Source organism: Acidovorax sp. SDU_ACID1 (genome assembly GCF_045291395.1).
Taxonomy (GTDB): Bacteria; Pseudomonadota; Gammaproteobacteria; order Burkholderiales; family Burkholderiaceae_C; genus MR-S7.
This window is the reverse complement of the sequence record NZ_CP152342.1, coordinates 172,664-620,064: the sequence shown is the minus strand read 5'-3', so window position 1 is coordinate 620,064 and position 447,401 is coordinate 172,664. Positions and strand designations below refer to the sequence as shown.

The window sequence follows — 447,401 nt, the reverse complement described above, 5'->3', positions numbered from 1 at the left end:
CATCGCCCCCAGCGCTCGCGAACTCGCCTCGCAGGTCGACACCGTGCTGCTGTGCCTGCCCCTGCCGCGCATCGTGGCCGAAGTGGCCGCCGAGGTGGCCCAGGGCAGCGCCGTGAAGACCGTGGTCGACCTTTCAACAACCGGCCCCTCGGCCACGCATGAGATCGCCGCACTGCTGGGCGCACGCGGCATTGCCCTTGTCGGCGCCCCGGTCAGCGGTGGCACCGTGGCGGCGGAGAAAGGCACGCTCGCCGTGATGGCCGCCGGCCCCGAAGCCACCTACCAGGCCGTCGAGCCGCTGCTGCGCGTGCTGGGCAAGAACGTCTTCTACCTGGGCGCGGACCCGAGCCTGGGCCAGACCGTGAAGATCATCAACAACACGCTCTACGCCACCAGCATGGTGGCCAGTTGCGAGGCGCTGGTCTACGGCGTCAAGGCCGGCCTGGCCCCCAAGACCATGCTGGACGTCATCAACGTCTCCAGCGGCCGCTCCTTCGCCACCCTGGAACGCATCCCCCAGTGCGTGCTCGACCGCAGCTTCCCCCTGCGCTTCACCACCGAGCTGCTGCACAAGGACGTGAAGATGTGCATGGACGAGGCCGAGAAGCTCGGCGTCCCGATGCAGGTGAACCCCGCCGCACGGCAGTTCCTCGCCTTCGCGATCTCGCAGGGCGACGGCGGCAAGGACAACGTCTACCCCATCCGCCACATCGAGCAATGGGCGGGCGTGCAGTTAGGCAGCAGCCCGGCCTGATCGATCCCGAGAGGAGTGCGGCAGCGCCCCTCCACAACATTCCGAAGGAGACACGACATGAAGCGACGACTCGTTGCAGCGCTGCTGTGCGCGCTGCCTTTCTGCGCCCTCGCGGCCTATCCCGAAAAACCCATCCGCCTCGTGGTGCCCTTCCCCGCCGGCAGCATCACCGACGTGGTTGCCCGGGCACTGGGTGACGGCATGGCGGCGCGGCTGGGCCAACCCGTCGTGATCGACAACCAGGCGGGCGCCAACGGCATCGTCGGCACGGCGTCCGCGGTCAAGGCCGCGCCCGACGGCTACACGTTGTTCATGGTGGGTGTGAGCACGGGTGCCAGCAACGTCAGCGCCTTCAAGTCGCTGCCCTACGACCCACGCAGGGACTTCACGCCCGTCGGCACGATCGCCGATGCGCCGTTCATGCTCGTGGCCAGCAAGTCCCTGCCGGTCAAGAACCTGCAGGAGCTCGTGGACTATGGCCGCGCCAACCCCGGCAAGCTCTCGTACGGCTACGGCTCGGGCAGTTCGCAGCTGTGCGCGGCCCAGGTCGTCTCCATGGGCAAGTTCCAGGCCCTGGCGGTGCCCTACAAGGGCGTTCCGCAAGCCATGACGGACCTGGTGGGCGGTGTCATCCACTTCACCATCGCCGACCTCGTCAACGGCTTGCAGCAGGCACGCGCCGGCCGGGTCACGGCGCTGGGCGTGACCTCCCGTACCCGCTCGCCCCTCGCTCCCGAGGTCCCATCGCTGGCCGAAGCCGGGCTGCCCGAATACGACCTCACGGTCTGGTTCGGCATGGCCGGGCCCGCAGGCATGCCGGTGCCCATCGTCCAGCGCGTCAATGAAGCACTGCAGGACGTGCTGGCCGATCCCGCCGTCAAGAAACGCTTCGAGACCGCGGGCCTGACCGCTACGCCTTCGTCCGCAGAGGCATTCGGCCGCCTCATCGCCGGCGACATCGCCAAGTGGGCCCAGGTCTTCCGCAACGCGGGGCTGGAACCGCAATAACCGCCCGTCCTCTTTTCTTCCCTTACCACTTCATCTACAGGAGCCCTCCATGTCCTTGGTCAAGATCCGCAAGAAACTGCTCAACGTCGAAAACATCTACCACGAGGGCGGCCCCGTGCGCGACGAGCCCATCAAGATGGGCTCCATCGCCGTGGTCCTCCAAAACCCCTACGCCGGCCGCTACGTCGAGGACCTCCAGCCCTTCGTTGACGACGCGACGAAGATGGCCAACGAAATCATCCCGGAGCTGATCGCGGCCCTCGGCGGCGCCGACAACATCCAGGCCTACGGCAAAGGCGCCATCGTCGGCCTCAACGGCGAACTCGAACATGGCGCGATCTGGCACATCGCCGGCGGCTGGCCCATGCGCTCGTACCTGCCCAAGGCGAAGTCGATCGTGCCCGCCGCCAAGGTGGTTGCCACCGCAGGCACGCGCCTGCCCATCCCCCTGCACCACATCGAGGCCTGCTATGTGCGCAGCCATTTCAGCACGCTGGACGTGGGCGTCATCGATGGTCCCCGCCCGGACGAACTGCTCTACGCGCTGGTGATGTCCACCGGCACCCGCGTGCACGAGCGCCTGGGCGGCCTGCGCGCAAACCAGATCGCGGTCGGCGACGGCCAGCGCTGAAGAACCGCCAGGGAGCGGGCTCACACGCCCGCCCCGAGCCGCCCCCGAAAAGACCAAAAGGAAAGGAGACATCCATGAAACGACTCACATTCATCAAGGCACTGGCCGCCACGGCACTGCTGTCCGGCGCCCTCGCGCATGGAGCCGAGTGGCCCGAGCGCCCCATCACGCTGGTGGTGCCCTTCGCGGCCGGCGGGAGCACCGATGCCACCGCGCGCATGGTCGCCGAACGGCTGGGCAAGGTGTTGGGCCAGCCCGTGGTCATCGACAACCGCGCCGGCGCCGGCAGCAACATCGGCAGTGCCTTCGTCGCAAAGTCCCAGCCCGACGGCTACACGCTGCTGCTGGCCACCAGCACCATCGCGACCAACGTTTCGCTCTACAAGAACATGGGCTTCGATCTGCGCAAGGACCTGGTGCCGGTGTCCCAGGTGGCGCTGATCCCGAACGTGCTCGTGGTGAACAACGATATCCCGGCCAAGACCCTGGCGGAATTCGTGGGCTACGTGCGCGAGAAGAAGGGGCCCGTCAACTTCGGATCGGCCGGCAACGGCAGCTCGCAGCACCTGTCGGGCGCGCTCTTCAACAGCATGGCAGCCGGTGAAATGACGCACGTGCCCTACAAGGGCGGCGCTCCGGCCAACACCGACCTGCTGGCCGGGCAGATCCAGGCCGTCTTTGCGCCGCTGGTGGAAGTGCTGCCCTATATCGACGGCGGCAAGCTCCGGGCACTGGCCGTCACGACCGGGGAGCGCTCGCCCCGCCTGCCCGCCGTCCCCGCGGTGGGTGAAGTGCTCTCCGGCTACGAAGTCGTCCTCTGGAACGGGGTGTTTGCGCCGGCCGGCACGCCGGCTGCCATCGTCGACAAGCTGGCCGCTGCCATCCAGAAGGTCACGCAGGAGCCAGGGCTGCGCAAGACCTTCACCGAGCAGGGTTCGGTGCCCGTGGGCAGTTCGCCTGGCGAGTTCAAGACCGTGCTGGCCAGCGAAATCGACAAATGGGGCAAGCTGGTCAGGCTCTCCGGCGCAAAGGTGGACTAGCTCCACGCATCAGCGCTGCCCAAGTCCGTTCTTCTCCCGCCGTTCCCGGCGGGCCTGCGTCTTTCCTTTCTTTCCTGCACGATGAAACCCCTGCTTCTCGTTCTCGTCTACCTCTCCGAAGAGCACCGCGCCCTCGTTGCGGAGCGCTTCGACATGATCTATGCGCCCAACGAGAACCTGGGCGCCGACCGCTCCAACGGCGCCGCCCAGATCGCCGCGCGCGGCCAGGACATCCGCGTGGTGCTGACCAACGGCACCAACGGCCTGCTCGCCGAGGAAATCGCCGCCCTGCCTGCGCTGGAGCTCATCTGCACCGTCGGCGTGGGATACGAAAACGTGAACCTGCGGGCAGCGCGTGCCCGCGGCATTCCCGTATGCAATGCCGCGGGCACCAACGACGCGGCCGTGGCCGACCATGCCATGGCCATCCTCCTGGCGGCCGTCCGGCGCGTCCCCTTCCTGAACAGCGGTGTACGCCACGGACTGTGGCGCGACGACATTCCAAGGCCTCCGCACGTCTCGGGCCGCAAGATGGGCATCTTCGGACTCGGCGCCATCGGCAAGCAGGTGGCCAGGCGGGCCTCGGGCTTCGACATGGAGATCGGCTACCACAGCCGCACGCGCCGCGACGAAACAGGCTACCGCTGGTTCGACGACATCGTGGGCCTGGCCCGCTGGTGCGACTTCCTGGTCATCGCCGCCCCGGGCGGCAAGGACACCTACCACGTCGTCAACCGCGAGGTGCTGGACGCGCTGGGGCCGCAAGGCGTCCTCGTCAACGTGGCACGCGGCACGCTGGTCGATACCCAGGCCGTGGCGGACGCCCTGGGCGAGCAGCGCATCTGGGCTGCGGCACTGGATTGCTACGAGAACGAGCCCACGCCTCCCGCTGCCCTGCTCGGGTTCGAGAACGCGGTGCTGACACCCCACATCGGAGGCATTTCGCCGCAGGCCATCCATGCTTCGGTGGTCCGCTTCCTGGAAAACGCCGAGCGGCACTTCGCCGGCCAACCCCTCCTGACGCCGGTGAGCTGAACATGCCTTACGAAAACCTCATCGCCGGCGCGTGGGTGGCCGGCGCACGGTACGGGCTCAACCGCAACCCGTCCGACCCCACGGACACGATCGGCGAGTTCGCGCAGGCCGATGCAGCCCAGCTCGACGCGGCGGTGGCAGCCGCCGAGGCGGCTTTCCCCGCATGGTCCACGGGCGGCATCCAGGCGCGCAGCGATGCCCTGGACCGCATCGGCGCGGAGATCCTGGCGCGCAAGGAGGAACTGGGCACCCTGCTGGCGCGCGAGGAAGGCAAGACGCGCTCCGAAGCCATCGCCGAAGTCACCCGCGCGGGCAACATATTCCGTTTCTTCGCCGGCGAATGCCTGCGGCTGGCGGGCGACACGCTGCCCTCGGTGCGCCCCGGAGTCGGCGTGGAAGTCACGCGCGAGCCCCTCGGCGTGATCGGCATCGTCACGCCGTGGAACTTTCCCATGGCCATTCCGGCCTGGAAGATCGCCCCCGCGCTGGCCTTCGGCAACTGCGTCGTGTTCAAGCCGGCCGACCTCGTTCCAGCCTGCGCCTGGGCGCTGGCCGAGATCGTCCACCGCAGCGGCATCCCGCCCGGGGTGTTCAACCTGGTCATGGGGCGCGGCAGCGTGATCGGAGACCCGCTCGTCACCCATCCCGGTATCGCGGCCGTGAGCTTTACCGGATCGGTCGAGGTGGGCAACCGCATCGCCGTCCAATGCGCGCAGCAGGGCAAGAAGGTGCAGCTCGAAATGGGCGGCAAGAACCCACAGGTGGTGCTCGACGATGCCGCCCTGGAGCCAGCGGTGGAACTCTGTGCGCAGAGCGCTTTTTCTCCACGGGGCAGCGCTGCACCGCCTCCAGCCGGCTCATCGTCACGGAAGGCATCCACGACCGCTTCGTCGCGGCCCTCGCGGCACGCATGTCCCGCCTACAGATCGGTGATGCGCTGGCGACAGGAACAGACATCGGCCCCGCTGCCAGCGAAGCGCAGCTGGAGCAGGACTTGCGCTACATCGGCATCGCGCAAGACGAGGGCGCCACGCTGGCGGCCGGTGGCGCGCGGGTGGCATGCCATACCGGCAGTGGCAAGGTGGGCTATTTCATTGCACCCACGCTGTTCACGGATACGGCGCCCGCCATGCGGATCAACCGAGAGGAAGTCTTTGGCCCTGTGGCGAGCGTCATCCGTGTCCGCGACTACGACGAAGCCCTGGCCGTCGCCAACGACACGGAGTTCGGCCTGTCGGCCGGCATCGCCACGACCAGCCTCAAGCACGCCACGCATTTCAAGCGCCACGCCCAGGCCGGCATGGTGATGGTCAACCTGCCCACTGCAGGGGTGGACTACCACGTGCCCTTTGGCGGGCGCAAAGGATCGAGCTACGGCTCGCGCGAACAAGGACGCTATGCCCAGGAATTCTTCACTACGGTGAAGACGGCCTACACGATGGCGTGAAACTGCGCCCCCTCCCACCACCGATGATCGCCCACGTTCCACCGCCCGCCACGACCGCATCGATCTACCGCGATTTCCTGCAAGCGCTCGCGGACGAAGGCTTTGCAGGAGACATCAGCGCCCGGTATGCCGACCGCGTCGTGCTCTCGACCGACAACTCCCTCTACCAGCGCCTGCCGCAGGCCGTGGTGTTTCCCCGCCATGCCGCCGACGTCGCCCTGCTGGCACGGCTCGCCGCGCAGCCGCCCCACCGGCGCATCGTGCTCACGCCGCGCGGTGGCGGCACCGGCACCAACGCGCAGTCGCTGACGGATGGCATCGTGGTGGATCTGTCCCGCCACATGAACCGCATCCTGCACGTCGATGCAGCCAGGCGTCGCGTGCGGGTGGAAGCAGGCGTGGTGAAGGACCAGCTCAATGCGGCGCTCAAGCCGCATGGGCTTTTCTTCGCGCCCGAACTCTCCACCAGCAACCGGGCCACCATTGGCGGGATGATCGCCACGGACGCCAGCGGCCAGGGCAGTTGCACCTATGGCAAGACCCGCGATCACGTGCTGGCGCTCGACTGCATCCTGCTCGGCGGCGAACGCTTCGAGAGCCAGGCGCTGGATCCGGCAGAACTGCACGCCAGGCAGGCACGCACGGATCGGGTCGGCGAGGTGCACCGCTGCGCAGACGGCATTGCCCGAACCCAGGGTGCCTTGATCGAAGCCAAATTCCCCCGGCTCAACCGTTGCCTCACGGGTTACGACCTGGCCCATCTGCGCGAGCCCGACGGCCGCTTCAACCTCAACAGCGTGCTTTGCGGTGCCGAAGGGTCGCTCGGTTTCGTGGTGGAGGCCGAGCTCAACGTCCTGCCGATTCCACGCTATGCCGTGCTCGTCAACATCCGCTATGCGTCCTTCATGGATGCGCTGCGCGATGCACAGGCCCTGATGGCGCACCGGCCGCTCTCGATCGAGACCGTCGACTCCAAGGTGCTGCTGCTGGCCATGCAGGACATCGTCTGGGGCCAGGTGGAGGCCTACTTTCCCCAGTCCCCCGATGCGGACACGCGCGGCATCAACCTCGTGGAATTCAGCGGCGACGACCCCGGCGAAGTCGACGCGCGCGTAGCAGCCTTCGCGGAGCATCTCAAGACCGACGCCGGCGTCTGCCGCCTCGGCCACACGCTGGCCAATGGCCATGCCGCAGTCGAGAAGGTCTATGCAATGCGCAAGCGCGCCGTGGGATTGCTGGGCAACGTGCAGGGCGAAGCGCGGCCACAGCCCTTTGTCGAGGACACCGTGGTGCCGCCCGAGCGCCTGGCAGACTACATCGCCGAATTCCGTGCCCTGCTCGATGCGCACGGTGTGTCCTACGGCATGTTCGGCCACGTGGACGCCGGCGTGCTGCACGTGCGGCCCGCGCTGGACATGAAGGACCCCGCCCAGGCCGCCAAGGTGCGCACCATTTCCGACGGCGTCGTGGCCCTCACGCAGAAACACGGCGGACTTCTGTGGGGCGAGCACGGCAAGGGCGTGCGCAGCGAATACGCCCCGCAGTTCTTCGGCCCGCTCTATCCAGCGCTGCAGCAGCTCAAGGCAGCCTTCGACCCTCACAACCAGCTCAACCCCGGGAAAATCGCCACGCCGGCCACCACGCCGGATGCAGCCTTGCTGCGGATCGATGGCGTCGCGACGCGCGGCGAAGCGGATCGCACGATCGACGAGCGTGTCTGGCGCAGCCACGGCACGGCGATGCACTGCAACGGCAACGGCGCCTGCTACAACTTCGACCCCGACGATGCGATGTGCCCGTCATGGAAAGGCACGCGCGAACGCCGCCACTCCCCCAAGGGCCGCGCCTCGCTTCTGCGCGAATGGCTGCGCCTGCAGAACGCGGCGGGCATCGACGTGCTGCGCCGTCCCGGCTCCGGAGCGTTGGCCTTCCTGGGCGGGCTGCCCCGGCGCTGGCGCAACAGCAGGGACCCGCGCCAGCGAGACGACTTCTCGCACGAGGTCTACGAAGCCATGGCTGGCTGCCTGGCCTGCAAGTCGTGCGCCGGGCAGTGCCCGGTGAAGGTGAGCGTGCCTGAATTCCGGTCTCGCTTCTTGGAGCACTACCACGCCCGCTACCTGCGTCCGCTCAAGGACTATCTCATCGGCTCGCTCGAATTCACCATCCCTTGGCTGGCCCGCGCACCCCGCCTCTACAACGGCCTGATGGGCCACCCTCGGCTAGGCAGCTGGCTCGCGCGGCATGCCGGCATGGTCGACAGCCCGCTGCTGGCTCGCTTCGACCTCCACACCACGCTGCGGCGCCTGGATGTACGCACCGCGTCGCCCGCCACCCTGGCCGCGCTGCCCGCGCAAGAGCGCGCGCGCAGCATAGTCCTGGTGCAGGATGCGTTCACACGCTGGTTCGAGACACCACTCTGGGCAGCGTTCATCGAGCTGGCCGCCCACCTGGGATACACGGTGTACCTGGCGCCCTTCCGGCCGAACGGAAAGCCGCTGCATGCGCAAGGGTTCCTGCAGCCCTTCGAGCGTGCGGCCCGGCGCAATGCGGACCAGCTCCGAGCGCTGGCCGCGAGCGGCATTCCCCTCGTGGGGCTGGACCCGGCCATGACGCTGGTCTACCGCCAGGAGTACCTGCAGGTGGAAGCAGCCGTTCCTCAGGTACTGCTGCCGCAGGAGTGGCTGATCCAGGCACTGCGCCCGCGCCCGGCGGCGGCTTCTTTGCAGGCGCCAGTGCCGCAATACCGGCTGCTCGCGCATTGCACGGAGAAGACCACGGCGCCCCACAGCACCGCCCAGTGGCCGCAGGTGTTCGCTCTCGCGGGCCTGGCACTGCGAATGCAAGCCAGCGGCTGCTGCGGCATGTCGGGCACCTACGGCCATGAGTCGCGCAATCTGGCGATGTCGAAAACCATTTTCGAACAATCGTGGGGACGGCTGCTCGATGCGCCAGCCGACGGCGGCGAACTGCTGGCGACGGGCTATTCCTGCCGCAGCCAGACGGCCCGCCTGCGCGGCCAGCGGCTGCGGCATCCCATCGAGGTGCTGCTGGAAGCGCTCAGTCCACCACGGTGAGCTTGGCCACCGACAGCGCCAGCCATTTGGTCCCGTGGCGCGGGAAGTTCACCTGCGCGCGCGCGTCGGGGCCTGCGCCTTCGATGGCCAGCACCTTGCCTTCGCCGAACTTGGTGTGGAACACCGCCAGGCCCACGCGCAGGCCGTGCGAGGGCTCCTCCTTGCGCGGCGGCACGGGCGGGCTGGAAAAATTCTCGGACTTGAAGCCGAATCGGCCTCCAGCGCTTGACTGATAAGCGCCACCAGCTCCTGAATTGGGAGCAAAAGAACCGAACCCCGGCTGCTTGGGCGTGAGCCACTTGAGCGCTTCCTCGGGCAGCTCGTCGAAGAAGCGGCTCTTGACGTTGTAGCGCGTCTGCCCATGCAGCATGCGCGTCTGCGAGTGGCTCAGGTACAGGCGCTTGCGCGCGCGGGTGATGGCCACGTACATCAGTCGGCGCTCTTCCTCCAGGCCATCGCGGTCGCTCATGGCGTTCTCGTGCGGGAACAGGCCTTCTTCCATGCCGCCGATGAACACGCAGTCGAACTCCAGGCCCTTGCTGGCGTGCACGGTCATGAGCTGCACCGCGTCCTGCCCGGCCTGGGCCTGGTTGTCGCCAGCTTCGAGCGCAGCGTGAGTCAGGAAGGCGGCCAGTGGCGAGAGGGTTTCGCCGGTGTCGGCGTCCACGATGCCGGGCGCGTTCAGCAGCGGCGCATCGGGATCGAGCCCCTGGCTCGCGGGGCTTTGGGTCAGCGGGCGCTGCTCATCGATCGGCAGAGCCACGGCGTCCTTGCCGAAGCCTTCCTGAGTGACGAAACTCTCGGCGGCATTCACCAGTTCGTCCAGGTTCTCCAGCCGGTCGGCGCCTTCCTTCTCGTTGCGGTAGTGCTCGACGAGGCCGCTGGCTTCGAGCATCTGCCCGATGATGCCGCGCAGCGTCTGGCCCTGCGTCTGCTCGCGCATCACGTCGACCAGCGCGACGAAAGCGCCCAGATTGGCCCCGGCCTTGCCGGGCACGGCGCTCACCGCGTCGTGCAGCGAGCAGCCGCTGGTGCGCGCCGCGTCCTGCAGCGTCTCCAGCGTGCGCGCGCCGATGCCGCGCGCGGGGAAGTTCACCACGCGCAGGAAGCTGGTGTCGTCGTGCGGGTTCTCCAGCAGGCGCAGGTAGGCCAGCGCGTGCTTGATCTCGGCGCGCTCGAAGAAGCGCAGGCCGCCGTAGACACGGTAGGGCACGCTGGCGTTGAACAGCGCCGATTCGATCACGCGGCTTTGCGCGTTGCTGCGGTAGAGCACGGCGATCTCGCTGCGCGCCATGTCGCCCTCGCGCACGAGCTGCTTGATCTCGTCCACCATCCACTGCGCCTCGGCCAGGTCGCTGCTGGCCTCGTAGACGCGCACGGGTTCGCCCGGGCCCTGCGTGGTGCGCAGGTTCTTGCCCAGGCGGCGGCTGTTGTGGGCGATCAGCGCGTTGGCCGAATCGAGGATGTTGCTGTAGCTGCGGTAGTTCTGCTCCAGCTTGATCTGGCGCTGCACGGCGAACTCGCGCACGAAGTCCTGCATGTTGCCCACGCGCGCGCCGCGGAAGGCGTAGATGCTCTGGTCGTCGTCGCCCACGGCGATCACGCTGCCTTGCGTGACCAGCGTGCCGTCCACCACGTCGCCCGCGAGCTGCTTGAGCCAGGCGTACTGCAGCTTGTTGGTGTCCTGGAACTCGTCCACCAGGATGTGCTGGAAGCGCCGCTGGTAGTGCGCGCGCACCGGGTCGTTGTCGCGCAGCAGCTCGAAGCTGCGCAGCATCAGCTCGCCGAAGTCCACCACGCCTTCGCGCTGGCACTGCTCCTCGTAGAGCTGGTACAGCTCCACCTTCTTGCGCGTGTCGGCGTCGCGCGCCTCCACGTCGCGCGGGCGCAGGCCCTCCTCCTTGCAGCCGCCGATGAACCAGGTGAGCTGCTTGGGCGGAAAGCGCTCCTCGTCGACGTTGAACTGCTTGCAGAGGCGCTTGACGGCCGAGAGCTGGTCCTGCGTGTCCAGGATCTGGAACGACTGCGGCAGCCCCGCCAGCTTGTGGTGCGCGCGCAGCATGCGGTTGCACAGGCCGTGGAAGGTGCCGATCCACATGCCGCGCACGTTGATGGGCAGCAGGGCCGACAGGCGCGTGAGCATCTCCTTGGCCGCCTTGTTGGTGAAGGTGACGGCCAGGATGCCGCCCGGCGTGGCATGGCCGCTTTGCAGCAGCCAGGCGATGCGCGTGGTGAGCACGCGCGTCTTGCCAGAGCCCGCACCCGCCAGGATCAGCGCATGGCCGGCGGGTAGGGTGACGGCTGCGAGCTGTTCGGGGTTGAGGTTGTGCAGCAGGGGCGACTGGGCGTCGGAAAACGGGGCGAGAGGGGACATGCGGCGATTGTGCACGTCAGCGCCTGCGCCGCGCGGGCGCCGCCGTGCGCAGCCCATCCACGGCGTCGGTCTCGAAGCGCTTCCACAGCGCGTCGCGCCGCTGGAGGGTCTGCGCCACTTCGCCATGCCGCAGCTGCGCCACGGCCGACACCAGCGCGTTGCCCAGGAAGAACGCGGCGGTGTAGGAGTCGAACGCGCACGCGGGTATCAACCCCGCGCAGGGCGCGAGCGCCATCGACGCGCTGACGTGCAAGATCGTCGCGCTGCACGCGCTGACCGATTCACAGCCCGGCGTGACGCTGAACGTGGGCTTCGTGCAGGGCGGCATGGCCTCCAACGTGGTCGCACCGCTGGCGCGCACGCACCTGGATCTGCGCTACACGGCCGAAAACGACCTGGACGCCATCCTGGCGCGCATCCGCGCCATCGTGGAAGAAGAGTCGCTGCCGCGCACCAGCGGCCGCATCGTGGCCCAGACCGGCACGCTGCCCATGGCGACGCCCTGCTGCAGGCCTACCAGCGCAGCGCAGGTGGGCTTCGCCGTGGAGGACGAATTCACCGGCGGCGCGGCCGACAGCGGCATCACCTCGTCCATGGGCATCCCCTCGCTGTGCGCGCTGGGGCCCATGGGCGGCTACGCCCACAGCGAGCGCGAGTTCTGCGACCTGTCCACCTTCGTGCCGCGCGCACAGGCGCTGGCGCTCACGCTGCTGGCGCTGGACTGAAACCGGCACGCCCCCTTCCATTTCCCTTTTCACCATGTCCGCACCTCACATGCACTCCGTTGACACCTCCGTAGCCACGCGCCGCCAGATGCTCGGCGCCGGCATGGCCCTGGCCGCCTGGGCCGCCGACGACAAGTACCTTACGCGCCCCATCACCCTGGTCGTGCCCTTCCCACCCGGAGGCCCGGTGGACGTGATGGCGCGCATGTACACCGAATCGCTGGGCCGCCTGCTCGGCGTGCCCATGGTGGTGGACAACAAGCCCGGCGCCGGCGGCTCCATCGGCACCCAGTTCGTGGCCCGTGCCAAGGCCGACGGCTACACGCTCGTGGTCTCGTCGCAGAGCAGCCACCTGGCCAACCCGCTGGTGCAGCCCAACCTGGGCTACGACCCGATCAAGGACTTCGAGAACATCGCCATGCTCGGCCGCCAGCCCAACGTGCTGGCCGTGCACCCGAGCGTGCCTGCCAAGACCTTCGCCGAGTTCGTGGCCTACCTGAAGGAGCGCCCCGGCCAGGTCAATTTCGGCAGCGCGGGCGCGGGCAGCATGGGCCAGCTCAATGCCGAGGCCTTCCTGCTCGCGGCGAACGCCAAGGCCACGCACATCCCCTACCGCGGCGGCTCGCCGCACGTCACCGCGCTGCTGAGCAACGAGGTGCAGTTCGTGCTGGACAACCTGGTCGTGTTCCTGCCGCACATCCAGGCCGGCAAGCTGCGCGCCCTGGCCGTGGTCGCGCCCACGCGCGTGCCCCAGCTGCCCGACGTGCCGACCTTCGCGGAACTGGGCCACCCCGACCTGAACCTGACCTCGTGGACCGGCATCGCCGCGCCCGCGGGCACGCCGGCGGCCATCGTGGCCAAGATCCACAAGGCCATCCGCACGGCCGCCACCGAGCCTGCGATGGTCGAGCACCTCAAGACCCGCGGCGTGATCCCGCCGGAAGAAATGACGCCCGCCGCGTTCGAGAAGATGATGGCCGAGCGCCTCGTCTCCTACGGCGAGGTGGTGCGCCGCGCCAACGTGCGCCCCGAGTAGCAGCCGCGCCCCGCGCGGATGTGGGAACATGGCGCCATGCCATGGCCCTCCTATCGCGCATCACGCGTCTTGCTTGCCGCCGCGCTGGCTGCCGGTGCAGGCGGGGCGCATGCCCAGCCGGGCTGCTCCAGCGATGGCCAGCCGCCGGTGGCAGCGCTGTACGAGCGTTTCCTCAGCGCGGACTGCGAGGCCTGCTGGGCACAGCCCGCCGCAGCCCGCACGCCAGGCCCTTCCGCGCTGCTGATCGACTGGATCGTGCCCGGCACGCAGGGCGACGAGGCGCCGCTGTCTGCCGCCGCCACGCGCGACGCACTTGAGCGGCTGCAGGCCATCGCCCGCCCCCTGCCCACACACACCGACACGCATGTGGATGCCGTGCCGCCCTTGCCCGCCCCGGCCCTGCTGCGCGTGGCCCAGGGGCCGGCGGTGGGGGACTACCTGGGCACCAGCCTGCGCTTTATCCCGCCGCGCACGCCAGGCGGCACCTCATACCAGCTCACGCTGCTGATGCTGGAGGCCGTGCCCGCCAGGGCGGAAGGCAGCCCTGTGGCCAGGAATATCGTCAGAAATGCCTTCTCGGGCTTGCTGGACAAGCGCCACCAGCTCCCGAAACAGGAGCAAGAGGGCTGGCTGGAGATCCGCCCCATGGGCATTCCCGAGGGCGCCCGGCGCGAACGGCTGCGCGTGGCCGCCTGGGTGCACGACCCGGCCGGCCGCCTGGTGGCCGCCGCACAAACCCATTGCGCGGCGGGACATTGACGGCAGGCGCCGCGCCGCGCGGGTAGAATCAATCACCGGGCCCAAGTTTCTTGCGCCCGGTTTTTTTGTGCCCGCGCGGCCAGGAACCGGAGCCAAGCCAAGCGCCCCATCGCTCGCGAAATCCCTTGCGCGCGACCCCCACAGGAGCTTGGAACCTCATGGAAATCTTCGATTACGACAACATCCTGCTGCTGCCGCGCAAGTGCCGCGTGGAAAGCCGCTCGGAATGCGACGCCAGCGTGGAGCTGGGCGGCCGCAGCTTCAAGCTGCCGGTCGTGCCCGCCAACATGAAGACGGTGGTGGACGAAAAGATCTGCACCGTCCTGGCGAAGAGCGGCTACTTCTACGTGATGCACCGCTTCGACCTGGACAACGTGCAGTTCGTGCGCGACATGCAGGCGCAAGGCTGCTTCGCCTCGATCTCGCTGGGCGTCAAGCAACCCGACTACGACACCGTGGACCGCTTCGTGGCCGAGGGCCTGTGCCCCGAATACATCACCATCGACATCGCCCATGGCCATGCCGACAGCGTGAAGGCCATGATCGGCTACCTCAAGGAAAAGATTCCCGCAGCCTTCGTGATCGCCGGCAACGTGGGCACGCCCGAGGCCGTGATCGACCTGGAGAACTGGGGCGCGGACGCGACCAAGGTCGGCATCGGCCCCGGCAAGGTGTGCATCACCAAGCTCAAGACCGGCTTCGGCACGGGCGGCTGGCAGCTCTCGGCGCTCAAGTGGTGCGCGCGCGTGGCCACCAAGCCCATCATCGCCGACGGCGGCATCCGCAGCCACGGCGATATCGCCAAGAGCGTGCGCTTCGGCGCCACCATGGTCATGGTGGGCTCGCTGTTCGCCGGCCACGAGGAATCGCCCGGCAAGACCGTCGAGGTGGACGGCGAGCTGTACAAGGAGTACTACGGCTCGGCCTCGGACTTCAACAAGGGCGAATACAAGCACGTGGAAGGCAAGCGCATCCTCGAGCCCATCAAGGGCAAGCTGGCCGACACGCTCGTCGAGATGGAGCAGGACATCCAGAGCTCCATCAGCTACGCGGGCGGCAAGAAGCTCATGGACATCCGCAAGGTGAACTACGTGATCCTGGGCGGGGACAACGCCGGCGAACACTTGCTGATGTGATTTTTTGTGGCCTCTTTGCCAGAGCCCTAAAAAATTAGTGCATAATTCATAGCTGTGCTGCAGCGCAGCAGCTCTGAACAGAGCGGGCTCTTAGCTCAGTTGGTAGAGCAGCGGACTCTTAATCCGTTGGTCGAAGGTTCGAATCCTTCAGGGCCCACCAACATACAAGTCGCAAGACAACGAAAGCCGACGCTATCAAACAGATAGCGTCGGCTTTTTTTCTATTTGTCGACACAGCCTCAGACATTTCTGACGTATGCCAGACTCCCCAAGCTCTTCGAAGGCAGCCATCCAAGCCTCGCAATGGTCGAGCTGCCTTCGGCAAGTGGAACCTAATGAGGCCTCGTAGGTGAGGTTTCGTACGCTTTCCGGAACCTAAAGCTTACCTTCCTTGCATAGAGACATCGAAGAGGCTGCGCGCGGTCACTCCTTCAGCGCCCCTCCCTGATACCTTCACTCAAGCTCTATTCAAACCCAGGAGACACTCCATGTTGCATGGGTAGTGGGTCAGGCACGATCCTAGCCAGTTCCCACGAGAAAAGTGGGATCACCTACGACGTGGCACAGGGGAGCTAGTACGCGTCCTGTTCTCGATGTGACGGAATGTCACCCGGCCTTTGCTGAGGTCATACGGCGACATTTCAAGCGTCACACGATCACCCGCCAGGATGCGAATGCGGAATTTGCGCATCTTGCCACCGGTATATGCAATGAGCTGATGGCCGTTTTCGAGAGTCACCCGGTAGCGTGCATCAGGCAGGACCTCATCAATCTTCCCCTGCATTTCAATCAGTTCTTCTTTGGCCACGTTACTCCTTAAAGGTGAAGGGGCTTATCAGCCCAATTGGTTCAGTTGCACCATGCTTCGCCCCTGCGCCAGGGCATACTGGACTGCTTGGATATCGCAGGTGAAGCGAGGTACGAAGCGGAAAATCCGGTCGTACATTCCTCGGCGAATAGAAACGGAAGCGGCAATACCGGCATCGGTAAGTTTTGTAAGCGGTGTGACGATGTATTCGCCAACGCGCTCGGTGTATTGTTTTTCGAGCATTTCGGACTGACAGGCCCTCGCCACCCGGCGTCCCATCAGGCTAATCAAAAAGAAGAAGAAGTTCTGCTGCGCGATGACACAGGGACAGACGTGTGCGAATCCTGAAAAGGAGATGAGAGCCCACAAAGGGCCTACTGCCAAGGGGAGCGACAGCCGGCAGACTTTCAGAAGAATCGCAGCGGATGATGGTCAATATGCTGTCAGACGAGTACCACCTAAGCAAAACGATGGGTGGCATCCCAGGAAATTATACGCAAAAACATCGAATTAAGCAATTTTTTATTTCATAAAAGCATAACGCACAAGTGTTCTACGGCAACCACTGCCCAGTCGTCCCCTCCAAGAGCACCGCCACATGTCCCTCTCACCCACCCGCCTCGCCATCTAAAGCAGCGTTTACCGCTTTGCACTCGCGCATCAGCGCTAGACGTCATTTGACGAGCACGCCACACGGGGCGGCAGCACCAGCGATGCCTCGTCCGCCGCAGCCACTGCGCAGAAGTATGCAGTTGCATGCTCAGCGTCAACCGAGGTAGCGTGCTTTTTTCTTTGTCTGCCCATGCGGGCTCAGTGCAGCGACAGCAGGTAGGCGGCCATATCACGGGCATCCTGTGGCGCGACGCCGAGCTCTGGCATGGCGGTGCCTGGCTTCACCTTCTGCGTGTGCATCAGCCACAAGGCCAGATTCTCCTGGGACATTGGCAGAGTTCCCGCAATGAGCGTGCGGCGCGCCAGCGTGTCGAGTGGGGGGCCCACGAAGGCAGGACTTCCGGTCACCCCGGGGATGCTGTGGCAAGCCGAGCATGCGTGCTGGTGGAGCGCCTGCTGCCCGCGCCGCAGGTCTGCTGGCCGTGCAGGCGGAGGTGCCGCCGCTGGGCTGCCGCACACAGGTACAGCGCTTTCGTCCTGCGCCCGTTGCTGCCATTGGGCATATTCCGCGGCATTCAGCGCGGGCAGGCGCTGCATGAAGGCCACCAGCGCCCATATCTCCCCATCGGCCAGCCGGTGTTCCCAGGCAGGCATGCCGGTCATCTTGAGGCCATGGCGCACCAGCCAGTACAGTTCGCGCGGCCGCCAGTGCTGCGTGGCATCGACCAAGGGGCCTGGCAGCGGCTGCATGCTCTGGCCGATATCGCCCTGGGCGACGCCTGGCGCGCCATGGCACTGCACGCACTTGCTGCGAAAGCATGCGGCGCCGCGCAGCGCCATGCGCTCGTCGGCGAGCGGGGGCTCCTGGACGTTCCTGGCCCGCAGGCGCACGGACTGGCGCATGGCGGTATCCAGCACGGAATAGGTGATCTGCCAATGCTGGCGCGTGGCGGACACATCGTAGAGCCCGCTATAGACAACCAGCACGCCGCCTGCCAGGACCGACACAGCCAGCCCGGCAGCCGCAGCAGCAACGATCAGAAACAACTTGGCTCGGGACATTTGGCTGCATTCTGGGTGCCCTGCAAGAACCCGTGCGTCAGAATGCGCCGATGGAGTCTTGGGCCATGCTGAACAAGCCCCTTGTGCACCGCGCATGGTCGATGGCCCCTGCCCTGCTGCCCGCTCTGCTCGCGGGCTTGGTGCATGCGCAGCCCCACGAAACCAGCGTGGAACGCGGCAAGGCGCTCCTCGCCCAGTACCAGTGCAGCTCCTGCCACGCCATCCCCGGCGTTCCTGCTGCGCGCGGCACCGTGGCGCAAACGCTCGGGGGCTGGAGTCGGCGCAGCTACATCGCAGGCCGTCTGCAGAACCTCCCCGATGTGCTTGCACGCTGGATCACCGATCCTCAGGCCCTGGTGCCCGGCACCGCCATGCCTGCCATGGGGGTGCCGCCTGCCGACGCTCAGGCCATGGCGGCCTATCTCTTTTCGCTGGAATGAGGATGGGTGGCGCCATGCACTCCGTGGGGGACGCGGCCCGCGCCATCGAAACCGTCACCTGGGTGCTACTGGGCGGTGGCACGGCCATCTTCGCGGGCACGATGCTGCTGCTGGCGTGGGCGCTGCGGCGGCAGACCGGACGCCGCGTCGATGCACGCCTGTGGATCTGGGGAGCGGGCGTGGCCTTTCCGGCCACCGCCCTGGCTGCGCTGTTTGCCTGGTCCCTGCCGTTCACGCCCCCATGGAAGCCCGCGCCGCCCCCAGACGCCCTGGTCGTGGCCGTGAAGGCCCATATGTGGTGGTGGGAGGTCCGCTACCGCGACCCGGCTTCCGGCACCGACATCGTGACAGCGAACGAAATCCGCATCCCCGTGGGCCGCCCTGTGTACCTGGCGCTCACCAGTGCCGACGTGATCCACAGCTTCTGGGTGCCGCAGCTCGCGGGCAAGATGGACATGCTGCCGGGGCGCATGCAGCACCTGCTGGTCAGCGCACCCGAACCGGGTGTATGGCGCGGCCAGTGCGCCGAGTTCTGCGGCGAGCAGCATGCACGGATGGCCCTGCACGTGGTGGGCCTGGAGCCTCAGGCCTTCGACGCATGGCTCGCCGGGCAGGTACAACCCGCAGCGGCCCCGGCATCACCGCTGCTGCAGCAAGGCCGCGCTGCCTTCCTGGCGCAGCGCTGCAACGCCTGCCACACCGTGCGCGGCGCGGACGCCGACGGCCGCCTGGGACCGGACCTCACGCACGTCGGCAGCCGCCTGCACCTGGGGGCTGGCACGCTGCCCAACACCGCCCAGGCCAGCGCGCAGTGGATGGCGCACGTCCAGCAGCTCAAGCCGGGAGCCCGCATGCCCTCTTACGACCGGCTGGACGATCCTACTTTGCGGGCCATAGGGGCGTGGCTGGAGTCCTTGCAATGACGCAGACGCCCGACGGGTTGCCCAACGCATTGCCCCGCCCCGACGGAGAACTCGACGCATTGCAGCGGGCATGGAAGCCCCCGTCTGGATGGCGCAGGCTCTCCGCGGTGAACAACAGCCACATCGGTGTCTACTACCTCGCCACGGCCCTGCTGTTCTTCGTGCTGGCGGGGGTATTGGCCCTGGTCATGCGCACGCAGCTCGCGCTTCCCGGCAACTCCGTGGTGGAAGCCGGCACCTACAACCAGCTCTTCACGCTGCATGGCTCGGTGATGATGTTCCTGTTCGCCGTGCCCGTGGTCGAGGCCGTTGCCGTCTGGCTGCTGCCCAACATGCTCGGCGCCCGCGACCTGCCCTTTCCCCGGCTGTCAGCCTATGCCTTCTGGGCCTACGCCTTTGGCGGCATCGCCTTCTTCTGCACGGTTTTCTTCGGCGCCTCGCCCGATGGCGGCTGGTTCATGTACCCGCCACTCACCGGCAAGGAATACTCCCCCGGCATCGGTGCCGACTGGTGGCTGCTGGGCATCGGCTTCATCGAGATCTCCGCGATTGCCGGAGCCATCGAACTGATCATCGGCATCCTCTTCACGCGCGCGCCGGGCATGACGCTGGGCCGGATGCCTCCCTTCGCCTGGGCCGTTCTGGTCGCCGCGCTCATGGTGATCTTCGCCTTTCCCGCGCTCATCGCCGGCACCCTGCTGCTGGAGCTGGAGCGCGCGTTCGACTGGCCGTTCTTCATCCCCGCGCGGGGCGGCGATCCGCTGCTGTGGCAGCACCTGTTCTGGTTCTTCGGCCACCCCGAGGTCTACATCATCTTCCTGCCCGCGGCGGGCATGGTGTCGATGATGGTGCCGGTGATGGCGGGCACCACCCTCGTGGGCTACCGCGCCATCGTCTGGGCGCTGGCCGCGGTAGGCGCCATCAGCTTCCTGCTGTGGATGCACCACATGTTCACGGCGGGCCTGGGGCCGCTGGCGATGCACATCACCTCCATCGCCAGCTTCGCGGTCTCGATTCCTAGCGCCGTGCAGGTGTTCGCCTGGATCGCCACTTTCTGGAAAGGCCGCGTGCGCATGGTAGTGCCGTCGCTGTTCCTGCTGGGCTTTCACTTCATCTTCGTGCTGGGCGGCCTCACAGGAGTGATGCTGGCCGTTCTGCCGTTCGACTGGCAAGCACACGACAGCTATTTCGTGGTGGCCCACCTGCACTACGTGCTGGTGGGCGGGCTGGTGTTTCCGCTGTTCGCAGCCCTCTACTACTGGGCTCCCTTGTACAACGGACACCGGCTGTCGGAGCGCATCGGACGCTGGGGTTGCGGCCTGATGTTCGGCGGCTTCAACCTGGCGTTCTTCCCCCTGCACATCGTCGGTCTGGCCGGCATGCCGCGGCGGGTCTACACCTATGCCGAAGGACTGGACTGGACGCTCTGGAACGCGCTCTCCACGGCAGGGGCGTATGTGTTCGCCGCGGGTGTACTGCTGTGCCTGACCGACCTGGTACGCACGCTCGTGCGCCCCCGCCGCGAGCACGGCGACCCATGGAAGGCAGACTCGCTGGAGTGGCTGCCCCAGGGCGACTATGGCGTGCGCAGCATCCCCCAGGTGGCGTCGCGGGAGCCGCTGTGGGAACAGCCTGCGCTGCCTGCAGAGGTGGCCGCAGGGCGCCACTGGCTGCCCGGCACCGTGTTTGGCGGGCGCGAGACCCTGGTGACCAGCCCCGTGCGCGCCCACGTCACCCACCTGCTGCGCCTGCCCGGCGACGGCTGGGCGCCGTTCGTGGCGGCAGCGGGGACCGCAGGGTTCTTCCTGCTGCTGACCGTGGCATGGATCGTTCCGGCCTTCATCGCGGGAGGCATCTCGCTGGGCGCCATGCTCATCTGGCTCTGGGGTTCAGACCGACCGCCGCCCCGCGATATGGCGGCCATCGGCGCTGGCGTGAGCGTTCCCGCCACCGCCAGCGGACGTGCATCCCACTCGTGGTGGGCCATGGTGATCTTGCTCGCGGTGGACAGCACCGTCTTCGCCTCGTTCGGGTTTGCCCACATCCATGTGTCGATGGCGCTCGACGTATGCCCACCGCCCGGCGCGCGCCTGCCGGAGGGCGGCCTTTGGGCTGCGGCCCTGCTGGGCCTGGCATCCGCATTGATGGCCTGGGCGGTGCACAGCATGAAGCACGCCAGGCAGCGCGCGCTGCGTCTGGCGGTGGTGCTCGCCCTGGCCAGCGCGCTGGGCGCCATGGCTCTCGACTGGGGCATGCACCTGCAGGCGGGCCTGTCGCCCCGTGCCAACGCCTGGAGCGCCACGGTCGCCGCACTGCTGGCCTGGCAGTGCTTCCATGGCCTGGTGCTGCTGGTCATGGGCAGCTATGTGCTGGCCCGGTCCTGGACAGGCAAGCTGCGCCAGGACGCACGGGCGACGCTGGACAACACCGCGCTGATGTGGCACGGCGCCGTGGCCCAGTCTCTCATCGGCATGGCTCTGGTGCGTTGGCTGCCCTCGTGGATGGGCACCTGAGGCACCAGGACGCTCGTCCGTCCCCGCGCGGCCACGGTGGCGGCCTTGGCCTACACCTGCGGCCAAGGCACCTTCCCATACTGCGTCCATGAAAACGCCCACCCGCCCCTTGCCTCCGTACCGGCCCTGGTGGCCCGTGCTGGCGTTGCTCGCCGGCTCCATGGCCAGTGCGGCGGCACAGCAGTCCGCTCCTGCGGGCGTAGGTCCCAACCCTCCGCTGCCCGCACCGGACAAGGACGGGCTGATTCCCACCGTGAACATCGCACCCGCCGAGCGTTGGCCGGAGGGCGTGATGCCGCAAGCCCCCGCCGGCTTCAAGGTCACGGCCTTCGCGGCAGGGCTGGACCACCCGCGCTGGGTCTACACCCTGCCCAACGGCGATGTGCTGGTGGCCGAGAGCAACAAGCCGCCCCCTGAGGAAGGAGCCAAGAACGTGCACGCCGATGGCCTGCGCGGCAAGGCCATGGGCATGGTGATGAAGCGTGCAGGCGCGGGAACGCCCAGCGCCGACCGCATCACCCTGCTGCGGGACGCCGATGGCGACGGCGTGGCCGAGACGCGGTCCGTGTTCATGAAGGATCTGTTCTCCCCGTTCGGCATGGCATTGATAGGCGAGCAGCTCTATATCGCCAATGCGAACGCCATCGTCAAGGTGGCGTACAAGGCGGGGCAGACCGCTATCACCGCCGCGCCCACCAAAGTCACCGACCTGCCCGCCGGTGCCAACCACCACTGGACCAAGAACATCATCGCCAGCGCCGACGGCAGCAAGCTCTATGCGACGGTGGGCTCCAACAGCAACATCGCCGACAACGGCATGGAAGCCGAGCAGGGGCGCGCCGCCATCTGGGAAGTGGATCTGGCCAGCGGCAGCAAGCGCCTGTTCGCCAGCGGCCTGCGCAACCCCAACGGCCTGGGCTGGGAGCCGCACAGCAAGGCCCTCTGGACCGTGGTGAACGAGCGCGACGAGCTCGGCAACGACCTGGTGCCCGACTACCTCACGTCGGTGAAGGACGGCGCCTTCTATGGCTGGCCCTGGAGCTACTGGGGCCAGCATGTGGACGAGCGGGTCAAGCCGCCCAACCCGGACATGGTGGCCAAGGCCATCGCGCCGGACTATGGGCTGGGCGCCCACGTGGCGCCCCTGGGCCTGGCGTTCTCGAATGCCCGCATGCCACAGCAGTACGCGAGTGGCGCATTCATCGGCCAGCACGGTTCCTGGAACCGCAAGGAACTGACGGGCTACAACGTCGTGTTCGTGCCCTTCGCCGACGGCCGGCCCTCGGGGCCCCCCACGCCTTTCCTGAGCGGGTTCCTGAGCAAGGACGGCAAAGCCTATGGCCGCCCGGTGGGCGTGGCACTGGACGGCAAGGGCGCGCTGCTGGTGGCCGATGACGTAGGCAATGCCATCTGGCGTGTGGTCCGCGCCGAGTGAAAGCCGCGCAAGCCACCGTCGCTCCATTGCCGTGCCGCCGACATTGCCGCCTTTTGTGCACCGCACCTGCCTGCTGGCGCTGGCAGGTGGCGCCTGTGCGGCTGCGCATGCCGCCGATCCGGCCGATGCTGCGGAGCAGCCCACCCTCGACACCGTGGAAGTGATCGACAGCAGCCAGGCGCAACGCCGTTTCGACAGCGCCGCCAGCTACAGCAGCGTGTCGGTGGACGGCTTCACAGCCCCCACTCCCCTGGTACACCTCTCGGAGTTGCTGGAAGGACAAGCGGGGGTGGTAGCGCAGGACCGCGGCAACTATGCGCAGGATCTCCAAATTGCCGTGCGGGGCTTCGGGACCCGCTCCACATTCGGCGTACGGGGCGTTCGCATCCTCGTTGACGGCATTCCCGCAACCATGCCGGACGGCCAGGGCCAGGCCGCCACGGCCCACCTGCCTTCGGCCGCGCAGATCGACGTGCTGCGCGGCCCGCTGGCGCAGCTGTACGGCAATGCGGCCGGTGGCGTGGTGCAGGTCACCACGCGCGATCCGCGGCCGGGGGGTGCAGCACAGGCGGGCATGGCCATGGGCTCTTATGGCCAGCGGCTGCTGGATGCATCGCTGGACTTCGGCAGCGAGCGCCTGGGTGGCCTGGTGGACCTTTCGCATTTCCAAATCGACGGCTGGCGCGCGCACAGCGCCGCCCGTCGCACCCACTTCAATGGCAAGCTCGTGGCCCGGCCCGATGGGCAAACGCGGATCACCGCCTTGCTCAACCTGTACGACCAGCCCCTGGCGCAGGATCCCCTGGGCCTGACGCAGGACCAGATGCACGGCGACCCACGCCAGACTGCCTCCGTGGCTGCGGCATTCAACACCCGTAAAGCAGTGGGTCAGAACCAGCTGGGCGTGGTGCTGGAGCAGCAGCTCAACGCCACTGACAGCGTGCAGCTGCGCGCCTACGGGGGTATGCGCCAACTCACCCAGTACCTGTCCTTCAGCGGTGCTGCCGCGAACAGTGCCGGAGGCGTAGTGGATCTGGACCGCAGCTACTACGGCGTGGGTGCGACCTGGACGCGCTCCATGCGCCTCGCCTCCGGACTGCCGCTGACCTGGACAGCGGGCGTGGAAGCACACCGCATGTCCGAACACCGCCAGGGATTCGTGAACGAGCAAGGCCGCATGGGCGCTCCACGGCGCAATGAGCGTGACCGGGCCGGCAATACCGACCTGTATGCCCAGGTGGACACTTGGCTCTCCGCCCGCTGGCGCGCCATTGCCGGGCTGCGCGCAAGCCAGGTGCGCGTGCAGGTGGACGACCGGCATATCGCTGCGGCGAATCCCGACGACAGCGGCAGCCGCACCTGGCGCCACACCAGCCCGATGCTAGGCCTTGTGTGGAGCGCCACCGATGCGTGGAACCTCTATGCGAACGTAGGCCGCGGTTTCGAGACACCGACACTCAGCGAGATGGCCTACAGCCTGGGCAACACCGGGCCCAACTACGGCCTGTCCGCGGCGCGCAGCACGCAGTGGGAAGTGGGCGCCAAGTGGCGCGGCACACGCCAGCAGTTGGAACTGGCCTGGTTCGATACGCGCAGCCGCGGAGAAATCGTGCCGGTGGAAACCGTCAATGGCCGCTCCATCTTCCAGAACGTGGACAACGTGCGGCGCCGGGGCCTGGAGCTGGCATGGCGTGCCACCTGGGGCGCATGGTCGCCCCGCGCGAGCTACACCTACCTGGACGCCTATTTCGGCCATGCCTACACCGGCGCGGGCGGCGTGGCCGTGGCTGCGGGCAACCAGCTGCCGGGCACCGCGCGGCATGCCGCCCAACTGGCGCTCGACTACGCTCCGGCCCCCGCTGGCGCATCGGAGGCACGCTGAGCCTGTCGGGACGCGTGTTTGCCAACGACACCAACTCCGCATCGTCAGCGGGCTTCGCCGTGGCAGGCCTGCATGCTGGCTACCAGCGGAGAGAAGCTACCGCCGGCAGCCCGCGCTGGCAGTTCTGGGCCCGGCTCGACAATCTCCTGGACCGCCGGTATGCGGGCACGCTGATCGTGAACGATGGCAATGGCCGTTTCTTCGAACCTGCCGCTGGCAGGCGGCTGATGGTGGGCGCAAGGGCCCAGTTCCTCTAGACAGCATCCGGGACAGGGACCTCAATCGGCAAGCCCGCGCCCGATCTGCTGCGCCATTTCCTGCAGTTTGGGCAAGAAGGCTGCCTCGATCGATGCGAGCGGGTGCCGAGCCAGGCTCAGGCTGGTCGTCAAGGCCGCAGTCACGCTCCCCGCCCGGTCCTTGATGGGGACGGCCAGGCCGCAGACGCCCAGTTCCAACTGTTCGCTGGCCAGTGCATGTCCGCACGCACGCGCTTGCGCGATCGCATGCGCCAGTGGCTCCCTGTCCGCGAGCGTCCACTCCGTCAAGCGCTCGAACGGCGCCTGCGCCAAATATTCCTGGAGTTCCTGGTCGGACAGATAGCCCAGCAGCACATGGCCGCTCGATGTGGCGTGGGCCGGCAACCGCTCGCCGGTAGACAGCCGCCGGGAGATGGGGCTGCGCATCTCGGCGCGCGCCACATAGACCACATCAGTCCTGTCCAGCACGGACACCGTGCAAATCTCTCCCACATCGCGCGCAAACGCCTCCAGGAAAGGGGCAGCGACCTCCCGCAGCGACAGCGAGCCCAGGTAGGAGTAGCCGATGTCCAGCACGGCGGGCGTCAGGGAAAAGAACCGCCCATCGACGCGCGCATAGCCCAGCGTGACCAGGGTGTGCAGCAACCGCCGCGCCCCGGCCGGCGTGAGCCCGGCGCGTTCCGCCACCTCGGAGAGCGTCAGCTCACTGTGCCCCGGGCCAAAGGCCCGGATGACGGCCAAGCCCCGCGCAAAGGCTTCTACGAACGAATCACTGCCCTTGGGTAAACCCTTGATCTCTGTCATGAATTTTGTACTACCATTTAATTCGTTAGGCGAAATTATTTTCGATTGTCGAAATTTACCAGTGTTCAGCGAGGAATCCCATATGCTTGAAGTGACGCCGGTCCGTGAAGATTTTGTTGCAGAGATCGCAGGCGTGGATCTGTGTGCCCCTCCTACCCCGGAGATTGCCCGGGAGTTGCGGGCTGCCCTGGACCAGTACGGCGTGCTGGTCATTCCGAGCCAGCCCCTGAATGAAGCACAGCAGCTCAAGGTTGCGGAAGTTTTCGGCCCGCTGGAGGTATCAGTGGGTGCGTCCATCTACAACGCCAAACGGCCACGCCGGCTGGACCATGCGCAACTGTCCGATATCTCCAACCTGGATGAGTCTGGCAAGCTCCTGGAACCCGGCGACATCCGGCGGCTGATCAATCTCAGCAACCAGCTCTGGCACACCGACAGCTCGTTCAAAAAGACCCCTGCAAGCGCCTCCCTGCTCTCCGCCCAGGAGGTGGCCCCCGTGGGCGGCGCCACGGAATTCGCGGACATGCGCACGGTCTGGGACACGCTGGACCCCGCCCTGCAATCCAGGATCGGCGACTTGGTTGCCGTGCACGACTACTTCTACTCCCGCAGCCTCACGGGGTTCGACCTGGACGGCATACCGCCCGAATGGCGGGAGATGCAACCTCCCGTGAAGCAAGTCCTGGTGCGCACGCTCCCCCACGGCAACCGCCGTTCCTTGTACCTGGCGTCGCACATCCGGTCGATCGAAGGCATGGACGATGAGGAAAGCAAAGCGCTCCTGGACGAGCTGATGGCGTTCGCCACGCAGCAGCAGTTCATCTACCGCCACCGCTGGCGCGTGGGCGATCTCGTCATCTGGGACAACCGTACCACCATGCACCGCGGCACCAAGTTCGACGAGAAGTATCGCCGCGCCATGCGGCGCGCCACCGTGCAGGACACCGGCCCCACCGTACTCCAGTGAAAAACCAAGACAGAGGAAATTCCCATGCAACCCACGTTTGACTCCACCAAAAAGGCCCTGGCCACACTGGCCATGGGCTTGGGGCTGTGCCTTTTCGGTGCGGGCGCCCAGGCCGCCTACCCCGACAAGCCCATCACGATCATCGTGCCCTTCGGTGCCGGCTCCGGCACGGACATGGTGGCCCGGGGCATGGCCAAGGGGCTCACCGAAAAATTGGGGCAGCCCGTCGCGGTCGACAACAAGACCGGCGCGGGCGGAGGCATCGGCGCCTCCCAGGTCGCACGCAGCGCTCCTGACGGCTACACCCTGCTGATGGGCACCAACGGGCCGATGGCCGCCAATGCCAGCCTCTACAGCAAGCTTCCCTACGACCCGGCGGGCGACTTCGAAGCGGTCGCGCTCATGGGGAAGCTGCCGATGGTCCTGATCGGGAGCAAGGAAGCCAAGGCCAAGGATCTCAAGGCCCTCATCGAGCAGGCCAAGGCCCAGCCCGGGGTGATCAATTTCGGAGCCAGCAACACGACGGCGCGCGTCTGGGTGGAACTGCTCAAGAAGATGGCGGGCATCCAGGTCGAAACCGTCCTCTACAAGGACGTCAGCTCGATGATGACCGACCTGATCAGCGGCCGCATCCAGTACGCATTCGAGAACGTGGGGCCTTCGCTCGCGCAGATCCAGGCGGGCAAGCTCAATGGCATTGCAGTCACGGCGCCGCGGCGGGCATCCTTCGCGCCGGACATTCCGGCCACGGGCGAGTATGGGCTGAATGAATACGAGCTCGTGGTCTGGTACGCGATGTTCGCGCCGAAGAATACGCCGCCGGAGGTTGTCAGGAAGCTCAACGCAGCCGCCAATGAAGTGCTGCGCACGCCCGAGATGCAGCGCCTGACCCAGCAGGTGGGACTGGAACCCGCCCCGGGTTCCTCCGACGACATGAAGAAGTACCAGCGCGACGAAATCCAGAAATGGAAGAATCTCGTGGACATGACGGGCGTGAAGATCGACTAGGCCAGCGGCCCCGGTGCATCTCGCAGCCGCTGCCGCGCTTCTCCTACCCTTGCGTAGGACCGCGCTGGCGGCTGGCCCTGTCCGGTAGACCTCCAATGGACATGCAGGCATTCCCGCCTGCAGCACCCGCCAAAAGGAGGCCACCATGGCACAGCAAGACCAGAACCAGCAAAACCAGCAGAATCAACAAAACCCGCAGAACCAGCGGCAGAACCAGCAGCAGGCGCAGAACCAGCAGCCCAACCAGCAGAACCAGCAAGCGGGCAACCCGAGCCGCCAGCAAGCCAACGAGGCGAACCGCCAGTCCGCACAGGCGGACAACAACCAGGGCAACCAGCGCCAGAACCCGGCCGACTGATGCCCCCGCGCCGCTTCCCGGAGCCCGCCCCGCGCGGGCTTTTTCTTTGGGCACCGCCCTTTCGCATGGGAAAGCCGATGTCTTGCAGGACAACCCTCGTCCTACATCGCAGGGCCTCGCACACGCCGAGACTGGATCGTCACGCAAGGGCGACACCGTCGCTTTCCCGTCAACGCTTTCTCTTCACAGGAGGTCTGCATGAATACCGCATCCAGCGTCATTTCCTCGGACAAGGTCAACGGAACCGCCGTCTACAACCCCAACGGTGAAAAGTTGGGCTCCATCGACCATCTCATGATCGACAAGCTCTCCGGCCAGGTGCGCTACGCCGTCATGGAATTCGGCGGCTTCCTGGGTATCGGCACGGACCGCTATCCCCTGCCCTGGAACTCGATGAAGTACGACACCGGGCTGGAAGGGTACGTGGTGTCGCTGTCCAAGGAGCAGCTCGAGAACGCGCCCCGCTATGCGCAGGACGCCTATCCGGAATACACCGAAGACTACGGCCGCAAGGTCTACGATTACTACGGCGTGCCGTGGTGAGCGTCAGGGCTCCGCTCCCGGCTCGGGAACGTAGACCATGGAACCGTCCTTGAGCCGGTAGGCCACGCCGGCCTTGGCACCCTGCCCTTCGCCGATTTCGCCGCTGGCGCGGTAGCGGTCGATCTTGCGGCCGTCCTTGACGATCACCTCCATGTTCTCCTTGCCGGGGTTCTTGATGACGGTGACCGACTCGCTGCCGAACGGGTTGACCGCGCTGTTGGCCACGGCCAGCAGCAGCGCGGCGATGATGACCAGGAACACGTCGATGAGGTTGACGACCGAGAGGATGGGGTCGTCCGCCTCCAGGTCTTCCATCAGGCGCAGGCGGCTCATCGCGCGCCCTCCACGGCCAGGGCTGCCACGGGGTCGTGCGCCGGCTCACTGGCGCCGTTCTCTATGGCTGCCAGGTCCACCGCATACCAGCGCCGTCGCACGTTGACCACCGTGTAGCTGATGGCCGCAGCCAGCAACGCCAGGATCACGGCGGAGAACGCCACCATGAGGTTGCGCGAAACGTCGGCGAACTGCCCGTCGGCCAGCGCCTTGAGCGCAGGCCCCATGGGAATCATGGTCGCCACGAGGCCCAGCATGGGTGCCACGCGCGTGGCGATGCGCGCGAACTCCATGCGCTTGACCGCCAGCGCTTCCAGCTCGGTGAGCGTAAGGCCGAGCCTTTGCGCACGCGCCGCCATCAGCTCGAAGCCGCCAGCCTGGCCCCGGTAGCGTTGCAACGCCTGCCAGCCGAAAGCGCCCAGCGCGTAGAAGGCGTGCACGAACAGCACCGCGATGGCGATGAGCACGGGGTAGAGGAACAGCTGGCTGGCGTCATACATCGCCGATTCGATGGGGTTGGTCATGGTGTGGCTCTTTCAGATGAAACGATGGCGGCCGTACTGGCGCCACGCGCCCATTGCGGCGATGGCGGCCAACAGCAGTGCGAACAGCGCGGAGGCGAGGTGGAAGGCGGGTGGCTCGGCAGGCTGCACGGGCGTGAGACGCATGCCGGTGACCACGGGCGGCGCCGGTGGTTCGGCGGGATCGGGCTGCGGCGCTGCCTCGGCCTGCGCCGGCGCGGGAGGCGCGGCGGCGGCTGCGGGCGCGTCGAGCCCGAAGCCGGCCGCGCGCGCAGGCGCGCCCTCGGCCACGAAGGCGGCGAAGCGCGCGTTGTCGCTGCGCACGTCGAAGCGGCGCGAGAGGTCGCGCCAGCGGCTATTGAGCACGCGCACGGTGGCCGCGTCGGCCTGCCAGTAGCCCTGGCGCGCGGCTTCTAGCATGCGCTCGATGGTCTGCGCGAGCGCGTGCGGGTTGTGCCGCTCGAACCAGGCGTCCAGGCCCAGGCGGTGCTTGTCGCGCACGTAGACGTCGGCCATCTCCTGCCACTGGTCGTCGCGCACGATCTCGCGCGCCACGGCCGTCCAGCCCCAGAAGTTGTTCGTGGCATCCAGCACCTGCAGCGTGCCCGCGTAGCCTTCCTTCATCAGGCCCTGGATGTAGCCGGGGTGGAACTGGCGCGTGGCGAGTTCCTTGGCGAGGAACTGCGCCGCACCCTCCACGCGCCCGCTGCCCGGCCCGCGCAGGTTGCTGATGAGCAGCTGCGGCGCCTGCCCGTCCAGGTGTCGCACCGCGAGCGCGATGCCGCCCAGGTACTGGAACGGGTCGTCGGTGGTCAGCATGCCGTAGGTGTTGGAGCTGCGCGAGAGCACGGCGGCCTGGGTGCCGCGCAGGTGCTCGGCGTAGAGGTTGCCCGCCACGTCCTTGCCGCCAAGTTGAGCGGTAGGCAGGCTGCCCCATTCCGATTCGTCGGGACCGTAGGCGTGCTGCATGCGCGAGAGGTAGAGCTGCGCGAGCTTGCGGTCGCCCTCGGCTTGGCCCTGCCAGGTGTCGGTGGCGAGCACGGCGTCGTCCAGCCCCGTGCCGTAGCGGCCGGTTTCGGACGAGAAGATGCGCGTCTGTCCTGCGCGCAGCGCGGCGCCCTCGTCCATGCCGCGTGCGCGCAGCCGCGCGGCGATGGCGCGGGCGTTGGCGGCCACGGGATTGTCGGCCTCATCGGCCTGCGCCGCGAGCTGCACGGCGCGCGCGAGCTGCTGCATGGCGTTGGGGAAGTGGTCGCGGTACAGGCCGGTGGCGGAAAGCACCACGTCCACGCGCGGGCGGGCGAGCTGCTCGCGCGGCACGAGGCGCACGCCGGTCACCCGCCCGCCCTTGTCCCACACGGGCTCCACGCCCATGAGCCAGAGCGCCTGCGCCTCCAGCAAGCCCTGGTGGCGCATGGTCTCCACCGACCAGAGCGAGAAGGTGACCTTGGTGGGCGCCGCACCCCCGTGCTGCTGGCGGTAGGCGGCGATGAGCTGCTCGGCCGCCTGCTTGCCCGCCTCCCAGGCCTGGGGCGTGGGCACGCGCGAGGGGTCGAATCCATAGAGGTTGCGGCCCGTGGGGTAGGCGTCGGGGTTCTTGATGGGGTCGCCGCCGTAGGAGGTTTCCACATGCCGCCCGGCCAGCACGGCGAGCAGCGCGGGCAGCTCGTTCTGCGCAGCGATGGCCTGCCACCACCGGCGCGCCTGGGCCATGTGTTCACGCAGCGGCGCGGGCAGTGCATCGTCGCCCTCGCCTTCGAGCACATGGCGCGCGAGCAGGCGGAACGGCGCGGTCTGCGCCATGCGCTCGTAGTCGCCGACGAGGGATTCGTCCACGTCCTCGGGCTTCGCGCCCGCGTGGCGTGCGGCGGCTTCCCAATAGGGACGGCCCAGCATGAGCATGACCGTGCCGAGGCGGTGCGCATCGGCCGGCGCGGTGCCCAGCGTGTGCAGGCCCAGGGGCTGGGCGGTTTCGGCCAGTTCGTGCAGATGGGCATGCAAGGTGTCCACGAACACCGGAAAGTCGGCCCGCGCCTGCGCGGAGGTGAGGCCCAGGTCGGCCACGATGCGCTGCTTCTCGGCGCCCGTCAGCAGGTCGGCGGCGATGCGCTCCTTCACTGCGCCTTCGTCCTGCGCCATCCAGGCATGCAGCAGGTCGTGCAGCGCGGTGAGCTGCGCATGCAGCCCGGCGGGCTGGAAAGGAGGCGTCTGGTGGCTCACGATCACGGCGCGGCCGCGGCGGCGTGCCTGCTGGGCCTCGCCGATGTTGTCTGCGATGTAGGGGTAGGCCACGGGCACGTCGCCCAGGGCCAGCATGCCGGGATCGGCGGTGGCGGACAGGCCGCGCTCCTTGCCCGGCAGCCATTCCAGGCTGCCGTGGGTGCCGAAGTGCACGAAAGCGTCGCCCGCATGCCGGCGTGCCCAGAGGTACACGGCCAGGTAGTGGTGCGAGGGCCAGGCGCTGGTGGAGTGGTAGAGCGACTTTTCCTTGTCCGCCCATTTCTCGCCGCGCGGCGGCTGGGGCAGCAGCGCGACCTTGCCGAGCAGCAGGCGCGGGATGACGAAAGATGCCTGCCCGCCCTCGCGCAGCACCATCGACGAATCCTCGGGCTGGCCCCATTTGTCCTGGAGTGCGGCCTGCGTGGCGGCTGGCAGCGTTGCGAGCCACGCACGGTACTCCCGCACGGGCAGGCGCTCGGCCAGGCCACCCTGCAGCAGCGGCGCGAGCATGCCGTCGCGGTAGGCGGGCGCGAGCAGGCGCTGGAGCTTTTCCACCAGCGGCTCCTCGGCCGGCGCCTCTGTGTCGTAGCCCGCGCCGCGCATCGCGGCCAGCGTGGCCTGCAGGCTGCGCGGCACGTTGAGGAACGAGGCCGAGAGGTTCTTCTCCCCCGGAGGGTAGTTCCAGAAGAACACGGCGACGCGCTTGTCCGCATTGGCCTTGCGCTGCAGCGCCACGAGGTTGAGCGCCTTGCCCACCACGGCGGCCGCCTGCGCGGCGATGGGCACGACCTGCTCGTCGCCCGCGCGCGTGGCCGCTGCCACCTGGATGTCCACCACGCCCGCATATTCGGCCTGCGCCAGATAGAACGGCACGTCCATCAGCGCCACGCCCTGCGGGCTGGCGGCCCAGTCGGCCTCGTCGCCGCGCCGGTAGGGCATGGCCTGCAGCACGGGGATGCCCAGCCGCGTGAACTCGGTGCGGCGCTCGTCGGCGTTGAGCATGATCTGCGTGTTGATGAGCACGTCGGCCAGCACCGGACCGCCCGGCGGCTGCAGCACGCGCGTGACGCCACCGGGGTCGAGCATGGGCGTGTAGAAGGGCAGCGCCACGGCGCCGCCGGCCTCGATGCGCGCGATGAGGTCGTCGATGAACACGGTCTGCATCGAGGCGATGTACTGCTGGTGCAACGCGATGGCGACCACGGGGCGGCGATGGCCATCGGCCGGGTCGACGCCCTGCGTGCGCAGGTAGGCAACGGGGTCGGCCGCGACGAGGCCCGGCGTGCGCGGGTGGTAGACGCCCGTCTTGGGGAACACGACCGGGTCGGGCGCGGCGGCGAGTGCATCCCCGCCCTTGAGTTGCGCGGCCAGCGTGGCGAAGAAGCCCTCAAAGTTCTGCCGCCCGCCGCTGCCGTAGTAGCGCACGAGCCGGCGCGCCACGGCCTCCGGCAGGCCGCCGCCCCAGGCGGGGCGGGCCTCGTAGAGCCAGGCGTGGGGCAGTTTCAGCGCGGGCAGCGCGCGGGCCAGGCGCGCGCGCACCTCGTCCTGCAGATACGCATCGATGAACACCGCGTCGTGGCCCTGCCACAGGCCGCCGTCCACGTCGGCGGGCAGGCTGTTCAAAAAGCGCACCTCGACCGAGAGGCCGTGCGGCCGCGCAATCTCGGCGAGCTGGTGGAACTTGCCCGCCGGCACGTTGCCCGTGGCGATGAACAGCGCCGACGCGGCCTGGGCCGCGCCCGTGAGCAGGAGCGCCAGGCATATCAACCATTTTTTAATCAAATCGGCCTCCAGCGCTTACCAGTCAAGCGCGAGCAGCTATCAAATCAGAAGTCCAGCCGCGCAGTGACGAACGCACGGCGACCCTGTTCGGCATAGCCGAACGCGGGGGATTTCTCGGCCAGGCGCAGGTTGCCCAGGTTCTCCAGGCCGGCGCGCAGGTTCAGCCGCTGGGTGCCGCCCAGGGCCCAGGAGGTGCCCACGCTCGCGTTCCACAGCGTGTAGGCGGGCAGGCGCTCGCCGGAGCTGGTCTGGCGGCCGGTGTATTCGGCGCCCAGCTGCGCGTCCCACCGCGCCACGCGCCAGGCCAGGCGCGAGGCCACGCTGGTGTCGGGCCGGTCGGAGAGCTTCTGGCCCGTGGCCTTGTCGCGCGTGTGCAGCAGCGTCGCGTCGGTGCTCCAGCGCAGCGCGGGCGTGATGGCCCAGGTGAAGCCCGCCTCCAGGCCCTGGATGCGCGCGGCGTCCACGTTGTCGTAGAGGTAGGTGCGGCGCGTGCCCACTTGCTGGACCAGTCGGTAGGTGATGAGCTGCTTCACCTCGGTGTGGAACGCGGTGGCGCGCAGCGACCATGCGGGGCTGACTTGCCAGTCGGCGCCGATCTCGAACGAGTTGGAGGTTTCGGGCTGGATGTCCGCATTGCCCATGAACGTGTGCGGTCCCTCGGCGCCGACGTAGTTGGGCGAGATCTGCTTGAGCGTGGGCGCCTTGAACGCGTGGCCGAAGCCGCCCTTGACGACGAGCGCGGGGCTGGCCTCCCACACCAGGTAGGCGCGTGGGCTCAGCTCGGAGCCGAAGATGCCGTGGTGGTCGGCGCGCAGGCCCAGCGTGGCCAACAGGTTGCGGCCCAGCGCGAATTCGTCCTGCACGAACAGGGCTTTGTGCGTGACATCGTCGCGGCCGGTGGTGAGGCCGGCGTTCACCAGTTCCTCGTTGCGCCACTCGCCGCCCACTGTGACCTGGTGGCCTTCGATGCGCGTGGTGGCATGGCCGTCCACCACGTCGTCCGTCATGTCCTGCGGGCGCGTGGCACTCACGCCGTTGGTGCGGCTGTTGCGCACGCTGAACTCGCTGCGGTAGGCGCGCAGCTGTGCCTTCCAGTCGCCGACCTCGCCCTTCCAACCCACGTGCGTCTGGCGGCGGTCGAGGTCGTAGCGGTTGGCGTAGGGCTTGGTGCCGCTCACGTCGTCGTAGAAGCGGCGCTCCTCGCCGTCGGTCACGCCGGCCTCCAGCACATGGCCGGGGGCCAGGTCGAACTCGGCGTTCAGCCCCAGGCTGCGCGGCTTGCGGCCCTCGATCTCGCTGTAGCGGGTGTCCTCGCGCTCGGCCACGGCGTCGCGGTGGGCGTATTCGGCGTTCACCGACAGGCGCAGCCGGTCGGTCAGCGGCCCGGCGGCGAAAACCGACACGCCGCCCTCGGACGCCGCATCGCTGCCGCCCCCGAAGTAGCCCGTGGCGCCCACCGCGCCGATCCAGCGGTCCTTGGGCTTCTTGGTGATGACGTTGACCACCCCGCCCAGCGCCTCGGAGCCGTAGAGCGCCGACATCGGCCCGCGGATGATCTCCACGCGCCCGATGGCGGAGATGGGCAGCCAGCCGTACTGGTAGTCAGAGTGGCCGATCACGTCGTCGCTGGCGCTGATGCGCCGCCCGTCGATCAGCGTGAGCGTGTGCTTGCCCTCCAGCCCGCGCAGCGCGAGCGTCTTGCGCCCGCCCACCTGGCGCGCGCTGAAGGTGATGCCCGGCGCACCGCGCACGGCGTCGAGCAGGTCGGCGGCATTGCGCTCGGCCAGTTCCTCGGCGGTGACGACGGTGACGCTGGCGGGCGCGGTGCGCGCATCCTGCTCGGTGAGCGTGGCGGTCACGGTGACGACGGGCAGCGCGCGCGCCGGAGCCTCGGGCGCTGGCTGTGCGTGCGCCGCGCCCGCCAGGAGCAGCAGGGCCGCCAGGGCCAGCGGGTGGCGGCGGCAGGGCAAGACAGGGGTGGAATGGTGGTGCATGGGCGTCCTTGCGAAAAACCGCGGTGGCTGGACGCTGGCACCGGCAGGCGCGCGTGGGGCTGGGCGGGAACAGGTGAGCCCTGGAGCAGCCCAGGACTCGTAACAAATCAAAAGCAAATGAAATTAATTCGCATTCGTAATAATGCCATTACCAAAGGGCCATGGAGAATGACTTTTATCAATGCGCGTGCATGTGCGCCGCATCGCCCTGCCGGCGCAAGGGGCGCCGATAATGCCCACCACCTACCCACCAAGACATGCCCATGCCGCTCACCAAGATCGCCCCTTCCCTCGCCCTGGCCGGCGCGCTGCTCCTGGCCGCGCAGGCCCACGCCCAGGTCAGCGTCCAGGACGCCTGGGTGCGCGCCTCCGTGCCCCAGCAGAAGGCCACGGGCGCGTTCATGCGCCTCACGGCCGCGCAGGACACGCGCCTGGTCGCGGTCAGCAGCCCTCTGGCCGCCGTGGCGGAGGTCCACGAGATGAAGATGGAAGGCGACGTCATGAAGATGCGCGCCATGCCCGCGCTGGCGCTGCCGGCCGGCAAGGCCGTGGAGCTCAAGCCCGGCGGCTACCACATCATGCTGATGGACCTGAAGCAACCCGCCGCCGCCGGCAGCACCGTGCCACTGACCCTGGTGCTCGAGGGCAAGGACGGCCAGCGCCAGTCGCTGGAGGTACAGGCGCCCGTGCGCGCACTGGGCGCCGGCCCCGCATCCGGCCACGATGCACACGGCAGTCACGGCAGCCACCGCCATTGAGTTGCAAGCGTTTTCGGGCTCCAGCGCTTATGTAGCAAGCGCTGGCAGCTATTAAAAAAGAAGTACGACACGCATGCACCCCCACGCCCTCAGCCTCTGGCGCGCTCCGCGCTGGGCCCTTGCCATCCTGCTGGCCCTGCTGGGGATGGTGGGGCCGTTCTCCATCGACACCTACCTGCCCGCGTTCCCCGCCATCGCCGGGGCGCTGGGCGCCACGCCGGTGCAGATGCAGCAGACGCTGTCGGCCTACCTGTTCGGCTTCGCGTTCATGACGCTGTTCCACGGCTCGCTGTCCGACAGCCTGGGCCGCCGGCCCGTGGTGCTGTGGGGGCTGGCGGTGTTCACGCTGGCCTCTGCCGGCTGCGCGCTGTCGCAGAGCATCGGGCAGTTGGTGCTGTTCCGGGCGCTGCAGGGCCTGTCGGCAGGCGCGGGCATCGTCGTCTCGCGCGCAGTGATCCGCGACATGTTTCCGCCGTCCGAAGCGCAGCGCGTGATGAGCCAGGTGACCATCTTCTTCGGCGTGGCGCCGGCCATCGCGCCCATCGTGGGCGGCTGGCTGTCGGTGCACCTGGGCTGGCACAGCGTGTTCTGGTTCCTGACCGGCGTGGGCGTGTTCCTGTGGGTGGCCAACTGGCGGCTGCTGCCCGAGTCGCTGCCGCCCGCCGACCGCCAGCCCATCCACCTGGGCCACCTGATGCGCGGCTACTGGGAGCTGGGCACCAGCCCGCGCTTCCTGCTGCTGGCGCTGGCCAGCGGCGTGCCGTTCAACGGCATGTTCCTCTACGTGCTCTCGGCCCCGGCCTTCCTGGGTGACCTGCTGGGCCTGGAGCCCACGCAGTTCTTCTGGCTCTTCCTGCTGACCATCTCCGGCATCATGGGCGGCGCATGGATGAGCGGGCGGCTGGCCGGACGCATCGCGCCCAAGCGCCAGATCCGCCACGGTTTCGTCATCATGCTGGCCATGGCGCTGCTGAACCTGGGCGCCAACCTGCTGCTGCCCGCGCATGTGTCGTGGGCGCTGCTGCCCATCGGCATCTTCTCGTTCGGCTGGGCGCTCATGGTGCCCGTGGTCACCCTGCTGGTGCTGGACCTGTATCCCGCGCGGCGCGGCATGGCCTCGTCGCTGCAGGCCTTCGTGGGCGCCACGGCCAACGGGCTGGTGGCAGGCGTAGTGGCGCCGCTGGTCATGCACTCCACCGTGCTGCTGGCCACGGCCTCGCTGCTGATGCTGTGCGTGGGGCTGGTGGCCTGGGTCTGCCTGCATCGCCGCTGGCCGGAAATCGGGCGTGCGGTCGTGCACCCGGTGTGATGCGCCCTAGGGCGTGTCATCCATCAAATCCCCCACGCGAGGGGCATGCGGGCGGTGCAGTGCTAGGAGCGGTGAGTGCCGTGTAGCGCTGCTACACAAGCGAGCCGCAACGACGCAATGCGCCGCCCGCATGCTCCTCCCTTCGGGCTGGCTGCGCAATGGGGCGTCTGCTTTGTCGCACGGCTTGCCAATAGCTGCGGCTATTGGCTGCGCCGCGCTTCGCGCATCCATCCCCATTGCGGGGCCAGCGCGCGGGGGATTTGATTGATGACACGCCCTAGCCGCCGCGGCGCCTGTCCAGCCCCATGGCCTCGTAATAGCGCGTCTTCTCGACATACATGGCCTGGTCCGCGCGGTGCGCGGCGGCCTCCAGCGATTCGCCCGGCTGGGCCACCGCCACGCCCATGGCCAGGCTCAGGTGCTGGCCCGGGTAGAACTGGTTGTTGAGCTCCAGCATCGAGCCGATGCGCTCGATCAGCGCCTGGGCGGCGCGCTCGTCGGCGCCCGGCAGCAGGATGCAGAACTCGTCACCGCCGATGCGCGCGACGCAGACCGAGCCCTCCACCGCCTTGCCCAGCACCTCGCCTACGCGACGCAGCATGGCATCGCCCACGGCGTGGCCGTGCTCGTCGTTGATCACCTTCAGGCCGTTCAGGTCGATGGCGATCACCGCCACGGGCCAGGGCCCCTTGCGCGTGAGGCGATTGAGCTCGTCCGCGTAGTAGGCGCGGTTGCGCAGGCCGGTGAGCACGTCGTGCTTGCCCAGGTATTCCAGGTAGGCCTCGGCCTTCTTGCGCGCGGTGATGTCCACCAGCGACAGCAGCACCATGCCCCAGTCGTGCTGGCGCTCCTCGAGCACGGCGAACTGCATGTGGACGTGGATCGGGTCACCGCCCAGGTGGTAGTTGACCGCCTCGCGCTGCTGGAACAGCTTGCCCTCCCAGAGGTCGAGCAGTTGCTCGGCGAACGATTCGCGCATCTCGCCGCGGAACACGCGGTCGATGCCGGCCAGCAGCGCTTCCTTGCTGGCGGCGCCGAACATCGCCAGGGTGAGCTGGTTGACGTCGATCACGCGGATCTCGCGCATGCAGCGCTCGACGAATTCGGGATGCACCTTCAGGAAGGTCTTGAAGTCGCGGATGCCCTGCAGGCGCACTTCGTCGAGCAGGCGCTTGACCGCGCTGAAGTCCTCGACCCACAGCGACACGGGCGAGTGCTCGAACAGCCCGCGCGCGTACTGCTCGCTGCGCTGCAGTTGCTCGCTGGCGCGCATCTGCAGGGTGTTGTCCTCCAGCGAGACCAGCACCCGGCTCCAGGAGTCCTCGTAGCCGGGCAGGATGCGCCCGCGGATGTGCACGTCCAGGCGCCGCCCGTCCAGCGCGTAGTTCACGGTCTGGTTGGAGAATTCGAGCGCGCCCTCCCACAACTGCTGCAGTTCGGGGATGGCGCGCTCGCGCATGTCGTCGCGGAACACCTGGTCCAGCGAGGCTTCCAGCGCACGTTGGTCAGGCGCGGCGAACAGCTCCAGCGTGCGCCGGTTTACCTTCAGCACCTGGATGCTGGCGCCGTAGGCGCGCAACGCCTCGGGGTCGCTGCGCACATGGGCCACCACGTCCCGCACGCCCTGGGCACGCCAGCGCGTGAACAACTGCCGCATGGCGCTGTAATCCTCCAGCCAGAGCGAGACAGGGGCGATCTCGAACATGTGCTCGAAATCGGCATCCGAAGACAGGGCAGACGACATGCGGACCTCCAAAGTGCAGCGATTACAGCATGCACGAACCCGTGTAACCGCTCTCATCCGCACAAAAAAAACAGCCGCGGGCTGCGGCTGGCTTGGGTTTCCGGAGAGCGCCCGGAGGACGGATCAGCGGCCTTCGGTGCGTGCCGGGCGCTTGCGCGCGTCGTGCGGAGCGAAGGGCTTGCCTGCGCCCTGCGGCTTGGCGAACGAGCCCTTGTTGCGGCCGAAGTCGCGGTTGAAATCGCCGCGCGGTGCGCCATCGCCACGGCCCGGGCGGGAGTCGCCAAAGCGGGACGCTTCACCAAAGCCGCTCTTGCGGCCATAGCCCTCGCCATCGCGGCGGCCGCCGTAGCTGCCGCGCTCGGCGCGCGGCGCGCCGCGGTCGCCGAAACCGCCGCGGTCGCCATGGCCGCGGCCATTGCCGCCGAAACGGTGGTCGCGCCCGCCCTCGCGGCCCCGGCCGCCGCCGAAGTCGCCACGGCCGCCGCCCTGCGGGAAGCGCTGCGTGGGCTCCAGGCCCGCCACCACTTCGGCCTTGAACTGCTGGCGGCTGTAGCCCTCGATGTCGAAGATCTTGCGACGGTCGCGGAACTCGGCGAAGGTGACGGCCAGGCCGTCGCGCCCCGCGCGGCCCGTGCGGCCGATGCGGTGGGTGTAGTCCTCGGCCTTCATCGGCAGGCCGAAGTTGAAGACGTGGGTGATGGTGGGCACGTCGATGCCACGCGCAGCCACGTCGGTGGCCACGAGGATCTGCACCTGGCCGTTGCGCAGCGCCATCAGGCGGCGGTTGCGCAGACCCTGGCTCAGGGCGCCGTGCAGCGCGACGGCGGAGAAGCCGTCCTGCTGCAGGTCGTTGGCGAGGCCGTCGCACTCCACCTGCGTGCTGGCGAAGACGATGGCCTGGTTGATGGAGGCATCGCGCAGCCAGTGGTCGAGCAGCTTGCGCTTGTGCTGGGCGTTGTCGGCCCAGTAGAGCATCTGCTTGATGTTGGCGTGCTTTTCCTGCGGCGTGTCGATCTGGATCTTCTTCACGCTCGCGCCGTTGTCGTGCATCACGCGCATCGCGAGCTGCTGGATGCGCGGCGCGAAGGTGGCGCTGAACATCATGGTCTGCTTGCGCTGGGCGGTGAGCTGGTTGATCTCGGCCAGGTCGTCGGAGAAGCCCAGGTCGAGCATGCGGTCGGCCTCGTCCACCACCAGGAACTGCACCTGGTCGAGCTTGATCTGCATGGAGCGCTGCAGGTCCAGCAGGCGCCCCGGCGTGGCGACGACGAGGTTGGCGTTCTGCAGCTTGGCGATCTGCAGCTGGTAGGGCATGCCGCCCACCACGTTGGCGATGCGCAGGCCCTTGCAGTGCTTGACGAGTTCGATGGCGTCGTGCGCCACCTGCTGCGCGAGTTCGCGCGTGGGGCACAGCACCAGCGCGCCGGGCGTGGCGGCCTTGAAGTTGCGCGGCTGCAGCGGGTTCTTGCGCTTGGCGCGCTTGGGGGCGGCTTCACCACGTGCAGCGGCCTCGGCGGCGGCGCGCTCGTATTCTGCGCGCGCTGCGGCGTCGGCCTCGGCCTGCTGCTTGACCAGCGTGTGCAGCACGGGCAGCAGGAAGGCCGCGGTCTTGCCGCTGCCGGTCTGGCTGGAGACCATGAGGTCGATGAAGCGGTCATCGGCGCCCGCGCCCATGGCGAGCGGAATGGCGCTCTGCTGCACCTGGGTGGGCTGTGTGTAGCCGAGGTCAGCCACGGCCTGCACGAGTTCGGGCGCAAGACCCAGTTCGACGAAGCCGTTGGGCTCGGCGGTCACGGCAACGGAAGAGTCTGCAGGCGCGAAATCGCCCTGCACTTGCAAAGTGTCGGTCATATTTTTCTCACACGAAGACGGCCGCAGGCGTTGCCCGCGGTGGCTTCGTCAATGGTTAAAAAACATCAACCATCAAACGAAACCTGCGCCAGCGATGGGCTGGGCTGGTGGGCATTGATGCGGTGTGCGGCAGTGGCTGCCGCCCGCAGGCCCGGTGTGTGAAGGGAGATGCGCAAACTGCGTGAAGTCGTTTTCACGCAAGCCCGCGATTGTCGCACGATTCGGGTTTTCCCGCAAATGCGGTGACATCCCCCTGTGGCACTTCGCACCTTCCCCCTTCTCCTCCACGCGTTTCGCGCTACGGGAAGGGGGACGCAGCCAGCGCGGCGGGGCGGCGCGGCCGGCCCAGGCCCTTGCGCGGCTGCCCGCGCTGGGGGCGCGCCAGTTTCATGCGATGCGGGCAATGCATAGAGCAGAGCAGAACCTACACACTCAACAAGTGCGTGCGGTAGTGCGCCAGCTCGTCGATGGATTCGTGCACGTCGGCCAGCGCGGTGTGGCGCTGCGCCTTCTTGAACGAGGTGTAGGCCGCGGGCTTCCAGCGCTTGGCGAGTTCCTTGAGCGTGCTCACGTCCACATTGCGGTAGTGGAAAAACGCCTCCAGCTTGGGCATGTACTTCACGAGAAAGCGCCGGTCCTGCCCGATGCTGTTGCCGCACATGGGCGCCGTGCCCTTGGGCACGTAAGTTTTGAGGAAGTCGATGATGGCCTGCTCTGCCTGTGCCTCAGTCACCGTGCTGGCGCGCACCTTGTCGACGAGGCCGCTGCGGCCGTGCGTGCCCTTGTTCCAGGCGTCCATGCCGTTCAGCACTTCGTCGGATTGGTGGATGGCGAAGACCGGGCCCTCCACGCGCAGATCCAGGTTGGGGCTGGTGACGACCACGGCGATCTCCAGCAGGCGTTCGGCCTCGGGGTTCAGGCCGCTCATTTCACAGTCGAGCCAGACGAGGTTCTGGTCGGATTTGGCAAGGGTGGGAGTGGTGTCAGACATATGGAGGCGATTTTCACCGATGGCCTAAACTTCCCGGCCCATGCTGCCTCCTTCGCTCCTTTTGACATACGCCTTCGCCGCTGCCTTGGTCGCCGGCCTGCTGCTGCGCTTGTGGCTGGCCTCGCGCCAGATCCGCCACGTGGCACGCCACCGCGATGCCGTGCCCGCCGCCTTCGCCAGCCGCATCCCGCTGGCCGCGCACCGGAAAGCGGCCGACTACACCATTGCCAAGGGACGTTTCGGGCTACTGGAAATGGCCCTCTCCACGGCCGTGCTGCTCGGCTGGACCCTGCTGGGCGGGCTGGATGCGCTCAACCAGGCGCTGCTCGGCTGGCTGGGCGGCGGCATGCTGCAGCAGTTCGCCCTTCTGGCCTGCTTCGCCCTCATCAGCGGCGCACTCGACCTGCCCGCCACGCTCTACCAGACCTTCGTGATCGAGCAGCGCTTCGGCTTCAACCAGATGACGCCGCGGCTGTGGCTCGCCGACCTCGCCAAATCCACGCTGGTAGGCAGCGCGGTCGGCCTGCCGATCGCCTGGCTGATCCTCTGGCTCATGGGCGCCGCCGGGCCGCTGTGGTGGCTGTGGGCCTGGGGCGCGTGGATGGGGTTCAACCTGCTGCTCATGGTGGTGTTCCCGCTCTTCATCGCCCCGCTCTTCAACAAGTTCGAGCCGCTGGCGGACGAATCGCTCAAGAGCCGCGTCACCGCGCTCATGCAGCGCTGTGGCTTCACCGCCAAGGGCCTGTTCGTGATGGATGGCAGCCGCCGCAGCGCCCACGCCAATGCCTATTTCACGGGCTTCGGTGCGGCCAAGCGCGTGGTGTTCTACGACACGCTGCTCAAGCAGTTGACGCCCGGCGAGGTGGAGGCGGTGCTCGCGCACGAGCTCGGTCACTTCAAGCACAAGCACATCACGCGCCGCCTGGTCGGCCTGTTCGCCCTCAGCCTCGCGGGCTTCGCGCTGCTCGGGTGGCTCTCGTCGCGCGGCTGGTTCTACACAGGCCTGGGCGTGCAACCCAACCTGAACCTCGAGGGCAGCGCCCCGAACGACGCGCTGGCCCTGCTGCTGTTCCTGCTGGCCGCGCCGGTGTTCACCGTGTTCATCACGCCGCTCATGGCCCAGCTCTCGCGCCGCCACGAGTTCCAGGCCGACGCCTACGCCGCCGCGCAGGCCGACGGCGGTGCACTGGCCTCGGCCCTGCTCAAGCTCTACGAAGACAACGCCTCCACCCTCACGCCCGACCCGGTGTACGCGCGCTTCTACTATTCCCATCCTCCCGCCACGGAACGCCTCGCGCGCCTGCCATCATGACCTCGATGCTTCCCAAGAAAGACTGGAAAACCCAGACCCGAAGAGCGCTGACAGCTACGGAACTGGTAGCCAAACTGGCCGATCTGCAAGGCTGGCAGCTTTCCGGCGACGGCGCCGAAGTGGCCATCGAGAAGACCTTCCGGTTCGCCGACTACCACGAGACCATGGCCTTCGTGAACGCCGTCGCCTTCATCGCCCACACGCAGGACCACCACCCCGACCTGTCGGTGCACTACGGCCGCTGCGTGGTGCGGCTGAACACGCACGACGTGAGCGGCATCTCCCTCACCGACATCGACTGCGCCCGGCGCATCGACGCACTCCTCGCGCCATGACACGGCAAGAGGGACTGGTGGTGGCCAGCCACGGCCGCCACTGCGTGGTGGAAAGCGCGGACGGCACGCGCCGCATCTGCCACCCGCGCGGCAAGAAGAGCCAGGCCGTCGTGGGCGACCGCGTGCTGTGGCAGCCCCCTCCACCCGGCCAGGGCGAGGAAGGCACGGTCGAGAAGGTGCTGGAGCGCCGCAATCTGTTCTACCGCCAGGACGAGATTCGCACCAAGTCCTTCGCCGCCAACATCGACCAGGTGCTGGTGCTGATCGCCGCCGAGCCCGTATTCTCCGAAAGCCAGCTCGCCCGCGCGCTGATCGCCGCCGAGGCCGCGGGCATCGCGCCGCTGATCGCGCTCAACAAGAGCGACCTGGTCGAGCCCTTCGCGCGCGCCTGGCAGCGCCTGCTGCCCTACCGCCACATGGCGGGCAACGCGGGGCCGGACAGCCGGCACTACGGCGTGCTGCCGCTGTCGCTGGCCCAGTCAGGCGAGGTGGACCGCGTGGCGCTCATGCAGCATCTGGAGGGCAAGGCCACGCTCGTGCTCGGCCCCTCGGGCTCGGGCAAGAGCACGCTCATCAACCTGCTGGTGCCGGGGGCGGCAGCGCAGACGGGCGAGATCTCGCAGGCGCTCAACTCCGGCAAGCACACCACCACGAGCACCGCGTGGTACTGGGTGGACGCGGCGCGCACCACCGCGCTCATCGATTCGCCGGGCTTCCAGGAGTTCGGCCTGCGCCACCTCGCGCCCACAGACCTGGCGCGCTGCATGCCCGACATCGGCGCGCATGCGGGCGAGTGCAAGTTCTACAACTGCACCCATCTGCACGAGCCAGGCTGCGCCGTGCAGGACCAGGTCGATACGGAAGGCAGCCCCGGCACCATCAGCGCCAACCGCTACCGCATCTATGGCGAGCTGTTCGCCGAACTCAGCGAGGCGCCGCGCTATTGAGCTGAAGCGGCCTTTTTTGCCATCAGTCCAGCAGTTTCACCAGTTCGCTTGCCAGGAATGCCGAGCCGTCGGCGGAGATATGGTTGTCGTCCCCGTAAAGTATCTTGCTTTCGATTTTCCCAGCACAGGAAAAATCATCACACATATATTTCCCTGGATCGAAAATCTTCACTGATGGGTAATCCTTCAAAATGGAAAACACCAGATTGCGATATTCTCCATGCACTGAATCATATACGCCCCTCGGCAGAGAACAATCATGCGCCTTCCTTGATATTCTCAGGGGACGCTGATCCAGGCACGCATCCGGACTGAAGTCTAGCGTTGGCACCTCCAGCACGAACACCACCTTCTTTCCATTCTGCAGCATGAGATCCAGAACCGACCGCAACCCCACTTCAAGAACCTTCTTCTTATCCAATATCTCAGGATGATCCGGTAGATAGAAGGGATGGGGCGTCGTGATGTAAACAGGGCCACGTGCGGCCATGATGACGGTATCGATCGATTTCTCGCGAGCAATGAACGCCGTGGCCCGGCTCCCACCCGTATAGTTCTCGAATTCAACGCGCTGGCCCTCCGGATGGAGAATGGCGTTGACGAACAGATAACCCCCCATCATCAGCAACCCCGTGCGATCTCTCTGCATCAGGGCATCGGAGAGCCCGGAGAACAATGCCGCCGCGTGCGAATCGCCCACCAGCGCGACATGGGGCTGCCCCTCTCCGCTGAGCCGGCAATAACGCGCCTTTTCCCCCTCCATCCCATACCTGGACATGCACAGGGCATGGGCAGCCGGGTCGTCTTCACCCAGTTTTCTGATTGGCTCCGGCATTCCTGCAAGCACCTTGCGTTGAGGCAGTCCATCATTGGCATCAACGGCATAGCCAGCCACTCCAGCCACAGCCATCAGGGCAACCAGCACGGCAACCTTGGTCTTGCGGGCGGAGAGGGATCGCGCACGCCGCTCCACCAGTTCGTATGTGGCCCATGCCAGCACCACCGCCGCCAGAACCGCAGCCACGCGAATTCCCCGGTGCGGCATCTCCCCTTCCGTGATTCGCGCCAAGGACAGCAATGGCCAATGCCATAAATACAGGGGAAAACTGATCAGGCCGAACCAGACCGCAATGCGATGGGAGAGCACCACGCGATTGATCCAGGCATCTTTCCCCCCAACCAAGATCAAGGCAGCGCCCAGCACCGGGAATACAGCCCACCACCCGGGGTACCCCATCTGCCGATCCATACTGAACAGTCCGCCTGCAATCAGCAAGATGCCAAGCCAGGAAAGCATGCTGGAGGATGTCATGGCGCCCATTCCGGCACAGCGGAAGAAGGCGCTCAACCAGCCGTCCGCCCTCGCCTTTGCCCAGGCAAGGGAGTGCTCTCTATAAAGGACCACCCACGCTAGGCATCCGCCTAGCGACAGTTCCCAAAATCGCGTCTGGGGAGAGTAGAACGTATCGATGTGACTCTCTCTGATCAGCCCCACGTTCAGCAAGAAAGACGACAGAGTGAACATAACCATCGCCGCCAGGATGTTGAAACCCACCTTGCGAGCCAGCCAAAGCAGCAGCGGCCACAACATATAGAACTGCTCTTCAATCCCGAGGCTCCACAGATGGAGGAGCGGCTTGGTCTCCGCCGAGTTGTCAAAATACCCGGCCTCCCCCATCAGCACGAAGTTCGACAGAAATACCGCGGCGGCGGACACATGCGCTCCCAGTTGCTGGTATTCATCCGCCAGCAATGCAAGCCAGCCGAACGCCAGGCAGGAAAACAATACCAACAGAAGTGCGGGAAATATGCGTATCACGCGACGCACGTAGAAATCCCGAAAATTCACTCCTCCCTTTTCAATATCTCTCAGCAATATCCCGGTGATCAGGAATCCAGATATGACGAAGAACACGTCGACGCCAATGAATCCTCCCGTGAATCGCCCGGGAAATGCATGGAAGGCAACGACGATGATGATGGCAACCGCTCTCAACCCATCAATATCCGGACGATATTCATGATGAAGAGAGGATGACATTCAAAAACACCAATGAAAAAGAGCGGCTGACCGGATCAGCCAGGCTGCATGCCCGCGCTGCGCGCAATTACGAAAGGATCGCCATCAGCGCCTGCACCAGCGCATCGCACTGCGCGGGCGTGCCCACGCTGATGCGCAGATACTGCGCGATACGCTCGGGCTGCTTGAAGTGGCGGACCAGCACCGCACGCTCGCGCAACGCCGCCGCCAGTTCGGCACCGCCCCGCGCCGGATGGCGCACGAACAGGAAGTTGGCCTGCGAGGGCAGCACCTCGAAACCCAGGTCTTCGAGCGCGAGCGACAGGCCCTCGCGGCTGTGCATCACGGCGCGGCAGGTCTCGCTGAAATACCCCGTGTCCTCGTAGGCGGCGCGCGCGCCGGCCTGGGCCAGGCGGTCGAGCGGGTAGGAGTTGAAGCTGTCCTTCACGCGCTCCAGCGCGTCGATCAGCGGCCGCTGGCCGAACGCAGCGCCTACGCGCAGGCCCGCGAGCGAGCGCGATTTGGAGAGCGTATGCACCACCAGCAGGTTCGGATGGCGCGCGACGAGGCTCACGGCGCTCTCGCCACCGAAATCGACGTAGGCCTCATCAACCAGCACCACGCGCTGCGGGCAGGCGGCGAGCAGGCGCTCGATCTGCGCGAGCGGCAGGCCCATGCCCGTGGGCGCGTTGGGGTTGGCGAGCACGATGCCCGCGCACGCTCCTTGGGCTGCGCGCGCGGCGATGCGCTCCACGTCGATGGCGAGGCCCTCGTCCAGCGGCTGCAGCTCGGGCATGATGCCCCACAGGCCACAGTAGACGCGGTAGAAGCTGTAGGTGATGTCGGGCATCAGCAGCGGCTCGCCCGCATGCTGGAAGAACGCGAAGAACGCATGCGCGAGCACCTCGTCGGAGCCGTTGCCCACGAACACCTGGCCCGCCTCCAGGCCATGGTGCGCAGCGATGGTCTCGCGCAACGCGAGCGACTGCGGATCGGGGTAGAGCTGCAGCCCCTCGCGTGCGGCGGCTTCGATGGCGGCCACGGCGTGCGGCGATGGCGGGTAGGGGTTCTCGTTGGTGTTGAGCTTCACGAGGCCCGCGATGCGCGGCTGCTCGCCGGGTACATACGGTTCGAGCCGCCCGACGACGGGGCTGCACAGCGAAGGGACGGTCATGGGAAAGAGACTCCTGATTCCATAGCTGCCCGCGCTTGCCTGGCAAGCGCTGGAGCCTGATTTGATTTGAATTGTCAGCCGAGCAGCCTGGCCATGGAAAGCAGCGCCAGCAGCAGCATCCACACCACCACCGAGCGCCACACGAGACCGACCACGCTGCGCAGGTGACCCACCTCGGGCTCACGGCCCGGCGTGCTGGCGCTGTCGCCGATGTCGGCATCCACCTCGAAGCCCTGGGGCGTGGCCACGCCTGCGCGGCTGCGCAGGGCCTCACCGCCCAGGCGCACGTTGATGGCGCCCGCCGTAGCAGCGAGCACCACGCCGTCGTTGTCGTTGGGGAAGCGCTGGGCGTGGAAGCGCCAGCCTTCGATGGCTTCCTCGAAGCTGCCCACCACCGCGAAGCACAGCGCGGTGAGGCGCGCGGGCAGCCAGTCGATCGCCGTCCAGGCCTGGGCCGTGACGCGCTGCAACGCCTCGCTGGGCGGGTGGGCCGTGGCCGCGCGCTCGCGCGGGCCCCAGTGGCGCGAGACGAACTCGGCCAGCCGGTAGAGCACTGCGCCGGCAGGGCCCAGGCCCAGCGCGGCAAGCACCGAGTACCACGCCAGCACGCCGAACACGTGGCGGTGCGCGGCGATCACCGAATACTCGATCACGTGGCGCACGATCTCGCTGCGCGGCAGCTCGCTCGCGTCCACCTGCTTCCACTCCGCCAGTTGCGCGCGCGCACTGGCGGCGTCGCCCTCTTCCAGCGCGTCGCGAATGCCGGTGAAGTGGTAGCTGAACTGGCGGAAACCCAGCGTGACGTAAAGCACCGCCACGTTCCACACCAGCGCCAGCGGCCAGCCGATCCAGTGCAGCAGCGCCCAGTGCACGGCCAGCACCACGAGGGGCGGCAAGAGCACGGCCATGCACCAAGCCACCCAGGCGTGCTGGGGGCTGCCTGCATCGAAATTGCGGTTCACCGACAGCGCCCATGCGCGCAGGCCGGCATGGATGGGATTGCTGCGGGCCAGCGGGCGCGCTTGCTCGATCAGCAGCGCAAGCAGGATGGCGAAGAAACTCATGGCGGCAATGATAGCGGCGCGTGTTACACGCGCTTGCGCTCAAGCCACCATGAAACGGTAGAAGTTGCGCAGCATGCCGGCCGTGGCGCCCCAGATGAAGTGCGTCTTGCCGCCGTCCTCGTAGGGCATGGAGAACCATTCGCGCCGCAGTCCCTGCCACTCGAACACGTGGCGGCGGTGGTGCGCGGGGTCGAGCAGGAAGTCGAGCGGCACCTCGAACACGTCGGCCACCTCGTAGGGGTTGGGCTGCAGCGCTGCCCCCGGCCGCACGAGGCCGACGACGGGCGTGACGATGAAGGCGGTGCCGGTGACATAGATGGGCAGGCTGCCCAGCACCTCGACGCTGGCGGGAGCCAAGCCCACTTCCTCCTGCGCCTCGCGCAGGGCAGTGGCGGCGGCATCGGCATCGCCAGGGTCCGCCCGGCCGCCGGGAAAGGCCACCTGCCCCGAGTGCGTGGACAGGTGCGCCGTGCGCTCGGTGAGCAGCACCGTGGGCCGATCGCGCAGCACGATGGGCACGAGCACGGCCGCCTGGGCGGGCGCGCGCTCGGCGAATTTCTTCTCGCGCACCACCTCGGGCGTCCACACCGGGGGCGCGGCGAAGCGCCGGCGCAGCGCCTGGGGCGTCTGGGCAGCCAAGGCCACGGCGGGCAGGTGCGCGTCCACGCCGGCGACGGGCACCTCTCGCGGGTCGAAGTCGGGCAGCGTGGACAGGGGCGGGACGGCGGCGGAGCTCACAGGACGATCAAGGCGAAAAGAAAAAACCGCTACAGGCTCGCGCACTGTAGCGGTTCCGCGGCAAGGATGCCGGTGGATGCTTACGCTGCTGCGTCCGTGGCGGCAGTCTTGTTGATGCGCGAAGGCAGCTTTTCCTTGATGCGGGCCGACTTGCCGCTGCGCTCGCGCAGGTAGTACAGCTTGGCACGGCGCACGTCGCCGCGGCGCTTGACTTCGATCTTGGCGATCAGGGGCGAGTAGGTCTGGAACGTGCGCTCCACGCCTTCGCCGCTGGAGATCTTGCGCACGGTGAAGCCACTGTTGAGGCCACGGTTGCGCTTGGCGATCACCACGCCTTCGTAGGCCTGGACGCGCTTGCGGGTGCCTTCCACCACGTTCACGCTCACGATGACGGTGTCGCCAGGCGCGAATTCGGGGATGGTCTTGTTCAAGCGGGCGATTTCTTCCTGCTCGAGGGTCTGGATGAGGTTCATGGTTGCATTCCAACGATCATGGCCGCGCCAGAATTGGCATGGCACCCCTATGGTGCCTTGGTGCTGCCGGCCTTCTTCAGGGATTCGGCAGCGGCCGGCCAGAGGATCGAGAACCAGCGATTATAGCGAATTCTGTTTCAGTACGGCCTCGTCGGCCCGTGTGATCTGCCCGCGCTCGCGCGCGGCGGCCAGCAGGTCGGGACGGTGGCGCGCGGTGAGCAGCAGGCGCTGGTCGCGGCGCCAGCGCTCGATCTGAGCATGGTGGCCCGACAGCAGCGCGCCGGGCACGGCCTGGCCGCTCCAGACCTCGGGGCGCGTGTAGTGCGGGCAGTCGAGCAGGCCGTCGAGCGCCGGGTTGAAGCTGTCCAGCTGGTGGCTGCCTTCGCCCTGCAGCACGCCGGGCTGCAGGCGGGCCACGGCGTCGAGCAGCGCCAGTGCCGCGATCTCGCCGCCCGAGAGCACGAAGTCGCCCAGGCTGATCTGCAGATCGACGTGCGTGTCGATGAAGCGCTGGTCCACGCCCTCGTAGCGGCCGCACAGCAGGATGGCGCCCCTGCTGGCCGACCATTCGGCCACGCCCGCATGGTCGAGCCGGCGGCCGATGGGCGAGAACAGCACGAGCGGCGCCCGAGCGCCCTCTTCCTCCGCCCGGTCCGCCCGGATGGCGGCGAGGCAGCGCGCGAGCGGCTCCGCCAGCATGACCATGCCGGGGCCGCCGCCGAAAGGCCGGTCGTCCACGCGGCGGTAATTGCCTTCGGCGTGGTCGCGCAGGTTCCACAGGCGCACATCGACCTGCCCCGACGTGTAGGCGCGCCGCGTCACGCCGCTGGCGAGGAACGGTGCGAACAGGTCGGGAAACAGGGTGATGACGTCAAAACGCATGGCACGCGGGCATCAGTAGTCCGGCTGCCAGTCCACGGTGATGCAGCGTCCGGCGAGGTCCACCTTGTCGACGAAGGCGGAGACGAAGGGGATCATGCGCTCGTGCGCCTTGCCCTCGTGCTCGTAGGCCAGCACCAGCGTGGTCTGCGGCCCCGTGGGCAGCAGCTCGCGCACGGTGCCCAGCGGCACGCCCTCGCGGTTGACCACGGGCAGGCCGATCAGGTCGACCCAGTAGTACTCGTCTTCCCCGGTGGCGGGAAAGCTCTCGCGCGGCACGAAGATGCGCGCGCCGCGCAGGGCTTCGGCGGCGTCGCGGTCGTCCACGCCCTGCGCCCAGGCGACCACAGAGTCGGAATGCACGCGCGCCTGCCGGATGACCAGCTGCACGGTGCCGCTGAAAAAGCTCCTGGCGCCCTTTTCCGACGGCTGCAGGAACCACGTCTTGGCGGCGAAGAGCGCCTCGGGGTCGGCGCTGTACGGCAACACCTTGAACCAGCCCTTGACGCCCCAGGCGTCGGCGATGCGGCCCACCTCCACGGCGTCGGGGGGAGTTGGGCGGGGTCCAGGACGGGCAGGTTCTGCATGGCGGTGCTCAATGGAAAAAGGGCGCGCTTCGCATGGAAGCCCGCCCTTTTCATGGATGGGGTCCGGGAATCAGGCGGCCTTCTTGGCGGCTTGCTTGATCAGGCGGTCCACGGTGGGAGAAGGCTGAGCGCCCACGCCCTTCCAGTACGTCAGGCGGTCCTGGGCGATGCGCAGCTCTTCCTCGGCGCCCTTGGCGGAGGGGTTGTAGAAGCCCAGGCGCTCGATGAAGCGGCCGTCGCGGCGCACGCGCTTGTCGGCGACGACGATGTTGAAGAACGGACGGCCCTTGGAGCCGCCGCGGGAGAGTCGAATCACGACCATAATGAATCCTTCGGGTGGGTCGCAGCAAATGCTGCTTCGTTCTTGCGGCGTTTGAGACACGCGACTGGCCACCCGGCCAGCGACACGCAGCAAAGCCGCCGATTATATCCACAACCTGCCTATGCCCCTCATCCGCAGCAGCCGCGACGAAGATGTCGCCGCCATCACCGCCATCTACGCCCACCATGTGCTGCACGGCACGGGCACCTTCGAGATCGATCCGCCCGGTGCCGAGGACATGGCCGCGCGCCGCGCCGACGTGCTGGCCAAGGGCCTGCCCTACCTGGTGGCCGAGGAGGATGGCCGCGTGCTCGGTTTCGCCTACTGCAACTGGTTCAAGCCGCGCCCGGCCTACCGCTTCTCGGCCGAGGATTCGATCTACGTGGCCCACGACGCGCACGGGCGCGGGCTGGGCCGCCTGCTGCTGGATGCGCTGGGCGCGCAGGCCGAGGCCGCGGGCGTGCGCAAGCTGCTGGCGGTGATCGGCGACTCAGCCAACGCGGGCTCCGTCGGCGTGCACCGCGCGGCAGGCTTTGCCCACGTGGGCGTGCTGCGCTCGGTGGGCTGGAAGTTCGGCGCATGGCGTGACATCGTGCTCATGGAAAAGCCCCTGGGCGCAGGCGACTCCACCGCACCCGAGTGACCGAGCGCCAATAATGGCGCCCCATGAAGAACAAGACCATCGCGGCGTGGCTCGCATTCCTTGGCGGCCCCCTGGGGCTGCACCGCTTCTACCTGCATGGCCTGGGCGACATGCTCGGCTGGCTGCTGCCGTTGCCGACGGCGCTCGGCGTGTACGGCATCCAGCGTGTGCAGCAACTGGGGCAGGACGACCAGCTGAGCTGGCTGCTGATTCCCTTGCTGGGCTTCACGATCGCGGGCTGCGCGCTGCGCGCCATCCTCTACGGCCTGATGCCGCCCGAGAAGTGGAACGCGCGCTTCAACCCGCAAGGTGCGCCCGATGCCGCGCCGGGCTGCACGAACTGGTTCACGGTCTTCGCCATTGCAGCCGCACTCATGATCGGCACGGCCGTGCTGATGGCCAGCATCGCTTACAGCTTCCAGCACTACTTCGAATACCAGATCGAGGAAGCCCGCAAGATTTCACAATGAAATCGGGCTCCAGCGCTTGCCGAGCAAGCGCTGGCAGCTATTAAATCAATAGAGCTGCAGGCTGATCCAGTAGGCGATGGCGGCCACGAAGGCGCTGGCCGGGATGGTGAGGATCCACGCCCAGACGATGTTGCCCGCCACGCCCCAGCGCACGGCGCTCGCGCGCTGGGTGGAGCCCACGCCGACGATGGCGCCGGTGATGGTGTGGGTGGTGGAGACGGGAATGCCCAGCGCCGTGGCGATGAACAGCGTCATCGCGCCGCCGGTCTCGGCGCAGAAGCCCCCCACGGGCTTGAGCTTGGTGATCTTCTGGCCCATGGTCTTGACGATGCGCCAGCCGCCGAACATGGTGCCCAGGCCGATGGCCGCATAGCACGAGACGATGGTCCAGGTGGGCGGCGCCGAGTCGCTGGCCGAGGCGTAGCCCGTGGCGATGAGCAGCAGCCAGATGATGCCGATGGTCTTCTGCGCGTCGTTGCCGCCATGGCCCAGGCTGTAGGCGCCGGCCGAGACGAGCTGCAGGCGGCGGAACCACTTGTCCACCCGGTTGGGACGCATGCGGCGGAACATCCAGGCTACGGCCACCATCATCAGCGAGCCCAGCAGGAAGCCCAGCAGGGGCGACACGAAGATGAAGGCCACGGTCTTGAGGATGCCGCTGGCGACCAGTGCGCCCGCGCCGGTCTTGGCCATCACCGCGCCCACGATACCGCCGATGAGCGCGTGCGACGAGCTGCTGGGGATACCGTAGTACCAGGTGATGACGTTCCAGGTGATGGCCCCGACGAGCGCGCCGAAGACCACGTGCGTGTCCACCACGCCCGGCTCGACGATGCCCTTGCCGATGGTGGCCGCCACGCTCAGGTGGAAGACGAAGATGGCGACGAAGTTGAAGAACGCCGCGAAGACCACCGCCTGCGTCGGCTTGAGCACGCCCGTGGAAACCACGGTGGCGATGGAGTTGGCGGCGTCGTGGAAGCCGTTCATGAAGTCGAACACGATGGCCAGCGCCACCAGCACGACCACGACCCACAGGGCGGTTTGTACTGTTTCCATGCTTGGGACGAGAGGCGAAGCGGGACGGAGCCCCGGCCTCAGGAGTTCTCGAGGATGATGCCTTCGATGAGGTTGGCCACGTCTTCGCAGCGGTCGGTGATGGTTTCCAGCAGCTCGTAGATGGCCTTGAGCTTGATGACCTCGCGCACGTCCGGCTCCTCGCGGAACAGCTTGCTCATGGCGCTGCGCAGCACGCGGTCGGCGTCGCCCTCCAGGCGGTCGATCTCCTCGCAGGTCTTCAGGGCGGCCTCGGCCACGGCGGGATCGGCGATGCGCGAGAGCAGCTGCACGGCGTCGCGCACGCGCTCGCAGCACTTGACACTCAGGTCCGTCAGGCGCGTGATCTCGTCCGTCATGTGGCGGATGTCGTACAGGGCCATGGTTTCGGCCGAATCCTGGATCAGGTCGGCCACGTCGTCCATGGTGTTGATCAGCGAGTGGATCTGCTCGCGGTCGATCGGCGTAATGAAGGTCTGGTGCAGCGTGCGGTTGACCTCGTGCGTCACACGGTCGGCGGCGCGCTCGGCGTTGTCCACGTCCTGGTTGTACTGGTCGCGCAGGTGGGTGTCGCCATAGTGGGCCACCAGTTGGGAAAAGGCCCGTGCCGCCTCGACGATGCGATCTGCATGCTGGTTGAACATCTCGAAAAAATTGCCCTCGCGGGGCAACAGCTTTCCAAACAACATGCGGACTCCTGGTCGGACCTTTTCAACGGCTTCGTGACGCAGAGAACATCGTGTGACAAATCTGCGAAAGGCGCGAGTTTAACCGGCTGGGCCATGCCCCTCGGAACGCCGGTGCAGCGCCCCGGCGCGTAGGACCCTGCCGACAGCCATGCACCGCGTGGACCCACAGCCTGCGCCGCGCCCGGTCCGTAGATTGGGGCCTCGGCCATGCGGACATGGCATGCCTTCCCTTCACCCCACCAAGGACCCCGCCATGAAATTGACACCCTCCTTTCGCACCCTTCCCTGCCTGGTCGCCCTGGCCTGCGCGGCCGGTGCCGTGCATGCGCAGAACCAGCCCGCCCCGATGTCCGAGCGCTCCTTCGTGCCCGGCACGCAGGCCGGCTACATGGGCATCAGCGCCGGCCAGTCCAAGTACGACCTGCGCAGCGGCACGGGCGGTTTCGGCTTCGACGACAGCGACACCGCGTTCAAGATCTACACGGGCGGCTATTTCAACCCCTACTTCGGGCTGGAACTGGGCTACCTGAACATGGGCAAGGCCGACCGCATCGGCGGCAACACCAAGGCCCAGGGCCTCAACCTGAGCCTGATCGGCCGTGCACCGCTGGGCGAGCAGTTCGACGTGTTCGGCAAGCTGGGCACCACCTACGGCCGCACGCGCACCGGCGGCTACAGCGGCTTCGGCGTGAATACGGGCAAGGACAGCGGCTTCGGCCTGTCGTACGGCCTGGGCGTGCGCTGGGCCTTCACGCCGCAGTGGGCGGCCGTGCTGGAATGGGAGCGCCACCGCTTCCACTTCGCCGACGGCAGCTCGGACGTGGACATGACCTCGCTGGGGCTGCAGTACCGCTTCTGACCCTTCCGCCTGGGTTCAGCCCCTCTTTCGAGGGGCTTTTTCATGCGCTGCGGAAGATGAAATACACGGCGCCCACCAAGCACAGACCCGCCCACAGGTAGTCCCACTTGAGCGGCTCGTTCATGTAGAACACGGCGAACGGCACGAACACGGTGAGGGTGATCACCTCCTGCATGATCTTGAGCTGGCCCACGCTGAACTGCGTGTGGCCGATGCGGTTGGCCGGCACCTGCAGCAGGTATTCGAACAGCGCGATGCCCCAGCTCACCAGCGCCGCCACGTACCAGGGCGAAGTGGCCAGGTTCTTGAGGTGGCCGTACCAGGCGAAGGTCATGAAGACATTGCTGGCCGCCAGCAGCAGGATGGTCTGCAGGGGGATGGGCAGGGATTGCAGGGTGTGCATGGCGCAGGGTTTTATAAGCCAGATTGCACTCTAGCGCATATCCAGCAAGCGCTGGCAGCTATGAAAAAGAAAGCACCGCCGCAGCGGTGCTTTTGGGTGGAGAGCGGGCCGCGCCTCACTCGCCCAGGTAGGCCGCGCGCACGCGCGGGTCGTTCAGCAGATCCTGCCCGCCGCCCGCCATGGTGATGAGGCCGGACTCCATCACATAGCCCCGGTCGGCGATGGCCAGCGCCCGGCTGGCGTTCTGCTCTACCAGCACGATGGTCACGCCCAGGGCGTACACGTCGCGCACCACCTCGAAGATCTTGTCCACCATGATGGGCGACAGGCCCATGGAAGGCTCGTCGAGCAGCAGCACCTTGGGCTGGCTCATCAGCGCGCGGCCCATGGCCAGCATCTGCTGCTCGCCGCCGGACATGGTGCCGGCCAGCTGGTCCTTGCGCTCGCGCAGGCGCGGGAAGATAGTGAACATCTTCTCGATGTCGGCCTGGATACCCGCCTTGTCGTCGCGCGTGTAGGCGCCCATGAGCAGGTTCTCGGTGATGGTCATGCGCGCGAACACGCCGCGGCCCTCGGGCACCATCACCAGGCCCTGCTTGACCAGGTCCCACGCACCCTTGCCGCGGATGCTCTGGCCCAGGTATTCGATGTCGCCATCGTTCATGCCCAGGGTGCCGGTGATGGCCTTCATGGTGGTGGTCTTGCCGGCGCCGTTGGAGCCGATGAGCGTGACGAGTTCGCCCTCGCGCACCTCCATGTCCACACCCTTGACGGCCTGGATGCCGCCGTAGGCCACCTTCAGGCCCTTGACCTGCAATAGAACTTTGTTGGATTTCTCGGCCATTTCTTTCGGTCCTTCAGTGCCCGCCGGTGCCCAGGTAGGCCTCGATCACTTTTTCGTTCTGCTGCACTTCGGCAGGGGTGCCCTCGGCGATCTGCTTGCCGTAGTCGAGCACCGTCACGCGGTCGCACAGGCCCATCACCAGCTTCACGTCGTGCTCGATGAGCAGGATGGTGCGGTCGTCGTTGCGGATGCGGTCGATCAGCTCGCGCAGCTGCACCTTCTCGGTGGCGTTCATGCCGGCCGCGGGCTCGTCGAGCGCGATGAGCTGCGGGTCGGTGGCGAGCGCCCGGGCGATCTCCAGGCGGCGCTGGTCGCCATAGGACAGCGTGCGCGCCTTGAAGTCGGCGTACTTGCCGATGCCCACGTAGTCGAGCAGCTCCTGCGCGCGGTGGCGAATAGCCGCTTCTTCCTCCTTGAAGCCCTTGGTACGGAACACCGCGCCGAACAGCCCCGAATGGGTGCGGATGTGGCGGCCCACCATCACGTTCTCCAGCGCCGTCATGTCGGCGAAGAGGCGGATGTTCTGGAACGTGCGCGCGATGCCCGCCTTGGCCACCAGGTGCACGGCGGTGGGCTCGTAGGGCTGGCCCGCCAGCTCGAAGGAGCCCGCGTCGGGCGTGTACAGGCCCGTGATGACGTTGAAGAACGTCGTCTTGCCCGCGCCGTTGGGCCCGATCAGGCCGTAGACCTGGCCGCGCCGGATGGTGATGCCCACGCCAGACAGCGCCTGCAGGCCGCCGAAGCGCTTGGAGATGCCCGCGACCTTCAGCACCACTTCTTTCGATGTATCTGCCATGTTCTTGCTTCTCGCGTGGTGGTGTCAGGACTTCTGCACGAGGCTCTTGCCGTGCTCGGGCGAGGGCCACAGGCCGCGCGGGCGCAGCAGCATCACGATGATCATCGCCAGCGCGATCAGGAGCTGGCGCAGGATGGACGAGTCCAGGCGCCCGTCGGTCATGGCCTGCAGCGGGCCGGCCACGTAGCGCAGCACCTCGGGCAGCGCCGACAGCAGCACCGCGCCCAGGATCACGCCCGGGATGTGGCCGATGCCGCCGAGCACCACCATGGCGACGATCATCACCGACTCCATGAGGCTGAAAGACTCGGGCGACACGAAGCCCTGGAATGCGCCGAACATGGCCCCCGCCACGCCGCCGAACGAAGCGCCCATGCCGAAGGCCAGCAGCTTCATGTTGCGGGTGTTGATGCCCATGGCCTTGGCGGCGATCTCGTCCTCGCGGATGGCCATCCAGGCGCGGCCGATGCGCGAGTCCTGCAGCCGGTAGCACACCAGGATGGTGACGAGCACCAGCGCCAGGAACAGGTAGTAGTACAGCGTGACCGAGTTGATGTCGTAGCCGAACAGCTCCAGCCTCCGCCCCAGGTCGAGTCCGAACACCTTCACCGAGTCGATCTGCCCCAGGCCCTTGGGGCCGTTGGTGATGTTGACCGGGTGGTCCAGGTTGTTCATGAAGATGCGGATGATCTCGCCGAAGCCCAGCGTCACGATGGCCAGGTAGTCGCCGCGCAGCTTGAGCACCGGGATGCCCAGCAGCACCCCCGTGCACGCCGCCAGCACCAGCGCCAGCGGAATCACCAGCCACAGCGAGATGTGCAGCCCGTCGGGGAAGTGCGCGGAGAACCACGCGAAGTTGTCCGCCAGGTGCGGCGAGGCCAGCAGGCCGAACATGTAGGCGCCCACGGCGTAGAAGGCCACGTAGCCCAGATCGAGCAGGCCTGCGTAGCCCACCACGATGTTCAGGCCCAGGGCCAGCATCACGTAGAGCAGCGCCAGGTCGGCGATGCGCACCCAGGCGTTGCCGAAGTACTGCAGCACCAGCGGCAGCACCAGCAGTGCGATGCCGCCCAGGATCCATTGGATCTTGTTGTTTTTCATGTGTGTGCTCCCTCTTGTCTCAGGCGCGGTCCGCCACGCGCTCGCCCAGCAGGCCCGAGGGGCGCAGCGTGAGGATGATGATGAGCACGATGAAGGCGAAGATGTCGGTGTAGTGGCTGCCCAGCACGCCGCCCGTGAGCTGGCCGATGTAGCCCGAGCCGATCGCCTCGATCAGCCCCAGCAGGATGCCGCCGACCACTGCGCCAGCGAGATTGCCGATGCCGCCGAACACCGCCGCCGTGAAGGCCTTCAGGCCCGGCAGGAAACCCATGGTGTGCTGGGCCGTGCCGTAGTTCGACGCCCACATGATGCCGGCGATGGCCGCCAGCACCGCGCCGATGATGAAGGTGGCGGAGATCACCATGTCGGGCTTGACGCCCATGAGCGCCGCCACACGCGGGTTCTCGGCCGTGGCGCGCATGGCACGGCCCAGGCGCGTGTAGCTCACCAGGTAGACCATGGAGGCCAGGGCGACCACCGTCACGCCCAGGATGAGGATCTGCGTGGTGGTGATCACCGCGCCGCCGATCTGGAAGGGCGCGGCGGGCAGCAGCGTGGGATAGGGCTTGTAGTTGGGCTTCCAGACGATCATCGCCAGCGTCTGCAGCAGGATGGACATGCCGATGGCGGTGATCAGGGGCGCCAGGCGCGGGCTGTTGCGCAGAGGCTTGTAGGCGACCTTCTCGATGGTGAAGTTGAGCACTGCGGCCACCACGCAGGCGATGAGGGTGGCCAGCAGGAGGATGCTCCAGCCCGGCGCGCCGGGCATGGCCTCCTGCATGAGGCCGATGCAGCTCCAGCTGGTGAGCGCCCCGATCATGAGCACTTCCCCGTGGGCGAAGTTGATGAGCTGGATGATGCCGTACACCATGGTATAGCCCAGGGCTATCAAGGCGTACATGCTGCCCAGGACCAGACCATTGATGATCTGCTGCAGCAAAATGTCCATAAATTGAGTCCTTTGTAATGACGCGCGCACCAGCAGGCACCGCCAACCGGTGCAGCCTTGTGGGCCCGTCTGCCATCTAGCAAAAAACCCGCCAGGATGGTCTGTGCGGGTTCAGTGAAGAAATTTTGTCACGGCTTTTGCGTTGTCTCCATCGCGTTCCGGCGGGGTTTTCCCTTGCTCCCCCAACACATCAGGGAACCATTTGCGCGATTAGAAATTCTGATGGCGGCCGTGTAAGCAGGGAATGCGCTTATTCCCAAAAGGACGGGATTCACGGTGGACGGGCCATGCGGCCCAGGCCACTCAGTCCTGCGCAGGCGGGGGCGCAGCGGCGGCATTGCGCGCGCGCAGCTCGTCGAGCTTCTGCCCGATCTTGATCTCCAGCCCGCGCGGCACGGGCGCGTAGAAGCCGGGCGGCTCCATGCCCTCGGGCAGGTAGCTCTCGCCCGCGGCGAAGCCCCCTTCCTCGTCGTGCGCGTAGCGGTAGCCCTTGCCGTAGTCCAGCTCCTTCATGAGCTTGGTCGGCGCGTTGCGCAGGTGCATGGGCACGGGGCGCGTGCCGTCCTGCTTCACGAAGGCACGCGCCTTGTTGTAGGCCATGTAGCCCGCGTTGCTCTTGGGCGCCACGGCCAGGTACAGCACGGCCTGGGCCAGCGCCAGCTCGCCTTCGGGCGAGCCCAGGCGCTCGTAGGTCTGCGCGGCCTCGTTGCAGATCTGCATGGCGCGCGGGTCGGCCAGGCCGATGTCCTCCCACGCCATGCGCACGATGCGCCGGGCCATGTAGCGCGGATCGGCCCCGCCATCGAGCATGCGCACCAGCCAGTAGAGCGCCGCGTCCGGATCGCTGCCGCGCACGGACTTGTGCAGCGCGCTGATGGTGTCGTAGAACTGCTCGCCGCCCTTGTCGTAGCGGCGCATGCGCTCGCCGAGCACCTGCAGCAGCCAGGCGTCGGTGATCGTCTCCACCTTCGCCTGCTCGGCGGTGACCGCCAGCGTCTCCAGCGTGTTGAGCAGCCGCCGCGCATCGCCGTCAGCATAGGCGATGAGGCGCTCCAGCGCTTCTTTTTCGATAGCTGGCAGCGCTGGCCCAGCCTGGGCTTTGGCCACGATCTGCTTCAAATCGTCTTCGGACAGCGGCTGCAGCACGTACACGGCAGCGCGCGACAGCAATGCGGAGTTGACCTCGAACGACGGGTTCTCGGTGGTGGCGCCGATGAAGGTGAAGAGGCCGCTCTCCACGTGCGGCAGGAAGGCGTCCTGCTGGCTCTTGTTGAAGCGGTGCACCTCGTCCACGAAGACGATGGTGCGCTGCTGCATCAGTCCGTCGCGCGCGATCTCGGCCTGCTGCACCGCGTCGCGGATGTCCTTCACGCCGCCCAGCACCGCGCTGATGCTGATGAACTGCGCATCGAACGCCTCGGCCATGAGCCTCGCGATGGTGGTCTTGCCCACGCCCGGCGGCCCCCAGAGGATGCAGCTGTGCGGCCGGCCGGACTCGAACGCGAGGCGCAGCGGCATGCCCGGCCCCAGCACGTGCTGCTGGCCGATCACCTCGCCCAGCGTGCGTGGGCGCAGGCGCTCGGCCAGGGGCTGGTGGACGGGAGCAGGAGTCTTCGCGGCAGGCATAGGCCCCTGATCGTAGCGGTCTTGTAGCCCCCGGGCAGGCTTTCTATGATGTGCCTCCCTTGTCCTACGGAAAGTTGCCATGCGCTACCACGGAAGCTGCCACTGCGGCCAGATCGCCTTCGACGTGGAGGGCGACGCGATCACCCAGGCCATGGCCTGCAACTGCTCGATGTGCCGGCGCAAGGGATCGCTGTTGTGGTTCGTGCCGCGCGAGCGGCTCGCGCTGGCCACGCCCGAGGAACAGATGGGCACCTACACCTTCCACAAGCATGTGATCCGGCACCGCTTCTGCCCCACCTGCGGCATCCACCCCTTCGGCGAAGGCACGGGCCCCGACGGACGGGCCATGGCGGCCGTCAACGTGCGCTGCCTGGACGGCGTGGACCTGGAAGCGCTCGCCGTCACCCATTACGACGGCCGGTCGGCCTGACGACGCCATGCCCATCCGCATCGTCCGCCTCGGCAGCCCGCGCGCCCCCGACGAGGGCACGCGCATCGGCACCGTGCGCCGCCCGCCGCGCGGCGTGCCCAGGGAGCAGTTCGCGGCGCAGGACTGGTACGACGTCTGGTACCCCAACCTGGCCCCGGGCAACGACACCGTGAAGATGGCCCAGGCCGCCGCCACGCCGCAGGAATGGGCAGCCTTCGAGCGCCGCTACCGCGCCGAAATGGCCACGCCCGAGAACCGCCACAGCATCGCGCTGCTGGCCGCGCTCTCGCAGCAAAGCCATTTCTCCGTGGGCTGCTACTGCGAGGACGAGGCGCACTGCCACCGCTCCGTACTGCGCGCGCTGCTGGCCGACGCCGGCGCGCGCATCGTGGATTGACGGCCGCCCCCATGCCCCGCCGCGAATCGCTGGACGCGCTCCTGCGCCGCGTGCGCGCCTGCGCGATCTGCGCGCCCGCCCTGCCGCTGGGCCCGCGCCCCGTGCTGCAGGCGGGCACCAGCGCGCGCATCCTCATCGCCGGCCAGGCGCCGGGGCGCAAGGTGCACGCGAGCGGCATCCCTTTCGACGACGCGAGCGGCGAACGCCTGCGCGCCTGGCTGGGCCTGCCGCGCGAGGTGTTCTACGACCCCGCGCGCACCGCCATCGTGCCCATGGGCTTGTGCTACCCCGGCCGGGGCGCCTCGGGCGACGCGCCGCCGCGCCCCGAATGCGCGCCTGCCTGGCGCGTGCCGCTGCTGGAGCGGCTGCCGCAGATCGCGCTGACGGTGGCCGTGGGCCAGTACGCCCTGGCCTGGCATCTGCCGCAGCAACGCGGCCGGCCGCTGGGCGAGACGGTGCGCCAGTGCGACCCGGCGCAGGGCGCCGTGCTCGCCCTGCCCCACCCCAGCCCGCGCAACAACGGCTGGCTGCAGCGCCACCCGTGGTTCGAGGCCGAATGGCTGCCCCAGGTGCGTGCGCGTGTGGCCGCGGTGCTGGCGGAAGATTCAAGCCAAATCGGTCTCTAGCGCTTACCCATGAAGCGCAAGCAGCTATCAAAATGGAGCGATCGCGACAAATATAGACCAATCGGTCTAATTCATGGAATAATGAAACCGATCAGTCCAATATCGAATCCATGCAACCCTCCACCGCCCCGCGCCGTCGCGGCCGCCCGCCGAAGCACCTGGCCGAACCGCGCCAGGACACGCGCTCCCTGCTGATACGCACGGGCGTGGCCGTGCTCACGGAGAAGGGCTACTCGGCCGTCGGCATCGACGAGATCCTGCGCCAGGCCGCCGTGCCCAAGGGCTCGTTCTACCACTGCTTCGAGAGCAAGGAAGCCTTCGGCCAGGCGCTGATCGCGGCCTATGCCGACTACTTCGCGCGCAAGCTGGACCGCTGGCTGCTCGACGCGGACACGCCCCCGCTGCAGCGGCTGCGCCGCTTCATCGACGATGCCACGCAGGGCATGGAGCGCCATGGCTTCCGGCGCGGCTGCCTCGTGGGCAACCTGGGGCAGGAGATGGGCACGCTGCCCGAGTCCTTCCGCGCGCAGCTGGAGGGGGTCTTTCTCGACTGGCAGGCGCGCACCTCCGCCTGCCTGGCCGAGGCCCAGCGCGCGGGCGAGATCGCGCATCACCACGACTGCGTGGCGCTCGCGGAGTTCTTCTGGATCGGCTGGGAGGGCGCCGTGCTGCGCGCCAAGCTCCAGCGCAGCGCGGCACCGCTGCAGGCCTATGCCAGCGGCTTTTTCCAACTCTTGACCACTTGAGGAGACACCATGTTCCGAGGCTTGCTCATCGACAAACAGGACGGCCGGCAGACCGCCGAGGTACGGATGCTGGAAGAGGCATCGCTGCCCGAAGGCGAAGTGACCGTGCGCGTCGCCTGGTCCACCCTCAACTACAAGGACGCGCTCGCCATCACCGGCCGCTCGCCCGTGGTGCGCAAGTTCCCGATGGTGCCGGGCATTGACTTCGCGGGCACCGTGGAATCGTCCACCGATCCCGCGTACAAGCCCGGCGATGCCGTGGTGCTCAACGGCTGGGGCGTGGGCGAAGGGCACTGGGGCGGGCTGGCCGAGCTGGCCCGCGTGCCTGCGCGCTTCCTGATTCCCCTGCAGGCACCCTTCACGCCGCGCCAGGCCATGGGCATCGGCACGGCCGGCTACACCGCCGCGCTGTGCGTGCTGGCGCTGGAGCGCCACGGCGTCACACCCGACAAGGGCCCCGTGGTGGTGACCGGCGCGGCGGGCGGCGTGGGCAGCGTGGCCGTGGCACTGCTGGCCAAGGCGGGCTACGAGGTGGCCGCCGTCACGGGCCGGGTGCAGGAGGCCGGCTTCCTCACCGGCCTGGGCGCGCGACACATCATCGACCGCGCGGAAATCTCCCAGCCCGGCCGGCCGCTGGAAAAAGAGCGCTGGGCCGGCGCCATCGACGTGGCGGGCGGCCAGGTGCTCGCCAACCTGTGCGCCGCCATGCGCTACCGCGGCGTGGTGGCGGCCTGCGGGCTGGCGGCGGGCATGGGCTTTCCGGCCACGGTGGCGCCCTTCATCCTGCGCGGCGTGACCCTCGCGGGCATCGACAGCGTGATGGCGCCCACGCCCGACCGCCTGCAAGCCTGGCAGCGCCTGGCCGCCGACCTGGACATCGCCGTGCTCGAAAAGCTGATGCACGAAATTCCGCTGGACGACGCCATCGCCATCGCGCCCGACCTGCTCGCAGGCCAGGTGCGCGGCCGCCTCGTGGTGCGCGTGGGCGCATCGCAATGAACCTTTTTCAGAAGAGCACCATGACCGCCACCCCATCGATCAGCCGCTTTCCCGTCCCCGAGATCAAGGACCTGCCCGACGACATCCGCGAGCGCGTGCTCGCCGTGCAGGAGAAGGCCGGCTTCGTGCCCAACGTGTTCCTGGTGATGGCGCACCGGCCCGACGAGTTCCGCGCCTTCTTCGCCTACCACGACGCGCTGATGGAAAAGCCCGGCAACCTCACCAAGGCCGAGCGCGAGATGATCGTCGTGGCCACCAGCAACGCCAACCAGTGCCAGTACTGCGTGATCGCCCACGGCGCCATCCTGCGCATCCGCGCCAAGAACCCTCGAATAGCCGACCAGGTGGCGGTGAACTACCGCAAGGCCGACATCACGCCGCGCCAGAAGGCCATGCTGGACTTCGCCATGAAGGTCTCGGCGCGCGCGCAGGAGGTGGACGACCAGGATTTCGGCATGCTCCAGCAGCACGGCTTCACCCAGGACGACATCTGGGACATCGCAGGCATCGCCGCGTTCTTCGGGCTGTCCAACCGCATGGCCAACGTCACCAGCATGCGGCCCAACGACGAGTTCTACGCCATGGGGCGGTAGGGCACACGCCTGGAAGCGCACCGGATATGCTGCACGCCTGCCCTCTGCCGCGAGCCCGCCATGTCCCTTGCCGCCAATATCGGCGTTGCCCTGATCGGCCTGTTGCACGTCTACATCCTCGTGCTGGAAATGTTTCTGTGGGAGAAGCCCGCAGGCCGCCGGGCCTTCGGCATGACGCGCGAGCAGGCGGCCGCCACCAAAGTGCTGGCCGGCAACCAGGGCCTGTACAACGGTTTCCTGGCCGCCGGCCTGTTCTGGGGCCTGGCAGTGGACGGCATGGCCTGGAAAGTCTTCTTTCTGCTGTGCGTGCTGGTAGCGGGCCTGTATGGCACGGCCACGGCCAGCCGCAAGATCCTGTTCATCCAGGCGGTCCCTGCGGCTATCGGGATGGCGCTGGTGCTGCTGGCTTGATTTTTTAGATAAAAAGGCCTCCAGCGCTTTTCCAGCAAGCGCAGGCAGCTATGAAAAGAGAAGCAACTACTGTTGCAGCACGTCCGCCCCTGAAGGCGGCTTGAACGTGAACGTGCCCGCAGGCAGTGCCAGGTTGAGCTGCATGCCCGTGAAACGGATCAGCGAGCGCTGGCCGAAGCTGTCCAGAATGTCCAGCGCGGCGAGCGCATCGCCGTCGAAGCCGACGCGCACGCTTTTCAACTGGCCTTCCTTGGCCTTCGGCGTGGCGAGTACCCACTGCAGGCCGCCCTCATCGGGTGCGGCTTCCAGCGTGAAATCGGCGCGCAGCGCGCCGAGGTCGGGCGCTGAGGCGAGCAGTGCCGCGGGCGTGGAGCCCAGGGCCTTGTCCTGAGCGCGCTGGGTGACCTGATTCAGGTCGGCGTCATAGAGCCAGAGCGCCTTGCCGTCGGCCACGATGGTCTGCGCAAACGGTTTTTCGTAATTGAACTTGAAGCGGCCGGGGCGCTGGAATTCGAAGCTGCCGCTCGACGTCTTTGCACGCGCAGCCTGCCCATCCTTCGGCGGCGCGGTCACGGTCTGCGTGAACGCGGCGCGGCCGGACTGGGCCGTCTTCATGAAGTTCTCAAGGCTTTTCAAGCCGTCAGCCCATGCAGAGCAGGCGCTGGCAGCTATGAATACAGTAGCAAAAATTTTCTTCAAGGCAGGGGTTCCTATTCACTGCGCGCGGGCACGAGCACTTCGCGCTGGCCGCTGGCCGTGAGGGCACTGACCAGGCCGGCCTTTTCCATGTCTTCGAGCAGGCGCGCCGATCGGTTGTAGCCGATGCGCAGCTTGCGCTGCACGTAGGAGATGCTGGCCTTGCGATCCTTCAGCACCACCTCCACGGCCTGGTCGTACATGGGGTCTTTCTCGCCCCCGCCGCCTTCGCCGTCGCCCAGCCCGAAGCCGCTGTCATCGCCCTCGACGGTACCGCCTTCGAGCACCCCTTCGATGTAGTCCGGCTCCCCTTGTTCCTTAAGGTAGCTGACGACACGGTGCACCTCGTCGTCGGAGACGAACGCGCCGTGCACGCGCACCGGCAGGCCCGTGCCGCTGGCCATGTAGAGCATGTCGCCCATGCCCAGCAGCGCCTCGGCGCCCATCTGGTCGAGGATGGTGCGACTGTCGATCTTGCTGCTGACCTGGAACGCGATGCGCGTGGGGATGTTGGCCTTGATGAGGCCGGTGATCACGTCCACGCTGGGCCGCTGCGTCGCCAGGATCAGGTGGATGCCGGCCGCGCGCGCCTTCTGCGCGAGGCGGGCGATGAGTTCCTCGATCTTCTTGCCCACGACCATCATCAGGTCGGCCAGTTCGTCGATCACCACCACGATGTGCGGCAGGCGCTGCAGCGGTTCGGGCTCCTCGGGCGTGAGGCTGAAGGGGTTGGGGATGGATTCCTCGCGCGCCTTGGCGTCGTCTATTTTTGCGTTGTAGCCCGCGAGGTTGCGCACGCCCAGCTTGCTCATGAGCTTGTAGCGCCGCTCCATCTCGGCCACGCACCAGTTCAGGCCGTGGGCGGCCTGCTTCATGTCGGTGACCACGGGCGCGAGCAGGTGCGGAATGCCTTCGTAGACCGACATTTCGAGCATCTTGGGGTCGATCATCAGCAGGCGCACGTCGCGCGCCTCGGCCTTGTAGAGCAGCGAGAGGATCATGGCGTTGATCCCCACCGACTTGCCCGAACCCGTCGTGCCTGCCACCAGCACGTGCGGCATCTTGGCGAGGTCGGCCACCACGGGCGCGCCCACGATGTCCTTGCCCAGGCCCATGGTGAGCATGCTCTTGGCGTCGTGATAGACCTGCGAGCCCAGGATTTCCGAGAGCTTGATGGTCTGGCGCTTGGCGTTGGGCAGCTCCAGCGCCATGTAGTTCTTGCCGGGGATGGTCTCGATCACGCGGATGGACACCAGCGAAAGCGAGCGCGCCAAGTCTTTCGCCAGGTTGACGATCTGCGAGCCCTTCACGCCCGTGGCGGGCTCGATCTCGTAGCGCGTGATGACGGGGCCGGGCATGGCGGCCACCACCGTCACGTCCACGCCGAAATCCTTGAGCTTCTTCTCGATGAGGCGGCTGGTCATTTCCAGCGTCTCGGGCGCCACGGTTTCCTGGCGCGCCTGCGCCGCGTCGAGCAGGTCCACCTGCGGCAGCGGGCTGTCCGGCATGTCGGAGAACAGCGGCTTCTGGCGCTCCTTGACCACGCGCGTGCTCTGCGGCGCCTCCTGCAGCACGGGCTCGATGATCTGCACGGGTTGCGGATGGTGTTCCTCGATCTCGTGGCGCTCCTCCTGCACCACCTCCTCGCGCTCGCGCGCCGCGCGGCGGCCCACGGCCACGTCCTTGGCCTTCTCGCGCCGCGCGCGGCCGGTCTGGACCAGCGCGTCGATGCGCCCGCCCAGCCGCTCGGCCAAGTGTCCCCACGAGAAGCGGAACACCAGCGCCGCGCCCAGCACCACCAGCACCACACCCGCCAGGCCCGAGCCGGTGAACCCGAGCCACTTCACGGCCAACGGCCCCGTCACATAGCCCAGCACGCCGCCCGCATGGCCAGGCAGCAGGCTCTCGAAACGGTACAGGCGCGACCACTCCAGGGCCGCGCTGGCGCACAGCAGTAGCGCCAGGCCGGCCCAGAACAGGCCGCGCCGCAACCAGGGGCCGTGCGCGCCCTGCAGCGCCTCGCCACCGCGCATCCAGCGCGCCAGCGACGCCAGCCAGGCGCGCACGCCGGCAGCCACGCACCACCAGACGGAAAAGCCCAGCGCGAAATAGCTGCCGTCGGCCAGCCAGGCGCCGAAGCGCCCGACCCAGTTGGACAGGGGCCGGCCCGCGCCCGAAGTGGACCAGGCCGCGTCCTGCGCGGAATAGCTCGTGAGGGCCAGCAGCCAGAAGACCAGGGCCAACAGGCCTAGCACCAGGCCGATCTCGTGGCCGAAGCGCGCGGCGCCCGTGCGGGGCGCCGATTTGCCGGAGGAGGAAGCGTTCAGGGTATTGAGGGAATACGTCATGGCACAGGTAGCGCGCGAGCTTACCGCAGGGCCGTTCAGCCCAGCGCGTCGAGCCGTTCTTTGAGCACGGTGGCGCCCGAGGGCTGCGCCTCGATGAAGCCGCGCTCGTCCAGGTCCTTCATGACGCGGCTGACCATCTCGCGCGAGGCGCCCACCACCTTGGCCAGGTCCTGGCGCGAGATCTTGTCGCGGATCACCAGCCGGCCCTGCGCGTCGGGCTCGGCCGACTCCAGCAGCGCGCGGGCCACGCGGCCGTACACGTCCAGCAGCGCCAGCGACTCGATGCGGCGGTTGGCGTGCCGCAGGCGCTTGACCAGCCCGCGCATGAGCGCCAGCGCCATGGAGGCGTTTTCGGCCAGGCAGCGCGTGAACTCGGCGCGCCCCAGCACCAGCACGTCGGTCTGCACCTCGGCGCTGACGGAGGCGCTATGGGTATTGCCGTCGATGATGCTCATCTCCCCGATGTAGTCGCCCGGCCCCAGCGTGGCCAGGATCACCTGGCGCCCGCGGCTGTCGGTGGCCACTACGCGCGCGCGGCCGGTGAGCAGGAGGAACAGCGCATCCGATTGGCGGCCCTGCTCCACCAGCGCCTCGCCGCGCTTGTAGCGCCGCTTGACCACCGCGCTGCCCAGCGCCTGCGCCTGCGTGGCGTTCAGCAGGGAAAACAGGGGCACGCGGCGCAGCAGGTCGAGATTGGACAGCATGGTGGACATGGGGGATTCCCTGGAAACGGAGGGCGATTCGGCCTGGGAACGCGCCCGGTGCGCGCCCTTCATACAATGAATGTTTGCGCCGGAAGGACCGCGCGCGACGCAACGCACTTTCTACCATGTCCACTACCCAACACGCCAAAGTCATGATCCTCGGCTCCGGCCCCGCAGGCTACACCGCTGCGGTGTACGCGGCGCGCGCCAACCTCAACCCGGTGCTCATCACCGGCATCGCCCAGGGCGGCCAGCTCATGACCACGACCGAGGTGGACAACTGGCCCGCAGACGTGAACGGCGTGCAGGGCCCCGAGCTGATGCAGCGCTTCCTGGAGCATGCCGAGCGCTTCAAGACGCAGATCGTGTTCGACCACATCAACACGGTGGACCTGTCCAAGCGCCCCTTCACCCTCACGGGCGACAGCGGCACCTATACCTGCGACTCCCTCATCATCGCCACCGGCGCCTCGGCCAAGTACCTGGGCCTGCCCTCGGAAGAAGCCTTCATGGGCAAGGGCGTGTCGGCCTGCGCCACCTGCGACGGTTTCTTCTACCGCGAGCAGGACGTGTGCGTGATCGGCGGCGGCAACACCGCCGTGGAGGAGGCGCTGTACCTGTCCAACATCGCCCGCAAGGTGACGCTGGTGCACCGCCGCGACAAGTTCAAGGCCGAGCCCATCCTCGTGGACAAGCTCATGGAGAAGGTCAAGGAAGGCAAGATCGAGCTCAAGACCCACTTCACGCTCGACGAAGTGCTGGGCGACCAGAGCGGCGTGACCGGCATCCGCATCAAGAGCACCCAGGACGGCCATACCGAGCAAATTGCCCTGCAGGGCGCCTTCATCGCCATCGGCCACCATCCCAACACCGACATCTTCCAGGGCCACCTCGCCATGGAGAACGGCTACATCGTCACCCAGGGCGGCCTCAAGGGCTTCGCTACCCAGACCAGCGTGCCGGGCGTGTTCGCCGCCGGCGACGTGCAGGACCACGTGTACCGCCAGGCCATCACCAGCGCCGGCACGGGCTGCATGGCGGCGCTGGATGCGCAGCGCTTCCTGGAGCAGCAGGAGTAACGTCGCCAGACGCGCCTGGCTGGCCACGCCTAGCCGGCCGCGCTATAATGCGCGGCTTTGCTGAATTTGCAGCAATCGGGTTACCGCCACCCGTTCCAACTGGCGAGGTGAGGTTGCAGGCCGCACGGGCCCGCAGCCGTGAACTACCGGAGTGTCCTCATGGCACGCGTATGTGAAGTAACGGGCAAGAAGCCCATGGTGGGAAACAACGTTTCCCACGCCAACAACAAGACCAAGCGCCGTTTCCTGCCCAACCTGCAGTACCGCCGTTTCTGGGTAGAGAGCGAGAACCGCTGGGTGCGCCTGCGCGTTTCCAGCGCCGCCCTGCGCCTGATCGACAAGAACGGCATCGACTCCGTGCTCGCAGACATGCGTGCCCGTGGCCAGGCCTGATTCACTGAAGGAGAAACACCATGGCTGCTAAAGGCGGACGCGAAAAAATCAAGCTGGTGTCGACGGCCGAGACCGGTCACTTCTACACCACCACCAAGAACAAGAAGACGATGCCCGAGAAGATGTCGATCATCAAGTTCGACCCCAAGGCTCGCAAGCACGTCGAGTACAAGGAAGCCAAGCTGAAGTAATTCGGCCCCCGTTTCCCGAAAAAACCGCCTCGCTTTGCGCGCAGGCGGTTTTTTTATTCCCTCTAAGGCTCTAAGGCCGCACGCCCTGCCCCAGTTGGCAGCAGGCCATGGCCCCCAGTTCGCGCACGGCCTGCTCCATCGTGGCATCCACCGGGTGGGTACAGGCCAGTCGCATGCAGTGCTCATAGCGGCCCGAATTGGAAAACATGCTGCCCGGCGCCGTGCGGATGCCGCACTCCAGCGCCTCGGTGAAGAGTTGCGACGTGGAAAAGCCCGCGGGCAGTTCCAGCCACAGGCACAGGCCGCCGGCCGGCAGGCTCAGCCGGGTGCCGATGGGAAAGTGGTGCGCCACCAGCCGGGCCATGGCCTCGCGCTGCTGCTTGAGCTGCTGCCTGAGCTTGTGCATGTGGCGCTGCTGCGCGGCCGAGCCCATGAGCGCGGCCACCACCAGCTGACCCAGGGTCTGGGTGTTGCGACTCTGAGCGAACTTGAGCATCTGCACGCGGCCGTGCCAGCGGCCCGCATTCATCCAGCCCTGGCGCAGGCCGGGCGCCAGGCTCTTGTTGAAGGCCTGACAATAGATGACGTGGCCCGAGGCGCTGTCCCACGCCTTGAGAGGCCGGACCGGCTGACTGCCCTCGACGAAGAGGCCGTAGGAGTCGTCTTCGATCAGCGCCGCCTCATGGGCCGCGCACAGGGCCACCAGCCGGGCCTTGTGTGCATCGGGCATGCGCGTGCCCAGCGGCATCTGCAGTTCCGGCACCACGACCACGGCCTTGAGCCGCGGCTGGGTCTGGAAAGCCAGCTCCAGCGCCTCGATGGACAGGCCGGTGCGCGGGCTGCACGGGATCTCCAGCGTCTTGAGCTGCAGCGACTCCACGACCTGCAGCAGGCCGTAGTAGGTAGGCGACTCCACCGCCACCACGTCGCCGGGCGAGGCTACCGCCGCCAGCGCCAGGCTCACGGCTTCGGAGTTGCCCGTGGTGGCCAGCACATCGGCGGGCGCCACCCGGATGCCCACCGACAGGGCCTGGCGCGCCATGGCCTGCTGGAAATCGGGGTGGTTGCCCTGGTTGGCCAACAGCGAGCGGCCCTGGGTCAGCAGCGTCGGGTACGTGCGCAGCAGCCGGGCCACGGTCTTGTTGAGAACCTGGTGGTCGAACAGGGATGCCGGCGGCGTACACCCGCCGAGGTCCACGCGCACCGCGGCCTGCCGCCCGCGTTCCAGCAGCAGGGAGATGTGGGCGTTGATGCCGACGAAGTGGGCATGCGGGTCTTGCGGCACGGGGTGGACGGGCTGGCTCAGATCCGGCTCGCTGACCAGCTCCAGGCGGTCCTGGCGGCTGTCGCGCACGAAATAGCCCACGCGCGGCCTGGCTTGCAGATGGCCCAGCGCCTCCAGGTGCCTGAGCATCTGCAGCGCCGTGGACAGGCTGACCTGGTGCCTGTGCATGAGCTCCCGCACCGAAGGCATGCGCTCCCCCGCCTGCAGCGTTCCCATCTCCATGGCTGTTACGTAATCCGACGCCAGGCGCCGATAAAGCGGAACAGGCGGCGCGAAGGAAGTGCTGGAAGCGATCTGCATGAGAGGGGGAGTCACGATGACTGGCCCGATCATGCCCCAGGCCTCTGTTCTGGAACAGATACAGATGCATGGAAAAACAGCCGGAACAGCCGTCGTGTTTCTTCTCTGCTGCACTGCAATATGACGCGGGCTGTGCCTGTTGCCTTTGCCTTCGGTTGCCTACGCTTTGGGGGTCTGAAAAACGCTTGCTCCTCCCGCCAGAGGCCCACCCCATGCACACCGATTCTCACCCCCTCGCACCCACCATCCACCGCCTCGCCGCCGGCCAGGTGCAAAGCTTCCAGTTCCGCCAGGGCAGCGAAGTGTTCTGCAGCCAATGCCCGTTGCAACTGACCGTGGCACCAACGGCCTGGTGGGAGGACTGCCGTGGCCAGGTGCTGCTATTGGCGCCGGGCCAGGGCTGGCGCGCGCCGCACCACCTCTGGGTCCAGTTGGCACCGATCCCGGCATCCGCCCGGGACGGCGCCTTCCTGGTCCGCATCACCCCGCCCCCTGAAAAGCAAAGCCGCTCCGTCCCGCAGGGACTGGAGCGGCTGTGGCGGGTGCTGGGACGGAGCCAGGGGCTCAGGCGTGCGCAGCGCGCAGTTTGACGGAAAACTCCCTGAGCATGGCGATGCCGCTGGCTTCGGCCCGCTGGCACCAGGCCTGGAGCTGGCCGGTCAACTGTTCGCGCGACAGCGTGGTGTTGAGCCACAGCTGGCGCAGTTCCTCGCGCATGGTCAGCATCTGGTCGATCACGGGGTGGGCCGCACGCGCCTGGGCCAGCTGCACCTGGGCGCGCTCGGGCACCTTGTCGGTGTCGCGGTGCAGCCAGCGCTGCGCGGCCAAGAGCCGCGACACGTCCGACTGCTGCGCCTTGCGCTGCTTGAGCGCGTCCAGCTCCTGCCGCACGGCGGCGCGCACGCCGCGTGCATAGCGGGCCATGACCTCGTAGCGGTTGGAGATCACGGCCTCCAGGGTGGTCTCGTCGGCCACGGGCTTGACTGCCCCGATGCGCAGGCGCGGCGGGGTCTTCTTGACCTTGGCCCAGCCGATCTTCTGCATGGCGCTGATGTAGACCCAGCCGATGTCGAACTCGTAGGGCTTGACCGAGAACTTGGCCGACGTGGGATAGGTGTGGTGGTTGTTGTGCAGTTCCTCGCCCCCGATCACGATGCCCCAGGGCACAAGGTTGGTGGAGGCATCCTGTGCCTCGAAGTTGCGGTAGCCCCAGAAGTGGCCCACGCCGTTGACCACGCCGGCAGCCCAGAACGGAATCCAGAGCATCTGCACCGCCCATACGGCCGCACCGATGGCGCCGAACAGCAGCACGTCGAGCACCAGCATCAGCGCCACGCCGTGCCAGGTGAAGCGGCTGTAGACGTTGCGCTCCATCCAGTCGTCGGGCGTGCCGTGGCCGAACTTGCGCAGCGTCTCGGCATTCTTCGCCTCGGTGCGGTACAGTTCCGCACCCTGCCACATGACGGTGGACAGGCCGCGCGTCTGCGGGCTGTGCGGGTCGTCCGCGGTCTCGCACTTGGCGTGGTGCTTGCGGTGGATGGCCACCCACTCCTTGGTGACCATGCCGGTGCCGACCCACAGCCATAAGCGGAAGAAGTGCGAAGGAACGGGCCCCAGGTCCAGCGCCCGGTGGGCCTGCGAACGATGCAGGAAGATCGTCACGGCCGCGATGGTGACGTGCGTCGTGGCCAGCGTGTAGAGCAGCACCTGCCACCAGGACAGGTCCCACAAGCCATGGGCCAGCCAGTCGATGGCGGTATTCAGCACGGCCCAGTCAGGTAACAACATACGAAAAAACCCATTCACCCAGAGAAAACATGCACCACGATAGTAGGGAACGCCCGCGCATGGCAGGCGTGGATACCCGACAGCAGAAAGGGGCGTATCTCAGCCCTTGCGCGTCCAGACGGCGGCGAAGAAGCCGTCCGTCTGGTGCAGATGGGGCCACAGGCGCAGATATCCAGCGCGGCACAGGCTCTCGGCCTGCGGCACCTTGAGCTGCGCCAGCAATGCGCCCGCGTCCTGGTGCACGAAATCGGCATGTGCGGCGGTGAAGGCCTCGGCAATGGCCTCGTTCTCCTGCGGCAACACGCTGCAGGTGGCGTAGACCAGCCGCCCGCCAGGCTTGACCAGCCGCGCCGCGCTCTCCAGGATGGCCGTCTGCTTGGCCGCCAGCTCCTGCAGCGCCTGGGGCGACTGGCGCCACTTCAGGTCGGGATTGCGGCGCAGCGTACCGAGGCCGGAGCACGGCGCATCGACCAGCACGCGGTCGATCTTGCCGGCCAGGCGCTTGATGCGCTCGTCGCGCTCGTGGGCGATGGCCGCCGGGTGCACGTTCGACAAGCCGCTGCGCGCGAGCCGGGGCTTGAGCGATTCGAGCCGGTGGGCCGACACGTCGAACGCGTACAGCCGCCCCGTGCTGCGCATGGCCGCGCCGATGGCCAGCGTCTTGCCGCCCGCGCCCGCGCAGAAATCCACCACCATCTCGCCGCGCTTGGCATCCAGCAGCAGCGCCAGCAGCTGCGAGCCCTCGTCCTGCACCTCGATGGCGCCGCGCGTGAAGGCGTCCAGCTTGGTGAGCGCGGGCTTGCCTTCCACGCGCAGGCCCCAGGGGGAATAAGGCGTTGCTACCGTCTTGATAGCTGCTTGCGCAAGCTCCTTCTGGGTTTGCTCGCGTTTTTCCTTCAAGGCGTTGACGCGCAGGTCGAGCGGCGCACCCTGCGCCAGGCTGTCCGCCAGCGCCCAGAACCCCTCCTCGCCCAGTTGCGCGCGCAACGGCGCCACCAGCCATTCCGGCAGGTTGTGCCGGTGCGGGGCCAGCAGGTCTTGCGGCGCCACCGCGTCGCACTGGTCCAGCCAGGTCTTTTCCTGCGGCGACAGCACGCTCTTGACGAAGTCGCGCGGGCCGTAGAAGCCCAGGATGGCCAGGCGCCGTTCCTTGGGGCCTGACCCAGAGCGCGCGAGTTGCTCGAACAGCAGCTTCTTGCGCAGCACGGCGTAGGCCGTCTCGGCCAGCGTAGCCCGCTCGCGGGGGCCCAGGCTGCGGTGCTCGCGGAAGTAGCGCGAGACGACGGCATCGGCCGGATGTTCGAAGGTAAGAGTCAGCCTGACGAGTTCGGCGCAGGCGTCCAAAAGGGCGTTGGGATGCATGCCGCGATTGTCCCACCCCCGCCTGCCATGCCGGCCGGCGCCTCATTGCCGCTGCGCTGCCCCGGGCATGACGGGGCGCAGGTCCACGTAAGGTGTAGCGGGCTTCTGACCGGGCGGCAGCGCGGCAGGCACGGCGTGGCCGCTATCGCCCAGCGACCGCACGAAATGGTAGATCGCCCGCAAGTCGCCCTGCTCCATGGCATGCAGCGAGAACCAGGGCATGGGAGGCCGGGTCTTCACGCTGCCGGCGTATTCCAGCCACTGCTGCTCGGTCATGGCGCGCACCGTCTTGCGCAGGTTGGTCGGGTAAGTGGTGCCCCAGTGGCCGTGCCAGCCCATGGCGTCGCCGATGAGCCAGTCCTTCTCGGCCACGTTGCCCCCGCGCTGCGCGTACTGCGGCGTGTGGCAGTCGTTGCAGCCGGTGGTTCTGACGAGGTAGCGGCCGCGCTCGATCTGCTTTGTGTCGAACTCCGGCGCGCACTGCGCCGCCAGGGGCCAGGCGAGAGCGATCAGCAGGGAGATGGGTTTCATGGCTTGGAGGCTCCTGTACAGCGCGGGCGGATGGACCGCAGGCCTGCGCCCGCCATGGCCAGTCCCAGCAGCGCCAGCGCCGCGCCTTGCGGGCCGGGCACGGGCGTAGCCTGGGCAGGAGGCGATGGCGGCGCGGCGAATGTGGCCCTGAAGACCAGGTCCCACACGCCCATGTCCGCCCAGGCCGTGCCGGTGAGGTGCGCGCTGTTCGTGCTGCCCAAATAGACGAAGCCGCCACCGCTGTATGCGTTGGACTGCAGGAAGCCCCAGCTCGGCGTGGTGCTGCCTGCGTCGTACAGGGTGGTGCCCAGCAGCACGTAGGTCTGCCCTGGCGCCACCGGCATGCCGCCCGGCGGCGCGAAGGCGTATTCCAGGACGTCGCCGTCGGCGCCCGTGATGGAGACAGGCGCGCTCTGCCACAGCGGGCTGCCCACGGCGCGCTGCTGCGCCGCATCCCAGGCATAAACGGCGGCGCGGAAGGGCCGGCTGTGCCCCATGGCGTCGATGTAGAAGCTGAAGCCGGTCAGCCGGTCGTGGCCCGCAGGCACGGTGATGGCCTGACCAAAGGTGGGCGTGCTGCCGAAGCCGCCCAGCGTGTTGCTGCCGTCCCAGGCGGGCCTGGTGTCGATGTTCTGGGCGCTCGCCGCGGCGGCGGTCAGCGCCGCCGTGGCGGCGAGCGCAATGGTGATGGGATGGAACTGCATTTTTCCGGGGGAGAGGTTTCTTGTTCAGCGACCCAGGCAGTGTCCCGGTCCGGGCCGCTGCGCACCGTTAAATCTTGGTTAAGCGCGCCCTTATCATCCGTACCACTCCCCGCCCTCGCCCGCCCCCATTCGCCATGCTCGCCCTGCCGTCCGAATGGCTTCGCCACCTCTCCACGCTGACCTCGTTCCGGCTGGGCAGTTGCGACCGCGGCGGCCAGCCCCACGTGTGCCGGGCCTTGGCGGCCGATGCGCTGCCCGACGGGCGCATGCTCGTCCTCGTGGCCGAGCACGCCGCCCCGCGCGTGGTGGCCGCGCTGCGCGCGACGGGGCAGGCGGCGCTGCTGATGACCTCGCCACGCACCAACCGCACGCTGCACGTGAAAGGCCAGGGCGCCCGCGTGGAGCCCGCGCTGCCCGAGCACGCGGCGCTGCTCGCGCGCTGCCAGCGCCGGCTCGCCGAGGAAATCGCCGAGGTCGATGGCTTCGGCAACGCCGCTCCCGTCATCGCCCACTGGTATCGCTTGGAACCGGGCGCGGTGGTGGCCATCCGTTTCAGCATCAGCGGCGCCTGGGACCAGACGCCCGGCCCCCATGCCGGCCAACCCGTGGACTTGCTGCCCGCATGACGGCGCTGACCTTGCACGCCATCCGCCGCATCCTGGACGGCGCCATCCCGCCCACGCTGTGCAGCGTGTCGGCCGACGGCGTGCCGCACGTCAACCTGCTCTCGCACGTGGAGTACGTGGACGCACACCACGTCGCCCTCACCTTCCAGTTCTTCAACCGCAGCCGCGCCAACATCCTGGCTACGCGGCGCGTGGCGCTGATGGTGGAAGACCCCCCACCGGCGGTAGCCTGGAGCTGCACCTGCGCTACCTGCGCACCGAGACGGAAGGCCCCGTCTTCGAGCGCCTGCGCGCCAAGCTCGCGGGCATTGCCGCACACACGGGCATGGAGCACGTCTTCCAGCTGCGCGGGGCGGACGTGTACGAGGTGCTCGCCATCGAGCCCCTGGCGCGAGGCGACGGCACGGCCCCATCCATCCTGCAGCCGCGCTGCGACCTGGCGGCGGGCGCGCGCGCCGTGTCGGCACGCCTGGCCGAATGCGGCGACCTTGCCAGCCTGCTGCAGACCGCCATGGACGGCCTGCGGCGCGACCTGGCGGTGGACCACGCCATCCTCTGGCTGCTGGACGAAAGCCGCCAAAGCCTGTACGCCCTGGCCAGCATCGGCTATGCGCACACCGGCACCGGCGCCGAGCTGCCGCTGGCCGACGCGGGCCTGGCCGGCGTGGCCGTGCACGAGGGCGTGCCGCTGCGCATCGGCCACATGGCGCGCATGTACCGCTATGGCCAGAACCTGCACCAGAACGCGCGCGACCACGGGCTGGTGCCGGACGCGGGCGCCGCCATCCCCCTGCCCGGCCTGGCAACGCCCTGCAGCCAGCTCGCCGTGCCGCTGCGCGCACGGGGCCGCACCGTGGGCGCGCTGCTGGTGGAAAGCGAGAGCGACCAGTTCTTCGGCTACGACGACGAGGACGCACTGGCCCTGCTGTGCGCCCAGCTCGCCCAGGCCCTGGCCACGCTGCAAAGCGCCGACCTGGATGCCGCCCCGGCTGCGCCGGCCGTGGCCCCTGCACCGGCTGTGCCGATCGGCCCTCCGCTGCGCCTGCGCCATTTCCGGCGCGACGACACGGTGTTCATCGACGGCCAGTACCTCATCAAGGGCGTGGCGGGCGCCATCCTGTGGAAGGTGGCGTGCGAAGCGCACCGCCACGGCCGCACCGACTTCACTACGCGCGAGCTGCGCCTAGCGGGTGAGGCCCTGCGCCTGCCCGGCGTGCAGGACAACCTGGGCGTGCGCCTGCTCCTGCTGCAGCGCCGCTTGGCCGACTGGGGCGGGCCGCTGCAGATCGAGCGGACCGGGCGCGGGCGCTTCCGCCTGGTGCTGGGGCGGGCGCTGGTGCTGAGCGAGGACGGCGGCGGGCCGTCCTCCTGACCAATGGCTCAGTCCACCTTGATCTTGGCCGCGTCGATGATGGTCTGGTAGCGCTTGGTCTCGCTGTCCATGAAGGACACGAAGGCCGCCGAGCTGCGGTAGTCGGCCGCGAAGCCCTGGCTGGCCAGCTTGTTCTGCACCTCGGGCAGGGCCATGATGTTCCTGGCCGCCTGATCCAGGCGCTTGGCGATGGCGGGGGGCAGGTTGGCCGGCGCCCAGAAGCCGTACCAACTGGAGAACTCGAAGTCCTTGAAGCCCGCTTCGCGCATGGTGGGCACGTCGGGCAGCAGCGGGCTGCGCGTGGCGCCGGTGACGGCCAGCGCGCGCACCTTGCCGCCCTTGACCAGCGGCAGCGCGGTCAGCATGGCGTCCATCTTGGCCTGCACGGCGCCGCCCATCAGATCCTGCAACGCGGGGGCGCCACCCTTGTAGAGCACGATGGGCACGTCGGTGCGGCCGATCTCGTGCAGGAAATAGGCCGAAGCCAGGTGGTCCGCCGCGCCGAAGCCGCCCGTGGCGAAGCTGATCTTCTCGGGCGAGGCCTTGATCTCCTTGGCGAACTCCTGCGCCGTCGTCGCCTTGACGTGGGGGTTCACCAGGAACGCCAGCGGGCCCTGGGCCAGCAGGCTGATGGGAGTGAAGTCTTTGACCGAGTCGTACTTGATACTGTTCTTGTAGAGCAGCGGGTTGATGGAGTGCAGCGACGCGTTGATGTAGAGCGTGTAGCCGTCCGGCGCGGAGCGCGCGACGGAGGCGGCGCCGATCATGCTGGATGCGCCCGCGCGGTTCTCGACCACGACGGACTGGCCCAGCTCGTCCTTGAGCTTGTCGGCGAACATGCGGGCCACGCCATCGACCGGGCCGCCAGGCGCATGGGGCACGACGATGGTGATGGGGCGGGAAGGATAGTCGCCCTCGGCCGCATGCGCGGCGGAAAAGACGGCGAAGGTCGCGGCGGCGGCGATGAGGGTGCGGCGGGTGGTGGGCATGGAAGTCCTCGGTGGATCAGATGGCTTTCAGTTCGGGGGAGCTCCAGCCGTACTTCTTGTCCAGCTCCAGCTCGCGCACGGCGCGCAGGCCCTTGTGCAGCGCCTCGCCCTCCAGGCCGCGCAGCGGCTTGCGCAGCTCGCCCGCGGGCAGGCCCACGGCGCGCATCAGCGACTTGATGGCCACCGGGTTGATGGCGGAGTACGAGAAGTGCAGCATGGGCAGCATGCGCAGGTAGGTTTCGCGGAAGCTGACCGGCTCGGCGGCCGTCTTCCAGGGGCGCGAGAGCACGGCGATCTCGGCCGGCGCGATGTTGCCGGTCATGTTGGCCGTGCCGTGGCCGCCCAGGCTCATGGTGGGCACCACCAGCCCCAGGTTGGGCGAGTCGCAGCACATCACCGACACGTCGGGCCGCCCGGCCAGCACCTGGGCCACCTGGCCCACGCGGGTGGTCGATTCCTTGTGCACCACGTAGTTGGGGTGCTTGAAGATGCGCAGCAGCTGGTCCCAGTGCAGGTCGGACTTCACGCGCGGCGGGTTGTTGTAGATGCCCAGCGGCAGGTCGGTGGCGTCGGCCACTTCGAGGAAATAGGCCTCGATGTCGGCCTCCGACGCGCAGATGTAGGCCGGCGCGGCGAGGATGGCGCCGTCCGCGCCGTTGGCGCGGGCGAACTTCAGGTAGTCGATGGTGGTGGCCGTGTTGTTGCCGGTGCAGCCATAGAAGAATTGGGACTTGCCCGTCTTCATCTTGGCCGTCTCCACGATGACCTGCTGGCGCTCCTGCGGCGAGAGCATGGACACCTCGCCCGTCGACCCCATGAACAGGATGGCGCTGGTGCCGTTGTCTTCATGGAATCGGATCAGCGTGCGGAAACCCTCGAAATCCACGCTGCCGTCCTTGTTGAAGGGCGTGATGAGGGCGACGAAGGAGCCTTCGATTTTCATTTTGCTCATGGTGAATCCTGGGAGTGTGGAAACGGGCCGCGCGGCGCATGCGCCGACGTGTAACCCATTGTGCAACAAGCCTCCCAACCACCGCGCATAACGATATGCGAGCCAGCACTGGATACAAGCCCAAAAGCCATCCAGCGCTTACCCATAATGCATAAGCAGCTCTTTTTTCAGGAGCACTACGTGCATACAGCCGAAAGCTGCGCACCGGCGCCGGCGCGCTCCGCCGTCCTACGGCCGGCGTGCGCAGGCCGCGCTACGGTGGTGCCATGCCCGCGCCGCCAGGCGTGCGCGGAAAAGGAGGTTCCCATGGACTATCTGCTGCAAGGCATGTTCGGTGAGAAATCGCTCACCAAGGTGGTCGCCGTGTTCGACGACCAGGCCAGCGCCGAGGCCGTGATCGGCCGCCTGCTGCGCCTGCCCGGCATGGAGCCGGGGCAGGTGCGGCTGGCCGGGCCGAAGGATCTGCGCACCCACCGCGCCGACCTGTTCGGCCGCAAGATGGAGCCCGAGCAGCGCGGCATCTTCCAGACGCTGCTGCGCACACACGTGGTGACGGGCTTCGCGGGCGGTGTGCTGGGGCTGGTGCTCTACGCCTACCTGATGGGCTCCGGCCACCCCATGATGGTCAGCAGCCCGCTGCTGGCCTTCATCGCCATCGTCGGCTTCTCCACCACTTTCGGCCTGATGCTGGGCGGGCTGGTCGCCATGCGGCCGGACCACATCCGCGTGATCACCCAGGTGCGGACCGCGCTGCGCTCCGGGCGCTGGGCCGTGGTGGTGCACCCCACCGATGGGCACCAGGCCGACCTGGCGCAGGAAGCACTGCAGGCCAGCAGCGCCAACGTCATGCGCACGCTGTAAGCCGACACAAGCCAAATCGGCCCGTAGCGCTTGCTGGACAAGCGCAAGCAGCTACTATTTTTGCAGCACCAGTTCCAGCACGGCGCGCGGGTAGATCACATGCTCCTGCGTGAGCACGCGCGCCGCCAGGGTCTGCGCCGTGTCGCCGGGCAGCACGGGCACCGCCGCCTGGGCCAGGATGGGGCCGGCGTCGAGTTCCGCCGTCACCAGGTGCACGGTGGCGCCCGCCACACGGCAGCCCGCGTCGATGGCGCGCTGGTGCGTGTGCAGGCCGGGGAAAGCCGGCAGCAGCGACGGGTGGATGTTCACCAGCCGCCCTGCGAAGTGCTGCACGAACCCGGGCGTGAGGATGCGCATGAAGCCCGCCAGCACCACGACGGCGGGCGCATGGGCGTCGATGGCCCGGGCCAGCGCGGCGTCGAAATCCTCGCGCGAGGCGTAGGCCTTGTGGTCCAGCACCTGGGTGGGAATGCCGTGCTCGCGCGCAATGGCCAGGCCCCCGGCATCGGCCTTATTGCTCAGCACGGCGGCCACGCGGGCGCCGTGGCGGCCAGCCCAGTCCTGCTGCTGCGCCACGCGCACGATGGCAGCCATGTTGGAGCCGCCGCCTGAGATCAAAATCACGATGTTCTTCATTTGCCTGGAATTATCCCCGCCCCATGCCCTTCGACGCCCGCACCCGCCCCCTCACCACCCCGCAAGCCCGCGTGCTCGCCACGCTGCTGGAAAAGTCGCGCACCGTGCCCGACAGCTATCCGCTCACGCTCAACAGCCTCGTCGCAGGCTGCAACCAGAAAAGCAGCCGCGAGCCCGTGATGCAGCTCACCGACGGCGAGGTGCAGGAGGCCCTGGACGGCCTGCGCCAGCAGACGCTGGTGACGGAGATCGGCGGCGCCCGCGTGGCGCGCTGGGAGCACAACTTCGCCCGTGGCGTGGGGGTGCCCGACCAGTCCGCCGTGCTGTTGGGCCTGCTGATGCTGCGCGGCCCGCAGACGGCGGGCGAGCTGCGCATCAACGCCGAGCGCTGGTACCGCTTCGCGGACATCTCCTCGGTCGAGGCTTTCCTGGACGAGCTGCAGGAGCGCAGCGACGAGAAGGGCGGGCCGCTGGTGGTCCTGCTCCCCCGTGCGCCCGGCGCGCGCGAGTCGCGCTGGGCGCACCTGCTGTGCGGGCCGGTGGATGCCACGGCGCTGGCCGCGCCCGCCGCCGAGTCCACACCCGACGGCACGCTGGCCCAGCGCGTGCAGGCGCTGGAGGCCGAGGTCGCCGCGCTGCGCGCCACCGTCGAGCGCCTGTGCGGCCAGCTGGGCGGGGAGCCGTGAATGTCACGATGCGGACAGGATAAATAAGCACGCCCGTGCTACAAACCCCGCTTGCCACAGGAGACTCCCCCATGGACCTTGCTTTCACCCCCGAAGAACAGGCGTTCCGCGAAGAAGTGCGCGCCTGGGTGCGCGCCAACCTGCCCGCGCACATCGCCCACAAAGTGCACAACGCCCTGCGCCTGACGCGCGACGACATGCAGGGCTGGGCCAAGATCCTGGGCAAGAAGGGCTGGCTGGGCTTCGGCTGGCCGAAACAGTTCGGCGGCCCCGGCTGGACAGCCGTGCAAAAGCACCTGTTCGAGGAAGAATGCGCGCTGGCCGGCGCGCCGCGCATCATCCCCTTCGGCCCGGTGATGGTGGCGCCCGTCATCATGGCCTACGGCACGCCCGAGCAGCAAAAGCGCTTCCTGCCCGGCATCGCCAGCGGCGAGGTCTGGTGGAGCCAGGGCTACAGCGAGCCCGGCTCGGGCTCGGACCTGGCCAGCGTGAAGACCCGCGCCGAGCGCGTGGGCGACAAGTACATCGTCAACGGCCAGAAGACCTGGACCACGCTGGGCCAGCACGGCGACTGGATGTTCAACCTCGTGCGTACCAGCAACGAGGGCAAGCCGCAGACCGGCATCTCCTTCCTGCTGCTCGACATGAAGAGCCCCGGCGTGACGGTGCGCCCCATCAAGCTGCTCGACGGCGAGTGCGAAGTCAACGAGGTGTTCTTCGACAACGTCGAGGTACCCGCCGACCAGCTCATCGGCGAGGAGAACAAGGGCTGGACCTACGCCAAGCACCTGCTCAGCCACGAGCGCACCAACATCGCCGACGTGAACCGCAGCAAGCGCGAACTGGAGCGCCTCAAGCGCATCGTGAAGAACGAAGGGCTGTGGGGCGACATGCGCCTGCGCGACCAGATCGCACTGCTGGAGGTGGACATCGTGGCGCTGGAAATGCTGGTGCTGCGCGTGCTGTCCAACGAGAAGAGCGGCAAGAACTCCCTCGACATCGCCGGCCTGCTCAAGATCAAGGGCAGCGAGATCCAGCAGCGCTATGCCGAGCTGATGATGCTGGCAGCGGGCCCCTTCGCCCTGCCCTTCATCGAGGAAGCCATGGAAGCCGGCTGGCAGGGCGACTTCCCCGGCGGCGAGGTGGCCAACGCGCCGCTGGCGTCCCAGTATTTCAACCTGCGCAAGACCACCATCTACGGCGGCAGCAACGAAGTGCAGCGCAACATCGTGGCTCAAACCGTGCTGGGCTGAGGAGACAAAGACATGGACTTCGACTTTTCCGACGACCAGCAGCAACTGCGCGACGCCGTGCGCCGCTGGGTGGACAAGGGCTACACCTTCGAGCGCCGCCGCGCCATCGTCGCCGCGGGCGGCTTCGACCGTGCGGCCTACGGCGAGCTGGCCGATCTGGGCCTGACGGCCCTCACCGTGCCCGAGGCCCACGGCGGCCTGGGCCAGGGCGCCGTGGACGCCATGGTGGCCATGGAGGAACTCGGCCGCGGCATCGTGCTGGAGCCGCTTGCGCACACCTTCATCGCCGCCAGCGTGCTGGGCCAGTACGCCCCCGAGGCCGTGCAGGCCGGCTGGCTGCCGCGCATCGCCAGCGGCGAGGCGCTGGTGGTGCTCGCCCACCAGGAGCGCAAGGCACGCTACCGCCTCGACGTTTGCGAGGCAAAAGCTGCTCCAACGCCCACCGGGTATGCGGTAACAGCTCTCAAAAGCATAGTACCCTCCGGCGACCAGGCCGACGCCTACCTCGTGCCCGCGCACCTGGACGGCCGCATCGCCCTGTTCCTCGTCGAGCGCGCCGCCTCCGGCGTGGCCGCGCGCGGCTACCGCACGCAGGACGGCAGCCGTGCCGCCGAGGTGGTGCTGGACAACGCCGCTGCCACGCTGGTCACCACCGATGGCCTGGCCGCGCTGGAGCTGGCCGTGGACACGGGCATCGCCTGCACCTGCGCCCAGGCCGTGGGCGTGATGGACCAGACCGCCGCCGTCACCTTCGACTACCTGAACCAGCGCAAGCAGTTCGGCGTGCCCATCGCCAGCTTCCAGGCCCTGCGCCACCGCGCGGCCGACATGAAGATGCAACTGGAGCTGGCCCGCTCCATGAGCTACTACGCCAGCCTCAAGCTCGGCGCCCCCAACGACGAGCGCCGCCGCGCCCTGGCCCGTGCCAAGGTGCAGCTGGGCCAGTCCATGCGCTTCGTGGGCCAGCAAGCGGTGCAGTTGCACGGGGGCATCGGGGTGACGGACGAATACATCGTCAGCCACTACTTCAAGACGCTCACCCAGCTCGAAATCACCTGGGGCGATACGCTGCACTACCTGGGCGAGGTGAGTGCGCGCATGCAGGACACGGCGGGCGTGTTCGCCTGACAAAAAACCGCTGGCCCCCAACAAAAACCCCCGCAGGCTCGCACCTGCGGGGGTTTTTCATTTTGCTATGAAAAATCTAGCTGCCTGCGCTTGATGGACAAGCGCCAGCAGCCATTTTCACTCACACCCTGCGGCGGCGGGCCATGCCCAGGAAGGCCAGCAGGCCGGACAGCGCCAGCAGCCCCCACTGCGACAGCGTGGGGATGCCCGTGGGGCTCACCGCCGCGATGGTGATCGTCGGGCTCTGCGTGTTGTCGCCAAGGTTCGAATCCCCAGGAGCCGAGGTGGTCGAGGTGGTGACCGTGGTGGTGACCGGGCCGGGCGTGGCGGCGGTGGGCGTGCCCGTGATCGCACAGGTCACCGTAGCGCCCATGGGGATCGTGTCGCCATTGCTCCACCCCGGAGCCGGGACGGCGGTGTCGATCGTGCAAGCGCCCTTGTTCAGCCCGTTGGGCAGGCCGGTGATGTCGCAGGCAGCCCCCGTGGCATCCGCCGAGCCCTGGTTGGAGCAGGTGAAGCCGCCGGTATAAGGCTTGCCCAGCGTGCCTGGGGGCAAGGTGCCGCCCGTGGGGCCTGCCGCCAGGTCGGGCGCGGCCGTCACGGTGATGGCCTTCGTGCGCTGGTTGTTGCCGTTGTTGCTGTCACCCGGCGTATTGGTATCACCCTGAACGGTAGAGCCACCCCCAGTAGGCGTGCCGCTCACCTGGCAGAGGATCGTCGCTCCCGCAGGCACGGCCTCGCGCTGGTTCCACGTGGTGCCGCCGATGGCGCAAGCCCCCATCGAGATACCCGCAGGCAGGCTGGTCACCGCGCACACCGTGGCGGCATCGGCCGGCGCGGGGTTCGCGGTGGTGTTGGTACAGGTGAAGCTGCCTTCATAGAGCTTGCCCACGATGGCAGAGCCGGGCAGGCCCGACAGGTCGATGGACATGTCGGGGTACACCACGCGCACCGGCTGGTCGCTGATGTTGTTGCCCGGGTCGGCATCACCGTCGCTGCCCGTGGTGCCCTTCACGTTGGTGTCGGTCGTCGTGTTGCCGATCGGCGGCGTGCCGCCGACGGTGCACACCACCTGCTTGCCCGCGGGCACGATGCCAGGCTGCGCCCACGGCGCGCCATCGATGGTGCAGGACTGCGTGGTGACGTTCGTCGGCAGGCCCGTGACCGTGCAGGTGGCGTTGGTGGCTGCGTCCGTCGCGCTCAGGTTGGTGCAGGTGAAGCTGCCTTCATAGGGCACGCCAGGCACCACCGTGGGCGGCAGCGTGGTCACGTCGATGGCCATGTCCGGGCCGGGCGCGGCGTTGACGGCGGAAGCCGCCACTGCCGCGTTGTTGCCCTGGTCTGCAGGCAGCTCACCCGAAGCATCCACGCGGCTGGCAATCTGCACGCTGCCGCTGGCGGGCGCCGTGTAGGTCAGCTCCATGGGCACGGACTGGCCGGGCTGCAGGGTGGTGGGCAGGTTGTTCACCGTCACCACCACGTCGCTGCCACTGCCCCCGGTGACCGTGCAGGTCGTGGGCAGCGTGCAGGCCACGTCTTGCGTGCCATCCGGCAAGGTGAGCGTGTAGGTCACGCCGGTGGCAGGCGTCGTCGGGCTGATGTTGGTGAACGTCACCGGCACCTTCACCGTCTTGCCGGGCGTGACCTTGGCGGGCGGGGCCACCGTGGTGGTCACGTCGGGCGTGGTGGACGGGGCCGTGGCCTGCGCGGCGGTTTGGCCCGTGGCCTGGTTGTTGGCGGAGTCGCCGTCGTTGGTGGCGCCCACGGTGCTGGTCACCGTGCGCTGCTGGCCTGCCGTGGCGGGCGCAGGGTAGCTCACGGCCAGCTCCAGGCTTTCGCCCTGCAGCAGCACCGTGGGCAGGTTGCAGCCGCTGAGCGTGCCGTCACCGGCCACCGTGCAGGGCGCGCCCTTGTAGCTCACCGTGGGCGTTACGCCGCCATCCAGCGCCACCTTGTAGGTCACGCCGGTGGCCGTCACGCTGCCGATGTTGGTGTAGGTCACCTTGCCGGTCACGGGCTGGTTCGTGCCTGCCGTGGCGGGCACCTGCACCGCCGTCGTCACCTCGGCCACGGACTGGCCCGCGCCTGCCGCCACCGCCAGCGGCGCATCGGCCGTGTTGTTGGGCAGGGGGTCGTTGGCCGTGGTCGTGGCAGTCGTCGCCGTCAGCGTGTAGTTCGCGGTGGCGGCAGGCGTCTTCCACTTCAGCGCCACCTGGTTCTGCTGGCCGCCCGCCAGGGTGGTGGGCAGGCCGGTGATGGTGACTTTGCCCGTGGCGGGGTCGTAGTCGCAGGTGGCACCCGTGCATTGCACGCCGTCCAGGTCTGGAGGCAGGTGGGTTACCTCATAGGTCACGCCGTCGGCGGGCTGGTCGCCCTGGTTGCCGAAGGTCACCAGCGTGGTCACCTGGTCGCCGGGGTTGGCGGTGGCGGGGGACTGGATCTTGGCGAACACGTCGGGGCCGCTGATCTTCACCGCCTTGGTCTGGGTGTTGTTGCCCGCATTGCCAGCGGTTTCATTGCCTGCGCTCGTAGTGCCCGTCAGATCGATCGATGGCTTGCCCGGCCCTGGCGCGACGTAGTCATACGTGCAGGTGATCGTTCCGCCAGGTGCCAGCGTGGCCTGCGGCGATGCCGGGGTGCAGGCACCGCCTTGCAGGGTCAGCGTGCCGTTGCCGGGGCCGGGGTTGCCGATGCCGCAGGTGGCGCCGGTGGCGTTCGCGTTGCCGTTGTTGGTGCACACCGCCGTCACGGTCTGGGTGGAGCCGTAGGGCACGGGCGTGGCAGGCACGGTGACTTCCACCCCCATGTCGATGTTGGGCGGAGCGAGCGCCACGTTCACCGTCACCGTGGCCGTATCACACAGGTGCGTATTCGGCGCGGCCATGCAGATGGTGTAGGTGTAGGAGTCCGTCCCCGTGTAGCCAACGCTGGGCGTGTAGGTGCAGGCCGTGGCAGTACACACGACGTTGCCGTTGGCGCCATTCGTTTTCCCCGTCACGCCGAACCCAGGCGCCGGCGTTGTCTCATTGCCCGAGCCGTCAAAAACCTTGGTCCAGTCGTTGGTGGTCACCGGCGTCATGACGCCTGTGCCGGGCGTCGTGACCGCACTGTCGCCATTGGCCTTGATCTGGGCCTTGGGAATGGTGTAAGTGGCGGTGTCGTCCGACATATCACCGTTGTTGTCGATGGCCTTGAAGGTGAAGTTCGCTTCCACGGGGTCCGCGCCCGCGTACCACAGCTCGGTATCGGCTTCAAGGAACAGTCCGCCCGGAGGGATGGTCGTAATGGGCACGGGGATGCTGCCGTCCAGGCGATAAAGCGTGCCATTCGTGGGCAGGCTGATGATCTGGTAGGAAACCACCGCGCCATCGGTATCCGTGCCCGCCAGCTTGGCCGCCGTGCTGGTGCCCGGCAGCACCAGCCGTGTGGGGGCCGTGCCCAGGCCGACAGGCGCCGTGGTCACATCCACTGCGACCGGAGGCACGTTAGCCACGCCACTGGCCTTCACCACGCGCACGCGGTGGTCTTCGATTTCGCCGTCGAGGGCAAAGCCCAGCGCGCGCTTGTCCTCATTGGTTCTGACGATGACGTTTTCGGCCGGAAACCGGGCGTTGTAATTGGCGTCCACCGCCGTGGCCGTGGTAATGCGCAGGCGAATGTAGCGGTAGCCTTCCTCAAGACCGCTCACGGTCCAGTTCAGCGTCACGCTGCCGCCGGATACCCCCGTGGGTGCGTTGGCCGTCGCAGCTTCGCTGGTTTGGAAAATGCCATCGTTGTCCCAATCGACCCAGGCATAGACCGTTGCCGCCTTGCCCGAGGTGTTCGTGAACTGCACTTTCAGCGAGTAGCTGGTCGCGCTGTCCACGATGTGGGGCAATTCATCGCCAGGCGTTACCGCAATCAGGTTGCCCAAGTCATTCTGGGCCTCCACGATCCCGTCTTCTTCCCACAACAGGGTGGGCGGGCCGGGAATGTAGTCGCCGTAGGAGCCTACGTTTTTGGTGCCGCTAACCACATTCTTGGGCGTTTGGTCGTTTTGCTGTGGCGCGAATGCGCCGAGGAACAGCTTGTTGTCGTTCGGGTTATCGCCGCCATTGGCGTAGAAGTGCATGGCCTGGTTGCTGCCGCCGCTGTTTTCATAGCCCTTGGGTGCATCGCCGTAGTCAAAGCCCGATGTGCCGCAAATGTTCAGCACCGGAGTAGCAGAGCAGTTGAATGCCGACTGCGTTGCCGTAGAAATAACCCCATCCCCCATGCTGCCCTGGATCTGGTGGCCCACGTAGCAGAACTGCGGGCTGCTTTTCGGCAAAAACACCGTGGTGTGGCCGCCCACCTCAATCAGCTTGGCCTTTTGCTCACCAGCAGCGCCACCGAGATAGTTCGGCTTTCCGACATGGTTCGCCCCCGCGCCGCCAGGCGCGCCAATCATGCTGCCGTTGTTGTTGCCCCAGGTGTAAACCGTGCCGTCCCTGGTAATCAGCGCACCGGCGGCGCCACCGCTACCGCCACCCACATCGTGTTCCTGCACACTGAAGAAATCGACGTCGCCCACCAGGCTGGTGCCGGCCCCGCTGCCGGTGCCAATCTGCACCGTCTGCCAGGACCGTTGCTCCGCCGCGGTCAGGCCCGCACCCAACTGGTATTGGTTGTTCGCCCCCACCGAGTACAGCGTGCCCGTGCTGGACAGCACGAACATGGTGTTGTTGGCCGTGGAGTTGCCGGTCACGCCAATCATCTTCGGCGTGATGGGGTTGCCGCTTTCCTGCGGCAAGGTCATGGGGGTTGCATAGGAGGTCGGGGAAACGGCAGCACCGTCGCCGAAATACGGGGTATAGCCCCAGGCATAGAGCACACCGTCGCTGGTGTGCACCATCAGCGCCCCTTTGCTGGCGCCACCCACCTGCCCCCGCACGGCCAGCGCGTTCTGCAGCACCGGGTTGCCGGCAGCATTGGTGCGCACGCGGTGCCACTCGTTGTCGGTGGCCGTGCCCGTGGAGCCATCGCCCCGCAAGCGTTCACCACCCGTCCCAAGGCGCTTGTTGACCAGTGTCCACACCTCACCGCCTTTGTCCGGCTTGGTGACTAGGGCAAGCAACCCGTTGGTGGCAAAAAGCTGCGCCACATCGTTGGGGGAGACTCCGGGCGGCAAGCCATCGGTTTTGCCATTGACGGTAATCGGCCCCGCTGTTTGGGTGCTTTTGATGTCCTGGCTCAGTACAGCAGTGTTGGGGTCTCCCCAGGCATAAAGACCCGTGGTGGTAAGCGCAACAACTTGCGCACTCGATGTGTTGCTGCCCAAGGTGATCAGCACCGGGGCACTGCCGCCCAGCCGGGGCTGACCAAAAGCCCAGGTGCCACCGTCAATGATGTCCAGCGGGCGGCCAACGCTGTTGCCGGTGTAAACGTACGGATTCGTCGGTCCCGGCCCTGATCCCGTGGCGCCGGAGTCACCCAGCGCGCCCATGTTCTCTCCCCAACCCGCCCAGGAGCCATCGGTGCGCTGCGCCACCGATTGGTGAAAGGAGCTGGTGATGATGTCGTACAGCTTGTCCGGCTGGCAGGTCTGCGCGGCGGCTGGCTGCCCCCCAGCAGCGACGCGGCCAGTACGGCCAGCACGCCCCCCAGCGGCAGCCTGCCCGACAGCGACCGCAATGCTCTCCCGATGGTCATAGAGCCCCTTTCTTTATTCGAAACCAGATAGAAAAAAGCCGTTGCGCGACGGCAACGGCATATTGTTTTGAAATGTATCTCACCTGGCTCATGGCACGAACACCAGCCCCTTGCCAAAAACTGCCCGTACCGGCAACGCCATGCCCGTCGCCTCCAGCGTCTTGCGCCGCAAACGGGTGAGCTGCGATTCGATGCGGTGAAAGCCGTCCTCCACATCCCCCGCGCCCATCGCATCCACCAGACCCTGCTTGGTCACCAGGCTGCCCTTGGCAGCGATCAAGTGTCCTACCAGTTCCAACTCACGGGTAGTGAGTGCAACGGTACGTAAATTCGGAGCAACCAATTGTGCCGCCATGGCATCCAGGCGCCAAGGAACAACATGACCGGCCGGTGCAGGCGCCTGCGTTGCCTCGCCCCGGCGCAATTGCGAGCGGATCCCGGCCACCAGCTCATGCAGGTCGGTGGGCTTGACGAAATACTGCAGCGCGCCGGCATCCAGCCCGGCGATGCGGCTTTCCAGATCGCCCCGGGCGGTGAGCACCACGGCGGGCACGCCTTGCTGCGCCAGGCGGCGCACCAGGCTCAGGCCGCTTTCACCGGGCAGTCCCAAATCGACGACGACCAAGTCGGCACGCTGCCGCAGCAGGCTTACATAGAAGTCTTCTGCGGATTCGGCACCCCAGGCCTGCATTCCACTTTTTTCGAGAAAACGGCAGACGTTGGAGCGGATGTCCTCGTCGTCCTCGACCACGGCGACTATGAAATGGGTAGGGGACTGCTGGTGCATGATGGGTTTCAATGACGTCGGGGATTGTCATAGCCGCCCATCTGTAACGCCATGTACAAAAACTCACTAGGACTCACTAAACGGCTGGATTCACCTTTGTTGTCAATGCTGGCCCCGCTGCCTTTGTGGGTAGTGATGTCGGTTTGCGTAGTGGCCCTCTTCCTGCTGGGTCCCACGTTTTTCGTGCAACCCATACCGAACCTGAAGCTGGGCACGGACTGGCCCATGCAGGTGCTGGAAGACGCCCACGGGCGTATGACGGTGGACGACGTGGCGGCCCTGCCGGACAGCGCCTTCAAAACGCAGCACGCCCCGCTGAACGAGGGCTACAGCCACAAGGTGTATTGGGTGAAGGTGGCTGCCCCTCCCATCCTGCCAGCCGCCGCCGATCCGCTCTGGCTGGAGGTGATGCCTGCCTATCTGGACAAGGTGACGCTCTACCAGCGACTGGGAGAAACGTGGCGTGCATACGACAGTGGCGACACGGTGCCCCTGTCGCAGCGCGTGCGAGTGCGCCAACTGGTGTTTCCCTTGGTGGCGGATACGTCGTTCATCCTGCGGGTACAGACCCTGAGCGCCACCCAGGTGCATGCCGTGGTGCGGCGCAGCACGGGGCTGATGGCAGGGTTGGCCGGAACGGAGTGGGCTGCGGGCGTGCACCTGGGCATCAACCTGCTGCTGTCCCTGCTGATCATTGGCGCGGCACTGGCACTGCGCACGCGCAGCCTCGTGGCCATGGCCGCTTTTTCCACGACGGTGCTGCTACACGGCTTCAATGTGCAGGGCTATGCGCACCTGTGGCTGCCCGATCATCTGTCGCACTGGTCCGACCTGCTGGTGAGTGTGGGAGTGTTCATCCTGCCTGCCACCTTTGCGTGGCAGGTGCGTGAGCTGCTGACGCGCGGCACGCGCTGGCGCCGCGTGGATACGGCGCTGCTCGCACTGGCCATAGCCCCGCTGCTGGCGATCGCCAGCATCCCCCTGAATCGCTATCCGCCTTTCGCGGCTTTCGCCATCACGGTGCCGTGGTTCGCCAGCATGCTGGGCACCTGGGTGGCGTGGAACAAGCTGCGTCAAAGCGGCCCGTCGGCTGTGCACCTGTTGCTGGCAACGCCCTACAGCCTGTACGCCGTGGTGGGCAGCTATGTGACGGCAACCGCCATGGGCCTGCTGCCCGCCCAGGTCGATACGCGCACCTACTGGCAGCTCATGGCCCTGCTGCTGAACATCCTGATCGCGGTCGCCGTCGGGGCCGACCTGCTGGAACGCTTCCGCCAGTCGATGGCGCAGCGCGCCCAGTTGGTCAAGTCGCTGGAACAATCGGAGCAATCGCTGGAGGAGCGGGTGCGAGAGCGCACCGCCGAGCTGCTGCGCACCCAGAATGCGCTGCAGGCGGCACTGCACAGCGAGCGCGAGCTGCGCCAGGACCAGCGCCAGTTCTTCAACATGGTGAACCACGAATTCCGCACGCCCCTGGCGGTGATCGACAGCGCGGCCACGGAACAATGGTCCTTCCCTTCCCCGACCTCGACCCGCAAGTCGAGCGCGCCGCGCAGATCCGCCGTGCGTGCCGGCGCCTGACGACCCTGGTGGACAACTGCCTGGTCAGCGAGCGGCTGGACGCCGCAGGCTTCGGGCTGCAGCAAGGCATGGCCTCGGTGCCGGCCCTGGCCGAGGAAGCCGCCCAGCTCGTGCGCTGGTCGCCGCGGCACCACCTGCGGCTGCGCACCCAGGACGCGCCAGCGCAGTGGCCGTGCGATCCCACGCTGGTGCATATCGCCCTGTCTAACCTGGTGGACAACGCGGTCAAGTACGCACAGGCAGGCCAGATCCTCGTAGCCGCAAGGCTCAACGCACAAGGCTCGCTGGAGCTATCGGTGACCGACGAAGGCCCTGGACTGCCCCCGATGCGGTGCAGCGCATCTTCGACCAGTTCGAACGCGGCCACCGCACCGACCAGGCCAGGGGCTTCGGCCTGGGGCTCTGGGTGGCACGGCGCGTGGCACGGCTGCATGGGGGCGACGTGCGCGTGCATTCGGCCCCGGGCCACGGCACATGTTTCATGCTCACACTGCCTTAGCAAACTGAAATGGTTTTCAGCTCAACAGCCGCGACGACTTGGGCACATGCGCCATCAGGAACTCCATCTGGTCGGCCAGGATGCGCCGATTGCGCAGGATGAAGTCCTCCCACAGGCTGGGCACGTAGGGGGTGTACAGCAGCGGCATGTGCGCCTGTTCGGGCGTGCGCGGGCCCTTGCGGTGGTTGCAGGGGCGGCAGGCCGTGACCACGTTCATCCAGTGGTCCACGCCATTGCGGGCGAAGGGCACGATGTGCTCCCGCGTCAGGTCCTGCTCCTGGAAGTGGCCGCCGCAGTAGGCGCAGACGTTGCGATCGCGCGCGAACAGCTTGCCGTTGGTCAGGCTGGGGCGCAGGTCGAAGGGGTTGATGCCGCACACGCCGCGCGTGCCGATGATGCTGCTCACCGCGACCTGCGACTGCTCGCCGGTGATGGCGTTGTGCCCGCCGCGAAACAGGGCCACCCGTGCGCCCAGCTCCCAGCGCACCTCGCCCGCGGCGTAGTGCGTGACCGCCTGCTCCAGTGAAATCCACGATTGCGGCAGCCCTTGGGCCGACAGCTTCAAGACCTTCACGACACGCCTCCTCTGAGTGGAACGCTGGCGCACAATATACTCTTTTCATGTGAAATAAGCCTCCAGCGCTTGTGCATCAAGCGCTGGCAGCTATAAAACAAGAAGCATTCCATGAAGATATTCCGAGGCCTGCACCACCCTGACGTGGCCCCCGCCTGCGCCCTGACCATCGGCAACTTCGATGGCGTGCACCGCGGCCACCAGGCGATGCTGGCGCTGCTGAACAACGAGGCACGGCACCGCGGGGTGCCCAGCTGCGTGCTGACCTTCGAGCCGCACCCGCGCGACTACTTCGCGGGCGCACACAAGCGCCCCGAACTGGCCCCTGCGCGCATCGGCACGCTGCGCGACAAGCTGGCCGAGCTGGCCGGCTGCGGCGTGCAGCAGGCGGTGGTGCTGCCGTTCAACGAGAAGCTGGCGCGGCTGTCGCCCGAGGCCTTCATCGACGACGTGCTGCTGCGCGGCCTGGGCGCGCGCTACGTGCTCGTGGGCGACGACTTCCGCTTCGGGGCGCAGCGCGCGGGCGACTACCGGCTGCTGGACGAGGCCGGGCGCGCGCGTGGCTTCGACGTGGCGCGCATGAACAGCTACGAGGTGCACGGCCTGCGCGTCTCCAGCTCCGCCGTGCGCGAGGCGCTGGGCGCGGGCCGCATGGAGGATGCCGCGGCGCTGCTGGGCCGGCCGTACGCCATTTCGGGCCACGTGGTGCACGGGCGCAAGCTGGGGCGCACGCTGGGCCGCTCGGCCGCCAGCGGCACGCACCAGGACGGCTTTCGCACGCTCAACCTGCGTTTTGCGCACTGGAAGCCTGCCGCCAGCGGCATCTTCGCGGTGCTGGTCCACGGGCTGGATGGCGAGCCCCTGCCCGGCGTGGCCAACCTGGGCGTGCGCCCCTCGCTCGACCCCGACGACGTGAACGGCGGGCGCGTGCTGCTGGAGACGCACTGCCTGGAGTGGCCGGCCCATCTGGGCGCCGAGGGGGCCTACGGTAAAATCGTGCGCGTGGAACTGCTGCACAAACTGCACGACGAGCTGAAATACGACAGCCTGGACGCCCTCACCGCCGGCATCGCCAAGGACTGCGATGACGCGCGTGCGTATTTCGCGGCCACCCGTCGCCAGACCACCCGCGACCGAATTTGACGGGGCTGCCTTCGCCCCCCTCGCCCGCTTTCCGCACCGTTCGCCCCCTTCCAGGTTGTGCGCCTGGAACGCCCTTGATTTGAAGGTTTCCCCATGTCCGACCCAACGCCCAAGAACACCAGCGCCTACCGCGGCACGCTGAACATGCCCGACACGTCCTTCCCCATGCGCGGCGACCTGCCCAAGCGCGAGCCGGGCTGGGCCAAGGAGTGGGATGAGAAGGGCATCTACAAGCAGCTGCGCGCCGCGCGCCAGGGGGCGCCCAAATTCATCCTGCACGACGGCCCGCCGTACGCGAACGGCCAGTTGCACATCGGCCACGCGGTGAACAAGATCCTCAAGGACATGATCGTCAAGGCGCGCCAGCTCGAAGGCTTCGACGCGCTCTACACCCCTGGCTGGGACTGCCACGGCCTGCCGATCGAGAACGCCATCGAGAAGCTGCACGGCCGCAACCTGCCGCGCGACGAGATGCAGGCCAAGGGCCGCGCCTTCGCCACCGAGCAGATCGCGCAGCAGATGGCGGACTTCAAGCGCCTGGGCGTTCTGGGCGAATGGGACAACCCCTACAAGACCATGAACTACGCGAGCGAGGCCGGCGAGTTGCGCGCGCTGAAAAAAGTGATGGAACGCGGCTTCGTCTACCGCGGCCTCAAGCCCGTGTACTGGTGCTTCGACTGCGCCTCGTCGCTGGCCGAGTTCGAGATCGAATACCAGGACAAGCAGAGCCAGACGCTGGACGTGATGTTCCCGGCCGCCGATCCGGCCAGGCTCGCCGCCGCCTTCGGCCTGCCCGCCTTGACCAAGCCCGCGTTCGTCGTGATCTGGACGACGACCGCGTGGACCATTCCCGCCAACCAGGCGCTCAACGTCAACCCCGAGCTGGAATACAGCCTGGTGGACACCGAGCGAGGCCTGCTCATCGTGGCCAGCGCCCTCGTGGAGCAATGCCTGGAGCGCTGGGGCATCGCAGGCCAGGTCGTCGCCACCGCCAAGGGCGAGAAGCTCGACCACATGCCGTTCAAGCACCCGCTGGCCGACATGGACAAGGGCTACGACCGCATCTCGCCCGTGTACCTGGCCGACTACGCCACGGCCGACGACGGCACGGGTATCGTGCACAGCTCGCCCGCCTATGGCGTGGACGACTTCAACTCCTGCGTGGCCAACGGCCTGAAGTTCGAGGACATCCTCAATCCCGTGCAGGGCAACGGCACGTATGCAGCCGACTTCCCGCTGTTCGGCGGCCAGCACATCTGGAAAGCCGTGCCGGTCATCATCGACGCGCTCAGGGTCGCTGGCCGCCTGATAGGCACCAAGACCATCACCCACAGCTACCCGCACTGCTGGCGCCACAAGACGCCTGTGATCTACCGCGCCGCCGCGCAATGGTTCGTGCGCATGGACGAGGGTGAAGGCGTGTTCACCGACCCGGCGCAGAAGCCCGCGCAGACGCTGCGCCAGATCGCGCTCGAAGCCATCGAGCACACCCACTTCTACCCCGAGAACGGCAAGTCACGCCTGCGCGACATGATCGCCGGGCGGCCCGACTGGTGCATCTCGCGCCAGCGCTCGTGGGGCGTGCCCATCCCTTTCTTCCTGCACACCGACTCGGGCGAGCTGCACCCGCGCACGATGGAAATCATCGACCAGGCGGCGGAGATTGTCGAAAAGGGTGGCATCGAAGCCTGGAGCCGCGTGACGGCGGAAGAAATCCTGGGCGCAGAAGACGCGAAGCACTACACCAAGAGCACCGACATCCTCGAAGTGTGGTTCGACTCCGGCTCCACCTTCTGGCACGTGATGCGCGGCACGCACGCGGGCATGCACCACGACACGGGCCCCGAGGCCGACCTGTACCTGGAAGGCCACGACCAGCACCGCGGCTGGTTCCATTCCTCGCTGCTGCTGGCCTCGGCCATCTTCGGGCGCGCGCCGTACCGGGGCCTGCTCACGCACGGCTTCACGGTGGACGGCCAAGGCAAGAAGATGAGCAAGTCGCTGGGCAACACCGTCTCGCCGCAGGAGGTGAGCGGCAAGCTGGGCGCGGAGATCATCCGCCTGTGGTGCGCGGCCACCGACTACTCGGGCGACCTCGCCATCGACGACAAGATCCTCGCGCGCGTGGTGGACAGCTACCGCCGCATCCGCAACACGCTGCGCTTCCTGCTGGCCAACGTGAGCGACTTCGATCCCGCCAAGGACGCCGTGCCGTTCGAGCAGATGCTGGAGATCGACCGCTACGCGCTCTCGCGCGCCGCGCAGCTCCAGCAGGACATCCTGGCGCACTACAAGGTGTACGAATTCCACCCCGTGGTCGCCAAGCTGCAGCTCTACTGCTCGGAAGACCTGGGCGGCTTCTACCTCGACGTGCTCAAGGACCGCCTCTACACCACCGCGCCCAAGAGCCTCGCGCGCCGCAGCGCCCAGACCGCGCTGCACCAGATCACGCATGCCATGCTGCGCTGGATGGCGCCCTTCCTCTCGTTCACGGCCGAAGAGGCATGGAAGGTGTTCGGCCACTCCAGCTCCATCTACCTGGAAACCTACCAGACCATCCTGACGGAGGGCGATGGGCTGGCCGCCAAGTGGGAGCGCCTGCGCGAGATCCGCGACGCGGTGAACAAGGAGATCGAGGCCGTGCGCACCGCGGGCGCGATAGGCTCGTCGCTGCAGGCCGTGGTGACCCTCGCCGCCGCACCCGAAGACCATGCGCTGCTCGCCAGCCTGGGCGACGACCTGAAGTTCGTGTTCATCGTTTCCGCTATCACATTGGTAGCTGGCAGCGCTCTCCAGATCAGCGTCGCAACCAGTTCCGACACCAAATGCGAGCGCTGCTGGCACTACCGCGCCGACGTGGGCGCGAACACCGAGCATCCCACGCTGTGCGGCCGCTGCGTGAGCAACCTCTACGGCACCGGCGAAAGCCGGGCGCACGCCTGATGGCGCGCGCGGGCAAGGCGGGCAGCATCTGGCCCTGGCTCGGCTGGGCGGTGCTGCTGTTCATCGCGGACCAGTTCACCAAGACGCTGATCCTGGGCTACTACCGCTTGGGCGACGCCACCTACGTCACCAGCTTCTTCAATATCGTGCGCGCCCACAACACGGGCGCGGCGTTCTCGTTCCTGGCCGACGCGGGTGGCTGGCAGCGCTGGCTGTTCACGGCCATCGGCCTGGCAGCGGCTGCGTTCATCCTCTGGCAGCTGCGCGCGCACCCGGGGCAGAAGCTCTTTTGCTTCTCGCTGTCGAGCATCCTCGGCGGCGCCATCGGCAACGTGGTGGACCGGCTGCAGCACGGCTATGTGGTGGACTTCCTGGACTTCCACCTGCGCGGCTGGCACTTCCCCGCCTTCAACGTGGCCGACAGCGCCATCACCGTGGGCGCGGCCTGCCTCATCATCGACGAGCTGCTGCGGGTGCGCAGGGCAAGCTAGCCGCCCGCAGGGGCGATTCAGGGGTATGCTGCAATGTTCTGCGCCGCCGGAGCGGCGCCTCCTCTGAACGCCGTCCATGAAGCATCTGCTCAACCTGCTGGCCGCCATCGCCCTCCTGGTGTGGGGAACCCACCTGGTGCGCACCGGCGTGCTGCGCGTGTTCGGCGCCAACCTGCGCACCATGCTCGCGCGCAGCATGGGCAACCGCTTCACCGCAGCGCTTTCGGGCATGGGGGTGACGGCGCTGGTGCAGTCGAGCACGGCCACCTCGCTCATGACCTCGTCGTTCGTGGGCCAGGGGCTCATCACGCTGCCCGCCGCGCTGGCGGTGATGCGCGGGGCCGACGTGGGCACGGCGCTGATGGCGGTGCTGTTCTCGTTCGACCTGTCGTGGCTGTCGCCGCTGTTCATCTTCGTGGGCGTGGTGCTGTTCATCGCGCGCCAGGACACCACGGCCGGGCGCGTGGGGCGCGTGCTCATCGGCCTGGGGCTGATGCTGCTGGCGCTGGAGATGGTGGTGCAGGCCAGCGGCCCCATGCTCTCCTCGCCCGTCATCAAGGCCATGCTGGGCTCGGTGAGCAGCGACATCGTGATGGAGATCTTCCTGGGCGCGGTGCTCGCCGTGCTCGCCTATTCCAGCCTGGCCATCGTGCTGCTGATCGCCGCCATGGCGGCCTCCAGCGTGGTGCCGCTGGACGTGGCCCTGGGCCTGGTGCTCGGCGCCAACCTGGGCAGCGGCCTGGTGGCGGTGTTCACCACCGCCAAGTCGGCCGTGGAAGTGCGCCAGGTGACGGTGGGCAACCTGGCCTTCAAGGTGATGGGCATCGCCTGCGTGGCGCCGTTCATCGGGCTGTGGCTGACCTACGTGCAGCCGCGCATCCCCAGCACCGCGCACGGCGTGGTGCTGTTCCACCTGGTCTACAACGTGGTCATCAGCGTGGGCTTCATCGGCTTCACGCAATGGGTGGCGCACGGCGTTGCGCGCCTGCTGCCGCGGCCCGAAGGAGCGCAGGGACGCCGGCCACACCATCTGGACCCATCGGCCCTGTCCACCCCGTCGCTGGCCATCTCGTGCGCGGCGCGCGAGGCGCTCTACCAGGCCGACGTGGTGGAGACCATGCTGACCGGCATGCTCGACGTGATCCGCAAGAACGACCAGCAGCTCGCCGAGCGCCTGCGCAAGATGGACGACGAAGTGGACGAGCTGTACTCCTCCATCAAGTACTACCTCACCAAGATCTCGCGCGAGGCGCTGGGCGAGGAGGAAAGCCGCCGCTGGGCCGACATCATCAGCTTCACCATCAACATGGAGCAGGTGGGCGACATCATCGAGCGCGTGCTGCAGGACATCGAGGAAAAGAAGATCCGCAAGGGCCGCGAATTCTCCGAGGCCGGCATGGCCGAGATCACCGAGCTGCACGAGCGCCTGGTGGGCAATCTGCGGCTGGGCATGAGCGTGTTCCTCAACGGCAGCGTGCGCGACGCGCAGCGTCTGCTGGAGGAGAAGGTGCGCTTCCGCGAGCTGGAGCGCGCCTACGCCGCCACGCACCTGGCGCGCCTGTCGGACAAGACGGTGCAGAGCATGGAAACCAGCTCGCTGCACATCGACCTGATCAGCGACTTGAAGCGCATCAACTCGCACATCAGCTCCATCGCCTACCCCATCCTGGAGACGGCCGGCGTGCTGGCGCCCAGCCGCCTCAAGACGCAGCGCCCGGCACCTCCCGAGCCGCTGGGCGACCATCCCTGAGCACAACCCCCTGAGTGGCTGCGCCACTTCCCCTTCTCACGCTGCGCGTGGGAAGGGGGACGACGCCCGTGCGGCGGGGCGGCCCTTGCACGGCGCCCCCCGCCGGAGTGCCCCAGCTTCACAATACGCCGCCAATCAACTCCGTCTCGCGTAGCGCTGCGCCAGCACGGCGCAGACCATGAGCTGCATCTGGTGGAAGATCATCAGCGGCAGCACGATCATGCCGGCCGCCTGCGAGGCGAACAGCACCTTGGCCATGGGCACGCCGCTCAGCAGGCTCTTTTTGGAGCCGCAGAAGACGATGGTGATCTCGTCCTCCTTGGAAAAGCCCAGGCGCCGCGACACCCAGGTGGTGAAGCCCAGCACCGCCGCCAGCAGCACCGCGCACACGGCCACCAGCCCGGCCAGGGCCGGCAGCGGCAGCATGCGCCACAGGCCGCCGACCACGGCCGCGCTGAACGCGGTATAGACCACGAGCAGCACCGAGCCCTGGTCCACGAACTTCAACACCTTCGCGTTGCGCGCGATGAACGGGCCGATCCACGGGCGCAGCAGGTGCCCGGCCACGAAGGGCAGCAGCAGCTGCAGCATGATGCGCCCGATGCTGCCCAGCACGTCCTGCTGGGCGCTGCCGGCCTGCGGCAGCACCAGGCCCACCAGCACCGGCGTGAGGACGATGCCCATCAGTGTGGAGGCCGAGGCGCTGCAGATGGCCGCCGCCATGTTGCCCCGCGCCACCGCGGTGAAGGCGATGGCCGACTGCACCGTGGCCGGCAGCACGCACAGGAACAGCACGCCGGTGTACAGCTCGGGCGTCACCAGCGGCTGCAGCACGGGGCGCAGCGCCAGGCCCAGCACCGGGAACAGCACGAAGGTGCTGGCCACCACCAGCAGGTGCAGCCGCCAGTGGCCCAGGCCGGCCAGCACCGCCTCGCGCGAGAGCTTGGCGCCGTGCATGAAGAACAGCAGGGCCACCACGCCCACGGTGGCCTTCTCCAGGAAGGCCGCGGCCATGCCCGAGGCCGGCGCCACGCTGGCCAGCACCACGGTGGCGACGAGCGCGAGGGTGAAATTGTCGGGAAGCAGGCGGGAGCGGGCCATGGGCAGTCGTGCGGAGGGAAAGGGAGGGATTCTAACGAAATAAGCCGCCAGCGCCCGTCCAACAAGCGCAAGCAGCTATTATTTCAGGAGCAATAGAAAACGACCTCCCCTAGTTGCCGTCGAGCACGATGTTCGCCGCGCTGGCCACCTTGGCCCAGCGCGCCGCGTCTTCCGCCCAGAACTGCCGCAGCGCCTCCTGCTGAAGCAGGTGCGGCTCCGCACCCTGGGCCTGCATGGCCGCCGCCACGTCGGGCGCGGTGACCAGCGCGGCGAGCGCCTCGCGCAGCCGCTCAGCCACCGCCGCGGGCAGCTTCGCGGGCGCGGCCACGCCGAACCAGGCGGTCACATCGAAGCCGGGCACGCCGGCCTCGACCATGGTGGGCACGTCGGGCAGCGTGCCGCTGCGCTCGCGCGCGGTGACGGCCAAGGCGCGGATGGTGCCGGCCTTGATGTGCGGCACCGCCGCCGGCAGGTTGTCGAACATCACGTCGATCTCGCCCGCCAGCAGGGCCGTCATGGCCCCGGCCGCGCCGCGGTAGGGGACGTGGGTGATCTGCGTGCCGGTGAGGCTCTTGTACAGCTCCATGCACAGGTGCAGCGACGTGCCGTTGCCGTTGGAGCCGTAGTTCAACTGCCCCGGCTGCGCGCGGGCACGCTCGGTGAGCTGCGCCACGCTGCGCACCGGGCTCTTGGCATTGACGAGCAGCACGTTCTGCACGCGGCCGAGCAGCGCCACGGGCTCCAGCTGTGCCGGCTGGTAAGGCAGCGACTTGTAGATCGCCGGCCCGATGGTCAGCGGGGGCGAGGCCATCAGCAGCGTGTAGCCGTCGGGCGCAGCGCGCGCCACATCCGCTGCGCCGAGGTGGCCGCCCACGCCCGGCTTGTTGTCCACCACCACGGGCTGGCCGAGGCTCGTGGCCAGCCGGGGGCCGATCAGGCGCGCCATGCGGTCGATGAGCCCGCCGGCGGGAAACGGCACCACCAGCCGGATGGGCCGCGACGGCCAGGCCTGCGCCCATGTGCTGCCTGCCATGCAGGCGAACAAGCCGGTACCCACTAATTCACGTCTGCGCATAAACACCTCTTGTCGTCGATAAATAATCTGATAGTGTCATCATATGAATTTACCGCGCGTTTCCCATTCAGGGGTTTCCCGGACAGACGTCTACCAGCCGCGCCAGCACGACTGGACCTTGCCGGACTTCCGCTTTCAGGACGGACAGGCCCTGCCCGCGCTGCGCCTGCACTACGCCACGCTGGGCGACCCGGCAGGCCTGCCGGTGCTGGCGCTGCACGGCACGCTGCAGTCGGGCACAGCGCTGCTGGGCCCGCAGTTCGGTGGCGAGCTGTTCGGCCCCGGCCAGCCGCTGGACGCGCGCCGCCACTTCATCATCGTGCCCGACGCCATCGGCACCGGCCGCTCCAGCAAGCCCTCGGACGGGCTGCGCGCGCGCTTTCCGAACTACGGCTACGGCGACATGGTGCGCGCGCAGCACCTGCTGGTGGCCGAGCACCTGGGCCTCGCCCGCCTGCGGCTGGTCATCGGCAACTCCATGGGCGGCATGCACACCTGGATGTGGGCGCAGCAGCACCCGGACATGGTGGACATCGCCGTACCCATGGCCTCCCTGCCCACGCCCATGGCGGGCCGCAACTGGATGCTGCGCCGCATGCTGTGCGAATCGATCCGCCAGGACCCGGCATGGCAGGGCGGCGACTATGCCCGGCAGCCGCCCAGCCTGCACTTGGCCGCCACCTTCTTCGCCCTGGCCACCAACGGCGGCGACTTGGCGCTGCAGCACCAGGCGCCCACGCGCGCGCTGGCCGACGCGCTGGTGGACGCGCGCCTGGCCGCCCCGCCCACGGCCGACGCCAACGACATGCTCTACCAATGGGAAGCCTCGGGCGGCTACGATGCCTCGCAGAACCTAGAATCCATCCGCGCCGCCGTGCTCGCCATCCTGTCGGACGACGACGAACGCTACCCGCGCACGCTGGGCCTGCTGGAGGCAGCCATCGCCCGCGTACCGCGCGGCCGCATCCTGCGCATCCCCGCCAGCACCGCCACGGCAGGGCATGCCACCACGGGGCAGGCGCGCTGGTGGAAGCAGGCACTCACCCAACTGCTCGAGGAGACACCGTAACCGCCATGACCGCCGCCTTCAGCGCCATCGCCCCCGCCCTCAAACTGGCCGACCGCGTCGCTCAGCAGTTGGAGGAGCAGATCCGCGCCGGCCATCTGCATCCCGGCGAGAAACTGCCCACCGAGGCCGAGCTGGTGCGCCAGCTGGGGGTGAGCCGCACCGTGGTGCGCGAGGCCGTCTCGCGCCTGCACTCGCGCAACCTGGTCGAGCCGCGCCAGGGCAGCGGCGTCTACGTGAAGGCCGCGGGCATCGAGCCGCTGGACCTGGACAGCCTGCGCCAGACGCAGCAGGACGCGGTGATCCAGATCGCCGAGGTGCGCCGCGCGCTGGAGGCCGAGGTGGCCGAGCTGGCCGCGCAGCGCCGCAGCGCGGACGACCTGGGGCGCATCCACGCGGCCGTGGCCGCGCTGGCCGAAGCCGTGCGCCAGGGCGGCGACGGCGTGCAGGAGGACGTGGCCTTCCACCGCACCATCGCCCAGGCGGCGCACAACGCATTTCTTCTCAGCACGCTGGACTACCTGGCGCAGTTCCTGCGTGGCGGCACGCGCGTGACACGCGCCAACGAGGCCCGGCGCGCCGACTTCGCCGAGGCCGTGACGGCCGAGCATGCGCGCATCGTGGCCGCCATCGAGGCCGGCGATGCAGCCGCCGCGCGCCAGGCCGCTGCAGGGCACATGAGCAACGCGATCGTCCGCATCCGGCAGGCGGACGCGGGCTTCTGGCAGAACGAGGCCGCCTACCAGCCGTAGAACGCGGCCAGCACCAGCGCCGCCTCGGGTGTGAACGCGCCCTGCGCCAGGCGCGCGTGCACCTCGGCATGGGGCAGGCATTCGAAGCGCTCGACCTCGCCGTCCTGGTTGGCGGGCGCCAGGCCTTGCGGCACTGTGGCGCGGAACCAGTCGATGCGCTCGGCCATGTAGCCGATGCCGCCGGCCTCGCCGCTGGGCTGGGCGAAATCCACATGGCCTCCGTGGGCCAGGCCCTGCAGGGCATCCACGCGCAGGCCGGCCTCTTCCCACGTCTCGCGCGCCAGGGCCTGCTCCAGGGTGTCGGCGCTGCTCACCATGCCACCCATCAGCGTGTCCCACATACCGGGGTTGCTGGGCTTGGACAGGGAGCGCTGCTGCACCCACAGGCGCGCGCCGTCGGGCGTGCAGCCCACCAGGTGCACGGCCCGGGTGGCGATGCCCAGCACGCGCACGGCGCCGCGCTCCACGGTGGCGATGCGCCGGCCCTGGCCATCGCACACGGCGAGCTGCTCGTCGCGCCAGGGGCCGCAGCGGCCCGCGCCACGCAGTGCCTGGGCCAGCGCGCCCAGGGCGGCCGTGGCGCCGCCACCGCGCAGCACCCAGGCAGACGCACCCTCACGCTCCTCCATTGATAGCTGCCAGCGCTTGTCCAACAAGCGCTGGAGGCCTATTTGACCAAAAACCTCCGCATCCACGGAGCCCACCCGTGCGCGCTCCACCCACAGCGGCAGGCGCACCCGCGACGGGCCGCAACCCGCGCAGGCGCGCGCCGGCGCCACCCAGGCGGGCACGCCCGCGGCAGCGGTCATGGCAGGGTCAGGATGGTCGAGCCGGTGGTCTTGCGCGCTTCCAGGTCGCGGTGCGCCTGCTGCACGTCGCGCAGGCTGTAGCGCTGTGCGATGTGGATCTTCACCTGCCCGCTGGCCACCACGGCGAACAGGTCGTCGGCCATGGCCTGCGTGGATTCGCGCGTGGTGATGTGGCTGAACAGCGTCTGGCGCGTGACGTAGAGCGAGCCCTTGGCGCCCAGCATGCCCGGCGCGAACGGCGGCACGGGGCCGGAGGCGTTGCCGAAGCTGGCCATCAGGCCGAAGGGACGCAGGCAGTCGAGGGACTTGTCCCAGGTGTCCTTGCCCACGCTGTCGTAGACCACCTTCACGCCCTTGCCGCCGGTGATCTCCTTGACGCGGGCGGCGAAGTCCTCGGTGTTGTAGTTGACGGCGTGGGCCGCGCCGTTGGCCAGCGCGAGCTGGCACTTGGCGTCGCTGCCCGCCGTGGCGATCAGCTGCAGCCCCAGCGCCTTGGCCCACTGGCAGGCGATAAGGCCCACGCCGCCCGCGGCCGCGTGGAACAGCACGTGGTCGCCGGGCTGCAGGCCCTGCACGGGCAGCGTTTTCTTGAGCAGGTACTGCGCCGTGAGGCCCTTGAGCATCATCGCCGCGCCGGTCTCGAAGTCGATGGCGTCGGGCAGCTTGCACACGCACTTGGCAGGCATGACGCGCACCTCGCAGTAGCTGCCCGGCGGCTGGCTGGCATAGGCCGCGCGGTCGCCCGCCTTCAGGTGCGTGACGCCCTCGCCAACGGCCTCGACCACGCCGGCGGCTTCCATGCCGATGCCGGCGGGCATGTTCAGGGGATAGAGGCCCGTGCGGTGGTACACGTCGATGAAGTTCAGCCCCACTGCGTGGTGGCGGATGCGGATCTCGCCCGGGCCGGGCTCGCCCACCTGCACGTCGACGATCTGGAGTTCCTCGGGGCCACCGTGCTGGCGGATCTGTACGGCGAGGGTCATGGAAACGGTCTCCTTGTTCAGGGGTGGGTTGGCAACGAGCCGCGATCCTGCCATGTTTCGCCCGCCCCTGCCCCCGGCTCTGTCTTACCCCTTGGCTTACAGTTGGCCCCCCTATGAACCAACGCATCACTCCCGGCACCGCGCTGCTGCTGACCGCCGCGCCGCTGCTGTGGGCCGGCAACGCCGTGGCCGGCCGCCTGCTCCACACGCTGATCCCGCCCGTCACCCTGAACTTCGCGCGCTGGCTGCTGGCCTTCGCGCTGCTGCTGCCCCTGGCCTGGCAGGTGCTGCGCCCCTCCAGCCCGCTATGGCCCCACTGGCGGCGCTATGCGTTGCTGGGGCTGCTGGGCATCGGCAGCTACAACGCGCTGCAGTACATGGCGCTGCAGACCTCCACCCCGCTGAACGTGACCCTGGTGGGCTCTGGCACGCCCGTGTGGATGCTGCTGACGGGCGCGCTGTGCTTCGGCGTGCCGGTGTCGCGCCGGCAGATGGCGGGCGCGATGCTGTCGGTGGCGGGCGTGCTGCTGGTGCTCAGCCGCGGCAGCTGGGACCAGCTGCTGGCGCTGCGGCTGGTGCCAGGCGACCTGTACATGGTGCTGGCGACCATCTCGTGGGCGCTCTACAGCTGGCTGCTGGTGCGCACCAGCGAGCCGGCCGGCGTGCGCGGCGACTGGGCCGCGTTCCTGATGGCGCAGATGGTCTTCGGCCTGCTCTGGTCGGGCGCATTCGCCGCGGGCGAATGGTCGCTGGGCGGCGCCGCGCCCATCGTGTGGGGCTGGCCGCTGGCGGCGGGCCTGGCGTTCATCGCCGTCGGGCCGGCCATCCTGGCCTACCGCTGCTGGGGCATGGGCGTGCAGCGCGCGGGGCCGGTGGCGGGAGGCTTCTTCATCAACCTCACGCCGCTGTTCGCCGCCATCCTGTCCGCCGCGCTGCTCGGCGAGGTGCCCCACCTGTACCACGCGCTGGCGTTCGCGCTCATCGTGGGCGGGATCGTGGTGTCGTCCCGGCGCTGACGAACGACAGGCTCACTGGCCGAGGGGCGCGAGCAGCGCTTCCAGCGCGTCCACCGGCATGGGCCGGCCGAACAGATAGCCCTGGTACACGTCGCAGCCGTGGTCCGAGAGGAAGTCGCGCTGCGCCTCGGTCTCCACGCCCTCAGCCACCACCTCCAGCTCCAGGTTGCGGGCCATGCCCAGGATAGTCTGCACCACCACGTTGTCGCTGTGGCGCTCGCCCAGGTGGTGCACGAAGGAACGGTCGATCTTGAGCCGGTGCAGCGGCAGCCGCGTGAGGTAGGCCAGCGACGAGTAGCCGGTACCGAAGTCGTCCACCGCGAAGCGCACGCCCTTGGTGCGCAGCTGGTGCATCTTGGCGATGGAGTCCTGCACGTCCTCCAGCACCAGCGACTCGGTCAACTCCAGCTCCAGCCGGTGCGCTCGCGCGCCGCTCGCCTGCAGCGCCTGGGTGACCAGCTCGACGAAGTCGGCCTGGCGGAACTGGCGCGCGCTCACGTTCACGCTCAGCGACAGCCCGCCGAGGCCCGGCTCCTGCGCCCAGCGCGCGAGGATGGCGCAGGCGCTGCGCAGCACCCAGTGGCCGATGGCGACGATGAGGTCGCTGTCCTCGGCCACGCCGATGAACTGCGCGGGCGGCACCAGGCCGCGCACGGGATGGCGCCAGCGCAGCAGCGCCTCGGCGCCCACGATGGCGCCGTCCCGCGTGCATTGCGGCTGCAGGTAGAGCAGGAACTGCCCGGCAGGCAGAGCCGCCTGCAGGTCGGACGCGAGCCGCGCCCGCTCGTTGAGCGCCACCTGCATGCCCGGATCGAAGAAGCACAGCGCGTTGCCGCGCTGGGCCTTGACCTGGTACATGGCGATGTCGGCCTGCTTGAGCACCTCGGCCGCGGTCTGCAGCACCTCGCCGAACAGCGTGGCGCCCATGCTGCAGCTGCCGTGGTGCGTCTGCCGGCCCAGGTGGAAGGGCTGGGCGAGCAGGTGCACGATCTTCTCGCCCACGCGGCGCACCTGCTCGGCAGCGGTGTCGCTGTCGCCGGGCAGGCCCAGCAGCATGACCACGAACTCGTCGCCCCCCAGGCGCGCCACCATGTCGCTGCCGCGCACGCAGCCTTCGAGGCGCCGCGCCACCTGCTGCAGCAGCTGGTCGCCCACCTCGTGGCCCATGCTGTCGTTGAGGGTCTTGAAATGGTCCAGGTCGATGAACAGCACCGCGCCCAGCGTGCCCTCGCGCATCTCCGCCGTGCACGCCTGGCCGAGCCGGTCCAGCAGCAGGCGGCGGTTGGGCAGGCCGGTGAGCGGGTCGTAGAAGGCCAGGTTCTCGATCTCGGCGGCGGCGCGGCGCAGGTCGGTGACGTCGTGGTAGACGATGACCAGCCCGCCTTCGGGCGTGGCGCGCTCGGTGAGCTGCAGGTAGCGTCCCGAAGGCAGCCGCTGCTCGAACGTGCCCTGCGCGCTGCGCTGCTGCTGCAGCCGCTGCTCGATCCAGGCGCGCTTGTCCTCGGCGCTCATGCCGGGCAGGTTGTAGTGGACCGTGGTTTCCAGCACGCGGCGAAACGGCAACCCCACGGCCAGCATTCCTTGCAGCCAGGGAAACATTTCCTCGAAGCGCTGGTTCCACTGCACCAGGCAGTGGTCCGCGTCGAGCAGCACGAAGCCGCTGACCATGGAGCTGAGCGCCTGGTCCAGCGTGGCCTTGGAGCGCGCCGCCACCTGGCGCGCGCCATGCATGCGCTGCAGGTACAGCGTGGCGAAGATGCCGGCCAGCACCACCGAGGCGCCGAACAGCAGCGCCACCAGGGCCATGGAGCGGGCCTCTTCCTCCCACGCGGCCAGGGCCGCGCCGCGCGGCAGGCTGGCCGTGATCCACAGATCCGGGTACAGCAAGGGCCGCGCCGACACCATCGCGGGCGCTCCGCTCAGCCGGGCGCCGGCCCCCCAGGAATCGGCGGCGATGCCGCCCGCGTCGCCCAGCGGCGGCCCCGCCGCCTGGGTGCGCTCCACCAGGCTCTGCTGCGCCGCCACGCCGATCAGCATCTCGCCGCGCCCGCGCTCGAGCGTGACCTCCAGGTCCGGCATGCTCAGCCCCTGCATCAGCACCGGCACCAGCGCATCCACAGGCACCTGGGCCAGCGCGAGCAGTTGCGTGCCGTCGCCCAGCCGCAAGGGACGCGCCACGTACAGCACGCGCTCGGAGCTCGCGGTGCTGAGCTGCGGCGCGCTCATCGCGAGCGTGGGCACGGTGGGCGCCATGGCCGCGGCCAGGAAGCCCGGGGGCAGCTCCACGGCCTGCGGATCGCCGCGGGGGATGGACGAGGCCAGCAGCCGGCCCTGGCCGTCCAGCAGCGCCACGTAGCGCAGCATCAGGTTCTGGCGCGCGGCGGTGCGCAGCAGCTCGCTGGCCCGCGCCCGGTCGAAATGGTCGCGGTGGCTGGTAGCGAGCTCCAGCAGTTCCTCGGTGGTGGCCAGCAGCACGTCGAACGCCAGCAGCGTGCGGTTCATGCCGGCCTGCGCGCCCGTGACGAAGCGCGTGACGCGCGCCTCGCTCTCGCCCAGCGCATCGCCATGCGTGCTCTTGAGCAGCAGGCCCACGGTCGCGCCCAGCGCGAGCAGGAAGAGTCCGACCGCGCTCCAGACGGCCAGGCGGGGACGGGGCAGCGGCGCAAGCCTCATGGAGCGGCCGGCGCGGCGATGCCGCGCGCCGGTCCGATGGTGCGCCGCCAGATGTCGGCGCAGGACGCGCCGCAGCGGCCGATCCAGCGCGGCAGCACCACGGTGTCGAAGATCTCGCGGCGGCGGGCCTCGTCGGGCGCGCGCACGGGCACCAGCGCCATCTCGCCGCGCCGCCCGGTGGTGCACTGCGCGCTGCCGGTGTTGCAGGCCACGCCCTGGGCCGTGTCCTGCTCCGCGCTCAGCCACACGGCGGTTTCCAGCTTGGGCAGTTCGGCCTGCAGCAGCATGCGCAGTTCCTGCGGCAGCGCCTGCCAGGCCGCGCGGTTGGCGCCGAAGATGGCCAGCCCCCAGGTGATGGGCATGGGGTACAGGTGCGTGGTGTGCATGTGCAGCCCCAGGATGTTGCCCGACATGGTGCCCGTCACCGCGCACTCGCTCGCCCCCGCCTTGATGCTCTTGACCATCTCCGAGAACGGCGTGAGCAGCGGCTTGGCGCCCAGCGCGGCCATGAAGTCCCCCTGCGCCGCGGAGGACACGCGCACCTTGCGCCCACGCAGGTCCGCCAGGCCGCTCAGTGCCTGCTTGCAGAAGACCACCTGCGCCGGATAGACGTAGATCGCCAGCGTCTCGATGCCGTGCTCCTCGCGCAGCGCCTGGTCCAGGTAGGGGCGGAAGGCCTGCAGCGAGGTGCGCAGCGCAGCGAAGTCGGGGTTGAGCCCCGGCAGATCCACCGCCGTGTACTGCGGATACTGCGCCGACAGCGAGCTCATCAGCACCGTGCCGAAGGGCACCACGCCCAGCTGCAGCAGGCGCAGCATTTCCATGCCCGGCACGCCCGCGCGGTCGAAGGGCACCACGTCGGCGCTGAAGCGGCCCTGGCTCAAGCGCGGCAGGTCCCGTGTCCAGAAAGGGGCTTCGAGCTGCGTGTACTGCGTGACGCCGGCCAGCCCGCCCACCACGCGCAGCTTGAAAGGCGCCGCCACGGGAGGCTGCGATGGCGACGCGAGCGCAACGCCGCCGCACAGCAATGCCACGGCGAGCACGCGCGCCAGCCGGCGTGCGGCCGGCCACTCCGTGGAATATCGCAGCACATGCATGAGAGCCCCTTCAGCACCTGCGCGCGCCTTCGTTCAGAACGTGCCGGGATAGGCCCCGCCGTCGGCCAGCACGTTCTGCCCCGTCATGTAGCCGGCCTGCACGCTGCAGAGGAACGCGCAGATGGCGCCGAACTCCTGCGGCGTGCCGTAGCGCCCCGCCGGTATCGCGGCCTGCTGCATGCGGCGCACCTCCTCCACGCTCTTGCCGGTCTTGGCCGCCGCGGCGTTGATGGTGCCGACCAGCCGGTCGGTGTCGAACCGGCCCGGCAGCAGGTTGTTGATGGTGACGCCGCGCGCGGCGATGGAGCTGCGCGCCGCGCCGGCCACGAAGCCGGTCAGCCCGCTGCGCGCACCGTTGGACAGGCCCAGGATGTCGATGGGCGCCTTCACCGCGCTGGAGGTGATGTTGACGATGCGCCCGAAGCCGCGCGCGGCCATGCCGTCCACCGTGGCGCGGATGAGCTCGATGGGGGTGAGCATGTTGGCGTCCACGGCGCGCACCCAGGCGTCGCGGTCCCAGTCGCGGAAATCGCCCGGCGGCGGGCCGCCCGCGTTGGTGACCACGATATCGAAGTCCTTGCCCGGTCCGCCCGCCGCGCCGAACACGGCCGCGCGCCCCTCGGGCGTGGTGATGTCGGCCGCCACGGCGATCACCTGCGGCGCCGCGCCCGCGGCGCGCGCGCCTTCTTCGCGCAGTTGCGCCGCGGTCTGCTGCAGCGCATCGGCGCTGCGCGCATTGACCACCAGGTTCACGCCCTCGCGCACCAGCGCCTCGGCGCAGCCGCGCCCCAGCCCCTTGCTGGCGCCGCAGACCAGCGCCCACTTTCCGGAGATGCCCAGATCCATGCCTTGCTCCTGAAGACTCCCCTGGAGTCTAGTTAACAGTTTGAAACGATCATAGTGGACTGCGGCGCCCGCCGCAGCCCTACCGGGGCCGGGCCATGCGCGTGAACACGAAGATGCCCACGAGGACCAGCCCCGTGCCCGCCGCGATCCAGGGCGTGAACGGCTCATCGAGCAGCCACACGCCCATGAAGATCGTGGACAGCGGCCCGACCATGCTGGCCTGCGCCGCCATGCCTGCCCCGATGCGCTCGATGGCCATCATCACCATCAGCACCGGCGCGGCCGTGCACAGCGTGGCGTTGAGCAGCGACAGCCACAGCACTTCGGGAGCCACCACGGCCGCGGCCAGCGGCCGCAGCACGATGAACTGCAGCAGGCAGCACAGGCACGCCACGCTGGTCGCCAGCCCCACGAGGCGCAGTGCGCCCAGGCGCCGCACCATCTCGCCGCTGTAGACCAGGTAGACCGCGTAGCTCAGCGCCGACAGGAACACCAATAGCACGCCCCATGCCACGTCGGGCCCCTGCAGGCTGGCCTCGCGTCCGAAGACCAACAGCACGCCCGCATAGCCGATGCCCATGCCCAGCACCTGCCCCCAGCGCGGCCCCCGGCCGTAGAACAGCCAGCCCAGCAGCAGCACCAATGTGGGGGTGAGGTACTGGATCAGCCGCTCCAGGCTGGCGCTGATGTAGGCCAGCCCCGCGAAATCCAGGAAGCTGGCCAGGTAGTAGCCCGACACGCCCAGTCCCGCCACGCCCAGCCAGTCGCGCCGCGTGAGCGGCGCCCGGCCGCGGCTGGCCCACCACGCCATGGCGGCGAAGATGGGCAGCGCGAACAGCATGCGGTACATGATGAGCGTCACCGCGTCCACGCCGTAGCGGTAGGCGAGCTTGACGATGATCGCCTTGCCGCTGAAGGCGATGGCCCCGAAGACGGCCAGCGCCATGCCGGCCGCCAGGGGCTTGCCGGACGCAGGCACGGGTGCAGAGGAAGGTGGTGGCACGAAAGAAGCGGCGGCCTCGAACACAGGCCACCGGAGAGAATGCAAACGGCAATTATCCGGCTTTGGAGCCCAATCGGCCCGCAACCCTTGCAGGGCAAGCGCAAGCAGCTACTTTTTTAGAAGCAAAAAAAGGCCGGTCAGGGTTGCCCCTGGCCGGCCGGTTGCGCGGGCCGCGAAGGCCCGCGTGGGCGCGTGCGTCAATCCTCGACGAAGGCCTCTTCCCGCTTCTTGCTCACCGCGGGCAGCAGCACGATGACCAGCAGCAGTGCCGCGGCAGCCAGCAGGCCGGCGGAGATGGGACGCGTGACGAACACGCTCCAGTCACCGCGCGAAAGCAGCAGTGCACGGCGCAGGTTCTCTTCCATCATCGGCCCCAGGATGAAGCCCAGCAGCAGAGGCGCGGGCTCCACACCCAGCTTGTAGAACAGGTAGCCCACGAAGCCGAACGCACCCACCAGCCACACGTCGAAGGTGTTGTTGTTGGTGGAGTACACCCCGATCGCGCAGAACAGCACGATGGAGGGGAACAGCCAGCGGTAGGGCACGGTCAGCAGCTTGATCCACATGCCGATCAGCGGCAGGTTCAGGATGATCAGCATCAGGTTGCCGATCCACATCGAGGCGATCAGGCCCCAGAACAGTTCGGGGTTGCTGGTCATCACCTGCGGGCCGGGCTGGATGTTGTGGATGGTCATCGCGCCCACCATCAGCGCCATCACGGCGTTGGGCGGGATGCCCAGCGTCAGCAGCGGGATGAAGGAAGTCTGCGAACCGGCGTTGTTGGCCGACTCGGGGGCCGTCACGCCGCGGATGTTGCCCTGGCCGAACGGCACCTCGCCGGGCTTGAGCTTGGTCTTCTTCTCGATGGTGTAGGCCGCGAAGGCCGACAGCAGCGCGCCGCCGCCGGGCAGGATGCCCAGCGCCGAGCCCAGGGCCGTGCCGCGGATCATGGCGGGGAACATGCGCTTGAAGTCCTCGGCCGTGGGGAACAGGCCTTGCACCTTGGCGGTGAACACCTCGCGCTCGTCGTCGGGCTTGGACAGGTTGGCGATGATTTCACCGTAGCCGAACACGCCCATGGCGATCACGACGAAGTTGATGCCGTCGGTCAGCTCGGGGATGTCGAAGCTGTAGCGCGCCACGCCGGAGTTCACGTCCGTGCCCACCAGGCCCAGCAGCAGGCCCAGCACGATCATGCCCACGGCCTTGAGCAGCGAGCCCGAGGCCAGCACCACGGCGCCGATCAGGCCCAGCACCATCAGCGAGAAGTATTCGGCGGGGCCGAACTTGAAGGCCACTTCGGTCAGCGGCGGGGCGAAGGCGGCCAGGATGATGGTGCCCACGCAGCCCGCGAAGAACGAGCCGATGCCGGCGGCCGCGAGCGCGGGGCCTGCACGGCCCTTGCGCGCCATCTGGTAGCCGTCGATCACGGTCACCACCGAGGACGATTCGCCCGGCAGGTTCACCAGGATGGCGGTGGTGGAGCCGCCGTACTGCGCGCCGTAGTAGATGCCCGCCAGCATGATCAGCGCGGCCACGGGCGGCAGCGCGTAGGTGGCGGGCAGCAGCATGGCGATGGTCGCCACGGGGCCCACGCCGGGCAGCACGCCGATCAGCGTGCCCAGCAGACAGCCGATGAAACAGTAGATCAGGTTCTGGAACGTAAACGCGACGCCAAAACCCATCGAGAGGTGTTCGAACAATTCCATGGTCTAGTCTCCACTCAACCTACGATGAAGCTGGGCCAGACAGGGAACTGCAGATTCAGCGCCCACACGAAAGCCACATAGCTGCCGGCCGCCAGGATGGTGGCCAGGATGAACACTTCAATGAACTTGAACTGGTTGCCTGCAAGGCTGGACACGAAGGTCAGCCCGTAGATGGCCACGATAAGGCCCATGGCCGGCACGCCGAAGCTTGGCAGGCCCGCGAGCAGCACGCCGAACAGCAGGTTGGCGCCGATGATGAACACGATCTGCTTCCAGGCCCACTTGCCGACCGGATCGCCGTCCACGGTCTCGACCACGGTGGCCTTGAACATGATGACGGCGCCGATGATGGCCAGCAGGATGCCCAGCAGCAGCGGGAAGTAGCCCGGGCCCATGCGGGCGCCCGTTCCCACGCTGTAGGTGGTGGCGCCCCAGGCGAATCCACCTCCCACGGCCAGGAACATCAGGCCGGAAAAGAAGTCTTTATGACTCTTGATTTTCACGAATGTCTCCTAAAAGAAACCGACGGACGATTGTCGGGTGCGGCATGCCGCGCCCCGGTGTGGATTCCACCTACAGTCCCGTGCGGGGTTTCCCCTATGGCATGCGCAGGGCCATAGCCTGTCGCGGAGGCCGCCGCGTCACTCCAGCGGCGGCGTGGCGGCGATGACTTCTTCGAGCGTGGTCACGCCCTCGGCCGCGCGCAGCGCGCCGGCCAGGCGCAAGGGGCGCATGCCGTCCTGCACGGCCTGGCGGCGCAGCGCGTCGATGGAGGGGGACTGGTTCACCTGGGCCTTGAGGGCCTCGGTCACGGTGAGCAGTTCGTACAGGCCCATGCGGCCGCGAAAGCCCGTCATGCGGCATTCCACGCAGCCCACGGGCCGGTAGGCGCGGTAGCCGCCGTTGATCTTCCAGGGGCGGATCAGGTCGGCCAGCGCCGCGGGGTCGGCCGCCTCGTCCACCTGGCGGCAGTGCTTGCACAGCGTGCGCACCAGGCGCTGCGCCAGCACGCCCAGCACCGTGGCGTTGATGAGGTAGGGCGGCACGCCCAGCTCCATGAGGCGCGTGACGGCGCTGGGCGCGTCGTTCGTGTGCAGGGTGCTGAAGACCAGGTGGCCGGTGAGCGCGGCCTGCACGGCCATGTCGGCGGTGGCGAGGTCGCGGATCTCGCCGACCATGATGATGTCCGGGTCCTGGCGCATGAGCGCGCGCAGCCCCTCGGCGAAGTTGAAGTCGAGCTGCGGCTGCACCTGGGTCTGGTTGAAGCTGGGCTCGATCATCTCGATCGGGTCTTCCACCGTGCTCACGTTGACCTCCTCGGTGGCCACGCGCTTGAGGGTGGAATAGAGCGTGGTGGTCTTGCCCGAGCCCGTGGGGCCGGTCACGAGGATGATGCCGTGCGGCCGCTTGACGAGCGACTCCCAGCGCTGCGCGTCGTGCGGCGAGAAACCCAGCGCATCCAGGTCCTTGACGGCGTTGTCGGGGTCGAAGATGCGCATCACCATCTTCTCGCCGAAGGCCGTGGGCAGCGTGGACAGGCGCATTTCCACCTCGTCGCCGCGCGGGTTGCGGGTCTTGATGCGGCCGTCCTGCGGGCGGCGCCTTTCCACCACGTCCATGCGGCCCAGCAGCTTCACGCGCGCCACCATGGCGTTGAGCACGCCCATGGGCATCTGGTAGACGGCGTGCAGCACGCCGTCGATGCGAAAGCGGATCACGCCCTGCTCGCGCCGCGGCTCCAGGTGGATGTCGCTCGCGCGCTGGTCGAAGGCGTACTGCCACAGCCAGTCCACCACCTTGACCACGCCCTGGTCGTTGGCGTCGAGCTGCTTGTTGCTCTTGCCCAGCTCCACCAGCTGCTCGAAGCTGTTGCCGCCCGCGCTGCCACCGGACTTCTGCGCGGCGCGCACCGACTTGGCCAGCGCGTAGAACTCCGCCGTGAAGCGCGTGATGTCCTGCGGGTTGGCCATGACGCGGCGCACCGCGCGCCTGGCCTGGCGCTCCACCTCTTCCACCCAGTCGTACAGGAAGGGCTCGGCCGTGGCCACCACCACCTCCTTGGACGAAACCTGCACGGGCAGCACCTTGTGGCGCTCGGCATAGCTGGCGCTCATGGCGTCAGCCACGCGGCCCACGTCCACCTTGAGCGGGTCGATGCGCAGGAAGTCCAGGCCGCAACGCCGCGCCACGTATTCGGTGAGCATGTCCACGTCCAGCGGCTTGCCGTCGCTGGCGCGCACCATGGCCACGTTGCCCAGGCGCACCAGCGGGTGCTGGCTGCTCTCGGCCTGCGAGCAGCGTGCGATGGTGCGCTGCGCCTGCTCGGCGCTGACCACGCCGTCGGCGCGCAGCCAGTCCACGATGCCGCGCCACTCCAGCGGGCCGGACGGGGCCTGCGGCGTCTTCATGGCTTGGCGACCGGCTTGAACCCGCGCAGCCACTTGGGCGCGGGCAGGTCCCAGCGGGCCTGCAGGCCTTCAGCCCGCGCCAGCAGCTCGGCGCGCTTCGGGCGCGTGGGCGTGCGCTGGGCCAGCACCACGGTGTTGCCCTCGCGCGTGGGCTTGAAGGCCCAGAGCGCGTCCTCGCCGAAGGCCTCGGCCATGCGCGCCAGGCTGCGCTCGTAGCTCGACGAGCGGCCGAAGAGGTTCACGGTCATGCAGCCCTCCTCGGTCAGCAGCGCGCGGCAGTCGGCATAGAAGCCGGCGCTGTCGAGCACGGGCGCGGCGGCCTCGTGGTCGTAGAGGTCGACGGCCAGCGCATCCACCGTGCCGTGCCACTCGGGTTTCTGGATCTCCTGCGCCGCATCGGCCAGCACCACGCGCTGCATGGGGCCGTCGGGCGGCAGCTTGAACCAGGCGCGGCAGACGGCCTCCACGCGCGGGTTCAGCTCCACCACGGTGCAGCACATGCGCAGCTTCTTGCGGCAGAACTTGGTGATGGCGCCCGCGCCCAGGCCGAGCTGCATGGCGTGGCGCTTCGCGACGCTGGAAGGCTCCACGAACAGCAGCCAGGCCATCATGCGCTGCACGTATTCGAGTTCGAGGGCGAAGGGATCGTCGATGCGCATGGAGCCCTGGATCCAGGGCGTGCCCAGGTGCAGGTGGCGCACCTCGCCATCGTCGGAGACGCTGACTTCGGGCAGTTCGGCGGTGGGGGATTTCTTGCGGATCACGTCAGTCCAAAGCGTGCCATGGCCTCGTGCCAGGCGTTCAGTTTTTTCTCTAAGCTCCACGATGCATTGGCCGGGCTGGTGGAGGGCAGGCGCAGCGAGGGGATCTCCACCCCCAGGCTGGCACGCACGGCCTTCGCGTGGCGGAAGCTCTCGCCGCCATTGTGGGCGACGGCCGCCAGGTGCGGCGCGCGCGCCAGCAGGCCCTGGAAGTCGTTGACGCGGGCATTGCGGATGCTGGTGTCCAGGCTGCCCTCGCGCTCGCAGGCGGCGTACACGTCCCATATGCCGAGGCCACGTGCCAGCACCCAGCCGCAGCGGTCGGCGTAGTCGGCAGGCAGCGGGTGCTGCGGCCACAGCGCCGCGAGGATGCGCCAGAAGTGGTTCTGCGGATGACCGTAGTACTGCTGCGCGCGCAGCGAGGCCACGCCGGGAAAGCTGCCCAGCAGCAGCACGCGCGTGCCCTCGCCCACCACGGGCGGCAGGCCCACGAGGCGCGGCTCAAAGGGTGCGTTCATGGGATGAATACTATCAATTGAATAGCTTCTTGCGCTTGTCCATCAAGCGCTGGAGGCCGAAAACACTCATATTCTTCCGGCCAGCCGGGGCAGCGCGGTGCAGGCATTGTCGCGGCATGCGCGGGCCAGCTCCTCCGACGCGATGCCGCGCAGGCCCGCCACCACGGCGCCGATGCGCGGCAGCTCGGCCGGGCTGTTGCGCGCAGGCGGGCGGCCGGCCGCGCGCTCGGCGGCGGTCACGTAGAGCCAGTGGGGCGGGATGTCGGGCGCGTCAGTTTCCAGCACCAGCGCATCCAGCGGCAGCTCGGTGGCCAGGCGGCGCAGCTGCAGCGCGCGGTCGAACGTGACGGCGCCGCCGAAGCCCAGCTTGAAGCCCATGCCGATGAACGCCTGTGCCTGCTGCAGGCTGCCGTTGAAGGCGTGGGCGATGCCGCCGCGCACGGGCAGCTCGCGCAGGCCCTTGAGCAGCCGGTCGGCCGAGCGGCGCACGTGCAGGATCACCGGCAGGTCGAAGCGGCGCGCGAGCTGCAGTTGCGCGCGGTAGAAGCGCTCCTGCCGCGCGGCGTCCAGCCCCTGCACGAAATAGTCGAGGCCGATCTCGCCGACGGCCACGAGGCGCGGGTCGCCGCAGTGGTCCTGCAGCGCCTGCGCCAGCAGATCCAGGTCGCCCTCGCCCGCCTGGCCGGTGAACAGGGGGTGGATGCCCAGCGCGTAGCTGTCGCCATGCCGGTGCGCCAGCGCGCGCACGGCCTGCAGGTTGGACAGCTCCACCGCGGGCAATACGCAATGCGCCACCCCAGCCGCCCGCGCTGCGGCGCGCACGGCGTCGCTGTCGGGCGCGAACTCGGGGGCGTCGAGGTGGCAGTGGGTGTCGATCCAGCATTCCATCCGGCGCATGATGCCAGCGCGCCGGCGGGGGATCTGTCAGTCGGTCTTGGACACGCGGCAGGTCTTGATGCCCAGCAGCGAGTAGGCCGGGCAGTTGCCAATGGCCCCGGTCAGCAGGGGCACCACGCCCAGCCAGCCCCACCAGCCCACGGTGCCCGTGGCGGCCAGGGCGATCAGCACCAGGCCCACGGCGATGCGCAGGCCGCGGTCGATTCCTCCGACATTGCATTTCATGACAACACTCCTTTGATGAAAAAACGGGGGGCCGGGCGGCTCAGAACGTGTGAATGAATCCGGCGTGGCCGAGCAGCGCGTCAAAACGCGGCTGCACTAGGCGCAGCGCAGCCATAGCGCGGGCTATGGCGAGCATTTGCAACGACGAGCAGGCGTGTTTTGGCGTGATGAGCGGGCATGGCGGATTCGTTCACACGTTCTCAGGGACAGAAGATGGCCTTGAGCGCGGCGACGAGCTGCTCCACCGCCGGGTCGGCGATGCGGTAGTAGAGGGTTTGCGCGTCGCGCCGGAAAGCCACCAGCCCTTCGTCGCGCATGCGCGCCAAGTGCTGCGACAGCGCCGACTGGCTCAATTCCACCTGTTCCAGCAGCGTGCCGACCGAGGCCTCGCCCCGATCGATGAGCAGGCACAGCACCAGCAGCCGGTGCTCGTTGCCGACGACGCGCAGCAGTGCCGCCGCGCGGGCCGCGCCCTGTTGCATGAATTCCCGGTCGGAAGCAGTGGCCACCGGCGCTCCTTGTTGCGAAAACCCTAAATTAACTTTTGCTAATTTAGTTTTTTCTAAACAAAAAGTCAAACGGCGCCCCGCGCCGTTGTGGACCGCTTATCCCAGCACGCCGGACACCAGCCGCACCACGCGGTCGCAGCGCGCCGCCAGCGATTCGTCGTGCGTCACCATCACGAAGGCCGTGCCGCGCTCGCGTGCCAGGCGCAGCATGAGCTGGAACACGCTGTCGGCCGTGGCGCGGTCCAGGTTGCCGGTGGGTTCGTCGGCCAGCACACAGGCAGGCTCGGTGACCAGCGCGCGCGCGATCGCCACGCGCTGGCGCTCGCCGCCGGACAGCTCGGCCGGGCGGTGGTGCACGCGCTCGCCCAGGCCCACGGCCTGCAGCATGCCCACGGCGCGCTCGATGCATTGCGCATAGGGCTCGCGGCGGATGCGCAGCGGCATGGCCACGTTGTCCTGCGCGCTGAACTCGGGCAGCAGGTGGTGGAACTGGTAGATGAAGCCCAGGTGCGCGTTGCGCAGCTGCCCCTGCTGCGCGGGCGAGAGCGTATGCAGGTCCTGGCCCTTGAGCGTGACGGTGCCGCTGCTCGGCGCATCGAGCCCGCCCAGCAGGTGCAGCAGCGTGCTCTTGCCCGAGCCCGATGCGCCCACGATGGCGAGCGTCTCGCCCGCACGCACCTGCAGGTCCACGCTCTTGAGCACGCTCACGTCGAGCCGCCCTTCGGTGAAGCGCTTGGACAGGCCCTGGGCCTGCAAAACCACATCGTTTTTCACAGTGTTCATTTCAGTGATCCGTGCGCTGCCCACAAGGCATGAAACCGGCGCAACCCAGGCGAGGGCAGCCGCGCAAGGGCCGCCCCGCCGCGCTGGCTGCGTCCCCCTCCCGGAGCGCGAAGCGCGCAGAGAGAGGGGAAGGCGCGAAGCGCCTCAGGGGGGTGTCACTCATACCGCAGCGCCTCCGCGGGGTTCACGCGGCTGGCGCGCCAGCTCGGGTACAGCGTGGCCACGAAGGCCAGGATCAGGGAGATGACGGCGATGGGCACGATGTCACGGCTTTGCGGGTCGCTGGGCATGCGGCTGATGAGATAAATATCTTTGGGCAGGAAGGTGGTGTGCAGCAGCCGCTCGATGGCGGGCACGATCACGTCGATGTTGTGGGCGATCCCCAGCCCCAGCAGAAGCCCGGCCAGCGTGCCGATCACGCCCACCATCGCGCCCTGCACCACGAACACGCCCATGATGCTGCCGGGGCTCGCGCCCAGTGTGCGCAGGATGGCGATGTCCGCGCGCTTGTCCTGCACCGTCATCACCAGCGTGGAGACGAGGTTGAACGCCGCCACCGCGACGATGAGCGTGAGGATGATGAACATCATGCGTTTTTCGAGCTGCACGGCGGCGAACCAGGTTTTGTTCTGCTGCGTCCAGTCGCGGATCAGCAGGTGGCCCGAGAGGCTGTGCGCGAGCTGCTGCGTGACCTCGGGCGCGGCATGCAGGTCGCGCAGTTTCAGGCGCACGCCGGTCGGCCCCTCCAGGCGGAAGATGCGCTCGGCGTCCTCGTGGTGCAGCAGCACCAGGGCCGAGTCGTATTCGTAGTGGCCGGAATTGAACGTGCCCGCCACCGTCATCTGCTTGAGGCGCGGCACCACGCCCGCGGGCGTGACCTGGCCGGCCGGGGCGATCAGCGTCACCGCGTCGCCCGCGCGCACGCCGAGCTGGCGCGCCAGCTCGCTGCCCAGCACCACACGGAACTCGCCCGGCACCAGGGCCTTGAGGCCCTCCACGTTCTCGGCCGCGAGGTCGGTCACCTCGCCCTCACGCAGCGGGTCGATGCCGCGCACCAGCGCACCCTTCATGTCCTCGCCGCGCGCCAGCAGCGCCTGCGAGGCGACGAACGGCGCCGCGCCCACCACGTTGGGGTTGGCGCGCGCCTCGGCCAGCGTGCGCTGCAGGTCGGGCAGGGCCGCACCGTCGGGCGCGAAGATCTCGACGTGCGAAACCACGGAGAGCATGCGGTCGCGCACCTCCTTCTGGAAACCGTTCATCACCGACAGCACGATGATGAGCGCCGCCACGCCGAGCGCGATGCCCAGCATGGACACGCCCGAGATGAAGGAGATGAAGCCATTGCGCCGCGTGGCGCGGCCCGCCCGGGTGTAGCGCCAGCCCAGGGCCAGTTCGTAGGGAATTTGCATGGTGAGGGAAAGAGGGGTGCCGGATTGTGGCATCCGGGACAATAGGCCCCATGTCGGACACTCCCCATTTGCTCATCCCCCTGGCCGCGAGCCACGCCGAGGGATGCGCGCAGGCGATGCAGCGCCTCGCCCTGCCCCACCTGGACGCGCTGCTCGCGCGCCTCACGCCCCTGGAGGCCGATCCCGGAGAAGAAACCGATTTCGCCCCGCCCCACGAGCGCGCCCTGGCCCGCCACCTGCACCTGCCCGGCGCCCCCACGCCCTGGGCCGCCTGGCATGCCCGGCGCCAGGACGGCGCCTGGGCCTTCATCACGCCCTGCCAGTGGCACGTGGGCGCCGACCACGTGACGCTGACCGACCCGGCCGCCCTGCGGCTCGACGAGGCCGACTCGCACGCGCTGCTCGCCATCCTGGCGCCGTGGTTCGCCGAGGACGGCATCACGCTCGCCTACGACCAGCCCACGCGCTGGCTGGCGCGCGGCGCGGTGTTCGAGGGCCTGGCCACCGCCTCGCTCGACCGCGTGGTGCAGCGCGACGTGCGCGCCTGGCTGCCGGATACCGGCCAGGCCCGGCCGATCCACCGCCTGCACAGCGAGATGCAGATGCTGCTCTACACCCACCCGTTCAACGACGCGCGCGCCTCCCGGGGCCTGCCGCCCGTCAACGCCTTCTGGGTGCACGGCGCCGGCGCCCTGCCCCAGCCACCCACACCGGTGACGCCGCCCGAGGTGCCCTCCACCCTGCGCGACGCCGCGCTGCGCGAGGACTGGCCCGCCTGGACCGCCGCCTGGCAGGCGCTGGACGCCGGCCCCGTCGCCCGCCTGGCCGCGCACGTGGCCGCCGGCGGCGCGGTGCGGCTCACGCTCTGCGGCGAGCGCGGCGCGCTGGCGTGGCATGCCGCCCCGCGCGGCCTGCGCCAGAAGATTCAAAGCCTTTTCAAGCCCCAGCGCTTTACCAGCTTGCGCGAGCAGCTATGAAGATAGTAGCTAGAGACATTCCCCCCGCGCCGCCTGGGCGCTGGAGCAGGCCGGCGTGCACCCGCTGCTGGCGCGCCTGTACGCCGCGCGCGGCATCACCGGCCAGCACGAGCTGGACGACGCCCTCGCCCGCCTGCTGCCGCCCCACACCCTGCGCGGCGCGCGCGAGGCCGCCGCGTTGCTGGCCGACGCCATCGCCCAAGACAAGCGCCTGATGATCGTGGCCGACTACGACTGCGACGGCGCCACCGCCTGCGCCGTGGGCGTGCGGGGCCTGCGGCTGCTGGGCGCGCGGCACGTTCAGTACCTCGTGCCCGACCGCGTGGTGGACGGCTACGGCCTCACCCCACCCATCGCGCGGCGCGTGGCGCAACAGGGCGCCCAAGTCCTCATCACCGTGGACAACGGCATCGCCAGCTGCGAGGGCGTGGCCGAGGCCAAGGCGCTGGGCCTGGCCGTGCTCGTCACCGACCACCATCTGCCCGGCCCCCAGCTCCCCGAGGCCGACGCCATCGTCAACCCCAACCAGCCCGGCTGCACGTTCGAGAGCAAGTCCATCGCCGGCGTGGGCGTCATGTTCTACGTGCTCATGCAGCTGCGCGCCGAGCTGCGCGCGCGCGGCGTGTTCGACGCGGCCAGCCAGCCCCGGCTGGAGCCGCTGCTGCCCCTGGTCGCCCTGGGCACCGTGGCCGACGTGGTGCGGCTGGACTGCAACAACCGGCGCCTCGTCGCCCAGGGCCTCAAGCGCATCCGCGCGGGCCAGATGCAGCCGGGCATCCAGGCGCTGTTCGACGCGGCCGGCCGCAAGGCGCCCGCGGCCACCACCTTCGACTTCGGCTTCGCGCTCGGTCCGCGCATCAACGCCGCGGGGCGCCTGGCGGACATGACCATCGGCATCGAGTGCCTGCTGACCGATGACCCCGCGCGCGCCGCCCAGCTCGCGCGCCAGCTCGACGCCATCAACCGCGAGCGCCGCGAGCTGGAGGGCGGCATGCGCGAGCAGGCCATGCTGCTGGCCGAGAGCCTGTTCGAGGAGGGCGACGCGCCGCCGCCCGCCATCAGCGTGTTCGACCCGGACTTCCACGAGGGCGTGGTGGGCATCGTCGCCTCGCGCCTCAAGGACAAGCTGCACCGCCCCAGTTTCGTGTTCGCGGCCAGCAGCGAAGGCGGCAAACTCAAAGGCTCGGGCCGCTCCATCCCGGGCTTCCACCTGCGCGACGCGCTGGACCTCGTGGCCAAGCGCCACCCCGGCGTGGTGCTGAAGTTCGGCGGCCACGCCATGGCCGCCGGCTGCACCGTGGCGGCAGAGCATTACCCCACCTTCGAGCAGGCCTTCGCCCAGGTGGCGCAGGAATGGCTGGACGCCGCCACCCTCACCCGCCGCCTGGAGACCGACGGCCCCTTAGCCCCCGAGTACTGCCGCGCCGAGCTCGTGGACACGCTGCACCGCGAGGTCTGGGGCCAGGGCTTCGCGCCGCCCACCTTCAGCGAGGAGGTGCAGGTGCTGAGCCAGCGCCTGGTGGGCGAGGCGAAGAACCACTTGTCCATCAAGCTGCTGCACCAGGGCCAGCCGGTGGACGCCATCTGGTTCGGCCACACCGAGCCGCTGCCCGAGCGCGCGCTGCTGGCGTTCCGGCTCGACGTGAACGAGTGGCGCGGCGAGCGGCGGGTGCAGTTCCTGGTGGAAGGGGTGGAGTTCTGATTTCCTGGTGAAATCAGGCTCCATCGCTTGACTGGCAAGCGCGGGCAGCTATCTTTTCAGAAGCTCTCCCAATCCCCGTCCGCCTGCGCGGACGCAGCGGCGGGGGCCTTGGCCGGCAGTTGCGCCTGCGCGGGCCTGGGCGGCGCCTTGCGGGCGAGCGTCGTCACGCCGGGCGTCGTCACGCGGGGTGCCCCAACGCTGGGCGCCTTGGCCGCAGCGGCCACCGCGGGCCGGGCCGCGGACACGGGCGCGAGCGCAGGCCGGCGCACGGCGGGCGGGGCGCTGGCCACATGGCCCACGTTGAACACCGACACCACCTGCGCCAGCCGCTGCGCCTGTTCGTGCATGGCGGCCGCCGCGGCGGTGGACTGCTCCACCAGCGCGGCGTTCTGCTGCGTCATCTGGTCCAGGTTGGCAACGGCCTGGTTCACCTGCGAGATGCCGTCACGCTGCTCCGTGGAAGAGGCGGTGATCTCCCCGATCAGGTCGCTCACGCGGCGCACGCTGTGCACGATGTCGTGCATGCTCTGGCCCGCCTGCTCCACCTGGGCCGATCCGGCCTGCACGTTGTCCACGCTGGCGGTGATGAGCTGCTTGATCTCCTTGGCGGCTTCCGCACTGCGCTGCGCCAGGCTGCGCACCTCGCCGGCCACCACCGCGAAGCCCCGGCCCTGCTCGCCCGCGCGCGCCGCTTCCACGGCGGCGTTGAGCGCCAGGATGTTGGTCTGGAACGCGATGCCGTCGATCACGCCGATGATGTCGGCGATCTTGCGGCTGGACTCCGTGATGTGCTGCATGCTGCTCACCACCTGGCCCACCACGTCGCCGCCGCGCTCGGCCGCCTGCGCGGCGTTGGCGGCCAGCTGGTTGGCCTGGCGCGCCGTGTCGGCCGACTGGGTGACAGTGGCGGTGAGCTCTTCCATGCTGGCTGCCGTCTCCTCCAGGTTGGCGGCCGTCTGCTCGGTGCGCGCCGACAGGTCCTGGTTGCCGGTGGCGATCTCGCTGGAGGCGGAGGAGACCGATTCCACCCCCGAACGCACCTCGCTCACCACGCCGCGCAGCCGCGCGCCCATGGCCGAGAGCGAGCGCAGCATGTGGCCCAGTTCGTCGCCGCGCTCGTCGTGCACGTCCTGCGTCAGGTCGCCCGCCGCGATGGCATCGGCCATGCCCACGGCCCGCCCCAGCGGGCGCGTGATCGAGCGCACGAAGAGCCCCGCCAGCACCACGCCGACGAGCACCACCGCCAACGCGATGGCCGCCCCCACCCAGAGGGCGCGGTGGCGGTGCTGCAGGGCGTCCTGCTTGGCGGCGTCGCGCTGGCGCTCCTGCAGCTGCACGTAGCCGTCCTGCTCGCCCACGTAGCGGGCCACGGCGGGCAGCAGCTTGCTGTCCACGATGTCCACCACGCTGGCGTAGTCGCCGTCGGCGCGCGCCTTGCCGCCGGCGGCGTTGAACTCCAGCACCTGCTTGCGCGCGGCGGCCACGCGCTCGAGCTGGGCGCGGTCCTCCGCCGTGAAGGCGCGCTCGTCGATCTGCTTCTGGACGGCGCTGATGGCCTGGATGCCCTCCTTGGACTGCTGGCGCATGCGCTCGGCCAGGGCCTCGTCGGGCACCCGCAGCGCCATGACGGCCTGCTCGACGGCCAGCGCCGACAGGCCCTTCCAGCGCAGGGCCAGGCTGATGCGGTCTTCGTTGGCCTGCACGATGCGCGCGGCCTCGTCGTCCAGGTGGACCAGGTAGGCCAGCAGGCCGCCCAGCAGCGCCAGCATGGAGAGCATCAGCCCCAGGATGAGGGCCCACAGCTTGCGGGCGACCGGCATATCGTTGAGATTCATGGCGCGTTCACTTGTGCGGAAAAAGAGGGGAAAAGAGCCGTTGGTGCGAGGGGACGTAGTTTCTCACCTGCGCACATTTCCTCACAGATTCTTGTGCCGCCCGGCGCCTTCCGTGCCGTAACCACAACGCCCTCCCCGTCAAAAGGTGCGTCCTACAATGGCCCGGTGACCATCCCACTGAACGCCGACCTGCACTGCCACTCCGTCGTCTCCGACGGCACCCTCACCCCCGAGGAACTGGCCGCGCGCGCCCACGCGGGCGGCGTCGCGCTCTGGGCGCTGACCGACCACGACGAGATCGGCGGCCAGCACCGCGCCGCCGCCGCCGCAAACGCGCTGGGCATGGACTACCTCACGGGCGTGGAGATCTCCGTCACCTTCGCCGACACCACGGTGCACATCGTGGGCCTGGGCTTCGACGCCGACGACGCGCAGCTCGCGCAGGGACTGGCCGACACGCGCGGCGGCCGCGGCGGGCGGGCGCAGGAGATCGCGCACCAGCTGGCCGGGGCCGGCATCCCCGGCGCCTACGAGGGCGCGCTACGCTACGCGGGCAACCCGGAGCTGATCTCGCGCACGCACTTCGCGCGCTTTCTCGTCGAAACCGGCGCCTGCCACGACACGGCGGAGGTCTTCCGCCGCTATCTCACCGAAGGCAAGCCCGGCTTCGTGCCGCACCGCTGGGCCACGCTGGGCAATGCGGTGCGCTGGATCACCGAGGCGGGCGGCATGGCCGTGATCGCCCACCCCGCGCGCTACAAATTCAGCGCCAACGAGGAATACGCGCTGTTCACCGAGTTCAAGCAGCACGGCGGCCTGGGCGTGGAGGTGGTCACCGGCAGCCACACGCCCGCCGAATACCCCGTCTACGCCGCCATGGCGCGCGAATTCGGCCTGGCCGCCTCGCGCGGCAGCGACTTCCACAGCCCGGACGAATCCCACGTCGACCTGGGCGCCCTGCCGCCCCTGCCCTCGGGGCTCACTCCCGTCTGGGAGCAGCTGGCCGGACGCATCCAGCGCGCATAGTTCCCACCATGGCCCAGTACTTCGAAGCCCACCCCGACAACCCGCAGCCGCGCCTGCTCAAGCAGGCCGCCGGCCTGCTCGCCAGCGGCGGCCTGTTGGCCGTGCCCACCGACTCCAGCTACGCGCTGGTCTGCCAGCTCGACGACAAGCAGGCCGTGGACCGGCTGCGCCGCGTGCGCCAGATCGACGAGAAGCACCACCTCACGCTGCTGTGCCGCGACCTGTCGGAGCTGGCCAGCTACGCCCATGTGGACAACCGGCAGTACCGCCTGCTCAAGCTGGCCACGCCGGGGCCCTACACCTTCATCCTGGACGCGACCAAGGAAGTGCCGCGCCGCGTGAGCCACCCGCAGCGCAAGACCATCGGCCTGCGTGTGCCCGACCGCAAGGGCCTGCAGATGCTGCTGGAACTGCACGGCGCGCCGCTGCTGGCCACCACGCTGATCCCGGCGGGCGAGACCGATCCCCTGAACGACCCGCAGGACATCCGCGAGCGCTACGAGCGTCTGGTCGACGGCATCGTGGATGCCGGCGCCTGCCCCCTGGAACCCACCACGGTGCTGGACCTCACGCCCATGGGCACGGGCGGCGAGCCGGTGGTGGTGCGCGAGGGCGCGGCAGCCTGCAGGCGCTGGGTCTTTAAGCCAAATCGGCCTCCAGCGCTTATCCAGCAAGCGCAACCAGCTCTTATTTCAGTAGCAACTGGCCGGCGGCGGGCGCATCGTCGTCGTCCAGCTTGAACGCGCCCACGGCCTGCTGCAGGTCGCCGGCGCGCTCCTTCAGCGCGGCGGCGGCGTGCGCGGCCTGCTGCACCAGGGCGGCGTTGTGCTGGGTGGCGCCGTCCATGTGGGCCACGGCCTGGTTCACATGGCCGATGCCGTCGCTCTGCTCCTCCAGCGCGTGCGAGATCTCGCCCAGCAGGCCGCTCACCTGGCCCACGGACTGCACGATTTCCTGCATGGTCTGCCCGGCCTGGCCCACGAGGCCGGCGCCGCTTTGCACCTGCTCCACGGACTGCTGGATCAGCGCCTTGATCTCGCGCGCCGCCACGGCGCTGCGCTGCGCCAGGTTGCGCACCTCGCTGGCCACCACCGCGAAGCCCCGGCCCTGCTCGCCAGCGCGCGCGGCCTCCACGGCCGCGTTGAGCGCCAGGATGTTGGTCTGGAACGCGATGCCCTCGATGACCTGGATGATGTCCACGATCTTGCGCGAGCTGCCGCTGATCGCGTCCATGGTCTGCACCACCTCGCCCACCACGGTGCCGCCGCGGCTGGCGGTGTGCGACGCGTTCACCGCCAGGCTGCTGGCCGAGCGCGCGCGGTCCGCGTTCTGGCGCACGGTGGCCGTGAGCTGCTCCATGCTGGCCGCCGTCTGCGTGAGTGCGGACACCTGCTCCTCGGTGCGGCGCGACAGGTCCACGTTGCCCGCCTCGATCTCGCCGGACGACACGCCGATGGCGTCGGCCGACTGCTTGATGCGCCCGACCAGCTCGGTCAGCGTGTCCTCCATGGTGCCCAGGGCGCCCAGCAGGCGGCCGAAGTCGCCGCCCAGCTCGGAGCTGAACTCCTGGCTCAGGTCGCCCGAGGCCACCGTCTCGGCGATCAGGATGGCCTGCGACAGCGGCTGCACGATGCCGCGGCGCAGCGACCACAGCGACAGCAACGCCACCGCCACGGCGGCGCCCCCCAGGATCCAGACCCAGAGGACGGCCGCGCCCGCCCCGCCCGCCGGCTGCGCCAGCCCCCACAGAGCCACGGCCATGAGTGCGCACACCCACACCGCCAGCGACCCGAACGCCAGCGTGAGGCGCACTCCAATCGTCATCCGGTCCATACCCTTGGTCTCCTGTCGTATTCGTTTTTCCTGTTGCAATTGGCAACAATCCGGGCGATGCTAACAAGCTTTGGCGGAGCCTGCAGTGCGTAATTCCCACGTCTGAGACAATCGGCGGCGTGGACCTTTCCAATCTCATCCAAACCGTACTCATCTACGCACTGCCCGTGCTGTTCGCCATCACGGTGCATGAAGCGGCCCACGGCTACGCGGCCCGGCACTTCGGCGACAACACCGCGCTGATGATGGGGCGCATCACGCTCAACCCCCTCAAGCACATCGACCCGGTCGGCACCATCCTGATGCCGCTGCTGCTCTATTTCGCCACGTCCGGCGCCTTCCTGTTCGGCTATGCCAAGCCCGTGCCGGTGAACTTCGGCCACCTGCGCAATCCCAAGCGCGACATGATCTGGGTGGCGCTGGCGGGGCCCGCGTCCAACTTCGTGCAGGCCATCGCCTGGGCGCTGCTGCTGGTGGCGCTGGTGGCCTTCGGGGTCGGCGAGCGGTTCTTCCTGGAGATGGCCCGCGCGGGCATCCTGGTGAACCTGGTCATGTGGGCCTTCAACCTGTTTCCGCTGCCGCCGCTGGACGGCGGCCGCATCCTCGCCGGCCTGCTGCCCTGGCGGCAGGCGCAGTGGCTCGCGCGCATCGAGCCCTACGGCTTCTTCATCGTGCTGGCGCTGGTGGTGGCAGGCATCGTGGGCACGCTCTGGCTGCGCCCGCTGATGTCGCTGGGCTATGCTGCTATCGACCTGCTGATCTCCCCTCTCACCGCTTTGCTTCGATAAATGTCCACCACGCGCTTTCTCACCGGCATCACCCCTTCGGGCACGCCGCACCTGGGCAACTACGCGGGCATGATGCGCCCGGCCATCGCCGCCACCCGCACGCCGGGGGTGGAGAACTTCTATTTCCTGGCCGACTACCACGCCCTCATCAAGTGCCAGGAACCCGAGCGCGTGCACCGCTCCACACTGGAGATCGCCGCGAGCTGGCTGGCCGCGGGCCTGGACCCGCAGCAGGTGACGTTCTACCGCCAGTCCGACATCCCCGAGATTCCCGAGCTGACCTGGTTCCTCACCTGCGTGACCGGCAAGGGGGTGCTCAACCGCGCCCATGCCTACAAGGCAGCGCAGGACAAGAACCACGAGGCCGGCCGCGACGGCGACGACGGCGTGAGCGCGGGCCTGTTCATGTACCCCGTGCTCATGGGCGCCGACATCCTGCTGTTCAACGCCCACAAGGTGCCCGTGGGCCGCGACCAGATCCAGCACATCGAGATGGCGCGCGACATGGCCGCGAGCTTCAACCACCTCTACGGCGAGCACTTCACGCTGCCCGAGGCGGCGATCGAGGACAGCGTGGCCACGCTGGCGGGCCTGGACGGCCGCAAGATGAGCAAGAGCTACGACAACACCATCCCGCTGTTCGCGCCGCGCGAGCAGTTGAAGAAGCTCATCGGCGCCATCGTCACCGACTCGCGCGCGCCCGGCGAGCCCAAGCAGGTCGAGGGCTCGGCCCTGTTCCAGATGTACCAGGCCTTCGCCACGCCCGGCGAAACCGCCGCCATGCGCCAGGCGTTCGCAGGCGGCATCGCCTGGGGCGAGGCCAAGCAGCAGCTGTTCGACTGCATCGACCGCGAGATCACGCCCATGCGCGCGCGCTACGACGACCTGATGGCCCACCCGGAGAAGGTGGAGGCCCAGCTGCAGATCGGCGCCGAGCGCGCCCGCGCCATCGCCCGCCCCTTCCTGCAGCAGCTGCGCACCGCCGTGGGCCTGCGCCCGCTGACCGCGCAGCCCCAGGCCGCGAAGGCCGGCAAGGCGGACAGGGCGCAGTTGCCCTCGTTCAAGCAGTACCGCGAGGCGGCGGACGGCAAGTTCTACTTCAAGCTCGTGGCCGCCGATGGCCGCCTGCTGCTGCAAAGCACGGGCTTCGACGCGCCGCGCGACGCGGGCCAGGCCATCGCCCGGCTGCAAAAGGAAGCAGGCGCCCTTCAGGCCCTGGCGCCCCACCTCGCGCCCGTGGAAGGCGCAGGCCCCGAGGAGGCCGCCGCCGCCCTGCGCGCCCTGGCGGCCGCGGCGGAGTGACCTGCTACTTTTTCAATAGCTACCCGCGCTTTCCTGGAAAGCGCCAGAAGCCAAAAACGTACCAACGAAAGGGGAGTCATGCGCATAGCGGCTTTGGACGACGATACGCTCCAGCTTGAACTCTTCACCCATGCCCTCACGGACATGGGCCACGTCTGCCGCACCTACACCACCGGCGCGGCACTGCTCAAGGACCTGCGGCGCGAGACCTTCGACCTGCTGATCGTGGACTGGCACCTGCCCGACACCACCGGCCCCGAGATCGTGGGCTGGGTGCGCGAGCACATCGGCGCCGACCTGCCCATCCTCTTCGTCACCAACCGCCAGGAGGAGCGCGACATCGTGCAGGGCCTGGCCTGCGGCGCCGACGACTTCATGGCCAAGCCCGTGCGCGTGGGCGAGCTGTCCGCCCGCGTGGGCGCCCTGCTGCGCCGCGCCTACCCGGCCGCCACCAACCACGTGCTGGAGTTCGGCCCCTACCGCTTCCTGCCCGAAACGCGCACGCTGGAGATGAACGGCGCGCCCGTGGAGCTCAAGACGCGCGAATACGAGCTGGCGCTGTTCCTGTTCCAGAACATGGGCCGCCTGCTCTCGCGCGACCACCTGCGCGAAATCATCTGGGGCCAGAGCGCCGAGGTCATCTCGCGCTCGCTCGACACCCACATCTCGCGCCTGCGCACGCTGCTCGACCTGCGGCCTGCCAACGGCTACATGATCACGGCCGTGTACGGCGTGGGCTACCGCTTCGAAGCCGTGAAGCCGCCCGAGGACGAGCCCGCCGCCGGCGCCACCCTACCGTAGGCCGAGGACAACGACATGGCTACTTTCCACCGCCGATGGGCCCACGGATGCCGCGCGGCATCCCTCGCGCTGGCGCTCACCGCCTGCGGGTTCGCGTACGCCGAGGGCGATTTCGTGGAGCACCGCGTGCAGCCCGGCGACACGCTGGAGGCCCTGTCCGCCCAGTACCTGGGCTCCCCGCGCCTGTGGCAGCGCCTGCAGGCGCACAACCAGGTGGGCAACCCGCGCCACCTGCAGCCCGGCACGGTGCTGCGCATCCCCGCCGAACTGCTGCCCCTGGGCTCGGCCCGCGTGAGCTTCGTGCAGGGCGACGCCCGCGTCCTCCTGCCCGGCGCCGCCGACCCGGTGGCGCTGCAGACCGGCCAGGACCTGCCCGAGGGCGCGCGCGTGCAGGTGCCCGCCGACGGGTTCATCAACGTGCGCCTGAGCGACGGCACCATGATCCGCGTGCAGGCCGACTCCGACGTGCGGCTGCAGCAGTTGCGCCGGCGCGGCCGCGCGGGCGACGCGCAGTCGGTGCTGGAGCTGCAGCGCGGCAGCGTCGAATCCACGGTGCCTCCCAGCCAGGCGGCGCGCGCCGCTTCGAGATCCGCACGCCCATGGCCTCGACCAGCGTGCGCGGTACCCGCTTCGCCGTGCAGTTGCAGGGCGACGGCCGCACGCTAGCCGCCGTCACGGAAGGCACGGTGGCCGTCGACCAGCGCCAGGCCGCGCGGGCCGCGGGCACTTCCTCGGCCCAGGTGCGCGGCGGCCAGGGCGTGGCCGTGTCGGCGGACGGCACCGTGGGCGCGCCGCAGGCCCTGCTGCCCGCGCCCGACCTGTCGGCATTGCCGGCCTCGGTGCACGATGCCGACTTCCTGTCCCTGGCGCTCACCCCCGTGGCCGGCGCGGTGGCCTACCAGGTGCAGGTGGCGCGCGACGCCGATCTCACCGAAGTGCTGCGCAGCGGCGCCTTCCCCACGCCGGCCCTGCGCCTGCGCGCCGTGGAAGACGGCCACTACCACATCGCGGTGCGCGCCGTGGATGCCACAGGCCTGCCCGGCCTGCCGGCGCGGCGCGCCATCACCGTCAAGGCGCACCCCGTGCCGCCCCTGTACCAGGCACCTGCGGCGGGCGGCACGCTCCGCGCACGCAAGGCGCGCTGGCATGCACCGCCGTCGTGGGCGTGGCGCGCTACCGCATCCAGGTGGCGCAGGACGAAAACTTCGCAGCCCCCGTGCTCGACACCACCGCGCCGGACTGCGGCGCGCAGGTGGCCGCGCTCGCGCCCGGCCGCTACCACTGGCGCGCGGCGAGCATCCGCGAGCTGCCCGGCGGCGCGCAGGACCAGGGCCCGTACGCCCTGCCCCAGGCGTTCACGGTCGCCGACAACCCCGCAGCGCTGAGCGCCGCCGCATTGAGCACAGGCGGCGACGACCAGCCCGGCCTGCGCCTGCGCTGGCCGGCGGAGCCGGGCCAGAGCTTCCGCGTGCAGGTCTCGGCCAGCGAGGACTTCTCCGCGCCCCTGGTGGACGAACGGCTGGAGGCGCCTGCCTGGTCGTCCACCACCCTGCCGCCGGGCGACTATTTCGTGCGCATCCAGACCCGCGACCCCTCGGGGCTGGAGAGCGACTTCTCCACCCCGCGCCAGGTGCGCGCGCAGCCCCCGGTGCGCTCGGGCGCGGGCCTGCCCGTCACCGCGGCGGACGGCCGCCCGCTGTCGCGCCCCTGAGCTCCATGAGCGCCCGCCCGGCCGCCGCGAGAGCCGCTCGCGCCGCAGCGCGGTGCGCGGGAGCCGGCCGGTGAGCCCGGCCATCGTGCAGGCACGCAGCCGGGCCGGCCTGCGCCGCGAATGGCTGGTGCTGTCCGCCCTGCTGCTGGGCCTGGTGGCCTGGCTGTGCGCCAGCGACGGCCTGCGCCGCCTCGACCACCTGGTGCAGGACGCGGGCATGCGCCTGCACGCGCTGCCGGCGCACCCGGACATCGCCATCGTCGCCATCGACGACCGCAGCATCGAGGCCATCGGCCGGTGGCCCTGGCGCCGCGCACTGCACGCGCAGCTGGTGCGGCAGATTTCCGAGCAATCGCCCCGCGCCCTGGGCCTGGACATCCTGTTCGGCGAGGAAGACCCCGACTACCCCGGCGACGACCTGCTGCTGGCCCGCGCGCTGGAAAGCAGCGGCCACGCCGTGCTGCCCGTGGCGCGGCGCGGCCAGGGCGGCACCGCCGACCTGCCGCTGCCCGCGCTGCACCAGGCGGCCTCGGCCCTGGGCCACGTGCAGGTGCAGGTGGATTCCGACGGCGTGGCGCGCGGCCTGTTCAGGCTCGAAGGCCCCGCATCGGCGCCCTGGCCGCACTTCAGCACAGCCCTGCTGTGCGCCGAGGACTCCACCCGCCCGCAATGCGCAGCCTCCACGGACGCGGGCACAGGGCCCTGGGTACGGCAGGACCCGCAGATCCTGGCCTTCGCGCGCGGCCAGCCGGCGTTCGCCACCTATTCCTACATCGACGTGCTGACAGGCCAGGCGCCCGCCAACGCCCTGCGCGACAAATACGTGCTCGTGGGCGCCACCGCCACCGGCCTGGGCGACATGTTCGCGGCGCCCGTGGCCTCGCGCTCCGAGCGCATCGCCGGCGTGGAGCTGATCGCCCATGCGCTCAACGCCGAACTGGCGCAGTCGCGCATCCAGCCCGCCCCGCTGGCCTGGAACCTGGCTTTCAACCTCGCGCCGGTGGCGCTGGCGCTGCTGGGCATCCTGCTGCTGGGACCGCTGGCGGGCCTGATGTCCTGCGCCGCCTGGTTCGCCGGCACCCTGGCCGCCGCCATGCTGGCGCCGGGCCTGGCAGGCTGGCAGCTCGCCGCCGCACCGGCACTGGCCGGCGTGGCGCTGGTCTATCCGCTGTGGAGCTGGCGCCGCCTCAGCGCCGCCGCGCATTTCCTGCAGCTGGAGATGCAGGAGCTGCAGCGCGCCGGCCTGTCGCCGCTGCCCGAACAGCCCGAGCGTCCGCTGCTGCGCGGCGACGTGCTGGAGCGGCGCATCCAGGCCGTGGAGGACGCCACCCGGCGGCTGCGCAAGCTGCACCACTTCGTGAGCAACAGCCTGCAGCACCTGCCCTCGCCCACCTTCGTGTGCGACGCCGGCGGCCGGGTGACCCTGGCCAACGAAGCGGCGCTGCGCTACTGCCCGCAGCCCCCGCTGGGCCTGCCCATCACGCGGGTGCTGGCGGACCTGGTGCAGTCCGAAACCGGAGCGCCGCTGCTGCCCCGGGACGCGCGCCAGCTGGCCTCCATGCCGCCCCAGCAGGAAGCGCGCGACGCCCAGGGGCGCCACCTGCTCATGCTGTGCAAACCCTTCTCGGACGACGACAGCACGCTCTGGCTGACCACGCTCGTGGACCTGACGGACATGCGCCGCGCCCAGGCCCAGCGCGACCAGGCACTGAACTTCATCTCGCACGATATCCGCGCGCCCATTGCCTCCATCCTCACCCTGCTGGAGATGCAGCGCGCGTTTCCAGGCCGGATGGCGCAGCCGGAACTGCTGGCCCGCATCGACCGCTATGCCCAATCCTCTCTGACCATGGCGCAGGGCTTCGTGCGCCTGGCCAGCGCCCAGGCCGATACCTACCACCACGCCCCGTTCGACCTGGCCGCCGCGCTGGAGGAGGCCGTGGACGATGCCTGGGCCAGCGCGCACAAGCGCGGCGTGCGGGTCCAGCTCGCCCCCGGGCCTGCCCATGCCGCCTGCCTGGGCGACCGCAACCTCGTGTGCCGCGCCATCGGCAACGTGCTGGGCAACGCCATCAAGTTCAGCCCCGCGGGGGGCACCGTGCACTGCGCGCTGCAGGCCCAGGCCCCCTGCTGGGTGGTATCCGTGCGCGACGAAGGCCCCGGCATCGCGCAGGAACTGCAGGCCGACCTGTTCCAGCCCTTCAAGCGCCTGCACGGAGAAAGCCATCCCGACATCGGCGGCGTGGGCCTGGGCCTGGCGCTGGTGCACACCGTGGTCCAGCGGCACGGCGGCCGCGTGGAGGTGCGCAGCGAGGGGGGCAAGGGGGCCGAGTTCCGGCTGGTGCTGCCGCAGGCGGATGCGCCAGAAGCCGAAAGAGACGCCTGAGCGCCAGGCCCAATTGGCGCCTCCCTCCTACATCCACCGGCCGCCCCGAAAGCCAGCATAGGCACCTCTGCGCCTTGCGCTCGGGCCCAAGGCGTTCCTTGCGATGAAGCGAGAGCGTACACATGGCTGCTGCTGACAAGGGCAAGGCCCCCACATCGACCCGCACCCTGTGGAAGGGGGCGATCAGTTTCGGGCTCGTGCACATCCCGGTGGGCCTGTACTCCGCCACGGCCAATTCAGGGATCGATTTCGACTGGCTCGACAAACGGTCCATGGAGCCCGTGGGCTACAAGCGGGTGAACAAGGCCACGGGCAAGGAAGTGGCGGCCGCAGACATCGTCCGCGGCGTCGCGTTCGAGGAGGGTCGGTATGTCGTGCTCTCCCCGGAGGAGATTGCCGCAGCCTTTCCCAAGACCACGCAGACCATCGAGATCGAAACCTTCATCGACGCGGATGAAATCCCGTTCGTGTACCTCGAGCGCCCCTACTACACCGCACCGCTCAAGCGCGGCGAAAAGGTCTATGCCCTGCTGCGGGAAGCCCTGCGCAAGAGCAACAAGGTGGGGATCGCGAAGGTGGTGATCCAGTCCAAGCAGCACCTGGCGGTGCTCATCCCCTGCGGCCGCGCGCTCATCCTGAACCTGCTGCGTTGGGGCGGCGAGATCCGCTCGTTCGAGCAGCTCGATCTTCCCCCGCAGGACACCAAGGCGGCCGGGATCAAGGAAGCGGAGCTGGCGATGGCGATGCAGTTGATCGACGACATGACGCAGACCTGGAACGCGGACCAGTTCCGCAATTCGTTCGCCGAAGAGATCCACAAGCTCGTCGAGACCAAGGCCACTGCGGGAGAGATCACCCAGGTGGCCAAGGTGGCGGAGACCGAACGGGCACCCGCAGGCGCGGAGGTGCTGGATCTCACCGCGCTGCTCAAGCGCAGCCTGGCCGGCAAGCCCCCGCCCCGCCCCACGCGCGCAAAAGCAGCGCCTGCGCCGCCCGCAGCCAAGTCTGCGGCGCCGCAAAAGCCTGCCTCCAAGCCTGCTGCCAAGACCTCGCCGCGCAAGAGCGCTTCGGCCAAGGAGGCCCAGCAGACAGCGCGCCGCCGCGCGGCCCCTTGAGGAGACAGGCCCATGAAAGACACCCTGGCGCCCTACAGGAAGAAGCGCGACTTCACCGTCACGCCCGAACCTGCGCAGGGAGGCCAGCCGGGCGGGGACGCCTTGCAGTACGTGATCCAAAAGCATTGGGCCAGCCGGCTGCACTATGACCTGCGCCTTGAAATCGGCCGTGCCATGAAGAGCTGGGCGGTGCCCAAGGGGCCCAGCTACGACCCTGCCGACAAGCGCATGGCCGTGCAGGTGGAAGACCATCCGCTCTCGTACAACGACTTCGAGGGCCAGATCCCGGCCAAACAGTACGGCGCCGGGCGCGTCATCATCTGGGATCGGGGATATTGGGTGCCCATCGGCGATCCGGAGGAAGGCTATCGCCAGGGCAGGCTGAAATTCACGCTCCATGGACACAAGCTGCAGGGGCGCTGGACCCTGGTGCGGATGCACGGCCGGGGCGACGAGAAGCAGCCCGCCTGGCTGTTCATCAAGGAGCGCGACGGTTTGGAGCGCCCTGCCAGCGAATTCGACGTGGTGCAGGCCCTGCCCGACAGCGTCGCGTTAGCCCCGCCGCTGGCCGTCCCGGCCCCGCAAGCCGATGTACCTGCGAAGGGGCCGCCGCGGGCACGCCTTCCCCCACGCTTGCGCCCCAGCTGGCCACCCTCGTGGAAGCGCCGCCGCACGACGCGGAGCAATGGGTATGGGAGCTGAAGTTCGACGGCTACCGCGTGCTGGCGCATATCGCCTCCGGCCAGGTGCGCCTCGTCACCCGCAACGGCAACGACTGGACTTCACGCATGCCTGCCATTGCCCGGGCCATGGCCGCACTGCCGCTGCGTTCGGGCTGGATCGACGGGGAGGTGCTGGTGCTCGACAGCAAGGGCATCCCCGATTTCCAGGCATTGCAGAACGCCTTCGACCAGCGCTCGACCGCCAACCTCGTCTTCTATGCCTTCGACCTGCCCTATGCGGACGGACGGGACCTGCGCGCACTGCCCCTCGTCGAGCGGCGGGAGATGCTCCAGGCGGCCATCGGGGGCGCAACAACGGACGAGGTGCGTTTCAGCGAAGCCTTCGAGGCCCAGCCGGATGCGCTGATGCTTTCCGCCTGCCGGCTGGGCTTCGAGGGCGTCATCGGCAAGCGCAAGAACAGTGCATATACCTCCCACCGCAGCACCGACTGGATCAAGCTCAAGTGCAGCCACCGCCAGGAGTTCGTCATCGGCGGCTACACCGACCCGCAAGGCTCGCGCACAGGCTTCGGCTCGCTGCTGCTGGGCGTCCATGACGCGAAGGGCGTGCTGCGCCATGCCGGCAATGTCGGCTCCGGATTCAGCGAGCATGTGCTGGCGGAACTGCTGCGCAAGCTGCAAACGCTGCGGGCCGAGGAAGCGCCTTTCCGCCTGCCCCCCGCCCTGGGCCGCAAGGCCCACTGGGTGGAGCCCCGGCTCGTGGCCGAGGTGTCCTTTGCCGGGTGGACGAAGGAAGGCAAGGTGCGCCACGCCGTCTTCCGCTGCCTGCGCGAGGACAAGCCCGCGCTGGCGATCATCCGGGAGCAGCCCCAGCGGCTGGCGTCCGCCCCACCCAAGAAGGCGGCGGAAGGCCCGGTGAAAATCTCGAACCCTCAGCGGGTCATCGATACCCTCAGTGGCGTAACCAAGATGGACCTGGTGCGCTACTACGCGACGGTTGCGCCGCTGCTGCTGCCCCATCTCCAGGGCCGGCCCGTTTCTCTGGTGCGGGCGCCCGAAGGCGTGGAAGGCCCCTTGTTCTTCCAGAAGCACCTGGACACCGCGCAGATGAAGGGCGTCCGGGCGCTCGCAGAACATCTGTACCCCGGCCATCCGCCCCTGCTGGAAGTGGCAACGCCGCAAGGCCTGGCGTCGGCGGCGCAGATGAACACCGTGGAATTCCACACCTGGAATGCCCGCAAGGACCGGATCGACCGGCCGGACCGCATGACCTTCGACCTCGACCCCGGCGAGGGCGTGCCCTGGGAGCACGTGCAGGAAGCTGCCACGCTGGTGCGTGTCCTGCTTACCGAGCTCGGCCTCTCGCCCTGGCTGAAGACCAGCGGCGGCAAGGGGTTGCACATCGTCGTGCCCATCAAGCGTCTGCATGGCTGGGACACGGTGAAGGGTTTCAGCCAAGCCGTGGTGCAGCACCTCGCATCGGCCATACCGCAGCGCTTCGTGGCCAAGAGCGGTCCCAGGAACCGGGTGGGCAAGATTTTCGTGGACTACCTGCGCAACGGCTTCGGCGCGACGACCGCAAGCGCCTGGACGGCCCGGGCGCGGCCGGGCATGGGAGTGTCGGTGCCTGTGGCCTGGTCCGAGCTGGACATGCTCACCAGCTCTGCCCACTGGACCGTGCAGAACGTGGGCAAGCGGCTGCCTGCCGGCAACGGTCCCTGGCAGGGCTATGAAGCGGAGGCAGTATCGCTCGCGCCGGCCATGCAGGCGCTCGGGCATCGGCCGGAAGGCTGACGAGGCCAATCGCGACCGCCGTTAGCCGGCCTGGACGCCCCGCTAGCGCGTGCCTGGTGCAGTTCCAGCCGGAGCACCCATGCCCTCGCGGCCTGGGGCCGTGGGCGTATCGCCTCTTTGCACTTCCGATTGCCGGGTCGTGCCGTCGCCTTCGGGGCCTCCGGTTTGCTGGGTAGAACGCCACTCGCCGCTGTGTGTCGGACAAGCCGCTCTGTGCAGGGGCGAAAAATCCCGGCAGCTACCAGGGAGCCCACAGGAACAGCATCGCCAACACGACGGCGATCACCAGGATGGTCAGGGTCTTGGCAGTGGCGAACTGGTTGCGCCCCGACGAATGGGGCACTTGGCCGGAGGATGTCTTGGCTTTCTGCATGGCGCTCTCCAAGGAGGGTGGACCCTCTCCACCATATCGGGACCGGCTGGCGTTCTCGTAAGACAGCCGCTTGAAGTGTTCACCGGGCCATGCGCTTTTCAAGCTCCCGTGCCGCGCTCCGGCCCCGCGCCCCGATGCGCCTTCGTCCATTCATACGGACTGCCGTCGGGCAGGCTCCGGGCCTCCACCGCGTTCACCCCTGCCCGGCCCACGCTCTGCTCCAGTTCGCTCGAGATGCAGACATGGTTCTTGCCTGCCTGGCGCTTGGCTTCACAGAACTTCAGGGCCTGGGCGAGCTGGTTGGGAGTGAATGCCTCCATCGCCGGCATGCCCGGTGCTTCCTGCCAATACACGACGATGCCCATGTTGTGACCTCCACGCCCGGTATCCACCAGGACAGAGAAGAGCCCGCACGAGGCGGGCTTGCTGCGCTATTCGGGAATGCTCTGCGGTGGATTGGGCTCCACATTGTTCACCTGCGCATTTCCCTGGTTGACCTCGCTGGTTTGCGAGCGGCCCCGATTGTCGTCCTTGGGATTGCGCTCGGGATTCTGGCCCGGCTGTGGCTGGGTTTGCGGGTGCGTGTCTTGCTGCGGCATGGCGATCTCCTTGTGGACTTGAACACAGGCGAATTGCCTGCAAACCCATTGGAAGACGTGCCGCTCCTGGCGCCGGTCAGTCCGCTCCGACAAAAGGGTAGGAAAGCATCAGCCCGGAATGTTTTGCGGGATGCCCTCGCTGGGCTGGCCAGGCGGCGGCGCCGGCGGCAGGTCGCCTGGGGGGCGTGGCAATTCATCCGGCACGGTGTGCAGCGGATGCTCCTTGGGGTCTTGGGGGGTCGCCATAGGGCACTCCATGGTGGATCAAAGTGAAGACGGATGCCTCGACTTTGCGCGCCCCGCAAGAGGCGTCTGTAGGACGGCGGCGCCAGCCGCCCATCACTAAGGCCAAAGAAAAAGGCCTGATGCTGTTCAGCATCAGGCCCTTACAGTATTGGCGGAGAGGGTCTCCGCCAATTTTACGTCCAATACCATCCAGATATTTAAAACAACATGTTGATTTTAAATGATATTTTCTACTTATCTTGTCCAGCAAGGTTTAGCCAAATTCAGCCACAGCCAATGTTTTTTGTGGGCACAATGTGGGACAGGAATTTATGGCGGAGAGTCCCATGCCCAAGGTGGCCAAGCAGTTGTCGGAGCGCGCTGTCGCAGCGATCAAGACGGAAGGAAGGCACGCTGTCGGCGGTGTGCCCGGCCTGCACTTGCGGGTGAGCGCAGGCCACCGGGGCTGGGTGCTGAGGGTCCAGGTCGGAGACAAGCGCCGGGACATTGGCATCGGCGCCTACCCCGCTGTGGGCCTGTCCGAGGCCCGCGACAAGGCGCGGGACATCCATGACGGACTGCGCGAGGGCAAGGATCCGACCGCTCCGCGCAAGCAGCAGCGCATGGCCCTGGCTGCCCAGGTCGCGGCCGACAAGACCTTCCAATGGTGCACCGAGGAATTCCTGCGCGCCAAGTCCGCGGAATGGAGCAACCCCAAGCACCGGCAGCAGTGGGAAAACACCCTGCAGACCTACGTTCTGCCGCACATGGGCCACCTCAGCGTCGCCTCGATCGACCTGCCTCACGTCCTGGCCTGTCTGGAGCCCATCTGGAGCACCAAGAACGAAACCGCGAGCCGCCTGCGGGGCCGCATCGAATCCGTGCTGGACTGGGCCACCGTGCGCAAGTACCGCACAGGCGAGAACCCGGCGCGCTGGAAAGGCCACCTGGACAAGGTGCTGGCTGCACCCTCCAAGATCCAGAAGGTCGAACACCACCGGGCAGTCCCCGTCGATGACATGCCCGGCTTCATGCGCGAGCTGCGCCTGCGCGAAGGCCTTGCCGCCAGGGCCCTGGAATTCGTCATCCTCACGGCAGCGCGGTCAGGCGAGGTGCGAGGGGCCACCTGGGACGAAATCGACGAGCGCACGGGCGTCTGGACCGTTCCTGCGGAGCGCATGAAGGCCGGCAACGAACACCGCGTTCCCCTTTCCTCGGCCGCACTGGACCTGCTGCGCCAACTCCCACGCCTCGAAAGCACCCCGTTGCTCTTTCCGGGCACCAAGGGGCAGCCGTTGTCCGACATGACCATGACAGCGGTGATGCGCCGCATGAAGGTGGACGCCGTACCCCACGGGTTTCGCTCGACATTCCGGGACTGGGCCGGGGAGAAGACCCATTACCCGCGTGAGCTGGCGGAGCAGGCATTGGCCCACACGCTCGAGAGCAAGGTGGAGGCAGCCTATCGACGTGGGGATGCGTTGGAGAAGCGGCGGCAAATGATGGAGGAATGGGCGGGCTTCGTGGGGCCAACTCACTAAACCGCTGAGGCAGCAGGAACCCTCAGGCTATTCAAGCTGGTGCGGAGTCACTCCACACTCTGTCCTATAGGCGTCCAATGAGACGCGCGGAGGCACTCCGCGGTACTGATCCCTTTACGACATCAAGGTGTGCAGGCACGGGAATGTTCGGATAAATACGGTGCGATCGCATTCTTCGGGATGGCTCCGTTTGCTGCCACCGCTCCGCCAAAATGGCGCTGGGCAGCCTCAACTCCTGCGCTGCACGCATGCGATGCCCAACATCGCGACGAGGCAGGACATGACGATCAGACCCCATTGGGACAAGGTAGGGATGCTGACGGCCTGTGCCTGGGCGGTGAAATTGGCGGTTACCGCCATAGGACTCGTCACTGCCGCCAAGTTGCACGTTGCCCCGTTGCAGTCGCCGCTCCAGCCGCTGAAGACGAAACCCGCATTCGCGGTAGCGGTGCAGGTGGAGGCACCTCCATCGACCACGATGTTCGCGGTGCAGTTGACGGTGCCCCCACTGGGGGGACTACGCTTGAGGTGAGATCGTGTCCCAAGTTGGCAGAGCAGCTGGCATTGGCTCCTCCGCCGGTCCCGCTACATGCCCACGTGTAGGTTGAGGGGCCAGCGGTGACGGCAGATGCAGTCCCTGCTGAGCACAAATTGGCCGCAGGGGGCGCGGAAAACAATCCTCCGTGCGAGGTGCCGCAGACTCCCGGTCCAACGTTCTGGATCAGCAGGTCGTCCAATAGAAGCAGGAACTTGTCATTGGAGGCGTTGCGGAACGCGACGCGCACAGTTTGCCCGGCAAATGCACCCAGGGACAGTTGACGCGTGGTCCAGGTGCTTGCCTCCTGGGGGACGGTATGGAGCAAGGATGTGAAATCCGCAGGAGCGCTGCCACCAGTCGAGATGCGAACTTCGTATCCGTCTGGGTAGGCCGGATCGTAGGTCACGGCCTTCCAGGAAAGTTGCGTGTTCGCGGCAGCAGTGATGGGCGGAAGGACCAGCCAATCGTCCGCAGCGCCTACAGGGTTGTAGTAGGACGTACTGAACGCGGCGCAATTACTGACGTTGAAGTTGAAGTCTTCGCGGACGATCCAGGCGTTATTGACATAAGCGACTTGGGCATCCGGCATGCGGCCATCGACATTGTGTGTCGTCAGCGGAGCGGGAACGGGTCTGGGGGTACTAGCAATGCAGTCATTGTCGAAACTCTCTTCATAAAGAGTCTGGGCATGGCCCGAGCCAGCGTAAGCGACAAAGGTGACCAGCGCCACCAAGAATGGAGTGAACGGGCGCATGGTGTCAGTGGAGTTGCAGATTGGAAGGGCCTGCGCAGCATAGACGATACACAAGGCGGCATTGATTGAACAAATTTATCGGCAGCGCCGACGCCCAGTGCGCGGTTCTTTAAAAGGGAATCTCGTCGTCCATGCCTTCTTGCGCACGGCCACCGCCGCCCTCCCGCAAGGCCCCGCCTAAGGTCCTGGCCACGATGCGGCGTCTATCTGCCTGGTTGGGCCGAGCGGGCTGGGCACTGCGTTCAGGAGCCACTCCCGGTGCGAATTCCGCATGGGAGGCCGGCATGCTGGAGGCCGGCGGCCGCGCGCATCCATCCTCGCTGCTGCTTTGCTGGACGCCCGACGGCTGTCAGGGAGCGGAGACACGCAGTCCCCGAACTGGAGGCACCGCAACCGCCATCGTGCTTGCCGAGATGCATGGCATCCCCGTGATCAATATGGCACTGCAGGGCTGGGAGCAACGGCTCTGGACGTACTGGAGCCTCATCGCGCCCTCGCGCCACTGGGACTTTGCCGTCCCGATCGCTATATCGCCGCGCCCAGAGCCCGAACCCAAGCGGAAGCGCGAGGGCTGGACACCTCGGCCCACACCGAGAGGTCGCCAGCAAGGCGAGCGAATCGGCCACAGCACCATGTCTGGGCCGGCGCAACCAAGCTCCAGCAATTTTCTGACCGCTCAGCTCTTCTAGCCAAGCGGGGTTCCATGCCCGAACTCTGCGCGATAGCAGTTCTCGTTTCCCTCTAGGCAGACCCGCAAACGCCTATGCTACGCTTTCTCACAAATGCACACGTTTTTGCAGCCGATGAGATTCGCCTCTGACAGCCGCAAGTTCACCTGAAACACCCCAGCGTCCTCTGAGGAGCGTCGGATATGAGACGAGCAGTTTTCTATGCGGCCGCTGCGCTGTCACTGTGCAGCAGTCTTGCGGGCCAAGCGAATGCCCAGGCATTCACGGAGAACTTCGACGATGTCAGTTTGCTCGCGGGCAATGGCTGGTTCATACAAAACAACAGCAGTCCGCTGGGACCGAACGCCTGGTATCAGGGAGTTCCCACTACCGCGACTCCAGACCCTGGGCCGTTCAATGCCTATAACGGAGCAAACAACGCCTACATAGCGGCCAATTTCGCCAGCACGACAGGCGGCTCGGGCACCATCAGCAACTGGCTGCTCACTCCGAATCGCACATTCCGCAACGGCGATGTGCTGACATTCTTCACGCGAAAACCCACGATCCTTGGCGGTCAGACCGATTTTCCCGACCGTTTGCAAGTCCGCTTGAGCACCAACGGCGCGAGCACGAACGTTGGATCCGGAGCCACCGCCGTTGGCGACTTCTCGACGGTTTTGCTGGAGATCAATCCGACTTTGGTGGCAAACGTCTATCCCCAGACGTGGACCATGTACACGATTACAGTTTCGGGCTTGCCAGCTCCTACCTCCGGCCGCATGGCGTTCCGCTACTTCGTGACCAATGGGGGGCCTTCAGGATCAAATTCCGACTACATCGGTGTCGACAATGTGGTGTACACGCCCTACGTTTGCCCTGCGTTCACTATGTCGTCGGGCGGAGCGTTGACCGGTGGCTCCTGGGGGCAAGCGTACTCAACGGCGTTGACGCAAACAGGTGCGTTGGGTGCGCCCAATTTCGCGGTCACGTCGGGCGCACTGCCACCTGGGCTGACACTTGCCGCGAACGGGACCATCACCGGTTTCCCCACGACGCTGGGCACGTTCCCCTTTACGGTCACAGTGAACGACGCCAGCGGCTGCAGCGGGTCTCAGTCGTACTCCATACAGGTCACGCCAGCGGCGGCCGGTTTTCCCCTGAATGTCGTCGCGGTCGCAGGCAATGCTGAAGCCACCGTCAGTTGGGACGCACCCGCCTCCGATGGAGGCAGTCCTGTCATCGACTACACGATCACCGTGCAGCCCGGCGGCGGTACCTGGACTGCGCCAAGCTCACCTTTTGTCGTGACCGGCTTGACCAACGGAACGCCCTATACCTTCACGGTCACGGCGAACACTGCTGCAGGCTCTGGAGCTCCATCCACAGCGTCGACAGCAGTCACGCCGCTAGCGCCAGTCCCAGTTGCTATCCCCACCTTGTCCGAATGGGCTCTGATGGGCTTGTCTGCCATTCTGGCCATGTTGGGAACGGTGGCAATGCGTCGGAAAGAACGGACCTAACCCGCAGGCCTACGACATCCGCAGCCTGATTTCGTCTCGGGCGTTTCCGCTGACGCCAGCTCACCGCAGGTTTTGCGCTACTTCCTCGCATAGACCTGCGCAGCAAATGGCCAGCTCGGGCGATGGCTCCTGGTCTGCAGGTCGGCGCAAGAGCTCGTATCCACGGCCCCCTCTGGGGCCGTTTCCATTTTCGAAGTCGCAGTAGAAACCGAGGAGCAATCGTCTTCTACTCGTCCAGAAGCAGCTTCTAGACTTCCCTCACAAATCCCCGGTGCCCCTGCAGCAATTCACCAACCCTCGCGGTCCAAGTCCGCGCGGGCAAGGACTGCGAAAACACATCTCAGTCCATAGCCTCTAACTCCCCTTCCCCCTTACGCAGTTCATCCAGCACCGGTCACACTCTCATAAAGCGGGTCGTCGCGGTGGTGGGCGACGCCATGGCCACCGAGGAGCTGCGTGCGTGGCAGGCTCGGATGGGCCTTTCCGGCCGCGGCGCAGCGCGGCTGCTGGGGATGCCGGTCAACACATACATCGACCGCGTGAACGGGACTTGCCATTCCAACAGCCGCCCTGTCGTGGTTTCGCGCACGCTGACGCTGGCCTGCGCGGCCTTGGAAGCGGCCAGCCTGTTGTCGGACTCGCGGCAGCCCTGAGGCGCGAGCAACTGTCTTGCAAGTCAAGCGTTTTCAAGCGAACGGGCCTGGTCGGAATGGCCTTTCCACAATTATTCAATGATTGTTGTATTATTGAATAATGAATGAAAACCAAGCTGTTTCCGCCCTCGGTGCCTTGGCCCATGCCCAGCGACTGCGCGTGTTCCGCGCCCTGGTTGTTGCCGGCCCCGAAGGATTGACGCCCAGCGTGCTGGCCGACGAGCTTGACGTGGCCCGCAACGCGCTGTCCTTCCACCTGAAGGAACTGGCCCATGCCAGCCTCGTCACGGTCGAACAGCAGGGCCGCAATCTGATCTACCGCGCCGACTTCTCCCAGATGAACGGGCTGCTCGGCTACCTGACCGAACACTGCTGCCAGGGCGGCACCTGCGAGGTCATTGCGTCCGCATCTCCCTCCTGCACTTCCTGCTGAAAGGCTTCCATGAAACGCTTCCACGTCCACCTACACGTCGATGACCTGAACCGCAGCATCAGCTTCTACTCCCAGCTCTTCGCCGCGCAGCCGGCCCGCATCGAAGCCGATTACGCAAAGTGGATGCTTGAAGACCCGCCGGTGAACTTCGCCATCTCCACGCGCGGCAGCAAGCCGGGCATCGACCACCTGGGCATCCAGACCGACGATGCCGAGGAATTGGCGGCGCTGAAGGCCCGCGCCGAAGCGGCCGACATGGCGCTGCTGGATGAAGGCACCACGACCTGCTGCTACGCGCGCAGCGAGAAGCACTGGGTCACCGACCCGCAGGGCGTGGCCTGGGAGCATTTCCACACGCTGGGCAATATCCCGGTCTTCAACGAAGCGCAGCAAGCCGCGCCCGCGGTCGCCCCGGCGTGCTGCTCGGGCCCTCCCGTTCTTCCTGCTGCTAACGCGAGCTGCCCATGACCCAAGCCACAACGGCCGGCCGCGCGCCGGCCGTCTCCTCCATGAGCGTCTTCGAGCGCTTCCTGACCGTTTGGGTGCTGCTGTGCATCGTCGCCGGCATTGCCCTGGGCCAGCTCGCGCCCGGCGTGTTCCAGGCCATCGGCCGCATGGAGGTCGCCCAGGTCAACCTGCCCGTGGGCCTGCTGATCTGGGTGATGGTGATCCCGATGCTGCTCAAGGTGGACTTCGGCGCGCTGGGCCAGGTGGGGCAGCATTGGCGCGGCATCGGCGTGACGCTATTCGTGAACTGGGCGGTCAAGCCGTTCTCGATGGCGCTGCTGGCATGGATCTTCATCCGCCAGGTCTTCGCCCAGTGGCTGCCCGCCGACCAGCTCGACAGCTACGTCGCCGGCCTGATCCTGCTGGCCGCCGCGCCCTGCACGGCCATGGTCTTCGTCTGGAGCCGGCTGACGGGCGGCGATCCGGTGTTCACGCTGTCGCAAGTCGCCTTGAACGACACCATCATGGTGTTCGCCTTCGCGCCCATCGTCGGCTTGCTGCTGGGCCTGTCGGCCATCACGGTGCCGTGGGACACGCTGCTGGTGTCAGTGGCACTCTACATCGTCGTGCCGGTCGTCTTGGCCCAGCTCTGGCGCCGCGCGCTGCTGCGCCGGGGACAGGCCGCCTTCGATGCCGCGCTGTCGCGCATAGCCCCGCTGTCCATGGCGGCGCTGCTGCTCACGCTGGTGCTGCTGTTCGCCTTCCAGGGGCAGGCCATCCTGCAGCAGCCGTTGGTGATCGCCATGCTGGCCGTGCCCATCCTGATCCAGGTGTTCTTCAACTCCGGTCTGGCCTACTGGCTCAATCGCCGGCTGGGTGAGAAACACAACATCGCTTGCCCCTCGGCGCTGATCGGCGCGTCCAACTTCTTCGAGCTGGCCGTGGCCGCCGCCATTAGCCTGTTCGGCTTCCAGTCCGGCGCAGCTCTGGCCACGGTGGTTGGTGTGCTGATCGAGGTGCCGGTGATGCTGCTGGTGGTGCGCGTGGTCAATCGCTCGCGCGGCTGGTACGAGTGCAGCCCGACCCTATCCTCCCGATAACCGCCAGGACATGCCCATGAGCACCATTACGATCTACCACAACCCCGCCTGCGGCACATCGCGCAACGTGCTCGCCATGATCCGCAACAGCGGCGAAGAGCCCACGGTCATCGAGTACCTCAAGACGCCGCCCGACCGCAGCACGCTCACGGCGCTGATCGCCGCCATGGACGTGCCCGTTCGCGCCGTCCTGCGCGAGAAGGGAACGCCCTACGCGGAACTCGGCCTGGCTGACGAGAAGTGGAACGACAAACAACTGATCGACTTCATGCTCCAGCACCCCATCCTCATCAACCGGCCCATCGTGGTCACGCCACTGGGCACGCGCCTGTGCCGGCCGTCCGAGGCCGTGCTGGACATCCTGCCACAGCCGCAGCGTGGCGCGTTCAGCAAAGAAGACGGCGAGGCGGTGGTGGACGCCAAGGGCCACAGGCTCTGACACCTTCCGCGCAGACAGCCACGCCGTCTGAACCCGCCACTTTCAGGACTGTGCCAGGTGATCATTCCATGGCCGCCCGGTTCTGACCATCGCATTCATGATGACCAGCAGCTTGCGCATGCAAGCCACGATGGCCAGATTCTTCGGTTTGCCAGCCGCCAGCAGGCGCTCATAGCACTGCCGTATCACGGCGTTAAAGCGCATGGCGACGATTCGATCCGTCTCCAACGGACGCCAGGGTTCAAGTGGATACCGGCGCCAAGCGCTACACAATACCGTATCGCCGCCACTCCAACGAGGACGCGCATTCGGCGCTGTCATCAGCGAGGCCCTGATCGCGCCACTGCTCGCGTTGGCGGGCGGTGCCCGCACCGGCACACGCAGGCCAGGAATTTACGAAGAATTGATGCGTTGCGACTGAGACGGGAATAGAGACTTTACGGGGGTCGATTCGAGAATCTTGAACTTGCCCCGCATCCACGGACGGTTATCGGCTTGATTCTCAAGCCGGGATCTGGTCTTCCTCGTTGATCTCCGTTGCCGCACGCGCCTCGGCGACGACGCGGCGCTCGAACTCCACGGGTGAGTGGTAGCCCAGCGCGGAGTGACGCCGGCGCGGGTTGTACCAGCCCTCGATGTAGCTGAACAGCGCGGCCTTCGCCTCCGCCTTTGATCGGAAGCTGCGACGCTCAATCAGCTCGCACTCGAGCGTGGCGAAGAAGCTCTCGGCCATGGCGTTGTCGTACGCGTCACCCACACTGCCCATCGACGGGCGCACGCCCATCTCGGCGCACCGTTGGCCGAACGCCAGACTGGTGTACTGGCTGCCTTGGTCCGAGTGGTGGATGACGTCGTTGGGCTTGCGCTGGGCCAACGCCATGTTCAGCGCCGCCAGCACGAGCTCCGCAGTCATGCGCTCGCCCATCGACCAGCCGACGATGCGCCTGCTGAAGACGTCCATCACGACCGCCAGGTAGATGAAGCCTGCCCACGTCGGCACGTAGGTCATGTCGGCCACCCATAGCTGGTTCGCCCGTTCGGCGCGGAAGCATCGCCTCACGAGGTCAGCCGCTGGACGTTCGCGCGGGTCACGCCGGGTCGTCACGGTGGAGGCCCGTCGTTTGCTGATCCCTTGCAGGCCAGCTCGGCGCATGAGGCGGGCGATCCGCTTTCCTCCGACGCGCACGCCCTGTGCCGCCAACTCGGCCCTCACGCGTGGCCGGCCGTAAGTCTCACGGGAATCGGCGTGCACCTGCCTGATCCGCTCGGTGAGCACCATGTCGTCCATCGCGCGCTGGCTGGGTGCCCGGTGCTGCCAGTCGTAGAAGCCGCTGTGGGACACGCCCAGCACCCGGCACATCGCTCGAATGGGGAAGTCGGCCTGGTTCGCGTTCATGAGTTCGAAGACGGTGTGAACGTCTTGTCGCTCTTGGCGGCGAACCAGGCCGTAGCCTTTGCCAGAATGTCGCGCTCCATCTGGACTTGCCGCAGTTGCCGGCGCAGCCTTGCGAGCTCCTCACGTTCGGCCCCGATGAGCGCGCCCGTCGGAGCCTGGTTGCGTGACGCTTGACCACCAGCGGCACTGACCCAGTTGGCGATGGTCTGTGCGGTCACATCGAACTCACGCGCCAGCTCTGCCGGTGTCCTGCCAGCTCGCACCAGCCCCACCATCTGCTCTCGGAACTCCGCCGGATATGGCAGCCTTGTCTTGCCCATCTCGAACTCCTTGCTCTACAGCGTAAGGTGTCCGTCAAACCGGGGCAACTTCAGTGCCGCGTTGGTTTCCCGCAGCAAAATCCACAAGAAAAAGATCTTCTTGATACTGGATGAATGGCGCATGAATGCCAAGCCCCCGATCGAATGGCTTGAAGCACACCAAGATCATCTGGAAGTGCATGGAATTCCGGATTCAAAAAGGGTCGCGCCTACTCCTCAGGTTTGCATCATCGGGCCATAAGTTAAAGGCGCGTTCAGACACTTGGGTGCAGCATCTGGCGCCAGCAAATTAGTTCGAAGGCACAAGAAGTTAGTTCGCTTCATTGGGAGCATAGGCACAGATGCTTCTGCTAACTTGGATAGGTACCAAGCGGCTCAGTTCTGTCCTGTGGGGGGCGGCGCCGCGCGCTTGTTGGGCATGTCGATAGGGTGAACGGGACCTACCTTCCAACGGTCGCCCCATGACGGGGTCACACATGTCCCTGGCATGCGCGGCACTGGAGGCAATGGCTCTGATGTCAGTCTCTCGGGATGGGTGAAGTCACCTGATACGACGCAGCCGACAGCGGGATGGCCGGTCCCAGGACTACGCGCACGTCGGATCGGTCCCACGCGCCCTTCTCTCCCAAGGCAAGAAGCTGAAGCCAAGCCGCAGTTCATATGCGGCTACGTCTTCACTTCCAACCACCAGGAGAACTTCATGCGCAACAACGACGAACGCCGCCAGCGAGGACAGGGTCGCGGCTACGGCAACGACGACGAGCGCGAGGGGGCGCAACAGCCCGAACCGGGGGAGCGAACCGCAGGCAAGGCGGCTATGAAGGGCGCAGCCGGTTAGCTACAGGCCGTTCGCCTACCCACCGCGGCACGTGCGCGAGATCTAGGCACTCTTTCCTGCTCGGTCCAGGCCGTTGTCAATCAGTCGACCAAGAGCTCCTTGGTTCGCAAGCCCAAATCAAAGCTCGGTCGTCCACCCATTTTGCGCGCTGTAAATGCATCACGCGGAGCAACTATTTGAGGCGAGGTCGCAGCAGCCTCACACTATCAAGGTCATATTGGACCGATATCCAGGATCTGTCCAATCCGACGTGCTTCCTCATGCAGACGCTCGACAGTTTCCTGCAGCCTCCGCTCGTCCGCGAACTCCTCCGATGCGGCGGAAACGCCGAGTGCCAGCGTGCGCCCCAGCGCACTGGGCATCCGGACCGCCAGCGAAGTCTGGAGGCTATTGGGGTACTTGAAGATCGCGAAGGCTTCCTCGGCAGGCAGGGACAGAGCCTGGGCCAGTGCGCTTTCTGCGGGCAGCATGCTTCCCACGCGCAGGTTCGCCACATGCAGCCGCCTGCGCTCGGCGGGCGCCAGGGCACGGGCGATGATCAGAACACCGATGTCGCAGGATTCGCCGACGTTCGAGGTGCCTGAGCAGGCATCGGCCAGCGATTGCACGGTGGCCTGCACCGTCTCCGATATTCCCGAACTCTCCAAAGCGGCAAAGCCGATCTCCAACACCTTGCTCGTCAATCTCCATTGGCTGTCATGCCGAGCCACGTAGCCCTCTTCCTCCAGGGTGAGCAGGAAGCGGAGAACCGTTGCATGGGGAAGATCGGTTTCCTTGCACAGTTCCGAAAGCGATGGGCGCACATGGCCCCGGAAGGCTCTGAGCAAGGCAAGGCATCGTTGGATAGACCGGTTGGTTTTCATCAACTTGGGAAAGAATTGCTGTCAGGCAGCAATTCTAGGAGGGCCATTGCAGCGCCAGCCCCTTGGCGAGGGTCGGCATGCGTGTCCTCCATGCGGTCTATCTCACATGGCTAGCGGCGCCGCTTCATTGGCAGGCAGCGGACATTTGCCCCAAGTGGTGGTGGGTGTCGCCGAAGGTCATCTCCAACTGCGTCAAACGCTTGAAATAGTGGCTCACCACGCACTCATCCGTCATGCCGATGCCGCCATGCAATTGAATCCCCTGCTGGCCAACGAAGCGCATGGCGCAGCCCAGTTGGTACTTGGCGCGCGAAGCTGCCAAATGCCGCTCGGCGGGTGCATCGTTGAGCTTCAAGGTGGCCAGATAGCTCATGGATCGTGCCAGTTCGAGCTGCGTCTTCATATCGGCCACCCGGTGCCGCAGCGCCTGAAAGCTGGCCAATGGCACGCCGAACTGCTTGCGCACGTTGAGGTATTCCAGGACTTCGGCGAGCATCGCCTCCATCACGCCGACGCCTTCCGCGCACGTGCACGCTATCCCCAGATCCACGGTGGCCTGCAGCGTCGCATCCCCCTCCTGGGTAATAAGGTGCGCCTTGGCGCCATTCAGCGAAAGATGGGCGACGCGGGCGCCATCCAGCGTCCTGTAGCTGCCCAAGGCAACACCGGGGTCGTTCCGATCGACCCAGAAAAGCGCCAGGCCTTGCGCCGTGGTGGCGGGGACGATGAAGGCATCCGCTTCGTCCCCCGCTGCCACCAGGGACTTCTGCCCCTGCAAAGACCAATGCGATCCTGCCTCGCCAGGCGTGGCGGTGGTCGTGCAGGCGGAAAGCTCGTATCTCGCGCCAGGCTCCTGGTAGGCCAGAGCGACGAGGCTGGCGCCTGATGCGACGCTTTCCCGCCAGGCAGGCGCCTCCTGCGCCCTGGATCGGGCCAGTATCCAACTGGCCAGGAATGCCTGCATCAAGGGCTCCAGCACGATGCCGCGCCCCAGTTCCTCCATCACGACCATCATCTCGACCGGCCCCAACCCTAGCCCTCCGTCTTCTTCTCCCAAAAGAAGCGCGGGAAGTCCGAGCGCCGTCAGTTCGGCATAGGCCTCTTTGGAGAAGCCGCTCGATTTTTCGATCTGCCGCCGCCGCTCGAACGTATAGCTGCGCCGCACCCAGGTGCCGACGGCCTCGCGCAATTGATCCTGTTCGGATGAGAAATCAAAGTCCATGACTGTTCCTAACCCAGCAAGGCCTGGGCGATGATGTTGCGTTGAATTTCGTTGGATCCGCCGTAGATGGTCGTCTTGCGCAGGTTGAAGTACGTTCTGGCCAGCGGCGCATGGGTGCGGTCGCCATCGGGATAGCTCCCAGCCCAATCGATATCCAGCGCTTCCTCGATGAAGGGCAGAGAGGAAGGGCCTGCTGCCAGCATCATGAGTTCGCTGTACCTTTGCTGGATTTCACTGCCCCGGATCTTGAGCAGGCCGGCGATGTCCAGCGCCTTCTTGCCGGATCTTTCCGCGGAGAGGACGCGCAGCACCAGGATTTCCAGCGCCTGTATGTCCACCTCCAGTTTCGCGATTTCATCGCGGAACCGGATATCGGCCAGAAGATTCTGCTGTCTTGCGATGCGCTTGAGCCGCCCCAGTTCGCGCTTTGCCCTGGCCACCTCGGCAATGTTCGAACGCTCATGCGCAAGCAGATGCTTGGCATAGGTCCAGCCGCTGTTTTCCTCGCCGACCAGGTTTTCCACCGGGACTTCGACATTGTCGAACCAGACCTCATTGACCTCGTAGTCGCCATCCAGCAATTGGATGGGGCGCACGGTCACCCCAGGCGATTTCATGTCGATGAGCAGGAAGCTGATGCCACTTTGCGGCTTGCCATCGAATTTCGTGCGAACCAGGCAGAAAATCCAGTCGCCGTACTGGGCCAGAGTGGTCCAGATTTTTTGTCCATTGACGACGTAAACGTCGCCCTTGCGCTCGGCCTTGGTTTTCAGCGACGCGAGATCCGAACCGGAGCCCGGCTCGCTGTATCCCTGGCTCCACCACACCTCGCCCGAGGCAATTCCCGGCAGAAACCGGTCCTGCTGCGCTCGGTTGCCGAAAGTCATGATCACGGGAGCCACCATGACCGGGCCGTAGGGAATCAGGCGGGGCGCGCCTGCCAGGGCGCATTCCTCTTCGAACAGGTGGCGCTCGATGATGCTCCAGCCCGGGCCGCCAAACTCCTCGGGCCAGCGGTAGGTCAGCCAACCCTTCTTGCCAAGGATCTTGTGCCAGCCTTGCATTTCCTCCCGGGAAAGGCGCCATCCGTTGTGCACCTTCTCGGCCGTCGAGGCCGGCAGGTTTTCCCGGATCCACAGCCGGACTTCCTCGCGGAATTTTTCCTCTTGTGCGGTGTATTCGAGGTCCATTGCTTAAATTCCAATCATGGTGGTTGTCTTCATGGATCGGCCAGGGTGAATCCCGGGCTTCAACGCCGGCCCGATTTATTGAGGAATGATTTGAAGATGGCCTGCGTGGCTTCGCTGTTGATCAATGCCCCGAAATTGCGCACCTCGTCATCCAGCGCGGCCTGAACCGCGGCTTTGCCGTCCCGCGCCAGCATTCTCTTGGTGGCGCGCAGCGATGTGCCCGGAAGCCGGCTCAGGTTCTTCGCCGTCGCGCGCGCCATGTCGAGGGCCTGCCCCTGGGGCGCGGCGGCAGTCAGAAGACCTGCGGCGAAAGCCTCGTCGCAGTCGAAGAAGCGGGCGCTCATAAGCCAGTCGCGGGCCTTTCTCGGCCCTACCACACGTTCCAGCAGATGGCTCGATGCGCCTTCGGGGCACAGTCCGAGTTCCACGAACGGCATCCGGAACCTAGCGCCCTGGCCGGCATAGACAAAGTCGCAATGCAGGAGCATGGTCGTTCCAATGCCCACGGCAAAGCCCTCAACGGCGGCGATGACGGGAATCTCGATGCTGGCCAGCTTGCGCAGGAATACCACGGCGGGGGAATCCCCTTCCCCGCGCTTCTCCTGAAAATCCCCGATGTCTGCGCCGACGGTGAAATTGCCGCCTTCGCCATGGATGATGACCGCATTGCATTCCGCGTTTTTCTGTATCTCGTCCAATGCGTCCGCCAGCTGGAAATACATGGCGCGGCTGAGGGCATTGCGTTTCTCCGGGCGGGAAATCCGCAACTCCAGCACCCCGTTTGCAAATTCGCTCTGAATCATTGAATTCTCCGGTTGATCCGTACGCGGACGGCTATCCGATGGAAATGCGGGCGGACTTGATGAGCTTGCTCCATTTATCCGTTTCCGCCGCGATGAAGCGCGTGAATGCCTCGGGCCCGGCGCCAGAGACGATGCCGCCCATCTCCTCCAGCTTTGCCGATATTTCCGGCATGGCGAGGATGGCGCTCAGTTCGCTGTGGAATCTTTCGATGATGGGCTTGGGCGTGCCGGAGCGCAGCATGGCGCCGAACCATCCCGTGATCGCATAGTCGGGCAGCCCCGCCTCCACCATGGTCGGAACCTCGGGAAGCATGGGCGAACGCGTGGAACTGGTGACGGCCAGCGCGCGCAACTTGCCCGTCTTGATGAGTTGGAGAGCGGAAGGCAGGTTGTCGAACATCATGGGCACGTGGCCGGCCATGGTGTCGCTGAGACCCGGCGCGCTGCCTTTGTATGCGACGTGGGACAAGCGCATCTTGGCCTTCGCCGCGAACAGTTCCCCGGCCAGATGCAGCGACGTGCCGGCACCCGGCGTCGCATAGCTCAGGGCCCCGTCCTGGCGGGAACTATAGGCAATCAGTTCCTGCACCGATTTGACCGGCAGCGCCGGGTTGATCACCAGCACATTGGGCACCTCCAGGAGCAGGGTCACCGGCGCCAGATCCTTGATCGGATCGTAGGGAAGATTTCCATACAGCGAGGGGTTGACCGAGATGGGGCCAATGTTCCCCATGAGCAGGGTGTAGCCATTGGCCGGCTGTTTCGCCACGTAGTCCGTGCCGATGTTGCCACCCGCACCGGGCTTGTTCTCGACCACGATCGGCTGCCCGAGGCGCTCGCCGAGCTTCACGGCGATGACCCGGGCCAGCATGTCGGTGGTGCCGCCCGGCGGATAGGGCACCACCCACTTGATCGGAGCGTTTGGCCAGGATTGGGTGCGCCCGGCGAGAGGATGAAACGCCGCCAGGCAAAGAGCCGAGCGGAGCATGAGGCGTCGCGAAGCAAGATGCGTCATATGTCTCCAGAGGGATGATTGATGTTCACTAAATGAACATATACTTCATTCAGTGAAAATAATCATATCCGTCGGTCTTGATCTGTCAAGCACGGTTGGCGCAGCGCTGCCCCTGCGCCCGCTAGTGCGGCGAGGTGCCGGGCGGCCGGAAGGCCGAGGTGTTCGTGGGGTTTCTTGAAGGAAATGGCCGCGCATGGGCTTGCGCATGAGCGATGCCCATGCCATCGACGGCTGCCTGCGGGCAGCGGGATCCAGCGGCGGCGAATCCCTGATGGATGCTTCAATAAAGATAGCTTCTGGCGCTTGTATTCATTGGGTATTCAGAAAAAAACCATCTGAAACCCTTTGATGAAGCGTGCGAGAAGCTATATTTTTCAGAGCGCCTTCAGCCGTGCGGCGACTTCCTGCATGTGATCCAGATAGCGCGATTGCATCTCGTGCGGCGCCGTGTAGCGCGGGCTGACGGTCACACTCAGCGCAAGCTGCGCCGCGAAGCCCTTGATCCTGACGGGCACCGCGATTCCCACCAGATCCAGCTCCACCTCCTGGTTGACGACGGCGAAACCGTCTTCGCGCACCTTGGCGAGAATGCCGCGTAGCGTGTCCTCGTCCGTCACGGTGTGCTGCGTGATCCGGGGGCGGGGCGCCTGCGCGAAGTATTCGTCCAATTCAGTCGCGCCCAAGTGGGCGAGCAGCACCCTGCCCAGCGACGTGCAGTGCGCCGGCAAACGGCTACCCATGCCCAACGAGCGCTGCATCAGCCGGCGGCTTTGCGAGCGCACCAGGTAGACCACGTCGCTCCAGTTGAGCATGGCCAGCGCGCAGTTGGTGTGTACCGCATCACCGAGCTCGTCCAACAGGGGCTGGGCGCGCTGCACCAGGTCGATGGACGAGAAGTAAGCGTGGCCCAGGTTCAGTACGTTCGCGTCCAGCCGGAACTTGCCGCCTTCGCGCCGCACGAGATCCAGGCATTCCAGCGTGTGAATGCAGCGGCGAACGACCGCGCGGTCCAGCCCGGTGCGCCGCGCGATCTCCGCGCCGGACGACGGGCTCTTTCTTTCCGAGAACGCGAGCAGCACCTGCAATCCCCGGGCAAGCGAGAGCATGAAGTCGGGATCACCCCGATGCTGTTGCGCTACGTGCTCCATGTTGTTGAGGGCTGCGGAGTCTGCCATCGCTGGATCGTGTTCACTGAGTGCGTGCGATGTTCGCACAAATTCGTCCAAAGCCCTGCGCCACGCCTTCCCTTGCTGTCCAAGAATGACTTCATTCCATACCGTAAAAAGGAGACATGTATGCGGATCCATGCTGACAGTACTTTCCTCCAGCGTCGGGGGCTAGGGAAGATGGCCCTGGCGTCGTTCGCTATGGGCATGCTGGGCACTTCGCCCGGCGTGCAGGCGCAGGGCGAGGCCATCTGGCCCGACAGGGCCATCACGCTGGTGCTGGGCTATCCACCGGGTGGCATCAACGACGTGATCGCCCGCAAGCTCGCCGCAGAGATGCAGGCGGATCTGAAGGTGCCGGTGATCGTGGACAACCGCGCGGGCGCGAATGGCTCCATCGCCGCGAACTACGTAGCCAAGGCCCGGCCCGATGGCTACACGGTCATGTTCGGGGCGATCGGGCAGGTCAGCGTCAACCGGTTCCTACTTCAGAAGATGCCCTATGCGCCAGAGGATCTCATCGCCGTGGGCAAAGTGGCCGATGGCGCCAACGTGCTGGTAGTGAACGCGGACAAAGCTCGGAGCTACTCCAACGTCTCTAGGCTCATCGAAGAAGCCAAACGCAAGCCGGGACAGTTGAACTACGGATCGTTCGGCACGGGCTCATCGTCGCACCTATCCGCGGCGCTGTTCGCACAACAGGCGGGCATCCAAGTCACCCATGTGCCCTACAAGGGCAGCGCTCCGGCAATGACGGACCTGTTAGGCGGCAATCTGGATTTCATGTTCGACAGCATCAACACGGCACTGCCGCATATCAAGACTGGCAGGATCGTGCCCCTGGCCGTGACCAAGGCACAGCGCGCCCCTGCACTGCCGAACGTGCCCACGTTCGTGGAAAGCGGACTGCCCAATTTCGAGGTGGCATCCTGGTTCGGACTACATCTGCCCAAAGGCACGCCCAGCTCCATCGTCCACCAACTGAATGCTACCCTGCGCAAGGTGCAGGCGAAACCCGATTTCGTCGAGTATTTCAAAGCGCAGAACATCGACATCACCCCCAGCACACCCCAGGAATACGCCGACTTCATTGCGCGCGAAGACCGGCGCTGGGGTTCCCTGATCAAGGAACTCGGTATCCAGATCGACTGAGCCCCACGCGCGTGGGAAATTTTTTTGCCTTTTCAGAAAGTCTGCCTCATGCTTGATTACGTAGACCGCATCCTGGTTGCCGTGCGTTCGCTGGACGCCGCGGAAAGCAACTACGCCAACATCCTCGCCGCACGCAGGGTCGAAGATTTCGACAGCCCGTGGCTGAACGCCCGCGTGCGCCGCATGCAGCTGGGCGCCACGCAGGTCGAGCTGTGCGAGCCGCGCGGCGAGGGCGTCGTGCAAAAGCACCTGGAGCAATGGGGCGAGGGGCTGATGTACGGCGGCGTCTCCACGCCGGATCTGGAGGCCTTCACCCGGTATCTGGCGGTCCATCAGGTGCGGTTTACGGCGGCCGATGGTCGCCTGTACCTCGAACCATCGGATCTGCACAACATGCCGCTGGTGGTCAGCACCACCGCGCGGAATGCGCGCGGCGAGGGGCCGATCGAGTTTCTCTACGAGCTGACGATGGTGCTCGACTCGCCCTGGCAGGACGTGGCCGCGCGCTACGCGGACGGCCTGGGCTTGCAGCCCGAGCGCAACGTGGGCATCACCTTCGAGCGCTTCGGCTACGTGGGCACGCTGATGATGTTCGACCCGGATCGCCTGGATCGCATCGAGCTTTCCGAGGCGCACGACCCGGCGTTCGCCATGGGCCGCTTCTCGGCCAAGCGCGGCGATGCGCTGTATATGTGCTACGTGCAGACTGACGATTTGGCCGACGTCATCGCGCGGCTCGACAAGCACGGGCAGCGCTACACGCGCCGCACCCAGACGCCCGTGGAGCGCGACGGCCTGTGGATCCACCCCAGCGCGCTCAATGGCGTGCTGCTCGGGGTGTCGCGCCATTCGTTGGCGTGGCAATGGTCGGGCCGCCCCGATCGCGTGCAAGCACTGGAGGAACAATGAAATGACCCATCTCTACGACCGCCAATACATCGCCGGCGCCTGGTGCGCCACGCAGGGCAAGGAATTCGTCGAGGTGTTCGACCCCAACACGGGCGCGCTGGCCGCCAGGGTCGGCGTGGGGCACGAGGACGATGCGCGGCGCGCGGCGCAGGCCGCCCGCGCGGCCTTCGCGGGTTGGAGCACGGCGCCCTTGGCCGAGCGTGTGCGCGTCGTCCAGCAATGGGCCCAGGCGCTGGCAGCCCGCAAGGACGCGCTGGTGCGTGCGATCGCGGCCGAAGTGGGCACGCCACTGAAGATTTCGCAGATCGTCCAGGTGGAGTCTCCGCTGCGCAACATCGGCAATTTCGTGGACGTCGTGCAGTCGCTGGCCTGGGAGACGACGGTGGGCAACTCGCGCATCGTGCGCGAGCCGTTCGGCGTGGTCGCCTGCATCACGCCCTGGAACTTTCCGCTGCACCAGATCGTGCTCAAGCTCGCGCCCGCCCTGCTCACGGGCAACACCGTGGTGCTCAAGCCGAGCGAGCTGACGCCGCAGACCACGCAGCTGATCTGCGAAGCGCTGCACGAGGCGGGCTTTCCCGACGGCGTCGTGAACGTGGTGAACGGCACGGGCCCCACCGTGGGCGCGCCGCTGGCGGCCAGCGAAGCCGTGGACATGGTGAGCTTCACCGGCTCGACGCAGGCCGGCAAGGCCGTGGCCGCGCTGGCGGCGCAGACCGTCAAGAAAGTGGCCACCGAGCTGGGCGGCAAGTCGCCCAGCGTGGTGCTGCCCGGCGCTGACCTGGCGCGCGCCGTGAAGGCGACGGTGGGTGCTTGCATGCTCAACAACGGCCAGACTTGCAGCGCGCTCACGCGCCTGCTGGTTCCGGCCGATGCGGTGCAGCAGGCCCATGCGCTGGTGGCACAGGAAATCGCCAAGCTGACCGTGGGCAGCAGCCTGGCCGAAACCAGCCGCGTGGGGCCGCTGATTTCGCGGCGCCAGCAGGCCGGCGTGCTGGCGCTGCTGCAGGAAGGCGAGCGCCAGGGCGCGCAACCCGTGGCCGAGGCCGCCGCCGCGCCGGAACAGGGCTTCTTCGTCGCGCCCCGGGCCTACGCGGTCACCGAAGACAACCCGCTGGCGCGCAATGAAATCTTCGGCCCGGTGCTGAGCATCCTCACCTACACGGACGTAGACGACGCCGTGCGCCTGGCCAACGCCACGGCCTATGGGCTGGCCGCCGCGGTCTGGGGCGAGGACGAGCAGGCCATGGCCGTGGCGCGTCGTATCCAGGCCGGGCAGGTGGACATCAACGGCGCGCGCTTCAATGCGCTAGCGCCTTTCGGCGGCTACAAGCAAAGCGGCGTCGGCCGCGAGGCCGGCCTCTTCGGCGTGGAGGAATTCCTGCAGGTCAAGTCCATCCAGGTCAATCCGTCCAGCGGGGGCTGAAGCCATGAAGCCGCAAGCCTTGGGAAACGTCCGTGTGCTGGACTTGACGCGCGTGCTGGCCGGGCCCTGGTGCACGCAGACGCTGGCCGACATGGGCGCCGACGTCATCAAGATCGAACACCCGGTGCGTGGCGACGACACGCGGCATTGGGGCCCGCCGTACTTCCGCACGACGGACGGCCGCGAAACCCGCGACGCCACCTACTTCGCCTCCGCCAACCGCAACAAGCGCTCGGTGGGCGTGGATATCGCCAGCCGCGAAGGCGCGGATCTGGTGCGCGCCCTGGCCGCGCAGTGCGATGTATTCGTCGAGAACTTCAAGGTCGGCGACCTGGCACGCTACGGGCTCGACTACGACAGCATCCGCGCCGTCAACCCCGCCATCGTGTACTGCTCCATCACCGGCTATGGCCAGACCGGCCCCTATGCCGACCGCCCCGGCTATGACTTCGTCTTCCAGGCCGAAGGGGGGCTGATGAGCATCACCGGCGAGCGCGACGACCTGCCGGGCGGCGGCCCGCAGAAGGTGGGCGTGGCCATCGCCGACCTGACCACCGGGCTGTACGCGAGCATCGCCATCCTCGCCGCGCTGAACCACCGCAGCGTGACGGGCGAAGGGCAGTACATCGACATGGCGCTGCTCGACTGCGTGACGGCGCTGGCCTCCAACCAGGGCGCGTTCCACCTCGTCAACGGATTGGACCCGCGCCGCTGGGGCAATGCGCATCCCTCGCTGGTGCCATACCAGGTCTTCGACACCTCGGACGGCAAGATCGTGATCGCCGTGGGCAACGACGAGCAATGGCGGCGCTTCTGCCAGGCCCTGGGCAGCAAGGAGCTGGAGGAAGACCCCGCCTATGCCCGCATGTCCGGCCGCATCCAGAACCGGGAAGCCCTGCTGCCGCGCGTGCAAGCCATCATCGCCAAGCTGCCCTGCGCGCATTGGCTGAAGGAGTTTTCGGTGCGCGACGTGCCCAACGGCCGCATCAACGGCTACCGCGAAACCTTCCAGCATCCGCAGGTCATCCATCGCCAGCTGGCGGTCGAGGTCGGCAGCGACAATGGCGAAGGCTATGTGCGCGGCATCGCCAACCCGATCAAGTTCAGCGCCACGCCCGTGCAATACACCCGCGCGCCCTGCGCCCTGGGCCGCCATACCCAGGAAGTGCTGGAGCAGATGCTCGGACTCGACGCCCAGGGCATCGAGGCATTGCAGTCCCGGGGCGTCATCAGCGCCGCGGCGCAGCCCGCGAGACAGGAGGGGGCATGACGCATTCCGGGAGAACTCCCGCCCATCGCATCGACGTGCGCTCCATCGGGCGGGTACGCGTCATCACGCTGGATCGCGCAGCCAAGCGCAATGCGATGGACGAAGACGCGGTACAGGCTCTGGAGCAGGCATGGCGGGACTTCGCGGCATCCGATGACCGCGTGGCGGTATTGCGCGCCAATGGCCCGGTGTTCACGGCAGGGCTGGACATGGGCGCTGCGCCGGCCCAGTTCTGGCGCGCCGTTCCCGAACTGGGCGTGCCAGTGGGCAAGCCGGTCATCGCCGTGGTGGACGGCCCCGTCATCGCGGCGGGCGTCACGGTGGTCACCTTCTGCGATCTGTGCATTGCCACGGATCGCAGCACCTTCGTCTACCCGGAGGCACGGCTGGGCAACGCGGCGGGTCTGGTGGCATCCATCGTCCCACGCATACCGCACAAGATCGCTATGGAATTGATGCTGCTGGGCCGTCCCGTAACCGCGCAGCGCGCCTATGAAGCCGGCTTCGTCAACCGCCTGTGCGCACCCGGCGACGAGATGGCCGTGGCTATGGAGATGGCGCATGACATGGCCGACTCTTCACCAACAGTCATGCGCTTTCTGAAGCGCCTGGCGCAGGAGACACTTGCACGCAGCCCCGTTGAGACCATGGTCGGCACGCAAATTCTGGCGCAGGACGTGGCCAGCAGCGCGGATGCGGCCGAAGGCGCCGCAGCGCGGCGCGAACGCAGGAATGCGCGTTTTCCAGGACTTTCTTGAAGATGAATGCGTCAGGCATTTTTGTAATCACAGGAACCAAAATGAAGATCCTCGTCCCCGTCAAGCGCGTGGTGGACTACAACGTGAAGGTCCGAGTGAAGTCGGACGGCACGGGAGTGGACATCGCCAACGTGAAGATGAGCATGAACCCCTTTGACGAAATCGCCGTCGAGGAAGCCGTGCGCCTGAAAGAAAAAGGCATCGCCACCGAAGTGATCGCCGTCAGCTGCGGCGTGGCGCAGTGCCAGGAAACCCTGCGCACGGCCATGGCCATCGGCGCCGACCGCGCCATCCTGGTGGAAACCGACGCCGAGTTGCAGCCCCTGGCCGTCGCCAAGCTGCTCAAGGCCCTGGTCGACAAGGAGCAGCCCCAGCTCGTCATCCTGGGCAAGCAGGCCATCGACGACGACGCCAACCAGACCGGCCAGATGCTCGCGGCCCTGGCCGATCTGCCCCAGGCCACCTTCGCCAGCAAGGTCGAAGTCGCCGACGGCAAGGCTGACGCGCCCCGGGCCAGCGTCACCCGCGAAGTCGACGGCGGCCTGGAAACCCTCTCGCTCACCCTGCCGGCAGTCATCACCACCGACCTGCGCCTGAACGAGCCGCGCTACGTCACGCTGCCCAACATCATGAAGGCCAAGAAAAAGCCGCTCGACACCCTCAAGCCCGAAGCGCTGGGCGTCGACGTCGCCCCGCGCCTGAAGACCCTCAAAGTCTCCGAGCCCCCGAAGCGCGGCGCCGGCGTCAAGGTGCCCGACGTGGCCACCCTCGTGGCCAAGCTCAAGAACGAAGCCAAGGTGATCTAAAAATGCCCGTACTCGTCATCGCAGAACACGACAACGCCTCCATCAAGAGCGCCACCCTCAACACCGTCACCGCCGCGCAGGCCTGCGGCGGCGACGTGCACGTGCTCGTCGCCGGAGAAAACGCGGGCGCCGCAGCAGACGCCGCCTCCAAAATAGCCGGCGTCGCCAAAGTCATCCACGCCGACGGCGCCAGCCTCAAGGACGGCCTCGCCGAAAACATCGCCGCGCAGGTGCTGCAGATCGCCGGCAACTACAGCCACATCCTGTTCCCCGCCACCGCCAGCGGCAAGAACGCCGCCCCGCGCGTGGCCGCCAAGCTCGACGTGGCGCAAATCAGCGACATCACCAAGGTCGACAGCCCCGACACCTTCGAGCGCCCCATCTACGCGGGCAACGCCATCGCCACCGTGCAAAGCGCAGACAGCGTCAAGGTCATCACCGTGCGCACCACGGGCTTCGACGCCGCCGCCGCCACGGGAGGCAGCGCCGCCGTCGAAACCGCAGCCGCTGCGGCAGACAGCGGCAAGAGCGCCTTCGTCGGGCGCGAAGTCACCAAGAGCGACCGGCCCGAGCTGACCGCCGCCAAGATCATCGTCTCGGGCGGGCGGGCGCTGGGCAGCAGCGAGAAATTCCAGGAAGTGCTCACGCCGCTGGCCGACAAGCTGGGCGCGGCCATCGGGGCCAGCCGCGCGGCGGTGGACGCGGGCTACGCGCCCAACGACCTGCAGGTGGGCCAGACGGGCAAGATCGTGGCGCCGCAGCTGTACGTCGCGCTGGGCATCTCGGGGGCCATCCAGCACCTGGCCGGCATGAAGGACTCCAAGGTGATCGTGGCGATCAACAAGGACCCGGAGGCGCCGATCTTCAGTGTGGCCGACTACGGGCTGGAGGCGGACCTGTTCGCGGCCGTGCCGGAGATGAGCTCGGTGCTTTGACGCTGGAATTTGGGCGCTCCGCTTTGCAGACGAACGCCAGAGGCTACGAACTGCCAAGTTCGGGCCAAATTTGGTCGAAACTCTCTGGACTATCTGTGTGCTGACCAGAGAATTTCTATTGGTCAGCTAGTCTGGACACCAAACATGTCAACACGACAGTGCCCGTCCCGACGCACGCGCACGCCCGCGCCTACGCGATCGGCTTGATCGAGCAGGCCTGCGTCCCCCTCGACTCGATGGCCACCAAGGAGTTGCTGGCATGGCGGATCCTAATGAGCCTCCCCGACCGCGGCGCCGTGCGCTTGTTGGGCATGTCGACAACCGCGTGCATCGATTGGATGAACGAGGCCTTCCATTGCAACGGTCGTCCGTAGCGATGCCACGCTGTCCCTGACGTGCGGCCCTGGAGACAATGGCCGCGATGCCACCCTCTCGGGATGGGTGACGCTGCCTGAGACGACGCAGGTGGCAGCGGGATGGCCGGTCCCAGGACTACGCGCACGTCGGATCGGTCCCACGCGCCCTTCTCTCCCAAGGCAAGAAGCTGAAGCCAAGCCGCAGTTCATATGCGGCTACGTCTTCACTTCCAACCACCAGGAGAACTTCATGCGCAACAACGACGAGCGCCGTCAGCGAGGACACGGCCGCGACTACGACGATGAGCACGGGGGCGCGACAGCGAGAACTGGGGAGCCAACCGCCAGCACGGCGGCGACTATGAGGGCCGCGGGCGCTCCGAGGACCAATCCCGCGATCGGTACCCGGACCGCTGGGGACGCCATGGCCGACCGCAGGGCTCTGGCTCCGAATACGGGGATGCCTATGGCACCGAGCGCTTCGGCCCGCGCAGCAGCGGATACGGTGGCTACGATGGGGACCAGGCAGGCTTTGACCAAGGCGGCTATGGCCGGGGCGGCGGCTACGGCGTCGGTCGTTTCCCAGAAGACAGTGCCCGGTACGGCCGCCAGCAGCAGCCGTCCAACTATGGCGGCGGCCGGCAAGGCGGCTACAACGACCGTTTCATCGACGACTATGGCTCGCGCCAGCGCGGCGAGCAGTACGGCCGCGGCGAGGACCGATACAGCCAGGGCTTCTATGGCGACGCCAGCCGCTTCGGCAGGGGCATGCAGCAAGGCGAGCGTGAATCGCGGAGCCATCACGATCCCGACTACCAGCAGTGGCGCACCGAGCAGCTGCGCAGCCTTGACAATGACTACGAGGCTTGGCGCGGTGAACGCTACAAGAAGTTCTCCGAGGACTTCAACACGTGGCGAAGCAGTCGCCTTTCACAGAGCAATGACTCCAAGCAGCAGGGGAACAGTTCCGCCAACAAGGGCAAGGATCAATCCTGACCCCCGCTGACTCCAAAAGAAAGGCCCGGCACGGATGAATGCCGGGCCTCTTGCCGTCTTTCGAAGCCGATGGAGTTCGGGCTCTTCAGAAGCCAAAGCCCAGGTTAGCGTGCCCTCGTGACTGCCCTCGGGTCATTCAGGCGTTATCCCAGCAGTTTTGATAACAGCGGACCATTTTGTCACCTCGCTCTGCAGGTAGCTGCCGAACTCCTCCGATGTGCCAGCCACCACGTCGGCCCCCAGCTTGCCCAGCCGATCGCGTACATCGGGCTGCGCCAGCACTCGCCCCAAGTGCGTGTGCAGCGATTTGATGATCGCCGGCGGCGTTCCAGCGGGCGCCAAGACGCCACCCCAAGAGGTTGACTCGAAACCGCTCACGCCAGCCTCCGCGATCGTGGGATAGGCCGCCAGCGACTTGGGTCGTGTCTTCGAGGCTGTCCCAAGCACGCGCAGACGGCCGCTGGAGATGTTGGACGCAGCTGCGATCGACGTCGCAAAAGTCATCGTGACGTGCCCCCCGATTACATCGGTCATCGCCGGTACGTCGCCCTTGTAGGGAACGTGCACGATGTCGATACCCGCCATGTCCTTGAACAGCTCGGCCGTCAAATGGGTAGCTGAACCGGGCCCACCGGATGCGAACTTCACGGCACCAGGATGCGCTTTTGCGTAGGCGATTAGTTCCTGCGTCGTGTGCACAGGCAGCGACGGATTGACCAGCAGGACGATCGGCACCGAAGTGGTCAGCATGATGGGGGTGAAGCTCTTGAGCGGGTCGAACGGAAGCTTCGGGTACAGGCCGGCATTGATCGCGTTGGGGCCGACATTGCCCATCAGGATGGTGTAGCCATCGGCAGGTGCCTTGGCTACGAGATCGAGCGCGAGAATGCCGTTCGCCCCCGGTTTGTTGTCCACCAGGAACGACTGGCCGTAGCTCTCCGTGAGCTTGTCCGCTAAAAGGCGCGCCGTCACGTCGGATGCGCCGCCGGGCGGGTACGGCACGACGAAGCGCACCGGCTTGGTCGGATAGCCGGAGGAAGGCTGCGCGAGCGTCGGTAGCGCGTATATCGAGGCCCATGCGCTGGCTGCGCGCAGCAAGCCTCTTCGGGTGCTGGTTTCCATGGTCTGTCTCCTGTGGTCTTCTGAAACTGCGCCTCGGGGCTCAGGCGGCTCCGGCCAACTCTTCACCAAGGAACACCTTGGCATCGCGCAGCGCGCCCTGCAGGGTACCTATGGCGAGTTCGTGGGTCGGCACTGACTGCGCCGCGCACATGGCGGCCGCGACGCCTGCAGCTTCGCCGGTCGTCATGCAGGGCGCCATGTTGCGTGTCGCGCCGTGCGCATAGGGGGTCACCGAGATGCAGCGGCCAGCGACCAGCAGGTTGTGTATGCCCTGCGGCACGAGGCAGCGGTACGGGATGTCGTAGGCACCATCGCCGCCGATGTCAATATGCTCCTGCGACTTTCCATCGGGATGATGAATGTCGACCGGGAAACAGCCCTGGCCGATAGTGTCGTCGAAGCGCCGCCCAACGCGGATATCGTCCTCGTTGAGTTCGTACAGCCCCTGTATATTGCGCGTCTCGCGCACCCCGACGAAGGCATTGGGCAGGAAAGAGGCGTTCTCGAATCCAGGGACGTTGTCGCGCATGAATGCACCAAGCTTTTGCAGTTGGGCCGTCAGTTCGACCGTGGCGCGAGACAGGGCCAGCGGATCGCTACCGTCGATGTGGGCCAAGCGGCTACCGTTGATGTTGAGCTGGTCGGGCCACACCGTGTTGGTCCAGAACTGGTGGTCGTCGTGGTCGTAGATGCCCAGCTTGCGTAATTCCTCGTTCCAGCGGCTGAAGGTGCCGTGGAAGTAGACCGGGATCGGTTGCGCACAGCCGCGCTTTGTCGCCCAGGCTGGCTCGAATTCGGAAAGCGCCTCGCAGGCCCGGCGCGTGTCAACCGAGACGGCCCGCATCATCATGGAAACTGGCTGCATTGCGCCGCCGCCTGGCCAGCCCGTGCGAGCCGGTGCACCTGCCTTGACCGCCAGATCGGCGTCGCCCGTGGCGTCGACAAACGTGCGCGCTCGGATGAACCCCAGCTCGCTCTTGCTGCAGATCAGCACCTTCTCTACCTGGCCGTTGTGGCTCACCGCATCGACCAGCGCCGTGTTGTAGAGGATTGTGACGCCGGCACGCGCCAGCATGGCCGTGGTCTCCATGCGAAACAGATCCGCATCCACGGGCGTGACCGAGTGGACGTAGCCGCTGGGCAGCGGCACGTGACCGACAGCACCGCCCTGCTCGATCAGGCGGTCCACGATCTCCTGGGCCAGCCCGTACACGACTTGCCGCCCTTCGCGTGTCTTGTAGGTGTGAATGCACAGGCCGGTCGCGGCATTGCCGCCGATGAACGGTCGCGGTTCTAGCAGGACCGTACGGGCGCCCTGTCTGGCGGCGGCGAGCGCCGCACAAATGCCGGTTACACCGGCGCCGGCAACGAGAACGTCGAAAGGCGTGGAAATGAGATCGGGATAGGTTTGCATAGCTAAGGTCTTGAATCGGAAGGCCAGTGTGCGGGCGCCTTTGTATTTGTACAATTGATTAATATTTATGCATTAATCAGATTTTGTGATGAACATCACCCTGCGCCACCTTCGCGCGTTCGTAGCCGTTGCACAACTTGGCGGCTTTTCAGCAGCCGCCGAACGCCTGCACCTCACGCAGTCCGCGCTGAGCATGTTGATCCGTGCCTTGGAAGAGGACATGGAGCTCCGCCTGTTCGAACGAACGACCCGACAGGTGCAACTGACCGATGCCGGGCGCGACTTCTTTCCGCTGGCCGAGCGCTTGCTGGTGGACCTGCACCAGGCGGTCGCCTTCACGTGCACCCGGGCCAAGCGCGCGATGGGGCGGCTGACGGTGGCGATGACGCCCACCTTTGCCTCCACGCTGCTGCCCGGCATTCTGGTCTCGTTCCAGGCTATGCACCCCGATGTACAACTGGTGCTGCGCGACGACGCGACACCCGCCGGAATCCAGCGGTTGGTCCAGGATGGCCAAGCGGATCTGGGCATCGCGCCGGTCGACCGCAGCCGGCTTGAACTGCTGGTCGCTGAGGATCTGATGGCCGATGACTTGCTTGTGGCTGTACCGCCAGGCCATGCACTGGCTAGCCAGCCGCGCGTGCGGTGGGCCGACCTGGGAAGCCATCCAATGATCGCTTTCACGCCGGACAACGCGCTGCAGATGCTGGTGAACGGAACCTCCGATGCGTTGGGGCTGAGCTTGCAGAAGCAGTGCGAGGTCTCGTCCATCGCCACGGCGGTCGCGTTGGTTCAGGCCGGTGCGGGTATCAGCGTGCTGCCCTCCTATACCGGGCTTGCACGCCATCCCAGCCAAGTTGCGTTTCTTCCGCTAGTCGAACCTGTCGTGCGACGAGAACTTTGCATGCTCAGTCTGCGGGACCGAGTGCTGCCGCCTGCTGCACTGGCCTTTGCCCAGGTACTGCAGGAACACATGAAGAGCACGCTGATAAAGCGTAAGCGTCGCGGCAAGTCACGTTGACCTGCTTCGCGACACACATAGGCTGTCGGCTCCTGCGCCGCTGTCGGCGTGGTACATGGCCGCCGCCCAGGCGCCTGCGCTGACAAATGCGAGTTCGCCCATGCCGTCGTCAAGCAGGCAGTAGCGGTGATTCGGGCAGATCGTCGAGAGCGGTGCCGCCGCAACTGGCGAGCCTGCGTGCCGCGAAAGTGCCTGGGGGTCGGCCACTCCCACGATATCCGCATTGACGCAAAGGGAGCGTGCCAGCGAGGCCTCCAGGTTTCCACACCAGGTGGCGCCCCGTTTACCTGCCGGCCCGTACACGTTGAAGACGTCGCCGTGCTTCAGGCCGTGCCCGACGCACACGCGGTAGATCTCCGGATGGCCAGCAACGTCGTAGTCGTCGAAGCCGTGGTCCGAGCAGACCTGCTTGAGGGTGATGGCGGCCGCATCGCACGAAGCGGGTTTCGCGCTGCAACTGGCCGCGGTGATGGCGGTCAGCTGGGTGGTTTTCAGTGTCATCTTCGATCTCCTGAGGAGGCGACGGACAGCGCCCCCGGGGCGCGAACTGCCCGTCAGGGGTTTTTAGAAGGAGGGCTGCGGCAGGCACGGCACTCGCATGCCGGCTGGCTGTCCGCTACACCTCGCTGCGGGCCGCTAGTTGGCGGGCCAGGTACGCCTTCCGCGGCTCGATGTACTCGGGTGCCGGCTGGAAGGCGGCGCCGAGGAAGCCGGTGTACGGCGCTGCGGTGCGGAAGACACGGCACGGGATCTGGAAGTAAACCCCGCGGCCGGCCCCAGGCCTTCCGTGGTGGAAGAACCAGAACTCGCCATGGAGGGACACGGGCGTGAGCTTCAGCGCCCCCGTGGGCGTTGCGGGGTTGAGGCCGCCGCTGAAGCTGCCGCGGCCGGATCCGCTCAGGTAGAACGATCCCTTTGGCGAGGTCTGCATGCCGTCGGGCCACTGATGGCTGAAGCGCTCCAACTGCCCGCTGGCGAACAGCACGTAGTCCCCGATGCGGGGGCCCTGCAGTTGCTCGCGCAGCGCAACGATCGCTGCCAGCAAATCCTGGTCGATCGTATCAAGGTGGTGGTGGTTGGTTGCCGGCCCGGCCAACGCCGAGTCGGCGTTGCCGGGAGCAGGAACAAGCTCAGGGGATGCGGCGTCTTTTGGTTTGCACATGTCTCGATCTCCTTGGAAAGAGACGAGCCCCAGCCCGGCGGGCAATGGTGCCCGCTCGGGTGGTTGATGTGATCCCAGCCGCGCGCGGTAAGATGCAAAAAACCCGCGTCCGACTGGTGTCGGGTCGCGGGTTCTGGTTTGGTGCGCCGGTCTGGCGCTCAGATTCAGGCGATAGATTATTCGCTGCGGTCCTTCTTGCCGGGAGCCGTCTCCTGCGTGGACACGTAGACGGCAAGCGCGAGCAGCGGGCAAGCGATCAGGAACAAGAACAGAATATCCGTTTCACTCTCCCTTACTGAGATTCGCGCCCGCGATGAGGAACGCGAGGGCAAAGAAAATGAGTCGCCCGACTGCTTGATGAAAGCCTGAAGTCTCTGCTTGACCATCCTCTCTCCTTTCAAAAGAAGACAGGCTCCATCCCCAGCGGGCGGTGCCCGTCAGGGTTGAAAAATTGCGCACCGCTCTTTGTCGAGCAGGCGCAGGGGGATCGTTGCCATAGGAATGGCTTGGAAAAGCAGTGCTCAGACTTCGTCGTCGTGGGCTGTTCGCTGCAGTGTCGTGCGAGCCTGGTCCGCTCGCCACCCAAAAGCTCGTCCTGCACGCCAGCTCTTGGCGAGCGTCCGCGGCGCCACACCGGGAGCTCCTTGCAGAGCGAACGTGCCGCGGCCCTACAGCCGGTAGTGCATGCGCACCAGCCGGCGCCTCACCGCATAGCAGTGCCCATAGGTGACCTCGATAGGCGTGGCCGCGACCAAGTTGCGAAGAGCCGCCGCGCGAAGCAGCGGTGAGCAGGCATGTGCCAACCGGACGATGCGGATCAGGTCGGCATGCGATAGCGCGCGGGTCGTGCGCACGTGGCGCATGAAGCGCTGCCGTCGGTCAAAGCCCCCAAGCTTCGCGCGCACATAACCCCTAGCCATCGCTATCGAAGTGAACTGCTCGCCACGCAGCATCTTCCGGTCGACAACTTGGCGCTCAGCCTCCAGGATTTGCTCAGCCGTCGCTTGCACGCACAGCCGCGACTTCTACAACGACTATGAGCGCGCGGGGCGATAGCAAGAACTGGGGAGTAAACCGCCAGCAAGCCGGCGGCTATGAAGGCTGCAGCCGCACCGATGACTATTCCCGCGAACGCTACCATGGCGCTGACCGCTTCGGCGGGCCGGGAGTATTGGCTCGAAATAAAGGCGCATCCCTGAGCGCGATGCCACGAGAAGCCGGAAAGTGCTGTTCAGAAAAATGGCGTAAATCCCCATCGGCGAAGCGCATCCTTCACCTTTTGCGCGATCTGCGAGCGGCGCTTGCTGTCCATACGCGAGGCGATCGCACCCACGCTCAAGGCGGCATAGTGCCCCGGCGTCGCCTCGAACGGCACGCCGATGGCGTTCGCCCCCTGTGCGACAAGGCCGAGCCCCGTGGAATAGCGCTCCCTGCGCGTGCGCTGCACCATTTGTTGCAGTTGGTCCTCCGTGAAGCCTTTGCGTGTGTAGGTGACCGCATGGCGCTCATAGAGCGCACGCAGCTCTTCATCGCTGAGCGTAGCCAGCAGGGCCTGCCCTGCTGTCCCCTCTCCCATGAGGCGGAAGCTGCCGACGAGCGAAGTGATAGCGCGCACGGGGAATGCCCCTTCCTCCAAGTGCAGGCAGTGCGCGAAGTCGCCGTTGCGCACGATGAGGAACACGGTGTCTTCCGTCGAGCGTGCAATCGACTGCATTATCGGACGGCAACGCTCCACGATGGGAGGTCTGCTCATAGCCGTCAGGCCGAGTTGCATGGCATTAAGGCCCAGCCTGTACAGGCCTGCCTCGGCGTGGCGCTGTACATAGCCGGAGTGTTCCAGGCAGCCCAGCAGGCGGATCACGGTGGAGCGGTTCAGCCCCGAGTCTGAGGTGAGCACCTGCACGGTCTGGCCGTCCGCATGGCCGCGCGCCAGCAACTTCAGCAGGAATATCGCCCGGGATACTGCCTGGACGGTCTGGATGCGAGGCTCGGGCGCAGTGATGGCTGTATCCATGTACTTAGGTGTGATGTAGTGAATTGCCGGGCACGGAAATGAATCCGTTTTCGTCCAGGCGGGCGCGAATGCGGTCGACCAGCCATGCTCCGCGCAGTGGCGGCATGCGGTTAGCGATGCTGGCAATGCTGATGGCGGCATGCCCGCCTTCGCCCACTCCGAAGGCCACACCTACGCCGCGCACGCCTGGCGTGATGATGTCCGTGGTGACAGCATAGCCGTCACGCCGAATTTGAGCGACGGTTCGCAGCAGCCGGGGCAACGGAAAGTCGTGCTGCAGGTAGTCGACCTGATTGCGTCGGTGGATCGATTCGATCTCTTCGTCTGGCAAGGTCGCGAGCAGTGCCTGGCCTGCCGTTCCCAGGCCCAGCAGCCGCAGGCCGTCCACGTGTTGCGTGGTCGCTCGGATGGGAAAGGCGCCTTGCTCCAGATGCAGACAGTGCGCATAGTCGCCGTTGCGCACGATGAGGAACACCGTGTCTTCGCTCTCGCGTGCCAGCGCCTGCATCACCGGCAGGCATTCCTCCAGTATGGGCGCGCGGCTCATGGTCGTCAGTCCGATCTGCATGGCCGCCATGCCCAGCCTGTAACGGCGCGAATCCGAGTGGCGTTCGATCAGGTTTTCATGCTCCAGTGTGCTCACCAGACGGTAGGCCGTTGTTCGGTCCAGTCCCATTGCTGTGACTAAATCGCCGAGTGGAACGCCATCGACGTGGCCGCGCGCGATGAGCCCCAGCATGTCCAGAGCACGGTAGACGCTTTGGGCTCCCTCGACCTTCTTTGGTGTGGTGTTCATATTGTGCACATTTCTATTAATTTTGTTTGAATTATGAATTAACCCTTCCTAGCATGACCACCGTATTGAACGGAGACGACATGCAGGACACCTCATTGATCATCGAAAACCAAGGCGCCGTGCGCCGCATTTGGCTCAACCGAGCGGGTGCGGCGAATGCCCAGACCCGGCAGATGCTGATCGCGCTGGATGAAGCCATTGCCGATGCCACCAAAGACGAATCGGTGCGCGTCATCGTGCTGGCTGGCAAAGGCAAGCATTTTTCGTCTGGCCACGACCTGAAGGAAGCGCAGGAAAAACGCTCGGACTTCACCGCCCAGGAACGCTGGCGCTACGAGGAGTTCCACTACCTCGACTACTGCCTGAACATCTGGGACTGCCCCAAGCCCGTCGTCGCGCAGGTGCAGGGGGCCTGTGTGGCCGGGGGCTTCATGCTGGCCAATATGGCCGACCTCATCGTCGCGGCGGACGATGCCTGGTTCTGGGATTCGGTCATGTTCTCCATGGGATTGGCGGCCACCGAGGTGCTGTTCCAGCCCTGGGTGATGGGGTTGCGCCATGCCAAGGAATTCCTCTTTACGGGCGAGCGCATTACGGCCGACGAGGCCTACCGCATCGGCATGGTCAACCGCGTGGTGGCGCGCGACATGTTGGACGACGCCACGATGACCGTGGCCGAGCGCATCGCCCAGGCACCGCCCTTCGCGATGCGTGCGCTGAAGAAGTCCCTCAACCGCACCTACGACATTCAGGGTTTCCGCAACGCTGTGCTGGCGCACTTCGATACCCACCAGGTCACGCATGCCTCGTCGGAATTCGCCGAAATCCGGGACAAGGGCATGTCGAAGGTGATCGAGCACAACAAGACCGACCTGGAGAAGGCCGGTGAATAAGCCGCAACTTCCCCTGCCCTCTCACGCTGCCGCTGCGACCGCCATGCAGTGCCTGCTGGACCCGCGCTCCATCGCCGTCATCGGCGCGTCGGCGGATCCCAAGCGCCTGGGTGGCATTGCCATCGATCACTTGGTCGATTTCGGCTATGGCGGCGCGGTCTACCCCATCAACCCAAAATACCAGGAGATGCATGGCCTGCGCTGCTATCCGGACATCGAGTCGCTGCCCCAAGCGCCCGACGTTGTGGTGCTCGCCATCGGTGCCGACGCGGTGCAGCCCACGCTGCAGCGCTGCCACGCCAAGGGTGTGCGCGCGGCCATCGTCTATGCCGCCGGCTACGCTGAAGCCGGCGAAGAGGGTGCAGCCCGGCAACGCGAACTTGAAGCCTTTGCCCGGGAAACTGGCATGGCAATTTGCGGGCCGAACTGCATGGGCCTGGCCAACATGAATACGCGCGCTATCACGGCCTTCGCCACGCTACTCAAGGACTACCCGCCGCGCGAACTGGGCCACACCGCCCTCGTCACCCAAAGCGGCAACATGAGCGCGGTGATCTATGCAGCCGGCTGCGAACGCGGCGTGCGCTTCAGCCAGTTTATCAACACGGGCAACGAAGCCTGTCTGGAGTTTTCTCAGTTCCTGGACTATCTGGCGGAAGACGAGGAGACGCATGCTGTCATCGGCTACGTGGAGGGGCTGCGCGACGGCGCCCGGTTCATCGACGTTGCACAGCGCTTCAGCCAAGCCGGCAAGCCTCTGATCCTGATCAAGTCCGGCGAGACGGAGCAAGGCTGTGCCGCCGCGATGTCGCACACTGCCTCGCTCGCGGGCAACCGGGCCATCAACCGCGCCGCCTTCCGCCAGTTGGGCGTCATGCAGGCGCGCGATCCGGGGCATCTGGTGGACCTGGCCTATCTGGCGGGCTTTCGTGGGCGGCGTGGCGGGCGGCGCATCGCGGTGGCATCCATCTCCGGTGCCATGGGCGGGCTGCTGACAGACATGCTGGTCACGCAAGGCCTGCAGGTGCCCACGCTTCCCGAAGCGCTGCAGCAGCACCTACGCTACACCGCGCCGGAACTGGCCATGGTTGCCAACCCCATCGATCTGACCGCCAATCTCTATAACCGCGAAGGCATCGCCGCCAAAGTGTTCGATGCACTGGCGCAGAACGACGATGTGGATGCCGTGCTGGTCTATGGCACGGGTTACTTGCTCGACCGGATAGCGGACGAGTTGATTGAAGCCTCCCGCACATCGGGGCGCCTGTTCATCGCCATCGATACCGGCAAGGCAAGCTCGCGCGAGCGCCTGCAGACCGCAGGCGTACCGGTGTTTACCGACGCGGCCCGCGCCGTGGATGCTATGGCGGTATACCTGCCCTGGTTCGAGGAAGCCGGCCAGCGAGGTCATTGGACTCAATTGCGAGCCCAAATGCTTTTCGGCAAAGACCCGGTGCCGGTTCCTCGCAAGCTCGACGAGTACGAAGCCAAGCGCATGCTGGCCGGGTATGGCGTGCCGGTGTGCGAGGAACGGCCTGCGGCAACGCCCGAGCAGGCAGCGCTGCATGCCAGCGAGATGGGCTACCCGGTGGCACTGAAAGTCCTCAGTCCCGACATTGCCCACAAGACCGAAGTGGGCGGCGTGCGCCTGCGCCTGACGAACGAAGCCGCCGTGCGCAAAGCCAGCCAGGAAGTGATGAGCAGCGCAAAGCGGCACGTACCCGGCGCGCAGATCAAGGGCGTGCTGGTCCAGCGCATGGAAAGCGGCGTGTGCGAGCTGATCGTGGGCGTTACGCGCGACCCGGTCTTCGGCCTCGCGATGACGGTGGGTGTAGGTGGAGTCTTCACGGAGATCTTCCGCGATGTGAGCCACCGCCTGCTGCCTGTCGATGAGCGCATCGCACACGACATGCTGCGCGAGTTGCGCGGCTACCGCCTGCTGACGGGATACCGCGGTGCGGCTCCCGTCGACCTGGACGCCGTGTGCCACGCGATCGCTGCGGTGTCACGCGCGGCGCTGGCGATGCCCGCCGAGGTCACCGACATCGAAATCAACCCCTTATTGGCGCGACCCCAAGGCGCCATCGCCCTGGATGCTCTGATTCTTTCCAACGACTGATACGAACGGCAAAGACCGCTCTGGATGGAGACAACCATGACCTTTTTCTTTCGAGTTCTCACCGGCCTTTTGGCCTGCCTCGCCCTCAGCAGCTTCGCCGAGCCGGCCTTTCCCAGCCGCGCCATCACCGTGCGAGTGGCCTACCCGCCCGGCGGCAGTACCGACCGGCAGATACGCCTGCTAGCCGACCTGGTGGGCAAGCAGTTGGGCCAGCCGGTCGTCGTCGAGAACGTCTCGGGTGCCGGCGGTACCTTGGCGGCATCCGGGCTGCTGGGCCGCGCGGCGCCCGATGGCTACACCCTCGCCCAGGCGCCGGTCACCATGTTCCGCCTTCCGCACATGCAGAAAACCGCCTGGGATCCGTTGCGCGACTTCACCTACGTAACGGGCATTTCGGGCTATCTGCTGGGCTTTGGCGTGCGTGCCGACTCGCCTTTCAAAAGCTGGCAGGACGTGGCGGACTATGCGCGCAAAAATCCGGGGGCGCTCTCCTACGCCTCGGTCGGCATCGGCAGCACTCAGCACCTGGGCATGACGGAGCTGGAGCGCCAGACGGGCCTGAAGTTCAACCACATCCCCTACAAGGGCGGCGCGGAGACCGCGAAGGCGCTGCTGGCGGGCGAGGTGATGGTCAACGCGGACGCCATCAGCACGCTGACGGCCCTGGGCGACAAGGTGCGCATCCTGATGCTGTGGGAGCCTCAGCGCAGCGCCCTGCTGCCTGATGTGCCGACGGCCCGCGAGCTGGGCATCGATCTGGTGCTGCAGAGCCCCTATGGGCTGGTCGGCCCCAAGGGCATGCCGCGCGAGGTCGTGCAGATCCTGAGCGATGCCTTCTCCAAGGCGCTGGACGACCCGCGCCACGTCGAGCTGCTCGCAGCCATCAAGCAAACCGCATGGCACCGCACGCCCCAGGAATACGCTGCCTATGCCCGGCAGGCCTTCGAGCAGGAGCGCGCCCTGCTGCAAAGCGCCGGCCTGGCGCAACGCTGACTTCACGACAGAGAGGTACGCCATGAGCCACCTTTTCACGGCCGAGCACGAGAGCATGCGCGACGGCATCCGCAAGTTCGTCCAGCAGGAACTCGACCCCCACACCGAGGCCTGGGAAGCGCAAGGCGAAGCGCCGCTGCCGCAGATATTCCGGCGCGCGGGCGAACTGGGCCTGCTGGGCATCAACAAGCCCGCCTGCTATGGCGGGTTGGAGCTGGACTTTTCCTACGTGATGGTGGCGGCCGAGACGCTGGGCCATGCGCACTGCGCCAGCATCCCGCTCGCCATCGGGGCGCACCTGTCCGCCATACCGGCATTGGCGGCGCATGGCAGCGACGACTTGCGCGAGGAGTTCCTGGTGCCCGCCATCCGCGGCGAAACTGTGGCCAGCATCGGCGTGAGCGAAGCGGGCGCGGGGTCGGACGTGTCGGCCATCGCCACGCGGGCCCGCAAGGACGGGGGCGACTACGTCATCGACGGCTCGAAGATGTGGATCACCAACGCCACCCATGCGCGTTGGATCAGCCTGCTGGTCAATACCGGAGACGAGGGCGCGCCGTACCGCAACAAGTCGCTCATCGTCGTGCCCCTGGACACGCCCGGCGTCACCGTTGGCAAGCCGCTGCACAAGCTGGGCATGCACTGCTCCGATACGGCGCCCGTCTTCTTCGACGGCGTGCGCGTGCCGCGTCGCCACCTGATCGGAGAGGAGGGCAAGGGCTTCATCTATCAGATGGAGCAGTTTCAGCACGAGCGAATGTGGGCCTGCTTGCGCACGCTCTCCGCATTGTCGGACACTGTGGAACTGACGGCCGAATACGTCGGCGGCCGGCGGGCCTTCGGCCGGCCGCTGATCGACAACCCGGTGATCCACCAGCGCCTGGCCGAGATGCAGGTGCAGCTCGAAGCCCTGCGCGCGCTGGCCTACCGCGCTGGCGAGGCCATCGTCAACGGCGGGGAAGTCGTCAAGCTCGCCTCCATGGCCAAATACTTGGCCGGCAAGCTCGCGCTCGACATTCCCTCGGCCTGCGCGCAGTTCTTCGGCGGGCAGGGGTACATGTGGGAGAGCCGCATCGCGCGCATGCTGCGCGACCTGCGCATCGTCGCCATCGGCGGCGGGGCCAACGAGGTCATGCTCGAAGTCATCGCCAAGCAGATGGGCTGGATCGGCAAGCCCGGCAAGCGGGGTGCCTAGCGTGTACTGCATCGAAGTCGACGCATCGGGCGGGTTGCGCGAAAGCCGCCGCTCCCGCCCCACGGCGGGCCCGGGCGAGGTGGTGATTCAGGTCGTGGCCGCCGGCATCAACCGCGCCGACCTAGTGCAGCGCCAGGGAGGCTATCCGCCTCCGCCCGGCGCTTCCGACCTGCTGGGGCTGGAGGTATCGGGCCACGTGACCGAGGTGGGGCCAGGCGTTACGCAGTGGAAGGCGGGGGACGCGGTCTGCGCACTTTTGCCCGGCGGAGGCTACGCGCAATACTGCGTTGCCGCAGCATCACTATGCCTGCCGGTGCCCCGCCCGCTGGACATGGAAACCGCCGCCGCGCTGCCGGAAGCGGCGTTCACCGCCTGGACGATGATCTGGCAGCTAGGCGGGCTCCAGCCGGGAGAGCGCGTCCTGGTGCACGGCGGCGCCAGCGGCGTCGGCACGCTGGCCCTTCGGATGCTCGCTGCCATGGGCCACACCGCCTACGCCACGGCGGGCTCGCCGGAAAAGTGCGCGCTGTGCCTTGAGATGGGCGCGCAGGCGGCCATTGATTACCGCACCGAGGACTTCGTCGAACGCGTTCGCGCCTTGACAGATGGGAAGGGGGTGAACGTCGTGCTGGACATGGTGGGCGGCGACTATGTCGCGCGCGACCTGCGTTCCATGGCCGTGGGCGGGCGGCTGGTGCTCGTTGCGTTCCAAGGCGGCAGTTCCGCGACTTTCGACATCCCGCGCCTAATGACGCGCCAGCTCACGATTGCCGGCGCCACGCTGCGCCATCGCCCCGAAGCCTTCAAGGCCCGGATCGCGGCGGAACTGCACGAACACATCTGGCCCCTGATCAAACAGGGGCGGATCCATCCTTTCATCGACAGCCGCTACCCGCTTGCGCAAGCCGCAGAGGCTCATGAGCGACTGGCTTCGGGCGTGGCCAGGGGAAAGATCCTGCTGCTGCCCGGCTCCTGAAACCCACCCCTCGACAACGGAGACTAACCATGTACAGAAACTTCATGGCAGCTATGACTGCAGTTGCGGCGCTGGTGATGCCTATGGCCCATGCGCAGACCGAGACGGCCTATCCGAACAAGCCCATCAAGCTGATCATTCCGTACCCGGCAGGGGGATCGGGCGACACGACGGCCCGCTTTCTGGCCAACGCGCTGAACCAGAAGTGGGGTGTTCCCCTGGTCGTGGAGAACCGGCCCGGCGGCAGCGCGATCATCGGTACCCAGGCCGTGGCGAATGCAGCATCCGACGGCTATACCGTGCTGTTCACCACGACGCTACACATCCAGAACTCGGCGGTCGGACGCACGCTGCCATACGACCCTCTCAAGGATTTCGTGCCGATCACCCAGGTGCTGTGCGCACCGGCCGCTCTCGTGATCGGCAGCGACAACCCGGCAAAGACCGTGAACGCCTTCGTCAACGCAAACAAGGCGGGCGCGCGCGCCACCAGCTTCGGTTCGGCCGGTAATGCCACCACGTCACATCTCTATGGAGAACTATTCAACCGCCTGGCGGGCCTGAAGGCCGTTCACGTGCCATACAAGGGTGGCGCTCCAATGATGACGGACCTGCTTGGCGGGCAGCTGGATTACGCGCTGATTGATGCCGGATCGGTGATGCCGATGGCGAAGGCGGGCCGGGTCAAGGTGCTCGCGGTAGCGTCCTCCACGCGCTACGAACTCATGCCCGAGACTCCTACGCTCAAGGAGCTAGGCTACGAAGGCTTCGAATCCTGCGGCTGGATGGGCGTGCTGATGCGCGCTGGCACGCCACAGCCCATCGTGGCGAAGTGGGCGAAGGAACTGACGGAAATCACCCAGAGCGCCGGCTACCGCAGCATGGTCCAGGGACTCGGCATGGAGCCGACGAGCATTTCACAGGACGACTTCGGCCAACTCATGCGCCGGGACATCGCGAACTGGAAACGCATTGCCGACCTCGCCGGTATCAAGGTCGAGTAAGCCACCCCCACCTACTAGGAAGGAATACGACATGCCCGTATTGCACGTTTACCTCTTCGAAGGAAGAACGGTTGAGCAGAAAGCCAACCTGATGCGCAACCTCACGCAGGCCGTTACTGAGTCTCTAGGATCCCCCGCGCAGAACGTGCGCATCATGATCCAGGATATGCCCAAGTACAACTACGCCGTAGGTGGCGTATCCGTGCAGGCTCGGGAAGACGCAGCGCGGGAGAAACAGTGATCTTCGACAACAGCCCAAGTTGGCGAAATGCAGTGCCGACATCCTATAGAACCAGCGTGAAGGCCTCAGCGTGGTACGCGGGGACAGCTTCGGCTGCAGTTGCTTGTGCTGTGGAATACATGGAAAAGGCTCGTTGGTTTGCGGACGCCTCCCCCTAGGGGATGGCACCCGCAGGGTTGGTGAACGCGCATCGGCTGCGCGATCAGGACGGTGATGCCCCAGAGGTGGCGCTTGAGCTTTGGGGCTGCCGCGTCATCCTGCACGCCAGCCACCGATGCAGGGAGTGTCCAGTGCCCGGCGCCTGGGCGGCGCGTCGAAACGTGACCGTTCTCTGGGGCTTCTTGCCATTGGCGGCGGTCCTACCTTGTACCGAGATGTTTCATATGCACCTGTTCTGCCGCAAAACTGATAGCAGCCTTCTCACGCGGCTCGGGTGTTGCACCCACTCAGTTGACTTCATCAGGTTACGGTTTCGGAGCCGCTGCCGCATCCGGCCCTGGCTTTGTCACGCCACCTGGCTACAGTGGGCTCCACGCATCCCAAGGCCCCCACGCTTGTGATCCCAGTTATTTGCCACGTAGCGGCACTCACGAAAGCACAGCATGGAAACGAAACTGCTTGAAGCCACCGCCCGCACCGGGCACGCCGTCGTCGTGGTCGAACGCGCGGACATCGAGGCCTTCCTTTCACTGCGGGCGCAGAAGCTCATCGATGGAGTGCTACACATCCTTCCCACGGGTGCGCGGTACGCCACGATCCACGGCCTGACGCCGGACGGGCGTGCACTGCTCGCGATGCGGCGGTGCTTGCGGCAGAGGGCCCTCGCCGCTCTCGCGATGGCGTAGAAATAATTCCCGGAATAATTCGCCGTCCGATTTGTCGTCGTGCAAGCACGATGGCTGGGTTCACGCGAAGGCGATACATGGCGGCAACCCTTTTTATGGGCGTGAGCATCACCCCGGATTCATTCGAGCGCGAGGAGCTTCCAGGCGTCTGGTGGCCTCACGCCTCACTGAGGGCAGCGACGGGGGCTGAGTTGGAGGGTGTGGCGCTTGCGGAACATCGGCCTAGCAAGGATGAGGCCGATGCTGCAGCTCTGCGGGCTGCAATGCGACGCATTCGACAGGAACTGCACCAGGGGTGACCTACTGCATTTCTGCGCAGGCCATGAGGAAGCTCTCGATTTCAGTGGATTTGTCGAACACCGTATTCGCACCCAGGCCCAGGCACTTCTGGCGTATGTCCGCGGTGGCGTAGTTCGTCAGCACCAGCACCTTGCTCTTAGCGAAGTCCGCTGCTGGCATGCCTTTCAGCACGTCAAGCCCTGTGCCGCTCTTGAGGAACAGATCCAGCACGATGACGTCCCATGCTACCTCTCCGATTGCCTGTAGCGCTCCTGCTACCTCGTCCGCTATGGCAACGACATGCATGCCAGCCAGTTCTTCCAGCAGGGATCAGCACTTCGCATATGGTCGAGCTGTCCTCGACAAGTAGGACTCGGAGAGACATCGTAGGTGGGCTTTCGTGCATAAAACGACGCTAGAGCGTGTTATGAACTCACCCCCGTGCCCAAGGCAGGCAACGCCTTTGGCAGCATGAGGATCACGAAGATCAGGAAATGCAATCCGGCGAGCACTTCGGGCAATCTTTCATAGTCGCGGCTGAGCCTTCTGAATCGCGCCAGCCAGCCAAAGCTGCGCTCGACCACCCAGCGCCTGGGCAGCAGCACAAAGCCCTTCTTGGCCTCGGGCAGCTTGACAATTTGCAGATCAATGCCGTGCTCGCTGGCCTGCCGGTTGGGCTCTTCGCCCGTGTAGCCCTGGTCGGCCCAGGCCAGTCTCACCGTCTCGCCTGTCGCTTCCTGCACCGCCTCGCACAACGGCGCCACTTGCGCTCGCTCCTGTTTATTGGCTGGTGTGATATGGACGGCCAGCAAATGCCCCAGCGTATCGACGGCCATGTGCACTTTCGAGCCGTTGCGCCGCTTGTAACCATCGTAGCCAGCACGCGGACCACTCTCACAGCTCGATTGCAAGGTGCGTCCATCCAAGACTGCCGCACTGGGCTGGCCCTGGCGTCCTTGCGCCACGCGAATGACCGAGCGAAGGTCGTTGGCCATTGCCTCAAAGCATCCTGCTTGCAACCAGCGGCGTGTTTGCTGATAGACCGCCTCCCACAGCGGGAAGTCCCCAGGCAGCATGCGCCAGGGCGCACCCGCACGGGCCATCCAGCGCAAGGCATTGAACACTTCGCGCAGTTCGTGCCGGCGTTGCGCTGCCTTCTCGTCGATCAGTGCCAGGTACGGCGCCGCGAAGCCCCACTCCTCATCCGTGACATCCGTGGGGTACTGCTTGCGCCTTGCCATGTGGCGAATCTACCGCACGCGCTATCAAGTTCATAACACGCTCTAAGGCCTCACCTTGTATGAGCCGTAGGAAGATGCGCCGCGTGGCCGCTCCGTCAACGCCGTCCGCAGGCAGTTCCCGACAACCACAGGAAATATAAATTTGGAAAACCGGCACGCAGAGGGCAATGCGCGTACTATGGGCTCGTTGATATGTGCAAGGCCATCATTGCATCGGTCCTTTTTCGCGTCTCCTGGATTTTCCAGCTGCTGTGTCGAATCTCCCTTGGTGATTTTCTTGGCGTCTCTTCGCTGGGCGCGATGTTGCGTCCCGGCATCTCTGAAGGAAATCGATATGACGACACAAACCGGCATCGTGAAATGGTTCAGCGAAGACAAGGGCTTCGGCTTTATCGCCCCCGACGATGGCAGCAAGGATCTCTTTGCGCACTTCCGTGAAATCCAGGGCGGCGGGTTCAAGACCTTGACCGAAAACCAGCACGTGCAGTTCGAAATCACCCAAGGCGTCAAGGGCCCGCAGGCTTCCAATATTCGTGCGGTGAGTTGATGTGCATCGGGCTGAGCGGCTCAGCCGTTTGGCCTGCGAGGGCTCATCCAAAGCGCGGTTGTCCGCGCTTTTTTTTAAGGTACCGCTGAAATGAAAAATCTGCAGGAGGCCACAGAGCGCATCTGCGCGCTCAAAGGTTCTCTGATCGCATTGGATGCGCTGCTTCCTGCAGTTCTGGAAGCGTTGCCTGCCGCGGCCCACGATACGTTAAGGCGTTCTTTCGAAGCACATGCCGAGGCAGCACGCACAGTCATGCTGAACGCCGCCATTTCGGACCATGTGCTGGGTGCGTTTGAACACGACGTTGCCAGGGTGCACACGGTGCTTGCGCGAGCTGCATCGAAACAAGAAACCCCGAGTTCACGCGAGCCGGTAGATGACGCGCTGCTGGCTACAACACACATTCGCACTTACGCAGGGTCGCAGATCTTGACGGGTGCGAGCGGATTCTTCTTCCGCCGCGATGGCCGGTTGTTCCTGGTGACGAATCGGCATGTCTTCACCGACGAGCAAAGCAACCATTTTCCAGACCGTATCGAGATCGAACTGCATACCGATACGAGCGACCTGACACAGTTCGCGATTTTCTCGATACCGCTGTATCGCAATGGCCTCTCACTATGGCGGCAGGCAACCGACACAGGCGGCACCGTGGATATCGCCGTTATTGAACTGGAGGCCGACCGCCTGCCTGTAGGTGCGGTGCTGCACGCGTTCGACGCATCGCATCTCGACCTCACGAGCGATGCTGCGGTCATTGGAGACAGCTTGGTAGTCGTTGGCTTTCCGCTGGGCTTCCACGATACGGTGCATCACCTCCCCGTCGCCCGCTGCGCATCCGTCGCATCGGCATACGGTGTGCGCTTCCAACGGCAGGGCTATTTCCTGACGGATGCAAGAACACATCGCGGCAGCAGCGGCGCTCCTGTACTGCGCCGCAGGAGTCGTACCGATTGCAATGGGCCGTTGCAGTCATGGCAGTTGCTCGGCGTGCATTCCACTCGCATGGACATGCGCACGCGTGATTCGGCGATCGATGAAACGCTGGGCCTCAACTGCGCCTGGTATGCAGATGTGCTTATGGCGCTGACCCAGCCAGCGTAGCGTGCATCGCCAATTCGGTCTGAACAATGGAAGGCCAACATGGCTCTCGCACATTCATCCCAACTCATGCAGAACGCGCTTCGTGCCGAACTGCCCCATGTCGCTCACTTGCTGCGCCACCGGCGCGCAAGCGAAATTGACGAGGCAACGATTGAAAATATGGTTCTATTGTCCTGGCTGGAATGGTGGGGTGGCTCACTTCAACTGACGACCACTGGCAAAAACATCTGCGATCAGCAGCAATTGGCGAACGCCAGTGTGCATCCTCAAAAGGGAACACACCATTGAGCAATACAACTACCCTCTTCATGGGCGTGAGCATCACGCTGACTTCTTTCGAGCGCAAGGGGTTCCCAGGTGCTTGGTGGCCGCATGCATCTTTAACGGCGGCATCCGGCGCTGCGCTGGAGGGCGTGGCATTACCAGAGCACCGTCGAAGCAAGGACGAGGCTGACGTAGCAGCGCTGCGGTTTGCGATGCTACGCATCCGCGAGAAACGGCACCAGGGCTGACCCTGGTCCGCGATGCACTTCGCCTCGCTTCATTTGACGCTGGCCCACCAGACCAGCGCCGCTTGATTCCCTCTGCCGTCAATCGCACGTTGTTTACGGCGCACGTCCACGGTAGAGCATCTGCGACAGGAGTTGGAGGCTGAAATGCTCCATGGCTCCATTCGAGTAGTCGCAGGGAACGCGCGCATGGGCAGGTCTGCTGAGCAGATCGTCGCGGGCCAGCCACCAGCGCACGCCCGCATGCACCAGCAGCGGGACCTGTTCGCCATCGGCCCTGGCCTTGGCCACCCATAGATCCAACTCACTGCCGAATTTGTCGAGCGGGCAGCGGGCGAAAAAAGCCGGCTCTGGAAGCCGGCTTTCACTGGTGACGTGCAATTCAGTAGCGACCGCCGCCGTAGCCGCCATTGCCATACCCGACATCCGGGCGGTTGCTGGCCCTGTACCCTGCAGTGGGGTGATTGCCCGAGCCGCTCCCTGCTTCTCGGGGGCGTGCTAGGTTCACCACGATCGAGCGTCCGTCGACGGACATACCGTTCAGACCGCTGATAGCGGCTTGGGCAACTTCGGCGGAAGCCATCTCCACGAAGCCGAAGCCCTTGGAACGGCCGGTGTCGCGATCCATCATGACCTTGGCGGAAGTTACACCGCCGAACTCGGAGAAGTTACTCTCCAGGCTGGAGTCAGTGACGGAATAGGGAAGATTACCCACGTAGATCTTTTTGCTCATGGATGGAGCCTTTCTGAATGAACTTTCGCAACGAAGGTCGTGCCGTTGGAACACGTTTGAGCGGCTTACGGCCGCAGAATTTGGCAAGGAGAATGACATCCGCAGCAGCAGATCACCAGCCAGCAATGGGAAGAGGTTGGCAAGTCTGTAACCAACCCTGCGTGACTGCGAAGAGCCGTGCAGCCTCGCGTGAGGCGAACGACTTGTCGATATGGAAGATTCGGCAACTACTGCCGTCACCGTGGGGGTGACGCACCGAGAACGAGGCACCGAAGCGACCGCAGGCGGTCTGATGTGTCGCGGGCGAAACGACGTACTCGCCCATGGAAATGCCGATTTTGGAGATGTTATTCAGTCGAAATCGCCGGCGGGATGCAGCCTGCGGGAGCTGTAAAGGAACCAAGTTGGCCGCAGCTCTACAGACCAATTGGGCGACGGTGCCGCATAAGACCCTGCGTTAGCGGCTTGCAGCTAATCAGCAGGCGTTGCGATTAATGGCGAAATGGGTTCGCAATGTGTCTTATTATTCATCATTGGAATTTGGTTGTCAAACAATATTTCATACGGTTTTAAAGACACAGAAGCGCGGCTCAGCAAGCTGAGCTTGCCGGCCTTCACCAGCGGCGGCAAGCGCCTGCACGTCGTGGTGCCGATCAGGCAGTTGCACAACTGAGAGATCGTCAAAGGGTTCTCGCAGGCCGTGGTGCAGTAGCTGGCGTGTCATTCCGCAGCGCTCACTGGCCAAGAGCGGGCGGCGCAACCGAGTAGGCAGCATCTTCGTAGACACTCTGCGCAATGGCTGAGCTGCCACCACCGAGCGACTGAGGCAAGGCAATGCGGAGCGTGGTGAACGCGCTCGTCAGTACGGCAGGACCCACGGCTACGGCCAGCTATGCCGTGCTTGATGCCAGATTCCTGCCGCCGCCCGCAGGCGCAGCCGAGCTGAGTTTTCTAGGGCCGGCACTTGCCTCTGCGAACAGGCAGGATGTAGTTTTGGTATCTCCCCCACGCAGCTTCACCCGGCAGGCTGCAGCAACTGGACATCGGCGCACGCCAGTTGGTCTGGATCCGAGTAGATGTCCCTCACCCGCAACCAGGAGCGGCAGAGTCAGCGTCGGCGACGAAAGCTCCAGAGCAGCACAGCCACGCAGCCTATCGCGAGCACGAGACCCACGAAGCCGAACACTGGCACGCCGTACCACGTGGGGCCCAGGGTAAGCAGCCGCGGCGCCAGGCCGAGGATGAAAGCCGCTGCCACGATGGCGATGGCCAGGCGCGTGGCGGAGCGCTCGAGCGCGCCACTCACTTGGCTGATGTGCTTCACTTCGATCTCGGCGTTCACTTTGCCCTGTTTAAGGTAGTGCAGCACCAGCCGCAGCACCTGTGGCGCTTCGCTCGCCACGTCGTAGAGCTGCGCTGCCGCGGCTTTGCCGCGGCGACCGATCTCCTCGGTCGAATAGCGCGCCAGCATCGCCCGCTTCACCAAGGGTGTCGCCGTGGCCACCAAATCAATCGCCGGGTCCAGCCGTCGCAGCATGCCATCGGCCGTAGCCAGCGCCTTGAACAGCAGCGCCAGGTCGGACGGAAGGTACAGCCGCGCGTCGCGTACCATGGCCATGAAGTCGTCGAGCGCTTGCACCAGATCGTGCACGCCTCCCGCATGGCGCGCGACGAAGCGCTCGCTCGCGGCGGCCAGCGCCGCCAGGTCGGGCGTGCCGCCTTCCGACACGTCGAGCATCACGGCCGAGAGGCCATCGGCGTCGCCGCGCACGATGGCTGCGAGCAGCGCCAGCAACTGCTGGCGCCGGCGTGGCGAAAGCCGCCCGACCATACCGAAATCGATGAAGGCCACGCGATTGCCGGGCAGCGCGAACAGGTTTCCCGGATGCGGGTCGGCATGGAACACACCGACCTCCAGCACCATCTGCAGGAAAGCCTCGGCACCGCGCTGCGCAAGCAGCGGGCCATCAGCGCCCAGTGCCGCCATCGCCGCCATGTCGCCTGGCGCCGCGCCTTCCACGAAGTCCATCACCAGCAGTCGCTCGCTGGTCCAGGCCCAATGGATGCGCGGGATCAGCACGTCACTGCGGTCTCCCACGGCCGCGGCGATGGCCTCGGTGTTGCGGCCTTCCTGGGTGAAGTCGAGTTCTTCGCGCAGCGCGGCGGCCAGGTCCGCCATCACCTCGCGCGGCCGGTAGCGCCCCAGTTCGGGCCAGCGCTCGCTGGCCAACGCGACCAGTTGGTCGAGCAACCGCAGGTCGGCATCGATGCGGCGGCGCAGGCCGGGGCGCTGCACCTTCAGCACCACCGCGCGCCCGTCCGGCAGCGCGGCACGGTATACCTGTGCCATTGATGCGGCGGCGAGGGGTTCGGCGACGAAACCAGGGAAGATTTCGGACACCGGCGCACCCACGTCTTCTTCGACCTGTGGTCCGATCTCGTCCCAGGGTGCTGGCGTGACGCCAGCGTGCAGCCGCTCCAGTTCACGCGTCCACTCCGGCGGCAGCAGGTCGCCTCGGGTGGCCAGCACCTGGCCCAGTTTCACGAAGGTGGGGCCGAGTTGCTCTAGCGCCATGCGTAGGCGCTGCGGCGGCGTGGCGGCCTCGGCCCCGGGATGCACGGCACCGGTGCGCCCGACAGGCAGCCACTGGCGTAGTGCGAGCCGGTCGGCGATGTCGCCCATTCCGTGGCGCAGCAGCACGGTGACGATCTCTTGCAGGCGCTGGCGGTCGCGCACGGCGACCATCGCGGTTTGCAGCATAGGCAGGTCCCTCGTCATCCATCAGAGCTGTGAGGCTTCAAGGATAGCCCCCAGGAGTCCTCAGCTTGCACATTTGAAGGAATGTGCGTGCTGCGCGTTTTCCTACGACTGGCCCGTAACGTCATTTCGCCCTGTCGGCAAGGCCCCTCGCCTCCAACAGTTCCAGTAACGCGGCCTCCTTGCCAGGGTGTTCCTGGACGAATGCACCCAAGTCGAGGGTTGCTTCGACACCCCGCAGCCCTTCGATCTGGATGCTGATGGCGATCCCGGCGCGCTCGCCTTCGCTGCGCTGGCGGTAACTGCCGTCCGGCTCGGCCAGCAGCGGCGGGTCGGTGCAGACGCTGGCAAGGCGCCCGTCCTCAAGGGCTAGGCCGCCGGTGCGCGTCCAGGCCGTGGGCCGCGCCTTGCGGAAGCTGCCGTAGTACGCGCTGATGGTGTGCAGGTCGTTGTGGCCCAGGTTGTTGCGGACTTCCTGGGCGATAGCGACGATGTCGGCCTTGGGAACTTGGTGCCGTATGCCGCCATGGTCTTGCCCCCGCCTATGTCAGAGCCCCCTTCACCTCGACCACAGCGCCTACGAGATACTGCTCCAGCTCGGTCCAGTTGCTAGCCCGCTGCAGGCCCGTCAGCCGCATCTTGTACCGCATCGCTACGCAGTTGCCTCACGTGCTAGCAGATTCGCCGGTGACTGCCCTTACTAAGTCAAATCTGGAGCACCGTTATAGACGCGCGCACGCAGCGGCTCCCCTTCTCGGCTACCTGGACAGTAGGCTCAGTTCCCGCCTCTCTTTGTCTCACCAAGCCAGGGATGACGTTGACATGCCAGCCAGCACCTGCTCTAGAAAAGGCGGCATAAAAGCAAAAAAGCTGCAATCCGGAGGGATTGCAGCTTCTGCTTTTTGTGGGCTTTTATGTGGGACAAATCCCTAAAAATCAGCTAAGCTGTTGATTTTAAAAGCCAATTGGCGGAGAGGGTGGGATTCGAACCCACGGTAGTGTTGCCACTACGCCTGATTTCGAGTCAGGTACATTCGACCACTCTGCCACCTCTCCTGTGTGTCGAAGCCCGCGATTCTAGCAGGACTTTCGCAGCGTCCCGCAATCTGCGCGCGGTCTGCAGCAGCGGGAGCGAGCCTGCAACGGGGTCATCCGGGGTGATGGGTAGGCTGATCTCCTGTGGCGGATGGATCTCCGCCACGGCATCACCCGCTCGCAAGTCGATCAGACCGGGCAAGCGGGCGGCGAAGAAGCGCCATCTGGCCCGCAAGAAGGCCTGATCTGAAGCGATAGGGGCTCGCCCCCATCCATCCGCATGTCGCAGGCGCCTGGAAGGCAAGGCAACAGCATGCCTGAATCGCGGCGTCCTGCGCATGCCCGCACCCATATCCAATAGGAAACGTACAAATGTCTACCGCTCAAATGAACCCCTCGGACAACTCCGAAACCGATCGCCTCCAAGCCGCCGCCATCATGTTCACCGCCCGGCGCAGGGAGCAGGAGGCCGCCGAACTGGCCGCATCTCACCCACCGATCAGCCGTCGCGTCCACCCATCGACGAAAGCTACCCATGACCCCCATAGTGGTGGACTGCACGAAATGTGAAGAGGTATATCTCTGCAGCACCCCGGAACTGAAGTAACGCAGCCCCATCGACCATCTCCAACCGAGTCCCAGAACGGGCATCCGAGCACGTCCCAATCTCCACCGCCCAACTCCCCCCGCCCGCCACCCCCTGAAAGGGGGGCGGGGGGAGTCGGGCTGGGGTGGAGGCTACTGGGCAACGCGCAAACGGATAAACCCAGGAATGAGAATCTCCGGGATAGCAAAGGCAGCGGATGCCCAGACGCAGAACTGGCGCCTGAGCAGACGGCGAGCCACCACCGCATGATGGTGCCGAAGTCGCACGGAGAAATACCAAAGAGTTGCACGAAGAGCCTACCCGCTACCCCCATAGTCACAGCCCCCACGAAACGCGCTAAGTACCACTCTGACCTCAAGGAGTCCAAGGGCAACAGATATCAGCGTGGCGACTCGTACCGAGCCCCTCGGGGGCCATATCCCGCCACCCCATACCCGCCCCCGCCCGCCCGTCCCTACGGGACGGCGGGGCGGGCGGGGGCTGGGTGTATGAGGAGAGTGGAATCTCGGAACAGTGACCCAACAGCCTCGAATCAGGTCGGGTAGATCATGAAGCGCTCCCGCCCGAAACTCGGGGCTGTCGGGCGGGCGTCGGGCAAGCAAAAGGCGACAGCAAAAAAGGGCGGCTGGAGAGGTCGAGATACTGGCGATGCTCAACGGGCTAGAAGCCTGCGAATCTCAGGAATCCGCATCTCTGATGGCCTCAAACATCTCGAAGACCGTCACGCCAAGGCCATTGGCAATGACCTCCATTGCATTCAGCGTCGGATTGGCCTGACCTCTCTCTATCCTGCTCAAGTAGGTCTGATAGAAGCCGCACTGCTCACCAAACTCCACCTGACTGAGGCCCCGCGCGTGACGCATGTCACGCACGTACTCACCGAATCGTTGGGCCAGGGTCTTCACCCCTCCAACTCTCAGTGTTATGCTCTAATTCACATAAACACTAATTCATATATTCCGGTTGTCGTGAGCCGTCTCCCGGTGACCTGCGCACAACGGAGGCTCTACAGGTGTACGACATCTATCACCCCGACCACAACGACCAATGGCGCTACGCCCTGGGCCGCTCCGGAGCCCGCCCGCTGCTGGTCATCGGCCTCAATCCCAGCACCGCCACCCAAGAGAAGCTCGACCCCACCGTGACCCGCGTGGAGAAGGTCGCACAGCAATGTGGATTCGATGGATTTGTCATGCTGAATCTCTACCCGGTGCGGGCCACCGATCCCAAAGACCTGCCGCCCAAGGCTGATCCTGTCGCCTACGAGCGCAATCTGGAGGCCATCGAGAAGACCGTCGCGCAATACCCCTCACCCACCATCTGGGCGGCCTGGGGTGCGTCCGTGGTGAATCGGCCCTATCTCCTCCGGGCGCGTGATGCATTGCACGAACGGCTGGCGCAGTACCAGCCCCAATGGCGCCGATTCGGCGATCTGACGGTCAATGGCCATCCTCGGCATCCTCTGTACCTGGACTACAGCTGGACGCTGGAACCCTACGAACTGGCCTGAACAGATGGTGGGTAGGTCTACCCGCTGGTCTCCCCTCCATGCTCCCCATCGCCGAAGCGCCTGCGTGTCTCGCGCGGCAAGAAAACGCGTCCTCTGCCTCGTCCCTCAAGACAACCTGCCCGCTCCGGACACCCCCTCTCCGCTCCCGGAAAAGCTATTGAAAATCAATGACATAGGAGTCATTGATATGAAATTGATAGCAACCACCTCAATAGATCCGGGAGAGAGAAAGCATCGCCTTGCCCCATGCGGGTTCCGGGACGATGCAATCGAAATTTCCCGCAAGTCCTCCAAACTCTCCAGAGTGGCGGTCAAGGAGGAAATTCGATTGACTGCCCCCAAACCGCCTGCGCCACTGCAGGTCGTCTATCTCCACCAGCGCGACGCCGGGATGGTCGCCCGCTACCGCGCCTGGGCCAACTGGCTCTCGGCTGGCCGTACTCGCGCCGTCGAGAGCGAACTGATCGCCCTGGATGGGGGTGACCCTGCCCATGCCCTCTCTCGTGCCTCGGCGTGCGAGTGGCAGGTACTGATCTATGAGCCCCCTGGCTATCTCCGTCCCGCATCTGCGGAGGTGCAGCCATGATGCCCCGCGAACCCCGCAAGGAGCTGGGCGCGACCCAGGTCGCAGCCCTCTGGCGCCGTGGCACCAACCATGTCGGCGGCGTGCGTGGCCTGATCCTCAATGTCACGATGTACGGCTCGCGCAGTTGGGTGCTGCGCTATCAGGTGGCGGGCAAGCGGCGTGACCTGGGCCTGGGCTCGTATCCGTCCGTCACGCTGGCCGATGCGCGGGAGGCGGCTCGGGCTGCACGGGCCAAGCTCTCTCAAGGTATTGACCCCATCGAGGATGGTCGTCGGGCGCGTGCCCGTCTGGTCGCGGAAATCCACACCAGCATGACATTCGGTGAAGCGGCCAAGCGCTATATCGCCTCGCATGAGAAGGGCTGGAAAAACGCAAAGCACGCACAGCAGTGGCAACGGTCGCTGGACATGTACGCCACCCCTGTACTGGGCAAGATGCCTGTGCGGGACATCTCGCTCGCGATGGTGCTCAAGGTGCTGGAGCCGATCTGGTCCAGCAAGACGGAGACAGCCACCCGCCTGCGCGGTCGCATCGAATCCATCATCGACTGGGCCATTGCGCGGGGCTACCGCACAGACTCCAATCCTGCGCGCTGGAAGGGACTGCTGGACAAGCTATTGCCTGCGCCGGGCAAGGTGACCAAGACCACGCATTTTCAGGCGCTGCCCTATGCGCAGTTGCCAGTATTCATGGAGCAGTTGGTGGGGCAGGACGGCATGGGGGCCAAGGCCCTGCTATTCCTGATCCTGACGGCAGCCCGCTCCGGAGAAGTTCGCGGTGCCACCTGGGAAGAAATTGATCTGGCTGCGCGGGTGTGGACGATCCCCCCTGAACGCATGAAGGCTAGCAAGGCCCATCGGGTGCCGCTGTCGGATGCAGCTATCGCACTCCTACAAGAAATGAAAGCGCTCGCGCTGGCAGCAGGACGCACTACGGCCAAGGCGTATGTATTCCCGAGCCCCAACAGCCGTGACCCTGAACTGGGCAGTCCGCTCTCCGACATGACGCTCACAGCGGTGCTGCGCCGTCTGAAGCTGGAGGCGGTACCCCATGGGTTCCGCTCCACGTTCCGCGATTGGTGCGCGGAGCAAACCGACTACCCCAACGAGGTCGCAGAAATGGCGCTGGCCCATGCGGTGGGCAACAAGGCGGAGGCAGCGTATCGGCGTGGTGACCTCCTCGCCAAACGGCAACAGCTCATGCAGGACTGGGCGGACTACGCCCTCGGTCGCCGCGCAGGAAATATGACCGACGGTCATAACTCTGACCCACTCGCATCAACACGGGCCAACACACCCGATCAGCACAAGAACACAGAGGGAGCAATGCAATGAAGAACTATCTCACCACCAAATGGAAATCTCTACGGGCGTGGTCATCGGCCACATGGGGACAGGGCCGCATAGGCAAGGCGAAGGTGATCCTGGCATGGTACGGGCTGGCTGTCGTGGTCATGGCGCCCATCGCACCGCTCATACCGGATGTAAAACTGGAACTGCGCCCTGCTATGACGGAGCCTGCCCTGCTGTGCCATCAACAGCAATCACTCGATGAAATCGTCGGTGCCAAGGACGTGACGAACCAAGCCCTGCAGGAAAAATTCCGTCACCAGCCAGAGGTGCTAGGACGGATCATGACCAGCGACAGCTACATGCAACGTGACAACTGGGCCGCCTATCAAGAAAGAATGCGCAAGATCGCACGTGGGCAATGCCGTGAGGTGACGCACGGGGATCCTGTGACAGCGGACTGGACGCAATGGCAGTCATCGAAGAATGCTGAACCCCTCAAGCCCAAACGCATGCAAGTCAGCTACCAGGGGCAGAGATATTGGGCGTATGCGGGGCAATGGCAGAAGGTCACGGGCAACACCGTGGCAAAGCAGGATCGCGCGCCGCTCATGATCTCTCGCAAGTCATCTGACAGGGATGATCGCTCCGCGCCACCTGTGATGGATAAGCCCCAGGCACAGTCCTCACCCCATCGCCGTCCTGTACCGCCATTCGCTCGCAATGAGTCCTACGCCCAGGTGCGGGTGGTGCTCATGCGTGATGGCTGGCAGCCGGTGATCTCCAAGGATGCAGATCAATGCATGGAGGGTGACACCCGATGCGAGGGTCGTCCGGAAATGCAGACCTGTAGCGGATCAGGGCTGGCCATGTGTAGATTCAGTTGGCAGCGGAATGGGCAGCAACTGACCATATGCAGCGCTGGCGAGGAGCAGGCCATGTTCCACAGCGTCTGCCAATAGAGGGCACCATGACCATCAGCAACATAGCAAGAAGCTACCTCCTCGCGCCGCTCTGCATGGTCGTCACGGCGTGGATGGGGGAGGCCATGGCGGGCACCTCGGAGTGCTATGCGGTCAAGAATGCGGACAAGCGGGCGGACTGTCTGGCGCAGGTCAAGCGGGATCCTGGAAATTGCTACCGCATCAAGGATGGTGATAACCGGAACCAATGTCTGGCGGAAATCAAGGGGTCACGGGATCGCTGCTACGCCATCAAAGACCAGGACAGCCGCAAAGCATGCCTCGCTAACTCTCGTAAGCCTGTACCCGAGTAGCCCCAAGAGGTTTGGCCGCAGTAGCCCCACTGAAAATCTAAATAACGGAACTACTCGCAATAGCTGCAACGACGACGATGCAAGGTATGTCTGCCACCTGACACAATGAGTGGCAACAACTTGGATAGCAAGAGCTATGAAGAATCTTGTCCGTTGGCTGAGAGAGATAGGCCGTTGGGTACGACGCGTACCGATCAATAGTTACTACTGGTGGGCAATCGCGGGGGTCGGTATATCTATCGCTAGCGTAGGCACATTTGACTGGACGGAACAGTCGTTTCGTCTGGCTGGCATGGGCTTGCAGCTAGGTGGGGTGTTCACAGTAGTGTTGGGTATATTGAAAACACGAGCTGACTTCGGACAACCAACCGTCCGCTCGCAATTCAAGGCATGGATAAAGGTATTCCCGCCACTTCATCCTCCAGCGATAACGGCCACGATGAACATAGTGCTGCCTGGGTTGTCAGGTCAGATGTATGGCTATTCAACGAGCGCTCCCTCGACCGACCAAAGTGTCGAAGGGCGCGTAGGGCATTTGGAGGGCATCGTCAAGCAGTTGGAAGATGCACAGGGCAGAACACAGATAGCAGTTTTGCAAGCCCAACAGAAAGCGCAAGAAGCCTTGGACGCGCAGGCCCGCCAGTTGTCGGGTCAGATTGACGCCGTATCAAAGAAGATCGAATCCACTGCAACGGGCGGGGTCCATGTATCTGCCGTTGGGGTTGTCTTGCTGTTTGTCGGAACCATCTTCGGTGGGGCCGCACCAGAACTCCAGCAGTGGCTGAAGTAATAGGCGGTCGGCAAGACGAGCAGCCTCTGCGCCACGATAGATAAAACGCTGGGTAGAAATGCAAAACGGGCCACTCGGGCCCGTCTGATATGAATACTTGCAGTGGAGGGTGGGATTCGAACCCACGGTAGTGTTGCCACTACGCCTGATTTCGAGTCAGGTACATTCGACCACTCTGCCACCTCTCCTGTGTGTCGAAGCCCGCGATTCTAGCAGCAAATTTCAATCAGCCGGCATCAACAGACCACCGCAGGGCCGTGATCTCGCAAGCAGCGATTCTGCAATGGACAGGCTGGTGGGTAGAAGCAGGAGTAGTGTGATCACACTGCCGGACGTCGCATTCCCAGCAGCCCGAACATGGCCAGCAATGACGACAAGCCCATCAGCGCCCACTCAGACAAGGTAGGAATGCTGGACGGCGTGACAGCAACGTGAGCGACTGCAATGCTGGAAGACACTCCTGTAATGCCGCTCGAGACTGTATCCGTAGCGGTAATAGTCTGGCTCCCCGTCGTATTGAGCGTCGCCAAGAAGGTTCCGGCACCCAGGGGCAGCATTGCATTAGGGGGCAAGACGGCCGCACCATCAGAACTGGTGAAATGCACAATTCCAGCATAGCTTGGATTCTGGTAACCATTGGCATCCAGTGCTCTCACAGTAAAGCTAAAAGCTGCACCTTGCATGCTATTTGGCGGCACAGATACTGAATAGTGGGTCACGGGTCCGACAATATCATAGTGAATAGCGCCATTCCACACTCGTGGTTGATAAACCGCGCCGGTCCCCATGGTGAACGGGTACTCCATTCCACCCCCTCGAAAAACGTCAGATTCGCGTCAGACGAATAAACATTCCCCACTGCCGTACCATTCGAGTAGTTCAGAGCGACAGACTGGTTACTCGAGGTGACGTAGAAGGCATAGCGCTGATTGGCCTGTAATACCACAGGGGTGTTCAACTGCACCGGAACAAAACCACCCGTATAGGTCACAGGTGAGGTCTGTATCAACGTCCAAGCACTACCGTCATTGGCAAAGCCAACCCATGTTCCTACTTTATAGTAGACCTCAATAGTTGTATTCCCCATGGGACTGACATCCAACTGCGTAATAGCAATAGGTGTGTTTGCCTCCACATCGAACATATTACCCCGATGATTGTTCCCTGCAGTATTGGATGCATTCAGCACTACCGCCCAGGCGCCATCGAATAGCATGAGGGAAAAAACCCCGATCACACACAAACGGCGCATCAAAAAATTCAGTGATGAGAGTTGCATTCGGTATCACCCTCAGGTATTGGATTGGCCAGCACTTCCCTCGGCACTTGCTTTCGACACACCCTCGCGGCTCCCTACCAAAGCCATACGACGGCTGCGTTGATCCCAATAAAAACACCTCACAAGCGCACACAGGCCACCATCATAGTCATAACAAATGACAAATCCAAACCGATTGCCAATGACGCGGGTTATCCCTACCATGACGCACAATTCCATGGCATGGGTGGGACTTCAATACGATCGTGAGCGGCCTTAGCCACGTACCCAAGAGCGGAGTCATCCGTGCCAAGTTGACAGTCATCCCTGCCTCTCGGCCTTGAAGCGCCGCATCACATAGTGGCCCGTTCCGCGCCTCTCCCTCCGCGCTACGCCTCGACTTGAAGCGCGTGTGACCGAGCGGGAAGTGCACCCGGCAACAGGTTTATGACGCGACGGCGGCCCCGCTCCGGGCTATGTCAGGCAGCCAGCACGGCCTGCCCGCCCATATAGGGCCGCAGCGCCTCGGGCACGGTGATGCTGCCGTCCTGGTTCTGGTAGTTCTCCAGCACCGCCACCAGCGTACGGCCCACGGCCAGGCCCGAGCCGTTGAGCGTGTGCAGCAGTTCGTTCTTGCCCTGGGCGTTCTTGAAGCGCGCCTGCAGGCGGCGTGCCTGGAAGGCCTCGCAGTTGCTCACGGAGCTGATCTCGCGGTAGGTGTTCTGCGCGGGCAGCCAGACTTCCAGGTCGTAGGTCTTGGCAGCACCGAAGCCCATGTCGCCCGTGCACAGGCACACCACACGGTAAGGCAGCCCGAGCTTTTGCAGGACGGCCTCGGCGTGGCGCGTCATCTCTTCCAGTGCGTCGTAGCTCTTGTCGGGGTGCACGATCTGCACCATCTCGACTTTGTCGAACTGGTGCTGGCGGATCATGCCGCGCGTGTCGCGGCCGTAGCTGCCGGCCTCGGATCGGAAGCACGGCGTGTGGGCCGTGAGGCGGATGGGCAGCTCGGATTCGGGCACCACCACGTCGCGCACGAAGTTGGTGAGCGGCACTTCGCTCGTGGGAATGAGGTAGAGCGCCGAATGGTCGGGCACGGGCTCGCCGTCCTGGCCGCCCTTCTTGGCGGCGAACAGGTCGCCCTCGAACTTGGGCAGCTGGCCAGTGCCCTTGAGCGACTCGGCGTTGACCGCATAGGGCACGTAGCACTCGGTGTAGCCGTGCTCCTGCGTCTGCACGTCGAGCATGAACTGCGAGAGGGCCCGGTGCAGGCGGGCGATCGGCCCCTTCATCACGGTGAAGCGCGAGCCCGAGAGCTTCACGCCCATGTCGAAGTCCAGGCCCAGGGGCTCGCCCAGGTCAACGTGGTCCTTGACGGCAAAGTCGAATGCGCCGGGCGTGCCCCAGCGGCGCACTTCCACGTTGCCGGTTTCGTCCGGCCCCACGGGAACGCTCTCGTGCGGCAGGTTGGGCACGGCGGCCAGCATGGCCTGCAGCTCGGCCTGGATCTGCTCCAGGCGGGTGGCGGAGCCGTCCAGCTCGTCCTTGAGGGCGGCGACCTGGGCCTTGGCGGCCTCGGCGGCGTCCTTCTCGCCCTTGCCCATGAGCGCGCCGATCTGCTTGGAGAGCTGGTTGCGCTGCGACTGCAGCTCCTCGGTGCGCGTCTGGATCGTCTTGCGTTCGGATTCCAGGGACTGGAAGACCTCCACGTTCAGGAAGGCCTGGGGCTTCTTGCGGGTTTCCAGGCGGGCGATCGCCGATGCGAGGTCTTTGCGGAGGAGGAGGATGTCGAGCATAGCCTTTGATTTTAGGGCCCGGCCGTCGATAACATGGGAAGCAGGAGGCAAGCCATGTTCTTCGTGTTTGGCCCTTCGGGGCAGATGTACCGCGGCGGGCCGGACAAGCTGGCACAGGTGGCGCCCGTGCGCCGCGTGCAGCGCCCGCAGGCATTGCGCACGCGCCCCCTGGATGCGGACGCGCCTCCGGCGCCCGAGCCGCCGCCACCACCACCCGCGCAGCCCCGCCCGCTGCGCCTGCTGGAGGCCGTTTCGGCCTACGTGCAGACCGAACTGGGCCCGGCCCAGCCGCGCCAGCCCCTGTCGCGCGTGGGCGACGTGATGACGCGCGGCTCGCTGGGCATCGCGCCCGAGACGCGCGTGAACGACGCCTGGCAGACGCTGGCGGAGCACCGCATCGCCCAGGCCCCAGTGGTGAACGCGCAGGGCCAGGTGGTGGGACTGCTGCTGCGCGCCGACATGGCACCGCTGGACCTGCTGCCCGAGCCCGGCGCGGTGAAGCAGGCCATCGAACTCGCGCGCCGCCCCGTGTCCGAGGTGATGGTGAGCCCCGTGCCGACGGTGACGGCCGATACCGAGCTGCGCTACGTGGCCAACGTGCTGCTGGAGACGGACCTGCCCGGCCTGCCCGTGACGGACGAGCGCGGCCAGCTCGCGGGCTTCATCTCGCGCACGGACATCCTGCGCGCCGTGGCCGCCGACCCGCCATTGGACCTGTGGAGCTGAAATGACGCCCACCCCCTGAGCGACTTCGTCGCTTCCCCCGCTCTCGCATTGCTACGCAATGCGGGCAGGAGGACGCAGCCAGCGCGGCGGGGCGGCCCTTGCGCGGCTGCCCGCGCCTGGATCGCGCCAGCTGGGCAACCGCGTGCTACTGAATGAATAGCTGCCAGCGCTTGCTGGATAAGCGCTGGAGCCTGATTCCTTATAAATCCGTCGCGTCGTCCGGCGTGACCACCGTGTCCGGCACGCGGCTGGCGAGCACCTTGTCGATGGTCTTGCCGTCCATGTCCACCACCTCGAAGCGCCAGCCGCCCCACTGCACCGTGTCGGTCACGCTGGGCAGCTTGCCGGTGAGCAGCATCAGCATGCCGCTCAGCGTGTGGTAGCGGCCGCGCTCTTCCTCCGGCACGCTCGCCAGGTTCAGGCGGTCCTTCAGCTCGGGCACGGGGATGTGGCCGTCGAGCAGCCAGGAGCCGTCCTCGCGCTCCACGGCCCAGGAGGTCTCGGGGTCGCGCGGCTGGAATTCGCCGGTGATGGCCTCGATGATGTCCTGCACGGTGACGATGCCCTGCACCTCGCCGTATTCGTCGATGACGAAGGCCATGTGCACGTCCGACTGGCGGAAGTCGTGCAGCAGCTCCATGGCGTTGATGGTCTCGGGCACGTACAGCGCGGCCTGCAGCGGCTGCGCCATCAGCTCGCGGCCCTGCGCTTCCTCGCGCACCGCGTGCGCCAGCCACTGGCGGGCGCTGAGCACGCCCAGGATGTTCTCCATGCCGCCGCGCACCACGGGAAAGCGCGCGTGGTTGGACTCCTCGATGAGCCGCAGGTTCTCCTCGAACGAGTCCTGCACGTCCAGCGCCACCACGTCTGCGCGCGGCACCATGAGCGAGCCGATCTGCCGGTCGTCCAGGCGGAACACGTTGCGCACCATCTGGTGCTCGTGCGACTCGATCACGCCCGCGCTCGTGCCCTCGGCCAGCACGGCGTGGATCTCGTCCTCGGTCACGGTGGAGGGGTTCTCCTTCACGCCCAGCAGGCGCAGCAGCGCCCGCGTGGACAGCGACAGCAGCTGCACGAACGGCTTGGTGGCCATGGCCAGCCAGTTGATCGGGCGGGCCACCAGGCGCGCCAGCGTCTCGGGGTGGCTCTGGCCCAGGCGCTTGGGCACGAGCTCGCCCACGACGATGGAGAAGTAGGTGATGAGCACCACCACCAGGCCCGTGGCGGCGTAGCCCGCGGCCTTGGCCTCCACGCCCAGGCCGATGAGCCAATCGCCCAGCGGCCTGGCCAGCGCCGATTCGCCCACGATGCCGTTGAGCACGCCGATGGAGGTGATGCCGATCTGGATGGTGGAGAGAAAGCGCGTGGGGTCCTCGCCCAGCTTGGCGGCGGCGATGGCGCCGCTATCGCCCTCATCGATCAGCTTCTGCAGGCGCGCCTTGCGTGCCGAAACCAGTGCCAGCTCGGACATGGCGAACAGTCCATTGAGCAGGATGAGGGCGAACAGTATTGCTATTTCCATAAGTGGGAAGCCCGTGGCGCTCCCGTGGTGTGAAGATGCAGAAATTGTAAGAAGCCCTGCATTGTCCGGGGAATTGCCGGCGCGTGACGCATGCCCCGCCGGCCACTCGGCATTGCAATATGCATGCCAAATTGGCCTGCAGCGCCCGCCAGCCGGGCGCGAGGCGCTATCAAAACCGCATCAACGGCCGGCAGGGCCGGTCTCCGGGCGGCGCTCGGAGATTTCCAGGCCGGTGGCGGCATCGATCTTCAGGCCCTTGGGCAGGGGGAACTTCACGGTCTCCTCGATGCCGTCCATCTTGCGCACGGCCACGGCGCCCAGCTCCTTGATGCGCGCGATCACCGCCTGCACCAGCACTTCCGGCGCCGAGGCGCCGGCCGTCAGGCCCACGCGCGCGACGCCGTCGAACCATTCGTGGCGCAGCTCGGAGGCAGAGTCGACCATGTAGGCCGGCGTGCCCAGGCGCGCGGCCAGCTCGCGCAGGCGGTTGCTGTTGGAGCTGGTGGGGCTGCCCACCACGATGACCAGGTCCACCTGCGGGCTGAGCAGCTTCACCGCGTCCTGGCGGTTCTGCGTGGCGTAGCAGATGTCCTGCTGCTTGGGCTCGCGGATGCTGGGAAAGCGCGCGCGCACGGCGGCGGTGATCTCGGCCGCGTCGTCCACGCTCAGGGTGGTCTGCGTGACCACCGCCAGCTTGGCCGTCTGGCCGGGCTGCACGCGCGCCACGTCCTGCACGTCTTCGACCAGGTGGATGCCGTGGTCGAGCTGGCCCATCGTGCCCTCGACCTCCGGGTGGCCCTTGTGGCCGATCATGATGAACTCGTAGCCCTCGCGGGCGAGCTTGGCCACCTCCACGTGCACCTTGGTCACCAGCGGGCAGGTGGCGTCGAAGACCGAGAAACCCCGCGCACGCGCCTCGGCCTCCACCGCCTTGCTCACGCCGTGGGCGGAGAAGACCAGCGTGGCGCCGGGCGGCACCTCGGCCAGGTCCTCGATGAAGATAGCGCCCTTGGCCTTGAGGTCGTTCACCACGTAGGTGTTGTGCACGATCTCGTGGCGCACGTAGATCGGCGCACCGAACTTGGCCAGCGCACGCTCCACGATCTCGATCGCGCGGTCCACGCCCGCGCAAAAGCCGCGCGGCTCGGCGAGGACGATCTCCTGCGGCTTGTCCATCACAGCACGCCGATGATCTGCACCTCGAACGTGACGGGCACGCCCGCCAGCGGGTGGTTGAAGTCGAAGCGCACCGCGCCCTCGCCTTCGCCCTCCGCGCGCACCTCCAGCACCACGCCCGCGAACTGGCCCGTGCCATCGGGGGTGGGGAACTGCACTACGTCGCCCAAGGTGTATTCCTCGTGCGGGTCGCCCAGCTCCTGCAGCAGCTTCCTGGCCACCCACTGCTGCATGTCGGGGTTGCGCTCGCCGAACGCCTCGCCGGCGGCCAGCTCGAAGGTGGCGCGCGCGCCCTCGGCCAGGCCGATCAGGCGCTGCTCCACGGCGGGCGACAGCTCGCCCGCGCCCACGGAGAGCGTGGCGGGCTTGTCGTCGAAGGTGTTGATCACGTCGCCCGCCGGGCCGGCCAGACGGTAGTGCAGCGTGAGGAACGAGCCCTGCTGCACGGTGGGTGCGGGGGCTTGGGAAGGGTCGGCGGTCATACGGGCTCTCGATAAACTGGCCCGCATTGTAGAAAACCGGGCCATTCCCATGCCGCTCAAAGACCTGCCTGCCGACGCGCAGCCGCGCGAAAAGCTCCTGGCCAAGGGCCCCGCCGCGCTGGCCGACGCCGAGCTGCTCGCCATCGTGCTGCGCACCGGCACCGCCGGGCGCGGCGTGCTGCAGATGGCCGGCGAGCTGCTGGAGCGCTTCGGCGGCATCGCCGGGCTGCTGCACGCGCAGGCCGACGACCTGCGCCACTTCAAGGGCCTGGGCGGCACCGCCAAGCGCGCCGAGCTGGTGGCGGTGCTGGAGCTGGCGCGCCGCGCACTGGCCCAGCAGCTGCGCGAGCGCGAGGTGTTCGACTCGCCCCAGGCCGTGCGCCACTACCTGCAGCTGCACCTGGCGGCGCGCCCGCACGAGGTGTTCGCCGTGCTGTTCCTCGACGGCGCGCACCGCCTGATCGCCATGGAGGAGCTGTTCCGCGGCACGCTCACCCAGACCAGCGTCTACCCGCGCGAAGTGGTCCTGCGCGCCCTGCACCACCATGCCGCCGCCGTGGTGCTGGCGCACAACCACCCCAGCGGCAGCGTGCAACCCAGCCGCGCCGACGAGGCGCTGACCCAGACCCTCAAGGCCGCGCTGGGCCTGATCGACGTGCGCGTGCTGGACCACGTGATCGTCGCGCCCGGCGCCTCGCTCTCGATGGCCGAGCAGGGGCTGGTGTGAGGCGGCTGGCCGGGCTGGCCGCCTGCGCCGCGGCCCTGCTGCTGGCCGGCTGCGCGTATCCCCCCGCGCCGCCATCGGCGCCCGGCGCGGCCGCGCCGCTGCGCCTGATCGGCACCGCCACCTTGCCCCCCGGCACCACCTATGGCGGCACGCCCGTGGGCGGCCTCTCGGGCATCGACTACGACCCGGCGCAGGATCTGTACCTGCTCATCAGCGACGACCGCTCCACCCACGCTCCGGCGCGTGTCTATACCGCCCGCCTGCGCTACACGGCCACGCAGCTCGCGCCGCCCGAGTTCACCGGCGTGCATACGCTGCGCCACGCCGGCGGCCGTCCCTTCGCGCCGCCCGCCCGGCCCGAGCCCGGCATGGACGTGCCCGACCCCGAGGCCGTGCGCTGGCGCCCCGGCAGCGGGCATTTCCTGTGGACCAGCGAGGGCGACTTCGCCCGCGGCTTCGGCCCGCAACTGCGCGAAAGCCGCGCCGACGGCAGCGCCGTGCGCGACATCACCCTGCCCGCCGCCTTCCAGCCCGCGCCCGGCGCCGGGCCGCGCGGCAACGGCACGCTGGAGGGCCTGGCCCTCGTGCCCGGCGGCCGCACCGCCTGGCTGGCGATGGAGCTGCCCTGGCGCCAGGACGGCCCGCCCGCCACGCCCGCGTCGCCCGGCGCCCCGGTGCGCTTCACCGCCATCGACGTGGACAGCGGCCGGCCGCTGCGCCAGATCGCCTACCAGCCCGACGCCGTGCCCCATGCGCGCCGCGTGCCCGTGGGGCCGCAGATGAACGGCGTGAGCGAGATCCTGGCCGACGGCCCGCACCACCTGCTGGTGCTCGAGCGCGCCTACAGCGCGGGCGTGGGCGTATCCGCGCGCCTGTACCGCATCGACACGCGCGCGGGCCAGGACACGCTGGCCCTGCCCGCGCTGGCCGCCGCCACCGTCGTGCCCAAGACCCCGGTGGCCGACTTCGCCGCGCTCGGCCTGGCCGTGGACAACCTCGAAGGCATGGCCTGGGGCCCGCCCCTGCCCGGCGGCGGCTGCGTGCTGGTCTTCGTGGGCGACGACAACTTCAACCCCGCGCAGGTCACGCAGTTCATCGCGGTGCAATACCTGGAACCCCAGGGCGGGCAAGGGCGATGCGGTACAACCGCAGCCAGCCCATGAACGCCGCCCTGACCGCCCGCTCCTTCGCCGACCTCAAGCCCCTGCGCCGTGCGCTGCAGGAGGCCGCCGTCCGGCAGGCCGAACGCGAGCGCCAGCGCCGCGAGGCGCAGCAGCGCGCGCACGCCGAGCGGCACCTGTTCCAGGACGCGGTCGGACCCGTGCAGCCCCTCAAGGGCCAGCACGAGCGCCACTGGCACCTGCCCGCGCCGCCCGAGCCCCTGCCCGTGCAGCGCACGCTGGACGAGGAACGCGTGCTGCGCGAGTCGCTGAGCGACGAGTTCGACGTAAGCACCCTGCTGGACGTGGACGACCAGCTCAGCTTCCGCCGCCCCGGCATCGGCCTGGACGTGACGCGCCGCCTGCGCGCGGGGCACTGGAGCATCCAGCGCCAGCTCGACCTGCACGGCCTGCGCACCGACGAGGCGCGCGAGGCGCTGGGCGAATTCATCCGCCTTGCGCACCGCACCGGCCTGCGCTGCGTGCGCGTGGTGCACGGCAAGGGCCTGGGCTCGCCGGGCCGCACGCCGGTGCTCAAGAGCCGCGTGCAGCGCTGGCTGGTGCAGAAGAAGGAAGTGCTGGCCTTCGTGCAGGCCCGCCCGGCCGACGGCGGTGCCGGCGCGCTGGTGGTGCTGCTGCAGCCGGGACGCCGCTGAAAGATAGCAGCCAAATCGGCCTCCAGCGCTTGCTGGACAAGCGCTGGCAGCTCTCTTTTCAGGAGTATCCCAGACCATGCCGGCGACCTGTGCCTGCGGGCCCACGGGCCGCCGTCTGACGCGGCGCAAGCGTTCCGCCCCTTACCTTCACACCACGATTCAACTCGTCAGGAGCGGACCATGCTGCAGAGATTCTTCAACCCTTCCGTGATCTACACACGCCGGGCCCAGCGCTGCCTCGACGACGCCCGCATGGCGGCCCTGGAGCACGAGTGCGCCGCCGAGCACCACACCGCCCTGGCGCGCATGTACCGCGAACGCGTGGCGCGCCTGGAACGCGAGATGTCTCCTGCGCAGGAGCCCAGCGTGATCCTCGACCCCGCCCTGCATCCGCGCGTGGCCACGCTGCGGCGCGGCGACGGGGGCGCGGTGCAGCAGCCCTACCTGGCGCAGAACGCTGCGGCAAGCTAGCCGCCGCGGTTACGCATCCAGTCGGCCGTGCCCATGAAGCTCTCGTTCAGGCGCGCACGCAGCGCCTCGGGCACGCCCGTCTCGCCCATGGCCTGGTCCATGCAGGCCACCCATTGGTCGCGCTCCAGGATGCCGATCGAAAAAGGCAGGTGCCGCATGCGCAGGCGGGGGTGGCCGAAGCGGCTTTGGTAATGGTCGGGTCCGCCGAGCCAGCCGCAGAGAAACCAGAACAGCTTGTCGCGCGCATCCTGCAGCGTGCTGCCGTGGGCCGCGCGCAGCTCGGCGTAGGCGGGCTCCAGGTCCATGAGGTCGTAGAAACGGTCCACCAGCTGGCGGACCTTGTCTTCGCCGCCCAGCCACTCGAAGGGCGTGGCAGGCGGCTGCGGTGCGGGAGTGGACATGCCCGCGATTGTAGGAATCAGCGCCGTGCCTGCTCGGCCTTGGACTGGCAGGCGATGCAGCGCGCGGCATGCGGCTGGGCCAGCAGGCGCGCCGCGCCCACGCCCTGGCCGCAGTCAATGCACTCACCGTAGCTGCCGTCCGCCATGCGCTCCAGCGCGGCGCGCACGGCCACCAGCTCGTCGTGGTCGCGTGCGGCCTCGGCGTCGCGCACCACGCCTTCGGCCATGCGGTTGGCCTGGTCGCGCGGGCTGCCCGCGGATTCGGCATCGCCGGCGCTGGAGGCGACGGCCAGGGTGTCGCGCTGCACTTGGCCCAGCTCGCGCAGCAGCTGCTGCTGGCGTTGCTCCAGCACGGTGCGCAGATGCGCGCGCTGGGAATCGGAAAGGGTGGTGGTGTTCATGGGCCCAGCATGCCAGCGGCGGCGCGGGGCATGTTGATGCGCATCAAGCCACGCCGCCCGTGCCGGCCAGCCAGCGCCGGTGCAGCGCGTCCACGTCCACCTCGGTGCCCGTGTCCACGTCCAGCGCCAGCGCGCGCTCCTCGGGCGCGAGGGGCTCGGCCGTGTCTTGCTGGCGCGCGAGCACGGGCAGGTCGGCCTCGGAAGGGTCGGCGCCCTGCGTGCGGCGGCGGGCCACGCGCTCGCGCAGGCGGTCCGGGTCCGCGTGGCAATGCAGGATGGCGTAGGGCACGCCCAGCGCGCGCGCCAGCGCGTGGAAGGCGTCGCGCTCGGCGCGGCGCAGGAAGGCGGCGTCCACGATCACCGGGTAGCCCGCCTGCAGCGCCGCGCGCGCCCATTCGCCCAGGCGCGCGAAGGTGCGGGCCGTCGCCTCGGGCGTGTAGATGTCCACGCCGTGCGCGGCCGAGTCGGCCAGCGCCGGCAGGCCGTGCAGGCGCTTGCGCTCCACGTCCGAGCGCAGGCGCACGGCGCCGGCCGCCGCGAGCAGGCGCGCGGCCACGGTGGATTTGCCCGAGCCCGACAGGCCGTGCGTGATGAGCAGGCGCGGCCGTCGGGGCGCGGCCAGGGCCTCGGCGCAGGCCAGGTAGTCCGGCCCCGGCTGCGGCGCCGCGCCTTGAACGATGCCTTGTGCCGCACGCAGTTGTGCGGCCATGGCGCGCACCAGGGCGCGGTAGATCTCGTAGGGCCGCAGCACGTCCAGGCCTTCGTAGTCGCCGGTGGCGGCGAGGTAGGCGTCGAGGAAGCGCCATGCCAGCCCGGGGCGGCCGTGGGCGTGCAGGTCCATGGTGAAGAAGCCCGCGTCGGCCAGCGTGTCGGTCCAGCGCAGGGCGGGGCTGAACTCGATGCAGTCGAAGGCGGTGAGCGTGCCATCCAGGCACACCACGTTGCCCAGGTGCAGGTCGCCATGGCCTTCGCGCACGTGGCCACCCGCGCGGCGCTCGGCCCAGCGCTGCGCCAGCCGGCCGCGGCGCGCACCGAACCACGCGCGCAGCACCTGCAGGCGCGCGGCCTGCGCGTCGGGCAGCAGGGGCGCGAGGGTGTCGAACACGTCGTCGATGGCGCACGCCACCTGCGCGGCCGAGCCCCAGGCGCTGCCCTCTCCCGTGGCGGGAGCGGCAGGAGCCTCGGCGTGCAGGCGCGCGATGCGCGCGGCAAAGCCGTCGATTTCCTCGGCGCGCAAGGCCCCTACGCGCACCAGCGCGTCGAGTTCGCTGCCCGGGGGAAAGCGCCGCATGCGCAGCACCCAGTCGATGGCCTCGCCCCCCTCGCCCGGCTGCCCCAGGCGCGGCGCCTGTGCGCTGCCGAGCAGGGGCAGCACGTCCACATAGAGCGCAGGGGTGAGCCGGCGGTTCAGGCGCAGCTCTTCCTCGCAGTAGTGGCGGCGCGCCTCGATGGAACGGAAGTCGGCGAACGGCAGGCGGATGGGTTTCTTGAGCTTGTAGGCCCAGTCGCCGGCCAGCAGGATGCGGGACAAGTGCGTCTCGATGGCGGCATCGGCCCGCAAGGCGGCGCGCAGGGCTTGCGTTTCATCAGTCAAATCGGCCTCCAGCGCTTGATACACAAGCGCAAGCAGCTATTCAAAACATAGCATCAGTCCGCCGCGCGGCGCAGGGTCTCGACCACCGGGCGGCGCAGCACCTCGCGCAGGCCCCACCAGCCGGCCGCCAGCGCCAGCAGCGCGCCGGCCAGCGCGCCGGCCAGGGGCACCCAGGGCCGCACGGTCCAGGTGAAGTCGAACACGTAGCGCGCCAGCAGCCAGCCCACGGCCACGGCCACACAGCTCGCCAGGAAGCCCGCGAGCAGGCCCACGCCGGCCAGCTCGGCGCGCTGCACCTGGCGCAGCAGCGCGGCGCGCGCGCCCACGGCACGCATGATGGCGAACTCGCGCGCGCGCTCCTCGCGCGTGGCGGTGACGGCGGCGAACAGCACGGCCAGCCCGGCCGCGAGCGTGAAGGCGAAGAGGAATTCCACCGCGCGCACCACCTGCGCCAGCACGCGCTGCACCTGCGACAGGGTGGCGCTCAGGTCCACGTTGGTGATGTTGGGGAAGTCGTGCACGAGCGCGTTGTCGAAGCCGGGCTGCGCGGGTGCGCGGTAGGCGGCGAGGTAGGTGACGGGCACGTCCTGCATGTCCGCCACCGGGTACATGACGAAGAAGTTGGCGCGCATGGAGCCCCAGTCCACGCGGCGCAGGCTGGTGATGCGCGCCTCGCTCGTGACGCCGCCGATGTCGAAGCGCAGCCGGTCGCCGAGGTTCAGGCCCAGCGTCTTGGCGATGCCCTCTTCCACGCTCACCGCATCGGGCTCGCCGGGCGTCCAGCGGCCGGCGGTGATGGGGTTGTGCTGCGGCGCCTCGAAGGCGTTGGAGAGGTTGAATTCGCGGTCCACCAGGCGGCGGGCGCGGTCTTCCGCATAGTCGTCAAGGCTCACGGCGCGGCCGTTCACGGCCACAAGGCGGCCGCGGAACATGGGGTACCAGTCGTAGCGCGCCACGCCCGCCTGGTCGAGCCGTTGGCGGAAGGCCTCGGCCTGGTCGGGCATGATGTTGATGACGAAGCGGTTGGGCGCGTCGGCCGGGGTGGCGCGCTGCCAGCTGTCGATGAGGTCGGTGCGCAGCAGCACCAGCAGCACCAGCGCGAGCAGGCCCACGGCCAGGCTGCTGACCTGCACCACGGCGTAGGCCGGGCGCGCGGCGATCTGGCGCGTGGCGAGCACCAGCCAGCGCGGGGCCGTGGCTTCGTTGACGCTGGCCCGCAGCAGCCGCACGGCGCCCCAGGCCAGCAGGGCGAAGAGCAGCGCCGCGGCGGCGAACCCGCCGACGGCGATGGCGCCCAGCTTCGCGTCGCGGCTCACGGCGAGCAGCAACGCGGCGAAGCCGGCCACGCCCACGCCCAGCACAGCCAGCGACGCGGGCTTGAGGCCGCCCACGTCGCGGCGGATGACGCGCAGCGGCGGCACGCGCGCCAGTTGCAGCACGGGCGGCAGGCCGAAGGCGCACATCAGCGTCAGCCCCACGCCCAGGCCGAAAGCCACGGGCCAGAGGCTGGGCGCGGGCAGGCCAGCTTCCACCAGCCCGGCCAGCAGCAGCACGAAGACGTGGTGCACCGCGAAGCCCAGCAGCACGCCGAGCGCGCTGGCGAACACGCCGACGGCCGCGAACTCGGCCACGTAGGCCCCGGCGATGGCGCGCTGGCTCTGGCCCAGCACGCGCAGCAGCGCGGCGGCATCCAGGTGCTCGTTGGCGAAGCCGCGCGCGGCCAGCGCCACGGCCACGGCCGCGAGCAGCGCCGCGAGCAGGGCCACGAGGCTGAGGAATTTCTCGGCGCGCTCCAGGGTCTGGCGCATTTCGGGCTGGCCGCTGTCGATGGATTCCACGCGCACGCCGCGCACGTCGGGCCGGGTGGCGGCGTCCTTGGCCCAGGCGGTGAAGCGTTGCGCGGCGCGCGCTTCGCCTGCCACGGCGAAGCGGTAGGTGATGCGGCTGGCCGGCTGCACCAGGCCGGTGGCGGGCAGGTCGAGCGCGTTGACCATCACGCGCGGCGCGAAGGTGAGGAAGCCCGCGCCCCGGTCGGGCTCCAGCGTGAGGATGCGGGCGATGCGCAGGCGCGCGTCACCCAGCAGCAGCTCGTCGCCCAGGCGCAGCGCCAGCGATTCGAGCAGGGGCGCGTCCACCCAGGCCTCGCCGCGCGCGGGGATGTCCCGCGTGGGCTGGCCGGGGCGCGCGGGGTCGGCGGTGGTTTGCAGGCGCCCGCGCAGCGGGTAGCCCGGCTCCACGCTCTTGAGCGCCACGAGCCGGCTGGCGCCGCCCTGGGCGTCGTCGGCGCGCGCCATGGTGGGGAAGTTCAGCGTGGTGGCGCCCGCCAGGCCCAGCGCCCGCGCCTGCGCCACGAACGCCTCGGGCGTGGGATTGTCGCTGGCGATCACCGCGTCGCCGCCCAGCAACTGCAGCGCGTCGCGCGCCAGGCCGCCCTGCAGGCGGTCGGCGAAGAAGCCCACGGAGGTGAGCGCGGCCACGGCCAGCGTGACGGCCACGATCACCAGGCGCAGCTCGCCCGCGCGCAGATCGCGCCACAGCGTGCGCCAGCCCAGGGTGAGTGAGGAGGGTTTCATGGTGCTTTTGGCCTCCAGCGCTTATCCATCAAGCGCAAGCAGCTATTGAAACAGTAGCAATGATTCAGACGTAGCGCAATGCGGTGGGGGGCGGCACAGGCCCCACAGGTGCATGCCCGCCTCCTGCGCCAGTTGCAGCGCCAGCGAGGTGGGCGCCGAGATGGTGGCGAAGGCCGGCACGCCCATGCGGGCGCACTTGCGCACCAGCTCGTAGCTGGTGCGGCTGGTCATCACGACGAAGCCGGGCTCTCCCAGGCGACCCGCCAGCGCCAGCCGGCCGAACAGCTTGTCCAGCGCGTTGTGGCGGCCCACGTCCTCCAGCACGTCGGTGAGTTCGCCCTGGGGCGTGGCCCAGCCGGCCGCGTGCACCGACCCGGCCCGGGCGTTGAGCGCCTGCCGCGCGCCCAGGGTGGCGAAGGGGCGCAGGATGGTGTCCACATCCAGGCCGTCGCGCCAGGCGGGCGCGGCCAGGGGCTCGGGATGCAGGTCCAGCGCCTGCAGGCTGTCGATGCCGCACACGCCGCAGCCCGTGCGCCCGGCCAGGGCCCGGCGGTGTTCCTTGAGGCGGGCGAACTGGCGCGGGGCGATCTCCATGTGCACGGCGCAGCTCGCATCGGGCGTATCCACGGCGTGGGTGAGCACTTCCACGTCGCGGCAGTCCGAGGGGTGCTCCACGATGCCTTCGCTCAGCGCGAAGCCCACCGCGAATTCGGCCAGGTCCTGCGGCGTGGCCATCATCACGGCGTGCGAGATGCCGTTGAAGACCAGGGCCACCGGCACCTCGGCCGCCACTTCCACCGGCTGCGCGGCCGCGCCGCCGCCGCTGCGCCACTGGTGGGCGTGCACGGGCGCCAGGGGCGGCAGCGGCAAGGCGGTGTCGGAGGTCGCGGGCGTGTCGGGGATCGGCATGCGCGCACCATACCAGCCAAGCCCCTTCCCCCGAGTCCGTTACTGGGGTATAGCGCTGCTGACTATGATCGGCTCGCCCATGGTCGCGCGCCCGGTTGAGAGGGAACCGCGCCGAGGGCGGACTACGGGCTAACCCTGTAGTCTTTGCAGAGGCATTGCAACCAAGATGACCCCACAAACAACTCCCCCACGACAGGAGGTTCCGTCATGGACATGAACCGCCGGCATTTCTTCCGCGTGAGCGGCGCAGGGCTGGTTGGCTCCAGCCTGGTCGCCATGGGCTTCTCGCCCGCTACCGCGCTTGCCGAAGTCCGCCAGTACAAACTGGCCGCCACCACCGTCACCCGCCAGACCTGCACCTACTGCTCGGTCGGCTGCGGCATCCTGATGTACGCGCTGGGCGACGGCGGCAAGAACTCCAAGCTCTCGGTGATCCACGTCGAGGGCGACCCCGACCACCCCGTCAACCGCGGCACGCTGTGCCCCAAGGGCGCGGGCCTGCTGGACTTCATCAACAGCCCCAACCGCCTGCTGTACCCCGAGTACCGCGCACCGGGCTCCAACGAGTGGAAGCGCCTGTCGTGGGACGACGCGCTGACCCGCATCGCCAAGCTGCTCAAGGACGACCGCGACGCGAACTTCCAGGCCAAGACGGACGACGGCCTGACCGTCAACCGCTGGCTCACCACCGGCATGCTCGCCGCATCGGCGTCGAGCAACGAAGCCGGCTACATCACCTACAAAGTGGCCCGTTCCTGGGGCCTGCTGGCATTCGATAACCAAGCCCGTGTTTGACACGGCCCGACGGTGGCAGGTCTTGCCCCGACGTTTGGCCGTGGAGCGATGACGAACCATTGGGTCGACATCAAGAACGCGGACGTTATTTTGATCATGGGCGGCAATGCCGCCGAAGCGCACCCCTGCGGATTCAAGTGGGTGACCGAAGCGAAGGCGCACAACAAGGCGCACTTCATGGTGGTCGATCCGCGCTTCAACCGCTCGGCCTCGGTCGCCGATTTCTATGCCCCCATCCGGTCGGGCAGCGACATCGTGTTCCTCGGCGGGGTCATCAACTACCTCCTGTCGAACGACAAGATCCACCACGAGTACGTGCACAACTACACGGACTTCAGCTTCATCGTGCGCGATGACTACCAGTTCGTGGACGGCATCTTCTCGGGCTACGACGAGGAAAAGCGCACCTACGACAAGAAGAGCTGGGACTACGAGCTGGGCGAAGACGGCTTCGTGAAGACCGACCCCACGCTGCAGCACCCCGCGCTGCGTGTACCAGCTCATGAAGAAGCACTACGAGGGCTACACGCCCGAGAAGGTGGAGAGCGTCTGCGGCACGCCGAGGGACAAGTTCCTGCACGTGTGCGAGAAAATCGCCAGCACCGCCGTGCCCGGCCGCGCCATGACCATCATGTACGCGCTGGGCTGGACGCAGCACTCCATCGGCGCGCAGATCCTGCGCTGCGCCGCCATGGTGCAGCTGCTGTGCGGCAACATCGGCGTGGCGGGCGGCGGCATGAACGCGCTGCGCGGGCACTCCAACATCCAGGGCCTGACGGACCTGGGGCTGCTCTCGGCCAGCCAGCCGGGCTACCTGACGCTGCCGAACGAGAAGGAGCAGGACTACCAGGGCTACGTCACTTCGCGCACGCAGAAACCCCTGCGCGCGGGCCAGATGAGCTACTGGCAGAACTACCCCAAGTTCCACGTCAGCCTCATGAAGTCCTTCTTCGGGGCGAATGCCACGGCGGAGAACAACTGGTGCTATGACTACCTGCCCAAGCTGGACAAGCAGTACGACATGCTGCAGATCTTCCAGCTCATGAACGAAGGCAAGGTCAACGGCTACATCGCGCAGGGCTTCAACCCGATCGCGGCGCTGTCCAACAGCGGGCGCGTGCGCGACGGCCTGGCCAAGCTCAAGTTCCTGGTGGTCATGGACCCGCTGGCGACGGAAACGTCGGAGTTCTGGAAGAACTACGGCGAGTACAACGACATCGACACGGCCTCCGTGCAGACCGAGGTGTTCCGCCTGCCCACGACCTGCTTCGCCGAGGAAGAGGGCGCGGTGGTCAGCTCCTCGCGCGTGCTGCAGTGGCACTGGAAGGCCGCCGAGCCGCCGGGCGAGGCCAAGACCGACGTGGCCATCATGTCGGCCCTGCACCTGCGCCTGAAGGCCCTCTACCAGAAGGACGGCGGCGCGTTCCCCGACCCGATCGTCAACCTGGACTGGAAGTACGCGCAGCCTGCGCACCCCAGCTCCGAGGAGATCGCCAAGGAGTACAACGGCAAGGCGCTGGTGGACCTGGTCGATCCCAAGGACCCGACCAAGGTGCTGCGCCCCGCGGGCCAGCAGGTTTCCGGCTTCGCCGAGCTGCGCGACGACGGCACTACGGCCTGCGGTTGCTGGATCTATGCCGGCGCATGGACGCAGGCGGGCAACCAGATGGGCCGGCGCGACAACTCCGACCCGTCGGGCATCGGCAACACGCTGAACTGGGCCTGGGCTTGGCCGGCGAACCGCCGCGTGCTCTACAACCGGGCCTCGGCCGACCTGCAGGGCAAGGCGTTCAACCCGAGGCGCAAGCTCGTCGAGTGGAACGGCAAGGCCTGGGGCGGCTACGACGTGCCCGACACCGGACTGGGCATCGCGCCCGAGACCGGCAACGGCCCGTTCATCATGAACCCCGAGGGCGTGGCACGCTTCTTCGCCCGCAAGGGCATGAACGAGGGACCATTCCCCACGCACTACGAGCCGTTCGACACGCCCGTGGGCCTGAACCCGATGTACCCGAACAACCCCAAGGCCACGAGTTCGCCGGCCGCACGGGTGTTCAAGAACATCTGGGACACCTTCGGCAAGGCCGACGAGTTCCCGCACGTGGGCACGACGTACCGCCTGACCGAGCACTTCCACTACTGGACGAAGCATGCGCTGGTCAACGCCATCACGCAGCCCGAGCAGTTCGTGGAGATCGGCGAGGCGCTGGCCAAGGAACTGGGCATCGCCGCGGGCGACCGCGTCAAGGTCAGCTCCAAGCGCGGCTACATCAAGGCCGTGGCGGTGGTGACCAAGCGCATCAAGCCGATGAAGATCGAGGGCAAGACCGTGCACCACGTGGGCATCCCCATCCACTGGGGGTTCAAGGGGCTGACCAAGCCCGGGTTCCTCGCCAACACGCTGACGCCCTTCGTGGGCGACGGCAATACCAACACGCCGGAATTCAAGACCTTCCTCGTGAAGGTCGAGAAGGCGTAAGGAGGCCACGATGTCATTGCAATCCCTCGATATCAAGCGCCTCTCCGCCACCACCACTCCTGCGCCGCAGGCGCGCTCCCCCATGCGGGCGAGGTGGCCAAGCTCATCGATGTCTCCAAGTGCATCGGGTGCAAGGCCTGCCAGACCGCCTGCATGGAGTGGAACGACCTGCGCCAGGAGCCGGGCGTAAACGTGGGCGTCTACGACAACCCCAACGACCTGACCGAGAACGCGTGGACGGTGATGCGCTTCACCGAATACGAGAACGAGGCCAGCGGCAACCTGGAGTGGCTGATCCGCAAGGACGGCTGCATGCACTGCGAGGACCCGGGCTGCCTCAAGGCCTGCCCCTCGCCCGGCGCGATCGTGCAGTACACGAACGGCATCGTGGACTTCCACGAGGAGCACTGCGTGGGCTGCGGCTACTGCGTCACCGGCTGCCCGTTCAACGTGCCGCGCATCAGCAAGAAGGACCACAAGGCGTACAAGTGCACCCTGTGTTCCGACCGCGTGGCCGTGGGCCAGGAACCCGCGTGTGTGAAGACCTGCCCCACCGGCGCAATCGTGTTCGGCACCAAGAAGGCGATGAAGGACCATGCCGAGGAGCGCATCGCCGACCTGAAGGAGCGCGGCTTCGCCGAGGCGGGCCTGTACGACCCGGCCGGCGTGGGCGGCACGCACGTCATGTACGTGCTGCACCATGCGGACAAGCCTTCGCTCTACCAGGGCCTGCCCGACGAGCCGAAGATCAGTCCGCTGGTCGGCCTGTGGAAGGGCGTCTCCAAGCCGCTCGCCATGGCTGCGCTGGGCGTGGCCGCGGTAGGCAGCCTGTTCCACTACATCACCAAGGGGCCCAACGACGTCTCCAAGGAACTGGAGGACGAGATGGACCGCAAGGACCGCGAGGCCGAAGCCCTTGAGAAGGAGAACCTGCCATGAGACGCAATCCACGCGACCTGCAGCGCTACACGGCAGGCGAACGCGCCAACCACTGGATCGTGGGCATCTGCTTCATCCTGCTGGCGCTCTCGGGCCTGGCGTTCTTCCACCCGGCCTTCTTCCCGCTCACGCAGCTGTTCGGCGGCGGGCCGTGGACGCGCATCCTGCACCCCTACATCGGGGTGGTGATGGCGCTGTTCTTCGTCATGATGTTCTTCCGCTTCTGGCGGCTGAACCTCATCGAGCAGCGCGACGTGGAATGGCTCAAGAACGTCGACAAGATGGTGGACGGCAACGACCACGCCATGCCCGAGCAGGGCAAGTACAACGGCGGCCAGAAGGTGCTGTTCTGGGGGCTGGTGATCGGCATGCTGCTGATCGTCGTCACCGGTGCGCTCATGTGGCGCGCATGGTGGGCGCCGCCTATCACCGTGATCCGCATCGCGTCGGTGGTGCATGCCATCGCTGCGGTGTGGATGATCGGCCTCATCATCCTGCACGTGTACGCCGCCATCTGGACGCGCGGCACCATCCGCGCCATGCTCTACGGCACCGTCACGCGCGCCTGGGCCAAGCAGCACCACCGCGGCTGGTACCGCAAGGTAACGGGCGACAATAGCCAGCCCGCCGCGCCCGCCCTATCTGCCGCCCGGCCGCATCCACGGCCCGGCGGCAGTTTCATTTCTGGAGACCTGATTTCGTGCAACGCATTCTTCAACCCGGCGAGATCGAAGCCCTCGATCGCACCAACCTGCCCCGCGTCCGCCTGCCCCAGCCGGCCAGCCTGTTCGCCGACCGTGCCGCGCGCCTGGCGCAAAAGGCCGAGGGCAACCCCATCGGCGACTACCTGCGCTTTCTCGCCCGCCTGGTGCGCGCCCAGCAGCAGGCCGCGGGCACGGTGCAGACCGCCGCGCCCGAGCCTGCACTGATCGCCCAGGCGCAGGAGCACTCCATGCCCCTGCTGCCCGCCGCCAGCCACGTCGATCCGGCCTGGCACCGCGTGCTCGACGAACTGCTCGCGGCGCTCGACGGCGCCACCGAGGTGCCCGAGGCGCTGCACCCCACGCTGCAGGCCCTGCGCACGATGCCCTTTGATGAGCGCGACACCCTCGCCCGCCGCGTGCTCGTCGGCCTGCTCACCGAGCCGCAGGACCTGGCCGCCGCCCCCATCGTCATGGCCGCGCTGCAGGTCACCTTCGCAGACCGCGCCAGCCGCCTGCAAGAGAGCGACGTGCCCTACACCGACCCCGCCACCATCTGCCCCGTGTGCGGCAGTGCGCCCGTGGCGAGCGTGCTGCGCATCGGCGGGCGCGAAGCGGGCCTGCGCTACCTGCACTGCGGCGTCTGCTGCACCGAATGGCACATGGTGCGCGTCAAGTGCACGCACTGCGAATCGACCAAAGGCGTGCGCTACCAGGGCATGCAAAGCGAAGGCAGCGACCAGAAGGACGGCCCGAAGGACGAAGTGGTGCTGGCCGAGACCTGCGACCAGTGCCACACCTACCGCAAGATCGCCAACCAGGAAAAAGACCCGCTTGCCGAGCCCCTGGCCGACGACCTCGCCACGCTGCTGCTCGACCTGCTCATGGGCGAGACCGACTACGCCCGCGCCAGCATGAACCCGCTGCTGCCCATGTCCGAAGGCCCCGCCGAATGAACACGGCCGCCCGCCTGCCCGGCGTGGACCGCGTGCTCTCCACGCCGCTGGCGCGCACGCTGTCGGCCGAGTACGGCGCGTCGTCCACCACCGCCGCCGTGCGCGCCGCACTCGACGAGTTGCGCCCCGCAGCGCTCGCGGGCGAGGCCGCCGCCGAGCACCTCGCGCCCGAAGCCATCGCCGCGCGGGCACAGCAGCACCTGGCCGATCGCTTCGCGCCACGCCTCAAGGCCGTGTTCAACCTCACCGGCACGGTGCTGCACACCAACCTGGGCCGCGCCCTGCTGCCGGACGACGCCGTGCAGTCCGTGGTGCAGGCGCTCACCACGCCGGCCAACCTGGAATTCGACCTGGCCACCGGCGGGCGCGGCGACCGCGACGACCTCATCACCGACCTGCTGCGCGAACTCACCGGCGCCGAGGCCGCCACCGTGGTCAACAACAACGCGGCGGCCGTGCTGCTCACGCTCAACGCCCTCGCGCCGCGCAAGGAAGTCATCGTCTCGCGCGGCGAACTCGTGGAGATCGGCGGCGCCTTCCGCATCCCCGACATCATGGGCCGCGCAGGCGCGCGCCTCGTCGAAGTGGGCACCACCAACCGCACCCACGCCAAGGACTACGAAGAAGCCATCACCGAGCGCACCGCGCTGCTCATGAAGGTGCACTGTAGCAACTACGCCGTCACCGGCTTCACCAAGAGCGTGCCCGAGGCCGAGGTGGCGGCCATCGCCCACGCGCGCGGCCTGCCGCTGGCCGTCGATCTGGGCAGCGGCACCCTGGTGGATCTGGCGCAATGGGGCCTGCCCCACGAACCCACGGTGCGCGACGTGGTGGGCGCGGGCGCCGACATCGTCACCTTCAGCGGCGACAAGCTGCTCGGCGGCCCCCAGGCCGGCTTGATCGTGGGCCGCAAGGACCTGATCGCCAAGATCAAGAAGAACCCGCTCAAGCGCGCGCTGCGCGTCGGCAAGCTCACGCTGGCCGCGCTGGAGCCCGTGCTGCGCCTGTACCTCGCGCCCGAACGCCTGCCCGAACGCCTGACCACGCTGCGCCTGTTCACCCGCCCGCGAGCCGACATGCGCGCGCAGGCCGAACAACTGCTGGCCCCGCTGCAGGCCGCCGTGGGTGCCGGGTACACCGTGCGCGCCGCGCCCCTGTTCAGCCAGATCGGCAGCGGCGCCCTGCCCGTGGACACGCTACCGAGCCACGGCCTGGCCATCGCGCCCGCAACCCCGAAGCGCGCGGGCCGCGCCCTCGCCCGGCTCGAAGCCGCGCTGCGCACCCTGCCCCGCCCGGTGATCGGCCACATCGCCAGCGACGCGCTCTGGCTCGACCTGCGCTGCCTGGAAGCGCCCGAGGTGCCCGCCTTCACGGCGCAGTTGCCCGCGCTCGCCGATGCGCTCGCACAGGCGTGAGTTCAAGCCAAATCAGCCTCCAGCGCTTATGAGGTAAGCGCTAACAGCTCTTGATTTAATAGCACCCAGGCGATAGCGGCAACGCCCTACCCCGCCCGCCCCCGTCCACCGCCCAGCCGCGCCGCCACCACCAGCGCCGCCAGCGCCACGGCCAGGCCCGCGGCGAAGCTGCCCGCATAGCCCGCGTGCGCGGCCAGCCCGGTGAGCGAGGACGACGTGGCGATCTCGCCCACGTCGCGCGCGCTCTGCACCGCCGTCATGTCGGTGCCCGCCTGCCCGCCCCGGGCCGCGAAGGCCATGGCCAGCGTCATCACCGCCACCGAGGCCGATCCCGCGCCGAAGCAGCCCAGCGCCGTGGCCGCCCACACGCCCGCCACGGGTAGCGCGGGCGTCTGCCCCGCCAGCCAGAGCCACAGCGCCGCCGCCAGCGCCGAGGCGCCAATGCCCAGCGCGAACAACGCCCGTGCGCCGGTGCGCCCCGCCAGCCACGCCCCGCCGCCGCAGCCCAGCAGCACCGTGATGCCGCCCCCTACCATGCCCACGCGGCCCACGTCCTGCAGCGCCCAGCCCGCATCCACCAGCAGCAGCTTGGACAGGCCGTAGCCCGTGACCGCCGCCATGGCCGACAGCGCCGCCGCCAGCAGCAGCGGCCATGCGCCGGGCCGGGCGATGAAGTGCCGCAGCCGCGCCGGCGGCAGACGCCCGGCCGCCTTGGGCCAGGCCACGCCCTCGCGCCAGGCCAGCGCCAGCAGCAGGCTCGCGGCCACGGGCAGCGCCAGCACGGCCAGCGCGCCGCGCACGCCCAGCAGGCCGGTCAGCAGCAGGCAGCCCGAGCCGCCGAAGAAGAAGCCGGCCATGGTGCCGCCCACCTGCAGCGCGTTGGCGCGCGCCAGCGCCGGGCCGCTGAAGTGCTCGGCCGTGAAGCCGTCGGTGGCGATGTCCTGCGTGGCGCTGGCGAGCGAGCCGATGGCCGCCAGCGCCACGATGGCCGGCGCGCTTGCGCCCGACACGCCCAGGCCCGCCGCTGCCAGCAGGCACAGCAGCACCAGCGCCTGCATGGGCACGATCCAGCTGCGCCGCCGCCCCAGCGCGGGGCTCCAGTGGTTGTCCACGGGCGCGGCCCAGAGGAACTTGAGCACCCAGGGCAGCCCGACCAGCGGCAGGAAGGCCAGGCTGGTGAGCGGCGCGCCCTGGCGGCGCAGCAGCGCGGGCAGCGCCTCCATCGCCAGACCCAGCGGAATGCCCTGGGCGAAGTACAGCGCGGCCACCAGCAGCCAACGGTGCGCGGTGGTGTTCATGCGGCCTCCACGCGGCGGTGCTCGCTGCCCTGGCTGGGCGTGACGAACAGCAGGCGGCCTGGCTGCTCCACGCGCAGCCGGTGCCAGGTGCCGCGCGGCACCACCAGCATCTGGCCTGCCGCCAGCGGCACTTCGCACGCGGGACGGGCTGCGTCGCCGTCCAGGATCACGCAGACGCGGCCGTCGAGCAGCGCCAGCACCTCCTCGCCGCGCGGATGCCGTTCCCAGTGGTTTGCATGCACCGAGGCGCCATCGCTCACGGCCTTTATGCCGATGATCCAGTCGGCGTCGGTGCGGCCGCGCGCGGCGAAGTCCAGGCCCTCGGCATGCGCGCCGGGGTGCAGGGCGATCAGGCGGCCGTCCAGTGCCTGGGGCCGGGGTTCGGAAAATGTCATGTCGGTATGGAATTGATAGCTGCCAGCGCTGGATGGACAAGCGCTGGAGCCGGATTGGGCTTGCATTCAGAACGTGGTGCGCAGCGTCAGCATGGCGCTGCGCGGCTCGCCGTAGCGGTTGTTCCAGCTCAGGCCGGACAGGCTCTGGTAGTACGTGCGGTCGAGCAGGTTGTTGATATGGAGCGCCACGGTGGTGCTGCGCCCCAGGCGGTAGCCCAGGCGCAGGTTCACCAGCCCGTAGCCGCCCTGGCGCTGCGTGACGCTGCCGGACACGGCCGAGTAGTCGCTCTGTGCCTGCAGGCCCGCGCCCAGCGTCCAGCGCCGCTCGTCGATAGGCAGCGTGTAATTGGCCCACAGCCGCAGGATGTGGCGCGGCGCGAAGCGCGCCAGCGGCTGGCCCGCGAGCGCGGCGTCGCGCACGTATTCGGTGGTGTTGTAGGTGTAGCCCGCCTGCACGCTCAGGTCGCGCGTGAGGCGGCCCGTGGCCTCGGCCTCGAAGCCCCGGCTCACGGCCTCGCCGCTGTTGACGTAGTAGCACGCGGCGCCCGCGCACGGGTGGTCGGGGTCCTGCTGCGCGCGGTTGGTCTGGCGGATGCGGAACACGGCCAGCGACACGTTCAGGCGCCCGTCGGCCAGTTCGCCCTTCACGCCTGCCTCGTAGTTCGTGCCCTCGATCGGGTCGATGACGCTGCCCTCCCAGGTGCGCTGGGTCTGCGGCTGGAAGATCTGCGCGTAGCTCGCATAGGCGGACCACTGCGGCGTGAGCTCATAGACCACGCCGCCGTAGGGCGTGAACTGCCCGCTGATGCGCGACGTGCCCGACGCCGTCCCCTGCTCCCAGCGGCTGACGCGCGCGCCCACGATCAGCTTGAGCGGGTCGGCCAGGCTGAAGCGGCCCATGGCGTACAGGCCCGACTGCGTGGTGCGCGTGGGGCCGCGCGAGCCGTAGGCGCCGGTGGCGGGCTCGGGCACGCCGTGCGGATTCCAGCCGAAGACGTCCACCGGCGCGTTGGGCGCGGGGGTCAGGCTGGCCTGGAACTGCTCGAAGCGGGTCTTCTGGTAGTTGCCACCCACCATCAGCTCGTGCTGGCGGCCCAGCAGCGTGAACGGGCCGCTGGCGTAGCCGTCGATGCTGCTTTGCGCGCTGTCGAAGGCATAGGCCGCACCCGTGAGCCTGGGACCGGCCAGCGTCGCCGGATCGACCGCGCCGTTGGCCCCGGCGTACTTCAGCGTCGAGTCGCCCGAGAGGTGGTTGGCGTTGAGCTTGAACGCCCAGCCGTTGCCGAAGCGGTGGTCCAGCCCCGCAAACACGCGCGTGTTGTCCCAGTCGAAGCGGTCCCAGGCCACGTCCAGGAAGGCCGAGCGCGGCAGGCCCAGGGGCTGGCCGTTGGCATAGAAAGGCACGCCCGACATGTTGGTGACCGAGCGGATGCGCTGCTGGTGCGCGCCCAGGCTCAGCGTGGTGGCGCGGGCCACGTCCAGCTCGGCGATGGCATAGACGTTGGTGGACTTCTGCGTGGCCACGTCATAGAAGAAATCGCGGTCCTCGTGGCTCGCCACCACCATGCCGCGCAGCGTGCCCGCCGCGTTCAGCGGGCCGCCCACGTCGGCCTCGGCGCGGTAGCGGTTCCAGCTTCCCGCGCCCAGCGAGGCGCTGCCGCCGAATTGGCGCGGGGGCCGCCGGGGCACCAGGTTCACCGTGGCCGACGGGTTGCCCGCGCCCGCCAGCAGGCCCGCCGCGCCGCGCAGGATTTCCACACGCTCGTACATGGCCATGTCCTGCGGCGCGCTGGCGGTGCCGCCCAGCAGCACGGGCACGCCGTCCTGCTGGAACGCGTCGATCTTGAAGCCGCGCGCGTAGTAGCCCGTGGTCAGCTGCTGGTAGGGCTGCACCGTGACGCCGGGCGACTGCTGCATCACGTCGTCGAGCGTGCGCAGGTTCTGCTCCTGCATGCGCCCGGCGTCGATCACCGTGAGCGACTGCGGCGTCTCGCGCAGCGTGGGCGTGAGGCGGTTCAGCGGGGTACCCACCTCGGGCGCCGCCGTCACCTCCACGCCGGGCAGCGTGGCGGCAGGTTCCTGCTCCTGCGCTTGCACGCCCAGGGCCGCCAACGCGGCGGCGAACGCCACGGGCCGCCAGCGACCCTGTCTGAATCCTTGCGCCATGAATCGCGCCTCCTTTTTTGATGAGAATCAATCTCAACAAAGTCTAGGAAGCCACGGCCCTCCGGATTGGCGATGGCGGAAGTTTGGCTGGCGATCGCGGAAGTAACGGCGTCAGCGCAGCGCGCTCGGCGCCACGCCGAAGCGCTGGCGGAACACCTTGGTGAAGTGCGAGTCGGTGTAGCCGCAGGCCTGCGCCGCCTGGGCCACGCTGCCGTGCCCGGCGGCGATGAGCCGGTAGGCCAGCTCCAGCCGCTGCTCGCGCACGAACTCGTACACGCTGCAGCCAAACAGCTGGCGAAAGCCCGTGGTGAGCTTGTTGACGTTGGTGCCCGCCAGACGCGCCAGTTCGGGCAGCGAGGGCGGATCGTTCAGGCGCTGGCGCAGGATGTCCTGGGCCGCTCGCAGGCGGCGCACGTCGTGCGCGCGCAGCGGGCTGGCACCGGCCGGGCCGCCGCGCTGCTCCAGCCCGGCCATCACGGTGGCCGCCAGTTCCAGGGCCTTGCCCGCCAGGTAGACCCGGCGCGCCGCGCCCTGCAAGGGGCACATCAGCATCTGCCGGCCCAGCCCCTGCAGCACGCGGTCGGCGCGCTGGTCCAGCACCATGCCGCGCTGGCCCGAGGCGCGCCGCGCCAGCCAGTCGGCGTCGATGCCGAAGTACTGCGCCAGCGACGCCGCCGGCATGCGCACGGCCACGTATTCGAGCGCGGCGGCGGGGTCGAACTCGTGCCGCACGGTGAAGGGTTCCCTGTTCAGGCTCAGGTGAAAAGCCGGCCCCTGCACGCGCACCGCCTGGCGCTCGCGCAGCTGGTAGCGCAGTTGCCCGCCCAGCACCAGCACGAGCTTGAAGCCGGGCTCCACCACCTCGGTGGTGCATGCGGGCGCATCGAAACGCAGCACGCCGCCGGCCAGCGACACCTGGGGCGCGACGGCGGGCAACTGCCAGCCGTAGGCGGGGTCGGCAGGGGAAAGGGGCATGTGTCGAATGGATGATTCAAATAAGAATGATTCTTGATTATTCTCCATCCTGCAAATTCTTGTGGGTGGGTATGGCGAGCGCAGCATCCGCCTCTGGCCGATGCAATACTTGGCATGAGCACCGCTGCCGCTGGAGAACATGAGAAAAATCAGCCTCCAGCGGTTACCGCACAAGCGCAACCAGCTACGAAAGAGATAGCAAACCCATGATCATCGGCACCGCAGGCCACATCGACCACGGCAAGACCTCGCTGGTGCGCGCGCTCACCGGCGTGGAAACCGACCGCCTGCCCGAGGAAAAGCGGCGCGGCATCTCCATCGAGCTCGGCTACGCCTACCTGCACGCGCCGGGCGGGCCATCGCTCGGCTTCGTGGACGTGCCGGGCCACGAGCGCCTGCTGCACACCATGCTCGCAGGCGCCACGGGCATCGCGCATGCGCTGCTCATCGTGGCTGCCGACGACGGCGTGATGCCGCAGACGCGCGAGCACCTGGCCGTGGTGGCGCTGCTGGGCGTCACCCAGGGCACGGTCGCCATCACCAAGATCGACCGGCTCGACCCCGCCACACGCGCCGCGCGGCTGGCCGAGGTGCAGGCCGAGGTGCACGCGCTGCTCGCGCCAACAGCGCTGGCGGAGGCCCCCATGTTCCCCGTCTCCGCCGTTACTGGAGAAGGCGTGGAGGCGCTGCGCCTGCACCTGCTCGCCAGTGCCCGGCCGCCCGGCGCCGCCAGCCTGCAGGACAGCGCACGCGCCTTCCGCCTTGCCGTCGACCGCGCCTTCACGCTCGCGGGCGTGGGCACCGTGGTCACCGGCAGCGTGACCAGCGGCACGGCGCGCGTGGGCGATGAGCTGGGCCTCGCTCCGCAAGGCCGCAGCGTGCGCGTGCGCGGCATCCATGCCCAGAACCAGCCAGCCGAAGAAGCGCGCACCGGCCAGCGCTGTGCCCTCGCCCTCGCGGGCGTGGCCAAGGACGAGGTGCACCGCGGCGACTGGGCCTGCGCGCCGTCCATCACCCTGGCCACCACGCGCATCGACGTGCAATGCCAGCTCTGGGCCGACGAGTCCAAGGCGCTGCGCTCCGGCACGCCCGTGCACGTGCACCTGGGCACCAGCGACGTGACCGGCAGCATCGTGCTGCTGGACTGCGACACGCTCGCGCCCGGCGGCACCGCCCTCGCCCAGCTCGTGCTGCACGGCACCGTGGCCGCATGGCATGGCGACCGGGGCGTGCTGCGCGATGCCTCGGCCACGCGCACCGTGGCCGGCGTGCGCGTGCTCGACCCGTTCGCGCCGCAGCGCTACCGCAAGACGCCCGAGCGCCTCGCGCAGCTCGCCGCACAGGCCCTGCCCGACCGCGCCGCACGCGTTGCCGCGCTGCTGGAACACGCCCCCCTGGGCCTGGACCTCGCGCAGACCGCCCGCGCCGAGGCCCTGCCCGGCCCGGGCGACCTGCCGCTGCCCGCGGACGCCATCCGCATCGCGGGCGACGCCCTCGCCATCGCGCCCGCCGCGCTGCAGGCGCTGCAGACGCAGGTGCTGGAGCGCCTGCGCGCCTTCCACGCCGCCAGCCCCGAGGAGATCGGCCCCGACATGCGCCGCCTGCGCCGCCTGGCCGCGCCACGCGCGGGCGATGCGCTGTGGCAGCACACGATCGAAGACCTGGCTGCCACCCAGGCCCTCGTGCGCAGCGGCCACTGGCTGCACCTGCCCGAGCACGCCGCGCGCATGAACGCTGCCGAGGAGCAACTCGCCCAGCAGATCCTGCCCCCCTGCTGGAGGGCGGCTTCGACCCGCCCTGGGTCCGCACCCTCGCCCAGGACACCGGCGCCGCCGAAACCCTGGTGCGCCAGACGCTCGCGAGCCTCGCACGGCGCGGCGAGGTCTTTCAGGTGGTCAAAGACCTGTACTATCCACTGCCGACGGTCGAGCGCCTGGCGGCCATCGCGCGCGAATGCATGGCGGATGGCGAGGCGGTGCAGGCCGCGGCCTTCCGCGACGCGACCGGCCTGGGCCGCAAGCGGGCAATCCAGTTGCTGGAGTTCTTCGACCGCGTGGGTTTCACCCGCCGTGTGAAGGACACGCACCTGCTGCGTCCCGGCACGCCGCTGTTCGAGGGCGGGGATTGAATTTGATGGAAGGGAAGCGTCCCTGGTGGGGCGCCCGGGCTTCAAACCCGGTGGACTGCGCCACGCGTGGTCGGAGGGTTCGACTCCCTCTCCCTTCCGCCCCTCTTTACCACTTCCGCACCTTGGCGACGGAGGAGTCGCGTAAGGTACAGCGGAAGACTCAGCACCAAATCAGCTCCCAGCGCTTATGCAGCAAGCGCAAACAGCTATTCTTTTAGGAGCGATAGAGCAATGCGCACTGCACACGGCCTGCCTCGGTGAGCGCGGCCAGCCAGCGCCCGTCTTCCTGCCACACGCGCACCCAGCCGGGGCCGCGCTGGCCGCCGATCATGGCATCGCCCATGAAGCTCAGCTCGCGCAGCACGGCGCTGGCGCTCTGGCCCAGGCGCTTGGACAGGCGTGGCAGGGAAACGCCGTCGCCCGACTCCGCCAGCGCCTGCAGGATGGCATCCCTCACGCCGCCACCAACATGACGGGAATGGATTTGGACGTGGGCGTGCCCGCCGCCAGCGCAACGGCGGACAGCGGCACGAGCGGGTTCGTCTCGGGGTAGTAGGCCGCGAGGTTGCCGCGCGGGATGTCGTAGGCTACGAGCCGGAAGCCCTCGGCACGCCGCTCCTGCCCGTCGTCCCACACGGTGTGGATGTGGACGCGGTCGCCGTCCTTGAGCCCCAGGGCGCGGATGTCCTCGGGGTGGATGAAGACCACGCGGCGCTGGCCGTACACGCCGCGGTAGCGGTCGTCCATGCCGTAGATGGTGGTGTTGTACTGGTCGTGCGAGCGCGTGGTGAGCAGCGTGAAGACGACGCCGTCCGCGTGCCTTGCGCGGGCGCGGTGCGTGGGCGTGTCGCGCGGCACGGCGTGGGACGTGAACACGGCCTTGCCGCTCGCGGTGGCCCAGACGCGCTCGCTGGCCATGTTGCGCAGGCGAAAACCGCCGGGCACGGCCACGCGGGTGTTGAAGCCGTGGAAGTCGGGGAAGACCTTCTCGATCTCGTCACGGATGCGCGCGTAGTCCTCCACCAGCCACAGCCAGGGCACGCGGCTCTTTTCGCCCAGCGTGGCGGCGGCCAGGCGCGCGACGATGGTGGGCTCGGAAAGGAGGTGCTCGGAGGCGGGCGGGTTGATCCCCATGCTCACGTGCACCATGCTCATCGAGTCCTCCACCGTCACGCCCTGCGGGCCGGCGGCCTGCATGTCGATCTCGGTGCGGCCCAGGCAGGGCAGGATCAGCGCCTCGCGCCCGTGCACCACGTGGCTGCGGTTGAGCTTGGTGGCCACGTGCACGGTGAGGTCGCAGCGGCGCAGCGCCTTCCAGGTTTCGCAGGTGTCGGGCGTGGCGGCGGCGAAGTTGCCGCCCAGGGCGAAGAAGACCTTGCCCTGGCCGTCCAGCATCTGCCGGATCGCCTCCACTGTGTCCACGCCATGTGCGCGCGGCGGCGCGAAGCCGTAGACCTCGCCGAGGCGGTCGAGCAGTGCCGCAGGCGGCTTTTCCCAGATGCCCATGGTGCGGTCGCCCTGCACGTTGCTGTGCCCGCGCACGGGGCAGGCGCCCGCGCCCTCGCGGCCCAGGTTGCCGCGCAGCATGAGCAGGTCGACGATCAGCTGGATGGTGGCGACCGAGTGCAGGTGCTGCGTGATGCCCATGCCCCAGCAGGCGATCACGCGATCGGCGCCGATGTAGACATCGCCCGCGCTGCGCATCTGCGCCTCGGTCAGGCCCGACTCCTGCTCCAGCAGCGCCCAGCTCTCGGCGCGCAGGTCGGCGGCCAGCGCGTCGAAGCCTGTGGTGTGCCCGGTGATGAAGGCGCGGTCGAGCACGCCGCCCCGTGCGTCCTCCTGCTCGATCACGTGCTTCATGACGCCCTTGACCGCTGCGAGGTCGCCGCCCACGCGCAGCTGGAAGTAGTGCGTGCTGATCGGCGTGGAGCCAAAAGTCGCCATCTCCAGCGTGTCCTGCGGGTCGGCGAAGCGCTCCAGCCCGCGCTCGCGCAGCGGGTTGAAGCTCACGATGCGTGCGCCGCGCTTGTGCGCCGCGCGCAGTTCGCCGAGCATGCGCGGGTGGTTGGTGCCGGGGTTCTGGCCGAAGATGAAGATGGCGTCCGCGTGCTCGAAGTCCTGCAGCGTCACTGTGCCCTTGCCCACGCCGATCTGCGGGCGCATGGCGCTGCCGCTGGGTTCGTGGCACATGTTGGAGCAGTCGGGGAAGTTGTTGGTGCCGTACTGGCGCACGAAGAGCTGGTAGAGGAACGCGGCCTCGTTGCTCGTGCGGCCCGAGGTGTAGAAGATGGCCTGGTTCGGATCGGGCAGCGCATTCAGGTGCTTGGCGATCAGCGCGAAAGCCTCGTCCCACGCGATGGGCCGGTAACAGTCGCTGGCCGCGTCGTAGCGCATCGGGTGCGTGAGCCGCCCCTGGTCTTCGAGCCAGAAATCGCTCTGCCCGGCCAGTTCTGTCACCGTGCAGCGTTCGAACAATTCCGGCCCCGCGCGCCGCGCCGTGGCCTCGGCCGCGACGGCCTTCACTCCGTTCTCGCAGAACTCGAAGGCCGAATGGTGGTTGCGGTCAGGCCATGCGCAGCCGGGGCAGTCGAAGCCATCGGGCTGGTTGGCCGACAGCAGCGTCTTCGCGCCCTTGAGGGGGATGTCCTGGCGCAGCAGCGTGTTCTTGACGCTGCCCAGCGCGCCCCAACCGCCGGCAGGGCCTGTGTAGAACGCGATCTTCTGTTCCTTCATGGCCTGCCCCGCCGGTGGATGCTCAGGTGTTCTTGCTCACCGTGATGGTCGGGAACTTGCCCGAGAAGTCCTTGGCCTGCTGCGCGACCTTCACGGCCACCGTGCGTGCGATGGCCTTGTAGATGCGCGCCACGTCGCTGTCGGGCTCGGCCGCCACGGTGGGCCGGCCGCTGTCGGCCTGCTCGCGGATGGACAGCTGCAGCGGCAGCGCGCCGAGGTAGTCCATCCCCAGGCTCTCGGCCATCCTCTTGCCGCCCTCGTGGCCGAAGATGTGCTCCACGTGGCCGCAGTTGCGGCAGATGTGCACGGCCATGTTCTCCACGAGGCCGAGGATGGGCACGCTCACCTTCTGGAACATGGTGACGCCCTTCTTCGCGTCCAGCAGCGCGATGTCCTGCGGGGTGGTGACGATCACCGCGCCGGTCAGCGGCACCTTCTGCGCCATGGTGAGCTGGATGTCGCCCGTGCCGGGCGGCATGTCCACCACGAGGTAGTCCAGGTTGTCCCAGCGCGTCTGCGTGATGAGCTGCTCCAGCGCCTGGCTGGCCATGGGGCCGCGCCAGATCATGGCCTGCTCCTCCTTGACCAGGAAGCCGATGGAGTTGATCTGCAGGCCCATGGCGCGCTTGGGCTCCATGAGCTTGCCGTCCAGGCTCTCCAGGTCGCCCGAGGTGCCGGTCATCATGGGCTGGCTGGGGCCGTAGATGTCGGCGTCCAGCAGGCCCACGCGCGCCCCCTCGGCCGCCAGCGCCAGGGCCAGGTTCACGGCCGTGGTGCTCTTGCCCACGCCGCCCTTGCCCGAGGCGACGGCGATGATGTTCTTCACGCCCGGCAGCAGCTGCACGCCGCGCTGCACCGCGTGCGCGATGACCTTGGTGGCGATGTTGACCGACACGTTCTGCACACCGGGCACCGTTCTGGCAGCCGCGATGAACTCGCTGCGCAGCGCGGGCACCAGGCTCTGGGCCGGGTAGCCCAGCTCGACGTCGAAGGCCACGTCGCCGCCCGCGATCTGCACGTTGCGCACCGCGCGCGCTGCGACGAAATCCTTGCCCGTGTGCGGATCCTTGACGCTGGCGAGCGCCGCCAGCAGATCCTGTTCCGTGAATGCCATGGCTGTGTTGTTTGCTTGTGGGAGCTGGCTAGTCTAGCCAACGCACGGTGCCACTCGCCCGGCTGGGGAGATTACAAGCCAAATCGGCCTCCAGCGCTTCTCTGGCAAGCGCCAGAAGCTATCATTAGATGAGCATCAGGCGCGCACGTCGAGCCGCGCCGGCCCTGCTTCCACACCGCCGATGACCGCCGCCTGCGCAAAGCCCTCGCGCTGGAACACGGCGAGCACGTCTTGCACACTCTCGGGCGCGCAGGCCACGAGCAGCCCGCCCGAGGTCTGCGGGTCGGTCACCAGCGCCTGGGCCGTTGGCGGCAGGCCGGAGGCCAGCGCCACGCTCTCGCCATAACCTGCCCAGTTGCGGCCGCTGGCGCCGGTGACGAAACCCGCGGCGGCCAGATCGGCCACGCCGGGCAGCAGCGGCACGCGGGACCAGTCGATGGCCACCGTCGCGCCCGCGCCGCGCGCCATCTCCAGCGCATGGCCGGCCAGGCCGAAGCCCGTCACGTCGGTGATGGCGTGCACGCCAGGCAGCTCGGCCAGCAGCGGGCCGGGGGTGTTCAGGCGCGTGGTGTTGGCGATCATTTCGCGGTAGTGCGCGTCGCCCAGTTGCTCTTTCTTCAGCGCGGCCGAATAGACGCCCACGCCCAGCGGCTTGCCCAGCACCAGCACATCGCCGGGCCGTGCGTCCGCGTTGCGGCGCACGCGGTCGGGGTGCACCAAGCCCATGGCGACGAGGCCGTAGATGGGTTCGACCGAATCGATGGTGTGCCCGCCTGCGATGGGAATGCCCGCCGCCCGGCACACGTCCTGCCCGCCGCGCGCGATCGCGCCGATCACGTCGAGCGGCAGTTGGTTCACCGGCATGGCGACGAGCGCCAGCGCCATGATGGGCTTGCCACCCATGGCGTACACGTCGCTCAGGGCATTGGTCGCGGCGATGCGGCCGAACTCGTACGGGTCGTCCACGATGGGCATGAAGAAGTCGGTGGTCGCCACCAGCGCCTGGCTATCGTTCAGGCGGTAGACGGCGGCGTCGTCCGAGGTCTCGATGCCGACCAGCAGCTCGGCCGGCACGACGCCGGCCGCGCCGCTGGATTTCAGGATCTCGGACAGCACGCCCGGCGCGATCTTGCAGCCGCAGCCGCCGCCGTGCGAGAGAGAGTGAGACGGGGAGAGGTGGTCATGCCCGCGATCATCCCAGATTCACTGCGCGTCCCATCGCGGTGCATGCGCGCGGGCACGGCGCTTGCTTTGACTGTGCCAACCCGCCGGTGGCGTTGCCGGCGGGCTTCTTCAATCCGCTAACGGCGGCGGAACCCCGGGCAGGCCCTGCGCCTGCCGTGTTTCCAACCCGGCGCGTGCCCCTTGGCGACGTGCGTACAGCAGCAGGTGAGCGTGATGAAGATCGTCGTGATCGGACACGGCATGGTGGGCCACAAATTCCTCGAAGAACTCCACGTCCAGGGGCTGGCGCAGGCCGAGGTGACGGTGCTGTGCGAGGAACCCCGTCCCGCCTACGACCGGGTGCACCTCTCCGAATACTTCGCGGGCAAGTCGGCGGACGACCTCTCGCTGGTGCCGCCCGGCTTTTTCCAGCAGACCGGCTTCACCCTGCGCCTGGCCGCGCGCGCCGTGGCAGTGGAGCGGCGCAAGAACACCGTGACCACCGCCGACGGCGAGGTGCTGCCCTACGACAAGCTGGTGCTGGCCACGGGCTCCGCGCCCTTCGTGCCGCCGGTGCCGGGGCGCGAGCGGCCGTACTGCTTCACCTACCGCACCATCGAAGACCTAGAGGCCATGACGGCCGCGAGCGCCAAGTCGAAAAGCGGCGTGGTGGTGGGAGGGGGCCTCCTGGGCCTAGAGTGCGCCAAGGCGCTGCGCGACATGGGGCTGGAGACGCACGTGGTCGAGTTCGCCCCGCGCCTGATGGCCGTGCAGGTGGACGAGGGCGGCGGCCGCGTGCTGCGCGCCAAGATCGAGGCGCTGGGCGTGCACGTGCACACCAGCCGCAGCACGGTGGAGATCACCGACGGCGCCACCGCGCGCCACCGCATGGTGTTCGCCGACGGCACCTGGCTGGAGACGGACATGATCGTCTTCTCCGCCGGCATCCGCCCGCGCGATGACCTGATCCGCCAATGCGCGCTGGCGACCGGACCGCGCGGCGGCGCGGCGATTGACGACCATTGCCGCACCGCCGACCGCAACGTCTATGCGATCGGCGAATGCGCGTCGTGGAACGAGCAGCTCTACGGCCTGGTCGCGCCCGGCTACGAGATGGCGGGCGTGGCGGCGCGGCACATCTCGGGCGACACGCAAGCCGCATTCGCGGGTGCGGACATGAGCACCAAGCTCAAGCTCATGGGCGTGGATGTGGCGAGCATCGGCGACGCGCAAGGCAAGACGCCCGGCTGCCGCAACTTCCAGTACGTCGATGAGCGCAAGCAGATCTACAAGAAGATCGTGACCAGCGCCGACGGCAAAACGCTGCTGGGCGCCGTGCTGGTGGGCAATGCAGACGAGTACGGCACGCTGCTGCAAATCGCGCGGGGCGGCATCGCGCTGCCCGAAGACCCCGAGTTCCTCATCCTGCCCAGCAGCGACGGCAAGGCCCGGCCCGGACTGGGCGCGGACGCGCTGCCCGACACGGCGCAGATCTGCTCGTGCAACGGCGTGAGCAAGGGCGCGATCCGCGCCGCCGTCGGCGAAGGCGCCTGCACCATCGCCCAGATCAAGGCCTGCACGAAAGCCGGCGCCACCTGCGGCGGCTGCGTGCCGCTGGTCACGCAGGTGATGAAGGCCGAGATGGCCAAGCAGGGCATGGCGGTGAACAACCACCTGTGCGAGCACTTCGCGCATTCGCGCCAGGAGATCTACCACCTGGTGCGCGTGGGCCGGATCAAGACCTTCGACGAACTGCTCACCAGGCACGGCCAGGGCCTGGGCTGCGACGTGTGCAAGCCCGTGGCCGCGAGCGTGCTGGCCTCGGTGTGGAACGAATTCGTGCTGCAGCCCCAGCTCGCCAAGCTGCAGGACAGCAACGACTACTTCCTGGGCAACATCCAGAAGGACGGCACCTATTCCGTCGTGCCGCGCATGCCGGGCGGCGAGGTCACGCCCGACGGGCTGATCGCCGTGGGCCGCATCGCCAAGAGGTACGGCCTGTACACCAAGATCACCGGCGGCGCGCGCGTGGACATGTTCGGCGCGCGGCTGGAGCAATTGCCGCCGATCTGGGAGGAACTCATCGCCGCCGGCTTCGAGAGCGGCCACGCCTACGGCAAGAGCCTGCGCACGGTGAAGAGTTGCGTGGGCAGCACCTGGTGCCGCTACGGCGTGCAGGATTCCGTGGGCCTGGGCGTAGAGCTGGAGAACCGCTACAAGGGCCTGCGCGCGCCGCACAAGATCAAGTTCGGCGTCTCGGGCTGCACGCGCGAATGCGCCGAGGCGCAGGGCAAGGACGTGGGCGTGATCGCCACCGAGCGCGGCTGGAACCTGTACGTGTGCGGCAACGGCGGCATGAAGCCGCGCCACGCCGAGCTGCTCGCCAGCGATTTGACAAAGCAGCGGCTGATCCAGCTCATCGACCGCTTTCTGATGTTCTACGTGCGCACCGCCGACCGGCTGCAACGCACCAGCACCTGGCGCGAATCGCTCGAAGGCGGGCTGGACTACGTGAAGGACGTGGTCATCAACGACAGCCTGGGCCTGGCCGACGAGCTGGAAGCGCAGATGCAGCTCGTGGTGGACACCTACCAGTGCGAGTGGAAGACCGCCGTGACCACGCCCGCCGTGCGCCAGCGCTTCAAGACCTTCGTGAACGGCGACGCGCCCGGCACGGCAATTGCATAAACCACCGCCAGCGCCCATCCACCGAGCGCAAGCAGCTATCGAAACAAGAGCAAGGAGATCACCATGACCTGGACCCCCGTCTGCACCATCCACGCCATCCTGCCAGACACGGGCGTGTGCGCCCTCGTGGAGGGGCGGCACGTGGCCGTGTTCCGCATCGGCCTGCGGCAGCTCTACGCGATCGACAACGTGGACCCCACCTGCGGCGCCAGCGTGCTCTCGCGCGGGCTGGTGGGCAGCGTGGACGGGCGCACCGTGGTCGCCTCGCCGCTCTACAAGAACCACTTCGACCTGGCCACCGGCGAATGCCTGGAGGCGCCCGAGCACTCGGTGCGCACCCACCCGGTGCGCATGGAGGGCGAGCAGGTGCTCGTCGCCTGCGGATGAGCACAGCCCCCGCCACGCGGCTGGTGCTGCGCGCCAAGCGCCTGGAGATGCAGGCCGCGCGCCGCTTGGCCGCGCGCATCGCGCTGGTGGACGCGCTGCGCGAGTGCATCCACGCGCTGCAGCACGAGCGCGGCGCGAGCAGCGTGTACCTCGCCTCGGGCGGCGCGCGCTTCGCCGATGAGCGCCGCGCCGCCATCGACGCTGGCGCCCCCGCGCTGGCAGGCCTACATGCGCTGCTGGCCGCGCAGGGTGAGGAAAGGCCTGATGAAGCCGATGCCGACGTGGACGCCGCCATGCTCGGCCTCATGGCCAGTGTGCTGCTGGGCCTGGAGGCCCTGCCCGCGCAGCGCGCCGCCATCGAGGCGCGGCAGACCCACACGCAGGACGCCATCGCCGCCTTCACCCAACGCATCGCGGGCATGGTGCGGCTGCTCTCGCACGTGGCCGACGCCAGCCTGCTGCCCGGCGTTCCCAGCGTCTCGCGCCCGCTGGTGGCGCTGCTGCACCTCGTGCAGGCCAAGGAGGCTGCGGGGCAGGAGCGCGCAGCGGGTGCGCACCTGTTCGCATCGAGCCAGTGCGATGCGGCGGAGCAGGAGCGCATCGCCCACCTGATCGACGCGCAGGAGCAGAGCCTGCGTGTGTTCGCCGGCTTTGCCGATGCCGCGCTGCGCGCCGAATGGGAGAGCCTGCAGCTCGGCCCCGGCATGGCGCGGCTGGAACGCCAGCGCCGCGTACTTTGCGCCGCACGCCCCGGCGCAGCGCTGGATGCAGACACCAGCGGCGAATGGTTCGCCGCCGCCAGCGAGCGTATCGGTGCATTGGGCACCATGGAAGCCGCGCTGGTGCGCCACCTGCGCGCCGAATGCGCGCGCCACGCCAGCCAGGCGCAGCAGGAATTGGAGGATTCCGAAGGGCTGCTGCGCCGCCTGCGCGAGCAGCCGCCCACGGCCGATCCCCTCGCCGGCGAAGCCGCCACGCTGCGCGAGTTGCTGCACGCCCAATCCGAGCGCCTGGCGCGCACCGAAGTGGAGCTGCAGGCTGCGCGCCGCGCACTGTCGGAGCGCAAGGTGATCGAACGCGCCAAGGGCATGCTGATGGCGCGCCTGGGCCTGACCGAGGAAGCCGCCTTCCGAGCGCTGCAGAAAGCCTCGATGGACCAGAACCGGCGCCTGCTCGACGTGGCCGAGGCCGCCCTGGCGCTGCCCGACCTGGCCTTCGTGCGGGCCAAGGAAGTTTGAGCCTTTTCGGCCTCCAGCGCTTGCTGGACAAGCGCTGGCAGCTCCCTTTTCAGGAGCATCCACGCAAAGAACGCTGGCACGGAACCTGCATTCACCCCGCGCAACGAGGCTGAAGACGGCCCCGTTTCCGGGATGAAGGCGTCCCTTCGCACCCCTGCGTCGCAGGGCGGTGCGAAGGACGCCTTTTACTTTTCAGGTGCTTCTCTAGAGGAGAGTTCTCATGGCCTACGTCGCCCCCGCCGAATTCGTGACCAGGATGGTCGATGCCGGCGAATCCAAGCTGCTCATGTCCACCCGCGACACGCTGATCCGCGCCTACATGGCCGGCGCCATCCTGGCGCTGGCGGCGGCCTTCGCGGTCACCGTCACCGTCAACACCGGCAACCCGCTGCTGGGCGCCCTCCTGTTCCCGGTGGGCTTCATCCTGCTGTACCTGATGGGGTTCGACCTGCTCACGGGCGTGTTCACGCTCGCGCCGCTGGCCGTGATCGACAAGCGCCCCGGCGCCACCTGGGCCGGCGTGCTGCGCAACTGGGGCCTGGTGTTCGTGGGCAACTTCGCGGGCGCGATCACCGTGGCGGTGTTCATGGCCATCATCTTCACCTTTGGCTTCTCCGAGGCGCCCAACGCCGTCGGCCAGAAGCTGGGCCACATCGGCGAGGGCCGCACGCTGGGCTACTCGGCGCACGGCGCGGCGGGCATGCTCACGCTGTTCGTGCGCGCGGTGATGTGCAACTGGATGGTCTCCACCGGCGTCGTCGCGGCGATGATGTCCACCAGCGTCTCGGGCAAGGCCATCGGCATGTGGATGCCCATCATGGTGTTCTTCTACATGGGCTTCGAACACTCCATCGTGAACATGTTCCTGTTCCCCACGGGGCTGATGCTGGGCGGCAACTTCACGATCATGGATTACCTGATCTGGAACGAGATTCCCACCGTGCTGGGCAACCTCGTCGGCGGCCTCACGTTCGTCGGCGCCACGCTGTATTCCACCCACTACAAGACCGCCCCCAAGCGCGCGGCATGAAGGTCACGCTCGGCCAGCACTCGCTGGGCAAGCAGGGCGGCGTGAACCAGGACTTCCACGGCGCCATGCTGCCCACGGGCCACCTGCGCGCGGCGCGCGGCATCGCCCTGGCGGTGGCCGACGGCATAGGGTCCAGCCGCGTGAGCCAGGTGGCCAGCAGCGCGGCGGTGCGCGGCTTCCTGGAGGACTACTACGCCACGCCCGACGCCTGGCCCGTGCGCCGCGCCGCGCAGCAGGTGCTGGCCGCCACCAACGCCTGGCTGCACGCGCAGAACCAGCGCGGCCCGGCGCGCTTCGACAAGGACAGCGGCTACGTCTGCGCCTTCAGCGCCCTCATCCTGCACGGGCACGACCTGCACCTGCTGCACGTGGGCGACGCGCGCATCTGCCGCGTGCACCCGCAGGCGCTGGAGCCGCTGACCGAAAACCACCGCCTGCACGTGGGCGCGGGCCAGTCGTACCTGGCGCGCGCGCTGGGCCTGCACGCGCACGTGGAGATCGACACGCGCTGCTGGCCCGCCGAAGTGGGCGACCTCTACCTGCTGGCCACCGACGGCGCGCACGGCCACCTCGACGCCGCTGCCGTGCACGCCGCGCTGCACCGGCATGGCGACGACCTGGACGCCGCCGCCCGCGCCTTGTGCGAGCACGCCCGCACGCAGGGCAGCGAGGACGACGCCACCGTGCAACTGCTGCGCATCGACGCGCTGCCCGCAGCAACGGGCCTGAACACCCTGCTGCCGCGCGACGGCCTGCGCCTGCCGCCCCCGTTCGCGCCGCGCATGGCCTTCGAGGGCTACACCATCGTGCGTGCGCTGCACGTCGGCCCGCGCAGCCACGTGCACCTGGCCGTGGACGACGCCACCGGCGAGCCCGTAGCCCTCAAGACCCCCGCCGCCAGCGCGCACGAGGACGAAGCCTTCCTCGACCGCTTCCTGCTCGACGAATGGGTCGCCAGCCGCATCGACAGCCCCCACGTAGTGCGCGCCCGCGCCCCGCAGCGCCCGCGCGGCCACCTGTTCGCGGCGCTGGAATACGTGCCCGGCCAGACCCTGGCGCAATGGATGGTGGACCACCCGCGCCCCGCGCTGGAGGAAGTGCGCGCCATCGTGGAACAAGTCGCGCGCGGCCTGCAGGCCCTGCACCGGCGCGAAGTGCTGCACCAGGATCTGCGCCCGGCCAACGTGGTGATCGACGCGCAGGGCACGGCGTGCATCATCGACCTGGCCTCGGCCCACGTGCCCGGCCTGCACGCGGCGAGCGACGGGCCGCCCACCACCATCGAGGGCACGCTGCAGTACACCGCGCCCGAATACCTCACCGGCCAGGGCGGCGACGCGCGCTCCGACCTGTTCGCGCTGGCCGCCATCGCCTACGAGATGCTCGCCGGCCAGCTGCCCTACGGCCTGCAGGCCGCGCGCCTGCGCCCCGGCAGCGATGCGCGCCGCCTGCGCTACGTGCCGCTGACCCACCACCGCCCCGACCTGCCCGCCTGGCTGGACGCCGTGCTGCGCAAGGCCCTGCACCCACAGCCCGCGCGGCGCCAGCAGGCGGTGGGCGAGTTCGCGCACGACCTGCGCGCACCCGGCCCGGACTTCCACCGCCGCCGCGCCCCGCCGCTGGCCGAGCGCGACCCGGTGGCGTTCTGGCAGGCCGTGGCCGCGCTGCTGGCGCTGGCCGTCGTCGCCCTGCTGGGAATGCTGGCGAGGATGCTTCTATAGTCGCGGCAGTCCCCCACTGAACTCGCCTCGTGTCCCGCCACCAGCCCACCCGCCCCGCCGACCGCCACGCCTTCGACGCCATCATCGACGCGCGCTCGCCCGCCGAGTTCGCCGAAGACCACATCCCCGGCGCGATCAACTGCCCCGTGCTGGACGACGAGGAGCGCGCCATCGTCGGCACGCTCTACCACCAGCAGGGCGCGTTCGAAGCCCGGCGCGTGGGCGGGGCTTTTGTTGCAGCCAACCTCGCACGCCACCTGCGCGAGCGCTTTGCCGACCAGCCCCAGAGCTGGCGCCCGCTGGTCTACTGCTGGCGCGGCGGCATGCGCAGCGGATCGATGGTGCAGTGGCTGCGCCTGGTGGGCTGGGACGCGCAGCAGCTCGCGGGCGGCTACAAGGCGTTCCGCCGCCACATGATCGCGACCATCGAGGCGCTCGTGCCCCGGCTCGACCTGCGCGTGCTCGTGGGTGCCACGGGCAGCGCCAAGACGCGCGTGCTGCAGCAGCTCGCCCTGCAGGGCGCGCAGGTGCTGGACCTGGAGCACTGCGCGCAGCACAAGGGCTCGCTGCTGGGGGCGCTGCCCGGCGTGCCCCAGCCCTCGCAGAAGAACTTCGAGACGCAGATCGCCACCGTGCTGGAGAGGCTGGACCTCGCCCGCCCGCTCTACGTGGAAGGCGAGAGCGCGCGCATCGGCCGCCTGTCCGTGCCCGTGCCGCTGGTGGAGCGCCTGCGCGCCGCGCCCTGCATCGAGATCGAAGCCCCCGCGCCCGAGCGCCTGGCCTACCTGCTGCGCGACTACGCCTACCTGGGCGACGACCCCGAAGCCCTGGCCCAGCGCCTGGCCGCGCTCACCGAGCTGCACGGCAAGGAGACGGTGCAGCGCTGGCAGGGCTGGGCGCGCACGCACGACCTGGCCCCGCTCTTCGGCGAGCTGATGGAGCGGCACTACGACCCGCACTACGGCCGCTCCCAGGCGCGCAACTTCGCGCAGTGGGAGCAGCGCCAGCGCGTGGCCGCGCCGGACCTCTCGCCCACCGGCCTGGACCGCCTGGCGCGGGCGGTGCTGGATTTAGAATCAAATCGACCTGCAGCGCTTACCCTACAAGCGCAAGCAGCTCCTGATTGAATAGCAAGCAAGGAACCCCGTGAAACTCAAAATGGCCCCGAACTCGGGCTTCGCCATCCTGCTGCGCTCGCCCTGGTGGGTCAGCTTCGCCATCGCCGCCGCCATCGCGGCCGCCTGCTTCGCGCTCATGCCGGCGGAACTGGCGCCCTTCGCCGCCGTGGGCGCCGTGCCCATCGCGGTGATCGGCTGCATCGCCGCCTGGCGCCAGTGGCGCGCGCCCAGCGCGGCGCGCGTGCAGGGCGTGCTGGAGGCGGCCGCGGCCATGCCCTGGCGCGAATTCGCGGCCCTGCTGGAGCGCGCCTGGCGCGCCGAGGGCTATGCCGTGCAGGGCTTGAACAGCCAGCATGCCGACCTGCGCCTGGACAAGGACGGGCAGTTCACCCTGGTGGCCGCGCGCCGCTGGAAGGCCGCTACCCACGGCGTGGAACCGTTGCGCGCGCTGCAGGCCGAGGTGGAGCGCCAGGGCGCGCGCACGGGCGTCTATGTGGCCCTGCAAGGCACAGTGAGCGAGAGCGCACGCGCCTTCGCCAAGGACAACGCCCTGGTGCTGCTCGAAGGCGCCACGCTGGCCGCGCTGCTGTTGAAAGCCCAGGGCTGACGCGATGCGCTCCCAGCCCGTCACCGGCCTGGTGCTCACGGGCGGCGGCGCACGCGCCGCCTACCAGGTGGGCGTGCTGGAGGCCATCGCCGCGCTGCGCGCGGCCTGCGGGGCCGAGCGCGCGCCGTGGCCGTTCCCGGTGCTCACGGGCACCTCGGCGGGCGCCATCAACGCCGCAGCGCTGGCCTGCGGCGCAGGCGACTTCCAGCGCGCGGTGCGCCGCATCTCGCGCGTGTGGCGCAACTTCCATGCAGGGCAGGTCTACCGGGCCGATTCGCTGTCCGTCGCGCGCACCGGCGCGCGCTGGCTCACGCTGCTGTCCGTGGGCTGGGCGCTGGCGCGCTGGCGCCGCGTGCACCCGCATTCGCTGCTGGACAACACGCCGCTGCACCACCTGCTCGCGCGCATGGTGCCGCTGGCGCGCGTGCCGGGGCTGATCCAGCGCGGCCACCTGCGCGCGCTGGCGGTGACGGCGTCCAGCTACAGCTCGGGCGAGCACGTGACCTTCTTCGAGGCCGGCGACGCGCTGGCGCCCTGGGCGCGCTCGCAGCGCAAGTCCACGCGCGAGCGCATCACGCATGCGCACCTGCTGGCCTCGTCGGCCATCCCGTTCGTGTTCCCGGCGACGCGGCTGCCCATCGACGGGCACACCGAGTTCTTCGGCGACGGCTCCATGCGCCAGACCGCGCCCATCGCGCCGGCCATCCACCTGGGCGCCGAGCGCATCCTGGTGGTGGGCGCGGGCCGCATGTACGAGCCGCCGCGCCTGCGCCCTGCGGGCGACGTGCCGCCCTACCCGGCGCTGGCGCAGATCGCGGGGCATGCGCTGTCCACCATCTTCCTGGACGCGCTCTCGGTGGACATCGAGCGCGCCCAGCGCATCAACCAGACCCTGGCCCTGATCCCGCCCGAGGTGCGCGGCAGGAGCCCGCTGCGCCCGCTGGAGCTGCTGGTCATCGCCCCTTCGCAGGGCCTGGACGAGGTGGCCGCGCGCCACGTGAACGACCTGCCCGGGCCCGTGCGCACCATGCTCGGTGCTTTGGGCGTGCGCGCCAACGCGGCCAACGAGGGCGGCGCCGCCCTGGCGAGCTACCTGCTGTTCGAGCGCGGCTACACGCGCGAGCTGATGGCCCTGGGCCGCGCCGACACGCTGGCGCGGCGCAGCGAGGTGTGCGCCTTCTTCGGCTGGCACGACACGGGCGCGGCGCTGCGGCAGGAGCCGGCGCTTTCCTACAATTGACGGCCGTGCCGCCGATGCCCTCCGCCAACCGCTCCTCGCTCAAACTCTCCCTCGTTCTGCCCTTCATCGCGCTGATCGCGCTGCTCACGGGCACGCTGGGCGTGCTGTGGTACTGGACGGGCAGCCGCACCGTCTCCATGCTGTCGCAGCAGCTCATGACCGAGATGGCCGCGCGCATCGGGCAGGCGGTGGATCAGCACGTGCAAGGCTCGGGCGCGATGCTGGAGGCCGCGTTCCCCGACAGCCTGCCCGCCGGCCCCGACATCGCCAGGGACCTGCCCGCGCTGCGCGAGCGCCTGTGGATCGCCACCTCGCTGAGCGGGCAGGCGGGCGACTACGTGTACTACGGCAACCGCGCAGGCCAGGGCATCGGCCTCAAGCGGCTGGGGCATGACCTGGGAGAGCTGCGCCTGAAGACCCGCGCCGAGGACCACCGCCGCTACTACCGGCTCGACGGCATCGCGGCGCGGCCCATCCCGCAGTCGCTGGAGGCGTCGCCGTTCGACCCGCGCACGCGGCCCTGGTTCAAGCAGGCGCGCACGGCCGCGGGCCATGTGTGGACGCCGGTCTACATCGACTTCAACGCCCGCGACCTCGTCATGACCCGCGCGCGCCGCGTGCTCTCGCCCACGGGCGAATTCGAGGGCGTGGTCGCCGCCGACGTGTTCCTGCACGCGCTGCAGCAGTTCATGGCGGGCCTGCCCATGGTCACGGGCGGGCGCGCCTTCATCCTGGAACCCGGCGGCGCGCTGATCGCCGCGTCGGACATGCCCAACATCCGCGAAGGCAGCGACGGCACGCCCGAGCGCGTGAACGCCGCCAACTGCGGCGACCCGCTGATCGAGGCCATCCACGCGCAGCTGCGCCCGCTGCTGCAGTCCGCCGGCCCGGCCGCGGGCGCGCCGCAGCTCATCGACGCCCACGGCAAGGCCGTGCAGATCGCCTACCGCCAGATCGTGGACAGCGCGGGCCTGGACTGGGTCGCCGTCGTGGCCCTGCCGCACGACGACATGCTCGCGGGCATGCGCCGCCACGTCGTGCTGATGGCCGCGCTGGGCCTGTGCGCACTGGGGCTGGCGCTGGCGCTGGGACTGCGCGTCTTCGGCGGCGTGGCCGACGACATGCGCTCGCTCACGCGCGCCGTGCGCCGCATCGGCCAGGGCGAGATCGACACGCCCATCGACGTGCGCCGCAACGACGAGATCGGCGAACTGGCCCGCAATTTCCATCAGATGCGCCACAGCCTGTTCACCGATGCGCTCACCGGCAGCGCCAACCGCAGCGCCCTGCAGCACACGCTGGCCGCGCTCACCCGGCCCGGCCCGCAGGGGCCGGCGCCCTTCGCCCTGCTGTTCATCGACCTCAACCGCTTCAAGCCGCTCAACGACCGCTTCGGCCACGACAACGGCGACCGGGCCCTCGCAGAGATCGCGCAGCGCCTGCGCTCCCAGCTGCGCGCCAGCGACCTGCTCGTACGCCTGGGCGGCGACGAGTTCGTGGCCGTGCTGCCCGGCATCGACAGCGACGAGCAGGCCCAGGCCGCGCGCCAGCACGTCGAGGCCGCACTGGAACAGCCGCTGACCACACTGCTCGGTGTGCCCGAAGGAGAAACCGTCACCGTGGGCGCCGCCATCGGCCAGGCCCTGTACCCGCGCGACGGCCTGGACGCCGAAAGCCTGCTCAAGCACGCCGACCAGGACATGTACCGGCGCAAGGGCCCCGGCGCACCGCGCTGACGGCGCGGCCAGCGCCGGTGGTGCGGCCCTCCCTAAAATGGCGGGTTCTTCCGAGAAAGCCGCACCCGAGATGACCGCACGCAAACTCTTCGTCACCACCGCCCTGCCCTACGCCAACGGCAACTTCCACATCGGCCACATCATGGAATACATCCAGGCCGACACCTGGGTGCGCGCGCAGCGCATGCAGGGCAACGCGGTGAACTTCGTGGGGGCGGACGACGCGCACGGCGCGCCCATCATGATCGCGGCCGAAAAGGCGGGCAAGACGCCCCAGCAGTTCGTGGCCGACATCGCCGCCGGGCGCAAGCAGTACCTGGACGGCTTCCACATCGCCTTCGACAACTGGAGCAACACCGACAGCCCCGAGAACCACGAGCTGTCGCAGCAGATCTACCTGGATTTGAAGAAGGCCGGCTTCATCGAGACGCGCACCATCGAGCAGTTCTTCGACCCCGAGAAGAACATGTTCCTGCCCGACCGCTTCATCAAGGGCGAGTGCCCGCGCTGCCACGCCAAGGACCAGTACGGCGACAACTGCGAGGTGTGCAGCTCGGTCTACGCGCCCACCGACCTCATCAACCCCTACTCGGCCCTGTCGGGCGCCAAGCCGGTCCTCAAGACCTCGGAGCACTTCTTCTTCAAGCTCTCCGACCCGCGCGCCGTCGAGTTCCTGACCGAATGGACGCAGGACGGCCAGCACGTGCAGCCCGAAGTGGCCGCCAAGATCAAGGAATGGTTCGGCACGCGCACCAACCCTGACGGCAGCACCAGCACCGGCCTGGACGACTGGGACATCAGCCGCGACGCGCCTTACTTCGGCATCGAGATTCCTGACGCGCCCGGCAAATACTTCTACGTGTGGCTGGACGCGCCCGTGGGCTACCTCGCCTCGCTCAAGAACCTTTTGAATAAGCGCGGCGAGGACTACGACGCCTACATGGCCGACCCGGCATTGGAGCAGTACCACTTCATCGGCAAGGACATCATCACCTTCCACACGCTGTTCTGGCCCGCCATGCTGAAGTTCAGCGGCCGCAAGACGCCCACCAAGATCTGCGTGCACGGCTTCCTCACCGTGAACAACGGCGAGAAGATGAGCAAGAGCCGAGGCACCGGCCTGGACCCGCTCAAGTACCTGGCGCTGAACATGAACCCCGAGTGGCTGCGCTACTACCTGGGCGCCAAGCTCAACGGCAAGAACGAGGACATCGACTTCACGGCCGAGGACTTCATGCTGCGCGTGAACTCCGACCTGATCGGCAAGTACGTGAACATCGCCTCGCGCGCGGCGGGCTTCATCGCCAAGCGCTTCGACGGCAAACTGGGCACCGTCAGCGCGGACGGGCAGGAACTGCTGGCCGCGCTGCGCGGCAGCCAAGGCGCCATCGTCGCCGCCTACGAGGCCCGCGACACCGCCCGCGCCGCGCGCGAGACCATGCTGCTGTGCGACCGCGTGAACGCCTACGTTGATGCCAACAAGCCTTGGGAACTGGCGAAACAGGAAGGCATGGAGGCGCGCCTGCACGACGTGTGCAGCACCTGCATCGAAGCCTTCCGCATCCTGACCATCTACCTCAAGCCCATCCTGCCCCACGTGGCCGCCGAGGTGGCGAACTTCCTCATCATGCCGCCCGAGGGCTTCGACGGCGTGGCCAAGCCCCTGGGCGCGGGCCACCAGATCGGCGAGTACAAGCACCTGATGCAGCGCGTCACGCCCGAGCAGCTCGACGCGCTGTTCGAGCCCCCCGCCGTGGAAAAGCCCGTGCCCGGCGGCGAGGCCATCGCCGAGGCCATCACCATCGACGACTTCGCCAAGGTCGATCTGCGCATCGCGAAGATCGTGAAGTGCGAAGCCGTGGAGGGCTCGACCAAGCTGCTTCGCCTGACGCTCGACGCGGGCGAGGGGCAGACGCGCAACGTGTTCTCCGGCATCGCCAGCATGTACCAACCCGCGCAGCTCGAAGGCAAGCTCACCGTGCTGGTCGCCAACCTCGCGCCGCGCAAGATGAAGTTCGGCATCTCCGAGGGCATGGTGCTCGCCGCCAGCCATGCGGACGAGAAGGCGCACCCCGGCATCTACGTGCTGGAGCCCTTCCCGGGCGCGCAGCCGGGCATGCGCATCCACTGACGTATCACAGCCGAAACAGGCTCCAGCGCTTGTCCATCAAGCGCTTGCAGCTCCCATTTCAGGAGCATTGCGCCACGCATAACGCCCCGGCGTCAGCGCATGGTGCGCCTTGAAGGCGCGCTGCAGGTGGGCCTGGTCGGCAAAGCCCATCGCGTGCGCCGCGTCGGCCAGCGCCGCGCCCTGCGCCAGCAGGCGGCGCGCGCCGTTCAGGCGCAGGTTCAGCCGGTAGACGCCCGGCGTCACCCCCGTCGCGGCCTTGAAGCAGCGGATGAAGCGCGGCGCGCTCATCCCGCAGGCCTGGGCCAGCGCCTGCACGCTGGGGGCCGATTGCGGCTGCGCGTGCAGGCAGTGCAGCGCGCCGGCCACCGCATCGGCATGCGGCGTGCGCTCCAGGGGCTGCGCGGGCGCGCCATGGCGATGCGCCAGCCGCAGCAGGCCGTCGGCGAAGCCGGCCAGCGCCGCCCCATGCAGCGGCCGGCACAGCGCGTCTGCCGCCCGCGCGGTGCCCGCATCGCGCAGCAGGCGCGCGGGAAAGCGCAGCGCCGCCACGCTCAGCTGCGCATGCAGCCAGTCGGCCTGCACGAACAGCATGCGGTACGACCACGGCGCGCCGTCGTCCGGATTGCAAGCGTGCCAGACGCCTGGCTCGATCAGCACCACGCAGCCCGCCGCCACGCGCTCGGGCCCGCCCGCGTGGTGGAAGACGGCCGTGCCCGCATCGACGATGCCGATGGAGTATTCCGCGTGCATGTGCAGGCGGTAGCAGTGGGGAGAGGCGCGGCTTTCGCGCAGCTCCGCCCACGGCGCATCCGGGTGGCGGTGGAAGGTGGTGGTCATCACGCCAGCATAGCGGCCACGCTCGCCACCAGCAGCAGCGCCAGTCCCCGGTGGAACAGCCGCTGGCGCGCATCCGTGCCCAGCCAGCGCGCCAGCGCCCGCCCCGCCACGGCCCAGCAGCCCACGCCCAGCAGGCATGCCGCCAGCGAGACCGCGCAGAACCATGCCAGCGCGCTGCCCTGCGCCGCGCCATGGGGCAGCACGAACAGCCCCACGCCCGACAGCGCCACCAGCCACGCCTTGGGATTGAGTGCCTGCACCGCCGCGCCTTGCGCGAATGCGCGCCAGGGCCCTGCGGCGCCGTGCGCCTGCGCCTCCATCGTCCCCACGGGCGCGCCCGCGATGCGCCACGCCAGCCACAGCAGGTAGGCCGAGCACAGCCACTGCGCCACCGGCGCCAGCCCTGGCGCGAGCGCCGCCGCCTGCCGCGCGCCCAGCCCCATGCACCCCACCACGGCCGCGTAGCTGGCGCTGGCGCCCAGCACGAACAACAGCGCCACGCGCCGCCGCGCCTGGCTGCCGTGGCGCAGCGCCAGCACGTTGACGGGGCCGGGGGTGATGGCGCCCACGAGAGCGAAGCCGGCCATGGCCAGCAGGGAGGAAATCAGGGATGTCATGGCGGCCGCAGTCTGGCGCGCAGCGCGCGGGCTGTATTGAACGCAATTGCACGCCGCGCACGCTGGCAGCCGGATTAGCCTTTCTTTTTGAAAGTTATCAAGAATCATTCGCATTTCAGTTTATGATTCGCCCCAGGCTGCAACGCCCGCCGTTGCAGCAAGGCTCTCATCGTGGGGTAGTCAACGGGTCGCTCAACCCGGCCTGTTGACCGCTTTTTGCCAGCCACCGGTTCGCCATTTAGCCAGGCACTTTTTTCACGAGCACGAGAGCTTCTTTCGCAAGCCCGCCTGACAGGGAGCCGCTGCGCCGTGCCATACCTTGAAGAAGACATCGACCACCTGGTGCCGGAACATGGCGTGCTGCTGCGCCAGTACGGCGCGCTGCAGCGGCGCTGCTCGGAGCAGGCCGGCGCCCAGGCCCGGAGATCGCCCGGCTGCAGGAGCAGCTCATGCGCCTGCGCGCACAGGCCGTCGTGCTGTGCAGCGCCCTGGCCTGGGAGCGCGAAGACCACCAGCGGCTGCGTGCTGCCGTCGCCGACTGGCCCGAGCTGGGCCTGGACCTGGCCCCGGACCCGCCGCCCCCGCCCGCGGATGCCGACACCGAGCGGCTCGAACACAGCCTGCGCTGCGCCGACCTGGTGATCTGCCAGACCGGCTGCGTGAGCCACGGCCACTTCTGGCGCGTGGAAGACCACTGCAAGCGCACCGGCAAGGCTTGCGTGCTGGTGGAACAGCCCGGCGCGCTGCGCATCGTGCGCCTCCATCCCGACGGCGAGGCCGAGCGCCTCGCTCCCCTTCCCTCTCCCTGACGGACCACACCGCCATGCCCTACACGCTGCCCCCGCTCGCCTATGCCTACGACGCGCTGGAACCCCACATCGACGCGCGGACGATGGAGATCCACCACACCAAGCACCACCAGACCTACGTGAACAACCTCAACGCAGCGCTCGAAGGCACGCCCTACGCCGACCTGCCGCTGGAGGATCTGGTCGCGCAGGTCGAAACCCTGCCCGAGAAGCTGCGCGCGCCCGTGCGCAACAACGGCGGCGGGCATGCCAACCACAGCCTGTTCTGGCGCGTCATGTCGCCCCAGGGCGGCGGCGCGCCGGGCAGCGACCTGGCCCGCGCCATCGACACCGACCTGGGCGGTTTCGACGCCTTCAAGGCCGCGTTCACCCAGGCGGCGCTCTCGCGCTTCGGCAGCGGCTGGGCCTGGCTCACGGTGAACCCGCAGGGCAAGCTGGCCGTGGAAAGCAGCGCCAACCAGGACAGCCCGCTGATGCGCGGCATCGCCTCGGGCCACACGCCCATCCTGGGGCTGGACGTGTGGGAACACGCCTACTACCTGCAGTACCAGAACCGACGCCCGGAATACATCGCGGCGTTCTATAACGTCATCGACTGGGCCGAAGTGGCCCGGCGCTACGCAGCCGCACAACCCCGCTAATGCCGCAACCCATGCGCCCGCTTCGCATGCAAACCTTGGCCGGCTTGGCCCTGTGCGCCGCCGGCCTGCCCGCCCTGGGCGCCCTGGTCTGGCAGGGGCTGGGGCAGCAGCCCGCGCTGCAGGGCGCGCTGCTCGGCGGCCTGGTCGCCGCGCTGGCCACGGCCCTCGGCACGCTGCCCGTGCTGCTCGCGCAGCGGCCCTCGGAGCGCGTGCAGGACACGCTGTTCGGCTTCGGCGCGGGCGTGATGCTGGCCGCCAGCGCGTTCTCGCTCATCCTGCCGGGGCTGGACGCAGCACGCGGCGCCGCCCTGTTCGGCGGCAGCAACTGGGCCGCGGGCGGCGTGGTGGGCTGCGCCATCCTCATGGGCGCGCTGGTGCTGCTGGCCATGGACCACCTGCTGCCGCACGAGCACTTCATCAAGGGCCGCGAAGGCGCCGAGGCCAGGCAGTTGCGCCGCACCTGGCTGTTCGTCTTCGCCATCACGCTGCACAACCTGCCCGAGGGGCTGGCCATCGGCGTCGGCTACGCGGGCAATGAAGGCATGCGCGCCCATGCGCTGGCGATCGGCATCGCCATCCAGGACGTGCCCGAGGGCTTCGTCGTCGCCGCGGCACTGGTCGCGGCGGGCTACACGCGCGGCCTGGCCATTGCGCTCGGCATCGCCTCGGGCCTGGTCGAGCCGCTGGGCGCGGTGGCCGGCGCCGCCGCCGTCGGCCATTCGGCGCTGCTGCTGCCCTGGGGGCTGGGCTTCGCCGCCGGGGCCATGCTGTTCGTCATCAGCCACGAAATCATTCCCGAATCGCACCGCAAGGGCCACGAATCGTTCGCCACGGCGGGGCTGATGGTGGGGTTTGTGCTCATGATGGTGCTGGACACGGCCCTGGCATGAGGCGCCATGCGCCTTACTTGACAAATCATATGTAGCCAACTACATTTCAGCCATGTTTGAACTGCAAGACCTGCCCAGCTACGACACCCTGGCCGCCTTCGGAGCCGCCTATGGCAACCCCGACGTGGGCGGCCTGCACGCCTGGCTGGCCTGGGCATCGGCCACGGGCGAGATGCTGTCGGCCTTCGACGCCAACCTGGCGAAGAACGGCGGCCTGTCGCAGTCGCAGTTCTTCGTGCTGCTGCTGCTCAAGCGCAACCCCGCCGGCCTGAGCGTGGGCGCGCTGGCGCAGGGCGTGGCCGTCACCTCACAGACCATGACGCGCACCCTTGACCGCATGGAAGGCGCGGGCCTGTGCCGGCGCGAGGCCGACCCGCAGGACCGACGCGCGTGGCTGATCCACCTGACGCCCGCGGGCGACGCGCTGCTGGCCCAGGCGCTGCCCGCGCACTACGCCTGGGTGGCGAACCTGATGCAGCACTTCAGCGCCGAGGAACGCGCGCTGCTCCAGCGCCTCACGGGCAAGCTGCGCGAAGCCGGCCTGTCCCGCTAACTCCATCACCGCGACGCATGAATCTCCATTTCCTGCCCCGCCGCCGCCTGCTGGCCCTGCTGCCCGCCACCGCCCTGCTCGCCGCCTGCGGCAAGCGCGCGCCCAAGGCACGGCCCATCGCCACGGGCAGCACCGTGCTGGCCCTCGGCGATTCGCTGACCTCGGGCGTCGGCGCTGATGCCGCCACCGCCTATCCCGCCGAGCTGCAGGCGCTGACGGGCTGGCAGGTGGTGAACGGCGGCGTCTCCGGCGACACCACGGCCCAGGCGTTGGCGCGGCTGCCCGCGCTGCTGGAGGCGCACCGGCCCCAACTCGTCATCGTGGGCATCGGCGGCAACGACTTCCTGCGCCAGATGAGCGCCGCCGCCGCCAAAGACAACATCCGCGCGATCTGCCGCGCCGCCACCGCTGCGGGCGCGCAGGTGATGCTGGTGGCCGTGCCGCAGTTCTCTTTGCTGGCGGCCAGCACCGGGCGGCTCACCGACCACCCGCTCTATGCGGAGCTGGCCGGCGAACTCCAACTGCCGCTGTACGAGGGCGGCTGGGCCGAGGTGCTGGGCAACGCCAGCCTGCGCTCCGACCAGGTGCATGCCAACGCCCAGGGCTACCGCCAGTTCGCCGAAGGGCTGGCCAAGCGGCTGCGCCAGGCGGGATTGCTGGCGTAACTCCTGAAACCATAGCTGCCAGCGCTTTATGAGCAAGCGCTGCAGGCCATTTTCATCTATTTTTTATCCATTTATGTAGTTAACTACATGAAAGCAATGAACACATCTACGGACTCCCACATTCCTTCCACACCGCTGCGCGCCCTGCTGGCCCTGTGCGCGCTGGCCGTGGTGTCGCAGTTGTATTGGCCGCTGCCCGTGCTGCCGCAGGTGGCGCGCGCCCACGGCCTCGCGCCCGGCGCGGCCGGGATGGTGGTGAGCGTCTTCGGCATGGCCTATGCCGCGGGCTTTCTGCTGTTCGGCCCGCTGTCCGACCGGCTCGGCCGCCGCGCCGTCATGGCCTGGGGGCTGGCCGCGCTGGCGCCCCTGACCGCCGCGCTGGCCTGCGCGCCGTCCAGCGCGCTGCTGCTGGCCGGGCGCGCGCTGCAGGGGCTGGCCGCCGCCGCGTTCGCGCCCGCCGCCATCGCCTACCTGTCCGAACGCGGCACGCCGCGCCAGCGCACCTGGGGCGTGGCGTGGATCAGCACGGCCTTCCTGTCCGCCGGGCTGCAGGGACAGATGTACGGCGGCGCCGTGGCAGGCCGCTGGGGCCTGGGCGCGGCCATGCTGCCACTGGCCGCCGTGTACGCCATCACCGCCTGCGCACTGCTGCGCACGCCCGCCGATGCGCGCGCCACCGCCCGCGCACTGCCGTCCCTGCGCGCGTCCATTCAAGCCATGGGCACGCTGCTGGCCGACGCGCGCCTGCGCCGCGCCTATGGCCCGGCGCTGCTGCTCCTGCTCTGCTTCGTGGCCTTCTACCTGCTGCTGGACATGCACGCCGGCGCCGCCCTGCGCGCGCAGGGCATCACGCCGCTGGCGGCGCGCGCCGTGGCCCTGCCCGCCTTCCTGGCGCCGCTGGCCGTGGCTGCCGCCATGGCGCGCATCGGTGCGGCGCGTTGGGTCACGCTGGGCCTGGGCACGGCCGCCGCCGGGCTGCTGCTGGCCGCCTGGGCGGGCACCACCCATCTGCCGGGGCTGCTGGCCGCCAGCGTGGTGTTCGTGCTGGGCGTGGGCACCAGCGTGCCCAGCCTCATCGCCCGCGTGGCGGGCCTGGCCGCCACGCCGGTGCGCGGGCTGGCCGTGGCGCTCTACACCTTCGTGCTGTTCGTGGGCGCCAGCCTCGGCCCCTGGCTGGCGCAGGCCACGGCGCACTGGCCGCAGGCCGCGGCGCTGGGCCTGCTGGCCGCGCTGCTGGGCGCGGCGGCGCTGTACGCGGCCACACCTATTTCATCAGCCCCTGGAGACCACCCATGAAAGCCCTTCACTCCATCGCCGCCGCACTGGCCTTCGCCACGGCATCGTTCTCATCCACCGCCCAGGAGTCCCTTCCCATGACCCGTTCCCTCATCCCCGCCAGCCACCACGCCGTCTCCCACCGCGTCGTGCAGGTGGACGGCACGCCCGCCATCCTCACCCGCCACGAGCGCCGCGACGGCCGCAATGCCGGGCTGGAGGGCGAGCACTTCAGCACCGTGGCGATGGCGGACGGCGTGCTCAAGGGCTTCGCCCACATCTCGCTCGACCTGGCAGGAAAGCCCCTGCCCTCGCGCGAGCGCACCGAGGCCATCGCGCGTGCCTTCCTGCAAACCCACGCGAGCGATCTGCTGCCGCGCATGGAGATTCATTGGATCGAGCCGCATGACGAACCCATCCGCGTGCAGCGCGAGAGCCGCACCGAGACCGTGACCCTGACCGGCATGAAGATGAAGGCGCGCAACCTGGCCGACGGGCGCTGGTTCTGGGTCATCGTCGGCAGCGACGAACAACCCATGGTGTTCGAGCGCGACATCGTCTGGATCACCTTCCCCGGCCACCGCAAGACGGAGAAGTGGCTGCACGATGGCTGGCTCAGGGCCCAGGAGCGCCGCGCGGCCTGAGCCCGGCTATCGCATCACCGCCAGCTCAGCCGCGCCGTGCCGCCTCGATGGCCGCGATGTCGATCTTGCCCATCTCCATCATGGCCGCGAAAGCGCGCTGCGCCGCCGCCGGGTCGGGATCGGCGATCGCGTCGGTCAGCGCGCGCGGCGTGATCTGCCACGACACGCCCCAGCGGTCCTTGCACCAGCCGCATGCGCTTTCCTGGCCGCCGTTGCCGACGATCGCGTTCCACAGGCGGTCCGTCTCGGCCTGGTCGTCGGTCGCCACCTGGAACGAGAACGCCTCGTTGTGCCGGAACGCCGCGCCACCGTTCAGACCGAGGCATGGGATGCCCATCACCGTGAATTCCACGGTCAGCACGTCGCCCTGCTTGCCTGCCGGGTAATCGCCCGGCGCCTTGTGCACGGCATGTACCGCGCTGTCGGGAAAGGTCTGTGCATAGAACTGCGCGGCATCCAGGGCGGTGCCGTCGTACCAGAGGCAGATGGTGTTCTTGGGGGCCATGGCCGTGCTCCTGTTGTTCAAGGTAGGAAGACGCAAGACTGCCCGACTTCCCTGGCCGCGCGCCCCTTGGGGGCTTTCTGGCCCACGCGAGGGGCCAGCGTGTACCGAGCCAGAAACGCATCTTCAAACAAAAGGGGTTTACCCCGATAAATTGTTTAAATATTGTATTTATGATGCACTCACAGATGAGGTAATTCATGAAAGTAGCGTTGATTGGCTTGGGCGAGGTTGGCCGGTGCTTTGCGCAGGCGCTGCATGCCCAGGGCATGGAGCTGATCCTGGTGGAGAGAAAGATTTCCGAGGCTGCGGCCGCACTGGCGCAGCGGATGGGTATTGCGCCCCACTCCGCAGTCGGCCCGTGGCTGCGCGAGGCGCATGCGGTTCTTGTCTGCTCCACGGGCCTTGAATCAAGAACAATATCAATACAATGCTCGCAAATCCTCCAGGCGGGCGCGCTCATCGCGGATTTCACGACCGCCGATCCGGCCCACAAACGCGAGGCGGCAGCGGCCGCCCACGAACGCCTCATCCAATATGCCGACGTGGCCATCATGGGCGGCATCTCGCTGACCCATGCGCGCACGCCGCTGCTGGTGTCCGGCGACGGCGCGGACCGGCTGGCCGCCTTGCTGGCGCCCCTGCAGGGCGCGGTGCGTGTCGTGCAGGGAGAGGCGGGCGACGCGATCGCCCTGAAGCTGCTGCGCAGCGTGTTCACCAAGGGGCTCGAGGCGCTCGGCGTCGAAGTGCTGGTGGCCGCGCAGAGGCAAGGGGTGAGGGAGCAGTTGTACGAGGTGCTTGCCGACATCGACAGCACGCCGCTGCGCGACTTCGTCGACATGGTCGTGCGCACGCACGTCGTGCATGCGGCGCGGCGCGCCCACGAGGTCGAGCAGGCGGCGCAGCAGCTCGCGCTGCTGGGCTTGCCCTCGCGCGTGCTGCCGGGGGTGCGCGAGCGTTTCGCCGCCACGGCCGCCCAACGGGAACGCCGCCCGCTGCCGCAGGAGCAGCCCACCCTCGAGCAGGCGCTGGACTGGCTGGACACCCCCGCCGCCCCTTGAGCGAGGGCGCCCCGGCTCACCCCCATCAACACATACCAAGGAGACATCGATGCGCGCATTTCCCCTCCCTCGCAGATTGATTCATCTGGCCGTGGCCCTGGGCATGGGCCTGAGTGCATTCGCCGGCATGGCGGCGCCCTACCCGGAGCGCCCCATCAAGCTGGTCGTCCCGTATCCGCCGGGCGGCGGGACCGACAAGCTCGCCCGCATGGTCTCGAAGCAGGTGGCCGATGCCAACGGCTGGAACATCGTGGTGGAGAACCGGGCGGGCGCCGAGGGCAACATCGGGCTCGATGCGGTGGCCAAGGCGCCCGCGGACGGCTACACCCTGCTCTTCGGCCAGCTCGACAACCTGTCGCTCAACGCGGCGCTGTTCGACAAGTTGCCTTTCGATCCCTTCAAGGATTTCCGCGCCATCGCCCTGCTGGCGGAGTCGCCCGCGGTGTTCGTCGTCGCCAAGGATTCCCGCTTCAAGAGCTTCCGCGACGCGGTGGAAGCCGCCCGCAAGGAGCCGAAGACGCTCAGCTTCGCGTTCCCCAGCACCAGCACGCGCATGCTGGTGGAGCTGGCGCAGAAGGCCGGCGGCGTGCAGTTCCTGACCGTGCCGTACAAGGGGGCGGCCCAGGCCCTGCCCGATCTGATGGGCGGCCACATCCAGCTCTACGTGGGCAGCACGCAGACGCTGGAAAGCCATGTGAAGTCCGGCTCGGTGCGCGCGGTGGCGGTGACGTCCAGGCAGCGCGTGGGCGCGCTGCCCGACGTGCCGACGGTGAACGAGGCGGGGCTGGCGTCGTTCGACGCCGTCAACATCTGGTGGGGCGTGGCGGCGCCCGCGGCCACGCCCGACGCCGTGGTGCAGTTGTTGAACGCCGCGTTCAACAAGGCCCTCGACGACCCGTCCGTGCGCGGAAAGATCGAGGCGGACGGCGGCATCGTCCTCGGCGGCACGCCGGAGCGGATGACCCAGGCCCAGAAACGCGACTACGACAAGCTGCTCCCGATCATCCGGGAGATCGGCATGAAGGTGAATTGAGCATGGCGACCGTACTCAGGAACAGCGCGCTGGAGCAGATGCGCGCCAACCGCCTCGCCCTCGGCGTGCTGCTGCGCCAGGCGCGCACGGTGGAAACCGTGGGCGCGATGGCGGCCTGCGGCTTCGACTGGATCTTTCTCGATCTGGAGCACGGCACGATGCCGCTGGACACCGTGGCGCAGATCGCCTACACGGCGCAGAAGTGCGGCATCGCGCCGATCGTGCGCGTGCCGATCATGGACGTGCGCCTGGCCGCGCGCGCCATGGACAACGGCGCCCTGGGGGTCATCATGCCGCGCGTCGAAACCGCCGCACAGGCGCGGCACATCGCCGCTGCGCTGCGCTACCCCCGGCGGGGCACCGCGGCGTGATCGGCACCCTGCCGCATTTCGACTTCAAGGCGCCCCCGGTGGGCGAGGCCACGCGGCAGATGGACGCCGCCAACCTGCTCGTCCTGCTCATCGAGACGCCCGAGGCCGTGGCCCATATCGACGAGATCGCCGCCGTCGACGGCGTGGACGTGCTGCTCGTGGGCGGCAACGACCTGTCGCTGGAGATGGGCATTCCCGGCCAGTACACGCAGCCGGCGTTCCGCGACGCCGTGCAGAAAGTGGCCGACGCGGCCCGCCGGCACGGCAAGTTCTCGGGCCTGGGCGGCGTCTACGACCCGCAGACGCTGGCGGGTTTCCTCTCGATGGGCATGCGCTTCATCGTTTCGGGGGCCGACATTTCCTTCATGCTCGCCGGGGCGCAGGAGCGCGCCGGCTTCCTGCGGCAGCTCGAAAGCTCCGGCGCCGGTTGAGCGCGGATCAGGCGAGGGCCTTCGGCTGCTGCCGCTGCGCCTTCAGGCGGTCCCATGCGTGCTGGATGTGCGATGCCCACAGCGCATAGGCCAGGCGCCCGTCGCCGCGCTCGATCGCGCGCGCCAGGTCACGGTGGTCCGCCAGGCTCTGGTGGATCTGGGCGTCCGACGCATAGAAGAACCCGGTCACCCGCTGCGCGGCGAACAGGCCGCGCATGAAGGACGTCAGGCGCGGCGACGCGGCGGCCTGCGCGACCACGGTGTGGAACTGGCGGTTGGTGGTTTCCATGCGCGCCAGGAAATCCTTGGGCCGCTCGTGGATCAGGGCCTCCATGGCGGCGTTGAGCGCATGCAGTTGTTCCACGTGCTCGGGCTGCCTGCGCCGGGCGGCGAGTTCCGCCGCATGGGCCTCGATCAGGATGCGCAGGTCGAACACTTCGTCGTCGTCGTCCTGCGTCCAGCCCGCGACGAACACCCCGCGGTTGGGTTCGATCACCACCAGCCCGTCGTCCGCCAGGCGCTTGAACGCCGCCCGCAGCGGCGAGCGGCTGACGCCCAGCTCCTGCGCCAGCGGAATCTCCTTGAGCTGGGAGCCCGAGGGAAATTCGCCCAGGACAATGCGCTTGCGCAGTTGCGCGTAGACGTCGACGGAACATTTGCGCATGGCTTCAGGTCGGCAGCAGCGCGGCGGTCACGCAGTTGCCAAAGGGTGTCCTTGGTGCTTCATGGATGGCCGGACATTGTGCCTGCGTATGCAGCGCGCTACACGGGCCTCGCCGGCCGGCCGGCCGGTGCATTACCCTTGCACCCATCGCATTCCTTATTCCGCCATGGACTACCTCCCCCAACTTCTCACCCTCTCCGGCATCGTCCTGCTCGCCTGCGCCAGCCCGGGGCCGGACTTCGTGGCCGTCACCTCGCAGGCGCTGGGCGGGCGCCGCTCGGGCGTCTTCACCGGCCTGGGCATCACCTGCGCCGTGGCCGTGTGGGCAAGCCTGGCGGTGTTCGGCTTCGGGCTGCTGGTGCAGCAGTTCTTCTGGCTCTACGAGGGCATCCGCCTGGCCGGTGCCGCCTACCTGGTCTACCTGGGCGCGCGCATGCTGATGGCCGCGCTGCGCGGCGGCGCGGACACGCAGGACATCGCGCAGGCGCCCCGCGTCGGCGACGGGCAGGCCTGGCGGCGGGGCTTCATCGTGGGCATCACCAATCCCAAGACCGCGACCTTCTTCGCCACCCTGTTCGTGACCCTGCTGCCCGTGGGCGCGCCAGCATGGGTGTACGCGGCGGTGGTCGCGGTGGTGGTGTGCGTCACCGGCACGTGGCTGTGCCTGCTGGCGGCGTTCTTCTCGGTGGGCGCGGTGCGCCGCGCCTATGCGCGCATCCGCCGCCCGGCCGATGCGCTGATGGGCGCGGCGCTCGTGGCGCTGGGCGCGCGCATGGCAGCGAGCCGGTAGCTTGCGCGGGATAGCCCAAACAATACACAATTACTCACAATCCGCACGGTGCGCGGCCTCCGCCACGCCACCGCTTCGCGGCACCTTCATGCGTCCGCCCCAGCTCTCGCTGCGCACAGCCATTACCGTCCCTTTCGCTCTGCTGTTCGCCGCCACCGTGGTGCTGCAGGCGTTCATGCAGCACCGCCAGGTGCAGCGGCTCATTGACCAGGAGAGCGAGCGGCTGCTCGCGGCCATCACCGCCACGTCGCGCAGCCGGCTGGCCGAGTACCTGGAGGTGCCGTTCGAGATCCAGCGCGGCATCGGCGACACCATCGGCCGCCAGGGCCTGTACGCGCCGGGGCGCCTGGAGGGCGTCTACACCTACCTGCACGGCGTGTTCTCCGAGGTGTATGCCCGGCACGCGCAGATCAGCCTGCTGAGCTTCGGCAGCCAGCAGGGCGAGTTCGCCGGCATCCGGCGCGAGCCCGATGGCAGCTACCGCCTGATCCTCAAGGAGAACCATGGCGAAGGGCTGATGCATATCTACCGGCAGCCCGTGCCCGGCGCCGTGGTGGCCTCCTACCCCGGCTACGACCCGCGCGAACGTCCCTGGTATGCGCCCGTGGCCCGCGCGGGCCAGGCACTGTGGTCGCCCATCTACACCACAGCAGGCGAGCGCGGGGACATCACCATCTCGGCTGCCAGTCCGGTATACGCGGGCGGCCGGCTGATCGGCGTGATGGATGCCGACGTGCGGCTCGACAGCATGAGCCGCTTCCTGCGCGAGGAGGCGCTGCGCGGCCAGGCCCAGGTGCTGGTGGTGGACGCGCAGGGCTACCTGGTGGCGCATTCCGAGCCCGGCCCGGTGCTGGCCCCGGCGCAGCCCGGCACGCCCCAGGCGCAGCGCACGCGCCTGCGCATCGGCGACAGTGCCAGCCCCGTGCTGCGCAAGGCGGCCGGGCTGCTGCCGCAGGTGGAAGACAAGGGCGCGGGTTTCAGCTTCGGGGACGGGGACGAGCGCTATTTCGGCCGCGTCACGCCCTACCAGGACGCACGCGGGCTCGACTGGCGCATCGTGGCGGTGCTGCCCGAATCCGCGCTGCTGGGCGAGACGCGCGCGCAAAGCCGCCACATGCTGCTGTGGAGCCTGGCCATCGCCGCCTTCGGCCTGCTGCTGGGCCTGTGGGCGGTGCGCCAGGCGGTGCGCCCCATCCTGCGCACAGCCGAGGCGGCCAACCGCCTGGCGCACGGCGAATGGCAGGCTGCCGCGCCAGACCGTGGCAGTGCGCTGCTCGAAACCTCCATCCTGGTGCGCGCCTTCAACGACATGGCCGAGCGCCTGCAGCAGTCGTTCCAGCAGATGCGCGAGCTGCTGCTCTACGACAGCCTCACCCACTCGCTCACGCGGCGCGGCCTGCTCGAACGCAGCCAGTGGGCCCAGCCACGCCCGGCCGTGCTCTCCCTGGTCGGGCTGGACGACTTCCGTGCGCTCAACGACAGCGTGGGCCACGGCACGGGCGACCGGCTGCTGCAGGCCGTGTCGGAGCGCCTGCGCCAGCAGTTGCCCGAGCCCGCGCTGCTGGCCCGACTGGGCGGCGACGAGTTCGCGGTGCTGCACTTCGACGACGCGGGCCAGCTTTCGGCCCCAGAGATGGGCGAGGCACTGCAGGCGCTGTTCGCCGCGCCGTTCTCCGTGGGGGCCGACGAGATCCTCGTGCGCGCCTCGGTCGGCACCGTGCAGGGGCTGCTCGCGAGCGACGACCTGCCCGAATGGCTGCGCAACGCCAGCATGGCGCTGGGCGAGGCCAAGCGGCGCGGGCGCAACCAGTCGGTGGCGTTCTCGCCCGCGCTGGCCGAGCACGCCTTCGAGCGCGCGCGCCTGTCGAACGAGCTGCGCCAGGCGCTGGAGAAGGACGAGTTCCTGGTGCACTACCAGCCCGTGGTCGACCTGGCCAGCGGGCGCATGGTGGGCGCCGAGGCGCTGCTGCGCTGGCACAGCCCCACGCGCGGCATGGTGCCGCCGGGGCTGTTCATCCCCACAGCGGAAGAGTCCGACCTGATCCTCGCACTGGGCGACTGGGTGCTGCACCGCGCCACGCACGACATCGCGCGGCAGCTCGACGCACTGCCGCCGGGGTTCGACCTGCACGTCAACGTCTCGGCGCGCCAGCTCATCCAGTCGGACTTCCCCGCCACGTTGCGCGAGGTACTGTCGGCCAGCCGCCTGCCGCCGCACCAACTCACGCTGGAGCTGACCGAGTCGGTGCTGATCGACAGCGACGTGGCCATGCGCGAGCGCATCGCGGCCATCCACGCCCTGGGCGTGCGCATCGCCATCGACGACTTCGGCACCGGCTACTCGTCGCTGGCCTACCTGAGCCGGCTGGCGTTCGACTGCATCAAGATCGACCAGAGCTTCGTGCGCAAGCTGCTCGCGTCCGCGCAGGACGAGGCCATCGTCGCGGCCGTGCTCCACATGGCCCACGGCTTCGGCGTGACCGTGGTGGCCGAGGGCGTGGAGACCACGGCCGAGGCCGAGCGCCTGCGCGCCATGGGCTGCCCCGGCGCGCAGGGCTACTGGTTCGGCCGGCCCGCACCGCTGGAGCAATTGCGCGGCTGGCATGCGCCCTAGAATGCAGCTCCTTTTTCAATAGCTTCCAGCGCTTGGTGCACAAGCGCTGGAGGCCCGAAACACCGAAGGAATGCCATGAATGCACCCGCCGCCGCCTTCGCCTCCAAGGTCGATGCCTGGCTCGCCGTTCTGCTGCTGGGCAGCGTGGTGGCGGTGCTCGTCGCCGTGGGCGCCGCGTGGCCGCGCGCGGCCGCGCCGTCCGCGGTGGCGGTGCTGGCCGCCACGCTGGCGCTGGGCGCCGGTCTGCCGCTGTGGATCGTGGCGTCCACCGGCTACCGCATCGAAGACGGCGAGCTGCTGATCCGCAGCGGCCCGATGCGCTGGCGCATCCCGGTGCAGGACATCCGGCGCATCGAGGCCTCGCGCAGCTGGCTCTCCTCGCCCGCGCTGTCGCTGGACCGGCTGCGCATCCACCACTGCCGCGCCACCGGGCGCATGCGCCAGGTGCTGGTGTCGCCCCGCGACCGGCAGGGCTTCGTGCAGGCGCTGCAGCTGCTCAATCCGAACATCGCGGTGCAGGGGCTGTGAGATGTACACATCGACCTTCACCTTCGCCAAGAAGCAGTACGACGACGACTTCCACCGCCTGGACCAGGCGATCGCCGAAGCCGCCAAGCAGATTCCCGGCTACCTGGGCGAGGAGGCGTGGGAAAACGACCGCCTGATCTCCAACGTCTACTACTGGGACAGCCTGGAGGCGCTGCAGGCCCTGATGCGGCACCCCACGCATCTGCAGGCCAAGGCCCGGCAGGCCGAATGGCTCGACGGCTACCAGGTGGTGATCTCGCAGGTGCTGCGGACCTATGGAGACGGCGGGCTGCCGCTGGCGGCGACGGCCACGCCCTGATCCGCCAACGCTCTCTTATTCATAGCTTCTTGCGCTTGCTGCATAAGCGCTAGAGGCACTTTTCACTCAAATCCTCATACGCCGCAGCACCCCGGCCAGCGCCTTCACGCCCGCCTCCAGCTCCTGCGGCGCATAGGCCGCGAAGCCCATGAGGAACCCGGCCTCGGCCGGCGCGGCGGCGTACAGGGCCGACAGTCCCTGCAGGTCGATGCCCGCGCGGCGCGCGGCATCGACGGCGGCGCGCTCGGGCATGTCGCGGGTGAAGACGCAGGGCATCTGCATGCCGCCCGCGGGCACGCGCGGCTGCACCCAGGCGGCCAGGTGTTCCTGCACCAGCCGCGCCAGCGCGTCGCGCCGCGCGGCGTACAGGCCGCGCATGGCGCGCACGTGGGCGCCGAAGTGCCCGCCCTCGATGAAGCGCGCCAGCGTGAGCTGCGCGATGGGCGCGCTGTGCCCGTCCAGCAGCGTGCGCGCCACCGCCATGGGCGCCACGAGCTGCGGCGGCAGCACCAGGTAGCCGATGCGCAGGCCAGGGAACAACGACTTGCTGAAGGTGCCGATGTAGAGCGTGCGCTCGTGCGCGTCCAGCCCCTGCACGCAGGCCGTGGGCTTGCCGGCGTAGTGGAATTCGCTGTCGTAGTCGTCCTCGATGATCCAGGCCTGGTGGCGGTGCGCCCAGTCCACCACGGCCAGGCGCCGCTCCAGCGCCAGCGTGGCGCCGGTGGGGTACTGGTGCGAGGGGGTGAGGAACACGGCGCGCGCGGCCCGTTCCTCCTCCAGGCGCCGCACCTGCATGCCGCCCCCGTCCACTGGCACGGGCACGCAGGCCAGGCCTGCCGCCTCGAAGGCCCGGCGCGCGCCGAGGTAGAGCGGGTCTTCCACGCAGATGCGCTCGCCCGCATCGAGCAGCACCGTGGCGCACAGAGCCAGCGCCTGCTGGGAGCTGGTAAGCACCAGCACGCGCTCGGGCGTGGCGCGCGCGCCGCGCTCCAGGTTCACGTAGTCGGCGATGGCGCGGCGCAGCGGCTCCATGCCCTGCGGCGGACTGTGCAGCAGGGCGCGCGCGCCGTGCTCCTTGAGCACCTGGCGCTGCAGGCGCTCCCAGGTGGCGAGGGGGAAAGCGCGCGTGTCGGGCAGGCCGGGCGCGAACGGGCGCGGCGCGAGGAAGTCGCGCACGCCGCCGCCCTGGTACAGCGCCTCGCCGCGCTGGCTCAGGCGCGGCGCGCCCGCTGGCGTAGCGGGCCGCCGGGCCTGCGCGCCCAAGCGTTGCGCGCGCGGCGAGACGAAGCTGCCGCTGCCCACGCGCCGCCCGATGAAGCCTTCGGCATGCAGTTGGCCGTAGGCCGCCTCCACCGTGTCGCGCGACACGCCCAGCGACTGCGCCAGCGCGCGCGAGGCGGGCAGGGGCTGGCCGCCGCCCAGCGCACCCTCCAGGATCAACTGCCGCAGCGCGCGCTGCACGCGCACATGCAGCGGCAGCGCGCCATGGGCGGGGTCGCCCAGCCAGGCTTTCACGGATTCGAGTTGGGCATGCTTGAACAATTGGCTGGGTCTTCCTTAAAAAAGTGGATGGTTGCTTCAGGCCATTTTAGGAATACAAAAGCAGCTTCCACTGGTTTACCCCACGGCCTATATGCAGCAAGCACACCCCTCTCCTTTGCGCCCGCGCGATCTGATCCACCCCATCGTGGCCGGACTGGTCTCGGTCATCGTCAACTACGGCGGCACATTCATCCTGGTGTTCCAGGCCGCCAAGGTGGCGGGACTGAGTCCGGCGCTGACGGCCTCGTGGGTGTGGTCGATCTCCATCGGCGTGGGGGTCACGGGCGTGCTGCTGAGCTGGATGACGCGCGCGCCGGTCATCACTGCCTGGTCCACGCCAGCGGCGGCGTTCCTCGTCACGGCGCTGGCCACCACGCCCTATGCCGAGGCCGTGGGCGCCTACCTGCTGTCGGCCGCGGCCTTCGTGGCGCTGGGCCTGTCGGGCTGGTTCGACCGCGTGATCCGCTGGATTCCGCCCGGCGTGGCGGCCGGGCTGCTGGCGGGCATCCTGCTGCAGTTCGGCATCCGGGCCTTCGGCGGCATGGGCATCGACCCGCTGCTGGCCGGGCTGCTGGTGCTGGCCTACGTGCTGCTGCGCCGCGTGGCGGCACGCTGGGCGGTGGTGGGCATCCTGCTGCTGGGCCTGGGTTTTCTGCTGGCGCAGGGGCGGGTGGATCTGTCGGGCCTGCGCCTGCAGTTCGCGGCGCCGGTGTTCACGCTGCCCGCTTTCTCGCTCAACGCACTGCTCAGCGTGGCGCTGCCGCTGTTCCTCATCACGCTCAGCGGCCAGTACATGCCCGGCATGCTGGTGCTGCGCGGCGACGGCTACGCCACCAGCGCCAGCCCCATCGTCGCCGTGACCGGGCTGGGCTCGCTGCTGATGGCGCCGTTCGGCGCGCACGCCTTCAACCTCGCGGCCATCACCGCCGCCATCTGCACCGGGCGCGAGGCGCACGAGGACCCGTCCAAGCGCTGGATCGCCGGCATCGCGGCGGGCGTGTGCTACATCCTCGTGGGCGTGTTCGGCGTCACGCTGGCGGCGGTGTTCATGGCGCTGCCGGCCACCTTCATCACCACGCTGGCGGGGCTGGCGCTGCTGGGCACCATCGGCACCAGCCTGGCCACGGCCCTGGCCGACGCGAAGGCGCGCGAGTCGGCGCTGATCACCTTCCTGGCCGCCGCCGCCAACATCACGCTGCTGGGCATCGGCGGCGCGTTCTGGGGGCTGGTGGTCGGGCTGGTGGCCCACGCGGTGCTGCATGGCCGCCTGCCGCAGCCCACGATGTCACGCAAAGGAGCCGTGTCATGACAACCACCCGCCACGACCAGCACGGCCGCTACCCGCAGGCCGCCACGCTGCAGGACTTTGAGCGCCACTTGGCCACCGTGCAGGCGCGCATCGCCGCCGCCTGCCAGCGCGCCGGGCGCGATCCGGCCGGCGTGCGCCTGCTGCCCGTGAGCAAGACCCAGCCCGAGGCCAGCGTGCGCCTGGCCCACGCGGCGGGCTGCCGCCTGCTGGGCGAGAACAAGCCGCAGGAGGCCCACGGCAAATGGCTCGCCACGCAGGATCTGCCCGATCTGCGCTGGTCGGTCATCGGCCACCTGCAGACCAACAAGGCCAAGCTGGTGGCGCGCTTCGCCAGCGAGTTCCAGGCGCTGGACAGCCTGCGCGTGGCCGAGGCGCTGGAGCGCCGCCTGCAGGCCGAGGGCCGCGCGCTCGATGTGTTCGTGCAGGTCAACACCTCGGGCGAGGCCAGCAAGTACGGCCTGCCACCGGGGGAAGTGGCGGCCTTCCTGCGCGCCCTGCCCGCCTTCCCGGCGCTGCGCGTGCGCGGGCTGATGACGCTGGCGCTGTTCTCCAGCGAGGCCGGGCGCGTGCGCGAGTGCTTCGTGCGGCTGCGCACGCTGCGCGACCGGCTGCGCCAGGAGGCGCCCGCGGGCATCGCTTTGGAGGAGCTCTCCATGGGCATGTCCGGCGACTTCGAGATCGCCATCGAGGAAGGCGCCACTGTCGTGCGCGTGGGCCAGGCGATCTTCGGCGCGCGGGCGTTGCCCGACAGCCACTACTGGCCGCAGGCCGCCACCCCGGGAGAGCAGCCATGACCGGCCTGGAACCCCTGCAGCTGGACGTGGTGTCGGTGCAGTCCCAGGTGGTCTATGGTCGTGTGGGCAACAACGCCGCCGTGCCCACGCTGGAGGCGCTGGGCCTCGCGGTGGCCGCCGTGCCCACGGTGCTGCTCAGCAACACGCCGCACTACCCCACGCTGCACGGCGGCGCGGTGCCGCTCGACTGGTTCGGCGGCTACCTGCGCGACCTGTCGGCGCGCGGCGCGCTGCATGCGCTGCGCGCGCTGGTGGTGGGCTACCTGGGCGAGCCGGCGCAGGCTGCCGTGCTGGCCGGCTGGGCCCGCACCCTGCTGGCCGAACGCGCCGGGCTGCGCATCGTGCTCGACCCGGTGCTGGGCGACCACGACACCGGTGTCTACGTCGCCCCCGGCATGGCCGAAGCCTGCCGCACGCACCTGCTGCCGCTGGCCAGCGGCCTCACGCCCAACGGCTTCGAGCTGGCGCAGCTCACCGGCATGCCCGTGGACGACATGGACGGCGTGGTGGCCGCCGCGCGCACGCTGCTCACCGGCCGCACGCAATGGGTGGCGGTGACCAGCGCCGCGCCGGCCACCTGGCCGCCGGACGCCATGCGTGTGGTGCTGGTCACCGCCACGCAGGCGCAGGCCATCACGCACCCGCGCATCGACGCCGCGCCCAAAGGCACCGGCGACCTGTTCTGCGCAGCGCTCACCGGCCACTGGCTGCAGGGCCTGGCGCTGCCCGACGCGGTATCGCGCGCCTGCGACCATGTGGTGCACGCGCTGCGGCGCACGCGCCAGACGCGCAGCGCCGAACTGCTGCTACATACATCTCGCATCGATTGGCAGGAGCAGTTGGGCGAGCGCCTGCAAGAGCCTGTTCATGATCTTTTCATGGTGCCCGCAAGGCAGCAGGCAGTCGCAATCTAGGCGCGCACTGCAGGCCATGCTGGTGGCCTGGACAAGGTGCGCAACGACGAGTGCGGCTGCCTGCTGCCTTGCCCGAAGGGTTGCCCCGCAAAGGCAGCGTCTGCGGCGTTGCAAATCCTCGCAGGGCCACCAGCCCGGCTGCGGTTTGCGCCTTGCCGCCCCTGCCTTTGCGGGGCAACGGGCACAATGAAAAGATCATGAACAGGCTCTAAGAACGTGTTCAAAGTCTTCTGAGCAAGAGGCCCAGGAAGGCCAGATGGACGAACTGCAAACTGGTGTTGAGCCAGCGCTCGCAGTTCTTCCATAGCCTGCGGTTCTTCTCCAACCACGCAAAGCTGCGCTCGACAATCCAGCGCTTGGGCATGACCTTGAAGGTGTGCAACTCGCTGCGCTTGGCAATCTGTACCGTCACGTGCTCGCCCAGGATGCCCCTAACACCCTGCGAGAACGGCTGGCCGACATAGCCGCTATCGCACAGCAAGCTTTGCACCCGGCCCAAGGTGGGCTTGCAGCGCTTGAGCGCCCCCGATGCCCCTTTGCGGTCCGTCACCTCGGCCGTGGTCACCGCCACCGCATGGGGCAGCCCTTGCGTATCCACCGCGATGTGGCGCTTGATCCCCGAGACCTTCTTGCCCGCGTCATAGCCCCTCAATGCCGCCGGATCCGCGTTCTTCACGCTCTGCGCGTCCACGATCAAGAACGCGCTGCAGGCGTTGCGACCCAGTTTCTCGCGGGCCGCGCCAACCTGATTTTTTTAAAGCCTGCTCCAGCAGGCTGCCACCCTCGCGCGGCTCGCTCCAGATGGCCCAGTACGAATGCACCGTGCGCCATTTCGGGTAGTCACTGGGCAGCGCTCTCCACTGGCAGCCCGTGCGCAGCAGGTACAGCACCGCGCAGAACACCTCGTACAGGTCTATCTTGCGCGGCGCTGTCTTCTTGCGTGCGCTCTCCAGCAACGGCTTGATGATCTCGAATTGTTCGCGACTGATGTCGCTCGGGTAGCTCTTTCTCACCCTGCGAGCTTCTCATATCGACAGAGACCTTGAACACGTTCTAAGCGCGGCCGCGGCTCAGCGCGTCGCATTGAAGGCCGCGTGGAAGCTGACGCTGCCCTGCGGCACGGCGGCGGCGGAGAACGCGAGGGCCTGGAAATATTCTGGCGGTACCCCCTCCAGCACCAGTCCCGGCACGGGCCGAAAGCCGAAACGGGCGTAGTAGGCCGGATCGCCCAGCAACACGCAACCAGCGGCGCCGCCGTCCTTCAACTGGCGCAGCGCCTCCATGACCAGCAAGGCGCCCATGCCCTGGCGCTGCCGATCGGGCGCGACGGACAGGGGCGCCAAGCCGTACCAGCGCGGCGCGCCGTCGGATAGCGCCACCGGAGACACGCCCACGTGGCCGACCACCGCGCCCGCGTCCTGTGCTACCAGCGAGAGGTGCAGGGCACCTGCCTGGCGCAGGGCGTTCACGATGAACTGCTCGGTGTGCGACGTGTGCGGGGCGGTGCGGAACGCGGCCTCGGTCAGGGCGTGGATGGCGGGGATGTCGGCAGGAAGCTCGGAGCGGATAGTCACGGGCATGGGCTGTGTCTACATGAAGTACGGCTTGTCGCCATCAGTGTGGGGCTTGTTGACGCCCAGGTTGGCGCCCACATGCAGCGCGGGGTTGGCGATGACCTTGGCGATCAGGTCGCCCACGCTCTTGCGCGAGACCACGGTGCCCTTGAAGGGTTCACCCTTGGCGGTGGTTTCGTAGTCCACCTCATCCTCGTCCATCAGCCAGGCCGGGCGCACGATGGTGTAGTCCAGCCCCGAGGCTTCGACGGCATCGGCGGCGCGGCGGTAGGGCTTGAGGTCTTCGCCGATGATGGCCTGGTTCCACTCGCCGAACTTGCCGGGAATCTCGTCGTAGATGCCCAGCGACAGCACGAAGACCAGACGCTTGACGCCCGCGGCCTGCATGGCGGCGATGACGGCCTGGGCCTGCTTGTCCAAGTCTTCGCCGATCAGGTTGGCGTAGACGATGTCCTGGCCGGTCACGGCGGCTTTCAGCAGCTTCTTGTCCAGCACGTTGCCGATGACGACCTGGGCATTCGCGGGCTCGTGGCCCGTGAGCTTCTTGGGGTCGCGCAGCAGCAGGGTCTGGCGCACGTCCGGGGCGTCGGCCAGCGCCTTTACGACCCATTGCGCGATCTGGCCGCTGGCGCCCAGGATGAGGACGTTGCGCATCACAGATGCTCCTTGAAGAACGGCACCACCTGGGCCATAGCGATGGCCACCGGCTCGGGCTGGTCGTACAGGTCGTAGTGCGACCAGCCTTCGGCCACGACGATGTGCTTGTGCTCCGACGCGGCGCGGCTGTAGATCTCCCAGCCGTCGCGGTAGGCGCCGAAGCCGCCGGGCTTGTCGCCGATCACCACCATCAGCGGCTGCGTGAGCAGCACTTCCGCGTTGGTGAAGGCGTCCCAGCCCATCGCCGCGCCGCTGAAGGACATGAGCTGGCTGGTCGCGCCATGGGGCTTCTGGCCACGCGCGGTCTTGTAGTACTCGGTGGCTTCGAGCACGTCGATGTCGGTGATGCCGGCTTGCTGGGCCGCATCAACGGACTCGGGCAGCAGGTTGGCTGCATCGCGCTTTGCCCCTTGCGCCTGGGCGGTGCGCATGCTGGCGATGTTCTTCGCCAGCATGCGCGGCTTGAACTGGGCGAAGCCCTCGCGGATCAGGCGGCCGTAGTTCACGCCAGTGATGGACACCAGCGCCTTCAGCCGGTGGTCGGTGATACCCGCATGCACGGTGTACGCGCCGCCGCCGCACACGCCGATGGCGCCGATGCGCTCGGCGTCCACGTAAGGCAGCGACTGCAGATAGTCCACGGCGAAGCGGATGTCGGACACGCGGATGGCCGGATCCTCGATGAAGCGCGGCGTGCCGCCGCTGGCGCCCTGGAAGCTCGCGTCATGCACCAGCACCACGAAGCCCTGCTCGGCCAGGCCCTGGGCGTAGATGTTGCCCGCGGTCTGCTCCTTGCAACTGCCGATGGGGTGGGTGCTGACGATGGCGGGGTACTTCTGGCCTGCGTCGAAGCCGGGCGGCAGGTAGATGTCGGCGGCGGTTTGCCAGCCCAGGTTGGGGTAGCTGACGGTCTGGAGGGTGATGTTGCTCATGATGGAGTATTTCAGTGTTTTTGGCCTCCAGCGCTTATGTGGCAAGCGCTGGCAGCTATTGATTTGATAGTTTTACAGCTTGGCGTTGAAGAACGGCGCAAGCTGGGACACGGCTTCATCGACGTACTGGGGCACGTCGTACAGCGACATGTGGTTGGCGCCCTCGACCACGTGCAGCGTCTTGTCCTGGCTCGCGGCGCGCGCCAGCAGGTCGTCGCTCATCCACTTGCTGCCCGCCACGCTGCCCGCCACGGCCAGGATGGGCTGGGTCAGGAAGGCTTCTGCCTTGTGGTAGGCGTCGTAGGTGATGATCTGCGTGAGGCTGCGCGCCGTCATGAAGCCAGGGGCGTTAGGGTGCTCGCACCGCGGCGTGTGGTAGTACTCCCAGGCTTCGCGCAGCTCAGCGTTGGGGGCGTCTTCTTCCTTCATCGGGGCGAGCGGCAGCGTGGCCAGTTCGCTCTTGTTGGCGTCGGCGGTGCGGGCGTTGGAGCCGAAGTCGATGTAGCCCACGGCGTCGGCGTCCTTGACGTTGTTGTCCCAGCCGTTGCGGAACATCTGGCCGATGTTCACGGCGCTCACCATGCCCAGCGCCTTGATGCGGCGGTCGTTGATGGCCGCGTTGGCGCTGTAGCCCGCACCCGCGCAGATGCCCATGGCACCGATCCGGTCCGGGTCCACGCAGGGCAGCGTGGTCAGGTAGTCGATCACGGCGCTGACGTCCTCGGTACGGATGTGGGGGTTTTCCAGCTGGCGCGGCAGGCCGGTGCTTTCGCCCTGGTACGAGGCGTCGTAGGCGATGGTGACGAGGCCGTGCTCGGCCAGCTTGCGGGCGTACAGGCCAGCGGTCTGCTCCTTCACGCCGCCGCCGGGATGCGAGACGACGACTGCTGCGTACTTCTTGCGCTCATCGAAGCCGGCGGGGAAGTGGATGACGGCGGCCAGGGTGACGCCTTGGCCGTTGAGGTTCTTGAACGTGACGTTGGGCATGGGTTTCTCCAGCGGTGGTTGGGGTAGGCACACGCGGCGATGTGGCGTGGACAGGACTCCATGCTAGGGATGGGATTGGATTTGATAAACATCCTTTGAAAGACATGAGTGGTTAGATAAACTAAACAAATGCCGCTCGAACCCTCTCTCGTTTCCTCCTTGACGTGGTTCGCCCACATTGCCCGCCACCGCAGCTTCACCAGGGCAGCGGCGGAGATGGAGGTCACCCGGGCGGCGCTGTCGCAGCACCTGAAGGGCCTGGAGCAGCAGCTGAACGTGCGGCTGCTCCACCGCACGACGCGGGACATGTCGCTGACCGAGGAAGGGCAGCGCCTGCTGGACGTGCTGCAGCCCGCGCTGACGGCCATCGAGCGGGCGGTGATGGAACTGGGGGAGGCCCATGAGGAGCCGTCGGGCCTGATCCGCATGAACGCCTCGCGCATCGCCGCCCGGCTGCTGATCGAGCCGCATATGGGCGCGTTCCTGGCGCGCTACCCGAAGCTGCGGCTGGAGCTGGTGATGAACGACGGCTTCTCGAACATCGTGGCCGATGGCATGGACGCCGGCATCCGGCTGGGCGAAAGCCTTCATGATCACATGGTGGCCGTGCCGGTCACGCCTCCCATCGAAATGGCCATCGTCGGATCGCCGGAGTACTTCGCGCGGCACGGTGTGCCCGAGGAGCCGGCCGACCTGATGCGGCACAACTGCCTGGCCTACCGCTTCACCTCCAGCGGCACCATCGACCGCTGGTCGTTCACATCGCCCGATGCCGACGGACGAACGGTGTTGTTCGAGCCCAGGGGCAACGCCGTGTTCAACGACGACGAGAACCTGCTGAACGCGGCGGTGCAGGGCGTGGGGCTGATCAAGTACCTGGACATCTGCGTTCGCCAACACCTGGCGGACGGGCGATTGGTACGCGTGCTGGCGCCCTGGTGCCGGCCCTTTCCGGGCTTCTACCTCTACGTTCCGTCGCGGGCACAGATGCCGGCCAAGATCCGGGCGCTGATGGATTTCCTGGTCGAACGGCGGGAACAGCTTGCGCACGCATCCCGCGAAGCCGTCCCGGCAGGACATCGGACCGCCGCTGCGAAACACAAGCGGCGGTGAGTCCGCCGGCCCCGCCCCCGTAGAATCGCCCCCACGAACAACTCCGCTTGTGCCGCGTGACGGCTGAGAGGGACGCGCCCCGCACCGGGGCGCGCAGCAGCCCACCCCGAGGCCGCTCCAACGCCCAAGCCGTGTTTGCGTGTTTCGCGTTGCCTGCACCGGAGTCCCCAATGCCCTCTGCCTTCCCCCTGAACCGTTTCGCCCTCGCGCTGCTGCTCGCACCGTTGGCGGCCGGGGCCCAACTGCGCGTGCAGGACGCCTCCGTGCTCGCCGGCACCTGCGTGAACTGCCACGGCCCCGAGGGCCGCTCCACCGGCGCCATCCCCAGCCTGCGCGGCCACACCGCCGGCTACCTGCTGCAGCGCCTGCGCGCCTTCCGCGCCGGGCAGGCGCCGGACGCCACGGTGATGACGCGCCTCATGAAGGGCTACGACGACGCGCAGATCGAGGCGCTGGCCCAATGGTTCGCCAGCCAGGAGGGCCGCTGATGTCCTGCACCCGACGCACCGTGCTCGCCAGCGCCCTCGCGCTGCCCGCCCTGGTTCAGGCCCGCGCCGGCGCCGCCCACGTGGTGGTCGTGGGCGGCGGCTTCGGCGGCGCCACGGCCGCGCGCTACCTGCGCCAGCGCGCGCCGGGCGTGCGCGTGACGCTCATCGAGCCCGCCGAGCGCTTCCACACCTGCCCGTTCTCCAACCTCTACCTGGCGGGCCTGCGCACCTGGGACAGCATCGGCCATGGCTACGCCGGCCTGCGCGCGGCGGGCGTGGAGGTGATCCATGCGCGCGCCGAGGACGTGGACGCCGCCGCACGCACGCTGCGCCTGTCGAACGGCCAGACGCTGCGCTGGGATCGCCTCGTGCTCTCGCCCGGCGTGGACATGCGCTGGAACGCGCTCGAAGGCTACGACGAGGCTGCGGCGGAACGCGCGCCGCACGCCTGGAAGGCCGGGCCGCAGACGCTGCTGCTGCGCCGCCAGCTCGAAGCCATGCCCGACGGCGGCACCTTCGTGATGGCGATCCCCGACAACCCGTTCCGCTGCCCGCCCGGCCCCTACGAGCGCGCGGCGATGGTGGCGCACTACCTCAAGCGCCACAAGCCGCGCAGCAAGGTGCTGCTGCTCGACGCGAAGGACAGCTTCTCCAAGCAGGCGCTGTTCCAGCAGGGCTGGAAGGCGCTGTACGGCGACATGATCGAGTGGGTCAAGCAGTCCGACGACGGGCAGGTGATGCGCGTGGACGCTGCCAGGCTGGAGGTGGAAACCACCTTCGGCACGCGCCACAAGGCCGACGTGCTCAACGTGATCCCGCCGCAGAAGGCCGGCTTCATCGCCGGGCGCGCGGGCGTGACGGACGCCAGCGGCTGGGTGCCCGTGAAGGCCGAGAGCTTCGAGTCGCGCCAGGTGGCGGGCATCTACGCGCTGGGCGACGCGACCATCGCCGCGCCCATGCCCAAGTCGGGCTTCGCGGCCAACACGCAGGGCAAGGTGGCCGCTGCCGCCATCGCGGCGGATCTGCTGGGGCAGGCCGCGCCCACGGCCGCCTATGCCAACACCTGCTACAGCCTGATCGGGCCGGGCTACGGCATCTCGGTGGCGGGCATCTACCGCGCCGAGGGCGGCAAGCTGGTCGAGCCCGCGGGCTCGGGCGGCGTGAGCCCGCTGGATGGCAATGCCGACTACCGCGCGGCGGAAGCGCGCTATGGAGAAGCCTGGTACGCGGCCATCTCCGCCGACATCTGGGACCGCTGAATGGACTTGCTCTGGGCCGGATTCCTCCTGGGCTGCGCCTTCGGCGTGGCCGCGCGGCTGGGGCGCTTCTGCCTGCTGCGCGGCCTGCGCGAAGCGCCTGCCCTGCGCGCCTTCGCGCTGGCGCTGGCCGTGGCGCTGCTGGGCTCGCAGGCGCTGGCCTGGGCGGGGCTGGCCGACCTGGGCACGGCGCAGGTCGTGCGCGCGCGCTTCTCGCTGCCGGGCGTGTTCATCGGCGGCCTGCTGTTCGGCGCGGGCATGGCGCTGGCGCGCAACTGCGGCGCGCGCGCCCTGGTGCTGCTCGCGGGCGGCAACCTGCGCGCGCTGGTCGCCCTGCTGTGCCTGGGCCTGGCCGCGCAGGCCACGCTGACGGGCGTGCTCGCACCCGTGCGCCAGTGGCTGCAGGGCTGGGGCGCAGTGCAGCTCGAACATGCGGCGCTGCCGCAGTGGCTGGCGGCGCAAGGCCTGCCCCCGGGCGCGGCCACGCTGGGCGCTGCCGGCCTGCCCGCGCTGGCGCTGCTGGCCTATGCGCTGCGGCAGGTGCGCGGCAACGGTGTGGCGCTGCTGTGCGCCACCGCCATCGGCGCGCTGGTGGCGGCGGGCTGGTGGATCACGGGTCAGATGGCCGATCCGTTCGAGCCCACACCCGTGCCGCTCACCTCCCTGAGCTTCATCGGCCCCGTGGCCGAGGGGCTGCTCTACCTGCAACTGGCCGTGGGCCGCGCCGCCAGCCTGGGCCCGGCCATCGTGGCGGGCACCCTCGCGGGCGCCTGCGCCACCGCACTGCTCACGCGCACGGCCCGCTGGGAAGGCTTCGACAGCCCCGCGCGCCTGGCCGCCTCGGCCGGCGGCGGGCTGCTGATGGGCCTGGGCGGCGTGCTGGCCGTGGGCTGCTCCATCGGCCAGGGGCTTTCGGGCCTCTCCACGCTGGCGTTCGCCAGCCTGCCCGCCTGCGCGGGCATCGTGGCGGGCGCACTGCTCGTCCTTCGATTTTTTTATCCGTCAACCCAAGGAGACCGCCATGCAACGACGTAGCTTCCTCATCACCCCGCCCGCGCTCGCCATGGGCGCAGTGGCCGGCGCAGTGGCCGGCCCGGCCCTGGCCGCACCGGCCGTCATCAGCCCGCAGTCGCGCATCCTGCCGCGCAAGGGCAGTGCGCCGCGCATCGTGATCTGCGGCGGCGGTTGGGGCGGCCTGACGGCCGCGCGCTACCTGCGCGAGCTGATCCCGAACTCCGACGTGGTGGTGCTGGAGCGCAACCCCACGTTCTGGTCCGGCCCCATGAGCAACAAGTGGCTCATCGACATCGTGAACACCGACTTCGTGCAGCACGACATGCTGCGCCCGGCCAACCGCTACGGCTACACGCTGCTGCAGACCGAGGTGACGGGCTTCGAGCGCGACAAGAAGCTGGTGCGCACCACGCATGGCCTGGTCGAGTACGACTACCTGATCCTCTCGGGCGGCATCCGCGACGCGTGGGACGCCTGGTACGGCGACGACCAGCGCGCCATCGAGCACACACGCACGCACTTCGCCAGCGCCTACATCCCCAACCAGCAGATGTTCGCGCTCAAGCAGCGCGTGAAGGATTTCAAGGGCGGCACGCTGGTGATGACGCTGCCCCCGCCGCCGCACCGCTGCCCGCCCTCGCCCTACGAGCGCGCCTGCCTGATCGCCTCGCACATCAAGAAGAACAAGATCCCCGGCAAGATCGTCATCCTCGACCCCAAGCCCAAGATCGCCCCCATCGGCGTGGGCTACAAGCAGGCGTTCGACGAGCTGTACCCGGACATCATCACCCACGTGCCCAACGCGCGCGTGCAGGAGGTGGATCCGTTCAACAAGCGCATCAAGACCACGGCCGGCGAGCTGAAGTTCGACGAGGCCATCCTGATGCCCCCGCACCAGGCCGCCGACATGGTCTGGCACGCGGGCCTGATCGGCAAGGACGCGACCACCGGCAAGCCCACCGGCTGGGCCGACATGCACCAGCGCCTGTTCCATGCCAACGGCGACGACAGCGTGTACTTCGTGGGCGACCTGATGGGCGCCATCTCGCCCCAATTCGGCCATTACCCCAAGAGCGCGCACGTCGCCAACTACATCGGCCAGATCGTCGCCAAGTACATCGCCCAGCGCGTGGCAGGCCAGGAAGTCAAGCCGCTGCTGCCCGACAACCTCTGCTACATGATGGTCAACACCGAGCCGCAGGAGGAAATCTCGGTCAAGTTCGAGTACGAGGTGGATGCCAAGGGCCAAGTCAACCAGACGCAGATCGACATGGACGTGCGCACGGCCGACCTGGTGAAGGAAGACTTCGCCTGGGCGCGCAGCAAGTTCAGCGACTTCCTCGCCATTTGAGCCCATGCAGCGCAGAACCCTGATGGCCGCCAGCGCCGCCGCGCTGGCCCTTCCCGCCCTGGCCCAGCCGCAGAGCAAGACGCCGCTGACCAACGCCGCCCTGGCCCCCAACCCGGCCGAGTTCCGCAAGGCCATGGCCGATTTCAGCAAAAGCACCAAGCCGCAGGCCGAGGGCCTGCATCTGGACGTGCCCACGCTGGCCGACAACCCCGCCGCCGTGCCGGTGAAGGTCAAGGTCACGCTGCCGATCACCGAGCAGGATTGGTGCGAGGAAATCATCGTGCTGGCCGACCTGAACCCCGCGCCCCTGGCCTGTCGCCTGCAGTTCACGGCAGCGGCGGGCACGGCCGAGGCGGCGGTGCGCGTGCGCCTGACGCAGTCGCAGACCATCCACGCGCTGGCGCGCATGAAAAGCGGCAAGCTGCTCGCGGCCAGCCATGCAGTGACGGTGGCCGCCAGCGGCTGCGGCATGTGAGGAAACCCGGATGAACCAGAAACCACCCCGCGTCTGGATCAGCAACGCAAGCCCCAAGAAAGGCGAAGTGCTGCGCGTGCGCGCGCAGATCGAGCACATCATGGAAAGCGGCTTGCGCACCGATGAAGCCGGCAAGATCCGCCCGCGCAACATCGTCACGCGCTTCGAGGCGCACCTGGGCCAGGCGCTGCTGTTCGCCTGGGAGCCGGGAATCTCCGTCTCGCAGAACCCCTACATCGAGTTCACCTTCCTCGCGCGCGAGAGCGGCGAGCTGCGCCTGCGCTGGAAGGACGACGCGGGCCAGTCGGCCAGCGCCAGCAAGAGCATCGTCGTAAGTTAGGCACCCCGCCCCGGCGCGCCGCACAGATAGCCCGCGAGCATGTCCACGATGGTCTGCTCGACCTGCGCCATGCCATGCCGTGGCAGAGGCGTGATGACAGCTGCGTGCACCAGGGATTCCATGGCCTGGAGCACAGCCCAGGTGGCCAGGTCGAGATCGCGCGGCGCAATCTCGTTGCGGTGCTCTTCCAGCAGTTGCCGGATGCGCTGGAAGATGCCTTGGTCGGCCGGGCTCTGCTCGGCCGGCGCGTCGAAGAACGGGAACTCCTTCTCCAGCACCCGGTGCAGCGCCGGCGCGACCTGGTGCGCCGCCAGCAGCGCGTGGACGATGGCTGCCAGGTGCCCGCGCAGGCCGCGCGGCTGGGTGCCCGCCAGCACGGCCTCGATGGCGGCCTGCATCTGCGCCGCGTGCTGCTCGTGCAGGGCCGTGATCAGCGAATCCTTGTTCGGGAAGTATTGGTAGACCGAGCCCACGCTCACCCCGGCGCGCTCGGCCACCAGGTTGGTGTTGGTGCCGGCGTAGCCGCGCTCGGCCAGAACGCGAGCCGTGGCTTCCAAAATGACCTCGACCAGCGCGCGGGAACGGGCCTGGCGCGGGATTCTGCGGGGCTGGGGCAGTGCCTGCATGGGGGACTCCAAAGGCGAGTTTTCAATATGAGCGATGGCTCATATTCTCGCAGATACCGAGCAAATGCTCATATCTGGAGTCCATCCCATGCCTTCCCATGCGCCACCCGGCGTCAATGTCTTTCTTCGGCTGCTGCCCATCACGCTGGCGGTCTTCATCGGTTTTCTCGCCATCGGCCTGCCGCTGCCGGTGCTGCCCCTGCACGTGCACGACGGCCTGGGCCTGAGCCCCCTGGTGGTGGGCGTGGTCATCGGCGCGCAGTTCGCCGCCGCGCTGCTGTCGCGCGCCTGGGCGGGCCACCTGGCCGACACCCGGGGCGCCAGGCGCGCCGTGGTCACGGGCCTGCTCGTCTCGGCCAGCGCGGGCCTCGCCTATCTGGCGTCGCTGGCCTGTGCCACGCCCGCCGCCTCGGCCGGGGTGCTGCTGCTGGGGCGCGTGCTGCTGGGCTGCGGCGAGAGCCTGGTCGTCACCGGCGCGCTGAGCTGGGGCGTGGGCCTGGCCGGGCCGCAGAACGCGGGCAAGGTGATGGCCTGGGTGGGCATCGCCATGTACGGCGCCTACGCCCTGGGCGCCCCGACGGGCGCGGCCGTACATGCGGCCCACGGCTTCGCGGGCATTGCCGCCGCGAGCTGCCTGGCCCCGCTGCTGGCGCTGGGCGCGGTGTGGGGCGTGCGGGCGGTGGCGCCCACGGCGGCGCGGCGCACGCCGTTCTACCGCGTGCTGGGCAGCGTCTGGCTGCCCGGGCTGGGGCTGGCGCTGTCCAGCGTGGGCTTTGGCGTCATTACCGCCTTCATCGCCCTGCTGTTCGCGGCCAAGGGCTGGGGCAACGCGGGCCTGGCGTTCACGGCGTTCGGCCTGGCCTTCATCGGCGCGCGCCTGCTCTTCGGCCACCTGCCCGACCGGCTGGGCGGCGCGCGCGTCGCGCTCGCCTGCGTGGTCGTCGAGGCCGTGGGGCAGTTGCTGATCTGGGGCGCCGACACGGCCGCCCTGGCCTACCTGGGCGCGGCCCTGACGGGGTTTGGCTACTCGCTGGCGTTTCCCGGCTTCGGCGTGGAGGCGGTGCGCCGCGCGCCGCCGCAGAGCCGGGGCGTGGCCATGGGCGCCTACGTGGCGTTCCTGGACATCGCGCTGGGCATCACCGGCCCGGCCCTGGGCGCCGTGGCCGGCGCCTGGAACGTGGGCGCGGTGTACCTGGCCGGCGCCGTGGCCGTGGGCCTGTCGCTGCTGGTGGCCGTGGGCCTGCTGGCAACGCCGCTGCGCGGAGGCCGCCATGCATGACGCGACCCCGCCCCGCACGGCGCGCGCGCTGGCCGAGGTGCTGGCCGCCCGCACGCTCACGCCGCACATGCGGCGCATCACGCTGGGCGGCGCCGAGGTCGCCCGCTTCCTGCAGGCGGACGGCATCGGCGCGCCGGCCGCCTGGGTGAAGGTGTTCCTGCCCTGCGGCACGGGCCGCGCCTACACCCTGCGGCACATCGACCGCGCGGCCGGAACGCTGGACGTGGACTTCGTCCTGCACGGGCACGGCCCGGCATCCGGCCCGGCCTCGGCCTGGGCCGCCCAGGCGCGGGCCGGGGAGCGCGTCGGCATCGCGGGCCCGCGCGGCGGCGGTTTCGCGCTGCCCGCCGACGCCCGCTGGGTGCTGCTCGCCGGGGACGCCACCGCCCTGCCGGCCCTGCAGCGCATCGCCGGCGCGCTGCCCGCGCACGTACAGGCCAAGGTATACGCCGAGGTGCCCGAGGCCGCCGACCAGCAGCCCATCGACAGCCCGGCCAGTCTGCGTACGGAGTGGTTCACGCAGCGCCAGTCGCCGGGCCTGGCCCTGTGCCAGGCGCTGCTGCACCGCCCGCTGCCCCCGGGGCCGGGCTACCTGTGGATGGCGGGGGAATCCCAGGCCATGCGCACCCTGCGGCAGCACTACCTGCAGGAGCGCGGGCTGGCGCCCCGGCGCCTGCATGCCCAGGGGTACTGGAAGGCCGGCCAAGCCGATCACCGCGAGGGCTGAAGGCCGCCGCCGTTCACGCGCGCACCGCGCTCCGGAACGCGGCGGCCAGCGCATCCAGCGCGTCGCGCGGCCGCCCGCCGCGCACCCGCGTGTGCAGCAGCACCGGCAGGCGCGGCAAGGCGGGCAGCCCGAGCCGGCGGCCCACGTCCTCGGCGCCCAGCGGCAGCATGCGCGGCGCCAGCGCGGCCACGCCCAGGCCGGCCATGACGGCGGCGGCCACGGCGGCGATGCCGCCGCCGGTGAACACCTCCGTCCACGGCACGCCCGCCGCGTCGAGCACCTGCCCGGCCAGCGCGCGCACGCCGCAGGGCGCGGCCATCGTGGCCAGCGGCAGCGGCTCGCCCGCGCGCGGCTGCCAGCCCGGCGCGGCGAACCAGCCGAAGGGTTCCTCGGCGAGCAGCTCGCCATCGCCGCGGCCCGCGTCCAGGCGCACGATGGCGGCGTCCAGCTCGCGCCGGTCGAAGCGCTGCAGCAGCTCGCCCGACGTGGCGATGCGGATCTCGATCAGCAACTGCGGCGCCTGGGCGTTCATGCGCGCGATGAGCGCGGGCAGCTCCGGCCCCGCCACGTGGTCGCTGATGCCCACGGCGAGGCGCTCGCGCGCCGTGGCCCCGGCGGCCAGCGCGCGCGCGTGCGCCTCCAGCAGGGCGCGCGCATGGCCGAGAAAGGCCGTGCCCTGGTCGGAAAGCCGCACGTGGCGCGGCGTGCGCTCGATGAGCCGCACGCCCAGCCGCGCCTCCAGCCGCTTGAGCTTGAGGCTCACGGCGGCCTGCGTGGCGCCCAGGGCGTCGGCGGCGCGGGTGAAGCTGCCCAGTTCGGCGATGCGGACGAAGGCCTGAACGGCGTCGAGGTCAAGGGGGCGGTCCATCATTTCAAAAAATTATCTCTGATATGTTTTTTGATAACTTGTTGAAATCATTCTCGCATCCTAAGGTGGCACCCATCGTCACTACCTCCCAAGGAACCGCCATGCCCCTCGTTCACATCGCCCTGCGCGCCGGCAAGCCGCCGGCCTACCGGCAAGCGCTCTGCGACGGCGTGTACCGCGCGCTGCAAGAGACCTTCGACGTGCCCGAGGACGACCAGTTCATGGCCATCACCGAGCACGAGGCCGCCAACTTCCGCTACGGCGCGACCTACCTCGGCGTGGCGCGCAGCGACGACCTGGTGTTCATCCAGATCACCGCCAGCGCCACCCGCACGGCGGCGCAGAAGAAGGCGCTGTACCGGCGCATCGCCGAGCGGCTCGGCGAGCAGCCCGGCCTGCGGCCCGAGGACGTGTTCGTGAACCTGGTCGAGGTGGCCCGGGAGAACTGGTCGCTGGGCCACGGGCAGGCGCAGTACGCCGAGGAATTTCGATAAAAAGTGCCGCCAGCCCTTGCCCAGCAGGCGCTAGCAGCTCCTGAAAGCAGAGCAAACGCTCAAGGCTCCGCCGCCTGCCGCGCACGCCACTGCACCGGCGTGCACCCCGTCCAGCGCTTGAACGCGCGCCAGAACACCGCCGGCTCGGCAAAGCCCAGCGCCTGGCCGATGTCGGCCAGCGCGCGCCCGGGCTGCGCCACGGCCTGCAGCGCGGCCTCGCGCCGCACGGCGTCCAGCAGCGCGGAAAAGCTCAGCTGCTGCGCCCGCATGCGCCGCGCCAGCGTACGCTCGCTCAGGCCCAGCGCCTGCGCGGCCTCGGCGCGCGTGGGCACGCGGCCCGGCAGCGCGGCGGCGATCCAGGCGCGCAGTTCCTGCGCCAGCGCGCCGCCCTCGTGCAGCACGGCCAGGCGCTGCGCCGCGTACTGGTGGTGCAGGCGCGCCAGTTGCGCGTCGGCCTGGGGCAGGGGCGCGTCGAGCAGCGCGTTGTCCAGCAGCACGCCGCTGAACGCCTGCTCGAACGCCACCGGACTGCCGAAGGCCTCGCGGTAGCCCGCCAGCGGCCCCACGCGCGGCTGGCTGAACTGCACCTGCAGCGGGCGCACGGCCTGGCCCGTGACCCAGCGCGAGAACGCCACCACCGCCGCCAGCACGGCCTCGATCTGGTGCGGACTGAACGCCAGCGCACCCTGGCGCGGGTGGTAGACCACCCAGCCCGCCCGCGCGCCCGCGATCACCTGGAAGCGCCCGCCGTCGCTGATGAGGCGCTGGTACTGCTGCACCACGCCGATCGCCGCGCGCAGGCTGGGCGCGGACTGCAGCAGGTAGCTCACCACGTTGAAGCTGCCCGGCCCCACCAGCGCCCCGGCCTTGAGGCCAAAGCCCGCGTCCTGCGTGCAGTGCGCCGCTGCGCGCCACAGCCGCGTGATGTGGTCGATGGGCCAGCGCTCGCGCGCCAGCTCCGCCGGGGCAATGCCGGCCTGCGCCAGCAGGCGCGCGCGCGGCACCCCGGCGCGCTCGCCGGCCGCGAGCACGGTGTTCACCCAGCTCATCGATACGCTGGCCTGCAAAGTCAAAGCAGATGGCCTCCAAAGTCAATCCAAACCCATCATAAGGGCCTATGGTTACCAGCCAGCGCACCGCCCAGAGTGCGCGCAAGGAGACTGCCGCATGGCAACCCAACATTCCGACGCCATCGTCCTCGGCGGCGGCCTGGCCGGCATCGTGGCCGCGCTGGAGCTGCTGCGCGCGGGCCAGCGCGTCACGCTGGTGGACCGCGACACGCCCGAACGCTTCGGCGGCCTGGCCCTGTGGGCCTTTGGCGGCATGGCGCTGGTGGGCACGCCGCTGCAGGCGAAGATGAAGATCCCCGATACGCCCGAGCGCGCGCTGGCCGACTGGCTGCGCTTCGGCGAGATCGGCCCCGGCGAGCACTGGCCGCGCCAGTGGGCGCGCTACTACGTGGAGCACTCGCGCGCCCAGGTGCACGACTGGCTGGTGCAGGAGGGCGTGAAGTTCATGCCCGCCGTGAACTGGGTGGAGCGCGGGCTGCACGGCGACGGCAACAGCCTGCCGCGCTACCACATCGTCTGGGGCACCTCGCGCGAGCTCACGCGCTGCCTGATCGCGGCGCTGCGCCGCGCGGGCGAAGGCGGCATGCTCACGCTGCTGCACGGCCTCCGCGCCACGGCGCTGGAGCGGCAGAACGGCCGCATCGCAGGCGCCATCGCCATCAACGAGGCCACGGGCGAGGAAGTGCGCCTGCAAGCGCCCGTGGTAGTGCTGGCCATGGGCGGCATCAACGGCGGGCACGAGGAAACGCGCGCCAACTGGCCTCCGGGCAGGCCGCTGCCCGCCACCCTGCTCAACGGTGCGCACCCCTTCGCCGACGGCAGGCTGCACCGCCACGCCGCCACGCTGGGCGCGCAAATCACCCACGCGGGCGAGATGTGGAACTACGCGGCGGGCTTTCCGCACCCCTTTCCGCACTTCGACGGGCACGGCCTGTCGGCCATTCCGTGCAAGTCGGCGCTGTGGCTGAACCACCGGGGCGAGCGCATCGGCCCAGAGCCGCTGGTGACCGGCTTCGACACGCACTGGCTGTGCCAGCGCGTGGCGCAGCAGGAAAAGCCCTGGACCTGGCACCTGCTCAACTGGCGCATCGCGGCCAAGGAGTTCGCCATCTCGGGCGCCGAGCACAACCAGCGCATCCGCGACCGGCAGTTCCCGCAGTTTCTCAAGGAAACGCTGCTGGGCAACCACCGCCTGGTGCGGCAGATGCAGCGGCAAAGCCCGCATTTCCTGGTGGACGACACGCTGGCCGGGCTGGCCGCGAAGATGAACGCGCTGACCGCCTCGCTCGACGTGGCGCCCGAGGCACTGCAGGCCACGGCCGATGCGTTCGACGCCAACTTCGCCCACGGCAGCAAGCTGCACAACGACGACCAGATCCGCCGCATCCTGCACGCGCGCCAGTGGGGGCCGGACCGGCTGCGCACCTGCGCGCCCGCGCCGCTGCAAAAGCCGGGCGCGGGGCCGTTCATCGCCATCCAGATGCAGCTCATCACGCGCAAGAGCCTGGGCGGGCTGCAGACGGATCTGCAAAGCCGCGTGCTCGACGGCGCGGGCCAGCCCATCGGCGGCCTGTACTGCGTGGGCGAGGCGGCGGGTTTCGGCGGCGGCGGGGCCTCTGGCCGCCGCTCGCTGGAGGGCACCTTCCTGCCCGGCTGCATCCTCACGGGCCGGGCGGCGGCGCGCGCCATCGCGGCCGGCGGCTGAGACCACCACGGTAAAAGGAGACGACACCATGCAGGGAGACATCGTTTCGGGCGTGCTGCTGCCGCTCATCCTGGCGTTCATCATGTTCTCGCTCGGCCTGGGGCTTACGCCGGCCGACTTCCGGCGCATCCTGGCGCAGCCGCGCGCGCTGCTGGTGGGCGTGGCCTGCCACTTCGTGCTGCTGCCGCTGGTCTGCTACCTCATGCTCACGCTGCTCGGCATGGGCGGCGTGTTCGCCGTGGGCTTCATGATCCTGGCCGCCTGCCCCACGGGCAGCACGTCGAACCTGCTGACCTACCTGGCGCGCGGCGACGTGGCGCTGGCGCTGAGCTTCACCGCCGTGGCCAGCGTGCTCACCATCTTCACGCTGCCCCTGGTCGTCACCTGGGCGCTGGGCCACTTCCTCGGCGCGGCGCGCGCCGTGGACGTGCCCGTGGGCCTGATGATGGGCCAGGTGGCGCTGGTGCTGGGCGTGCCCGTCAGCCTGGGTATGTGGGCGCGCCGGCGGTTCACCGCCTGGGCGTTGCGCTTCGAGCCGCGCGCCACGAAGGTGGCCACGGTGCTGTTCGTGCTCATCGTGGTGCTGGCCGTGACCAAGAACTGGGCGCTGCTGGTGGACAACTTCGGCTCGCTGGCGCCTTTCGCCGTGGCACTCAACCTCGGCATGCTCACGCTGGGCTTCGCCGTGGCCTGGGCCGCGCGGCTGTCCTACCGCCAGTCGGTCACGCTGGGCATCGAGACGGCGGTGCAGAACGCCGCGCTGGCGCTGGTGATCGCCAGCACCGTGCTCAAGGACGACGCCATGGCCATCCCCGGCGCGCTCTACGGCGTGCTGATGTACGCCGGCGGGCTGGCCTTCGCGCTGGCCATGCGGCGCTTCGGCCACGGCCGCGCCACGGAGGCCGCCCATGCTGCCTGACCTGTCCTACCCCGCCGCCACCGAGGACTGGCGCCGCCTGGCGGCCAAGCGCCTGCCGCGCTTCCTGTTCGACTACATCGACGGCGGCGCCAACGGCGAGCGCACGCTGGCCGCCAACGTGAGCGACCTTGCCGCCCTGCGCCTGCGCCAACGCGTGCTGGTGGACGTGGCCCAGGTGGACACCCGCGCCACCCTGGCGGGCCAGCCCTGCGCGCTGCCGCTGGCGCTGGCGCCCATTGGCCTCGCCGGCATGGCCGCGCGCCGGGGCGAGGCCCAGGCCGCGCGCGCCGCGCACGCGGCGGGCGTGCCGTTCACGCTCTCCACCGTGGGCATCTGCGCGCTGGATGAAGTGGCCGCCGCCGCCAGCGCGCCGCCCTGGTTCCAGCTCTACATGCTGCGCGACCGCGGCGCCGTGCGCGCGCTGCTGGAGGATGCGTGGGCCGCCGGCTGCCGCACGCTGGTCTTCACCGTCGACCTGCCGCTGCCCGGCATGCGCCTGCGCGACGTGCGCCACGGCATGGCCGCCAGCGGCGCGCGCCCCGCGCTCATCCGGGCCGCGCAGGTGCTGGCACGCCCCGGCTGGGTGTGGGACGTGGCCCTGCGCGGCAAGCCGCTGCGCTTTGGCAACCTGACCGCGCAGGTGCCCGGCGCGCGCGACCTGAACGCCTTCAAGGCCTGGGTGGATGCGCAGTTCGACCCGGGCGTGACGTGGAAGGACATCGAATGGCTGCGCGGCCAGTGGCAGGGCCGCCTGCTGCTCAAGGGCCTGCTCGACGTGGAGGACGCGCGCGCCGCCGTGGCCGTGGGCGCACAGGGCATCGTTGTCTCCAACCACGGCGGGCGCCAGCTCGATTCCGTGGCCTCGACCGCTTCCAAGCTGCCCGCCATCGCCCAGGCCGTGGGCGCGCAGACCGAGGTGCTGGTGGACGGCGGCGTGCGCGGCGGCGTGGACATCTTCAAGGCCCTGGCGCTGGGCGCGCGCGGCGTGCTCGTGGGCCGCCCCTGGGTGTGGGCGCTGGCCGCGCAGGGCGAGGCGGGCGTGCGCACGCTGCTGGCGCAGTGGCAGCGCGAGCTGCTGCTGGCGATGACGCTGGCGGGCGTGACGCGCACCGCCGACATCGGCCCGCAACACCTCGACACGGATTCATAGCCAAATCAGCCTCTAGCGCTTACAGGACAAGCGCAAGCAGCTATCAATACAGAAGCAAGGAGATTCCCATGAACGGCGCACAAGCCCTGCTCCAAACCCTGGCCGACGCGGGCGTGGAGGTCTGCTTCACCAACCCCGGCACGAGCGAGATGCACTTCGTCGCCGCGCTGGACACCGAGCCGCGCATGCGCGCCGTGCTGGCGCTGTTCGAGGGCGTGGCCACCGGCGCGGCCGACGGCTACGCGCGCATGGCGGGTAAGCCCGCCGCCACGCTCTTGCACCTGGGCTGCGGCCTGGGCAACGGCCTGGCCAACCTGCACAACGCACGCAAGGGCAAGGTGCCGGTGGTCAACATCGTGGGCGACCATGCCACGTACCACACGCGCTACGACGCGCAGTTGCAGTCCGACATCGAGACCGTGGCGCGCAACGTCTCGCCCGGCTTCGTGCGCACCGCGCAAAGCACCGCCGCGCTGGGCCGGGATACCGCCGATGCCATCGCCGCCGCGCGCGGCCTGCCGGGCCAGGTGGCCACGCTGATCCTGCCCGCCGACGTGTCCTGGGGCGAGGGCGGCCAGCCCTGCCCACCGCCGCAGCCACCCGCGCCCGCCGCCGCCAGCGACGAAGCCGTGCAGGCCGCCGCGCAGGCCATCCGCTCGGGCGAGAAAACCATCGTGCTGCTCGGCGGCCACGCGCTGCGCGAGGGCGCGCTGCGGGCCGCCGCGCGCATCGCCGCGCACAGCGGCGTGCAGTTGCTCGCCGAGGTCTTCCCCACCCGCATAGAGCGCGGCGCGGGCCTGCCCTTCGTCGAACGCGTGGCCTACCTGGCCGAGCTGGCAGGCGTGCAGCTGGCGGGCGCGCGGCACCTGGTGCTGGTGGATGCCAAATCGCCCGTCTCGTTCTTCGCCTACCCCGGCAAGGCCAGCGACCTGGTGCCCGAGGGCTGCACAGTGCACACCCTGAGCAGCCCCGCGCAGGACGCGGCGGCCAGCCTGGAGAAGCTCGCCGCCGCGCTGGGCGCCACCGCCGAGCCGCCGCTGGCCCCCGCCCGGCGCCCGGAGCGCCCGCGTGGGCCGCTCACCGCGCCCAAGGTCTGCAAGGCCGTGGGCCACCTGCTGCCCGAGAACGCCATCCTGATCGACGAAGCCATCACCTCCGGCCTGATGCTGGGCACCATGACGGCAGGCTGCCCGCGCCACGACCTGCTGACGCTCACCGGCGGCGCCATCGGCCAGGGCCTGCCCAACGCCGTGGGCGCGGCCATCGCCTGCCCCGATCGCCCGGTGATCGCGCTGATCGGCGACGGCACGGCCATGTACACCATCCAGGCGCTGTGGAGCATGGCGCGCGAGCACCTGCACGTGGTGTCGGTGATCTTCAACAACGCCAGCTACTCGGTGCTGAACGTGGAGCTGGAGCGCGTGGGCGCCGAGGAGGCAGGCCCCAAGGCCAAGTCGCAGCTCGACCTGAAAGGGCCGGTGCTGAATTTCGCGCACCTGGCCCAGGGCATGGGCGTACACGCGGTGCGCGCCCGCACGGCCGAGGACTTCTGCCAGGCGCTGGAGCATGCGCTGGCGCACCCGGGGCCGCATCTGATCGAGGCGCTGGTGCCCGAATCGCTCGCGGGCGCCAAGCGCAAGGTGCTGCCGTGGCTGCTCAAGTCGCTGCCCAGCCTGCCTGCGCCGGTGGCGCGCGCGCTCAAGCGCAAGATCGCGCCGTGACTGCGCCGCCCGCCGTGGCGTATCAACCGCCCTGGTAGCGGCCGGGGCGGTGGCTCACCGCCAGGAACACGCCCATGACCACGGCGGCCAGCACCGACCAGGCCACGCGGTCCCACGGCACGACCCACAGCGCCAGCAGCACCACCGCGCAATCGATGGCCATCTGCACCTTGCCGGCACGCAGGCCATGGCGCTCCTGCAGGTACAGCGACACGATGGTGGCCCCGCCCAGGCTGGACTTGTGGCGCGCCAGGAACAGCACGCCGGTGCCCATCAGCAGGCCGCCGGCGATGGCGGCGAAGGCCGGGTGCAGGTAGTCGATGTGGATGAGGCGCGGCCCCAGCTCGGCGATCAGCGACAGGATGCCCACGCTGACGAAGGTCTTGATGGTGAAGGCGCGCCCGAGGTGCTTCCAGGCGAACCAGTAGAACGGCAGGTTGATGGCGAAATAGATGGCGCCGAACGGCCAGCCCGTGGCGTAGTGCAGCACGAAGGCCAGCCCCGCGGTGCTGCCCGTGAGCAGGCCCGCCTGGGCGTACATCATCATGGTCAGGCCCACGAACAGCGAACCGGTAAAAAGCGCCTGGACATCCTCGAACACGCCATGGCGCGGCGCGGCGTGCGGGGATGGGGCACCCGGCGCGGCGGCGCCAGGCAGGGAGACGGAAGCGGACGATGGGACGGTGCGGCTGGCCATGGTGAGGTTTCTCTGCAACGCGGGCCCGGCGCGGGTAGCGCCGGCGCGCGATCATCGCATGCAAAACTTACGCCTGTTTGGCAATAGGGTTTGCCCCAGGTTTGCACCACCCTGGTGCGGGCGCCACACGTCAGGGCCCGTCAGGGATTTTTTCGGCGCTGCCCGAGCGGCGCACCGTGCCGTCCGGGCCGAACACCACGGTGAAGATCATGTGGCGCGGGCCGTCGCCCCAATTCCAGTCCCACTCGGTTTCCTGCTTCAGGTCGTAGGTGATCCGCTTGGCGGGCTTGCCCAGGAGGCGGCGCACCTGCTCCTGCGCCATGCCCGGCTGCACCTTGTCGAAATGGTGCGGGGCCAGCACCTGGCGCAGCGCGCTCATCTTGCCGTCGGCACCGATGGTGATCATGTAGTTGCGCTGCCCGGCGGGCTGGCGGTTGTATTCCAGCGTGCGCGCGCCGCCCTCCTCGGGCCAGATGCGCTCGGGCTCGCCGAAGCGCTCGCGCACCTGCGCCTCGGTGGAGACGCCCTCCTCCAGCTCCTTGATGCGCTGGTCGTCGCAGCCCGCGAGCAGGGTGAGCAATGCCAGCGCGGAAGCGCCCGCGCCCTTGAGCCAGTGGTGTATCGCCATAGGGTTCGATCCGTTGTTTCCCTCTTTTATAGCCTGCCCGGTAAAATGCCCGGTTGCCATAAGAACACCCGCCCACCAGAACCATGTCCTTCTTCCGCCGCCCGGACTACGAATCCGACACCACCCAGTTCATCAACCAGCTCAAGGCCACCAAGCCCGAGCTCGACGCGCAGCAGCGCGCCGGCCGCGCCCTGTTGTGGGACAAGCAGGTGGACCGCGACATCTGGCAGGAATACAACGCGGGCCGCGTGGCGCAGCAACCCTACGTGTACCAGTCGAAATCCTAGCCAAAATAGCCTCCAGCGCCCGTCCAGCAAGCGCAACCAGCTATTGAACCCATAGCAAACGCATGACAGCGGCCCCGCAGGACGAAGCGCCCATGCCCGAGGTGGTGGACCAGGTGGCACTGGCGCGCCTCTACGGCGAGCCGCTGTTCGCGCTGCCGCAGGACCTGTACATCCCGCCGGACGCGCTGGAGATCTTCCTGGAGGCCTTCGAGGGGCCGCTGGACCTGCTGCTCTACCTGATCCGCAAGCAGAACTTCAACATCCTCGACATCCCCATGGTGGATGTCACGCGCCAGTACCTGGGCTACGTGGACGAGATCCGCAGCCGCAACCTGGAGCTGGCCGCCGAATACCTGCTCATGGCGGCCATGCTCATCGAGATCAAGTCGCGCATGCTGCTGCCGCCCAAGCGCCAGGAGGGCAGCACCGAGCCCGAGGACCCGCGCGCCGAGCTGGTGCGCCGCCTGCTCGAGTACGAGCAGATCAAGCTCGCCGCGATGCGCCTGGCCCAGGTGCCGCAATATGGGCGCGACTTCCTGCGCGCGCAGGTCACCATCGAGCAGAGCCTGCAGCCGCGCTTTCCCGACGTGAACCTGGCCGACCTGCAAGAGGCCTGGCGCGACATCCTCAAGCGCGCCAAGCTTGTGCAGCACCACCGCATCACGCGCGAGGAGCTGAGCGTGCGCGAATACATGAGCATGGTGCTCAAGACGCTGCAGGGCCGGCGCTTCGCCCCGTTCGAGGATCTGTTCCAGCCCGAGAAGGGCAGCACTGTGCTGGTGGTCACCTTCATCGCGCTGCTGGAGCTGGCCAAGGAAACGCTCATCGAGATCACCCAGGCCGAAGCCTTCGCGCCCATCTACGTGCGGCTGGCCTATACACCGGCGTGACCGCGCTCCCCGCTGCGCCGGCCATCGCGTAACCTCACGGCCATGGCATCACACGACTTCGACGTCCTCATCGTGGGCAGCGGCCTCGCCGGCCTGTCGGCCGCGCTGCACCTCGCACCCACGCACCGCGTGGCGGTCATCACCAAGCGCGCGCTGCACGATGGCGCCAGCGGCTGGGCCCAGGGCGGCATAGCCGCCGTGCTGGCCGAGGGCGATAGCTTCGACGCGCACGTGCAGGACACGTTGGTGGCCGGCGCCGGCCTGTGCGACCTGGCGGCCACGCGCTTCGTGGTGGAGCACGCGCCCGAGGCCATCCGCTGGCTGCAGGGCCTGGGCGTGCCGTTCTCGCAGGAGGACGGCGCGCTGCACCTCACGCGCGAGGGCGGCCACGGCGCGCGGCGCATCGTGCACGCGGCCGACGCCACGGGCGCGGCCGTGCAGCGCACGCTGATCGACGTGGTGCGCGCAACGCCGGGCATCACGCTGTTCGAGCACCACACGCTGGTGGATCTCATCACCGCGCGCAAGCTCGGTCTGCCGGGCGGGCAGCGCTGCCTGGGCCTGTACGCGCTCCATGAAGCCACGGACGAGGTCGTCACCTTCCGCGCGCCGCAGACCATCCTGGCCACGGGCGGCGCGGGCAAGGTCTATCTCTACACCACCAACCCCGACACGGCCACGGGCGACGGCATCGCCGCCGCGTGGCGCGCGGGCTGCCGCGTGGCCAACCTGGAGTTCATCCAGTTCCACCCCACCTGCCTGTACCACCCGCACGCCAAGAGCTTCCTCATCACCGAGGCCGTGCGCGGCGAGGGCGGGCGGCTCCTGCTGCCCGATGGCACGCGCTTCATGCCCCAGCACGACGCGCGCGCCGAGCTGGCCCCGCGCGACGTGGTAGCCCGCGCCATCGACTACGAGATGAAGCGCCACGGCCTGGACTGCGTGCACCTGGACATCTCGCACCAGAGCCCCGCGTTCCTGCAGGCGCACTTTCCCAACATCCTCGCGCGCTGCGCGGAGCTGGGCATCGACATCACGCGCCAGCCCATCCCCGTGGTGCCCGCCGCGCACTACACCTGCGGCGGCGTGCTCACCGACCTGGCGGGCCGCACCGACCTGCCGGGCCTGCTGGCCATCGGCGAGACGGCCTGCACCGGCCTGCACGGCGCCAACCGGCTCGCGAGCAACTCGCTCGTGGAATGCATGGTGTACGCGCGCGCGGCCGCCCAGGCCGTCGCACAGGCGCCGCGCGCCGAACTGTCCGCGCTGCCGCCGTGGGACGACAGCCAGGTGACCGACGCCGACGAATGCGTGGTCATCTCGCACAACTGGGACGAGCTGCGCCGCTTCATGTGGGACTACGTGGGCATCGTGCGCACCGACAAGCGCCTGGAGCGCGCCGCGCACCGCATCGCGCTGCTGCAAGGCGAAATCCACGAGTTCTACGCCCACTTCCACGTCACGCGCGACCTGCTGGAGCTGCGCAACCTCGTGCAGGTGGCCGAGCTGATCGTCAGGAGCGCCCAGATGCGCCGCGAAAGCCGCGGCCTGCACTTCAGCCGCGACTGGCCCGCGCTGGCCGCCCCCGCCGCGCCCACCATCCTCGTGCCGCCCGTGCGCTGAGCCCCCCCGATTTCCCCCCTCCCAGGAGACCACCATGCCGCACCTGATCGTCGAATACAGCCCCAACCTGCCCTCCTACCCGGAGGCCGAAGCGCTCGCCGCGCTCAACGCCGCCGTCTGCGCCAGCCCCGAGGTGCTGGACGAGGCCGACCTGAAGACCCGCTTCGTGCGCGCCGGCAGCTTCGAGATCGGCACCGCGCCGGCCCAGCGCGCCTTCGTGCACGCGCAGCTGCGCCTGCTGTCGGGCCGCTCGCCCGAGACCAAGAAAGAGCTGGCCGGCCGCGTAGCCGACGTGCTGCGCCGCCTCACGCCCCGGCCCGCGGGGGTGCTGGTGCAGCTCAGCGTGGAAATCGTGGACATGGACCGGCCGTCCTACGTCAAGGAACGGCTGTAGGCACGCAAAAAAAACCGCTGGGGGATGCGTCCCCGCAGCGGCCTGCGTACCGCGCCCGGCCCGCTCGCTTCCCCACCAGGTGGACCGGGCCGTTGCGGGACGTTCTTAGAAGGTGTGGCGGATGCCGACCTCGTAGCCCGTGATGTCCTTGCCCTTGGCGGGCGTCGGGCTCAGCGACGAGGCCAGCTTGCGCGCGGCCTGGCCGTCGTTGGACAGGCGGGCCACCGCGCCGTACAGCTCCGTGCGCTTGGACAGCTTGTAGCCGTAGCCCAGCGCCAGGCGCTGCGAGTCGTTGTCGCTCTTCTTGTCTTCATACTGGGTGTAGGCGGCGCGCAGCTCGCCGTTGCCCAGCGCCATCTTCAGGCCCACGCTGTACAGGTCCACGCGCGCGCCGTTGCCGCGCTCGGAGGCGATCAGCAGCATGGGCGTGAAGCCGCCCAGCTTGTAGGACGCGCCCACGTTCATGGTCTTGTAGTTCACGCCGTCGGCCGCCGTGCCGCCGCGCGTGATGCCGTAGCCCACGGCCACGTCCAGCGGGCCGCTGGCGTAGCCCAGGCGCATGCCGGTGGCGCTCTTGAGGCGGTTGGAACCTGCCTCCTCGCCGAAGCCGTGGGAGAGCTGGCCGTACAGCCCGCCCATCTTGGGCAGCAGGTAGCTGATGCCGTTGGACATGCGCTTGGGCGACGAGCCCTCGGCCGTGCCCGCGGCGGAGCCGCTGATGAGGCTGTGGCCGTTGATGCCGCCCATGCCGGTGTCGCCGAAGGCGTGGAAGGTTTCCAGGTTCAGGTAGGTGGGCGTCTTGTCGCGGCCCAGGCGCAGCTCGCCGAAGTCGCCCAGCAGGCTCACGGTGGAGCGGCGGTCGAACTTGAAGCCCGAGCCGCCGTCATCCACGTTGATCCCGCCTTCCAGCCAGAAGCCGGCCTTGAGCCCGCCGCCCAGGTCTTCCACGCCGCGAAAGCCCAGGCGGCTGCTGGCGTTGCCGCCGTTGGCCAGGCCGGTCACGTTCTTGCCGGAGGTGGAGAGGTGCGCGACGGACACATCCGCCACGCCGAAAAGGGTCACGCTGCTGGTGCTTTGGGCCGAGGCGGATGCGGCAGCCGCGGCGGCCAGGGCGAGGAGTAGTCGTTTCATGCTGTTCGTTGGTTCGTATGGAGGAAGAGCCGCGAGGCGGCCATGCCGCCTGAGGCCCGGCCCCCCTGCGAGGGGCTGGAACCATTAGACGAACCGTACGTTACAAATCAGGGACAACCCTAGGCCGTGCCGGCCTTTGCCGACGCCAGCGTGGCCGGCAGCCACCCGCGCAGGCTGTTCACGAAGGCCCATTGCTCCACGCGCGGCACGTCGGCCAGGCGCACCACGGCCTCCGCCATGCGCCCCTCGCGCAGCGCCACGGCCCGGCCCACGCCGGGCAGCAGGCCGCACGAGAGCGGCGGCGTGACCCAGCGGCCGTCCAGCCGCATGGCGAGGTTGCCGAAGGTGCATTCGGTGATCTCCCCCGCCTCGTTGTAGAGCACGGTGTCGAACACGCCCGCGCCCGCCGCCGGAGCGAAGGCCGCGTAGTGCGCGCGGTGCGTGGTCTTGTGGCGCGTGAACTCGCCCCGCGCCTCGGCGAAAGGCCTGTCCGCCAGCGCCAGCCGCACGGGCACGGCGGTGTCCTGCAGCGCGAAGGCCTCGGCGCGCGGCTGGCCGTACCGGTCCAGCAACAGCCGCACGCGCCATGCGCCCTGCGGGTGGCGCGCGGCCAGGGCATCGAGGCAGGCCTGCACGCGCGGTGCGTCCCACGGATAGCCGAAATGCGCGGCGCCGGCCTGCATGCGGGCCAGGTGCTCGCCCCGGTGGCGGAACCGGCCGCCGTGCAGGCCCAGCGTCTCCAGCAGGTCGAAGGGCTGGCTGGCGCGCTCCACGAACGCACGCTTGGCGGCCCATTCGCGCCATTCGGCCGCGGGGTCGGCGCCCCAGACGATGCCGCTGCCGATGCCGCAGCGCGCCTCCCCGCCGCGCAGCTCCACGGTGCGGATGGGCACGTTGAACGTGGCGGCGATGCCCCCCGCCCCATCGGGCCGCACCACGCCCACGGCGCCGCAGTACACGCCGCGCGGCGCGTCCTCCAGCGCCCGGACCATGCGCATCGCCTGCACCTTGGGCGCGCCAGTGATGGAGCCGCACGGGAACAGCGCGCCGAACACGTCGGCCAGCCCCGTGCCCGCGCGGGTGCGCGCCACCACGTCGGAGGTCATCTGCCACACGGTGGGCAGCGGCTGGGTGTGGAACAGGGCCGGCACGCGCACGCTGTGCGGCTCGGCGATGCGCGAGAGGTCGTTGCGCAGCAGGTCCACGATCATCACGTTCTCGGCACGCTCCTTGGCGCTGGCGCGCAGCCGCTCGGCCTGCCGCGCGTCGTCATCGGGCGTGGCGCCGCGCGCGGCGGTGCCCTTCATGGGCCGTGCGAGGATCTCGCCCGTGCCCTGCGGCCCGGCGCGCCAGTCGAAGAACAGCTCGGGCGAGACCGAGAGCACCCGCGCCCCGTCGCCGCCGTCGATGCACGCCGCGTAGCCGCCGGGCTGCGCGCGCAGCAGCGCATCGAACAGCGCGCGGGCGTCGCCCTCCAGCCGACCGCGCAATGGCGCGGTGTGGTTGACCTGGTAGAGCACGCCCTCCCCGATCGCCTGCTGGATGCGCACCAGCGCGGCGTCGAACGCGGCGCGGCCGGGCAGCGTGTGCCAATGCACCGTGGCCTCCCCCTGCGGCCCGGCCTCGGGCCAGGGCAGCGGCGCATCGTGCACGGTGAACCAGGCCAGCGGCCCGTCAGGCGCATGGGTGGCGAATGCCGCATCGAACGCGGGCGCGGCCTCGTAGCGCAGGCAGCCCAGCACCCAGGCGCCGGCGCGCGCGGCGGCTTCCACGGCCTGCAGCACGGGGCGCACCTCGTGCAGCGCGCGGGCCGCGAGCACGGCGCGCGGCGGGCCGAAGGCGTGGCGCAGGCGCGGCCCGGCGGGGTCGCGCGGGTCGGCGAAGTCGATCAGGGCGGTTTCAGTCAAATCGGCCTCCAGCGCTTATCCAGCAAGCGCCAGCAGCTATCAAAACAAAAGCAACGATATCAGGCCGCGCCGAAGTGCGGCACCAGTGCGCCCGGCGCCTGGCCGTTCCTGAGCGCGGCCGTGAAGGCGAGCATGCGGTCGATGGGCTGGCGCGCGCGCGGGACCAGGGCCGGATCGACGTGGATGGCGTTCGCGCCCGTCTCCAGCACGCGGGCCACGTCGGCCAGGCCGTTCATGGCCATCCAGGGGCAGTGCGCGCAACTCTTGCAGGTGGCGCTGTTGCCGGCGGTAGGGGCTTCGTAGAAGGTCTTGCCAGGGTTGAGCATGCGCAGCTTGTGCATCATGCCGTTGTCGGTGGCGACGATGAATTCCTGCGCGTCCATCTCGCGCGCGGCCTTGAGGATGGCGCTGGTGGAGCCCACGGCGTCGGCCAGGGCCACGACCTCGGCGGGGCTTTCGGGGTGCACGAGCACCTTCGCGCGAGGGTGTTCCTTGATGAGCAGTTCCAGCTCCAGCGCCTTGAATTCGTCGTGCACGATGCACGCGCCGTTCCAGAACACCATGTCCGCGCCCGTCTCGCGCTGGATGTAGGCGCCCAGGTGGCGGTCGGGCGCCCAGAGGATCTTGTGGCCCACGGCCTTCAGCGCGCCCACGATGTCCAGCGCACAGCTCGACGTGACCAGCCAGTCGGCGCGCGCCTTCACTGCGGCGCTGGTGTTGGCGTAGACGACCACGGTGCGGTCCGGATGCGCGTCGCAGAAGGCGCTGAACGCATCGGCGGGGCAGCCCAGGTCGAGCGAGCAGGTCGCGTCGAGATCGGGCATGAGCACGGTCTTCTCGGGGCTGAGGATCTTGGCCGTCTCGCCCATGAAGCGCACGCCGCTCACCACCAGGGTCTGTGCCTCGTGGTCGCGGCCGAAGCGCGCCATCTCCAGCGAGTCGCTGACGATGCCGCCGGTGTCCTCGGCCAGGTCCTGCAGGTCCGGGTGCACGTAGTAGTGCGACACCATGACCGCGTTCTTTTCCTTGAGCAGGCGGCGGATCCTGTCCTTGAGCGCCGCGCGCTCGGGCGCGGAAGGCTCGGGCGGCACGCGCGCCCAGGCATGGCGCGTGGCGCATGCGGCGCCCTCGGCGGGCTGCTCGTACTCGACGTCGATCACGGCGCTCATGCCAGCTCCTGCAGGCGCATGGAGAAGTCGGTGGCCTTCACGTCCTTGGTCAGCGTGCCAATGGAGATGCGGTCCACGCCCGTCTCGGCCAGCGCGCGCAGGCCGTCCAGCGTGACGCCGCCCGAGATTTCCAGCACCGCGCGGCCGGCGTTGATGCGCACCGCCTCGCGCAGCGTGTGCAGCGGCATGTTGTCCAGCAGCACCATGGTGGCCCCGGCCTGCAGTGCCTCGGCCAGCTGCTCCAGCGTTTCCACCTCGATCTCGATGAACTGCGCCTGCGCGGCCACGGCCTGCGCGGCGCGCAGCACGGCCGTCACCCCGCCGGCGGCGGCGATGTGGTTCTCCTTGATGAGCACGGCATCGTGCAGGCCGATGCGGTGGTTGGTGCCCCCGCCCGTGCGCACGGCGTATTTCTGCGCCAGGCGCAGGCCCGGCAGCGTCTTGCGCGTGTCCACGATGCGGGCGCGCGTGCCCGCCACGGTGTCCACGTAGGTGCGTGTCTTGGTGGCCACGGCCGACAGCAGCTGCAGGAAGTTGAGCGCCGTGCGCTCGCTCGACAGCAGCGCGCGGGCGTTGCCCTCGATCTCCAGCACCACCTGGTCCGGGGCGCAGCGCTGGCCCTCGGCCACGTGCCAGCGCAGCTGCACGGCGGGGTCGAGCGCGCGCAGCGCCGCCTCCACCCACGGCGCGCCGCAGACCACGGCCGCCTCGCGCGCCAGCACGCGCGCGCGGGCGCGCCGCGCGGGGTCGATCAGGCCGGCCGTGAGGTCTCCGGCGCCCACGTCCTCCCGCAGCGCGCGGTCCACGTCCTCGCGGGCCAGGGCCGCCAGCGCCGCGCCATCCATCACATTGCTCAGGGTCGTCATGGGCGGCAAGCATAGCGGCATCGCATAGACTCGCCGGACTTTTTCACCCCCGCTCCGCGGACTGCCTCCATGACCCACGCCCCCGTCACTGCCGGCACGCCCTACGGCACCCTGCCCCCCGCATCGCCGCTGCCCCAGCGCAAGCCCATCAGCCTGCCGCGCCTGGCGCAGATGCGCGAGGCGGGCGAGAAGATCACCATGCTCACGGCCTACGACGCCACCTTCGCGGCCGTGGCCGACGCAGCAGGCGTGGAGTGCATCCTGGTGGGCGACTCGCTCGGCATGGTCTGCCAGGGACTGCCCAGCACCGTGGGCGTGACGCTGGAGGCCATGGCCTACCACACGGCCAGCGTGGCGCGCGGCCTGCACCGGGTGCAGGGCACGGCCTGGCTCATCGCCGACCTGCCCTTCGGCAGCTACCACGAATCGCGCGAACAGGCCCTGCGCAGCGCGTGCCAGCTCATGCAGGCGGGCGCCCACATGGTCAAGCTGGAAGGCGGCGGCTGGACGGCGCCCACGGTGCAGTTCCTCGTGGAGCGCGGCGTGCCCGTGTGCGCGCACCTGGGCCTGACGCCGCAGACGGTGCACGCCCTGGGCGGCTACCGCGTGCAGGGCAAGGACGAGGCCGCCGCGCGCCAGCTGCGCGCCCACGCGGCCGAGCTGCAGGACGCGGGCGCCGCCATGCTGGTGCTGGAGATGGTGCCCGCGCCGCTCTCGCGCGCGCTCACGGCAGAACTGGCGCACTGCCACACCATCGGCATCGGCGCGGGCAGCGGCACGGCGGGCCAGGTGCTGGTGATGCACGACATGCTGGGCGTCAACCTGGGCAAGAACCCGAAGTTCGTGCACAACTTCATGCAGGACGCCGGCAGCGTGCGCGGCGCCATCGATGCCTATGTGCAGGCCGTCAAGCAGGGGCGCTTCCCCGACGACGCGCTGCACGCCTGGTAATCCCCTTTCTTTCCTTTTCGCTCCACGCCATGCACATCGCCCATTCCATCGCCGACCTGCGCGCCGCCCTTGCCGGGCGCGGGCGCCCCGCCTTCGTGCCCACCATGGGCAACCTGCACGACGGCCACCTCTCGCTCATGCGCCAGGCCACGGGGCTGGGCGACGTCGCCGTCGCCAGCATCTTCGTGAACCGGCTGCAGTTCCTGCCGCACGAGGACTTCGACAGCTACCCGCGCACCTGGGACGCCGACTGCGCCAAGCTGGAGGCCGCCGGCTGCGACGTGCTGTTCGCGCCGCGCGAGCACGACCTGTACCCCGAGCCGCAGACCTTCAAGGTGCACCCCGATCCGCAGATCGCCGACATCCTCGAGGGGCACTTCCGCCCCGGGTTCTTCGTGGGCGTGAGCACGGTGGTGATGAAGCTCTTTTCCTGCGTGTTCAGCGGCGGCGCGGGCAGCGCCGTGTTCGGGCGCAAGGACTACCAGCAGCTGATGGTGATCCGCCAGATGGTGCGCCAGTTCGCTCTGCCCATCGAGATCGTCGCGGGCGACACCTGCCGCGCCGAGGACGGCCTGGCGCTCAGCTCGCGCAACGGCTACCTGAGCGCCGCCGAGCGCGCCGAGGCCGTGCAGCTGAGCCAGGCGCTGCGCGCGCTGGCACAGGCCGCCAGCGCGCCGGGCGCGGACCTCCCGGTGCTGGAAGCGCAGGCCATGGACGCGCTGCGCGCGCGCGGCTGGCAGCCCGACTACGTCACGGTGCGCCAGCGCAGCGACCTGCTGCCGCCCGCGGGCGCCGCGCAGCCCGGCACCCTGGTGGCGCTAGGCGCCGCGCGGCTGGGCAGCACGCGGCTCATCGACAACCTGGAATTCTGACTGCACGCGCATCGGCGCTCGCCTACAGCGGCGCGCCGCTCCGTCGCACACTGGGGCCGCGGGGGCCTGGATATGGTCAAGCCATCGCTTCAACCACTCCCCAGGAGACCTCCATGCCCATCATTCTCTGGCTTCTCGGTGTTCCACTGTCCATCGTGCTGCTGCTGATGCTGTTCGGCATCGTGTAAAAGGCAGGCGCGGATCAGCCCGCTTCCACGGCGGGGTCGCGCCCCATGAGGGCCGCCACCACGTCGCTCGGCTTCACATGCCCATCCAGCAGGCCCACCACGGCCTGCGCGATGGGTATTTCCACGCCCAGGGCCCGCGCGCGCTCCACGACCGTGCGTGCGCAGTACACCCCTTCGGCCACGTGCCCGAGCGAGGCCGTGGCTTCTTCGAGCGTCTTGCCTTGCGCCAGCAGCAAGCCCACGCGCCGGTTGCGCGACAGGTCGCCCGTGGCGGTGAGCACCAGGTCGCCCATGCCTGACAGGCCCATGAAGGTCTCGCGCCGCGCGCCCAGGGCCACGCCCAGGCGGGTCATCTCGGCCAGCCCCCGCGTCACCAGCGCGGCGCGCGCGTTCAGGCCCAGCGCCAGGCCGTCGCACAGGCCCGTGGCGATCGCCAGCACGTTCTTCACCGCCCCTCCCACTTCCACGCCCACCACGTCGTCGTTGGCGTAGACGCGCAGCGCCGGGCTGTGGAACGCGGCGACCAGCGTCTCCCGCACGGCCGGCTGGGCGCTGGCGGCCACCAGTGCGGTGGGACGGGATTGCGCCACTTCCAGCGCGAAGCTGGGTCCGCTGAGGACGCCGCTGGGCAGCAGGGGCGCGACCTCGGCGCAGACTTCGTGGCCCATGCGCCCGGTGCCGGATTCAAAGCCCTTGCACAGCCAGGCCACGGGCACGCGCACGTCTTTCAGCAGCGTGAGCATGGGCCGCAGCGCGGCCATGGGGGTGGCGACGATAACCAGGTCGGCCGCGCGCGCCAGCGCCACAACGTCGCCTTGCGCGCTCAGGGAGAGCGCGGGCGGAAACACCTGGCCCGCCAGGTAGCGGGCATTCTCCCGCGCGGCCTGCATGACCGCGGCCTGCACGGGGTCGCGCGCCCACAGGGCCACGGCATGGCCCGCGGGGTGGGCCGCCGCGCTCATGGCCATGGCGGTGCCCCAAGCCCCTGCGCCGAGAACTACTATTTTCATAGCTGCTCGCGCTTGCCTGGCAAGCGCTAGAGGCCAAAAAGGCTATGAACCTCGTTTATTGCGCCGTGGCGTTGATGGCCTCGGCTGCGGCGGCCTGCTGCTGCTCGTACATGGCCTGGAAGTTGATTTCCGCCAGGTGCACGGGCGGGAAGCCTGCGCGCGTGATGGTGTCGGCCACGTTGCCGCGCAGGTAGGGGTAGACGATCTGCGGGCAGGCCACGCCGATCACGGCGCCCATCTGCTCCTCGGGGATGTTGCGGATCTCGAAGATGCCGGCCTGCTTGGCCTCGACCAGGAACACGGTCTTGTCCTGGATCTTGGTCTGCACGGTGGCCGTCACCGCCACTTCGAAGATGCCCTCGGCCACCGGCGTGGCTTCCACGCCCAGTTGGATGTCCACGCTCGGCTGCTCCTGCTCCAGCAGGATGGCAGGCGAGTTGGGCTGCTCCAGCGACAGGTCCTTCAGGTACACGCGCTGGATCTGGAACACGGGATTTTCTTGGTCGGCCATGGTGTCAATCTTTCAAGGCAAAAACGAAGCGACAAAACAAAGCCCGCCCGGGAATCGCTCCCGCAGCGGGCACTTGGGGGTGCATTATGCAGCGCCGGGCGGGGGCGTCAGCCCGCCAGCAGCGGCGCCAGGCCGCCACGCCCGTCCAGGGCCACGAGGTCGTCGTGCCCGCCCACGTGGGTGTCGCCGATGAAGATCTGCGGCACCGTGCGCCGGCCGGTGATGTCCATCATGTGCTGGCGGGCGGCGGGGTCGGTGTCCACGCGGATCTCCTCGATCTGCTCCACCCCCTTGAGCTTGAGCAACTGCTTGGCGCGGATGCAGTAGGGGCAGACGGCGGTGGTGTACATCTTCACGGCTTGCATGGGGCGGGCCTTTCGCGTTGTTTCTGGAAGATTCCGGCAGATGGGGGCGAATCAGGCCTTTTCAACCGGCATACTGGCGGCCTTCCACGCGGCGAGCCCCCGGCGAGCGCCTGGGCCTTGTCGTAGCCCAGGCCCTTGGCGATGCCCACGGCACGCTGCGCGCGCGCGCCCTTGGCGCACACCAGGATCACGGGCACGGCCTTGTTCTTGGCGACCTGCGGCAGGCGCTCCTGCAGTTGGCCCAGCGGCACGTTCTTGGCGCCGCCCACATGGCCCGCCGCGAACTCCTCGGGCTCGCACACGTCGATGACCACGGCCTTCTCGCGGTTGATGAGCTGCACGGCCTGCGCCGCGCTCACGCCGCCCATGCCGGCGCCCTTGAGCAGGGGCACCAGCAGCATGGCGCCGGAGGCCAGTGCCAGGAAGATCAGATACCAGTTGTCGAGAATGAAATTCACAGCGAGGGGCCTTCAGCGGAAATGCAAACCTGCAATTCTAGAATGTCGGGTTTTTGACCTGACTGCTCTAGGGCCACCATGCACAAACTCGTTCTGATCCGCCACGGCGAATCCACCTGGAACCTCGAGAACCGCTTCACCGGCTGGACCGACGTGGACCTGACCCCCACCGGCATCGAACAGGCCAAGAACGCCGGCCGCCTGCTCAAGGCCGAGGGCTATGAGTTCGACCTGGCGTTCACCAGCGTGCTCAAGCGCGCCACGCGCACGCTGTGGCACTGCCTGGACGAGATGGACCGCACCTGGCTGCCCGTGGAGCACAGCTGGCGCCTGAACGAGCGCCACTACGGCGCGCTGCAGGGCCTGAACAAGGCCGACATGGCCAAGCAGTACGGCGACGCGCAGGTGCTGGTCTGGCGCCGCAGCTACGACACGCCCCCGCCAGCGCTGGAAGCCGCCGACCCGCGCAGCGAGCGCGGCGACATCCGCTACGCGGGCCTGCCCGCCGACCAGGTTCCGCTGACCGAATGCCTCAAGGACACCGTGGCGCGCGTGCTGCCCTACTGGAACGAGGCCATCGCCCCGGCCATCCGCTCCGGCAAGCGCGTGGTGATCGCGGCGCACGGCAACTCCATCCGCGCGCTGGTCAAGTACCTGGACGGCATCTCCGACCAGGACATCGTCGGCCTGAACATCCCCAACGGCATCCCCCTGGTGTACGAGCTGGACGCCGACCTCAAGCCCCTGCGCCACTACTACCTGGGCGACGCCGAGGCCGCAGCCAAGGCCGCGGCGGCCGTGGCCTCGCAAGGCAAGGCCTGAGCCTGGGGAACCGCCCCGGGCCGGCGCCCTCCAAGGTGTATATTGAAGCGATAAAGGTGTTTCCATGGGCCACAAACTGAAAATTGCGGGTTGGGTGTCGGCCGGCGCCCTGGCCGGGGCGCTGACCACGGTATCGCTGCAGACCGTGGCGCGCGGCGCGATGACGCCGCTGCCGCTGGAGGAGATCCAGCAGCTGTCGGCCGTCTTCGGGCTGGTCAAGACGGATTACGTGGAACCCGTGGACGACAAGAAGCTCATCACCGACGCCATCTCGGGCATGGTGGCCAGCCTTGATCCGCATTCCCAGTATTTCGACAAGAAGTCGTTCAAGGAATTCCGCGAGGGCACCACGGGCCGCTTCGTCGGCGTGGGCATCGAGATCACGCAGGAGGACGGCCTCGTCAAGGTTGTCTCGCCCATCGAAGGCTCGCCCGCCGACCGCGCAGGCCTGAAGACGGGCGACCTCATCACCAAGATCGACGACACGGCCGTCAAGGGCCTGTCGCTCAACGACGCCGTCAAGAAGATGCGCGGCGAGCCGAACACGCAGGTCACCTTGACCATCTTCCGCAAGGACGAAAGCCGCAGCTTCCCCGTGACCATCACGCGCGAGGAGATCAAGACCCAGTCCGTCAAGGGCAAGGTGGTCGAGCCCGGCTACGCCTGGATCCGCCTGTCGCAGTTCCAGGAGCGCACGGTGGACGACTTCGTGCGCAAGGTCGAGGAGGTCTACAAGCAGGAGCCCCGCCTCAAGGGCCTGGTGCTGGACCTGCGCAACGACCCGGGCGGCCTGCTGGACGCCGCCGTGGCCGTGTCCGCCGCCTTCCTGCCCGAGAACGTGACCGTGGTTTCCACCAACGGCCAGCTGGCCGAGAGCAAGGCCACCTTCAAGGCCGCGCCCGAGTTCTACCAGCGCCGAGGCAGCGGCGACCCGCTCAAGCGCCTGCCGGCCGGCATCAAGACCGTGCCCCTGGTGGTGCTGGTCAACGAGGGCTCCGCATCGGCCAGCGAGATCGTGGCCGGCGCGCTGCAGGACCACAAGCGCGCCACTATCATGGGCAGCCAGACCTTCGGCAAGGGCTCGGTGCAGACCGTGCGGCCGCTGGGCCCGGACACTGGCATCAAGCTCACCACGGCGCGCTACTACACCCCCAGCGGCAAGTCCATCCAGGCCAAGGGCATCGTGCCCGACGTCATGATCGACGAGACCGCCGAGGGCGACCTCTTCGCCTCGCTGCGCATGCGCGAGGCCGACCTGGAGAAGCACCTGACCAGCGGCCAGGGCGACGAGGTCAAGGACGCAGCGCGCGAGAAGGCCCGCGAGGAAGCCCGCAAGCGCCTCGAAGAAGAAGCCAAGAAGCCCAGCGCCGACCGCAAGCTGCCCGAGTTCGGCAGCGACAAGGACTTCCAGCTCGCCCAGGCGCTGCAGCAGCTCAAGGGCCAGCCGGTGCTGGTCAGCAAGACGCTGACCGAGCGCAAGGAAGAGAAGAAGGACGACTGAGCGCGCCGCCGCGCTCGGTCCCAGGCCGGCCCTCCCCGAGGCCCGGCCTTTTTCATGGCCCCTATGAACGACGACCAACTGCTGCGCTATTCGCGCCACATCCTGCTCGACGAGATCGGCATCGAAGGCCAGGAGCGCATCCTGGCCGCGCACGTGCTGATCGTGGGCGCGGGCGGCCTGGGCTCGCCTGCGGCGCTGTTCCTCGGCTCGGCCGGCGTGGGCACGCTCACGCTGGTGGACGATGACGTGGTGGACCTCACCAACCTGCAGCGCCAGATCGCCCACACCACGGACCGCGTGGGCAGCGCCAAGGTCGAATCGGCCGCCCAGGCGGTGCGCGCCATCAACCCGCACGTGCAGTTCCACACCGTGCGCGAACGCGTGGACCCGGCGGCGCTGGAGCGCCTGGTGGTCGCGGCCGACGTGGTGCTCGACTGCACGGACAACTACGCCACGCGCCAGGCCATCAACGCGGCCTGCGTGCACGCCGGCAAGCCCCTGGTGGCAGGCGCCGCCATCCGCTTCGACGGACAGATCTCGGTGTACGACCCGCGCCGGGTCGGCACGCCCTGCTACGCCTGCCTGTTTCCTCCGGATGCCGCCTTCGAGGAAGTGCAATGCTCCACCATGGGGGTGTTCGCGCCCATGGTGGGCATCATCGGGACCATGCAGGCCGCGGAAGCACTCAAGCTCATCGCGCAGGTGGGCACGCCGCTGGCGGGCCGCCTGCTGATGCTCGACGGGCGGGACATGCGGTGGACCGAAATGCGCACGCAGCGCGACCCCCACTGCGCCGTCTGCGGCACCCGGTAGGAATACTCCTACGCAGGCAGCCCGAAGCTGCTGGCAGAATCGCGCCACCCTCGCCCCTACAGTCAGGTCGAGGCCGCCTTCCCGACGGGGGCCCGAACAGGAATGCCCGTGAAATTGCGCACATACATCGTCGAAGACAACGCCACCATTCGCGAAAACCTGATCGGGACCCTGGAAGAACTGGCCGCAGTGGAAACCATTGGCGTCGCGGAAACCGAATCCGAAGGCAAGGAGTGGCTGGCCAGCCATGGGTCGCAATGGGACCTGGCCATCGTGGACCTCTTCCTGCGCGAAGGCAGCGGCCTGGGCGTGCTGGCAGCATGCCGCGACCGCCTGGCCGACCAGAAGATGGTGGTGCTCAGCAACTACGCGACGCCCGACGTGCGCATGCGTTGCGCGCAGCTGGGCGTGGACGCCGTGTTCGACAAATCCAATGAGATCGATGCGCTGGTGGACTACTGCATCGCGCACGGGGCCCGGCGCGCGGTGGCCAAGCCGGTGGCAGGGTAAGGCCCCGCCGGGCCATCCATTGCGGATGGCCCGTTGCTGCTTTTCAATCGATGAGCTTGTTCTTGAGCGCGTAGTACGTGAGGTCGCTGTTGGAGGACAGGCCCATCTTCTCCATCAGGCGCGTGCGGTAGGTGCTCACGGTCTTCACGGACAGCGACAGCGACTTGGCGATCTCGCCCGCCGTCTCGCCCTTGGCGAGCTTGAGGAACACCTGGAATTCCCGCTCCGACAGCTGTTCGTGCGGCGGAGCATCGTCCTTGCGGTTGAGCTGCTGCGCCAGCAGGTCGGCCACCGCCGGCGTGAGGTAGCGCCGGCCCAGGGAGATGGTGCGGATGGCCTCCACGATCTCCTTGGGCTCGCATTCCTTGTTGAGGTAGCCGCTCGCGCCCTGGCGGATCAGGTTGATGGCGTAGTGCTCCTCGGGATAGCCGCTCAGGATGAGGATGCCCATGTCGGGCGCCTTGGCCCGCAGCATGGCCAGCGCATCCAGCCCGCTCTGGCCGGGCATGGACAGGTCCATCACCAGCACGTCGATCTCGTTCATGCGCACGAGGTCGATGGCTTCCCTGCCGTTGGCGGCTTCGCCGACCACCCGCAGGTCCACATGCTCGGAGAGAAACTGCTTGAGCCCGGAGCGGACTATCGCATGGTCATCCACAATGCCGATCTTGATCATTGAGCCTTCTTTCGCAAGGGGCGCTTCGCGCGCCCGTGTGAGATATGGTTTCGACCCGCTCATCCAGCGCGCATTGCCGCTAGCATGGAGCTGTAGGCAGAAAACATGCATTATGCAGTTCGCCCGCAGGTTCCTGAAAGAAGCCACCCATGAACTGGTCCCAGGTCCGCAAGATGGCCATCAGCCTGCCGCTGGCGCTGCTGGCGGTGTGTGTGCTCGTCGGCATCAACGAGACGGGCTACCTGCGCTCGCACGAGGCGGTGGGCGCGCTGGCGCGCTCGCACGACACGCGCGCCGCACTCGACCGCGTGCTGCAGGACATGCTGGACGCGGAAACCGGCCTGCGCGGCTACCTGCTCACGGGCGATGAAAGCTATCTGCAGCCCTACGAGAAATCGGTGTCCACGCTCCAGCGCAATCTCGACGCGCTGGGCCAGACCTTCCACCAGTCGCCCGAGGACGAGACCGATTTCTCGCAGCTGTCGCAGCAGATCGCGCGCAAGATGTCCGAGCTGGACCTGAGCCTGGGCCTGCGCCGCCAGAACAACGACGACGCCTGGAAATTCGTGCTGTCCACCGATGTGGGCAAGAAGGACATGGATGACATCCGCGCGACCGCCGCGCGCCTGATCGCGCGCAGCGCGGATCGAGACACAGCGCAGCACGCAGGAGATCCTGCACTCGCTGATGCTCTCGCGCGTCGGCATCGCCACGGTGGCCATGATCGGCCTGCTGGCGTTCTACATGTACCTGCGCCAGAGCAGCGCCCTGCAGACGGCGCTCGAGCGCGAGCAGGAAGTGCTGGCACGCGAGCGCGACCGCCTCGAACAACTGGTGCGCGACCGCACGGCCTCGCTGTCGGAGCTGGCCAACCACCTGCAGCAGGTGCGCGAGGAAGAGCGCGCCCACCTAGCGCGCGAACTGCACGACGAACTGGGCGCCCTGCTCACCGCGGCCAAGCTCGACGTGGCGCGACTCAAGTCCAAGCTCGACCTGCAGGTGCCCGACACCGCGGAACGCCTGCAGCACCTCACCGAAACGCTCAACAGCGGCATCGCCCTCAAGCGCCGCATCATCGAGGACCTGCGCCCGTCCTCGCTGTCCAACCTGGGCCTCACCGCCTCGCTGGAAATCCTCACGCGCGACTTCGCCGAGCGCAGCGGCCTCCAGGTGCAGTCGTGCTTCGAGCCCGTGCGCCTGTCCGACGCCGCGCAGCTCACCGTCTACCGCCTGGTGCAGGAGTCGCTCACCAACATCGGCAAATACGCCAACGCCCGCAAGGTGCTCGTGTCCGTCCACGACTACCCCAACCATGTCTGCGTGCAGGTGCGCGACGACGGGGCCGGCTTCGACGTGGACAACGTCTCGCCCGACGCGCACGGCCTCTTCGGCATGCGCCACCGCGTGGAGGCCGCCGGCGGGCGCTCACGGTCACCTCCACGCCGGGCGAAGGCACGCTGGTCAGCGCCGTGCTGCCCCATCCCTGAGCCGTTTGCCCGATCGGTAGCGTCCTACACCGGTGCGCGCCAGCCACCGGCACTTCACCCGCGCACCCCGCCCTACAGTGCAGCCATGCACCCTCAACGGTGCTTCCCCCAACCGGGCCGCCCCGCCGGCCCACGCAAGGAGAGATGGCTATGTTGCATTACGCAGTGGTATTTCTGGTCATTGCCCTGGTGGCCGCTTTGTTCGGTTTTGGCGGCATCGCCGCAGGCGCCGTGGGCATCGCCAAGATCCTGTTCTTCGTGTTCGTGATCATGGCCGTGGTCACCTTCGTGCTGGGCCTCATCAAGCGCGGCTGACGCCCGCCCTCACGCCTTCTGTTCCACCCCTTGCCCTGAAAGGCCATCATGAGCATCCAAAACGCCACCCAGAAAGCCGCCGACACCGCACATCAGATCGCTGACGACGTGCTCTCCACCGCCAGCGACGCCGTCAAGTCCACGCGCGGCGCCGCCAACCATTCCCTCGACAAGGCCGAGCAGGGCGTGCGCCGCGTGCGCGAGGAAGTCGATCCCATGATCGACGACCTGGCCGCACGCGCCCAGGACTTGGCCAGCCGCAGCATTTCCTACTGCGCCGAAGCCAGCGAACGCGCACGGCGCCAGTTCAACCAGGCCGCCGACGTCACCACCCGCTACGTGGCCGACCAGCCGGGTAAGTCCCTGCTGCTCGCCGCCGCGGCCGGCGCTGCTCTCGCGGCCGCCATGATGATGAGCCGCCGCCGCTCCGACAGGTACTGAGCCGGCCCGCCGCGCACTGATCCAGGCCCCATAACCACGATGAGAAAACCCATGCCGGACAGCAACCAACCATCCAGCGACAGCCTGGTGCTCGACGAGCAAGCGCTGCACAAGGCCGCCACGGCGGATCTCGACGAAGGCGCCGTGACACCGGCCTATGGCCCCCACCGCGACGCCATCGTCAAGCTGCTCAACGACGCGCTCGCCACCGAACTGGTGTGCGTGCTGCGCTACAAGCGCCACTACTTCACCGCCGACGGCATGGAGTCTCCCGCGATCGCCGCCGAATTCCTGGTTCATGCCAACGAGGAATCGGCCCACGCCGACCTCATCGCGCAGCGCATCGTGCAGCTCGGGGGCTCGCCGGACTTCGCGCCCGCCACCCTGGAGCAGCGCAGCCACGCGGACTACGACGAGTCGTCGGACCTGCGGGCCATGGTGCGCGCCAACCTCGTGGCGGAGCGCATCGCCGTGGAGTCGTACCGTCAGATGATCCAGCTGATCGGCGACAAGGACCCCACCACGCGGCGCATGCTCGAAGGCATCCTGGCCGACGAGGAGGAGCACGCTGACGAACTCAAGGACTGGCTGCACCGCTGATCCCACCCCGTTCCAAACTGCTCGGCCAGCGGAGGGTGCAACAGGTCGCAGCAGGTCATCCACGCACCCGTGTTTTTTCATCCACAAAGGAAACAACCATGAAATACGCACGTGCCATCGCTTTCGCCATGCTCGCAGGCGCCACGATCGTCTCCACGGGTTGCTCGGTCGCGCGCCAGCAGCAAACCGTGGGCTCGTACATGGACGACGCAGGCATCACCACCGCCGTCAAGGCCAAGATGGCCGAAGACAAGAGCGTGTCGGCCACCTCCATCAGCGTGGAAACACTCAACGGCACCGTGCAGCTCTCGGGCTTCGCGAAGTCGCAGACCGAGAAGGACCGCGCCGAAGCTATCGCCCGCAACACCAAGCACGTGCGCGAAGTGCGCAACAGCATCGTGGTGCGCCCGTAAACCGCGACGCCCGCTAACCCGGCCACGCCGCCCTTTTCAAAGGCCGCGTGGCCTTTTCACGTCCTGCGGCAGAATCGGCGCGCATGCAACTCTTCCATTGCAGCCATTGCGGCTTCGTCGTGTTCTTCGAGAGCTTCCAGTGCGTGCACTGCGGCAGCGCCCTGGCCTTCGATCCCGATGCGATGGCGATGCTGGCCCTGGAGCCCGCCGGCGGCGAAGCGGGCCGCAGCGGCCTGTGGGCGCAGCGCCCCGCACGCGCAGAGGCGCCGCAGCCGCCCGGCCGCTACTACCGCCTGTGCGGCCATCGCGGCACGCACGGTGCATGCAACTTCGCCCTGCCCTCCGATGCGGGGGACGCGCCTGACCAGCTGTGCGTCTCCTGCCGGCAGACCCGCGTGCTGCCCGACCTGTCGGTGCCCGGGAACCAGCGCCGCTGGACGCAGATCGAGACCGCCAAGCGGTGGCTCTTCTATACGCTGGCGCGCCTGGGGCTGGGCCGGCTGCCCGGCGAGCAGGGGCCGGTGTACGAGTTCCTGGCCGACCTGCCCGGCGCTCCCCCCGTGTTGACAGGGCATGCCCAGGGCGTGATCACGCTCAACGTCTCCGAGGCCGACGACGACGAACGCGCGCGGCGGCGCCTGGCCCTGCACGAGCCCTACCGCACGCTGCTGGGCCACCTGCGCCACGAGTGCGGCCACTACTTCTGGGATGCGCTGGTGCTGCGCGGCGGCCACTTGCAGGCCTTCCGCGACGTGTTCGGCGACGAGCGCGCGGACTATGCCGAGGCCTTGAGCGCGCACTACGCACGCACGCCGCTGCAGCCCGCCGACTGGCAGGCCGGCCACGTGAGCGCCTATGCCACCGCCCACCCTTGGGAAGACTGGGCCGAAACCTGGGCCCACTACCTGCACATGGTCGACCTGCTGGAGACCGCCGCCAGCTACCAGACCGCCATCACCGTACCCCACGCCACGGCCCCGCAGCGCCAGCAGGTGCACGACCCGTTCTCCCAGCCCCGCCCCGGCTTCGACGCCATGGTGCACGACTGGGCTCCGCTCACCCTGCTGCTCAACAGCCTGAACCGCAGCCTGGGCCAGCAGGACGCCTACCCGTTCGCTCCTTCGCCCGGCGCGCTGGCCAAGCTGCGCTTCGTGCACGAGCTCATTGCCAGCCGCACGGCATAAGAGCGCGGCCCCGTCAGCTCTTGGCCGCCAGCGCGCGCAGCACGGCGGGCGACACCAGCGCCTGCACGTCGCCGCCCAGCGTGTGGATCTCGCGCACGAAGCTGCTGGAGAGGTGCGCGAACTGGTCGCTGGGCGTGAGGAAGACGGTTTCCACGTCGGGCATCAGGTGGCGGTTCATGCCGGCGAGCTGCCGCTCGTAGTCGAAGTCGGTCACGCTGCGCACGCCGCGCACCATGGCCCTGGCGCCGTGGGCGCGCACGAAGTCGCGCACCAGCCCGTCGAAGCTCTCCACGCGCACCTGGGGCCACGGCCGGACCACCTCGCGCACCAGGGCCATGCGCTCGTCCAGGGTGAACATCGTCTTCTTGTGGTGGCCCACGGCCACGGCGACGATGACCTCGTCGAACAGCTGGGTGGCGCGCTGCACCAGGTCCTCGTGGCCCAGGGTGATGGGATCGAAGGTGCCAGGGTAGACGGCGATGACGCGGGGCATGGGGGTCTCCTCTCGATTTGTATCTAATTTGGCCTCTGGCGCTTATCCAGCAAGCGCAGGCAGCTATTGAACCTGTAGCAGATGGGCATGGACCGCGCCCGCCTTGAGGTGGCGGTGCAGCACCAGGCCGCCATCGTCCGCGCTCCAGGCGGCGGGTGCTTCGAGGTAGATGAAGCCCCCCTCGGCCACGGCCTCCCGTGCGGCCTGCAGGGCGGGGGCGAACAGCTGCGCCGCGCCGAACGGCGGGTCGAGCAGGACGAGGTGCTGGCTGCGCGGCGCGCACTGGCGCAGGGCGGCGATGCCGTCGCCGCGCTGCACGCGCACGGCGTCGGCCTTCAGGCGCCGCTGGTGCGATTGCAGCTGCGCCACCAGGCCCGGGTCCTGCTCCACCAGCAGCACCTGCGCGGCGCCGCGCGAGGCGGCTTCCAGGCCCAGCGCGCCGGTGCCCGCGAAGGCGTCCACACAGTGCCAGCCAGTCAGGTCCTGGCCCAGCCAGTTGAACAGCGTCTCGCGCACCCGGTCGGGCGTGGGGCGCAGGCCGGGGCGGTCGGGCACGGCCAGGCGGGTGCGCTTCCACTGGCCGCCGATGATGCGGACCTCGCCCGCAGGCTTCTTCACGTTCAAGGCTGGCCCCCGACCACCACGCTGGCCATGCGCCCGGGCTGCAGCTTGCGCTGGAAGGCGGCGCGGATGTCGGCCACAGTGAGGGCCTCGACGCGGTCGGTCCAGTGCTCCAGGTAGTCCAGCGGCAGGTCGTTCCAGGCGATGTTGACCACGTTGGCCAGCAGCTTGCGGTTGCTGTCGATGCGCAGCGCGAAGCCGCCGATGAGGTTGTCCTTGGCGGCGCGCAGCTCGGCCTCGGTGGGGCCTTCGGCGACGAAGCGCACCAGCACGTCCTGCGTGACCTGCAGGGCCTGCGCGGCCTGGTCGGGGCGCGTCTGCAGGCCGACCACGAAGGCGCCCGCGTTCAGCCCGGGCGAGAAGCCACTGCCCACGCTGTACGAGAGGCCGCGCTTTTCGCGCACCTCGTTGGTCAGTCGCGAGGTGAAGCCGCCGCCGCCCAGGATGTGGTTGCCCACCAGTAGCGCGAGGAAGTCCGGATCGCGGCGCACGAAGCCGGGCTGGCCGACGAGCACGTGGGCCTGCGCCGACGCGAAGGGGATGCGCTGCCCGGACGCCTGGGCCAGCGGTTGCACCTCGGGCACGGGCGGCAGCGGCGTGCATTCGCCCTGGGGCAGACGCGCGAGCAGCGTGCGCGCCAGGGCCTGGGCCTGGGCGCGGTCGAGCGCGCCGACGATGGCCACGCGCGCACGGCAGGCGCGCTGGTAGCGCGTGTGGAAGGTCTGCAGGTCTTCCACGCCGATGCGTGCCAGGGTCTCGGCCGTGGGCCGCTGGCCATAGGGATGCGTGCCGTACACGGCGGTGGAGAAAGCCTTGGAGGCGACGGTGCCGGGGCGCGTGTCGGCCTCCTTGATGCCGGCCTCCCAGCGCGCGCGCTCGCGCTGCCAGACGGGGGCGGGGAAGCTGGGCTCGCCGAGCTGGCGCGCGGCCAGGCGGGCGGCGCGCTCCAGCAGGTCGGGTTCGGTGAGCGAGCGCAGCGTGAACACGAGGCCATCGCGCTCGGCGCCGGCCTCGAAGCTGGCGCCCAGGTCGGCCCAGGCTTCACCCAGGTCGTTCTCGTCCATGGCGGCATCGCCGGTGGCGGTGGCGCGCACGCCCTTGGCACTCATCAGCGCGGAGGCAGCGGCCAGGCCCGCCTGCGCGGCGGGATCGCGGCGGCTGCCGGCGTCGAAATCGATCTGCACGTCCACCATGGGAATGGCCTTGCTTTCGACCAGCCAGACGCGCGCGCCGCTGTCTTCCGTCCAGTGCTGGATGGGCAGCAGCGCCCAGGCGCTTTGCGCATAAAAAATGGCTCCAGCGCTTACCAGTAAAGCGCGAGCAGCTATTGTTTTGAGAGTTTTCATCATCAGTGCATCCGATCGCCGGCAGCGGGGGCGGCGCGTTGCGCGCCCGGCACCACGGGCTGGGGCAGCAGGGTGGCGATGGTGAGCTGGTCGTCGCCGAAGTAGCGCGCGGCCACGGACTGCACCTGCGCGGGGGTCACGCCGCGCAGCAGCTTCAGGATGCGGTCGTCCGCGTCGAGCGGCAGGCCCTGCACCCAGTTGCTGCCGAGGTCGCTGGCCTGCGACTGCAGCGAGTCGCGCGCATAGATGGTGGAAGCGGCCCACTGCGTCTTGACGCGCGACAGCTCGGCCTCGCTCACGCCTTCGCGCGCGATGCGGGCCACCTCGGCGCGCAGGGCTTCTTCCACCTGGGCGGCGGTCTTGCCCGCGGCGGGCACGCCGGTCATCAGGAACAGCGCGGGGCCGCGGCCGAACACGGAGGCCTGGCTGTCCGCGCCGTCGGCCACGCGGTCCGCGCCTTGCGTGAGCGCGCGCTCCAGCCGCGCGCCGTCGTAGCCGCTGAGCACGGCCGACAGCACCAGCAGCGCCAGGCCGTCGCGGTCGGTGTCCTGCATGGCGTCGATGCGCTCCACGCCGGGCACGCGGAAGGCCAGGGCCACGTAGCTCTGCTCGGCCGGGGCCTTGAAGGCGATGCGGCGCAGGCCCTTCTGCTCGGGCTCGGTGCGCGGCTTGCGCGCGGGCACGGCGCGGTCGGGGATGGCGCCATAGGTCTTCTCGGCGAGCTGGCGGACCTGCTCGGGGTCGACGTCGCCCGCCACCACCACAACGGCATTGCGCGGCATGTACCAGTGGCGGTGGAACTGGCGCACATCATGGGGTGTCATGGCGTCCAGATCGCTCATCCAGCCCACCACGGGGCGGTGGTAGGGCGAGGCGATGAAGGTGGCCGCGTAGAGCTGCTCGATGAGCGCGGCGCGCGGCTGGTCCTCGGTGCGCATGCGGCGCTCCTCCTTGACCACCTCGATTTCCTTCTTGAATTCCTCGTCGGGCCACTGGTTGTGGGCGAAGCGGTCGGATTCGAGCTGCATCACGTCGGCCAGCCGCTCGGCCGGGATCTGCTGGTAGTAGCCCGTGTAGTCGCGGCTGGTGAAGGCGTTCTCCTGCCCGCCCAGCGCCGCCACGCGGCGCGAGAACTCGCCCGGCGGCACGGCCTTGGAGCCCTTGAACATCATGTGCTCCAGCACGTGGGCCACGCCGGAGGTGCCGTCCACCTCGTCCATGGAACCCACGCGCACCCAGACCATGTGCACCGCCGTGGGCGCGCGCCGGTCGGGCTGCACGATGAGCTGCATGCCGTTCTTCAAGGTGAACTGCTGCGCGCCCGTGGCCGTGGCGGCCTGGGGCGCGGCGGTGGCGGGGGATGAAGGGGGGCGGGCTGCGCGCCCGCGTGCAGGCAGGCCGCAAGGGCCAGGAGTGAAATGGCGCGTTTCATAGAATGGCTCCGATTCTAAGAACCCGCCAATGTTCAGTTTCTTCAAGAAAAAACCCCCACTCGACACCCCGGCCCCCGCAGAACCCGCCGCCGAGGCGCCCGCAGCGGACAAGGGCGGCGCGTTCGGCTGGCTGCGCAATCCTTTCGGCGCCCCGGCGGATACCGCTTCCCCCGCACCCGAGCCGGCAGCGCCTCAGCCGGCTGCGCCAGAGCCCACCCCGAAGCCGCAGCCGCCCGAGGCCGCCCGCCAGGGATGGATGGACCGGCTCAAGACGGGCCTGCGCAAGACCGGCACCAGCATCGCCACCGTCTTCACCGGCACGCAGATCAACGACGCGCTGTACGACGAGCTGGAAGAGGCCCTGCTCATGGCCGACACCGGCGTGAAGGCCACGCAGCACCTGCTCGATGACCTGAAGCGCCGGGTGAAGGAAGCCAAGGCCACCGAGCCCGCCGCCGTCAAGGGCCTGCTGGCCGATGCGCTGGCCGACCTGCTGCGCCCACTGGAGAAGCCGCTGGTGATCGGCGAGCACCAGCCCACCGTGATCATGGTGGCGGGCGTGAACGGCGCGGGCAAGACGACCTCGATCGGCAAACTCACCAAGCATCTGGCCGACCACGGCGAGAGTGTGCTGCTGGCCGCGGCCGACACCTTCCGCGCCGCGGCGCGCGAGCAGCTCGGCGTCTGGGCCACGCGCAACACGGTGGAGATCATCAGCCAGGAGGGGGCGACCCCGCGGCCGTGAGCTTCGACGCCGTTACCGCCGGCCGCGCGCGCGGCAAGGACGTGGTGCTGGTGGACACGGCCGGGCGCCTGCCCACGCAGCTCCACCTGATGCAGGAGCTGCAGAAGATCAAGCGCGTGATCACCAAGGCCGACGCCGGCGCGCCGCACGAGGTGCTGCTGGTGATCGACGGCAACACCGGGCAGAACGCGCTGGCGCAGGTGCGCGCGTTCGACGACGCGCTGCAGCTCACGGGCCTCGTCGTCACCAAGCTCGACGGCACGGCCAAGGGCGGCGTGCTGGCCGCCATCGCCCAGGAGCGGCCCATTCCCGTCTACTTCATCGGCGTGGGCGAGCGCGTGGAAGACCTGGAGACGTTCAGCGCGCGCGAATTCGCGCAGGCGCTGCTGGCCTGACCGCCCACGCCCCACTGCGCGCAGCCCATGTTCATCGAACTCGCCAAAGGCTTCGCGCTCCTGCTGGCCTTGTGCTTCCTGCACGCATTCAACGTGCGCCTGTGGCGCAGCCATCCCCTGGTGGGGCAGGCGGTTTCGGGCCTGATCTTCGGCGGCATCTGCGTGGTGGGCATGCTGGCGCCGGTGACGGTGGCGCCGGGCGTGATCATCGACGCGCGCTCGGTGGTGCTCAGCATGGCGGGCCTGTTCGGCGGGCCGCTGGTGGCGGCCATCGCGGCGGTCATGGCCATCGCCGGGCGGCTGTCGCTGGGCGGCGCCGGGGCGGCGACCAGCGTGCAGGTGATCCTGGTGTGCACGCTGGCGGGGCTGGCCTACCGCCAGGCCCGCGCACGCGGCCTGCTCGGAGTGGGGCCCGGCACGCTGGCCGTCTTCGGGTTGCTGGTGCACGCGGCGGTGCTGGCGCTGCTGCAGGCGCTGCCCGCTTCCGTGGTACGCGAGCTCAACCAGACCGTCGCCCTGCCCTTCCTGCTCACCTTCACCGCCGCTACCGTGGCGCTGGGCCTGCTGCTGCGCGACGCGGAGAAACGCCTGGCCACCGAGCAGGCCCTGCGCGCCACGGCGGCGCGCCTGCATGCCATCACCCAGGCCATTCCCGATTTGCTGCTGGTGATCGACGATGAAGGGCGCTGCATGGACGTGCTCTCTCCTGACGACACGCTGCTGGCCGCAGAGGCGCACGCCCCCATTGGCCAGCGCCTGCACGACGTGCTGCCCGCGACGCTGGCAGACAGCGGCCTGGCACTGATCCGCGAAGCCCTGCGCACCGGCCGCACGCTGGGCATCGAGTACGCGCTGGAGACGCGCGCGGGCCTGCGCTATTTCGAGGGCCGCGCCCAGCGCATGGATGCCACGTCCGCCGTCTTTCTGGCCCGCGACATCACCGAGCGCAAGCAGTCCGAAAGCGCCCTGCGCGAATCGGAACTGCGCTTTCGCACGGTGCTGCGCAACATCCCCTCCATCTCGGTGCAGGGCTACCGGGCCGACGGCACCACGACCTATTGGAACCAGGCGTCCGAGCAAATTTACGGCTACACGCAGGACGAAGCGCTGGGCCGCAGCCTGCTGGAGCTGATCATCCCGCCGCCGATGCACGATGGCGTGCGCGCGGAGATGGCGCGCATGTTCGCCACCGGCGTACCCATCCCCTCGGGCGAGCTGCAGCTGCAGCGCAAGGGTGGCGCGCCGGTCCACGTCTTCTCCAGCCACGCCTTCATCCAGGTGCCCGGCCAGCCGCCGGAGATGTTCTGCATCGACATCGACGTCTCCGGCCGCAAGGCCGCCGAGGAGGAGGCCCACCGCCTGGCGTTCCACGACGCGCTCACGCACCTGCCCAACCGCCGCCTGCTGGCCGACCGCCTGCGCCAGGTGCTGGCCAGCGGCGCGCGCGCGGGCCAGACCACCGCCGTGCTGTTCGTGGACCTGGACAACTTCAAAACCCTCAACGACACCCAGGGCCACGAGGTGGGCGACCTGCTGCTGCGCCAGGCCGCCCAGCGCCTGTCCGACGCCGTGCGCGCGCAGGACACCGTGGCGCGCCTGGGCGGCGACGAATTCGTCATCGTGCTGCAGCACCTGGGCACCGATGCGCACGAGGCCGCCGCCCAGGCACGCGAGCTGTGCGAGCACTTCCTGGACCGCCTGCGCCAGCCCTACAACCTGGACGGCCACGCCTACCACGGCGCCGCCAGCATCGGGGTGACGCTGCTGGCCCATGTGCCCGACTCGGTGGACGAGGTGCTCAAGCAGGCCGACATGGCCATGTACCGCGCCAAGGACGCCGGGCGCAACACGCTGCGCTTCTTCGACCCCGACATGCAGCAAGCCGTCAACCGCCGCGCGCTGCTGGAGGCCGAGCTGCACCACGGCCTGCGCGAGGCGCAGTTCCTGCTGCTCTACCAGCCCCAGGTGGAAAGCAGCGGGCGGGTGACCGGCGCCGAGGTGCTGGTACGCTGGCGCCACCCCGAGCAGGGCATGGTCTCGCCCGCCGAATTCATCCCGCTGGCCGAGCAGACGGGCCTGATCCTGCCGCTGGGCCACTGGGTCATGGAGACGGCGCTGCGCCAGCAGGCCCTGTGGCGGAACGACCCGGCCCTGCGGCACCTGAACCTGGCCATCAACGTGAGCGCCCGCCAGTTCCTGCAGGAAGATTTCGTGGACCAGGTCGCCGCGCTGCTGCAGGCCACCGGCGCAGACCCGGCGCGCATCAAGCTGGAGCTGACCGAAAGCCTGCTGCTGCACAACGTGGAGGGTGCCATCGCCACCATGCACGCGCTGCAGGCCCACGGCCTGGGCTTCTCGCTGGACGACTTCGGCACCGGCTATTCCTCGCTCGGCTATCTCAAGCGCCTGCCGCTCGCACAGATCAAGATCGACCAGGGCTTCGTGCGCGATGTGCTGCAGGACCCGCGCGACGCCGCCATCGCGCGCACCATCATCGCGCTGGCCGGCAGCCTGGGGCTTCAGGTCATCGCCGAGGGCGTGGAAACCGCCGCGCACCACCAGTTCCTGCTGGAACACGGGTGCACCGCATTCCAGGGCTACCTGTTCGGGCGGCCGATGGAGCTGGCGCAGTTCGAGCAGGCCGCGCGCGCGTCGGTGCCGCAAGCGACCTAGAGCCCGCCGTCCACCTGCCCGGCCACCCACTGCGCGTAATCCGCCTCGGCTTCCACGACCTGGGTCAGCAGTTGCGGCACCTCGTAGGGATGCTGCGCCCGCAGCCAGGCGCGCAGGGGGGCGCCGCCTCGAGCAGGGTCTTGCACGCCAGGCGCCACTCGGCGTCCTCATGCTGCGCGCCCTGCCAGACGTAGTGCGAGGCGATGGACTCCACCTGCACGCAGGCGGCCAGCCGCGCCTGCACGGCACCCGAGGCCAGCCGCCGGGCATCGGCCGCGCTGGCGACGGTGGTGGTGACGACGGCGATGATGGCGGTCATGGACTTCCAATTTGATAGCTGCTTGCGCTTTATGGATAAGCGCTGGAGCCGCTTTTTACCTTATTTCCCTCTGTGGGCGATTTCCTGCATCCACACGGGAACTCCGCCTTTAGCACTCCCTCTAACGGAGTGCTAATATGAACCCCATGCAAGAAAGGACTCCCGGTATGGCCTTCCAGACTGCACCCACCGCGACAACGACGCTGGCGCCCGCCAACCCCTGGGCCCTGGTTCCCCCGCTGGGTAATCTGGACGCCTATATCTCTGCCGTCAACCGCATCCCCCTGCTCACGCAGGAGGAGGAGCAGCGCTATGCGCGCCAGCTCAAGGAAGACAGCAACGTCGAGGCCGCCGGCCGCCTGGTGCTGTCGCACCTGCGCCTGGTGGTATCGATCTCGCGCCAATACCTCGGCTACGGCCTGCCGCACGGCGACCTCATCCAAGAGGGCAACGTGGGCCTGATGAAAGCCGTCAAGCGCTTCGACCCCGACCAGGGCGTGCGCCTGGTGAGCTACGCCATGCACTGGATCAAGGCGGAGATCCACGAATACATCCTCAAGAACTGGCGCATGGTCAAGGTGGCGACCACCAAGGCCCAGCGCAAGCTGTTCTTCAACCTGCGGTCGATGAAGCAGGGCTTCAAGGCCGAGGCACTGGATGCCGACACGCACCGCGAGACGCTGTCCGACCATGAGATCGACCTCGTGGCCGAGCAGCTCAACGTGAAGCGCGAGGAAGTCATCGAGATGGAAACGCGCCTGTCGGGCGGCGACGTGCTGCTGGACCCCACGCCCGGCGACGATGGCGAGCAGGCCTACGGCCCCATCGCCTACCTGGCCGACGCGGCGCATGAACCCACCGCGATGATCGAGACGCGCCAGCGCGACATGTTGGCGACCGACGGCATCGCCACCGCGCTGGAAAGCCTGGACGCGCGCAGCCGCCGCATCGTCGAGGAGCGCTGGCTGAACGTGCAGGACGACGGCTCCGGCGGCATGACGCTGCACGAGCTGGCGGCCGAGTACGGCGTGAGCGCCGAGCGCATCCGCCAGATCGAGGTCGCGGCCATGAAGAAGATGAAGAAGGCGCTGGCCGAATACGCCTGACCGGCTCCCCACCGAACGCGCAGCCCCTCAGGCTGCGCGTTTTTCTTTGCACCCCCAGAACGCGCCATGCAACGCCGCACCCTGCTGACCCTGGCCCCGGCCCTCGCCCTTCCCAGCGCCTTCGCAGACGCCTGGCCCGCCAGGCCGCTGCGCATCATCGTCGGCTTTCCGCCCGGCTCCTCCCCCGACCTGACGGCGCGCACCTTCGCCGAGCCGCTGGCGCAGGCGCTGGGCCAGCCCGTGGTGGTGGAGAACAAGGTGGGCGCGGGCGGCAACATCGCCGCCCATGCCGTGGCCCAGGCGCGGGACGGGCACACGGTGGGCCTGTTCATCAACGGCAACCTGACCATCGCCAGGCTGCTCAACCCGCAGTTGCCCTACGACCCCGCCCGGGACCTGGCGCCGCTGTCGCTGCTCGGCACTTCGCCACTGCTGCTGACGGCACCCGTGGGGCAGGACGGCGTGCCTGCGTCCGGCAACGCGCGCGCCTTCCTCGCGGCGGCGCGCCAGGCCGGCGACCGCTGGAGCTACGGCACACCCGGCGTGGGCACCGTGGGCCATCTCGGCATGGAACTGCTCAAGGCGCGCACGGGCATCGACCCCGTGCACGTGCCCTACCCCGGCTATCCGCAGGTGGCCACGGCCATGCTGGGCGGGCAGCTGCAGATGGCGCTGCTGCCGCCGGCGCTGGCGCTGGCGCAGGAGCGCGCGGGCCGGCTGCGGCTGATCGGCGTCACTTCCGCAGGCCGCAGCACGCTCGCGCCCGGCGTGCCCAGCCTGGCCGAGGCCGGCGTGCAAGGCGTGCAGCTCGAGATGTGGAACGCCTTCGCGGCGCCCGCGGCCATGGCCGCACCGGTGCGCGCGCGCCTGGCGGCGCTGATCGGCGGCATCGCCCGCAGCCCCGAGGTGCGCGCCAAGCTGTTCCAGCAGGGCTGGCAGGCGGTGGGCTCCTCCACCGAAGGGCTGGCCAACCGCATCCAGGCCGACACCCGGGCGCTGGGCGAGATCATTCGCTTGCGCCAGATCAAGGCGGAGTGATTCCAGGGCACGGGATAGCGCTACATTTTGTTGCAATGCAGCAAAGAGGCGGCAATGATCGCGGGTTTCCCGACCACAGCGATCCACCCCCGCCATGACCGTCGAACGTCCCTTGGGCTGCCTGGCCTGCGCCTGCCAGAATCAATGCCTGCTGGGCCGCCAGCGCGAAGCCGTGCGCCAGCGCTGGAGCCCGCATGTGGCGGAGCGCTCCTTCCACAAGGGCGACCGGCTGCAGCAGCAGGGCCGGGCCGCCGCCACCTTCCAGGTCATCAAGGTGGGCACGGTGCTCGCACTGCGCAGCGGGGACGACGGCGTGGAGCGCCCCGTGGGCATGTTCGGCGGGGGCCAGCTGCTCGGCGGCATGGCGCTGCTGCAGCGGCCGGAGGCACTGTCGTGCCAGGCGCTGTCGGCCGGGCGCGTGTGCGAGGTGGCCGTGGCCGCCGTGGGCACGCAGGCGCTGGCGGATGCGGAATTCCTGTTCGCCCTGGCCTGGGAATGCGCCGACATCAACGCGCAGCTGGCCGACTGGGCGCGCGTGGTGCGTATCCGCAGCACCGCCGGGCAACTGGCGGGCGCGCTGCTGCAGCTGGCGAGCCTGCAGCGCAGCACGCTCGTGCGCCTGCCCAGCCACACCGTGCTGGCCACGCTGCTGGCCACCACGCGCGAGACCATCGCACGCACGCTGCGCCAGCTCGGCGAGCAGCAGTGCGTGGTGCGCCACGACCGCTGGCACTGCGAGATCCACCGCGCGCGGCTGCTCGCGCTCGCGGCGGGCAACCCGCCGCTTCAGAAAACATAGCTGCTCGCGCTTCCCCTGAAAGCGCTGGAGCCGTTTTTGGCTCTTATTCCGTGAGCGCGGCGGGCACGCTGTCTTCCTGGGTGCCCGCGCTGCGCAGCAGGGCCAGCACCTGCGCCGCGGGCACGGCCTTGGAATACAGCCAGCCCTGGTAGGCCTCGCAGCCGTGCTGCTCCAGGAAACGCAGCTGCTCGACCGCCTCCACGCCCTCGGCCACCACGTGCAGGCCCAGCGTGCGGGCAAGCCCGATGATGGCGCGCACCATGGTGGCGTCGGCCTCGCTGTGCAGCAGCGGGCGGATGAATTCGCGGTCGATCTTGATGCGCGATACCGGCAGCTGCTTGAGGTGCACCAGCGAGGAGTAGCCGGTGCCGAAGTCGTCCAGCGCCACGCCCACGCCCAGCGCCTGCAGGTTGCACAGCACCTGGCGCGCCTGCTCGGGGTCGGCCATGGTTTCGGACTCGGTCACTTCCAGCTCCAGCAGCCCGGGCGGCGTGCCGTGCACGGCCAGGCTGCCGCGCAGCTGGTCCACCAGGTCGGTCTGGCGCAGTTGCTGGGCCGACAGGTTCACCGCCACGCGCAGCGCCAGGCCCGCGCGCGCCCACTGCGCGGTCTGGCGGCAGGCGGCGTCGAGTACCCAGGCGCCCAGCGCCAGGATGAGGCCCGTGGCCTCGGCCACGGGGATGAAGCGCTCGGGCGAGACGTCGCCCAGCTCCGGTCGCTCCAGCGAAGCAGCGCCTCCACGGCCTGCACGCGCCCCGTGGCCACGCACACCTGCGGCTGGTAGTGCAGCGCCAGCCCGCCGTAGGACAGCGCGAGCTTGAGGCGGTCGTGCAGCAGGATCTTCTCGGCCATCCGGCGGCCCATGTAGTCGGTGTAGAACGCGAAGTTGGCGCGGCCGCGCTCCTTGGCCTGGTACATGGCCATGTCGGCGTAGCGCAGCAGGGTGGCGGCGTCGCGCGCGTCGGCGGGGCACAGGGCCAGCCCCAAGCTGGCGCCGAAGTTGAGCTCGAAGCCGTGCATGCGGCAGGGCTGGCACAGCACCTGCAGCAGCTCGGCCGCGCGCTGCTCGGCCTCCGCGGGACCAGCGAGCGGCTGCAGCAGCACCGTGAATTCGTCGCCCCCCAGGCGCGCCAGCGTGTCGCTCGCGCGCAGCGCGCCCTTGAGGCGCCGCGCCACCTCCACCAGCACCTGGTCGCCCGCCGCGTGGCCGTAGCCGTCGTTGATGGCCTTGAAGTCGTCCAGGTCCAGCAGCAGCAGCGCGAACGGCTCGCCCTGGCGCGCCGACTCGGCGATGGCCTGCTCCAGCCGCTGGCCGAACTGCCAGCGGTTGACCAGGCCCGTCAGCGTGTCGTGCGTGGCCTGGTAGTGCATGCGCGCCTCCAGCCGGCGCAGCTCGGTGATGTCGCGCACGAAGGCCACGGCCGCGCCGCCGCCCTGCTCGGTGTGGCCCAGCGCCACGTCCACGGGGATCAGGCTGCCGTCCTTGCGCTCCAGCCACAGGTCCCGCCCCATGCCCATGGGCCGGCGCGAAGGGCCGTCGAAATAGCCGGCTATCTGCTCCGCGTGCCGCATCCGGTGGCTGCGCGGCAGCAGCCGGTGCACGGACGTGCCCAGCAGCTCGGCCAGCGCATACCCCGAGATCGCGGCCATGGCGGCGTTGGCGTAGAGGATGGCGCCATCGTGCTGCACGAGCACGATGCCGTCGGGCGCGGCATCCATGGCGGCGCGCACCAGCGCGGCGTCCGCGTCCAGCCGCACGAGGCCGTGGGAGCCGAAGGGCTCGGCGTAGCGCCCCGTCATGCCGCGTCTGTCTGGAAGACCGAGGCCGCCGCGTCCAGACGCACGGCCTGCTGCGCCAGGGTGCGGCCCAGGTCCACGCCATGGCGCACCAGGGCCGCGTTGTTCTGGGTCATTTCCTCGAGCTGCGCCATGGCCTGGTGGATCTGGCCCACGCCGTCGGCCTGCTCCTGGCTGGCGTGGCGGATGTCCTGCACGATCGCGGCCAGCCGCTGCATGGCATCCACCACGTCCTGCATGGTGCGGCCCGCGCGGTCGGCGGCCTCGGAGCCGCCGCGCACCTGGGCCTGCGAGGCCTCGATCAGCGCCTTGATGTCGTGCGCCGACTGCGCGCTCTGCTGCGCCAGCTCGCGCACCTGCGCGGCCACCACGGCGAAGCCGCGCCCCTGCGCGCCCGCGCGCGCGGCCTCGACGGCGGCGTTGAGCGCCAGCAGGTTGGTCTGGAACGCCACGCCGTCGATCATGGTGCTGATCTCCGACACGCGGCGGCTGGCCTGGGCGATGCCTTCCATGCCCTGCCCCAGCCGCGCCATGGCCTGCACGCCCTCGCTCGCGGCTGCCAGGCCCGAGGCGGCGCAATCGGCCGCGTGGCCGGCCTTGTCGCTGTTGGCGCGGATGGCCACCGAGAGCTCCTCCGTCGCCGCGGCGGCCTGCTCCAGGCTGGCGGCGGCGGCCTCGGTGCGCCCGGACAGGTGCTGGTTGCCCTCCTCCATGTCCTGTGCGCAGGCGCGCACGGCACCGGCCTTGCCCTGGATGTCGTCCACCAACGACATGAGGTTGAGCCCCGCCTGCTGCAGGCTGCGCATCAGCTCGCCGATCTCGTCGCCGCGCCCCGCGTAGAGCGGGCGCGCCCGCTGCCCGCTGGCCACCGCGCGCGCCTGCTCCAGCACCGCGCCCAGCGGCCGCGCGACGCTGCGGTGCAGCCACCAGGCCAGGGCCGCGCTGGCCGCGAGCCACAGCGCCAGCGCCGGAGCGAAGGCGGCCGCCCCGGCATGCGCCTGGGCGGCCACGGCCAGCATGCCCAGCGCGCCCAGCCCCGCCAGCGCTCCCACGGCCGCGGACAGGCGCGTGCCCACGCCCAGGAAGCGCAGCCCCGCCAGCCAGGAACGCAGCCCGCGGCTGAACACCACGAAGCCGCGGTAGAGCGCGAGGTGGCCCGCGCCGGCGTTGATGCGCTGGTAGACCGCCTCGTGCTCGCTCACTTCGCGCGCCGAGGGCTTGGTGCGCACCGACAGGTAGCCCACCACCGCGCCGCCGCGGCGCAGCGGGCTCGCGTTGGCGCGCACCCAGTAGTGGTCGCCGTTCTTGCGGCGGTTCTTCACCAGGGCCGTCCAGGGCAGCCCGCGCTGGATCGTGGCCCACATGTCGGCGAAGGCCGACGGCGGCATGTCGGGGTGGCGCACCACGTTGTGGGCATGGCCGTAGAGTTCCTCCTGGCCGAAGCCGCTCACGCGGATGAAGGCATCGTTGGCATAGACGATGCGTCCCTTGAGGTCGGTGACGGACAGCAGCGTCTCGTCATCGCCCAGGGCGTATTCGCGCTGCGTGGTGGGCTCGTTTCGGCGCATGGGTGCGGGTTCCTTGGACAGTGGCGCCGCCACTCTAGGGATTCGCGCACCGGCGCGCACGGGGATTGCTCCCACGCCGCGGGACTATCGCACGCCAATGTGACGCGCTTCGCGGTTCGGGCCGCCCCGGCCCCGGCTCAGGAGCCTTCCTGCAGCAGCGCGCGCACGTCGGAGGCCAGCGCCTGCGCCCCGCTGCCGTAGCGGTGGTAGACGCGCAGGCGGCCGGCGGTGTCGTAGACGTAGCTGCCGGCGGAATGGTCCATGGTGTAGCTCGTGGGCGTCTGGCCCTCCACGCGCTTGTAGTAGATCTTGAAGTCCTTGGCGACGGCAGCCAGCTGCTCGGGCGTGCCGGTCAGCGCGAGGAAGCTGGGATCGAAGTTGGCCATGTAGGCCTTGAGCACCTCGGGCGTGTCGCGCTCGGGATCGACGGTGACGAAGATGCCCTGCAGCTTGCCGCCCTGGTCGCCCAAGGCGCGCTTGACCTCGGCCAGCTCGGACATGGAGGTAGGGCACACGTCCGGGCACTGCGTGTAGCCGAAGAACACCACCACCACCTTGCCGGCGAAGTCGCGCAGATGGCGCGGCTGGCCGTTGTGGTCGGTGAGCGGCAGGTCCCGGGCGTACTCCGCGCCCGTCACGTCCACGCCCTGGAACGTAGGCGCCTGGGGAGAGCAAGCAGAAAAAATGGCCGTAGCGCTTACCAGGAAAGCGCTAGCAGCTATTCTTTTAAGAGCATCACGTTTTTGCATCACAGCACGTAGTGGTCCACGAGCAGGGCCGCGAACAGCAGGCTCAGGTGGATGAGGGAGAAGCGGAAGGTCTTGCGCGCGAGCTGGTCGGAATAATCGCGCCACAGCCAGAAGCCGTACAGGCAGAAGCCCGCGCCCAGCACGATGGCGGCGGCCAGGTAGATCCACGAGCTCATGCCGTAGACGAAGGGCATGAGGCAGCCGGCGAACAGGATCAGCGTGTAGAGGAACACCTGCAGCCGCGTGAACTCGTTGCCGTGGGTGACGGGCAGCATGGGCAGGCCGGACTTGCGGTAGTCCTCCACGCGGTAGAGCGCCAGCGCCCAGAAGTGCGGCGGCGTCCACAGGAAGATGATGAGGAACAGGATCAGCGCCTCGGGGCCCACCTCGCCGGTCATGGAGGACCAGCCCAGCACGGGCGGCATGGCGCCCGAGGCGCCGCCGATCACGATGTTCTGCGGCGTGAGCGGCTTGAGGATGACGGTGTAGATGACCGCGTAGCCCACGAAGGTGGCGAAGGTGAGCCACATGGTCAGCGGGTTCACCCACACATAGAGCAGCGCCGAGCCGGCCGCGCACAGCGCGGCGGAGAACAGCAGCGTCTGCGTATTGGACAGCTCGCCCTTGGCCGTGGGCCGCCAGGCGGTGCGCTTCATGCGTGCGTCGATGCCCTGCTCCACCAGGCAGTTGAAGGCGGCCGCGGCCCCGGCCACGAGCCAGATGCCTGCGCAGGCCACGGCCATCAGCGCCCACTGCGGGCCGCTGGGCAGGCCGGGCACGGCCAGCACCATGCCGATGAAGGCGCAGAACACGATGAGCTGCACCACGCGCGGCTTGGTCAGCGCATAGAACTGCGAGAAGCGCGACGGCAGGGCGTGCGACGGCGGATGTGCGGGCGCGGGGGCGGCACTCATGCGGAAACTCTCTTTGCGATGGAAGGCGCCGGTGCGGCATGGGCCACCGCGCGGCTGGCGGCCAGCGCCCAGGTCAGCACCACGACGAGCGCGGCGGCGCCGCCGGTGTGCAGCACGGCCGCGACCAGCGGCCAGTCCAGCACCACGTTGGACAGGCCGGTGGCGAATTGCAGCAACGCCAGGCCCGCGAGCCAGCGCGCCGGGTCGCGCAGCGCGCCCGCGCGCACCAGGCGCCAGGCCAGCAGCGCGAGCAGCGGCAGCACCAAGTAGGCCGCGAGCCGGTGCGCATAGTGGATGGCGGTGAGCCCGGCGAAGCTGATGTGGCTGCCGTCCTGCAGCAGGCCCAGCGGTCGCCAGAGCTGGAAGCCCTCGCCGAAGGCCATGTCGGGCCACCAGCTTCCCTGGCATTGCGGGAAGGTGGTGCAGGCCAGCACCGCGTAGTTGGTGCTGACCCAGCCGCCCAGCACGACCTGTGCCGCGACCAGCAGCGCGGTCACTGCCAGCAGCGTGCGCAGGCCGCGCGGCAGGGCCACGGGCGCCGCGCCGCGCGCGGCCAGCGTCTGGCGCACGGCCTGCACGCACAGCAGGGCTAGCAGCACCAAGCCACCAATGAGGTGCAGCGTGACGATGGCGGGGAACAGCTTCATGGTGACGGTGAGCGCGCCGAACGCGCCCTGCAGGCACACCCAGACCAGCGTGGCCGTGGGCCACCAGGGGCTGTGCGCCAGCGGCTGGCCGCGGCGGCGCTGGCGCCACGCGCCCACGGTGAGCGCGATGATGAGCACGCCCACGCCGGTGGCGAGGTAGCGGTGGATCATCTCCACCCAGGCCTTGCCGTGCGTGACCGGGCCGGTGGGCATGGCCTGCTGCGCGGCGGAGATCTCGGCATGCGCGCCCACGGGGCTGGCATTGCCGTAGCAGCCGGGCCAGTCGGGGCAGCCCAGACCCGAGTCGGTCAGGCGCGTGAAGGCGCCGAACAGCACCAGGTCGAAGGTCAGGAACAGCGTGAGCACCGTGAGCGCCTGCAGCCGCCGCACGGGCGTGCTGCCGCGCCCGCGCCACCACACCCAGGCCAGCGGCCCGAGGGCGATGACCACGCCCAGCGCCATCAGCTCGATGAGCGGCGCCAGGTCGTAGAGCGGCTGGGCGTCGGTCATGGCTGTTCCTGCCCCGCCCCGTCCGTGCGGCCGGGCTGGTCCCAGGACGACGAGGCGCGCAGCAGGCGCTCCAGGTCGCGCTTGGCCTTGGCGGCGCCGGCGCGGTCCATGTGGGCGGGGAAGCGCATCATCCAGTGGCCCATGGGGTCCACCACGTAGAGGTGGTCCGCCAGCGCCTGCCCCGCGGCGGGCTGCAGCCATGCGCCGAGCGTGGCCGAGTCCACGCGCAGCACGGTGGCCTGGCCCAGCGCGGGGGCGATGTCGTCGGGCAGTTGCGCATCATCGGACACCAGCCATACCCAGTCCAGGCGCTCCTTCTCGCGGCCCATGCTCTCGCGCAGCTGACGCTGCAGGTACAGGTGGTTGCGGCAGGCGTCGGCGCAGGCGCCGGGCGCCACGCTGACCAGCAGCCACTGGCCGCGCAGGCTTTCCAGCGCGCGCGGTGCGCCGCCCAGCGTGCGGGCGGACGCCTGCGCGGGGATGGCGCGCTGCGGCTCGACCAGCTCGCCATAGTTGCGCCGGCCCTCGGGGCGCACGACGTAGTAGGTGAAGTACGAGGCGATCACCGGCGCGGCGCACACCGCCAGCACGGCCAGCATCTGCCAGCGGCCGCTGCGCGAGCGCTGCAGCGCCGCCACTGCGTCGCCCGCGGGCGGCAGGCTGTGCACGGTGAGGCCCAGCGGCTGCTGGCCTTCAGCGCGCGCGCGCGGCCAGGGAAGCGTCGGACGATTTGGAACCAGACATAGAGGATTGCCACCAGGCCGCAAAGCCCGAACCATTGGAATGCGTAGCCGTAATGCTTGTCGACGCCGCTGCCCGTGACCGCCCAGTCGCGCCGCAGCCCGTCGCTGGCATCGCCCGTCTGCACGATGGTCAGGGGCGGCAGCGCCAGGGAAAACTCGGCCCCGTAGGCGGCCAAGTCGAGATTCTGCCGGATGCGCGAAGACCCCTCGCCTTCCCCGGCTGGCGCGAAGTCGTACAGCCGCGCGGGCGCACCTGCCACGCGGCCGGCCACCTCCACGCTGCCCTGCGGCGTGGCGACCTGTGGCAGGCGCGTGCGCTCCTGGAAGTCGCGCGGAGCCCAGCCCCGCTGCACCAGCACCACGGCCTGCCGGCCCTCCAGGCGCAGCGGGGTGAAGACGAAGAAGCCGGGCCGGCCCTGCATCTGCCGGTTGTCCAGGAACACCGTGGCCTCGGGCTGCCACTGGCCGCGCAGCACCACGCGGCGGTGCAGCAGCACGTCGTCGTCGCTGCCGCCCTGCAGCAGTTCGCCCGGCGCCAAGGGCGGCAGGGCCTGGCGCTCGTCGATGGCGGCCTGCAGCGCCAGCTTCTGCGCTGCGCGCGACAGCTGCCAGCGCCCGAGCGAGGCGGTGACCGCCATCGCCGCGACGGCGGCGAGCAGGATCAGCCAGAAGCGCAAGCCGAAAGGTCGTTGGATAATGGGTCGCATGAAGATCCTGGTGGCTCTGGCGTTCCTCGCCATCATCGCAAGCCTGGGCTCCGCGCTCTTTTTCATGATGCGCGGCAGCCGCGGCGACGATGCGCAGCGCAGCAAGCGCATGGCGCGCGCCCTGGCGCTGCGCGTGGGGCTGTCCGTCGTGCTCTTCCTGTGCCTGTTGGCGGCCTGGAAGCTAGGGTACATCCAACCGACGGGCCTGCCCGCCACGCCGCGCTGACGCGCCCTGAGACAGGAGCGCCGCCCGCGTAAAAAGCGCCTCGCGGCGCTTTTTTCATCGCAAGGCGGCAGCCTCACATCCAGTACACCAGGATGTACAGGCCCAGCCACACCACGTCCACGAAGTGCCAGTACCAGGCCGCGCCCTCGAAGCCGAAGTGGCGCTCGACCGTGAAGTGGCCGCTTTGCAGGCGCAGCGTGATGAAGAACAGCATCAGCATGCCCACGAACACGTGGAAGCCGTGGAAGCCCGTGAGCATGAAGAAAGTGGAGCCGAACACGCCCGAGCTGAGCTTGAGGTTCAGGTCGGTGTAGAGGTGGTAGTACTCGTAGCCCTGCACGCACAGGAAGACGAAGCCCAGCACCACCGTGACCCACATGAAGCCGATGGTCTTGGCGCGGTGGCCTTCGCGCAGCGCGTGGTGGGCGATGGTGAGCGTCACGCCCGAGGTGAGCAGCAGCGCCGTGTTGATGGTGGGCAGCCAGAAGGGGCCTACGGTCTGGAACGGCTCCACGATGCCCGCGGGCGAGGCAGTGACGCCAGCGGCCATGCTGGGCCAGACGGCCTTGAAGTCGGGCCACAGCAGCGCATTGTCAAGGCTGCCCAGGGCCGGCACGGAGTGCGCGCGCGCCCACCACAAGGCCGTGAAGAAGGCGCCGAAGAACATCACCTCGGAGAAGATGAACCAGCTCATGCTCCAGCGGTACGAGATGTCGATCTTGCGCCCGTACAGGCCGCCCTCGCTCTCGTGCGCAGCGTCGCGGAACCACTGGTACAGCACGAACAGCCACCAGGCCAGGCCGAAGGCCAGCGAATACTTGCCCCAGCCGTGGCCGTTGATCCACTGGCTCGCGCCCAGGATCACGAAGAACAGCCCGGCAGCCGCCAGCACGGGGTGCCGGGACTCCGCGGGAACGTAGTAGTAAGGCGTCGTGCCGTGGGTAGATGCACTCATTTCAGCTCCTCGTTCTCAGATTTCTCAGTTGTCTCTTGGCGGTCACACGACCCAGTTCACCAGCCCGATCAGCAGCAGCACCAGCGCGAAGAGCGCTACCAGCCCTACGAACACGATGTGCAGCGGCTGCAGCTTCTCCTGGTCGGCCTGGTATTCCGAGCCTTTGCGCAGCCCGATGAGGGACCAGGCCACCGCACGCAGCGTGCGCAGCAGCGAGCCCTTGCGGGCGGGTGGGGTGCGTTGCGGCTCGTTCATGGCATGGCTCACGATCCTGCCTCCAGGGCATAGGCCGCGGGCGCTGTGGCAGTGGACTGCGGCGCGGGCGGGGTCTTGCCGCCGACCTCGAAGAAGGTGTAGGACAGCGTGATCGTCGTCACGTCCTTGGACAGGCGCGGGTCGATCACGAAGGCCACGGGCCATTCTTTTTTCTCGCCCGGCTCCAGCGTGTACTGGTTGAAGCAGAAGCACTCCAGCTTGTTGAAGTGCGCGGCGGCCTGGCGCGGCGCGTAGCTGGGAATGGCCTGCGCGGCCATGCGGCGGTCCTGCACGTTCTGGAATTCGTACATCACCGTGGTGAGTTCGCCCGGATGCACCTTCACCGAGCGCTGCGCGGGCTTGAAGTCCCACGGGCCGCGCGCGTTGGCGTCGAATTCGACGGTGATGGTGCGGCTTCGGTCCACCTGCGTGTTGGCGGGCACTTTCACGTCCCGCCCGGCCACGCCGTTGCCCGGCACCTGCCGCTCCGACAGCGACAGGATGTTGATGCCGGTCAGCTCGCAGATGTGCTTGTAGATGGGGATCAGCACGTAGCCGAACGCGAACATGCCGGCCGACACCACGGCCAGCTTGCCCACCATCTTCAGATTGTCGCCGCGCCGACTCATGGCCTCTGCCCCGTCAATGCAGCCAGGCCATCTTGACCATGAACCCGATGAAGAAGGCCAGCGCCACCGATGCCAGCACCAGCGCCATGCGCAGGTTGGACTTCTTCTGCTCGGGAGTGGTCATTGTGGGTGTTCCAGGCATGGGACCGCTTCAGCCGATCACGCGCGTGGCGGAGGCGTCGAGCTTGGGCGGAACTTCGAAGGTGTGGAAGGGGGCCGGCGAGGGAACTTCCCATTCCAGGCCTTCGGCGGCTTCCCAGGGCTTCTGGGGCGCCTTCTCGCCCTGGCCGCGCATGGCGGGCACCACGATGAACAGGAAGAAGTACACCTGCATCAGCCCGAAGCCGAAGGCGCCGATAGAGGCCAGCGCGTTGAAGTCGGCGAACTGCATCGGGTAGTCGGCGTAGCGGCGGGGCATGCCGGCCAGGCCCAGGAAGTGCATGGGGAAGAACGTGATGTTGAACGTGATCAGCGAGCCCCAGAAGTGGATGCGGCCGCGCGTCTCGGAGTACATCACGCCCGTCCACTTCGGCGCCCAGTAATAGTAGGCCGAGAACATCGAGAACAGCGAGCCGGCCACCAGCACGTAGTGGAAGTGGGCCACCACGTAGTAGGTGTCCTGCAGTTGGATGTCGATCGGCGCCATGGCCAGGATCAGCCCGGTGAAGCCACCCATCGTGAACACGAAGATGAAGCCCACGGCGAACAGCATGGGCGTCTCGAAGGTCATGGAACCGCGCCACATGGTGGCCACCCAGTTGAAGATCTTCACGGCCGTGGGCACGGAGATCAGCATGGTGGCGTACATGAAGAAGAGCTGGCCCGTCACCGGCATGCCGGTGGTGAACATGTGGTGGGCCCACACGATGAACGACAGGATGGCGATGGACGAGGTGGCGTACACCATCGACGCGTAGCCGAACAGCTTCTTGCGGCTGAAGGCCGGCACGACCTGGCTGATGATGCCGAAGGCCGGCAGAATCATGATGTAGACCTCGGGGTGGCCGAAGAACCAGAAGATGTGCTGGTACATCACCGGGTCGCCGCCGCCGGCGGGATTGAAGAACGTGGTGCCGAAGTGGCGGTCAGTCAGCGTCATGGTGATGGCGCCGGCCAGCACGGGCATCACGGCGATCAGCAGGTAGGCGGTGATGAGCCAGGTCCAGCAGAACATGGGCATCTTCATCAGCGTCATGCCAGGCGCGCGCATGTTCAGGATGGTGACGATGATGTTGATCGAACCCATGATGGACGAGGCGCCCAGCACGTGCATCGCGAAGATGCTCACGTCCATGGACGGGCCCATCTGCAGCGTGAGCGGCGCATAGAGCGTCCAGCCCGCAGCAGGCGCGCCGCCGGGCATGAAGAACGAGCTGACCAGCATGATGGCTGCAGGAATCATCAGCCAGAAGCTGAAGTTGTTCATGCGCGCGAACGCCATGTCGGACGCGCCGATCTGCAGCGGGATCATCCAGTTCGCGAAGCCCACGAAGGCCGGCATGATGGCGCCAAACACCATGATCAGGCCGTGCATGGTAGTGAGCTGGTTGAACAGCTCGGGGTTCACCAGCTGCAGGCCGGGCTGGAACAGCTCGGTGCGGATCAGCAGCGCGAGCACGCCGCCGATCATCAGCATGGTGAACGAGAACAGCAGGTACAGCGTCCCGATGTCCTTGTGGTTGGTGGCGAACACCCAGCGCCGCCAGCCGGTCGGGCCGTGGTGGTGATGGTCGTCGTGGCCGTGTGCGTGTCCGCCGGCGTGCCCGTGGTTGTCCAGAACTGCGCTCATTGTCGAATCCTCAAATAACGTGGGGCTTGCGATTTACTTGCCGCGCTGGGCCACGATTTCCGCGGGCTGCACGAGCTGGCCCGTCTTGTTGGACCAGGCGTTCTTGGTGTAGGTCACCACGGCGGCGAGGTCTGTGTCGCTCAGCTGCGCCCAGGCAGGCATGGCGCCGTTGGCCGCGCCCTTGAGCACGATCTGGATCTGCTTGGCATGGTCTTCGTCCTTGACCAGGGCCGAGCCGTCGAGCGGCTTGATCGGGCCCGCCCCCTTGCCGTTGGCTTGGTGGCAGGCAGCGCAGTTGGCAGCATAGACCTTCTCGCCGCGGGGCAGCAGGGCCTCCAGCGTCCAGACCTTGTTGGGGTCGTCCTGCTTGGCGGCGGCCTTCTTCTTCTCGGCATCGACCCACTGCGTGTAGTCCTGTGCGGAGACGACCTTCACGTGGATGGGCATGTAGGCATGCTCCTTGCCGCACAGCTCGGCGCACTGGCCGTAGTAGTCACCCACCTTCTCGGCGCGGAACCAGGTATCGCGCACGAAGCCGGGGATGGCGTCCTGCTTGATGCCGAAGGCCGGCACCATGAAGGCGTGGATCACGTCGTTGGCCGTGGTGATCACGCGCACCTTTTTGCCCACGGGCACCACCAGGGGGTTGTCCACCTTCAGCAGGTAGTCGGCGGGCGCCTGGGAGACATTGCCGCTGTCGGACATCTGGCGGTGGCTGCTGTCCAGCGTGGAGATGTAGGCCAGCCCTTCTCCCTCGCCGGAGATGTAGTCGTAGCCCCACTTCCACTGGTAGCCGGTCACCTTGACGGTGAGGTCGGCGTTGGTAGTGTCTTTCTGCGCGACCAGCACCTTGGTGGCCGGCAGCGCCATGAGGATCACGATGATGAAGGGAACGATGGTCCAGACCACTTCCACGGTCACGGACTCATGGAAGTTCGCCGCCTGGGCGCCGCGCGACTTGCGGTGCTTCCAGATGGAATAGAACATCACCGCGAACACGCCGATGAAGATCACCGTGCAGATAACCAGCATCATCCAATGCAGGAAGTGCTGCTCCTCGGCAATCTTGGTGACGGGGGGTGCAGGTTGAGCTGGTTCACCGCGGGACCGCCAGGCAGGTCCTGGACCGCATGGGCCGCAGAGCCCAGCCATGCCCCGACCACCAGCAGCGTAGAAGCCAGCTTGTTGGAAATGCTCTTCATAGTTCTCACTTACTTCTAAGCTCCAATTGACCAATCCCTCAGCGCGCCCCTGCGTGGGGTCAGCAGCGCGCAAAGCCATGCGAATCCCTCCCCCAGACCAGCCCGGACGGCGGCTACGCCGCGCGTTGCCCGAGGCCCGCCTGGGTTCCCATGAACCCGGCTTACCAATCAGTCCAGACCGCATTCCTGGCAGCCTGTTGTCTCCGCAATCCATCGGCGGGGCTTGCGCCCCGCCACGGACTCTCTCGATCTCTTGCAGCATGCCCAGCCCCGGACCCAGCGGCAATACGCATTAGTCCCAAGGAAAGGCGGCCGAGGAGTGACGCAGGCAGAAGGCCCGGCGGCGCCAGCGCGCCTTCAGGGCCTCAGGAGATGCGACGGCTGGGCAGCGCAGGCGCTGCCGCAACCCAAGAGAGTTCCGAATCCGCAATCGCCAAGAATTGTAGCGCGCATTGAGGGAAATCATTGACAGCGCGAATGGCACGTGCGCCGCTCAGCGCTCCCTGTGCCTGCCGGCACGCAGCATGTCGCGCATGTCCTGCAGCGCCACCGCGCTGCTGCCCTCCATGCGCACGCGGGGCGTGGGCTTGAAGGCGTGGCCGTAGACGATCTCGAAAGTCAGCGCGAGCTGCCCGCCCTGGCGCGCATCGGCCAGCCTCTCGGCGAGGGCCTGCTCCAGGTTCGCATGCCAGCGCCGCCCGCGCAAGGCGGTAAAACGCTGCGGATGCAGGTTGCGCCCCAGCCCCCGCAGTTCCTGCAGCAGGCGCGCGGGCGTGGCGAAGGTGAGCACGATGCGCTCCATGTCCATGACGGGCTCGGCGAAACCGGCCTGCACCAGCATGTCGCCCCAGTCGTGCATGTCGGTCATCGCATGCCCGGGCGCGGGCCAGTCCAGCGCGGCATAGAGCGCCCGCAGCTCGCGCAGCGTGTCCGGCCCCAGGCAGGAGAACATCAGGTAGCCGTCCACGGCCAGCGCCTTGTGCCACCGCGCGATCAGCGCCTGCGGGTCGGCCGCCATGTGCAGCGCCATGTTGGACCACAGCATCTGCACGCCGCCATCGGGCGGCACGCCGAAGCGCGGCGCGGCCGAAGACCAGCGCGCCGGGCTCCACCAGGCCTTGCCGAAATGCGCCTGGGCGGCCGCCTCGCCGGCAGGCGAGGACGTTTCCGCAATGTGGCTGGCGGCCTGCGCGAAGCGCTGCCCCACGAGGGCATGGCCCTCGATGCCGCCGCGCACGGGGTCCCAGTCGCACCACGCGGCAGGGGGCTTCACGATCCATTGCAGCCGGTCCTGCATGCGCCGCGCCACCTCCTCGTGGAGCCACGGCGACGCCTGCGGCACCATGGCGTGCCAGCGGGCCGCGGCGACCGGGTCGATGGTGGGCGGGAGGTGTTCGGACATGGGGAGCCGCAAATGGCCGCGAGTATATTGAGCCCATGCGTTTCACGCGCTCCACGGGGATTTCGCGGCCCTGGGCCAACCACCTTGCGGCCCTGCTGCCGAGCCAGTGCGCCGTCTGCCGCGCATGGCCCGCGCAGCGCGTGTGCGCGGCCTGCCGCGGCCAGTTCGTCCCGGCGCAGGCGCGCTGCGCCACCTGCGCGCGCACCGTGCCCGAGGGCTTGGCCCGCTGCGGCGAATGCCTGGCCCATCCGCCACCGCTGGACGCCTGCATCGCTGCCGTGCCCTATGGCTACCCCTGGGCCGGCGCGCTGGCGGAGTTCAAGTTCCGCGCAGACCCCGGCTGGGCGCAGGCGCTGGCCGGCCTCATGCGGGAGGCCCCGGGCGCCCGCGATGCGCTGGCCCAGGCGCGCTGGGTGCTGCCCGTCCCGCTGTCGCGGGCGCGGCTGCAGGAGCGCGGCTACAACCAGGCTCTGCTGCTGGCCCGCGCGCTGGCGGCTCCCCTCGTGCACGCCGGCGTGCTGCTGCGCAGCCGCGCCACCGAAGCCCAGAGCGGCCTGCCGCGCGCGCAGCGCCTGCGCAATCTGCGCGGCGCCTTCGCGCTCGATCCCCAGGCCGCGCCGCTGCTGGCGGGCACGCAGGTGGTGCTGGTGGACGACGTCATGACCACGGGCGCCACCCTGCACGCTGCAGCCGCACTGGTGCGCGAGGCGGGCGCGCGGCACGTGTCGGCGCTGGTGCTGGCGCGCACGGAGTGACGCGGGCCGGCGGCGATACGTTTCTTTACGACGAGCGCCCCCGCCTGCCCGCGCGCCGCCGACAATAGCCGCATGTTCCACATCGTCCTTGTCGAGCCCGAGATCCCGCCCAACACCGGCAACGTGATCCGGCTGGCCGCCAACTCCGGCTGCATGCTGCACCTGGTGGAGCCCCTGGGCTTTTCGATGGAAGACCGCCTCATGCGCCGCGCGGGGCTGGACTACCACGAGTACGCCGACGTGCGCCGCCACGGCGGCTGGACGGCGCTGCTGCGCGACGAGGAGCCCGACCTCTCGCGCATGTTCGCGCTCACCACGCACGCCACGCAGTCCGTCTACGACACCGGCTTCCTGCCGGGCGACTGGCTGGTGTTCGGCGCCGAATCGCGCGGCCTGCCGGCCGAGCTGCGCGAGACCTTCCCGCCCGCGCAACGCCTGCGCCTGCCCATGCTGCCCACGCAGCGCAGCCTGAACCTGTCGAACGCGGTGGCGGTCACGGTGTACGAGGCCTGGCGGCAAAACAGCTTCCTCACGCCCGCGCCGGTCGCCGCCGCGCAACCCTGACCGGTCAGCCGGCAGGCGCGCCGTAGCTGCGCACCAGCGCCTCGGCCACGCACACGGGCTTGTCGCCGCCCTCGCGCTCCACGGTGACTTCCCAGGCCATCTGCAGACCGTCCGGCGGCGCCGGTTCGGCCGCGGCCAGCGTCAGGCGCCCGCGCAGGCGGCTGCCGACGGGCACGGGCGCCGGGAAGCGCACGCGGTTCAGGCCGTAGTTGACGCCCATGCGCGCGCCTTCGATGGCGAACGCCGCCTCCATGAAGCACGGCAGCAGCGACAAGGTCAGGAAGCCGTGGGCGATGGTGGTGCCGAACGGCCCCTGCGCCGCACGCTGCGGGTCGGTGTGGATCCACTGGTGGTCGCCCGTGGCGTCGGCGAACAGGTTCACCTGCGCCTGGGTGACTTCGATCCAGTCGGTCACAGCCACCTCCTGCCCGATGCAGGCGGCCACCTCGGAATAGCTGCGGAAGGTTTTCATGCGGCGACTGTAGCCAGCGGGCCGTGCGGTCCTTGTCCGGCAAGCGACATCAGGCGCCAGCGCCGTCCAGCCAGGCACAGATGCCCTGCCACTGCTCCAGGTCGCGCGCCACGCGGCCGGGCGACAGGTCGAACAGCGTCAGCCCGTGCGCGGCCAGGTGGATGTAGTTCTGCGTATCGCGCAGGTAGCCCAGCACCGGCAGGCCGAGGCTGTCGACGAAGGCATGCAGCTTGTCGGCGGCGAGGGTACGCGCGTCCACGCGCATGCCCACGATGCCGACCTGCGCCTGGCCGCCCAGCCGGTGCTCGGCCAGGTCGTCGAGAAACTGGCGCGTGGCGAAAATGTCGAACACGCTGGGCTGCAAGGGCACGACGATGCGGTCGGCCAGCCGCAGCACGTCCTTGAGCCGCCATCCGTGCAGGCCCGCGGGCGTGTCCAGCACGGCGTGCGTCGCCTCCCTGGGCGGCTTGCCGATCCAGTCGGAGTTCACGTCCCACAGCCCGATGGGCCGCGCCGCCGCCGGGCGCTGCTGCAGCCACAGCCGCGCAGACTGCTGGCGGTCCACGTCGCCCAGCACCACCGTGTGGCCCCGGCTGGCGAAATAGCCCGCGATCTGGGTGGCCAGCGTGGACTTGCCCACGCCGCCCTTGGGATTTGCGACTGCGACCACCGGCATGCGTGCCTCCAACATTGATGACAATGAAACGGGCCCTGGCGCTTATCCAGCAAGCGCGAGCAGCTCTCTTTTCAATAGTATCAGCCGTGCTGCGTGCCGCGCTTGACGAAGAACAGCCCCGCCCCCACCAGCATCAGCAGGCCGCCGAACACGCGGTTTTGCGCACGCATGGCGCTGGCGCTTTGCATCAGGCGGCGCAGCGCGCTGGCGCTGGCAGCGTAGCCGTTCATGACGATCAGGTCCACCGAGAGCATGGTAACGGCCATCACCAGCAGTTGGAGCCACAGCGGGCGCGCGTCGGTCAGGAACTGCGGCAGCACGGCCACCATGAAGAGGATGCCCTTGGGGTTGGTGGCATTGGTCAACAGGCCCGTGAGCACGCGGCGGCGCCAGCCCGCGGGCACGGCCACAAGGTCGCCGCCCAGCGTGCCCTTCGCACCGGCGCGCCACTGGCACCAGCCCAGGTAGATGAGGTAGCAGGCACCGAGCACCTTGACGGCGTTGAAGACCAGCTCCGACGCGATCAGCAGCGAGCCCACGCCCGCGCCCACCACGACGAGGATGAGCAGCAGCCCCAGCTCCAGCCCCAGGATGGTGGCGCCCGTCTTGCGCACGCCGTACGACAGGCCATGGCTCATCGACAGCACCGCGCCCGAGCCGGGCGAGATGGCAATCACCCACGATGCCGCGAAGAAAGCCATCCAGGTATGCCAGTCCATCAGGAGAGAGTCCTACGAAAACGAAGGCGGGATTCTATCGGTGCAAAATTTCCGGCTCCCCCGCTGCCCCGCCCCTTCTCCACCATGGCCCACGCCCCCGTCTGGCTCACCTACGGATTCACCTACCTCGCCGCGGCCGTGATCGCCGTGCCCATCGCGCGGGCGCTGGGGCTCGGCTCCATCATCGGCTACCTCGCGGCGGGCATCGCCATCGGGCCGTGGGGCCTCGGGCTGGTGAGCAACGTGCAGGACATCCTGCACTTCGCCGAGTTCGGCGTGGTGCTGATGCTGTTCCTCGTGGGGCTGGAGCTGCAGCCCAGCCGCCTGTGGAGCATGCGCCGCCCCATCTTCGGCCTGGGCACGGCGCAGGTGCTGGGCTGCGCCGCGCTGCTGTGGGCCGCCGCATGGGCCTGGGGGCTGCCGTGGCGCGTCGGCCTGGTGGGCGCATTGGGGCTGGCGCTGTCGTCCACCGCGATCGCGCTGCAGGTGATCGCCGAGCGCAACCTCATGGGCACCGACAGCGGGCAGAAGGCGTTCTCCATCCTGCTGTTCCAGGACGTGGCGGCCATTCCCATCCTGGCGCTGCTGCCGCTGCTGGGCGTGGGCGGGCCGGCGCACGCGCACGGCGCGCAGGACCTGCTGCCCGAGGCGCTGCGGATCGTCGGCGTGGTGGGCGCCATCGTGCTCGGCGGGCGGCTGCTGCTGCGCCCGCTGCTGCGCTGGATCGCCAGGAGCAATACGCCCGAGATCTTCACCGCCGCGTCGCTCTTCCTCGTGGTGGGCATCGCCATGCTGATGCTGTCGGTGGGCCTGTCCATGGCGCTGGGCGCCTTCCTCGCGGGCGTGCTGCTGGCCGACAGCGAGTACCGCCGCGAGCTGGAGACCGACATCGAGCCCTTCAAGGGCCTGCTGCTGGGCCTGTTCTTCATCGCCGTGGGCATGAGCATCGACTTCGGCGTGATCCTGCGCCAGCCGCTCACCATGCTCGCGCTGGTCGTGGGCTTCCTCGCCGCCAAGGCCGTGGTGATCTGGCTGCTCGCGCGCGTGACCGGCATGCCCTACCAGGAGCGGCCGGTGTTCACGCTGCTGCTCGCGCAGGGCGGCGAGTTCGCGTTCGTGGTGTTCCAGAGCGCGGTGAGCTTCCGCGCCATCGAGGCGGAGATGGCCTCGCTGCTCATCGGCGCGGTGGCGCTGTCGATGCTGCTCTCGCCGCTGCTGCTGGTGTGGCTGGACCGCGCGCTGCTCAAGCGCCACGCCACGCTCAAGGCCGAGCCCCAGCACGCCGACGCGATGGCCGAGCCGCAGACCGCGCCCGTCATCATCGCGGGCTTCGGCCGCTACGGGCAGATCGTGGCGCGCATGATGCTCGCGCAGGGCGTTCCCGCCACGGTGCTCGACCACAGCGTGGAGATGCTCGAGGTGGCCCACACCTTCGGCTACCGCGTCTTCTATGGCGACGCCACGCGCGTGAACCTGCTGCGCATGGCAGGCGCAGAGCACGCGCGCATCCTCGTGGTGGCGGTGGACGCGCCCGAGCAGTCGCTCAAGATCGTGCAGCTCGCGCGCAAGCATTTCCCGCAGCTGGAGATCGTGGCCCGCGCGCGCGATGTGACGCACTGGCACGCGCTGCGCGACCTGGGCGTGACGCACGTGCAGCGCGAGCTGTTCGAGTCCAGCCTGCGCACCGCGCGCACGGTGCTCGAACTCTCGGGCGTGCCCGCGCAGGAAGCCCAGTTCCTGGCCGAGCGCTTCCGCGCCCACAACATCCACCTGTCCGACCTCATGTACGAGCACCACCACGACCGCGAGGCCATGATCGCCGTGGCCAAGCAGGGCCGCCGCCAGCTCATCGAGCAGATGGCCAAGGAGCGGCAGGAGCGCATGCAAGCGCAGGAAGCCGCGCGCGGCGATTCAGCATGAAAAAGCTGCCAGCGCTTGTCCACCAAGCGCTGGCAGCTATTTTTCAGATAGCACCTGTCAGTCGGCCGTCGCGCCCGACTCCTTCACCACCTTGCCCCACTTGGCCGTCTCGGCCTTGATGAAGGCGGCGAACTGCTCGGGCGTCTCCACCACCACGTCGCCGCCCTGATCGGCGATCTTCTTCTTCACGTCGGGCTGGCTCAGCACCTTGGCCAGCGCGGCGTGCAGCTTGTCGAGCACGGGCTTCGGGGTGCCCGCCACGGCGAACATGCCGAACCACGAGGTGGCCTCGTAGCCGGGCACGCCGGCCTCGGCGATGGTGGGCACATCGGGCAGCTCGGGCGAGCGCTTGGCCGTGGTCACGGCGATGGGGCGCAGCTTGCCCGAGCGCACATGCTGGATGGCCGAGGGCATGTTGTCGAACATGATGGGGATCTGGTTGCCCAGCAGGTCGGTCACGGCCGGGGCGCTGCCCTTGTAGGGCACGTGTACCATGTTGACCTTGGCCATGCTCTTGAACAGCTCGCCCGACAGGTGAATGGAGCTGCCGCTGCCCGAGGAGCCGAAGTTCACCTCGCCCGGATGGGCCTTGGCGTAGGCGATCAGCTCCTGCACGGTCTTGTACGGCTGCTTGGGGTTGGCCACGAGCAGGTTGGGCACGGTCGCCACGCGCGACAGCGGCGCGAAGTCCTTGATCGGGTTGAAGGGCATCTTCTTGTAGAGCGCTTCGTTGATCGCATGCGTGCCCACGGTACCCATGAACAAGGTGTAGCCGTCAGGCTGCGCCTTGGCCGCGAGCGAGGCGCCGATGTTGCCGCCCGCGCCGGGTTTGTTGTCCACGACCACGGACTGGCCCAGCTCGGTCGTCAAGGCCTGGCCGACGATGCGCGCCAGGATGTCGGTGGTGCCGCCGGCCGAGAACGGCACGACGATGGTGATGGGCTTGGTGGGAAAGTTCTGGGCCGAAGCGCCCAGCGGCAGGGCGGCGGCGATGGCGGCGGCCAGCAGGGTGCGGCGGGCGGTGCGGAAGGTGGAGTTCATGGCGTTTCCTTGTCTCTGAAAAGGGGAGGGATGCAGTCAGACGCCGGCCACGCCGACGGTCATGCCGCCGCAGACGTAGAGCACCTGGCCGGTGACGAAGCCGCTGCGCGCATCCAGCAGGTAGGACGCGGCGTGCGCGATGTCTTCGGGCGTGCCCACGCGCTTGACGGGCACGGCGTCGATGATGGCCTGGGTGCGCGGCGCGCCCGGCGGGTTGGCCTTGTCGAACAGCTCGGTGCGGATGGGGCCCGGGCCGATGGCGTTGGCGGTGATGCCGTGGCGCCCCAGCTCCAGCGCCCACACGCGCGTCATGCCGATCAGGCCGGCCTTGGTGGCCGAATACGCGGTGCGCAGTTCCTTACCCAGCGCAGCGCGCGAAGACATGTTGACGATGCGCCCGAAGCCCGCCGCGCGCATGCCAGGCAGCAGCGCCTGCATGCATTGCAGCGCGCAGCGCAGGTTGAGCGCCACGGCCAGGTCGAACTGCGCGAGCGTCTGGTCGGCCGCCTCAGCCGGCACGACGATGCCCACGTTGTTGACGAGGCGCGTGATGGGGCCGCCGGCCAGCGCCTGCTCCAGCGCGCGCGCCGTCTCGGCAGGGTTGGAGAGGTCGGCCTGGATGCCGCCGGGCACGTGGTCGACCGCGCGGTCGATCACCACGGGCTCGTAGCCGTCGGCACGGCAGCGCTCGGCCGTGGCGGCGCCGATGCCCGCGCCGCCGCCGGTGATGAGGACGCGTTCTTTTTTCATCGCCGGGCCGCCCCAAGATGAAAAAGCGGCCCCCTCGGGGGGCAGCGGACTACGCGAAGCGAGGAAGCGTGGGGGCTCTGTTTCATACGCGCTCCAGGATGACGGCGATGCCCTGGCCCACGCCGATGCACATGGTGCACAGCGCGTAGCGGCCGCCCAGCGTGTGGAGCTGGCTCACGGCCGTGGTGGCGAGGCGTGCGCCGGAGGCGCCCAGCGGATGGCCCAGGGCGATGGCGCCGCCCCACTGGTTCACGCGTTTGTCGTCGTCGGCAATGCCCAGATCACGCAGCACGGCGAGGCCTTGCGCCGCGAAGGCTTCGTTGAGCTCGATCACGTCCATCTGGTCGAGCGTCAGGCCCGTGAGTGCCAGCACCTTGCGCACGGCGGGCGCGGGGCCGAAACCCATGATGCGCGGCGCCACGCCGGCCGTGGCCATGCCCACCACGCGGGCGCGCGGCGTCAGGCCGTATTGCCTCGCGGATTCTTCGCTGGCGAGCAGCAGCGCGCAGGCGCCGTCGTTCACGCCGCTGGCATTGCCCGCCGTCACCGTGCCGCCTTCGCGCACCACGCCCTTGAGCTTGGCCAGCGCCTCCAGCGTGGTGGCGCGCGGGTGTTCGTCCTGGCTCACCACGATGGGGTCGCCCTTCTTCTGGGCGATGGTGACGGGCACGATTTCCTGGGCGAGATGGCCCGCGGCGATGGCGGCGGCGGCCTTCTGCTGGCTGGCCAGGGCCATGCGGTCCTGCGCCTCGCGTTCGATGCGGAAGTCGTCGGCCACGTTCTCTGCCGTCTCGGGCATGGAGTCCACGCCGTACTGGGCCTTCATCAGCCTGTTGACGAAGCGCCAGCCGATGGTGGTGTCGTACACCGCGTTGCTGCGGCTGAAGGCGCTTTCGGCCTTGGGGCTAACGAACGGGGCGCGGCTCATGCTCTCCACGCCACCGGCGATCATCAGGCCGGCCTCGCCGGCCTTGATGGCGCGCGCGGCCGAGCCCACGGCGTCCAGGCCCGAGCCGCACAGGCGGTTGATGGTGGCGCCGGGCACGTCGATGGGCAGGCCCGCGAGCAGCGCGGACATGCGCGCCACGTTGCGGTTGTCTTCGCCGGCCTGGTTGGCGCAGCCGTAGAGCACGTCGGTCACGGCCGCCCAGTCGACGCCGCTGTTGCGCTGCATCAGCGCACGGATGGGCACGGCGCCGAGGTCGTCGGCGCGCACGCCGGCCAGCGCGCCGCCGTAGCGGCCGAAGGGGGTGCGCACGGCGTCGCAGATGAAGGCTTGGGTCATGGTGTCTCCTGGCAGGAACTATGAAAAAGTGAGCTGCCAGCGCTTACTCAGCAAGCGCTGGAGGTCGATTCGATGCTTATTGCTGGATGGGCAGGCCGAGGATGCGTTCCAGCTCCACATGCGTGAGGCCGGGCACGGTGTCGATCAGGCGCAGGCCCTGGGGCGTGCATTCCAGCGTGCACAGGTCGGTGTAGATGCGCTTGACGCAGGCCAGGCCCGTGAGCGGGTAGGTGCAGGCCTGCACCACCTTGCTTTCGCCGGCCTTGGTGAGCAGGTCCATCATCACCCAGGTCTGCTTGGCGCCCACGGCCAGGTCCATCGCGCCGCCCACGGCGGGAATGGCGCCCGCCTCGCCCGTACTCCAGTTGGCCAGATCGCCCGTGGCGGAGACCTGGAACGCGCCGAGCACCGAGATGTCGAGGTGGCCGCCGCGCATCATCGCGAAGCTGTCGGCATGGTGGAAGAAGCAGCCGCCGGGCAGCAGCGTCACGGGCTGCTTGCCGGCGTTGGTCAGGTCGTAGTCCTCCTGGCCTTCGGCCGGCACCGGGCCCATGCCCAGGATGCCGTTCTCGCTGTGCAGGATGACCTCGCGGCCTGCGGGGATGTAGTTGGCCACCTGCGTGGGCATGCCGATGCCGAGGTTCACATAGGCGCCGTCGAAGATGTCCTGCGCCACGCGCTGGGCGAGTTCGGACTTGCTGCGTTTGGTGTAGTTGCTCATGTTCAGGCCGCCTTCTTGAAACCGCCGGCCTTGGTCGCCACGCGGGGCACCTGGACCACCTTGCTCACGTAGATGCCGGGGGTCACCACGGCCTCGGGGTCGAGCGCGCCCAGCTCCACGATCTCGTGCACCGTGGCCACGGTGAACTTCGCGGCCGCCGCCATCACCGGGCCGAAGTTGCGCGCGGCCATGCGGTAGGTCAGGTTGCCCCAGCGGTCGCCCTTCTCGGCTTTCACCAGCGCCACGTCGCCGTAGATGGGGTACTCCAGCACGTAATGCTTTCCGTTGATCTCGCGCGTCTCCTTGCCCTCGGCGAGCTGCGTGCCGTAGGCCGTGGGGCAGAAGAAGGCGCCGACGCCCGCGCCCGCCGCGCGCATGCGCTCGGCCAGATTGCCCTGGGGCACGAGTTCCAGCTCGATCCGGCCAGCGCGGTAGAGGTCGTCGAACACCCAGCTGTCCACCTGGCGGGGGAAGCTGCAGATGATCTTGCGCACCTGGCCGGTCTTGAGCAGCGCGGCCAGCCCTTCGTCGGCATTGCCCGCATTGTTGTTGACCACCGTGAGGTCGCGCGCGCCCTGGGCGATGAGGCCGTCGATGAGCTCGATGGGGTTGCCCGAGGTGCCGAAGCCGCCGATGAGCACCGTGGCGCCGTCCTGCACGCCCGCAAGCGCCTCGGCGATGGAATCCGCAATCTTGTTGATCATGTCTCGCTGGAAATTGGAGGGTGGATTTGTTCGTAATTCGAACTTTTGTTCGTATAATGAATTTTAGGAGGATCACCCATGAATGAACACCCCTCGGAACTAGGTAGTAACCCTAGGCCAGGAGACAGTTACGTGCAGTCGTTCGCCCGCGGGCTGGAGGTGATCCGCTCGTTCAGCGCTGCTGCGCCGCAGCAAACGCTGAGCGAAGTGGCCGCGCGCACCGGCCTCACGCGCGCCGGGGCGCGGCGCATCCTGCTCACCCTGCAGACGCTGGGCTACCTGGAAAGCGACGGACGGCTGTTCCGCCTCACGCCGCGCATCCTGGACCTGGGCTTCGCCTACCTCACCTCCATGCCCATCTGGGACCTGGCCGAGCCACAGATGGAAGCGCTCACCGACCGGGTGCACGAGTCCTGCTCCGCCGCCGTGCTCGACGGGCAGGAGATCGTCTACGTGCTGCGCGTGCACACCCACAAGATCATGAGCACCAACCTCGCCGTGGGCTCGCGCCTGCCGGCGTTCTGGACCTCGCTCGGCCGCGTGCTGCTGGCCGACCTGCCGGAGGACGGCCTGCGCGCGCGCCTGGCCACCCTGCCCCGCCGGCAGTTCACGCAGCACACGCTGCTGGACGACGAGACGCTGCTCGCGCGCATCGGCGAGGCGCGCGAGCAAGGCTGGTGCCTGGTCAACCAGGAGTTGGAGGAGGGTCTGATCTCCGTCGCCGCGCCGCTCAAGAACCGCGCGGGCGTCACCGTGGCGGCGCTCAACATCAGCGGCCAGGCCAACCGCACGAGCGCGCAGGTGATGCGCGAGCAGTTGCTGCCCGAGTTGCTGGCCACGGCGCAGGCGATCTCGCGCACGCTGCGCACCCGCTAAGCTCGCAGCCATGTTCAAGCCCACCCAAGCAGACGTGCGCCGCTTCTTCTGCGCCGCACACGCCAAGCAGCAGGCCGGCCAGCCCATGGAGGCCATCGAGACGCTGGCCGGCCTCTGGACAGCCGAGCACCCCGAATACCACGCCGACCTGTCCGACGCGGATGCGGCCATCGCGCGCAACTACGACGAGACGCCCGGCCACACCAACCCCTTCCTGCATCTGTCCATGCATTTGTCGATCAGCGAGCAGTGCAGCATCGACCAGCCGCGCGGCATTCGCCAGGCGGTGGAGCTGCTGGCCCGGCGCCTGGATTCGCTGCACGAGGCGCACCACGTGGCCATGGAATGCCTGGGACAGATGCTGTGGGAGGCCCAGCGCTCGGGCCGCCCACCCGACGGTGAGGCCTACGTCGCCTCGGTCCAGCGGCGCGCCACGGCGGACTGAGCACCCGCCTGCGTGCCCGGGTAGTCCTGCGGGTACACGAGCACGTCGCAGCCCACGCCGTCCAGCACCCGCCGCGTGGCGCTGCCCCGCAGCAGGTCCCCCAGCAAGCCGCGGCGGCGGTGCGCCAGCGCCACCAGGTCCGCGCCCGCGCTCTCCTGTTGCACCGCGAGCTGGCGCGCCCTGTCGCCTGCGCCCACGGCCATGCCCACGCGGTTGCGGCGCGCCTCGAACACATCGGACAGGCGCACGCGCCGGCCCTGCGTTTGCCGCCGCACCTCGTGGCGGTAGTCCCGCAGGGCCTGCGCCGTGGATTCGCAGCGCCGGTCCGCCGCATGGAACAGCTCTACCGCGGCCGCGGCCTCCAGTCCGCCCGCGTAGCGCACCAGCGCGTCCGACGCGGCGGAAAAGTCCACGGCCACGAGCACATGCGCATAGGCGCCGTGCACCGGCTGCTGCACCACCAGCACCGGGCAGGAACTGGCGCGCAGCACCCGTGCCAGCGTGCTGCCTCCCAGCAGGCCCGCCATGCCTGCGGGCGGGCGCCGGTCCATCACCAGCAGGTCCGCGCCGGCCGCGGCGCGCAGCGCCTCGCCGGCCACACTGCCACCCCGGTGTTCCAGCGCTTGCACGGGCAGCCCATGCCTGCGGGCCAATTGGCGCGCACGCTGCTCCAAGCGCGCCTGCGGATCGGTGAATCGGGGATGCGGCGTTTCGGCGCCGAAAAGAATGTGCAGGCGCGCCTGGTGCGCGGCGGCCAGCAGCGCCGCGCGGTCCAGCGCCAACTCCCCCGCGGTGGAGAAGTCGGTGAGGGCCACGATGGATTGGATGCGCATGGGGAAAGCTCCTGGTCGGCGAACGAGAGCGCCGGCGCACCCATGGCGCCGGCGGCGGCTGCGTCATCGCGCAAGGCCACGGACATGCGGCGTGCGCGCCGTGGCATGGCGCCCGGCGGTACGGGATGACGCTCTCAGGAAGCGAGGGAGGAGGAGCACCGCCGGGCCAGGAGATCTGCGGCCGGCGACGCTGGTTTCAGAACACCCATCCTGCGCATGGCGCGTGCCGACGCCACGGCCGCCGAAGCGAGCCGCACGATACGCACGCACGGGGTGGAAACCAGGAAACGCATAGCGCGCCATTGTAGGAAGCACCTTCCGCGCGGACAACGATTCCGCACTGGTCCGTGCCAGATAGCACGGCGCGCGTGCACAACGAAAAAAGCCCGCAATAGCGGGCTTTTGGAAGAATGCAGCGGAATCCGCGGTCAGCGGAAGCGCGACTGCGGCACCACCTGCAGGTCGCCGTCGAGCGAACTCACGTAGCCTGCGAGCGCCTTCAGCTCGGCGTTGGTGAACTGCTTGGCGATACCCGCCATGACGCCGTTGGAACGGCCCACGTAGGCGCCTTTGTCGGTCTTGTACGACTTGAGGGCCACAAAGAGGTAGTCCGCATGCTGGCCCGCGATCTTGGGATAGCTCGGGTCGATGGGCTTGGAGAAGTTCTCGCCGTGGCAGGACACGCAGGCGCCCTTTTGCAGCAGTTGCGCCACCTGCGCGCTGGGCTCGCGCGACGGCTTGGCCGGCACCTCGCCCTGCTTGCCGTGCTCGGCGTAGTAGGCGGCCACGTCTGCCACGTCCTGCTCGGTCAGCGAGTCGGCGACGCCGCGCATGGTGGGATGCTTGCGGTCACCCTTCTTGTAGGCGTCCAGCGCAACGGCGATGTACTTCGCGCCTTGGCCGGAAATCATGGGCACCTTGTGCACCTCGGGGAAACTGGCCTGGTAGCCGGGGATGCCATGGCAGCCGATACACATGGCGATCTTCTGGGCCCCTGCCTTGGCGTCCCCCTTGATTTCCTCCGCGTGGAGCAGGCCGGTCGCACATGCGACAGTCAGGCCGAATATCGTGGTCAATGCTTTTTTCATTTTGCGCGCACAATCTCAGTGATTGGTTGTCTCGGCTGATCAGCAAACGATTATAGCCAGCGCCTGTCAAGCCCTTTCATCAACGATTTCCCTATTCATCGGCCCATGAAATTCCAAGGCTCCCAGAACTACGTCGCCACCCAAGATCTCATGCTGGCCGTGAACGCGGCCATCACGCTGCAACGCCCGCTGCTGGTCAAGGGAGAACCCGGCACCGGCAAGACCATGCTGGCCGAGGAAGTGGCGCAGGCGCTGGACATGCCGCTGCTGCAGTGGCACATCAAGTCCACCACCAAGGCGCAGCAGGGCCTGTACGAATACGACGCGGTGAGCCGCCTGCGCGACAGCCAGCTGGGCGACGAGCGCGTGAAGGACATCCACAACTACATCGTCAAGGGCGTGCTGTGGCAGGCCTTCACGGCCGACCGGCCCGTGGCCCTGCTGATCGACGAGATCGACAAGGCCGACATCGAATTCCCCAACGACCTGCTGCGCGAACTCGACCGCATGGAGTTCTACTGCTACGAGACGCGCGAGATGGTGCGGGCCAAGCACCGCCCGCTGGTCTTCATCACCTCGAACAACGAGAAGGAGTTGCCCGACGCCTTTCTGCGCCGCTGCTTCTTCCACTACATCAAGTTCCCCGAGCCCGAGACGATGAAGAAGATCGTCGACGTGCACTTCCCCACGCTCAAGGGCGACCTGCTCACCGTGGCGATGAAGACCTTCTACGACGTGCGCGGCCTGCCTGGCCTGAAGAAGAAACCCTCGACCAGCGAACTCATCGACTGGCTCAAGCTGCTCGTGGCCGAGGAGATCCCGCTCGAAGCCCTGCAGACCGCCGACAACAAGGTCGCCGTGCCGCCGCTGGTGGGCGCGCTGCTCAAGAACGAGCAGGACGTGAGCCTGTTCGAGAAGCTGGTCTTCATGAACCAGCGCAACCGCTGACCGGGCGCGCACGATGAGCACCGCACGCCGTTTGCTGATCGAGGGCGCGTCGGACGCCGTGGGCTTCGTGGGCGGCGCGCTCACGGGCTTCTGGGCCACGCGCCTGCTGGGCTGGGACATCTTCGCCGAGGGCTACGGCACCGGCAGCATCCTGGGCATCGCCCTCGTGGGCCTGGGCGGCGGCCTGGGCCTGCACCTGGCCCGGCGCTGGCGCACGACGCGGGCCGCGTCCACCGAACACAAGGAGAACTGAGCATGGCATTCGTGCAATCCGTCACCCTGCGCGAGCGCGGCGTGCGCCTGGAGCCGTTGGCCCTGTCCCACGAGGCAGGCCTGGCTGCCGCCGCGGCCGATGGCGAGCTGTGGAAGCTGCGCATCACCTCCGTGCCCGAGCCGCAGGACACGCGCGCCTACATCGAGACCGCCTTGCAGATGCGCGAGGAAGGCCACCGCTTCGCCTTCGCCGTGGTCGAGGACGCCACCGGCCGCGTGCTCGGCAGCACCAGCTACCACGACATCCTGCCCGCCGTGCGGCGCGTGGAGATCGGCTGGACTTGGTACGCCAAGAGCGTGCAGCGCAGCCACGTGAACACCACCGCCAAGCTGCTCATGATGGGCCACGCCTTCGACACGCTGCAATGCCACGTGGTGGGCTGGCGCACGGACAACTTCAACTTCGCCAGCCAGCGCGCCATCGAGCGCCTGGGCGCGAAGAAGGACGGCGTGATCCGCGGCCACGCACCGCGCCGCGACGGCACGATCCGAGACACGGTGATGTACAGCATGCGCGCGGGCGAGTGGCCCGAGGCGCGCGCGCAATTGCTGTACCTGCTGGGCCGTCACGCCACCGCCTGACGCATGCGGCGCCGAAGGCCGCAGCTCAGTCCACTTTCAGATTCAGCTCGCGCGTCATGCGCCGGTAGCTCGGCCAGGTACGGTCGATGAATTGGCGCAGCGGTTCTCCCGTCAGGATCGGGCCTTCCTCATGCAGGGCCTCACGCACCGTCTTGATACGCGGCGACTCGCTCACCGACGAGACCATCAGATCGGCCAGCCGCCGGGCTATTTCAGGCGGTGTGCCGGCGGGCGCGAACAGCATGTTGCACTCGGCCAGATCCTCGTAGGCCGGCCCCTTGAAGCCTGCATCGACCCAGCGCGGGATGCCCGGCAGTCTGCCCGACCGTTCTCCGACGGTGATCACTACCGGCCGGATGGCACCCTTGTCGAGCCCCGCACCCACACCCGCCAGCGAGCCTGCGCCCATGTCGATGGTGCCTGCATACAGGTCCATCAGCATGGCTCCGGTACCCTTGTAATTGACGACGTTGAACTGCCCGCCCGTGTCCTTGGCCAGTTGGGCCAGCATCAATTGCCAGCCCGATCCGATGGAATAGTTGCCGATGTTGACCGGCTTTTTCTTGGAATAGGCAATCACCTCTTCCAGCGTCCGGGCAGGAAAATCCTTGTTCACCACGCCGACCACCGGGCCTACGCCCATGGCCGCGATCGGCAGCAGATCCCTGTCGGTGTCGATCGGCGGCTTCTTTAGCAGCGCCGGGGCCTGCGCAGGCTGGCTGTGCAGCGATATCAGCAGCGTGTAGCCGTCGGGTGCGGAGCGCGCCACGTTCTCCGCGGCGATCATGCCTCCGCCGCCAGGCTTGTTCTCCACCACGACCGGCACGCCCAGTTTCTGCGACGCGTAGTCGGCGAACGCACGCGCAGTCGAATCGTTAGACGACCCTGGCGCCTGACCTGCGACGATGCGGATGGGCCTGGTGGGCCAGGCATCGCCGGCATGCGCAGGCAAGGCATGGGCCGCCAGCGAGGCTGCCCCCAGGGCAAGCAAATGGCGGCGGCCCAGGGCCGAATGGGATCGTTCTGAATCGAAGGGCATGGCAAGCTCCTGAAAGGGCCGGACGGAGTTTTTCCGCCAGCCGTTGTCTCCATTGTTGGCGGCACCATTCGCGAATGCGCAAGCGCCGGAATCGGGCCCCGCTCGAGGCCAAAGTCAGTATAGAAATCGGTCCTTCGGCGCTCCTTGCGGGACAACCCCCGCTTGTCCGCCACCCACCGGACAAGCAGGGGTTGTCCCGAACTCCAAGGGCCAGCGCGATCCACGAAGCTTGTCCGTACAAGCCAATCCACCCATGCCGGCTCCAAATCCAACCACCTACACAGGCAAACGCAATCTCGTCTGCGCCCATCTGGCCCAGGGAATCGAATGCGGGCGTTGGCCCGTCGGCGCCCTGCTGCCGGCGGAAACCGCACTTTGCAAGGAACTACAGGTCAGCCGCCATACGGTGCGTGCGGCGCTGGCGGAACTGCAGTCAGCAGGATTGGTCACCAGCCACCAGGGCGTGGGCACGCGCGTGCTGCGGCGCAGACCGGAGCAGACGCCATCGCACTCGCTGCAGGACATCTCGGATCTGGCGCTCTACGCACGCAACACCACGGTACGCATCCTGGACGTGAAGGAGGTCGTACTGGACGGCCCCACCGCCGAGTGGATCGGCGCGGGCGCCGGCGAGGCATGGTGCCAGGCCCGCACATTGCGCACGGCCGCGGAACAGGACGCCCCCATCGTCTTGTCCTCGGTCTGGGTGCCTCAGGCCAGCAGGCCGGCCATCGAGGCCTCCGGGCGCTCCGGACTGCCGGTGTTCATCGAGGTACAGCGGCTGCACAGCCGCATGGTCAGCGAAGTGCGCCAGGTCATCGGCATCGCCATCGCCACGCGGGAGCAGTCCACGCTGCTGCGCTGCAAGCCTCGCGAGCCGCTACTAAGCATCCAGCGTTGGTACTACGGCCAGCAACGCGCCCTGCTGGAGGTGACCGACTCGCTGCACCCGCAGGACCGGTTCCAGTATGCCGTCACGCTGCGCCACGCCTCCGGCGGCAGCATCACCCAATCCTCGCCTCAACAGAAGTGAAAGCCCCATGAAACCCCTGGCAGGACAACGCATCATCGACCTCACGCAGAACGTCGCAGGTCCTTACTGCACCCAGGTGCTGGCCGACCTCGGCGCGGAGGTCGTCAAGATCGAGCGGCCCGGCGCTGGCGACGACACCCGCCACTGGGCACCGAACATCGGCGAGGCGATGTCTCCCACCTATGCCACTTTCAACCGTGGCAAACGGAGCCTTGCGATCGACCTCGATCACCCGGACGGCCAGGCTCTGCTTGTCCAGTTGCTGCAGCCCGACGACGTCTTCGTTCATTCGCTCAAGCCCGGCAGCGCCGAGCAGCGCGGCCTGGGCTACGAAGCCCTGGCGCTGGGACGGCCCGGCCTGATCTACTGTGCCATCAGTGCCTATGGCACCAGCGGGCCGCGCGCAGCCTTTCCTGGCTACGACCCCCTGATCCAGGCCTATGCCGGCATCATGTCCGTCAACGGCCACGACGGGCTGCCGCCTGCCCGCGTGGGCGTGTCCATGGTCGATATCGGCACCGGCCTGTGGTCGGCACTCGGCATCGTCTCGGCGATCTCGCAGCGCAAGGACAGTGGGCACGGCTGCCGCATCGACACTTCGCTGCTGGAAAGCGGCGTAGCCTGGATGACCAACCCGATTGCCAACTACAGCGCTACTGGCAAGCTGCCGCGCCGCATGGGCTCGGCCACCGCCATGCTCATGCCCTACGAGGTGTTCGAGTGCACGAACGGCCACGTCTTCATCGGCTGCGGTAACGACCGGCTGTTCCGCAAGCTGCTGCGGGGACTGGAACACGATGATCTGGCCAAGGACACACGTTTTGCCACCAACGCCGAGCGTGTGAAGCACCGGGATCTGGTGCACGACACGCTGGAGGCCGTCACCCGCACGATGGAAGTGGCAACGGTCATCGACCGGCTGGAAGCCCAGGGCGTACCAGTCAGCCCCGTGCACGACCTGTCGCAAGTGATGCAGGACGCGCAGATCGAGGCCGTGGACATGGCCCGCCCGCTGCACTGGGATGGCGGCCAATCCGAGCCCCTGAACGCCATCGGCACGCCCATCCGCTTCGACGGCGAGCGTGAGTTCTCGGACCACCTGAGCGCCCGGGTGGGCGCCGACTCGCAAGCCCTGCTGCGGGTCTGTGGGGTAAGCGATGCACGCATCGCGCAGCTGGTGCAAAGCGGCGCCGTACAGATTTGACCGAAAGGAGACACGATGGATTTCGCGTATTCGAGCACCCAGCAGGAGATCCGCGCCGCAGTGGCCGAACTGGCCCGGCGCTTCGGCGATGCGTACTGGCGCGACTGCGACGCGCGCGAGGCCTACCCCGACGCGTTCGTGGCGGCCATGACCGAAGCCGGCTGGCTCGCGGCTTTGATTCCCGAGCAGTACGGCGGCTCGGGGCTGGGCCTGCTGGACGCCTGCGTGATCCTGGAGGAGATCAACCGCCAGGGCGGCAACGCAGCCACGTGCCATGCTCAGATGTACACCATGGCCAGCGTGCTGCAGCACGGCAGCGAGGCGCAGAAGCAAGCCATCCTGCCGCGCATCGCTACGGGTGCTCTGCGCCTGCAGGCCTTCGGCGTGACCGAGCCGGATGCCGGCTCCAACACGCTGCGCATCAAGACCTTCGCGAAGAAGGTGAACGGCGGCTATGTCATCAACGGCCAGAAGATCTGGACATCGCGCTTTCGCCAGTCGGATATGTACCTGCTGCTGGCCCGCACCACGCCCTATGAGGACGTCGCCCGCAAGACCGACGGCCTGAGCCTGTTCCTGGTGGACATCGCCCAGGCCGGCAAGGCACTGCAGCCGCGCACCATCGACACCATGCTCAACCACCACACCAACGAGGTGTTCATCGACAACCTCGAAGTGGCCGATGAGTGGCGCGTAGGCGAGGAGGGACAGGGCTTCCGGTATCTGCTGTCCTCGCTCAACGCCGAGCGCCTGCTCGTCTCCAGCGAATGCGTGGGCGACGGCAAGTGGTTCGTCGAGCGCGCGCGCACCTATGCCACCGGCCGGGTAGTCTTCGACAAGCCCATCGGCGCCAACCAGGGCGTGGCCTTTCCGATCGCACGGGCGCACATGAGCCTGAGCGCGGCCGAGCTCATGCGCAACCAGGCCGCCACGCTGTTCGACCAGGGGCAGCCCTGCGGCGGCGAAGCCAACATGGCCAAGTACCTGTGCTCCGAAGCATCGTGGGAGGCTGCCGAGGCTGCCATGACCACCTACGGTGGCTACGGCGTGGCCACCGAATACGACATCGAGCGCAAATGGAAGGAAACGCGCCTGTTCCGCACCGCGCCGATTTCCAACAACCTGGTGCTGGCCTACGTCGCCCAGCATCTGCTGGACATGCCGCGTTCTTATTGAGGAAACCCGCCATGGAAACCCTGCTGTTCGAGAAAGATTCCAGCCCCGGCGTCTCGGTGCTGACGCTCAACCGCCCCGAGGTGCTCAACGCCTTCAATACCGCCATGTGGCGCGAGCTGTGGACACTGCTGCGCGAACTGGCTTACGACACGTCGCTGTCATGCCTCGTCATCCAGGGCGCCGGCGCGCGCGCATTCTCCGCCGGAGGCGACCTCAAGGAGCGCAACGGCATGAGCGATGCGCACTGGGCTGCGCAGCACCAGCTCATCGAAGACGTGCTGCTGCTGGTGCGCGACTTCCCGCGCCCCGTGATCGCCGCCATGCACGGTATCGCGCATGGCGGCGGCATCGAGCTGGCGCTGATGTGCGACTTCATCATCGGCGACGACACCTGCGACATCGCCCTGCCCGAGGTCAAGCGCGGCTTCCTGCCCGGCGGCGGCGGACTGCAGAACCTCACGCGCGCCATCGGCGTGCGCAAGACCAAACAAATGCTCTACACCGGCGCGCGCGTGCAGGCGCGGCAGGCGCACGAGTGGGGCATCCTGAATGAATGCGTAGCCGCAGGCACGCATCTGGCCCACGCGCTGGAAATCGCGCGTGACATCGCGCGCGCCGCGCCGATGGCCATACGCACCGCCAAGGTCACCCTGCAGCAGGGAGCGGACTGCGACTTCCGCAGCGGCTATGCCCTCGACCTGGCATTCCACAACCTGCTGGTGCGCTCACCGGACCGGCTCGAAGGCATACGCGCCTTCAACGAAAAAAGGGAGCCGCAATGGACGCAAAGGTGAATACCGGCTTCTGGAGCCTGGCCGAAACGATCCATGCACAGCGCGCCCCGGCCATCGCGCCAGCCGCGATGGAACACGCCCGCCGCGCATGGCTCGACACCCTGGCCTGCATGGTAGGCGGTGCCGGCGAGCCTGCCGCGCGCGCAGCCGCACGTGCCGCCGACACGGCCGGTGCCGAGCACCGGGCGCTCGTGCTCGGCACCGCCTCGCATGCGCTGGACTACGACGACGTGTGCATGCTCGCCACCTGCCATCCCAGCGCGCCCGTGGTGTCGGCGCTGCTCGCGGGGATCGACCACGCGCCAGAAGAGATCGCGTTGGCCGACCTGCTCGCTGCCCACCTCGTGGGCACGGAAACCATGCTGCGGCTGGGCGCCTGGCTGGGCTTCGGCCACTATGCGCTGGGCTTCCACGCCACCGGCACGCTGGGCGCCGTGGGCGCGGCTGCCGCCTGTGCCCACCTGCTGCGGCTGCCTCTGGCACAGTGGCACGCGGCGCTGTCAATCGCGGCCAGCTCCGCCTGCGGCCTGCGCGCCAACTTCGGCACGGATACCAAGCCGCTGCACGTGGGTTTCGCGGCCAGCTCCGCGCTCCGGGCCGTGGCGCTGGCGCGCGCGGGCGCCACCGCGAGCGACGATGCCCTCGCCGCATTCGCGCACGCATTCACAGGCGGAGCACGGCTCGATCCGCCCCTTCGGGATGCCTCGACGCCGTGGGCCGTAATGGCACCCGGATTCGAAACCAAACGCTACCCGAGCTGCTACCTGACGCACCGCATGATCGCGGGCATCCAGCGCCTGCGGGAACGCCGCCCGCCACCAATAGACCATGCGCCCGTGTCCATCGACGTGCTGTTCCCTCCGGGTGGCACGGCTCCCCTCAAGCACCCTCAGCCGCGCACCGGGCTGCAGGCCAAGTTCAGCGCGCCCTACTGCGCCGCCGTGGCGTGGATGGACGGCCATGTCGGTCTGGGCAGCTTCAGCGACGCCGCCGTGCAGCGCCCCGCGCTGCGCCCCCAAATGGCCCGCATCCGTGTGAAGGAGCGCACCGGGCCGCACGAACCACTGGAAACCGCGCCGGTACAAGTGACCATTACCGGCTGCGGATGGAGCGACACCATGGCGGTGGACTGGGCACCGGGCTCTCCGCAAGATCCGGTGACCGACGAAGACCTGTTGACCAAATGGCAGGACTGCGCAACCCATGGGCAGATCACAGTTCCCCCAGCCGTCGCCGCCAGCTGGCTGGCAGCGGATCTGGGGCAGCCAATGGACTCCTGGCTGTATTCCCTGCGCAAAGCGATTCTGGAGCGCAGTACCGAGGCCGATGGATAGTACGCTGGCAGGCGGCGTCATGTGCATGACAAGCGCCGTACGCCTGCCGGTTCCATAATGGGGAGTCCACGATTGACCCGCCCATGCTGATCGACTTTTTTTACACCCTGCGCGCTGGCAAGCTGCCGGTATCGGTGAAGGAATTCCTCACGCTGCTCGAAGCGCTGCAGGCCGGCGTGGTCGGCCCGCGCTCCGACGATGCGTGGAGCCTGGACGATTTCTACTACCTCGCGCGCACGGCGCTGGTGAAGGACGAGAAGCACTTCGACAAGTTCGACCGCGCGTTCGCCGCCTATTTCAAGGGCGTGGAGATGCTGGCCGACTTCACCAAGGAAATCCCCGCCGACTGGCTGCGCAAGATGCTCGAGCGCGAGCTGAGCCCCGAGGAGAAGGCCGCCATCGAGAAGATGGGCTGGGACGAGCTCATGGAGACGCTCAAGAAGCGGCTGGAGGAACAGAAGGAACGCCACGAGGGCGGCAGCAAGTGGATCGGCACGGGCGGAACCAGCCCCTTCGGCCACGGCGGCTACAACCCGCAGGGCATCCGCATCGGCGGCGCCGGCAGGAACAAGAGCGCGGTGAAGGTGTGGGACCAGCGCGCCTACCGCGACTACGACGACACGCAGGAACTCGGCACGCGCAACATCAAGGTGGCCCTGCGCCGCCTGCGCAAGTTCGCGCGCGAAGGCAACGAGCTGGAGCTGGACCTGCCCGACACCATCCGCAGCACGGCGGCCAATGCGGGCTGGCTGGACATCAAGATGGTGCCCGAGCGCCACAACAACGTGAAGGTGCTGCTGCTCATGGACGTGGGCGGCACCATGGACGAGCACATCCAGCGCGTGGAGGAACTCTTCAGCGCGGTCAAGAGCGAGTTCAAGCACCTGGAGTTCTACTACTTCCACAACTGCGTCTACGACTTCATGTGGAAGAACAACCGCCGCCGCTTCGCGGAGAAGTTCCCTACCTGGGACATCATCCGCAAGTACAACAAGGACTACAAGCTGATCTTCGTGGGCGACGCGACCATGAGCCCCTACGAGATCCTGCAGCCAGGCGGCAGCGTGGAATACAACAACGAGGAGCCGGGCGCCGAATGGCTGCAGCGCCTCACGCACGCCTTCCCCAAGTTCGCCTGGATCAACCCCGAGCCGCAGGGCGTGTGGCAGTACCGCCAGAGCATCGGCATCATCCAGCAGATCATGGGCCAGCGCATGTACCCGCTGTCGCTCAAGGGGCTGGAAGAGACGATGCGCCTGCTCTCCAAATAAAGTCCACGCCTTTGTCCGACACGGGCGCGGCGGCCGGCACGGCATAGTGGCGAGGTCGCAACCGCGCCCTGCCCATCCTGCCCGTGCCTGTTTCCTTCCCCACCTCTCTCGCCCTGTGGCCGCTGCTGGCCTGCCTGCTGCTCACGGGCTGCGGCGTGTTCAAGGATTCGCGCGAAGCGCCGCCGGATGACAGCCAGGGCGCCATCGCGTCCGATGCGCCCGCGGGCTCCGGCCCCGATGCGTTCGCGCTCGAAGTCTCCGCGCCCGACGACACGATCCGCGAGCACCTGGAGCGCCACATGGAGCTGCAGCGCTTTCGCAAGCTGCCCGACCTGCAGGCGGGCGAGCTGAGCCGTCTGCTGGGCTCGGCCGACGCGAACGCGCGCGACCTGCTCGCGACGCTGGGCTACTTCAGCCCGGAGATCACCATCGCGCTGCGCGAGAACCCTGCCCCTGCCAAGGACGAGCCGCCGCGCACGGTGCAGGTCAGCGTGACGCCCGGCCCGCGCACGCACATCGCCAGCGCGCAGATCGAGCTGACCGGCGCCGAGACGCCCGAGCTGGCGCGCCGCCAGGCGCAGATCCAGCGCGGCTGGGGCCTGCCCAGCGGCGCGCCGTTCACCCAGCGCGACTGGGACGACTCCAAGTCGCAGGCCCTGCGCCAGCTGCAAACGCGCCGCTACCCCACGGCGCGCATCGAATCGAGCCGCGCCGACGTGGACGCAGACCGCGCCGAGGCCGACCTGCACGTACGCTATGCCCCGGGCCCCGCCTACCGCTTCGGCGAGCTGCTGGTGCAGGGCAGCGAGCGCTACGACCCCGAAGGCGCGCGCCGCATCGCCCGCCTGCCCACGGGCGAGGATTACAGCGAGACGCGCCTGCTCGACGCCCAGCAGCGCCTGGCCAGCAGCGGCTACTACGACGCGGTGTTCCTCTCGCTCGACCCCGACGCCCCCGACCCGCAGAACGCGGCGGTGATCGCGCAGGTGCGCGATGCGCCGCTGCAAAAGCTGGTCTTCGGCGTGGGCATCTCCACCGACAGCGGGCCCCGCCTGTCCATGGACCACATCCACAACCGCCTGCCCTGGCTGGGCTGGCGCGCGGTAAGCAAGGCGTCCATCGACCGCAAGAAGAAACTGCTCTCCACCGAATGGACCGGCCTGCCGCACGAGAACGGCTGGCGCTGGTTCACCGGCGCGCAGCTGCAGCGCGAGGACACGGGCAGCTACGAAGTGGACAGCGCCCGCCTGCGCGCGGGCCGCACCAAGAACGGCGACCACATCGACCGCAGCTACTTCCTGCAGTACGACGACGCCAAGAGCCGCGGCGACGAGGCGCCGCCCTCCAGCAGCGCCATCAGCGTCAACTACGGCTGGACGGGCCGCTACTTCAACAACAACACCGCCCCCACGCGCGGCTGGGGCCTGGGCGCCGAGGTCGGCGTGGGCACCACGCTGCGGCCCGAGCGCGACCCGTTCGTGCGCACGCTGCTGCGCTGGCAGTCGTTCATCGGCCTGGGGCGCGTGGACCTGGGCGAGAACGTGCGCAGGAACAGCCGCTTGGCGCTGCGGGCCGAAGGCGGCGCGGTGCTGGCACGCGAAGGCGCCGACATTCCCGCCACCCTGATGTTCCTGACCGGCGGCGACACCACCGTGCGCGGCTACGGCTACCGCCAGATCGGCGCGCGCCTCGATGGCGGCCAGCTCTACGGCGGGCGCTACATGGCCGTGGGCAGCGTGGAATACCAGCGTCCCATCGAGCTGCGCGGCAACCGCACCGACTTCGAAAGCGCCGTCTTCATCGACGCCGGCGCCGTGGCCGACAAGCCCGGCGACCTGCAGGCGCGCGTGGGCGTGGGCGCCGGCCTGCGCTGGCGCAGCCCCGTGGGCCCGCTGCAGGCGGACGTGGCCTACGGCCTGCACTCCAAGCAGGTGCGGCTGCACCTGCGCCTGGGCTATACCTTCTAGTCGCTATGAATAAGAGAGCTGCTTGCGCTCTCCTGCAACCATTTCAGATAGTTTTTCGATTCAAAACCTTTGACAGTAAGCGTAAGCAGCTACGATTTTTGAAACGCTCCATGGCATCGCATTCCACCTCCGACCCCTACGCCGCCGCCGCGGCGCCCCTCGCCCGCCGCGGCGCCCGCGCCGCTGGCGCACGGCCGCGCGGGTGCTGGGCGGGCTGGTGGTGGCCGTGCTGGTGCTGCTGGCCGCGCTGTGGTGGTGGATGGGCACCGGCACGTCGCTCGCCGCTGCGCTCGCGCGCGCCGCACAGCACCTGCCTGCGGGCCAGAGTCTGGAATCGCGCGACGTGACCGGCTCGCTGCGCGGCGGCGGGCACATCGGCTGGCTGCGCTGGAGCAGCCCCACGCTGGAGGTGGAGGTGCAGGACGCGCGCATCGGCTGGCAGCTCGCACCGCTGCTGCGCCGCCAGGTGCAGTTGGGCGAGGTGCACGCCGCGCAGGTCACCGTCACGCCCCGGGGCGAGCCCAGCCAGGAGCCCACCGAGCCGCTGCAGCAGCTCGTGCTGCCCCTGCGCGTGCACCTGCCCTTCCAGGTGGACCACATCACCTGGGCGGCAGCCAACCCCATCACCATCGACGGCCTGGCAGGCAGCTACCGCTACGACGGCGACCAGCACCACCTCGACGTGGACCGCGTCACGCTGGCCCAGGGCCAGTACGCGCTGCAGGCCACCCTGCAGGCCCAGGCGCCCATGGCGCTGGAGGCCCGCGCGCACGGCACCGTGCGCACGCCCGTGCCCGGCAGCGAGCAGCCCTTGCAAGCCCAGGCGCAGGCCCGCGTGCAAGGCACCCTGGCCACGCAGGACGCGCGCCTGCAAGCCACCGCCCAACTGCGCGGCGACGGCACCCCCCTGAGCGCCGACGTGCAGGCCCGCATCGCCCCCTGGGCGGCACAGCCCCTGCTGCAGGCCGCCGCCGAGCTGCAGGCGCTGGACCTAGCGGCCCTGTGGCCCCAGGCCCCCGCCACGCAGCTGAGCGGCAGCGTGGGCGCCGAGCCCGAAGGCGAAGCCGGCTGGGGCATCGCCGCCGATCTGCGCAACGCCCTGCCCGGCCCGTGGGACCAGCAGCGCCTGCCGCTCGATGCGCTGCAGGCCCGCGCCGCATTCGACGGCATCACCTGGACCGTGCCCGAGGCCACGCTGCATGCCGGCGGCGGCACCGTGGCCGCGCAAGGCGCCTACACGCCCGGCACGCACGCGCTGCAGGGGCAGGTACGCGTGCAGGGGCTCAACCCCGCCCGCCTGCACACCGCGCTGGACGCCGCCCCCGTGAACGGCACGGCCAGCGCCGAAGGCCGCGACGATGGCGCCGTGCGCTTCAACGCCGACCTGCGCGCCGCCGCCGCGCCCCGCCGCCCTGCGCGCGCGGGCACCGCCGCCCCGCTGCGCCTGGAGCGCCTGGCCGTGCAGGGCACGTGGCAAGGCGAGCGTATCGACATCGCGCGCCTCGACCTCGACGCGTTGCAGGCGCAGGTGCGCGCGCAGGCCCTGCGCATCGACACCGCCGCCCAGTCGGCCCAGGGCCGCGTGCAGGCCAGCGTGCCCGGCGCCACGGCGCAGGCCGACGGCCAGATCGCACCGGCCAGCGGCGGCGGCACGCTCTCCCTGCGCCTGGCCGACGCGCTGCGTGCCCAGCAGTGGGCCGCCACGTTGCCCGTCTCCCTCGAACCCCTGGCGGCCTGGAGCCTGGACGGCAATGCCGAACTGAACGCCCGCTGGAGCGGCGGCTGGCAAACGCTGCAGCGCGACCTGCGCGCGGCCGGCCTGGTGGCCGGCGCGGCACCCGCCCGCCCGGGCAATGGCCGCTTCGAGCTGCAGGCCCAGCTCAACGCCCCGCGCCTGCGCGCAGCGCGCGCGCCGCAGCCGGGCACGGGCAGCGGCCCGGTGCAGATCGAGCTGCAGCGCACCACCGCCGCGCTGCGTGGCTCCGTGCCCCAGGCCGCGCTGGAGCTGGACGGCACCCTGCGCCAGGGCGCGCAGCAGGCCCGGCTGCACCTGCGCGCCAGCGCAGGCAACGCGGGCGCCGGCCGCTGGCAGGCCCAGGTAGCCGCGCTGCAGGTGCAGGCATCGGTGGAGCGCCAAAGCGGCCCCTGGCAGCTGCGCCTGTCCGAGCCACTCACCCTGTCCGTGCAGCAGCAGCCCCGCCTGCAGGTGGAGGCCTCGGCCGGCCAGGCCCGCATCACCGGCCCGCGGCCGGGCGAAGCCGTGCTGCACTGGCAGCCCGTGCGCTTCGCGCAAGGCGCCCAGGGCGCGGTGCAGCTGCGCAGCCAGGGCGAACTGCAGGGCCTGCCCCTGGCCTGGGCCAACGCCTTCGCCATGGACGGCCAGCCCGCCCTCACGCGCCTGGGCGTGGCGGGCGACCTGGTGCTGGGCGCCGACTGGAACATCGACGCCGCCGACACCCTGCGCGCCACCGCCCGCGTGCGCCGCACCGGGGGCGACCTGCGCATCCTCACGGGCGATACCGCGCCCGCCACCGTCGTGCACAGCAGCGGCCAGGGCAAGGGCGCGGGTGCGCCCCAGGCGGTCGCCGTGCCGGGCACGCCCGCCGGCCTGCGCCAGCTGGAGCTGCAGATCGACGCCGAGGGCGACGCGCTGCGCGCCCAGGTGCAGTGGGACAGCGAGCGCGCCGGCCAGTTGCAGGCCCAGGGCAGCACGCGCCTGGCGCGCGCGGCCGAGGGCGGCTGGCTGTGGCCCGCCGACGCGCCCCTGGCCGCCACCGTGCGCGCCGAGCTGCCCGACGTAGGCGTCTGGTCCGCCCTCGCGCCGCCCGGCTGGCGCGTGAAAGGCACGCTGTCGGCCGACGCGCGCCTGTCCGGCAACCGCGCCGCGCCGCGCTGGAGCGGCCAGCTCGCCGCCGACCAGTTCGCCGTGCGTTCGCTGCTCGACGGCGTGGACCTGCAGGACGGCCGCCTGCGCGCCCAGCTGCGCGGCGACCGGCTGGACATCACCGAACTGTCGCTCAAGGGCGGCCGGGGCAGCCGCGCGCGCATCGCCGGCTACAGCGGCAACCGCACGGCGGCGCCGCAGGACGGCGGCACGCTCACCGGCAGCGGCACCGTGTCGTGGGCCGGAGCGGGCAGCGGCGCCGGGGGCTCGGGCATCGCCATGGACATGCGCGCCCGCGCGCAGGCGCTGCAGGTGCTGGTACGCGCCGACCGGCAGGTCAGCGTCTCGGGCGACCTGCACGCACAACTGCAGGGCGGCCAGTTCACGCTGCGCGGCCAGCTCACCACCGACCGCGCCACCATCCTGCTGCCCGAAGCCGGCGCACCCACGCTGGGCGACGACGTGGTGGTGCGCTCCGCCGCGCTGGACCGCGAAGCCGCCGCCAAGGCCCAGCAGGCCGCCCAGGCGGCACAGGCCGAAGGCGCGGGCCGCGTCGAGGCCGCCAAGCCGCCCGACGTCGCCGTCACGCTGGACCTGGGCGACGACTTCGCGCTGCAAGGCCACGGCATCACCACGCGGCTCAAGGGCCGGCTGGACATCCGCGTGGCCGGCGGCGCGCCGCGCGTGACCGGCGAGATCCACACCGAGCAGGGCCGCTACCGCGCCTGGGGCCAGGCGCTGGACGTGGAAACCGGCTTGATCCGCTTCAACGGCCCCTACGACAACCCCGCGCTGGACGTGCTCGCCATCCGCCCCAACATCAGCCAGCGCGCGGGCGTGCAGGTCACCGGCTCGGCCAAGGCCCCGCGCGTGCGCCTGTACTCCGAGCCCGACCTGCCCGACGCCGAAAAACTCTCCTGGGTCGTGCTCGGCCGCAGCGCCGCCGCCGGCGGCGCCGAAGCCGCGCTGCTGCAGCAGGCCGCGCTGGCCCTGCTGGGCGGCGGCGGTACTGGCGGCAACTTCGCCCAGCGCCTGGGCCTGGACGAAATCGGCTTCAAGGGCCCCGAATCCGGCGACGACGCCAGCGGAGCGGCCCTCACCTTCGGCAAGCGCCTGTCCAAGGACCTGTACGTCACCTACGAACGCAGCCTGTCGGGGGTCTTGGGCACGCTCTACATCTTCTACGACCTGTCGCAGCGCCTCACGCTGCGCGGGCAGACGGGGCTGCAGAGCGCGGTGGACCTGATCTATACGGTGCGCTATGATTGATACAAGCCGAAAAGGCCGCTAGCGCTTTCCCATCAAGCGCCAGCAGCTATCAATAGAGGAGCACCCTGGGCACCGTACAATCCGAGCCCGGCCTCTCCGTAGTTCAATGGATAGAACGAGCGCCTCCTAAGCGCTAGATACAGGTTCGATTCCTGTCGGAGGGACCACGCAGCGCTCTCCTACCGCACCACCCTAGGGCACCAGCTGGTCAATGACCAGCTCCACATCGGTGGCAGTGGAGCCGGCGGACTGCGCGGCGCTGGTCGGCAGTCCCGGCACCCGCTGGGCCAAGCCCGAGCGCGAAATCCAGGCCTGCACCGTCACGTCCTTGAAGCGCGACAGGCGCAACTGCGGCGACATCGCATGGCGGTCGTCCAGTTGGAAAGCCACCGGGAACCCACCAGCCTCCAGCTTGAGCACGGCGACGGGCGTACGGCCCGTTTCTGCCGCCCGGGCAACCACGAACAGCGTATCCCCCTGCCGCACATGCGCTGCCATGGCCGGGCTCAGGCGGACCGTGCCGCGCAAGCCTGCCTGAGAAGGAGCTGCCTTGGCGCCCGTGCCGTCCATCTCATCCAGGCGCTGCAGGTCGCTCTGCACCCGCAGGGCCATGTCGGTGCCTGGCTCGATCAGGGCCAGCAGTTGCTGCCAGTGGTGCCGGGCTGCTCCGGCGTCGCCCCGCCGCACGGCCGCCGCGCCCGCCAGGGCCAGCGCCTTGGGCTGCAGCGGGTCCAGGCGCAACGCGTCGGCCAGGGCCTGCTGGACAGGCCCCTCCATTGCCCCGCCCTGGTCAGAAGCCAGTGCGTCGGCCAGGTCAGCGTGCAGCCTGGCCTGCAGGCCTGCTGGGAACTGGCCGCGCTCCGCTGCGCCGATCGCATGGCGGTAGGCGGCGGATGCCTGGGCGAAGTCCTCCTGCACCTCATGGGAACGGGCCAGGACCACCCAGCCTTCGAGGTCGTCCGGCGTCTGTGCCAGCTTGGCCGCGAGCCCGCTGATCATGGTGTCCACGTCGATGCCGCTGCTGGCATGGCTCTGCGGCTCGGCCGCCGCGGCCGTAGCCGCGGCCTGGGGATCGCCCACCTTCAGGTACAGCGCCAGCGCGGCCACCGGCAAGGCCACGGCCAGCAGGCCCGCGAGGCCGCGGCCCATCCACATGCGCTCGGCCACTGGCGAGGTGCGGGAGGTGCCGCCGGGCTGCAGCGCGTCGGTGTCGTCCAGGAGGCGGCGCTGCAGTTCCTCCAGCGCCTGCTCGCGGTCCGCGGGTGCCAGCATCTGGCGCTCGAACTCCGCTTCCAGCTCCCTGCGCTGCGCCTGGTACACCCGGCGCAGCTCGGCATCTGCTGCACCGCGCTCGCCAGGCGCATCGGCACTCTCACGCAGCAGCGGCCAGATCAAGGCCGCGATCGCCAGCAGCAGCAGCGCCACCGCGCTCGCCCACAGGGGCCAGATCGCACTCACGGGTTCGACTCCTCATCCAGCAGCCGCCGCGCTCTCTCGCGCTGCGCTTCGGTCAGCGGCGCATGCGCGTGCTGCGCCATGCGCCTGCGCAGCACGGCCAGCAGCACGGCCAGGCCGATGGCTGCGATGGCGAACGGCCCGATCCACAACAGCCAGGTCGCCGCCTGGAACGGCGGTGTGTAGTGGACGAAGGCGCCATAGCGCTGCTCGAAGAAATCGATGACCTCGCGGTCCGTGCGGCCCTCCTGCAGCTGGGTGCGGATCACGCGCCGCATGTCCGCCGCCAGCGGCGCGTTGGATTCCGCCACGGTCTGGTTCTGGCAGACCACGCACCGCAGCTGCGCCGCCAGCCGGGCCTCCCGCGCCTCCAGGTCCGGCGCTGCCACGGCCGCCCGTGCCAGCAAGAAGGCCCACGCGATGACGACGAAGCGCCTCGCCGTCATCGCAGCACCTTCACGACGGGCATCAGCTTGCTCTCCCACACCTCGTTGTTGACAGGCCCCAGGTGCCGGTAGCGAACGCGGCCCGCGGCATCGATCACGAACGTCTCAGGAACGCCCTGTACGCCCAGGTCCATGCCGATGCGGCCGTCGGCATCCACGGCCGAGTGCAGGTAGGGGTTGCCGAAGCGCGCCAGCAGCGCCAGCGCGGGCGCCCGCTGGTCCTTGTAGTTCAAGCCATACAGGGGGACGCGGTCGCGGGCCGCCAGCACGTTCAGCGCGGGCAACTCCTCCTGGCAAGGGCCGCACCACGAGGCCCAGACGTTCAGAAGCCAGACCTGGCCGCGCAGCTGGGCGCCATCGAACCGCCGCCCAGGGTCTTGCAGCAAGGGGCCGTCGATCACCGGCAAGGGCCGGTCGACGAGCGCCGAGGGCAAGGCGCGCGGGTCGCGCTGCAGGCCCAACATCAGCACCACGGCCAATCCCAGGAAAGCGGCCAACGGGACCAGGAATCTCATCCAATCACCTCCGGGCTGCAGGCCGGGGCGCCAGCGCCCTCGCGCACCCGGCTGGTCCTGGCCGCGGCGCGGTAGCGCCGGTCCGCCAGGGCCAGCAACCCGCCCAGGGCCATCAGCACGCACCCGATCCAGATCCAGCCCATGAAGGGCTTGATCTGGATGCGGGCGGTCCATGTGCGTTCATCCACCGGGTCGCCCAGGGCGACGAACAGGTCGCGCAGCAGCCCCGTGTCGATGGAGGCCTGGCTGAGCGGCATCTCCTGCGCCCGGTAGCGGCGCTTCTCGGGAAACAGGTCAACCACATGCGTGCCATCGCGGCGCACCTGGACATGCGCCCTGTGGGCCTCGTAGTTGGGGCCGGCGACCTCGCGGACGCTGTCCAGCCGGAACTCGTAGCCTGCCACGGCGACCGGCTCGCCAACGGCCAGCGTGAGCTCGCGCTTGGTCTCGAAGCCCGTGGCCAAGGTGACCCCGAACACGAACAGACCGATGCCGAAATGCGCGGCGATCATGCCCCACCAACTCAGGGGCTGGCGGCTGGCGCGCAGCCGCCAGTTTCCATCGACCGCGGACAGCCGCTTGCCGGCCTGCACCAGCGTGCTCCACACACACCAAGCGGCCAGCAGCAGGCCGAAAGCGGACAGCGGCGTCCACCCGGCGTCGGGGCCCGTAGGCAGCAGCCAAGCGAGCGCCAGCGCCGTGATCCCACTGGTGCCCAAAGCCCAGCGCAACTGGGTACGCAATTCGACCGGGGCGCTGCGCTTCCACCGCACCATCGGGCCGATGCCCATGAGCACCAACGCCGGCACCATGAGCGGCACGAACACCGCCTCGAAGTACGGCGGCCCGACGGAGATCTTCCCGCCGTTCAGCACGTCGAGCAGCAGCGGGTACAGCGTACCGATCAGCACGGCCGCGGCGGCCACGCTGAACAGTACGTTGTTCACCAGCAGCAGCGATTCGCGCGAGAGCATGGCGAACCACCCGCCCAGCCCCACGCCGGGCGCCCGCAGCGCGAACAACAGCAGCGAGCCGCCGACCACCAGCACCATGAAGCAGAGTATGTAGAGCCCGCGCCCCGGATCCACTGCGAAGGCATGCACCGAGGTCAGCACGCCCGAACGCACGAGGAAGGTGCCCAGCAGGCTCAGCGAGAAAGCCGCGATAGCCAGCAGCACCGTCCAGCTGCGGAAGGCCCCGCGCTGGTCCGTCACGATCAGCGAGTGGATCAGCGCCGTGCCGACCAGCCACGGCATGAACGATGCGTTCTCCACCGGGTCCCAGAACCACCAGCCGCCCCAGCCGAGCACGTAGTAGGCCCAGGCGCTGCCCAGCAGGATGCCCAGCGTCAGGAAGCTCCAGGCCGCCAGCGTCCACGGACGCGACCACCGCGCCCATGCCGCGTTCAGCTCGCCCGACAGCAGCGCCGCGATGCCGAAGGCAAAGGCGACCGAGAAGCCCACGTAGCCCATGTAGAGCAGCGGCGGGTGCAGCACCATGCCGGGGTCCTGCAGCAGCGGATTGAGATCGCGCCCCTCCGCCGCGGCGGGGATCAGACGCTCGAACGGATTGGACAGCAGCAGCAGGAAAAGGATCAGCCCGACGCTGAGGAAGCCCATCACCGAGAGCACCCGCGCCGCATACGCCTGCGGCAGCTGCCGGCTGCACAGGGCCACGGCCACCGTCCAGCCTGACAGCAGGCATTGCCACAGCAGCATGGAGCCCTCGTGCCCGCCCCAGACCGCCGCGAAGCGGTAGACCGCCGGCAGCTCGGAATGCGAATTGCCCGCCACGTACAGCACCGAGAAATCCCCGGCCAGGAACGATGCGGCCAGGCAGCCGAAGGACAGCCACGCGAACAGGCCCTGCAGCACGGCGGCCGGCCGGGCGATGCGCATCCAGCGCGCGACGTTCCAGTGGGCGCCGGCCAGGGGCAGCGTGGCCTGCACCAAGGCCACGAGCAGCGCCAGGACCAACGCGAAGACGCCGACCTCCGGGATCACTTCACGGCCTCCTCGTGCATCTTGCGCGCCTCCTTGAGCGCGGCCGCGGCTTCGGGCGGCATGTAGTTTTCGTCGTGCTTGGCCAGCACCTCGGTGGCGACGAACACCAGGCCGTCCTGCAGGCGCCCAGCAGCCACCACGCCCTTGCCCTCGCGAAACAGGTCGGGCAAAAGTCCCCGGTAACGCACGGGGATGCGGTGGGCTCCGTCCGTGACGATGAAATGCACGTCGAGGCCACCGCCCTGGGCGCGGCGCACCGATCCCGCCTCCACCAGCCCCCCTACGCGGAATGCCGCATGCTTAGGCGCCTCGCCCGCCTGGACCTGGCTGGGGCTGTAGAAGAACATGACGTTGCTGTTCAGCGCGTTGAGCACCAGGGCCGTGGCGATGGAGACGGCCGCCAGGCCCAGGAGCACGAACAGCAGGCGCCGCTTGCGTGGCGTCATGGGCGCCCTCTCGCGCGGCCGCGCCGCCAGAGCAGTGCGACTTCCGCCGCCACCAGCAGGGCCGATACGCCGTAGGCGATCAGCAGGAAGAAACCATGGTCTTGCAGGCTCGTCATGCCTGGGCCTCCAGCGCCGCGCGTTCGTCGATCAGGCACCGCACCCGCGCGAGGATGGCCGCGACGCTGTAGGCCCAGCAGGCGAGGCTCATCACCAGCAGGCCGGCGAGCATGGTGTGCGTCATGGAAGGCGCCGCATCCAGCCGGATCGACGCGCCCTGGTGCAGGGTGCTCCACCACTGCACCGAGAAATAGATGATGGGCACGTTGACCGCGCCCGCGAGCAGCAGCACGGCCCCGGCGCCGTCGGCCCGCTCCGGGTCCTCGATGGCGGACACGAGCGCGATGTAGCCCAGGTAGAGAAAGAGCAGGATCAGCTCGGAGGTCAGCCGCGCATCCCAGACCCACCACGTGCCCCAGGTGGGCTTGCCCCAGGCGGCGCCCGTCCACAGCGCGATGGCGGTGAAGAGCGCGCCCGTGGGGGCGATGGCGCGGGACATCAGCGGCGACAGCTTCGTGCCGAACACCAGGCCGACGGCCGCGTGCAGGGCCGCGACGAGGTACAGGAACATGGACATCCACGCCGCCGGCACGTGCAGGAAGATGATGCGGTACACCTCGCCCTGCTGGTGGTCCGTGGGCGCGACCACGAAGCCCAGCCACAGGCCCATGGCGGCCAGCACCACGGCCGCGCATGCGAACCAGGGAACGGCCCGCCCCGCCAGGCGGTGGAAAGCCGGGGGCGAGGCGAACCGCAGCCAGCGGTGCCTGGAGCGCGAGGGGGCGGGCTCTTTTGCATCATTCCATTGCCAGGCGAAGCGCGGCGGCGGTGGCCCAGGGACCCAGGAAAACGGCCAGCGACAGGCATGCGCCCAGCAGGCTCAGCTGCGGCGCGGCGGAAAGCCCCTGCTGGCTGGCAGCCACGGCCGCGCAGCCGAACACCAGGGGCGGGACGGACATCGGCACCATGATGAGCGCCAGCAGCACGTGGCTGCGCAGGCCCAGCGTCAGCGCGGCGCCCAGCGCGCCCACCAGCGTCAGCACGGCAGTGCCCAGCACCAGGGCGGCGACCAGGGTGCCCACGGCGCCTGCGTCCAGCCCGTATTGCAGCGCCATCAGCGGCGCCACGAGGATCAGCGGCACGCAGGCAACGCACCAGTGCGCGAGGGTCTTGGCCGCCACCAGCCCGGTCAGGCCGGCCGGCGCCAGCAGCCACTGCTCCAGGCTGCCGTCGGCCAGATCGGGCTCGAACAGGCGGTTCAGCGAGATCAGCACCGCCAGCAGCGCAGCCACCCAGATGACGCCGGGCGCGATCGCTCGCAGCAAGGCCGCGTCGGGCCCGACCGCCAGGGGAAACAAGCTGCCCACGAGGATGAAGAACAACAGCGCACTCATCGCCTCGGAGGGGCACCGCTGCGCGCCCAGCAGTTCGCGCTTCAGGACCGGGATCAGCATGCGGCGGCGCCCGCCTGGGCATCCAGATCGACCGTGCGCAACGCCGAAGCCGGCACGCCCAGCGGCCGGTGCGTGGCCACCACGGCCGCCCCACCGCGCTGCAGGTGTTCGGCGAGGCGGGCATCCAGCAATCGTGCGCCCTCGTCGTCCAGCGCGGCGCAGGGTTCGTCGAGCAGCCACAAGCCGCACTGGCGCGACCAAACGCGCGCCAGCGCCAAGCGGCGGCGCTGCCCTTGCGACAGGCGTCGCACCGCGTGGTGGGCCACGTGTGCCAGCCCCCAAGCTTGCAGGGCCTGCGCGGGCTCGCACGCCGGGCCGCCCTGCAGATGCTGGAAGAAACGCAGATTCTCGGTCGCGCTCAACTCGGCGCCCAGCGCATTCTGGTGGCCCAGGTAGGCCATGTGGCGGGCGTAGGCCGCGTCGCCCCGGGCGAGCGGCGCGCCCTGCCAGTAGAGCGTGCCGCCCGATGGCGCAGCCAGCCCCGCGAGCACGCGGATCAGCGTGGTCTTGCCGCTGCCGTTGGAACCCCGCAGCTCGACGAGCTGCCCGCGTCCGGCCTTGAAGCTCACGTCCCGCACGAGCGTGCGGCCGCCCCTTCGGCACTGCAGGCCCACGGCGGCGAGTTGTGCAATGTCCTGCCCGCTAGGACTTGGCATCCGGCTGGGGAACCTTCTGGCCCGGGGTATCGGTGGGTGCATCGCCCGGCGGAATGTGCGGCAGGCGGTGGGCGATCCCCTTGTGGCAGTCGATGCAGGTCTTCTCCTTGTTCGCGAGATAGGTCGAGTGCATGTTCTGCGCCCGAACGCTCTGGCGGGTGAAGTCCATCGAATCGTAGTTGTGACAGTTGCGACATTCCAGCGAATCGTTGGCTTTCAGGCGCGCCCATTCGTGCTGCGCCAGCTCGAGCCGCTTGTCCTGGAATTTCTCGGGGGTGCTGATCGTCCCGAAGATCTTCCCCCACACCTCCTTGGAGGCCTGCATCTTGCGGGCGATCTTGTCGGTCCAGTTGTGCGGTACGTGGCAATCGGAGCAGACGGCCCGCACACCCGAGCGGTTCGTGTAGTGGATGGTGCTCTTGAGTTCCGCGAACACGTTGTCCCGCATCTCGTGGCAGCCGGTGCAGAACTTCTCGGTGTTCGTGAGTTCCATCGCGGTGTTGAAGGCGCCCCAGAAGAGCACGCCGCCGATGAAGCCGCCGATGGTCAGGAACCCCAGGCTGAAATGGACGCTGGGCCGGCGGATCACCAGCCAGTAGCGCTTCAAAAGGTTCAATGCTTTGTTCACGGCATCACTCCGCACGGGCTGGCCGTCATTTCTGCTTCCCGCTCTTTTTCAGCTCGCGCTGGATCACGGTGTCGACGTCCTGGAAGGTATTGTTCACGATCGGGCGCACGTTGTCCTGCGAGACGTGGCACTGCATGCAGAAATACCGCCGCGTGGAGATCTGGCCCAGCACGTTGCCGTCGCGGTCCATGTAGTGCGTGATGCTCACCGGGATCGCCTGCGAGACATCGGTCCTGCCCCGCGCATGGCAGTCCATGCACTTGTTGAAATTCTTGTCCACCTGGTAGCCGTCCACCCGATGCGGAATCACCGGGGGCTGCATGGCGTAGTTGCGCGTGCGCCGCAGGTCGTCGTTGACGGAGTTGCCCAGCACCGGCGGCTTGGTGGTCTCCAGGATGGGCGTAGGGCCGCGCGCCGCGTCGGTGAACGTGCGCGCCGGCTGCTGCTGCGCTACCGCCAGGCCGGCAGCCATGCATAGCACCAGCACCATGTGTCGAAGGATCGATTTCATTGCACAGCTCCTGCGTCAGACCTTGGTGATCTTGACCGCGCACTTCTTGAAGTCCGTCTGCAGCGAGATCGGGTCGGTCGCGTCCAGCGTCACCTTGTTGATCAACTGGCTCGCATCAAACCAGGGCACGAAGACCAGGCCGCGCGGCGGCTTGTTGCGGCCCCGGGTCTCCACCCGGGAGCGCATCTTGCCGCGGCGGGATACGATCTCCACCTCGCTGCCGCGGCGCACGCCCAGCTCCTTGGCGTCTTCCGGATGCATGTAGCACAGCGCATTGGGCACCGCCCGGTGCAGCTCGGGAACGCGGCGCGTCATCGAGCCCGAGTGCCAGTGCTCCAGCACGCGGCCCGTGGACAGCCAATACGGGAACTCGGTGTCCGGCGCTTCGGCCGGTGGCTCGTAAGGCAGGGCGAAGATGTTCGCCTTGTTGTCGGTGTTGCCGTAGAACTGGTAGCCCGTGCCGGCCTTCACGTAGGGGTCCGTGCCTTCGCGGTAGCGCCACAGCGTTTCCTTGCCATTGACGACAGGCCAGCGCAAGCCGCGCACCTTGTGGTATTCGTCGAACGGTGCCAGGTCGTGGCCATGGCCGCGGCCGAAGGCGGCGTATTCCTCGAAGAGTCCCTTCTGGGGATAGAAGCCGAAGGCCTTCGCCTCGCTGTTGTCGTAGTCGGGAGAGACATCCGCCAGCGGGAACTTGTCCACCTGGCCGTTACGAAAGAGCACCTCGAACAAGGTCTTGCCGCGCACTGCCGGCTTCTTGGCGATGAGCTCCTCGGGCCAGACCTCCTCGATCTTGAAACGCTTGGAAAACTCCATCAGCTGCCAGAGGTCGGAACGCGCCTCGCCCGGCGCGGTGACCAACTGGTGCCAGAAGTGGGTGCGCCGCTCCGCGTTGCCGTAGGCGCCCTCTTTTTCCACCCACATCGCGGTGGGCAGGATCAGGTCGGCCGCCACGGCGGTCACCGTGGGATACGCATCCGAGACGACGATGAAATTGTCGGGATTGCGGTAGCCCGCGTAGCCCTCGTGCAGGTTCGCGCCCGCCTGCATGTTGTTGTTGACCATGACCCAGTAGGCATTGAGCTTGCCGTCCTTGAGCATGCGGTTCTGCAGCACGGCGTGGTAGCCCGGCTTCTCGGGGATCGTGCCCTCGGGCAGCTTCCAGATGTGCTCGGCATGCGCGCGGTGCTTGGGGTTGGTGACCACCATGTCCGCGGGAAGGCGGTGCGAGAACGTACCCACCTCGCGCGCCGTGCCGCAGGCCGAGGGCTGTCCGGTGAGCGAGAACGGGCTGTTGCCCGGCGTGGCGATCTTGCCGGTCAGCAGGTGGATGTTGTAGACGAGGTTATTCGCCCATGTGCCGCGCGTGTGCTGGTTGAAGCCCATCGTCCAGAACGAAACCACCTTGACCTTCGGGTCCGCATACAGCTCGGCCAGCGCCAGCAGGCGGTTCTTCGGCACGCCCGTCAGCTTGGCGGTGTAGTCGAGGTCGTAGGTGGAGACGAACTTGGCGTAATCCTCGAACGTGATGGGCTTGGCACCGTTGGGGTCGCCTGCATTCTTTGCGGCCTGCTGCAACGGATGCTCCGGGCGCAATCCGTAGCCGATGTCGGTATTGCCGGCCTTGAAGTTCGTGTGCTTGTCCACGAACTCCTTATTCACGCGGCCCGTGGAAATGATGTGGTGGGCGATGAAGTTCAGGATGGCCAGGTCCGTCTGCGGCTTGAACGTCATCTGGATGTCGGCCAGCTCGTAGGACCGGTGCTCGAACGTGGAGAGCACCGCCACCTTCACGTTGGGGCCGCTCAGGCGGCGGTCGGTCACGCGCGTCCACAGCACGGGGTGCATTTCGGCCATGTTGGAGCCCCACAGCACGAAGGCGGTGGCGGCTTCGATGTCGTCGTAGCAGCCCATCGGCTCGTCCATGCCGAAGGTGCGCATGAAGCCCGTGACGGCCGAGGCCATGCAGTGGCGCGCATTGGGGTCGAGGTTGTTGGAGCGGAAGCCCGCCTTCATCAGCTTCGATGCGGCATAGCCCTCCCAGACCGTCCACTGGCCGGAGCCGAACATGCCGACCGCCGTGGGCCCCTTCGCCTTGAGCGTCTTCTTGAACTGCTCGGCCATCACGTCGAAGGCCTTGTCCCAGGAGACGGGCTGGAACTCGCCGTCCTTGGCGTACTGGCCGTTCTTCATGCGCAGCAGCGGCCGGGTCAGCCGGTCTTCGCCGTACATGATCTTGGACAGGAAGTAGCCCTTCACGCAGTTCAGGCCGCGGTTCACTTCGGCCTGCGGGTCGCCCTGCGTGGCCACCACGCGGTTGTCCTTCACCGCCACCGTGACTCCGCACCCCGTGCCGCAAAAGCGGCAGGGCGCTTTGGACCAGGTCAGCTTGGAAGCCTCCGCCGCCGCATGGCCTCCCTGGGCCTGGGCGATGGGAATGCCAGCGACAGAGCCTGCCGCAGCCGCGGCGGATTGCCGCACAAAATCACGTCGGGTACTCGACATTCGTTATCTCCTTGTTCATGGCGTCGAGCGGCTCGACGTGCTGGTACACCATCGCCACATTGATCACACCGTCAATGCGTTGGATCGCCTCAACGTGGTCCAGGATCGCGGACGCGGAAGGCGCCTCGAGCGTGACGACGCGCTTGCCATTCGGGTCGGATCCGTGGATGTGGGCGCCAGGCAGCGCGGCGATGGCCGCATCGGCACCTTCGGCCCGGCGTGGCTGCACATGGACAACCAGGCTGGTGATGTGAAGTTCTTCGGTCATTGGCTGGCGCATGGCTGGCTTCGACGAGGCCGGTTCAGCTACCGGGCGGGCCGGCGAACATCTGGTAGATCCAGACAGCGAACCCGTAGCCGGCAACCACCAGCACGGCCAGAATGGGGACCATCACTCCAGCGAGGAACAGGAAACTCCGCGCCTCCTCCTGACGTGTCGATGGGCCCGTATCGATGGAATCGGCAGAGTTTCTCGGCATCTTTCCCCCTGATGAAAATCAATTCTAAGTCCCTAATTGACGCGTGTTAAATCCCGCATCAGAACACTTGATTCACATCAAGAAAACTGGGCGAATAGCAGGCAACTGCCCCTTGCGATAGCCGCCAGGGCAGGCTTTCTGCCGGGCTCAGTTCTTTTTACCGGTATCGCCGCGAAGGGGCTCTTTCCCGGCAGCCTGGCCTTCGTCGCCCGTCAGCTTGCCCGCAGCCGCGCCGCCCAGGGCACCGGCGACGCCGCCCAGTGTGCCGCCGACCAGCACGCCCAGCGGCCCCCCGACAGCGACGCCAACGGCAGCTCCGGTGGCAGCCCCGGCCACCATGCCGCCGCCCATCAGGGTCGAATGGGATTCCCGCTCCTGCTCCTCGGCCGACAGGGGCAATTGCGCCGCCGGCTCCGGGTCCTGCGACGGTACGCCGTGGCCAGGACGGGCCTGCTCGGCCAGATCCGGGTCGATCGGCTGTTCGTGGGGGATGGCATGGTGTTCATGGCGCGCTCCTTGTGAATGGACGAACCTTTTCTACCGCCCACGGGGCAAGGCGCTGCGCCCTCCAGAGGGCCGTCCGGGTGTCGGACAAAGCCTAGAGCTGAAAGCCCACGGCCCGCACCACGCCCTCGGCGATGTCGCGCATCCAGGAGGGGCGGCGCGCATGGTAGGGCTGCGCGGCGGCGATCTGCTCCTCGCACCATGCGGACAGCCAGCCGACCTGCTCCTCGCCATAGAACGCCGTCATGGCCTCGTAGTTGAGGAAAAGGCTGCGCGCATCGAGGTTGAGCGAGCCGGCCAGGGCCAGGCCGTCGTCGACCAGCACAGCCTTGGCATGCACCATGGCCGGGGCCAGCCAGATGTGCGCGCCGGCAGCGGCCAGCGCACGCAGGGCGCGCTCGCGGGCGATGTCGGCCAGACGGTGGTTGGAGCGCTCGGGCACCAGCAGGCTGACCTGCACGCCGCGGCGGCAGGCCAGGCACCAGGCGTCGAGCAGCGCGTCGTCGGGCACGAAATACGGCGTGACGGCCACGATGCGCCGCTGCGCATGGTAGGCACCGGCCAGCAGCAGCGCATGCACGGTGTCGTCGGCATGGTCCGGGCCGCTGGGCAGCCACTGGGCCAGCGGCCCGCTGTCAGCCTCCTGCACCGGCGGCGCGACCGTCTTGCGCATGCGGCGCAGCAGGCGGCCGCTGGCGGTGCGCCAGTCGGTGCCGAACTGCAGGTGGGCCTGGGCAGCCACGGGGCCTTCGACCTCGTAGCTCAGGTCCACCCAGGCAGGGTGGCCTGGCCGGTCCATGAAGTATTCGCAGGCCAGGTTGCGCCCGCCGCTCCACAGGCGCTGCCCGTCGGCCACAACGAGCTTGCGGTGGTTGCGCAGATTGGTGCGCCCGCGCAGGGGGTTGTGCAGCAGGGGCATGAAGCGGCGCACCTGCACGCCCTGGCGGCGCAGCGCGCGCAGCATGCCCGGCGGCGTGCGCATGCTGCCCACCGCGTCCACCAGCAGGCGCACGGCGACGCCGCGCCGCACGCACTCCAGCAGCGCACGCGCCACCTGGGCGCCCACCGCGTCGTGGGCGAAGACGTAGGTGCAGACATCCAGCTGGCGCCGGGCCGATGCGATGGTGCCCAGCAGCCCCTGCAAGGCCTCGCTGCCGTCGGCGTGCATCACGATGCGCTGGCTGCGCGCGGCCGGTGCCACCTCCATGCAGGCCAGCAGCTGCGCGGCCCAGGGCGGGCCGCCCTCGCTGGCCGGCCGCCCCGGCTGGCGCCGCGCGGGCCGTGCGAACTTGCGTGTGCCGAACAGCAGGAACAACGGCACGACGAGGTAGGGGAACGCCACGATGCCCAGCACCCAACCCACGGCGGCCGAAGGGTGGCGGCGCTGGTGCCCGATGCGCGTGCCCATGACGTAGACCAGCAGCCCCACGGCCACGAACACGGCATGGCCCAGGCCGGAGAGCACGGCCACGCGGATCATGCGGCGCCCTCGCCTCCCAGCGGCAGATGCACTTCGGCGCGCAGGCCGCCCAAGCGCGGCGCGGTGCCCAGCGCCAGCCGTGCGCCATGCAGGCGCGCGATGGCCTCGGCGATGGCCAGGCCGAGGCCGCTGCCTTCCGCCTGCGGCGCACCTTCCGCGGGCGCGCGGTGGAAGCGCTGCAGCACGCGCTCGCGCTCGGCGGGCGGGATGCCGGGGCCGCTGTCGTCCACCGCCAGGACGAGGTGGCCGGGCGCGCGCAGCACCTGCACGTCCACCGTGCCGCCCTCGGACGTGTACTTGATGGCGTTGTCGATGAGGTTGCGCAGCAGGATGGCCAGGGCCTGCGCGTGGCCGGGCACGGTGGCGTGCTCGGCCTGCGCGTCGAGCGGTGCCAGGCCCAGGTCGATGGCGCGCGCCTGCGCTGCGGGGGCGGCATCCGCCACGGCCTGGCGCGCCAGTTCGGCCAGCGCCACGGACTGCACGGGGGCGCCCGCGGCGGCCTGCGCCTCGTGCCGCGCCAGGGCCAGGAGCTGCTCCACCAGGCGCGTGGCGCGGTCGATGCCGGCGGACAGGCGCTCGGTGGCGTACTCGCGCGCGGCGGCGTCGGGCGCGCGCTGCAGGGCCTGGGCCTGCAGCTTGAGCGCGGCCAGGGGTGAGCGCAACTCATGCGCCGCATCGGCCACGAAGTGCTGCTGCGCCTGGAAGGCCTGCTCCACGCGCGCCAGCAGCAGGTTGAGTTCGTCCACCAGCGGGCGCACCTCGGCGGGCAGGCCGGCGCCATCGACGGGCGCCAAATCATCGGCGCGCCGCTGCGCGACCTGGCGGCGCACGCGCTCCACTGGCGCGAGCGAGCGGCCCACGGCCCACCACGCGGCCAGCGCCAGCAGCGGTGCCATGAGCGCGATGGGCACGGCCGTGCGCAGTGCCAGCGTGCGCGCCATGGCGCGGCGCACGGCCATGTCCTGCGCTACCTGGATCACCTGCAGCGGCGTCTGCACCGACAGCACGCGGTAGGTGCTGCCGCCCGCGCGCACGTTGGCGAAGCCCAGCACGGCGCGCTGCGGCAGCGCCAGCCCGCCGTTGGATTCGTAGATGCGCACGCCATCGGCAGACCAGACCTGCACCACGAATTCGGGGCTTTCCTGCCCCTGCACCAGCGGGCCGTAGTCGCCCGGCGGCAGCGCCGGCAGGCCGGGGCGCAGGGCCTGGGCCATCTGCTGCATGTGGTAGTCGAAGATGGCGTCCGCCTCGGCCAGCGCCGCGCGGTACGACAGGCCCGCCTGCACCAGCACGCCGAGGGCGATGGCGGCCAGCAGGGACAGCAGCAACCGGGCGCGCAGCGACTTCATGGCTTGGGCACCATGTAGCCCACGCCGCGCACGTTGAGGATGAAGCCCGCGCCCAGCTTCTTGCGCAGGCCGTGGATGTAGACCTCCACGGCGTTGCTGTTGATCTCGTCGCCCCAGCCGTAGAGCTTGTCTTCGAGTTGCGCGCGCGAGAGCACCACGCCGGGGCGCGCGACCAGCGGCTCCAGCACCGCCCATTCACGCGCCGAGAGCACCACAGGCTGGCCGTTCACGCTGGCCTCGCGCGTGGCTGGGCACACGGTCACGCCGTGCAGCTCGTAGGCCGGCTCGGCCCGCCCGGCCGCGCGGCGCGTGAGGGCGCGGATGCGCGCGAGCAGTTCGTCCAGGTCGTAGGGCTTGAGCAGGTAGTCGTCGGCGCCCGCGTCCAGTCCCTGCACGCGCTGGGCCACGGCATCGCGCGCGGTGGCGATGAGCACGGGCGTGCGGTCGCCGCGCGCGCGCAGGGCGCGCAGCACGTCGAGCCCGTCGCGCCCGGGCAGGCCCAGGTCGAGCAGCGCCAGGTCGTACCGCTGCGCGCGCAGCGCGGCATCGGCCTGCAGGCCATCGCGCACCCAGTCCACGGCGTGGCCTTCGGCGCGCAGCAGGCCCTGCACGGCCTCGCCGATCATGGCGTCGTCTTCAACCAGCAGCAGGCGCATGGCGCAGGGGCAGGACAAGGCATGCCGCCAAGCATAGCGGCACGCCCCGGTCAGCCAAGTCGGACGGGAACGAAGATGCGCTCGCCGTCGCGCATCACCAGCAGCGCCACCGACTTGCCCGCCTTGGCCACCACGCCGCGCACCTGCGCCACGTCGCGCGCGGGCGTGCCGTTGACGGCCAGCAGCACGTCGCCGCCCTGCACGCCGGCGCGGGCGGCGGGGCCGCTGGCCTGTTCGATCAGCAGGCCGCCTTCCACGCCGGCTTCGCGTTGCTCACCTGGCTGCAAGGGGCGCAGGGCCAGGCCCAGGCGGCCTTGGCCGGGCGCAGCGTCCGCACGGGCCTGTGCCGGGGGCTTGTCGGCGGCGTTGCCCAGCGTGGCGGTGACGTCCTCGCTGCGGCCGTGGCGCCACACCTGCAGGCGCACCTGCGTGCCGGGCGCCGTCTGGCTCACGAAGGCCGGCAGGTCGCTGGAGGAGACGATGGGCTGCCCGTCCACGCTGCGGATCACGTCGCCCGAGCGCAGGCCGGCCTTGTCGGCGGGGCCGCCCTTTTGCACGTCGGCCACCAGCGCGCCCTGGGGCTTGTCGAGGCCGAAGGAGTCGGCCAGGGTCTGATTGACCTCCTGCACGGTGACGCCCAGGCGCGCGTGGCTGGCGTGGCCGGTGGCCAGGATCTGGTCCTTGACGCGCGCGGCCACCTCGATCGGGATGGCGAACGACACGCCCTGGTAGCCGCCCGAGCGGCTGTAGATCTGCGAGTTGATGCCCACGACCTCGCCGCGCGCGTTGAACAGCGGCCCGCCCGAGTTGCCGGGGTTCACGGCCACGTCGGTCTGGATGAAGGGCACGGCGCTGTCGTCGGGCAGCGCGCGGCCCTTGGCGCTGACCACGCCGGCCGTGACGCTGTTCTCGAAGCCGAAGGGCGAGCCGATGGCCAGCACCCATTCGCCCACGCCCAATGCGCGCGTGCTGCCGAGGTGCACCGTGGGCAAATCCTTCGCGTCGATCTTGAGCACGGCCACGTCGGTCTGCGGGTCGGCGCCCAGCACCTTGGCGCGGAACTCGCGCCGGTCGGTGAGCTTGACGGTCACTTCGTCGGCGTTCTTGACCACATGGGCGTTGGTGAGCACCACGCCGTCGGGGCTGACGATGAAGCCCGAGCCCTGGCCGCGCACGGGAACATCGCGCGGTGCCTGCATGCCCTGCGGCATGCCGAAGCGGCGGAAGAATTCCTGGAACGGGTCGGCGGGCCCGTCGTCGTCGCCCTCGGCCAGCGCCGTGCGCTGCGTGCCGCTCACGCTGATGTTGACCACGGCGGGGCCGTTCTGCGCGGTGATCTGCGCGAAGCCGGGCAGTGCCTCGCCACCGGGCTGCGCCAACGGCACGGCTGCGGGCTGCGCCACGGCCTGCGCCTGGCGGCTTGTCACCAGGCCGGCGCCGGTGGCGCCGAGCGCACCGGCGGCCACCAGCGCCAGGATGAGTCTGCGGGGGGTGGATGCAAGGGTGTCCATGGTCTGCCTTTCCTTGTGCAAGTGATGCGATGGCAGGCAGTGTGCGCGGCCACGCTTAAGGCAGACTTAGACCCATTACTATCAAAAAAATAGCTGCCTGCGCTTGATGGACAAGCGCTGGCAGCCAATTCGATGCTTATCGCTTCAGAACGCAGCTTCGAGCGCAGGCAGCGCCAGGCGCGCCTTGGTCAGCGCCATGCCCAGATTGGCGGTCTTGCGGCAGACGAACACGACCACGTAGTCGGGGTTGATCTTGCCGCGCAGGAACACGTGGATGAGGTTCTCGCTGTTGACGATGACTTCCTGGAAATAGTGGAAGCCGTCGTCCTGCAGGCCGCGGGCCTTCTTGAACAGGCGCTCGATCATGCTCACGTTGGGGCCGGCGAACATGTCGGCCGTGGCGGCGGCGAGCAGGTCGATGACCTGCTGCGGGTGCGAATCCACCGTCTTGAGCGCCAGCAGCATGCCGGAGGAGATGTCCACGTAGCCGGCGGCCACGCACTCGGGCACCGTGCTGGCGGCATGGTTCAATGCATTCTCGAAACTCATCGGGCTGTCCCTCCATTACCGTGGGTAGATAGTTAAACGATCTTCTGCAAGATCATGTTTTCGTAGCTCTGCAGGAACGTCTCCTGCTCGGCGTTCTGCACGTAGCGCGGGTCGATCAGGCGCACCCGGCGCAGTGCCTCTTGCGCGGTCAGCCCCGCCCGCACCCACCACGCGGCCAGGACAACGCCGGTGCGCCCCCTGCCCGCGAGGCAATGCACGGCCAGCACTTCGCCGCGTTGGATGAGCCCCTCCATGCGCTTGAGCAGCATCTGGATCTGCGCCAGGGTGGGCACTTCATGGTCGTAGATGGGCAGGTGCAGGTTGGCCAGGCCGTGCTGGCGCAGCACGTCGCCGGGCAGGTCCCGCTCCGTCAGGGTGATGAGCATGGTGATACCCATGCGCTTGAGCGCCACCAGGTCGTGGTGGATGTCGTTCACCGCGCCCGGCAGCGGCGCACCGGCGATGCGGCCGGGCTCCAGCCAGGCGAAGCCCAGCGGCGCATTCACGGGCTGCGTGGCGGGCGGCACGATGCCACCGGCCAGCAGGGTCGGCGCAGGCTCCGCCTTGGCCTCGGCCACAGCCTGCAGCACGCTGGCGGGCACGTGCTGCAGGGCGGGCGGCGGGGCCACATCTTCGGCCAGGGTGTCGGGATCGGCATCGAGCGAGGGCACCGAGCAGCTGCCGGTGCGCACGAACTGCATGCCCGCCTCCGACTGCGGCGCGGTCAGGAAGTCCTCCATGGCCCGCGCCTCCTGGACGCGCCCTCCGGCCAGCAGCAGCATGTGGTCCGCCAGCTGCGCGGCATGGCGCTGGTTGTGCAGCACCACCAGCAGGGTGCTGGTGCGGGCCACCTCGCGCAGCAGCTCGAGCAGCACGTAGGCGTCGTAGTCCGAAAGGTTGGAGGTGGGCTCGTCCACCATCAGCAGCGGCGGCTCGCATGCCGCCTCGCGCAGGATGGCCACGGCCCGCTGCTGCAGCGGCGGCAGGTCGAGCACCATCGCGTCCAGCGACTGGGCCAGCTCGGGCACGCCCATGCGGCGCACGAGGCTCGTGCACCACTCGCGCAGTTCCAGGGGCGACAGGCGCAGGGATTCGCGTACCGGCCCGGCCAGCGCATCGAGCACGGTAGCACCCATGACGCGCGCGGCCTGCTGCACCAGCCCCGGGCGCGGCCCCTCGCCGAGCGGGCGGCCGTCGTACGTCACGCTGCCCCAGCTGCGAAAGCGCGGATGCTCCTCGTGCAGCCCGGCCAGCGTGCGCACCAGCGCCGATTTGCCCGAGCCTGACGGCCCCAGCAGCGCCGTCACGCCCCCGCGGGGCAGCGCGAAATCCAGGTCCGCCAGCACCATCCTGGCGCCGAATGCCACGCCAAATCCCGCGACCGTGAGGCACTGCTGCGTGCTATCCATCCATCCGTCCTTGGGTTCCAACCAACCGGCTGCCAATGCAGCGGGCACATAGGGAAAACCCCGGATTCTAGGGACGCACTTATGTGAGGCAAGTCAAAGACGGCTGGGCCGCCGGTAATCGCTCATAAACCTACACCAAGGGAAACAATATGTGTCTAGTCTTGACGAATATGACGCAGATGTGTCTCGACGTACGGCAAGGCACAGGCGATTCGCTCCATTTTCCATAGCTGCCAGCGCTTATCCAGAAAGCGCTGCAGGCCATTTTGGCTCAAATCCCCTGGAGCAGCTCCAGCACCCGCTCGGGTGGGCGGCACAGCAGCGCGCCGCGGGGCGTGACGACGATGGGGCGGTTGAGCAGCACCGGGTGGCGGGCGATGGCGGCGATCAGCTCCGCGTCGGTGCGCTGCGGGTCGCCCAGGCCCAGCTCCTGGTAGGCCGCCTCCTTGCTGCGCAGCAGGTCGCGCACGGGCACGCCCAGGCGAGCGACCAGCGCGGTGAGCCGGGCCTCGTCCAGCGGCTGGGCGATGTAGTCCACGATGGCGGGCTCGATGCCGCGCTCGCGCAGCAGCGCCAGGGCGCCGCGCGAGTTGCTGCAGCGGGCGTTGTGGTAGATGGTGATGTCGGTCATGCGCCGCAGCTTACCGGGACGAAGCGCGCAGCGTGCGGCTGAGCAGGATCACCGGCACCAGCCCCACGGCCACCAGCGCCAGCGAGGGCAGCGCCGCCTCGCCCAGGCGCTCGTCGCGCGCGAGCTGGTAGGCCACCACGGCCAGCGTGTCGCTGTTGAAGGGGCGCAGCACCATGGTGGCGGGCAGCTCCTTCATCACGTCCACGAACACCAGCAGCGCCGCCGCCGCGGTGGAGCGCCGCAGCAGCGGCCAGTGCACGCGCGCCAGCAGTCCCCAGCTGCCCACGCCCAGCATGCGCGAGGAGTCGTCCAGGCTGGCGGGGATGCGCGCATAGCCGCTTTGCACCGACTGCAACGCCACGGCGCAAAAGCGCACCAGGTAGGCCCAGACGATACCCACGGCCGTCGCCGTGATGAGCGCGGGCAGCCCCCATTCGGGCGCCGCCGCCTGCAGCCAGCCCACGGGCAGCAGCAAGCCCACGACGATCACCGCGCCCGGCACCGCGTAGCCCAGGCCCACGAGCTGCACCGCGGCGCGCGTGGCCGCGTCCTTGCGCCGGCGCACCGCGAAGGCCAGCGCCACGGCGATGGCCACGGCCAGCACGGCGGTGATGGCGCCCAGCCGCACGCTGTTGCCCGCCCATTCCAGGAAGCGCGTCCATGGCAGGACCGACCAGTCGGCCGCCAGCGGCCGCAGCATGAACAGCACCGGAGCCACGAAGCCCATGGCCATCGGCAGCAGGCACACCAGCCACGCCAGCGCGCAGTGCCCGCCCGCCAGGCGCGTGGGCTGCGCCTCGGCCGAGCCCGCGCGGCCCACGCCGCCCGTGGCGAAGCGCATGCGCCGCTGCGCGCGCAGTTCGAGCTGCAGCAGCACCACGACCAGCGCCAGCAGGAAGGTGGCGAGCTGCGCGGCTGCCAGCCGGTCGTCCATCGACAGCCAGGCCTTGTAGATGCCCGTGGTGAAGGTCTGGATGCCGAAGTAGCTCGCCACGCCGAAATCGGCCAGCGTCTCCATCAGCACCAGCGCCACGCCCGCCGCCACGGCCGGGCGCGCCAGCGGCAGCGCCACGCTGCGGATGCGCCGCGCGGGCGAAGCGCCCAGCAGACGCGCGGCCTCCATGAGGTGCGCCGCGCGCTCGCCCAGGGCGGTGCGCGCGAGCAGATAGACGTAGGGGTAGAGCGAAAAGATGAACACCCACACCGCCCCGCCCAGGCTGCGCACCTCGGGCAGCAGCCGTCCTTCCAGCCCGAAGGCAGCGCGCATCCACACCTGCAGCGGGCCGCTGAACTGCAGGAAGTCGGTATACGCATAGGCCGTCACATAGGCCGGCATGGCCAGCGGCAGCAGCAGCAGCCATTCCATGGCGCGCCGCCCGCGGAAGTCGAACAGCGTCACCGCCGCCGCGCAGGCCGTGCCCACCACGGCTGCGCCCACGGCCACGGCCAGGCCCAGCCACAGCGTGGTCCACAGGTATTCGGGCAGCACGGTGGCCGCCATCTCGCGCAGGATGGCGCCGGCCTGCGCGCCGTCCGCGCCCAGCGGCAGCCAGGCGCCCAGCAGGGCCAGCACCGGCAGGGTGAGCAACAGGACGAGCACCGCCAGGGGTGCGAGACGCAAGGCGCGGAGGATCAAGGGAGGGGAGGCAGCCGCGAAGGATGCGGCCGTCAGGATGCAAATGGGAATGATTCTACGCAACTGCACCCTAGAATCCGGCCATGTTCCTCGAAGTCTCCCAGCTCGACGTGCGGTATGCCAACCGCCCCCAAGCCGCCGTGCGCGGCGTGACCCTGGGCCTGGCGGCCGGCGAGATCGGCGTGCTGATCGGCCCGTCGGGCTGCGGCAAGACCACGCTGCTGCGCGCCGTGGCCGGGCTGGAGCCCGTGTCCGCCGGCGAGATCCGCCTGGAGGGCGACGTCGTGGGCGCCAGCGGCCGCAGCGTGCCGCCCGAACAGCGCCGCATCGGCATGGTGTTCCAGGACTATGCGCTGTTCCCTCACCTGAACGTGGGGCGCAACGTGGCCTTCGGCATCCACGCGCTGCCCGCCGCCGCCCAGGCCGAGCGCATGCGCGAGGTGCTGGCCCTCGTCGGCCTGGAGGGCAGCGAGGCGCGCTTTCCGCACGAGCTTTCGGGCGGCCAGCAGCAGCGCGTGGCACTGGCGCGCGCGCTGGCGCCGCGCCCGCGCCTGATGCTGCTGGACGAGCCGTTCTCCAACCTGGACGTGGACCTGCGGGAACGCCTCGCGCACGAGGTGCGTGCCATCCTCAAGGCAGCGGGCGCCACGGCGCTGTTCGTCACGCACGACCAGCTGGAAGCGTTCGCCATCGGCGACCGCATCGGCGTGATGGAAAGCGGCGAGCTTCACCAGTGGGACGACGCCTATGCGCTCTACCATCGCCCCGCCACGCGCTTCGTGGCCGACTTCATCGGCCACGGCGTGTTCGCGCCGGCCCGGCTCGTGCAGCAGGGCGGCCACGTGGTCGCGCACACGCAGCTGGGCAACCTGACGGACATCGACGGCTGCCCCCTGCCCTCGCGCTACCCCGGCGGCGAATGCGACATCCTGCTGCGCGCCGACGACGTGGTGCACGACGACGCGGCGCCCGTGCAGGCGCGCATCGTGCGCAAGGCGTTCAGGGGGTCGGAGTTCCTCTACACGCTGGAGCTGGCCAGCGGCCTCATCGTGCTGGCCCACGTGCCCAGCCACCACGACCACGCGCTGGGCGAGTGGATCGGCATCCGGCCGCAGGTGGACCACATCGTCACATTCCCGCGCGCTTGAAGGCGGCGGGCAGCGCCCGTCAGGAAGTGCCCTTGCGCTGCAGGTTTTCCAGCGCCGGCAGGTCGATCAGGCCCATGAGCGCCTGCACTTCCTTGATGGCCATGTTCTGCGCCTCGACGGTGACGATCACGCCGTTCCCGAGCACCACCTTGAACTCCGACTGGCTGCCATCCTTCTCGTAGCTCTGCTGCAGCGTGCGGCTGCCCTCCTGCCACGTCTTCTCGACCGAGGTTTCGGTCTCGTGCTCGGACTGCATCTTGCCGGCGAGCTGCGCCAGCTGGCCCAGCCCGCCCGCGTCCACGATGGACACGCGTACCAGGGCGTCGCCGCGGCCGTATTCGGCGCTGGCCTGGCTCGTGGGCAGGCCCATCGCGGCGCCGTCGTGCGCCTCCAGGCCCGTGCGCGGCAGGCCGCCCAGGGTGCCGGGCAGCGCCGCCTTGAGCGACTGCACCGCCACCGCCTGCCCGCCTGCGGCGCCCATGGCTGCGACCATGGCCTGCGCGGCGGCAGCCGCGGCCTGGTTGGCATCGCCGCTTTTCTGCGCCTCTTCCATGCGGCGCGCGGCCTCTTCCATCTTCTTGCCCGCCGCCTCCAGGCCCGCCGCGCCCTGCCCGGCGGCAACTGCGGGCGCCTGGCCCGCACCGCCCCACATGGCAGGGCCGCTGGGCGTGAAGAGCGATCCCAGCGCGCCAATCACCACGCCCAGCACGATGGCCGCCACGACCACCACCGCCGTGTAGGGCAGCGAACGCTCCGGTGGGTTGCGCATCAGCACGGGCAGGCCCGCGTACAGCAGGTACAGCGAGTAAAGCGCCGCCACGAGCCCCAGGATTGCCATGGCCGGCAGCAGGGCGAATACGCCGCCGAGCAGGGCCGCGGTGCTCGCATAGACCGCCAGCTTGAGCGCCTGGATGGGGCTGGGCGTTCCGCCGAAGGTCGGGGCCAGCGCGTTGATGACGAGCGCCAGCAGGTACACGCCGACCAGGCTGAGCACGTACGACACCACCATGTTGGCCAGCCCCGCCAGCACGGGCACGCGGAACGTGAAGCCGAAACCGCCCACGCCGATCAGGGACATGCCGATGAAGCCGCAGACGGCGGGGATCGCCGCGAGGATCATCAGGTAGCCGGTGTACAGGCCGGCCGGCGTGGCCGCCTCTGCGGCAATGGCGGCCCACGTCTCTTTTGGTTTGAGCAGAATGTCCTTCGCGCGCTCGATCACATGCATGGTGCCCTCTCTCCGTTGAACGGTATGGAAAGCGCGCAACGTTACTGCAAACCGTTGACACTTCCGTGTATGTAACAGCGATTTACACGCAGATCTGTTGAATATGTCGGCTTTTCGCGGGCGATGCGGCTCAGCTGCGGCGCAGCGCATCGACCGCGGCGTGCAGGTCCTGACTCCACGCGCGGCGGTCGCGCCCCCGGACTGCTGGAGGGCGCCGAAATGCACCACGGCGGCCAGCGGCGGCGCCATGAGGGTGCGCCAGACCGAGCCCACCAAGGTCTCGTCGCCGATGTAGCTGGGCGCATGGCTGGTGGCGCCCGTGCGCCGGTCCACGAAGCGCAGGCCCACGGGCTGCACCGGCGCGCCAGCCGCGACGGCGGCCTGGATCAGGTTGGCGTGGAAGGGCAGCAGCGTGCGCCCGTCGCCCGTGGTGCCCTCGGGGAACACGGCCAGCACCTCGCCCGCGTGCAGCGCATCGCGCATGCTGCCGACCATGCGCAGCGCATCGCGGCGCGATGCGCGCTCGATGTAGAGCGTGCCCGCGGCCGTGGCGAGCGTGCCCACGATGGGCCAGGCCTGCACATCGGACTTGGAGATGAAGCGGCAGTAGCGCGCCGCGTGCATCACGGGGATGTCGAGCCACGAAAGGTGGTTGGCCACGAGCAGCACCGGCCCGTGGCGCGCCGGCTCGCCGTGCACCCGAAGCGTGATGCCCGCGCAATGCAGCAGGCCCAGCGCCCAGGCCTGCACACGGGCCTGCTGCTGCTCGGGCTCCATGCGCGGAAAGCGCAGCAGCACGACCAGCAGCCCATGCAGCGCGTGGACCAGCAGGCGCAGCACCCGCCATGAGGCCCGCAGTCCGCGCAACATGGATCAGGGCTCCCTCAAGGTATCCAAGCATCCACCGGGAGCGTATCTCCGGGCACTCGGCAGGCCAGCGGGTGCCGTGGAGCGGGCTTGGCCCGGCCACTGGCACCGTCCCCCTTCCCGCAGGAGAAGGGGGAAGCGGCGCAGCCGCTCAGGGGTTGTCCCATTCACCCGCGCTCGAAGGCCAGCTGGCCGCCGACCAGGGTGCAGCGCACGCGGCCCGGCAGCTCGTAGCCCGAGAACGGCGTGTGCTTGCCCTGGCTGGCCAGGGCGCCGGCCTCCACCGTCCAGTGCGCCGCGGGGTCGACCACGCACAGGTCGCCCACGCCGCCTTCCACGATGCGGCCCACGCTGGCCTGCAGCGTGCCCAGCGATGCGCCCAGCACGCGCGCGGGCTCGGCCGTGACCACGGCCAGCGCGCGGGCCAGCGGCACGCCCGCATCGCGCGACCACTTGAGGGCGATGGACAGCAGCAGCTCCAGCCCCGTCGCCCCGGGCTCGGCCTCGGCGAACGGCAGGGTCTTGGCGTCCTCATCGACGGGCGTGTGGTCGGAGACCAGCGCGTCGATGGTGCCGTCGGCCAGCGCGGCGGCCAGCGCATCGCGGTCGCGCTGCTGGCGCAGCGGCGGCGTGAGGCGCGCACGGCTGTCGAAGTAGCCGATGTCGGCATCGGTGAGCAGCAGCGAGTGGATGCTCACGTCGCAGCTCACGTTCAGCCCCGCGGCCTTGGCCTGGCGTACCAGGTCCACGCCCGCGGCGCTGGACAGGCGGCACAGGTGCACGCGCGCGCCGGTGGTCTTGAGCAGCTCGAAGATGGTGTGCAGCGCGATGGTCTCGGCCGCCACCGGCACGCCGGACAGGCCCAGGCGCGTGGCGAGCGGCCCGCTGGCGGCCACGCCTTTGCCCAGGTGCAACTCCTGCGGGCGCAGCCAGACGGTGTAGCCGTAGGTGGCGGCGTACTGCAGCGCGCGCTGCATCACCTGGGTGCTGGCCAGGGGCACGTCGGCCTGGCCGAAGCCCACGCAGCCGGACTCGGTGAGTTCGGCCATCTCGGTCAGCACCTCGCCGGCCAGCCCGCGCGTGAGCGCGCCCAGGGGGAACAGCCGCGCCTGGTGCAGCTTCTCGGCGCGGAACTTGAGCATTTCCACCAGGCCGGGCTCGTCGAGCACCGGGTCGGTGTCAGGCGGGCAGACCAGGCTGGTCACGCCGCCCGCGACGGCCGCCGCCATCTCCGATTCGAGCATGCCTTCGTGCTCGTAACCGGGCTCGCGCAGGCGCGCGGCGAGGTCCACCAGGCCGGGCAGCACGAGGCAGCCGCCGGCGTCGATCACGCGGTTGGGCGTGAAGTCCTTGGGGTCGCGGTCCACCGCGATGATGCGGCCCGCCGCGAGGGCCACGTTGCACACCTTGTCGAGGCCGCTGGCGGGGTCGATCACCCGGCCGTTCTGGATGAGTATTTTCATGGTTTCAAGCCAAATTGGCTGCCAGCGCTTACTGAGAAAGCGCGAGCAGCTATGAAAATAATAGTCTTCAAGCCTCGTTCCCGGCGACGATGGACATGACGGCCATGCGCACCGCGATGCCGAAGGTGACCTGCGGCAGGATCACGGCCTGCGGGCCGTCCACCACGGCGGAGTCGATCTCCACGCCGCGGTTGATCGGGCCGGGGTGCATGACGATGGCATCGGGCTTGGCGAGAAGCAGCTTCTCGGGCGTGAGGCCGAAGCTCTTGAAATACTCCTGGCTGGACGGCAGCAGCGCGCCGCTCATGCGCTCGTTCTGCAGGCGCAGCGTGATGACCACGTCGCAGCCCTTGATGCCCTCCTCCAGGCTGTGGAACACGCGCACGCCCATCTGCGCCAGGTCGCCGGGCACCAGCGTGCGCGGGCCGACCACGCGCACCTCGGCCGCGCCGAGCGTGGTGAGCGCATGGATGTCCGAGCGCGCCACGCGCGAGTGCAGCACGTCGCCGACGATGGCGACCGTGAGGTTGCTGAAGTCCTTCTTGTAGTGCCGGATGGTGTACATGTCCAGCAGCCCCTGCGTGGGGTGCGAGTGCCGCCCGTCGCCCGCGTTGACCACGTGCACGTGCGGCGCCACGTGCTGCGCGATCAGGTAGGGCGCGCCCGATTCGCTGTGGCGCACGACGAAGATGTCGGCGGCCATGGCGCTCAGGTTGTCGATGGTGTCGAGCAGCGTCTCGCCCTTGGCGGTGGAACTGCGCGCGATGTCCAGGTTGAACACGTCGGCCGACAGGCGCTTGGCCGCGATCTCGAACGTGGTGCGCGTGCGCGTGCTGTTCTCGAAGAACAGGTTGAACACGCTCTTGCCGCGCAGCAGCGGCACCTTCTTGACCTCGCGCTCCTGCACGCTCACGAAGTTGGCGGCGGTGTCGAGGATGTGCGTGACGATATCGCGCGGCAGGCCCTCGATGGACAGCAGGTGGACCAGCTCGCCGTTCTTGTTGAGTTGGGGGTTGCGCTTGTACAGCACCGTCAGACCTCTTTGATGTCGAAGTGGAAGGCGCCGCCCTCGGTGCGGGCAAGCGACAGCGATTGGGTGGCCGGCAGCGCGACGCGCGCGGCGGCGAACTCGGCCGCCACGGGCAGCTCGCGCCCGCCGCGGTCCACTAGCACCGCCAGGCGCACGCGGGCCGGGCGGCCGTAGTCGAACAGCTCGTTGAGCACGGCGCGGATGGTGCGGCCGGTGTAGAGCACATCGTCGAGCACGAGGATGTCGGCGCCGTTCACGTCGAACGGCAACGTGGTCTGCGTGCTCGCGGCCAGGCCCCGGCTGGCGAAATCGTCGCGGTGCATGCTGGACGACAGCACGCCCGCGCTGCCGGGCAGGCCCAGATCCTTCTGCAGCCGCTCGGCCAGCCACGCGCCGCCCGAGGCGATGCCCGCCAGTTGCGTATCCGGCCCGCGCAGCGCGCGCACGCCGCGCAGCAGCTCGGCGTAGAGCGCCTCGGCGTCCAGCGTCAGGTAACTCATGGAAGACTCCTCAAAAACTGTTCCAGGATGATGCAGGCAGAGGCCGCGTCGGCGTCCCGCGCGCCTTGCGCATGCGCCTCGGTGGTGCTGTAGCGCTCGTCCACCTCGAAGACCTGCAGGCCGAAGCGCCCGCGCAGCTGGCGCGCGAACTTCTGCGCGCGCGCCGTGTTCTCGTGCGGCGCGCCGTCGGGATGCAGGGGCACGCCTACCACCAGCGCGTCGGGCTGCCACTCGCGGATGCGCTCGGCCACCTGGGCGAAGCGCGCATCGCCCTCGGCGCGGATCGTGGCCTGCGGCGTGGCCGTGCGCAGCATACGCGTGCCAACCGCGACCCCGGTGCGCTTGAGTCCGAAATCGAAGGCCAGGAAGGATTGGAAGTGCGCGGGGAGGACGGCCGGGGCAGGCTGGCCGCTCATGCACGCCCCGCTTCGGGCGACAGCATCCACGCCTGCAGCCCCAGCAGGCCCAGGGCACGGTCGTAGCGCTCGCCCACGGGGGTCTCGAAGATCACTGCCGGGTCGGCGCCCACGGTCAGCCAGCTGTTCTCGGCCAGTTCGGATTCGAGCTGGCCCTCGCCCCAGGACGAGTAGCCCAGCGTGACCAGCACGCGCCGCGGCCCGGCGCCGTGCGACAGCGCCTCCAGCACGTCCTTGGAGGTGGTCATCTCCAGTCCGCCGGGGATGGCCATGGTCGAGGCGTAGGCGGAGTCGTCCGCCTCTTCGTCGTCCGACGCGGCGGCGGCGCGCATGGAATCGTGCAGCACGAAGCCCCGCTCGGTCTGCACCGGCCCGCCCTGGAACACGGGCTCGCGCGTGAGGTCCTTGCGCCCGAGCGACAGGTCCACCTTCTCGAACAGCCCTTCCAGGCTGATGTCCATGGGCTTGTTGATGATCAGGCCCAGCGCGCCGCGCTCGCTGTGCTCGCACAGGTACACCACGCTGCGCGCGAAGGACGCATCTTCCAGCCCCGGCATGGCGATCAGGAAGTGGTGCGTCAGGTTCATGGGCGCGGACTCGGCAGGCATGGCCCGATTTTAGGGCCTGCGCCGCGGGGCCCGGCGAAGGCCCCGCGGATGCGCTGCGTCAGGCGCTTGGCACCTCGGCGGCCTGGCGGGTGTAGTGCTGCACCAGGCTCAGCAATTCCTCGTCGGAGTAGGGTTTGCCGAGGTAGTGGTTCACGCCCAGCTCCATCGCGTGGTCGCGGTGCTTCTGCGCGATGCGCGAGGTGATCATGATGATCGGCAGGCCGTGCAGCGCCGCGTCGGCGCGGATGTTGCGGGCCAGGTCGAAGCCGTCCATGCGCGGCATCTCGATGTCCGAGAGCACCACCGCCGGCCGCTCCTCCTGCAGCCGCTCCAGCGCCTGCAGGCCGTCGGCCGCCAGCGCCACGCGGTAGCCTTCGCGCTGCAGCAGGCGCTGGGTGACGCGGCGCACGGTGATGGAGTCGTCCACCACCAGGACCAGCGGCACCTGGCTGGCGGAGGCCTGCGGCGCCGCTTCGGGCGTTGCGGGCGCCTCGGCAACGGCCGGCGCATGCGTGGCGCTGCGCACCTGTTCGCCATACACCGTGGACAGCGCCACGGGGTTGTAGATCAGCACCACGGCGCCGGAAGCCAGCACGGACATGCCGGCCAGGCCCGGCAGGCGCGACAGCTGCGGCCCCAGGTTCTTCACCACCACTTCCTGGTTGCCCAGCACTTCGTCCACGTGCACCGCGATGCGCTGCGACGCGCTGCGCAGAATGACCACGGGGCGGCTCTTGCCCGCCACTTCCTGGCTGCGCGCGGAGGCCTGCAGCAGGGCGCCCGCCCAGTAGAAGGGCAGGTCGTCCATGCCATCGTGGAAGCTGTGGCCGGCATAGGCGGTATCGAGCTCCGCGCCCGTGGTGCGGCGCACGATCTCGATGAGGCTGGCAGGAACGCCGAACGTGAGCGTGCCCGCGCGCAGCATCACCACCTGCGTCACGGCCGTCGTCAGCGGCAGCACCATGCGGAACGACGAGCCCCGGCCCGCAGCCGTCTCGGTTTCGATGCGGCCGCCCAGCGCGTTGACTTCCGAGCGCACCACGTCCATGCCGATGCCGCGGCCCGCCAGGCCCGTGACCTCCGTCGCGGTGGAAAAGCCCGGCATGAAGATGAGCTGCGCCGCATCGGCGTCGGTGAGCGGCGCGTCTTGCGCGATCAGCCCCTGTGCCACGGCCTTGGCACGGATGCGGTCGATGTCCAGGCCCGCTCCGTCGTCGCGGAACTCCACCGAGACGTCGTTGCCCTCGTGCCGCAGCGCGATGGTGATGGTGCCCACGGCAGGCTTGCCCGCGGCGACCCGTGCCTCGGGGGCCTCGATGCCGTGGCCGGCGCAGTTGCGCAGCAGGTGCTCGAAGGCGGGCGTCATGCGGTCCAGCACGCCCCGGTCCATTTCGATGGAGCCTCCGGAGATGTCCAGCTTGATCTGCTTGCCCGTTTCCTTGGAAGCCTGGCGCACCACGGCATAAAGGCGCTCGGAGATGCCTTCGAACTCCACCATGCGGGTGCGCAGCAGGTCGCGCTGCAGCTCGCGCGCCTGCCGGCCCTGGGCGATCAGGTCGTCCTCGGCGCCCTCCATCGCGCGTTGCATGTTGCGCTGCACCGTGGCCACGTCGTTCACCGACTCGGCCATCATGCGCGTGAGCTCCTGCACGCGCGTGAAGCGGTCGAACTCCAGCGGGTCGAAGCCCGCCGCCGAATCCTTGGACAGCGCCAGGCGCGACTGCATCTGCGATTCGGCCTGCACCTCGATGTCGCGCAGCTGCTGGCGCAGGCGCTCCAGGTTGCCCGTCAGGTCGTCCAGCGAGCCGCGCAACTGCGTCATGCGCGCGTCCAGGCGCGAGCGGGCGATCATCACCTCGCCCGCCTGGTTCACCAGGCGGTCCAGCAGCTGCGCGCGCACCCGCACCGACTGCCCGCCGGCCGTGCGTGCCGGCGCGCTGGCCACGGGCCGCACCATCGGCGCCACTGCAAGAGGCTTGGGCTGGGCCGCAGCCAGCTCGGCCGCGGGCGCTGCAGCCGCCGGCTCGTCCGGCAGGGTGGCCGCCGGTACGGCCACGGGTTCGGTCAAAGGCTGCGCGCCGATGGTGCGCAATGCGTCGAAGCTCGCCTGCAGGCCATCGAAGCTCGCCAGCAAGGGCTCGATGTCCTGCGCCGTCAAGGCTTCCGTGTCGATCTGCTCGACGGCGGTTTCCATGCGGTGGGCCATTTCACCCAGCCGCATCGCACCCGCCAGGCGGGCGCTGCCCTTGAGAGTGTGCAGGGCGCGCAGCAACTCGCTGCGCGCGCCCAGGTTCTCGGGGCGTGCCGACCACTGGCGCAGCGCGGCGCCGAGGGTGGGCAGCAATTCCAGCGCCTCTTCCTCGAAGATCGGGAACAGGTCGGGGTCGATGATGTCCAGCACGTCGATGTCGTCATCGACGCTGGATGCCACGGCATGCGCGATGGCGTCATCGATCAGTTGGTCGCGGTCCAGTTCCGTGGCCGGCTGCGCCGAGGGCAGGGCCTGCGCCACGGCGAGCGGCGCAGGGGCTTCGACGGCGTCCGCGCCCTCCCCTTCGGCAGCCTCGTCCTCCAGCTGGGCCATGCCGCTGGTCACCTCGGTCTGCAGGATGGCTTGCAACTGCTCCAGCAACTGCGCGTTGGGCTCCTTGAGGAAGCCGGCGGCGAACTGGTGCAGCAGGCGGCGGATGTCGTCGGCTGCTGCATTGAAGCACTCCGCCTGCTCGGGCAGGCCGCGCGGCTGCAACTGCACGTGCTGCAGCGCATGCTCCAGCATGCGCGCCATTTCCGACAGCGCCGCGAACCCCACGGTGGCGGAGCTGCCTGCGAGGGAATGGGCCAGCGCCACCGCCGTATCGGGCAGCGGTCGGTGCAGCTCCAGCGACCACTCCTGCAGCGACGTGACCAGCCGGCGCGACCATTCGTCCGCTTCGTTGAGGTAGACGTTGTACAGCGGTATGCCGATGCGCAGGTGCTCGATGACCTTGACGGCCTCATCGACCGGCGCAGCCGCGGCTGCATCGAGGCTTTCCTCCGCGGGCACCTCGGGCTCCTGGGGAATCTCGGGCTCGGCGCTGGCTGCGTGCGGGTCCGGTGCTCCCTCGGGCTCTTCCAGGATGAATTCGGGGGTGATATCCGTCGCGATGAAGAACGCCTCTTCCTGTGAAGGCGCCTCCTGCACCGCAGGCTCCGCAGGAGCCTCGGCAGCGGGCGCCTCCTGCTGCGCCGCGGCCTCCACCGCCTGCTCGAAGACCGCGAAATCGATCTCTTCCACCAGCTCCGCCGCAGTGAGCTCGGCAGGTGCGTCCTCCGGGGAGGGTGCTTCTTCGGCCTCATGGATCGAGGTGTCCGCGAAATCATCGGCCTGCCCCAGGTCAATGTCGGGCAGCAGCAGGTCAAACTCGAGAGGCGCCGCCTCGGCCTGCGCGGGTCCGGGCATCGTATCGGCCGGGGATTCATCCTCCGGCAGGGGCACCTCGGCCGCTTCGGCCGCCTCAGGCTCCTGCGGCAGCGCGGCAGGTTCGGGAACCGCTTGCGGCTGCGCAGCGCCGGGCACTTCCAGGGGCACGAGGGTGCCCTCCACGCGCATCGCATCGGCCGTGGCCTGGAATGCCTGCGGATTCCAATGGTCCGCCGATCCAGTCGCAATATCGTCCGCCCAGCGGCCAAATGCCTGCAGTGCTTCGCTCGACAATTGCAGCAGCGGCGCCTTGATGGGCTTTTGCTCCGCCAGCCAGGCATTGAGCGTCTGCTCCATGGACCATGCGGCCTCGCCAAAATCGTTCAACCCGACCATGCGCGAGCTGCCCTTGAGCGTGTGGAACGCACGCCTGAGCGTGGTCTGCTCGCTCAGGTCTCCGGGTTCGTTGTGCAGTGCCGCGACGGCAGCCAGGCCGTTGGCCACCACTTCCCGCGCTTCCTCCAGGAAGATGTCCAGGAGTTCGTCCTCCCCATCGTCGTCCTGCGGCACGGGAGGGGCCACGCTGGCCGGCTCCGCCGCATCGGACACTGGTACGTCCAGAGGCACGGGGGACGACACCGCGGCCTCTTGCGTGGCCGGCAGTGAAAAATCCAGGTCGACCAGCAGGGCGGGTGCGGTGTCCTGCGCGGGCGAGGGCTCGGTGAGTTCCGGCGCATCGGGAAACGCCAGTTCGGCTTCGGGCTCCTGGCCGCGTGACTCGAGCGCGGCCTCGGCCTCTCGCGGGCTGTCGGCAGCGCGCGTGCGCACACGCCCCATGAGGATCCGCAGCTCTCCCAGTTCCTCGTCATAGACGAAGAGCTTGCGCGCCATCGTGCGCTGGTAGCTCAGCATGTCGATGAGAAAGCCCAGCGCGCCCAGGCTGTTGCCGAGCTTTTCGAAGACGCCCTGGCGCTCCTGCGCGGGGATATCGTTGATCAGCAGGCGCTCGACGGTATCGCGCATGCGCACCACCGCCAGCGATGCCTGGTCCAGGCCGAGCACCGACAGAACGCCGCGCATCTGCTGCAGGCAGCCCGGCACGGGCTTGAGCGCCGCGACGTCCTCCGGGTTGCGGAAGAACTGGTCCATGGACTTCTCGGCTTCCGCCAGCGTCGCGCGCAATTCGTCCACCACGCTACCCATGGTCTGGTGGTCGCTTACGCGGCGGTACAGTTCCTCCATCCACTGCTCGAGCGGCTGGGGCTCACCGCCCGCGGCCACACCGTCGAGCCGGTCGGCCAGGCGCGCTGCGCGCTCGGCCATGTACTCCTGGGCCACGTCCAGCTCCTCGAAGGACGCCTGCAGGTACAGGACCGAGGTGGCCACTTCCATGGCCAGTGCCGCCGACGGCGGTTCTCCCGCGCGCGTGGTCGCCTCGACGGCACGCGTCAGCGCCTGGGCCAGCGGTTCACTGTCCGGATGGAGCTTGCGCAGCGAATCGCACACCAGGCTGAACTGGTCGGCGGCTGGCTTGAGCTTGAGGCGGTCCCCGCCCGCCAGCGCAGACCACGTCTCCGTCGCGGCCGCGATGCGCTTGCGCGCCTGGGCCAGGAGGGCCGGGTCGAACAGGCCGAAACGCGGGGTGTCGTAGTCCACCGGCTTGTACCGGTCCAGCCCGAAGGCCTGCCGCACGGCGAGCAGCGCGGGCGCATCGGCGGCCGTGCGTGCCGCATCTGCCTGGGCGCAGAAGAACAGCAGGTCTTGCACCAGCCGATCGGCAATGGCGCCATCGCCCTTGGCCAGGGCCGCATACTGCATCAGCACGCGCGAGGCCACGCGCTTGACGTACACGTCCGGCTTGAGCATGCCATGGGCCAGCGCTTCGAAGAAGCCAGCGCAGATCTTCCAGAACGCGCGCGATTGCCGGTCGGTCTGCGCTGCCGCGAACCCCATGCAGGTGTTCTGCATATCCGCCGAGGCGCCCGCGTCGGCGTTCTTGACGATGCGCAGCACGGCGCTGTCCAGGCGTGCGCGCGCCTCGGCACCATAGGACAACGGCGTTTCGGGCACCGGCAGGTCGGGCTCGCGGAAGCGCCGCTCCACCGGCCACAGGTCGGCCGGGTGCACGCGGTCCGCTCCCGCCAGGGCCTGGGCCTCGCGGTACTGCGGGAACAAGGCCACGGGAGACACCTGCTTGCCGGCAAGCACGTTCTCCAGGTATTCGACCAGGGCGAAGCTCGCGCGCTCGATCACCTCAGCCGCATCGTCGCTGCACAGTTCGGGCCGCTGAACAAAGCGCTGCACGGCGGTTTCCATGGCCCGCAGCACCAGCGCCGGCGGAGTCATGCCCACCATTTCGAGCGCGCCGCTGGCCTGGTGCAACTGCTGGCGTGCGATGCGCAGCGCGCCCGCATCCAGCGAAGCCAGGTCGGATTCCCGGGCGACCTCCGCGTCACGCACAAACCTGCGCATGGCCTTGACGGCTCCGTCCAAGGATTTGCGCAGCTCGTCAAGCACCCATGCGAGGGGCCCGAGATCCTGCTCACCCTGGGCCCAATCGGCACCCGGAGCGTTTGCGGCATCGATAGATGACATGGATGCGTCCCCGGCTGTCGCGCAGCCAGTTCGTTGAAGGGATGGGCTCAGGCGATCTTGAACCGTGCCACGGACTGCCGCAGTTCCTCGGCCATGTGGGACAGCTCGCGCACCTGCTGCGCCGTCGTGCGGGTGCCTTCACCCGTCTGCTCCGTCACCGCGAAGATGTGCTGGATGTTGTCGGCCACGCCGTTGGCCAGCTCCGCCTCGCGCGACGTGGAGGACGAGATCTGCTCGATCAGCTCCGCGAGGCGGCGCGACACCTGGTCGATCTCGGACAGCGCGGTACCGGCGCTGTCGGACAGCCGCGCCCCCTCGACCACGCCCTGCGTGGAGCGCTCCATGGCGGCCACCGCATCCTGCGTGTCGGTCTGAATCGCCTTCACGAGCGCCGATATCTGGCGCGTGGCGTCCGCCGAGCGTTCGGCCAGGCGCTGCACTTCCTCGGCCACCACGGAGAAGCCGCGGCCGGCTTCACCGGCGGATGCGGCCTGGATGGCGGCGTTCAGGGCCAGCACGTTGGTCTGCTCGGTAATGTCGGAAATCAGCTCGGTGATTTCGCCGATCTCCTGCGACGATTCGCCCAGGCGCTTGATGCGCTTGGACGTTTCCTGGATCTGGTCGCGGATGGCGTTCATGCCGCCGATGGCGTTCTGCACGGCCTGCAGGCCGGAGTCGGCGGCTTGCAGCGACTGGCGGGCCACCGAGGCCGATTCCTGCGCCTGGGCGGACACGTCGTTGATGCGCGAAGCCATGTCCAGCACCGAGCGGCCCGTTTCCCGGATTTCGCGCAGCTGCTCGGTGGAGGCGGCCAGCAGCTCCGTGGAAGTGCTGTCCACCTGCGCCGTGGTCTGTGCCACGCGGGCGGCGGTGTTCTGCACGCTGCCCACCAGCTGGCGCAGCTCTTCCACCGTGTAGTTCACGGAGTCGGCGATGGCGCCCGTGATGTCCTCGGTCACCGTGGCCTCCTGGGTCAGGTCGCCCTCGGCCACCGACTGCAGTTCGTTCATGAGACGCAGAATGGCGGCCTGGTTGGCGTCGTTGACGCGCTTGGCCTCCTGCTCCTGGCGCTTGGCATCGCGCTGCAGCGCTTCGGCGGCGGACTGGCGGTTGCGGCTGTCCAGCAGCTGCACGCGGGAAATGCCCACGCCGCACAGCAGCACGAAGAGGCCGGCGACGGCCAAGGCCGCGAACTGCCCCGCCCCCATGCCCGACTGGGCCGACAGCTTGGCCTGCAGGCCCTCGAGCTGGCGTCGCAGCGGCTCGCTGTCGGCAATGATGGCCGATTGCGCTTCCCGCGCGGACACCAGGCCCTGCAGGTTGCCCAGGATGGCGCCGGCCTGCGTGCGCGTCTGCTCGTAGAGCTTGATCAGCGCGTCGAGCTGCTCGCGCGTCTGCGCATCGCGCGTGGGAGACAGGCGCAGGTCGGCGCTGCCGTCCAGCATGCCCTGGGCGATCTCCTTGAAGGAGTTCAGGTCCTTGCCCAGCAGGAACACGGCCTCGGGACTCACGCCTTCGGTGGTCTGGAATTCGTTGGCAGACTTGCCGATGCGCTGCGTGAGCATCACGAGCTGGCCCGCGGCGGAGATGTCCGACGCCGGCGCGTTCTGCTGCAGCTTGAGCGACGACACGGTTTCCGCGATCTCCAGCAGGTCGGAGGACTGGCGGTTGATGGTGCGCAGGGCGTCGCCGACCTGGGTCAGGATCTTCTGCTGGCCCATCACCACCTTGGCATTGCGCTCGGCGCGCTCCATCAGCGGCGTGATGGCATCCAGTTCAGGCTTGAACGGCTCGCCCAGGGCCTGCACGTCCAGCTCGCCATCGCCGTTGCCCAGCGCACGCACGTTGCGCGCCAGCACGCCCGAGCTTTCCACGACGTCGGGGAACGCCTGCGGGCTGCCCACCAGGGCCTGCGACACCGACTTGGCCAGGCGCTGCGACTGCATCAGCGATTGGCCCGTGGCGGCCAGCTGCTGCGCGGAGCGGTTGGCCTGCTGCAGCACCCAGCCTGCGATGAGCGCCAGCACCACCAGGCCCACGCCCAGCAGCAGCAGCAGGCGCCGCTGGTGGCTGGCCGCGGTGGCACGCCCCAGCAGGGGCAGCGCCACCATGTCCTCGTCGGCGAATTCGCCGTCTCCGTACTGCGAGGGCACGCCGGGGTCGCCCTGGACGCTGTGCATGGCATCGGCCTGGTAGGCCTCGGACAGCGCGCCAGCAGCCAGGGGATCCTGACCCGCGTCCTGCAGATTCGGATCGGCGTCCGGGTCGGCAGGTTTGCGGTTGAACAGTTTTCCGAGGGAATTGACGACGGACATGGTGCTGCCTTATGGAAGAAACACAAGCACGGGTTGCTGAGTGAACTCAAGCACTGATGCTGAGAAACGCGGGATGCTGGGACAGGGCCTGCAGATTCAGTTCCTGCCAGCGCGTGCCCTGGGAATCGAGATAGGTGGTGCCGAAATAGGGCGGCGCATCGTCCTGCGCGGGCTCGGACGATACGAAGGCTTCGGCGCCGCGCAATCCTGCCAGCTTGTCGACGAGCAGCGCGGCGTTTACCTCCAGCGCCCCGTTCAGCGCCAGCAGGCTGGACTCGGCCAGGGCCTGGTCCGAACGCGCCGCGGAGGCGCCGAGCAGCGCGGCGAGGTCCACGACGCCCGTCAGCGATCCGCGCAGGTTGGCCACGCCCAGGAACCATGGCTGGGTGTAGGGCACTGCCTGTACGCCGCCCCAGGGGAAAATCTCTCCCGATTGCCCCAGAGGAAGAAGGAAACGGCTGCCGGCGGATTCCACGGCCAGCCAGGACGAGACGGACGACCCCTCTCCCCGCGCGGCCTGCAGCCGTGCCGCGAGGCGTGTCTGGAGCTCTTTCAGCGCTTCACGATTGGCCATGGGCGAACAGCGGTCAGCCTTTAGTTGAGCGCGTCGATCTTGGCCTGCAGCTCGGCAGGATCCACGGGCTTGGTGATGTAGCCGCGCGCACCCTGGCGCATGCCCCAGACGCGGTCCGTCTCCTGGTTCTTGCTCGTGCACATGATGATGGGCACGTCGGCATACTGCGGATCGCGGGAAATGGCGCGCGTCAGCTGGAAACCGTTCTGGCCGGGCATGACGACGTCCATGAGGATCAGGTCCGGCTTTTCCTCGGCCAGGCGGCGGAAGGCCTCGTCCGCGTTCTCCGCCGTGCGCACCTGCATGCCTTTCTTTTGCAGCAAATCGGTCAGAAACATCAACTCGGTCTTCGAGTCGTCAACCACCAATACCTTCTGGATCGGCATTACATAGCTCCTTGTTGCGCATTTCCGAATTGCTGCACTGCCTGCAGCAATTGGTCTTTGGTAAATGGTTTGGTGAGATATTCCTGGCAGCCGACCATGCGGCCGCGCGCCTTGTCGAAAACTCCATCCTTGGACGACAGCATCACCACCGGGGTATCCGCGAAACGGACATTGCGCTTGATGATGGCGCAGGTCTGATAACCATCGAGCTTGGGCATCAGGATGTCGCAGAAAATCAATTGCGGCTGGTAATCGTTGACTTTGGCCAAGGCATCGAAGCCGTCGTCGGCCAGCAGCACCTCGTGCCCCCCCTGCTTGAGGAAGATCTCGGCGCTGCGCCGGATCGTATTGCTGTCATCCACCACGAGGACCCTGAACGTGGGGCCGGTTGTTGTCGTAGCCAATTCTCACTGCTCCTGACAATAACGATAAACAACGCTGGCAGGAGCCGCGCCTCAAATCTGGACCATCTCGAAGTCTTCCTTGCGGGCCCCGCATTCCGGACAGGTCCAATTCATCGGGACATCCTCCCAGCGGGTTTGGGGTGGAATGCCGTGCTCGGGAGATCCCACTGCTTCGTCATATATCCAACCGCAAATCAAGCACATCCAAGTCTTGGGATCCGTCACAGCTTAAGGGGCCTTCACATAGAATGCAACGATTGTATCTAGTGATCACTGCGGGATGCAGCTTTCGTGCCACCGTTTACGCTGGCACTTCTTCATGAGCACGAATACCCCTTCTCCCCTGGATGACACGGCCGCGCAGGCCGATAGCGGCGAAGCCGCTTCGCCCATCTGCGTGATGGTCTTCAACGCCAACGACCCCAGCGGCGCGGGCGGCCTCGCGGGCGACATCGCCGCGGTGGCCTCGGTCGGCGGGCACCCCGTGCCCGTCGTGACCGGCACCTACGCGCGCGACAGCGCGGAGATCTTCGAGCACTTCGCCTTCGACGAGGACACCGTGGCCGAACAGGCCCGCGCCGTGCTGGAGGACATGCCCGTGCAGGCCATCAAGGTCGGCTTCGTCGGCAGCCCCGAGAACCTCAGCACCATCGCCGAGATCGCGGCCGACTACGCGCAGGTGCCCGTGATCGCCTACATGCCCGACCTGTCCTGGTGGAGCGACGACGCCATCGACCAGTACCACGACGCCTTCCGCGAGCTGCTGCTGCCGCAGACCTCGGTGTTGGTGGGCAACCACAGCACGCTGTGGCGCTGGCTGCTGCCGGACTGGAGCAGCGAGCGCAGCCCCTCCGCGCGCGACCTGGCCATGGCCGCATCGGAAAGCGGCGTGCCCTACCTGCTCGTGACCGGCGTGCCCCTGCCGGAGCAGCACATCGACAACGTGCTCGCCTCGCCCCAGTCGGTGCTGGGCAACGGTAAGTTCGAGCGCTTCGAGGCCACCTTCATCGGCGCGGGCGACACCCTCTCGGCCACGCTGGCCGCCCTGGTGGCCAGCGGCTGCGACCTGGGCGAGGCCACCAGCGAGGCACTGACCTACCTCGACGGCTGCCTGGAGCACGGCTTTCGCCCCGGCATGGGCCACGTGCTGCCCGACCGGATGTTCTGGGCCCAGCCCGACGATGATGATGACGATGACGAGCCCGCGGCCGATCCCATCGCAGGCTTCGAGATGCCACCCCATGACACCAAGCACTGACCGCAACACCACCCTGTTCGAACGCGCCAAGGCGCTCATCCCCGGCGGCGTCAACTCGCCTGTGCGCGCCTTCCGCGCCGTGGGCGGCACGCCGCGCTTCATCGCGCGCGCGCAAGGCGCCTACATGTGGGACGCCGATGGGCAGCGCTTCATCGACTACATCGGCTCCTGGGGCCCGATGATCCTGGGCCACGGCCACCCGGCCGTGCTGGAGGCCGTGCAAAAGGCCGCGCTGGAGGGCTTCAGCTTCGGCGCGCCCACCGAGCGCGAAGTGGAGCTGGCCGAGGAAATCATCCGCCACGTGCCGTCGATGGAGATGATCCGCCTGGTCAGCTCCGGCACCGAGGCGGGCATGAGCGCCATCCGCCTGGCGCGCGGCGCCACGGGGCGCAGCAAGATCATCAAGTTCAACGGCTGCTACCACGGCCACGCCGACTCGCTGCTGGTCAAGGCCGGCTCGGGCTTGGCCACCTTCGGCCACGCCACCAGCGCGGGCGTGCCGCCCGAGGTGGTGCAGCACACGCTGGTGCTTGAATACAACGACGTGGCGCAGCTCGAAGAGGCCTTCGCGCTGCACGGCAAGGAGGTGGCCTGCGTGATCATGGAGCCCATCGCCGGCAACATGAACTTCGTGCGCGCCAGCGTGCCCTTCATGCGCCGCGCGCGCGAGCTGTGCACGCAGCACGGCGCGCTGCTGGTCATCGACGAGGTGATGACGGGCTTCCGCGTGGCGCTGGGCAGTGCGCAGAGCCTGTATGCGCAGCAGATCCCCGGCTTCGCGCCCGACCTCACGGTGCTCGGCAAGGTGATCGGCGGCGGCATGCCGCTCGCGGCCTTCGGCGGGCCGCGCGCCATCATGGAGCAGCTCGCGCCGCTGGGCCCGGTCTACCAGGCCGGCACGCTTTCGGGCAACCCCGTGGCCACGGCGTGCGGCCTTGCCACCCTGCGCGAAATCGCCAAGCCCGGCTTCTACGAGCAGCTGGCCGCGCGCACGCGCGCGTTGATCGACGGGCTGGCAGGCGCGGCGCAGGCCGAGGGCGTGGACTTCTGCGCCGACAGCGAGGGCGGCATGTTCGGCTTCTTCCTGCTGCCGCGGCTGCCGCAGGACTACCCCGAGGTGCTCACCACCGACGGCGCGCGCTTCAACCAGCTCTTCCACGGCCTGCTGGAGCGTGGCGTGTACATCGCGCCCGCGCTGTACGAGGCGGGCTTCGTGAGCGCGGCGCACACGGCGGCGGACATCCAGGCCACCGTGGCGGCTGCGCGCGAGGTTTTCAAGGCACTCTCGAAATAGGAGCTGCTTGCGCTTGCCGCTCAATGATTTTGGATAGCTTTCCTATCCAAACGATTGAATGACAAGCGCTGGCAGCTATTGTTTTTGCAGGTTGTCCGCAGGCGAACGCTCGTAGGCGGGCCAGCCGTCCAGCCATAGCGCATCGCCCAGGCGCCACGCGCCCTCGGCGCGGCCGGCGTCCTGCCAGCCGCCCGCGTGCCAGCGCCAGCGCTCGCCGGTGCCGTCGGCGTGCAGGTCGGAGGCCAGCGGCGGCCCGAGCATCCAGGCCGCATATTCGGCGCCCCAGGTCCGGGCAAGCGCCTGCTCCACCGCCATGCCGCCGCGCACCGCCGCCAGCAGGGCGGCCAGCGCATCGGCATCCGCCCGCTGCACCGCGTGCAGCGCGGCCAGCGGCGCGTGGTGTTGCGCCCAGCCGCCGTAGGGCGCAAGCGCCAGCGCGCCGACGGGCGCGGTGCTGGCGGCCAGCGCCTGCGTGACGTCGGCCGAGGCGCGCGTCATCAGGCCCTGCACGAAGGACGCATCGCCGGATTCGGCTACGCACAGCAGGCCGATGGCGCCGGGCAGGCCGTGCACCAGCCATTGCCCGCCCGGCCCCTGGCGCAGCGCGGCGGCGTCGGCCACGTGGCGCGCGGCCAGCGCGCGGGCGATGGCGGCGCGGCGCTTGGCGCGGCCCACGCCGGCGTCGGCCACGTCCCAGTGCGGGCCTTCGGGCAGCCAGAGCAGGCCGCCGGCCAGCAGCGGCTCGCCGAGTTCGCGCGGGGTCTGGGCGACGGTGTCCACGGCAATGTCCACGCCGAGGCGCCGCGCCACGCAGGCCTGCATGTCCTGCACGTCCCGCGCCACGGCCTGCGCGGTGGCGGTGCGCGTGGCGTCGTGCAGCACCTGCAGGCCACCCATGCGGCTGGCATGCAGGCGCGGGGCGCGCAGCGCGGCGAAGTCCAGCGCGCCCATGGTGTGGCCTTCCTGTGGGTCGCCGCCGTCGATGGCGATGCGCCAATGCCAGTCGCCCGGCGGGGCCACACCCTGCGCCGCCACCGAGGACTGCCAGGCGGGCAGGCGCACTTCGGCAGGCAGCCCTGCGGCGGCGCGTTCGGCGGGCACGCGCAGCAGCCGGGCGGCGTCGAAACCCAGGCGCGGCAGCACGTCCTGCGCACGCAGCCACATGCCGGCGGGCGTGAGCCAGGGCGCCTCGCCTTCAGCCGTCCAGCCGCGCGGGGCGACCGTGAACGACAGGCGCACCGCGCAGCCCGCAGCGCAAGCGCCCACAGGGACGGCGATGTGGTCGTGGTCCGATTCGGCCGCCACCGACGCGCCGTCCACCTGCACGGCGTGCAGCGTGAAATCCGGCGGCAGTTCGGCATGCAGCCAGCCCTGCGGCGCCCGCACGCCGCGCAGCAGCCAGTCGCCCTGCACGGTGCGCGTGGCGGGGTGCACGGCCAGCGCGACTTCACCACCCGTGGCACTAAACGTGGCATCGCCGCGCAGCCAGCGGCGCTCCCACTGCGCATCGTCGGCGCGCTCCTCGGCGGGCGGCTGCCAGCCGCCCTCTTCCACCAGCCGCGCATGCAGGAGCGCGCCCGTGGCAACCGTGCCCGCCAGGCCCACGGCCAGCGCCGCGCCCGCCGGGCCGCGCAGGCGCTGCGCGGCCTCGGCCAGGCGCACGCGCCAGCGCGCGTCGGTGCCGCGCGGCACAGCCAAGGCCGCCAGCGCGGCGAACAGCAGCGCCAGCGCCAGCTTCCAGGCATCGGCGGCGAGCATGGGCGCGATCCACGGCCCCCAGCCCGTGGCGGCGGAAATCGTCGCGGGCAGGGGCAGCCCGATTTGGTACGGCGGATAGTCGACCAGCGCGGCCTCGTGGTTCACGATGAGCACGAAGGCCAGCAGCATGGCCGCCGCGTGCGCCACGCCCGCGCGGCGCACCAGCGCATGCACCAGCAGCACCAGCACGGCCACTTCCAGCAGCGCGGGCCCGTGGCGCAGCGCCTGCAGGGCCACCGGCTGCCAGGGGCTGAACGCCTGCGGCGCGGCGATGGCGGTGGTGAGCAGGCTGGACAGGGCCACCAGTTGCACCAGCACGAAGGCCACGGCGCCGACGGCGATGCAGCGCGCCGCGAAGCGCAGCGCCACGGGCATGGGCGCGGCGTCGGCCATCTCGGCGAAGCCGCCGCGCTCGTCGCGCCGCGCCATGCCGCCCGCCAGCGCAGCGATGATGAACACGGTGACCAGGTAGGTGAACTTGAACAGCAGCGGCCCCAGCAGCTCGGGCCGGGGCACCATCGGCCCTTCGGCGTGGCCGACGACGTGCACGAACGCGCCCGCCACGCCCATGGCCACGAGCAGCGCGCCGCCGAGCCACGCGGCGCGGCTGCGCAGCACCTGGGCGGTCTGCCAGCGCGCCTCCTGCCACAGTGCGCGCCACCAGGAGGTGGCCCGGGCCGCAACCGGCATGGTGGCCGCGCGCACGGTGGCCTGGCGCGCGGGCTGGAGGACGGCGGGCGCCTCCAGCACCAGCCGCTCGCGCCGCACGCGCGGCAGCGCCCAGGCCAGCCACAGCACAGGCGCCAGGCACCACAGCATGCGGTTGAGCGCGAAGCCCGGCGTGACGGCGATGAGCGCGCCGCGCTTTTCCTGCGGCGTCCAGCCGAGCACCTGGCGCTCGGCCTCGCCGAAGCCCGAGGGGTCGATCAGCGCCACGAGGAAGTCGCTGATGTGCCCGTCCTTGATGACGATCATCGCCGCCATCCACACTGCGCACAGCAGCGCCGCCACGGCGAACGGCCCGGCCATGCCGCGCGTGCGCAGCGCGGCCAGCAGGTACAGCGCGCCGCAGCCGGCCGACAGCGGCACGGTGTAGATGAGCCAGCTCCAGGCCAGGGCCGCCCAGGGCGTGGGCCCCATGCTGCCCGCGGGCACCAGCCCCGCCGCCTCCAGCAGCGGCGCGGCCACGAAGCCCACGGCCTGCGATGCGCCCAGCATCAGCGCCACGCCCCATGCGCCCAGCCAGCGCCCGGCCAGCAGCGCCGCCAGCGGCACGGGCGCGGCCAGCACCACCTCGTGCAACTGCGCCTGCCGCTCGCGCGCCACGCACTGGCCGAACACCCAGGCCCAGGCGAAGAACAGGAAGAAGGACATGCCCGGCGTCATCAGATACACCAGCATGGGCGCGTTGCGCGGCACGTCGGCCGCGTTCATGTCGCGCAGGTAGCCCGCGCTGGACAGCACCAGCAGCAGGTAGGCGGTGAGGCCGGCGAAGATCAGCGGCGCGATGCCGCTCGCCAGGCCCGCGCGGAATTCGGCGGCGGCTTCGCGCGCCAGTACGTGAGGCGCGCGCATCAGGCGGCCTCGGCCTGGTCGGCCAGGCCCGCGCCGGCCAGGGCGAGGTAGTACACGTCTTCCAGGCCGGGCGTGCGCGGCGCGAAGGCGTCACCGGGCCGCTCGCCGTGCACCACCACGCGCGTGCCCTGCGGCGCGGCGGCCAGGTGCAGCGCGCCCGCGGGCAGCGGCGCGCCGTGCGGCACCACGCATTCCCACAGCCGCCCCGCCAGCGGCGCGGCCAGGTCGGCGGGCGTGCCTTCGGCCACCACGCGCCCGCCCGCCAGGATGGCCAGGCGCGCGCAGAGGTTCTGCACGTCTTCGACGATGTGCGTGGACAGCAGCACCACCGCGCCCTGCGCCACGTCGGCCAGCACGCGGTGGAAGCGGTTGCGCTCGGCCGGGTCGAGCCCGGCGGTGGGCTCGTCCACCACCAGCAGGCGCGGCGAGCCGATCAGCGCCAGCGCGATGCCGAAGCGCCGCAGCATGCCGCCCGAGTAGGTGGCGACGGCGCGGCCTGCGGCGTCGGCGAGGTTCACCTGGTCGAGCAGCGCATCGACCTCGGCGCGGCGCGCGCGCGCATCGGTGCGGCCCTTGAGCCAGGCGAAGCGCTCCAGCAGGCTGCGCGCGCTGACGCCGGGGTAGGCGCCGATCTGCTGCGGCAGGTAGCCCAGGCGCTGGCGCAGGTGGTGCGGGTCGGCGAGCACGTCCACGCCGTCGAGCAGGATGCTGCCCGCGTCGGGCCGCTGCAGCGTGGCGAGGGTGCGCATCAGCGTGCTCTTGCCCGCGCCGTTGGGGCCGAGCAGGCCATAGAGGCCGGGCGGCACGCGCAGATCCACGCCTTGCAGCGCGGGCACGCCGCCCGCGTAGGTCTTGGCGAGGCCGCGCACTTCGAGGCCGGTGAATGCGATCATGGGTCAATCAACTCCACTTTTGATAGCTGCCAGCGCTTGCCCTGCAAGCGCTAGATGCCGATTTGGCTTGTATTCCCGGCGCCGCCCAGCCGCACGTGCGCCATGGCCGGCACCAGGGCGCGCAGGCCCGGCAGCCGCCCCAGCGTGGGCATGAGCACGGTGGGGAAGCTGCGAAAGCGCCGGTAGCGAATCACGCGCACGTCTTGCAGCGTGGGCAGCCATGCGCGCAGCCGCGCGGGCAGCGCGGCGGGCGCGATGCCCCAGGGCATGGGCGGGACGCGGTAGTGCGGCGTGCGCCACAGGCCCTTCTGGCGCGTGGTCATGCGCGAGAACCATTCGGGGATGGTGTCCAACATCACTTCGCTGCCCGGCAGGCGCTGGGCAATGGTTTGCAGCAGGCCGCGCACCTGGCTTTCCGTGAAGTACATCAGCAGCCCCTGCGCGGTGACGAAGACGCCGCGCGCGAGATCGACGGCGTCGATCCAGCCCGTGTCGAGCGCGCTGCAGCGCAGGTGGCGGCAGCGCGGCGCGGGCGGCAGGAAGCGCTCGCGCACGTCGATGGACTCGGGCACGTCCACGCACAGCCACTGCACCCTGCCGTCGTCGATGCGCTGGAACTGCGTCTCCAGCCCGCAGCCCAGTTCCACCACCGTGCCGCCGCGGTGGCGCAGCATCCAGCCGCGCACCACTTCGTCGAACTGCAGCGAGCGCACGGCGTGCGAGGCGTCGGGCCGGCCGAAGCTGCGCCGCCAGTCGTAGGCGATGGCGCGGTAGATGCGTTCGGCCTCGGGGTCGCGCAGCAGGCCGTCCGGGCGCAGCGATTCGCTGGCGCGGTTGTGCAGCGTCCACAGCATGGTCTCGGGCACGCCGCCGAGGTCGACGCCGCTCATACCGCCTCGAAGCCGAGCATCATCCCGCCGTCCTCGTGTTCGAGGTTGTGGCAGTGCACCATGTACGGGTGCGGCATGGCCGCCGCATGGTCGAAGCGCACCAGCACCTCCACGTGGCCGGGCTCGCCGCGGACGTTGGCCGCGCCCGGGATGTTCACGGTGTCCTTCCAGCCTTGCAGGTGCGCGGGTACCGGGCCGGCGTTGATGGCGAGGATGCGGAACTGCGTGCCATGCACGTGGAACGGGTGCGGGTACACGTCGCCCGTGCGCAGCGTGAGCCGCCATCGCTCGTACGTGCCGCGCGGCACGCTGAAGCCGGCCGTGTCCAGGCTGAACGACTCCATCGGCGCGCCGTCCACCTCGATCTGGTTGATGTGTGCGAGCGTGTGGTCGTCGAAGACAGAGTCCTCCTCGTTCCAGGCGAAGTCGAAGGGCCAGATCTCCGGCAGCGGCCCGGTGGGGTCGGGGTCGATGGGGAAGTGCCCCATCAGCTGGAAGGTGATGCGGCGCTCGCGCGCGCCCTGCGGCGCCTGCGCCTCGGGCAGGTCGGCCAGCAGGGGCGGCAGCAGGCCGTTCCTGGCGGGCAGCGTGGGGTGGATGGTGAGCAGCGTGCGGTCCACGTCGAACGGCGCGGCGTTGGCGCCGTACTGTTCGTCGTAGCGCGCCATGACCAGTTCAATGGGCTGGCCGGCGGAACCATCGACCAGGATCTCGAAGCGCTCGGCCGCCGCCAGCACCAGCTCCGTAACCGGCACGGGCGCGGCCAGCAGGCCGCCGTCGCTGGCGATCACTTGGAACGCGGCATGGTTGCCCAGCCGCAGCTTGAGCACGCGCGCATTGCAGGCGTTGAGCATGCGCAGCCGCACCCAGCCGCGCGGCGCGTAGTGCGTGGGCTGCTGCACGCCGTTGACGAACATGTGCTGGCCGAACCAGCCCAGGCCTACGGTGTTGTGGTTGAGCTTGTAGGTGATCCTGCCGTCGGCGTTCAGGTACTTGTCCTGCAGCACCAGGGGCACGTCGTCCTCGCCCCAGGTGTGGGGCAGGCCCAGCGCGGCGCTGGCGTCGTCCTCGACGATCAGCAGGCCGCCGACGCCCATCGCGGTCTGGTAGCCGGTGCGCCGGTGCGGGTGGGCGTGGTACCAGAGCGTGGCGGCCGGCTGGCTGACGGCGGTCTTCACCGCATAGCCCTTGCCCGGCCCGACGGCGGAGGCCGGCCCGCCGTCGCTGCCGCCATCGACCAGCAGGCCGTGCCAGTGCAGCACGGAGTCTTCGTCCAGCGCGTTCTCCACGCGCACGTTGAACTGCGCGCCGCTTTTCACCAGCAGCGCCGGGCCGAGCAGCGCACCGTTGATGCCGAAGGTGTCGGACTTCTTGCCGGCGAGGAATTCGTACTGGCCCTTCTGGATCTTCAGCGTGACGGGGTTGGCCGCGTCGGCGCGCACCAGCGCGGGAATCGGCAGCGTGCCCTTGGGTTGCGGATCGCCGCCGCCGCTGCCGCCGCAGGCCTTGAGCAGCAGGGTGGAGCCGCCGACCAGCGGCAGGCTGGCGGAGTATTGGAGGAGTTGGCGTCGTTTCATGGTCTTGCTCCGGCGAGATGGGATGAAGGGAATGGGGGCGGCGAGGCCAGGTTGTCGGCGAAGTCGCGCTCGTAGCCGGGCCAGGCGTCGAGCCACAAGGCGCCGTCGGCGCTTTCGGCCAGCGCCCAGCCCTGGTCGAAGGCCGTGAGACGCTTCCAGCCGCCCTGCTGCCAGCGCCAGCGCTCGCCCTCCAGCCGCCCGCCCGCGCCGGTGCGCAGGTCGGTGGCCAGCGGCATGCTCAGCGCCAGCGTGGCGCGCGGCGTGCCGAGCGCGGCGGAGAGCGCGTACTGGATGCGCACGCCGCCGCCCAATTCGGCCAGCAGGGTCTGGATCTGCGCCGCGCCCATGCGCCGCACGGGGTCGAGCGCGGCCAGCGGCGCGTAGTCGCGCACCCAGCCATCGAAGGCAGCGAAGGCCACGGCGCCCACTTCGCCCGCCTGCGCCTGCAAGGCTTGCGTGGCCTGGGCCGAGGCGCGCTGCAGCAGCGCCTGCGCAGCGGCGGGCGCTTCGTGCTCCGTGGCGCACAGCAGCCCGACGGCGCCCGGCAGGCCGCTGGCGAGCCACTGCGCGCCGCGCGTCTGGCGCAGCCGGCCGGCGTCGGCCACATGGCGCAGCGCGATGGCGCGCGCCATCTCGGCACGGCGCAGCGCCGGGTCGTCCCGCAGCGCCGGAGGCAGCCACAGCGTGCCCGCCGACAGGCGCGCGGACGCTGGCTCGGGCGCGTAGGCCACGGTCTCTAGCTGCGGCGCATCGCCCATGCGCGCGGCCACGCAGGCGTGCATGGCCTGGGCCTCGGCAGCCAGCGCGTCGGCGCCTTCATGGGAAGTGGAGAGCACGAAGTCCAGCGCGCCGCCGGTCTGGCCGTTGGAAACGGTGGTGGACGCGCCCTGCCGCACGCGCGCCTGCCATCGCCATGCGCCCGCCGGGGCCACGCCCGCGAGCGCCACGGCGGCCAGATGGTCGGGCAGGGTCACGAAGCCGGGCAGGCCGTGGCGCGCGCGCTCGGCGGGGTCGCGCAGCACGCGGTCGCCATCCAGCCCCAGGCGCGGCAGCAGGCGCTCGGCGGGCAGCCAGCGGCCCGGCGCGCCGATCTCGGTGATGAAATCGAGTGCCACGTCGCACTGCTCGCGCGCGCAGGCATCGAGCGCGACGGCGATGTGGCCGCCGCGCGCCTCGGTGGCCAGCGATGCCTGCCGGGCGCGCGCGGCGCGCAGCGTGAACCCGGGTGGCGCCTCCAGGTGCAGCCAGCCCCACGGCGCCTGCACGCCGTGCAGCGTCCAGGTGCCCTGGGCGCGGCCGGTGGCGGCGTCGATGGCGATGTCCAGCACGCCGCCCGCCACGCGCAGGGCGTGCTCGGCGGCATCGTCGATGAAGCGCGAGGTCTGCCCCGGCTCGGTGGTGCAGACGTTCGGGTCGAGCGGCGTGATCCAGCGCTTTTCCCAGTCCGCGCGCGCCTGGGTGGCACCGGCCGGCAGGGCCACGCGCCATGCCGCCGCGCCGCAGGCCAGCACTGCGGCCGCCACGCCGAGCCAGATCGCGCGCCGCATCAGAAGTAGTAGGCGAAGCCCACGCCCACGGTGCGCCCGCGCACGGGCAGGCCCATGACCGCGTCCGGCCCGCCCTCCACCATCGCTGGGTAGTAATAGCCGAAGGAGTCGTAGCGTTTGTCGGTCAGGTTCTTGACCCACAGATACAGCTCGGTCTTGCCGCCCGAGACGCCGGTGCGCAGGTCGATCTGGTGGTAGCCGGGCAGCGTGAACTGGTTCTGCGGATCGCCCGCGCGGCTGCTGGCGAAGCGGGCGGCGATGCGCGTGCTCCACGCGGGCGACTGCCAGCCCATGAACGCGCCCAAGGGCATGCGGTACTGCACGCCGATGCTGCCGCTCCACTTCGGGCTGTCGGGCACGCGGTTGCCGGCCGCCGCGCCCGAGGTGCTGGTGGCGGCCACGCCGGTGATCTTGGCGTCGGTATAGGCCAGGGCCGCGTCCAGCGTCAGGCCGGCGGTGGGTTTCCAGAAGCCCGAGAGTTCCAGCCCGCGGCTGCGCGTGTCCACGTTCTCGGCGTACATGCCGAAGGTCATGACGTCGAAGAACAGCATGTGGTCGCCCTTGCCGCGCGACTCGAACAGCGCGGCGTTCAGGCCGAAGCGGCCGTCGGCGCTTTCGTGCTTGGCGCCGATCTCCACGGCGTTGACGCGCGCGGCGGCGTAGGGCGCGTCCCTGCCGCCCAGGGTGACGTTGGTGCCGTAGTCGTTGTAGCCGCCGCTCTTGTAACCGCGCGAGGCCATCGCGTAGAGGTTGGTCTGCGCATCCAGCGCCCAGCCCAGGCCCAGGCGCCCGGTGGTGTAGTGGTCGCGCAGCGCGTCGTTGTCCTCCGCGTAGCGGATGGGGCCGTCGTTGCCCGGCACGGCCTGCCAGCTCGCGCGCTGGCGCTTGCGGTCCCAGGTGTGGCGCAGGCCGGTGGTCAGCTTCAGGCGCTCGGCCACGGGGAAGGTGGCCTCGCCGAAGACGGCGCGGCTGGTGCTCTCCAGCCGGCGCAGCATGGTGCCGTTGGTGTAGTTGGTGGGGTAGAAATGGTCGAAGGCGCCGAACGGCATGTCCACGTCGCGCTGGTGGCGCAGCCAGTTCAGACCGGCCACCCAGAACACGCGGTCGCCGGGTCGGGAGGACAGGCGCAGTTCCTGCGAGGTGGTCTCCTCCCCGTTGCGCATGACGAAGTAGCCGCCGTCCTCGGGCGCCATGCCGATCAGCCGCCGGTACTGGTGACCTTCGTAGGGGATGTTCATCATCCAGGTGTCGGCCTTGACGTAGCCGGTGACCGAAGTCAGCAGCGCGAAGCCCAGGTCGTGCTCCAGCGTGGCGCCCACGCGGTCCACGCTGCGGCGGTCGTTGGTCCACGGGGTGGTGCCGCGGTCCACCGTCACCGGGTCGCCGTAGGGGTGCAGCGCGAAGATGTTGGGGTGGCCGCGCAGGCTGTCGTGCTGGGCCGTGAGCGTGAGCCGGGTCGTGGCCAGCGGCTGCCACAGCAGCGTGCCGCGCACGCCGGTGTCGCGCGGCGTGCTGACGACGGCGCCCGTCTGCCAGTCGTGCACCCAGTGGTCGCTGGCGGTGCCGCGCAGCGCCAGGCGGGCGCTGAGCGTCTCGCTCAAGGGGCTGCTGATGGCGCCCTCGGCCATGCGCTGCCGGTCGGTACCGATCTCGGAGCGCACGTAGCCCTCGAAGTGCCGCGTGGGCTTGGCGGTGATGACGTTGATGGCGCCGGCCTCGCTGTTGTTGCCCAGCAGCGTGCCCTGCGGGCCCTTGAGCACTTCCACGCGCTCCAGGTCGAACGCCTGCGACGACATGTTGTTGACCAGCATCGGCTGGCCATCGACCGTCAGGCCCACCGAGGCGTCCTCGCCGCTGACCTTCTGCAGCGCGCCCACGCCGCGGATGCGCACGTTGGCGTTCCACGAGTCGCCGCCGTTGGAGTTCATCTCCACGCCGGGGATCTGCCACAGCGCCTCTTCCACCGAGAACAGCCGGCGCTCCTCCATCTCCTGGCCGCCGATGACGTTGACGCTGAACGGCACCTCGCGCGGCGCCTCGTCAGCCAGGCGGGCGCGCACCACGACGGGTTCGAGTGTCTTCGGCTCGTCCGCGCCGGGCGTGCGCGCCTCCTCGGCAGGCTGGGCCGCCGCCGCCAGCGCCACCCACAGGGCGGCGAACGCGGTAGGGCACAAGGGCAGGAACGGACGGCGGCGCGAGGGCTTGGACATGGCTTTCCGATGGATACGAAAAAGAATGCGTCCAAGTGTTATTCAGCGACTTGCGGTGGCCGGCCCCCTTCGGGAAATAGAGTGCTCCAGGGCGGAAATTCAGGGTCCACCCCATGGCGGAAGCGGTGCTTCAGAGCATGGCCGACGGCGGCGCGCCGTGCACCTCGCGGAACGCCTGGGCGAACTTGCCCGCGTGCGCGTAGCCGCACAGCGCGGCCACCTGCTGGATGCTGTGGCGCTGCCCGGCCAGCAGCTTGCGCGCGTGCTCCATGCGCAGCTGGCGCAGGTAGGCGGCGACGCCCAGGCCGGTGCGCTCGCGAAACAGGCTCTTCAGGTAGCACTCGTTGATGCCCGCACGCCGCGCCAACTGCGCGATGGTGTGCGGCTGCTGCCATTCGGTGTGCAGAATGTCCAGCGCCTCGTCGAGTGCTGCCTGCCAGCGCCGCGATACCTGCCGCAGCGCCGGCAGGCGCGCGCCGGGGCCCGCGGCCATCAACTTGAGCAGCAGCTCCAGGCTGAGCGATTCCAGCTCCAGCCGCGCCAGCGTGGAGCCCCCGGTGCGCACCGCCAGCATCCTGCGCGCCAGGGTGCGCAGCATGGTGCCCGTGGCCTGCGAAGGCCGCAGGATGGCGTGGCTGTCGCGCCGGCCGAGCCAGGCCAGGTCGACCCCGTCCTCATGCAGCGCGCGCGCCAGCTCACGCGGGACGTCCACCGACACGCCGGTCATCAGCACGCCGCAGGGCGCGCGGTTGCGGAACACGCCGGGATTGCCGTTGCGCAGGAAGATGCTGCCCGGCTCGCACACGGTGTCTTCCCGCCCGGCCAGGCGGAAGATCGACCGGCCGTCCGCGATCAGGCCCAGGTTGAGGGTGTCGGGGTATTCGGCGTAGACGCTCTCCAGCGGCGCATCGAGCTGCCAGTGCATGCGCCCGGTCATGATGCCGCTGCCGAACTCGTGCATGTCCGTCCAGCCCCGGCCATAGACCGGCGCGATCTCGTAGCTGAGCTGGCGCGCCCCGGGCGCTGCACCGCGCGGGCGGCATCGGCGCGGAAGCAGTCGGAGTGTTTTTCGTAGAAGCTGCTGTAGCGCTCGAAGGGCGGCTGGCGCTGGCCGCGTGGCTGTACATGCATGGACGGTTCCCCAGGACGAGACGAGAAGGCTGCCACGGCCTGCGGCCATGGCAGTGATGTCATCGTTGGGGCGAATCCGCGAGCGGCGCTGTTCGCAGCCTGTTGTGCTGGAGCGCTATTCTAAATATCCACGGTTGCTATCATAAAAATAGCTTCAAGCGCTCCACACCATTGCGCGATGGGGCATGTCTGTACCGGATGCGCTGGAGGCGCACCGGCCCGGGCCACGCCCCTGTTCGGTGTGACTGCCTCCGCATCATCCCAGCAGCGCGAGCGCCTGGCGCCGCGCATCGTCCCGGTCGTCGGCCAGCAGCTTGGGGAACGGCAGCAGCTTGCTCACGGTGACGAAGCGCCCGGTGAGCAGCGCGCGCAGCGCCGGATCGGTGGTCACGTAGACGTAGCCCGCGCACCACTCGCGCAGGTCGCCCTTGCGGCGCTTGAGCCAGACCATGGAGGCACGTTCATCCTCGTGCGGCTCGTCGTCGTGGTCGTGGCTGGCGGGCGTCCACACGATCACGAAGCGCTGGCACTGGTCCAGCACGGCGTCCAGCGAGCGCAGCGTGCGCGGCACGCGGTCGGCCTCGCCCAGTTCCGGGAAACGCGCGTAGGCGATGGGCCATTCGCCGATGTCGAACAGCGCGGCATCGGGCAGGGGCGGGGTGAATTCAGGGCTTGTGGTCATCAGGGTTCTCTCGTTGCAGGGAAGGCAGCCATGCCAGCAGCAGCGCCGTGACGGCCGCCAGGGCGGCGGCGCCCGCGGCGTAGAAGGTGGGCCAGTCGATCAGCGCGGCGAGCCGGCTCGCGCCCATGGTGGCGACGATGCCCGCCAGCCGCGCGCCGCAGAACAGCACGGCGTAGCTGGTGGCCGCTTGCGCGCCCACCGACCACAGCAGCGTGAGCGCGGCGCACACCACCATCAGGCCGCCCACCACCGCCGCCATGCCGATGGCGCCCGCGATGGCGGGCCCCTGTGCCTGCGCATGCACGCCCCACCACAGCAGGGCCAGGCATGCCAGCCCCAGTGCGGCGAAGGCGGCGAAGGCGCCCGCGTTGCCCAGACGGCGGATCAGCGGGCCGGACACGGCCGACGCGAGCAGCATGCCCACGGGCTGCGCGGTGCCGACCAGCCAGGCGATTCGCTCCAGCGGCACGCCCAGGTCGATCAGCATCACGCGGTTGAGCGCGCTCAAAGGAAAGATGGCGCCGGCGACGAGCACCAGCAGGCCCAGCCGCCGGCGCATGGCGCCCCGGCGCAGCGCCTCGTAGAGCCGCGCGCCGCCGGCTGCCGGGCGCCGTGTACCCGCCGCACGATCCGCGCCTGTGAGGCCGAAGACCGGCACCAGCGCCAGCGCCAGCAGCAGCGCCACCAGCGCGAAGGTCGGCGCCCAGCCGATGCGCGCCAGCAGGCCGACGAACACGCCGCCGCCGACCAGCGCGCCCAGCGACAGCGCCGCCAGCTTGAGCGCCGCGGCCAGGGGCTTGGCCTGCTCGCCGGTCATCTCCACAGCCAGCGCGTCGAGGGCCAAGTCCATCGTCGCCACCGCCAGCGCCACCACCAGCCCCAGGGCGAACAGCAGTGGCAGGGCGGCGTGCTCCAGCAGCGCGACGGCCGCCAGCGCGGCCATGGCAACGGCCTGCGCTGCCACGATCCAGCCGATGCGCGGCGAGAGGAACGGCCAGCGCAGCCGGTCCACCAGCGGCGCCCAGAGGAAGGACAGGCCCACCGGCAGGTACAGCGCGAAGACCCAGGCCATCTGCTCCACGGGCATGCCGCGCGCGCGCAGGATGGGCGGCAGGCCGCCCTGCAGCAGCGCCACGACGACGCCGAAGCCCAGGTACAGCGCGCCGATGCCCGCGAACACGCGCCACGGGCGCACGCCCGCGTCCAGGGTAGAGCTCACCATTGGACGTTCAGCGTGGCCAGGAAGGTGCGGCTCTGCCCGTAGTTGCAGAAGTCGGCCGCGTTGCAGGTGAAGTAGGTCCTGTCGAACAGGTTGCTCACGTTCAGGGCCAGCGTGGTACCCGCGCCCAGCTCGTAGCGCAGCATCGCGTCGGCCACCGTGTAGGCGGGGATGCGCTGGGTGTTCGCGGGGTCGGCGTAGGCCGCGCCGACGTGGCGCACGCCGCCGCCCAGCGTCACGCCCGCGGGCAGGCGGTAGTCGGCCCACAGCGAGGCCGTGGTGCGCGCCACCGAGATGGGGCGCTTGTTCAGGTCCACGCCGTTGCTGCGGGTGATCTTCGGGTCGAGCACGGAGAAGCCCCCGACCAGGTTCAGCCCCCGGGCCAGGTTGAACTTGGCCTCGAACTCCACGCCGCGCGAATTCACCTCGCCGGTCTGCACCATCGCGTTGGGCAGCGACGAGTTGGGGTCGCGCGTCAGCACGTTGCGCTGGGTCAGGTCGAACGCGGCCAGCGTGTAGAGCTGCCGGGTGCCCGGCGGCTGGTACTTGACGCCGACCTCGACCTGCCGGCCGGTGGTCGGCTTGAACGGGTCGCCATAGGGGTTCACGTTCACCGGCGGGTCGAACGAGGTCGAATAGCTGGCATAGGGCGCCACGCCGCTCTCGAAGTGGTGCATCAGGCCCACACGGCCGGTGTACCGCATGAAGTCCTGGCGGGTGTTGCGGCGCGTGAGCGCGTTGTCGACGCGGATGTCGGCGTGGTCGGCGCGCAGGCCGAGCAGCAGGCCCCAGGCGCCCCAGCGGATGTGGTCCTGCGCGTACAGGCCCGCGAGCCGCTGCGTCCTGTCCGGGCTGTTGTTGGCCGCCGGGCGCGGGATGGGCTGGGTGTAGTCGGGATCGATGAGATCGAGCGACGGCGCCCCCGCCATGGCCTGGAGCTGCGTCCAGTGGTCGCGCTGCAGGTCCAGGCCGAACACCATGCGGTGCGCCAGGCTGCCGGTGGCGGCCTCGCCCTCGATGCGGGTGTCGAGGTTGATGGCGCGCATGCTCTCTTGCGACCAGGTGGCGTAGCGCGCCAGCGTCCGCTGGTCCGGCTGCAGCCGCAGCGTGCCCACCTGGCTCTGGTCCATCTCCATGCGCCAGTAGCGCAGGTTCTGCTGCAGGCGCCAGCCGCTGGCGAAGCGGTGGCTCAGCTCGTAGCCGGCGCTGGCCTGGGTGCGGTCGTACTGGTTGAAGCCGGGCGAGCCGTCGAAGAAATCGCGCCGGATGGGGCCGTAGGGGTTGGGCAGGATGGTGCCGCTGGAGGGCAGCACGCCGTAGAAGCCCCCTGCCGGGTCGTGCTGCCAGGAGGCCAGCAGGGTGAGCGCGGTATCGGTATCGGGGCGCCAGGTGACCGAGGGTGCGATGGCGATGCGCTCCTCCCGCGTCATCTGCACCGAGGTGTCGGCCTTGCGGCCCAGGGCGGTGAGGCGGTAGGTGAGCGAGCCATCCTCATTGAGCGCGCCGCCGCTGTCGAAGCCGGCCTGCACGCGGCTGTGGCTGCCCACGGCGAGGTTCACCTCGCGCACGCGCTCCGCCGTGGGGCGCTTGCCCGCCAGGCTGACGATGCCTCCCAGCGGCGCCTGGCCGTAGACCACCGAGGCGGGCCCCTTCAGCACCTCCACGCGCTCCAGGAAGTAGGGGTCGATCTGCGGGATCAGGTACGAGGAGCCGCGCGGCAGGCGCAGGCCGTCCAGGTACTGGAAGGTGTCCAGCACCCAGCCGGTGCCGCGGAACGCCATCTGGTCGAAGCGCGAGATGTCGCCCCGGATGTCGGCCGACATGCCCGGCGTGTAGCGCAGCGCCTGCTGGATGCGCTGGGCGCCCTGCGCCTCGATCTGCTCGCGGCCGACGACGTGGATGGACACGGGCGTCTCCATGACGGCCATGTCCATCTTGCCCGCCGTGGTGCTGCGGCGCGCCACGTAGCCCGCCACGGGGCCGGGGGCGGCCTCGGCCTGCGCCGATGCGCTCACGGTCACCGCGGGCAGCGCGGCGGCGGCGCCCGGCGCGGCGACGCGCTCCACCACCAGCGTGCGCCCCTGCACGCGGCCCTGCAGGCCGCTGCCGGCCAGCAGGGCGCGCAGGGCGTCGGCCACCTCGTGCGGGCCTTGCAGGGCCGGCGCCGACCGGCCCTGGGCCAGTTCGGCGGCGAAGGCCAGTTGCAGGCCCGCCTGGCTGGCCAGGGCGGCCAGCGCGGGCGCCAGCGGCTGCGCGGGAATGTCGAAGCGGACGGTCTGCGCGCCGGCAGCATGGATCTGGAACGCCAGGCCCAGGGCCAGGGCAGCGCGGAGGGGCGTGAAACGGTGCATGCGGATGCGTCCTTGTGCGGAAGAAAGAAAAGGCTTTCTTCTGTAGGACGAACCAGGCGGCGGAACCCCCAAGCTTTTTTAACGTCCTGCGAGCAGCACACCGCCATTGGGCTCGCGCACCAGGCGCACGGGCAGCGCGGCAGGCAGGGCCTGGAGCCAGTCGTGGGCCTGCGCGATCTCCACCGTGCCGCTCACGCGCAGCGGGGCGGCGCGGGCGTCGGTGCGCAGGTCCATGCGGCTATAGCGCGACAGGCGCTGCACCGCGTCGGCCAGCGGCGTGGCGTCGAAGTGCAGGCGGCCTTCGCGCCACGGCGCCGCCGGGCCGCCCGCCGCGCGGGCCGGGGCGGCGCCGGGGGCACGGCCAGCCCCTGGCCTGCGGTGAGCGCGGCCGCCAGCACCTGGCCGCCGCGCTCGACGCGCACCCGGCCCGACTCCACCTGCACCAGCACGCCACCCGCCGGGTCCAGCTCCACGCCGAAGCGCGTGCCCAGCACGGTGACGGTGACGCCGCCCGCATCGACGACGAAGGGGCGCGCGGCCTCCGCACACACCTCGAAGAAGGCGGCGCCCTGCAGCAGGCGCACGGCGCGGCGGCGGGCGTCGAAGGCCACCTCGGCGCGGCTGTCCGCGTCGAGGGCGAGGAGCGAGCCATCCGGCAAGGCCCGGTTCAGGCGCTGGCCGCGCGGCGTGGCGAAGGCGGCCTGCCATTGCAGCGCCTGCGCCTGCCAGTGGCGCCAGCCCTGCCACCCCAGCACGCCGACCGCGCCCAGGCCCAGCAGCGAGGCCAGGCTCTTGCGCCGCCCCTTGGCGGACGTGGGCAGGGCCTTGTCGCCGCGCCAGCGATGCAGCGCGGCCTCGACCCGGTCGCCCGCCACGGCCAGGTCGCGCTCCACGGTGCCCAGCGACACGCCCAGCCGCGCGGCGATGCCGGCCTGGCATTCGCCATGGATGCGGTGGGCCTCGAACACCGCGCGCGCCCGCGCAGGCAGGGCCGCCAGCGCGGCATCGAGCGCCGCCAGCGCCTGGCGGTACATCACCCCATCGGCCACGTCGGGCGCATGGGTGGCGCCCGCCCCGGTGTCGGCCGTCTGCGCCAGGTGGCTTTGCAGCCACTGCGTGCGCCGGTGCTGATCCAGGTGCAGGTTGGCCGCCACGGTGCAGAAATAGCTGCGCGCATCGCCGATGGGCTCGGCACCCGCCGCCGGGCGCTCGGCCAGGCGCATCCAGGTGTCGTGCGCCACTTCGCGCGCCTGCTCGTCGCAGCCGAGGCGGCGGCGCAGGAAGCGCACGAGGGATTCGTAGTGCAGCGGGAATTCATGCAGGAGGTGCGGCGCGGACATAGCCGCGAAGGATAGCGGACAACATGAGAATGAATCGCATTATCTTCATCGCCAGCGACCCCTGCAGCCTTGCGCGAAACGTTCATTGCGCTATCGAAAAAAGAGCTTCCAAAGCTTGATGGAAAAGCGCTGGAGGCCGAAAACCCTCTTAATCCGCCGCACCCTGCGGCGGCAGAGAAAGCACCCACTCCGCCATCTGCAGCGCCTGCTGCTGCGTGAGCTGCGGGTGGCGGGGCATGACCGCTCGACCCCATTCGCCCGCGCCGCCCTCACGGATCTTGCGCGCGATGTATTCGGGCGCATCTGCGCGCCCCCGGTAGCGGTCGGCAAGCTGCTGGAACGCCGGGCCCACGTATTGGCGCGCGAAGCCGTGGCAGCGCATGCAGCCGCTGTCTTCCACGAGCGCCTTGCCGGCCGCGAGGGCCGGGCTGGCCTGCGCCACGGCGGCGGGTGCGGAGCGCATGACGCGCCAGCCGATATTGAGCACGCCGAGCACGGCCAGCACCATGAATACCACGATGGCCCAGGCCAGCCAGCGGGGTTTGGGGGGCAGTGTGGGCTCGTCGTCCGGCATGAGGGCAAAGCGCGGATTATCCGGCTTGCCCATTGCGTCGAAACGCGCTCAATCCGTCATCGCGATCGCCTCGACCTCCAGCAGCAGGTCGGGCCGGGCCAGCGACGCCACGCCGACCATGGTGCTGGCGCAGGGGTGTTCCGCCGGCAGGAAGGGCTGGCGCGCGCGCCGCACGACCGCGGCTTTCTCCGGGTCCAGGTCGCGCACGAAGAGGGTGGTCTTGACCAGGTCGTCCATGGTGGCGCCGCAGTTGGCCAGGGCGGCCTGGATGTTGGCGTACACCTGCCGTGTCTGCGCGTGCAGGTCGCCCGCGCCCACGACACTGCCGCTGGCGTCGTAGGCCACCTGCCCCGAGACGATCAGCGTGCGGCGCACGCGCGTTTCGGCCACATGGCTGAAGCCGTTGGGGGCGGCGAGGCCCGGCGGGTTGTGGAACGTGTTCATGTGCATGGCTCCTTACTTGTTCTCGCGCAGGCCCAGGCGCTCCACCAGAGCGCGCTCGGCGGCGAAGCTCTCGCGCGCGAAGCGGGTGTAGTCGGCACTGCTCATGTAGATCAGCGGCTGGTCGTAGCGGGCCAGCACGGCGAGGTGCTCGGGGTCCTGCATCGCCTTGTGGAAGGCGTCGTGCAGCGTGGCGGCGGTGCGCGGGTCCATGCCGGCCGGGGCGCCGATGCCGTAGGGCGCGCTGGAGACGAGGCCGTAGCCCAGCTCCTTGAGCGTGGGCACCTGCGGCCAGCGCGCGGTGCGCTCGGCGCCCCAGGTGGCCAGCAGGCGCAACTGGCCACTGTCGACGTAGGGGGCCCAGCCCGTGGCCTCGGAGGCCGACATCACGTGCCCGCCCAGCAGCGCCTGCAGGTTGTCCGCCGTGCCCTTGAAAGGCACGTGGCGCAATCGCACGCCGGCCGCCGAGGCGAGCTGCTCGGTATTCAGGTGCGGCGTGCCGCCCACGCCGGCCGTGCCGTAGGTGATCTCGTCGGGGCGCTTGCGGGCGTCGTCGAGGTACTCCTTGAGCGTCTTCCAGGGCGCGTCGGCGCGCACCACGAGCCCGTAGGTGTAGCCGGAGACGCCGATCAGGTAGGTGACGTCGCGCAGCGGGTCCCAGCCCACCTTCTGCATGTGCGGCACGCGGAACACGCCCATGGGGATCTGGGCGAGCGTGTAGCCGTCGGGCCTGGCCTGGGCCAGCGCCACGACGCCCAGCGTGCCGGCCGCGCCGGGCCGGTTCTCGACCACGATGGGCTGGCCGAGGTGCCGCGCCGCGATGCTGGCCAGCACGCGCAGGGACACGTCGGTGGAACCGCCGGCGGGCCACGGCACGATCAGGCGCACGGGCCGGTCGGGAAAGGTCTGTGCAAACGACAGGCAGGCGGACAGGCCCAGGGCCAGTCCCGCCATCCAGCGGAAGAATCGGGGCATTTCGGACTCCGGCAAGGTGGGTGGAGAGCCGGATGCTAGGCAGCGCCCCGCGGGCCGTCTGTTAGCCAGTTGACACAGCCGCGCGCAGCCGCGCCACGTCGGGCACGGCGATGCGCAACCGGGACGGCACGAGCAGGCCGCGCTGCGCCAGGTCGCCCATGGCCTGGGCGACCCACGGCCGGCTCGCGCCGGTCATTCCCGCGAGCGTTTCCTGGCTGATGCCTTCGATGACGGCGGCGGCCGCGCCCGCGCGGCGCGCCTCGGGCAGCTCGGCCAGCATGACCAGCGCGTCCACGAGGCGCTGCGGCGCGGAGGCGCTGGCCAGGCGCAGCGCGCGCTGGATGCTGGAAGCCGCCATGCGCGCCAGCAGCCGCATGAGGCCCCAGCCCAGGTCGGGGTGATCGAGCACCAGCCGGTGCAGCCGCTCCTCCTGCAAGACCAGCAGCTCGGCGGCATCGAGGGTCTGCGCGGACAGCACCTTGCCGCCCTGCTCCATCGCGCCCAGCAGCCCCATCACGCTGCCGCGCGACCAGACGCCCGTCGTGATCTCCTGCCCGTCGGCCGCGATGGCGAAGGTGCGCACCCGGCCGGCGCGCACGAGGAAGATGCGGTCATCGGACTGGCCCGCGTCGAACAGCCGCGTGCCCGCGGGCATGCGCGCGACGCGCCCGCAGCGCTCCAGCGCCGCATGGTGCTGCGCCCCGAGGGCGAGGCCGTCGTCGAAGGCCATGGCCAGGCCGGCGCCCGGGCGGTGTCAGTGGCGGAAGTGCCGCACGCCCGTGAAGACCATGGCCACGCCGCGCTCGTTGGCCGCGTCGATGACCTCCTGGTCGCGCATCGAGCCGCCGGGCTGGGCCACGCAGGTCGCGCCCGCATCCACCACCACGTCCAGCCCGTCGCGGAACGGGAAGAAGGCGTCGCTGGCGACCACAGTGTTCTTCAGGCTCAGGCCTGCGGCCTCGGCCTTGATGCTGGCGATGCGGGCGGAGTCCAGGCGGCTCATCTGGCCCGCGCCCACGCCCATGGTCATGCCGCCCTTGACGAACACGATGGCGTTGCTCTTGACGTACTTGGCCACCTTCCAGGCGAACAGCAGGTCCTGCATCTCTTCCTGCGTGGGCTGCTTGGCGGTGACCACCTTCACGTCGGGCAGCTGCAGCTCGTGGTTGTCGGCGGTCTGCAGCAGCAGGCCGGAACCCACGCGCTTGGCGTCCATCAGGTTGCGGCCCTGCTTCCAGGCGGTGTCGCCGCCGGCCGGCAGCGCGATCTTCATCAGGCGCACGTTGGCCTTGGCCTTGAAGACCTCCAGCGCCTCGGGCGTGAAATCGGGCGCCATCAGCACCTCGACGAACTGCTTGGCGATCTGCTGGGCGGCCGGGCCGTCCACCGGGCGGTTGAGCGCGATGATGCCGCCGAAGGCGCTGGTGGGGTCGGTCTGGAAGGCCTTGCCGTAGGACTCCAGCGCGTTGGTGCCCACGGCCACGCCGCAGGGGTTGGCGTGCTTGACGATCACGCAGGCAGGCAGCTTGAAGCTCTTGACGCACTCCCAGGCGGCGTCGGCGTCGGCGATGTTGTTGTAGCTCAGCTCCTTGCCCTGCAGCTGCACGCCGGTGACGATGGAGCCGGGCGCGGGGTAGAGGTCGCGGTACAGCGCGGCCTGCTGGTGGCTGTTCTCGCCGTAGCGCAGATCCTGGATCTTGGTGAAGATGCCGTTGCTCTGGCCGGGGAACAGGGCGCGCTCGGGCACGTAGGCCTCGGAGAGCTTCTCGTCCTCGAACTGCACCGACGAGAGGTAGTCGCTGATGGCACCGTCGTACTGCGCGATGCGGTTGAACGCGGCCACCGACAGCGCGAAGCGCAGCTTGTCGCTCAGCTTGCCCGCGCCCTTCAGCTCGCCCAGCACGGCCTCGTACTGGTCGGCGGAGGTGATGACGCCCACGTCTTTCCAGTTCTTGGCGGCGCTGCGCACCATGGCCGGGCCGCCGATGTCGATGTTCTCGATCGCGTCGGCCAGCGTGCAGCCGGCCTTGGCGACCGTGGCCTCGAACGGGTAGAGGTTGACCACCAGCAGGTCGATGGTGTCGATGCCGTGCTCCTTCAACGCCGCCATGTGCGCGGGCACGTCGCGGCGCGCCAGCAGGCCGCCGTGCACCTTGGGGTGCAGCGTCTTCACGCGGCCGTCGAGCATCTCGGGGAACTGCGTGACCTCGGCCACCTCGGTGACGGGCAGGCCGTTGTCCGCAAGCAGCTTGGCGGTGCCGCCGGTGGAGAGCAGGCGGATGCCGAGCGCATGCAGCGCCTGGGCGAATTCGACGATGCCGGTCTTGTCGGAGACGGAGAGAAGTGCGTTCATGGGGGCCTCGGGCTTCAAGATAAAAATCCGGCTCCAGCGCCCTTCAGCCAAGCGCTGGCAGCTATGGTTATAGGAGCTTATGCAGCGCGAGCTTCTTGCGCAGCGTGTTGCGGTTCATTCCCAGCCATTCGGCAGCGCGGGACTGGTTGTTGTCGGCGTGGCTCATCACCACTTCCAGCAGAGGTTTTTCCACCAGGCGCACGACCATGTCGTACACGCCGTCGGGCGCCTCGCCGTCCAGATCGCGGAAGTAGCTCTGCAGGCTCTCGCGCACGCATTGCTCAATGCTGATGTTCTGGCTCATGTTCTGTTTCCACCCCTGCGCGCGCAGGCGGCAGCCGGTCCATGCGCGCGCCGAGCGCGTCGAAGTAATCGGCCACGGCCTGCCACTGCGTCGCGCAGTCCTCTATGGTGTTGATGTGTTGTCTGAAATCCTCGCCGCCCGGCAGCGCACGTACGTACCAGGCGATGTGCTTGCGCGCGCTGCGCACGCCGCTGGCCTCGCCGTAGAGGCCGTAGTGGTCCTGCAGATGCTCCAGCAGCAGGCGGCGCACCTCGGCCACCAGCGGCGGCGCGAGGTGCTCGCCGGTGGCGAGGAAATGGCCGATCTCGCGGAAGATCCACGGCCGGCCCTGCGCCGCGCGGCCGACCATGACCGCGTCGGCCCCCGTCGCCGCCAGCACGCCCTGCGCCTTCTCGGGGCTGGTGATGTCGCCATTGGCGACCACGGGCACGCGCACGGCGGCCTTCACGGCGGCGATGGTGTCGTATTCGGCCTCGCCCTTGTACCCCTGCTCGCGCGTGCGCCCATGCACGGTGAGCATCTGGATGCCCACGGCCTCGAACCGGCGCGCGAGCTGCACGGCGTTGCGGTGCTGCGCGCACCAGCCTGTGCGCATCTTCAGGGTGACGGGCACGCCGCGCGGCGCGCAGGCGTCGACCACGGCCTGCGCGATCTCCACCGCCAGCACCTCGTTCTGCATGAGGGCGGAGCCCGCCCACTTGTTGCAGACCTTCTTGGCCGGGCAGCCCATGTTGATGTCGATGATCTGCGCGCCCCGGTCCACGTTGTAGAGCGCGGCCTCGGCCATCATGGCCGCGTCGGTGCCCGCGATCTGCACGGCGATCGGACCCGGCTCGCCCTCGTGGTTGGCGCGGCGGCTGGTCTTGAGGCTGGCCCACAGGTCCTTGCGCGAGGTGACCATCTCGCTGACCGCGTAGCCCGCGCCCAAGCGCTTGCAGAGCTGGCGGAAAGGCCGGTCCGTCACGCCCGCCATGGGGGCGACGAACAGGCGGTTCGCCAGGGAATAGGGGCCGATCTGCAGGGCGGGCATGGAGGGAGGACGCGCGAGGGAGGCGGGATTGTACCTGCTCAAAATTTCAGCAACCAAAATGCCTGCGGGGGCCACGGTGGAGCAGCTACGGGGCGACGCGCCGCCTCTGCGCCATGTGGCGCAGATAGGCGATGAGGTCGTCCAGCGCCCGCTCGTCGAGCTGCTGCGGGCCGAAGGCCGGCATGGACCGGCCGGGCCAGTGGCGCACGCTCGCCGGGTCGCGGATCAGGCGGCGCAGCGCCGCCGGCTGGAAGTAGTCCACCGGGCTCATGGGCTGGTTCAGGTCGGGGCCGATGGTGGCCGCGCCGCCACCGTTCAGGGTGTGGCAGGCCAGGCACTGGGCCACGAACACGGACAGCCCGCGCCGCGCGGGGTCGTCCGCCGGCAGCCGCGCGGCCACGTCGATCTGCGGCCAGCGGCGCTGCGGCGGCTCGCGCACCGCCATGCGGGCGACGGCGTAGGGCCACTGCTCGTCCGACACCCCCGTGGCCACGGGCCACACGATGTAGAACGGCCCCGGCCCGGCGGCCTTGCCCGGCAGCGCGGGCCAAGGGGCGCCCTGCGGCTCCACGGCCAGCCAGGGCTGCCCCGCGCCCGTGCGCAGCGCCAGCGCGCCGGGCAGCTGCGCCACGAAGCCGTCGGTGGCCACCACCTCCAGCGTGTCGGCCGGCGTGAGGCCCAGGCCCTGCAGCACCACGGCCAGCGGCACGGCGCGCCAGCGCATGGGGCGGTGGTAAGCCCCGTCGCGCGGCACGTCGATCTCGCGCGCCTGCGCGTGCCCAGCCAGCGCCGCACCGTCGTACTGCCGGCGGCCGCCCGGCCCTTCGACCTCCAGCGTGGCCGCCTGGGCGCCGGCCAGCGCCCACACGCACGCCAGGGCGGCCAGGGCGCGCCAGCGGCTGGGCGAACGCATGCATGAAACTCCCGGCATGGCTCCCTCCTGTACGAAAACACCCACGATACAAGACCCCTCGCGGACTGCACAAGAGCGCACGGGCGCCCCTTAGGGCGTGTCATCCCATGATTTCCCCACGCGCTGGCCCCGCAATGGGGATGGATGCACGAAGCGCGGCGCAGCCAATAGCCGTAGCTATTGGCAAGCCGTGCGACAAAGCAGACGCCCCATTGCGCAGCCAGCCCGAAGGGAGGGGCATGCGGGCGGCGCATTGCGTCGTTGCGGCTCGCTTGCGTAGCCGAGCTACGCGGCACTCACCGCGCCTAGCACTGCACCGCCCGCATGCCCCTCGCGTGGGGAAATCATGGGATGACACGCCCTAAACTCCGCCTCCATGGAAATCTGGATGCACCAGTTGCTGCAATGGCTGGCCCTGCCGCAGTTCGGCCTCTCCACGGTCTTCGTGGTCTCGCTCGTCTCGGCCACGCTGCTGCCGCTCGGCTCGGAGCCTGCCGTGTTCGGGCTGGTCAAGCTCAACCCGGAGCTGTTCTGGCCAGCCGTGCTCGTGGCTACGGCCGGCAACACGCTGGGCGGCGCCATCAGCTGGTGGATGGGCCTGGGCGCGCACAAGGCCTGGCATGCCGCCCGCACGCGCCGCGCGGACGGCCTGCCGCTGGAGGGCGCCCGGGCGCCGCGCGAGCTCTCGCGCACCGAGCGCCGCGCGCGCGTGTGGCTGCGCCGCTGGGGCGCCAAGACCTGCCTGCTGAGCTGGCTGCCCGTGGTGGGTGACCCGCTGTGCGCCGTGGCCGGCTGGCTGCGCCTGCCGTTCTGGCCCTGCGTGATGTACATGGCCATCGGCAAGCTGCTGCGCTACACGACCATGACGGCGGGGCTGCTGCACCTCGTGCCCGGCCTGTGGACGCCGTGACTTGCACGCTCTCATTACTGTAGCGGACTGCGCTTTGTGGGCGGGCTCCACGCCCCATTTTTATGCCCAGAATCCGCACTGCTACACTCGTTCGCCCTCTTCTTCCTGACCCTCTCGAAAGACCGCCCGACATGAAATCCTTCGCCCTGCGCAGCCTCGCTGCCCTGCTGTCGTTCGGCCTGGTGGCCGGCGCCAGCGCCCAAGGCACCGACTGGCCCGCCAAGCAGCCCCTCACGCTGATCGTGCCGTTCGGCCCCGGCTCCAGCCCCGACACCATGGCCCGCGCCGTGGCCGAGGAGGCCGGCAAGACCCTGCAGCAGACCATCGTGGTGCAGAACAAGCCCGGCGCCAGCGGCAACCTGGGCACCGACGCCATCGCCAAGGCCAAGCCCGACGGCTACACCTTCGGCGTCTCCATCACCGGCCCGCTGGTGAACAACACGGTCATCTACAAGAACCTGCCCTACAAGCCCGCCACCGACCTGACGCCGCTCACGCTGGCCGTGCACCAGTACAACGTGCTCGTGGTGCCCGCCAATTCGCCCATCAAGTCGCTGCCCGACCTGGTGGCCGAAATGAAGAAGCCCGGCGCCAAGCTGAACTTCCCCAGCACCGGCGCGGGCACCGTGTCGCACCTGGCGGTGGAACTGCTGCTGGACCGCGTGGGCGGCAAGGCGCTGCACGTGCCCTACAAGTCCTCGCCCGACGCCGTCACCTCGCTGCTGAGCGGCGACACCACCTTCGCCGCCCTGCCCCCCGTGGCAGCCATGCCCATGGTGCAGGACGGCCGCCTGCGCGCCATCGCCGCCGTGTCGGCCAAGCGCCTGTCCTTCCTGCCCGACACGCCCACCATGGCCGAGCTGGGCTACCCCGGCGTGGAAGGCTCCGGCTGGATCGGCTTCGTGGCGCCCGCCGGCATTCCGGCCGACGTGAAGACCCGCCTCAATGCGGCCCTGACCCAAGCCCTTGCCTCCCCGGCCGTGGGCCAGCGCCTCAAGACCATGCACATGGAACCGGCCCCCACCTCGCCGGAAGCCTTCGGCCAATACATGGCCGAGGAGTTGCAGCGCTGGTCGCCGCTGATCAAGCGGCTGAACCTGGCGGAAAACTGATCCGCCTCGCCAGCAAAAAGGCCTGCCAGCGTATTGCGCTGGCAGGCCTTTTTGCGGGCGCCGCGCCGCCGTCAGGCGATGGCGCGCATGAAGGTTTCCATCTTCATCGCCGTCTCTCGGATCTCGCTGTCCGGGTCGGAGCCGGCCACCGTGCCCGCACCCGCGTAGAGGCGCAGGTAGCGGTCGCCGTCGTACTTCGCGCAGCGCAGCGTCAGCGCCCATTCGCCGTCACCGCCCTCGCGCTGCCAGCCCACCAGGCCGGCGAAGTATTCGCGGTCGAACGGCTCCAGCGCCTGGATGTGCGCGAACGCCTGCGCCGTGGGAAAGCCGCAGATGGCCGGCGTGGGGTGCAGCGCGCAGGCCAGCTCCAGCGCCGACACGGCGGGATTCCGCAGGCGCCCGGTGATGAAGGTGGACAGATGCCAGAGCGCGTCGGTGCCGATCACCGACGGGCCCTCGGGCACGTCCAAGTCGTCGCAGTGCGCGCGCAGGATGCGCACGATGTCGCTCACCACGTAGCCGTGCTCGCGCAGATCCTTCTCGGAGACGGCCAGGCCCTCGCGGCGCGCCTGGTCCTCGGCCGGATCGGCCACGCGCGGGATGGAGCCGGCCAGCGGGTTGATGAACACGCGGTCGCCCTCGCGGCGCACCAGCAGTTCGGGGCTGGCGCCGAGCATGACGGCGGCGGGCTTGCCGGCGGCCGCATCTTCAGACCAGGCGGGCACGGCGAAGGTGTAGCCGTGCGCATTGCGGCGCAGCAGGTCGCGCAGCACGTCGGCGTATTCGATGGGCGCGTCCAGCTCCACGTCCATGGCGCGCGACAGCACGATCTTGCGCACGCCGCCCTGCTCATACAAATCGAGCGCCTTGCGCACCATGTCGCCATAGACCTCCGGCGCGGGCACGGGCTGGCGCTGGAGCACGGCCGGCCGGCGCCCTGCCGGCGCGGCCACGCCGCGCGGCGGCACGGGTGCAGCCTGCAGCTGCGGCGCGATGGTGAAGCTGGCCTTGCGCGCGGTGTCGAACGGCACCAGGCCGAACAGCACGGGCTGGGCGATGCCCGCCTCGCGCGCGCTGGCGAACAGCCGGCGGATGCCGTCGGCACTCACCGGCTCGTGGGCCCGCACGGCGTCCTGCACGCCGTGCGAGCGCTGCTGCAGCGTGGGCGAGGCGAAGAACACCTCGCCGTGCGCCAGCCCGTCCACCATCCAGCCGTCGGCCGGTTGTTCCAGCGCCGTCATACGTTGAACAGGAAGTTCATCACGTCGCCATCCTTGACGACGTATTCCTTGCCTTCGGCGCGCATCTTGCCCGCGTCCTTGGCGCCCTGCTCGCCCTTGTACTGGATGAAGTCGTCGAACGCGATGGTCTGCGCGCGGATGAAGCCGCGCTCGAAATCGCCGTGGATCACGCCCGCGGCCTGGGGCGCGGTGTCGCCCTTGTGGATGGTCCAGGCGCGCACCTCCTTCACGCCGGCGGTGAAGTAGGTCTGCAGGCCCAGCAGGCCATAGCCCGCGCGGATCAGGCGGTTCAGGCCGGGCTCGGCCAGGCCCATTTCCTCCAGGAACATGGCGCGGTCGTCGTCGCTCATCTCGGCCATTTCGGCCTCGATCTTGGCGCAGATGGCCACCACGGGCGCGTTCTGCGCGGCGGCGTAGTCCTTGAGCTTGTCGAGCAGCGGGTTGTTTTCGAACCCGTCCTCGGCCACGTTGCCCACGAACATGGCGGGCTTGGCGGTGATGAGGCAGAACTGCTTGAGCAGGGGCGCGTCTTCCTTGCTCACCTCGATGGTGCGCGCGGGCTTGCCTTCGTCGAGCGCGGCCTGGATGGGCGTGAGGAGCTGCACGAGCTTGGCCGCTTCCTTGTCGTTGCCGCTCTTGGCGGCCTTGCTGTAGCGGTTGAGGGCCTTCTCGACGGTGGCGAGGTCGGCCAAGCACAGCTCGGTCTGGATGACCTCGATGTCGGCGATCGGATCCACCTTGCCCGCGACGTGGATCACGTTCGGGTCCTCGAAGCAGCGCACCACGTTGACGATGGCGTCCGTCTCGCGGATGTGCGCGAGGAACTGGTTGCCCAGGCCCTCGCCCTTGCTCGCGCCGGCCACCAGGCCCGCGATGTCCACGAACTCGACGATGGCGGGCACGGTGCGCTCGGGGCTGACGATCTCGGCGAGCTGCGCCATGCGCGGGTCGGGCACTTCCACCACGCCGGTGTTGGGCTCGATGGTGCAGAAGGGATAGTTCTCGGCGGCGATGCCGGCCTTGGTGAGGGCGTTAAAGAGGGTGGACTTGCCCACGTTGGGCAGGCCCACGATGCCGCATTTCAGGCTCATGGCAGGGCTTTCAGGTGTTCTGGGGAAAGCCTGCGATTCTATTCAGTCGAATTTGAGATTGGCGGCCACGGGCTGCCCCACGCGCAGCAGCAGGCCCGCGCCCTCCCGCACGATGGCGTTCATGCCGAAGGTGATGCCGCCGTTCATGCGCGCGTCCTGCCGGTAGCCGCGCAGCGTGTCGCCCACCGCCGTGCCGCGCTGCGCCGTGGCGGGGTCGATGTCGGGGATGGGGCAGCGCGTGCAGGGCTTGACGTGCTGCAGCCATGCCTCGCCCCCGTCCGCGAGGATGTGCAGGCCGTCGATGCGGTCTTCGTCGTGCGCCTCCACGCCGGCGATCACCAGGTTGGGCCGGAAGCGCTCCATGCCCACGGCCGCGTGGCCGCCAGCGGCGAGCCGCTCGTTGAGGCCGTCGAGCGACGCCTGGCTGGCCACCAGCACCGGAAAGCCGTCGGCGAACTGGTTGGGCGCCTCCACGCCGCCCGTCCACTTCAGGCTCGACAGGCGACGGTGGGCCGGATCGAAGCGCACCAGGCGGCAGGGTGTGCCGAGGAAGTCGGTGAACCACTGCGCCGCGACCGCGCCCATGTCCCAGGCGGGCACGGTGTCGTCCCACACGCGCACGGTGGCGGGCTGCTCCACGCGGTCCAGCGACAGGTGCAGCGCCAGCATGCCGGGGGCGCGCAGCACCAGGTCGCTGCTGCGCAGCTCGGGGCGCACCAGCGCCATGCGCGGCCAGTCGCGCTGGGTGAGGAAGACGCCCTGCGGGTCCACCACCATCCAGGCACGGTCGAGGTCCAGGCCGGTGTCGGTCAGCAAGGCCTCGCGCACCTCGATGCCGGCGCAGGACTTGACGGGGTGGATGAACAGCCGGGCGATGGTGCCGGCCAGGTCGTGGTCAGGACGAAACACGGTGGCGCTCCGCGGTTGCAGGGGCGCCGATTGTGCCCTCCTACAATCCCGCGCATGGCGCAGACTTTTGACGTATGTATCCGCGGCGCGGGCGTGGTGGGCCGCACCTTGGCACTCTTGCTGGCCCGCGACCGGCTGCGCGTGGCGCTGGTGGCGCCGCCCGCGCGCCCGGCGCAGGAGGACGTGCGCGAAGACGTGCGTGCTTATGCACTCAATGCCGCCTCGCGCGCGCTGCTGGAGTCCGTGCGCGGCTGGCCGGATGCGCAGCACGCCACAGCGGTGCGGCAGATGCAGGTGCAGGCCGACCAGGACGGCGCGGTGCATTTCGACGCCGCGCAGCAAGGCAGCGACGCACTCGCCTGGATCGTCGACGTGCCCGCGCTGGAGGCGCGCTTGGCCGAGGCCGTGCGCTACCAGCCGCTGGTGGAGGCGGTGGAGGCGCCCGTGGCCGCGCCGCTCACCGTGGTCTGCGAGGGCCGCGCCAGCCGCACGCGCGCGGAGTTCGGCGTGGAATTTGACGTGACGCCCTACGCCCAGCACGCCATCGCCACGCGCCTGGTGTGCGAGCAGCCCCACGGCCAGGCGGCGCGCCAGTGGTTCCTGGCCGACGGCGGCATCCTCGCTTTCCTGCCCCTGGAAGGCGCGCAGGGGAACTCCGTGGCCGTGGTGTGGTCAGTTCCCCAGGAGCGCGCCACCGAATGGCTGCACGCCGATGACGACACTTTCACCCACCACCTGCACGAAGCGAGCCGCGGCGCGCTGGGCGCGCTGCGCATGATCGCCCCGCGCGCCAGCTGGCCGCTGCAGCAGGCCCAGGCGCGCCACTGGTGCGGGCTGCTGCCCGGGCAGGCCCGGCAGGCCTGGGCGCTGGCGGGCGATGCCGCGCACAACGTGCACCCGCTGGCCGGCCAGGGGCTGAACCTGGGCCTGGCCGACGCGCAGGCGCTGGCGCGCGTGCTGCATGCGCGCGAGCCCTGGCGCGCCTTGAGCGACCCGCGCCCGCTGCGCCGCTACGAGCGCGAGCGCAAGGCTGCGCTGCTGCCCATGGGGCTGGTCATGGACGGCCTGCAGCAGCTCTTTACCCGCCGCGAGAGCGCCCTGGCCGCGCTGCGCAACTGGGGCATGAAGGGCTTCGAGCGCAGCGGACCGCTCAAGCACTGGGTGGCCCGCCAGGCCATGGGCGCGCGCTGACCGAACGAACACTCTCCGAATGAAGACCATGAAACTCCTCCCCACCCTGCTCGCCGCCGCGGCCCTCTCCACCAGCCTGGGCGCCAGCGCGCAGGACGCGGCGATCCGCAAGACCCTGGGCGAACGCATCCCCCAGTTGCAGCAGATCGACGAAGTGCGCCCCACGCCGATGAAGGGCCTGTACGAGGTGCGCATCGGCACCGACCTGTTCTACACCGACGCCCAGGGCAACTACCTGATCCAGGGCGAGCTGATCGACACCAAGGCGCGGCGCAACCTCACCGAGGACCGCATCAACAAGCTGACGGCGGTGGACTTCAAGGCGCTGCCCCTGCAGGACGCGTTCACCGTGGTGCGCGGCGACGGCAGCCGCAAGCTGGCCGTGTTCGAGGACCCGAACTGCGGCTACTGCAAGCGCTTCGAGAAGGACATGCAGAACGTGGACAACGTGACCGTCTACATGTTCCTCTACCCCATCCTCAGTCCCGACTCGGCCGAGAAGTCGCGCAACATCTGGTGCGCCAAGGACCGGGTGGCCGCGTGGGACGACCACATGCTGCGCGACAAGGTGCCCGCCGCCGCGAGCTGCGACACCTCGGCGCTGCAGCGCAACCTGGCGTTCGGGCGCAAGCACAAGATCACCGGCACGCCCACGCTGATCTTCAGCGACGGCTCGCGCGTGCCCGGCGCCATCGGCGCGCAGGAAGTGGAGCGCCGCCTGGCCGAGGTCGCCAGCAGCAAGTAGCCGGGCGGGCAGCGCGTGCCGCTCCTTATTCAGGAGCTGGTTGCGCTTTCACGCATTGGGTTTCGGATAGAAAACCCATTGAAACCCTTGCTAGCCAAGCGCAAGCAGCTCCTGAATCGATACCGCCATGGCGCCCATCCACTACCGCATCGACCCCGCGCAGCAGCACGCCCACCTCTACCGAGTCACCCTCACGGTGGCCCGGCCCGCCGCTGGGCAGGAGCTGTCGCTGCCCGTGTGGATCCCCGGCAGCTACCTGGTGCGCGAGTTCTCCAAGAACCTGCAGTCGCTGCGCGCCAGCCAGGGCGGCGCCGAGGTGGCGCTGGAGCAGCTGGACAAACACCGCTGGCGCGCGCGCTGCCGCCCCGGCAAGCCGCTGGTGCTGGAGTACGAGGTGGCCGCCTACGACACCTCCGTGCGCACCGCGTGGCTGGACGCCACGCGCGGCTTCTTCAACGGCACCAGCCTGTGCCTGCGCGTGCACGGCCAGGAAGACCAGCCGCACGACCTGGAGGTGGTGCGCCCGCGCGCCATGGCCGGCTGGTCGCTGGCCACGGGCCTGCCCGCGCACCACACTGCGCGCTCGGGCTTCGGCACCTACCGCGCGCACGGCTATGACGAGCTGGTGGACTGCCCCGTGGAAATGGGCCCGTTCTGGAGCATCCGCTTCACCGCGCGCGGCGTGCCGCACCGGCTGGTAGTCGCGGGCGCGGCGCCCTCGTTCGACGGCAAGCGCCTGGTCCGCGACGTGCGGCGCATCTGCGAGGAGGCCATCGCCTTCTGGCACGGCGAAGGCCGCCCGCCCTTCGCCAGCTACGTGTTCCTGCTCAATGTGGTGCACGACGGCTACGGCGGGCTGGAGCACCGCAACTCCACCGCCCTCATCTGCGGCCGGCGCGACCTGCCGCGCGTGGGCCAGAGCGACAAGGAGCTGCAGGCGAGCGAAGGCTACACCCAGCTGCTGGGCCTCATCAGCCACGAATACTTCCACACCTGGAACGTCAAGCGCCTGCGCCCGCAGGAATTCGCCCAGTACGACTACACACGCGAGAACTACACCGAGCTGCTGTGGTTCTTCGAAGGCTTCACCAGCTACTACGACGACCTGCTGCTGCGCCGCGCCGGCCTGATCGACCACGCCACCTACCTGCGCCTGCTCGCCAAGACCGCCAACCAGGTGCTGCAGACGCCCGGCCGCCATGTGCAAAGCGTGGCCCAGGCCAGCTTCGACGCCTGGGTCAAGTACTACCGCCAGGACGAGAACACGCCCAACGCCACGGTGAGCTACTACACCAAGGGCGCGCTGGTCGCCCTGTGCCTCGACCTCGCCCTGCGCCGCGAAGGCCGCACCACGCTCGACGCGGTGATGCGCGCCCTGTGGCAGCACACCGGCGCGGGCCCCATGGCCGAGGCCGACCTGCTCGCGCAGCTGCGCACGCTCTCGGGCCGGGACTGGTCCGCCGAGATCGCCCAGTGGGTGCACGGCACCGGCGAGCTGCCCCTGGCCAAGCTGCTGGCCGCCCACGGCCTGCGGCTGCAGGCCGACACCGCACAGCTCGCCCAGCGCCTGGGCCTGCGCGTGCAGGAAAGCGCCGGCCTGCAAATCAAGGCCGTGCTGCGCGGCGGCGCGGCCGAAGCCGCCGGCTTCATGGCCGGCGACGAATGGCTGGCCGTGGAAACCCCGGGCGAGGCCTGGCGCGTGCACAAGCTCGACGACGTGCCGCTCTACGCGGGCAACACCAGCCAAATCAACGCCCAGGTCACCGCCCTGGTGGCGCGCGACCGGCGCCTGCTGCGCCTGCCGCTCACGCTGCCGGCGGCCGGCACCACGGGCGACACGGTGCGCATCGACGTGTCCGACGCCAGCATCGCCCAGCAATGGCTTGGGTATAGTCAGCCGGTTTGAACCACTACACACCGGAGAACAGCACCTTGGCCTACGAATGCATCGAAGTCCGCACCGAAGCGGACAAGGTCGGCGTCATCACGCTCAACCGCCCCAAGCAGCTCAACGCCCTCAACGACCAGCTCATGAACGAGCTGGGCGAGGCTCTGAAGGCCTTCGATGCCGACGAGAAGATCGGCTGCATCGTCCTCACGGGCAGCGAGAAGGCCTTCGCCGCCGGTGCCGACATCGGCGCCATGGCCAAGTACAGCTTCGCCGACGCCTACAAGGGCGACTACATCACGCGCAACTGGGAGCAGATTCGCCTGATCCGCAAGCCCGTCATCGCCGCCGTCAGCGGCTACGCCCTGGGCGGCGGCTGCGAGCTGGCCATGATGTGCGACTTCATCATCGCCGCCGACAACGCCAAGTTCGGCCAGCCCGAGATCAAGCTGGGCGTGATCCCCGGCGCGGGCGGCACGCAGCGCCTGCCGCGCGCCGTGGGCAAGGCCAAGGCCATGGACATGGCCCTCACCGCCCGCATGATGGACGCCCAGGAAGCCGAGCGCGCCGGGCTGGTCAGCCGCGTCGTGCCCATGGACAAGCTCATGGAAGAAGCCCTGGGCGCCGCCCTGGTCATCTGCGGCTTCTCGCAGATCGCCGTGATGGCCGCCAAGGAAACCGTGAACCGCGCCTTCGAGGGCACCCTGTCCGACGGCCTGATGTACGAGCGCCGCCTGTTCCACGCGCTGTTCGCCACGCAGGACCAGAAGGAAGGCATGGACGCCTTCGTGAACAAGCGCGCCGCAAATTTCACGCACCAGTGATTTTTTAGGCTATAATCTCGCGCTTCGGTGGTATAGCTCAGTTGGTTAGAGCGCAGCATTCATAATGCTGATGTCCCAGGTTCAAGTCCCGGTACCACCACCACACAACGAGAAACCCGCAGTACCCTAGGTGCTGTGGGTTTTTTTCTTGTGGCCCTCTCGTCAACAGCCCCTGGATACACACCATGACACGCTGCCCCCCGCTGTCCGCCCTGGCCACACTGGCATTGGCCGCCACGCTGGCCCTGCCCCTGGCGGCACAGGCGCAACAGGCGCCCCCTCCCGCCGGTCAGCGCACCTTCCCCGAAGCCGCGCAGCGCGGCACCCTGAAGATCGTGAACGGCACCAGCGCGGAGCTCAACGGCAAGCCCATCCGCCTGGCGCCCGGCCTGCGCATCTTCACGCCCCAGAACGCCCTGGTGTTCGCCCACACCCTGGCTGGCAAATCCCTAAAGGTGAACTACGTGATCGAGGCCAGCACCGGCATGCTGCACACTGCCTGGATCCTGACCGAGGCCGAGGCCAAGCAGCCGCGCAAGAGCAGCGGCGCCACGGTCACCAACATCCGCACCGGTACGTGAGGCGCGCCATGACCAAGAAAGTCTTCATCAAGACCTTCGGCTGCCAGATGAACGAGTACGACTCGGACAAGATGGCCGACGTGATGCAGGCCGCCGAAGGCTACGAGCCCACGCAGGATATCGACGAGGCCGACCTGATCCTGTTCAACACCTGCTCGGTGCGCGAGAAGGCGCAGGAGAAGGTGTTTTCCGACCTGGGCCGCGTCAAGCACCTGAAGGAGCGCGGCGTGCTCATCGGCGTGGGCGGCTGCGTGGCCAGCCAGGAGGGCGAAGAGATCATCAAGCGCGCGCCCTACGTGGACGTGGTCTTCGGCCCGCAGACGCTGCACCGCCTGCCCGAACTGCTGGCCGCGCGCGCGGCCAAGGCGCGGCCGCAGGTGGACATCAGCTTCCCCGAGATCGAGAAGTTCGACCACCTGCCGCCCGCGCGCGTGGAGGGCGCGAGCGCCTTCGTCTCCATCATGGAAGGCTGCTCCAAGTACTGCAGCTACTGCGTGGTGCCCTACACGCGCGGCGAGGAGGTGAGCCGCCCGTTCGACGACGTGCTGGTCGAGGTGGCGGGCCTGGCCGACCAGGGCGTGAAGGAAGTGACGCTGCTGGGCCAGAACGTGAACGCCTACCTGGGCGCGATGGGCGACACGGCGGAGAAAGCCGACTTCGCCCTGCTGCTCGAATACGTGGCCGAGATCCCCGGCATCGAGCGCATCCGCTACACCACGAGCCACCCCAACGAATTCACGCCCCGGCTGATCGAAGCGTATGCGCGGATCCCGAAGCTCGTCAGCCACCTGCACCTGCCCGTGCAGCACGGCTCAGACCGTATCCTCATGGCGATGAAGCGCGGCTACACGGCCATGGAATACAAGAGCACCATCCGCAAGCTGCGCGCCATCCGCCCCGACATGGCGATGAGCAGCGACTTCATCGTGGGCTTCCCCGGCGAGACGGAGGAAGACTTCCAGAAGATGATGAAGCTGATCCACGACGTGCGCTTCGACAACTCCTTCAGCTTCATCTTCAGCCCGCGCCCCGGCACGCCCGCGGCCAACCTGCCCGACGACACGCCGCACGACGTGAAGCTGCGCCGGCTGCAGGAGCTGCAGGCCGTCATCAACCAGAACATCAAGGACATCAGCGAGGAGCGCGTAGGCACCGTGCAGCGCCTGCTGGTCGAGGGCGCATCCAAGCGCGACGGCGGCGAGCTGATGGGCCGCACCGAGTGCAACCGCGTCGTCAACTTCCCCGGCCACCCGCGCCTGATCGGCCAGATGGCCGACGTGCGCATCACCGAGGCCCGCACCTACACCCTGCGCGGCGAAGTGCTCACGGCCGAGGCGGTGCACGCGGCGGCATGAGGCCTTTCGCCGGCCTGTCCTTCCAGCAGTTGCTGCTGCTGGCTTTCGTGTGGATAGGCACGCTGCTCGGCGCCAGCTCCCTGCGGGCGCTGTTCACGCTGGAGCAGCTCATGCTGCAAAGCCGCCAGGGCGCGGCCGAGGCCATCGCGCTCTCCACCACGGCGCAGAGCCTGGGCGTGCACAGCCAGAGCCTGGAGCGCGCCGCCCGGCAGTCGCTGGTGCTGGCCGACGCGGGCCTGCGCCGCCGCTTCGAGGAGGGCACCGGCGAGGCCCTGGCCCTGCTGCAGCGGCTGCAGGCCAGCGGCCTGCAAAGCGAGGTGGCCGAGCGCTGGCGCATGCACCTGGCCGAGGTGGCTGCCCTGCTCGCCGGCCCCAAGGCCCAGTCGCTGGAGAACGAGCGCGCGGCCGCGGCCCTGTTCCTGGAGATCGACGCGCTCAACACGCTGATCGCCCAGCAGGTGCAGGACATCAACACCCGCCGCAGCAGCACGCTGCAGGACCAGATCGAGGCCAGCCGCCGCTCGGTCACGCACCAGGTGGTGGGCGTGATCGTGCTGGCGCTGGTGCTGGCGCTGGCGTTGGGCATCGGCCTGGCGCGCCCCTTCAAGCGGCTGGAGCGCGCCATCCGCCGCCTGGGCGAGAACGCGCTGGACCGGCCCGTGGACATCGCCGGCCCGGCCGACGTGCGGCGCGTGGGCCAGCAGCTCGAATGGCTGCGCGTGCGCCTGCTGGAACTGGACGCGGACAAGGCGCGCTTCCTGCGCCACGTGTCGCACGAGCTCAAGACGCCCCTGGCCTCCCTGCGCGAGGGCGTGGCCCTGCTGCAGGACGGCGTGACCGGCGCGCTGAACGCCGAGCAGCGCGAGGTGGTGGGCATCCTGCACCAGAATACGCTGGCGCTGCAGGGCGAGATCGAGGCCCTGCTGCGCTTCAACGCCGCTGCCTTCGAGGCGCGCCAGCTGCACCGCCGCCCCACCGACCTGCTGGCCCTGCTGGAGGCGCAGGTGGAAGCCCAGCGCCTGCAATGGCAGGCGCGCCGGCTGCAGGTCGTCGTCGAAGGCCCGTCGGTGGAGTTGCCGCTGGACGCGGAGAAAATCGCCTCTGCCGTGGGCAACCTGCTGTCCAACGCCATCCGCTTCTCGCCCGAGGGCGGCGTGATCCGCATCACCCTCACGCGCCAGCCCGGATGCGTGCGTGTGGACTTCATGGACCAGGGGCCCGGAGTGCACGAGAATGACCGCTCGCGCATCTTCGAACCCTTCTACCGCGGCGTGCGCCAGCCGGCCGACGCCGCGCGCGGCTCGGGCATCGGCCTGTCCATCGTCCAGGAATACATCCAGGCCCACGGCGGGCGCGTCGAGGTGGTGCAGGACGGCCCGCGCACTTTCTTCCGCATCGAGCTTGTGCAATGAAACGACAACCCCTTGAGGCCTTCCGCTCCGCAGTCCTCCTCGCGGCCATGCTGCTCGCAGGCTGCGGCGCCTGGGCACCGCGCGCCCAGGAGCGGCCGCAGGCCGTGGAAACCGTGCCCGCCACACCGCCTGCCCCGCCGCCGCCTGCCCCCGTGCAGCCGCAGCCGCAGCCGGACGAGGAGACTCCCGCCGCCATCGAGCCGCCGCCGCTCAAGGACATCCTGGCCTACGCCCACCGCGCGGCCCGCTTCACGCCCGCCGAGCTGGCGGCCGAGCTCGCGCGGCTCACGCCGCAGCAGGACGCCTCGGCCCAGCAGCAGCTGGAGCTAGCCCTGGCCCTGGGCCAGACGCGCCAGCCGGCCGACACGGCCCGCGCCCTGGCCCTGGTGCAGCGCGTGATCGCGCGCAGCGACGGCCCCCCGCCTACCGCGCGCTGGCACGCCTGCTGGAAAACTTCTACCTGCAGCAGCGCCGCCTGGAAGACCAGGCCGACCGCCAGGCCCAGCAGGTCAAAGAACTGCAGCGCAAGACCGACCAACTGAACGAGCGCCTGGAGGCCATGCGCGCCATCGAGCGCAGCCTGAACACCCGCCCGCCCACCAACGGCAGGTAACGCCATGCCCCACACCCACGCGCACAAGCCCCGCATCCTCGTCGTGGACGACGACGCCGACATGCTGCGCCTGCTGTCGCTGCGCCTGGCCGCCAGCGGCTACGAGATCACCACCGCCGGCTCCGCCGAGGAGGCCCTGGCCCAGTTGGAGCTGGCGCGCCCGCAGCTCGTGCTGAGCGACGTGCGCCTGCCCGGCCGCGACGGGCTGGCCCTGTTCGACGAGGTGCGCACGCGCCACCCCGCGCTGCCGGTGATCCTGCTCACGGCCCACGGCACCATCCCCGACGCGGTGGAGGCCACCGCGCGCGGCGTGTTCACCTACCTCACCAAGCCCTACGACGCGCAGGAGCTGCTGGACAAGGTGCAGCAGGCCCTGGCGCTGAGCGCCCCGGCGCCCGCCAGCCCGCACGCCAGCGAAACCTGGCGCAGCGCCATCGTCAGCCGCTCCGCGCGCATGGCCGACCTGCTGGCCGAGGCGCACATGGTGGCGCGCTCGGACGCCAGCGTGCTGCTGCTGGGCGACAGCGGCAGCGGCAAGGAGCTGCTGGCCCGCGCCATCCACCGCGCCAGCCCGCGCGCCGCGCGGCCCTTCGTGGCGGTGAACTGCGGCGCCATTCCCGAGGCGCTGCTGGAGTCCGAGCTGTTCGGCCACGTCAAGGGCGCGTTCACCGACGCGGTGAGCCACCACAAGGGCCTGTTCCAGGCGGCCGACGGCGGCACGCTGCTGCTAGACGAGATCGGCGACATGCCGCTGGCGCTGCAGGTCAAGCTGCTGCGCGTGCTGCAGGAGCGCGCGGTGCGCCCCGTGGGCGCGGCCCAGGCCACGGCCGTGGACGTGCGCATCATCTCCGCCACGCACCGCGACCTGGAAGAGGCCATGGCCGCGGGCCTGTTCCGCGAAGACCTGTTCTACCGCCTGAACGTGGTCACGCTGCAGCTTCCCACGCTGGCCGAGCGGCGCGAGGACATCCCGCTGCTGGCCAACCACTTCCTGCACACGCTGGCCGCCAAGTACGGCAAGCGCCTGTCGGGCTTCTCGCCCGAGGCGCTCAAGGCCCTGGCCGCCGCGCCCTGGCCCGGCAACGTGCGCCAGCTCTACAACGTGGTCGAGCAGGCGTGCGCGCTGTCCACCACGCCGCTGGTGCCGCTTACCCTGGTGCAGCGCGCGCTGCGCACGCCCACGGTGCAGGTGCTCAGCCTGGCCGAGGCGCGCCAGCGCTTCGAACGCGGCTACCTCGTGGACCTGCTCAAGATGACCGACGGCAGCGTGGCCGATGCGGCGCGGCTCGCCCAGCGCAACCGCACCGAGTTCTACCGTCTGCTGCAAAAGCACGGGCTTACGCCCGGGCATTTCAAGGGCGAAGGGGACGCAGGCCCGCCTGTCGCCGAAGAGCGACAGGGCTAAGTCCTTGATCTGGCTGGCTTCTCGGCCCTTCCCCTTCGGGGCGTCGCCCTTTGGCGACAAAAGGGCGGCTTTCAGGGCCCCGCAGCGCCGCTGTACATGCGCTTACAGCACGGATCCATCCCAAGCTGTTGATACACAAGGTTTTTTCCAGGCTGGCACAGGGTTTGCCCTATCGCCAGCATGCACAAGACCGCCACCTCCTCCCAGCCCTACCGCCCTGCCGCCGTGGCGCGCCGTGGCGCCAGCTATCCGCGGCCCGTGGTCTCGCAGCGGAGCCTGCTGCGCGAAGAGCGCCACCCCAACGCCGTCACCGCGCCGCCCGTGCACCGCGGTTCCATGGCACCGCAGCCGTGGCGGGGGTTCTGGAACAGCATCGGCACCGCGATGCTCATACGCCTGACCGGCCGCAAGGCCACTGCCAGCGACACCGCCCCGCGCGCGCCCTGGCAGGACGCCGCGCAGCGGCGCCGGCAGGTGTTTTTGGCCTTCACGCTGCTGTGCAGCGCGGCGGCCACCTCCCTGTTCGCGCAGGTGCAGCCCGCCTACGACAGCGCCTGGCTCGAATACGGCCAGCTGGCGCTGTTCGCGCTGCTGTCCGCCTGGGTGGTGAGCGGCTTCACCACCGCCGTCATGGGCGCCTGGGTGATGCTGCGCGGCGACCCGCACGCGCTGTCGGCGCGCAGCGTGGCCGGCCACGGCCTGAGCCCCGATGCGCGCACCGCCATCGTCATGCCGATCTGCAACGAGGACGTAGCCACCGTCTTTGCCGGGCTGCGCGCCACCTGCGAATCGGTGGCGGCGACAGGGCATGGAACCACGTTCGACGTGTTCGTGCTGTCCGACACCTCCGACCCGCAGGTCGCCGCCGCCGAGCGCGCCGCCTGGGAGGAACTGCGTTCGGTCCTGGCCGCCCACCCGGCCCAGCCCCAGGTCGAGGTCTATTACCGCCTGCGCGCGCGCCGCACGCACCGCAAGGCCGGCAACGTGGCCGACTTCTGCCGCCGCTGGGGCAAGGACTACCGCTACATGGTGGTGCTCGACGCCGACAGCGTGATGAGCGGCGAGTGCATCGTCACCCTCGCCCAGCTCATGGAAGCCCACCCGCGCGCCGGCATCATCCAGACCGCCACGCAGGCCGTGGGCCACGTCACGCTGCATGCACGCGCGCAGCAGTTCGCCTCGCGCGTCACCGGGCGCCTGTTCACGCTGGGCATGCAGTTCTGGCAGCTGGGCGAGTCGCACTACTTCGGCCACAACGCCATCATCCGCGTGGAGCCGTTCATGGCGCACTGCGCGCTCGCGCCCATTCAGGGCAAGGGGGCCTGGCCGGCGGCATCCTGTCGCACGACTTCGTCGAGGCCGCGCTCATGCGCCGCGCGGGCTACCACGTGTGGCTGGCCGCCGACCTCGTGGGCAGCTACGAGCAGCAGCCGCCCGACCTGCTGGCCGAACTGCAGCGCGACCGCCGCTGGTGCCAGGGCAACCTGCAGAACGCCCGCCTGATGGCCGAGCCCGGCATGCACCCCGTGCACCGCGCCATGTTCGCCACGGGCGCCATGTCCTACCTGTCGGCGCCGTTGTGGCTGGCCTTCATCACCTTCGGCACGGCCCTGTGGCTGTCGGGCGCGCCGCTGGTGGCGAGCTGGTCCGTTCTGCCCGGCGAGCTGTTGGCCCTGTGGGCATGGACGCTGTGCATGCTGTTCCTGCCGCGCATGCTGGGCGTGGCCGCCGTGCTGCTGCGCGGCGAGCAGCGCCGCTACGGCGGCACCTTCGCCCTGCTGCGCAGCGCCCTGCTGGAGAGCATGCTGGCCATCCTGCAGGCGCCCATCCGCATGCTGGCGCACTCGCTATTCGTGCTGGTGGCGCTCACCGGCCTGAAGCTGGAATGGAAGTCTCCTCCGCGCGAAGCGGCCGCCGTGCCCTGGCGCGAGGCCGCCGCCCGGCTGGCGCCGATGACCGCCGTGGTGGGCCTGCTGGCCGCCGGCATCGCCTTCATCGACGGCAGCGCGCTGGTCTGGCTGCTGCCCGTGGGCCTGCCGCTGGCGCTGGCCATCCCGCTGGCGGTGGTGACCAGCCAGATCCGCCTGGGCGAGGCCGCGCGCACGCGCCGGCTGCTGCTGATCCCGGAAGAGGCCTGGTCCCCGCACGTGCTGCGCCGGGCCCGGCTGCATGCCCACCAGTTCGCGCAGCCCGCACTGAAGGCGGCCTGAAGCATCAAAAAAGGAGCTGCTTGCGCTTGCTACAAGCCGGCTTCAGATAGTTTTCTATCTGAAAACCAGGATTAGCAAGCGCAAGCAGCTCCTTTTTGAGAGCTACCGCAGCTGTATCTAGAACCGCGGCATGCCGCCCATGCCGGGCAGCCCGCCCTTCATGCCGCCGAGCTTCTTCATCATCTTCATCAGGCCGCCGCCCTTCATCTTCTTCATCATGCCCTGCATCTGACTGAACTCGTTGAGCAGGCGGTTGACGTCCTGCACCTGCACGCCCGCGCCGGCGGCGATGCGCTTCTTGCGCGTAGCCTTGATGAGGTCAGGCTTGCGGCGCTCGAGCGCGGTCATGCTGCAGATGATGCCTTCCTTGCGGCGGATGTCGCGCTCGGCCTTGTCCATGTCCACCTGGCCAGCCTTGGCCGTGAGTTCCGAGGGCAGCTTGTCCATGAGGCTGGACAGCCCGCCCATCTGCTTCATCTGCTGGAGCTGGGCCAGGAAGTCGTTGAGGTCGAACCCGTCGCCGCTCTTGACCTTGGCGGCGAGCTTCTGCGCGGCTTCCAGGTCCACGCCGGCCGTGACCTGCTCGACCAGCGCCACGATGTCGCCCATGCCCAGGATGCGGCCCGCGTGGCGCTCGGCGTCGAACACCTCCAGGCCGTCGATCTTCTCGGACACGCCGGCGAACTTGATGGGCGCGCCCGTCACCTGCCGCACCGACAGGGCCGCGCCGCCGCGCGAGTCGCCGTCCAGCTTGGTGAGCACGATGCCGGTCAGCGGCAGCGCCTCCTTGAAGGCCTTGGCGGTGTTGATCGCGTCCTGGCCCTGCATGGCATCGACCACGAACAGCGTCTCGACCGGGTTCAGCACCGCGTGCAGGTCCTGGATCTCGCGCATCAGCACCTCGTCGATGGCCAGGCGGCCGGCGGTGTCGACGAGCAGCACGTCGAAGTAGTGCTTCTTCGCGTAGTCCAGCGCGGCGGTGGCGATGTCGCGCGGCTTCTGGTCGGGCGTGCTGGGGAACCACTCGGCGCCGGCCTGCCTGGTGACGGTCTTGAGCTGCTCGATGGCCGCCGGGCGGTACACGTCGCCCGAGACGGTGAGCACCTTCTTCTTGCGCTTTTCCTGCAGGTGCTTGGCCAGCTTGGCCGTGGTCGTGGTCTTGCCCGCGCCCTGCAGGCCAGCCATCAGGATGACGGCGGGCGGCTGGGCGTTGAGGTTGATGTCGGCCACGCCCTCGCCCATGGTGGCGGCGAGCTCCTTGTTGACGATGCCCACCAGCGCCTGGCCGGGCTTCAGGCTGCCCAGCACCTCCTGGCCCAGCGCTTTCTCCTTGACGCGCGCGATGAAGTCGCGCACCACGGGCAGGGCCACGTCGGCTTCGAGCAGCGCCATGCGCACCTCGCGCAGCATGTCCTGCACGTTGGATTCGGTGATGCGGGCCTGGCCGCGCATCTCCTTGACGAGACGGGTGAGTTTGTCGGTGAGCGCGGAGGCCATGGAAAAGTGCTCCAGATGCATCGGCACGGGCGCAGCGCCGTGCCGGCGGCCACCCCGTCAACAGCATGGTGGGCGGCTAAACTGCGAAGTCTATGATTTTACCCAGTGCATCTCCGCTCGGCTGGCTGCTGGCACTGGCCACCGCCGTGGCCTACGTGCTTCCCGCGGCGCTGGCGCCGCGCGCCGGCGCCGCCGGCCGCCTGGCCATGGCGCCCGCCTGGGTGCTGCACGCCGCCGCGCTGGCCTGGGGGCTACTGCTGGACGGCACGCCGCACTTCGGCTTCGCCCCCGCGCTGTCGATGACGGCCTGGCTGGTGCTCACCACCTATGCGGTGGAGCGCCAGCTGTTCCCGCAGATGCGCGCGCGCTGGGCCCTGTCCGCGCTGGGCGGCATCGCGGTGCTCGCGGCCGCCGCCTTCCCCGGCCTGCCGCTGCACGGCACGGCCTCGCCCTGGCTGCCGCTGCACCTCACGCTGGGCATCGCCTGCTACGGGCTGTTCGCGGCGGCCGTGGTCCACGCCTGGCTCATGGGCCGTGCCGAGCGGCAGATCCGCCTGGCCGCGGACTCCCAGAGCGGCATTCCGCTGCTGACGCTGGAGCGCCTCACCTTCCGCTTCGTCATGGCGGGCTTCGTGCTGCTGTCGGCCACGCTGGTCGCGGGCTGGGCCTTCGGCGAGCAGCTCTACGGCCGCGCCTGGCGCTGGGACCACAAGGCCATCTTCTCGCTGCTGGCCTGGATCACGTTCGCCGTGCTGCTGCTCGGGCGCTCGCGCTTCGGCTGGCGCGGGCGCAGCGCCGTGCGCGTGCTCTACGCGGGCGCGGCGCTGCTGCTGCTGGCCTACGTGGGCTCGCGCTTCGTGCTGGAGGTCGTCCTGGGACGCGGCGCATGAAATACCTCGTCCTCTTCGCGGTGCTGGCCGTCGTCTACGCCATCTGGCGCAGCCAGCGCAGCCTGCCTCCCGAGAAAACGCCCCGCCCGCCCGCCGCCGGCCCTCGCGCCGCGCCGCAGGACATGGTGACCTGCGCGCACTG

The 447,401-nt window shown here is 68.8% G+C and carries 415 protein-coding genes, 6 tRNA genes and 24 pseudogenes (2 of these 445 running past the window's edge); 216 read left to right on the top strand and 229 right to left on the bottom strand.

The window, feature by feature from the left end; all coding sequences use genetic code 11:
* From AAG689_RS02990 to AAG689_RS02960, 7 genes and pseudogenes are all read left to right on the top strand, one after another.
* On the top strand, positions 1 to 754 hold the 3' portion of the coding sequence (locus tag AAG689_RS02990) for an NAD(P)-dependent oxidoreductase (protein WP_406626273.1). 248 nt of this gene lie to the left of the window's left edge; 754 of the gene's 1,002 nt are visible here — the last part of the coding sequence; its start codon lies off the left edge, out of view; its stop codon occupies positions 752 to 754.
* 57 nt (positions 755 to 811) lie between these two features.
* Complete coding sequence (locus AAG689_RS02985) at positions 812 to 1,762, top strand: Bug family tripartite tricarboxylate transporter substrate binding protein (RefSeq protein WP_406624695.1); 951 nt, start codon at positions 812 to 814, stop codon at positions 1,760 to 1,762.
* Positions 1,763 to 1,811: 49 nt separating this feature from the next.
* Positions 1,812 to 2,393, top strand: a complete 582-nt coding sequence (locus AAG689_RS02980; RefSeq protein ID WP_406624694.1) for an amino acid synthesis family protein — start codon at positions 1,812 to 1,814, stop codon at positions 2,391 to 2,393.
* A 74-nt stretch (positions 2,394 to 2,467) separates the two neighbouring features.
* Positions 2,468 to 3,433, top strand: a complete 966-nt coding sequence (locus AAG689_RS02975; RefSeq protein ID WP_406624693.1) for a tripartite tricarboxylate transporter substrate binding protein — start codon at positions 2,468 to 2,470, stop codon at positions 3,431 to 3,433.
* Positions 3,434 to 3,514: 81 nt separating this feature from the next.
* Complete coding sequence (locus AAG689_RS02970; RefSeq protein WP_406624692.1) at positions 3,515 to 4,468, top strand: 2-hydroxyacid dehydrogenase; 954 nt, start codon at positions 3,515 to 3,517, stop codon at positions 4,466 to 4,468.
* A gap of 2 nt (positions 4,469 to 4,470) precedes the next feature.
* Positions 4,471 to 5,915, top strand: a pseudogene (locus AAG689_RS02965) (aldehyde dehydrogenase family protein).
* 23 nt (positions 5,916 to 5,938) lie between these two features.
* On the top strand, positions 5,939 to 8,989 hold the full coding sequence (locus AAG689_RS02960) for an FAD-binding and (Fe-S)-binding domain-containing protein (RefSeq protein WP_406624691.1): 3,051 nt from the start codon (positions 5,939 to 5,941) through the stop codon (positions 8,987 to 8,989).
* Here AAG689_RS02960 and AAG689_RS02955 read toward each other — a convergent pair.
* Both AAG689_RS02955 and AAG689_RS02950 read right to left on the bottom strand, forming a co-directional pair.
* Positions 8,973 to 11,363, bottom strand: a complete 2,391-nt coding sequence (locus AAG689_RS02955; protein ID WP_406624690.1) for a UvrD-helicase domain-containing protein — start codon at positions 11,361 to 11,363, stop codon at positions 8,973 to 8,975. The genes AAG689_RS02960 and AAG689_RS02955 overlap by 17 nt on opposite strands.
* Positions 11,364 to 11,379: 16 nt before the next feature.
* Positions 11,380 to 11,565, bottom strand: a pseudogene (locus AAG689_RS02950) (RpiR family transcriptional regulator); the annotation flags it as partial.
* On the opposite strand from AAG689_RS02950, the pseudogene AAG689_RS02945 reads away from it, so the two are divergent.
* The 5 genes and pseudogenes from AAG689_RS02945 to AAG689_RS02925 all read left to right on the top strand — a co-directional run.
* A pseudogene (locus tag AAG689_RS02945) lies at positions 11,558 to 12,088 on the top strand (peptidase dimerization domain-containing protein); the annotation flags it as partial. The pseudogenes AAG689_RS02950 and AAG689_RS02945 sit on opposite strands and share 8 nt — an antisense overlap.
* Before the next feature lie 34 nt (positions 12,089 to 12,122).
* Positions 12,123 to 13,124: a tripartite tricarboxylate transporter substrate binding protein BugE gene (locus tag AAG689_RS02940; RefSeq protein ID WP_406624689.1), complete on the top strand. Its 1,002-nt coding sequence runs from the start codon at positions 12,123 to 12,125 to the stop codon at positions 13,122 to 13,124.
* A gap of 36 nt (positions 13,125 to 13,160) precedes the next feature.
* Entirely contained in the window at positions 13,161 to 13,883 is a 723-nt protein-coding gene (locus tag AAG689_RS02935) for a hypothetical protein (protein ID WP_406624688.1), read from the top strand.
* Between the two features lie 158 nt (positions 13,884 to 14,041).
* A complete protein-coding gene (locus AAG689_RS02930) occupies positions 14,042 to 15,019 on the top strand; it encodes a GMP reductase (protein ID WP_406624687.1) in 978 nt (325 codons plus the stop codon).
* 84 nt (positions 15,020 to 15,103) lie between these two features.
* A tRNA-Lys gene (locus AAG689_RS02925) sits at positions 15,104 to 15,179 on the top strand.
* A gap of 387 nt (positions 15,180 to 15,566) precedes the next feature.
* On the opposite strand, the gene infA is transcribed toward AAG689_RS02925, so the two are convergent.
* From infA to AAG689_RS02910, 3 genes are all read right to left on the bottom strand, one after another.
* Entirely contained in the window at positions 15,567 to 15,827 is a 261-nt protein-coding gene (infA, locus tag AAG689_RS02920; protein ID WP_024001837.1) for a translation initiation factor IF-1, read from the bottom strand.
* A gap of 27 nt (positions 15,828 to 15,854) precedes the next feature.
* Positions 15,855 to 16,070, bottom strand: coding sequence for a hypothetical protein (locus tag AAG689_RS02915; RefSeq protein ID WP_406626272.1), 216 nt, complete (start codon positions 16,068 to 16,070; stop codon positions 15,855 to 15,857).
* Between the two features lie 567 nt (positions 16,071 to 16,637).
* Positions 16,638 to 17,501, bottom strand: a complete 864-nt coding sequence (locus AAG689_RS02910) for a c-type cytochrome (protein WP_406624686.1) — start codon at positions 17,499 to 17,501, stop codon at positions 16,638 to 16,640.
* A 65-nt stretch (positions 17,502 to 17,566) separates the two neighbouring features.
* Here AAG689_RS02910 and AAG689_RS02905 point away from each other — a divergent pair, with 65 nt between their 5' ends.
* The 6 genes from AAG689_RS02905 (at position 17,567) to AAG689_RS02880 (ending at position 24,951) form a co-directional block, all read left to right on the top strand.
* Positions 17,567 to 17,941 (top strand): c-type cytochrome, encoded by a 375-nt coding sequence (locus AAG689_RS02905; RefSeq protein ID WP_406624685.1) that lies wholly within the window; start codon positions 17,567 to 17,569, stop codon positions 17,939 to 17,941.
* Positions 17,942 to 17,955: 14 nt separating this feature from the next.
* Entirely contained in the window at positions 17,956 to 18,864 is a 909-nt protein-coding gene (locus AAG689_RS02900) for a c-type cytochrome (RefSeq protein ID WP_406624684.1), read from the top strand.
* Positions 18,861 to 21,377: a cbb3-type cytochrome c oxidase subunit I gene (locus AAG689_RS02895; protein WP_406624683.1), complete on the top strand. Its 2,517-nt coding sequence runs from the start codon at positions 18,861 to 18,863 to the stop codon at positions 21,375 to 21,377. Before AAG689_RS02900 ends, AAG689_RS02895 begins: the two co-directional genes overlap by 4 nt.
* Positions 21,378 to 21,465: 88 nt before the next feature.
* Positions 21,466 to 22,812, top strand: coding sequence for a PQQ-dependent sugar dehydrogenase (locus AAG689_RS02890; RefSeq protein ID WP_406624682.1), 1,347 nt, complete (start codon positions 21,466 to 21,468; stop codon positions 22,810 to 22,812).
* A gap of 55 nt (positions 22,813 to 22,867) precedes the next feature.
* Positions 22,868 to 24,694, top strand: a complete 1,827-nt coding sequence (locus tag AAG689_RS02885; RefSeq protein ID WP_406624681.1) for a TonB-dependent receptor family protein — start codon at positions 22,868 to 22,870, stop codon at positions 24,692 to 24,694.
* Positions 24,695 to 24,708: 14 nt separating this feature from the next.
* Positions 24,709 to 24,951, top strand: a complete 243-nt coding sequence (locus AAG689_RS02880) for a hypothetical protein (protein WP_406624680.1) — start codon at positions 24,709 to 24,711, stop codon at positions 24,949 to 24,951.
* A gap of 21 nt (positions 24,952 to 24,972) precedes the next feature.
* Here the strand turns inward: AAG689_RS02880 and AAG689_RS02875 are convergent, their stop codons facing one another.
* Positions 24,973 to 25,755, bottom strand: a complete 783-nt coding sequence (locus AAG689_RS02875) for an IclR family transcriptional regulator C-terminal domain-containing protein (protein ID WP_406624679.1) — start codon at positions 25,753 to 25,755, stop codon at positions 24,973 to 24,975.
* 82 nt (positions 25,756 to 25,837) lie between these two features.
* Here AAG689_RS02875 and AAG689_RS02870 point away from each other — a divergent pair, with 82 nt between their 5' ends.
* The 4 genes from AAG689_RS02870 to AAG689_RS02855 all read left to right on the top strand — a co-directional run bounded on the left by AAG689_RS02870 (position 25,838) and on the right by AAG689_RS02855 (position 28,631).
* Positions 25,838 to 26,722: a TauD/TfdA dioxygenase family protein gene (locus AAG689_RS02870; RefSeq protein WP_406624678.1), complete on the top strand. Its 885-nt coding sequence runs from the start codon at positions 25,838 to 25,840 to the stop codon at positions 26,720 to 26,722.
* A 24-nt stretch (positions 26,723 to 26,746) separates the two neighbouring features.
* Positions 26,747 to 27,730, top strand: coding sequence for a Bug family tripartite tricarboxylate transporter substrate binding protein (locus tag AAG689_RS02865; RefSeq protein ID WP_406624677.1), 984 nt, complete (start codon positions 26,747 to 26,749; stop codon positions 27,728 to 27,730).
* A 145-nt stretch (positions 27,731 to 27,875) separates the two neighbouring features.
* On the top strand, positions 27,876 to 28,088 hold the full coding sequence (locus AAG689_RS02860; RefSeq protein WP_406624676.1) for a hypothetical protein: 213 nt from the start codon (positions 27,876 to 27,878) through the stop codon (positions 28,086 to 28,088).
* 198 nt (positions 28,089 to 28,286) lie between these two features.
* Positions 28,287 to 28,631, top strand: coding sequence for a PRC-barrel domain-containing protein (locus tag AAG689_RS02855; protein ID WP_020226820.1), 345 nt, complete (start codon positions 28,287 to 28,289; stop codon positions 28,629 to 28,631).
* A gap of 3 nt (positions 28,632 to 28,634) precedes the next feature.
* Here AAG689_RS02855 and AAG689_RS02850 read toward each other — a convergent pair whose 3' ends face one another.
* The 4 genes from AAG689_RS02850 to AAG689_RS02835 are packed head-to-tail and all read right to left on the bottom strand — an operon-like array spanning position 28,635 to position 35,481.
* Positions 28,635 to 28,964, bottom strand: a complete 330-nt coding sequence (locus AAG689_RS02850) for a DUF2149 domain-containing protein (RefSeq protein ID WP_406624675.1) — start codon at positions 28,962 to 28,964, stop codon at positions 28,635 to 28,637.
* The gene (locus tag AAG689_RS02845) at positions 28,961 to 29,488 is read right to left on the bottom strand and encodes a MotA/TolQ/ExbB proton channel family protein (protein ID WP_406624674.1); all 528 of its coding nucleotides are present in this window, start codon (positions 29,486 to 29,488) and stop codon (positions 28,961 to 28,963) included. The genes AAG689_RS02850 and AAG689_RS02845 overlap by 4 nt, the downstream gene beginning before the upstream one ends.
* Before the next feature lie 12 nt (positions 29,489 to 29,500).
* Entirely contained in the window at positions 29,501 to 33,487 is a 3,987-nt protein-coding gene (cobN, locus tag AAG689_RS02840) for a cobaltochelatase subunit CobN (RefSeq protein WP_406624673.1), read from the bottom strand.
* Positions 33,488 to 33,531: 44 nt separating this feature from the next.
* Positions 33,532 to 35,481 (bottom strand): TonB-dependent receptor plug domain-containing protein, encoded by a 1,950-nt coding sequence (locus tag AAG689_RS02835; protein WP_406624672.1) that lies wholly within the window; start codon positions 35,479 to 35,481, stop codon positions 33,532 to 33,534.
* A 257-nt stretch (positions 35,482 to 35,738) separates the two neighbouring features.
* On the opposite strand from AAG689_RS02835, the gene AAG689_RS02830 reads away from it, so the two are divergent.
* Both AAG689_RS02830 and AAG689_RS02825 read left to right on the top strand, forming a co-directional pair.
* Positions 35,739 to 36,239 carry a copper chaperone PCu(A)C gene (locus AAG689_RS02830; RefSeq protein WP_406624671.1) on the top strand — a complete coding sequence of 167 codons (501 nt, stop codon included), beginning with the start codon at positions 35,739 to 35,741 and terminating at the stop codon, positions 36,237 to 36,239.
* 73 nt (positions 36,240 to 36,312) lie between these two features.
* Positions 36,313 to 37,548, top strand: a complete 1,236-nt coding sequence (locus AAG689_RS02825; RefSeq protein WP_020226814.1) for a multidrug effflux MFS transporter — start codon at positions 36,313 to 36,315, stop codon at positions 37,546 to 37,548.
* A 277-nt stretch (positions 37,549 to 37,825) separates the two neighbouring features.
* Here the strand turns inward: AAG689_RS02825 and AAG689_RS02820 are convergent, their stop codons facing one another.
* The 3 genes from AAG689_RS02820 to orn form a co-directional block, all read right to left on the bottom strand.
* Positions 37,826 to 39,292: a sensor domain-containing diguanylate cyclase gene (locus AAG689_RS02820; protein ID WP_020226813.1), complete on the bottom strand. Its 1,467-nt coding sequence runs from the start codon at positions 39,290 to 39,292 to the stop codon at positions 37,826 to 37,828.
* 123 nt (positions 39,293 to 39,415) lie between these two features.
* On the bottom strand, positions 39,416 to 41,143 hold the full coding sequence (locus AAG689_RS02815) for a DEAD/DEAH box helicase (protein ID WP_406624670.1): 1,728 nt from the start codon (positions 41,141 to 41,143) through the stop codon (positions 39,416 to 39,418).
* A gap of 424 nt (positions 41,144 to 41,567) precedes the next feature.
* Positions 41,568 to 42,134 (bottom strand): oligoribonuclease, encoded by a 567-nt coding sequence (gene orn / locus AAG689_RS02810; RefSeq protein ID WP_406624669.1) that lies wholly within the window; start codon positions 42,132 to 42,134, stop codon positions 41,568 to 41,570.
* Between the two features lie 40 nt (positions 42,135 to 42,174).
* Here orn and AAG689_RS02805 point away from each other — a divergent pair, with 40 nt between their 5' ends.
* The 3 genes from AAG689_RS02805 to rsgA are packed head-to-tail and all read left to right on the top strand — an operon-like array spanning position 42,175 to position 44,728.
* Complete coding sequence (locus AAG689_RS02805; RefSeq protein ID WP_406624668.1) at positions 42,175 to 43,446, top strand: M48 family metallopeptidase; 1,272 nt, start codon at positions 42,175 to 42,177, stop codon at positions 43,444 to 43,446.
* The gene (locus tag AAG689_RS02800) at positions 43,443 to 43,781 is read left to right on the top strand and encodes a 4a-hydroxytetrahydrobiopterin dehydratase (RefSeq protein WP_406624667.1); all 339 of its coding nucleotides are present in this window, start codon (positions 43,443 to 43,445) and stop codon (positions 43,779 to 43,781) included. The genes AAG689_RS02805 and AAG689_RS02800 overlap by 4 nt, the downstream gene beginning before the upstream one ends.
* A complete protein-coding gene (gene rsgA / locus AAG689_RS02795) occupies positions 43,778 to 44,728 on the top strand; it encodes a ribosome small subunit-dependent GTPase A (protein ID WP_406624666.1) in 951 nt (316 codons plus the stop codon). The genes AAG689_RS02800 and rsgA overlap by 4 nt, the downstream gene beginning before the upstream one ends.
* 22 nt (positions 44,729 to 44,750) lie before the next feature.
* On the opposite strand, the gene AAG689_RS02790 is transcribed toward rsgA, so the two are convergent.
* The 8 genes and pseudogenes from AAG689_RS02790 to rpsP all read right to left on the bottom strand — a co-directional run bounded on the left by AAG689_RS02790 (position 44,751) and on the right by rpsP (position 51,985).
* Positions 44,751 to 46,769 carry an acyltransferase family protein gene (locus AAG689_RS02790; RefSeq protein ID WP_406624665.1) on the bottom strand — a complete coding sequence of 673 codons (2,019 nt, stop codon included), beginning with the start codon at positions 46,767 to 46,769 and terminating at the stop codon, positions 44,751 to 44,753.
* A 67-nt stretch (positions 46,770 to 46,836) separates the two neighbouring features.
* Positions 46,837 to 47,922 carry a histidinol-phosphate transaminase gene (hisC, locus tag AAG689_RS02785; RefSeq protein ID WP_406624664.1) on the bottom strand — a complete coding sequence of 362 codons (1,086 nt, stop codon included), beginning with the start codon at positions 47,920 to 47,922 and terminating at the stop codon, positions 46,837 to 46,839.
* A 74-nt stretch (positions 47,923 to 47,996) separates the two neighbouring features.
* Positions 47,997 to 48,986, bottom strand: a complete 990-nt coding sequence (locus AAG689_RS02780; protein WP_406624663.1) for a CobD/CbiB family protein — start codon at positions 48,984 to 48,986, stop codon at positions 47,997 to 47,999.
* 39 nt (positions 48,987 to 49,025) lie between these two features.
* On the bottom strand, positions 49,026 to 49,724 hold the full coding sequence (locus tag AAG689_RS02775) for a CoA pyrophosphatase (RefSeq protein WP_020226805.1): 699 nt from the start codon (positions 49,722 to 49,724) through the stop codon (positions 49,026 to 49,028).
* An 80-nt stretch (positions 49,725 to 49,804) separates the two neighbouring features.
* A complete protein-coding gene (gene rplS / locus AAG689_RS02770; RefSeq protein WP_406624662.1) occupies positions 49,805 to 50,197 on the bottom strand; it encodes a 50S ribosomal protein L19 in 393 nt (130 codons plus the stop codon).
* 120 nt (positions 50,198 to 50,317) lie between these two features.
* A complete protein-coding gene (gene trmD / locus AAG689_RS02765) occupies positions 50,318 to 51,079 on the bottom strand; it encodes a tRNA (guanosine(37)-N1)-methyltransferase TrmD (protein WP_406624661.1) in 762 nt (253 codons plus the stop codon).
* A 12-nt stretch (positions 51,080 to 51,091) separates the two neighbouring features.
* A pseudogene (gene rimM, locus AAG689_RS02760) lies at positions 51,092 to 51,663 on the bottom strand (ribosome maturation factor RimM).
* A 70-nt stretch (positions 51,664 to 51,733) separates the two neighbouring features.
* A complete protein-coding gene (rpsP, locus tag AAG689_RS02755; protein ID WP_020226801.1) occupies positions 51,734 to 51,985 on the bottom strand; it encodes a 30S ribosomal protein S16 in 252 nt (83 codons plus the stop codon).
* A gap of 121 nt (positions 51,986 to 52,106) precedes the next feature.
* Here rpsP and AAG689_RS02750 point away from each other — a divergent pair, with 121 nt between their 5' ends.
* Positions 52,107 to 52,628, top strand: a complete 522-nt coding sequence (locus tag AAG689_RS02750; protein ID WP_406624660.1) for an N-acetyltransferase family protein — start codon at positions 52,107 to 52,109, stop codon at positions 52,626 to 52,628.
* Positions 52,629 to 52,651: 23 nt separating this feature from the next.
* Positions 52,652 to 53,098, top strand: coding sequence for a hypothetical protein (locus AAG689_RS02745; RefSeq protein ID WP_406624659.1), 447 nt, complete (start codon positions 52,652 to 52,654; stop codon positions 53,096 to 53,098).
* A gap of 45 nt (positions 53,099 to 53,143) precedes the next feature.
* Here the strand turns inward: AAG689_RS02745 and AAG689_RS02740 are convergent, their stop codons facing one another.
* Both AAG689_RS02740 and AAG689_RS02735 read right to left on the bottom strand, forming a co-directional pair.
* Positions 53,144 to 54,154, bottom strand: coding sequence for an inorganic phosphate transporter (locus tag AAG689_RS02740; RefSeq protein WP_024000790.1), 1,011 nt, complete (start codon positions 54,152 to 54,154; stop codon positions 53,144 to 53,146).
* Between the two features lie 38 nt (positions 54,155 to 54,192).
* On the bottom strand, positions 54,193 to 54,840 hold the full coding sequence (locus tag AAG689_RS02735; protein ID WP_020226797.1) for a DUF47 domain-containing protein: 648 nt from the start codon (positions 54,838 to 54,840) through the stop codon (positions 54,193 to 54,195).
* A gap of 253 nt (positions 54,841 to 55,093) precedes the next feature.
* Here AAG689_RS02735 and AAG689_RS02730 point away from each other — a divergent pair, with 253 nt between their 5' ends.
* Positions 55,094 to 55,699, top strand: a complete 606-nt coding sequence (locus tag AAG689_RS02730) for an outer membrane beta-barrel protein (protein WP_406624658.1) — start codon at positions 55,094 to 55,096, stop codon at positions 55,697 to 55,699.
* Positions 55,700 to 55,739: 40 nt separating this feature from the next.
* Here the strand turns inward: AAG689_RS02730 and AAG689_RS02725 are convergent, their stop codons facing one another.
* The 6 genes from AAG689_RS02725 to AAG689_RS02700 all read right to left on the bottom strand — a co-directional run bounded on the left by AAG689_RS02725 (position 55,740) and on the right by AAG689_RS02700 (position 61,418).
* The gene (locus tag AAG689_RS02725; protein WP_020226795.1) at positions 55,740 to 56,102 is read right to left on the bottom strand and encodes a DMT family protein; all 363 of its coding nucleotides are present in this window, start codon (positions 56,100 to 56,102) and stop codon (positions 55,740 to 55,742) included.
* A gap of 115 nt (positions 56,103 to 56,217) precedes the next feature.
* Entirely contained in the window at positions 56,218 to 56,946 is a 729-nt protein-coding gene (locus tag AAG689_RS02720; protein WP_024000788.1) for an ABC transporter ATP-binding protein, read from the bottom strand.
* A gap of 13 nt (positions 56,947 to 56,959) precedes the next feature.
* Entirely contained in the window at positions 56,960 to 57,742 is a 783-nt protein-coding gene (locus AAG689_RS02715; protein WP_034689720.1) for an ABC transporter ATP-binding protein, read from the bottom strand.
* A gap of 24 nt (positions 57,743 to 57,766) precedes the next feature.
* Positions 57,767 to 58,843 (bottom strand): ABC transporter permease subunit, encoded by a 1,077-nt coding sequence (locus AAG689_RS02710; RefSeq protein WP_020226792.1) that lies wholly within the window; start codon positions 58,841 to 58,843, stop codon positions 57,767 to 57,769.
* Between the two features lie 19 nt (positions 58,844 to 58,862).
* Positions 58,863 to 59,792 (bottom strand): branched-chain amino acid ABC transporter permease, encoded by a 930-nt coding sequence (locus AAG689_RS02705; protein WP_020226791.1) that lies wholly within the window; start codon positions 59,790 to 59,792, stop codon positions 58,863 to 58,865.
* A gap of 303 nt (positions 59,793 to 60,095) precedes the next feature.
* Positions 60,096 to 61,418, bottom strand: a complete 1,323-nt coding sequence (locus AAG689_RS02700; RefSeq protein ID WP_406624657.1) for a replication-associated recombination protein A — start codon at positions 61,416 to 61,418, stop codon at positions 60,096 to 60,098.
* Between the two features lie 79 nt (positions 61,419 to 61,497).
* On the opposite strand from AAG689_RS02700, the gene AAG689_RS02695 reads away from it, so the two are divergent.
* The 7 genes from AAG689_RS02695 (at position 61,498) to AAG689_RS02665 (ending at position 65,620) form a co-directional block, all read left to right on the top strand.
* Positions 61,498 to 61,848, top strand: coding sequence for a GFA family protein (locus tag AAG689_RS02695; RefSeq protein WP_020226789.1), 351 nt, complete (start codon positions 61,498 to 61,500; stop codon positions 61,846 to 61,848).
* A gap of 7 nt (positions 61,849 to 61,855) precedes the next feature.
* A complete protein-coding gene (locus AAG689_RS02690; RefSeq protein ID WP_406624656.1) occupies positions 61,856 to 62,245 on the top strand; it encodes a DUF488 domain-containing protein in 390 nt (129 codons plus the stop codon).
* Positions 62,246 to 62,256: 11 nt separating this feature from the next.
* On the top strand, positions 62,257 to 62,871 hold the full coding sequence (locus AAG689_RS02685; RefSeq protein ID WP_406624655.1) for a uracil-DNA glycosylase family protein: 615 nt from the start codon (positions 62,257 to 62,259) through the stop codon (positions 62,869 to 62,871).
* Between the two features lie 110 nt (positions 62,872 to 62,981).
* Positions 62,982 to 63,617: a TetR/AcrR family transcriptional regulator gene (locus AAG689_RS02680; protein ID WP_406624654.1), complete on the top strand. Its 636-nt coding sequence runs from the start codon at positions 62,982 to 62,984 to the stop codon at positions 63,615 to 63,617.
* A gap of 9 nt (positions 63,618 to 63,626) precedes the next feature.
* Positions 63,627 to 64,616, top strand: a complete 990-nt coding sequence (locus tag AAG689_RS02675) for an MDR family oxidoreductase (RefSeq protein ID WP_406624653.1) — start codon at positions 63,627 to 63,629, stop codon at positions 64,614 to 64,616.
* Positions 64,617 to 64,636: 20 nt separating this feature from the next.
* On the top strand, positions 64,637 to 65,209 hold the full coding sequence (locus AAG689_RS02670; protein WP_406624652.1) for a peroxidase-related enzyme: 573 nt from the start codon (positions 64,637 to 64,639) through the stop codon (positions 65,207 to 65,209).
* A 60-nt stretch (positions 65,210 to 65,269) separates the two neighbouring features.
* Positions 65,270 to 65,620, top strand: coding sequence for a DUF1304 domain-containing protein (locus tag AAG689_RS02665; protein ID WP_406624651.1), 351 nt, complete (start codon positions 65,270 to 65,272; stop codon positions 65,618 to 65,620).
* 66 nt (positions 65,621 to 65,686) lie between these two features.
* On the opposite strand, the gene lolA is transcribed toward AAG689_RS02665, so the two are convergent.
* The 3 genes from lolA to AAG689_RS02650 are packed head-to-tail and all read right to left on the bottom strand — an operon-like array spanning position 65,687 to position 69,377.
* Positions 65,687 to 66,319, bottom strand: coding sequence for an outer membrane lipoprotein chaperone LolA (gene lolA, locus AAG689_RS02660; protein ID WP_406624650.1), 633 nt, complete (start codon positions 66,317 to 66,319; stop codon positions 65,687 to 65,689).
* An 11-nt stretch (positions 66,320 to 66,330) separates the two neighbouring features.
* Complete coding sequence (locus AAG689_RS02655; RefSeq protein WP_406624649.1) at positions 66,331 to 68,664, bottom strand: DNA translocase FtsK; 2,334 nt, start codon at positions 68,662 to 68,664, stop codon at positions 66,331 to 66,333.
* 35 nt (positions 68,665 to 68,699) lie between these two features.
* On the bottom strand, positions 68,700 to 69,377 hold the full coding sequence (locus AAG689_RS02650) for a Crp/Fnr family transcriptional regulator (protein ID WP_020226781.1): 678 nt from the start codon (positions 69,375 to 69,377) through the stop codon (positions 68,700 to 68,702).
* Between the two features lie 116 nt (positions 69,378 to 69,493).
* Here AAG689_RS02650 and trxB point away from each other — a divergent pair, with 116 nt between their 5' ends.
* The 3 genes from trxB (at position 69,494) to rpmG (ending at position 71,031) form a co-directional block, all read left to right on the top strand.
* Positions 69,494 to 70,447, top strand: a complete 954-nt coding sequence (trxB, locus tag AAG689_RS02645; protein WP_406624648.1) for a thioredoxin-disulfide reductase — start codon at positions 69,494 to 69,496, stop codon at positions 70,445 to 70,447.
* Between the two features lie 159 nt (positions 70,448 to 70,606).
* Positions 70,607 to 70,840, top strand: coding sequence for a 50S ribosomal protein L28 (gene rpmB, locus AAG689_RS02640; protein WP_003058229.1), 234 nt, complete (start codon positions 70,607 to 70,609; stop codon positions 70,838 to 70,840).
* Between the two features lie 20 nt (positions 70,841 to 70,860).
* A complete protein-coding gene (gene rpmG / locus AAG689_RS02635) occupies positions 70,861 to 71,031 on the top strand; it encodes a 50S ribosomal protein L33 (protein ID WP_013518066.1) in 171 nt (56 codons plus the stop codon).
* 70 nt (positions 71,032 to 71,101) lie between these two features.
* Here rpmG and AAG689_RS02630 read toward each other — a convergent pair whose 3' ends face one another.
* Positions 71,102 to 72,616 carry a PLP-dependent aminotransferase family protein gene (locus tag AAG689_RS02630; RefSeq protein ID WP_406624647.1) on the bottom strand — a complete coding sequence of 505 codons (1,515 nt, stop codon included), beginning with the start codon at positions 72,614 to 72,616 and terminating at the stop codon, positions 71,102 to 71,104.
* A 212-nt stretch (positions 72,617 to 72,828) separates the two neighbouring features.
* Between AAG689_RS02630 and AAG689_RS02625 the strand changes: the two genes are divergently transcribed.
* Positions 72,829 to 73,206 (top strand): hypothetical protein, encoded by a 378-nt coding sequence (locus tag AAG689_RS02625; RefSeq protein WP_406624646.1) that lies wholly within the window; start codon positions 72,829 to 72,831, stop codon positions 73,204 to 73,206.
* On the opposite strand, the gene AAG689_RS02620 is transcribed toward AAG689_RS02625, so the two are convergent.
* From AAG689_RS02620 to AAG689_RS02605, 4 genes are all read right to left on the bottom strand, one after another.
* Entirely contained in the window at positions 73,181 to 74,404 is a 1,224-nt protein-coding gene (locus AAG689_RS02620; protein ID WP_406624645.1) for a fatty acid desaturase, read from the bottom strand. The genes AAG689_RS02625 and AAG689_RS02620 overlap by 26 nt on opposite strands.
* A gap of 99 nt (positions 74,405 to 74,503) precedes the next feature.
* A complete protein-coding gene (locus tag AAG689_RS02615) occupies positions 74,504 to 75,766 on the bottom strand; it encodes an RsmB/NOP family class I SAM-dependent RNA methyltransferase (protein ID WP_406624644.1) in 1,263 nt (420 codons plus the stop codon).
* Between the two features lie 42 nt (positions 75,767 to 75,808).
* The gene (locus tag AAG689_RS02610; protein ID WP_406624643.1) at positions 75,809 to 76,297 is read right to left on the bottom strand and encodes a cytochrome C; all 489 of its coding nucleotides are present in this window, start codon (positions 76,295 to 76,297) and stop codon (positions 75,809 to 75,811) included.
* Complete coding sequence (locus AAG689_RS02605) at positions 76,294 to 77,001, bottom strand: hypothetical protein (RefSeq protein ID WP_406624642.1); 708 nt, start codon at positions 76,999 to 77,001, stop codon at positions 76,294 to 76,296. Before AAG689_RS02605 ends, AAG689_RS02610 begins: the two co-directional genes overlap by 4 nt.
* Positions 77,002 to 77,135: 134 nt before the next feature.
* Between AAG689_RS02605 and AAG689_RS02600 the strand changes: the two genes are divergently transcribed.
* Positions 77,136 to 77,627 (top strand): pyridoxamine 5'-phosphate oxidase family protein, encoded by a 492-nt coding sequence (locus tag AAG689_RS02600; RefSeq protein ID WP_406624641.1) that lies wholly within the window; start codon positions 77,136 to 77,138, stop codon positions 77,625 to 77,627.
* Positions 77,628 to 77,952: 325 nt separating this feature from the next.
* Positions 77,953 to 78,999: a GAF domain-containing protein gene (locus AAG689_RS02595; protein WP_406624640.1), complete on the top strand. Its 1,047-nt coding sequence runs from the start codon at positions 77,953 to 77,955 to the stop codon at positions 78,997 to 78,999.
* A gap of 8 nt (positions 79,000 to 79,007) precedes the next feature.
* Here the strand turns inward: AAG689_RS02595 and AAG689_RS02590 are convergent, their stop codons facing one another.
* A complete protein-coding gene (locus AAG689_RS02590) occupies positions 79,008 to 79,988 on the bottom strand; it encodes a Bug family tripartite tricarboxylate transporter substrate binding protein (protein ID WP_406624639.1) in 981 nt (326 codons plus the stop codon).
* A gap of 16 nt (positions 79,989 to 80,004) precedes the next feature.
* Positions 80,005 to 80,940, bottom strand: a complete 936-nt coding sequence (locus tag AAG689_RS02585; RefSeq protein ID WP_406624638.1) for a 4-hydroxy-tetrahydrodipicolinate synthase family protein — start codon at positions 80,938 to 80,940, stop codon at positions 80,005 to 80,007.
* 306 nt (positions 80,941 to 81,246) lie between these two features.
* Here AAG689_RS02585 and AAG689_RS02580 point away from each other — a divergent pair, with 306 nt between their 5' ends.
* On the top strand, positions 81,247 to 81,801 hold the full coding sequence (locus AAG689_RS02580) for a hypothetical protein (protein ID WP_406624637.1): 555 nt from the start codon (positions 81,247 to 81,249) through the stop codon (positions 81,799 to 81,801).
* Positions 81,802 to 81,855: 54 nt separating this feature from the next.
* On the opposite strand, the gene purN is transcribed toward AAG689_RS02580, so the two are convergent.
* On the bottom strand, positions 81,856 to 82,437 hold the full coding sequence (purN, locus tag AAG689_RS02575; RefSeq protein ID WP_406624636.1) for a phosphoribosylglycinamide formyltransferase: 582 nt from the start codon (positions 82,435 to 82,437) through the stop codon (positions 81,856 to 81,858).
* Between the two features lie 23 nt (positions 82,438 to 82,460).
* Here purN and AAG689_RS02570 point away from each other — a divergent pair, with 23 nt between their 5' ends.
* The 3 genes from AAG689_RS02570 (at position 82,461) to AAG689_RS02560 (ending at position 85,504) form a co-directional block, all read left to right on the top strand.
* Positions 82,461 to 83,123: a YceH family protein gene (locus AAG689_RS02570; protein ID WP_406624635.1), complete on the top strand. Its 663-nt coding sequence runs from the start codon at positions 82,461 to 82,463 to the stop codon at positions 83,121 to 83,123.
* Positions 83,124 to 83,194: 71 nt separating this feature from the next.
* Complete coding sequence (locus AAG689_RS02565; protein WP_406624634.1) at positions 83,195 to 84,376, top strand: acyl-CoA dehydrogenase family protein; 1,182 nt, start codon at positions 83,195 to 83,197, stop codon at positions 84,374 to 84,376.
* A gap of 12 nt (positions 84,377 to 84,388) precedes the next feature.
* A complete protein-coding gene (locus tag AAG689_RS02560) occupies positions 84,389 to 85,504 on the top strand; it encodes an acyl-CoA dehydrogenase family protein (RefSeq protein ID WP_406624633.1) in 1,116 nt (371 codons plus the stop codon).
* 121 nt (positions 85,505 to 85,625) lie between these two features.
* On the opposite strand, the gene AAG689_RS02555 is transcribed toward AAG689_RS02560, so the two are convergent.
* Together AAG689_RS02555 and AAG689_RS02550 are read right to left on the bottom strand one after the other, a co-directional pair.
* Positions 85,626 to 90,560, bottom strand: a complete 4,935-nt coding sequence (locus AAG689_RS02555; protein WP_406624632.1) for an IPTL-CTERM sorting domain-containing protein — start codon at positions 90,558 to 90,560, stop codon at positions 85,626 to 85,628.
* A gap of 702 nt (positions 90,561 to 91,262) precedes the next feature.
* Positions 91,263 to 91,961, bottom strand: coding sequence for a response regulator transcription factor (locus tag AAG689_RS02550; RefSeq protein ID WP_020228729.1), 699 nt, complete (start codon positions 91,959 to 91,961; stop codon positions 91,263 to 91,265).
* A gap of 183 nt (positions 91,962 to 92,144) precedes the next feature.
* Here AAG689_RS02550 and AAG689_RS02545 point away from each other — a divergent pair, with 183 nt between their 5' ends.
* Together AAG689_RS02545 and AAG689_RS02540 are read left to right on the top strand one after the other, a co-directional pair.
* Complete coding sequence (locus AAG689_RS02545) at positions 92,145 to 93,542, top strand: 7TM-DISM domain-containing protein (RefSeq protein ID WP_406624631.1); 1,398 nt, start codon at positions 92,145 to 92,147, stop codon at positions 93,540 to 93,542.
* Positions 93,467 to 94,041 (top strand): annotated as a pseudogene (locus tag AAG689_RS02540) (sensor histidine kinase). Before AAG689_RS02545 ends, AAG689_RS02540 begins: the two are co-directional and overlap by 76 nt.
* Before the next feature lie 16 nt (positions 94,042 to 94,057).
* On the opposite strand, the gene AAG689_RS02535 reads toward AAG689_RS02540, so the two are convergent.
* Entirely contained in the window at positions 94,058 to 94,615 is a 558-nt protein-coding gene (locus AAG689_RS02535; protein ID WP_406624630.1) for an HNH endonuclease, read from the bottom strand.
* Positions 94,616 to 94,726: 111 nt separating this feature from the next.
* On the opposite strand from AAG689_RS02535, the gene AAG689_RS02530 reads away from it, so the two are divergent.
* From AAG689_RS02530 to AAG689_RS02515, 4 genes are all read left to right on the top strand, one after another.
* Positions 94,727 to 95,758 carry a bifunctional riboflavin kinase/FAD synthetase gene (locus AAG689_RS02530; protein ID WP_406624629.1) on the top strand — a complete coding sequence of 344 codons (1,032 nt, stop codon included), beginning with the start codon at positions 94,727 to 94,729 and terminating at the stop codon, positions 95,756 to 95,758.
* Positions 95,759 to 95,851: 93 nt separating this feature from the next.
* On the top strand, positions 95,852 to 98,701 hold the full coding sequence (gene ileS / locus AAG689_RS02525) for an isoleucine--tRNA ligase (RefSeq protein WP_406624628.1): 2,850 nt from the start codon (positions 95,852 to 95,854) through the stop codon (positions 98,699 to 98,701).
* Positions 98,701 to 99,192, top strand: coding sequence for a signal peptidase II (gene lspA, locus AAG689_RS02520; RefSeq protein WP_406624627.1), 492 nt, complete (start codon positions 98,701 to 98,703; stop codon positions 99,190 to 99,192). Before ileS ends, lspA begins: the two co-directional genes overlap by 1 nt.
* A 76-nt stretch (positions 99,193 to 99,268) precedes the next feature.
* The gene (locus AAG689_RS02515; RefSeq protein ID WP_406624626.1) at positions 99,269 to 100,942 is read left to right on the top strand and encodes a Na/Pi cotransporter family protein; all 1,674 of its coding nucleotides are present in this window, start codon (positions 99,269 to 99,271) and stop codon (positions 100,940 to 100,942) included.
* A 135-nt stretch (positions 100,943 to 101,077) separates the two neighbouring features.
* On the opposite strand, the gene AAG689_RS02510 is transcribed toward AAG689_RS02515, so the two are convergent.
* The gene (locus tag AAG689_RS02510) at positions 101,078 to 102,043 is read right to left on the bottom strand and encodes a bile acid:sodium symporter family protein (RefSeq protein WP_406624625.1); all 966 of its coding nucleotides are present in this window, start codon (positions 102,041 to 102,043) and stop codon (positions 101,078 to 101,080) included.
* A gap of 109 nt (positions 102,044 to 102,152) precedes the next feature.
* A complete protein-coding gene (locus AAG689_RS02505; protein ID WP_406624624.1) occupies positions 102,153 to 103,076 on the bottom strand; it encodes a Bug family tripartite tricarboxylate transporter substrate binding protein in 924 nt (307 codons plus the stop codon).
* Between the two features lie 85 nt (positions 103,077 to 103,161).
* Here AAG689_RS02505 and AAG689_RS02500 point away from each other — a divergent pair, with 85 nt between their 5' ends.
* Positions 103,162 to 104,187, top strand: a complete 1,026-nt coding sequence (locus AAG689_RS02500) for an alpha/beta fold hydrolase (RefSeq protein ID WP_406624623.1) — start codon at positions 103,162 to 103,164, stop codon at positions 104,185 to 104,187.
* A gap of 5 nt (positions 104,188 to 104,192) precedes the next feature.
* Positions 104,193 to 104,936, top strand: coding sequence for a FadR/GntR family transcriptional regulator (locus AAG689_RS02495; RefSeq protein WP_406624622.1), 744 nt, complete (start codon positions 104,193 to 104,195; stop codon positions 104,934 to 104,936).
* On the opposite strand, the gene AAG689_RS02490 is transcribed toward AAG689_RS02495, so the two are convergent.
* Together AAG689_RS02490 and AAG689_RS02485 are read right to left on the bottom strand one after the other, a co-directional pair.
* Entirely contained in the window at positions 104,924 to 105,745 is an 822-nt protein-coding gene (locus AAG689_RS02490; protein WP_406624621.1) for an NUDIX domain-containing protein, read from the bottom strand. The two genes, AAG689_RS02495 and AAG689_RS02490, sit on opposite strands and share 13 nt — an antisense overlap.
* Complete coding sequence (locus AAG689_RS02485) at positions 105,742 to 106,728, bottom strand: quinone oxidoreductase (protein WP_020228741.1); 987 nt, start codon at positions 106,726 to 106,728, stop codon at positions 105,742 to 105,744. The genes AAG689_RS02490 and AAG689_RS02485 overlap by 4 nt, the downstream gene beginning before the upstream one ends.
* A 113-nt stretch (positions 106,729 to 106,841) precedes the next feature.
* Between AAG689_RS02485 and AAG689_RS02480 the strand changes: the two genes are divergently transcribed.
* Positions 106,842 to 107,744, top strand: a complete 903-nt coding sequence (locus tag AAG689_RS02480; RefSeq protein WP_406624620.1) for a DMT family transporter — start codon at positions 106,842 to 106,844, stop codon at positions 107,742 to 107,744.
* A 12-nt stretch (positions 107,745 to 107,756) separates the two neighbouring features.
* Here AAG689_RS02480 and AAG689_RS02475 read toward each other — a convergent pair whose 3' ends face one another.
* The 14 genes from AAG689_RS02475 to AAG689_RS02410 all read right to left on the bottom strand — a co-directional run bounded on the left by AAG689_RS02475 (position 107,757) and on the right by AAG689_RS02410 (position 122,582).
* The gene (locus AAG689_RS02475) at positions 107,757 to 110,417 is read right to left on the bottom strand and encodes an EAL domain-containing protein (protein WP_406624619.1); all 2,661 of its coding nucleotides are present in this window, start codon (positions 110,415 to 110,417) and stop codon (positions 107,757 to 107,759) included.
* Positions 110,414 to 111,514 carry a TRAP transporter substrate-binding protein gene (locus tag AAG689_RS02470; RefSeq protein ID WP_406624618.1) on the bottom strand — a complete coding sequence of 367 codons (1,101 nt, stop codon included), beginning with the start codon at positions 111,512 to 111,514 and terminating at the stop codon, positions 110,414 to 110,416. The genes AAG689_RS02475 and AAG689_RS02470 overlap by 4 nt, the downstream gene beginning before the upstream one ends.
* Before the next feature lie 33 nt (positions 111,515 to 111,547).
* Complete coding sequence (locus tag AAG689_RS02465) at positions 111,548 to 112,360, bottom strand: SDR family oxidoreductase (protein WP_020228745.1); 813 nt, start codon at positions 112,358 to 112,360, stop codon at positions 111,548 to 111,550.
* 79 nt (positions 112,361 to 112,439) lie between these two features.
* On the bottom strand, positions 112,440 to 113,306 hold the full coding sequence (locus AAG689_RS02460) for a DMT family transporter (RefSeq protein WP_020228746.1): 867 nt from the start codon (positions 113,304 to 113,306) through the stop codon (positions 112,440 to 112,442).
* 254 nt (positions 113,307 to 113,560) lie between these two features.
* The gene (locus tag AAG689_RS02455; protein ID WP_406624617.1) at positions 113,561 to 115,072 is read right to left on the bottom strand and encodes a tripartite tricarboxylate transporter permease; all 1,512 of its coding nucleotides are present in this window, start codon (positions 115,070 to 115,072) and stop codon (positions 113,561 to 113,563) included.
* A 14-nt stretch (positions 115,073 to 115,086) separates the two neighbouring features.
* Positions 115,087 to 115,575, bottom strand: a complete 489-nt coding sequence (locus AAG689_RS02450; protein ID WP_406624616.1) for a tripartite tricarboxylate transporter TctB family protein — start codon at positions 115,573 to 115,575, stop codon at positions 115,087 to 115,089.
* Positions 115,576 to 115,713: 138 nt separating this feature from the next.
* Entirely contained in the window at positions 115,714 to 117,480 is a 1,767-nt protein-coding gene (locus AAG689_RS02445; protein WP_406624615.1) for a GspE/PulE family protein, read from the bottom strand.
* A complete protein-coding gene (locus AAG689_RS02440; RefSeq protein ID WP_406624614.1) occupies positions 117,477 to 118,244 on the bottom strand; it encodes a spermidine synthase in 768 nt (255 codons plus the stop codon). The genes AAG689_RS02445 and AAG689_RS02440 overlap by 4 nt, the downstream gene beginning before the upstream one ends.
* Positions 118,241 to 118,759: a DNA-deoxyinosine glycosylase gene (locus AAG689_RS02435; protein WP_406624613.1), complete on the bottom strand. Its 519-nt coding sequence runs from the start codon at positions 118,757 to 118,759 to the stop codon at positions 118,241 to 118,243. The genes AAG689_RS02440 and AAG689_RS02435 overlap by 4 nt, the downstream gene beginning before the upstream one ends.
* Before the next feature lie 66 nt (positions 118,760 to 118,825).
* On the bottom strand, positions 118,826 to 119,647 hold the full coding sequence (locus tag AAG689_RS02430) for a TatD family hydrolase (RefSeq protein ID WP_406626271.1): 822 nt from the start codon (positions 119,645 to 119,647) through the stop codon (positions 118,826 to 118,828).
* A 36-nt stretch (positions 119,648 to 119,683) separates the two neighbouring features.
* Entirely contained in the window at positions 119,684 to 119,881 is a 198-nt protein-coding gene (locus AAG689_RS02425) for a DUF2892 domain-containing protein (RefSeq protein ID WP_020228753.1), read from the bottom strand.
* Between the two features lie 200 nt (positions 119,882 to 120,081).
* Complete coding sequence (locus AAG689_RS02420) at positions 120,082 to 120,363, bottom strand: ArsR/SmtB family transcription factor (RefSeq protein ID WP_406626270.1); 282 nt, start codon at positions 120,361 to 120,363, stop codon at positions 120,082 to 120,084.
* A 123-nt stretch (positions 120,364 to 120,486) separates the two neighbouring features.
* A complete protein-coding gene (gene lolD / locus AAG689_RS02415; protein WP_406624612.1) occupies positions 120,487 to 121,173 on the bottom strand; it encodes a lipoprotein-releasing ABC transporter ATP-binding protein LolD in 687 nt (228 codons plus the stop codon).
* Positions 121,174 to 121,328: 155 nt separating this feature from the next.
* Positions 121,329 to 122,582 carry a lipoprotein-releasing ABC transporter permease subunit gene (locus AAG689_RS02410; protein WP_020228756.1) on the bottom strand — a complete coding sequence of 418 codons (1,254 nt, stop codon included), beginning with the start codon at positions 122,580 to 122,582 and terminating at the stop codon, positions 121,329 to 121,331.
* 50 nt (positions 122,583 to 122,632) lie between these two features.
* Here AAG689_RS02410 and AAG689_RS02405 point away from each other — a divergent pair, with 50 nt between their 5' ends.
* Entirely contained in the window at positions 122,633 to 123,559 is a 927-nt protein-coding gene (locus AAG689_RS02405) for a phosphoglycerate mutase (RefSeq protein ID WP_406624611.1), read from the top strand.
* Positions 123,556 to 125,261 (top strand): annotated as a pseudogene (gene recJ / locus AAG689_RS02400) (single-stranded-DNA-specific exonuclease RecJ). Before AAG689_RS02405 ends, recJ begins: the two are co-directional and overlap by 4 nt.
* Positions 125,262 to 125,317: 56 nt before the next feature.
* Here the strand turns inward: recJ and AAG689_RS02395 are convergent.
* A complete protein-coding gene (locus tag AAG689_RS02395) occupies positions 125,318 to 127,096 on the bottom strand; it encodes a methyl-accepting chemotaxis protein (protein ID WP_406624610.1) in 1,779 nt (592 codons plus the stop codon).
* A 165-nt stretch (positions 127,097 to 127,261) separates the two neighbouring features.
* On the opposite strand from AAG689_RS02395, the gene AAG689_RS02390 reads away from it, so the two are divergent.
* Positions 127,262 to 128,122, top strand: coding sequence for a 3',5'-nucleoside bisphosphate phosphatase (locus AAG689_RS02390; RefSeq protein WP_020228760.1), 861 nt, complete (start codon positions 127,262 to 127,264; stop codon positions 128,120 to 128,122).
* A gap of 8 nt (positions 128,123 to 128,130) precedes the next feature.
* A pseudogene (locus AAG689_RS02385) lies at positions 128,131 to 128,765 on the top strand (L-threonylcarbamoyladenylate synthase).
* A 44-nt stretch (positions 128,766 to 128,809) separates the two neighbouring features.
* Here AAG689_RS02385 and AAG689_RS02380 read toward each other — a convergent pair.
* Complete coding sequence (locus AAG689_RS02380; RefSeq protein ID WP_406624609.1) at positions 128,810 to 129,946, bottom strand: methyl-accepting chemotaxis protein; 1,137 nt, start codon at positions 129,944 to 129,946, stop codon at positions 128,810 to 128,812.
* A gap of 128 nt (positions 129,947 to 130,074) precedes the next feature.
* On the opposite strand from AAG689_RS02380, the gene AAG689_RS02375 reads away from it, so the two are divergent.
* The 9 genes and pseudogenes from AAG689_RS02375 (at position 130,075) to ligD (ending at position 140,535) form a co-directional block, all read left to right on the top strand.
* Positions 130,075 to 130,743, top strand: coding sequence for a site-2 protease family protein (locus tag AAG689_RS02375; protein WP_020228763.1), 669 nt, complete (start codon positions 130,075 to 130,077; stop codon positions 130,741 to 130,743).
* Positions 130,744 to 132,045: a tryptophan--tRNA ligase gene (locus tag AAG689_RS02370; RefSeq protein ID WP_406624608.1), complete on the top strand. Its 1,302-nt coding sequence runs from the start codon at positions 130,744 to 130,746 to the stop codon at positions 132,043 to 132,045. It begins immediately after the preceding gene.
* 78 nt (positions 132,046 to 132,123) lie between these two features.
* Entirely contained in the window at positions 132,124 to 132,846 is a 723-nt protein-coding gene (locus AAG689_RS02365) for a response regulator transcription factor (protein ID WP_406624607.1), read from the top strand.
* Between the two features lie 15 nt (positions 132,847 to 132,861).
* Positions 132,862 to 133,512: a LysM peptidoglycan-binding domain-containing protein gene (locus AAG689_RS02360; protein ID WP_406624606.1), complete on the top strand. Its 651-nt coding sequence runs from the start codon at positions 132,862 to 132,864 to the stop codon at positions 133,510 to 133,512.
* Positions 133,446 to 134,231, top strand: coding sequence for a hypothetical protein (locus AAG689_RS02355; protein WP_406624605.1), 786 nt, complete (start codon positions 133,446 to 133,448; stop codon positions 134,229 to 134,231). The genes AAG689_RS02360 and AAG689_RS02355 overlap by 67 nt, the downstream gene beginning before the upstream one ends.
* A gap of 11 nt (positions 134,232 to 134,242) precedes the next feature.
* Positions 134,243 to 134,557 (top strand): hypothetical protein, encoded by a 315-nt coding sequence (locus tag AAG689_RS02350; RefSeq protein WP_406624604.1) that lies wholly within the window; start codon positions 134,243 to 134,245, stop codon positions 134,555 to 134,557.
* Between the two features lie 70 nt (positions 134,558 to 134,627).
* Positions 134,628 to 136,943 carry a CHASE2 domain-containing protein gene (locus AAG689_RS02345; protein WP_406624603.1) on the top strand — a complete coding sequence of 772 codons (2,316 nt, stop codon included), beginning with the start codon at positions 134,628 to 134,630 and terminating at the stop codon, positions 136,941 to 136,943.
* Positions 136,944 to 137,065: 122 nt separating this feature from the next.
* Positions 137,066 to 138,058, top strand: a complete 993-nt coding sequence (locus AAG689_RS02340; RefSeq protein WP_406624602.1) for a Ku protein — start codon at positions 137,066 to 137,068, stop codon at positions 138,056 to 138,058.
* 12 nt (positions 138,059 to 138,070) lie between these two features.
* A pseudogene (ligD, locus tag AAG689_RS02335) lies at positions 138,071 to 140,535 on the top strand (DNA ligase D).
* A gap of 238 nt (positions 140,536 to 140,773) precedes the next feature.
* Here ligD and AAG689_RS02330 read toward each other — a convergent pair.
* From AAG689_RS02330 to AAG689_RS02315, 4 genes are all read right to left on the bottom strand, one after another.
* Positions 140,774 to 140,908, bottom strand: a complete 135-nt coding sequence (locus AAG689_RS02330; RefSeq protein WP_406624601.1) for a hypothetical protein — start codon at positions 140,906 to 140,908, stop codon at positions 140,774 to 140,776.
* Between the two features lie 98 nt (positions 140,909 to 141,006).
* A complete protein-coding gene (locus tag AAG689_RS02325; protein WP_406624600.1) occupies positions 141,007 to 141,273 on the bottom strand; it encodes a hypothetical protein in 267 nt (88 codons plus the stop codon).
* A gap of 66 nt (positions 141,274 to 141,339) precedes the next feature.
* The gene (locus AAG689_RS02320) at positions 141,340 to 141,507 is read right to left on the bottom strand and encodes a hypothetical protein (RefSeq protein ID WP_406624599.1); all 168 of its coding nucleotides are present in this window, start codon (positions 141,505 to 141,507) and stop codon (positions 141,340 to 141,342) included.
* Positions 141,508 to 141,615: 108 nt separating this feature from the next.
* A complete protein-coding gene (locus tag AAG689_RS02315; protein WP_406624598.1) occupies positions 141,616 to 141,753 on the bottom strand; it encodes a hypothetical protein in 138 nt (45 codons plus the stop codon).
* A 326-nt stretch (positions 141,754 to 142,079) separates the two neighbouring features.
* On the opposite strand from AAG689_RS02315, the gene AAG689_RS02310 reads away from it, so the two are divergent.
* The gene (locus AAG689_RS02310) at positions 142,080 to 143,273 is read left to right on the top strand and encodes a tyrosine-type recombinase/integrase (RefSeq protein WP_406624597.1); all 1,194 of its coding nucleotides are present in this window, start codon (positions 142,080 to 142,082) and stop codon (positions 143,271 to 143,273) included.
* Between the two features lie 228 nt (positions 143,274 to 143,501).
* Here the strand turns inward: AAG689_RS02310 and AAG689_RS02305 are convergent, their stop codons facing one another.
* Positions 143,502 to 143,750, bottom strand: a complete 249-nt coding sequence (locus AAG689_RS02305; protein ID WP_406624596.1) for an IPTL-CTERM sorting domain-containing protein — start codon at positions 143,748 to 143,750, stop codon at positions 143,502 to 143,504.
* Entirely contained in the window at positions 143,642 to 144,565 is a 924-nt protein-coding gene (locus AAG689_RS02300) for a choice-of-anchor J domain-containing protein (protein ID WP_406624595.1), read from the bottom strand. Before AAG689_RS02300 ends, AAG689_RS02305 begins: the two co-directional genes overlap by 109 nt.
* 871 nt (positions 144,566 to 145,436) lie before the next feature.
* Between AAG689_RS02300 and AAG689_RS02295 the strand changes: the two genes are divergently transcribed.
* From AAG689_RS02295 to arsC (AAG689_RS02270), 6 genes are all read left to right on the top strand, one after another.
* On the top strand, positions 145,437 to 146,756 hold the full coding sequence (locus tag AAG689_RS02295) for an IPTL-CTERM sorting domain-containing protein (RefSeq protein ID WP_406624594.1): 1,320 nt from the start codon (positions 145,437 to 145,439) through the stop codon (positions 146,754 to 146,756).
* A gap of 437 nt (positions 146,757 to 147,193) precedes the next feature.
* Positions 147,194 to 147,409, top strand: a complete 216-nt coding sequence (locus AAG689_RS02290; protein ID WP_406624593.1) for a hypothetical protein — start codon at positions 147,194 to 147,196, stop codon at positions 147,407 to 147,409.
* 100 nt (positions 147,410 to 147,509) lie between these two features.
* Positions 147,510 to 147,842, top strand: a complete 333-nt coding sequence (locus tag AAG689_RS02285; RefSeq protein ID WP_406624592.1) for an ArsR/SmtB family transcription factor — start codon at positions 147,510 to 147,512, stop codon at positions 147,840 to 147,842.
* Positions 147,843 to 147,851: 9 nt separating this feature from the next.
* Positions 147,852 to 148,310, top strand: coding sequence for an ArsI/CadI family heavy metal resistance metalloenzyme (locus AAG689_RS02280; RefSeq protein WP_406624591.1), 459 nt, complete (start codon positions 147,852 to 147,854; stop codon positions 148,308 to 148,310).
* Positions 148,307 to 149,389, top strand: a complete 1,083-nt coding sequence (gene arsB, locus AAG689_RS02275; RefSeq protein WP_406624590.1) for an ACR3 family arsenite efflux transporter — start codon at positions 148,307 to 148,309, stop codon at positions 149,387 to 149,389. Before AAG689_RS02280 ends, arsB begins: the two co-directional genes overlap by 4 nt.
* Before the next feature lie 16 nt (positions 149,390 to 149,405).
* Positions 149,406 to 149,828: an arsenate reductase (glutaredoxin) gene (gene arsC / locus AAG689_RS02270; protein ID WP_406624589.1), complete on the top strand. Its 423-nt coding sequence runs from the start codon at positions 149,406 to 149,408 to the stop codon at positions 149,826 to 149,828.
* A gap of 42 nt (positions 149,829 to 149,870) precedes the next feature.
* On the opposite strand, the pseudogene AAG689_RS02265 reads toward arsC (AAG689_RS02270), so the two are convergent.
* The 3 genes and pseudogenes from AAG689_RS02265 to AAG689_RS02255 all read right to left on the bottom strand — a co-directional run.
* Positions 149,871 to 150,041: pseudogene (locus AAG689_RS02265) on the bottom strand (IS110 family transposase); the annotation flags it as partial.
* A 289-nt stretch (positions 150,042 to 150,330) separates the two neighbouring features.
* Positions 150,331 to 151,544, bottom strand: a protein-coding gene (locus AAG689_RS02260) for an IS3 family transposase (protein ID WP_406624588.1) whose coding sequence is annotated in 2 segments (ribosomal slippage) — positions 150,331 to 151,286 and positions 151,286 to 151,544 — 1,215 coding nt in all. Because the reading frame shifts where the segments join, the coding sequence is not laid out codon by codon here.
* 34 nt (positions 151,545 to 151,578) lie between these two features.
* Positions 151,579 to 151,725, bottom strand: coding sequence for a hypothetical protein (locus AAG689_RS02255; RefSeq protein WP_406624587.1), 147 nt, complete (start codon positions 151,723 to 151,725; stop codon positions 151,579 to 151,581).
* Between the two features lie 519 nt (positions 151,726 to 152,244).
* Here AAG689_RS02255 and AAG689_RS02250 point away from each other — a divergent pair.
* Positions 152,245 to 152,382 carry a hypothetical protein gene (locus tag AAG689_RS02250; RefSeq protein WP_406624586.1) on the top strand — a complete coding sequence of 46 codons (138 nt, stop codon included), beginning with the start codon at positions 152,245 to 152,247 and terminating at the stop codon, positions 152,380 to 152,382.
* Between the two features lie 212 nt (positions 152,383 to 152,594).
* Here AAG689_RS02250 and AAG689_RS02245 read toward each other — a convergent pair whose 3' ends face one another.
* From AAG689_RS02245 to AAG689_RS02225, 5 genes are all read right to left on the bottom strand, one after another.
* The gene (locus tag AAG689_RS02245) at positions 152,595 to 153,245 is read right to left on the bottom strand and encodes a helix-turn-helix domain-containing protein (RefSeq protein ID WP_406624585.1); all 651 of its coding nucleotides are present in this window, start codon (positions 153,243 to 153,245) and stop codon (positions 152,595 to 152,597) included.
* A 124-nt stretch (positions 153,246 to 153,369) separates the two neighbouring features.
* Positions 153,370 to 154,467: an acyl-CoA dehydrogenase family protein gene (locus tag AAG689_RS02240; RefSeq protein WP_406624584.1), complete on the bottom strand. Its 1,098-nt coding sequence runs from the start codon at positions 154,465 to 154,467 to the stop codon at positions 153,370 to 153,372.
* 8 nt (positions 154,468 to 154,475) lie between these two features.
* A complete protein-coding gene (locus tag AAG689_RS02235) occupies positions 154,476 to 155,657 on the bottom strand; it encodes an acyl-CoA dehydrogenase family protein (protein ID WP_406624583.1) in 1,182 nt (393 codons plus the stop codon).
* A 59-nt stretch (positions 155,658 to 155,716) separates the two neighbouring features.
* Positions 155,717 to 156,460, bottom strand: a complete 744-nt coding sequence (locus AAG689_RS02230) for an enoyl-CoA hydratase/isomerase family protein (RefSeq protein WP_406624582.1) — start codon at positions 156,458 to 156,460, stop codon at positions 155,717 to 155,719.
* Positions 156,461 to 156,491: 31 nt separating this feature from the next.
* On the bottom strand, positions 156,492 to 157,475 hold the full coding sequence (locus tag AAG689_RS02225) for a Bug family tripartite tricarboxylate transporter substrate binding protein (protein ID WP_406624581.1): 984 nt from the start codon (positions 157,473 to 157,475) through the stop codon (positions 156,492 to 156,494).
* 193 nt (positions 157,476 to 157,668) lie between these two features.
* Here AAG689_RS02225 and AAG689_RS02220 point away from each other — a divergent pair, with 193 nt between their 5' ends.
* Complete coding sequence (locus AAG689_RS02220) at positions 157,669 to 157,824, top strand: hypothetical protein (protein ID WP_406624580.1); 156 nt, start codon at positions 157,669 to 157,671, stop codon at positions 157,822 to 157,824.
* A gap of 25 nt (positions 157,825 to 157,849) precedes the next feature.
* Here AAG689_RS02220 and AAG689_RS02215 read toward each other — a convergent pair whose 3' ends face one another.
* Positions 157,850 to 158,650 carry an IclR family transcriptional regulator C-terminal domain-containing protein gene (locus tag AAG689_RS02215; protein ID WP_406624579.1) on the bottom strand — a complete coding sequence of 267 codons (801 nt, stop codon included), beginning with the start codon at positions 158,648 to 158,650 and terminating at the stop codon, positions 157,850 to 157,852.
* Positions 158,651 to 158,770: 120 nt separating this feature from the next.
* On the opposite strand from AAG689_RS02215, the gene AAG689_RS02210 reads away from it, so the two are divergent.
* The 8 genes from AAG689_RS02210 to AAG689_RS02175 all read left to right on the top strand — a co-directional run bounded on the left by AAG689_RS02210 (position 158,771) and on the right by AAG689_RS02175 (position 167,249).
* A complete protein-coding gene (locus AAG689_RS02210; protein WP_406624578.1) occupies positions 158,771 to 159,793 on the top strand; it encodes a Bug family tripartite tricarboxylate transporter substrate binding protein in 1,023 nt (340 codons plus the stop codon).
* A 48-nt stretch (positions 159,794 to 159,841) separates the two neighbouring features.
* Positions 159,842 to 160,702, top strand: a complete 861-nt coding sequence (locus AAG689_RS02205; protein ID WP_406624577.1) for a hypothetical protein — start codon at positions 159,842 to 159,844, stop codon at positions 160,700 to 160,702.
* Between the two features lies 1 nt (position 160,703).
* Entirely contained in the window at positions 160,704 to 162,128 is a 1,425-nt protein-coding gene (locus AAG689_RS02200) for an aldehyde dehydrogenase family protein (RefSeq protein ID WP_406624576.1), read from the top strand.
* 4 nt (positions 162,129 to 162,132) lie between these two features.
* Complete coding sequence (locus AAG689_RS02195; RefSeq protein WP_406624575.1) at positions 162,133 to 163,398, top strand: CaiB/BaiF CoA transferase family protein; 1,266 nt, start codon at positions 162,133 to 162,135, stop codon at positions 163,396 to 163,398.
* 35 nt (positions 163,399 to 163,433) lie between these two features.
* The gene (locus tag AAG689_RS02190) at positions 163,434 to 164,156 is read left to right on the top strand and encodes an enoyl-CoA hydratase/isomerase family protein (protein WP_406624574.1); all 723 of its coding nucleotides are present in this window, start codon (positions 163,434 to 163,436) and stop codon (positions 164,154 to 164,156) included.
* Between the two features lie 41 nt (positions 164,157 to 164,197).
* On the top strand, positions 164,198 to 164,962 hold the full coding sequence (locus tag AAG689_RS02185) for an electron transfer flavoprotein subunit beta/FixA family protein (protein ID WP_406624313.1): 765 nt from the start codon (positions 164,198 to 164,200) through the stop codon (positions 164,960 to 164,962).
* A gap of 2 nt (positions 164,963 to 164,964) precedes the next feature.
* The gene (locus tag AAG689_RS02180) at positions 164,965 to 165,897 is read left to right on the top strand and encodes an electron transfer flavoprotein subunit alpha/FixB family protein (RefSeq protein ID WP_406624573.1); all 933 of its coding nucleotides are present in this window, start codon (positions 164,965 to 164,967) and stop codon (positions 165,895 to 165,897) included.
* A 1,124-nt stretch (positions 165,898 to 167,021) separates the two neighbouring features.
* Positions 167,022 to 167,249 carry a hypothetical protein gene (locus AAG689_RS02175; protein WP_406624572.1) on the top strand — a complete coding sequence of 76 codons (228 nt, stop codon included), beginning with the start codon at positions 167,022 to 167,024 and terminating at the stop codon, positions 167,247 to 167,249.
* Positions 167,250 to 167,381: 132 nt separating this feature from the next.
* Here the strand turns inward: AAG689_RS02175 and AAG689_RS02170 are convergent, their stop codons facing one another.
* Complete coding sequence (locus AAG689_RS02170) at positions 167,382 to 168,371, bottom strand: Bug family tripartite tricarboxylate transporter substrate binding protein (protein WP_406624571.1); 990 nt, start codon at positions 168,369 to 168,371, stop codon at positions 167,382 to 167,384.
* A gap of 40 nt (positions 168,372 to 168,411) precedes the next feature.
* The gene (locus AAG689_RS02165; RefSeq protein ID WP_406624570.1) at positions 168,412 to 169,785 is read right to left on the bottom strand and encodes an FAD-dependent oxidoreductase; all 1,374 of its coding nucleotides are present in this window, start codon (positions 169,783 to 169,785) and stop codon (positions 168,412 to 168,414) included.
* Positions 169,786 to 169,873: 88 nt separating this feature from the next.
* Between AAG689_RS02165 and AAG689_RS02160 the strand changes: the two genes are divergently transcribed.
* On the top strand, positions 169,874 to 170,806 hold the full coding sequence (locus AAG689_RS02160; protein WP_406624569.1) for a LysR family transcriptional regulator: 933 nt from the start codon (positions 169,874 to 169,876) through the stop codon (positions 170,804 to 170,806).
* On the opposite strand, the gene AAG689_RS02155 is transcribed toward AAG689_RS02160, so the two are convergent.
* From AAG689_RS02155 to AAG689_RS02135, 5 genes are all read right to left on the bottom strand, one after another.
* Complete coding sequence (locus tag AAG689_RS02155; RefSeq protein ID WP_406624568.1) at positions 170,798 to 171,307, bottom strand: hypothetical protein; 510 nt, start codon at positions 171,305 to 171,307, stop codon at positions 170,798 to 170,800. The two genes, AAG689_RS02160 and AAG689_RS02155, sit on opposite strands and share 9 nt — an antisense overlap.
* 115 nt (positions 171,308 to 171,422) lie before the next feature.
* Positions 171,423 to 171,968, bottom strand: coding sequence for a hypothetical protein (locus tag AAG689_RS02150; RefSeq protein WP_406624567.1), 546 nt, complete (start codon positions 171,966 to 171,968; stop codon positions 171,423 to 171,425).
* A 668-nt stretch (positions 171,969 to 172,636) separates the two neighbouring features.
* The gene (locus AAG689_RS02145) at positions 172,637 to 172,978 is read right to left on the bottom strand and encodes a hypothetical protein (protein WP_406624566.1); all 342 of its coding nucleotides are present in this window, start codon (positions 172,976 to 172,978) and stop codon (positions 172,637 to 172,639) included.
* A gap of 221 nt (positions 172,979 to 173,199) precedes the next feature.
* Entirely contained in the window at positions 173,200 to 173,982 is a 783-nt protein-coding gene (locus tag AAG689_RS02140; RefSeq protein WP_406624565.1) for an IclR family transcriptional regulator, read from the bottom strand.
* Between the two features lie 4 nt (positions 173,983 to 173,986).
* The gene (locus tag AAG689_RS02135; protein WP_406624564.1) at positions 173,987 to 174,778 is read right to left on the bottom strand and encodes an IclR family transcriptional regulator; all 792 of its coding nucleotides are present in this window, start codon (positions 174,776 to 174,778) and stop codon (positions 173,987 to 173,989) included.
* Positions 174,779 to 174,858: 80 nt separating this feature from the next.
* Here AAG689_RS02135 and AAG689_RS02130 point away from each other — a divergent pair, with 80 nt between their 5' ends.
* From AAG689_RS02130 to AAG689_RS02095, 8 genes are all read left to right on the top strand, one after another.
* Positions 174,859 to 175,671, top strand: a complete 813-nt coding sequence (locus AAG689_RS02130; protein WP_406626269.1) for an enoyl-CoA hydratase — start codon at positions 174,859 to 174,861, stop codon at positions 175,669 to 175,671.
* A gap of 43 nt (positions 175,672 to 175,714) precedes the next feature.
* A complete protein-coding gene (locus tag AAG689_RS02125; RefSeq protein WP_406624563.1) occupies positions 175,715 to 177,790 on the top strand; it encodes an acetate--CoA ligase family protein in 2,076 nt (691 codons plus the stop codon).
* 36 nt (positions 177,791 to 177,826) lie between these two features.
* Positions 177,827 to 178,783 carry a tripartite tricarboxylate transporter substrate binding protein gene (locus AAG689_RS02120; protein WP_406624562.1) on the top strand — a complete coding sequence of 319 codons (957 nt, stop codon included), beginning with the start codon at positions 177,827 to 177,829 and terminating at the stop codon, positions 178,781 to 178,783.
* A 22-nt stretch (positions 178,784 to 178,805) separates the two neighbouring features.
* Entirely contained in the window at positions 178,806 to 179,978 is a 1,173-nt protein-coding gene (locus tag AAG689_RS02115) for an acyl-CoA dehydrogenase family protein (protein WP_406624561.1), read from the top strand.
* A gap of 1 nt (position 179,979) precedes the next feature.
* Positions 179,980 to 180,954, top strand: a complete 975-nt coding sequence (locus tag AAG689_RS02110) for an NAD(P)H-quinone oxidoreductase (protein ID WP_406624560.1) — start codon at positions 179,980 to 179,982, stop codon at positions 180,952 to 180,954.
* A gap of 29 nt (positions 180,955 to 180,983) precedes the next feature.
* Positions 180,984 to 181,958, top strand: a complete 975-nt coding sequence (locus AAG689_RS02105) for a Bug family tripartite tricarboxylate transporter substrate binding protein (protein ID WP_406624559.1) — start codon at positions 180,984 to 180,986, stop codon at positions 181,956 to 181,958.
* Positions 181,959 to 181,989: 31 nt separating this feature from the next.
* Entirely contained in the window at positions 181,990 to 182,199 is a 210-nt protein-coding gene (locus AAG689_RS02100) for a 2-hydroxymuconate tautomerase (RefSeq protein ID WP_406624558.1), read from the top strand.
* A 602-nt stretch (positions 182,200 to 182,801) separates the two neighbouring features.
* Positions 182,802 to 183,044 (top strand): hypothetical protein, encoded by a 243-nt coding sequence (locus tag AAG689_RS02095; RefSeq protein WP_406624557.1) that lies wholly within the window; start codon positions 182,802 to 182,804, stop codon positions 183,042 to 183,044.
* Positions 183,045 to 183,344: 300 nt separating this feature from the next.
* On the opposite strand, the gene AAG689_RS02090 is transcribed toward AAG689_RS02095, so the two are convergent.
* Both AAG689_RS02090 and AAG689_RS02085 read right to left on the bottom strand, forming a co-directional pair.
* Positions 183,345 to 183,638, bottom strand: coding sequence for a response regulator (locus tag AAG689_RS02090; RefSeq protein ID WP_406626268.1), 294 nt, complete (start codon positions 183,636 to 183,638; stop codon positions 183,345 to 183,347).
* Positions 183,639 to 183,748: 110 nt separating this feature from the next.
* Positions 183,749 to 184,564 (bottom strand): IS5 family transposase, encoded by an 816-nt coding sequence (locus tag AAG689_RS02085; protein ID WP_406622888.1) that lies wholly within the window; start codon positions 184,562 to 184,564, stop codon positions 183,749 to 183,751.
* A gap of 334 nt (positions 184,565 to 184,898) precedes the next feature.
* Between AAG689_RS02085 and AAG689_RS02080 the strand changes: the two genes are divergently transcribed.
* The 3 genes from AAG689_RS02080 to AAG689_RS02070 all read left to right on the top strand — a co-directional run bounded on the left by AAG689_RS02080 (position 184,899) and on the right by AAG689_RS02070 (position 186,503).
* Positions 184,899 to 185,111: a cold-shock protein gene (locus tag AAG689_RS02080; RefSeq protein WP_406624556.1), complete on the top strand. Its 213-nt coding sequence runs from the start codon at positions 184,899 to 184,901 to the stop codon at positions 185,109 to 185,111.
* Between the two features lie 90 nt (positions 185,112 to 185,201).
* Entirely contained in the window at positions 185,202 to 186,215 is a 1,014-nt protein-coding gene (locus AAG689_RS02075; protein ID WP_406624555.1) for a serine protease, read from the top strand.
* Between the two features lie 39 nt (positions 186,216 to 186,254).
* A complete protein-coding gene (locus AAG689_RS02070) occupies positions 186,255 to 186,503 on the top strand; it encodes a hypothetical protein (protein WP_406624554.1) in 249 nt (82 codons plus the stop codon).
* Between the two features lie 317 nt (positions 186,504 to 186,820).
* On the opposite strand, the gene AAG689_RS02065 is transcribed toward AAG689_RS02070, so the two are convergent.
* The 5 genes from AAG689_RS02065 to AAG689_RS02045 form a co-directional block, all read right to left on the bottom strand.
* Positions 186,821 to 187,105, bottom strand: coding sequence for a hypothetical protein (locus tag AAG689_RS02065; protein ID WP_406624553.1), 285 nt, complete (start codon positions 187,103 to 187,105; stop codon positions 186,821 to 186,823).
* A gap of 1 nt (position 187,106) precedes the next feature.
* Positions 187,107 to 187,457: an RNA recognition motif domain-containing protein gene (locus AAG689_RS02060; protein WP_406624552.1), complete on the bottom strand. Its 351-nt coding sequence runs from the start codon at positions 187,455 to 187,457 to the stop codon at positions 187,107 to 187,109.
* 112 nt (positions 187,458 to 187,569) lie between these two features.
* Positions 187,570 to 187,782 (bottom strand): hypothetical protein, encoded by a 213-nt coding sequence (locus tag AAG689_RS02055; RefSeq protein ID WP_406624551.1) that lies wholly within the window; start codon positions 187,780 to 187,782, stop codon positions 187,570 to 187,572.
* Between the two features lie 146 nt (positions 187,783 to 187,928).
* Positions 187,929 to 188,141, bottom strand: a complete 213-nt coding sequence (locus AAG689_RS02050) for a hypothetical protein (protein ID WP_406624550.1) — start codon at positions 188,139 to 188,141, stop codon at positions 187,929 to 187,931.
* A gap of 424 nt (positions 188,142 to 188,565) precedes the next feature.
* A complete protein-coding gene (locus AAG689_RS02045) occupies positions 188,566 to 190,218 on the bottom strand; it encodes an ABC1 kinase family protein (protein WP_406624549.1) in 1,653 nt (550 codons plus the stop codon).
* A gap of 187 nt (positions 190,219 to 190,405) precedes the next feature.
* Between AAG689_RS02045 and AAG689_RS02040 the strand changes: the two genes are divergently transcribed.
* Positions 190,406 to 190,588: a hypothetical protein gene (locus AAG689_RS02040; RefSeq protein WP_406624548.1), complete on the top strand. Its 183-nt coding sequence runs from the start codon at positions 190,406 to 190,408 to the stop codon at positions 190,586 to 190,588.
* Between the two features lie 593 nt (positions 190,589 to 191,181).
* Here the strand turns inward: AAG689_RS02040 and AAG689_RS02035 are convergent.
* Both AAG689_RS02035 and AAG689_RS02030 read right to left on the bottom strand, forming a co-directional pair.
* Positions 191,182 to 191,271, bottom strand: a tRNA-Ser gene (locus AAG689_RS02035).
* Between the two features lie 1,263 nt (positions 191,272 to 192,534).
* Positions 192,535 to 192,762: a helix-turn-helix domain-containing protein gene (locus AAG689_RS02030; RefSeq protein WP_406624547.1), complete on the bottom strand. Its 228-nt coding sequence runs from the start codon at positions 192,760 to 192,762 to the stop codon at positions 192,535 to 192,537.
* A 107-nt stretch (positions 192,763 to 192,869) separates the two neighbouring features.
* Here AAG689_RS02030 and AAG689_RS02025 point away from each other — a divergent pair, with 107 nt between their 5' ends.
* The 6 genes from AAG689_RS02025 (at position 192,870) to AAG689_RS02000 (ending at position 197,308) form a co-directional block, all read left to right on the top strand.
* Positions 192,870 to 193,367, top strand: coding sequence for a DUF1643 domain-containing protein (locus AAG689_RS02025; RefSeq protein WP_406624546.1), 498 nt, complete (start codon positions 192,870 to 192,872; stop codon positions 193,365 to 193,367).
* Between the two features lie 187 nt (positions 193,368 to 193,554).
* Positions 193,555 to 193,953 carry a hypothetical protein gene (locus AAG689_RS02020; protein ID WP_406624545.1) on the top strand — a complete coding sequence of 133 codons (399 nt, stop codon included), beginning with the start codon at positions 193,555 to 193,557 and terminating at the stop codon, positions 193,951 to 193,953.
* Positions 193,950 to 195,287, top strand: a complete 1,338-nt coding sequence (locus AAG689_RS02015; protein ID WP_406624544.1) for a tyrosine-type recombinase/integrase — start codon at positions 193,950 to 193,952, stop codon at positions 195,285 to 195,287. Before AAG689_RS02020 ends, AAG689_RS02015 begins: the two co-directional genes overlap by 4 nt.
* A complete protein-coding gene (locus tag AAG689_RS02010; protein WP_406624543.1) occupies positions 195,284 to 196,204 on the top strand; it encodes a hypothetical protein in 921 nt (306 codons plus the stop codon). The genes AAG689_RS02015 and AAG689_RS02010 overlap by 4 nt, the downstream gene beginning before the upstream one ends.
* Before the next feature lie 8 nt (positions 196,205 to 196,212).
* Entirely contained in the window at positions 196,213 to 196,518 is a 306-nt protein-coding gene (locus tag AAG689_RS02005; protein WP_406624542.1) for a hypothetical protein, read from the top strand.
* A gap of 136 nt (positions 196,519 to 196,654) precedes the next feature.
* Positions 196,655 to 197,308, top strand: a complete 654-nt coding sequence (locus AAG689_RS02000; RefSeq protein ID WP_406624541.1) for a hypothetical protein — start codon at positions 196,655 to 196,657, stop codon at positions 197,306 to 197,308.
* Between the two features lie 103 nt (positions 197,309 to 197,411).
* Here the strand turns inward: AAG689_RS02000 and AAG689_RS01995 are convergent.
* The 4 genes from AAG689_RS01995 to serS form a co-directional block, all read right to left on the bottom strand.
* A tRNA-Ser gene (locus AAG689_RS01995) sits at positions 197,412 to 197,496 on the bottom strand.
* 132 nt (positions 197,497 to 197,628) lie between these two features.
* Positions 197,629 to 198,027 carry an IPTL-CTERM sorting domain-containing protein gene (locus AAG689_RS01990; RefSeq protein WP_406624540.1) on the bottom strand — a complete coding sequence of 133 codons (399 nt, stop codon included), beginning with the start codon at positions 198,025 to 198,027 and terminating at the stop codon, positions 197,629 to 197,631.
* On the bottom strand, positions 198,024 to 198,587 hold the full coding sequence (locus AAG689_RS01985; protein ID WP_406624539.1) for a hypothetical protein: 564 nt from the start codon (positions 198,585 to 198,587) through the stop codon (positions 198,024 to 198,026). Before AAG689_RS01985 ends, AAG689_RS01990 begins: the two co-directional genes overlap by 4 nt.
* Before the next feature lie 458 nt (positions 198,588 to 199,045).
* On the bottom strand, positions 199,046 to 200,362 hold the full coding sequence (gene serS / locus AAG689_RS01980; RefSeq protein ID WP_406624538.1) for a serine--tRNA ligase: 1,317 nt from the start codon (positions 200,360 to 200,362) through the stop codon (positions 199,046 to 199,048).
* 54 nt (positions 200,363 to 200,416) lie between these two features.
* Between serS and AAG689_RS01975 the strand changes: the two genes are divergently transcribed.
* Positions 200,417 to 201,088: an HPP family protein gene (locus tag AAG689_RS01975; protein WP_406624537.1), complete on the top strand. Its 672-nt coding sequence runs from the start codon at positions 200,417 to 200,419 to the stop codon at positions 201,086 to 201,088.
* 199 nt (positions 201,089 to 201,287) lie between these two features.
* Here the strand turns inward: AAG689_RS01975 and AAG689_RS01970 are convergent, their stop codons facing one another.
* From AAG689_RS01970 to AAG689_RS01960, 3 genes are all read right to left on the bottom strand, one after another.
* Positions 201,288 to 202,610, bottom strand: a complete 1,323-nt coding sequence (locus AAG689_RS01970; RefSeq protein WP_406624536.1) for a hemolysin family protein — start codon at positions 202,608 to 202,610, stop codon at positions 201,288 to 201,290.
* Between the two features lie 180 nt (positions 202,611 to 202,790).
* On the bottom strand, positions 202,791 to 203,786 hold the full coding sequence (ispH, locus tag AAG689_RS01965; protein WP_406624535.1) for a 4-hydroxy-3-methylbut-2-enyl diphosphate reductase: 996 nt from the start codon (positions 203,784 to 203,786) through the stop codon (positions 202,791 to 202,793).
* On the bottom strand, positions 203,786 to 204,268 hold the full coding sequence (locus tag AAG689_RS01960; RefSeq protein WP_020228778.1) for a peptidylprolyl isomerase: 483 nt from the start codon (positions 204,266 to 204,268) through the stop codon (positions 203,786 to 203,788). The genes ispH and AAG689_RS01960 overlap by 1 nt, the downstream gene beginning before the upstream one ends.
* A gap of 49 nt (positions 204,269 to 204,317) precedes the next feature.
* Here AAG689_RS01960 and radC point away from each other — a divergent pair, with 49 nt between their 5' ends.
* The 4 genes from radC (at position 204,318) to AAG689_RS01940 (ending at position 207,282) form a co-directional block, all read left to right on the top strand.
* Positions 204,318 to 204,995 (top strand): DNA repair protein RadC, encoded by a 678-nt coding sequence (gene radC / locus AAG689_RS01955; protein WP_020228779.1) that lies wholly within the window; start codon positions 204,318 to 204,320, stop codon positions 204,993 to 204,995.
* Entirely contained in the window at positions 204,992 to 206,158 is a 1,167-nt protein-coding gene (locus AAG689_RS01950; RefSeq protein WP_406624534.1) for an esterase-like activity of phytase family protein, read from the top strand. The genes radC and AAG689_RS01950 overlap by 4 nt, the downstream gene beginning before the upstream one ends.
* On the top strand, positions 206,155 to 206,811 hold the full coding sequence (locus AAG689_RS01945) for a Smr/MutS family protein (RefSeq protein WP_406624533.1): 657 nt from the start codon (positions 206,155 to 206,157) through the stop codon (positions 206,809 to 206,811). Before AAG689_RS01950 ends, AAG689_RS01945 begins: the two co-directional genes overlap by 4 nt.
* A gap of 180 nt (positions 206,812 to 206,991) precedes the next feature.
* Complete coding sequence (locus AAG689_RS01940; protein ID WP_020228782.1) at positions 206,992 to 207,282, top strand: hypothetical protein; 291 nt, start codon at positions 206,992 to 206,994, stop codon at positions 207,280 to 207,282.
* Here AAG689_RS01940 and AAG689_RS01935 read toward each other — a convergent pair.
* Genes AAG689_RS01935 through fdhD form a run of 5 tightly spaced genes read right to left on the bottom strand, consistent with a single transcriptional unit; the run spans position 207,279 to position 213,160 of the window.
* Positions 207,279 to 207,683 (bottom strand): group II truncated hemoglobin, encoded by a 405-nt coding sequence (locus AAG689_RS01935; protein WP_020228783.1) that lies wholly within the window; start codon positions 207,681 to 207,683, stop codon positions 207,279 to 207,281. The genes AAG689_RS01940 and AAG689_RS01935 overlap by 4 nt on opposite strands.
* 17 nt (positions 207,684 to 207,700) lie before the next feature.
* On the bottom strand, positions 207,701 to 208,084 hold the full coding sequence (locus AAG689_RS01930) for a TraR/DksA family transcriptional regulator (protein WP_406624532.1): 384 nt from the start codon (positions 208,082 to 208,084) through the stop codon (positions 207,701 to 207,703).
* Between the two features lie 43 nt (positions 208,085 to 208,127).
* Entirely contained in the window at positions 208,128 to 209,678 is a 1,551-nt protein-coding gene (locus tag AAG689_RS01925) for an AAA family ATPase (RefSeq protein WP_406624531.1), read from the bottom strand.
* 53 nt (positions 209,679 to 209,731) lie between these two features.
* Positions 209,732 to 212,251, bottom strand: a complete 2,520-nt coding sequence (locus tag AAG689_RS01920) for an ABC transporter permease (protein WP_406624530.1) — start codon at positions 212,249 to 212,251, stop codon at positions 209,732 to 209,734.
* A gap of 42 nt (positions 212,252 to 212,293) precedes the next feature.
* On the bottom strand, positions 212,294 to 213,160 hold the full coding sequence (gene fdhD / locus AAG689_RS01915; RefSeq protein ID WP_406624529.1) for a formate dehydrogenase accessory sulfurtransferase FdhD: 867 nt from the start codon (positions 213,158 to 213,160) through the stop codon (positions 212,294 to 212,296).
* 207 nt (positions 213,161 to 213,367) lie between these two features.
* Here fdhD and fdnG point away from each other — a divergent pair.
* The 5 genes and pseudogenes from fdnG to selA all read left to right on the top strand — a co-directional run bounded on the left by fdnG (position 213,368) and on the right by selA (position 220,445).
* Positions 213,368 to 216,434, top strand: a pseudogene (gene fdnG, locus AAG689_RS01910) (formate dehydrogenase-N subunit alpha).
* A gap of 10 nt (positions 216,435 to 216,444) precedes the next feature.
* Positions 216,445 to 217,373 (top strand): annotated as a pseudogene (gene fdxH, locus AAG689_RS01905) (formate dehydrogenase subunit beta).
* Positions 217,370 to 217,990 (top strand): annotated as a pseudogene (locus AAG689_RS01900) (formate dehydrogenase subunit gamma); the annotation flags it as partial. The pseudogenes fdxH and AAG689_RS01900, both read left to right, overlap by 4 nt.
* 83 nt (positions 217,991 to 218,073) lie before the next feature.
* On the top strand, positions 218,074 to 219,030 hold the full coding sequence (gene fdhE, locus AAG689_RS01895; protein ID WP_406624528.1) for a formate dehydrogenase accessory protein FdhE: 957 nt from the start codon (positions 218,074 to 218,076) through the stop codon (positions 219,028 to 219,030).
* Positions 219,027 to 220,445, top strand: a complete 1,419-nt coding sequence (gene selA, locus AAG689_RS01890; RefSeq protein ID WP_406624527.1) for an L-seryl-tRNA(Sec) selenium transferase — start codon at positions 219,027 to 219,029, stop codon at positions 220,443 to 220,445. The genes fdhE and selA overlap by 4 nt, the downstream gene beginning before the upstream one ends.
* A gap of 86 nt (positions 220,446 to 220,531) precedes the next feature.
* Here the strand turns inward: selA and AAG689_RS01885 are convergent, their stop codons facing one another.
* From AAG689_RS01885 to AAG689_RS01870, 4 genes are all read right to left on the bottom strand, one after another.
* Complete coding sequence (locus AAG689_RS01885; RefSeq protein WP_406624526.1) at positions 220,532 to 221,743, bottom strand: RhtX/FptX family siderophore transporter; 1,212 nt, start codon at positions 221,741 to 221,743, stop codon at positions 220,532 to 220,534.
* Complete coding sequence (locus AAG689_RS01880) at positions 221,740 to 222,138, bottom strand: cupin domain-containing protein (protein ID WP_406624525.1); 399 nt, start codon at positions 222,136 to 222,138, stop codon at positions 221,740 to 221,742. The genes AAG689_RS01885 and AAG689_RS01880 overlap by 4 nt, the downstream gene beginning before the upstream one ends.
* Positions 222,139 to 222,204: 66 nt before the next feature.
* Complete coding sequence (locus AAG689_RS01875; RefSeq protein ID WP_406624524.1) at positions 222,205 to 224,304, bottom strand: TonB-dependent siderophore receptor; 2,100 nt, start codon at positions 224,302 to 224,304, stop codon at positions 222,205 to 222,207.
* Between the two features lie 111 nt (positions 224,305 to 224,415).
* Positions 224,416 to 225,279 carry a helix-turn-helix transcriptional regulator gene (locus AAG689_RS01870; protein ID WP_406624523.1) on the bottom strand — a complete coding sequence of 288 codons (864 nt, stop codon included), beginning with the start codon at positions 225,277 to 225,279 and terminating at the stop codon, positions 224,416 to 224,418.
* Positions 225,280 to 225,485: 206 nt separating this feature from the next.
* On the opposite strand from AAG689_RS01870, the pseudogene selB reads away from it, so the two are divergent.
* A pseudogene (selB, locus tag AAG689_RS01865) lies at positions 225,486 to 227,407 on the top strand (selenocysteine-specific translation elongation factor).
* A 7-nt stretch (positions 227,408 to 227,414) separates the two neighbouring features.
* Positions 227,415 to 227,506 (top strand) — tRNA-Sec (locus tag AAG689_RS01860).
* Between the two features lie 115 nt (positions 227,507 to 227,621).
* Here the strand turns inward: AAG689_RS01860 and AAG689_RS01855 are convergent.
* The 4 genes from AAG689_RS01855 to selD form a co-directional block, all read right to left on the bottom strand.
* A complete protein-coding gene (locus AAG689_RS01855; RefSeq protein WP_406624522.1) occupies positions 227,622 to 227,864 on the bottom strand; it encodes a hypothetical protein in 243 nt (80 codons plus the stop codon).
* Positions 227,861 to 230,140: an FdhF/YdeP family oxidoreductase gene (locus AAG689_RS01850; protein ID WP_406624521.1), complete on the bottom strand. Its 2,280-nt coding sequence runs from the start codon at positions 230,138 to 230,140 to the stop codon at positions 227,861 to 227,863. Before AAG689_RS01850 ends, AAG689_RS01855 begins: the two co-directional genes overlap by 4 nt.
* A gap of 22 nt (positions 230,141 to 230,162) precedes the next feature.
* Complete coding sequence (gene apbC / locus AAG689_RS01845) at positions 230,163 to 231,254, bottom strand: iron-sulfur cluster carrier protein ApbC (protein WP_406624520.1); 1,092 nt, start codon at positions 231,252 to 231,254, stop codon at positions 230,163 to 230,165.
* Positions 231,255 to 231,389: 135 nt separating this feature from the next.
* Positions 231,390 to 232,457: a selenide, water dikinase SelD gene (selD, locus tag AAG689_RS01840; protein WP_406626267.1), complete on the bottom strand. Its 1,068-nt coding sequence runs from the start codon at positions 232,455 to 232,457 to the stop codon at positions 231,390 to 231,392.
* 195 nt (positions 232,458 to 232,652) lie between these two features.
* On the opposite strand from selD, the gene nirB reads away from it, so the two are divergent.
* The 10 genes from nirB (at position 232,653) to metG (ending at position 246,314) form a co-directional block, all read left to right on the top strand.
* Entirely contained in the window at positions 232,653 to 235,106 is a 2,454-nt protein-coding gene (gene nirB / locus AAG689_RS01835; RefSeq protein ID WP_406624519.1) for a nitrite reductase large subunit NirB, read from the top strand.
* Between the two features lie 63 nt (positions 235,107 to 235,169).
* Positions 235,170 to 235,493: a nitrite reductase small subunit NirD gene (gene nirD, locus AAG689_RS01830; RefSeq protein WP_406624518.1), complete on the top strand. Its 324-nt coding sequence runs from the start codon at positions 235,170 to 235,172 to the stop codon at positions 235,491 to 235,493.
* Entirely contained in the window at positions 235,490 to 236,731 is a 1,242-nt protein-coding gene (locus tag AAG689_RS01825; protein WP_406624517.1) for a nitrate- and nitrite sensing domain-containing protein, read from the top strand. The genes nirD and AAG689_RS01825 overlap by 4 nt, the downstream gene beginning before the upstream one ends.
* 220 nt (positions 236,732 to 236,951) lie before the next feature.
* Complete coding sequence (locus AAG689_RS01820; protein ID WP_406624516.1) at positions 236,952 to 237,761, top strand: formate/nitrite transporter family protein; 810 nt, start codon at positions 236,952 to 236,954, stop codon at positions 237,759 to 237,761.
* Positions 237,758 to 239,482 (top strand): protein kinase domain-containing protein, encoded by a 1,725-nt coding sequence (locus tag AAG689_RS01815; RefSeq protein ID WP_406624515.1) that lies wholly within the window; start codon positions 237,758 to 237,760, stop codon positions 239,480 to 239,482. The genes AAG689_RS01820 and AAG689_RS01815 overlap by 4 nt, the downstream gene beginning before the upstream one ends.
* Before the next feature lie 29 nt (positions 239,483 to 239,511).
* Positions 239,512 to 240,609, top strand: coding sequence for a tRNA 2-selenouridine(34) synthase MnmH (gene mnmH / locus AAG689_RS01810; protein WP_406624514.1), 1,098 nt, complete (start codon positions 239,512 to 239,514; stop codon positions 240,607 to 240,609).
* A gap of 31 nt (positions 240,610 to 240,640) precedes the next feature.
* Complete coding sequence (locus AAG689_RS01805; protein ID WP_406626266.1) at positions 240,641 to 241,207, top strand: restriction endonuclease; 567 nt, start codon at positions 240,641 to 240,643, stop codon at positions 241,205 to 241,207.
* Positions 241,208 to 241,211: 4 nt separating this feature from the next.
* Positions 241,212 to 242,447, top strand: coding sequence for a patatin-like phospholipase family protein (locus AAG689_RS01800; RefSeq protein WP_406624513.1), 1,236 nt, complete (start codon positions 241,212 to 241,214; stop codon positions 242,445 to 242,447).
* Positions 242,448 to 242,461: 14 nt separating this feature from the next.
* Positions 242,462 to 244,183 (top strand): diguanylate cyclase domain-containing protein, encoded by a 1,722-nt coding sequence (locus AAG689_RS01795; protein WP_406626265.1) that lies wholly within the window; start codon positions 242,462 to 242,464, stop codon positions 244,181 to 244,183.
* 70 nt (positions 244,184 to 244,253) lie between these two features.
* Positions 244,254 to 246,314: a methionine--tRNA ligase gene (gene metG / locus AAG689_RS01790; protein ID WP_406624512.1), complete on the top strand. Its 2,061-nt coding sequence runs from the start codon at positions 244,254 to 244,256 to the stop codon at positions 246,312 to 246,314.
* A gap of 36 nt (positions 246,315 to 246,350) precedes the next feature.
* On the opposite strand, the gene AAG689_RS01785 is transcribed toward metG, so the two are convergent.
* Together AAG689_RS01785 and AAG689_RS01780 are read right to left on the bottom strand one after the other, a co-directional pair.
* Positions 246,351 to 247,151, bottom strand: coding sequence for an AraC family ligand binding domain-containing protein (locus AAG689_RS01785; protein ID WP_406624511.1), 801 nt, complete (start codon positions 247,149 to 247,151; stop codon positions 246,351 to 246,353).
* Entirely contained in the window at positions 247,151 to 247,759 is a 609-nt protein-coding gene (locus tag AAG689_RS01780; protein WP_406626264.1) for a LysE family translocator, read from the bottom strand. The genes AAG689_RS01785 and AAG689_RS01780 overlap by 1 nt, the downstream gene beginning before the upstream one ends.
* Positions 247,760 to 248,217: 458 nt before the next feature.
* On the opposite strand from AAG689_RS01780, the gene AAG689_RS01775 reads away from it, so the two are divergent.
* The 7 genes from AAG689_RS01775 (at position 248,218) to AAG689_RS01745 (ending at position 253,245) form a co-directional block, all read left to right on the top strand.
* Positions 248,218 to 248,577: a DUF2325 domain-containing protein gene (locus AAG689_RS01775; RefSeq protein WP_406624510.1), complete on the top strand. Its 360-nt coding sequence runs from the start codon at positions 248,218 to 248,220 to the stop codon at positions 248,575 to 248,577.
* A 14-nt stretch (positions 248,578 to 248,591) separates the two neighbouring features.
* The gene (locus AAG689_RS01770) at positions 248,592 to 249,218 is read left to right on the top strand and encodes a superoxide dismutase (RefSeq protein ID WP_406624509.1); all 627 of its coding nucleotides are present in this window, start codon (positions 248,592 to 248,594) and stop codon (positions 249,216 to 249,218) included.
* Between the two features lie 11 nt (positions 249,219 to 249,229).
* Positions 249,230 to 250,108, top strand: a complete 879-nt coding sequence (locus tag AAG689_RS01765) for a ZIP family metal transporter (RefSeq protein WP_406624508.1) — start codon at positions 249,230 to 249,232, stop codon at positions 250,106 to 250,108.
* A 52-nt stretch (positions 250,109 to 250,160) separates the two neighbouring features.
* The gene (locus AAG689_RS01760; RefSeq protein ID WP_406624507.1) at positions 250,161 to 250,661 is read left to right on the top strand and encodes a MarR family winged helix-turn-helix transcriptional regulator; all 501 of its coding nucleotides are present in this window, start codon (positions 250,161 to 250,163) and stop codon (positions 250,659 to 250,661) included.
* Between the two features lie 17 nt (positions 250,662 to 250,678).
* Positions 250,679 to 251,326 carry a GDSL-type esterase/lipase family protein gene (locus tag AAG689_RS01755; protein ID WP_406624506.1) on the top strand — a complete coding sequence of 216 codons (648 nt, stop codon included), beginning with the start codon at positions 250,679 to 250,681 and terminating at the stop codon, positions 251,324 to 251,326.
* 96 nt (positions 251,327 to 251,422) lie between these two features.
* On the top strand, positions 251,423 to 252,622 hold the full coding sequence (locus AAG689_RS01750) for an MFS transporter (protein ID WP_406624505.1): 1,200 nt from the start codon (positions 251,423 to 251,425) through the stop codon (positions 252,620 to 252,622).
* Positions 252,619 to 253,245, top strand: coding sequence for a hypothetical protein (locus tag AAG689_RS01745; protein WP_406624504.1), 627 nt, complete (start codon positions 252,619 to 252,621; stop codon positions 253,243 to 253,245). Before AAG689_RS01750 ends, AAG689_RS01745 begins: the two co-directional genes overlap by 4 nt.
* 25 nt (positions 253,246 to 253,270) lie before the next feature.
* Here AAG689_RS01745 and AAG689_RS01740 read toward each other — a convergent pair whose 3' ends face one another.
* On the bottom strand, positions 253,271 to 253,750 hold the full coding sequence (locus AAG689_RS01740) for a VOC family protein (protein WP_020230670.1): 480 nt from the start codon (positions 253,748 to 253,750) through the stop codon (positions 253,271 to 253,273).
* Positions 253,751 to 253,947: 197 nt separating this feature from the next.
* On the opposite strand from AAG689_RS01740, the gene AAG689_RS01735 reads away from it, so the two are divergent.
* Genes AAG689_RS01735 through AAG689_RS01720 form a run of 4 tightly spaced genes read left to right on the top strand, consistent with a single transcriptional unit; the run spans position 253,948 to position 256,643 of the window.
* The gene (locus AAG689_RS01735; RefSeq protein ID WP_406624503.1) at positions 253,948 to 254,808 is read left to right on the top strand and encodes an NAD(P)-binding domain-containing protein; all 861 of its coding nucleotides are present in this window, start codon (positions 253,948 to 253,950) and stop codon (positions 254,806 to 254,808) included.
* Positions 254,809 to 254,857: 49 nt separating this feature from the next.
* Positions 254,858 to 255,841, top strand: coding sequence for a tripartite tricarboxylate transporter substrate binding protein (locus AAG689_RS01730; protein WP_024001707.1), 984 nt, complete (start codon positions 254,858 to 254,860; stop codon positions 255,839 to 255,841).
* Between the two features lie 2 nt (positions 255,842 to 255,843).
* On the top strand, positions 255,844 to 256,212 hold the full coding sequence (locus AAG689_RS01725; protein WP_406624502.1) for an aldolase/citrate lyase family protein: 369 nt from the start codon (positions 255,844 to 255,846) through the stop codon (positions 256,210 to 256,212).
* Positions 256,209 to 256,643 carry an aldolase/citrate lyase family protein gene (locus AAG689_RS01720; RefSeq protein ID WP_406624501.1) on the top strand — a complete coding sequence of 145 codons (435 nt, stop codon included), beginning with the start codon at positions 256,209 to 256,211 and terminating at the stop codon, positions 256,641 to 256,643. Before AAG689_RS01725 ends, AAG689_RS01720 begins: the two co-directional genes overlap by 4 nt.
* Positions 256,644 to 256,650: 7 nt before the next feature.
* On the opposite strand, the gene AAG689_RS01715 is transcribed toward AAG689_RS01720, so the two are convergent.
* A complete protein-coding gene (locus AAG689_RS01715; protein WP_020230674.1) occupies positions 256,651 to 257,307 on the bottom strand; it encodes a GntR family transcriptional regulator in 657 nt (218 codons plus the stop codon).
* Positions 257,308 to 257,473: 166 nt separating this feature from the next.
* Between AAG689_RS01715 and AAG689_RS01710 the strand changes: the two genes are divergently transcribed.
* The 4 genes from AAG689_RS01710 (at position 257,474) to AAG689_RS01695 (ending at position 261,558) form a co-directional block, all read left to right on the top strand.
* A complete protein-coding gene (locus AAG689_RS01710; RefSeq protein ID WP_406624500.1) occupies positions 257,474 to 258,097 on the top strand; it encodes a LysE family translocator in 624 nt (207 codons plus the stop codon).
* A gap of 88 nt (positions 258,098 to 258,185) precedes the next feature.
* Positions 258,186 to 260,711, top strand: coding sequence for an EAL domain-containing protein (locus tag AAG689_RS01705; protein ID WP_406624499.1), 2,526 nt, complete (start codon positions 258,186 to 258,188; stop codon positions 260,709 to 260,711).
* Between the two features lie 75 nt (positions 260,712 to 260,786).
* On the top strand, positions 260,787 to 261,239 hold the full coding sequence (locus tag AAG689_RS01700) for a PH domain-containing protein (RefSeq protein ID WP_020230677.1): 453 nt from the start codon (positions 260,787 to 260,789) through the stop codon (positions 261,237 to 261,239).
* 1 nt (position 261,240) lies between these two features.
* The gene (locus AAG689_RS01695) at positions 261,241 to 261,558 is read left to right on the top strand and encodes an antibiotic biosynthesis monooxygenase family protein (RefSeq protein WP_406624498.1); all 318 of its coding nucleotides are present in this window, start codon (positions 261,241 to 261,243) and stop codon (positions 261,556 to 261,558) included.
* A 66-nt stretch (positions 261,559 to 261,624) separates the two neighbouring features.
* On the opposite strand, the gene AAG689_RS01690 is transcribed toward AAG689_RS01695, so the two are convergent.
* Positions 261,625 to 263,100: a PLP-dependent aminotransferase family protein gene (locus AAG689_RS01690; protein ID WP_406624497.1), complete on the bottom strand. Its 1,476-nt coding sequence runs from the start codon at positions 263,098 to 263,100 to the stop codon at positions 261,625 to 261,627.
* A 91-nt stretch (positions 263,101 to 263,191) separates the two neighbouring features.
* Between AAG689_RS01690 and AAG689_RS01685 the strand changes: the two genes are divergently transcribed.
* Genes AAG689_RS01685 through pdxK form a run of 3 tightly spaced genes read left to right on the top strand, consistent with a single transcriptional unit; the run spans position 263,192 to position 266,117 of the window.
* Positions 263,192 to 264,409, top strand: coding sequence for a benzoate/H(+) symporter BenE family transporter (locus tag AAG689_RS01685; protein ID WP_406624496.1), 1,218 nt, complete (start codon positions 263,192 to 263,194; stop codon positions 264,407 to 264,409).
* Positions 264,406 to 265,203, top strand: coding sequence for a YggS family pyridoxal phosphate-dependent enzyme (locus AAG689_RS01680; protein ID WP_406624495.1), 798 nt, complete (start codon positions 264,406 to 264,408; stop codon positions 265,201 to 265,203). Before AAG689_RS01685 ends, AAG689_RS01680 begins: the two co-directional genes overlap by 4 nt.
* On the top strand, positions 265,200 to 266,117 hold the full coding sequence (pdxK, locus tag AAG689_RS01675; RefSeq protein ID WP_406624494.1) for a pyridoxine/pyridoxal/pyridoxamine kinase: 918 nt from the start codon (positions 265,200 to 265,202) through the stop codon (positions 266,115 to 266,117). The genes AAG689_RS01680 and pdxK overlap by 4 nt, the downstream gene beginning before the upstream one ends.
* A 220-nt stretch (positions 266,118 to 266,337) precedes the next feature.
* Here pdxK and AAG689_RS01670 read toward each other — a convergent pair.
* The 5 genes from AAG689_RS01670 to AAG689_RS01650 all read right to left on the bottom strand — a co-directional run bounded on the left by AAG689_RS01670 (position 266,338) and on the right by AAG689_RS01650 (position 270,267).
* A protein-coding gene (locus tag AAG689_RS01670) for an IS5 family transposase (RefSeq protein WP_406624493.1) occupies positions 266,338 to 267,130 on the bottom strand; the annotation gives its coding sequence in 2 pieces (ribosomal slippage) (positions 266,338 to 266,872 and positions 266,871 to 267,130; 795 coding nt in all).
* Between the two features lie 57 nt (positions 267,131 to 267,187).
* Positions 267,188 to 267,697 carry a GNAT family N-acetyltransferase gene (locus AAG689_RS01665; protein WP_406624492.1) on the bottom strand — a complete coding sequence of 170 codons (510 nt, stop codon included), beginning with the start codon at positions 267,695 to 267,697 and terminating at the stop codon, positions 267,188 to 267,190.
* A 9-nt stretch (positions 267,698 to 267,706) separates the two neighbouring features.
* Positions 267,707 to 268,345, bottom strand: coding sequence for an SDR family oxidoreductase (locus AAG689_RS01660; RefSeq protein WP_406624491.1), 639 nt, complete (start codon positions 268,343 to 268,345; stop codon positions 267,707 to 267,709).
* Positions 268,345 to 269,280: an alpha/beta hydrolase gene (locus tag AAG689_RS01655; protein ID WP_406624490.1), complete on the bottom strand. Its 936-nt coding sequence runs from the start codon at positions 269,278 to 269,280 to the stop codon at positions 268,345 to 268,347. Before AAG689_RS01655 ends, AAG689_RS01660 begins: the two co-directional genes overlap by 1 nt.
* 72 nt (positions 269,281 to 269,352) lie before the next feature.
* Entirely contained in the window at positions 269,353 to 270,267 is a 915-nt protein-coding gene (locus AAG689_RS01650) for an alpha/beta hydrolase (protein WP_406624489.1), read from the bottom strand.
* 159 nt (positions 270,268 to 270,426) lie between these two features.
* On the opposite strand from AAG689_RS01650, the gene AAG689_RS01645 reads away from it, so the two are divergent.
* The 7 genes from AAG689_RS01645 (at position 270,427) to soxZ (ending at position 276,304) form a co-directional block, all read left to right on the top strand.
* Entirely contained in the window at positions 270,427 to 271,380 is a 954-nt protein-coding gene (locus AAG689_RS01645) for a LysR family transcriptional regulator (protein WP_406624488.1), read from the top strand.
* Positions 271,381 to 271,550: 170 nt separating this feature from the next.
* Positions 271,551 to 271,868 (top strand): c-type cytochrome, encoded by a 318-nt coding sequence (locus tag AAG689_RS01640; RefSeq protein WP_406624487.1) that lies wholly within the window; start codon positions 271,551 to 271,553, stop codon positions 271,866 to 271,868.
* Positions 271,868 to 273,127, top strand: a complete 1,260-nt coding sequence (locus tag AAG689_RS01635) for an NAD(P)/FAD-dependent oxidoreductase (RefSeq protein ID WP_406624486.1) — start codon at positions 271,868 to 271,870, stop codon at positions 273,125 to 273,127. Before AAG689_RS01640 ends, AAG689_RS01635 begins: the two co-directional genes overlap by 1 nt.
* Positions 273,128 to 274,159, top strand: a complete 1,032-nt coding sequence (locus AAG689_RS01630; protein WP_406624485.1) for a YeeE/YedE thiosulfate transporter family protein — start codon at positions 273,128 to 273,130, stop codon at positions 274,157 to 274,159.
* Positions 274,146 to 275,489, top strand: coding sequence for an FAD-dependent oxidoreductase (locus tag AAG689_RS01625; RefSeq protein ID WP_406624484.1), 1,344 nt, complete (start codon positions 274,146 to 274,148; stop codon positions 275,487 to 275,489). Before AAG689_RS01630 ends, AAG689_RS01625 begins: the two co-directional genes overlap by 14 nt.
* Before the next feature lie 4 nt (positions 275,490 to 275,493).
* The gene (locus AAG689_RS01620; protein ID WP_406624483.1) at positions 275,494 to 275,964 is read left to right on the top strand and encodes a thiosulfate oxidation carrier protein SoxY; all 471 of its coding nucleotides are present in this window, start codon (positions 275,494 to 275,496) and stop codon (positions 275,962 to 275,964) included.
* A gap of 10 nt (positions 275,965 to 275,974) precedes the next feature.
* On the top strand, positions 275,975 to 276,304 hold the full coding sequence (soxZ, locus tag AAG689_RS01615) for a thiosulfate oxidation carrier complex protein SoxZ (protein WP_020230689.1): 330 nt from the start codon (positions 275,975 to 275,977) through the stop codon (positions 276,302 to 276,304).
* Here the strand turns inward: soxZ and AAG689_RS01610 are convergent.
* A complete protein-coding gene (locus AAG689_RS01610) occupies positions 276,301 to 276,930 on the bottom strand; it encodes a TetR/AcrR family transcriptional regulator (RefSeq protein ID WP_406624482.1) in 630 nt (209 codons plus the stop codon). The two genes, soxZ and AAG689_RS01610, sit on opposite strands and share 4 nt — an antisense overlap.
* Before the next feature lie 88 nt (positions 276,931 to 277,018).
* Here AAG689_RS01610 and AAG689_RS01605 point away from each other — a divergent pair, with 88 nt between their 5' ends.
* Complete coding sequence (locus AAG689_RS01605; RefSeq protein WP_406624481.1) at positions 277,019 to 278,209, top strand: arabinose transporter; 1,191 nt, start codon at positions 277,019 to 277,021, stop codon at positions 278,207 to 278,209.
* Entirely contained in the window at positions 278,202 to 278,936 is a 735-nt protein-coding gene (locus AAG689_RS01600; protein WP_406624480.1) for a siderophore-interacting protein, read from the top strand. The genes AAG689_RS01605 and AAG689_RS01600 overlap by 8 nt, the downstream gene beginning before the upstream one ends.
* Before the next feature lie 13 nt (positions 278,937 to 278,949).
* Here the strand turns inward: AAG689_RS01600 and AAG689_RS01595 are convergent, their stop codons facing one another.
* Complete coding sequence (locus AAG689_RS01595; protein ID WP_406624479.1) at positions 278,950 to 279,807, bottom strand: LysR family transcriptional regulator; 858 nt, start codon at positions 279,805 to 279,807, stop codon at positions 278,950 to 278,952.
* A gap of 98 nt (positions 279,808 to 279,905) precedes the next feature.
* Here AAG689_RS01595 and AAG689_RS01590 point away from each other — a divergent pair, with 98 nt between their 5' ends.
* Entirely contained in the window at positions 279,906 to 280,298 is a 393-nt protein-coding gene (locus tag AAG689_RS01590; protein WP_406624478.1) for a tautomerase family protein, read from the top strand.
* Between the two features lie 59 nt (positions 280,299 to 280,357).
* Here the strand turns inward: AAG689_RS01590 and AAG689_RS01585 are convergent, their stop codons facing one another.
* Positions 280,358 to 281,371 carry an AraC family transcriptional regulator gene (locus AAG689_RS01585; RefSeq protein ID WP_406624477.1) on the bottom strand — a complete coding sequence of 338 codons (1,014 nt, stop codon included), beginning with the start codon at positions 281,369 to 281,371 and terminating at the stop codon, positions 280,358 to 280,360.
* A gap of 94 nt (positions 281,372 to 281,465) precedes the next feature.
* Here AAG689_RS01585 and AAG689_RS01580 point away from each other — a divergent pair, with 94 nt between their 5' ends.
* From AAG689_RS01580 to AAG689_RS01565, 4 genes are all read left to right on the top strand, one after another.
* Entirely contained in the window at positions 281,466 to 283,073 is a 1,608-nt protein-coding gene (locus AAG689_RS01580) for an FAD-dependent oxidoreductase (protein ID WP_406624476.1), read from the top strand.
* Positions 283,074 to 283,101: 28 nt separating this feature from the next.
* Positions 283,102 to 283,992, top strand: coding sequence for a bile acid:sodium symporter family protein (locus AAG689_RS01575; protein WP_406624475.1), 891 nt, complete (start codon positions 283,102 to 283,104; stop codon positions 283,990 to 283,992).
* A complete protein-coding gene (locus tag AAG689_RS01570; protein ID WP_406624474.1) occupies positions 283,982 to 285,142 on the top strand; it encodes an L-lactate dehydrogenase in 1,161 nt (386 codons plus the stop codon). Before AAG689_RS01575 ends, AAG689_RS01570 begins: the two co-directional genes overlap by 11 nt.
* A 68-nt stretch (positions 285,143 to 285,210) precedes the next feature.
* On the top strand, positions 285,211 to 286,863 hold the full coding sequence (locus tag AAG689_RS01565) for an acetolactate synthase large subunit (RefSeq protein WP_406624473.1): 1,653 nt from the start codon (positions 285,211 to 285,213) through the stop codon (positions 286,861 to 286,863).
* A gap of 22 nt (positions 286,864 to 286,885) precedes the next feature.
* Here the strand turns inward: AAG689_RS01565 and AAG689_RS01560 are convergent, their stop codons facing one another.
* Both AAG689_RS01560 and AAG689_RS01555 read right to left on the bottom strand, forming a co-directional pair.
* Complete coding sequence (locus AAG689_RS01560; RefSeq protein WP_406624472.1) at positions 286,886 to 287,560, bottom strand: YitT family protein; 675 nt, start codon at positions 287,558 to 287,560, stop codon at positions 286,886 to 286,888.
* A gap of 130 nt (positions 287,561 to 287,690) precedes the next feature.
* Entirely contained in the window at positions 287,691 to 288,188 is a 498-nt protein-coding gene (locus AAG689_RS01555; RefSeq protein ID WP_406624471.1) for an outer membrane protein assembly factor BamE, read from the bottom strand.
* 83 nt (positions 288,189 to 288,271) lie between these two features.
* On the opposite strand from AAG689_RS01555, the gene AAG689_RS01550 reads away from it, so the two are divergent.
* From AAG689_RS01550 to AAG689_RS01535, 4 genes are all read left to right on the top strand, one after another.
* The gene (locus AAG689_RS01550; protein ID WP_020230703.1) at positions 288,272 to 288,475 is read left to right on the top strand and encodes a DUF3460 family protein; all 204 of its coding nucleotides are present in this window, start codon (positions 288,272 to 288,274) and stop codon (positions 288,473 to 288,475) included.
* Between the two features lie 62 nt (positions 288,476 to 288,537).
* On the top strand, positions 288,538 to 289,365 hold the full coding sequence (locus AAG689_RS01545) for a ScpA family protein (protein ID WP_020230704.1): 828 nt from the start codon (positions 288,538 to 288,540) through the stop codon (positions 289,363 to 289,365).
* Between the two features lie 42 nt (positions 289,366 to 289,407).
* Positions 289,408 to 290,988, top strand: coding sequence for an L-aspartate oxidase (gene nadB / locus AAG689_RS01540; protein ID WP_406624470.1), 1,581 nt, complete (start codon positions 289,408 to 289,410; stop codon positions 290,986 to 290,988).
* A gap of 34 nt (positions 290,989 to 291,022) precedes the next feature.
* On the top strand, positions 291,023 to 291,382 hold the full coding sequence (locus AAG689_RS01535) for a 5-carboxymethyl-2-hydroxymuconate Delta-isomerase (RefSeq protein ID WP_020230706.1): 360 nt from the start codon (positions 291,023 to 291,025) through the stop codon (positions 291,380 to 291,382).
* A 105-nt stretch (positions 291,383 to 291,487) separates the two neighbouring features.
* Here AAG689_RS01535 and AAG689_RS01530 read toward each other — a convergent pair whose 3' ends face one another.
* The 4 genes from AAG689_RS01530 to nadC all read right to left on the bottom strand — a co-directional run bounded on the left by AAG689_RS01530 (position 291,488) and on the right by nadC (position 296,455).
* Positions 291,488 to 292,513, bottom strand: a complete 1,026-nt coding sequence (locus tag AAG689_RS01530) for a porin (RefSeq protein ID WP_406624469.1) — start codon at positions 292,511 to 292,513, stop codon at positions 291,488 to 291,490.
* Positions 292,514 to 292,632: 119 nt separating this feature from the next.
* On the bottom strand, positions 292,633 to 294,420 hold the full coding sequence (locus tag AAG689_RS01525) for a chorismate-binding protein (RefSeq protein WP_406624468.1): 1,788 nt from the start codon (positions 294,418 to 294,420) through the stop codon (positions 292,633 to 292,635).
* 59 nt (positions 294,421 to 294,479) lie between these two features.
* Complete coding sequence (gene nadA, locus AAG689_RS01520; RefSeq protein ID WP_406624467.1) at positions 294,480 to 295,589, bottom strand: quinolinate synthase NadA; 1,110 nt, start codon at positions 295,587 to 295,589, stop codon at positions 294,480 to 294,482.
* The gene (gene nadC / locus AAG689_RS01515) at positions 295,586 to 296,455 is read right to left on the bottom strand and encodes a carboxylating nicotinate-nucleotide diphosphorylase (protein WP_406624466.1); all 870 of its coding nucleotides are present in this window, start codon (positions 296,453 to 296,455) and stop codon (positions 295,586 to 295,588) included. The genes nadA and nadC overlap by 4 nt, the downstream gene beginning before the upstream one ends.
* 69 nt (positions 296,456 to 296,524) lie before the next feature.
* On the opposite strand from nadC, the gene panB reads away from it, so the two are divergent.
* On the top strand, positions 296,525 to 297,406 hold the full coding sequence (gene panB / locus AAG689_RS01510) for a 3-methyl-2-oxobutanoate hydroxymethyltransferase (protein ID WP_406624465.1): 882 nt from the start codon (positions 296,525 to 296,527) through the stop codon (positions 297,404 to 297,406).
* 29 nt (positions 297,407 to 297,435) lie between these two features.
* Complete coding sequence (gene panC, locus AAG689_RS01505; protein ID WP_406624464.1) at positions 297,436 to 298,278, top strand: pantoate--beta-alanine ligase; 843 nt, start codon at positions 297,436 to 297,438, stop codon at positions 298,276 to 298,278.
* 202 nt (positions 298,279 to 298,480) lie between these two features.
* Here the strand turns inward: panC and AAG689_RS01500 are convergent, their stop codons facing one another.
* The 4 genes and pseudogenes from AAG689_RS01500 to AAG689_RS01485 all read right to left on the bottom strand — a co-directional run bounded on the left by AAG689_RS01500 (position 298,481) and on the right by AAG689_RS01485 (position 300,810).
* A complete protein-coding gene (locus tag AAG689_RS01500) occupies positions 298,481 to 299,476 on the bottom strand; it encodes an NAD(P)H-dependent glycerol-3-phosphate dehydrogenase (protein ID WP_406624463.1) in 996 nt (331 codons plus the stop codon).
* 55 nt (positions 299,477 to 299,531) lie between these two features.
* Positions 299,532 to 299,987: a protein-export chaperone SecB gene (secB, locus tag AAG689_RS01495; protein ID WP_020230714.1), complete on the bottom strand. Its 456-nt coding sequence runs from the start codon at positions 299,985 to 299,987 to the stop codon at positions 299,532 to 299,534.
* 107 nt (positions 299,988 to 300,094) lie between these two features.
* Positions 300,095 to 300,352, bottom strand: coding sequence for a glutaredoxin 3 (gene grxC, locus AAG689_RS01490; RefSeq protein WP_020230715.1), 258 nt, complete (start codon positions 300,350 to 300,352; stop codon positions 300,095 to 300,097).
* 51 nt (positions 300,353 to 300,403) lie between these two features.
* A pseudogene (locus AAG689_RS01485) lies at positions 300,404 to 300,810 on the bottom strand (rhodanese-like domain-containing protein).
* Positions 300,811 to 300,888: 78 nt separating this feature from the next.
* On the opposite strand from AAG689_RS01485, the gene gpmA reads away from it, so the two are divergent.
* The 4 genes from gpmA (at position 300,889) to AAG689_RS01465 (ending at position 304,456) form a co-directional block, all read left to right on the top strand.
* Positions 300,889 to 301,632 (top strand): 2,3-diphosphoglycerate-dependent phosphoglycerate mutase, encoded by a 744-nt coding sequence (gene gpmA, locus AAG689_RS01480; RefSeq protein ID WP_020230717.1) that lies wholly within the window; start codon positions 300,889 to 300,891, stop codon positions 301,630 to 301,632.
* A gap of 64 nt (positions 301,633 to 301,696) precedes the next feature.
* Entirely contained in the window at positions 301,697 to 303,133 is a 1,437-nt protein-coding gene (locus tag AAG689_RS01475; protein WP_020230718.1) for a S41 family peptidase, read from the top strand.
* 63 nt (positions 303,134 to 303,196) lie between these two features.
* Complete coding sequence (locus AAG689_RS01470) at positions 303,197 to 303,946, top strand: HesA/MoeB/ThiF family protein (protein ID WP_406624462.1); 750 nt, start codon at positions 303,197 to 303,199, stop codon at positions 303,944 to 303,946.
* Between the two features lie 108 nt (positions 303,947 to 304,054).
* A complete protein-coding gene (locus AAG689_RS01465) occupies positions 304,055 to 304,456 on the top strand; it encodes a response regulator (protein ID WP_020230720.1) in 402 nt (133 codons plus the stop codon).
* Between the two features lie 43 nt (positions 304,457 to 304,499).
* Here AAG689_RS01465 and AAG689_RS01460 read toward each other — a convergent pair whose 3' ends face one another.
* Complete coding sequence (locus AAG689_RS01460; protein WP_020230721.1) at positions 304,500 to 305,132, bottom strand: response regulator transcription factor; 633 nt, start codon at positions 305,130 to 305,132, stop codon at positions 304,500 to 304,502.
* Positions 305,133 to 305,281: 149 nt separating this feature from the next.
* Here AAG689_RS01460 and AAG689_RS01455 point away from each other — a divergent pair.
* From AAG689_RS01455 to AAG689_RS01430, 6 genes and pseudogenes are all read left to right on the top strand, one after another.
* A pseudogene (locus AAG689_RS01455) lies at positions 305,282 to 306,619 on the top strand (CHASE3 domain-containing protein).
* A gap of 150 nt (positions 306,620 to 306,769) precedes the next feature.
* On the top strand, positions 306,770 to 306,934 hold the full coding sequence (locus AAG689_RS01450; protein ID WP_020230723.1) for a DUF1328 domain-containing protein: 165 nt from the start codon (positions 306,770 to 306,772) through the stop codon (positions 306,932 to 306,934).
* Between the two features lie 48 nt (positions 306,935 to 306,982).
* On the top strand, positions 306,983 to 307,375 hold the full coding sequence (locus AAG689_RS01445; protein ID WP_406624461.1) for a hypothetical protein: 393 nt from the start codon (positions 306,983 to 306,985) through the stop codon (positions 307,373 to 307,375).
* A gap of 51 nt (positions 307,376 to 307,426) precedes the next feature.
* On the top strand, positions 307,427 to 307,975 hold the full coding sequence (locus tag AAG689_RS01440) for a bacterioferritin (protein ID WP_020230725.1): 549 nt from the start codon (positions 307,427 to 307,429) through the stop codon (positions 307,973 to 307,975).
* A 98-nt stretch (positions 307,976 to 308,073) separates the two neighbouring features.
* On the top strand, positions 308,074 to 308,388 hold the full coding sequence (locus tag AAG689_RS01435; RefSeq protein WP_020230726.1) for a BON domain-containing protein: 315 nt from the start codon (positions 308,074 to 308,076) through the stop codon (positions 308,386 to 308,388).
* A gap of 83 nt (positions 308,389 to 308,471) precedes the next feature.
* Positions 308,472 to 309,572, top strand: coding sequence for a putative zinc-binding metallopeptidase (locus AAG689_RS01430; protein WP_406624460.1), 1,101 nt, complete (start codon positions 308,472 to 308,474; stop codon positions 309,570 to 309,572).
* A gap of 13 nt (positions 309,573 to 309,585) precedes the next feature.
* On the opposite strand, the gene coaD is transcribed toward AAG689_RS01430, so the two are convergent.
* The 4 genes and pseudogenes from coaD to AAG689_RS01410 form a co-directional block, all read right to left on the bottom strand.
* Entirely contained in the window at positions 309,586 to 310,065 is a 480-nt protein-coding gene (gene coaD / locus AAG689_RS01425; RefSeq protein WP_406624459.1) for a pantetheine-phosphate adenylyltransferase, read from the bottom strand.
* Between the two features lie 63 nt (positions 310,066 to 310,128).
* Positions 310,129 to 310,794, bottom strand: coding sequence for a 16S rRNA (guanine(966)-N(2))-methyltransferase RsmD (gene rsmD, locus AAG689_RS01420; protein WP_406626263.1), 666 nt, complete (start codon positions 310,792 to 310,794; stop codon positions 310,129 to 310,131).
* Positions 310,686 to 312,032: a M16 family metallopeptidase gene (locus AAG689_RS01415; protein WP_406626262.1), complete on the bottom strand. Its 1,347-nt coding sequence runs from the start codon at positions 312,030 to 312,032 to the stop codon at positions 310,686 to 310,688. Before AAG689_RS01415 ends, rsmD begins: the two co-directional genes overlap by 109 nt.
* Before the next feature lie 2 nt (positions 312,033 to 312,034).
* Positions 312,035 to 313,464 (bottom strand): annotated as a pseudogene (locus tag AAG689_RS01410) (M16 family metallopeptidase).
* Positions 313,465 to 313,493: 29 nt separating this feature from the next.
* On the opposite strand from AAG689_RS01410, the pseudogene ftsY reads away from it, so the two are divergent.
* Together ftsY and AAG689_RS01400 are read left to right on the top strand one after the other, a co-directional pair.
* Positions 313,494 to 314,605, top strand: a pseudogene (gene ftsY, locus AAG689_RS01405) (signal recognition particle-docking protein FtsY).
* Positions 314,606 to 314,632: 27 nt separating this feature from the next.
* On the top strand, positions 314,633 to 317,278 hold the full coding sequence (locus AAG689_RS01400) for an EAL domain-containing protein (RefSeq protein ID WP_406624458.1): 2,646 nt from the start codon (positions 314,633 to 314,635) through the stop codon (positions 317,276 to 317,278).
* Here the strand turns inward: AAG689_RS01400 and AAG689_RS01395 are convergent.
* Both AAG689_RS01395 and cutA read right to left on the bottom strand, forming a co-directional pair.
* Complete coding sequence (locus AAG689_RS01395; protein WP_406626261.1) at positions 317,275 to 317,358, bottom strand: hypothetical protein; 84 nt, start codon at positions 317,356 to 317,358, stop codon at positions 317,275 to 317,277. The genes AAG689_RS01400 and AAG689_RS01395 overlap by 4 nt on opposite strands.
* Positions 317,343 to 317,597: a divalent cation tolerance protein CutA gene (cutA, locus tag AAG689_RS01390; protein ID WP_406624457.1), complete on the bottom strand. Its 255-nt coding sequence runs from the start codon at positions 317,595 to 317,597 to the stop codon at positions 317,343 to 317,345. The genes AAG689_RS01395 and cutA overlap by 16 nt, the downstream gene beginning before the upstream one ends.
* Before the next feature lie 167 nt (positions 317,598 to 317,764).
* Between cutA and rpoH the strand changes: the two genes are divergently transcribed.
* The 3 genes from rpoH to AAG689_RS01375 all read left to right on the top strand — a co-directional run bounded on the left by rpoH (position 317,765) and on the right by AAG689_RS01375 (position 320,540).
* Positions 317,765 to 318,703: an RNA polymerase sigma factor RpoH gene (rpoH, locus tag AAG689_RS01385; RefSeq protein ID WP_020230735.1), complete on the top strand. Its 939-nt coding sequence runs from the start codon at positions 317,765 to 317,767 to the stop codon at positions 318,701 to 318,703.
* 66 nt (positions 318,704 to 318,769) lie between these two features.
* Positions 318,770 to 319,741 (top strand): Bug family tripartite tricarboxylate transporter substrate binding protein, encoded by a 972-nt coding sequence (locus AAG689_RS01380; protein WP_406624456.1) that lies wholly within the window; start codon positions 318,770 to 318,772, stop codon positions 319,739 to 319,741.
* Between the two features lie 94 nt (positions 319,742 to 319,835).
* Complete coding sequence (locus AAG689_RS01375) at positions 319,836 to 320,540, top strand: Crp/Fnr family transcriptional regulator (protein ID WP_406624455.1); 705 nt, start codon at positions 319,836 to 319,838, stop codon at positions 320,538 to 320,540.
* Between the two features lie 43 nt (positions 320,541 to 320,583).
* On the opposite strand, the pseudogene AAG689_RS01370 reads toward AAG689_RS01375, so the two are convergent.
* From AAG689_RS01370 to AAG689_RS01340, 7 genes and pseudogenes are all read right to left on the bottom strand, one after another.
* Positions 320,584 to 322,340, bottom strand: a pseudogene (locus tag AAG689_RS01370) (putative bifunctional diguanylate cyclase/phosphodiesterase).
* Entirely contained in the window at positions 322,337 to 323,905 is a 1,569-nt protein-coding gene (locus tag AAG689_RS01365; protein ID WP_406624454.1) for a methyl-accepting chemotaxis protein, read from the bottom strand. The pseudogene AAG689_RS01370 and the gene AAG689_RS01365 overlap by 4 nt, the downstream one beginning before the upstream one ends.
* Before the next feature lie 137 nt (positions 323,906 to 324,042).
* Positions 324,043 to 324,654 (bottom strand): SCO family protein, encoded by a 612-nt coding sequence (locus tag AAG689_RS01360; protein ID WP_406624453.1) that lies wholly within the window; start codon positions 324,652 to 324,654, stop codon positions 324,043 to 324,045.
* On the bottom strand, positions 324,654 to 325,568 hold the full coding sequence (gene cyoE / locus AAG689_RS01355) for a heme o synthase (protein WP_020230742.1): 915 nt from the start codon (positions 325,566 to 325,568) through the stop codon (positions 324,654 to 324,656). The genes AAG689_RS01360 and cyoE overlap by 1 nt, the downstream gene beginning before the upstream one ends.
* Positions 325,565 to 326,725 carry a COX15/CtaA family protein gene (locus AAG689_RS01350; protein ID WP_406624452.1) on the bottom strand — a complete coding sequence of 387 codons (1,161 nt, stop codon included), beginning with the start codon at positions 326,723 to 326,725 and terminating at the stop codon, positions 325,565 to 325,567. The genes cyoE and AAG689_RS01350 overlap by 4 nt, the downstream gene beginning before the upstream one ends.
* Positions 326,722 to 327,393, bottom strand: coding sequence for a hypothetical protein (locus AAG689_RS01345; RefSeq protein WP_406624451.1), 672 nt, complete (start codon positions 327,391 to 327,393; stop codon positions 326,722 to 326,724). Before AAG689_RS01345 ends, AAG689_RS01350 begins: the two co-directional genes overlap by 4 nt.
* Positions 327,394 to 327,425: 32 nt before the next feature.
* A pseudogene (locus AAG689_RS01340) lies at positions 327,426 to 328,175 on the bottom strand (SURF1 family protein); the annotation flags it as partial.
* On the opposite strand from AAG689_RS01340, the gene AAG689_RS01335 reads away from it, so the two are divergent.
* Entirely contained in the window at positions 328,174 to 328,401 is a 228-nt protein-coding gene (locus AAG689_RS01335; RefSeq protein WP_406624450.1) for a twin transmembrane helix small protein, read from the top strand. The pseudogene AAG689_RS01340 and the gene AAG689_RS01335 overlap by 2 nt on opposite strands.
* A gap of 73 nt (positions 328,402 to 328,474) precedes the next feature.
* On the opposite strand, the gene AAG689_RS01330 is transcribed toward AAG689_RS01335, so the two are convergent.
* The 7 genes and pseudogenes from AAG689_RS01330 to AAG689_RS01300 form a co-directional block, all read right to left on the bottom strand.
* Positions 328,475 to 329,356, bottom strand: a complete 882-nt coding sequence (locus AAG689_RS01330; RefSeq protein ID WP_406624449.1) for a cytochrome c oxidase subunit 3 — start codon at positions 329,354 to 329,356, stop codon at positions 328,475 to 328,477.
* Between the two features lie 42 nt (positions 329,357 to 329,398).
* The gene (locus AAG689_RS01325) at positions 329,399 to 329,611 is read right to left on the bottom strand and encodes a DUF2970 domain-containing protein (protein WP_034691783.1); all 213 of its coding nucleotides are present in this window, start codon (positions 329,609 to 329,611) and stop codon (positions 329,399 to 329,401) included.
* Between the two features lie 8 nt (positions 329,612 to 329,619).
* On the bottom strand, positions 329,620 to 330,240 hold the full coding sequence (locus AAG689_RS01320; protein WP_406624448.1) for a cytochrome c oxidase assembly protein: 621 nt from the start codon (positions 330,238 to 330,240) through the stop codon (positions 329,620 to 329,622).
* Positions 330,241 to 330,253: 13 nt separating this feature from the next.
* Positions 330,254 to 330,364: a cytochrome oxidase small assembly protein gene (locus AAG689_RS01315; RefSeq protein ID WP_020230750.1), complete on the bottom strand. Its 111-nt coding sequence runs from the start codon at positions 330,362 to 330,364 to the stop codon at positions 330,254 to 330,256.
* Positions 330,365 to 330,391: 27 nt separating this feature from the next.
* Entirely contained in the window at positions 330,392 to 332,029 is a 1,638-nt protein-coding gene (ctaD, locus tag AAG689_RS01310) for a cytochrome c oxidase subunit I (protein WP_020230751.1), read from the bottom strand.
* 33 nt (positions 332,030 to 332,062) lie between these two features.
* Positions 332,063 to 333,231 (bottom strand): annotated as a pseudogene (gene coxB / locus AAG689_RS01305) (cytochrome c oxidase subunit II).
* Positions 333,232 to 333,724: 493 nt separating this feature from the next.
* Positions 333,725 to 334,633 (bottom strand): biotin synthase, encoded by a 909-nt coding sequence (locus AAG689_RS01300; protein WP_406624447.1) that lies wholly within the window; start codon positions 334,631 to 334,633, stop codon positions 333,725 to 333,727.
* A 35-nt stretch (positions 334,634 to 334,668) separates the two neighbouring features.
* Between AAG689_RS01300 and AAG689_RS01295 the strand changes: the two genes are divergently transcribed.
* Positions 334,669 to 335,388 carry a ComF family protein gene (locus AAG689_RS01295; protein ID WP_406624446.1) on the top strand — a complete coding sequence of 240 codons (720 nt, stop codon included), beginning with the start codon at positions 334,669 to 334,671 and terminating at the stop codon, positions 335,386 to 335,388.
* A 72-nt stretch (positions 335,389 to 335,460) separates the two neighbouring features.
* Positions 335,461 to 335,952 (top strand): tRNA (cytidine(34)-2'-O)-methyltransferase, encoded by a 492-nt coding sequence (locus AAG689_RS01290; protein WP_406624445.1) that lies wholly within the window; start codon positions 335,461 to 335,463, stop codon positions 335,950 to 335,952.
* Between the two features lie 4 nt (positions 335,953 to 335,956).
* On the opposite strand, the gene AAG689_RS01285 is transcribed toward AAG689_RS01290, so the two are convergent.
* From AAG689_RS01285 to AAG689_RS01275, 3 genes are all read right to left on the bottom strand, one after another.
* On the bottom strand, positions 335,957 to 336,424 hold the full coding sequence (locus AAG689_RS01285) for a MaoC family dehydratase (protein WP_406624444.1): 468 nt from the start codon (positions 336,422 to 336,424) through the stop codon (positions 335,957 to 335,959).
* Positions 336,425 to 336,473: 49 nt separating this feature from the next.
* Entirely contained in the window at positions 336,474 to 337,100 is a 627-nt protein-coding gene (locus tag AAG689_RS01280; protein WP_020230757.1) for a ParA family protein, read from the bottom strand.
* An 80-nt stretch (positions 337,101 to 337,180) separates the two neighbouring features.
* A complete protein-coding gene (locus tag AAG689_RS01275) occupies positions 337,181 to 337,819 on the bottom strand; it encodes a LysE family translocator (RefSeq protein ID WP_406624443.1) in 639 nt (212 codons plus the stop codon).
* Positions 337,820 to 337,903: 84 nt separating this feature from the next.
* Between AAG689_RS01275 and kefC the strand changes: the two genes are divergently transcribed.
* A complete protein-coding gene (gene kefC / locus AAG689_RS01270; protein WP_406624442.1) occupies positions 337,904 to 339,739 on the top strand; it encodes a glutathione-regulated potassium-efflux system protein KefC in 1,836 nt (611 codons plus the stop codon).
* Between the two features lie 57 nt (positions 339,740 to 339,796).
* On the opposite strand, the gene AAG689_RS01265 is transcribed toward kefC, so the two are convergent.
* From AAG689_RS01265 to AAG689_RS01245, 5 genes are all read right to left on the bottom strand, one after another.
* A complete protein-coding gene (locus AAG689_RS01265) occupies positions 339,797 to 340,780 on the bottom strand; it encodes a Bug family tripartite tricarboxylate transporter substrate binding protein (protein ID WP_406624441.1) in 984 nt (327 codons plus the stop codon).
* Between the two features lie 36 nt (positions 340,781 to 340,816).
* On the bottom strand, positions 340,817 to 341,530 hold the full coding sequence (locus AAG689_RS01260) for an SDR family oxidoreductase (RefSeq protein WP_406624440.1): 714 nt from the start codon (positions 341,528 to 341,530) through the stop codon (positions 340,817 to 340,819).
* An 82-nt stretch (positions 341,531 to 341,612) separates the two neighbouring features.
* Positions 341,613 to 342,815 carry a 3-oxoadipyl-CoA thiolase gene (gene pcaF, locus AAG689_RS01255; protein ID WP_406624439.1) on the bottom strand — a complete coding sequence of 401 codons (1,203 nt, stop codon included), beginning with the start codon at positions 342,813 to 342,815 and terminating at the stop codon, positions 341,613 to 341,615.
* Positions 342,816 to 342,891: 76 nt separating this feature from the next.
* Positions 342,892 to 343,536 carry a 3-oxoacid CoA-transferase subunit B gene (locus tag AAG689_RS01250; RefSeq protein WP_406624438.1) on the bottom strand — a complete coding sequence of 215 codons (645 nt, stop codon included), beginning with the start codon at positions 343,534 to 343,536 and terminating at the stop codon, positions 342,892 to 342,894.
* A 2-nt stretch (positions 343,537 to 343,538) separates the two neighbouring features.
* A complete protein-coding gene (locus tag AAG689_RS01245; RefSeq protein ID WP_020230764.1) occupies positions 343,539 to 344,240 on the bottom strand; it encodes a 3-oxoacid CoA-transferase subunit A in 702 nt (233 codons plus the stop codon).
* Positions 344,241 to 344,318: 78 nt separating this feature from the next.
* Between AAG689_RS01245 and AAG689_RS01240 the strand changes: the two genes are divergently transcribed.
* Both AAG689_RS01240 and AAG689_RS01235 read left to right on the top strand, forming a co-directional pair.
* Positions 344,319 to 345,116, top strand: a complete 798-nt coding sequence (locus AAG689_RS01240; protein WP_024001726.1) for an IclR family transcriptional regulator C-terminal domain-containing protein — start codon at positions 344,319 to 344,321, stop codon at positions 345,114 to 345,116.
* 10 nt (positions 345,117 to 345,126) lie between these two features.
* Positions 345,127 to 345,561 (top strand): DUF1841 family protein, encoded by a 435-nt coding sequence (locus AAG689_RS01235; protein WP_406624437.1) that lies wholly within the window; start codon positions 345,127 to 345,129, stop codon positions 345,559 to 345,561.
* Here AAG689_RS01235 and AAG689_RS01230 read toward each other — a convergent pair.
* Positions 345,522 to 346,394, bottom strand: coding sequence for a universal stress protein (locus AAG689_RS01230; RefSeq protein ID WP_406624436.1), 873 nt, complete (start codon positions 346,392 to 346,394; stop codon positions 345,522 to 345,524). The two genes, AAG689_RS01235 and AAG689_RS01230, sit on opposite strands and share 40 nt — an antisense overlap.
* Before the next feature lie 428 nt (positions 346,395 to 346,822).
* Positions 346,823 to 347,482, bottom strand: a complete 660-nt coding sequence (locus AAG689_RS01225; RefSeq protein WP_406624435.1) for a c-type cytochrome — start codon at positions 347,480 to 347,482, stop codon at positions 346,823 to 346,825.
* Positions 347,483 to 347,587: 105 nt separating this feature from the next.
* On the opposite strand from AAG689_RS01225, the gene AAG689_RS01220 reads away from it, so the two are divergent.
* From AAG689_RS01220 to AAG689_RS01210, 3 genes are read left to right on the top strand one after another with little or no spacing between them, the layout of a single operon-like run.
* Positions 347,588 to 348,430 (top strand): MoxR family ATPase, encoded by an 843-nt coding sequence (locus AAG689_RS01220; RefSeq protein WP_020230769.1) that lies wholly within the window; start codon positions 347,588 to 347,590, stop codon positions 348,428 to 348,430.
* Positions 348,431 to 348,443: 13 nt separating this feature from the next.
* Positions 348,444 to 348,683, top strand: a complete 240-nt coding sequence (locus tag AAG689_RS01215; RefSeq protein WP_406624434.1) for a hypothetical protein — start codon at positions 348,444 to 348,446, stop codon at positions 348,681 to 348,683.
* A gap of 2 nt (positions 348,684 to 348,685) precedes the next feature.
* Positions 348,686 to 349,285 carry a GNAT family N-acetyltransferase gene (locus AAG689_RS01210; RefSeq protein WP_406624433.1) on the top strand — a complete coding sequence of 200 codons (600 nt, stop codon included), beginning with the start codon at positions 348,686 to 348,688 and terminating at the stop codon, positions 349,283 to 349,285.
* Between the two features lie 25 nt (positions 349,286 to 349,310).
* Here AAG689_RS01210 and AAG689_RS01205 read toward each other — a convergent pair whose 3' ends face one another.
* Complete coding sequence (locus tag AAG689_RS01205) at positions 349,311 to 350,324, bottom strand: Bug family tripartite tricarboxylate transporter substrate binding protein (protein ID WP_406624432.1); 1,014 nt, start codon at positions 350,322 to 350,324, stop codon at positions 349,311 to 349,313.
* A 253-nt stretch (positions 350,325 to 350,577) separates the two neighbouring features.
* Here AAG689_RS01205 and AAG689_RS01200 point away from each other — a divergent pair, with 253 nt between their 5' ends.
* The 9 genes and pseudogenes from AAG689_RS01200 to AAG689_RS01160 all read left to right on the top strand — a co-directional run bounded on the left by AAG689_RS01200 (position 350,578) and on the right by AAG689_RS01160 (position 363,423).
* Positions 350,578 to 351,357 carry a GntR family transcriptional regulator gene (locus AAG689_RS01200; RefSeq protein ID WP_406624431.1) on the top strand — a complete coding sequence of 260 codons (780 nt, stop codon included), beginning with the start codon at positions 350,578 to 350,580 and terminating at the stop codon, positions 351,355 to 351,357.
* 7 nt (positions 351,358 to 351,364) lie between these two features.
* Positions 351,365 to 352,561, top strand: coding sequence for a CaiB/BaiF CoA transferase family protein (locus tag AAG689_RS01195; RefSeq protein WP_406624430.1), 1,197 nt, complete (start codon positions 351,365 to 351,367; stop codon positions 352,559 to 352,561).
* A 15-nt stretch (positions 352,562 to 352,576) separates the two neighbouring features.
* Complete coding sequence (locus tag AAG689_RS01190) at positions 352,577 to 353,737, top strand: acyl-CoA dehydrogenase family protein (RefSeq protein ID WP_406624429.1); 1,161 nt, start codon at positions 352,577 to 352,579, stop codon at positions 353,735 to 353,737.
* A gap of 11 nt (positions 353,738 to 353,748) precedes the next feature.
* Positions 353,749 to 354,531 (top strand): enoyl-CoA hydratase/isomerase family protein, encoded by a 783-nt coding sequence (locus tag AAG689_RS01185; protein ID WP_406624428.1) that lies wholly within the window; start codon positions 353,749 to 353,751, stop codon positions 354,529 to 354,531.
* Positions 354,516 to 355,865 carry an MmgE/PrpD family protein gene (locus tag AAG689_RS01180; RefSeq protein WP_406624427.1) on the top strand — a complete coding sequence of 450 codons (1,350 nt, stop codon included), beginning with the start codon at positions 354,516 to 354,518 and terminating at the stop codon, positions 355,863 to 355,865. Before AAG689_RS01185 ends, AAG689_RS01180 begins: the two co-directional genes overlap by 16 nt.
* A gap of 83 nt (positions 355,866 to 355,948) precedes the next feature.
* A complete protein-coding gene (locus AAG689_RS01175) occupies positions 355,949 to 357,136 on the top strand; it encodes a VWA domain-containing protein (RefSeq protein WP_020230778.1) in 1,188 nt (395 codons plus the stop codon).
* 77 nt (positions 357,137 to 357,213) lie between these two features.
* Entirely contained in the window at positions 357,214 to 359,103 is a 1,890-nt protein-coding gene (locus tag AAG689_RS01170; protein ID WP_406626260.1) for an autotransporter assembly complex protein TamA, read from the top strand.
* A gap of 110 nt (positions 359,104 to 359,213) precedes the next feature.
* Positions 359,214 to 363,256, top strand: a pseudogene (locus tag AAG689_RS01165) (translocation/assembly module TamB domain-containing protein).
* A gap of 92 nt (positions 363,257 to 363,348) precedes the next feature.
* Positions 363,349 to 363,423 (top strand) — tRNA-Arg (locus AAG689_RS01160).
* A 25-nt stretch (positions 363,424 to 363,448) separates the two neighbouring features.
* On the opposite strand, the gene ccmI is transcribed toward AAG689_RS01160, so the two are convergent.
* From ccmI to AAG689_RS01045, 23 genes are all read right to left on the bottom strand, one after another.
* Complete coding sequence (ccmI, locus tag AAG689_RS01155) at positions 363,449 to 364,714, bottom strand: c-type cytochrome biogenesis protein CcmI (protein WP_406624426.1); 1,266 nt, start codon at positions 364,712 to 364,714, stop codon at positions 363,449 to 363,451.
* On the bottom strand, positions 364,711 to 365,157 hold the full coding sequence (locus AAG689_RS01150; RefSeq protein ID WP_406624425.1) for a cytochrome c-type biogenesis protein CcmH: 447 nt from the start codon (positions 365,155 to 365,157) through the stop codon (positions 364,711 to 364,713). The genes ccmI and AAG689_RS01150 overlap by 4 nt, the downstream gene beginning before the upstream one ends.
* The gene (locus AAG689_RS01145) at positions 365,154 to 365,672 is read right to left on the bottom strand and encodes a DsbE family thiol:disulfide interchange protein (RefSeq protein WP_406624424.1); all 519 of its coding nucleotides are present in this window, start codon (positions 365,670 to 365,672) and stop codon (positions 365,154 to 365,156) included. Before AAG689_RS01145 ends, AAG689_RS01150 begins: the two co-directional genes overlap by 4 nt.
* Positions 365,669 to 367,675 carry a heme lyase CcmF/NrfE family subunit gene (locus AAG689_RS01140; RefSeq protein WP_406624423.1) on the bottom strand — a complete coding sequence of 669 codons (2,007 nt, stop codon included), beginning with the start codon at positions 367,673 to 367,675 and terminating at the stop codon, positions 365,669 to 365,671. The genes AAG689_RS01145 and AAG689_RS01140 overlap by 4 nt, the downstream gene beginning before the upstream one ends.
* On the bottom strand, positions 367,672 to 368,121 hold the full coding sequence (gene ccmE, locus AAG689_RS01135; RefSeq protein WP_406624422.1) for a cytochrome c maturation protein CcmE: 450 nt from the start codon (positions 368,119 to 368,121) through the stop codon (positions 367,672 to 367,674). The genes AAG689_RS01140 and ccmE overlap by 4 nt, the downstream gene beginning before the upstream one ends.
* Complete coding sequence (gene ccmD, locus AAG689_RS01130; RefSeq protein WP_020230786.1) at positions 368,118 to 368,237, bottom strand: heme exporter protein CcmD; 120 nt, start codon at positions 368,235 to 368,237, stop codon at positions 368,118 to 368,120. The genes ccmE and ccmD overlap by 4 nt, the downstream gene beginning before the upstream one ends.
* On the bottom strand, positions 368,234 to 368,935 hold the full coding sequence (ccmC, locus tag AAG689_RS01125) for a heme ABC transporter permease CcmC (protein WP_406626259.1): 702 nt from the start codon (positions 368,933 to 368,935) through the stop codon (positions 368,234 to 368,236). The genes ccmD and ccmC overlap by 4 nt, the downstream gene beginning before the upstream one ends.
* A gap of 40 nt (positions 368,936 to 368,975) precedes the next feature.
* Complete coding sequence (gene ccmB, locus AAG689_RS01120; RefSeq protein WP_406624421.1) at positions 368,976 to 369,632, bottom strand: heme exporter protein CcmB; 657 nt, start codon at positions 369,630 to 369,632, stop codon at positions 368,976 to 368,978.
* The gene (gene ccmA / locus AAG689_RS01115; RefSeq protein WP_406624420.1) at positions 369,626 to 370,288 is read right to left on the bottom strand and encodes a cytochrome c biogenesis heme-transporting ATPase CcmA; all 663 of its coding nucleotides are present in this window, start codon (positions 370,286 to 370,288) and stop codon (positions 369,626 to 369,628) included. Before ccmA ends, ccmB begins: the two co-directional genes overlap by 7 nt.
* The gene (locus tag AAG689_RS01110) at positions 370,275 to 370,916 is read right to left on the bottom strand and encodes a cytochrome c3 family protein (protein WP_144425130.1); all 642 of its coding nucleotides are present in this window, start codon (positions 370,914 to 370,916) and stop codon (positions 370,275 to 370,277) included. The genes ccmA and AAG689_RS01110 overlap by 14 nt, the downstream gene beginning before the upstream one ends.
* 25 nt (positions 370,917 to 370,941) lie before the next feature.
* Entirely contained in the window at positions 370,942 to 371,427 is a 486-nt protein-coding gene (locus tag AAG689_RS01105) for a nitrate reductase cytochrome c-type subunit (RefSeq protein ID WP_034691799.1), read from the bottom strand.
* 15 nt (positions 371,428 to 371,442) lie between these two features.
* Positions 371,443 to 373,932: a periplasmic nitrate reductase subunit alpha gene (napA, locus tag AAG689_RS01100; RefSeq protein ID WP_406624419.1), complete on the bottom strand. Its 2,490-nt coding sequence runs from the start codon at positions 373,930 to 373,932 to the stop codon at positions 371,443 to 371,445.
* Complete coding sequence (locus tag AAG689_RS01095; protein WP_406624418.1) at positions 373,913 to 374,200, bottom strand: chaperone NapD; 288 nt, start codon at positions 374,198 to 374,200, stop codon at positions 373,913 to 373,915. The genes napA and AAG689_RS01095 overlap by 20 nt, the downstream gene beginning before the upstream one ends.
* A 34-nt stretch (positions 374,201 to 374,234) precedes the next feature.
* Positions 374,235 to 374,411 carry a periplasmic nitrate reductase, NapE protein gene (napE, locus tag AAG689_RS01090; RefSeq protein ID WP_020230794.1) on the bottom strand — a complete coding sequence of 59 codons (177 nt, stop codon included), beginning with the start codon at positions 374,409 to 374,411 and terminating at the stop codon, positions 374,235 to 374,237.
* A 147-nt stretch (positions 374,412 to 374,558) separates the two neighbouring features.
* Positions 374,559 to 374,903: a bacteriocin gene (locus tag AAG689_RS01085; RefSeq protein ID WP_406626258.1), complete on the bottom strand. Its 345-nt coding sequence runs from the start codon at positions 374,901 to 374,903 to the stop codon at positions 374,559 to 374,561.
* Between the two features lie 106 nt (positions 374,904 to 375,009).
* Complete coding sequence (locus tag AAG689_RS01080; RefSeq protein ID WP_406624417.1) at positions 375,010 to 376,395, bottom strand: phospholipase D-like domain-containing protein; 1,386 nt, start codon at positions 376,393 to 376,395, stop codon at positions 375,010 to 375,012.
* On the bottom strand, positions 376,392 to 377,744 hold the full coding sequence (locus AAG689_RS01075) for an ATP-binding protein (RefSeq protein WP_406624416.1): 1,353 nt from the start codon (positions 377,742 to 377,744) through the stop codon (positions 376,392 to 376,394). The genes AAG689_RS01080 and AAG689_RS01075 overlap by 4 nt, the downstream gene beginning before the upstream one ends.
* Positions 377,741 to 378,400, bottom strand: coding sequence for a response regulator transcription factor (locus AAG689_RS01070; RefSeq protein ID WP_406624415.1), 660 nt, complete (start codon positions 378,398 to 378,400; stop codon positions 377,741 to 377,743). Before AAG689_RS01070 ends, AAG689_RS01075 begins: the two co-directional genes overlap by 4 nt.
* A gap of 50 nt (positions 378,401 to 378,450) precedes the next feature.
* Positions 378,451 to 379,911, bottom strand: coding sequence for a DegQ family serine endoprotease (locus AAG689_RS01065; RefSeq protein ID WP_406624414.1), 1,461 nt, complete (start codon positions 379,909 to 379,911; stop codon positions 378,451 to 378,453).
* A gap of 144 nt (positions 379,912 to 380,055) precedes the next feature.
* Entirely contained in the window at positions 380,056 to 380,460 is a 405-nt protein-coding gene (locus tag AAG689_RS01060) for a hypothetical protein (RefSeq protein WP_406624413.1), read from the bottom strand.
* Between the two features lie 32 nt (positions 380,461 to 380,492).
* Positions 380,493 to 381,869, bottom strand: a complete 1,377-nt coding sequence (locus AAG689_RS01055; protein ID WP_406624412.1) for an ATP-binding cassette domain-containing protein — start codon at positions 381,867 to 381,869, stop codon at positions 380,493 to 380,495.
* 271 nt (positions 381,870 to 382,140) lie between these two features.
* Positions 382,141 to 382,500, bottom strand: coding sequence for an arsenate reductase (glutaredoxin) (arsC, locus tag AAG689_RS01050; protein ID WP_406624411.1), 360 nt, complete (start codon positions 382,498 to 382,500; stop codon positions 382,141 to 382,143).
* Positions 382,501 to 382,510: 10 nt separating this feature from the next.
* The gene (locus AAG689_RS01045) at positions 382,511 to 384,121 is read right to left on the bottom strand and encodes an ABC transporter permease (RefSeq protein WP_406624410.1); all 1,611 of its coding nucleotides are present in this window, start codon (positions 384,119 to 384,121) and stop codon (positions 382,511 to 382,513) included.
* A gap of 98 nt (positions 384,122 to 384,219) precedes the next feature.
* Here AAG689_RS01045 and AAG689_RS01040 point away from each other — a divergent pair, with 98 nt between their 5' ends.
* Positions 384,220 to 385,284, top strand: coding sequence for an ABC transporter ATP-binding protein (locus AAG689_RS01040; RefSeq protein ID WP_406624409.1), 1,065 nt, complete (start codon positions 384,220 to 384,222; stop codon positions 385,282 to 385,284).
* Positions 385,285 to 385,303: 19 nt separating this feature from the next.
* Here AAG689_RS01040 and AAG689_RS01035 read toward each other — a convergent pair.
* The 13 genes and pseudogenes from AAG689_RS01035 to AAG689_RS00975 form a co-directional block, all read right to left on the bottom strand.
* A pseudogene (locus AAG689_RS01035) lies at positions 385,304 to 386,476 on the bottom strand (Yip1 family protein); the annotation flags it as partial.
* A 166-nt stretch (positions 386,477 to 386,642) separates the two neighbouring features.
* Positions 386,643 to 387,382 (bottom strand): annotated as a pseudogene (locus AAG689_RS01030) (lysophospholipid acyltransferase family protein).
* A 164-nt stretch (positions 387,383 to 387,546) separates the two neighbouring features.
* Positions 387,547 to 388,842 carry a dihydroorotase gene (locus AAG689_RS01025; RefSeq protein WP_406624408.1) on the bottom strand — a complete coding sequence of 432 codons (1,296 nt, stop codon included), beginning with the start codon at positions 388,840 to 388,842 and terminating at the stop codon, positions 387,547 to 387,549.
* 67 nt (positions 388,843 to 388,909) lie between these two features.
* On the bottom strand, positions 388,910 to 389,872 hold the full coding sequence (locus AAG689_RS01020; RefSeq protein ID WP_020230808.1) for an aspartate carbamoyltransferase catalytic subunit: 963 nt from the start codon (positions 389,870 to 389,872) through the stop codon (positions 388,910 to 388,912).
* A gap of 2 nt (positions 389,873 to 389,874) precedes the next feature.
* Positions 389,875 to 390,372, bottom strand: a complete 498-nt coding sequence (pyrR, locus tag AAG689_RS01015; protein ID WP_406624407.1) for a bifunctional pyr operon transcriptional regulator/uracil phosphoribosyltransferase PyrR — start codon at positions 390,370 to 390,372, stop codon at positions 389,875 to 389,877.
* Positions 390,369 to 390,788, bottom strand: coding sequence for a Holliday junction resolvase RuvX (ruvX, locus tag AAG689_RS01010; RefSeq protein ID WP_406624406.1), 420 nt, complete (start codon positions 390,786 to 390,788; stop codon positions 390,369 to 390,371). Before ruvX ends, pyrR begins: the two co-directional genes overlap by 4 nt.
* A complete protein-coding gene (locus AAG689_RS01005) occupies positions 390,785 to 391,396 on the bottom strand; it encodes a YqgE/AlgH family protein (protein WP_406624405.1) in 612 nt (203 codons plus the stop codon). Before AAG689_RS01005 ends, ruvX begins: the two co-directional genes overlap by 4 nt.
* A 58-nt stretch (positions 391,397 to 391,454) precedes the next feature.
* A complete protein-coding gene (locus AAG689_RS01000; protein WP_406624404.1) occupies positions 391,455 to 397,391 on the bottom strand; it encodes an Hpt domain-containing protein in 5,937 nt (1,978 codons plus the stop codon).
* Between the two features lie 47 nt (positions 397,392 to 397,438).
* The gene (locus AAG689_RS00995; RefSeq protein WP_406624403.1) at positions 397,439 to 399,706 is read right to left on the bottom strand and encodes a methyl-accepting chemotaxis protein; all 2,268 of its coding nucleotides are present in this window, start codon (positions 399,704 to 399,706) and stop codon (positions 397,439 to 397,441) included.
* A 46-nt stretch (positions 399,707 to 399,752) separates the two neighbouring features.
* A complete protein-coding gene (locus AAG689_RS00990; RefSeq protein WP_020230814.1) occupies positions 399,753 to 400,280 on the bottom strand; it encodes a chemotaxis protein CheW in 528 nt (175 codons plus the stop codon).
* 20 nt (positions 400,281 to 400,300) lie between these two features.
* Positions 400,301 to 400,666, bottom strand: a complete 366-nt coding sequence (locus tag AAG689_RS00985; RefSeq protein ID WP_011794058.1) for a PleD family two-component system response regulator — start codon at positions 400,664 to 400,666, stop codon at positions 400,301 to 400,303.
* A complete protein-coding gene (locus tag AAG689_RS00980) occupies positions 400,666 to 401,070 on the bottom strand; it encodes a PleD family two-component system response regulator (protein ID WP_406624402.1) in 405 nt (134 codons plus the stop codon). The genes AAG689_RS00985 and AAG689_RS00980 overlap by 1 nt, the downstream gene beginning before the upstream one ends.
* Positions 401,071 to 401,121: 51 nt before the next feature.
* Positions 401,122 to 401,274 (bottom strand): rubredoxin, encoded by a 153-nt coding sequence (locus tag AAG689_RS00975; RefSeq protein WP_406626257.1) that lies wholly within the window; start codon positions 401,272 to 401,274, stop codon positions 401,122 to 401,124.
* Positions 401,275 to 401,389: 115 nt separating this feature from the next.
* On the opposite strand from AAG689_RS00975, the gene AAG689_RS00970 reads away from it, so the two are divergent.
* Together AAG689_RS00970 and hemL are read left to right on the top strand one after the other, a co-directional pair.
* Positions 401,390 to 402,328, top strand: a complete 939-nt coding sequence (locus AAG689_RS00970; RefSeq protein WP_020230816.1) for a bifunctional hydroxymethylpyrimidine kinase/phosphomethylpyrimidine kinase — start codon at positions 401,390 to 401,392, stop codon at positions 402,326 to 402,328.
* Positions 402,312 to 403,622 (top strand): glutamate-1-semialdehyde 2,1-aminomutase, encoded by a 1,311-nt coding sequence (hemL, locus tag AAG689_RS00965; RefSeq protein WP_406624401.1) that lies wholly within the window; start codon positions 402,312 to 402,314, stop codon positions 403,620 to 403,622. The genes AAG689_RS00970 and hemL overlap by 17 nt, the downstream gene beginning before the upstream one ends.
* Before the next feature lie 75 nt (positions 403,623 to 403,697).
* Here the strand turns inward: hemL and AAG689_RS00960 are convergent, their stop codons facing one another.
* The 20 genes from AAG689_RS00960 to AAG689_RS00865 all read right to left on the bottom strand — a co-directional run bounded on the left by AAG689_RS00960 (position 403,698) and on the right by AAG689_RS00865 (position 427,385).
* A complete protein-coding gene (locus tag AAG689_RS00960) occupies positions 403,698 to 406,955 on the bottom strand; it encodes a hypothetical protein (RefSeq protein WP_406624400.1) in 3,258 nt (1,085 codons plus the stop codon).
* Entirely contained in the window at positions 406,955 to 407,848 is an 894-nt protein-coding gene (locus AAG689_RS00955) for an ABC transporter ATP-binding protein (protein WP_406624399.1), read from the bottom strand. The genes AAG689_RS00960 and AAG689_RS00955 overlap by 1 nt, the downstream gene beginning before the upstream one ends.
* A gap of 50 nt (positions 407,849 to 407,898) precedes the next feature.
* Positions 407,899 to 408,738 (bottom strand): class I SAM-dependent methyltransferase, encoded by an 840-nt coding sequence (locus AAG689_RS00950; protein ID WP_406624398.1) that lies wholly within the window; start codon positions 408,736 to 408,738, stop codon positions 407,899 to 407,901.
* A complete protein-coding gene (locus AAG689_RS00945) occupies positions 408,735 to 410,315 on the bottom strand; it encodes a multicopper oxidase domain-containing protein (protein ID WP_406624397.1) in 1,581 nt (526 codons plus the stop codon). The genes AAG689_RS00950 and AAG689_RS00945 overlap by 4 nt, the downstream gene beginning before the upstream one ends.
* Positions 410,312 to 411,862, bottom strand: a complete 1,551-nt coding sequence (locus AAG689_RS00940) for a hypothetical protein (protein ID WP_406624396.1) — start codon at positions 411,860 to 411,862, stop codon at positions 410,312 to 410,314. Before AAG689_RS00940 ends, AAG689_RS00945 begins: the two co-directional genes overlap by 4 nt.
* Positions 411,862 to 414,072 (bottom strand): TonB-dependent receptor, encoded by a 2,211-nt coding sequence (locus AAG689_RS00935; protein ID WP_406624395.1) that lies wholly within the window; start codon positions 414,070 to 414,072, stop codon positions 411,862 to 411,864. Before AAG689_RS00935 ends, AAG689_RS00940 begins: the two co-directional genes overlap by 1 nt.
* A 130-nt stretch (positions 414,073 to 414,202) precedes the next feature.
* Positions 414,203 to 415,033, bottom strand: a complete 831-nt coding sequence (locus AAG689_RS00930; RefSeq protein WP_406624394.1) for a helix-turn-helix transcriptional regulator — start codon at positions 415,031 to 415,033, stop codon at positions 414,203 to 414,205.
* 426 nt (positions 415,034 to 415,459) lie between these two features.
* Positions 415,460 to 415,885 (bottom strand): hypothetical protein, encoded by a 426-nt coding sequence (locus AAG689_RS00925; RefSeq protein ID WP_020230825.1) that lies wholly within the window; start codon positions 415,883 to 415,885, stop codon positions 415,460 to 415,462.
* Positions 415,869 to 417,107 carry an MFS transporter gene (locus AAG689_RS00920; RefSeq protein ID WP_406624393.1) on the bottom strand — a complete coding sequence of 413 codons (1,239 nt, stop codon included), beginning with the start codon at positions 417,105 to 417,107 and terminating at the stop codon, positions 415,869 to 415,871. The genes AAG689_RS00925 and AAG689_RS00920 overlap by 17 nt, the downstream gene beginning before the upstream one ends.
* Positions 417,101 to 419,455, bottom strand: coding sequence for a TonB-dependent siderophore receptor (locus tag AAG689_RS00915; protein WP_406624392.1), 2,355 nt, complete (start codon positions 419,453 to 419,455; stop codon positions 417,101 to 417,103). The genes AAG689_RS00920 and AAG689_RS00915 overlap by 7 nt, the downstream gene beginning before the upstream one ends.
* Before the next feature lie 78 nt (positions 419,456 to 419,533).
* Positions 419,534 to 419,689: a hypothetical protein gene (locus AAG689_RS00910; RefSeq protein ID WP_406624391.1), complete on the bottom strand. Its 156-nt coding sequence runs from the start codon at positions 419,687 to 419,689 to the stop codon at positions 419,534 to 419,536.
* Complete coding sequence (locus AAG689_RS00905) at positions 419,647 to 420,795, bottom strand: sigma-70 family RNA polymerase sigma factor (RefSeq protein WP_406624390.1); 1,149 nt, start codon at positions 420,793 to 420,795, stop codon at positions 419,647 to 419,649. Before AAG689_RS00905 ends, AAG689_RS00910 begins: the two co-directional genes overlap by 43 nt.
* A 148-nt stretch (positions 420,796 to 420,943) precedes the next feature.
* Positions 420,944 to 421,402 carry a c-type cytochrome gene (locus AAG689_RS00900; protein ID WP_406624389.1) on the bottom strand — a complete coding sequence of 153 codons (459 nt, stop codon included), beginning with the start codon at positions 421,400 to 421,402 and terminating at the stop codon, positions 420,944 to 420,946.
* A gap of 15 nt (positions 421,403 to 421,417) precedes the next feature.
* The gene (locus AAG689_RS00895) at positions 421,418 to 421,813 is read right to left on the bottom strand and encodes a RidA family protein (RefSeq protein WP_406624388.1); all 396 of its coding nucleotides are present in this window, start codon (positions 421,811 to 421,813) and stop codon (positions 421,418 to 421,420) included.
* Positions 421,814 to 421,825: 12 nt separating this feature from the next.
* Positions 421,826 to 422,785, bottom strand: coding sequence for a tripartite tricarboxylate transporter substrate binding protein (locus AAG689_RS00890; RefSeq protein ID WP_034691816.1), 960 nt, complete (start codon positions 422,783 to 422,785; stop codon positions 421,826 to 421,828).
* A 61-nt stretch (positions 422,786 to 422,846) separates the two neighbouring features.
* The gene (locus AAG689_RS00885) at positions 422,847 to 423,515 is read right to left on the bottom strand and encodes a Crp/Fnr family transcriptional regulator (protein WP_406624387.1); all 669 of its coding nucleotides are present in this window, start codon (positions 423,513 to 423,515) and stop codon (positions 422,847 to 422,849) included.
* A gap of 24 nt (positions 423,516 to 423,539) precedes the next feature.
* A complete protein-coding gene (purH, locus tag AAG689_RS00880; protein WP_406624386.1) occupies positions 423,540 to 425,138 on the bottom strand; it encodes a bifunctional phosphoribosylaminoimidazolecarboxamide formyltransferase/IMP cyclohydrolase in 1,599 nt (532 codons plus the stop codon).
* 67 nt (positions 425,139 to 425,205) lie between these two features.
* Positions 425,206 to 425,442, bottom strand: a complete 237-nt coding sequence (locus AAG689_RS00875; RefSeq protein ID WP_020230834.1) for a Fis family transcriptional regulator — start codon at positions 425,440 to 425,442, stop codon at positions 425,206 to 425,208.
* Positions 425,420 to 426,472 (bottom strand): tRNA dihydrouridine synthase DusB, encoded by a 1,053-nt coding sequence (gene dusB / locus AAG689_RS00870; protein ID WP_406624385.1) that lies wholly within the window; start codon positions 426,470 to 426,472, stop codon positions 425,420 to 425,422. The genes AAG689_RS00875 and dusB overlap by 23 nt, the downstream gene beginning before the upstream one ends.
* 85 nt (positions 426,473 to 426,557) lie before the next feature.
* Positions 426,558 to 427,385, bottom strand: coding sequence for a c-type cytochrome (locus AAG689_RS00865; RefSeq protein ID WP_406624384.1), 828 nt, complete (start codon positions 427,383 to 427,385; stop codon positions 426,558 to 426,560).
* Between the two features lie 388 nt (positions 427,386 to 427,773).
* Here AAG689_RS00865 and AAG689_RS00860 point away from each other — a divergent pair, with 388 nt between their 5' ends.
* Complete coding sequence (locus AAG689_RS00860; RefSeq protein ID WP_406626256.1) at positions 427,774 to 428,295, top strand: YqaA family protein; 522 nt, start codon at positions 427,774 to 427,776, stop codon at positions 428,293 to 428,295.
* 131 nt (positions 428,296 to 428,426) lie between these two features.
* Positions 428,427 to 429,407, top strand: a complete 981-nt coding sequence (locus AAG689_RS00855; protein WP_406624383.1) for a Bug family tripartite tricarboxylate transporter substrate binding protein — start codon at positions 428,427 to 428,429, stop codon at positions 429,405 to 429,407.
* Positions 429,408 to 429,478: 71 nt separating this feature from the next.
* Here AAG689_RS00855 and AAG689_RS00850 read toward each other — a convergent pair whose 3' ends face one another.
* The 3 genes from AAG689_RS00850 to AAG689_RS00840 are packed head-to-tail and all read right to left on the bottom strand — an operon-like array spanning position 429,479 to position 432,648.
* The gene (locus tag AAG689_RS00850; protein WP_406624382.1) at positions 429,479 to 430,648 is read right to left on the bottom strand and encodes an isochorismate synthase; all 1,170 of its coding nucleotides are present in this window, start codon (positions 430,646 to 430,648) and stop codon (positions 429,479 to 429,481) included.
* The gene (ychF, locus tag AAG689_RS00845) at positions 430,645 to 431,739 is read right to left on the bottom strand and encodes a redox-regulated ATPase YchF (protein WP_406624381.1); all 1,095 of its coding nucleotides are present in this window, start codon (positions 431,737 to 431,739) and stop codon (positions 430,645 to 430,647) included. The genes AAG689_RS00850 and ychF overlap by 4 nt, the downstream gene beginning before the upstream one ends.
* Before the next feature lie 42 nt (positions 431,740 to 431,781).
* Positions 431,782 to 432,648, bottom strand: coding sequence for an MOSC domain-containing protein (locus tag AAG689_RS00840; RefSeq protein ID WP_406624380.1), 867 nt, complete (start codon positions 432,646 to 432,648; stop codon positions 431,782 to 431,784).
* Between the two features lie 54 nt (positions 432,649 to 432,702).
* Here AAG689_RS00840 and AAG689_RS00835 point away from each other — a divergent pair, with 54 nt between their 5' ends.
* The 11 genes and pseudogenes from AAG689_RS00835 to mdoH all read left to right on the top strand — a co-directional run bounded on the left by AAG689_RS00835 (position 432,703) and on the right by mdoH (position 444,872).
* Entirely contained in the window at positions 432,703 to 433,839 is a 1,137-nt protein-coding gene (locus AAG689_RS00835) for an FAD-dependent monooxygenase (RefSeq protein WP_406624379.1), read from the top strand.
* 28 nt (positions 433,840 to 433,867) lie between these two features.
* Positions 433,868 to 434,584, top strand: a complete 717-nt coding sequence (locus AAG689_RS00830) for a DsbC family protein (protein WP_406624378.1) — start codon at positions 433,868 to 433,870, stop codon at positions 434,582 to 434,584.
* 127 nt (positions 434,585 to 434,711) lie between these two features.
* Positions 434,712 to 436,490: a M61 family metallopeptidase gene (locus AAG689_RS00825; RefSeq protein WP_406624377.1), complete on the top strand. Its 1,779-nt coding sequence runs from the start codon at positions 434,712 to 434,714 to the stop codon at positions 436,488 to 436,490.
* Between the two features lie 26 nt (positions 436,491 to 436,516).
* A complete protein-coding gene (locus AAG689_RS00820; RefSeq protein WP_406624376.1) occupies positions 436,517 to 437,296 on the top strand; it encodes an enoyl-CoA hydratase in 780 nt (259 codons plus the stop codon).
* 26 nt (positions 437,297 to 437,322) lie between these two features.
* A tRNA-Met gene (locus tag AAG689_RS00815) sits at positions 437,323 to 437,399 on the top strand.
* A gap of 82 nt (positions 437,400 to 437,481) precedes the next feature.
* Positions 437,482 to 437,877 (top strand): hypothetical protein, encoded by a 396-nt coding sequence (locus AAG689_RS00810; protein ID WP_406624375.1) that lies wholly within the window; start codon positions 437,482 to 437,484, stop codon positions 437,875 to 437,877.
* Positions 437,878 to 437,885: 8 nt separating this feature from the next.
* Positions 437,886 to 439,232 carry a tRNA (N6-isopentenyl adenosine(37)-C2)-methylthiotransferase MiaB gene (gene miaB, locus AAG689_RS00805; protein ID WP_406624374.1) on the top strand — a complete coding sequence of 449 codons (1,347 nt, stop codon included), beginning with the start codon at positions 437,886 to 437,888 and terminating at the stop codon, positions 439,230 to 439,232.
* Entirely contained in the window at positions 439,229 to 440,644 is a 1,416-nt protein-coding gene (locus tag AAG689_RS00800; protein ID WP_406624373.1) for a sensor histidine kinase, read from the top strand. The genes miaB and AAG689_RS00800 overlap by 4 nt, the downstream gene beginning before the upstream one ends.
* Positions 440,641 to 441,186: a hypothetical protein gene (locus AAG689_RS00795; RefSeq protein WP_406624372.1), complete on the top strand. Its 546-nt coding sequence runs from the start codon at positions 440,641 to 440,643 to the stop codon at positions 441,184 to 441,186. Before AAG689_RS00800 ends, AAG689_RS00795 begins: the two co-directional genes overlap by 4 nt.
* 75 nt (positions 441,187 to 441,261) lie before the next feature.
* Positions 441,262 to 442,662 carry a sigma 54-interacting transcriptional regulator gene (locus AAG689_RS00790; RefSeq protein WP_406624371.1) on the top strand — a complete coding sequence of 467 codons (1,401 nt, stop codon included), beginning with the start codon at positions 441,262 to 441,264 and terminating at the stop codon, positions 442,660 to 442,662.
* A gap of 180 nt (positions 442,663 to 442,842) precedes the next feature.
* Positions 442,843 to 444,872: pseudogene (gene mdoH, locus AAG689_RS00785) on the top strand (glucans biosynthesis glucosyltransferase MdoH).
* 117 nt (positions 444,873 to 444,989) lie between these two features.
* On the opposite strand, the gene ffh reads toward mdoH, so the two are convergent.
* The gene (gene ffh, locus AAG689_RS00780; RefSeq protein WP_020230856.1) at positions 444,990 to 446,369 is read right to left on the bottom strand and encodes a signal recognition particle protein; all 1,380 of its coding nucleotides are present in this window, start codon (positions 446,367 to 446,369) and stop codon (positions 444,990 to 444,992) included.
* Between the two features lie 92 nt (positions 446,370 to 446,461).
* Between ffh and AAG689_RS00775 the strand changes: the two genes are divergently transcribed.
* On the top strand, positions 446,462 to 447,259 hold the full coding sequence (locus AAG689_RS00775) for an inner membrane protein YpjD (RefSeq protein ID WP_020230857.1): 798 nt from the start codon (positions 446,462 to 446,464) through the stop codon (positions 447,257 to 447,259).
* On the top strand, positions 447,256 to 447,401 hold the 5' portion of the coding sequence (locus tag AAG689_RS00770; protein WP_406624370.1) for a PP0621 family protein. Its footprint extends 91 nt past the window's final position; 146 of the gene's 237 nt are visible here — the first part of the coding sequence; its start codon is at positions 447,256 to 447,258; the stop codon falls past the right edge of the window. The genes AAG689_RS00775 and AAG689_RS00770 overlap by 4 nt, the downstream gene beginning before the upstream one ends.

Bases quoted from the DNA above. Each gene is read 5' to 3' on its own strand.
- AAG689_RS02985 (WP_406624695.1), top strand. From the start codon at position 812: ATGAAGCGACGACTCGTTGCAGCGCTGCTGTGCGCGCTGCCTTTCTGC.
- AAG689_RS02980 (WP_406624694.1), top strand. From the start codon at position 1,812: ATGTCCTTGGTCAAGATCCGCAAGAAACTGCTCAACGTCGAAAACATC.
- AAG689_RS02975 (WP_406624693.1), top strand. From the start codon at position 2,468: ATGAAACGACTCACATTCATCAAGGCACTGGCCGCCACGGCACTGCTG.
- AAG689_RS02970 (WP_406624692.1), top strand. From the start codon at position 3,515: ATGAAACCCCTGCTTCTCGTTCTCGTCTACCTCTCCGAAGAGCACCGC.
- AAG689_RS02960 (WP_406624691.1), top strand. From the start codon at position 5,939: ATGATCGCCCACGTTCCACCGCCCGCCACGACCGCATCGATCTACCGC.
- AAG689_RS02955 (WP_406624690.1), bottom strand. From the start codon at position 11,363: ATGTCCCCTCTCGCCCCGTTTTCCGACGCCCAGTCGCCCCTGCTGCAC.
- AAG689_RS02940 (WP_406624689.1), top strand. From the start codon at position 12,123: ATGTCCGCACCTCACATGCACTCCGTTGACACCTCCGTAGCCACGCGC.
- AAG689_RS02935 (WP_406624688.1), top strand. From the start codon at position 13,161: ATGCCATGGCCCTCCTATCGCGCATCACGCGTCTTGCTTGCCGCCGCG.
- AAG689_RS02930 (WP_406624687.1), top strand. From the start codon at position 14,042: ATGGAAATCTTCGATTACGACAACATCCTGCTGCTGCCGCGCAAGTGC.
- AAG689_RS02915 (WP_406626272.1), bottom strand. From the start codon at position 16,070: ATGCTCGAAAAACAATACACCGAGCGCGTTGGCGAATACATCGTCACA.
- AAG689_RS02910 (WP_406624686.1), bottom strand. From the start codon at position 17,501: ATGTCCCGAGCCAAGTTGTTTCTGATCGTTGCTGCTGCGGCTGCCGGG.
- AAG689_RS02905 (WP_406624685.1), top strand. From the start codon at position 17,567: ATGCTGAACAAGCCCCTTGTGCACCGCGCATGGTCGATGGCCCCTGCC.
- AAG689_RS02900 (WP_406624684.1), top strand. From the start codon at position 17,956: ATGCACTCCGTGGGGGACGCGGCCCGCGCCATCGAAACCGTCACCTGG.
- AAG689_RS02895 (WP_406624683.1), top strand. From the start codon at position 18,861: ATGACGCAGACGCCCGACGGGTTGCCCAACGCATTGCCCCGCCCCGAC.
- AAG689_RS02890 (WP_406624682.1), top strand. From the start codon at position 21,466: ATGAAAACGCCCACCCGCCCCTTGCCTCCGTACCGGCCCTGGTGGCCC.
- AAG689_RS02875 (WP_406624679.1), bottom strand. From the start codon at position 25,755: ATGACAGAGATCAAGGGTTTACCCAAGGGCAGTGATTCGTTCGTAGAA.
- AAG689_RS02870 (WP_406624678.1), top strand. From the start codon at position 25,838: ATGCTTGAAGTGACGCCGGTCCGTGAAGATTTTGTTGCAGAGATCGCA.
- AAG689_RS02865 (WP_406624677.1), top strand. From the start codon at position 26,747: ATGCAACCCACGTTTGACTCCACCAAAAAGGCCCTGGCCACACTGGCC.
- AAG689_RS02860 (WP_406624676.1), top strand. From the start codon at position 27,876: ATGGCACAGCAAGACCAGAACCAGCAAAACCAGCAGAATCAACAAAAC.
- AAG689_RS02855 (WP_020226820.1), top strand. From the start codon at position 28,287: ATGAATACCGCATCCAGCGTCATTTCCTCGGACAAGGTCAACGGAACC.
- AAG689_RS02850 (WP_406624675.1), bottom strand. From the start codon at position 28,964: ATGAGCCGCCTGCGCCTGATGGAAGACCTGGAGGCGGACGACCCCATC.
- AAG689_RS02845 (WP_406624674.1), bottom strand. From the start codon at position 29,488: ATGACCAACCCCATCGAATCGGCGATGTATGACGCCAGCCAGCTGTTC.
- AAG689_RS02835 (WP_406624672.1), bottom strand. From the start codon at position 35,481: ATGCACCACCATTCCACCCCTGTCTTGCCCTGCCGCCGCCACCCGCTG.
- AAG689_RS02830 (WP_406624671.1), top strand. From the start codon at position 35,739: ATGCCCATGCCGCTCACCAAGATCGCCCCTTCCCTCGCCCTGGCCGGC.
- AAG689_RS02825 (WP_020226814.1), top strand. From the start codon at position 36,313: ATGCACCCCCACGCCCTCAGCCTCTGGCGCGCTCCGCGCTGGGCCCTT.
- AAG689_RS02820 (WP_020226813.1), bottom strand. From the start codon at position 39,292: ATGTCGTCTGCCCTGTCTTCGGATGCCGATTTCGAGCACATGTTCGAG.
- AAG689_RS02815 (WP_406624670.1), bottom strand. From the start codon at position 41,143: ATGACCGACACTTTGCAAGTGCAGGGCGATTTCGCGCCTGCAGACTCT.
- orn (WP_406624669.1), bottom strand. From the start codon at position 42,134: ATGTCTGACACCACTCCCACCCTTGCCAAATCCGACCAGAACCTCGTC.
- AAG689_RS02805 (WP_406624668.1), top strand. From the start codon at position 42,175: ATGCTGCCTCCTTCGCTCCTTTTGACATACGCCTTCGCCGCTGCCTTG.
- AAG689_RS02800 (WP_406624667.1), top strand. From the start codon at position 43,443: ATGACCTCGATGCTTCCCAAGAAAGACTGGAAAACCCAGACCCGAAGA.
- rsgA (WP_406624666.1), top strand. From the start codon at position 43,778: ATGACACGGCAAGAGGGACTGGTGGTGGCCAGCCACGGCCGCCACTGC.
- AAG689_RS02790 (WP_406624665.1), bottom strand. From the start codon at position 46,769: ATGTCATCCTCTCTTCATCATGAATATCGTCCGGATATTGATGGGTTG.
- hisC (WP_406624664.1), bottom strand. From the start codon at position 47,922: ATGACCGTCCCTTCGCTGTGCAGCCCCGTCGTCGGGCGGCTCGAACCG.
- AAG689_RS02780 (WP_406624663.1), bottom strand. From the start codon at position 48,986: ATGAGTTTCTTCGCCATCCTGCTTGCGCTGCTGATCGAGCAAGCGCGC.
- rplS (WP_406624662.1), bottom strand. From the start codon at position 50,197: ATGAACCTCATCCAGACCCTCGAGCAGGAAGAAATCGCCCGCTTGAAC.
- trmD (WP_406624661.1), bottom strand. From the start codon at position 51,079: ATGCGTTTTGACGTCATCACCCTGTTTCCCGACCTGTTCGCACCGTTC.
- rpsP (WP_020226801.1), bottom strand. From the start codon at position 51,985: ATGGTCGTGATTCGACTCTCCCGCGGCGGCTCCAAGGGCCGTCCGTTC.
- AAG689_RS02750 (WP_406624660.1), top strand. From the start codon at position 52,107: ATGCCCCTCATCCGCAGCAGCCGCGACGAAGATGTCGCCGCCATCACC.
- AAG689_RS02745 (WP_406624659.1), top strand. From the start codon at position 52,652: ATGAAGAACAAGACCATCGCGGCGTGGCTCGCATTCCTTGGCGGCCCC.
- AAG689_RS02740 (WP_024000790.1), bottom strand. From the start codon at position 54,154: ATGGAAACAGTACAAACCGCCCTGTGGGTCGTGGTCGTGCTGGTGGCG.
- AAG689_RS02735 (WP_020226797.1), bottom strand. From the start codon at position 54,840: ATGTTGTTTGGAAAGCTGTTGCCCCGCGAGGGCAATTTTTTCGAGATG.
- AAG689_RS02730 (WP_406624658.1), top strand. From the start codon at position 55,094: ATGAAATTGACACCCTCCTTTCGCACCCTTCCCTGCCTGGTCGCCCTG.
- AAG689_RS02725 (WP_020226795.1), bottom strand. From the start codon at position 56,102: ATGCACACCCTGCAATCCCTGCCCATCCCCCTGCAGACCATCCTGCTG.
- AAG689_RS02720 (WP_024000788.1), bottom strand. From the start codon at position 56,946: ATGGCCGAGAAATCCAACAAAGTTCTATTGCAGGTCAAGGGCCTGAAG.
- AAG689_RS02715 (WP_034689720.1), bottom strand. From the start codon at position 57,742: ATGGCAGATACATCGAAAGAAGTGGTGCTGAAGGTCGCGGGCATCTCC.
- AAG689_RS02710 (WP_020226792.1), bottom strand. From the start codon at position 58,843: ATGAAAAACAACAAGATCCAATGGATCCTGGGCGGCATCGCACTGCTG.
- AAG689_RS02705 (WP_020226791.1), bottom strand. From the start codon at position 59,792: ATGGACATTTTGCTGCAGCAGATCATCAATGGTCTGGTCCTGGGCAGC.
- AAG689_RS02700 (WP_406624657.1), bottom strand. From the start codon at position 61,418: ATGCCTGCCGCGAAGACTCCTGCTCCCGTCCACCAGCCCCTGGCCGAG.
- AAG689_RS02695 (WP_020226789.1), top strand. From the start codon at position 61,498: ATGCGCTACCACGGAAGCTGCCACTGCGGCCAGATCGCCTTCGACGTG.
- AAG689_RS02690 (WP_406624656.1), top strand. From the start codon at position 61,856: ATGCCCATCCGCATCGTCCGCCTCGGCAGCCCGCGCGCCCCCGACGAG.
- AAG689_RS02685 (WP_406624655.1), top strand. From the start codon at position 62,257: ATGCCCCGCCGCGAATCGCTGGACGCGCTCCTGCGCCGCGTGCGCGCC.
- AAG689_RS02680 (WP_406624654.1), top strand. From the start codon at position 62,982: ATGCAACCCTCCACCGCCCCGCGCCGTCGCGGCCGCCCGCCGAAGCAC.
- AAG689_RS02675 (WP_406624653.1), top strand. From the start codon at position 63,627: ATGTTCCGAGGCTTGCTCATCGACAAACAGGACGGCCGGCAGACCGCC.
- AAG689_RS02670 (WP_406624652.1), top strand. From the start codon at position 64,637: ATGACCGCCACCCCATCGATCAGCCGCTTTCCCGTCCCCGAGATCAAG.
- AAG689_RS02665 (WP_406624651.1), top strand. From the start codon at position 65,270: ATGTCCCTTGCCGCCAATATCGGCGTTGCCCTGATCGGCCTGTTGCAC.
- AAG689_RS02655 (WP_406624649.1), bottom strand. From the start codon at position 68,664: ATGACGTATTCCCTCAATACCCTGAACGCTTCCTCCTCCGGCAAATCG.
- AAG689_RS02650 (WP_020226781.1), bottom strand. From the start codon at position 69,377: ATGTCCACCATGCTGTCCAATCTCGACCTGCTGCGCCGCGTGCCCCTG.
- trxB (WP_406624648.1), top strand. From the start codon at position 69,494: ATGTCCACTACCCAACACGCCAAAGTCATGATCCTCGGCTCCGGCCCC.
- rpmB (WP_003058229.1), top strand. From the start codon at position 70,607: ATGGCACGCGTATGTGAAGTAACGGGCAAGAAGCCCATGGTGGGAAAC.
- rpmG (WP_013518066.1), top strand. From the start codon at position 70,861: ATGGCTGCTAAAGGCGGACGCGAAAAAATCAAGCTGGTGTCGACGGCC.
- AAG689_RS02630 (WP_406624647.1), bottom strand. From the start codon at position 72,616: ATGCAGATCGCTTCCAGCACTTCCTTCGCGCCGCCTGTTCCGCTTTAT.
- AAG689_RS02625 (WP_406624646.1), top strand. From the start codon at position 72,829: ATGCACACCGATTCTCACCCCCTCGCACCCACCATCCACCGCCTCGCC.
- AAG689_RS02620 (WP_406624645.1), bottom strand. From the start codon at position 74,404: ATGTTGTTACCTGACTGGGCCGTGCTGAATACCGCCATCGACTGGCTG.
- AAG689_RS02615 (WP_406624644.1), bottom strand. From the start codon at position 75,766: ATGCATCCCAACGCCCTTTTGGACGCCTGCGCCGAACTCGTCAGGCTG.
- AAG689_RS02610 (WP_406624643.1), bottom strand. From the start codon at position 76,297: ATGAAACCCATCTCCCTGCTGATCGCTCTCGCCTGGCCCCTGGCGGCG.
- AAG689_RS02605 (WP_406624642.1), bottom strand. From the start codon at position 77,001: ATGCAGTTCCATCCCATCACCATTGCGCTCGCCGCCACGGCGGCGCTG.
- AAG689_RS02600 (WP_406624641.1), top strand. From the start codon at position 77,136: ATGCTCGCCCTGCCGTCCGAATGGCTTCGCCACCTCTCCACGCTGACC.
- AAG689_RS02595 (WP_406624640.1), top strand. From the start codon at position 77,953: ATGGAGCACGTCTTCCAGCTGCGCGGGGCGGACGTGTACGAGGTGCTC.
- AAG689_RS02590 (WP_406624639.1), bottom strand. From the start codon at position 79,988: ATGCCCACCACCCGCCGCACCCTCATCGCCGCCGCCGCGACCTTCGCC.
- AAG689_RS02585 (WP_406624638.1), bottom strand. From the start codon at position 80,940: ATGAGCAAAATGAAAATCGAAGGCTCCTTCGTCGCCCTCATCACGCCC.
- AAG689_RS02580 (WP_406624637.1), top strand. From the start codon at position 81,247: ATGGACTATCTGCTGCAAGGCATGTTCGGTGAGAAATCGCTCACCAAG.
- purN (WP_406624636.1), bottom strand. From the start codon at position 82,437: ATGAAGAACATCGTGATTTTGATCTCAGGCGGCGGCTCCAACATGGCT.
- AAG689_RS02570 (WP_406624635.1), top strand. From the start codon at position 82,461: ATGCCCTTCGACGCCCGCACCCGCCCCCTCACCACCCCGCAAGCCCGC.
- AAG689_RS02565 (WP_406624634.1), top strand. From the start codon at position 83,195: ATGGACCTTGCTTTCACCCCCGAAGAACAGGCGTTCCGCGAAGAAGTG.
- AAG689_RS02560 (WP_406624633.1), top strand. From the start codon at position 84,389: ATGGACTTCGACTTTTCCGACGACCAGCAGCAACTGCGCGACGCCGTG.
- AAG689_RS02550 (WP_020228729.1), bottom strand. From the start codon at position 91,961: ATGCACCAGCAGTCCCCTACCCATTTCATAGTCGCCGTGGTCGAGGAC.
- AAG689_RS02530 (WP_406624629.1), top strand. From the start codon at position 94,727: ATGAAGATATTCCGAGGCCTGCACCACCCTGACGTGGCCCCCGCCTGC.
- ileS (WP_406624628.1), top strand. From the start codon at position 95,852: ATGTCCGACCCAACGCCCAAGAACACCAGCGCCTACCGCGGCACGCTG.
- lspA (WP_406624627.1), top strand. From the start codon at position 98,701: ATGGCGCGCGCGGGCAAGGCGGGCAGCATCTGGCCCTGGCTCGGCTGG.
- AAG689_RS02515 (WP_406624626.1), top strand. From the start codon at position 99,269: ATGAAGCATCTGCTCAACCTGCTGGCCGCCATCGCCCTCCTGGTGTGG.
- AAG689_RS02510 (WP_406624625.1), bottom strand. From the start codon at position 102,043: ATGGCCCGCTCCCGCCTGCTTCCCGACAATTTCACCCTCGCGCTCGTC.
- AAG689_RS02505 (WP_406624624.1), bottom strand. From the start codon at position 103,076: ATGGCAGGCAGCACATGGGCGCAGGCCTGGCCGTCGCGGCCCATCCGG.
- AAG689_RS02500 (WP_406624623.1), top strand. From the start codon at position 103,162: ATGAATTTACCGCGCGTTTCCCATTCAGGGGTTTCCCGGACAGACGTC.
- AAG689_RS02495 (WP_406624622.1), top strand. From the start codon at position 104,193: ATGACCGCCGCCTTCAGCGCCATCGCCCCCGCCCTCAAACTGGCCGAC.
- AAG689_RS02490 (WP_406624621.1), bottom strand. From the start codon at position 105,745: ATGACCGCTGCCGCGGGCGTGCCCGCCTGGGTGGCGCCGGCGCGCGCC.
- AAG689_RS02485 (WP_020228741.1), bottom strand. From the start codon at position 106,728: ATGACCCTCGCCGTACAGATCCGCCAGCACGGTGGCCCCGAGGAACTC.
- AAG689_RS02480 (WP_406624620.1), top strand. From the start codon at position 106,842: ATGAACCAACGCATCACTCCCGGCACCGCGCTGCTGCTGACCGCCGCG.
- AAG689_RS02475 (WP_406624619.1), bottom strand. From the start codon at position 110,417: ATGAGGCTTGCGCCGCTGCCCCGTCCCCGCCTGGCCGTCTGGAGCGCG.
- AAG689_RS02470 (WP_406624618.1), bottom strand. From the start codon at position 111,514: ATGCATGTGCTGCGATATTCCACGGAGTGGCCGGCCGCACGCCGGCTG.
- AAG689_RS02465 (WP_020228745.1), bottom strand. From the start codon at position 112,360: ATGGATCTGGGCATCTCCGGAAAGTGGGCGCTGGTCTGCGGCGCCAGC.
- AAG689_RS02460 (WP_020228746.1), bottom strand. From the start codon at position 113,306: ATGGCGCTGGCCGTCTTCGGGGCCATCGCCTTCAGCGGCAAGGCGATC.
- AAG689_RS02455 (WP_406624617.1), bottom strand. From the start codon at position 115,072: ATGGAATTGTTCGAACACCTCTCGATGGGTTTTGGCGTCGCGTTTACG.
- AAG689_RS02445 (WP_406624615.1), bottom strand. From the start codon at position 117,480: ATGAAGACGCCGCAGGCCCCGTCCGGCCCGCTGGAGTGGCGCGGCATC.
- AAG689_RS02435 (WP_406624613.1), bottom strand. From the start codon at position 118,759: ATGAACGCACCCTTTGAGCCGCGCCTCGTGGGCCTGCCGCCCGTGGTG.
- AAG689_RS02430 (WP_406626271.1), bottom strand. From the start codon at position 119,647: ATGGAATGCTGGATCGACACCCACTGCCACCTCGACGCCCCCGAGTTC.
- AAG689_RS02425 (WP_020228753.1), bottom strand. From the start codon at position 119,881: ATGAAATGCAATGTCGGAGGAATCGACCGCGGCCTGCGCATCGCCGTG.
- AAG689_RS02420 (WP_406626270.1), bottom strand. From the start codon at position 120,363: ATGCAACAGGGCGCGGCCCGCGCGGCGGCACTGCTGCGCGTCGTCGGC.
- lolD (WP_406624612.1), bottom strand. From the start codon at position 121,173: ATGAACACTGTGAAAAACGATGTGGTTTTGCAGGCCCAGGGCCTGTCC.
- AAG689_RS02410 (WP_020228756.1), bottom strand. From the start codon at position 122,582: ATGCAAATTCCCTACGAACTGGCCCTGGGCTGGCGCTACACCCGGGCG.
- AAG689_RS02405 (WP_406624611.1), top strand. From the start codon at position 122,633: ATGTCGGACACTCCCCATTTGCTCATCCCCCTGGCCGCGAGCCACGCC.
- AAG689_RS02395 (WP_406624610.1), bottom strand. From the start codon at position 127,096: ATGAATCTCAACGATATGCCGGTCGCCCGCAAGCTGTGGGCCCTCATC.
- AAG689_RS02380 (WP_406624609.1), bottom strand. From the start codon at position 129,946: ATGACGATTGGAGTGCGCCTCACGCTGGCGTTCGGGTCGCTGGCGGTG.
- AAG689_RS02370 (WP_406624608.1), top strand. From the start codon at position 130,744: ATGTCCACCACGCGCTTTCTCACCGGCATCACCCCTTCGGGCACGCCG.
- AAG689_RS02365 (WP_406624607.1), top strand. From the start codon at position 132,124: ATGCGCATAGCGGCTTTGGACGACGATACGCTCCAGCTTGAACTCTTC.
- AAG689_RS02360 (WP_406624606.1), top strand. From the start codon at position 132,862: ATGGCTACTTTCCACCGCCGATGGGCCCACGGATGCCGCGCGGCATCC.
- AAG689_RS02355 (WP_406624605.1), top strand. From the start codon at position 133,446: ATGGCCTCGACCAGCGTGCGCGGTACCCGCTTCGCCGTGCAGTTGCAG.
- AAG689_RS02340 (WP_406624602.1), top strand. From the start codon at position 137,066: ATGGCTGCTGCTGACAAGGGCAAGGCCCCCACATCGACCCGCACCCTG.
- AAG689_RS02330 (WP_406624601.1), bottom strand. From the start codon at position 140,908: ATGCAGAAAGCCAAGACATCCTCCGGCCAAGTGCCCCATTCGTCGGGG.
- AAG689_RS02325 (WP_406624600.1), bottom strand. From the start codon at position 141,273: ATGGGCATCGTCGTGTATTGGCAGGAAGCACCGGGCATGCCGGCGATG.
- AAG689_RS02320 (WP_406624599.1), bottom strand. From the start codon at position 141,507: ATGCCGCAGCAAGACACGCACCCGCAAACCCAGCCACAGCCGGGCCAG.
- AAG689_RS02315 (WP_406624598.1), bottom strand. From the start codon at position 141,753: ATGGCGACCCCCCAAGACCCCAAGGAGCATCCGCTGCACACCGTGCCG.
- AAG689_RS02310 (WP_406624597.1), top strand. From the start codon at position 142,080: ATGCCCAAGGTGGCCAAGCAGTTGTCGGAGCGCGCTGTCGCAGCGATC.
- AAG689_RS02300 (WP_406624595.1), bottom strand. From the start codon at position 144,565: ATGCGCCCGTTCACTCCATTCTTGGTGGCGCTGGTCACCTTTGTCGCT.
- AAG689_RS02295 (WP_406624594.1), top strand. From the start codon at position 145,437: ATGAGACGAGCAGTTTTCTATGCGGCCGCTGCGCTGTCACTGTGCAGC.
- AAG689_RS02290 (WP_406624593.1), top strand. From the start codon at position 147,194: ATGGCCACCGAGGAGCTGCGTGCGTGGCAGGCTCGGATGGGCCTTTCC.
- AAG689_RS02285 (WP_406624592.1), top strand. From the start codon at position 147,510: ATGAATGAAAACCAAGCTGTTTCCGCCCTCGGTGCCTTGGCCCATGCC.
- AAG689_RS02280 (WP_406624591.1), top strand. From the start codon at position 147,852: ATGAAACGCTTCCACGTCCACCTACACGTCGATGACCTGAACCGCAGC.
- arsB (WP_406624590.1), top strand. From the start codon at position 148,307: ATGACCCAAGCCACAACGGCCGGCCGCGCGCCGGCCGTCTCCTCCATG.
- arsC (WP_406624589.1), top strand. From the start codon at position 149,406: ATGAGCACCATTACGATCTACCACAACCCCGCCTGCGGCACATCGCGC.
- AAG689_RS02255 (WP_406624587.1), bottom strand. From the start codon at position 151,725: ATGCACTTCCAGATGATCTTGGTGTGCTTCAAGCCATTCGATCGGGGG.
- AAG689_RS02250 (WP_406624586.1), top strand. From the start codon at position 152,245: ATGCGCAACAACGACGAACGCCGCCAGCGAGGACAGGGTCGCGGCTAC.
- AAG689_RS02245 (WP_406624585.1), bottom strand. From the start codon at position 153,245: ATGAAAACCAACCGGTCTATCCAACGATGCCTTGCCTTGCTCAGAGCC.
- AAG689_RS02240 (WP_406624584.1), bottom strand. From the start codon at position 154,467: ATGGACTTTGATTTCTCATCCGAACAGGATCAATTGCGCGAGGCCGTC.
- AAG689_RS02235 (WP_406624583.1), bottom strand. From the start codon at position 155,657: ATGGACCTCGAATACACCGCACAAGAGGAAAAATTCCGCGAGGAAGTC.
- AAG689_RS02230 (WP_406624582.1), bottom strand. From the start codon at position 156,460: ATGATTCAGAGCGAATTTGCAAACGGGGTGCTGGAGTTGCGGATTTCC.
- AAG689_RS02225 (WP_406624581.1), bottom strand. From the start codon at position 157,475: ATGACGCATCTTGCTTCGCGACGCCTCATGCTCCGCTCGGCTCTTTGC.
- AAG689_RS02220 (WP_406624580.1), top strand. From the start codon at position 157,669: ATGGGCTTGCGCATGAGCGATGCCCATGCCATCGACGGCTGCCTGCGG.
- AAG689_RS02215 (WP_406624579.1), bottom strand. From the start codon at position 158,650: ATGGCAGACTCCGCAGCCCTCAACAACATGGAGCACGTAGCGCAACAG.
- AAG689_RS02210 (WP_406624578.1), top strand. From the start codon at position 158,771: ATGCGGATCCATGCTGACAGTACTTTCCTCCAGCGTCGGGGGCTAGGG.
- AAG689_RS02205 (WP_406624577.1), top strand. From the start codon at position 159,842: ATGCTTGATTACGTAGACCGCATCCTGGTTGCCGTGCGTTCGCTGGAC.
- AAG689_RS02200 (WP_406624576.1), top strand. From the start codon at position 160,704: ATGACCCATCTCTACGACCGCCAATACATCGCCGGCGCCTGGTGCGCC.
- AAG689_RS02195 (WP_406624575.1), top strand. From the start codon at position 162,133: ATGAAGCCGCAAGCCTTGGGAAACGTCCGTGTGCTGGACTTGACGCGC.
- AAG689_RS02185 (WP_406624313.1), top strand. From the start codon at position 164,198: ATGAAGATCCTCGTCCCCGTCAAGCGCGTGGTGGACTACAACGTGAAG.
- AAG689_RS02180 (WP_406624573.1), top strand. From the start codon at position 164,965: ATGCCCGTACTCGTCATCGCAGAACACGACAACGCCTCCATCAAGAGC.
- AAG689_RS02175 (WP_406624572.1), top strand. From the start codon at position 167,022: ATGCAGCAAGGCGAGCGTGAATCGCGGAGCCATCACGATCCCGACTAC.
- AAG689_RS02170 (WP_406624571.1), bottom strand. From the start codon at position 168,371: ATGGAAACCAGCACCCGAAGAGGCTTGCTGCGCGCAGCCAGCGCATGG.
- AAG689_RS02165 (WP_406624570.1), bottom strand. From the start codon at position 169,785: ATGCAAACCTATCCCGATCTCATTTCCACGCCTTTCGACGTTCTCGTT.
- AAG689_RS02160 (WP_406624569.1), top strand. From the start codon at position 169,874: ATGAACATCACCCTGCGCCACCTTCGCGCGTTCGTAGCCGTTGCACAA.
- AAG689_RS02155 (WP_406624568.1), bottom strand. From the start codon at position 171,307: ATGACACTGAAAACCACCCAGCTGACCGCCATCACCGCGGCCAGTTGC.
- AAG689_RS02150 (WP_406624567.1), bottom strand. From the start codon at position 171,968: ATGTGCAAACCAAAAGACGCCGCATCCCCTGAGCTTGTTCCTGCTCCC.
- AAG689_RS02140 (WP_406624565.1), bottom strand. From the start codon at position 173,982: ATGGATACAGCCATCACTGCGCCCGAGCCTCGCATCCAGACCGTCCAG.
- AAG689_RS02135 (WP_406624564.1), bottom strand. From the start codon at position 174,778: ATGAACACCACACCAAAGAAGGTCGAGGGAGCCCAAAGCGTCTACCGT.
- AAG689_RS02130 (WP_406626269.1), top strand. From the start codon at position 174,859: ATGCAGGACACCTCATTGATCATCGAAAACCAAGGCGCCGTGCGCCGC.
- AAG689_RS02125 (WP_406624563.1), top strand. From the start codon at position 175,715: ATGCAGTGCCTGCTGGACCCGCGCTCCATCGCCGTCATCGGCGCGTCG.
- AAG689_RS02120 (WP_406624562.1), top strand. From the start codon at position 177,827: ATGACCTTTTTCTTTCGAGTTCTCACCGGCCTTTTGGCCTGCCTCGCC.
- AAG689_RS02115 (WP_406624561.1), top strand. From the start codon at position 178,806: ATGAGCCACCTTTTCACGGCCGAGCACGAGAGCATGCGCGACGGCATC.
- AAG689_RS02105 (WP_406624559.1), top strand. From the start codon at position 180,984: ATGTACAGAAACTTCATGGCAGCTATGACTGCAGTTGCGGCGCTGGTG.
- AAG689_RS02100 (WP_406624558.1), top strand. From the start codon at position 181,990: ATGCCCGTATTGCACGTTTACCTCTTCGAAGGAAGAACGGTTGAGCAG.
- AAG689_RS02095 (WP_406624557.1), top strand. From the start codon at position 182,802: ATGGAAACGAAACTGCTTGAAGCCACCGCCCGCACCGGGCACGCCGTC.
- AAG689_RS02085 (WP_406622888.1), bottom strand. From the start codon at position 184,564: ATGGCAAGGCGCAAGCAGTACCCCACGGATGTCACGGATGAGGAGTGG.
- AAG689_RS02080 (WP_406624556.1), top strand. From the start codon at position 184,899: ATGACGACACAAACCGGCATCGTGAAATGGTTCAGCGAAGACAAGGGC.
- AAG689_RS02075 (WP_406624555.1), top strand. From the start codon at position 185,202: ATGAAAAATCTGCAGGAGGCCACAGAGCGCATCTGCGCGCTCAAAGGT.
- AAG689_RS02070 (WP_406624554.1), top strand. From the start codon at position 186,255: ATGGCTCTCGCACATTCATCCCAACTCATGCAGAACGCGCTTCGTGCC.
- AAG689_RS02060 (WP_406624552.1), bottom strand. From the start codon at position 187,457: ATGAGCAAAAAGATCTACGTGGGTAATCTTCCCTATTCCGTCACTGAC.
- AAG689_RS02055 (WP_406624551.1), bottom strand. From the start codon at position 187,782: ATGGGCGAGTACGTCGTTTCGCCCGCGACACATCAGACCGCCTGCGGT.
- AAG689_RS02045 (WP_406624549.1), bottom strand. From the start codon at position 190,218: ATGCTGCAAACCGCGATGGTCGCCGTGCGCGACCGCCAGCGCCTGCAA.
- AAG689_RS02020 (WP_406624545.1), top strand. From the start codon at position 193,555: ATGAAATTGATAGCAACCACCTCAATAGATCCGGGAGAGAGAAAGCAT.
- AAG689_RS02015 (WP_406624544.1), top strand. From the start codon at position 193,950: ATGATGCCCCGCGAACCCCGCAAGGAGCTGGGCGCGACCCAGGTCGCA.
- AAG689_RS02010 (WP_406624543.1), top strand. From the start codon at position 195,284: ATGAAGAACTATCTCACCACCAAATGGAAATCTCTACGGGCGTGGTCA.
- AAG689_RS02005 (WP_406624542.1), top strand. From the start codon at position 196,213: ATGACCATCAGCAACATAGCAAGAAGCTACCTCCTCGCGCCGCTCTGC.
- AAG689_RS02000 (WP_406624541.1), top strand. From the start codon at position 196,655: ATGAAGAATCTTGTCCGTTGGCTGAGAGAGATAGGCCGTTGGGTACGA.
- AAG689_RS01985 (WP_406624539.1), bottom strand. From the start codon at position 198,587: ATGCAACTCTCATCACTGAATTTTTTGATGCGCCGTTTGTGTGTGATC.
- serS (WP_406624538.1), bottom strand. From the start codon at position 200,362: ATGCTCGACATCCTCCTCCTCCGCAAAGACCTCGCATCGGCGATCGCC.
- AAG689_RS01975 (WP_406624537.1), top strand. From the start codon at position 200,417: ATGTTCTTCGTGTTTGGCCCTTCGGGGCAGATGTACCGCGGCGGGCCG.
- AAG689_RS01970 (WP_406624536.1), bottom strand. From the start codon at position 202,610: ATGGAAATAGCAATACTGTTCGCCCTCATCCTGCTCAATGGACTGTTC.
- ispH (WP_406624535.1), bottom strand. From the start codon at position 203,786: ATGGACAAGCCGCAGGAGATCGTCCTCGCCGAGCCGCGCGGCTTTTGC.
- AAG689_RS01960 (WP_020228778.1), bottom strand. From the start codon at position 204,268: ATGACCGCCGACCCTTCCCAAGCCCCCGCACCCACCGTGCAGCAGGGC.
- radC (WP_020228779.1), top strand. From the start codon at position 204,318: ATGCCGCTCAAAGACCTGCCTGCCGACGCGCAGCCGCGCGAAAAGCTC.
- AAG689_RS01945 (WP_406624533.1), top strand. From the start codon at position 206,155: ATGAACGCCGCCCTGACCGCCCGCTCCTTCGCCGACCTCAAGCCCCTG.
- AAG689_RS01940 (WP_020228782.1), top strand. From the start codon at position 206,992: ATGCTGCAGAGATTCTTCAACCCTTCCGTGATCTACACACGCCGGGCC.
- AAG689_RS01935 (WP_020228783.1), bottom strand. From the start codon at position 207,683: ATGTCCACTCCCGCACCGCAGCCGCCTGCCACGCCCTTCGAGTGGCTG.
- AAG689_RS01930 (WP_406624532.1), bottom strand. From the start codon at position 208,084: ATGAACACCACCACCCTTTCCGATTCCCAGCGCGCGCATCTGCGCACC.
- AAG689_RS01920 (WP_406624530.1), bottom strand. From the start codon at position 212,251: ATGAAACCCTCCTCACTCACCCTGGGCTGGCGCACGCTGTGGCGCGAT.
- fdhD (WP_406624529.1), bottom strand. From the start codon at position 213,160: ATGCCGATCCCCGACACGCCCGCGACCTCCGACACCGCCTTGCCGCTG.
- selA (WP_406624527.1), top strand. From the start codon at position 219,027: ATGAACACGGCCGCCCGCCTGCCCGGCGTGGACCGCGTGCTCTCCACG.
- AAG689_RS01885 (WP_406624526.1), bottom strand. From the start codon at position 221,743: ATGAACACCACCGCGCACCGTTGGCTGCTGGTGGCCGCGCTGTACTTC.
- AAG689_RS01880 (WP_406624525.1), bottom strand. From the start codon at position 222,138: ATGACATTTTCCGAACCCCGGCCCCAGGCACTGGACGGCCGCCTGATC.
- AAG689_RS01875 (WP_406624524.1), bottom strand. From the start codon at position 224,304: ATGGCGCAAGGATTCAGACAGGGTCGCTGGCGGCCCGTGGCGTTCGCC.
- AAG689_RS01870 (WP_406624523.1), bottom strand. From the start codon at position 225,279: ATGCCCCTTTCCCCTGCCGACCCCGCCTACGGCTGGCAGTTGCCCGCC.
- AAG689_RS01850 (WP_406624521.1), bottom strand. From the start codon at position 230,140: ATGAAGGAACAGAAGATCGCGTTCTACACAGGCCCTGCCGGCGGTTGG.
- apbC (WP_406624520.1), bottom strand. From the start codon at position 231,254: ATGGCATTCACGGAACAGGATCTGCTGGCGGCGCTCGCCAGCGTCAAG.
- nirB (WP_406624519.1), top strand. From the start codon at position 232,653: ATGAAGATCGTCGTGATCGGACACGGCATGGTGGGCCACAAATTCCTC.
- nirD (WP_406624518.1), top strand. From the start codon at position 235,170: ATGACCTGGACCCCCGTCTGCACCATCCACGCCATCCTGCCAGACACG.
- AAG689_RS01825 (WP_406624517.1), top strand. From the start codon at position 235,490: ATGAGCACAGCCCCCGCCACGCGGCTGGTGCTGCGCGCCAAGCGCCTG.
- AAG689_RS01820 (WP_406624516.1), top strand. From the start codon at position 236,952: ATGGCCTACGTCGCCCCCGCCGAATTCGTGACCAGGATGGTCGATGCC.
- AAG689_RS01815 (WP_406624515.1), top strand. From the start codon at position 237,758: ATGAAGGTCACGCTCGGCCAGCACTCGCTGGGCAAGCAGGGCGGCGTG.
- AAG689_RS01805 (WP_406626266.1), top strand. From the start codon at position 240,641: ATGGCCCCGAACTCGGGCTTCGCCATCCTGCTGCGCTCGCCCTGGTGG.
- AAG689_RS01800 (WP_406624513.1), top strand. From the start codon at position 241,212: ATGCGCTCCCAGCCCGTCACCGGCCTGGTGCTCACGGGCGGCGGCGCA.
- AAG689_RS01795 (WP_406626265.1), top strand. From the start codon at position 242,462: ATGCCCTCCGCCAACCGCTCCTCGCTCAAACTCTCCCTCGTTCTGCCC.
- metG (WP_406624512.1), top strand. From the start codon at position 244,254: ATGACCGCACGCAAACTCTTCGTCACCACCGCCCTGCCCTACGCCAAC.
- AAG689_RS01785 (WP_406624511.1), bottom strand. From the start codon at position 247,151: ATGACCACCACCTTCCACCGCCACCCGGATGCGCCGTGGGCGGAGCTG.
- AAG689_RS01775 (WP_406624510.1), top strand. From the start codon at position 248,218: ATGCGCCTGCGCGCACAGGCCGTCGTGCTGTGCAGCGCCCTGGCCTGG.
- AAG689_RS01770 (WP_406624509.1), top strand. From the start codon at position 248,592: ATGCCCTACACGCTGCCCCCGCTCGCCTATGCCTACGACGCGCTGGAA.
- AAG689_RS01765 (WP_406624508.1), top strand. From the start codon at position 249,230: ATGCGCCCGCTTCGCATGCAAACCTTGGCCGGCTTGGCCCTGTGCGCC.
- AAG689_RS01760 (WP_406624507.1), top strand. From the start codon at position 250,161: ATGTTTGAACTGCAAGACCTGCCCAGCTACGACACCCTGGCCGCCTTC.
- AAG689_RS01755 (WP_406624506.1), top strand. From the start codon at position 250,679: ATGAATCTCCATTTCCTGCCCCGCCGCCGCCTGCTGGCCCTGCTGCCC.
- AAG689_RS01750 (WP_406624505.1), top strand. From the start codon at position 251,423: ATGAACACATCTACGGACTCCCACATTCCTTCCACACCGCTGCGCGCC.
- AAG689_RS01745 (WP_406624504.1), top strand. From the start codon at position 252,619: ATGAAAGCCCTTCACTCCATCGCCGCCGCACTGGCCTTCGCCACGGCA.
- AAG689_RS01740 (WP_020230670.1), bottom strand. From the start codon at position 253,750: ATGGCCCCCAAGAACACCATCTGCCTCTGGTACGACGGCACCGCCCTG.
- AAG689_RS01735 (WP_406624503.1), top strand. From the start codon at position 253,948: ATGAAAGTAGCGTTGATTGGCTTGGGCGAGGTTGGCCGGTGCTTTGCG.
- AAG689_RS01730 (WP_024001707.1), top strand. From the start codon at position 254,858: ATGCGCGCATTTCCCCTCCCTCGCAGATTGATTCATCTGGCCGTGGCC.
- AAG689_RS01725 (WP_406624502.1), top strand. From the start codon at position 255,844: ATGGCGACCGTACTCAGGAACAGCGCGCTGGAGCAGATGCGCGCCAAC.
- AAG689_RS01715 (WP_020230674.1), bottom strand. From the start codon at position 257,307: ATGCGCAAATGTTCCGTCGACGTCTACGCGCAACTGCGCAAGCGCATT.
- AAG689_RS01710 (WP_406624500.1), top strand. From the start codon at position 257,474: ATGGACTACCTCCCCCAACTTCTCACCCTCTCCGGCATCGTCCTGCTC.
- AAG689_RS01705 (WP_406624499.1), top strand. From the start codon at position 258,186: ATGCGTCCGCCCCAGCTCTCGCTGCGCACAGCCATTACCGTCCCTTTC.
- AAG689_RS01700 (WP_020230677.1), top strand. From the start codon at position 260,787: ATGAATGCACCCGCCGCCGCCTTCGCCTCCAAGGTCGATGCCTGGCTC.
- AAG689_RS01695 (WP_406624498.1), top strand. From the start codon at position 261,241: ATGTACACATCGACCTTCACCTTCGCCAAGAAGCAGTACGACGACGAC.
- AAG689_RS01685 (WP_406624496.1), top strand. From the start codon at position 263,192: ATGCAGCAAGCACACCCCTCTCCTTTGCGCCCGCGCGATCTGATCCAC.
- AAG689_RS01680 (WP_406624495.1), top strand. From the start codon at position 264,406: ATGACAACCACCCGCCACGACCAGCACGGCCGCTACCCGCAGGCCGCC.
- pdxK (WP_406624494.1), top strand. From the start codon at position 265,200: ATGACCGGCCTGGAACCCCTGCAGCTGGACGTGGTGTCGGTGCAGTCC.
- AAG689_RS01665 (WP_406624492.1), bottom strand. From the start codon at position 267,697: ATGCCCGTGACTATCCGCTCCGAGCTTCCTGCCGACATCCCCGCCATC.
- AAG689_RS01660 (WP_406624491.1), bottom strand. From the start codon at position 268,345: ATGCGCAACGTCCTCATCCTGGGCGCCAGCGGCCAGATCGCGCAATGG.
- AAG689_RS01655 (WP_406624490.1), bottom strand. From the start codon at position 269,280: ATGAGCAACATCACCCTCCAGACCGTCAGCTACCCCAACCTGGGCTGG.
- AAG689_RS01650 (WP_406624489.1), bottom strand. From the start codon at position 270,267: ATGCCCAACGTCACGTTCAAGAACCTCAACGGCCAAGGCGTCACCCTG.
- AAG689_RS01640 (WP_406624487.1), top strand. From the start codon at position 271,551: ATGCCCTCTGCCTTCCCCCTGAACCGTTTCGCCCTCGCGCTGCTGCTC.
- AAG689_RS01635 (WP_406624486.1), top strand. From the start codon at position 271,868: ATGTCCTGCACCCGACGCACCGTGCTCGCCAGCGCCCTCGCGCTGCCC.
- AAG689_RS01630 (WP_406624485.1), top strand. From the start codon at position 273,128: ATGGACTTGCTCTGGGCCGGATTCCTCCTGGGCTGCGCCTTCGGCGTG.
- AAG689_RS01625 (WP_406624484.1), top strand. From the start codon at position 274,146: ATGCAACGACGTAGCTTCCTCATCACCCCGCCCGCGCTCGCCATGGGC.
- AAG689_RS01620 (WP_406624483.1), top strand. From the start codon at position 275,494: ATGCAGCGCAGAACCCTGATGGCCGCCAGCGCCGCCGCGCTGGCCCTT.
- soxZ (WP_020230689.1), top strand. From the start codon at position 275,975: ATGAACCAGAAACCACCCCGCGTCTGGATCAGCAACGCAAGCCCCAAG.
- AAG689_RS01610 (WP_406624482.1), bottom strand. From the start codon at position 276,930: ATGCAGGCACTGCCCCAGCCCCGCAGAATCCCGCGCCAGGCCCGTTCC.
- AAG689_RS01605 (WP_406624481.1), top strand. From the start codon at position 277,019: ATGCCTTCCCATGCGCCACCCGGCGTCAATGTCTTTCTTCGGCTGCTG.
- AAG689_RS01600 (WP_406624480.1), top strand. From the start codon at position 278,202: ATGCATGACGCGACCCCGCCCCGCACGGCGCGCGCGCTGGCCGAGGTG.
- AAG689_RS01595 (WP_406624479.1), bottom strand. From the start codon at position 279,807: ATGATGGACCGCCCCCTTGACCTCGACGCCGTTCAGGCCTTCGTCCGC.
- AAG689_RS01590 (WP_406624478.1), top strand. From the start codon at position 279,906: ATGCCCCTCGTTCACATCGCCCTGCGCGCCGGCAAGCCGCCGGCCTAC.
- AAG689_RS01580 (WP_406624476.1), top strand. From the start codon at position 281,466: ATGGCAACCCAACATTCCGACGCCATCGTCCTCGGCGGCGGCCTGGCC.
- AAG689_RS01575 (WP_406624475.1), top strand. From the start codon at position 283,102: ATGCAGGGAGACATCGTTTCGGGCGTGCTGCTGCCGCTCATCCTGGCG.
- AAG689_RS01570 (WP_406624474.1), top strand. From the start codon at position 283,982: ATGCTGCCTGACCTGTCCTACCCCGCCGCCACCGAGGACTGGCGCCGC.
- AAG689_RS01565 (WP_406624473.1), top strand. From the start codon at position 285,211: ATGAACGGCGCACAAGCCCTGCTCCAAACCCTGGCCGACGCGGGCGTG.
- AAG689_RS01560 (WP_406624472.1), bottom strand. From the start codon at position 287,560: ATGGCCAGCCGCACCGTCCCATCGTCCGCTTCCGTCTCCCTGCCTGGC.
- AAG689_RS01555 (WP_406624471.1), bottom strand. From the start codon at position 288,188: ATGGCGATACACCACTGGCTCAAGGGCGCGGGCGCTTCCGCGCTGGCA.
- AAG689_RS01550 (WP_020230703.1), top strand. From the start codon at position 288,272: ATGTCCTTCTTCCGCCGCCCGGACTACGAATCCGACACCACCCAGTTC.
- AAG689_RS01545 (WP_020230704.1), top strand. From the start codon at position 288,538: ATGACAGCGGCCCCGCAGGACGAAGCGCCCATGCCCGAGGTGGTGGAC.
- nadB (WP_406624470.1), top strand. From the start codon at position 289,408: ATGGCATCACACGACTTCGACGTCCTCATCGTGGGCAGCGGCCTCGCC.
- AAG689_RS01535 (WP_020230706.1), top strand. From the start codon at position 291,023: ATGCCGCACCTGATCGTCGAATACAGCCCCAACCTGCCCTCCTACCCG.
- AAG689_RS01530 (WP_406624469.1), bottom strand. From the start codon at position 292,513: ATGAAACGACTACTCCTCGCCCTGGCCGCCGCGGCTGCCGCATCCGCC.
- nadA (WP_406624467.1), bottom strand. From the start codon at position 295,589: ATGAGCGCCGTGATCGACGTCGAGTACGAGCAGCCCGCCGAGGGCGCC.
- nadC (WP_406624466.1), bottom strand. From the start codon at position 296,455: ATGACGACCCTGAGCAATGTGATGGATGGCGCGGCGCTGGCGGCCCTG.
- panB (WP_406624465.1), top strand. From the start codon at position 296,525: ATGACCCACGCCCCCGTCACTGCCGGCACGCCCTACGGCACCCTGCCC.
- panC (WP_406624464.1), top strand. From the start codon at position 297,436: ATGCACATCGCCCATTCCATCGCCGACCTGCGCGCCGCCCTTGCCGGG.
- AAG689_RS01500 (WP_406624463.1), bottom strand. From the start codon at position 299,476: ATGAAAATAGTAGTTCTCGGCGCAGGGGCTTGGGGCACCGCCATGGCC.
- secB (WP_020230714.1), bottom strand. From the start codon at position 299,987: ATGGCCGACCAAGAAAATCCCGTGTTCCAGATCCAGCGCGTGTACCTG.
- grxC (WP_020230715.1), bottom strand. From the start codon at position 300,352: ATGCAAGCCGTGAAGATGTACACCACCGCCGTCTGCCCCTACTGCATC.
- gpmA (WP_020230717.1), top strand. From the start codon at position 300,889: ATGCACAAACTCGTTCTGATCCGCCACGGCGAATCCACCTGGAACCTC.
- AAG689_RS01475 (WP_020230718.1), top strand. From the start codon at position 301,697: ATGGGCCACAAACTGAAAATTGCGGGTTGGGTGTCGGCCGGCGCCCTG.
- AAG689_RS01470 (WP_406624462.1), top strand. From the start codon at position 303,197: ATGAACGACGACCAACTGCTGCGCTATTCGCGCCACATCCTGCTCGAC.
- AAG689_RS01460 (WP_020230721.1), bottom strand. From the start codon at position 305,132: ATGATCAAGATCGGCATTGTGGATGACCATGCGATAGTCCGCTCCGGG.
- AAG689_RS01450 (WP_020230723.1), top strand. From the start codon at position 306,770: ATGTTGCATTACGCAGTGGTATTTCTGGTCATTGCCCTGGTGGCCGCT.
- AAG689_RS01445 (WP_406624461.1), top strand. From the start codon at position 306,983: ATGAGCATCCAAAACGCCACCCAGAAAGCCGCCGACACCGCACATCAG.
- AAG689_RS01440 (WP_020230725.1), top strand. From the start codon at position 307,427: ATGCCGGACAGCAACCAACCATCCAGCGACAGCCTGGTGCTCGACGAG.
- AAG689_RS01435 (WP_020230726.1), top strand. From the start codon at position 308,074: ATGAAATACGCACGTGCCATCGCTTTCGCCATGCTCGCAGGCGCCACG.
- AAG689_RS01430 (WP_406624460.1), top strand. From the start codon at position 308,472: ATGCAACTCTTCCATTGCAGCCATTGCGGCTTCGTCGTGTTCTTCGAG.
- coaD (WP_406624459.1), bottom strand. From the start codon at position 310,065: ATGCCCCGCGTCATCGCCGTCTACCCTGGCACCTTCGATCCCATCACC.
- AAG689_RS01415 (WP_406626262.1), bottom strand. From the start codon at position 312,032: ATGAAAACTCTCAAAACAATAGCTGCTCGCGCTTTACTGGTAAGCGCT.
- AAG689_RS01400 (WP_406624458.1), top strand. From the start codon at position 314,633: ATGTTCATCGAACTCGCCAAAGGCTTCGCGCTCCTGCTGGCCTTGTGC.
- cutA (WP_406624457.1), bottom strand. From the start codon at position 317,597: ATGACCGCCATCATCGCCGTCGTCACCACCACCGTCGCCAGCGCGGCC.
- rpoH (WP_020230735.1), top strand. From the start codon at position 317,765: ATGGCCTTCCAGACTGCACCCACCGCGACAACGACGCTGGCGCCCGCC.
- AAG689_RS01380 (WP_406624456.1), top strand. From the start codon at position 318,770: ATGCAACGCCGCACCCTGCTGACCCTGGCCCCGGCCCTCGCCCTTCCC.
- AAG689_RS01375 (WP_406624455.1), top strand. From the start codon at position 319,836: ATGACCGTCGAACGTCCCTTGGGCTGCCTGGCCTGCGCCTGCCAGAAT.
- AAG689_RS01365 (WP_406624454.1), bottom strand. From the start codon at position 323,905: ATGCGCCGAAACGAGCCCACCACGCAGCGCGAATACGCCCTGGGCGAT.
- AAG689_RS01360 (WP_406624453.1), bottom strand. From the start codon at position 324,654: ATGCAAAAACGTGATGCTCTTAAAAGAATAGCTGCTAGCGCTTTCCTG.
- cyoE (WP_020230742.1), bottom strand. From the start codon at position 325,568: ATGAGTGCCGCCCCCGCGCCCGCACATCCGCCGTCGCACGCCCTGCCG.
- AAG689_RS01350 (WP_406624452.1), bottom strand. From the start codon at position 326,725: ATGACCGACGCCCAGCCGCTCTACGACCTGGCGCCGCTCATCGAGCTG.
- AAG689_RS01335 (WP_406624450.1), top strand. From the start codon at position 328,174: ATGAAGATCCTGGTGGCTCTGGCGTTCCTCGCCATCATCGCAAGCCTG.
- AAG689_RS01330 (WP_406624449.1), bottom strand. From the start codon at position 329,356: ATGAGTGCATCTACCCACGGCACGACGCCTTACTACTACGTTCCCGCG.
- AAG689_RS01325 (WP_034691783.1), bottom strand. From the start codon at position 329,611: ATGAACGAGCCGCAACGCACCCCACCCGCCCGCAAGGGCTCGCTGCTG.
- AAG689_RS01320 (WP_406624448.1), bottom strand. From the start codon at position 330,240: ATGAGTCGGCGCGGCGACAATCTGAAGATGGTGGGCAAGCTGGCCGTG.
- AAG689_RS01315 (WP_020230750.1), bottom strand. From the start codon at position 330,364: ATGACCACTCCCGAGCAGAAGAAGTCCAACCTGCGCATGGCGCTGGTG.
- ctaD (WP_020230751.1), bottom strand. From the start codon at position 332,029: ATGAGCGCAGTTCTGGACAACCACGGGCACGCCGGCGGACACGCACAC.
- AAG689_RS01300 (WP_406624447.1), bottom strand. From the start codon at position 334,633: ATGTCCGAACACCTCCCGCCCACCATCGACCCGGTCGCCGCGGCCCGC.
- AAG689_RS01295 (WP_406624446.1), top strand. From the start codon at position 334,669: ATGCGTTTCACGCGCTCCACGGGGATTTCGCGGCCCTGGGCCAACCAC.
- AAG689_RS01290 (WP_406624445.1), top strand. From the start codon at position 335,461: ATGTTCCACATCGTCCTTGTCGAGCCCGAGATCCCGCCCAACACCGGC.
- AAG689_RS01285 (WP_406624444.1), bottom strand. From the start codon at position 336,424: ATGAAAACCTTCCGCAGCTATTCCGAGGTGGCCGCCTGCATCGGGCAG.
- AAG689_RS01280 (WP_020230757.1), bottom strand. From the start codon at position 337,100: ATGCCGGTGGTCGCAGTCGCAAATCCCAAGGGCGGCGTGGGCAAGTCC.
- AAG689_RS01275 (WP_406624443.1), bottom strand. From the start codon at position 337,819: ATGGACTGGCATACCTGGATGGCTTTCTTCGCGGCATCGTGGGTGATT.
- kefC (WP_406624442.1), top strand. From the start codon at position 337,904: ATGGCCCACGCCCCCGTCTGGCTCACCTACGGATTCACCTACCTCGCC.
- AAG689_RS01265 (WP_406624441.1), bottom strand. From the start codon at position 340,780: ATGAACTCCACCTTCCGCACCGCCCGCCGCACCCTGCTGGCCGCCGCC.
- AAG689_RS01260 (WP_406624440.1), bottom strand. From the start codon at position 341,530: ATGAAAAAAGAACGCGTCCTCATCACCGGCGGCGGCGCGGGCATCGGC.
- pcaF (WP_406624439.1), bottom strand. From the start codon at position 342,815: ATGACCCAAGCCTTCATCTGCGACGCCGTGCGCACCCCCTTCGGCCGC.
- AAG689_RS01250 (WP_406624438.1), bottom strand. From the start codon at position 343,536: ATGAGCAACTACACCAAACGCAGCAAGTCCGAACTCGCCCAGCGCGTG.
- AAG689_RS01245 (WP_020230764.1), bottom strand. From the start codon at position 344,240: ATGATCAACAAGATTGCGGATTCCATCGCCGAGGCGCTTGCGGGCGTG.
- AAG689_RS01240 (WP_024001726.1), top strand. From the start codon at position 344,319: ATGAATGAACACCCCTCGGAACTAGGTAGTAACCCTAGGCCAGGAGAC.
- AAG689_RS01235 (WP_406624437.1), top strand. From the start codon at position 345,127: ATGTTCAAGCCCACCCAAGCAGACGTGCGCCGCTTCTTCTGCGCCGCA.
- AAG689_RS01230 (WP_406624436.1), bottom strand. From the start codon at position 346,394: ATGCGCATCCAATCCATCGTGGCCCTCACCGACTTCTCCACCGCGGGG.
- AAG689_RS01225 (WP_406624435.1), bottom strand. From the start codon at position 347,482: ATGAAAAAAGCATTGACCACGATATTCGGCCTGACTGTCGCATGTGCG.
- AAG689_RS01220 (WP_020230769.1), top strand. From the start codon at position 347,588: ATGAAATTCCAAGGCTCCCAGAACTACGTCGCCACCCAAGATCTCATG.
- AAG689_RS01215 (WP_406624434.1), top strand. From the start codon at position 348,444: ATGAGCACCGCACGCCGTTTGCTGATCGAGGGCGCGTCGGACGCCGTG.
- AAG689_RS01210 (WP_406624433.1), top strand. From the start codon at position 348,686: ATGGCATTCGTGCAATCCGTCACCCTGCGCGAGCGCGGCGTGCGCCTG.
- AAG689_RS01205 (WP_406624432.1), bottom strand. From the start codon at position 350,324: ATGCCCTTCGATTCAGAACGATCCCATTCGGCCCTGGGCCGCCGCCAT.
- AAG689_RS01200 (WP_406624431.1), top strand. From the start codon at position 350,578: ATGCCGGCTCCAAATCCAACCACCTACACAGGCAAACGCAATCTCGTC.
- AAG689_RS01195 (WP_406624430.1), top strand. From the start codon at position 351,365: ATGAAACCCCTGGCAGGACAACGCATCATCGACCTCACGCAGAACGTC.
- AAG689_RS01190 (WP_406624429.1), top strand. From the start codon at position 352,577: ATGGATTTCGCGTATTCGAGCACCCAGCAGGAGATCCGCGCCGCAGTG.
- AAG689_RS01185 (WP_406624428.1), top strand. From the start codon at position 353,749: ATGGAAACCCTGCTGTTCGAGAAAGATTCCAGCCCCGGCGTCTCGGTG.
- AAG689_RS01180 (WP_406624427.1), top strand. From the start codon at position 354,516: ATGGACGCAAAGGTGAATACCGGCTTCTGGAGCCTGGCCGAAACGATC.
- AAG689_RS01175 (WP_020230778.1), top strand. From the start codon at position 355,949: ATGCTGATCGACTTTTTTTACACCCTGCGCGCTGGCAAGCTGCCGGTA.
- AAG689_RS01150 (WP_406624425.1), bottom strand. From the start codon at position 365,157: ATGACGGCGAGGCGCTTCGTCGTCATCGCGTGGGCCTTCTTGCTGGCA.
- AAG689_RS01145 (WP_406624424.1), bottom strand. From the start codon at position 365,672: ATGAGATTCCTGGTCCCGTTGGCCGCTTTCCTGGGATTGGCCGTGGTG.
- ccmE (WP_406624422.1), bottom strand. From the start codon at position 368,121: ATGACGCCACGCAAGCGGCGCCTGCTGTTCGTGCTCCTGGGCCTGGCG.
- ccmD (WP_020230786.1), bottom strand. From the start codon at position 368,237: ATGACGAGCCTGCAAGACCATGGTTTCTTCCTGCTGATCGCCTACGGC.
- ccmB (WP_406624421.1), bottom strand. From the start codon at position 369,632: ATGCTGATCCCGGTCCTGAAGCGCGAACTGCTGGGCGCGCAGCGGTGC.
- ccmA (WP_406624420.1), bottom strand. From the start codon at position 370,288: ATGCCAAGTCCTAGCGGGCAGGACATTGCACAACTCGCCGCCGTGGGC.
- AAG689_RS01105 (WP_034691799.1), bottom strand. From the start codon at position 371,427: ATGAAATCGATCCTTCGACACATGGTGCTGGTGCTATGCATGGCTGCC.
- napA (WP_406624419.1), bottom strand. From the start codon at position 373,932: ATGTCGAGTACCCGACGTGATTTTGTGCGGCAATCCGCCGCGGCTGCG.
- AAG689_RS01095 (WP_406624418.1), bottom strand. From the start codon at position 374,200: ATGACCGAAGAACTTCACATCACCAGCCTGGTTGTCCATGTGCAGCCA.
- napE (WP_020230794.1), bottom strand. From the start codon at position 374,411: ATGCCGAGAAACTCTGCCGATTCCATCGATACGGGCCCATCGACACGT.
- AAG689_RS01080 (WP_406624417.1), bottom strand. From the start codon at position 376,395: ATGATCCGCGTGGCCGTGCTCTCCGGCCTGGGCCATGCCGTGTTCGTG.
- AAG689_RS01075 (WP_406624416.1), bottom strand. From the start codon at position 377,744: ATGAAGTCGCTGCGCGCCCGGTTGCTGCTGTCCCTGCTGGCCGCCATC.
- AAG689_RS01070 (WP_406624415.1), bottom strand. From the start codon at position 378,400: ATGCGCCTGCTGCTGGTTGAAGACGACGCCATGATCGGCGAGGCCGTG.
- AAG689_RS01065 (WP_406624414.1), bottom strand. From the start codon at position 379,911: ATGGACACCCTTGCATCCACCCCCCGCAGACTCATCCTGGCGCTGGTG.
- AAG689_RS01060 (WP_406624413.1), bottom strand. From the start codon at position 380,460: ATGAGTTTCGAGAATGCATTGAACCATGCCGCCAGCACGGTGCCCGAG.
- AAG689_RS01055 (WP_406624412.1), bottom strand. From the start codon at position 381,869: ATGGATAGCACGCAGCAGTGCCTCACGGTCGCGGGATTTGGCGTGGCA.
- arsC (WP_406624411.1), bottom strand. From the start codon at position 382,500: ATGACCGACATCACCATCTACCACAACGCCCGCTGCAGCAACTCGCGC.
- AAG689_RS01040 (WP_406624409.1), top strand. From the start codon at position 384,220: ATGTTCCTCGAAGTCTCCCAGCTCGACGTGCGGTATGCCAACCGCCCC.
- AAG689_RS01025 (WP_406624408.1), bottom strand. From the start codon at position 388,842: ATGAAAATACTCATCCAGAACGGCCGGGTGATCGACCCCGCCAGCGGC.
- pyrR (WP_406624407.1), bottom strand. From the start codon at position 390,372: ATGAGTTACCTGACGCTGGACGCCGAGGCGCTCTACGCCGAGCTGCTG.
- ruvX (WP_406624406.1), bottom strand. From the start codon at position 390,788: ATGAGCGGCCAGCCTGCCCCGGCCGTCCTCCCCGCGCACTTCCAATCC.
- AAG689_RS01005 (WP_406624405.1), bottom strand. From the start codon at position 391,396: ATGCCTGCCGAGTCCGCGCCCATGAACCTGACGCACCACTTCCTGATC.
- AAG689_RS01000 (WP_406624404.1), bottom strand. From the start codon at position 397,391: ATGTCATCTATCGATGCCGCAAACGCTCCGGGTGCCGATTGGGCCCAG.
- AAG689_RS00995 (WP_406624403.1), bottom strand. From the start codon at position 399,706: ATGTCCGTCGTCAATTCCCTCGGAAAACTGTTCAACCGCAAACCTGCC.
- AAG689_RS00990 (WP_020230814.1), bottom strand. From the start codon at position 400,280: ATGGCCAATCGTGAAGCGCTGAAAGAGCTCCAGACACGCCTCGCGGCA.
- AAG689_RS00985 (WP_011794058.1), bottom strand. From the start codon at position 400,666: ATGCCGATCCAGAAGGTATTGGTGGTTGACGACTCGAAGACCGAGTTG.
- AAG689_RS00975 (WP_406626257.1), bottom strand. From the start codon at position 401,274: ATGTGCTTGATTTGCGGTTGGATATATGACGAAGCAGTGGGATCTCCC.
- AAG689_RS00970 (WP_020230816.1), top strand. From the start codon at position 401,390: ATGAGCACGAATACCCCTTCTCCCCTGGATGACACGGCCGCGCAGGCC.
- hemL (WP_406624401.1), top strand. From the start codon at position 402,312: ATGACACCAAGCACTGACCGCAACACCACCCTGTTCGAACGCGCCAAG.
- AAG689_RS00960 (WP_406624400.1), bottom strand. From the start codon at position 406,955: ATGCGCGCGCCTCACGTACTGGCGCGCGAAGCCGCCGCCGAATTCCGC.
- AAG689_RS00955 (WP_406624399.1), bottom strand. From the start codon at position 407,848: ATGATCGCATTCACCGGCCTCGAAGTGCGCGGCCTCGCCAAGACCTAC.
- AAG689_RS00950 (WP_406624398.1), bottom strand. From the start codon at position 408,738: ATGAGCGGCGTCGACCTCGGCGGCGTGCCCGAGACCATGCTGTGGACG.
- AAG689_RS00945 (WP_406624397.1), bottom strand. From the start codon at position 410,315: ATGAAACGACGCCAACTCCTCCAATACTCCGCCAGCCTGCCGCTGGTC.
- AAG689_RS00940 (WP_406624396.1), bottom strand. From the start codon at position 411,862: ATGCGGCGCGCGATCTGGCTCGGCGTGGCGGCCGCAGTGCTGGCCTGC.
- AAG689_RS00935 (WP_406624395.1), bottom strand. From the start codon at position 414,072: ATGTCCAAGCCCTCGCGCCGCCGTCCGTTCCTGCCCTTGTGCCCTACC.
- AAG689_RS00930 (WP_406624394.1), bottom strand. From the start codon at position 415,033: ATGCACGAGTTCGGCAGCGGCATCATGACCGGGCGCATGCACTGGCAG.
- AAG689_RS00925 (WP_020230825.1), bottom strand. From the start codon at position 415,885: ATGACCACAAGCCCTGAATTCACCCCGCCCCTGCCCGATGCCGCGCTG.
- AAG689_RS00920 (WP_406624393.1), bottom strand. From the start codon at position 417,107: ATGGTGAGCTCTACCCTGGACGCGGGCGTGCGCCCGTGGCGCGTGTTC.
- AAG689_RS00915 (WP_406624392.1), bottom strand. From the start codon at position 419,455: ATGCACCGTTTCACGCCCCTCCGCGCTGCCCTGGCCCTGGGCCTGGCG.
- AAG689_RS00910 (WP_406624391.1), bottom strand. From the start codon at position 419,689: ATGGACCTGCGCACCGACGCCCGCGCCGCCCCGCTGCGCGTGAGCGGC.
- AAG689_RS00905 (WP_406624390.1), bottom strand. From the start codon at position 420,795: ATGTCCGCGCCGCACCTCCTGCATGAATTCCCGCTGCACTACGAATCC.
- AAG689_RS00900 (WP_406624389.1), bottom strand. From the start codon at position 421,402: ATGGGCAAGCCGGATAATCCGCGCTTTGCCCTCATGCCGGACGACGAG.
- AAG689_RS00895 (WP_406624388.1), bottom strand. From the start codon at position 421,813: ATGAACACGTTCCACAACCCGCCGGGCCTCGCCGCCCCCAACGGCTTC.
- AAG689_RS00890 (WP_034691816.1), bottom strand. From the start codon at position 422,785: ATGCCCCGATTCTTCCGCTGGATGGCGGGACTGGCCCTGGGCCTGTCC.
- AAG689_RS00885 (WP_406624387.1), bottom strand. From the start codon at position 423,515: ATGGCCTTCGACGACGGCCTCGCCCTCGGGGCGCAGCACCATGCGGCG.
- purH (WP_406624386.1), bottom strand. From the start codon at position 425,138: ATGAACGCACTTCTCTCCGTCTCCGACAAGACCGGCATCGTCGAATTC.
- AAG689_RS00875 (WP_020230834.1), bottom strand. From the start codon at position 425,442: ATGAGCCAGAACATCAGCATTGAGCAATGCGTGCGCGAGAGCCTGCAG.
- dusB (WP_406624385.1), bottom strand. From the start codon at position 426,472: ATGCCCGCCCTGCAGATCGGCCCCTATTCCCTGGCGAACCGCCTGTTC.
- AAG689_RS00865 (WP_406624384.1), bottom strand. From the start codon at position 427,385: ATGCGTTCGCCCAGCCGCTGGCGCGCCCTGGCCGCCCTGGCGTGCGTG.
- AAG689_RS00860 (WP_406626256.1), top strand. From the start codon at position 427,774: ATGCACCAGTTGCTGCAATGGCTGGCCCTGCCGCAGTTCGGCCTCTCC.
- AAG689_RS00855 (WP_406624383.1), top strand. From the start codon at position 428,427: ATGAAATCCTTCGCCCTGCGCAGCCTCGCTGCCCTGCTGTCGTTCGGC.
- AAG689_RS00850 (WP_406624382.1), bottom strand. From the start codon at position 430,648: ATGACGGCGCTGGAACAACCGGCCGACGGCTGGATGGTGGACGGGCTG.
- ychF (WP_406624381.1), bottom strand. From the start codon at position 431,739: ATGAGCCTGAAATGCGGCATCGTGGGCCTGCCCAACGTGGGCAAGTCC.
- AAG689_RS00835 (WP_406624379.1), top strand. From the start codon at position 432,703: ATGGCGCAGACTTTTGACGTATGTATCCGCGGCGCGGGCGTGGTGGGC.
- AAG689_RS00830 (WP_406624378.1), top strand. From the start codon at position 433,868: ATGAAACTCCTCCCCACCCTGCTCGCCGCCGCGGCCCTCTCCACCAGC.
- AAG689_RS00825 (WP_406624377.1), top strand. From the start codon at position 434,712: ATGGCGCCCATCCACTACCGCATCGACCCCGCGCAGCAGCACGCCCAC.
- AAG689_RS00810 (WP_406624375.1), top strand. From the start codon at position 437,482: ATGACACGCTGCCCCCCGCTGTCCGCCCTGGCCACACTGGCATTGGCC.
- miaB (WP_406624374.1), top strand. From the start codon at position 437,886: ATGACCAAGAAAGTCTTCATCAAGACCTTCGGCTGCCAGATGAACGAG.
- AAG689_RS00800 (WP_406624373.1), top strand. From the start codon at position 439,229: ATGAGGCCTTTCGCCGGCCTGTCCTTCCAGCAGTTGCTGCTGCTGGCT.
- AAG689_RS00795 (WP_406624372.1), top strand. From the start codon at position 440,641: ATGAAACGACAACCCCTTGAGGCCTTCCGCTCCGCAGTCCTCCTCGCG.
- AAG689_RS00790 (WP_406624371.1), top strand. From the start codon at position 441,262: ATGCCCCACACCCACGCGCACAAGCCCCGCATCCTCGTCGTGGACGAC.
- ffh (WP_020230856.1), bottom strand. From the start codon at position 446,369: ATGGCCTCCGCGCTCACCGACAAACTCACCCGTCTCGTCAAGGAGATG.
- AAG689_RS00775 (WP_020230857.1), top strand. From the start codon at position 446,462: ATGATTTTACCCAGTGCATCTCCGCTCGGCTGGCTGCTGGCACTGGCC.